Annotated in this window: 414 protein-coding genes, 5 tRNA genes, 3 pseudogenes and 1 riboswitch (2 of these 423 cut by a window edge); of the genes and pseudogenes, 212 read left to right on the top strand and 210 right to left on the bottom strand. The window is 65.1% G+C overall.

Annotation, left to right across the window (positions count from 1 at the left end):
* From ACSHT2_RS22655 to ACSHT2_RS22640, 4 genes are all read left to right on the top strand, one after another.
* Positions 1-292: the 3' end of a DEAD/DEAH box helicase gene (locus tag ACSHT2_RS22655; protein ID WP_440636628.1), read on the top strand. It extends 3,119 nt beyond the left edge of the window; the window shows 292 of its 3,411 coding nt (coding positions 3,120-3,411); its start codon lies beyond the left edge, outside the window; it ends in the stop codon at positions 290-292.
* 74 nt (positions 293-366) lie between these two features.
* The gene (locus tag ACSHT2_RS22650; protein WP_440636627.1) at positions 367-1,734 is read left to right on the top strand and encodes a DUF2235 domain-containing protein; all 1,368 of its coding nucleotides are present in this window, start codon (positions 367-369) and stop codon (positions 1,732-1,734) included.
* A gap of 191 nt (positions 1,735-1,925) precedes the next feature.
* On the top strand, positions 1,926-2,390 hold the full coding sequence (locus ACSHT2_RS22645) for a cupin domain-containing protein (RefSeq protein ID WP_440636626.1): 465 nt from the start codon (positions 1,926-1,928) through the stop codon (positions 2,388-2,390).
* A gap of 841 nt (positions 2,391-3,231) precedes the next feature.
* Positions 3,232-3,477, top strand: coding sequence for a PilZ domain-containing protein (locus tag ACSHT2_RS22640; protein ID WP_440636625.1), 246 nt, complete (start codon positions 3,232-3,234; stop codon positions 3,475-3,477).
* Between the two features lie 246 nt (positions 3,478-3,723).
* On the opposite strand, the gene ACSHT2_RS22635 is transcribed toward ACSHT2_RS22640, so the two are convergent.
* The 5 genes from ACSHT2_RS22635 to cobS all read right to left on the bottom strand — a co-directional run bounded on the left by ACSHT2_RS22635 (position 3,724) and on the right by cobS (position 9,868).
* Positions 3,724-4,131, bottom strand: coding sequence for a hypothetical protein (locus ACSHT2_RS22635; protein ID WP_440636623.1), 408 nt, complete (start codon positions 4,129-4,131; stop codon positions 3,724-3,726).
* A 260-nt stretch (positions 4,132-4,391) separates the two neighbouring features.
* Positions 4,392-5,504, bottom strand: coding sequence for an NADH:flavin oxidoreductase/NADH oxidase (locus ACSHT2_RS22630; RefSeq protein ID WP_440636621.1), 1,113 nt, complete (start codon positions 5,502-5,504; stop codon positions 4,392-4,394).
* A gap of 190 nt (positions 5,505-5,694) precedes the next feature.
* A complete protein-coding gene (locus tag ACSHT2_RS22625) occupies positions 5,695-6,780 on the bottom strand; it encodes an esterase-like activity of phytase family protein (RefSeq protein WP_440636619.1) in 1,086 nt (361 codons plus the stop codon).
* Positions 6,777-8,681, bottom strand: coding sequence for a cobaltochelatase subunit CobT (cobT, locus tag ACSHT2_RS22620; RefSeq protein ID WP_440636618.1), 1,905 nt, complete (start codon positions 8,679-8,681; stop codon positions 6,777-6,779). The genes ACSHT2_RS22625 and cobT overlap by 4 nt, the downstream gene beginning before the upstream one ends.
* A gap of 188 nt (positions 8,682-8,869) precedes the next feature.
* Positions 8,870-9,868 (bottom strand): cobaltochelatase subunit CobS, encoded by a 999-nt coding sequence (gene cobS, locus ACSHT2_RS22615; RefSeq protein ID WP_239620211.1) that lies wholly within the window; start codon positions 9,866-9,868, stop codon positions 8,870-8,872.
* A gap of 298 nt (positions 9,869-10,166) precedes the next feature.
* Here cobS and ACSHT2_RS22610 point away from each other — a divergent pair, with 298 nt between their 5' ends.
* Complete coding sequence (locus tag ACSHT2_RS22610) at positions 10,167-10,829, top strand: DedA family protein (RefSeq protein ID WP_440636617.1); 663 nt, start codon at positions 10,167-10,169, stop codon at positions 10,827-10,829.
* A gap of 171 nt (positions 10,830-11,000) precedes the next feature.
* On the opposite strand, the gene ACSHT2_RS22605 is transcribed toward ACSHT2_RS22610, so the two are convergent.
* On the bottom strand, positions 11,001-12,215 hold the full coding sequence (locus ACSHT2_RS22605) for a citrate synthase family protein (protein ID WP_319335974.1): 1,215 nt from the start codon (positions 12,213-12,215) through the stop codon (positions 11,001-11,003).
* 72 nt (positions 12,216-12,287) lie between these two features.
* Between ACSHT2_RS22605 and ACSHT2_RS22600 the strand changes: the two genes are divergently transcribed.
* The gene (locus ACSHT2_RS22600) at positions 12,288-13,382 is read left to right on the top strand and encodes a citrate synthase/methylcitrate synthase (protein ID WP_440636615.1); all 1,095 of its coding nucleotides are present in this window, start codon (positions 12,288-12,290) and stop codon (positions 13,380-13,382) included.
* A gap of 449 nt (positions 13,383-13,831) precedes the next feature.
* Here ACSHT2_RS22600 and ACSHT2_RS22595 read toward each other — a convergent pair whose 3' ends face one another.
* On the bottom strand, positions 13,832-14,464 hold the full coding sequence (locus ACSHT2_RS22595) for a J domain-containing protein (protein ID WP_319335981.1): 633 nt from the start codon (positions 14,462-14,464) through the stop codon (positions 13,832-13,834).
* 127 nt (positions 14,465-14,591) lie between these two features.
* Here ACSHT2_RS22595 and ACSHT2_RS22590 point away from each other — a divergent pair, with 127 nt between their 5' ends.
* On the top strand, positions 14,592-14,861 hold the full coding sequence (locus ACSHT2_RS22590; protein WP_440642904.1) for a BolA family protein: 270 nt from the start codon (positions 14,592-14,594) through the stop codon (positions 14,859-14,861).
* Positions 14,862-14,904: 43 nt separating this feature from the next.
* Here the strand turns inward: ACSHT2_RS22590 and ACSHT2_RS22585 are convergent, their stop codons facing one another.
* From ACSHT2_RS22585 to ACSHT2_RS22575, 3 genes are all read right to left on the bottom strand, one after another.
* The gene (locus tag ACSHT2_RS22585) at positions 14,905-16,257 is read right to left on the bottom strand and encodes a hemolysin family protein (RefSeq protein ID WP_319335984.1); all 1,353 of its coding nucleotides are present in this window, start codon (positions 16,255-16,257) and stop codon (positions 14,905-14,907) included.
* 67 nt (positions 16,258-16,324) lie between these two features.
* Complete coding sequence (gene aroB, locus ACSHT2_RS22580) at positions 16,325-17,467, bottom strand: 3-dehydroquinate synthase (protein ID WP_440636614.1); 1,143 nt, start codon at positions 17,465-17,467, stop codon at positions 16,325-16,327.
* Positions 17,464-18,087 (bottom strand): shikimate kinase, encoded by a 624-nt coding sequence (locus ACSHT2_RS22575; RefSeq protein ID WP_440636613.1) that lies wholly within the window; start codon positions 18,085-18,087, stop codon positions 17,464-17,466. Before ACSHT2_RS22575 ends, aroB begins: the two co-directional genes overlap by 4 nt.
* A gap of 172 nt (positions 18,088-18,259) precedes the next feature.
* On the opposite strand from ACSHT2_RS22575, the gene ACSHT2_RS22570 reads away from it, so the two are divergent.
* From ACSHT2_RS22570 to ACSHT2_RS22550, 5 genes are all read left to right on the top strand, one after another.
* Positions 18,260-18,406 carry a histidine kinase gene (locus ACSHT2_RS22570; protein ID WP_440636612.1) on the top strand — a complete coding sequence of 49 codons (147 nt, stop codon included), beginning with the start codon at positions 18,260-18,262 and terminating at the stop codon, positions 18,404-18,406.
* A 17-nt stretch (positions 18,407-18,423) separates the two neighbouring features.
* Positions 18,424-19,383 carry a site-specific tyrosine recombinase XerD gene (xerD, locus tag ACSHT2_RS22565; RefSeq protein WP_440636611.1) on the top strand — a complete coding sequence of 320 codons (960 nt, stop codon included), beginning with the start codon at positions 18,424-18,426 and terminating at the stop codon, positions 19,381-19,383.
* A gap of 257 nt (positions 19,384-19,640) precedes the next feature.
* Positions 19,641-20,603, top strand: a complete 963-nt coding sequence (locus ACSHT2_RS22560) for an acetyl-CoA carboxylase carboxyltransferase subunit alpha (protein WP_440636610.1) — start codon at positions 19,641-19,643, stop codon at positions 20,601-20,603.
* 517 nt (positions 20,604-21,120) lie between these two features.
* A complete protein-coding gene (locus tag ACSHT2_RS22555; RefSeq protein WP_440636609.1) occupies positions 21,121-22,665 on the top strand; it encodes a L,D-transpeptidase family protein in 1,545 nt (514 codons plus the stop codon).
* A 134-nt stretch (positions 22,666-22,799) separates the two neighbouring features.
* Positions 22,800-23,642: a DUF3883 domain-containing protein gene (locus ACSHT2_RS22550; protein ID WP_440636608.1), complete on the top strand. Its 843-nt coding sequence runs from the start codon at positions 22,800-22,802 to the stop codon at positions 23,640-23,642.
* 106 nt (positions 23,643-23,748) lie between these two features.
* On the opposite strand, the gene ACSHT2_RS22545 is transcribed toward ACSHT2_RS22550, so the two are convergent.
* The 9 genes from ACSHT2_RS22545 to ACSHT2_RS22505 form a co-directional block, all read right to left on the bottom strand.
* On the bottom strand, positions 23,749-24,165 hold the full coding sequence (locus ACSHT2_RS22545) for a DUF7674 family protein (protein WP_440636607.1): 417 nt from the start codon (positions 24,163-24,165) through the stop codon (positions 23,749-23,751).
* Positions 24,166-24,290: 125 nt separating this feature from the next.
* Complete coding sequence (locus tag ACSHT2_RS22540; RefSeq protein ID WP_440636606.1) at positions 24,291-24,677, bottom strand: nuclear transport factor 2 family protein; 387 nt, start codon at positions 24,675-24,677, stop codon at positions 24,291-24,293.
* Positions 24,678-25,836: 1,159 nt separating this feature from the next.
* A complete protein-coding gene (locus ACSHT2_RS22535; RefSeq protein WP_440636605.1) occupies positions 25,837-26,532 on the bottom strand; it encodes a branched-chain amino acid ABC transporter ATP-binding protein in 696 nt (231 codons plus the stop codon).
* Entirely contained in the window at positions 26,525-27,259 is a 735-nt protein-coding gene (locus ACSHT2_RS22530; protein ID WP_319336001.1) for an ABC transporter ATP-binding protein, read from the bottom strand. Before ACSHT2_RS22530 ends, ACSHT2_RS22535 begins: the two co-directional genes overlap by 8 nt.
* Positions 27,246-28,325, bottom strand: a complete 1,080-nt coding sequence (locus tag ACSHT2_RS22525) for a branched-chain amino acid ABC transporter permease (protein WP_440636604.1) — start codon at positions 28,323-28,325, stop codon at positions 27,246-27,248. Before ACSHT2_RS22525 ends, ACSHT2_RS22530 begins: the two co-directional genes overlap by 14 nt.
* A gap of 224 nt (positions 28,326-28,549) precedes the next feature.
* Positions 28,550-29,767 (bottom strand): substrate-binding protein, encoded by a 1,218-nt coding sequence (locus tag ACSHT2_RS22520; protein ID WP_319336005.1) that lies wholly within the window; start codon positions 29,765-29,767, stop codon positions 28,550-28,552.
* A gap of 4 nt (positions 29,768-29,771) precedes the next feature.
* Entirely contained in the window at positions 29,772-30,629 is an 858-nt protein-coding gene (locus ACSHT2_RS22515; protein WP_440636603.1) for a branched-chain amino acid ABC transporter permease, read from the bottom strand.
* Between the two features lie 138 nt (positions 30,630-30,767).
* Complete coding sequence (locus tag ACSHT2_RS22510) at positions 30,768-32,282, bottom strand: amidase (RefSeq protein ID WP_440636602.1); 1,515 nt, start codon at positions 32,280-32,282, stop codon at positions 30,768-30,770.
* Between the two features lie 165 nt (positions 32,283-32,447).
* Positions 32,448-33,632 (bottom strand): substrate-binding domain-containing protein, encoded by a 1,185-nt coding sequence (locus ACSHT2_RS22505; RefSeq protein ID WP_440636601.1) that lies wholly within the window; start codon positions 33,630-33,632, stop codon positions 32,448-32,450.
* Positions 33,633-33,812: 180 nt separating this feature from the next.
* On the opposite strand from ACSHT2_RS22505, the gene ACSHT2_RS22500 reads away from it, so the two are divergent.
* Entirely contained in the window at positions 33,813-34,256 is a 444-nt protein-coding gene (locus ACSHT2_RS22500; RefSeq protein WP_440636600.1) for a MarR family winged helix-turn-helix transcriptional regulator, read from the top strand.
* Positions 34,257-34,437: 181 nt separating this feature from the next.
* On the opposite strand, the gene secA is transcribed toward ACSHT2_RS22500, so the two are convergent.
* Entirely contained in the window at positions 34,438-37,278 is a 2,841-nt protein-coding gene (secA, locus tag ACSHT2_RS22495; RefSeq protein ID WP_440636599.1) for a preprotein translocase subunit SecA, read from the bottom strand.
* A 353-nt stretch (positions 37,279-37,631) separates the two neighbouring features.
* Here secA and ACSHT2_RS22490 point away from each other — a divergent pair, with 353 nt between their 5' ends.
* Both ACSHT2_RS22490 and argJ read left to right on the top strand, forming a co-directional pair.
* Positions 37,632-38,558, top strand: a complete 927-nt coding sequence (locus ACSHT2_RS22490) for a peptidylprolyl isomerase (RefSeq protein ID WP_440636598.1) — start codon at positions 37,632-37,634, stop codon at positions 38,556-38,558.
* 172 nt (positions 38,559-38,730) lie between these two features.
* The gene (argJ, locus tag ACSHT2_RS22485) at positions 38,731-39,972 is read left to right on the top strand and encodes a bifunctional glutamate N-acetyltransferase/amino-acid acetyltransferase ArgJ (RefSeq protein WP_440636597.1); all 1,242 of its coding nucleotides are present in this window, start codon (positions 38,731-38,733) and stop codon (positions 39,970-39,972) included.
* Between the two features lie 136 nt (positions 39,973-40,108).
* Here argJ and ACSHT2_RS22480 read toward each other — a convergent pair whose 3' ends face one another.
* Positions 40,109-41,434 (bottom strand): TadE/TadG family type IV pilus assembly protein, encoded by a 1,326-nt coding sequence (locus tag ACSHT2_RS22480; RefSeq protein ID WP_440636595.1) that lies wholly within the window; start codon positions 41,432-41,434, stop codon positions 40,109-40,111.
* A gap of 136 nt (positions 41,435-41,570) precedes the next feature.
* Between ACSHT2_RS22480 and ACSHT2_RS22475 the strand changes: the two genes are divergently transcribed.
* Positions 41,571-41,981: a (deoxy)nucleoside triphosphate pyrophosphohydrolase gene (locus tag ACSHT2_RS22475; RefSeq protein ID WP_440636594.1), complete on the top strand. Its 411-nt coding sequence runs from the start codon at positions 41,571-41,573 to the stop codon at positions 41,979-41,981.
* 30 nt (positions 41,982-42,011) lie between these two features.
* Here the strand turns inward: ACSHT2_RS22475 and ACSHT2_RS22470 are convergent, their stop codons facing one another.
* Positions 42,012-42,866: a methyltransferase domain-containing protein gene (locus ACSHT2_RS22470; RefSeq protein ID WP_440642903.1), complete on the bottom strand. Its 855-nt coding sequence runs from the start codon at positions 42,864-42,866 to the stop codon at positions 42,012-42,014.
* A 147-nt stretch (positions 42,867-43,013) separates the two neighbouring features.
* Between ACSHT2_RS22470 and ACSHT2_RS22465 the strand changes: the two genes are divergently transcribed.
* Genes ACSHT2_RS22465 through ACSHT2_RS22450 form a run of 4 tightly spaced genes read left to right on the top strand, consistent with a single transcriptional unit; the run spans position 43,014 to position 45,491 of the window.
* Positions 43,014-43,823 carry a ComF family protein gene (locus ACSHT2_RS22465; protein WP_440636592.1) on the top strand — a complete coding sequence of 270 codons (810 nt, stop codon included), beginning with the start codon at positions 43,014-43,016 and terminating at the stop codon, positions 43,821-43,823.
* A 35-nt stretch (positions 43,824-43,858) separates the two neighbouring features.
* Entirely contained in the window at positions 43,859-44,134 is a 276-nt protein-coding gene (grxC, locus tag ACSHT2_RS22460) for a glutaredoxin 3 (protein WP_440636591.1), read from the top strand.
* Positions 44,131-45,009 (top strand): carbon-nitrogen hydrolase family protein, encoded by an 879-nt coding sequence (locus tag ACSHT2_RS22455; RefSeq protein ID WP_440636590.1) that lies wholly within the window; start codon positions 44,131-44,133, stop codon positions 45,007-45,009. Before grxC ends, ACSHT2_RS22455 begins: the two co-directional genes overlap by 4 nt.
* On the top strand, positions 45,006-45,491 hold the full coding sequence (locus ACSHT2_RS22450; RefSeq protein ID WP_319336034.1) for a DUF1178 family protein: 486 nt from the start codon (positions 45,006-45,008) through the stop codon (positions 45,489-45,491). The genes ACSHT2_RS22455 and ACSHT2_RS22450 overlap by 4 nt, the downstream gene beginning before the upstream one ends.
* 108 nt (positions 45,492-45,599) lie before the next feature.
* Here ACSHT2_RS22450 and ACSHT2_RS22445 read toward each other — a convergent pair whose 3' ends face one another.
* The 3 genes from ACSHT2_RS22445 to ACSHT2_RS22435 form a co-directional block, all read right to left on the bottom strand.
* Positions 45,600-46,499 carry an EamA family transporter gene (locus ACSHT2_RS22445; RefSeq protein ID WP_440636589.1) on the bottom strand — a complete coding sequence of 300 codons (900 nt, stop codon included), beginning with the start codon at positions 46,497-46,499 and terminating at the stop codon, positions 45,600-45,602.
* A gap of 182 nt (positions 46,500-46,681) precedes the next feature.
* Complete coding sequence (gene ubiG, locus ACSHT2_RS22440) at positions 46,682-47,449, bottom strand: bifunctional 2-polyprenyl-6-hydroxyphenol methylase/3-demethylubiquinol 3-O-methyltransferase UbiG (RefSeq protein WP_440636588.1); 768 nt, start codon at positions 47,447-47,449, stop codon at positions 46,682-46,684.
* A 13-nt stretch (positions 47,450-47,462) separates the two neighbouring features.
* On the bottom strand, positions 47,463-47,930 hold the full coding sequence (locus ACSHT2_RS22435; RefSeq protein WP_440636587.1) for a PH domain-containing protein: 468 nt from the start codon (positions 47,928-47,930) through the stop codon (positions 47,463-47,465).
* Between the two features lie 153 nt (positions 47,931-48,083).
* Between ACSHT2_RS22435 and ACSHT2_RS22430 the strand changes: the two genes are divergently transcribed.
* The 5 genes from ACSHT2_RS22430 to ACSHT2_RS22410 all read left to right on the top strand — a co-directional run bounded on the left by ACSHT2_RS22430 (position 48,084) and on the right by ACSHT2_RS22410 (position 55,159).
* Complete coding sequence (locus ACSHT2_RS22430) at positions 48,084-49,340, top strand: aspartate kinase (RefSeq protein WP_239620155.1); 1,257 nt, start codon at positions 48,084-48,086, stop codon at positions 49,338-49,340.
* 289 nt (positions 49,341-49,629) lie between these two features.
* On the top strand, positions 49,630-51,897 hold the full coding sequence (ptsP, locus tag ACSHT2_RS22425) for a phosphoenolpyruvate--protein phosphotransferase (RefSeq protein ID WP_440636586.1): 2,268 nt from the start codon (positions 49,630-49,632) through the stop codon (positions 51,895-51,897).
* Positions 51,898-51,953: 56 nt separating this feature from the next.
* Entirely contained in the window at positions 51,954-53,039 is a 1,086-nt protein-coding gene (gene prfA / locus ACSHT2_RS22420; protein WP_440636585.1) for a peptide chain release factor 1, read from the top strand.
* Between the two features lie 3 nt (positions 53,040-53,042).
* Positions 53,043-53,924 (top strand): peptide chain release factor N(5)-glutamine methyltransferase, encoded by an 882-nt coding sequence (gene prmC / locus ACSHT2_RS22415; protein ID WP_440636584.1) that lies wholly within the window; start codon positions 53,043-53,045, stop codon positions 53,922-53,924.
* Between the two features lie 461 nt (positions 53,925-54,385).
* A complete protein-coding gene (locus ACSHT2_RS22410) occupies positions 54,386-55,159 on the top strand; it encodes a DUF4167 domain-containing protein (protein WP_440636583.1) in 774 nt (257 codons plus the stop codon).
* Between the two features lie 124 nt (positions 55,160-55,283).
* Here the strand turns inward: ACSHT2_RS22410 and ACSHT2_RS22405 are convergent, their stop codons facing one another.
* Positions 55,284-56,030 (bottom strand): methyltransferase domain-containing protein, encoded by a 747-nt coding sequence (locus ACSHT2_RS22405; protein WP_440636582.1) that lies wholly within the window; start codon positions 56,028-56,030, stop codon positions 55,284-55,286.
* 108 nt (positions 56,031-56,138) lie between these two features.
* On the opposite strand from ACSHT2_RS22405, the gene gloB reads away from it, so the two are divergent.
* Entirely contained in the window at positions 56,139-56,906 is a 768-nt protein-coding gene (gene gloB, locus ACSHT2_RS22400) for a hydroxyacylglutathione hydrolase (protein WP_440636581.1), read from the top strand.
* Positions 56,907-56,929: 23 nt separating this feature from the next.
* Positions 56,930-57,352 (top strand): cupin domain-containing protein, encoded by a 423-nt coding sequence (locus ACSHT2_RS22395; RefSeq protein ID WP_440636580.1) that lies wholly within the window; start codon positions 56,930-56,932, stop codon positions 57,350-57,352.
* Between the two features lie 82 nt (positions 57,353-57,434).
* Here the strand turns inward: ACSHT2_RS22395 and yddG are convergent, their stop codons facing one another.
* The 3 genes from yddG to ACSHT2_RS22380 all read right to left on the bottom strand — a co-directional run bounded on the left by yddG (position 57,435) and on the right by ACSHT2_RS22380 (position 60,592).
* Entirely contained in the window at positions 57,435-58,304 is an 870-nt protein-coding gene (yddG, locus tag ACSHT2_RS22390; protein WP_440636579.1) for an aromatic amino acid exporter YddG, read from the bottom strand.
* A 142-nt stretch (positions 58,305-58,446) separates the two neighbouring features.
* Positions 58,447-59,172 carry an acetoacetyl-CoA reductase gene (gene phbB, locus ACSHT2_RS22385; RefSeq protein WP_440636578.1) on the bottom strand — a complete coding sequence of 242 codons (726 nt, stop codon included), beginning with the start codon at positions 59,170-59,172 and terminating at the stop codon, positions 58,447-58,449.
* Between the two features lie 241 nt (positions 59,173-59,413).
* A complete protein-coding gene (locus tag ACSHT2_RS22380; RefSeq protein ID WP_440636576.1) occupies positions 59,414-60,592 on the bottom strand; it encodes an acetyl-CoA C-acetyltransferase in 1,179 nt (392 codons plus the stop codon).
* A gap of 304 nt (positions 60,593-60,896) precedes the next feature.
* Here ACSHT2_RS22380 and phaR point away from each other — a divergent pair, with 304 nt between their 5' ends.
* A complete protein-coding gene (gene phaR / locus ACSHT2_RS22375) occupies positions 60,897-61,487 on the top strand; it encodes a polyhydroxyalkanoate synthesis repressor PhaR (protein WP_440636575.1) in 591 nt (196 codons plus the stop codon).
* Between the two features lie 43 nt (positions 61,488-61,530).
* Positions 61,531-62,148 (top strand): class I SAM-dependent methyltransferase, encoded by a 618-nt coding sequence (locus ACSHT2_RS22370; protein WP_440636574.1) that lies wholly within the window; start codon positions 61,531-61,533, stop codon positions 62,146-62,148.
* Positions 62,149-62,154: 6 nt separating this feature from the next.
* Here the strand turns inward: ACSHT2_RS22370 and ACSHT2_RS22365 are convergent, their stop codons facing one another.
* Positions 62,155-63,042, bottom strand: coding sequence for a branched-chain amino acid aminotransferase (locus tag ACSHT2_RS22365; protein ID WP_440636573.1), 888 nt, complete (start codon positions 63,040-63,042; stop codon positions 62,155-62,157).
* 109 nt (positions 63,043-63,151) lie between these two features.
* Here ACSHT2_RS22365 and ACSHT2_RS22360 point away from each other — a divergent pair, with 109 nt between their 5' ends.
* A complete protein-coding gene (locus tag ACSHT2_RS22360) occupies positions 63,152-64,093 on the top strand; it encodes an alpha/beta hydrolase (RefSeq protein WP_440636572.1) in 942 nt (313 codons plus the stop codon).
* A 3-nt stretch (positions 64,094-64,096) separates the two neighbouring features.
* Here ACSHT2_RS22360 and ACSHT2_RS22355 read toward each other — a convergent pair whose 3' ends face one another.
* Positions 64,097-64,342 (bottom strand): hypothetical protein, encoded by a 246-nt coding sequence (locus ACSHT2_RS22355; protein WP_271531204.1) that lies wholly within the window; start codon positions 64,340-64,342, stop codon positions 64,097-64,099.
* Between the two features lie 214 nt (positions 64,343-64,556).
* Between ACSHT2_RS22355 and ACSHT2_RS22350 the strand changes: the two genes are divergently transcribed.
* Complete coding sequence (locus ACSHT2_RS22350; protein WP_440642902.1) at positions 64,557-65,429, top strand: hypothetical protein; 873 nt, start codon at positions 64,557-64,559, stop codon at positions 65,427-65,429.
* Positions 65,430-65,496: 67 nt separating this feature from the next.
* On the opposite strand, the gene ACSHT2_RS22345 is transcribed toward ACSHT2_RS22350, so the two are convergent.
* The 3 genes from ACSHT2_RS22345 to ACSHT2_RS22335 all read right to left on the bottom strand — a co-directional run bounded on the left by ACSHT2_RS22345 (position 65,497) and on the right by ACSHT2_RS22335 (position 67,891).
* Positions 65,497-66,057: a carboxymuconolactone decarboxylase family protein gene (locus ACSHT2_RS22345; RefSeq protein WP_440636571.1), complete on the bottom strand. Its 561-nt coding sequence runs from the start codon at positions 66,055-66,057 to the stop codon at positions 65,497-65,499.
* Between the two features lie 99 nt (positions 66,058-66,156).
* Entirely contained in the window at positions 66,157-67,320 is a 1,164-nt protein-coding gene (locus ACSHT2_RS22340; RefSeq protein WP_440636569.1) for a PLP-dependent cysteine synthase family protein, read from the bottom strand.
* Positions 67,321-67,426: 106 nt separating this feature from the next.
* Complete coding sequence (locus ACSHT2_RS22335) at positions 67,427-67,891, bottom strand: Lrp/AsnC family transcriptional regulator (RefSeq protein ID WP_440636568.1); 465 nt, start codon at positions 67,889-67,891, stop codon at positions 67,427-67,429.
* Between the two features lie 163 nt (positions 67,892-68,054).
* Between ACSHT2_RS22335 and ACSHT2_RS22330 the strand changes: the two genes are divergently transcribed.
* Entirely contained in the window at positions 68,055-69,068 is a 1,014-nt protein-coding gene (locus tag ACSHT2_RS22330; protein ID WP_440642901.1) for a 1-aminocyclopropane-1-carboxylate deaminase, read from the top strand.
* Positions 69,069-69,271: 203 nt separating this feature from the next.
* Here the strand turns inward: ACSHT2_RS22330 and recQ are convergent, their stop codons facing one another.
* From recQ to ACSHT2_RS22305, 5 genes are all read right to left on the bottom strand, one after another.
* Entirely contained in the window at positions 69,272-71,137 is a 1,866-nt protein-coding gene (recQ, locus tag ACSHT2_RS22325) for a DNA helicase RecQ (protein WP_440636567.1), read from the bottom strand.
* A 317-nt stretch (positions 71,138-71,454) separates the two neighbouring features.
* A complete protein-coding gene (locus ACSHT2_RS22320) occupies positions 71,455-72,198 on the bottom strand; it encodes a polysaccharide deacetylase family protein (protein WP_440636566.1) in 744 nt (247 codons plus the stop codon).
* 105 nt (positions 72,199-72,303) lie between these two features.
* Entirely contained in the window at positions 72,304-73,305 is a 1,002-nt protein-coding gene (gene metA / locus ACSHT2_RS22315; protein WP_440636565.1) for a homoserine O-succinyltransferase MetA, read from the bottom strand.
* 12 nt (positions 73,306-73,317) lie between these two features.
* Positions 73,318-74,619, bottom strand: a complete 1,302-nt coding sequence (locus ACSHT2_RS22310; protein ID WP_440636564.1) for an O-acetylhomoserine aminocarboxypropyltransferase/cysteine synthase family protein — start codon at positions 74,617-74,619, stop codon at positions 73,318-73,320.
* A 129-nt stretch (positions 74,620-74,748) separates the two neighbouring features.
* Positions 74,749-75,033: a hypothetical protein gene (locus ACSHT2_RS22305; protein WP_440636563.1), complete on the bottom strand. Its 285-nt coding sequence runs from the start codon at positions 75,031-75,033 to the stop codon at positions 74,749-74,751.
* Positions 75,034-75,254: 221 nt separating this feature from the next.
* Here ACSHT2_RS22305 and ACSHT2_RS22300 point away from each other — a divergent pair, with 221 nt between their 5' ends.
* Positions 75,255-76,559, top strand: coding sequence for a TadE/TadG family type IV pilus assembly protein (locus ACSHT2_RS22300; RefSeq protein WP_440636561.1), 1,305 nt, complete (start codon positions 75,255-75,257; stop codon positions 76,557-76,559).
* Between the two features lie 51 nt (positions 76,560-76,610).
* On the opposite strand, the gene ACSHT2_RS22295 is transcribed toward ACSHT2_RS22300, so the two are convergent.
* From ACSHT2_RS22295 to ACSHT2_RS22285, 3 genes are all read right to left on the bottom strand, one after another.
* Positions 76,611-78,200 (bottom strand): amidase family protein, encoded by a 1,590-nt coding sequence (locus tag ACSHT2_RS22295; protein ID WP_440636560.1) that lies wholly within the window; start codon positions 78,198-78,200, stop codon positions 76,611-76,613.
* 121 nt (positions 78,201-78,321) lie between these two features.
* Complete coding sequence (locus tag ACSHT2_RS22290) at positions 78,322-79,356, bottom strand: aldo/keto reductase (RefSeq protein WP_440636559.1); 1,035 nt, start codon at positions 79,354-79,356, stop codon at positions 78,322-78,324.
* 15 nt (positions 79,357-79,371) lie between these two features.
* Positions 79,372-80,553: an MFS transporter gene (locus ACSHT2_RS22285; RefSeq protein ID WP_370117808.1), complete on the bottom strand. Its 1,182-nt coding sequence runs from the start codon at positions 80,551-80,553 to the stop codon at positions 79,372-79,374.
* Between the two features lie 99 nt (positions 80,554-80,652).
* Here ACSHT2_RS22285 and ACSHT2_RS22280 point away from each other — a divergent pair, with 99 nt between their 5' ends.
* Complete coding sequence (locus ACSHT2_RS22280; RefSeq protein WP_370117805.1) at positions 80,653-81,603, top strand: LysR family transcriptional regulator; 951 nt, start codon at positions 80,653-80,655, stop codon at positions 81,601-81,603.
* A 134-nt stretch (positions 81,604-81,737) separates the two neighbouring features.
* Here ACSHT2_RS22280 and ACSHT2_RS22275 read toward each other — a convergent pair whose 3' ends face one another.
* The 3 genes from ACSHT2_RS22275 to ACSHT2_RS22265 all read right to left on the bottom strand — a co-directional run bounded on the left by ACSHT2_RS22275 (position 81,738) and on the right by ACSHT2_RS22265 (position 87,123).
* The gene (locus ACSHT2_RS22275; protein ID WP_440636558.1) at positions 81,738-84,884 is read right to left on the bottom strand and encodes an efflux RND transporter permease subunit; all 3,147 of its coding nucleotides are present in this window, start codon (positions 84,882-84,884) and stop codon (positions 81,738-81,740) included.
* 24 nt (positions 84,885-84,908) lie between these two features.
* Positions 84,909-86,081, bottom strand: coding sequence for an efflux RND transporter periplasmic adaptor subunit (locus ACSHT2_RS22270; protein ID WP_440636557.1), 1,173 nt, complete (start codon positions 86,079-86,081; stop codon positions 84,909-84,911).
* A 952-nt stretch (positions 86,082-87,033) separates the two neighbouring features.
* A tRNA-Ser gene (locus ACSHT2_RS22265) sits at positions 87,034-87,123 on the bottom strand.
* A gap of 194 nt (positions 87,124-87,317) precedes the next feature.
* On the opposite strand from ACSHT2_RS22265, the gene ACSHT2_RS22260 reads away from it, so the two are divergent.
* Complete coding sequence (locus ACSHT2_RS22260; RefSeq protein ID WP_440636556.1) at positions 87,318-87,659, top strand: hypothetical protein; 342 nt, start codon at positions 87,318-87,320, stop codon at positions 87,657-87,659.
* A gap of 140 nt (positions 87,660-87,799) precedes the next feature.
* Here the strand turns inward: ACSHT2_RS22260 and ACSHT2_RS22255 are convergent, their stop codons facing one another.
* From ACSHT2_RS22255 to ACSHT2_RS22245, 3 genes are all read right to left on the bottom strand, one after another.
* Positions 87,800-89,263, bottom strand: a complete 1,464-nt coding sequence (locus ACSHT2_RS22255) for a trehalose-6-phosphate synthase (protein WP_440636555.1) — start codon at positions 89,261-89,263, stop codon at positions 87,800-87,802.
* Positions 89,264-89,506: 243 nt separating this feature from the next.
* Positions 89,507-90,325 (bottom strand): trehalose-phosphatase, encoded by an 819-nt coding sequence (gene otsB, locus ACSHT2_RS22250; protein WP_440636554.1) that lies wholly within the window; start codon positions 90,323-90,325, stop codon positions 89,507-89,509.
* Between the two features lie 4 nt (positions 90,326-90,329).
* Complete coding sequence (locus ACSHT2_RS22245; protein WP_440636553.1) at positions 90,330-91,817, bottom strand: MFS transporter; 1,488 nt, start codon at positions 91,815-91,817, stop codon at positions 90,330-90,332.
* 176 nt (positions 91,818-91,993) lie between these two features.
* On the opposite strand from ACSHT2_RS22245, the gene ACSHT2_RS22240 reads away from it, so the two are divergent.
* Positions 91,994-92,368 carry a DUF3175 domain-containing protein gene (locus tag ACSHT2_RS22240; protein ID WP_440636552.1) on the top strand — a complete coding sequence of 125 codons (375 nt, stop codon included), beginning with the start codon at positions 91,994-91,996 and terminating at the stop codon, positions 92,366-92,368.
* Between the two features lie 82 nt (positions 92,369-92,450).
* On the opposite strand, the gene ACSHT2_RS22235 is transcribed toward ACSHT2_RS22240, so the two are convergent.
* The gene (locus ACSHT2_RS22235; RefSeq protein ID WP_440636550.1) at positions 92,451-94,484 is read right to left on the bottom strand and encodes a methyl-accepting chemotaxis protein; all 2,034 of its coding nucleotides are present in this window, start codon (positions 94,482-94,484) and stop codon (positions 92,451-92,453) included.
* 402 nt (positions 94,485-94,886) lie between these two features.
* Positions 94,887-96,926, bottom strand: coding sequence for a methyl-accepting chemotaxis protein (locus tag ACSHT2_RS22230; RefSeq protein WP_440636549.1), 2,040 nt, complete (start codon positions 96,924-96,926; stop codon positions 94,887-94,889).
* A gap of 321 nt (positions 96,927-97,247) precedes the next feature.
* On the opposite strand from ACSHT2_RS22230, the gene ACSHT2_RS22225 reads away from it, so the two are divergent.
* The 4 genes from ACSHT2_RS22225 to ACSHT2_RS22210 all read left to right on the top strand — a co-directional run bounded on the left by ACSHT2_RS22225 (position 97,248) and on the right by ACSHT2_RS22210 (position 102,287).
* Positions 97,248-97,733 carry a (2Fe-2S)-binding protein gene (locus tag ACSHT2_RS22225; protein WP_028181083.1) on the top strand — a complete coding sequence of 162 codons (486 nt, stop codon included), beginning with the start codon at positions 97,248-97,250 and terminating at the stop codon, positions 97,731-97,733.
* 86 nt (positions 97,734-97,819) lie between these two features.
* On the top strand, positions 97,820-100,162 hold the full coding sequence (locus ACSHT2_RS22220; RefSeq protein ID WP_028181082.1) for a xanthine dehydrogenase family protein molybdopterin-binding subunit: 2,343 nt from the start codon (positions 97,820-97,822) through the stop codon (positions 100,160-100,162).
* Positions 100,163-100,177: 15 nt separating this feature from the next.
* Positions 100,178-100,978 (top strand): FAD binding domain-containing protein, encoded by an 801-nt coding sequence (locus tag ACSHT2_RS22215; protein WP_440636546.1) that lies wholly within the window; start codon positions 100,178-100,180, stop codon positions 100,976-100,978.
* A 196-nt stretch (positions 100,979-101,174) separates the two neighbouring features.
* A complete protein-coding gene (locus tag ACSHT2_RS22210) occupies positions 101,175-102,287 on the top strand; it encodes a CaiB/BaiF CoA transferase family protein (RefSeq protein ID WP_440636545.1) in 1,113 nt (370 codons plus the stop codon).
* 173 nt (positions 102,288-102,460) lie between these two features.
* Here the strand turns inward: ACSHT2_RS22210 and hppD are convergent, their stop codons facing one another.
* Entirely contained in the window at positions 102,461-103,579 is a 1,119-nt protein-coding gene (gene hppD, locus ACSHT2_RS22205) for a 4-hydroxyphenylpyruvate dioxygenase (protein WP_440636544.1), read from the bottom strand.
* A 121-nt stretch (positions 103,580-103,700) separates the two neighbouring features.
* Between hppD and ACSHT2_RS22200 the strand changes: the two genes are divergently transcribed.
* Both ACSHT2_RS22200 and ACSHT2_RS22195 read left to right on the top strand, forming a co-directional pair.
* Complete coding sequence (locus tag ACSHT2_RS22200) at positions 103,701-104,180, top strand: Lrp/AsnC family transcriptional regulator (protein WP_440636543.1); 480 nt, start codon at positions 103,701-103,703, stop codon at positions 104,178-104,180.
* A 73-nt stretch (positions 104,181-104,253) separates the two neighbouring features.
* Complete coding sequence (locus tag ACSHT2_RS22195; protein ID WP_440636542.1) at positions 104,254-104,565, top strand: DUF1272 domain-containing protein; 312 nt, start codon at positions 104,254-104,256, stop codon at positions 104,563-104,565.
* A 114-nt stretch (positions 104,566-104,679) separates the two neighbouring features.
* Here ACSHT2_RS22195 and fahA read toward each other — a convergent pair whose 3' ends face one another.
* The 5 genes from fahA to ACSHT2_RS22170 all read right to left on the bottom strand — a co-directional run bounded on the left by fahA (position 104,680) and on the right by ACSHT2_RS22170 (position 110,260).
* Positions 104,680-105,948: a fumarylacetoacetase gene (gene fahA, locus ACSHT2_RS22190; protein WP_440636541.1), complete on the bottom strand. Its 1,269-nt coding sequence runs from the start codon at positions 105,946-105,948 to the stop codon at positions 104,680-104,682.
* Between the two features lie 141 nt (positions 105,949-106,089).
* Positions 106,090-107,436: a homogentisate 1,2-dioxygenase gene (gene hmgA, locus ACSHT2_RS22185; protein ID WP_440636539.1), complete on the bottom strand. Its 1,347-nt coding sequence runs from the start codon at positions 107,434-107,436 to the stop codon at positions 106,090-106,092.
* Positions 107,437-107,438: 2 nt separating this feature from the next.
* Positions 107,439-108,395: an MBL fold metallo-hydrolase gene (locus ACSHT2_RS22180; RefSeq protein ID WP_271527678.1), complete on the bottom strand. Its 957-nt coding sequence runs from the start codon at positions 108,393-108,395 to the stop codon at positions 107,439-107,441.
* 18 nt (positions 108,396-108,413) lie between these two features.
* Positions 108,414-108,638, bottom strand: coding sequence for a DUF2783 domain-containing protein (locus ACSHT2_RS22175; protein WP_028178781.1), 225 nt, complete (start codon positions 108,636-108,638; stop codon positions 108,414-108,416).
* Between the two features lie 8 nt (positions 108,639-108,646).
* Complete coding sequence (locus tag ACSHT2_RS22170) at positions 108,647-110,260, bottom strand: FAD-dependent oxidoreductase (RefSeq protein ID WP_440636538.1); 1,614 nt, start codon at positions 110,258-110,260, stop codon at positions 108,647-108,649.
* Positions 110,261-110,370: 110 nt separating this feature from the next.
* Between ACSHT2_RS22170 and ACSHT2_RS22165 the strand changes: the two genes are divergently transcribed.
* Positions 110,371-110,913, top strand: coding sequence for a MarR family winged helix-turn-helix transcriptional regulator (locus tag ACSHT2_RS22165; protein WP_440636536.1), 543 nt, complete (start codon positions 110,371-110,373; stop codon positions 110,911-110,913).
* 104 nt (positions 110,914-111,017) lie between these two features.
* On the opposite strand, the gene ACSHT2_RS22160 is transcribed toward ACSHT2_RS22165, so the two are convergent.
* Entirely contained in the window at positions 111,018-111,824 is an 807-nt protein-coding gene (locus tag ACSHT2_RS22160; protein WP_440636534.1) for an N-acyl homoserine lactonase family protein, read from the bottom strand.
* A gap of 369 nt (positions 111,825-112,193) precedes the next feature.
* Here ACSHT2_RS22160 and ACSHT2_RS22155 point away from each other — a divergent pair, with 369 nt between their 5' ends.
* From ACSHT2_RS22155 to ACSHT2_RS22140, 4 genes are all read left to right on the top strand, one after another.
* On the top strand, positions 112,194-113,738 hold the full coding sequence (locus ACSHT2_RS22155; RefSeq protein ID WP_440636533.1) for a caspase family protein: 1,545 nt from the start codon (positions 112,194-112,196) through the stop codon (positions 113,736-113,738).
* 144 nt (positions 113,739-113,882) lie between these two features.
* A complete protein-coding gene (locus ACSHT2_RS22150; protein WP_440636531.1) occupies positions 113,883-114,554 on the top strand; it encodes an OmpA family protein in 672 nt (223 codons plus the stop codon).
* 155 nt (positions 114,555-114,709) lie between these two features.
* Positions 114,710-115,639, top strand: a complete 930-nt coding sequence (locus tag ACSHT2_RS22145) for an efflux RND transporter periplasmic adaptor subunit (protein ID WP_440636530.1) — start codon at positions 114,710-114,712, stop codon at positions 115,637-115,639.
* Positions 115,639-118,788, top strand: coding sequence for an efflux RND transporter permease subunit (locus ACSHT2_RS22140; RefSeq protein ID WP_440636529.1), 3,150 nt, complete (start codon positions 115,639-115,641; stop codon positions 118,786-118,788). Before ACSHT2_RS22145 ends, ACSHT2_RS22140 begins: the two co-directional genes overlap by 1 nt.
* A gap of 94 nt (positions 118,789-118,882) precedes the next feature.
* On the opposite strand, the gene ACSHT2_RS22135 is transcribed toward ACSHT2_RS22140, so the two are convergent.
* Positions 118,883-119,557 (bottom strand): Crp/Fnr family transcriptional regulator, encoded by a 675-nt coding sequence (locus ACSHT2_RS22135; RefSeq protein ID WP_440636528.1) that lies wholly within the window; start codon positions 119,555-119,557, stop codon positions 118,883-118,885.
* Between the two features lie 236 nt (positions 119,558-119,793).
* Between ACSHT2_RS22135 and ACSHT2_RS22130 the strand changes: the two genes are divergently transcribed.
* The 10 genes from ACSHT2_RS22130 to ACSHT2_RS22085 all read left to right on the top strand — a co-directional run bounded on the left by ACSHT2_RS22130 (position 119,794) and on the right by ACSHT2_RS22085 (position 131,577).
* A complete protein-coding gene (locus ACSHT2_RS22130; protein ID WP_440636526.1) occupies positions 119,794-121,857 on the top strand; it encodes an AsmA family protein in 2,064 nt (687 codons plus the stop codon).
* A gap of 230 nt (positions 121,858-122,087) precedes the next feature.
* A complete protein-coding gene (locus tag ACSHT2_RS22125; protein ID WP_440636524.1) occupies positions 122,088-124,535 on the top strand; it encodes an adenylate/guanylate cyclase domain-containing protein in 2,448 nt (815 codons plus the stop codon).
* Between the two features lie 341 nt (positions 124,536-124,876).
* Positions 124,877-125,584 carry a GntR family transcriptional regulator gene (locus tag ACSHT2_RS22120; RefSeq protein ID WP_440636523.1) on the top strand — a complete coding sequence of 236 codons (708 nt, stop codon included), beginning with the start codon at positions 124,877-124,879 and terminating at the stop codon, positions 125,582-125,584.
* Between the two features lie 47 nt (positions 125,585-125,631).
* Positions 125,632-126,594, top strand: coding sequence for an ABC transporter substrate-binding protein (locus ACSHT2_RS22115; protein WP_440636522.1), 963 nt, complete (start codon positions 125,632-125,634; stop codon positions 126,592-126,594).
* 6 nt (positions 126,595-126,600) lie between these two features.
* Positions 126,601-127,356 carry an ABC transporter permease gene (locus ACSHT2_RS22110; RefSeq protein ID WP_440636521.1) on the top strand — a complete coding sequence of 252 codons (756 nt, stop codon included), beginning with the start codon at positions 126,601-126,603 and terminating at the stop codon, positions 127,354-127,356.
* A complete protein-coding gene (locus ACSHT2_RS22105) occupies positions 127,335-128,141 on the top strand; it encodes an ABC transporter ATP-binding protein (RefSeq protein ID WP_440636519.1) in 807 nt (268 codons plus the stop codon). Before ACSHT2_RS22110 ends, ACSHT2_RS22105 begins: the two co-directional genes overlap by 22 nt.
* Before the next feature lie 7 nt (positions 128,142-128,148).
* A complete protein-coding gene (locus ACSHT2_RS22100; protein ID WP_440636518.1) occupies positions 128,149-128,958 on the top strand; it encodes an ABC transporter permease in 810 nt (269 codons plus the stop codon).
* A 9-nt stretch (positions 128,959-128,967) separates the two neighbouring features.
* The gene (locus ACSHT2_RS22095; protein ID WP_440636517.1) at positions 128,968-129,627 is read left to right on the top strand and encodes a polysaccharide deacetylase family protein; all 660 of its coding nucleotides are present in this window, start codon (positions 128,968-128,970) and stop codon (positions 129,625-129,627) included.
* A 3-nt stretch (positions 129,628-129,630) separates the two neighbouring features.
* On the top strand, positions 129,631-130,500 hold the full coding sequence (locus tag ACSHT2_RS22090; RefSeq protein WP_440636516.1) for a fumarylacetoacetate hydrolase family protein: 870 nt from the start codon (positions 129,631-129,633) through the stop codon (positions 130,498-130,500).
* A 33-nt stretch (positions 130,501-130,533) separates the two neighbouring features.
* Positions 130,534-131,577: a uroporphyrinogen decarboxylase family protein gene (locus tag ACSHT2_RS22085; protein WP_440636514.1), complete on the top strand. Its 1,044-nt coding sequence runs from the start codon at positions 130,534-130,536 to the stop codon at positions 131,575-131,577.
* A 133-nt stretch (positions 131,578-131,710) separates the two neighbouring features.
* Here the strand turns inward: ACSHT2_RS22085 and ACSHT2_RS22080 are convergent, their stop codons facing one another.
* The gene (locus ACSHT2_RS22080) at positions 131,711-132,976 is read right to left on the bottom strand and encodes a Spy/CpxP family protein refolding chaperone (RefSeq protein ID WP_440642900.1); all 1,266 of its coding nucleotides are present in this window, start codon (positions 132,974-132,976) and stop codon (positions 131,711-131,713) included.
* 224 nt (positions 132,977-133,200) lie between these two features.
* Positions 133,201-134,112, bottom strand: coding sequence for a LysM peptidoglycan-binding domain-containing protein (locus ACSHT2_RS22075; protein ID WP_440636513.1), 912 nt, complete (start codon positions 134,110-134,112; stop codon positions 133,201-133,203).
* Positions 134,113-134,434: 322 nt separating this feature from the next.
* Between ACSHT2_RS22075 and ACSHT2_RS22070 the strand changes: the two genes are divergently transcribed.
* Positions 134,435-137,098 carry a bifunctional diguanylate cyclase/phosphodiesterase gene (locus tag ACSHT2_RS22070; protein WP_440636512.1) on the top strand — a complete coding sequence of 888 codons (2,664 nt, stop codon included), beginning with the start codon at positions 134,435-134,437 and terminating at the stop codon, positions 137,096-137,098.
* Between the two features lie 116 nt (positions 137,099-137,214).
* On the opposite strand, the gene ACSHT2_RS22065 is transcribed toward ACSHT2_RS22070, so the two are convergent.
* A complete protein-coding gene (locus tag ACSHT2_RS22065; protein ID WP_440636510.1) occupies positions 137,215-137,352 on the bottom strand; it encodes a hypothetical protein in 138 nt (45 codons plus the stop codon).
* An 82-nt stretch (positions 137,353-137,434) separates the two neighbouring features.
* Positions 137,435-138,481: a class I SAM-dependent methyltransferase gene (locus ACSHT2_RS22060; RefSeq protein ID WP_440636509.1), complete on the bottom strand. Its 1,047-nt coding sequence runs from the start codon at positions 138,479-138,481 to the stop codon at positions 137,435-137,437.
* 136 nt (positions 138,482-138,617) lie between these two features.
* Here ACSHT2_RS22060 and ACSHT2_RS22055 point away from each other — a divergent pair, with 136 nt between their 5' ends.
* Entirely contained in the window at positions 138,618-139,664 is a 1,047-nt protein-coding gene (locus ACSHT2_RS22055) for a GlxA family transcriptional regulator (protein WP_440636508.1), read from the top strand.
* Positions 139,665-139,771: 107 nt separating this feature from the next.
* Here ACSHT2_RS22055 and ACSHT2_RS22050 read toward each other — a convergent pair whose 3' ends face one another.
* Together ACSHT2_RS22050 and ACSHT2_RS22045 are read right to left on the bottom strand one after the other, a co-directional pair.
* On the bottom strand, positions 139,772-139,894 hold the full coding sequence (locus tag ACSHT2_RS22050) for a hypothetical protein (RefSeq protein WP_256439331.1): 123 nt from the start codon (positions 139,892-139,894) through the stop codon (positions 139,772-139,774).
* Positions 139,895-140,005: 111 nt separating this feature from the next.
* On the bottom strand, positions 140,006-140,182 hold the full coding sequence (locus ACSHT2_RS22045) for a hypothetical protein (RefSeq protein ID WP_440636507.1): 177 nt from the start codon (positions 140,180-140,182) through the stop codon (positions 140,006-140,008).
* A 143-nt stretch (positions 140,183-140,325) separates the two neighbouring features.
* On the opposite strand from ACSHT2_RS22045, the gene ACSHT2_RS22040 reads away from it, so the two are divergent.
* Positions 140,326-140,451 carry a hypothetical protein gene (locus ACSHT2_RS22040; protein ID WP_440636506.1) on the top strand — a complete coding sequence of 42 codons (126 nt, stop codon included), beginning with the start codon at positions 140,326-140,328 and terminating at the stop codon, positions 140,449-140,451.
* Between the two features lie 387 nt (positions 140,452-140,838).
* Here ACSHT2_RS22040 and ACSHT2_RS22035 read toward each other — a convergent pair whose 3' ends face one another.
* Positions 140,839-141,450, bottom strand: coding sequence for a PAS domain-containing protein (locus ACSHT2_RS22035; protein ID WP_440636504.1), 612 nt, complete (start codon positions 141,448-141,450; stop codon positions 140,839-140,841).
* A gap of 290 nt (positions 141,451-141,740) precedes the next feature.
* Between ACSHT2_RS22035 and ACSHT2_RS22030 the strand changes: the two genes are divergently transcribed.
* A complete protein-coding gene (locus ACSHT2_RS22030) occupies positions 141,741-142,634 on the top strand; it encodes an efflux RND transporter periplasmic adaptor subunit (protein ID WP_440636503.1) in 894 nt (297 codons plus the stop codon).
* A gap of 211 nt (positions 142,635-142,845) precedes the next feature.
* Here the strand turns inward: ACSHT2_RS22030 and ACSHT2_RS22025 are convergent, their stop codons facing one another.
* Positions 142,846-143,694: a caspase family protein gene (locus tag ACSHT2_RS22025; RefSeq protein WP_440636501.1), complete on the bottom strand. Its 849-nt coding sequence runs from the start codon at positions 143,692-143,694 to the stop codon at positions 142,846-142,848.
* Positions 143,695-144,114: 420 nt separating this feature from the next.
* On the opposite strand from ACSHT2_RS22025, the gene ACSHT2_RS22020 reads away from it, so the two are divergent.
* The 3 genes from ACSHT2_RS22020 (at position 144,115) to ACSHT2_RS22010 (ending at position 148,094) form a co-directional block, all read left to right on the top strand.
* Entirely contained in the window at positions 144,115-145,845 is a 1,731-nt protein-coding gene (locus ACSHT2_RS22020; protein ID WP_440636500.1) for a hypothetical protein, read from the top strand.
* 151 nt (positions 145,846-145,996) lie between these two features.
* The gene (locus ACSHT2_RS22015) at positions 145,997-146,722 is read left to right on the top strand and encodes a thermonuclease family protein (protein WP_440636499.1); all 726 of its coding nucleotides are present in this window, start codon (positions 145,997-145,999) and stop codon (positions 146,720-146,722) included.
* A 184-nt stretch (positions 146,723-146,906) separates the two neighbouring features.
* On the top strand, positions 146,907-148,094 hold the full coding sequence (locus tag ACSHT2_RS22010) for a pyridoxal-phosphate-dependent aminotransferase family protein (protein ID WP_440636498.1): 1,188 nt from the start codon (positions 146,907-146,909) through the stop codon (positions 148,092-148,094).
* A 217-nt stretch (positions 148,095-148,311) separates the two neighbouring features.
* On the opposite strand, the gene ACSHT2_RS22005 is transcribed toward ACSHT2_RS22010, so the two are convergent.
* Both ACSHT2_RS22005 and ACSHT2_RS22000 read right to left on the bottom strand, forming a co-directional pair.
* The gene (locus tag ACSHT2_RS22005) at positions 148,312-149,421 is read right to left on the bottom strand and encodes a hypothetical protein (RefSeq protein ID WP_440636497.1); all 1,110 of its coding nucleotides are present in this window, start codon (positions 149,419-149,421) and stop codon (positions 148,312-148,314) included.
* Positions 149,421-150,857 (bottom strand): MBOAT family O-acyltransferase, encoded by a 1,437-nt coding sequence (locus ACSHT2_RS22000; protein ID WP_440636496.1) that lies wholly within the window; start codon positions 150,855-150,857, stop codon positions 149,421-149,423. Before ACSHT2_RS22000 ends, ACSHT2_RS22005 begins: the two co-directional genes overlap by 1 nt.
* Positions 150,858-151,066: 209 nt before the next feature.
* Here ACSHT2_RS22000 and ACSHT2_RS21995 point away from each other — a divergent pair, with 209 nt between their 5' ends.
* The gene (locus ACSHT2_RS21995) at positions 151,067-153,172 is read left to right on the top strand and encodes a S9 family peptidase (RefSeq protein WP_440636494.1); all 2,106 of its coding nucleotides are present in this window, start codon (positions 151,067-151,069) and stop codon (positions 153,170-153,172) included.
* 195 nt (positions 153,173-153,367) lie between these two features.
* On the opposite strand, the gene ACSHT2_RS21990 is transcribed toward ACSHT2_RS21995, so the two are convergent.
* Positions 153,368-154,087: a ribonuclease activity regulator RraA gene (locus ACSHT2_RS21990; RefSeq protein WP_440636493.1), complete on the bottom strand. Its 720-nt coding sequence runs from the start codon at positions 154,085-154,087 to the stop codon at positions 153,368-153,370.
* Between the two features lie 111 nt (positions 154,088-154,198).
* Entirely contained in the window at positions 154,199-155,938 is a 1,740-nt protein-coding gene (gene araD / locus ACSHT2_RS21985) for an L-arabinonate dehydratase (RefSeq protein ID WP_440636492.1), read from the bottom strand.
* 265 nt (positions 155,939-156,203) lie between these two features.
* Between araD and ACSHT2_RS21980 the strand changes: the two are divergent.
* A pseudogene (locus ACSHT2_RS21980) lies at positions 156,204-156,305 on the top strand (response regulator); the annotation flags it as partial.
* Between the two features lie 73 nt (positions 156,306-156,378).
* Positions 156,379-159,897 (top strand): PAS domain S-box protein, encoded by a 3,519-nt coding sequence (locus ACSHT2_RS21975; protein WP_440636491.1) that lies wholly within the window; start codon positions 156,379-156,381, stop codon positions 159,895-159,897.
* 102 nt (positions 159,898-159,999) lie between these two features.
* Here the strand turns inward: ACSHT2_RS21975 and ACSHT2_RS21970 are convergent, their stop codons facing one another.
* A complete protein-coding gene (locus ACSHT2_RS21970; protein WP_061880295.1) occupies positions 160,000-160,635 on the bottom strand; it encodes a response regulator transcription factor in 636 nt (211 codons plus the stop codon).
* 149 nt (positions 160,636-160,784) lie between these two features.
* Here ACSHT2_RS21970 and ACSHT2_RS21965 point away from each other — a divergent pair, with 149 nt between their 5' ends.
* Positions 160,785-161,087 (top strand): hypothetical protein, encoded by a 303-nt coding sequence (locus ACSHT2_RS21965; protein ID WP_440636489.1) that lies wholly within the window; start codon positions 160,785-160,787, stop codon positions 161,085-161,087.
* Between the two features lie 155 nt (positions 161,088-161,242).
* On the opposite strand, the gene ACSHT2_RS21960 is transcribed toward ACSHT2_RS21965, so the two are convergent.
* The 7 genes from ACSHT2_RS21960 to ACSHT2_RS21930 all read right to left on the bottom strand — a co-directional run bounded on the left by ACSHT2_RS21960 (position 161,243) and on the right by ACSHT2_RS21930 (position 167,436).
* Positions 161,243-161,746 (bottom strand): response regulator, encoded by a 504-nt coding sequence (locus tag ACSHT2_RS21960; protein ID WP_124163971.1) that lies wholly within the window; start codon positions 161,744-161,746, stop codon positions 161,243-161,245.
* A 141-nt stretch (positions 161,747-161,887) separates the two neighbouring features.
* On the bottom strand, positions 161,888-162,205 hold the full coding sequence (locus ACSHT2_RS21955; RefSeq protein WP_011083221.1) for a hypothetical protein: 318 nt from the start codon (positions 162,203-162,205) through the stop codon (positions 161,888-161,890).
* A 1-nt stretch (position 162,206) separates the two neighbouring features.
* Positions 162,207-163,085 carry a CheR family methyltransferase gene (locus ACSHT2_RS21950; RefSeq protein WP_440636487.1) on the bottom strand — a complete coding sequence of 293 codons (879 nt, stop codon included), beginning with the start codon at positions 163,083-163,085 and terminating at the stop codon, positions 162,207-162,209.
* A 60-nt stretch (positions 163,086-163,145) separates the two neighbouring features.
* Positions 163,146-163,532: a response regulator gene (locus ACSHT2_RS21945; RefSeq protein ID WP_028181013.1), complete on the bottom strand. Its 387-nt coding sequence runs from the start codon at positions 163,530-163,532 to the stop codon at positions 163,146-163,148.
* A 32-nt stretch (positions 163,533-163,564) separates the two neighbouring features.
* Entirely contained in the window at positions 163,565-164,038 is a 474-nt protein-coding gene (locus tag ACSHT2_RS21940) for a chemotaxis protein CheW (protein ID WP_440636486.1), read from the bottom strand.
* 21 nt (positions 164,039-164,059) lie between these two features.
* Complete coding sequence (locus tag ACSHT2_RS21935) at positions 164,060-166,864, bottom strand: hybrid sensor histidine kinase/response regulator (RefSeq protein ID WP_440636485.1); 2,805 nt, start codon at positions 166,862-166,864, stop codon at positions 164,060-164,062.
* Between the two features lie 425 nt (positions 166,865-167,289).
* Complete coding sequence (locus ACSHT2_RS21930) at positions 167,290-167,436, bottom strand: hypothetical protein (protein ID WP_319331044.1); 147 nt, start codon at positions 167,434-167,436, stop codon at positions 167,290-167,292.
* Between the two features lie 338 nt (positions 167,437-167,774).
* Here ACSHT2_RS21930 and ACSHT2_RS21925 point away from each other — a divergent pair, with 338 nt between their 5' ends.
* The 3 genes from ACSHT2_RS21925 (at position 167,775) to ACSHT2_RS21915 (ending at position 169,461) form a co-directional block, all read left to right on the top strand.
* Positions 167,775-168,473, top strand: coding sequence for a Crp/Fnr family transcriptional regulator (locus tag ACSHT2_RS21925; RefSeq protein WP_440642899.1), 699 nt, complete (start codon positions 167,775-167,777; stop codon positions 168,471-168,473).
* 157 nt (positions 168,474-168,630) lie between these two features.
* Positions 168,631-169,008: an Hpt domain-containing protein gene (locus tag ACSHT2_RS21920; RefSeq protein WP_440636484.1), complete on the top strand. Its 378-nt coding sequence runs from the start codon at positions 168,631-168,633 to the stop codon at positions 169,006-169,008.
* Between the two features lie 204 nt (positions 169,009-169,212).
* Positions 169,213-169,461 (top strand): hypothetical protein, encoded by a 249-nt coding sequence (locus ACSHT2_RS21915; protein ID WP_319331040.1) that lies wholly within the window; start codon positions 169,213-169,215, stop codon positions 169,459-169,461.
* A 71-nt stretch (positions 169,462-169,532) separates the two neighbouring features.
* On the opposite strand, the gene ACSHT2_RS21910 is transcribed toward ACSHT2_RS21915, so the two are convergent.
* Positions 169,533-170,156: a response regulator transcription factor gene (locus ACSHT2_RS21910; protein ID WP_440636483.1), complete on the bottom strand. Its 624-nt coding sequence runs from the start codon at positions 170,154-170,156 to the stop codon at positions 169,533-169,535.
* Positions 170,157-170,479: 323 nt separating this feature from the next.
* On the opposite strand from ACSHT2_RS21910, the gene ACSHT2_RS21905 reads away from it, so the two are divergent.
* Positions 170,480-171,643 carry a hypothetical protein gene (locus ACSHT2_RS21905; protein ID WP_440636481.1) on the top strand — a complete coding sequence of 388 codons (1,164 nt, stop codon included), beginning with the start codon at positions 170,480-170,482 and terminating at the stop codon, positions 171,641-171,643.
* On the opposite strand, the gene ACSHT2_RS21900 is transcribed toward ACSHT2_RS21905, so the two are convergent.
* Positions 171,640-172,149: a hypothetical protein gene (locus tag ACSHT2_RS21900; protein WP_440636480.1), complete on the bottom strand. Its 510-nt coding sequence runs from the start codon at positions 172,147-172,149 to the stop codon at positions 171,640-171,642. The two genes, ACSHT2_RS21905 and ACSHT2_RS21900, sit on opposite strands and share 4 nt — an antisense overlap.
* A 295-nt stretch (positions 172,150-172,444) precedes the next feature.
* On the opposite strand from ACSHT2_RS21900, the gene ACSHT2_RS21895 reads away from it, so the two are divergent.
* Complete coding sequence (locus ACSHT2_RS21895; protein ID WP_440636479.1) at positions 172,445-173,659, top strand: EAL domain-containing protein; 1,215 nt, start codon at positions 172,445-172,447, stop codon at positions 173,657-173,659.
* A gap of 10 nt (positions 173,660-173,669) precedes the next feature.
* Here ACSHT2_RS21895 and ACSHT2_RS21890 read toward each other — a convergent pair whose 3' ends face one another.
* Positions 173,670-174,530, bottom strand: a complete 861-nt coding sequence (locus ACSHT2_RS21890; RefSeq protein WP_440636477.1) for a DMT family transporter — start codon at positions 174,528-174,530, stop codon at positions 173,670-173,672.
* 106 nt (positions 174,531-174,636) lie between these two features.
* Between ACSHT2_RS21890 and ACSHT2_RS21885 the strand changes: the two genes are divergently transcribed.
* On the top strand, positions 174,637-176,067 hold the full coding sequence (locus ACSHT2_RS21885; protein ID WP_440636476.1) for a PLP-dependent aminotransferase family protein: 1,431 nt from the start codon (positions 174,637-174,639) through the stop codon (positions 176,065-176,067).
* Here the strand turns inward: ACSHT2_RS21885 and ACSHT2_RS21880 are convergent.
* Both ACSHT2_RS21880 and ACSHT2_RS21875 read right to left on the bottom strand, forming a co-directional pair.
* Positions 176,064-176,678, bottom strand: a complete 615-nt coding sequence (locus tag ACSHT2_RS21880) for a GDYXXLXY domain-containing protein (RefSeq protein WP_440636475.1) — start codon at positions 176,676-176,678, stop codon at positions 176,064-176,066. The genes ACSHT2_RS21885 and ACSHT2_RS21880 overlap by 4 nt on opposite strands.
* Positions 176,675-177,946 (bottom strand): DUF2157 domain-containing protein, encoded by a 1,272-nt coding sequence (locus ACSHT2_RS21875; protein WP_440636474.1) that lies wholly within the window; start codon positions 177,944-177,946, stop codon positions 176,675-176,677. The genes ACSHT2_RS21880 and ACSHT2_RS21875 overlap by 4 nt, the downstream gene beginning before the upstream one ends.
* A gap of 758 nt (positions 177,947-178,704) precedes the next feature.
* Here ACSHT2_RS21875 and ACSHT2_RS21870 point away from each other — a divergent pair.
* The gene (locus ACSHT2_RS21870; protein ID WP_440636472.1) at positions 178,705-180,024 is read left to right on the top strand and encodes a sigma 54-interacting transcriptional regulator; all 1,320 of its coding nucleotides are present in this window, start codon (positions 178,705-178,707) and stop codon (positions 180,022-180,024) included.
* A gap of 167 nt (positions 180,025-180,191) precedes the next feature.
* Here the strand turns inward: ACSHT2_RS21870 and ACSHT2_RS21865 are convergent, their stop codons facing one another.
* The 6 genes from ACSHT2_RS21865 to ACSHT2_RS21840 form a co-directional block, all read right to left on the bottom strand.
* Complete coding sequence (locus ACSHT2_RS21865; RefSeq protein WP_440636471.1) at positions 180,192-181,385, bottom strand: hypothetical protein; 1,194 nt, start codon at positions 181,383-181,385, stop codon at positions 180,192-180,194.
* Positions 181,386-181,411: 26 nt separating this feature from the next.
* Positions 181,412-182,653: a hypothetical protein gene (locus ACSHT2_RS21860; RefSeq protein WP_440636470.1), complete on the bottom strand. Its 1,242-nt coding sequence runs from the start codon at positions 182,651-182,653 to the stop codon at positions 181,412-181,414.
* A 70-nt stretch (positions 182,654-182,723) separates the two neighbouring features.
* Complete coding sequence (locus tag ACSHT2_RS21855) at positions 182,724-184,727, bottom strand: hypothetical protein (protein ID WP_440636469.1); 2,004 nt, start codon at positions 184,725-184,727, stop codon at positions 182,724-182,726.
* Between the two features lie 19 nt (positions 184,728-184,746).
* On the bottom strand, positions 184,747-186,021 hold the full coding sequence (locus ACSHT2_RS21850) for a hypothetical protein (RefSeq protein ID WP_440636468.1): 1,275 nt from the start codon (positions 186,019-186,021) through the stop codon (positions 184,747-184,749).
* Between the two features lie 35 nt (positions 186,022-186,056).
* Positions 186,057-187,328 carry a hypothetical protein gene (locus ACSHT2_RS21845; protein ID WP_440636467.1) on the bottom strand — a complete coding sequence of 424 codons (1,272 nt, stop codon included), beginning with the start codon at positions 187,326-187,328 and terminating at the stop codon, positions 186,057-186,059.
* A 498-nt stretch (positions 187,329-187,826) separates the two neighbouring features.
* A tRNA-Ser gene (locus ACSHT2_RS21840) sits at positions 187,827-187,916 on the bottom strand.
* A gap of 236 nt (positions 187,917-188,152) precedes the next feature.
* Here ACSHT2_RS21840 and ACSHT2_RS21835 point away from each other — a divergent pair.
* The gene (locus ACSHT2_RS21835) at positions 188,153-189,016 is read left to right on the top strand and encodes an alpha/beta fold hydrolase (protein ID WP_440636466.1); all 864 of its coding nucleotides are present in this window, start codon (positions 188,153-188,155) and stop codon (positions 189,014-189,016) included.
* Positions 189,017-189,325: 309 nt separating this feature from the next.
* Here the strand turns inward: ACSHT2_RS21835 and ACSHT2_RS21830 are convergent, their stop codons facing one another.
* Positions 189,326-190,456, bottom strand: a complete 1,131-nt coding sequence (locus ACSHT2_RS21830) for an ROK family protein (RefSeq protein ID WP_440636465.1) — start codon at positions 190,454-190,456, stop codon at positions 189,326-189,328.
* Between the two features lie 331 nt (positions 190,457-190,787).
* On the opposite strand from ACSHT2_RS21830, the gene rplU reads away from it, so the two are divergent.
* From rplU to ACSHT2_RS21815, 3 genes are all read left to right on the top strand, one after another.
* Entirely contained in the window at positions 190,788-191,174 is a 387-nt protein-coding gene (gene rplU / locus ACSHT2_RS21825; RefSeq protein ID WP_061028931.1) for a 50S ribosomal protein L21, read from the top strand.
* A gap of 102 nt (positions 191,175-191,276) precedes the next feature.
* Positions 191,277-191,546 carry a 50S ribosomal protein L27 gene (rpmA, locus tag ACSHT2_RS21820; RefSeq protein WP_008538809.1) on the top strand — a complete coding sequence of 90 codons (270 nt, stop codon included), beginning with the start codon at positions 191,277-191,279 and terminating at the stop codon, positions 191,544-191,546.
* A 140-nt stretch (positions 191,547-191,686) separates the two neighbouring features.
* Positions 191,687-192,280 carry a GNAT family N-acetyltransferase gene (locus ACSHT2_RS21815; protein ID WP_440636464.1) on the top strand — a complete coding sequence of 198 codons (594 nt, stop codon included), beginning with the start codon at positions 191,687-191,689 and terminating at the stop codon, positions 192,278-192,280.
* A 182-nt stretch (positions 192,281-192,462) separates the two neighbouring features.
* Here ACSHT2_RS21815 and ACSHT2_RS21810 read toward each other — a convergent pair whose 3' ends face one another.
* Complete coding sequence (locus ACSHT2_RS21810; RefSeq protein ID WP_440636463.1) at positions 192,463-193,377, bottom strand: DMT family transporter; 915 nt, start codon at positions 193,375-193,377, stop codon at positions 192,463-192,465.
* A 122-nt stretch (positions 193,378-193,499) separates the two neighbouring features.
* Between ACSHT2_RS21810 and ACSHT2_RS21805 the strand changes: the two genes are divergently transcribed.
* From ACSHT2_RS21805 to ACSHT2_RS21795, 3 genes are all read left to right on the top strand, one after another.
* Positions 193,500-193,982, top strand: coding sequence for a MaoC family dehydratase (locus ACSHT2_RS21805; protein ID WP_440636462.1), 483 nt, complete (start codon positions 193,500-193,502; stop codon positions 193,980-193,982).
* 85 nt (positions 193,983-194,067) lie between these two features.
* On the top strand, positions 194,068-195,108 hold the full coding sequence (gene obgE, locus ACSHT2_RS21800; RefSeq protein WP_440636461.1) for a GTPase ObgE: 1,041 nt from the start codon (positions 194,068-194,070) through the stop codon (positions 195,106-195,108).
* 200 nt (positions 195,109-195,308) lie between these two features.
* The gene (locus ACSHT2_RS21795; RefSeq protein ID WP_440636460.1) at positions 195,309-196,943 is read left to right on the top strand and encodes an alkaline phosphatase family protein; all 1,635 of its coding nucleotides are present in this window, start codon (positions 195,309-195,311) and stop codon (positions 196,941-196,943) included.
* A gap of 137 nt (positions 196,944-197,080) precedes the next feature.
* On the opposite strand, the gene ACSHT2_RS21790 is transcribed toward ACSHT2_RS21795, so the two are convergent.
* Entirely contained in the window at positions 197,081-198,046 is a 966-nt protein-coding gene (locus tag ACSHT2_RS21790) for a Bug family tripartite tricarboxylate transporter substrate binding protein (RefSeq protein ID WP_440636459.1), read from the bottom strand.
* 204 nt (positions 198,047-198,250) lie between these two features.
* Here ACSHT2_RS21790 and proB point away from each other — a divergent pair, with 204 nt between their 5' ends.
* A complete protein-coding gene (proB, locus tag ACSHT2_RS21785; RefSeq protein ID WP_440636457.1) occupies positions 198,251-199,372 on the top strand; it encodes a glutamate 5-kinase in 1,122 nt (373 codons plus the stop codon).
* Positions 199,373-199,403: 31 nt separating this feature from the next.
* Here proB and ACSHT2_RS21780 read toward each other — a convergent pair whose 3' ends face one another.
* Entirely contained in the window at positions 199,404-202,994 is a 3,591-nt protein-coding gene (locus ACSHT2_RS21780) for an autotransporter domain-containing protein (RefSeq protein WP_440636456.1), read from the bottom strand.
* Between the two features lie 631 nt (positions 202,995-203,625).
* On the opposite strand from ACSHT2_RS21780, the gene ACSHT2_RS21775 reads away from it, so the two are divergent.
* From ACSHT2_RS21775 to ACSHT2_RS21735, 9 genes are all read left to right on the top strand, one after another.
* Positions 203,626-204,921 (top strand): glutamate-5-semialdehyde dehydrogenase, encoded by a 1,296-nt coding sequence (locus tag ACSHT2_RS21775; protein WP_440636455.1) that lies wholly within the window; start codon positions 203,626-203,628, stop codon positions 204,919-204,921.
* Between the two features lie 23 nt (positions 204,922-204,944).
* Entirely contained in the window at positions 204,945-205,589 is a 645-nt protein-coding gene (locus tag ACSHT2_RS21770) for a nicotinate-nucleotide adenylyltransferase (protein WP_440636454.1), read from the top strand.
* 212 nt (positions 205,590-205,801) lie between these two features.
* Positions 205,802-206,158 carry a ribosome silencing factor gene (rsfS, locus tag ACSHT2_RS21765; RefSeq protein ID WP_008538851.1) on the top strand — a complete coding sequence of 119 codons (357 nt, stop codon included), beginning with the start codon at positions 205,802-205,804 and terminating at the stop codon, positions 206,156-206,158.
* A 110-nt stretch (positions 206,159-206,268) separates the two neighbouring features.
* Entirely contained in the window at positions 206,269-206,751 is a 483-nt protein-coding gene (gene rlmH, locus ACSHT2_RS21760) for a 23S rRNA (pseudouridine(1915)-N(3))-methyltransferase RlmH (protein ID WP_028180033.1), read from the top strand.
* Positions 206,752-206,785: 34 nt separating this feature from the next.
* Complete coding sequence (locus tag ACSHT2_RS21755; protein ID WP_440636453.1) at positions 206,786-208,117, top strand: murein hydrolase activator EnvC family protein; 1,332 nt, start codon at positions 206,786-206,788, stop codon at positions 208,115-208,117.
* Entirely contained in the window at positions 208,114-209,472 is a 1,359-nt protein-coding gene (locus ACSHT2_RS21750; protein ID WP_319330804.1) for a S41 family peptidase, read from the top strand. The genes ACSHT2_RS21755 and ACSHT2_RS21750 overlap by 4 nt, the downstream gene beginning before the upstream one ends.
* A gap of 146 nt (positions 209,473-209,618) precedes the next feature.
* Positions 209,619-210,839, top strand: coding sequence for a divergent polysaccharide deacetylase family protein (locus tag ACSHT2_RS21745; RefSeq protein ID WP_440636452.1), 1,221 nt, complete (start codon positions 209,619-209,621; stop codon positions 210,837-210,839).
* Between the two features lie 76 nt (positions 210,840-210,915).
* Positions 210,916-211,422 carry an RNA pyrophosphohydrolase gene (locus ACSHT2_RS21740; RefSeq protein WP_440636451.1) on the top strand — a complete coding sequence of 169 codons (507 nt, stop codon included), beginning with the start codon at positions 210,916-210,918 and terminating at the stop codon, positions 211,420-211,422.
* A gap of 63 nt (positions 211,423-211,485) precedes the next feature.
* Entirely contained in the window at positions 211,486-211,986 is a 501-nt protein-coding gene (locus ACSHT2_RS21735) for an RNA pyrophosphohydrolase (protein WP_440642898.1), read from the top strand.
* Between the two features lie 168 nt (positions 211,987-212,154).
* Here ACSHT2_RS21735 and ACSHT2_RS21730 read toward each other — a convergent pair whose 3' ends face one another.
* From ACSHT2_RS21730 to ACSHT2_RS21710, 5 genes are all read right to left on the bottom strand, one after another.
* Positions 212,155-212,562 (bottom strand): F0F1 ATP synthase subunit epsilon, encoded by a 408-nt coding sequence (locus ACSHT2_RS21730; RefSeq protein ID WP_440636450.1) that lies wholly within the window; start codon positions 212,560-212,562, stop codon positions 212,155-212,157.
* Positions 212,563-212,649: 87 nt separating this feature from the next.
* On the bottom strand, positions 212,650-214,092 hold the full coding sequence (atpD, locus tag ACSHT2_RS21725) for a F0F1 ATP synthase subunit beta (RefSeq protein ID WP_440636449.1): 1,443 nt from the start codon (positions 214,090-214,092) through the stop codon (positions 212,650-212,652).
* A gap of 52 nt (positions 214,093-214,144) precedes the next feature.
* Positions 214,145-215,020, bottom strand: a complete 876-nt coding sequence (locus ACSHT2_RS21720; RefSeq protein ID WP_440636448.1) for a F0F1 ATP synthase subunit gamma — start codon at positions 215,018-215,020, stop codon at positions 214,145-214,147.
* Between the two features lie 174 nt (positions 215,021-215,194).
* On the bottom strand, positions 215,195-216,724 hold the full coding sequence (gene atpA / locus ACSHT2_RS21715; protein ID WP_440636447.1) for a F0F1 ATP synthase subunit alpha: 1,530 nt from the start codon (positions 216,722-216,724) through the stop codon (positions 215,195-215,197).
* Positions 216,724-217,284, bottom strand: coding sequence for a F0F1 ATP synthase subunit delta (locus ACSHT2_RS21710; protein ID WP_440636446.1), 561 nt, complete (start codon positions 217,282-217,284; stop codon positions 216,724-216,726). The genes atpA and ACSHT2_RS21710 overlap by 1 nt, the downstream gene beginning before the upstream one ends.
* Before the next feature lie 649 nt (positions 217,285-217,933).
* On the opposite strand from ACSHT2_RS21710, the gene ACSHT2_RS21705 reads away from it, so the two are divergent.
* A complete protein-coding gene (locus ACSHT2_RS21705; RefSeq protein WP_440636445.1) occupies positions 217,934-218,434 on the top strand; it encodes a septal ring lytic transglycosylase RlpA family protein in 501 nt (166 codons plus the stop codon).
* 229 nt (positions 218,435-218,663) lie between these two features.
* Here ACSHT2_RS21705 and ACSHT2_RS21700 read toward each other — a convergent pair whose 3' ends face one another.
* Positions 218,664-220,871, bottom strand: coding sequence for a primosomal protein N' (locus tag ACSHT2_RS21700; protein ID WP_440636444.1), 2,208 nt, complete (start codon positions 220,869-220,871; stop codon positions 218,664-218,666).
* Positions 220,872-220,982: 111 nt separating this feature from the next.
* On the opposite strand from ACSHT2_RS21700, the gene ACSHT2_RS21695 reads away from it, so the two are divergent.
* Both ACSHT2_RS21695 and ACSHT2_RS21690 read left to right on the top strand, forming a co-directional pair.
* A complete protein-coding gene (locus tag ACSHT2_RS21695; RefSeq protein ID WP_440636443.1) occupies positions 220,983-221,948 on the top strand; it encodes a tyrosine recombinase XerC in 966 nt (321 codons plus the stop codon).
* 238 nt (positions 221,949-222,186) lie between these two features.
* On the top strand, positions 222,187-222,777 hold the full coding sequence (locus tag ACSHT2_RS21690; protein ID WP_440636442.1) for a DUF4337 domain-containing protein: 591 nt from the start codon (positions 222,187-222,189) through the stop codon (positions 222,775-222,777).
* 244 nt (positions 222,778-223,021) lie between these two features.
* On the opposite strand, the gene ACSHT2_RS21685 is transcribed toward ACSHT2_RS21690, so the two are convergent.
* The 12 genes from ACSHT2_RS21685 to ACSHT2_RS21630 form a co-directional block, all read right to left on the bottom strand.
* A complete protein-coding gene (locus tag ACSHT2_RS21685) occupies positions 223,022-223,552 on the bottom strand; it encodes a hypothetical protein (RefSeq protein WP_440636440.1) in 531 nt (176 codons plus the stop codon).
* Between the two features lie 34 nt (positions 223,553-223,586).
* The gene (gene lpdA, locus ACSHT2_RS21680) at positions 223,587-224,987 is read right to left on the bottom strand and encodes a dihydrolipoyl dehydrogenase (protein ID WP_440636439.1); all 1,401 of its coding nucleotides are present in this window, start codon (positions 224,985-224,987) and stop codon (positions 223,587-223,589) included.
* 57 nt (positions 224,988-225,044) lie between these two features.
* Positions 225,045-225,806: an SDR family oxidoreductase gene (locus tag ACSHT2_RS21675; protein WP_440636438.1), complete on the bottom strand. Its 762-nt coding sequence runs from the start codon at positions 225,804-225,806 to the stop codon at positions 225,045-225,047.
* A gap of 54 nt (positions 225,807-225,860) precedes the next feature.
* On the bottom strand, positions 225,861-227,105 hold the full coding sequence (odhB, locus tag ACSHT2_RS21670) for a 2-oxoglutarate dehydrogenase complex dihydrolipoyllysine-residue succinyltransferase (RefSeq protein WP_440636437.1): 1,245 nt from the start codon (positions 227,103-227,105) through the stop codon (positions 225,861-225,863).
* A gap of 176 nt (positions 227,106-227,281) precedes the next feature.
* A complete protein-coding gene (locus ACSHT2_RS21665) occupies positions 227,282-230,239 on the bottom strand; it encodes a 2-oxoglutarate dehydrogenase E1 component (protein ID WP_440636436.1) in 2,958 nt (985 codons plus the stop codon).
* 137 nt (positions 230,240-230,376) lie between these two features.
* Positions 230,377-231,261 (bottom strand): succinate--CoA ligase subunit alpha, encoded by an 885-nt coding sequence (gene sucD / locus ACSHT2_RS21660; protein WP_440636435.1) that lies wholly within the window; start codon positions 231,259-231,261, stop codon positions 230,377-230,379.
* A 33-nt stretch (positions 231,262-231,294) separates the two neighbouring features.
* A complete protein-coding gene (locus ACSHT2_RS21655; protein ID WP_440636434.1) occupies positions 231,295-231,774 on the bottom strand; it encodes a DUF1579 domain-containing protein in 480 nt (159 codons plus the stop codon).
* A gap of 4 nt (positions 231,775-231,778) precedes the next feature.
* Complete coding sequence (sucC, locus tag ACSHT2_RS21650) at positions 231,779-232,975, bottom strand: ADP-forming succinate--CoA ligase subunit beta (protein ID WP_440636433.1); 1,197 nt, start codon at positions 232,973-232,975, stop codon at positions 231,779-231,781.
* Between the two features lie 217 nt (positions 232,976-233,192).
* Positions 233,193-234,161, bottom strand: coding sequence for a malate dehydrogenase (mdh, locus tag ACSHT2_RS21645; RefSeq protein ID WP_028177733.1), 969 nt, complete (start codon positions 234,159-234,161; stop codon positions 233,193-233,195).
* Between the two features lie 252 nt (positions 234,162-234,413).
* On the bottom strand, positions 234,414-235,601 hold the full coding sequence (zapE, locus tag ACSHT2_RS21640) for a cell division protein ZapE (protein ID WP_440636432.1): 1,188 nt from the start codon (positions 235,599-235,601) through the stop codon (positions 234,414-234,416).
* Positions 235,602-235,796: 195 nt separating this feature from the next.
* The gene (gene thpR, locus ACSHT2_RS21635; protein WP_440636430.1) at positions 235,797-236,333 is read right to left on the bottom strand and encodes an RNA 2',3'-cyclic phosphodiesterase; all 537 of its coding nucleotides are present in this window, start codon (positions 236,331-236,333) and stop codon (positions 235,797-235,799) included.
* Between the two features lie 174 nt (positions 236,334-236,507).
* Positions 236,508-237,143, bottom strand: coding sequence for an arylesterase (locus ACSHT2_RS21630; protein WP_440636429.1), 636 nt, complete (start codon positions 237,141-237,143; stop codon positions 236,508-236,510).
* Between the two features lie 55 nt (positions 237,144-237,198).
* Between ACSHT2_RS21630 and ACSHT2_RS21625 the strand changes: the two genes are divergently transcribed.
* The 4 genes from ACSHT2_RS21625 to ACSHT2_RS21610 all read left to right on the top strand — a co-directional run bounded on the left by ACSHT2_RS21625 (position 237,199) and on the right by ACSHT2_RS21610 (position 242,236).
* Complete coding sequence (locus ACSHT2_RS21625) at positions 237,199-237,921, top strand: ABC transporter ATP-binding protein (RefSeq protein ID WP_440636428.1); 723 nt, start codon at positions 237,199-237,201, stop codon at positions 237,919-237,921.
* The gene (locus ACSHT2_RS21620; RefSeq protein WP_440636427.1) at positions 237,918-240,488 is read left to right on the top strand and encodes an ABC transporter permease; all 2,571 of its coding nucleotides are present in this window, start codon (positions 237,918-237,920) and stop codon (positions 240,486-240,488) included. Before ACSHT2_RS21625 ends, ACSHT2_RS21620 begins: the two co-directional genes overlap by 4 nt.
* Positions 240,489-240,757: 269 nt before the next feature.
* Positions 240,758-241,549: a Bax inhibitor-1/YccA family protein gene (locus tag ACSHT2_RS21615; protein ID WP_028177739.1), complete on the top strand. Its 792-nt coding sequence runs from the start codon at positions 240,758-240,760 to the stop codon at positions 241,547-241,549.
* A gap of 147 nt (positions 241,550-241,696) precedes the next feature.
* On the top strand, positions 241,697-242,236 hold the full coding sequence (locus ACSHT2_RS21610) for an N-acetyltransferase family protein (RefSeq protein ID WP_440642897.1): 540 nt from the start codon (positions 241,697-241,699) through the stop codon (positions 242,234-242,236).
* A gap of 67 nt (positions 242,237-242,303) precedes the next feature.
* On the opposite strand, the gene ACSHT2_RS21605 is transcribed toward ACSHT2_RS21610, so the two are convergent.
* The 3 genes from ACSHT2_RS21605 to acnA all read right to left on the bottom strand — a co-directional run bounded on the left by ACSHT2_RS21605 (position 242,304) and on the right by acnA (position 246,921).
* Positions 242,304-242,675 (bottom strand): DUF2794 domain-containing protein, encoded by a 372-nt coding sequence (locus ACSHT2_RS21605; RefSeq protein ID WP_028177741.1) that lies wholly within the window; start codon positions 242,673-242,675, stop codon positions 242,304-242,306.
* A gap of 522 nt (positions 242,676-243,197) precedes the next feature.
* A complete protein-coding gene (locus ACSHT2_RS21600) occupies positions 243,198-243,974 on the bottom strand; it encodes a DUF1223 domain-containing protein (protein WP_440636426.1) in 777 nt (258 codons plus the stop codon).
* Between the two features lie 226 nt (positions 243,975-244,200).
* Entirely contained in the window at positions 244,201-246,921 is a 2,721-nt protein-coding gene (acnA, locus tag ACSHT2_RS21595; RefSeq protein ID WP_440636425.1) for an aconitate hydratase AcnA, read from the bottom strand.
* A gap of 242 nt (positions 246,922-247,163) precedes the next feature.
* Between acnA and ccmA the strand changes: the two genes are divergently transcribed.
* From ccmA to ACSHT2_RS21570, 5 genes are all read left to right on the top strand, one after another.
* Positions 247,164-247,766, top strand: a complete 603-nt coding sequence (gene ccmA, locus ACSHT2_RS21590; protein ID WP_440636424.1) for a heme ABC exporter ATP-binding protein CcmA — start codon at positions 247,164-247,166, stop codon at positions 247,764-247,766.
* A 274-nt stretch (positions 247,767-248,040) separates the two neighbouring features.
* A complete protein-coding gene (gene ccmB, locus ACSHT2_RS21585; protein ID WP_028133288.1) occupies positions 248,041-248,709 on the top strand; it encodes a heme exporter protein CcmB in 669 nt (222 codons plus the stop codon).
* 91 nt (positions 248,710-248,800) lie between these two features.
* Positions 248,801-249,592 (top strand): heme ABC transporter permease, encoded by a 792-nt coding sequence (locus ACSHT2_RS21580; protein ID WP_440636422.1) that lies wholly within the window; start codon positions 248,801-248,803, stop codon positions 249,590-249,592.
* Positions 249,589-249,774, top strand: a complete 186-nt coding sequence (ccmD, locus tag ACSHT2_RS21575) for a heme exporter protein CcmD (RefSeq protein ID WP_440636421.1) — start codon at positions 249,589-249,591, stop codon at positions 249,772-249,774. The genes ACSHT2_RS21580 and ccmD overlap by 4 nt, the downstream gene beginning before the upstream one ends.
* Complete coding sequence (locus ACSHT2_RS21570; RefSeq protein ID WP_440636419.1) at positions 249,771-250,367, top strand: DsbE family thiol:disulfide interchange protein; 597 nt, start codon at positions 249,771-249,773, stop codon at positions 250,365-250,367. Before ccmD ends, ACSHT2_RS21570 begins: the two co-directional genes overlap by 4 nt.
* A gap of 151 nt (positions 250,368-250,518) precedes the next feature.
* Here ACSHT2_RS21570 and ACSHT2_RS21565 read toward each other — a convergent pair whose 3' ends face one another.
* Both ACSHT2_RS21565 and ftsY read right to left on the bottom strand, forming a co-directional pair.
* Positions 250,519-251,121: a septation protein A gene (locus ACSHT2_RS21565; RefSeq protein WP_440636417.1), complete on the bottom strand. Its 603-nt coding sequence runs from the start codon at positions 251,119-251,121 to the stop codon at positions 250,519-250,521.
* 126 nt (positions 251,122-251,247) lie between these two features.
* Positions 251,248-252,192 carry a signal recognition particle-docking protein FtsY gene (ftsY, locus tag ACSHT2_RS21560; protein WP_440636415.1) on the bottom strand — a complete coding sequence of 315 codons (945 nt, stop codon included), beginning with the start codon at positions 252,190-252,192 and terminating at the stop codon, positions 251,248-251,250.
* A 212-nt stretch (positions 252,193-252,404) separates the two neighbouring features.
* On the opposite strand from ftsY, the gene ACSHT2_RS21555 reads away from it, so the two are divergent.
* Entirely contained in the window at positions 252,405-253,106 is a 702-nt protein-coding gene (locus ACSHT2_RS21555) for an RluA family pseudouridine synthase (protein WP_440642896.1), read from the top strand.
* Between the two features lie 307 nt (positions 253,107-253,413).
* On the top strand, positions 253,414-254,523 hold the full coding sequence (locus tag ACSHT2_RS21550; protein ID WP_440636412.1) for a DUF2336 domain-containing protein: 1,110 nt from the start codon (positions 253,414-253,416) through the stop codon (positions 254,521-254,523).
* Positions 254,524-254,556: 33 nt separating this feature from the next.
* Here ACSHT2_RS21550 and mtaB read toward each other — a convergent pair whose 3' ends face one another.
* Positions 254,557-255,810, bottom strand: a complete 1,254-nt coding sequence (gene mtaB, locus ACSHT2_RS21545) for a tRNA (N(6)-L-threonylcarbamoyladenosine(37)-C(2))-methylthiotransferase MtaB (protein ID WP_440636410.1) — start codon at positions 255,808-255,810, stop codon at positions 254,557-254,559.
* On the bottom strand, positions 255,810-256,685 hold the full coding sequence (gene dapF / locus ACSHT2_RS21540) for a diaminopimelate epimerase (protein ID WP_440636408.1): 876 nt from the start codon (positions 256,683-256,685) through the stop codon (positions 255,810-255,812). The genes mtaB and dapF overlap by 1 nt, the downstream gene beginning before the upstream one ends.
* A gap of 235 nt (positions 256,686-256,920) precedes the next feature.
* On the opposite strand from dapF, the gene ACSHT2_RS21535 reads away from it, so the two are divergent.
* Positions 256,921-257,694 carry a GyrI-like domain-containing protein gene (locus tag ACSHT2_RS21535; protein ID WP_440636406.1) on the top strand — a complete coding sequence of 258 codons (774 nt, stop codon included), beginning with the start codon at positions 256,921-256,923 and terminating at the stop codon, positions 257,692-257,694.
* 5 nt (positions 257,695-257,699) lie between these two features.
* On the top strand, positions 257,700-258,401 hold the full coding sequence (locus ACSHT2_RS21530) for an SIMPL domain-containing protein (protein ID WP_440636404.1): 702 nt from the start codon (positions 257,700-257,702) through the stop codon (positions 258,399-258,401).
* Positions 258,402-258,558: 157 nt separating this feature from the next.
* On the opposite strand, the gene ACSHT2_RS21525 is transcribed toward ACSHT2_RS21530, so the two are convergent.
* Complete coding sequence (locus ACSHT2_RS21525; protein ID WP_440636402.1) at positions 258,559-259,539, bottom strand: MBL fold metallo-hydrolase; 981 nt, start codon at positions 259,537-259,539, stop codon at positions 258,559-258,561.
* 530 nt (positions 259,540-260,069) lie between these two features.
* Here ACSHT2_RS21525 and ffh point away from each other — a divergent pair.
* From ffh to ACSHT2_RS21490, 7 genes are all read left to right on the top strand, one after another.
* Complete coding sequence (gene ffh / locus ACSHT2_RS21520) at positions 260,070-261,617, top strand: signal recognition particle protein (protein ID WP_440636400.1); 1,548 nt, start codon at positions 260,070-260,072, stop codon at positions 261,615-261,617.
* A gap of 85 nt (positions 261,618-261,702) precedes the next feature.
* Positions 261,703-262,035 carry a 30S ribosomal protein S16 gene (rpsP, locus tag ACSHT2_RS21515; RefSeq protein ID WP_319330730.1) on the top strand — a complete coding sequence of 111 codons (333 nt, stop codon included), beginning with the start codon at positions 261,703-261,705 and terminating at the stop codon, positions 262,033-262,035.
* A gap of 9 nt (positions 262,036-262,044) precedes the next feature.
* Complete coding sequence (rimM, locus tag ACSHT2_RS21510) at positions 262,045-262,596, top strand: ribosome maturation factor RimM (RefSeq protein ID WP_440636398.1); 552 nt, start codon at positions 262,045-262,047, stop codon at positions 262,594-262,596.
* A gap of 126 nt (positions 262,597-262,722) precedes the next feature.
* Positions 262,723-263,478: a tRNA (guanosine(37)-N1)-methyltransferase TrmD gene (gene trmD / locus ACSHT2_RS21505; RefSeq protein WP_440636396.1), complete on the top strand. Its 756-nt coding sequence runs from the start codon at positions 262,723-262,725 to the stop codon at positions 263,476-263,478.
* Positions 263,479-263,586: 108 nt separating this feature from the next.
* Complete coding sequence (gene rplS, locus ACSHT2_RS21500) at positions 263,587-263,970, top strand: 50S ribosomal protein L19 (RefSeq protein WP_024338835.1); 384 nt, start codon at positions 263,587-263,589, stop codon at positions 263,968-263,970.
* 322 nt (positions 263,971-264,292) lie between these two features.
* Complete coding sequence (gene leuC, locus ACSHT2_RS21495; protein ID WP_440636394.1) at positions 264,293-265,699, top strand: 3-isopropylmalate dehydratase large subunit; 1,407 nt, start codon at positions 264,293-264,295, stop codon at positions 265,697-265,699.
* A 91-nt stretch (positions 265,700-265,790) separates the two neighbouring features.
* Positions 265,791-266,000 carry a hypothetical protein gene (locus tag ACSHT2_RS21490; RefSeq protein WP_440636392.1) on the top strand — a complete coding sequence of 70 codons (210 nt, stop codon included), beginning with the start codon at positions 265,791-265,793 and terminating at the stop codon, positions 265,998-266,000.
* Positions 266,001-266,114: 114 nt separating this feature from the next.
* Here the strand turns inward: ACSHT2_RS21490 and ACSHT2_RS21485 are convergent, their stop codons facing one another.
* A complete protein-coding gene (locus ACSHT2_RS21485) occupies positions 266,115-266,678 on the bottom strand; it encodes a hypothetical protein (protein WP_440636390.1) in 564 nt (187 codons plus the stop codon).
* Between the two features lie 177 nt (positions 266,679-266,855).
* Here ACSHT2_RS21485 and ACSHT2_RS21480 point away from each other — a divergent pair, with 177 nt between their 5' ends.
* Entirely contained in the window at positions 266,856-267,152 is a 297-nt protein-coding gene (locus ACSHT2_RS21480) for a DUF1330 domain-containing protein (RefSeq protein ID WP_440636388.1), read from the top strand.
* A 322-nt stretch (positions 267,153-267,474) separates the two neighbouring features.
* Here the strand turns inward: ACSHT2_RS21480 and ACSHT2_RS21475 are convergent, their stop codons facing one another.
* Positions 267,475-267,759: a hypothetical protein gene (locus ACSHT2_RS21475; protein ID WP_440636386.1), complete on the bottom strand. Its 285-nt coding sequence runs from the start codon at positions 267,757-267,759 to the stop codon at positions 267,475-267,477.
* A 217-nt stretch (positions 267,760-267,976) separates the two neighbouring features.
* On the opposite strand from ACSHT2_RS21475, the gene ACSHT2_RS21470 reads away from it, so the two are divergent.
* From ACSHT2_RS21470 to ACSHT2_RS21455, 4 genes are all read left to right on the top strand, one after another.
* Positions 267,977-268,375, top strand: coding sequence for a metallopeptidase family protein (locus ACSHT2_RS21470; protein ID WP_440636384.1), 399 nt, complete (start codon positions 267,977-267,979; stop codon positions 268,373-268,375).
* A 253-nt stretch (positions 268,376-268,628) separates the two neighbouring features.
* Positions 268,629-269,234 (top strand): 3-isopropylmalate dehydratase small subunit, encoded by a 606-nt coding sequence (leuD, locus tag ACSHT2_RS21465; protein ID WP_440636382.1) that lies wholly within the window; start codon positions 268,629-268,631, stop codon positions 269,232-269,234.
* A 141-nt stretch (positions 269,235-269,375) separates the two neighbouring features.
* Positions 269,376-270,161: a hypothetical protein gene (locus ACSHT2_RS21460; RefSeq protein WP_440636380.1), complete on the top strand. Its 786-nt coding sequence runs from the start codon at positions 269,376-269,378 to the stop codon at positions 270,159-270,161.
* Positions 270,162-270,388: 227 nt separating this feature from the next.
* Positions 270,389-270,808: a DUF6455 family protein gene (locus ACSHT2_RS21455; protein WP_271527874.1), complete on the top strand. Its 420-nt coding sequence runs from the start codon at positions 270,389-270,391 to the stop codon at positions 270,806-270,808.
* 18 nt (positions 270,809-270,826) lie between these two features.
* Here the strand turns inward: ACSHT2_RS21455 and ACSHT2_RS21450 are convergent, their stop codons facing one another.
* Both ACSHT2_RS21450 and ACSHT2_RS21445 read right to left on the bottom strand, forming a co-directional pair.
* Positions 270,827-272,308, bottom strand: coding sequence for a tetratricopeptide repeat protein (locus ACSHT2_RS21450; RefSeq protein ID WP_440636378.1), 1,482 nt, complete (start codon positions 272,306-272,308; stop codon positions 270,827-270,829).
* Between the two features lie 189 nt (positions 272,309-272,497).
* Positions 272,498-273,379 (bottom strand): HpcH/HpaI aldolase/citrate lyase family protein, encoded by an 882-nt coding sequence (locus tag ACSHT2_RS21445; RefSeq protein WP_440636376.1) that lies wholly within the window; start codon positions 273,377-273,379, stop codon positions 272,498-272,500.
* Between the two features lie 103 nt (positions 273,380-273,482).
* Between ACSHT2_RS21445 and ACSHT2_RS21440 the strand changes: the two genes are divergently transcribed.
* Positions 273,483-274,121 (top strand): carbonic anhydrase, encoded by a 639-nt coding sequence (locus tag ACSHT2_RS21440; protein WP_440636374.1) that lies wholly within the window; start codon positions 273,483-273,485, stop codon positions 274,119-274,121.
* A gap of 62 nt (positions 274,122-274,183) precedes the next feature.
* On the opposite strand, the gene ACSHT2_RS21435 is transcribed toward ACSHT2_RS21440, so the two are convergent.
* Entirely contained in the window at positions 274,184-275,218 is a 1,035-nt protein-coding gene (locus ACSHT2_RS21435) for an aspartate-semialdehyde dehydrogenase (RefSeq protein WP_440636372.1), read from the bottom strand.
* A 116-nt stretch (positions 275,219-275,334) separates the two neighbouring features.
* On the opposite strand from ACSHT2_RS21435, the gene ACSHT2_RS21430 reads away from it, so the two are divergent.
* Complete coding sequence (locus ACSHT2_RS21430) at positions 275,335-276,129, top strand: hypothetical protein (RefSeq protein ID WP_440636370.1); 795 nt, start codon at positions 275,335-275,337, stop codon at positions 276,127-276,129.
* 156 nt (positions 276,130-276,285) lie between these two features.
* Entirely contained in the window at positions 276,286-276,672 is a 387-nt protein-coding gene (locus ACSHT2_RS21425; protein WP_440642895.1) for a hypothetical protein, read from the top strand.
* 70 nt (positions 276,673-276,742) lie between these two features.
* Here ACSHT2_RS21425 and ACSHT2_RS21420 read toward each other — a convergent pair whose 3' ends face one another.
* Together ACSHT2_RS21420 and leuB are read right to left on the bottom strand one after the other, a co-directional pair.
* Positions 276,743-277,381, bottom strand: coding sequence for a DapH/DapD/GlmU-related protein (locus ACSHT2_RS21420; protein ID WP_440636369.1), 639 nt, complete (start codon positions 277,379-277,381; stop codon positions 276,743-276,745).
* Between the two features lie 132 nt (positions 277,382-277,513).
* Positions 277,514-278,626, bottom strand: a complete 1,113-nt coding sequence (gene leuB / locus ACSHT2_RS21415; RefSeq protein WP_440636367.1) for a 3-isopropylmalate dehydrogenase — start codon at positions 278,624-278,626, stop codon at positions 277,514-277,516.
* A 227-nt stretch (positions 278,627-278,853) separates the two neighbouring features.
* Between leuB and ACSHT2_RS21410 the strand changes: the two genes are divergently transcribed.
* Positions 278,854-280,062, top strand: a complete 1,209-nt coding sequence (locus tag ACSHT2_RS21410) for a YbfB/YjiJ family MFS transporter (protein ID WP_440636365.1) — start codon at positions 278,854-278,856, stop codon at positions 280,060-280,062.
* Between the two features lie 53 nt (positions 280,063-280,115).
* Here ACSHT2_RS21410 and ACSHT2_RS21405 read toward each other — a convergent pair whose 3' ends face one another.
* The 4 genes from ACSHT2_RS21405 to ACSHT2_RS21390 all read right to left on the bottom strand — a co-directional run bounded on the left by ACSHT2_RS21405 (position 280,116) and on the right by ACSHT2_RS21390 (position 283,298).
* Positions 280,116-280,898 (bottom strand): molybdopterin-binding protein, encoded by a 783-nt coding sequence (locus tag ACSHT2_RS21405; RefSeq protein WP_440636363.1) that lies wholly within the window; start codon positions 280,896-280,898, stop codon positions 280,116-280,118.
* 10 nt (positions 280,899-280,908) lie between these two features.
* On the bottom strand, positions 280,909-281,538 hold the full coding sequence (locus tag ACSHT2_RS21400; RefSeq protein WP_440636361.1) for a cytochrome b/b6 domain-containing protein: 630 nt from the start codon (positions 281,536-281,538) through the stop codon (positions 280,909-280,911).
* A 183-nt stretch (positions 281,539-281,721) separates the two neighbouring features.
* On the bottom strand, positions 281,722-282,276 hold the full coding sequence (locus ACSHT2_RS21395) for a fasciclin domain-containing protein (protein WP_440636359.1): 555 nt from the start codon (positions 282,274-282,276) through the stop codon (positions 281,722-281,724).
* Positions 282,277-282,536: 260 nt separating this feature from the next.
* On the bottom strand, positions 282,537-283,298 hold the full coding sequence (locus ACSHT2_RS21390) for an SDR family oxidoreductase (RefSeq protein ID WP_370117454.1): 762 nt from the start codon (positions 283,296-283,298) through the stop codon (positions 282,537-282,539).
* Between the two features lie 86 nt (positions 283,299-283,384).
* Here ACSHT2_RS21390 and ACSHT2_RS21385 point away from each other — a divergent pair, with 86 nt between their 5' ends.
* Positions 283,385-284,914, top strand: coding sequence for a malonate--CoA ligase (locus ACSHT2_RS21385; protein ID WP_440636358.1), 1,530 nt, complete (start codon positions 283,385-283,387; stop codon positions 284,912-284,914).
* A 221-nt stretch (positions 284,915-285,135) separates the two neighbouring features.
* Here ACSHT2_RS21385 and ACSHT2_RS21380 read toward each other — a convergent pair whose 3' ends face one another.
* Complete coding sequence (locus ACSHT2_RS21380) at positions 285,136-285,996, bottom strand: sulfite exporter TauE/SafE family protein (protein WP_440636356.1); 861 nt, start codon at positions 285,994-285,996, stop codon at positions 285,136-285,138.
* Positions 285,997-286,516: 520 nt separating this feature from the next.
* Between ACSHT2_RS21380 and sdhC the strand changes: the two genes are divergently transcribed.
* From sdhC to ACSHT2_RS21360, 4 genes are all read left to right on the top strand, one after another.
* The gene (gene sdhC, locus ACSHT2_RS21375) at positions 286,517-286,915 is read left to right on the top strand and encodes a succinate dehydrogenase, cytochrome b556 subunit (protein ID WP_319330687.1); all 399 of its coding nucleotides are present in this window, start codon (positions 286,517-286,519) and stop codon (positions 286,913-286,915) included.
* Positions 286,916-286,953: 38 nt separating this feature from the next.
* Entirely contained in the window at positions 286,954-287,328 is a 375-nt protein-coding gene (gene sdhD / locus ACSHT2_RS21370) for a succinate dehydrogenase, hydrophobic membrane anchor protein (RefSeq protein WP_440642894.1), read from the top strand.
* Between the two features lie 3 nt (positions 287,329-287,331).
* Positions 287,332-289,167, top strand: a complete 1,836-nt coding sequence (gene sdhA, locus ACSHT2_RS21365; RefSeq protein WP_319330685.1) for a succinate dehydrogenase flavoprotein subunit — start codon at positions 287,332-287,334, stop codon at positions 289,165-289,167.
* Positions 289,168-289,273: 106 nt separating this feature from the next.
* A complete protein-coding gene (locus ACSHT2_RS21360) occupies positions 289,274-290,056 on the top strand; it encodes a succinate dehydrogenase iron-sulfur subunit (protein WP_440636354.1) in 783 nt (260 codons plus the stop codon).
* Here the strand turns inward: ACSHT2_RS21360 and ACSHT2_RS21355 are convergent, their stop codons facing one another.
* Positions 290,057-291,256 carry a GAF domain-containing protein gene (locus tag ACSHT2_RS21355; protein ID WP_440636353.1) on the bottom strand — a complete coding sequence of 400 codons (1,200 nt, stop codon included), beginning with the start codon at positions 291,254-291,256 and terminating at the stop codon, positions 290,057-290,059. It abuts the gene before it with no gap.
* Positions 291,257-291,676: 420 nt separating this feature from the next.
* Between ACSHT2_RS21355 and ACSHT2_RS21350 the strand changes: the two genes are divergently transcribed.
* From ACSHT2_RS21350 to ACSHT2_RS21325, 6 genes and pseudogenes are all read left to right on the top strand, one after another.
* The gene (locus ACSHT2_RS21350) at positions 291,677-293,290 is read left to right on the top strand and encodes a GMC family oxidoreductase (protein WP_440636351.1); all 1,614 of its coding nucleotides are present in this window, start codon (positions 291,677-291,679) and stop codon (positions 293,288-293,290) included.
* A 205-nt stretch (positions 293,291-293,495) separates the two neighbouring features.
* Entirely contained in the window at positions 293,496-295,649 is a 2,154-nt protein-coding gene (locus tag ACSHT2_RS21345) for an ATP-binding protein (protein ID WP_440636349.1), read from the top strand.
* Positions 295,650-295,858 (top strand): annotated as a pseudogene (locus tag ACSHT2_RS21340) (FkbM family methyltransferase); the annotation flags it as partial.
* Positions 295,859-295,882: 24 nt separating this feature from the next.
* Entirely contained in the window at positions 295,883-296,269 is a 387-nt protein-coding gene (locus ACSHT2_RS21335) for a VOC family protein (RefSeq protein WP_440636347.1), read from the top strand.
* Positions 296,270-296,352: 83 nt separating this feature from the next.
* Complete coding sequence (locus tag ACSHT2_RS21330; protein WP_440636345.1) at positions 296,353-296,592, top strand: hypothetical protein; 240 nt, start codon at positions 296,353-296,355, stop codon at positions 296,590-296,592.
* Positions 296,593-296,779: 187 nt separating this feature from the next.
* Positions 296,780-298,906, top strand: coding sequence for an OmpA family protein (locus ACSHT2_RS21325; protein ID WP_440636343.1), 2,127 nt, complete (start codon positions 296,780-296,782; stop codon positions 298,904-298,906).
* Between the two features lie 54 nt (positions 298,907-298,960).
* On the opposite strand, the gene ACSHT2_RS21320 is transcribed toward ACSHT2_RS21325, so the two are convergent.
* Positions 298,961-299,917 (bottom strand): homocysteine S-methyltransferase family protein, encoded by a 957-nt coding sequence (locus tag ACSHT2_RS21320; protein ID WP_440636341.1) that lies wholly within the window; start codon positions 299,915-299,917, stop codon positions 298,961-298,963.
* Positions 299,918-300,145: 228 nt separating this feature from the next.
* Here ACSHT2_RS21320 and ACSHT2_RS21315 point away from each other — a divergent pair, with 228 nt between their 5' ends.
* Positions 300,146-300,766, top strand: a complete 621-nt coding sequence (locus ACSHT2_RS21315) for a TetR/AcrR family transcriptional regulator (RefSeq protein WP_440636339.1) — start codon at positions 300,146-300,148, stop codon at positions 300,764-300,766.
* Between the two features lie 91 nt (positions 300,767-300,857).
* Here the strand turns inward: ACSHT2_RS21315 and ACSHT2_RS21310 are convergent, their stop codons facing one another.
* From ACSHT2_RS21310 to ACSHT2_RS21280, 7 genes are all read right to left on the bottom strand, one after another.
* On the bottom strand, positions 300,858-302,615 hold the full coding sequence (locus ACSHT2_RS21310) for an alkaline phosphatase (RefSeq protein ID WP_440636337.1): 1,758 nt from the start codon (positions 302,613-302,615) through the stop codon (positions 300,858-300,860).
* 120 nt (positions 302,616-302,735) lie between these two features.
* The gene (gene argG, locus ACSHT2_RS21305; RefSeq protein ID WP_028179997.1) at positions 302,736-304,073 is read right to left on the bottom strand and encodes an argininosuccinate synthase; all 1,338 of its coding nucleotides are present in this window, start codon (positions 304,071-304,073) and stop codon (positions 302,736-302,738) included.
* A 92-nt stretch (positions 304,074-304,165) separates the two neighbouring features.
* Entirely contained in the window at positions 304,166-304,942 is a 777-nt protein-coding gene (locus ACSHT2_RS21300) for a phosphatase PAP2 family protein (protein ID WP_440636335.1), read from the bottom strand.
* A gap of 95 nt (positions 304,943-305,037) precedes the next feature.
* Positions 305,038-305,532 (bottom strand): hypothetical protein, encoded by a 495-nt coding sequence (locus tag ACSHT2_RS21295; RefSeq protein ID WP_440636333.1) that lies wholly within the window; start codon positions 305,530-305,532, stop codon positions 305,038-305,040.
* A 151-nt stretch (positions 305,533-305,683) separates the two neighbouring features.
* Positions 305,684-306,886 (bottom strand): 23S rRNA (adenine(2503)-C(2))-methyltransferase RlmN, encoded by a 1,203-nt coding sequence (gene rlmN / locus ACSHT2_RS21290; protein WP_440636331.1) that lies wholly within the window; start codon positions 306,884-306,886, stop codon positions 305,684-305,686.
* 177 nt (positions 306,887-307,063) lie between these two features.
* The gene (locus ACSHT2_RS21285) at positions 307,064-307,717 is read right to left on the bottom strand and encodes an invasion associated locus B family protein (RefSeq protein WP_440636329.1); all 654 of its coding nucleotides are present in this window, start codon (positions 307,715-307,717) and stop codon (positions 307,064-307,066) included.
* Between the two features lie 117 nt (positions 307,718-307,834).
* Positions 307,835-308,674, bottom strand: a complete 840-nt coding sequence (locus ACSHT2_RS21280) for an SDR family oxidoreductase (protein ID WP_440636327.1) — start codon at positions 308,672-308,674, stop codon at positions 307,835-307,837.
* A 221-nt stretch (positions 308,675-308,895) separates the two neighbouring features.
* On the opposite strand from ACSHT2_RS21280, the gene ACSHT2_RS21275 reads away from it, so the two are divergent.
* Entirely contained in the window at positions 308,896-309,870 is a 975-nt protein-coding gene (locus ACSHT2_RS21275) for an NADPH:quinone oxidoreductase family protein (protein ID WP_440636325.1), read from the top strand.
* 234 nt (positions 309,871-310,104) lie between these two features.
* Here ACSHT2_RS21275 and ACSHT2_RS21270 read toward each other — a convergent pair whose 3' ends face one another.
* Both ACSHT2_RS21270 and ACSHT2_RS21265 read right to left on the bottom strand, forming a co-directional pair.
* A complete protein-coding gene (locus ACSHT2_RS21270) occupies positions 310,105-310,494 on the bottom strand; it encodes a YkvA family protein (protein ID WP_319339559.1) in 390 nt (129 codons plus the stop codon).
* Between the two features lie 100 nt (positions 310,495-310,594).
* Positions 310,595-310,885 carry a 4a-hydroxytetrahydrobiopterin dehydratase gene (locus ACSHT2_RS21265; protein WP_319339561.1) on the bottom strand — a complete coding sequence of 97 codons (291 nt, stop codon included), beginning with the start codon at positions 310,883-310,885 and terminating at the stop codon, positions 310,595-310,597.
* Between the two features lie 153 nt (positions 310,886-311,038).
* Here ACSHT2_RS21265 and ACSHT2_RS21260 point away from each other — a divergent pair, with 153 nt between their 5' ends.
* Together ACSHT2_RS21260 and ACSHT2_RS21255 are read left to right on the top strand one after the other, a co-directional pair.
* Positions 311,039-312,484: a TAXI family TRAP transporter solute-binding subunit gene (locus ACSHT2_RS21260; RefSeq protein ID WP_440636322.1), complete on the top strand. Its 1,446-nt coding sequence runs from the start codon at positions 311,039-311,041 to the stop codon at positions 312,482-312,484.
* Between the two features lie 182 nt (positions 312,485-312,666).
* Positions 312,667-314,208, top strand: coding sequence for an alkaline phosphatase D family protein (locus ACSHT2_RS21255; protein WP_440636320.1), 1,542 nt, complete (start codon positions 312,667-312,669; stop codon positions 314,206-314,208).
* A gap of 4 nt (positions 314,209-314,212) precedes the next feature.
* On the opposite strand, the gene ACSHT2_RS21250 is transcribed toward ACSHT2_RS21255, so the two are convergent.
* Positions 314,213-314,596, bottom strand: a complete 384-nt coding sequence (locus ACSHT2_RS21250) for a response regulator (RefSeq protein ID WP_440636318.1) — start codon at positions 314,594-314,596, stop codon at positions 314,213-314,215.
* A 181-nt stretch (positions 314,597-314,777) separates the two neighbouring features.
* On the opposite strand from ACSHT2_RS21250, the gene ACSHT2_RS21245 reads away from it, so the two are divergent.
* From ACSHT2_RS21245 to ACSHT2_RS21220, 6 genes are all read left to right on the top strand, one after another.
* Entirely contained in the window at positions 314,778-315,542 is a 765-nt protein-coding gene (locus tag ACSHT2_RS21245; protein ID WP_440636316.1) for a Crp/Fnr family transcriptional regulator, read from the top strand.
* 95 nt (positions 315,543-315,637) lie between these two features.
* Entirely contained in the window at positions 315,638-316,354 is a 717-nt protein-coding gene (locus ACSHT2_RS21240) for a prolipoprotein diacylglyceryl transferase (protein ID WP_440636314.1), read from the top strand.
* A complete protein-coding gene (locus ACSHT2_RS21235) occupies positions 316,335-317,780 on the top strand; it encodes a radical SAM protein (RefSeq protein ID WP_440636312.1) in 1,446 nt (481 codons plus the stop codon). The genes ACSHT2_RS21240 and ACSHT2_RS21235 overlap by 20 nt, the downstream gene beginning before the upstream one ends.
* Entirely contained in the window at positions 317,777-318,049 is a 273-nt protein-coding gene (locus tag ACSHT2_RS21230) for a hypothetical protein (protein WP_440636310.1), read from the top strand. Before ACSHT2_RS21235 ends, ACSHT2_RS21230 begins: the two co-directional genes overlap by 4 nt.
* Before the next feature lie 239 nt (positions 318,050-318,288).
* A complete protein-coding gene (gene typA / locus ACSHT2_RS21225; RefSeq protein WP_440636308.1) occupies positions 318,289-320,115 on the top strand; it encodes a translational GTPase TypA in 1,827 nt (608 codons plus the stop codon).
* A gap of 198 nt (positions 320,116-320,313) precedes the next feature.
* The gene (locus tag ACSHT2_RS21220; protein ID WP_440636306.1) at positions 320,314-321,561 is read left to right on the top strand and encodes a flavin monoamine oxidase family protein; all 1,248 of its coding nucleotides are present in this window, start codon (positions 320,314-320,316) and stop codon (positions 321,559-321,561) included.
* 25 nt (positions 321,562-321,586) lie between these two features.
* Here ACSHT2_RS21220 and ACSHT2_RS21215 read toward each other — a convergent pair whose 3' ends face one another.
* The 3 genes and pseudogenes from ACSHT2_RS21215 to ACSHT2_RS21205 form a co-directional block, all read right to left on the bottom strand.
* A complete protein-coding gene (locus ACSHT2_RS21215; RefSeq protein WP_440636304.1) occupies positions 321,587-321,994 on the bottom strand; it encodes a thiol-disulfide oxidoreductase DCC family protein in 408 nt (135 codons plus the stop codon).
* A 71-nt stretch (positions 321,995-322,065) separates the two neighbouring features.
* Positions 322,066-322,164: pseudogene (locus tag ACSHT2_RS21210) on the bottom strand (DUF2269 family protein); the annotation flags it as partial.
* Positions 322,161-323,060: an alpha/beta hydrolase family protein gene (locus ACSHT2_RS21205; RefSeq protein WP_440636302.1), complete on the bottom strand. Its 900-nt coding sequence runs from the start codon at positions 323,058-323,060 to the stop codon at positions 322,161-322,163. The pseudogene ACSHT2_RS21210 and the gene ACSHT2_RS21205, both read right to left, overlap by 4 nt.
* A gap of 265 nt (positions 323,061-323,325) precedes the next feature.
* On the opposite strand from ACSHT2_RS21205, the gene ACSHT2_RS21200 reads away from it, so the two are divergent.
* Both ACSHT2_RS21200 and ppa read left to right on the top strand, forming a co-directional pair.
* Positions 323,326-323,835 carry a GNAT family N-acetyltransferase gene (locus ACSHT2_RS21200; RefSeq protein WP_008136728.1) on the top strand — a complete coding sequence of 170 codons (510 nt, stop codon included), beginning with the start codon at positions 323,326-323,328 and terminating at the stop codon, positions 323,833-323,835.
* 178 nt (positions 323,836-324,013) lie between these two features.
* Positions 324,014-324,553, top strand: a complete 540-nt coding sequence (gene ppa / locus ACSHT2_RS21195; RefSeq protein WP_319339595.1) for an inorganic diphosphatase — start codon at positions 324,014-324,016, stop codon at positions 324,551-324,553.
* A 90-nt stretch (positions 324,554-324,643) separates the two neighbouring features.
* Here ppa and folD read toward each other — a convergent pair whose 3' ends face one another.
* From folD to ACSHT2_RS21180, 3 genes are read right to left on the bottom strand one after another with little or no spacing between them, the layout of a single operon-like run.
* The gene (gene folD / locus ACSHT2_RS21190; RefSeq protein WP_440636299.1) at positions 324,644-325,528 is read right to left on the bottom strand and encodes a bifunctional methylenetetrahydrofolate dehydrogenase/methenyltetrahydrofolate cyclohydrolase FolD; all 885 of its coding nucleotides are present in this window, start codon (positions 325,526-325,528) and stop codon (positions 324,644-324,646) included.
* A 10-nt stretch (positions 325,529-325,538) separates the two neighbouring features.
* Positions 325,539-325,883 (bottom strand): DUF167 domain-containing protein, encoded by a 345-nt coding sequence (locus ACSHT2_RS21185; RefSeq protein ID WP_440636297.1) that lies wholly within the window; start codon positions 325,881-325,883, stop codon positions 325,539-325,541.
* Between the two features lie 16 nt (positions 325,884-325,899).
* A complete protein-coding gene (locus ACSHT2_RS21180) occupies positions 325,900-326,190 on the bottom strand; it encodes a YggT family protein (protein WP_319339602.1) in 291 nt (96 codons plus the stop codon).
* 203 nt (positions 326,191-326,393) lie between these two features.
* Here ACSHT2_RS21180 and ACSHT2_RS21175 point away from each other — a divergent pair.
* Positions 326,394-326,469: transfer RNA gene (locus ACSHT2_RS21175), tRNA-Ala, on the top strand.
* Between the two features lie 100 nt (positions 326,470-326,569).
* On the opposite strand, the gene ACSHT2_RS21170 is transcribed toward ACSHT2_RS21175, so the two are convergent.
* The 7 genes from ACSHT2_RS21170 to ACSHT2_RS21140 form a co-directional block, all read right to left on the bottom strand.
* Entirely contained in the window at positions 326,570-327,382 is an 813-nt protein-coding gene (locus tag ACSHT2_RS21170; RefSeq protein ID WP_440636295.1) for an enoyl-CoA hydratase, read from the bottom strand.
* A gap of 122 nt (positions 327,383-327,504) precedes the next feature.
* Positions 327,505-328,299, bottom strand: coding sequence for a glutamine amidotransferase (locus ACSHT2_RS21165; protein WP_440636293.1), 795 nt, complete (start codon positions 328,297-328,299; stop codon positions 327,505-327,507).
* Positions 328,300-328,415: 116 nt separating this feature from the next.
* Positions 328,416-329,195 carry an SDR family NAD(P)-dependent oxidoreductase gene (locus ACSHT2_RS21160; protein ID WP_440636291.1) on the bottom strand — a complete coding sequence of 260 codons (780 nt, stop codon included), beginning with the start codon at positions 329,193-329,195 and terminating at the stop codon, positions 328,416-328,418.
* Between the two features lie 222 nt (positions 329,196-329,417).
* On the bottom strand, positions 329,418-329,906 hold the full coding sequence (locus ACSHT2_RS21155) for a TerB family tellurite resistance protein (RefSeq protein WP_440636289.1): 489 nt from the start codon (positions 329,904-329,906) through the stop codon (positions 329,418-329,420).
* A gap of 321 nt (positions 329,907-330,227) precedes the next feature.
* Positions 330,228-331,637, bottom strand: a complete 1,410-nt coding sequence (locus ACSHT2_RS21150) for an adenylate/guanylate cyclase domain-containing protein (RefSeq protein WP_440636287.1) — start codon at positions 331,635-331,637, stop codon at positions 330,228-330,230.
* A gap of 50 nt (positions 331,638-331,687) precedes the next feature.
* Positions 331,688-333,058 carry a cytochrome P450 gene (locus ACSHT2_RS21145; RefSeq protein WP_440636285.1) on the bottom strand — a complete coding sequence of 457 codons (1,371 nt, stop codon included), beginning with the start codon at positions 333,056-333,058 and terminating at the stop codon, positions 331,688-331,690.
* 34 nt (positions 333,059-333,092) lie between these two features.
* Entirely contained in the window at positions 333,093-334,466 is a 1,374-nt protein-coding gene (locus ACSHT2_RS21140) for a hydrolase (protein ID WP_440636283.1), read from the bottom strand.
* Positions 334,467-334,602: 136 nt separating this feature from the next.
* Between ACSHT2_RS21140 and ACSHT2_RS21135 the strand changes: the two genes are divergently transcribed.
* On the top strand, positions 334,603-336,291 hold the full coding sequence (locus tag ACSHT2_RS21135) for an MFS transporter (protein ID WP_440636281.1): 1,689 nt from the start codon (positions 334,603-334,605) through the stop codon (positions 336,289-336,291).
* Positions 336,292-336,337: 46 nt separating this feature from the next.
* Here ACSHT2_RS21135 and ACSHT2_RS21130 read toward each other — a convergent pair whose 3' ends face one another.
* Complete coding sequence (locus tag ACSHT2_RS21130; protein WP_440636279.1) at positions 336,338-336,550, bottom strand: hypothetical protein; 213 nt, start codon at positions 336,548-336,550, stop codon at positions 336,338-336,340.
* A 169-nt stretch (positions 336,551-336,719) separates the two neighbouring features.
* Positions 336,720-337,028 carry a hypothetical protein gene (locus ACSHT2_RS21125; RefSeq protein WP_440636277.1) on the bottom strand — a complete coding sequence of 103 codons (309 nt, stop codon included), beginning with the start codon at positions 337,026-337,028 and terminating at the stop codon, positions 336,720-336,722.
* A gap of 253 nt (positions 337,029-337,281) precedes the next feature.
* Between ACSHT2_RS21125 and ACSHT2_RS21120 the strand changes: the two genes are divergently transcribed.
* Positions 337,282-338,337, top strand: coding sequence for a polysaccharide deacetylase family protein (locus tag ACSHT2_RS21120; RefSeq protein WP_440636275.1), 1,056 nt, complete (start codon positions 337,282-337,284; stop codon positions 338,335-338,337).
* Between the two features lie 140 nt (positions 338,338-338,477).
* Here the strand turns inward: ACSHT2_RS21120 and ACSHT2_RS21115 are convergent, their stop codons facing one another.
* From ACSHT2_RS21115 to ACSHT2_RS21095, 5 genes are all read right to left on the bottom strand, one after another.
* Positions 338,478-338,864 carry a hypothetical protein gene (locus ACSHT2_RS21115; protein ID WP_440636273.1) on the bottom strand — a complete coding sequence of 129 codons (387 nt, stop codon included), beginning with the start codon at positions 338,862-338,864 and terminating at the stop codon, positions 338,478-338,480.
* Between the two features lie 148 nt (positions 338,865-339,012).
* Positions 339,013-339,088 (bottom strand) — tRNA-Thr (locus tag ACSHT2_RS21110).
* Positions 339,089-339,187: 99 nt separating this feature from the next.
* Positions 339,188-340,948: a heme biosynthesis HemY N-terminal domain-containing protein gene (locus tag ACSHT2_RS21105; protein WP_440636271.1), complete on the bottom strand. Its 1,761-nt coding sequence runs from the start codon at positions 340,946-340,948 to the stop codon at positions 339,188-339,190.
* A 36-nt stretch (positions 340,949-340,984) separates the two neighbouring features.
* Positions 340,985-342,223 carry a COG4223 family protein gene (locus tag ACSHT2_RS21100; RefSeq protein WP_440636269.1) on the bottom strand — a complete coding sequence of 413 codons (1,239 nt, stop codon included), beginning with the start codon at positions 342,221-342,223 and terminating at the stop codon, positions 340,985-340,987.
* Between the two features lie 65 nt (positions 342,224-342,288).
* Positions 342,289-343,035 carry a uroporphyrinogen-III synthase gene (locus ACSHT2_RS21095; protein ID WP_440636267.1) on the bottom strand — a complete coding sequence of 249 codons (747 nt, stop codon included), beginning with the start codon at positions 343,033-343,035 and terminating at the stop codon, positions 342,289-342,291.
* 151 nt (positions 343,036-343,186) lie between these two features.
* Here ACSHT2_RS21095 and tsaD point away from each other — a divergent pair, with 151 nt between their 5' ends.
* The 3 genes from tsaD to ACSHT2_RS21080 all read left to right on the top strand — a co-directional run bounded on the left by tsaD (position 343,187) and on the right by ACSHT2_RS21080 (position 345,775).
* On the top strand, positions 343,187-344,260 hold the full coding sequence (gene tsaD / locus ACSHT2_RS21090) for a tRNA (adenosine(37)-N6)-threonylcarbamoyltransferase complex transferase subunit TsaD (RefSeq protein ID WP_440636265.1): 1,074 nt from the start codon (positions 343,187-343,189) through the stop codon (positions 344,258-344,260).
* A 2-nt stretch (positions 344,261-344,262) separates the two neighbouring features.
* The gene (locus ACSHT2_RS21085) at positions 344,263-345,243 is read left to right on the top strand and encodes an NAD(P)H-dependent glycerol-3-phosphate dehydrogenase (RefSeq protein ID WP_440636263.1); all 981 of its coding nucleotides are present in this window, start codon (positions 344,263-344,265) and stop codon (positions 345,241-345,243) included.
* A 118-nt stretch (positions 345,244-345,361) separates the two neighbouring features.
* Complete coding sequence (locus tag ACSHT2_RS21080; protein WP_370117339.1) at positions 345,362-345,775, top strand: EVE domain-containing protein; 414 nt, start codon at positions 345,362-345,364, stop codon at positions 345,773-345,775.
* A 61-nt stretch (positions 345,776-345,836) separates the two neighbouring features.
* On the opposite strand, the gene ACSHT2_RS21075 is transcribed toward ACSHT2_RS21080, so the two are convergent.
* Entirely contained in the window at positions 345,837-347,003 is a 1,167-nt protein-coding gene (locus tag ACSHT2_RS21075; protein ID WP_440636261.1) for a DNA topoisomerase IB, read from the bottom strand.
* A gap of 397 nt (positions 347,004-347,400) precedes the next feature.
* On the opposite strand from ACSHT2_RS21075, the gene acs reads away from it, so the two are divergent.
* Positions 347,401-349,347: an acetate--CoA ligase gene (acs, locus tag ACSHT2_RS21070; protein WP_440636259.1), complete on the top strand. Its 1,947-nt coding sequence runs from the start codon at positions 347,401-347,403 to the stop codon at positions 349,345-349,347.
* 432 nt (positions 349,348-349,779) lie between these two features.
* Complete coding sequence (locus ACSHT2_RS21065; RefSeq protein ID WP_440636257.1) at positions 349,780-350,295, top strand: L,D-transpeptidase; 516 nt, start codon at positions 349,780-349,782, stop codon at positions 350,293-350,295.
* Positions 350,296-350,343: 48 nt separating this feature from the next.
* On the opposite strand, the gene ACSHT2_RS21060 is transcribed toward ACSHT2_RS21065, so the two are convergent.
* Together ACSHT2_RS21060 and ACSHT2_RS21055 are read right to left on the bottom strand one after the other, a co-directional pair.
* Positions 350,344-350,934 (bottom strand): thermonuclease family protein, encoded by a 591-nt coding sequence (locus ACSHT2_RS21060; RefSeq protein ID WP_440636256.1) that lies wholly within the window; start codon positions 350,932-350,934, stop codon positions 350,344-350,346.
* Between the two features lie 70 nt (positions 350,935-351,004).
* Complete coding sequence (locus ACSHT2_RS21055) at positions 351,005-351,205, bottom strand: DUF1674 domain-containing protein (RefSeq protein WP_319338588.1); 201 nt, start codon at positions 351,203-351,205, stop codon at positions 351,005-351,007.
* A gap of 189 nt (positions 351,206-351,394) precedes the next feature.
* Here ACSHT2_RS21055 and ACSHT2_RS21050 point away from each other — a divergent pair, with 189 nt between their 5' ends.
* From ACSHT2_RS21050 to purH, 3 genes are all read left to right on the top strand, one after another.
* Positions 351,395-352,741, top strand: coding sequence for an RsmB/NOP family class I SAM-dependent RNA methyltransferase (locus ACSHT2_RS21050; protein WP_440636254.1), 1,347 nt, complete (start codon positions 351,395-351,397; stop codon positions 352,739-352,741).
* A 157-nt stretch (positions 352,742-352,898) separates the two neighbouring features.
* Complete coding sequence (locus ACSHT2_RS21045) at positions 352,899-354,617, top strand: heparinase II/III family protein (protein WP_440642893.1); 1,719 nt, start codon at positions 352,899-352,901, stop codon at positions 354,615-354,617.
* A 57-nt stretch (positions 354,618-354,674) separates the two neighbouring features.
* Positions 354,675-354,756: riboswitch (ZMP/ZTP riboswitch) on the top strand.
* 24 nt (positions 354,757-354,780) lie between these two features.
* A complete protein-coding gene (gene purH / locus ACSHT2_RS21040) occupies positions 354,781-356,373 on the top strand; it encodes a bifunctional phosphoribosylaminoimidazolecarboxamide formyltransferase/IMP cyclohydrolase (RefSeq protein WP_440636252.1) in 1,593 nt (530 codons plus the stop codon).
* 121 nt (positions 356,374-356,494) lie between these two features.
* Here the strand turns inward: purH and ACSHT2_RS21035 are convergent, their stop codons facing one another.
* Positions 356,495-357,880, bottom strand: coding sequence for an MFS transporter (locus ACSHT2_RS21035; protein ID WP_440636250.1), 1,386 nt, complete (start codon positions 357,878-357,880; stop codon positions 356,495-356,497).
* A 101-nt stretch (positions 357,881-357,981) separates the two neighbouring features.
* Between ACSHT2_RS21035 and ggt the strand changes: the two genes are divergently transcribed.
* On the top strand, positions 357,982-359,733 hold the full coding sequence (gene ggt, locus ACSHT2_RS21030) for a gamma-glutamyltransferase (protein WP_440636248.1): 1,752 nt from the start codon (positions 357,982-357,984) through the stop codon (positions 359,731-359,733).
* 96 nt (positions 359,734-359,829) lie between these two features.
* Positions 359,830-361,125: an MFS transporter gene (locus tag ACSHT2_RS21025; protein WP_440636246.1), complete on the top strand. Its 1,296-nt coding sequence runs from the start codon at positions 359,830-359,832 to the stop codon at positions 361,123-361,125.
* Between the two features lie 92 nt (positions 361,126-361,217).
* Here ACSHT2_RS21025 and ACSHT2_RS21020 read toward each other — a convergent pair whose 3' ends face one another.
* A complete protein-coding gene (locus ACSHT2_RS21020; RefSeq protein WP_440636244.1) occupies positions 361,218-361,883 on the bottom strand; it encodes a glutathione S-transferase family protein in 666 nt (221 codons plus the stop codon).
* A gap of 150 nt (positions 361,884-362,033) precedes the next feature.
* On the opposite strand from ACSHT2_RS21020, the gene ACSHT2_RS21015 reads away from it, so the two are divergent.
* The 4 genes from ACSHT2_RS21015 to panE all read left to right on the top strand — a co-directional run bounded on the left by ACSHT2_RS21015 (position 362,034) and on the right by panE (position 365,806).
* Positions 362,034-362,630 carry a DUF2239 family protein gene (locus tag ACSHT2_RS21015; protein WP_440636242.1) on the top strand — a complete coding sequence of 199 codons (597 nt, stop codon included), beginning with the start codon at positions 362,034-362,036 and terminating at the stop codon, positions 362,628-362,630.
* An 84-nt stretch (positions 362,631-362,714) separates the two neighbouring features.
* A complete protein-coding gene (locus tag ACSHT2_RS21010; protein WP_440636240.1) occupies positions 362,715-364,064 on the top strand; it encodes an MATE family efflux transporter in 1,350 nt (449 codons plus the stop codon).
* Between the two features lie 90 nt (positions 364,065-364,154).
* Complete coding sequence (locus tag ACSHT2_RS21005; protein ID WP_440636238.1) at positions 364,155-364,769, top strand: 2-hydroxychromene-2-carboxylate isomerase; 615 nt, start codon at positions 364,155-364,157, stop codon at positions 364,767-364,769.
* A 113-nt stretch (positions 364,770-364,882) separates the two neighbouring features.
* Positions 364,883-365,806 (top strand): 2-dehydropantoate 2-reductase, encoded by a 924-nt coding sequence (gene panE, locus ACSHT2_RS21000; RefSeq protein ID WP_440636236.1) that lies wholly within the window; start codon positions 364,883-364,885, stop codon positions 365,804-365,806.
* Positions 365,807-365,990: 184 nt separating this feature from the next.
* Here panE and ACSHT2_RS20995 read toward each other — a convergent pair whose 3' ends face one another.
* The 4 genes from ACSHT2_RS20995 to ACSHT2_RS20980 form a co-directional block, all read right to left on the bottom strand.
* On the bottom strand, positions 365,991-366,584 hold the full coding sequence (locus ACSHT2_RS20995) for a c-type cytochrome (protein ID WP_440636234.1): 594 nt from the start codon (positions 366,582-366,584) through the stop codon (positions 365,991-365,993).
* 193 nt (positions 366,585-366,777) lie between these two features.
* Positions 366,778-368,058 (bottom strand): PQQ-dependent sugar dehydrogenase, encoded by a 1,281-nt coding sequence (locus ACSHT2_RS20990; RefSeq protein WP_440636233.1) that lies wholly within the window; start codon positions 368,056-368,058, stop codon positions 366,778-366,780.
* A 385-nt stretch (positions 368,059-368,443) separates the two neighbouring features.
* A complete protein-coding gene (locus ACSHT2_RS20985) occupies positions 368,444-369,430 on the bottom strand; it encodes an NAD-dependent epimerase/dehydratase family protein (protein WP_440636231.1) in 987 nt (328 codons plus the stop codon).
* Positions 369,431-369,509: 79 nt separating this feature from the next.
* A tRNA-Gly gene (locus ACSHT2_RS20980) sits at positions 369,510-369,584 on the bottom strand.
* 271 nt (positions 369,585-369,855) lie between these two features.
* Here ACSHT2_RS20980 and trxA point away from each other — a divergent pair.
* On the top strand, positions 369,856-370,779 hold the full coding sequence (trxA, locus tag ACSHT2_RS20975; RefSeq protein ID WP_028177007.1) for a thioredoxin: 924 nt from the start codon (positions 369,856-369,858) through the stop codon (positions 370,777-370,779).
* 33 nt (positions 370,780-370,812) lie between these two features.
* Entirely contained in the window at positions 370,813-371,490 is a 678-nt protein-coding gene (locus tag ACSHT2_RS20970) for an LON peptidase substrate-binding domain-containing protein (protein ID WP_440636229.1), read from the top strand.
* Between the two features lie 129 nt (positions 371,491-371,619).
* Here ACSHT2_RS20970 and ACSHT2_RS20965 read toward each other — a convergent pair whose 3' ends face one another.
* The 3 genes from ACSHT2_RS20965 to ACSHT2_RS20955 all read right to left on the bottom strand — a co-directional run bounded on the left by ACSHT2_RS20965 (position 371,620) and on the right by ACSHT2_RS20955 (position 373,159).
* Positions 371,620-372,210, bottom strand: coding sequence for a cytochrome b/b6 domain-containing protein (locus tag ACSHT2_RS20965; RefSeq protein ID WP_440636227.1), 591 nt, complete (start codon positions 372,208-372,210; stop codon positions 371,620-371,622).
* A 60-nt stretch (positions 372,211-372,270) separates the two neighbouring features.
* Positions 372,271-372,549, bottom strand: a complete 279-nt coding sequence (locus ACSHT2_RS20960) for a PepSY domain-containing protein (RefSeq protein WP_440636226.1) — start codon at positions 372,547-372,549, stop codon at positions 372,271-372,273.
* A gap of 259 nt (positions 372,550-372,808) precedes the next feature.
* Positions 372,809-373,159, bottom strand: a complete 351-nt coding sequence (locus ACSHT2_RS20955; protein ID WP_440636224.1) for a hypothetical protein — start codon at positions 373,157-373,159, stop codon at positions 372,809-372,811.
* Between the two features lie 105 nt (positions 373,160-373,264).
* Here ACSHT2_RS20955 and ACSHT2_RS20950 point away from each other — a divergent pair, with 105 nt between their 5' ends.
* Positions 373,265-373,795: a TetR/AcrR family transcriptional regulator gene (locus tag ACSHT2_RS20950; protein WP_440636223.1), complete on the top strand. Its 531-nt coding sequence runs from the start codon at positions 373,265-373,267 to the stop codon at positions 373,793-373,795.
* 160 nt (positions 373,796-373,955) lie between these two features.
* Positions 373,956-374,153, top strand: a complete 198-nt coding sequence (locus ACSHT2_RS20945) for a Trm112 family protein (RefSeq protein ID WP_007598651.1) — start codon at positions 373,956-373,958, stop codon at positions 374,151-374,153.
* Positions 374,154-374,379: 226 nt separating this feature from the next.
* Here ACSHT2_RS20945 and ACSHT2_RS20940 read toward each other — a convergent pair whose 3' ends face one another.
* Complete coding sequence (locus ACSHT2_RS20940) at positions 374,380-375,600, bottom strand: ubiquinone biosynthesis hydroxylase (protein WP_440636220.1); 1,221 nt, start codon at positions 375,598-375,600, stop codon at positions 374,380-374,382.
* Between the two features lie 205 nt (positions 375,601-375,805).
* Between ACSHT2_RS20940 and tesB the strand changes: the two genes are divergently transcribed.
* Positions 375,806-376,669 (top strand): acyl-CoA thioesterase II, encoded by an 864-nt coding sequence (gene tesB / locus ACSHT2_RS20935; protein WP_440636219.1) that lies wholly within the window; start codon positions 375,806-375,808, stop codon positions 376,667-376,669.
* 39 nt (positions 376,670-376,708) lie between these two features.
* Here tesB and ACSHT2_RS20930 read toward each other — a convergent pair whose 3' ends face one another.
* Positions 376,709-377,596: a GYF domain-containing protein gene (locus tag ACSHT2_RS20930; protein ID WP_440636217.1), complete on the bottom strand. Its 888-nt coding sequence runs from the start codon at positions 377,594-377,596 to the stop codon at positions 376,709-376,711.
* Positions 377,597-377,831: 235 nt separating this feature from the next.
* Here ACSHT2_RS20930 and ACSHT2_RS20925 point away from each other — a divergent pair, with 235 nt between their 5' ends.
* The 9 genes from ACSHT2_RS20925 to ACSHT2_RS20885 all read left to right on the top strand — a co-directional run bounded on the left by ACSHT2_RS20925 (position 377,832) and on the right by ACSHT2_RS20885 (position 388,161).
* Positions 377,832-378,170 carry a P-II family nitrogen regulator gene (locus tag ACSHT2_RS20925; protein WP_440636215.1) on the top strand — a complete coding sequence of 113 codons (339 nt, stop codon included), beginning with the start codon at positions 377,832-377,834 and terminating at the stop codon, positions 378,168-378,170.
* 129 nt (positions 378,171-378,299) lie between these two features.
* Positions 378,300-379,601 carry an ammonium transporter gene (locus ACSHT2_RS20920; protein WP_440636213.1) on the top strand — a complete coding sequence of 434 codons (1,302 nt, stop codon included), beginning with the start codon at positions 378,300-378,302 and terminating at the stop codon, positions 379,599-379,601.
* Positions 379,602-379,911: 310 nt separating this feature from the next.
* Positions 379,912-380,250 (top strand): P-II family nitrogen regulator, encoded by a 339-nt coding sequence (locus ACSHT2_RS20915; RefSeq protein WP_008142813.1) that lies wholly within the window; start codon positions 379,912-379,914, stop codon positions 380,248-380,250.
* Positions 380,251-380,287: 37 nt separating this feature from the next.
* Positions 380,288-381,736: an ammonium transporter gene (locus tag ACSHT2_RS20910; protein WP_440636211.1), complete on the top strand. Its 1,449-nt coding sequence runs from the start codon at positions 380,288-380,290 to the stop codon at positions 381,734-381,736.
* 201 nt (positions 381,737-381,937) lie between these two features.
* Complete coding sequence (locus ACSHT2_RS20905) at positions 381,938-382,342, top strand: GFA family protein (RefSeq protein ID WP_440636209.1); 405 nt, start codon at positions 381,938-381,940, stop codon at positions 382,340-382,342.
* Positions 382,343-382,603: 261 nt separating this feature from the next.
* Positions 382,604-383,818, top strand: a complete 1,215-nt coding sequence (locus tag ACSHT2_RS20900; RefSeq protein WP_440636208.1) for an aminotransferase class I/II-fold pyridoxal phosphate-dependent enzyme — start codon at positions 382,604-382,606, stop codon at positions 383,816-383,818.
* A gap of 9 nt (positions 383,819-383,827) precedes the next feature.
* Positions 383,828-386,305 (top strand): DNA translocase FtsK, encoded by a 2,478-nt coding sequence (locus tag ACSHT2_RS20895; RefSeq protein ID WP_440636206.1) that lies wholly within the window; start codon positions 383,828-383,830, stop codon positions 386,303-386,305.
* Positions 386,306-386,457: 152 nt separating this feature from the next.
* Positions 386,458-387,213, top strand: a complete 756-nt coding sequence (locus ACSHT2_RS20890) for an outer membrane lipoprotein carrier protein LolA (RefSeq protein WP_440642892.1) — start codon at positions 386,458-386,460, stop codon at positions 387,211-387,213.
* A 132-nt stretch (positions 387,214-387,345) separates the two neighbouring features.
* On the top strand, positions 387,346-388,161 hold the full coding sequence (locus ACSHT2_RS20885; protein WP_440636204.1) for an exodeoxyribonuclease III: 816 nt from the start codon (positions 387,346-387,348) through the stop codon (positions 388,159-388,161).
* Positions 388,162-388,305: 144 nt separating this feature from the next.
* On the opposite strand, the gene ACSHT2_RS20880 is transcribed toward ACSHT2_RS20885, so the two are convergent.
* Together ACSHT2_RS20880 and ACSHT2_RS20875 are read right to left on the bottom strand one after the other, a co-directional pair.
* The gene (locus ACSHT2_RS20880) at positions 388,306-388,749 is read right to left on the bottom strand and encodes a Crp/Fnr family transcriptional regulator (protein WP_124161988.1); all 444 of its coding nucleotides are present in this window, start codon (positions 388,747-388,749) and stop codon (positions 388,306-388,308) included.
* A 60-nt stretch (positions 388,750-388,809) separates the two neighbouring features.
* Positions 388,810-389,496, bottom strand: coding sequence for a response regulator transcription factor (locus ACSHT2_RS20875; protein ID WP_008142830.1), 687 nt, complete (start codon positions 389,494-389,496; stop codon positions 388,810-388,812).
* A gap of 202 nt (positions 389,497-389,698) precedes the next feature.
* Here ACSHT2_RS20875 and ACSHT2_RS20870 point away from each other — a divergent pair, with 202 nt between their 5' ends.
* Positions 389,699-390,268, top strand: a complete 570-nt coding sequence (locus ACSHT2_RS20870) for a L,D-transpeptidase family protein (RefSeq protein ID WP_440636202.1) — start codon at positions 389,699-389,701, stop codon at positions 390,266-390,268.
* A 6-nt stretch (positions 390,269-390,274) separates the two neighbouring features.
* Positions 390,275-391,060: a 2-keto-4-pentenoate hydratase gene (locus ACSHT2_RS20865; RefSeq protein ID WP_440636200.1), complete on the top strand. Its 786-nt coding sequence runs from the start codon at positions 390,275-390,277 to the stop codon at positions 391,058-391,060.
* 59 nt (positions 391,061-391,119) lie between these two features.
* Here the strand turns inward: ACSHT2_RS20865 and ACSHT2_RS20860 are convergent, their stop codons facing one another.
* Positions 391,120-391,809: a YggS family pyridoxal phosphate-dependent enzyme gene (locus tag ACSHT2_RS20860; RefSeq protein WP_440636198.1), complete on the bottom strand. Its 690-nt coding sequence runs from the start codon at positions 391,807-391,809 to the stop codon at positions 391,120-391,122.
* A 109-nt stretch (positions 391,810-391,918) separates the two neighbouring features.
* Between ACSHT2_RS20860 and ACSHT2_RS20855 the strand changes: the two genes are divergently transcribed.
* Positions 391,919-393,622, top strand: a complete 1,704-nt coding sequence (locus tag ACSHT2_RS20855) for a diguanylate cyclase domain-containing protein (protein ID WP_440636196.1) — start codon at positions 391,919-391,921, stop codon at positions 393,620-393,622.
* A gap of 124 nt (positions 393,623-393,746) precedes the next feature.
* On the opposite strand, the gene ACSHT2_RS20850 is transcribed toward ACSHT2_RS20855, so the two are convergent.
* Positions 393,747-394,793: a GGDEF domain-containing protein gene (locus ACSHT2_RS20850; RefSeq protein ID WP_440642891.1), complete on the bottom strand. Its 1,047-nt coding sequence runs from the start codon at positions 394,791-394,793 to the stop codon at positions 393,747-393,749.
* A 190-nt stretch (positions 394,794-394,983) separates the two neighbouring features.
* Between ACSHT2_RS20850 and leuS the strand changes: the two genes are divergently transcribed.
* From leuS to holA, 3 genes are all read left to right on the top strand, one after another.
* Positions 394,984-397,620, top strand: a complete 2,637-nt coding sequence (gene leuS / locus ACSHT2_RS20845; RefSeq protein ID WP_440636195.1) for a leucine--tRNA ligase — start codon at positions 394,984-394,986, stop codon at positions 397,618-397,620.
* On the top strand, positions 397,607-398,158 hold the full coding sequence (gene lptE, locus ACSHT2_RS20840; protein ID WP_319338518.1) for an LPS assembly lipoprotein LptE: 552 nt from the start codon (positions 397,607-397,609) through the stop codon (positions 398,156-398,158). Before leuS ends, lptE begins: the two co-directional genes overlap by 14 nt.
* 129 nt (positions 398,159-398,287) lie before the next feature.
* Positions 398,288-399,316, top strand: coding sequence for a DNA polymerase III subunit delta (gene holA, locus ACSHT2_RS20835; RefSeq protein ID WP_440636193.1), 1,029 nt, complete (start codon positions 398,288-398,290; stop codon positions 399,314-399,316).
* Positions 399,317-399,483: 167 nt separating this feature from the next.
* On the opposite strand, the gene ACSHT2_RS20830 is transcribed toward holA, so the two are convergent.
* The 7 genes from ACSHT2_RS20830 to hemJ form a co-directional block, all read right to left on the bottom strand.
* The gene (locus ACSHT2_RS20830; RefSeq protein WP_440636191.1) at positions 399,484-400,368 is read right to left on the bottom strand and encodes a ParB/RepB/Spo0J family partition protein; all 885 of its coding nucleotides are present in this window, start codon (positions 400,366-400,368) and stop codon (positions 399,484-399,486) included.
* Positions 400,369-400,533: 165 nt separating this feature from the next.
* Positions 400,534-401,400 (bottom strand): ParA family protein, encoded by an 867-nt coding sequence (locus tag ACSHT2_RS20825; RefSeq protein ID WP_028181374.1) that lies wholly within the window; start codon positions 401,398-401,400, stop codon positions 400,534-400,536.
* Positions 401,401-401,428: 28 nt separating this feature from the next.
* Positions 401,429-402,202: a 16S rRNA (guanine(527)-N(7))-methyltransferase RsmG gene (gene rsmG / locus ACSHT2_RS20820; protein ID WP_440636189.1), complete on the bottom strand. Its 774-nt coding sequence runs from the start codon at positions 402,200-402,202 to the stop codon at positions 401,429-401,431.
* Between the two features lie 9 nt (positions 402,203-402,211).
* Positions 402,212-404,092 (bottom strand): tRNA uridine-5-carboxymethylaminomethyl(34) synthesis enzyme MnmG, encoded by a 1,881-nt coding sequence (mnmG, locus tag ACSHT2_RS20815; RefSeq protein ID WP_440642890.1) that lies wholly within the window; start codon positions 404,090-404,092, stop codon positions 402,212-402,214.
* Positions 404,093-404,610: 518 nt separating this feature from the next.
* The gene (gene mnmE / locus ACSHT2_RS20810; RefSeq protein ID WP_440642889.1) at positions 404,611-405,969 is read right to left on the bottom strand and encodes a tRNA uridine-5-carboxymethylaminomethyl(34) synthesis GTPase MnmE; all 1,359 of its coding nucleotides are present in this window, start codon (positions 405,967-405,969) and stop codon (positions 404,611-404,613) included.
* Positions 405,970-406,287: 318 nt separating this feature from the next.
* Positions 406,288-407,553: a transcription termination factor Rho gene (rho, locus tag ACSHT2_RS20805; protein WP_319338510.1), complete on the bottom strand. Its 1,266-nt coding sequence runs from the start codon at positions 407,551-407,553 to the stop codon at positions 406,288-406,290.
* A gap of 250 nt (positions 407,554-407,803) precedes the next feature.
* Positions 407,804-408,226: a protoporphyrinogen oxidase HemJ gene (gene hemJ / locus ACSHT2_RS20800; RefSeq protein ID WP_440642888.1), complete on the bottom strand. Its 423-nt coding sequence runs from the start codon at positions 408,224-408,226 to the stop codon at positions 407,804-407,806.
* A 521-nt stretch (positions 408,227-408,747) separates the two neighbouring features.
* Here hemJ and ACSHT2_RS20795 point away from each other — a divergent pair.
* From ACSHT2_RS20795 to dnaQ, 4 genes are read left to right on the top strand one after another with little or no spacing between them, the layout of a single operon-like run.
* Entirely contained in the window at positions 408,748-409,587 is an 840-nt protein-coding gene (locus ACSHT2_RS20795) for a pyruvate, water dikinase regulatory protein (protein ID WP_100233242.1), read from the top strand.
* A 9-nt stretch (positions 409,588-409,596) separates the two neighbouring features.
* On the top strand, positions 409,597-410,205 hold the full coding sequence (locus tag ACSHT2_RS20790) for a Maf family nucleotide pyrophosphatase (RefSeq protein WP_440636186.1): 609 nt from the start codon (positions 409,597-409,599) through the stop codon (positions 410,203-410,205).
* 23 nt (positions 410,206-410,228) lie between these two features.
* Positions 410,229-410,828, top strand: a complete 600-nt coding sequence (gene coaE / locus ACSHT2_RS20785) for a dephospho-CoA kinase (RefSeq protein WP_440642887.1) — start codon at positions 410,229-410,231, stop codon at positions 410,826-410,828.
* Between the two features lie 27 nt (positions 410,829-410,855).
* A complete protein-coding gene (gene dnaQ / locus ACSHT2_RS20780; RefSeq protein WP_440636184.1) occupies positions 410,856-411,578 on the top strand; it encodes a DNA polymerase III subunit epsilon in 723 nt (240 codons plus the stop codon).
* Here dnaQ and secB read toward each other — a convergent pair.
* Positions 411,569-412,054 (bottom strand): protein-export chaperone SecB, encoded by a 486-nt coding sequence (gene secB / locus ACSHT2_RS20775; protein ID WP_440636182.1) that lies wholly within the window; start codon positions 412,052-412,054, stop codon positions 411,569-411,571. The two genes, dnaQ and secB, sit on opposite strands and share 10 nt — an antisense overlap.
* 398 nt (positions 412,055-412,452) lie before the next feature.
* Here secB and ACSHT2_RS20770 point away from each other — a divergent pair, with 398 nt between their 5' ends.
* The 3 genes from ACSHT2_RS20770 to ACSHT2_RS20760 are packed head-to-tail and all read left to right on the top strand — an operon-like array spanning position 412,453 to position 415,254.
* Complete coding sequence (locus tag ACSHT2_RS20770; protein WP_319338500.1) at positions 412,453-413,160, top strand: Tim44/TimA family putative adaptor protein; 708 nt, start codon at positions 412,453-412,455, stop codon at positions 413,158-413,160.
* The gene (mltA, locus tag ACSHT2_RS20765; RefSeq protein WP_440636180.1) at positions 413,138-414,667 is read left to right on the top strand and encodes a murein transglycosylase A; all 1,530 of its coding nucleotides are present in this window, start codon (positions 413,138-413,140) and stop codon (positions 414,665-414,667) included. Before ACSHT2_RS20770 ends, mltA begins: the two co-directional genes overlap by 23 nt.
* Positions 414,664-415,254, top strand: coding sequence for a Smr/MutS family protein (locus ACSHT2_RS20760; protein WP_440636179.1), 591 nt, complete (start codon positions 414,664-414,666; stop codon positions 415,252-415,254). Before mltA ends, ACSHT2_RS20760 begins: the two co-directional genes overlap by 4 nt.
* Here ACSHT2_RS20760 and ACSHT2_RS20755 read toward each other — a convergent pair.
* The 5 genes from ACSHT2_RS20755 to hslV form a co-directional block, all read right to left on the bottom strand.
* Entirely contained in the window at positions 415,251-416,387 is a 1,137-nt protein-coding gene (locus ACSHT2_RS20755; RefSeq protein WP_440636177.1) for a hypothetical protein, read from the bottom strand. The genes ACSHT2_RS20760 and ACSHT2_RS20755 overlap by 4 nt on opposite strands.
* A gap of 192 nt (positions 416,388-416,579) precedes the next feature.
* Complete coding sequence (hslU, locus tag ACSHT2_RS20750; RefSeq protein ID WP_440636176.1) at positions 416,580-417,884, bottom strand: ATP-dependent protease ATPase subunit HslU; 1,305 nt, start codon at positions 417,882-417,884, stop codon at positions 416,580-416,582.
* Between the two features lie 52 nt (positions 417,885-417,936).
* Positions 417,937-418,548 (bottom strand): DUF2585 domain-containing protein, encoded by a 612-nt coding sequence (locus ACSHT2_RS20745; protein WP_440642886.1) that lies wholly within the window; start codon positions 418,546-418,548, stop codon positions 417,937-417,939.
* A gap of 2 nt (positions 418,549-418,550) precedes the next feature.
* A complete protein-coding gene (locus tag ACSHT2_RS20740; RefSeq protein WP_440642885.1) occupies positions 418,551-419,009 on the bottom strand; it encodes a GNAT family N-acetyltransferase in 459 nt (152 codons plus the stop codon).
* 55 nt (positions 419,010-419,064) lie between these two features.
* Complete coding sequence (gene hslV, locus ACSHT2_RS20735) at positions 419,065-419,625, bottom strand: ATP-dependent protease subunit HslV (protein ID WP_440636175.1); 561 nt, start codon at positions 419,623-419,625, stop codon at positions 419,065-419,067.
* Between the two features lie 254 nt (positions 419,626-419,879).
* Between hslV and hisB the strand changes: the two genes are divergently transcribed.
* From hisB to ACSHT2_RS20695, 8 genes are all read left to right on the top strand, one after another.
* A complete protein-coding gene (hisB, locus tag ACSHT2_RS20730; RefSeq protein WP_440636173.1) occupies positions 419,880-420,473 on the top strand; it encodes an imidazoleglycerol-phosphate dehydratase HisB in 594 nt (197 codons plus the stop codon).
* Between the two features lie 65 nt (positions 420,474-420,538).
* Positions 420,539-421,069 (top strand): DUF2628 domain-containing protein, encoded by a 531-nt coding sequence (locus ACSHT2_RS20725; protein WP_440636171.1) that lies wholly within the window; start codon positions 420,539-420,541, stop codon positions 421,067-421,069.
* Entirely contained in the window at positions 421,066-421,716 is a 651-nt protein-coding gene (gene hisH, locus ACSHT2_RS20720; protein ID WP_440636169.1) for an imidazole glycerol phosphate synthase subunit HisH, read from the top strand. Before ACSHT2_RS20725 ends, hisH begins: the two co-directional genes overlap by 4 nt.
* 153 nt (positions 421,717-421,869) lie before the next feature.
* A complete protein-coding gene (gene hisA, locus ACSHT2_RS20715; RefSeq protein ID WP_319338483.1) occupies positions 421,870-422,604 on the top strand; it encodes a 1-(5-phosphoribosyl)-5-[(5-phosphoribosylamino)methylideneamino]imidazole-4-carboxamide isomerase in 735 nt (244 codons plus the stop codon).
* 10 nt (positions 422,605-422,614) lie between these two features.
* Positions 422,615-423,388, top strand: a complete 774-nt coding sequence (gene hisF, locus ACSHT2_RS20710) for an imidazole glycerol phosphate synthase subunit HisF (RefSeq protein WP_061023640.1) — start codon at positions 422,615-422,617, stop codon at positions 423,386-423,388.
* Positions 423,389-423,465: 77 nt separating this feature from the next.
* Positions 423,466-423,792, top strand: a complete 327-nt coding sequence (locus ACSHT2_RS20705; RefSeq protein WP_319338481.1) for a phosphoribosyl-ATP diphosphatase — start codon at positions 423,466-423,468, stop codon at positions 423,790-423,792.
* A gap of 84 nt (positions 423,793-423,876) precedes the next feature.
* Complete coding sequence (coaA, locus tag ACSHT2_RS20700) at positions 423,877-424,833, top strand: type I pantothenate kinase (protein ID WP_028180741.1); 957 nt, start codon at positions 423,877-423,879, stop codon at positions 424,831-424,833.
* A gap of 105 nt (positions 424,834-424,938) precedes the next feature.
* Positions 424,939-425,178 carry a hypothetical protein gene (locus tag ACSHT2_RS20695; protein ID WP_440636166.1) on the top strand — a complete coding sequence of 80 codons (240 nt, stop codon included), beginning with the start codon at positions 424,939-424,941 and terminating at the stop codon, positions 425,176-425,178.
* Positions 425,179-425,245: 67 nt separating this feature from the next.
* Here the strand turns inward: ACSHT2_RS20695 and ACSHT2_RS20690 are convergent, their stop codons facing one another.
* The 5 genes from ACSHT2_RS20690 to ACSHT2_RS20670 all read right to left on the bottom strand — a co-directional run bounded on the left by ACSHT2_RS20690 (position 425,246) and on the right by ACSHT2_RS20670 (position 431,782).
* Positions 425,246-426,271 (bottom strand): AI-2E family transporter, encoded by a 1,026-nt coding sequence (locus tag ACSHT2_RS20690; RefSeq protein WP_440636164.1) that lies wholly within the window; start codon positions 426,269-426,271, stop codon positions 425,246-425,248.
* A 314-nt stretch (positions 426,272-426,585) separates the two neighbouring features.
* Positions 426,586-427,215 carry a histidine phosphatase family protein gene (locus ACSHT2_RS20685; protein ID WP_440636162.1) on the bottom strand — a complete coding sequence of 210 codons (630 nt, stop codon included), beginning with the start codon at positions 427,213-427,215 and terminating at the stop codon, positions 426,586-426,588.
* An 83-nt stretch (positions 427,216-427,298) separates the two neighbouring features.
* Positions 427,299-429,542 (bottom strand): ATP-binding protein, encoded by a 2,244-nt coding sequence (locus tag ACSHT2_RS20680; protein WP_440636160.1) that lies wholly within the window; start codon positions 429,540-429,542, stop codon positions 427,299-427,301.
* A gap of 124 nt (positions 429,543-429,666) precedes the next feature.
* Positions 429,667-430,134, bottom strand: coding sequence for a hypothetical protein (locus ACSHT2_RS20675; RefSeq protein ID WP_440636158.1), 468 nt, complete (start codon positions 430,132-430,134; stop codon positions 429,667-429,669).
* 109 nt (positions 430,135-430,243) lie between these two features.
* Positions 430,244-431,782, bottom strand: a complete 1,539-nt coding sequence (locus tag ACSHT2_RS20670) for a YifB family Mg chelatase-like AAA ATPase (RefSeq protein ID WP_440642884.1) — start codon at positions 431,780-431,782, stop codon at positions 430,244-430,246.
* 229 nt (positions 431,783-432,011) lie between these two features.
* On the opposite strand from ACSHT2_RS20670, the gene ACSHT2_RS20665 reads away from it, so the two are divergent.
* Both ACSHT2_RS20665 and ACSHT2_RS20660 read left to right on the top strand, forming a co-directional pair.
* Positions 432,012-432,257, top strand: a complete 246-nt coding sequence (locus tag ACSHT2_RS20665) for a PilZ domain-containing protein (protein WP_018644993.1) — start codon at positions 432,012-432,014, stop codon at positions 432,255-432,257.
* 130 nt (positions 432,258-432,387) lie between these two features.
* The gene (locus tag ACSHT2_RS20660) at positions 432,388-433,158 is read left to right on the top strand and encodes a tetratricopeptide repeat protein (RefSeq protein WP_440636156.1); all 771 of its coding nucleotides are present in this window, start codon (positions 432,388-432,390) and stop codon (positions 433,156-433,158) included.
* A gap of 79 nt (positions 433,159-433,237) precedes the next feature.
* Here the strand turns inward: ACSHT2_RS20660 and ACSHT2_RS20655 are convergent, their stop codons facing one another.
* The 7 genes from ACSHT2_RS20655 to rsmI all read right to left on the bottom strand — a co-directional run bounded on the left by ACSHT2_RS20655 (position 433,238) and on the right by rsmI (position 440,307).
* Positions 433,238-434,527 (bottom strand): AAA family ATPase, encoded by a 1,290-nt coding sequence (locus tag ACSHT2_RS20655; protein WP_440636155.1) that lies wholly within the window; start codon positions 434,525-434,527, stop codon positions 433,238-433,240.
* On the bottom strand, positions 434,524-435,258 hold the full coding sequence (locus ACSHT2_RS20650; RefSeq protein WP_440636153.1) for a CpaD family pilus assembly protein: 735 nt from the start codon (positions 435,256-435,258) through the stop codon (positions 434,524-434,526). Before ACSHT2_RS20650 ends, ACSHT2_RS20655 begins: the two co-directional genes overlap by 4 nt.
* 56 nt (positions 435,259-435,314) lie before the next feature.
* Positions 435,315-436,832, bottom strand: coding sequence for a type II and III secretion system protein family protein (locus tag ACSHT2_RS20645; protein ID WP_440636152.1), 1,518 nt, complete (start codon positions 436,830-436,832; stop codon positions 435,315-435,317).
* Between the two features lie 10 nt (positions 436,833-436,842).
* Entirely contained in the window at positions 436,843-437,661 is an 819-nt protein-coding gene (gene cpaB / locus ACSHT2_RS20640; protein WP_440636150.1) for a Flp pilus assembly protein CpaB, read from the bottom strand.
* A gap of 352 nt (positions 437,662-438,013) precedes the next feature.
* Positions 438,014-438,958, bottom strand: a complete 945-nt coding sequence (gene gshB, locus ACSHT2_RS20635) for a glutathione synthase (RefSeq protein ID WP_440636149.1) — start codon at positions 438,956-438,958, stop codon at positions 438,014-438,016.
* Between the two features lie 10 nt (positions 438,959-438,968).
* A complete protein-coding gene (locus ACSHT2_RS20630) occupies positions 438,969-439,370 on the bottom strand; it encodes a YraN family protein (RefSeq protein WP_440636147.1) in 402 nt (133 codons plus the stop codon).
* Positions 439,357-440,307, bottom strand: coding sequence for a 16S rRNA (cytidine(1402)-2'-O)-methyltransferase (rsmI, locus tag ACSHT2_RS20625; RefSeq protein WP_440636145.1), 951 nt, complete (start codon positions 440,305-440,307; stop codon positions 439,357-439,359). The genes ACSHT2_RS20630 and rsmI overlap by 14 nt, the downstream gene beginning before the upstream one ends.
* Positions 440,308-440,645: 338 nt before the next feature.
* Between rsmI and ACSHT2_RS20620 the strand changes: the two genes are divergently transcribed.
* Positions 440,646-441,878: a penicillin-binding protein activator gene (locus ACSHT2_RS20620; RefSeq protein WP_440636143.1), complete on the top strand. Its 1,233-nt coding sequence runs from the start codon at positions 440,646-440,648 to the stop codon at positions 441,876-441,878.
* Positions 441,879-441,935: 57 nt separating this feature from the next.
* Here the strand turns inward: ACSHT2_RS20620 and hemW are convergent, their stop codons facing one another.
* The 3 genes from hemW to rph are packed head-to-tail and all read right to left on the bottom strand — an operon-like array spanning position 441,936 to position 444,496.
* A complete protein-coding gene (gene hemW, locus ACSHT2_RS20615; protein WP_440642883.1) occupies positions 441,936-443,120 on the bottom strand; it encodes a radical SAM family heme chaperone HemW in 1,185 nt (394 codons plus the stop codon).
* Between the two features lie 16 nt (positions 443,121-443,136).
* The gene (rdgB, locus tag ACSHT2_RS20610; protein WP_440636142.1) at positions 443,137-443,772 is read right to left on the bottom strand and encodes an RdgB/HAM1 family non-canonical purine NTP pyrophosphatase; all 636 of its coding nucleotides are present in this window, start codon (positions 443,770-443,772) and stop codon (positions 443,137-443,139) included.
* Positions 443,773-443,782: 10 nt separating this feature from the next.
* On the bottom strand, positions 443,783-444,496 hold the full coding sequence (gene rph, locus ACSHT2_RS20605; protein ID WP_028178946.1) for a ribonuclease PH: 714 nt from the start codon (positions 444,494-444,496) through the stop codon (positions 443,783-443,785).
* A gap of 167 nt (positions 444,497-444,663) precedes the next feature.
* On the opposite strand from rph, the gene hrcA reads away from it, so the two are divergent.
* Both hrcA and grpE read left to right on the top strand, forming a co-directional pair.
* On the top strand, positions 444,664-445,752 hold the full coding sequence (hrcA, locus tag ACSHT2_RS20600; RefSeq protein WP_124162033.1) for a heat-inducible transcriptional repressor HrcA: 1,089 nt from the start codon (positions 444,664-444,666) through the stop codon (positions 445,750-445,752).
* A 96-nt stretch (positions 445,753-445,848) separates the two neighbouring features.
* Positions 445,849-446,466 (top strand): nucleotide exchange factor GrpE, encoded by a 618-nt coding sequence (gene grpE / locus ACSHT2_RS20595; RefSeq protein WP_440636140.1) that lies wholly within the window; start codon positions 445,849-445,851, stop codon positions 446,464-446,466.
* Positions 446,467-446,713: 247 nt separating this feature from the next.
* Here the strand turns inward: grpE and ACSHT2_RS20590 are convergent, their stop codons facing one another.
* Positions 446,714-447,655 (bottom strand): hypothetical protein, encoded by a 942-nt coding sequence (locus tag ACSHT2_RS20590; RefSeq protein WP_440636139.1) that lies wholly within the window; start codon positions 447,653-447,655, stop codon positions 446,714-446,716.
* Positions 447,656-448,049: 394 nt separating this feature from the next.
* On the opposite strand from ACSHT2_RS20590, the gene dnaK reads away from it, so the two are divergent.
* The 8 genes from dnaK to ACSHT2_RS20550 all read left to right on the top strand — a co-directional run.
* Entirely contained in the window at positions 448,050-449,951 is a 1,902-nt protein-coding gene (dnaK, locus tag ACSHT2_RS20585) for a molecular chaperone DnaK (RefSeq protein WP_440636137.1), read from the top strand.
* 245 nt (positions 449,952-450,196) lie between these two features.
* A complete protein-coding gene (gene dnaJ, locus ACSHT2_RS20580) occupies positions 450,197-451,333 on the top strand; it encodes a molecular chaperone DnaJ (RefSeq protein WP_440636136.1) in 1,137 nt (378 codons plus the stop codon).
* An 86-nt stretch (positions 451,334-451,419) separates the two neighbouring features.
* Positions 451,420-452,019 carry a class I SAM-dependent methyltransferase gene (locus ACSHT2_RS20575; protein ID WP_124162037.1) on the top strand — a complete coding sequence of 200 codons (600 nt, stop codon included), beginning with the start codon at positions 451,420-451,422 and terminating at the stop codon, positions 452,017-452,019.
* Between the two features lie 57 nt (positions 452,020-452,076).
* Entirely contained in the window at positions 452,077-452,655 is a 579-nt protein-coding gene (locus ACSHT2_RS20570) for an NADPH-dependent FMN reductase (protein WP_440636135.1), read from the top strand.
* A 6-nt stretch (positions 452,656-452,661) separates the two neighbouring features.
* Positions 452,662-453,372, top strand: coding sequence for an orotidine-5'-phosphate decarboxylase (pyrF, locus tag ACSHT2_RS20565; RefSeq protein WP_440636134.1), 711 nt, complete (start codon positions 452,662-452,664; stop codon positions 453,370-453,372).
* Positions 453,373-453,390: 18 nt separating this feature from the next.
* Entirely contained in the window at positions 453,391-453,702 is a 312-nt protein-coding gene (locus tag ACSHT2_RS20560; RefSeq protein ID WP_028133551.1) for a DUF1330 domain-containing protein, read from the top strand.
* A 238-nt stretch (positions 453,703-453,940) separates the two neighbouring features.
* Positions 453,941-454,756, top strand: coding sequence for a 4-hydroxy-tetrahydrodipicolinate reductase (gene dapB, locus ACSHT2_RS20555; RefSeq protein WP_440636133.1), 816 nt, complete (start codon positions 453,941-453,943; stop codon positions 454,754-454,756).
* 23 nt (positions 454,757-454,779) lie between these two features.
* Positions 454,780-455,302: the 5' portion of a 2,3-bisphosphoglycerate-dependent phosphoglycerate mutase gene (locus tag ACSHT2_RS20550; RefSeq protein WP_131870569.1), read on the top strand. The gene runs 101 nt beyond the window's last position; only the first 523 of its 624 coding nucleotides appear in the window; the start codon lies at positions 454,780-454,782; its stop codon lies off the right edge, out of view.

Here is a 455,302-nt window from a genome sequence, read left to right as displayed (position 1 = left end):
CCGGGAGAATGCCTTGGCAACGCCAATTCAGCGTTGGAGCGTACAAAGCTGGCAACTCAGCACAACCCTATTGCCTTGGGTGAATACTGCTCTGCCGGCGCGTATTGACGTAGACGAATCATCCGGAGTGGTCTCCATTGTTACGCCCGACTATCAGAATATCTTGCAGATAAAGCAGCGCCTAGAGGATCCGAAGCCATCTTTGTTTCGTGTTGATTTCGCCACGGACGGAAAATCGGCCACAATCAATCGCATGGGTCGCGCAACCGGCCGCTGGCGCGAGCAGACATAGCTCTCTTGAAAATATCTTCTCTCGATCATTCTCCGCTATACTCGCCCCGGTAGCATCACCCGGAGGCGCATCCGATGGATCACACAGCCACCACCGACCGCAAGCCCGAGCCGAAACACCTCGTCATCTGCTGTGACGGCACCGGCAACGAGATCAGCGAGAACATCTCCAACGTCCTGAAGCTCTATCGCTGCCTGCGCAAGACCGAGAAAACGTCGCCGCGGCAGATGGTGTATTACGATCCCGGGGTCGGCACGGTGACGGAGCCTTCGACGTGGCATCGCTTCAAGGCCAACGTCAACATGGTGCTGGGGCTCGCCACCGGCTACGGGCTCGATGACAACGTGCTCAGCGCCTATTGCTTCCTGGTTCAGCATTATGCGCCCGGCGACAGGATCTACCTGTTCGGCTTCTCGCGCGGGGCCTACACCGTGCGGGTGCTGGCGGGGCTCATTCATAAGATCGGCCTGATCTCGCCGGAGCAGGCGAACCTCGGCGGCAGCGGCCTCGTCGCCTACAAGCAATATTCCGGCACCGGGCGCGGCAACGCGATCGAAGACGTCGAGGGCATCGCGACCGACGAGAGCGGGCCGCTGCCGAAGGACACATTCGACCTCGCCGCGCAGTTCGCGCGCATCACCTCGACGCGCTGGCCGACCATCCACTTCATCGGCGTCTGGGACACGGTGGCGAGCGTGATCGTGCCGCGGCGCGACAATTTCTTCTTCCTGTTCAGCCTGGAGGAGCTCGCCTTCACGCTGCGCAACCCCAGCGTCAGGATCTTCCGGCAGGCGATCGCGATCGACGAGCGGCGCTGCATGTTCCGCCTGAAGCAATACCGCGACCCGCAGGACTATTGGAGCAACCGCTACGTGCCCGACGAGAAGAAGGTGCCGCAGGACATTCTGCAGGTGTGGTTCGCCGGCGTGCATTGCGACGTCGGCGGCGGCTATCCGGAGGTCGAGAGCGGCGAGTCGAAATACCCGCTGATCTGGATGATCGAGGAGGCCGCGAAGGCCGGGCTGAACTTCAACCCGCGCACGGTGAACCAGCTCGCCTGGGGCATCCAGCGCAAGAACTCGCCGTTCCACTATGTCGCGCCGGCCTACACCGGCAAGACGGGCCAATTGCACGATTCGATGACGCCGGCCTGGCGCGTGCTGGAGTATCTGCCGAAGAACGCCAAGTACAGGGAATGGCCGGAGCGGAAGGTCTATTTCGGCTTCTACATCCCCGATTGCGAGCCGCGCGTCATCCCCGAAGGCGCGCATGTGCATGAGAGCGTGCTGAAGCGGATGGCGGTGGAGCCGGACTACCAGCCGGTGAACCTGCCGAAGGATTACGTGACGGTGCCGATGCCGGTGGGGCCGGGGCATGCGGAGGCAACGGGGCAGATGGAGGGCGCGGCTTCGCCGTCGCTTGGAGAGCCGAAGACGAGCTAGGGCGCGGACTCGTCAACGTCAGCTTACCGAGGCACTGCGGAAGTTTTGCACCTTGGATGTGACGGCGACTTGTGACCCCAAAGCGGACATTTTCCCTCGGCTCCTTTGATCTCTCGCAATGGGTACGCCGCAAAGCCCTGCTATCAACGCACTCAGTTCGCGCATCACCGTGCTTAAAAATGGAGGCTTAGATGGCGATTGATGACATTGGTCCGAAGCCGCAATCGTTCAACATTGAAACCGCGACGAAGGAAAACACAGATTATCGCTCCGTCGCTTGGAGCGGGCGCTATCTACAAGTGACTCTGATGTCGATCCCCGTCGGCGGGGATATTGGCCTTGAAGCACATCCAGAGACGGATCAGTTTCTGCGCCTCGATGCCGGCCGTGGCCGGGTGCAGATGGGAGCCGCGAAAGACAAACTGACGTTTGAAAAGGAAGTCTCCGACGGTTGGTGCGTGCTTGTTCCGGCGGGGACGTGGCACAATATCACAAATGTAGGTGCCACTCCGATGCAGGTCTATGCGATCTATGCGCCCGCCCATCACAAGCCCGGCAAGGTGCAGGCGACGGCGGCGGCCGCTGAAGCAGACAAAGACGACGAACCGGCGACTTGGTCGGTGCAGCCAAAACACGCGCCTGATCAACACGGGTGACGGGCTCACGTCGACCCAGGTCAAAACCACCGTCTCTATAAGCATCTTAGAATTTAATTAGTTCAATCTGCTTCGACGCCACGCTCGAAAGACGCTTCGCCTTCCATTTCCAGAGGAGCAAGAAATTGGAATTATCGTATTTCTGCTTATTCTGATTTTCCTTTTTGGTGGCGGTGGCTTCTACGCTGGTCCTCCATACCATTATTTCGGCGGGGGCCTGAGCCTGATACTGTTGATCGTCCTTTTGGTCATGCTGTTCAGGCGCTGACACCGGACGCGCTGAATGCCGATACCCATAGCGCCGTCATCCTCACAAGGAAGACTCGCGCCTTAATTCAGCGTGACTCTCCATGCCCAAAAAGTCCCCCCGCCCGATGAGCGAATGGCTGCCGCCGAAAACAAAATGAGGGCCGCTTGAGTTGAGGTCCTTTGCTTTGAATGTCGCCTTCTGGCCCATTGCGGACCTGAGGTGAGGTGCGCGACGCGACGCTATCAGCGGCACAGCAGACCTCATGAAAATGCCGCGCAAGTGATGAGACCGCGCGCCCCAGTTCGCTCGTGGCGCAATGCGACATGGAATGGGTGACGTCTCTCGCGTTGAGCACTGCCCCTGCCGAGACATCCCCCCACTCGCGCTGCGCGCGATCCACCCACGAGCGAGCTTCGCTCCTCGTCTCGGACCCCTCCAGGGGAGGGTAGGCACCCCCGCTCCCGCCGCTTTCTGCCTTCGCCGGCACTTTTCGTTAAAATTCTCCTGCCGGCCTTAGCTGCTTCGCATCAACTCCCCGGCATCATCGTCGCCCGAACCCGCCGCTAGATGCGGAATTGGAGGAGAGTGCCAATGCATCCGCGCCGCCATGTCCGCGTCAAGCCCGCAGGGCTGGTGTCGCGGCAAGCCAAGATCATCACCGACCCGCGCGCGCCGGTGATCCCCTGCACGCTGATCGACTATTCGCCCGGCGGGGCCTGCGTCGATCTCGGCGGCCAGGTGAAGATCCCCGATCGCTTCGAGCTCCTGCACGTCAACACCAAGAAGCGCTGCCGCGTCGCCTGGAAGCGCGGCACACGCGTGGGCGTGGTGTTCTAGAATACGCTCGCCTTGGCTGAATGGTCTTCGCCGAGCATTCCGCTCTGCTCCCTCCCCCCTTGTGGGGGAGGGTTGGGGAGGGGGGTGACCCAGCAAAAGGTGTTTGTCGCGTAAGAGCAGCGGCAACAGAGTCTCGCTCAACCCGATAGAGCTTGCCGTGTGGCTCCCCCCTCCCTAGCCCTCCCCCACAAGGGGGGAGGGAACGCAGTGTGCTCGCGGCGAGATCTCTCGAACGGCAAACAAGTCCTACTTCCGCATCCTCGCCTTGGCGCCCGCGACGATCTGCATGACGACGCCGGCGACCCAGCCGGCAAAGACGAGCCAGGTCCAGAGCATGTGCGGATCGATCCGCAGCACGATGACGACGACGGAGACGAAGGAGGTGAGCGTGGCGAACAGCGTGCCGGCGGCGCTCATGAATTCGGCGGCGTCGATCTGGCTGTGCGCATCGTCGAACGGCATCTGCGGCGTGTCGATGCCGAGATAGAAGCCGATGCCGCCGAGCAGCATCATCAGCATCAGGAAGCCCTGCGTGGTGAGCACGGGAATGGCCGATCCGACATAGGCGCCGACGAACAATCCGCACGCCGCGCCGGCCATCGCAAGGCCGACGCGCTCGAAGATGTGAGCCGCTTTGCGGACAGGATAACGCATGGGCGGCCCTCCATTGCCTCGACTGCGCGGAAGGTTAAGCCAGTTTCGGGGGGCGTGGAAGCTCAGGGGAGTTACGGAGGGATTTGGGGGGTGGCCTTGATTCCACCTCTGTCATGGCCGGGCTCGTCCCGGCCATCCACGTTCATCTCGCGGCATGAAGAACGTGGATGCCCGGGACGAGCCCGGGCATGACGACCTCTTCAATGTCGCCTGCCGCAGCGGAGCCGCGACGAGCTTCGCTCGCGCTGGAGAGGAAGACGTCACCGCGCGCCGAACGTGGTCTTGCCGAACAGCGCTTTCTGCGTCGAGGGCTGCGAGCGCCAATATTGCGGGGGCGCTTCGACCTCGCCGCCGAGCTCGGCGGCGGCGTGCCAGGGCCAGCGCGGGTCGTAGAGCATGCCGCGGGCGAGCGCGACCATGTCGGCCTTGCCCGATGCGACGATCTCTTCCGCGAGCCTTGCTTCCGTGATCAGGCCGACGGCGATGGTGGGCAGGCCGGTCTCGCGCTTGATGGCGTCCGCGAACTGCACCTGATAGCCGGGGCCGAGCGCGATCTTCTGCAGCGGCGAGACGCCGCCGGAGGAGGCATCGATCCAGTCGACGCCGCGCGTCTTCAGCGCGCGCGCAAATTCTATCGTCTGCGCCAGGTCCCAGCCGCCCTCGACCCAGTCGGTCGACGACACCCGCATGCCGACCGGCTTGTCGGCGGGGAATGCGGCACGCACCGCGTCGAACACTTCCAGCGGATAGCGCATGCGGTTCTCGAGGCTGCCGCCATATTCGTCGGTGCGCCTGTTCGAGATCGGCGACAGGAATTGATGCAGGAGATAGCCGTGCGCGCCGTGGACCTCGATCGCGTCGATGCCGAGCCGCGCGGCGCGCTTCGTTGAATCGACGAAGGCCTCGCGAATGCGCTTCAGGCCCGAAGCATCCAGCGCCAGCGGGGCGGCCTCGCCCTCCTTGTGCGGCACCGCGCTCGGGCCCACGGTCTGCCAGCCGCCGTCGCTGACCGGAATCAGCTGGCCGCCGTCCCAGGGCCGCGCGCTCGAGGCCTTGCGGCCGGCATGGGCGAGCTGCATCGCGATCGCGGTGGAGGAATGCTTGCGCACCGAATGGAGGATCGGCTTCAGCGCGGCCTCGCAGGCATCGCTGTAGAGCCCGAGGCAGCCCGGCGTGATGCGGCCGATCGCCTCCACATGGGTCGCCTCGATGCAGAACATCGCCGCGCCCGACAGGCTGAGATTATTGATGTGGGTGAAGTGCCAGTCGGAGGCGACGCCGTCGTCGGCCGAATACTGGCACATCGGCGACACCACGATGCGGTTCTTCAACGTCAGGCCGCGCAGCTTGATCGGGGAAAACAGGACGCTCATGCGGGGAGTTCCGGGAGATGGAGGGCGATGCGGGGAGTGTAGTGGGAGACGCGCGGATTGCTAGGCGCACGGGGGAATGGCGGGTAGCCCCGGCGTGCATTTCCGCAATCATTTGCCCGCAAGGTCGCGCACCGCCCCTGCCGTCATCCCGGGGCGCGCGAAGCGCGAGCCCCGGGACGACAGCAAAGGGCTACTCCGCCAGCGTGAATTGCAGCAGCAGGGTGCGCTGGAGCATCGAGAAATTGTCGTCGGAGATCAGCGTCAGCACGGTCTCGCCGTCGGCGGTGATGTGGGCGTCGATGCCTTCCATGTTGTCGATCTCGTGGCCGAGATCGGCGGCGAACAGCGCAGGGCCATCGACCAGCGCGCCCGGTGCGATCGACTTCAGGGGGATCGAGCGGATGCGGATGTTGACGCCGGTGAACCAGGAGAATTTGCGTTCGAGGATGAGCAGCTCGCCCGAGGGCAGCAGCACGGCATCGCTGATGTCGTAGGTCTCGGTGCGCCGCACGCTGAACTGGCCGGGCGTGGGGCCGCCGATCAGGAAGGCGACGAGATTGCCGCTAGCATCCAGCCCGCGCTCGGAGAAGGCGATCAGGGTGCCCGCGAGCGGCTGGCCCTGACCCTGGCCTTTGGGCACGACGACCATCGCCTCGAGCCCCTTGTTGTAGGGCAGCTTGCGCAACGCCGGCGGCACGCTGATCACCTCGCCGCGGGCGCGCGTGCCGCCCTTGGCAAAATCGTAGCGCAGGATCTGGTTGACGCGCTCGAGCCCGACATAGACGAGGTTGCCGTCGCGCGCGAGCGATTCCGAATCCCACCAGAGGCGCTTTTCCGTGATCGGCCGCCCCTCGGCGCCGAGCAGCGGCGCAGCCTCGACGTCCGCAAGGCCCGTCATCTCGCGGCCGGCATAGCGGATGGAGCCGGTGAACCAGCCGCCCTGGTCGGAGATTGCGAGGAAGCGCTCGCCCTTGCCGTCGAGGAAGCGGAGGCCGGACAGGCCGCCGAAGCCGCGATAGGGCGAGGTCAGCACCAGGCCGCTGCGATATTCCAGCGAGCCGAAGCGCGTGCGTGAGCGGTCGCGCGGCTCGAAATTGGGAATGGGACGCGCGTTGACCTCGACGCTGACAGGCGCGGCGACGGCGTGCTCGACCTGAAGCGGGCGCGGTGGCGGCTCGGCCGCGGCTTGCGCCAGCGCGAGGCGGGAGACTGCGAGAGTGGAGAATCCCGCCGCAGCGTGCCTGAGAAAGCTGCGGCGGGATGAACGCGTGCTCACGAATGCAATTTGCGTCGCGGGCGACCGGGTGCTTGCGTGGGCGCCGTGTTGGTCTCGCTGAAGAGCTCGGCGAGCTTCTCGGTGATGGCGCCGCCGAGCTCCTCGGCGTCCACGATCGTCACCGCGCGGCGATAGTAGCGCGTCACGTCATGGCCGATGCCGATCGCGATCAGCTCGACCGGCGAGCGGGTCTCGATCTCCTCGATGATGTAGCGCAGATGCCGCTCGAGATAGTTGCCGGGATTGACCGACAGCGTGGAATCGTCGACCGGCGCGCCGTCCGAGATCATCATCAGGATCTTGCGCTGCTCGGGCCGGCCGAGCAGACGCTTGTGCGCCCAGTCCAGCGCCTCGCCGTCGATGTTCTCCTTCAGGAGCCCCTCGCGCATCATCAGGCCGAGGTTCTTTCGCGCACGCCGCCAGGGAGCATCCGCCGACTTGTAGATGATGTGGCGGAGATCGTTGAGGCGGCCGGGATTGGCCGGCTTGCCGGCGGCAAGCCAGGCCTCGCGCGATTGCCCGCCCTTCCAGGCGCGCGTGGTGAAGCCGAGGATCTCGACCTTGACGCCGCAGCGCTCCAGCGTGCGCGCGAGAATGTCGGCGCAGGTCGCCGCGACCGTGATCGGGCGTCCGCGCATCGAGCCGGAATTGTCGAGCAGCAGCGTCACCACGGTGTCGCGGAACGTCGCCTCCTTCTCGTGCATGAAGGACAGCGGGTGATAGGGATCGGTGACGACGCGCGACAGACGCGCGGGGTCGAGGACGCCCTCTTCGAGGTCGAACTCCCAGGCGCGGTTCTGCTGCGCCATCAGCTTGCGCTGCAGCCGGTTGGCGAGGCGGGCGACGATGCCTTGCAGATGCGCGAGCTGCTTGTCGAGAAAGGCGCGCAGGCGCTCCAGCTCGTCATGGTCGCAGAGGTCCTCGGCGGCGATCACCTCGTCGAACTTCGGCGCGAAGGCGTGATATTCCGGCCCGCGCGGCTCGTTCTTGCCGTGCGCGTTCGGACGCGTCGCCTCGCCGGGCGTCTCGTCGTCGCCGAGCTCGCCGTCCTCGAACGTATCCGAGGTCGAGGCCTGCGCGCTTTCCATCGCGCTCTCGCTCATCTCCTCTGAGCTCGCCTGCGCCTGGTCGGCGCTCATCTCCTGCGCCGCGTCGGAATCGGGCGAGCCTTCGGCGCCGGACTGGTCGTTGTCGCCGTCCCGGTTCTCGTCGTTCTCGTCATTGTCTTCGCTGTCGGCGTTGCGCTCGTCGCCGAGCTCGAGCGCCGACAACAGATCGTGCACGGCATCGCCGAACCTGGTCTGGTCCTCGACCACACCGTCGAGCCGGTCGAGCCGCTTGCCGATCTTGTCTTCGAGAATCGGTCGCCAGAGATCGACCATCTTCTTCGCCGCCGCCGGCGGTGCGAGGCCGGTCAGGCGCTCGCGTACCAGCATCGCCAGCGCATCGGCGAGCGGCGCATCGGCGCGGTCGGTGATCTCGTCGAACTTGCCGCGATGGAAGTGGTCGTCGAGCATCGCGGTGAGGTTCTTGGCAACGCCGGCCATACGGCGCGCGCCGATCGCCTCGACGCGAGCCTGCTCCACCGCCTCGAACACGCCGCGCGCCTGCGGATTGCCGGGCATCAGCTTGCGATGAACCTTGGGATCGTGACAGGCGAGCTTGAGCGCGATGGAATCGGCGTGGCCGCGCACGACCGCGGCATCGCGCTTGGTCATTTTGCGCGCCGGCTCGGGCAGCCGCGCCTTGCCCGGCGCAAGCCCGGGCCGCTCGGCCGCGAAGCTGACGTCGAGCTCCGGCGTCTTGGCGATCGCCTTGAGGCAGGAGGCAACCGAGCGCTTGAACGGCTCGGTCGGCGCTTCCTTGTTGCTGCGGAATTTGGAGTTGGAGGTGGTGCTCATCTCGATCTCACCGTCGGCCCGAACTCAACTGGATCCGTCGTCCCCGCGAACGCGGGGACCCATAACCACAAGCCGTCGTTTGGCGAGCGGTGGGAATTGCTGGCTCGCGCCACAACGCCGGCCTGGGATTGTGGGTCCCGGATCGGCGCTCACTGCGTTCGCTGGTCCGGGACGACATCGTGGCTGGATCAGCTCAGCGCCACGTTCACCGCCGATTCCGGCAGCTCCGCGTTGAAGCAGCGCTGGTAGAATTCGGCGACCAGCGGGCGTTCGAGCTCGTCGCACTTGTTGAGGAAGGTGACCCGGAAAGAAAAACCGATATCGCCGAAGATGTCGGCGTTCTCGGCCCAGGTGATCACCGTGCGCGGGCTCATCACCGTCGACAGGTCGCCGTTGGCGAAGGCGTTGCGGGTCAGGTCGGCGAGGCGCACCATCTTGTTGACGATGTCGCGGCCTTCCTGGGTGCGATAGTGCTTGGCCTTGGCCAGCACGATCTCCACTTCCTCGTCATGGCTGAGATAGTTCAGCGTGGTGACGATGGACCAGCGGTCCATCTGGCCCTGGTTGATCTGCTGGGTGCCGTGATAGAGGCCCGAGGTATCGCCGAGGCCGACGGTGTTGGCGGTGGCGAACAGGCGGAACGCCGGATGCGGCTTGATCACCTTGTTCTGGTCCAGCAGCGTCAGGCGTCCGGAGACTTCCAGCACGCGCTGGATCACGAACATCACGTCCGGGCGGCCGGCGTCGTATTCGTCGAACACCAGCGCGACGTTGTGCTGCAGCGCCCAGGGCAGGATGCCGTCGCGGAATTCGGTGACCTGCTTGCCGTCGCGGACCACGATCGAGTCCTTGCCGACGAGGTCGATACGGCTGATATGGCTGTCGAGGTTGACGCGCACGCAGGGCCAGTTCAGGCGCGCGGCGACCTGCTCGATATGGGTGGATTTGCCGGTGCCGTGATAGCCGGTCACCATCACGCGGCGGTTGCGGGCGAAGCCCGCGAGAATGGCGAGCGTGGTGGCACGGTCGAAGCGGTAATCGGCGTCGACTTCGGGTACGTGAGGATCGACTTCGGAATAGGCCGGGACTTCGAGATCGCTGTCGATCCCGAACACCTGGCGAACCGACACTTTCATGTCGGGCAGACCGGAAACTTCCTCAACTTTGGACAGGGCGGCGGTCGTCATCAATCCTCCGAGGTCCCGGGCGGTCCCGAAACCGGTTATTCGCACGTTGGCTGCGGCTGGGTGCTGGAAAGCAACCTATCAGAGACGAGGGACGGGCAGAAGCCCGCCCTCCAATCAAAGTTCCATTGTCTTTTCATTTAGATAGGCAAGAAACGCAGTTTTTGGAGGGCTGCCTTGCGAATCACGCTCGAATTTCGGGCGGGGTAACGCCTCTGCCTGCCCAAATGGCACTTTTGCCGCACGTGCTTACCTAGGTAGGGTCTGAACTCCAAATGCTCCAGCCCGCCACAGAGACGACGTGACGTCCTTCCTCGATCCCCTCATCTCCTTCGTCTCGGCCCATGCATGGCTGGGCTATCTGATCCTGTTCCTGGCGGCGCTGCTCGAAGCCGTTCCGGTGGTGGGATCGGTGATCCCCGGTTCGACCATCATCCTGGCGCTGAGCGCCCTGGTCCCGGGCGGCGAACTCAAGCTGCAATGGGTGCTGCTGGCGGCCGCGCTCGGCGCCGTGCTCGGCGACGGTTCGGCCTACTGGATCGGGCACCGGCGCCAGCGCGAGATCCTCAACACCTGGCCGCTGACCAACTACCCCCGCGTGGTCGCCGAGAGCGAGAATTTCTTCCACCGCTTCGGCACCTGGGCCGTGTTCTTCGCCCGCTTCGTGCCGCCGGTCCGCGCCTTCGTCCCCGTGACCGCCGGTGCACTCGGCATGGCGCCCGCGAAATTCTACGCGGTGAACATCCCGGCGATCCTGGCCTGGGCGCCCGCGCATGTGCTGCCCGGCGTGCTGGCAGTGTCGGCCCTGCATGAATATGCCGGGCTGCATCATCATGAGCATGTCGGCAAGCACATCTGGATCTTGACCGTGGTCGGGGTCGCGATCGTGGGGGGCGCGGCGGTGTGGCTCATCCGCCGCCGGAATGGTAGCGGCAGCGCGGGAGCAAAGCCGCGAGCGCAGTAAGCGCCACATCACAGGTGTCGTCCCTGCGAACGCAGGGATCCATAACCCCAGGGAGCGGTTTGGCGAAGACTTGTCGTTCGGTACTCCTGCCGATCGCGATCGATAGATCACGCGGTATGGGTCCCTGCGTTCGCAGGGACGACAGCGAAGGACGACGCGCTCGCAGTAGCTCTAACTGGCCACCCTCCGCCCCGGCGCCGGCCCGACATACCGCGCCCGCGGGCGGATCAACTTGCCGAACTGCAATTGCTCGCTGGCGTGCGCGATCCAGCCGACGCTGCGCGCCATGGCGAACAGAGCGAGCTCGCTGCCCGCTGGCAGGCGCAGCGCGTGCACGAGGACTGCGAGCGCATAGTCGATGTTGACGAATTCGCCGGTTGCTTCCGCGATGCGCTCGGGCACCTCGCGGGTGAATTTGCGCGGCGCGCCGGCGCGCGACAGTGCGTTCAGCAGCGATCGCGCGCGGGGATCGCCGCGCTTGTAGACGCCATGGCCGAAGCCGGCAAAACGCTCGCCGAGCGCGACGCGCTCGCGCACCATCGGCTCGACGTCGCGGTCGACCAGCGCTTTCACGAGCTGCGAGGCCAGCACGCCGGCCCCGCCATGCTTCGGCCCTTTCAACGCGGCGAGCCCGGCGATGACCGAGTCGTAGAGATTGAGGCCGGTCGAGGCCGCGCAGCGCGCGGTGAAGGTCGAGGCGTTCAGCTCGTGGTCGGCGAGCAGAACCAGCGCGCGGCGGATCAGGTCGGGCGCATGCTTGTTGTCGGGCGCCCAGGCCTTGGCGATCTGCTGATGCAGCGGCTCGGCTGACGGCTCGGCGTTGAGCATGGTCGCAACGAGCAGGCGGACGATGCGCGCGCCGACCATGGCGCGGCCATCGGGCGCACGGGTGAAGGCGCGGGGATCGGCACTCGCGGCCAGCGCCAGCACGGCGATGGCGCGATCGATCGGCGCCGCCCGACGCGCGGCCGCTGCGATCGTGCGCATCTCCTCGGATATCTCCGGCTGGTTGTCCGGATCGAACGGATCGACACCGGAGACGTCCCAGAGCAGCGTCGCCGTGTGCTCCAGCGTGTCGCTCTCGGAAAGATCGACGCAATTGACGCCGCGATAGATCGCGCCCTCCTCGGTGATGGTCGAGATCTCCGTGTCCATCACCGGCAGGTCGGCATCGAAGCTGCGCAGCCCGCGCGGCTCCGGCGACGGTACGCGGCGCTCCTTCAGCGCCCGGACATCCTCTGCACGGTAGCGGTTCTTGCGCGAATCCGGCGTCGGCTCGGAGCGGATCAGGCCGCGGCTGACATAGGCGTAGAGGGTGGCCGGGGAGACCGCGAGCTCGGCGGCGGCTTCCCTGGCAGAGAGGTATAGCCCATCGGAATTTTTCATATTGATTTACGTAATCAAGATTGATCAATCTGTCGAGAGGCCCGACCTTCCTGCTGTGAAAGGAGACAGGCCATGAACATCCACCTCACCAAGAGCCAGATCGGGCTCGACGGCGTCCCCGCGGCCGAGACCGTGCTGAGCCATGTCGATGGCGAGCGCGGCGAGCTGATCATCGCGGGCGAGCATGTCGGCAGCCTCGCCGCCAAATCGAGCTTCGAGGGCGTTACCGCCCGGCTCTGGAACGGCGCCAGCAAGACCAGCCTGAGCGAAGCCAATGTGCGGGCAAGCCTCGGCACGGCGCGCGAGTGCGCCTTCGCACGACTGGACGAGCTTTTGCCGGCGACACGCGGCATGAGCATCGTCGACGGGTTTCGCGCAGCCGTTGCCGGACTTCGCGCCGAGCACGGGCTCGAACACGAAGCGACCATCGTCGGCGCGTTTCCGGTGATTGCAGGCGCACTGGTCCGCCGCGCCAAGGGGCTCGAGCCGGTCGCGCCCGATCCCGGCGTGAGCCACGCCGCCGACACGCTGCGCATGCTGCATGGGCGCGCGCCTGCAACGCGCGAGGTCACCGCGCTCGATGCGTATCTCGTCACCGTTTGCGACCACGGCATGAATGCCTCGACCTTCACGACGCGTGTGGTGGCCTCGACGCAGGCCGACCTGTTCGCCGCCGTGACCGCAGGCTATTGCGCGCTCACCGGTCCCCTGCATGGCGGCGCACCGGAGCCGGTGCTCGAGATGCTGGATGCGATCGGTTCGCGTGAGCGGATCAAGCCGTGGGTCGACGCGGCGCTGGCGCGCGGCGAGCGGATGATGGGCTTCGGTCACCGCGTCTATCGCGTGCGCGACCCGCGCGCCGACGTCTTGAAGACCGCGATCGAGGCGCTGGCTTCCAACGGCGCCGACCTGCCCTTCGCCGGCGAGGTCGAAGCCTATATCCGCGCAGCGCTGCGCAAGAAGAATCCGGAGCGGCCGCTGGAGACGAATGTGGAGTTCTTCACTGCGATCCTGCTCGACGCGCTCGCGATTCCAAGGCAGGCCTTCACGCCGATCTTCGCGGTGGCACGCGCCGCGGGGTGGACCGCACACGCGCGCGAGCAGCAGCGGACGGGACGGCTGATCCGGCCGAGTTCGTCGTATGTGGGGGCGATGCCTGCGGATTGATCTCGAGCGGACATCGGCTTGCCGAGTTTGTGTTTTTGTCGAGCTTTCGCGCGCATGCGAAGGGCTCAGCAGACAATCCGGAACGAAAACGTCCGTCGCGCATTCATGCTTGCCCCAATGGATGTCTTCAGGGGCAAGCAAGAAAAAGGAATGGTAATGAAGAAGCTCTCCTACGCCCTCGCTGCCGGAACGCTGTTCGCCCTGTCGTCACTCGCAATGCCAGCCCATGCGCTGCCGGCGCATCCCATCCCAAACGCTTCAGTGCCGGGGGACGTCGTGAACGCACGCTATCATTACGTTCCGCGAAGGGTCTGTACGGTACGCACCGTGGTCACGCGCGGCTATCATGGACGCCGCGTCGTCAAGCGCGTCCGTGTCTGTCGGGTGAGGTGACGTTGATGGTGCCGTCCGCTTCCGGGCGGACGGCATCCAATACAGGCGCGGTGGCCCTACGCCTCCCGCACCACCGTCTTCAGATAATTGTACGCCTTGATGATCTCGATCAGGCGGTCTTCGGTGGAGCGGTCGCCGCCATTGGCATCGGGGTGGTGCTGCTTCACCAGCGCCTTGTACTTGGTCTTGACGTCGGCGAGCGTCGCATCGGGACCGAGGCCCATGACCTGGAGCGCCTTGCGCTCGGCGTTCATCACCTTGCGCGTCTCGGCCTTCGGCTGGGCGTCCGGGCCCTTCCGCCAGTTCGCGCGGCCGTTGATCTCGCTGAACATGCTGAACGGGTCGGAGGCCATATCGATTTCGGCCTCCGCGCCCTTCTTGCCGCCATTGGCGCCCATCTTCCAGGTCGGACGGTGGCCGGTCAGCGCATCCTTCTGGTAGCGCGCGACCGCGTCGGCGTTCATGCCCGAGAAGAAATTGTAGTTCTGGTTGTACTCGCGCACATGGTCCAGGCAGAAGTGCCAGTACTCGCGCTGGTTCTCGCGTCCCTTCGGCGCCCGGTGCGAGCCCTTGTTGGCGCAGCCCGCCCATTCGCAAGCGACCACGGTGTCGCGCGGCTTCACTTCCGGCTGCTTGCCCCGCGGCTTGACGCGAATGGAGTCGAAGAACTTTGATGAATCGATCGGCATGGCTGACTATGACTACGCAATGCAAAAACCTTCAAGTCTTGACATTGCAATTCGCTGAGCACCCGGTCGCAGTTAGCTTGGACTTCCGGGTATTGACGGGGTGCGATCACCCACCTTAATGGCACACATGGCTATGAAAGACACTATCAGCAACAAGTTGCAGGAAGCTTTCACGCCCGAAAGCCTGCAAGTCGTCGACGAGTCACATTTGCATGAGGGGCACGCCGGCCATCAGCCGGGCGGCGAGACGCACTTTCGCGTTCATATCGTGTCTGCCGCCTTCAAAGGGAAGAGCCGGGTCGACCGACATCGCATGATAAATTCGGCGCTCGCCGCGGAACTCGCCGGCGGCGTGCATGCGCTCGCAATCCAGGCGCAGGCGCCGGGGGAAGGTTAGCCCCGTCATTCCGGGGCGATGCGGGGCGGCAACGTCAGCAGTACTAGAACGATTTCCCTGCCCTTCTCGGCTTTGCCCCTTCCAGCTCGGCCTCGCGCGGCACCGGCGAAATACGGAGCGCGGTGATGCGGTTGCGCTCGCGGCGGAGGACGCGGAAGCGGAAGCCGTGAAACGTGAAGCTCTGGCCGCGATCGGGGATCGAGCGCGCCTCGTGAATGACGAGGCCGGCGACCGTGGTTGCCTCTTCGTCGGGCAGATGCCAGTCCATGACGCGGTTCAGGTCGCGGATCGGCACCGAGCCGTCGACCACGACGGAGCCGTCGGGCTGGCGGCGCACGCCGGCGACCACCACGTCATGCTCGTCGGAGATATCGCCGACGATCTCCTCCAAAATGTCTTCCAGCGTCACGAGGCCTTCAACCTCGCCATACTCGTCGACGACGAGCGCGAAATGGGTCTTGCGACGGCGGAACGCCTTGAGCTGTTGGGATATCGGCCGCATTTCCGGCACGAACCAGGGCGGCAGCATGATGGTGGTGACGTCGATGCGCGAGGTATCGCCCTCCGCCGCGCGGATGGCCCGCAACAGATCCTTGGCGTGCAGAATGCCGATGATGTTCTCCGACTTCTCGCGCCACAGCGGAATGCGGGTGTATTCGGTGGCCAGCACCTCCCGCACCAGCTCCTCCGGCGGCAGGTCGGCATTGATCATCACCATGGCGGTGCGGTGAACCATCACGTCGGACACCGTCAGCTCGCCGAGGCGGAAGACATTGTGAATATACTCGGCCTCGCCGCTCTCGATCTTGCCGTGCACGGCCGATTCCTCGACCAGGCCCTCGATCTCGGAATCCGTCAGGATTTCGTGCTGCGAAAACTCCTGGACCCCGATCAGACGCAGGATCGCGCTCGAGGCCGCGTTGAGGCACCAGCTCAGCGGATAGAACACCAGGTAGGAGACATGAAGCGGATACACGATCCACTGCGACACCGGCATCGGCTCCCGGATCGCAAGCGTTTTCGGCACCTGCTCGCCGATGATGATGTGCAGTGAGGAGAAAACCAGGAAACCCGCCACGAACGAGGTGAAGTGCAGCGTCGCCTCCGGCAATCCGAGCGGATCGAGGATCGGACTCAGCAGCGCAGACACGGTCGGCTCACCGATCCAGCCAAGACCGAGGGAAGCCATGGTAATGCCGAGCTGGCAGCAGGCGAGATAGGATTCGATATTGCCCATCATCGTCTGCAGCAGGCGAGCGCCGAAGCGATTTTGCTCGACCATGGCCTTGACGCGAAAGCCGCGGCTCTTCACCAGCGCAAATTCCGCAGCCACGTAAAACGCGTTGGCGGCGAGCAAGAGGACCGCAAGCAGAAGATTGATCGAGATCGAACTCATGTTTGCCTCGCGACGGCCTCGGCATTCCCCGCCGTTTCGCGCGCGGCCGATCTGAACGGTCCCGCCATCACTGCGACAGTTTCGACTGCAGGAAATCGCGCACCAGCGTCGGCTCGACGTCCTTGGCGATCACCGCGCGTCCCACGGCCTCCAGCAGGATGAAGGTGAGCTTGCCGCGCTTGACCTTCTTGTCCTGTGCCATCAGCGCCATCAGCGCATCGGCATCGGCAAGTCCCTCCTGCGCGAAACCGGCGATGTCCTGCAAGCGCGTCGGCAGGCCGGCTTCAATCAGGTGCCGTTCGACGCGCGCCGCGTCCAGCTCGCCGATCATGCCGAGCCTGGCCGAGAACTGCGCCGCCAGCGTCATGCCGATCGCGACGCCCTCGCCGTGAAACAGGCGGTCGGAGAAGCCGGTCGCCGCTTCCAGCGCGTGACCGAAGGTGTGGCCGAGATTGAGCAGCGCGCGCTCGCCGGTCTCGCGCTCGTCGCGCGAGACGACGCCCGCCTTGGCGCGGCAAGAGGTCGCGATCGCGTGCTCGCGCGCCGAGCCGCCCTTGAAGATGTCGGAATGATTCTTCTCCAGCCAGGTGAAAAAGGCCTCGTCGCCGAGCACGCCGTATTTGGCGACCTCGGCATAGCCGGCGCGGAACTGGCGCGGCGACAACGTGTCGAGCACGGCGGTGTCGGCGATGACCAGCACCGGCTGGTGGAAGGCGCCGAGCAGATTCTTGCCCTGCGGCGAGTTGATGCCGGTCTTGCCGCCGACGGACGAATCGACCTGCGCGAGAAGCGAGGTCGGCACCTGCACGAAATCGACGCCGCGGCGCAGGATCGCCGCGGCAAAACCGGCGAGATCGCCGACCACGCCGCCGCCGAGTGCGATGACGAGATCGTTGCGCTCGATCTTCGCGGCGATCAGGGCTTCGCTGACTTTTTCGAGGCCCGCATATGTCTTGGAGATCTCGCCTTCCTCGACGACGATGCGCGAGGTCGGAATACCGCTGGCTGCGAGCGACGCCTCAGTGGGCTCGAGCCAGTATTTCGCGACGGTGCGGTCGGTGACGACAGCCGTACGTGCGCCGGGCCGCAAGGCTGCGACCCGTTCGCCAAGCGAAGACAGCACGCCGCGGCCGATGACGATGTCATAGGCGCGGTCGCCGAGAGCGACGTCGACCTTGACGGGTTCGGAATGTTTCAACGGCGCAGTCATCGTACGGCACTCGCAACGTCGGCAGGTGGTTGGGCGGCCTGTCCGCCGCAGAGATGGGCGTGCAGCGCCTCGATGCATTCCTCGACGATTCTGTCGTGCGGCACGTCGCGCGAGGCGATGGTGAGGTCGGCATTCGCATAGACCGGCTCGCGCTCGGTGAGAAGGCGCGTCACGGTTCCCTCGGGATCGGCGGTCTGGAGCAACGGACGGTCGGCACGGCGGCGCACGCGGCGCATGATGACGTCGTGGTCCGCCTTCAGCCAGACCGAGATGGCTTTCGCCGCGATGCGCGCGCGCGTCTCCTCGCGCATGAAGGCGCCGCCCCCGGTCGCCAGCACGATCGGCCCGCCCTCGAGCAGGCGCGCGATCACCCGGGCCTCCCCGTCACGGAAATGCGGCTCGCCGTGACACTCGAAAATTTCTGGTATGGTCATGCCGGCTGCCGCCTCGATCTCGGTATCGGCATCGACGAAGGGCAGCTTGAGGCGGGCCGCCATGCGCCGGCCGATGGTGGACTTGCCCACCCCCATCATGCCGACGAGCACGATCGAGCGCGCGCCGAGCGCCGACAGGATGTCGGCCTCAGGCGAAGCAGGAAGCGGCAACGCGGCGTCGGACATTGTCTCGCTCGATTGGATCTCGCTCGAACTGCCGCCGGATGCGGCATGCTTTGGCCACCTATACGACCCCATGGGAGCCCTCGCCAGAGGACTCTTGCCACGAAACGGCGAACATGTTGGATGATTTCATTGGTTAATTTGCCCGCCTGGACCCTTCTTCGAGATCTCGCCGATGCCCAGCCTGTTCCGCTTCCTGACGGTCGTCGCCGTGATTGCCGGCATCGTCTATGGCGTGGTCTTCGCGCTGGCGAACTTCGTCGATCCCAAGTCGCGGGAAATGACGGTGACGATCCCGCCGGATAGGTTTCTCAAGAAATAGGCGCTAGCCTCCGGGGCATGCGCACCAAGCCCTCAGACGCCAAGCTCATCGGCCTGTTCCTCGACATGCTCGCGGCGGAACAGGGCGCGGGCCCCAATACGCTCGACGCCTATCGCCGCGACCTCACCGATTTCTCGGAGTTCCTGGGCCGCGCCGGCCACAGTTTCGCGGATGTCGAGACGCAGACGCTGCGCGACTATCTCGCCGATCTCGACACCCGCGGTTTCAAATCCACCAGCGTCGCCCGCAGACTGTCGGCGATGCGACACCTCTACCGCTTCTTGCTCAACGAGCGCATCCGCGGTGACGATCCGGCCGCGATCCTGTCCGGCCCCAAGCGCGGCCGCGGGCTGCCGAAGGTGCTGTCGATCGCGGATGTCGACCGCATGCTCCGCTGCGCCAAGGAGTTGAGCGAGGCGGAAGATGCCTCGCCCTCCAGGCGGCTGCGCGCTTTAAGGCTCTATTGCCTGCTCGAGGTGCTCTATGCCACGGGCCTGCGCGTCTCCGAGCTGGTGGCGCTGCCGCGCTCGGCGGCCAAGCGCGACGCCCGCATGATCGTGGTGCGCGGCAAGGGCAACAAGGAACGGCTGGTGCCGCTCAACGAGGCCTCGCGGCAGGCGATGGCGGATTACCTCGCCGCGACGGAAGCCGCGAAGACCGAGAAGAAGAAAGACGACCTCGCCGCCTCGAAATGGCTGTTTCCCTCCTTTGGCGAGAGCGGACATCTGACGCGGCAGCATTTCGCCCGCGATTTGAAAGAGCTCGCGGTTGCCTCCGGCCTGCAGGCCCGGCTCGTCTCGCCGCACGTGCTGCGCCACGCCTTTGCCAGCCACCTGCTGCACAATGGTGCCGATTTGCGCATCGTGCAGACCCTGCTCGGCCACACCGACATCTCCACGACCCAGATCTACACCCATGTGGTCGAGGAGCGGCTGAAGAGCCTGGTGCGCGACCTGCACCCGCTGGCGGAGAAGTAAACAGGTCTCGTAGGCCGGATGAGCGCAGCGACATCCGGGATCGATGCCTGAGACACGACCTGCCCCGGATATCGCGGCGCTCATCCGGCGAAACCGCCTTGACTTCGGCCGCATCTCCGCAGAAAGAGCCGGGGCCTCACCGATTGATTTGGCTGGAGCCACACGAGCGCACAAGCCAAGCCATTGAAGACGCTACACTTCTTTCCGCGACCCTAACCTCGCTTCGCTCCAAGGCCCCGTCCCCCTATATTGAGTTGATGCAAGACCAGATGCGCAGCTATCTCGACTTCGAAAAGCCCGTCGCCGAGCTCGACTCCAAGGTCGATGAATTGCGGGCGCTCGCGGCGTCCGGCACCGACATCAGCGACGAGATCGGGCGGATCGAGGACAAGGCGGCGCAGGCGCTGGCCGACCTCTATCAGAACCTGACGCCGTGGCAGAAGACGCTGGTCGCGCGGCATCCGCAGCGGCCGCATTTCAACGACTTCATCAAGGGCCTGATCACCGAATTCACCCCACTCGCTGGCGACCGCAAGTTCGGCGAGGACGAGGCGCTGGTCGCCGGCTTCGGCCGCTTCCGCGGCGAGCCGATCTGCGTGATGGGCCAGGAGAAGGGCGATTCCACCGAGAGCCGGATCCGGCACAATTTCGGCATGGCGCGGCCGGAGGGCTATCGCAAATGCGTGCGGCTGATGGAGATGGCCGAGCGGTTCGGCCTGCCGGTGCTGTCGCTCGCCGATTCCGCGGGCGCCTATCCCGGCATCGGCGCCGAGGAGCGCGGCCAGGCCGAGGCAATCGCGCGCTCGACCGACGCCTGCCTGGCGCTGACCGTGCCGAACGTCGCCATCATCACCGGCGAGGGCATGTCGGGCGGCGCCATCGCCATCACCACCGCCAACAAGGTCCTGATGCTGGAGCACGCGATCTACAGCGTGATCTCGCCGGAGGCGGCGTCCTCCATCCTCTGGCGCGACGGCACCAAGGCGCAGGAAGCCGCCAACAACATGAAGATCACCGCCCAGGACATGCTCCGCTTCGGCGTGATCGACCAGATCCTGAAGGAGCCGGTCGGCGGCGCCCATCGCGACCCCGCCGCCATGATCGCCACCACCGGCGAAGCCATCGCCAGGGCCTTCGACGAGCTCCGGGACCTCGACGCCGAGGCCATCCGCAAGCAGCGGCGGCAGAAATTCCTCGATATCGGTCGGAAATTGAGCTGATTCGGGCTCGGTTTCGTGTCTCGGACGCGCTGCGGCGCCCTTGCGCTGCGGCGCAGAGCCGGGATCCAGTTGGCTCCGCAGTTCGCCTTCAGCGTGGGCCCCGGCTCAGCAGCGCACCGCCAAGGGGCGCTGCGCGGCGTCCGGGGCACGAGACAGCCCCTGGTAACCTCGCATTAACCCTTTTTTTGCCCAAATCGGCGATCTCAGTGGCGGTTTGGCCGCGTAGTCCAAGTTCCGGCTCAGTTTAAGTCTCTGTTGACCACAGCTTTGGGCCAACGGGCTCGTGATCCCCGCTCGGGTTGCGACCACATGACCCAGAGGTTAGAATTTTAATCAATGGCTTCAGGGCATAAGCGCTGGAGCGTGAGCTGAAAAAGCCCGTTGCGACGGGCCCGGGGGTACCCGGTCGGATCATGCTCCAGAAGAATTGGGGTTCGCGCTCGCTGCCCGGCACGGTGTGGGGTCCATCTTGATTTCTCGTTCGCTTGCTCGCGCGCTCTTGGCTTCGGTTGCGCTGATGACGGCCAGCGTCCTGCTGGCCGGCTGCAACACCGACCAGATCTCGCTCGCGACCAACGCCAAGGCCAACCAGCCGGTGCCGCCGAAGCTGATCGCCGCGATGGCCGAGAAGGACATGGACCTGCAGTCCCCGATCCTGGTCCGCCTGTTCAAGCAGGAGGCCGAGCTCGAGGTCTGGAAGCAGACCCGCTCGGGCAAGTTCGCGCTGCTCAAGACCTATCCGATCTGCCGCTGGTCGGGCGATCTCGGCCCCAAGGTACGTGAGGGCGACCGCCAGGCGCCGGAGGGATTCTACTCGATCAATCCGGGCCAGATGAATCCGCAGTCGGCCTATTACCTGTCCTTCAACACGGGCTATCCGAACGCATTCGACAAGGCGCTGGGGCGCACCGGCTCGCAGCTGATGGTGCATGGCGATTGCTCCTCGCGCGGCTGCTACGCGATGACGGACGAGCAGATCGCGGAGATCTATTCGCTGGGGCGCGAATCCTTCTTCGGCGGCCAGAAGGCGTTCCAGCTGCAGGCCTATCCGTTCAAGATGACGCCGGTGAACATGGCCAGGCACCGGAACAATCCGAACATGCCGTTCTGGAAGATGATCAAGGAAGGCTATGATCATTTCGAGGTGACGCGGCAGGAGCCGAAGGTCGATTTCTGCGAGAAGAAATACGTCTTCGACGCCGCGAAGCCGGCGGACGCCAGGCGCGAGCCGGTGTTCGACGCCTCGGCAAAATGCCCGGCCTATGTGATCCCCGAGGAGATCGCCGAGGCCGTGCGCGGGAAGCAGGCCAAGGACGAAACCGAATACGCCAGGCTCGTCGCCAAGGGCACGCCGGTGGCGCGCATGAACACCGGTATCGACGGCGGCATGAACAAGGTGTTCGCCGCCAAGATTCCGGAAGGCTCGACCGGCCTCTCCGAGAGCGCCGAAGGCACCACGCTGCAGATGCTGGCGATGGCGAAGGCGCCCGGCACAATCCCCGGCCACGTCAATCCGCCGAAGCCCAATCTCGACTCGGTCGCGTCCGCGCCTGCACCGCAGGAAGAGCCGGTCGTTGCCGTCAGCGCACCCGTGACCACGCGCGTCGCCGCAGCCGCGCCGGCGGAGAGAGCTCAAGAGAAATCCCAGGAGAAATCCTCGGGCGGCGGCTTCTTCTCGAACCTCGGCCGCAAGATGGGCCTCGGCACCGCCGATACCACGGCGACCACGTCTGCGCCGCAAGCCACAGCGTCCGTGGCGCCGGCCCACACGACCACGACACCCACGACTGCTGCATCGCGGCTGAAGGCCGCCGTGACGCGGTTCGTGCCGGGGCACGACAAGTCCAGGGATGCGACAAAGGATGCCGCGAAGGAGGCGCCGAAGCCGGCTGTTGCGGCCAAGCCCGCCGAGCCGGCCAAGCCCGACACGCGCCTCGCCCAGACGCGCCCCGCGCTGAAGCCGTCGGTGAGCGATGGTGCCGGCGAAGCAACGCAAATTATGGGCGCCGCGCCGGTGATCTCGTCGAACTCGTTCGACAGCCGCTTCGGGGCGATGAAGTAGGGCCGGCGAGACGCCGCTTTCCTCGACTTAGGCAAGCCTGAAAGTGCCATTTTCCGCGCAATGCTCGTCGCTGCACGCGGTGCCGACTTGCGCCTGACCAGTCGCCTGATACCCTCGTGTTCGCGAGGCAGAGCTTGGATCCTGAGCACACCGAAGGCACTGCGGGGACCCCTTGGACGGAGGCTGAAATCTCCGCCGTGGTCGACAGCTATTTTCGAATGCTGGCTTCCGAAAAGGCGGGTATTGCCTACAGCAAGGCAGATAACTGGCGTCGTCTCATGACGACCGTCCATCGATCCAAAGGATCGATCGAACGCAAGCTACAGAACATCTCCGCCGTTCTGGACGTGTTGGGTGCGCAGTGGATCAACGGCTACAAGCCATTGGCGCATTATCAAGACGCGCTGGTGCCGGCCGTCGAACGCAATATTCGGCGCGAGCCAAACTTTCTCTATCCGGCGAGTGCAGATACGCAACCGCTGTTCCTGAACGACGAGACGATTTTCGTTGCCCCACCACGATCGACGGACAAAGGGCTACCGCCTGCGATCCGTCGGCTTGTCGGAAAGTTTGATCCTGCCGAGCGGGATGCCCGAAATCGCGAACTGGGCAAAGCCGGGGAAAAGTTCGTCGTAGAGTTCGAGCGCATCCGGCTCCGACAAGCTGGCCGTGAAGATCTCGCCGATGACGTTCGGTGGGTTTCCGACCTGGACGGAGATGGTTTCGGGTACGACGTCCGTTCCTTCGAACCCGACGGCCAAGAGCGGCTACTGGAAATCAAGACGACGTGCGGACACGAACGCACGCCATTTTGGCTCACGAAACGGGAGGCCGACGTTGCCGAAGAAAGAAGCGACAGATATCGAGTCCGGCGCGTCTTTCACTTTCGAAACCATGCGCAGATGTTCGAAATCGCCCCACCCCTTGAAGACGCGCTCTTCATGACGCCAAGCTTGTACTTTGCGGAACCAAAATAGCATTTAGCTAAGGCGTGTATTCATGAACCGCGTTGTCGGCCATGCCCCCAAGAGCCGACATCGGCCGGCACCGGCGGCATGTCCGTTTTGGGCCAGAACCGGACCTCTACAAGCCGGTCGTCGTGGCTTTCCAAAACCTATCCATCGCTAAGCAATGCTCTCTGGACTTCGGCCCCAGAAAACCTACCACCGACCTGAAATCGAATGCCTTTCTGCCATCTGCATGCTGTAGTGATTCAAGAAAGCCGGTTGATAAAGCGGCACGTTCTTGAGCAGCGCCGTCTTCGAGCGCTTGCTCGCAGAGTTCAAAGACGGATTGTATTGTGCTTTTTGGTAGTCGATTGAAATGCTCGACAAGAGCCTCCGCCAATGCCGTACCCACGAGGGTTACAGGCACCACTTCAGGCGACCATTCGGCATTTAGTTTAGCGAGCACCTCTCTCAATTGAGGCGCAAGATCAAAAATTCTTTCAAGATAGCTCTCATCCCTCGGCATGCGACCAATATGTCGGACACGGATCATGTCGGCAATGGGTCATGACCGCCCTTCGGAAGGCCGCCCGGCTGCTTCCGGTCTACCACTATGAGCCGACCAGCCGGGACGCTGCCTAGACTTCGCGTTCGGGCCACATTCGGACATGTGCGTCGTTAGGCTGACGAAGGTCCTTCAACAATCTTCCAATACGAGTCCTTGCGGATCACCTCGTCCGCGCGAAAAGTGTAAAAGTCACATCCTCGGACCTCGATCTTTTTTCCTTCGCCTGTAGTGCCCGTTAGCGTCCATTTTGAAATGCCCGTGTTTGCCATCGTATCCACAAAATGCTCGGCGTCGCCGTAGTGAACATCCGGTAAGCCTTCAAAGCGCGTCGCGAGCCCGTCTCGTACGTTGCGTTTGCCCTCGAAGCGGGAGCCCCAAGGCTTGCTTCCCCTCGGCATCTCCAAGATACAATCGTCAGCAAAGAACTCCATGATGGAATCCAAGTCGTGCGCGTTGAACGCTTCACACAGCGCCGTCAATTTCGATCGAATGTCCATCCTTCCCTCCATCAAGTTCTCGAAAGGGATACAATAACACAAGGGCACACAGGTGAGTTGAAGGGCCGATTAGACGTCTGGTCGATGTCGCCTTCGGGTCATTTGCGGATCCTAAGTCCTCGCGGCAGCATGTCCGCTTCACGCCCGGGAACTGACATCGGGGCCGTCGATCATTCATGGGCACACGCCCTAAAGCATGATCCGGAAAAGTGCGCAGCGGTTTTCCGAAAAGATCATGCTTAAACAACAACCTAAAGCGCGATGACGATTCATCCTAATCGCATCGCGCTTTAGTTCGATTGATGCAGCGCGTTAAGGCGTCGGGCAATACACCCATTCGCTCGGAATCGGACCGATTCGGATAATACATATTTTCTCTTTACCCGAAGCCCGACATACCCTATACTCCCTCGCCATCTCATCCCGCCGGAAGGGGCGGGTCGCGATCGTCTCGGTTCGTGGGGTGAGTTGCGGTGGACGCGGGCGGTGTTGGCGCCAGATACGGCGCAGGGCAGGGTCTCCCCGTGAGCGATCAGCGGGCGCGGTACGACAGGCCGGCTGCGTACGGCAAAATCCTGGCGCCCGCGGGCTGGCGCCAAGTCTCCGTGGTGGGGTGCGTGTCCGACCGGATCGCGCATCAGCCATCTGCACGGCGACGGGGGCAATAGTGCATCGCTCCCCGGGGAGAGCGCGACATAAGCCGTCAAACCATCGCGCAGGGAAGGCCGATTATCGGGCTGCACCTGTGTCTCCCCTGTGAGCGTCTACGCAACGCATCATGCACAGGGGCTCGCGGGTGCCAGCCGGTACCCGGCCTTCCCTGCGCCCTTCCGATTCCAAAGGGCGCCAGAAGCGAAGCAAGACCCGGGCGAAAGGCGTCGCGGGATCGCGATGTCATGTCGGCTGTTTGACAGTTGAAGAAGCGGACGGGGCGCGGGGCCAGTCTCGGGCAAGCGGCAGGGGTATCGCATATGGAGCGATCTCGCCTGTGGCCATCCTTCGAGACGCCCGCCGTTGGCGGGCCCTCAGGATGAGGATCGAGGGTGCTGCGCCAGTTTCAACAGGCTCCGATGGCTGCTTAGCCTCAACCTGAGGAGACCGCGAAGCGGTCGTCTCGAAGGACGAGGCGCGCGCTCAGCTCGCGCAAAGGGCCATATCCCTACGGCGCCAGATACCGCATCAGCTCCGGATTGCTCCGCACCTCGCCCGCCTCGCCTTGCAGCGCGACCCTGCCGCGGTCGAGCACGTAGGCGTAGTCGGCGACGCGCAGCGCCAGGTCGAGGTGTTGCTCGACGATGATGACGGCGATCTCCTTGGCGAGATCGATCAGGCGTTCGGTGATCTCCTCGATCACGCCGATCCAGACGCCTTCGGTCGGCTCGTCCAGCAGCAGCAATTTCGGATCGCCCAGCATGGCGCGGCCGATCGCGAGCATCTTGCGCTCGCCGCCGGAGAGCGTGCCGGCGGGCTGGTCGAGGCGCTGGCCGAGCTTGGGGAAGATGGTCAGCACGTGATCCACTGCGTCGGCCTTCTTGCTCGCGAGCGAGCCGACCGCGAGATTGTCGCGCACCGACAGGCGCGCGAACACCGAATGCTCCTGCGGCACGTAACCGATGCCGGCACGGACGCGCTCCTGGGTGGCGCGGCGGCTGATGTCGCGGCCGTCGAAGCCGATCTCACCCTTCCATGCCGGCAGCTCGCCGACGATGGTCTTCATCAGCGTGGTCTTGCCGGCGCCGTTGCGGCCGAGCACGGCGACGCCGCCGCGCCAGGGAATGCCGAGGCTGACGTCGAACAGGACCTGGCTGCGGCCATAGCCGGCGTCGAGATGCTTGATGTCCAAAAATTCAGGCACGGCGCAGATAGATCTCCTGGACGGACTTGTTGGCCTGGATTTCGGACACCGTGCCCGACGCCAGCACCTTGCCCTGATCGAGCACGGTGAGGCGATCGCAGATGTCGCGGATGAAATCGAGGTCGTGCTCGACGATGACGAGCGAGCAATGCTGCTTGATCGGCTGCAGCAATTCGCCGGTGACGCGACGCTCCTCCAGGCTCATGCCGCCGGTGGGCTCGTCGAGCAGCAACAGCTTCGGCTTGCCGGCGAGCGCCATCGCGATCTCCAGCCATTGCTGCTGGCCGTGCGACAGCGCCGCCGCCGCATCGAAGGCGCGGTCGGCGAGGCGGAACTGCGTCAGCATGGTCATGACCTGGTCGTGCAGGAGCCCGCGCGTGCGCGAGAACACGAGGTCGAGCAGCGAGCACTGCGCCTGCAGCGCGAGCAGGATGTTGTCGTAGAGCGTCAGCGTCGGCAGCACGCTGGTGATCTGGAATTTCAGGCTCATGCCGGCGCGGGCGCGCTCGGTCGGCGTGAAGGCGGTGATGTCGGTGTTGACGAAGCTCACCTTGCCCTGCGTCGGCACCTCGGCGCCAGCAATGCACTTCATCAGCGTGCTCTTGCCGGAGCCGTTCGGGCCGATCAGGCCGTGAAACTCGTTCTCGCCGACGGTGAGCGCGGCGCCATCGAGCGCCGTGAGCTTGCCGAAGACCTTTTTGATGCCCGCGGCCTCAAGGAGCGGCATTGCGCTTCTCCTTTGGCTTCGCACCGAAGCTGCCGACCCGCTCACGCTCGCCGAGCACGAAGCTGATCAGGCCGAGCGGCCGGAACAGGATCACGAGCAGCAGCAGGAGGCCCAGGATGATCGGCCAGATTTCACGGTAATTGTCCGACAGCCAGAAGCTTACGCCCTCGACGATGACGGCGCCGATGACGGCACCGATCAGCGTGCCGGAACCGCCGAACAGCACGTAGAGCACGACCTGGGTCGAGACCACGACGCCGACCATGTTGGGCCAGACGAAGCCCTCGTGGAAGGCGTAAAGGCTGCCGGCGAGGCCCGCTACGGCGCCGCCGATGGTGAAGATGATGGCTTTCAGATGCTGCGCCTTGTAGCCGAAGAAGGCGATGCGCTGCTCGTTCTCGCGCAGGCCGGCGAGCGCCAGGCCAAATTGCGAGCGCACCAGGAAGCGGCAGAGCAGGTAGACCACGACGAGGATGCCGAGCACGAGATAATAGAAGGCCGGACCTTCCGTGAACTCGTAGCCGCCGAGCGACATCGGCGCGATCGAGGGAATGCCGTTCTGGCCGCCGAGATAATACCAGCCGCGGGCCAGACGATCGGCGGCGTAGGAGCCGGTGAGCGTGCCCAGCGACACGAAGATCACGCTCGAGGGATGCCGTCCCAGCAGCAGGAAGCCGCCGAGCAGGAGCGCGAAGGTGAGTCCGATGATGGTCCCCGCCGGCAGCACCAGGAGAATGTTGGTGATGTCGAGGTCGCGCGCGAGCAGCGCGACGCCGTAGCCGGCCGAGCCGAAGAACAGGGCCTGGCCGAAGCTCATGATGCCGGCATAACCCCAGACCAGATCGAACGACAGCGCGAACAGCGCCAGGATGATCACGCGCGTCGCGAACACCGTGAGATAGTCCTGCAGCACCAGCGGCGCGAGCAGCGCCGCGACGAGCACGACGCCCTCCACGATCGGCAGGATCTTTCGCCCCGACGATGCGCTCTTGGCCGCCGGAAGGTCCGCGTCGCTGCCAGCGTTGGCGTGGACAGCCTGTTTAGCCGCACCCATGGACTTCAGCATTTCGAATTCGACATCGTGGGATCAGTCCGCCTGGTCGTGATTCACCTCTCCCCAACGGGGAGAGGTCGGATTGCGGAGCAATCCGGGTGAAGGGCCGCGGCATCCAGTGAGACCTGATCCCCTCACCCGGATCGCATCTTGCGATGCGATCCGACCTCTCCCTGCGGGAGAGGTGAAGAGAGAGCACTCAGGCACGCACCAATCCAGGAGAGTCAGCATCCGACTCAGCATTCCTTGGGATCGACGAGGCCGTTGCTGCGGGCGACGATCTCGTAGTTTCCGCCCTTCGCGACGGCGGTGTACATCTTCATCTTGCAGTGCCGCTTGCCCGGCACCATCTCGGCGGGCCCGCCGGGACCTTCCGCGATCTTGGCGTGGTCGAGCGCGGCGGCAACCGACTCGCGATCGATCTTGCCCGCTTCCTTGACGGCAGCTTCCCACAGCTTCAGGCCGCGATAGGTGCCGGTCGCGGCGCTTCCGGCGGCGAACAGGAAGTTGCCGGGGAAGTCCTTCTCGTACGCGGCCTGGATTTTCGCGTCGAACGGGTTTTCCTTGGTCAACACCTTGAAATAGTCGAGGCAGCTTGCGAGGCCCTCGATCTCCGCGGCCTGGTTGATGTTGAGCGTGTTCTCATCATAGTAGACGCAGGCAAGCCGCCCGCCGTTCTTGAGGAAGCCCGCTTCATAGAGCTGCTTGAAGAACGGACCGACGCCCGGCGGGATGACGGTGTTGAAGACGACGTCGACCTTGTTGGAGATGATGCGGTTGACGGTCGAGGAGAAGTCGACCTGGTCGAGCGGGTAATATTCCTCGAACACGACCTCGCCGCCGTTGGCTTCGATCACCTTGCGGGCGTAGACGTTGAGCGTGTGCGGCCAGACATAGTTGGCGCTGGGCAGCGCGAATTTCTTGCCGCCGTTCTTGATCAGCCAGGGGATGAACTCGTCGCACTGCTGCGCCGGCGTCGGGCCGGTGCAGAACAGGTACGGCGTGCACTCCTTGCCTTCGTAGAGTTGCGGATAGATGTAGAGCGTCTTGCCGCGGGCGACGATCGGATCCTTGATCGCGTTGCGCATCGACGAGGTGATGCCGCCGAGCACCATGTCGACCTTGTCGCGCTGGATCAGTTTTCGCACGTTGCCGACGGCCACGGATTCGTTGGACGCAGTGTCCTCGATGTAGAGCTCGAGCGGACGGCCGAGCAGGCCGCCGGCCGCGTTGATCTCCTTGATCACCATTTTCGCGACGTTGGCGTCAGCGTTGCCAGCATAGGCGATGGGGCCGGTGAGGTCGGTGGCGATGCCGACCTTGATCGGGGCCTCGGCCGCATTGGCCCAGGGCGCCGGGATCACCCAGCTGCCAACGCCGGTTGCGACCGCGCCGGACGCAAAGGCGAAATTGGAGAGGAAACGACGTCGCGTGAGCTGAGTACGATCGAGCATGTGATTAAACCCCTTTTCCAGCGATGAGACCCTGCGGGCGGAATTTGATGAAGACAATGGCGAGCACGAAGACGAGGACGTCGGCGACGACGGGCGCCATCACCCAGGGCAAGGCGGCACTGAGCGTGCCGATGACGCCGGCGCCGGCGACCGGGCCGATGAAGGAGCCGACGCCGCCGACCATGACCGCGACAAAGCCCTGGATCAGGAAGCGCAGCCCGAGATCGGCGTAGAGGCTGAACACCGGCACGATCAGCGCGCCGGCGAGCCCGGCGAGCGCGGAGCCGAACGCGAAGGTGGCGCCGTACATCAAGGGCGTGGAGATGCCGGAGGCGCGCGCCAGCGACGGGTTCTCCAGCGTGGCGCGCATGCGCAGGCCGAAGCTGGTGCGCGAGAGCAACAGATAACAGCCGGCCATCACCAGCAGCGTGATGACGATGATGGTGAAGCGCCAGGCCGAGATGTGCATGGCGCCGATGTCGATCGAGCCGCCGATCGGCTCCGGTACGGTGAGATAGAAGCCGCCGATCAGGCCGCGCACGGATTCGCGGATGATCAGGCCGAGCGCATAGGTGCCGAGCATGGCGACAATGGGCGCGGCATAGAACCTGCGGATGATCAGCGCTTCCAGCACGAAGCCGAGCGAGCCGACGACGACCGGCGCCGCGACCATGCCGGCCCAGATCGGCAGGCCCTTGGCATAGGCGAGATAGGTGATGTAGGCCCCGAGCAGGACGAACTCGCCTTGCGCGAAGTTGAAGATGCCCATCATGCTGGCGATGATCCCGAGCCCCAGCACGATCAGAACGATGATCGCCCCGAAGCTCAGGATTTCGAACGCCGCGACGAACGCGTTAGTCATGCGCCAGCGCCTTTCCCGTTCCGATGGAATCGGAACGGGGCTCCAGATTGTTGTTGTGACGCGGATTCTTGATGCGAGCCGGTGTCCACTTCGCTCGAAAACGCCCTGGTGCTCCGTCCGCGTGCATCAACACCTCGCTCACATCTTCTTCCAGTCGCCGATCTGCTCGAAGGCATGGGCGGCGCGGTAGATGGTGGATTCCTCGAACATGCGGCCGACCAGCATCAGGCCGACCGGCAGGCCATCGACCATGCCGCAGGGCAGCGACATCGCGGGATGATGGGTGATGTCGAACGGCGCGGTGTTGGAGATCATCTCGAGCGCGCGGGCGACATACTCCTCGCGGCTGGCGGTGGGCTCCGGCAGCTTGGTCGCCTTCATCGGCGTGGTCGGCATCAGCAGGAGATCGTAATCCTTGAACGCCTTGTCGTAGGCCGCGGTCAGCCGGCGCGAGATGTTGAGCGCCTTGCCATAGAAGCGTGGACCGAAATTGTTGTTGATGTAGGTGCCGAGCATCATGAACAGCTTCGTGGTCTCGGACAGCGAATCGGCCTGCCGACGCCAGCCGCGGTGGAAATCCATCAGCGAGGTCGAATAGAGGTCGCCGCGGCTGAGGCCGTAGCCGTCGCCGAACATCATGGTCTGGGTCAGGCCTTCGGTGCCGATCGGGGTCCAGATCGCGCCGCCCAGGAGATGCATCGGGATCGACACCGTCTCGACGCTGGCCCCGAGATCCTTGAAGCGCTTTGCCGCCTCGCGCACGCTTTCATTGACCGCGGCCTCTGCGACCGGCTGCTCAAAACCTTCCTTGAGGATGCCGATCTTCATGCCCTTGACGCCCTGACCGAGCGCCTTGGTGTATTCCTCGACCTTCGGAGCCTTGATGCGCGGATCGTAGCCGTCGTCGCCGGCGAGCACTTCGAGCAGCAGCGCGTTGTCGGCCACCGTCGCGGTCATCGGGCCGGTATGGTCGACATAGATCTCGATGGGCATGATCCCGGTATAGGGCACGAGGCCCCAGGTCGGCTTCATCCCGTAGATGCCGCAGAACGAGGACGGCATCCGGATCGAGCCGCCCTGATCGCCGCCGATCGCCATGTCGACCTCGCCGAGCGAGACCACGACGCCCGAGCCCGACGACGAGCCACCGGCCGAGTAACCCATCTTGTGCGGATTGTGCACCGCCCCGTAGGAGCCGGTGTGGCTGCCGCCGGACAGGCAGAAGTGCTCGCAATGCACCTTACCCTTGATCTCGGCGCCGGCATCCAGCATGCGCGTGACGATGGTGGCGTCGAAATCGGGCACATAGCCTTCCAGCGTCGACGACCCGTTGGTCATGGGAACGCCGGCCAGCATGATGTTGTCCTTCAGCGCAACGGTCTTGCCCTTGAGCTTGCCGCTGGCGGCACCCTTCACGGCCGACTTGCGATACCAGGCATTGCGCGGGTTCTCTTCCGGCGAGGGCCGGTAGCCCGGCGTGCGCGGGTATTTGACCTCCGGCACCTCGTCCGGCATCACGGCAACGAGATTGTAGGCCTCGATCGAGCCCTGCATCAGGCCGCGGAACGAGGCGACGTCGTCGTCGGACAGCGAAAGGCCGCACTGCTCGGCGACGCTGCGAAGTTGGGCGGGCGTGGGAAGGACAACTGTCACGGCGCTCTCCTTGAAGGTTTCTTGATCCCTGGCGTTGAACGGAAGCCTTTCGTCCGCGCCTGCACGGCGCGGGCCGGCTGGCCTCGCGTCGATAATACAGACGGAAATATTTTCCTTTTCAAGTTTTATTTCGCGAAACGGCTGCGACGTATCAGCGGCCGTAACTCAGAACGTCTTGATGATCCTGAAGTCGAGACCGTCGGCTTCAGCAAGGTACATCGGCATCTCGGCGCGGCCGTCACGAAGGGTCACGGGACCACGGCCAGCCGAGTAGACGGTGTTGCGCGCGGCCTTCAGGAGCGGACGAAACGCCAGCGATCCGGCGCGGTTGGCCACGGTCTCCAGGAAGCGCAACCCTTCATAGTTCGACTGGCCGATCGAGCCGACCGGCGGCGCGTGCGGGCCGAACATGGCCTGATAGCCACTGAGGAACTCATCATTGGCCCGCGAGGCCATGCAGTTGAAATAGCCGGAGGCGCAGAACAGATTCTCGGTGTTGTCGGCGCCGACGCCGAGCAGCACGGTCTCGTCCATCGCGCCGGCAAGCCGCAGCGTCGAGGTGGCAAGGCCCGCTTCCGCGAAGGCGCGGTTGAAGGTGATGCTGTCGGTGCCGATCAGCGAAATCAGCACCACGTCCGGCTTGGCGGCGCGGATGCGTGCCAGATGCGACTCGTGATTGTCCTCGCCGACCGGGACGAACTCCTCGCCGACGACCTGGCCGCCCGCTTCCTTGATGTAGCGCTTGACCGCGCGATGCGACTGCCACGGCCAGACGTAATCGCTGCCGATCAGGTACCAGCGCTCTGCCTTCTTGACCTCCGCGAGCCAATGGATCGACGGTCGGTTCTGCCAGCGCGGCGTCTCGCCGATCGCCATGACGCCCGGCGTCCGCTCGCCGCCTTCATAGACCGGCGTGTAGATATAGGGGATGCGGTTGCCGGTGACCTTGCGCAGCGCAACGCGGACGGCGCTGATATGCGAGCCCATGATGAGGTCGACCTCGTCGAAGGCGATCGCCTGCTCGGCGCGGCGCACCACGTCTTCGATCGAGCCGCCGGAATCGTAGATCGACAGTTCCAGCTCGCGGCCCAGAATGCCTCCGCGCCTGTTGATCTCGGCGACCGCCAGCATCGCGCTGTTGGTGGAGGTCGGCCCCCAGATTCCGGGCGAGCCGGTGAAGGTGAGGAAATTGCCGATGCGCAGCTTGTTGCGCGCGCCGCGCCGCTTCATGAAATGCGCATCGACCGGGGACAGGTCGAAATCCGTCGCCGATGGCGACAAATTCCTGAACAGCAGGGACGGCGGCAACGCCGGGCCGCCGTGAGCCGGGAAGTTCACCGTCGCGCGCACGCCAACTCCTGTCCGGGACCAGACCTGAAAAGCACATTCTTCGGGCGGCCGCGGCTTCCGCCCTTTTGTTAGGCAATGATCCTATTTTGAAAATATTGAATGTTCAAGAATTGAAGTGCATATAGATGCAGCATCGATTGCAAGACATTCACTCATTTGGGTCAAGACGAAGTCTTAGCCGTGGCAAAACCGCCGAAACAAAACTCTCCGATCACCGAACACCTCGCCTACCTGCTCGCGCAAGCAAACCGGGAGATCAACCGGCAGCTCGAACTGCGGTTGAGCACGGAGGGCGTGCCGGTCGAGCAATGGCGCATCCTGAAGGTGCTGTCGGATGGCAACGGCCATTCGATGGGCGAGCTTGCGGATGCCGTGCTGCTCAACCATCCGACACTGACCAAGATCATCGACCGCATGGTCTCCGACACGCTGGTCTATCGCGTGCAGGACCCGAACGACCGCCGCAAGGTCCTGATGTTCATCTCCGACCGCGGCAAGGTGCTGTGCAAGAAGCTCAACTCGCTCGCGGTCGACCAGGAGGAGCATATCCTGGAGAGCTACGGCGACAAGTCGACGAGCGAGCTCAAGCGGCTGCTGGAAAGCCTGATCGACAGCTCGAATTGAGGGGGGCGCAGCTGCGCCTTGCGCCACATGCTCAACTGTCATCGCCCGATTAGTCGGGCGATCCAGTATTGCAGAGACAGTCGTGATTGAATCGAGAAGCTGCGGCGTACTGGATCGCCCGGTCAAGCCGGACGACGACAGCGGGGAGTGAGGCGCCGACGTCGCACCTCACGCCTATTCGCTAACCGTACCGCCCGTGGCAGTGCTTGTACTTCCTGCCGGAACCGCAGGGGCAGTCCTCGTTGCGGCCGACCTTGCCCCAGCTTGCCGGGTTCTTCGGATCGCGCAACGCGGCGTCGGTGGTCTGGGCGCCGAGCGTGACGCTGGCGAGGGCCATCTCGTCCTCGCCGGTGTTCGGATCGAACTTGTGCGCTTCCATCGGCGGCAGGACGGGTGCTTCCTGCTCCGGCGGGACGATCTCGACACGCATCAGCTGCGCCGTGACGGCCTCGCGCAAGTGAGCGCTCATCTCCTGGAAGAGGTTGAACGCCTCGGTCTTGTATTCCTGAAGCGGATCGCGCTGGCCGTAGCCGCGCAGGCCGATGACCTGGCGCAGATGGTCGAGCATGACCAGGTGCTCGCGCCAGAGATGGTCGAGCGTCTGGAGCAGGATGGTCTTCTCGACGTAACGCATCACGTCGGGACCCCATTGCCCGACCTTGGCCGCCATGTGCTCGTCGGCCTTGGTCTCGATACGGTTCAGCAGCTCCTCGTCGGCGATGCCTTCTTCCTTGGCCCATTCGTCGACCGGCAGGTCGAGGTCGAGCACGCGCTTCAATTCGTCCTTCAGCCCCGCGACGTCCCACTGCTCGGCATAGGCATGCTCCGGCACGTGCTTGGCGACGAGGTCGTCGATGAAGGCGTGGCGCATGTCGGTAACGGTCTCGGCGACGCTCTCGTCCTTCATCAGCTCGACGCGCTGGTCGAAGATCACCTTGCGCTGGTCGTTCTGGACGTTGTCGAACTTGAGGAGGTTCTTGCGGATATCGAAGTTGCGCGCCTCGACCTTCTGCTGCGCCTTCTCCAAGGCCTTGTTGATCCAGGGATGGATGATGGCCTCGCCCTCTTGCAGGCCGAGACGCTGGAGCATGCTGTCGAGACGGTCCGAGCCGAAGATCCGCATCAGGTCGTCTTCCAGCGACAGGAAGAACTTCGAGCGGCCGGGGTCGCCCTGACGGCCGGACCGGCCGCGCAGCTGGTTGTCGATGCGGCGTGATTCATGCCGCTCGGAGCCGATGATGTAGAGGCCGCCGGGCTTCTTCACGGTCTTGGCGGGCTTGCTCCCCTTCGCCGGCTCGATCTCGACGGTCTCCTCGGCCTTCAGCACGATTTCGCGGAAATGCGCGATGTCGGCCTTGATCTGCTCGATCTTCTTCGCCTTCTCGGCCTCGTCGGTGATGCCCGCGGTCTCCTGCTGGAGACGCATCTCCAGCGAGCCGCCCAGCTTGATGTCGGTGCCGCGGCCGGCCATGTTGGTCGCGATCGTGATCGCGCCGGGAACGCCGGCTTCGGCGACGATATAGGCTTCCTGCTCGTGGAAGCGCGCGTTCAGCACCGCGAACAGCTTTGCCTGCTTGCCGGCGCGGGCCGCGGCATAGAGCTTGTCGAGCGCGTTCTCCTTGCCGAAATCGATCTGCTTGTAGCCGTTCTTCTTGAGGAATTCGGCAAGCACTTCCGATTTCTCGATCGACGCCGTGCCGACCAGTACCGGCTGCAGGCGCGAATTGGCGCGCTCGATCTCGGCAAGGATGGCGGCGTATTTCTCCTGCTGAGTGCGGTAGACCTCGTCGTCCTCGTCGAGGCGCGCGACCGACAGATTGGTCGGAATCTCCACGACCTCGAGCTTGTAGATGTCGAACAATTCGTCCGCTTCGGTCGCGGCCGTGCCGGTCATGCCCGCCAGCTTCTCGTACATGCGGAAGTAGTTCTGGAAGGTGATCGAGGCGAGCGTCTGGTTCTCGGGCTGGACCTGGACGTGCTCCTTGGCCTCCAGCGCCTGATGCAGGCCTTCCGAATAGCGGCGGCCCGGCATCATGCGTCCGGTGAACTCGTCGATGATGACGACCTCGTCGTCGCGGACGATGTAGTCCTTGTCGCGGGTGAACAGGGTGTGGGCGCGCAGGGCCTGGTTGATGTGGTGCACGACGGAGACGTTCTCGACGTCGTAGAGCGACTCGCCCTTGAGCTGCCCCGCATCGCGCAGCAGCGTCTCGATCTTCTCCATGCCGGCTTCGGTCAGCGTCACCGTGCGCTGCTTCTCGTCGACCTCGTAATCGGTCTTGTCGAGCCTGGGCAGGAACGAGTCGATGGTGTTGTAGAAATCGGAGCGGTCGTCGAGCGGACCGGAGATGATCAGCGGCGTGCGCGCTTCGTCGATCAGGATGGAATCGACCTCGTCGACGATGGCGAAGAAGTGCGGCCGCTGGACCATGTCCTCGAGCCGGTACTTCATGTTGTCGCGCAGATAGTCGAATCCGTATTCGTTGTTGGTGCCGTAGGTGATGTCGCAGGCATAGGCCGCCTTGCGCTCGGCGTCGTCGAGGCCGTGCACGATCACGCCGGTGGTCATGCCGAGGAAGCCGTAGATCTGGCCCATCCAGCCGGAGTCGCGCCGGGCGAGATAGTCGTTGACCGTGACGACGTGGACGCCCTTGCCGGCGAGCGCGTTCAGGTAGACCGCAAGCGTTGCGACCAGCGTCTTGCCTTCGCCGGTCTTCATCTCGGCGATGTCGCCTTCGTGCAGCACCATGCCGCCGATCAGCTGGACGTCGAAATGGCGCTGGCCGAGCGTGCGCTTGGCCGCCTCGCGCACGGTGGCGAAGGCCGGCACCAGCAGGTCGTCGAGCGTCTTGCCCTCGGCGAGCTGCTTCTTGAACTCGGCGGTGCGGGCCTTGAGCGCCTCGTCGGAGAGTTTGACGAGCTCGGGCTCCAGCGCGTTGATCGCGTTGACGCGGGACTGATATCCCTTCACCCGCCGGTCGTTGGCGGAGCCGAAAAACTTGCGGGCGAGCGCGCCGATCATGCCTAGTTCCTGTGTTCGCGATTTAACCGCTTTGCAGCCAAGAAGTTGTCACCCGCCTGCCTATCAACTCACCGTGACGCTTCGCGGCGTCAGAGCCCGGACTGCGGGGTTCATCCGCCATATGGGTGGGAATTGGGCAAGTCTGGGTTCAACGGCCAAAAACGCAGCAAAATAAACGCCATCGCCATGGTCGCGACCGGGCAGAGATATGGCCCGGTCGGGGCCTTGTCAACGGCGGGCGCATTGCGGCCAATTCATCATTTTGACAGACTTTTCGCGTTGCCAAGCCCCCCTGAATTGGGCGAGTGTCCGCCCCGCTCGAGCAGCCCCCTGCTTCAACATAAGGATTTTCCATGACCACCTCGTTCCCGGTAACCACCGGCCAGCGTTTTCGCCATGCGTCCGCCCTGGCTGGCTGCCTCGCTCTGGCGCTGTCGCTGGCGTTCGCGGGCCCGCTCCGGGCCGCCGACGATCCGGTGCTGGCGAAGGTCAATGGCGCGGAAATCAAGAAGAGCGACGTCACCATGGCCGAGGAGGAACTCGGCCCGAGCCTCGCCCAGATGGACCCGGCCACCAAGGACGAGAACGTCCTGTCCTTCCTGATCGACATGAAGATCGTCAGCAAGGCTGCCGAAGACAAGAAGATCGCCGACAGCGAGGAATTCAAGAAGCGCCTGGCATTCGCCCGCAATCGGCTCCTGATGGACAGCCTGCTCGCCACTGAGGGCAAGGCCGCCACCACGCCGGACGCCATGAAGAAAGTCTATGAGGAGGCCGCCAAGCAGATCACCGGCGAGCAGGAGGTGCGCGCCCGCCACATCCTGGTCGAGACCGAGGACGAGGCCAAGGCGGTGAAGGCCGAGCTGGACAAGGGCGCCGATTTCGCCGAGCTCGCCAAGAAGAAGTCCAAGGATCCGGGCTCCGCCGATGGCGGCGACCTCGGCTTCTTCACCAAGGAGCAGATGGTGCCGGAGTTCTCCGCCGTCGCTTTCGCGCTGGAGCCGGGCAAGATCTCCGATCCCGTGAAGTCGCAGTTCGGCTGGCACGTGATCAAGGTCGAGGAAAAGCGCAACCGCAAGGCGCCCGATTTCGAGCAGGTCAAGGCCCAGATCGAGCAGTACGTGACGCGCAAGGCTCAGGCCGAGTATGTCGCCAAGCTGCGCACCGAAGCCAAGGTCGAGCGGCTGGACAAGCCGGCGGCGGATGCGTCCAAGGACGCCAAGCCGGCGGACGCTGCCAAGCCGTCCGACAGCAAGATGGCGCCGCCTGCAAAGAAGTAAGACCGCGAAGAAGTAAATCGACTTCGCTCTCGGACTTCAGTAGTTTGACGTCATGCCCGGGCTCGTCCCGGGCATCCACGTCTTAAGATCCTCATCAACATGTGCTGAAGGACGTGGATGGCCGGGACAAGCCCGGCCATGACGGCTTCCATCTGTCCATAGGCGCCTCGCGATGTCCTCCTCCGTCTCTCCCCTCGCCCCCAAAACCGTTCCTGACATGCCCGTGATCGCGGGCATCCGTCTTGCGACGGCCGAAGCCGGCATCCGCTACAAGAACCGCACTGACGTGCTGCTGGCGGTGATGGACAAGGGCACCGCAGTGGCCGGCGTCTTCACCAAGTCGAAATGCCCCTCCGCCCCGGTGGAATGGTGCCGCGCCAAGCTGAAGGGCGGCAAGGCGCGTGCGCTGGTGGTCAACTCCGGCAACGCCAATGCCTTCACCGGCAAGACCGGCCGCACCTCCACCGCGCTGACCGCGAAGATCGCGGCCAAGGCGGTCGGGTGCAGCGAGAGCGAGATCTTCCTCGCCTCGACCGGCGTGATCGGCGAGCCGCTGGATGCGACCAAGTTCGACGGCGTGCTGGGCCGCCTCGCCGAGACCGCCGAGCCCGGCGACTATCTCGCCGCGGCCAAGGCGATCATGACCACCGACACCTTTCCGAAGGTCGCGACCGCGACCGTCAAGCTCGGCAGGGCCAAGGTCACCATCAACGGTATGGCCAAGGGCGCCGGCATGATCGCTCCCGACATGGCGACGATGCTGTCCTTCATCTTCACCGACGCGCCGCTCGCGCCCGCGGCCTTGCAGGCGCTGCTCAAGAGCGGCGTCGAGGACACTTTCAATGCGGTGACGATCGACGGCGATACGTCGACGTCGGACACGCTGCTCGCTTTTGCGACCGGCGCCGCCGCCGAGCACGGCGCACCGAAGATCAGCCGCGCCAGCGATCCGCGCCTGAAGGCCTTCGTCAAAGCCTTCAACCGGGTGCTTGCCAACCTCGCCGAGCAGGTGGCTCGCGACGGCGAAGGCGCGCGCAAGCTGGTCGAGATCACGGTCGAGGGCGCCAAGACCAAAGCCTCGGCGCGCAAGATCGCGATGTCGATCGCCAACTCGCCGCTGGTGAAGACTGCGATCGCCGGCGAAGACGCCAATTGGGGCCGCGTGGTGATGGCGGTCGGCAAGGCCGGCGAGCCGGCCGATCGCGACAAGCTCTCGATCTCGTTCAACGGCATCCGCGTCGCCAGGAGCGGCGCGCGCGATCCCGACTATGACGAAGCGCAGGTGTCGGAAGCGATGAAGGCGCCGGAGATCGCGATCAAGGTCTCGCTCGGCCTCGGCAAGGGCCGCGACCGCGTGCTGACCTGCGACCTCACCAAGGAATACGTCGCGATCAACGGGGATTACAGGTCGTAGGTCTCGAAGCAGTCATTCCGGGGCTCGCGGAACGAGCACCCGGAATCCAGACGTCATGCGGCTCGAGATTCCCTGGTGCACAACTGCGCACCAGAGTTCGATGCCGACGCATCGTCCCGGAATGACGTCAAAGCCCTCACCCCGAGAGCCGTGCGTCCGCAACCGCCTTCTTGAACAATGCGTTCATCGCGTCGGAGATACCCTGCGTCGGGCTCACCTCGAAATACAGCCCGGACGAGGCGCAGCTCTGCATGTTCTTCGCGATCTCGCTGTTCGGCGACGGACCATAGGGGCCGGCATTGAACGGATTGATCCAATTCATGTACCAGCTGTTGGTCGGCAGCGCGAGGTACGTCGTGTACAGCACGGCGATCCTGACGCCCCGATCCTTCATCGTCTTGCAGAGCGCTGGATTGAGCGGCGACTGGCAACGCGTGCTGCCCGAGCGCGGTTTCAGGCATGCAGTGTTGTTCTCGTCAGCGACTCCGTCGGACACGAAAAACAGGTATTTGAGCGGACTGGACGACGTGCCGGGTCCGGGTGAGCTGATCTGGGCGTTCATCGCGGGAAATGCCGCGGTGAACGGGGTGTCCTGATCGTTATTCTCGTTCTGGCCGTTCACCGACATCAGGTCGATCTTGCCGGCCGCCGTCTTGGCGCTGGAAAGAGAGGCCGACAACGAAAACAGGCTGCGCAGGCCGAGCGTGCTCGCGGAGCCGCCGAAATCATAGATCGCCATCCTGAACTGGTTTGAATAGGTTTCGGTCGCGCTCGCCGTATCCATCAACGACTGCGTGGCGCTCCGAAGCACGTCGATCCGCGTCGTCACGCCGAGCTTCTTGGCAAGGTCGTAGTAGTTGTTCTTGTCCTTGAGATCGTGGCAGGCGAAAGCGCACTTGTCCGACGTGTTGTTGACCATCGTCTGCACGTCGGTCGGCGTCGCACCGACGCCCATCGACGGCGAGTTGTCGAGCAGCAGGTAGAAGTCGATATAGAGCGGCATGCTGGCTGTCGCTTTCGACGTCCCGCTCAGGGTCAGCGCGGTCTTGCCGATCAGGCCAAGAAACATGGTGTTGATGCTGGCGCTGAACGCAATGGTCGAGGTGACGGCCGAGCCGGTCTTCACCACGGTCGACGTGATGCTGTTGAGCGTGTAGCCGGTCAGATTGGCGCGATTGGCGTTGAAGATGTTCTCGGCGTCGGTCACGCCGACGGAAATCGGGCCGTCCGAAGTCATGTTGCCGGCAGCCTTGAAAGCCGGCGAGGCCTTGGCGATCGAGCCGACACTGGCGGCATCGGCCGCGGCCTGAAGCTTGGCCCGGGTCTGCGTCGCGCGCGAGTAGTCGACCGCACAGCCGACCGCGGTGATCAGGGGAACGCAAGCCAGCGCGAAAATCACTGCGATATTGCCGCGCCGGTCGTGGACGAATCGGCGGATGATGGTGGTAAGCGCAGCGCGCATGCTCGGGCCCCGGAGTGGTTTAACTGTTCCACCCTAGGAACCGGCCATTAAATATGACTTATGGGAGCCTCGGAACACGGGCCGCAATGGGGTTAACAAACCGTTGCGGATGATCTTCAGCAAGCGGAAGTCACGCATGGCCGATCTCAAACTGACACTGGTGGTGGCCTGCGCGCTGGTCGATGCCGACAAGCGCGTCCTGATCGCGCAACGCCCCGAGGGCAAGGCGCTGGCCGGCCTCTGGGAATTCCCGGGCGGCAAGCTCGAGTTGGGCGAGCGGCCGGAGCAGAGCCTGATCCGCGAGCTCCATGAGGAGCTCGGCATCACCGTCGCCGAGCCATGCCTCGCGCCGCTGACCTTCGCCAGCTATGGCTACGAGACCTTTCACCTCCTGATGCCGCTCTACATCTGCCGGCGCTGGGAGGGCATGGTGACGCCGCGCGAAGGGCAAAACCTCGCCTGGGTCCGCGCGAACAAGCTGCGCGACTATCCGATGCCGCCCGCCGACATTCCGCTGATCCCGCATTTGATCGACTTGCTGATGTGAGATCTCTCGTTCCGTCGTTACAGGACGATGCTAGGATTCCGTCTTCCCCGCCTTCCTCACCGCTTCCGCCAGGCTCGCCTTGGCCGATCCCGGCTTCAGCGGCTGCTGCTGGCTCGCATGCGGGGCCCAGCCTGAGAGCCAGATGATGTCGAAGGTCGCGCGGATGCGACCGTCGGCATCGGCAAAGCGCTCCGTGTAGATTTCGGCCATCCGCAGCAGCGTCGCGCGCCGGCTCGGCGTTCGCCGCCGCTCGATCAGCACGTTGGCCGCGCCCATGCGGCGGAGATCCTGCATCAGCGCGAACGCATTGCCATAGCGCACCACGACACGGTCGACGTCGGTGACCGGCAGCGCGAAGCCTGCCCGCTGCAACAGCGCGCCGATGTCGCGCAAATCGGCGAACGGCGCCACGCGCGGAGACACGCCGCCCTCGCATTCGGCTTCCGCCGCGGCAAAGGCCTGCCGCAGCTCGGTCAGGCTGTCGCCGCCGATCATCGCGGCGAGCAGCAGGCCGTCCGGCTTCAGCGCCCGGCGAACCTGCGCAAGCACACCCGGCAGGTCGTTGACGAATTGCAGCGCCAGCGCCGAGACGGCGAGATCGAGACTTTCCGGCGCGAAGGGCAGTGTCTCCGCGCCCGTCGCATCGGGTTCAATCCGCGCGATTGCCGGAAGCCGTGTGCGCAACGCCGTGAGCCCGTCGCCAGGCGTCCAGAGATCGGCCGGTGCGTGAAACTCGCGCATCACCGCAGCCAGCCGGTCGGACATGTCCTCGGCGACGCGATCGAGCAGGAATGTCGCCTCGCCCTGCGCCCGCGCACGCCGCTGCCGTTCGTGCAGCAAGGCACGATCGAACAGGGCAGGCGGAGTTTGCGGCGGCTGAGCCATGCCGTTGGTTACGCCGATCACCACGGTTCTGGCAACGCTCTCGCGTCCCGGACGCGCAGCAGCGCACCAGGCGGCGCGCTGCGCCCGGGGGGCACGAGACCGATTCGGCCGCTTGAGCCCTCGCAAGCGGAACGCTAGCCTCCTCTCATGGAAGCCGAGACCAGCCTCAGCCGTTCCTTCGCCGCACCGCTGCGGGCTGCGTGGACGGCTGGCCGCCACGTGCTGTCGCGCGCAGCACGGCTCGCGCTCGACATCGCACTGCCGACGCAGTGCGTATCCTGCCACGAGCCGGTCGACGGCGAGGGCGTTTGCGCCTCATGCTGGGCGCGGCTGTCGTTCATTGAACGGCCCTACTGCCCGCGGCTGGGTATTCCCTTCGTTTATGACCCCGGCCCCGACATGCTGTCGATGGAGGCGATCGCGAGCCCACCGGCCTACCAGCGCGCCCGCGCTGCCGTGCGCTATGACGACGTCGCGCGCACGCTGGTGCATGCGCTGAAGTACCAGGACCGCACCGATCTGGCGCCCGCCATGGGCCGCTGGATGGCGCGCGCGGGCGGCGAGCTGCTCGCCGGCGCCGACATGCTGGTGCCCGTTCCCCTGCATTGGCGGCGAGCCTGGCGCCGCCGCTACAACCAGTCCGGTGCGCTCGCGCGTGTCATCGCGCGGCAGAGCGGCGTCAAGGTGCAGAGCGAGGTGCTGCGCCGGGTGCGCGCCACCGAACAGCAGATCGGCCTGTCGCGCGCCCAGCGCGCCACCAATGTGCAGGGCGCATTCCAGGTATCTCCCGACCGCCAGGCCGAGGTTCAGGGCCGCCGCATTATCCTGATCGACGATGTCCTGACGTCGGGGGCGACGCTGGATGCCTGCGCGCGGGTCCTGCTCCGCGCCAAAGCGGCCCAGGTCGACGTGCTCGTCTTCGCCCGGGTTGTCGAAAGCGGCCCCCGTCCCATATAGTTCCGTGAATTCATGTCATGAGAGCGCCAGACGAAATGACTGCTGCTGTCGAGATCTACACCAGGCCGGGTTGCGGCTATTGTTCCGCCGCCAAGTCGCTGCTGACCCGCAAGAAGGCGACTTTTACCGAATTCGACGTCGCCAAGAACCCGTCCTGGCGCCAGGAAATGTACGACCGCGCCGGCCAAGGCTCGACCTTCCCGCAGATCTGGATCGGCGGCACCCATGTCGGTGGCTGCGACGAGCTCTATGCGCTCGATCGCGAAGGCAAGCTCGACGGCATGCTCGAGAGCGTCAAGGCCGTCTCATGAGCGAGAATCGCACCTTCATCGCGGCCATGGTGCAGATGCGCACCGGCCTGATGCCCGAGCCGAGCCTCGAACAGGCAACGAGGCTGATCCGGCAGGCTGCGGCCAATGGCGCCGACTACGTGCAGACGCCCGAAGTCAGCAACATGATGCAGCTGAACCGCAAGGCATTGTTCGAGCATCTGCAGGGTGAAGAGGACGACGCTTCGCTGAAGGCCTATCGGGCGCTCGCGGCGGAATTGAAGATTCATCTCCATGTCGGCTCGCTGGCACTGCGCTTCTCGCCGGAGAAGGCGGTCAACCGCTCCTTCCTGATCGGGCCCGAGGGCAATGTGCTCGCGAGCTACGACAAGATCCACATGTTCGACATCGAGCTGCCGGACGGCGAGAGCTATCGCGAATCCGCCAATTACCAGCCGGGCGAGACCGCCGTGATCTCGGATCTGCCCTGGGGCCGCATCGGGCTGACGATCTGCTACGATGTGCGCTTCCCGGCACTCTACCGCGCACTCGCCGAGAGCGGCGCGCATTTCATCACCGTGCCGTCGGCCTTCACCCGCAAGACCGGCGAAGCGCATTGGCACGTGCTGCTGCGCGCTCGCGCGATCGAGACCGGCTGCTTCGTCTTCGCCGCGGCCCAGGCCGGCCTGCACGAGAACAAGCGCGAGACTTACGGCCACTCGCTGATCATCGATCCCTGGGGCGAGATCCTCGCCGAGGGCGATGTCGAGCCCGGCATCATCATGGCCACGATCGATCCTGCCAAGGTCGAGACCGCCCGCCGGGCGATTCCCTCGCTCCAGCATGGCCGCCGCTTCGGCGTCTCCGATCCCAAGGCGGGACCGGACCATTTGCACCTCGTGCGGGGCTCGGCATGATCCGCTACGCCCTTCGCTGCGACCGGGACCACGACTTCGAGAGCTGGTTCCAGAGCTCGTCGGCCTATGATTCGCAGGTGAAGCGGAAGCTCGTGACCTGCCCGATCTGCGGCTCGGCCAAGGTCGACAAGGCGATCATGGCGCCGCGTATCGTCGGCAAGAAGGGCCGTGGTCGCGCGACGCCGCCGCCGGAGCCAGTCACCACGGCCACGACGCCCGACGCGGCACCATCAGGACCGACTTCGCTGCTGATGGCGCAGGAGCGCGAGCTGCGCGCCAAGCTCAAGGAGCTGCGCGATCATATCGTCAAGAACGCCGACAATGTCGGCGAGCGTTTTGCCAACGAAGCCCGCGCCATGCACTACGGCGACAAGGAGCACCGTCCGATCTATGGCGAGGCCTCGCCGGAAGAGGCGAAGTCGCTGATCGACGAAGGCATCGAGGTCTCGCCGCTGCCGACGCTCCCGGAAGACCGGAACTGACGCGCCGGCTTCGTCATGGCCGGGCTTGACCCGGCCATCCACGCCTTGCCCAGCCCACGAAGAACGTGGATACCCGGGACAAGCCCGGGCATGACGGCAACTGAGCGATCAGGCCCCCACCAGCACCGCCACGCCGACCACGATCAGCGCGATGCCTGCAAGCTCGCGCGGCGCGACCGGCTGCTTGAACGAGTAGTAGGCCACGGCCTGCGCGAACAGCACCTCGATCAAAGCAAGCGTGCGGACATTGGCGGCCGCCGTCAGTGCGAACGCCAGGAACCAGAATTGCGAGGCGAAGGCGCCCGTGAAGCCGGCGAGCATCGACGGCCGCCATAATCCGAGGATTCCCCGCAACACGTCTGGCGCGCGCCAGAGCAGATAGATCGTCAGCACCAGCGTCTGCACGAACAGGCCGAGCACCAGCGTGAACGAGGAGGCCGTCACGAACGACACGTCGGGCACGCTGATGATCGCTCCGCGAAAACCGACGGCGGACAGCGCAAAGGCCGCCGCGGCAACGAGTCCGGTGATTGTCGGCTTCAACTCGGCAAAGCTCTTCTCGCCGCCGGGGCGCAGCGCAGTGATGACGACGCCGACGGTGGCGATCACGATCGCCAGCACCTTCAACCAGGTCAGGTGGTCGCCGAGGAAGACGAAGCCAAAGATCGCGGTCTGGATCGCCTCGGTCTTCAGGTAAGCGGTCGTCACGACAAAAGAGCGGTCGTTCATCGCGAGCAGCATCAGGCCGGTGGCAACGATCTGGCTGAGCGCCCCGAGCAGCAGCCAGGGCCAGAACACGGTCGGCGGCATGTTCAGATGATCGCCGGTCGCGAGCAGCACCACGCCCAGAAACAGCAGCGAGAACGGGAAGCCAAACAGGAAGCGGATATTGGTCGCGCCCCAGGTCCCCAGCGGCTTCGTCAACGACCGCTGCATCGCATTGCGCGCGACCTGCCCGAGCGCGGCAATGATGGTGAAGGGAATCCAGAGGCTGGTGACGGTGAGCATGGGGCGACGCGTGCGAGGGCTGAAGATTTCGGCCAACCTGACGCTAGCGGCGAAGCAGGTCAATCATACGGATGTCATGGGTGCGATGCTCTCGCAACAAAGTCGGTGTCGTCCGTGCGAACGCAGGCATTCGCAAGATCGACACCGTCTATGGAGAAACAGCTCGCATCCTACCTCCGCCTTCACACCATCCCTTCCGCGACCACCATGTAGTTCACGTCCATATCGGACGAGAGAGACCATTTGTCGGCGAAGGGGCTGTAGACCACGCCAGTCTGCTCGGTGATGACGAGGCGGTTGTCGAGCAGGTATTTTGCGAGCTCGTCGGGGGTGACGAACTTATTCCATTCGTGGGTGCCGCGCGGCAGCCAGCGCAGCACGTATTCGGCGCCGACGATGGCGAGCGCGAAGCTCTTCCAGTTGCGGTTCAGCGTCGAGACCACCATCAGGCCGTTCGGCTTCAGCATCGAGGCGCAGCGCTTCAGGAAGACGCCGACATCGGTGACGTGCTCGACCACCTCCATCGCCAGCACGATGTCGAAGCGCTCGCGCGGGTCGATCTCCTCCACCGTGGTGCAGCGATAGTCGATCGCAAGATGGCTCTTGTCGGCGTGCAGCTTCGCCGCGGAGATGTTGCTCTGGGAAGGATCGATGCCGATGACCTGTGCGCCCAGCCGCGACAACGGCTCGCACAGCAGGCCGGCGCCGCAGCCGATGTCGAGCACGCGCAGACCGCCGAGGCAATTGAGGCTGCGCACGTTGCGCTCGAACTTGCGGCAGGCGGCGTCGCGGATATAGCCGAGCCGCAGCGGGTTGATCCGGTGCAGCGGCGCCATCTTGCCCTTGGGGTCCCACCACTCCGCGGAGAGTTTTGAGAATTTCGCGATCTCGGCGACGTCGACGGTCGAGCCCGGCTGGGCGGAAAGGGAAGTATTTTGCTGCATGCTCATGGTGCGCGCGGTCCTACCGCGTGGTGATCGAACTACGGAAGGCGAGCGGCGAGGCGATGGTCCTGATCGTCTCGATGCCCTCGCCGACGCCGCGAATCGTCACGTCGCCGTAGTTGAGAATACGTCCAAGAATGGACTGGTCGACGTCGACGCTCTCGACCTTGTCCAGCGCCATCTCGAAGGTTCGGCGCTTGATGAAACCGGTCTTGTGCACGACCCTGAGGTTGGTGACGTCGGTCTCGGTGGTGAAGCGATGGAACCAGCCCTTGACGGTCCAATACAAGGCCGCCAGAGCCACGAGACCCGAGCCGGCGAGGCAAAGCAAGACGAGCCAGTCGGCGGTGACCTGCCGGGACAGCACGAACAGGGCCAGCGCCACGATCCAGGCCACGATGGCCGGAAAGTAGAAGATCCAGTGCGCATTGGTCGAATACAGCACCCGCTCGCCCGGTTGCAGGATCTCGTCGATATAGCGCGCCATGATCTCGGTTAACCCACTTCCCCCGCGCCCTGCCCCCGCAGGAACCCGCTTGCCCCCGGCCCCGCCGCTATGTATACGCGCGTCGGTGTCCGCGAGGCACCCGTCCAGTGCGGGTCACCATACTGATCCTTATGAAGGAATGCACGCGTCGTCATGAGCCGCCTCGTGATGAAATTCGGCGGCACGTCCGTCGCCAACATCGAACGTATCCGCAACGTCGCACGCCATGTGAAGCGTGAGGTCGATGCCGGCCATGAAGTGGCCGTGGTCGTCTCGGCGATGGCCGGCAAGACCAACGAGCTGGTCGCCTGGTGCACCGAGGCCTCGCCGATGCACGACGCGCGCGAATACGACGCCGTGGTCGCCTCGGGCGAACAGGTGACGTCCGGCCTTCTTGCCATCGTGCTCCAGGGCATGGGTATCCAGGCCCGCTCCTGGCAGGGCTGGCAGATCCCGATCAAGACCAGCGACGCCCATGCCTCGGCCCGGATCGAGGACATCGACGGCAGCGAGATCATCAAGCGCTTCCAGGAGCGCAAGGAGGTCGCGGTCATCGCCGGCTTCCAGGGCATCAACCCCGAGACCAATCGCATCACCACGCTCGGCCGCGGCGGCTCCGACACCTCGGCCGTGGCGATCGCCGCCGCCGTCAAGGCGGACCGCTGCGACATCTACACCGACGTCGACGGCGTCTACACCACCGACCCGCGAATCGTGCCGAAAGCCAAGAGGCTCGACAAGATCGCGTTCGAGGACATGCTGGAACTGGCCTCGCAGGGCGCAAAAGTGCTCCAGGTCCGCTCGGTGGAACTCGGCATGGTGCACAACATGCCGATCTTCGTCCGCTCGAGCTTCGACAAGCCCGAGGATATCGACCCGCATGCCAACCAGCCGCCCGGCACGCTGATCTGCAGCGAGGAGGAGATCATGGAAAGCCACGTCGTCACCGGCATCGCCTTTTCGAAGGACGAGGCCCAGATCTCGGTGCGCCAGATCGAGGACAAGCCTGGCGTTGCGGCCTCGATCTTCGGCCCGCTGGCGGATGCCAACATCAACGTCGACATGATCGTGCAGAACGTTTCCGAGGACGGCAAGACCACCGACCTCACCTTCACGGTGCCCGCCGCCGACTATACCCGCGCCAAGGATACGATTACCGCTGCCAAGGCCAAGATCGGCTATGCGCGGCTCGATACCGCCACCGACGTCGCCAAGATCTCGGTGATCGGCAGCGGCATGCGCAGCCATGCCGGCGTCGCCGCCCAGGCGTTCTCGGCCCTCGCCGGGCGGAACATCAACATCCGGGCCATTACAACCTCCGAGATCAAGTTCTCGGTTTTGATCGACGCCGCCTATACCGAGCTGGCGGTGCGCACCCTGCATACGCTGTACGGGCTCGATCAGGCCTAGGCTAATTTTCTCTTAGCGGTCGCAGCAAACGCGAAGGTGTACACACCTTCGCGTTTGGCAGGCGTTTTGCTTGGCAAAACAAGCCTCAATTCGCTATACGGCGAACAGGGTGGGCTGCCGCAGACTGTGTCCCAGTTCAGGCGGCGCTGATTCGGTACAAGCGCTAAATCTCAGGTAGATTTTGGGCTTGTACCTGCGCCGGACAAACAATTTGGTTGTTTTTCTGGAGTTTTGGTCCAGCCGCCGGCCGATACCGCCGGGCCCGGCAGACGGAGGAGATTGACGGTTCATGCGGAGCGCGTCGGGAGGTCCCCGCGTCTTGTTGAGACGGCTCCGCGAAACCATGGCGGAGCAGGTCTCGGCCCAGGAGCGGCTGGACAAGATCGTGGTGCTGATCGCCGCCAACATGGTGGCCGAGGTGTGCTCCGTCTATGTGCTGCGCATCGACAACACGCTCGAGCTCTACGCCACCGAAGGTCTCAACCGCGAGGCGGTGCACCACACAGTGCTCAGCGCCCATGAGGGCCTGGTCGGCCTCGTCGCCAGCGAGGCGACGCCGCTCAATCTGAGCGATGCGCAGAGCCACCCGGCCTTCTCGTTCCGTCCCGAGACCGGCGAAGAGATTTATCACTCCTTCCTCGGCGTGCCGATCCTGCGCGCCGGCAACACGCTCGGCGTGCTGGTGGTGCAGAACCGCGCCAAGCGCAACTATGTCGAGGAGGAGCTCGAGGCGCTCCAGACCACCGCGATGGTGCTGGCGGAGCTGATTGCCTCCGGCGAATTGTCCGCGCTGGCCCAGCCGGGCCAGGAGCCGGCGGCGCGCCATTCCGCGCAGAAGGTCGGCGCGATCCTGTCCGAGGGTATTGCGCTCGGCCATGTCGTGCTGCACGAGCCCCGCGTCGTCATCAAGGACTACATCGCCGAGGACCTGCCGAAGGAGATCAAGCGGCTGGATACCGCACTCGCCAAGCTGCGCGCCGACCTCGACCGCATGCTGGAGCGCGGCGACGTCGCCGAGGGCGGCGAGCATCGCGAGGTGCTGGAAGCCTACCGCATGTTCGCCAACGACCAGGGCTGGTCGCACAAGCTGCACGAGGCGGTCGCCACCGGCCTCACCGCGGAAGCTGCCGTCGAGCGCGTGCAGTCCGACACCCGCGCGCGCATGCTGCGCTCGACCGATCCGTACCTGCGCGACCGGCTGCATGATCTCGAGGACCTCGGCTACCGCCTGATGCGGCAGCTGGTCGGCCAGGACCACGCGCCCTCGCGCGAGCAACTGCCCGACAACGCCATCGTCATCGCGCGCGCGATGGGACCGGCGGCGCTGCTCGACTACGACCGCAAGCGCCTGCGCGGCATCGTGCTGGAGGAAGGCACCGCCAATTCGCACGTCTCGATCGTGGCGCGCGCGCTCGGCATTCCCGCGGTCGGCGAAGTGCCGAACGCACCCGGCATCGCCGATCCCGGCGATGCGATCATCGTCGACGGCACCTCGGGCTCGATCTATGTGCGGCCTTCGCAGGAGATCGAGGCGGCCTTCGCCGAGCGCGTGCGCTTCCGCGCCCGCCGCCAGGCCCAGTATCTGGCGCTGCGCGACCGGCCCTGCGTCACCAAGGACGGCCAGAAGGTCGAGCTGATGATCAACGCAGGCCTGGCCATCGACCTGCCGCATATCGAGGACACCGGCAGCGCCGGCATCGGCCTGTTCCGCACCGAGCTGCAATTCATGGTCGGCCAGAGCCTGCCGCGCACCAGCGACCAGCTCGCGCTCTATCGCACGGTGCTGGACGCGGCCGGCAGCAAGCCCGTCACCTTCCGCACCCTCGACATCGGTGGCGACAAGGCGCTGCCCTATATGGAAGCCGTGATCGAGGAAAATCCCGCGCTCGGCTGGCGCGCGATCCGGCTCGGGCTGGATCGCCCCGGCCTGTTGCGCGGCCAGATCCGCGCGCTGCTGCGCGCCGGCGGCGGCCGCGCGCTGCGCATCATGTTCCCGATGATCTCGGAGGTCGCCGAATTCGATGCGGCCAAGGCGCTGGTCGAGCGCGAGCTCACATACCTGCGCCAGCACGGCCACACCCTGCCGGAGCGGATCGACATCGGCACCATGGTCGAGGTGCCGGCCCTGCTCTACCAGCTCGACGAGCTCCTGAAGAAGGTCGATTTCATCTCGGTGGGCTCCAACGACCTGTTCCAGTTCCTGTTTGCGGTCGACCGCGGCAATGCCAAGGTGTCCGAACGCTTCGACACAATGTCGGCGCCGATCCTGCGCGCGCTGCGCGAGATCGCATGCAATGCGCAAGCGGCGAAGAAGTCGCTCTCGCTGTGCGGCGAGATGGCATCGAAGCCGATCGGCGCGCTGGCGCTGATCGCGCTGGGCTATCGCTCGCTGTCGCTCTCGGCGACTGCGCTCGGCCCGGTCAAGGCGATGGTGCTCGACCTCGACGCCAAGAAGGCCGAGGCGATGCTTGGCCCGCTGCTGGACGCGCCGGCGGGCAGCGTCTCGATCCGGCAGAAGCTGACGGAATTTGCCGAGGCCGAAGGCCTGGCCTTGTAGCGGGCCTGTCGCCGCGTCCCGCCGCCTCGCCTCCTGCCGCTATTGAGACTGAACCGATGTCGTCACTCCCCGAAGCCAAACTGGACGTCCTGCTCGCGCATCACGCCTCGCTCGAGGCCGAATCGCTCGGGCAGCTCACCTCCGAGCGCTATGTGCAGATCACACGCGAGCTCGCCGAGATCACCCCGCTGGTCGAGGCGGTGAAGGCCTATCGTTCCGCCGTCAAGGAGCTCGCGGATACCGAGGCGCTGATCGCCGATCCCGCAACCGATGCCGAGATGCGCAGCATGGCGGAGGCCGAACGCGACGAGCTGACGCCAAGGATCGAGGAGCTGGTCCAGAAGATCCGCGTGGCGCTGTTGCCGAAGGACGCCATGGACGACCGCAACGTGGTGCTGGAAATCCGTGCCGGCACCGGCGGCGACGAAGCTTCGCTGTTTGCCGGCGACCTGTTCCGAATGTACGAGCGCTTTGCCAGCCTTCAGGGCTGGAAGGTCGAGGTGATCTCGGCCAGCGAAGGCACCGTCGGCGGCTACAAGGAAATCATCGCCGAGGTGCAGGGCCGCGGCGCGTTCTCGAAGCTGAAGTTCGAATCCGGCGTGCACCGCGTGCAGCGCGTGCCCGACACCGAGACGCAGGGACGCATCCACACCTCGGCAGCGACGGTGGCCGTGCTGCCGGAGGTCGAGGACGTCGACGTCGACATCAAGAACGACGACCTGCGGATCGAGACCATGCGCGCGCAAGGAGCGGGCGGCCAGCACGTCAACAAGACGGAATCGGCAATCCGCATCACCCACATCCCGACCGGCATCGTGGTGATGATGCAGGACAGCCGCTCGCAGCACAAGAACCGCGCCTCCGCCATGAACATCCTGCGCTCGCGTATCTACGACGCCGAGCAGCAACGCGTCGACGCCGCACGCTCCGCCGAGCGCAAGGAGAAGGTCGGCTCCGGGGACCGCTCCGAGCGCATCCGCACCTATAATTTTCCGCAAGGCCGCGTCACCGACCACCGCATCAATCTGACGCTCTACAAGCTGCCACAGGTGATCGCGGGTGAAGCGCTGGGCGAGTTGATCGACGCACTGACGACGGAGCACCAGGCCGCACAGCTCGCTGCGCAAGGCGCGGCGGCCTGAGGCGTGAGCAACCCCTTCACCGGGCAATCCATCGAGGGCGCGCGGCGCACGCTCGCTGCGCTATTGAGATCGGCACGGCTCGAGGAAGCCGAGCTCGACGCCCGCATCCTGATCAGTGCCGTGCTCGCGCTCGACCTCACCGGCCTGGTCACGCAGGCTGCCCGTCCGCTGACCGTGGCCGAAGCATCGCGGCTCGCGCAGCATGCGCAGCGCCGCATCGCCGGCGAGCCGGTGGCGCGCATCCTCGGGACACGCGAATTCTGGGGCCTGCCATTCCGCCTGTCGGAAGCAACCCTGGTCCCGCGCCCCGATACCGAGACCGTGGTCGAGCTTGCGCTCGAGATTTTTCGCGAGCGGCAGGCATCTCATCCGCCGCGCATCGCCGACATCGGCACCGGATCCGGCGCGATCCTGCTCGCGCTGCTGCACGAGATTCCGGATGCTTTCGGCGTCGGCACCGATCTCAGCCAGAACGCGCTCAGAACCGCCAGGGACAATGCCGCCGCGCTCGGCCTCGCCGACCGCGCCGCCTTCGTCGCCTGCTCCTACGCCGCGGCGCTCCGCGGCCCGTTCGATCTCATCGTCTCGAACCCGCCCTATATTCCCTCGGGCGAGATTCCGAAATTGAGTATCGAGGTGCGCGGGCACGATCCGCACCTGGCGCTCGATGGCGGCAATGACGGATATGACGCCTACCGCGCGCTGATCCCCCAGGCGGCCGAACGGCTCGCGCCCGGCGGAGCGCTGATCGTCGAGGCCGGACTGGGCCAGGCCCAAAATATTGAAACCTTGATGAGGGGCGCCGCGTTATCGCTGGACCGGCCGCCCAGGGCCGACCTGGCGGGCATTCCCCGGGCCGTCTCGGCCCGAAAAATGCCTCCATAAAAGCCGGATTGGGCTGCAAAAACCTCTTGGAATATCGCCTGGGAACGACTACGTTCCGTTCAACACATCGGTGCCGGCCCCGTACACGTACGGGCGAAAGCCGGGCTCTCGGGCGAGAGCATTACTGATTTAAAGGTTCCAAGCCGCAGGTCCTGTTGAGCGCGATGGCCAGTGGAGCTGCGCTGCTCTCCGACCGCAAGTGAACGAAAGCCTGATATTGCGCTTGAAGACTTACGCAAGAAAGCTGGGCTTGTTTCGGCAGGCGAAATGAATGGGTTCGCTGGCAATGAATGCTGGCGGGTGGGGAACGCGTCTTTGTTGAACGCGACGGTCGACGAACATCGGCAGGGTTCGATCCGCTCTACGCGCGGTGCGCGCGAGGGATGCGAGCCGCTATCACCAGGTCACTCCTAGCAATCAGTAATGCGTGCAACCTTTAGGGCTGGAATCGAAGGCAGGACATGAGAAACGGTCAGAACAAGCAGCGGATGCGCAACCGCAACAACAACAATAACAACAACCGGCGCGGCCAGAACCCGATGACCCGGGTCTACGAGTCCAACGGACCCGACATCAAGATTCGCGGCACCGCTTCGCACATCGCTGAAAAGTATCTCCAGCTCGCGCGTGACGCGCGCTCCTCCGGAGACCCCGTTGCAGCCGAGAACTACTACCAGCATGCCGAGCATTATTTCCGCCTGATCGCAGCGGCGCAGGAGCAGTTCCGCCAGAACCAGCAGCCGCGCGGCGATGAGCCCATTAGCAGCAGCGAGGACGGCGAGGACGACGGCGAGAATTTCTCGGCCTTTGGCCAGGAGCCGGGTTTCGTCCCGCAGCCCCCGCAGCAGCCCTTCATGCGCGACCGCGATGGCCAGCGCGACCACCACCCGCGTGATCATCAGCAGCGCGACGGCCAGCCGCCCTATCAGCGCGACAACCAGCAGCCGCGCGAGCACCGCGAACGTGATCATCGTCCGCAGCCGCAATTTCAGCCGCAACCCGCCAACCAGCCGCAGCCGGTCATCGCCGATGCCGGCGGCGTCGATCGCCTGCCCTCCTTCATCACCGGCGCGCAGCCGCAAGTGAATGGCGGCGCGAATGGCGGCCAGGGCGGGTTCGAGGGCGGCGGTAGCGGCGAGCGCTATCCGCGGCGGCGGCGCCGGCCGCATGGCCCGCGCCCCGAGCGCGAGGCCGCCCCAGTCGCCTCCGGCGACGAGGTCGCCCCTGGCGAGTAGCCTCTTCTGATTTTCTAGCCTGAATCGTCCCGGCCTCGCCGGGACGATTTGTTTTGTGCTTTGGTTGAAGCGGTGAGCGCTCCGGGCACGGGGACCACCTCTCCCGTAGGGAGCGGAGAAGAATCTAGCTGCGCGTCGCCGTCGTCGAGGACGGCACCAGCACCGGCTTCGCGAGCGAGGGAATGAGCCGCGCGCGCTCGCGCTTGGCGGGGATCGCGCGGTAGACCTGCTTGGTCGCCTCCACGATATGGACGCCGGCAAAGGGCAGCGACAACGCCGCACCGGCACGCTCCCACATCTGCGCCGATTTCAGCACCCAGCCTCCGGCATAGGGCGGCATGAACAGCGCCTCGCCCCAGGCGGTCGGCGTGAACCAGGTCTGGCGCAGCAGCTCGGTGATCTGCGAGCGCGAATAGGGCCGGCCGTGACCGAAGGGCGTGCTGTCGGTGCGGGTCCACACCCCGCGCCGGTTCGGGATCACGGCGATCACGCGCCCGGACGGCGACAGCACGCGCCACACCTCGCGCAGCAGCGCGGCCGGATCGTCCGACATCTCCAGCGCGTGGACCAGGAGGATTCGGTCGACCGCGGCGTCAGGAAGCGGCAGCGAGAATTCGTCGACCAGCGAGGCCAGCGCCGGCCGTCCCGTCGGCCATTTCAGGACGCCCTGGGCCGCCGGCATGAAGGCGATGCAGCGCTCGGCGTCCTCGCGGAACAATCCCAGATAAGGCGTGGGATAGCCGATGCCGAGCACGCGCTGACCCTCGGCGCTTGTCCAGCGCTCCCTGATGCCGCGATTGATCATTTGCCGCGCCACGATCCCGAGGCGGCGGGAATAGAACTCGCGGAGGTCGACGACGTCGATGGTCATGACGGCAATGTAACATGCGCAAGGCCGCCGCCGCGCGCGGAATATTGCATTGCCTGCGCAACGTTAACGCCATATTTGTCTGGCGGGGCTGAGCCCGATGGAGATGACATGGCCGCCGAAATTCGTACTTTCACCTGTTTAAACGACAATTTCGGTTATCTGATCCACGACGTGGAAACCAAGGCGACCGCGTCGATCGACGCGCCTGAGGCCGGCCCCATCCTCGAGGCCCTGGAGCGCGAGGGCTGGCAGCTCACCGACATCCTGATCACCCACCATCATGGCGATCATGTCGGCGGGGTTGCCGAACTCAAGCAGAAATACAATTGCCGCGTCGTGGCGCCGCACGACAAGACGACGAAGATCGCGAATGCCGACCTGCGCGTCGCCAACGCCGACGTGGTGAAGATCGGCAATTTGCTGGCGCGCGTCGTGGAGACGCCCGGCCACACGCTCGACCACATCTCTTACGTGTTCGACACCGAGAAGACGGTCTTCGCCGCCGACACGCTGTTCTCGATCGGCTGCGGCCGCGTCTTCGAGGGCACCTACCCGATGATGTGGGATTCGCTTCTGAAGCTGCGGGCGCTACCCGACGACTTCAAGCTCTATTGCGGCCACGAATACACGGCGTCCAACGTCAAATTCGCGCTCACCATCGAGCCGGACAATGCGGCGCTCCAGGCGCGCGCCGCCGAAGTGACGAAGCTCCGGGCCGAGAACAGGCCCACGATTCCCTCACTGCTTGGTGACGAGAAGCGAGCAAACGTGTTCCTGCGGGCTGATGCGCCCGAGGTCGCAGCCAGGCTACACATGAAGGGCGCGGATGCCGCCGCGGTGTTCGGCGAACTGCGCGAGCGCAAGAACAAGTCCTGAAGAACAAGTCCTGACAGGAATCGATGCCGACCGCAGCCGAGATCATCGCGCGCCTCGAACTCCGGCCGCATCCCGAAGGCGGGCATTACCGCGAAACGTTTCGTGATCTGGCCACGGACGCCAACGGGCGTTCGCGCTCGACGCTGATCTACTTCCTGCTTGCTCGTGGCGAGCGTTCGCACTGGCATCGCGTCGATGCGGTCGAGACGTGGCACTTTTACGCCGGCAGCCCCTTGATGCTGCGCATCGCCCATGACGGCTGCTCACGGCACGAGGTGCGGCTGGGCACCGACCTCGTCGGCGGCGAGCGGCCGCAGGCGATCGTGCCGGCGCAGGCCTGGCAGATGGCGGAAACCACGGGCGAATGGACGCTGGTCGGCTGCACCGTGGCGCCCGCGTTCGACTTCGCAGGCTTCGAGCTCGCGCCGCCGGGCTGGGAGCCCTAATGAACTTTTCGGAAGGCCGCCCGCTGTAGCTCCACACTGTCATTCCGGGGCTGTCGCGCAAGCGAAGACCCCGGAATGACAATCATCGCTTCCGCAGCACCATGTCCTTCGCCGCGATCAGGCCGCCGCCGGCGATCAGGATCGCGGCGATGGCGATGTTGGCGCTGGCCTTGGCATAGCCGGCGGCGATGAGGAAGCCGGTCGAGAGCAGCGGCGTCGCGTAGGAGGCGGCGCCGAGCACGCGGATGTCGCCGCGCTTCATGCCGATGTCCCAGGCGTAGAAGGCGGCACCGACGGGGCCGATGCCGAGTGCAATGACCGAGAGCCATTGCACCGTGGTCTCCGGCCACACCGTGGTCTCGAGCATGCCATGCATCAGCGCGGCCAGTACGGCCGTGGCAAGGCAGAAGCCCGCGACGGCGTCGGTCGGCACCGCCTTCAACCGGCGCGACAGCACCGAATAGGTCGCCCAGACGAAAGCTGCGATGAAGGCCGCGATCAATCCCGGTACCGCGCCCGGCGCGAAGCCGGGGGTATTGCCGGCGAACAGCAGCACGGTGCCGACGAGGCCGAGCACGGCGCCGATGATGTGATGCGCGGCCAGCCGCTCGCCGGGCAGGAACGACGAGAACAGCACGATCAGCAGCGGCCAGAGGTAATTCAGAAGGCCGGCTTCGGCCGGCGGCGCAAAGCGCAGCGCGAGAAAATACAGCGCATGATAGCCGAACAGTCCACCGACACCGACGACCCAAACGACGAGCGGCTGACGCAGGCTTTTCGCCGCCTCGGTCCGCCCGATCCAGGTGAGCAGCCCGACGACACCGCCGATCGCGAAGGTCATCGCGGCGAGCTGGAACGCCGGGATCTTTCCGGTCGCCACCGTCATCACCGACAGCAGCGACCACATCAGGATCGTGGTCAATCCGATCAGCGTCGCGGTACGGGGAGTCATCGGCCCAATGTTTCCGTCATGGCCGGGCTTGTCCCGGCCATCCACGTTCGTCCGTGGCGACGGTTGTTGTAAGGCCGTGGATGCCCGGGACAAGCCCGGGCATGACGACGTGGAAAATATCAGCCCGCGTGATGCGATCGCATCACACCATGTACTGGCCGCCGTTGACCGTCAGGGTCGATCCGGTGATGAAGCCGGACTCGTCGGCCGCGAGGAACACGACCGCGCGCGCAATCTCTTCGGGCTCGCCGAGCCGGCTGACCGGGATCTGCGGGATCACGTTCTTCTCCAGGACGTCCTTCGGCACCGCCTGCACCATTTCGGTGTTGATGTAGCCTGGGCAGATCGCATTGACGGTGATGCCGCCCTTGGCGTTCTCGAGCGCGAGCGCCTTGGTGAAGCCGATGTCGCCGGCCTTTGCCGCGGAATAATTGACCTGACCGAACTGCCCCTTCTGGCCGTTGATCGACGAGATCGAGATGACGCGGCCGAACTTGCGCGCGCGCATGCCCTCGATGACCTGGCGCGTCATGTTGAACAGCGAGCCCAGATTGGTGTTGATGACGGCGGTCCACTGCTCGAGCGTCATCTTGTGGAAAGCGGTATCGCGGGTAATGCCGGCATTGTTGACGAGCACCTCGATCGGCCCGAGATCGGCTTCGACCTTCTTCACGCCCGCCGCGCAGGCGTCGAAACTGCTGACATCCCATTTGTAGATCGGGATGCCGGTCTCGGTCTTGAACTTCTCCGCCGCAGCATCGTTGCCGGCATAGTTGGCCGCGACCTTGTAGCCGGCGGCATTCAGCGCCTTGCTGATCGCAGCCCCGATGCCCCGCGTGCCACCCGTGACCAATGCAACACGTGCCATGTCGTAATCCTTCCCTTGGGCTCTTCGGACGCTTTTGAGTGACCGTTTTTAGCGATGGATTATGCGATTGGTTTGACGGACATCAAGAACAAAACGCCCGGCGTCGAGCCGGGCGTTTCTCTTTAGTCGAGGCTTGCGTGGTTGCGAAGAATATTTGATTTGCAACCGCTGCCTTTTTAGTCGCGTGCAACGCACGCGCTGATATGTGCGGTGCACGCGTCAGCTGCGTGCAAGGTCGTCGTCAGTCGCGCGCCAGGCACATCGCGATGCCCATGCCGCCGCCGATGCACAGCGTGGCCAGGCCCTTCTTGGAATCGCGCTTCTGCATCTCATGCAGCAGCGTCACCAGCACGCGTGCGCCGGACGCGCCGACCGGATGGCCGATCGCGATCGCGCCGCCGTTGACGTTGACCTTGGAGGTGTCCCAGCCGAGATCCTTGTTGACGGCACAGGCCTGCGCCGCGAAGGCTTCGTTGGCCTCGATCAGGTCGAGATCGCCGACGCTCCAGCCGGCCTTTTTCAGCGCGGCGCGCGAGGCCGGGATCGGGCCCGAGCCCATGATCTTCGGATCGACGCCGGCCTGAGCCCAGGACACGATGCGCGCGATCGGCTTCTTGCCTTCCTTGGCCGCCTGCTTGGCGGTCATCAGCACCACGGCGGCAGCGCCGTCGTTGATCCCGGAGGCCGAACCCGCGGTCACCGTGCCATCCTTCTCGAAGGCGGGCTTGAGCTTGGCCATCGCGTCGAGCGTGGCGCCATGACGCGGATATTCGTCGGCGCTGACCACGACGTCACCCTTGCGGGTCTTGATGGTGACGGGCACGATCTCGTCGTTGAACCTGCCGGCCTTCTGCGCGGCCTCCGCCTTCTGCTGCGAGGCGACGGCGAACTCGTCCTGCTGGGCGCGGGTGATCTGCCACTGCCGTGCGACGTTCTCGGCGGTATTGCCCATGTGGTAGCCGTTGAAGGCATCCCACAGGCCGTCCTTGATCATGGTGTCGATCAGTTCGAGCCCGCCCATCTTGACGCCGCCGCGCAGGTGCTGGGCGTGCGGGGCCATGCTCATGGATTCCTGGCCGCCGGCGACCACGATCTCGGAATCCCCGTTGAGCAGCGCCTGATAGCCGAGCGCAACCGTGCGCAGGCCCGAGCCGCAAAGCTGGTTCACGCCCCAGGCCGGGCTCTCCACCGGAATGCCGGCGGCGATCGAAGCCTGGCGGGCCGGGTTCTGGCCCTGGGCAGCGGTCAGGATCTGACCCATGATGACCTCGGAGACCCGGCCGGGCTCGATGCTACCACGCTCCAGCGCGGCCTTGATGGCGATGGCGCCGAGATCGTGGGCGGGAAGGGTCGCGAACGCTCCGTTGAAGCTACCGACCGGGGTGCGGGCGGCGCTGACGATGACGACATCGTCTGACATGGGCATCTCCTGGGTTTGAAGGGGGCAGGCGGGGCTGGGGAAAAGGGCTCGCCAGTCTCGAATGGCATCCTGTTAACGTCGTTGAGGCATGTCAATCGGACGGTCTCCGAATTCATGCCGCAGCGCATTCAAAATAGCGTTCTTGGCGCTTTCGCAAGCAGGATTTTGCTCTGCAATTAACCGTGCCGCACAAAACGGTAGCGTGAGCCCTTTGAAAATGCTTACTTTGTTGCGTTGCGTACTCTTCCCGCCCTGCGGCATTGCCCGACAGGTTCCCGTTCTCCGCGTTTGCAAGTGAGAGCCCATGGCGAAATCAGACCAACCCACCACCATCAAGAAATACGCTAACCGCCGGCTCTATAACACCGGAACGAGTACCTACGTGACGCTGGAAGACCTCGCCGCCATGGTCAAGGATGGCGAAGATTTCCTGGTCTATGACGCCAAGACCGGCGACGACATCACCCGCTCCGTGCTCGCCCAGATCATCTTCGAGCAGGAGAACAAGGCCGGCCAGAACCTGCTGCCGACCACCTTCCTCCGCCAGCTCATCCGCTTCTATGGCGACAGCATGCAGATGGTGGTGCCGAAATATCTGGAGCAGTCGATTGCGACGCTGACCCAGGAGCAAGAGAAGTTCCGCAAGCAGATCGCCAATACGCTGTCCGGCACTCCTTTTGCTCCGCTGGAGGAGCAAGTCCGCCGCAACATGGAGCTGTTCCAGCAGACCTTCTCGATGTTCAAGCCGTTCGCTGCGCCCCGTCCGACCACCACTCCCGAGACCGAGACCGGTGCGAATACCGAGGAGCCGAAGGACAGCAATATCGATGATCTGCGCCAGCAGATGAAGGAGATGCAGGAACGCCTCGAGCGGATGTCGAAGAAGGACGAGTAGTCTCTCATTTGCACCGGCTCCCAGCGAACCCGGGGGACGAGCCATGTCTGACCGAGCCACCCATTGGGACCATGTCTATGCCACCAAGGGCGAAGCCGAGGTCAGCTGGTTTCAGGACAGCCCCGCGACCTCGCTCGACCTGATCCGCGCGGCCAATCCGGATCATGGCGCGACCATCATCGATATCGGCGGCGGAGCATCACGGCTGGTCGATGCTCTGTTGCAGGATGGATATCGCGACGTCGCCGTGCTGGATCTCTCTGCCAACGCGCTTGATGCGGCGAAGAAGCGAATCGGCGGAGCCGCCTCGATCGTCGACTGGATCGTTGCCGACGCCACGACGTGGCAGCCGGCGAAGACCTACGACGTCTGGCACGATCGCGCCGCATTTCATTTCCTGACCGATCCGCGTGACAGGGCGGCTTACGTCGAACGCCTGCGGTCGGCGCTTGCCCCCGGCGGACAAGTCGTCATCGGCACGTTCGCGCCCGATGGTCCGGAGAGATGCAGCGGCCTGCCGGTACAGCGACACGACAGCGCGAGCCTTGCGGCGGAGCTCGGGCCAGAGTTCGTGCTGGTCGAGACACGCAGCGAGACGCATCATACGCCGTGGAACTCGACGCAGGCGTTTCAGTTCAGCCGGTTTCGGAGGAGCGGTTAGCGCCTCTCAAGCCGCGAGCTTCACGGCGTGCGCAAAATCCCAATAGAGCTTTCGCGCGCGCGCATAGAACGGGCCGGGCTTCAGCTCGCGCTCGTCGATGCGGATCACGGGCGCGACCTTGGCGAAATTGCCGGATGAAAAGATCTCGTCCGCGGCCAGGAAATCGGCATAGCGCAGCGTCTTCTCGACCACGGTGACCCCGTCGGCGCGAAGCAGGCTGATGACGCGCTGGCGCGTGATGCCGTTCAGGAAAGTGCCGTTCGGCACCGGCGTGAACACCACGCCATCCTTGGCCATGAACACGTTGGAATTGCCGAACTCGGCGACGTTGCCGAGCATGTCGAGCATCAGCGCGTTGTTGAAGCCGCGCGCGGCGGCCTCGGCCAGCGCGCGCGAATTGTTCGGATAGAGGCAGGCCGCCTTGGCCTCGACCGGCGCGCATTCGGCGGTGGGCCTGCGGAACGGCGACAGCGTGATCGCGTTGCCGACAGGTTTTGGCATCGGCGCCTCGTAGATGCACAGGCACCAATTGGTGGTCTCGGGATCGAACAGCACGCCGCCGCCGCTCCCGTTCTGCGCCCAGTACATCGGACGGATATAGAGCTCGGCATCCCTCCCAAATCGGGCAATGCCCTCGTTTGCGAGCGCTAGCCAGGTGCCGGCATCGAGGACCGGCTTCAGGCCAAAATTGATCGCTGACTGATTGACGCGGGCGACGTGCCGGTCGAGATCGGGCGCAACACCCTCGAACGCGCGCGCGCCGTCGAATACGATCGAGCCGAGCCAGGCCGCATGCGTGCGCGAGCCCATGATCGGCACATTGCCGTCGTGCCATTTGCCCTCGAAGAAGGTCCAGCTCGGCGAATAGTCTATGGGCTTTTTGATCTCGGCCATGACCGGCCTCCCCTTGGAAATATCCGGGCACTATTGCCCCAATTTCTAAAAGATTCCCTGCGGGGACTTGGTGAGTTACCCTCCTCTTCCTGGGAGAAAGGAAAGATCCATGCCGCTCGATCCGCTCGCCAAGCGTTTGTTGACCATGATGGCTGCGGCTGCGCCGCAGGCGCGGAGCCGGCCCAGCCTGGAGGCGCGACGGCAATCGCTGGCAAAGCTGATGCAGTTCGCGCGTGCCGAGGCGCCGGATGTGGCGACCTCCGACGGCATGCTGACCGGCCGCGCCGGCGAACTGCCCTATCGGCTCTACACGCCGGCAAGCGCCGGGGAGCTCGCACCGGGATTCGTGTTCTTTCACGGCGGCGGGCTCGTCGCCGGCAGCATTGCCACGCACGATCGCATCGCGGCCGCGCTGGCGCATGCCACCGGCTGCCGCCTCGTGTCGGTCGACTACCGGCTCGCGCCCGAGCACAGATTCCCCGCGGCCGTCGATGACGCGATCGCCGCCACCGAATGGGTGGCGCGCGAGGCGGCATCGCTCGGCATCGATGCGGACCGTCTGGTGATCGGCGGCGATTCCGCCGGCGCCACGCTCGCTGCGATCGTGTGCCAGGAGGCAGCGCAGACCGCCGGCCTCTCCATCGCCGCGCAATGCCTGATCTGCCCGGTGCTGGATTTCGAGGAGACCTCGCCCTCGCGCGAGGCCTTTGCCGAGGGTCACCTGATCGACCGCGCCACGATCGAAGCCGATCTTTCCGACTATCTTCCCGAGGACATCGACACCGCCGATCCCCGCGTCTCTCCGTTGCGCGCGACACGGCTCACAGGCCTGCCGACTGCGATCATCCACACCGCCGAATACGACCCGATGCGCGACGAAGGCAATGCCTATGCCCGCAAGCTGCTCGCCGCGGGCGTCGCCGTCGAGCATGTCTGCCACGACGGCATGGTCCACAATTTCCACGCCATGGGCGCGATCCTGCCGCAGGCGCAACTCGTGTTGTCGCAGATCGGCGAACAGGTGCGGAGGGCGGTGAGAAAGTCAGTGTGAGAATCACACTCTTGCGTCGAGAACGGCTCTGGCTGCCACGAGATATTCAGGCCAATGCGCATCCGCATAACGCTCGGCCTGCCGTGCGCAAGTGACGTCGGGCGCATGCGCGGCGGCGATCATGCGCGCAAAGCGTTCTTCGGCAACCGTCACATCGTCGACCACTGGCGCCGGTGCGGCCGCCACGGCGGTCGGAGCGAGGGCGAGCCCCGCCATTCCGGCGAGCAGGATGCGGCGTGACGTGTTCATGGCTGTCGTCCTCCGTTGTCCGGCCTGCGCTCCGGCAGGCGAGAGTGTCGGTGCAGTCACGACAGGGTAGCCGCGCGCGTCGATACAGTCCATCGTTTGCGGATAACGCTTGACCACGGGAACGATCACGTTCCATCTAGCATGAGGCTCCGCAACCAAGCCCCACGCGTCGGATTGTCACGTGTCAAACCGTTGCCCATCGCATCGTCCGGCTTTGCGCGCTGTCGCGCTGGGGCTGGCCTGCCTGACGGTTTCAGCAAGCGCTGCCTTCGCCACCGAGGCGGAGGAGGACGCACCGGCAAAGCCGACTGTTCCGAACATCTACCTCGACCTCCGCACCAGCTACGCGACGATCCCCGCAGGCACGCTCGGGCTCGGCTTCGGCACCACCTCGCTGTCGGCCGCGTTCCAAGCCCTGGCAGCGCGACGAGGCACGACGCTGCCGCACGGCTTGCCGGCGGCGAAGTCGATTGCGGTTGACCTGCCGCTGACCGTCGACGTCACCGACCGTGTCTCGCTCTATGGCGGCGTATCCGGATCGACGACGGATCTCGGTGGCGGCTGGTCGTCCTTCGACATCACCAGCTGGAACATCGGCGTGCAGGCCGACCTCCACCAGCAGAATGGCGGCAAGATCCCGACGATCACGCTGCAATCGACGCTGACGCAGTCGGTGCCGAACGAGCAGGGCATGGTGAATTCCTTCAACAACATCCTGGAATTCGATTACGCGCTCGACGAGGACGAGACGCGGGGCTGGTTGGCCGGCGTGCAATACACCACCGCCACCATTGCCAGCCCGTTCGCCAGCATCCGGCCGAACACGGTGCTCTATGCCGGCGGCTATTACCAATGGCCGAGCAACTGGAAGTTCACCGGGCGCCTCGGCATGCAGTCCTTCGGTGGCGCACAGCTCGCGGGACGGACGATCGCGGAGTCCTTCACCCAGCCGATCCTGCGGCTCGACCTTGACCGCATGGACGACAACGACAACCGCCTGTTCGGCATCACCGCGCTGATCGCGTGGACGCCGAAGCCGTCCTATCAGGTGACGTTGCGAACGCCGCTCTACGCCGTGCGCAATTAGGCATGATCCCGGAACACTGTGCAGCGGTCTTCCGAGAGGATCATGCTCAAACGAAACAAAGCCGTTGCTACTCCGGCACCGGCACGTCGAACGTATTGAGCGTGACCGAGACCATGCAGTAGACGCCGACCAGATAGGACAATTCGGCCGCGCCGTGCTCGCCGAACTCCTTCACGGCCGCGCGATAGGTCAGCTCCGGCAGCACGCCACCGCCGACAAGTGCCGAGGCCATGTCATAGGCGACCGCCTCCTGCCTGGTGAGGTCCACCGGACGCTGCCCGGCGACGATGGTCGCCAGCTTCTCGTCGGAGAGACCGCGCTGCTCGGCGACCAGAACGTGGGCATAGAGCTCGTACCCGGACCGGAAATGCGAGCCGGTGACGAGGATCGCGACCTCACGCACCGGCGCGGGCAGCAGCGGGTTCGACGCGACCGCCTTGACCAGCTCCCACACCGGCCCGCCGAAGCGCGGCTCGCGGATCCAGGGGTTCCAGGGCCCGAGCAGCGCGCCGTCGTCGCGCATGTTCACAAAGCCCTTGAAATGGCCCTTGATGCCGGCTCGCATGTCGTCATAGAGCGGCTTCTGTTCGTCGGTCAGCTGCTTCGGATCGAGAATGGGAAGGCGCACGGCAGGATCTCCTTGTTGAGACCGCAACCGTCCCCTGCATGCGTGCGCAGGGCAAGTGAAGTTGCCGTGACGGCCGTGCCATTTTGAAAACGAAAGACGCTATGACGCGACGGGGCTTCGTACGCTCTGCGGATTGAAGACGTCATCGACATCGAGCTTCAGCGGCTCGCCTGTCGCGAGGAACGACGACAACGCCGCCTCGTACGGCGCCGGATCGAGGCCGCGCGCTTTCAGCCATGCGGGCTCGTAACAGGTCTGCCGGTAGCGCTCGCCGGAATCGCAGATCAGCGTCACCAGCGAGCCCGCCACATTCGCCTGGCGCATTTCCGAGGCGAGCCGGCACAGCGCCAGGAAGTTGGTGCCGGTGGAGCCGCCGACCGCGCGGCGCAGCCGGCGCGACAGCACGTTCATCGCCGCGATCGTCGCCGCATCCGGGATCTTCATCATGCGATCGACCACGCCCGGCACGAAGGATGGCTCGCAGCGCGGCCGGCCGACGCCCTCGATCAGCGACGGGCGGTCGCAGACATGGGAGCGGTCCTGCGAGCGGAAGCAGTCGAAGAAGGCGGAATGTTCGACGTCGGCGACGCATAGCCGCGTCGGATACTGCCGATAGCGCAGATAGCGCCCGATGGTGGCCGAGGTGCCGCCGGTGCCGGCACCCATCACGATCCAGTCCGGCAGCGGGCGCGGCTCGCCCTGCAGCTGCGTGAAGATGGACTCGGCGATGTTGTTGTTGCCGCGCCAGTCGGTGGCACGCTCGGCGAAGGTGAACTGGTCCATGTAGTGCCCGTTCAGACGGGCGGCGAGCGCCGCGGCGTCCGCATAGAGCGCGCGACCGTCGTCGATCAAATGGCAGTTGCCGCCATAATGCTCGATCGCGGCAATCTTCTCCGCCGAGGTCGTCCGCGGCATCACGGCGTAGAAGGGCACGCCGATCATCTGCGCGAAATAGGCTTCCGAAACCGCCGTCGATCCCGACGATGCCTCGACGACGGGCGTGCCTTCGCCGATGTGGCCGTTGCAGAGCGCATAAAGGAACAGCGAGCGCGCGAGGCGATGCTTCAGGCTGCCGGTCGGATGCGTGGACTCATCCTTGAGATAGATGTCGATGCCGGAGAGCGCCGGCACGATCAACCGGATCAGATGCGTGTCGGCGGTGCGGCACTGGTCGGCCTCGATCGCGGCGACGGCCTCGTCGACCCAGCCGCGCCGATAGGCCGGCCTGGCCCGATTGGACTGGCGGAGGGGGAATGTCTGCATGGTATGAATCTCTCATGATGCGGATCGCGCATCAAGTGCGCTGGATTTAGTTTTGACGCGTTTTATGACGCGAACCGGTCTCCACTTCGCTGGACAACGCTCCAGCTCAAAACTCCAGCGGCGCGTTGTCGACGACTTCCTTCATCACGAAGAAGGTGCGGGTCTGGCGCACGCCGGGCAGCGCAATGAGCTGCTCGCCGTGGATGCGGTTGAAATCCTCCATGTCGCCGACGCGGATCTTGAGGAAGTAGTCGAAGTCGCCGGCGACCAAGTGGCAGTCGAGCACGAATTTCAACTTCGCAATGGCCTGTTCGAAGGTGGCAAAACTCTCCGGCGTCGAGCGGTCGAGCACGACGCCGACCATCACCAGCGTGCCCTTTGCCAGCTTCTTCGGCGCGACCATGGCGCGCACGGTGGCGATGAAGCCGTCCTCGAACAAACGCTGGGTGCGGCGGTGGCAGGTGGCGGGACTGATCGCGACCGTCTCGGCCAGCTCGGCGTTGCTGAGCCGACCATTATTTTGAAGCAATCTCAATATCTTAAGGTCTATGCGGTCGAGGCGGGACGCCATGGAAGAAGCTTTCACTCATTGCGTTTAATCTGGAAGGAATCTGGCCTACTGTACCTATTTGTGTAAGATACGGACAGTATCAACCCGATATTCGAGAGCACATTTTTCCAAGTCGATGCTAGCTCCGTTTCCCAGACGCCACCGCCAATCGGGATGACCAATGATGTTGGAAAAATTCGCGCGCTACCCGCTGACCTTCGGCCCGACGCCGATCGAGAAGCTGGAGCGACTGTCAAAACACCTCGGCGGCAATGTCGAGATCTATGCCAAGCGCGAGGACTGCAATTCCGGCCTCGCCTATGGCGGCAACAAGCTGCGCAAGCTCGAATACATCATTCCCGATGCGATCGCCTCCAACGCCGACACGCTGGTCTCGATCGGCGGCGTGCAGTCCAACCACACCCGCATGATCGCCGCCGTCGCGGCCAAGATTGGCATGAAGTGCCGCCTCGTGCAGGAGGCCTGGGTGCCGCACGAGGACGCGGTCTATGACCGGGTCGGCAACATCATGCTCTCGCGCATCATGGGCGCCGACGTCCGCCTGGTCGACGACGGCTTCGACATCGGCATTCGCAAGAGCTGGGAACAGGCGATCGAGGAGGTGAAGGCGGCGGGCGGCAAGCCCTACGCGATTCCCGCCGGCGCCTCCGTGCATAAATTCGGCGGCCTCGGCTATGTCGGCTTCGCCGAGGAGGTGCGTAAGCAGGAAGCCGAGCTCGGCTTCAAGTTCGACTACATCATCGTCTGCACGGTCACCGGCTCCACCCATGCCGGCATGCTCGTCGGCTTCGCCGCCGATGGCCGCGCCCGTAAGGTGATCGGCATCGACGCGTCCTTTACGCCTGCGCAGACCAAGGCGCAGGTGCTCGAGATCGCGCAGAACACCGCAAAGCTCGTCGAGCTCGGCAAGGAGCTCGTTGCCGACGACGTCGTGCTGATCGAGGACTACGCCTATCCCGCCTACGGTGTGCCGTCGGAAGAGACCAAGGAGGCGATCCGCCTCACCGCGCGCCTCGAAGGCATGATCACCGACCCCGTCTACGAGGGTAAGTCGATGCAGGGCCTGATCGACCTCGCGAAGAAGGGCTATTTCGAGAAGGGCGCGAAGATCCTCTACGCCCATCTCGGTGGCGCGCCCGCGCTGAACGGATATGCGTATGCGTTCAGGAATGGGTGAATGAGGGCATAGCCCTCGCCTTGTACACAGCTGTCGTCCCGGACAAGCGCAGCGCAGATCCGGGACCCATACGCCGCAGCAATAGTTTCACGAAGACTCGTGGTTGCCAGCGTGACGCAGCGACCTCGTCCTGTGGCTATGGATCCCGGATCTGCGCGCGCTTTGGGCGTGCTTGTCCGGGATGACGGCGGAGCATTTGTCCCCTACCTCGTTCTGACGATCTGAAGCAGCTCGTCGCCGTAGTGCTCGAGCTTCTTGTCGCCGATCCCCGGCACGCTACGGAGTTCGTCCAACGTCGTCGGCCAGGCCCGGACGATGCCGTCGATCGTTGCGTCGTGCAGTACCACGTAGGCCGGCACGCCACGTTCGCGCGCGACATCTGAACGCCAGGCGCGCAGGCGCGCGCGCAGCTCGGGATCGACATCAACCTGCGGTGCGCTGGCCGTCGGCGCGAGATCGCCCCGGCGGGATTTGGCGCGGCTCGAACGGAGGCGGGTCCCCGGCGCCTCCTCGCGCAGCCACACGTCCGTTTCGCCGCGCAACACACCGCGCGAGGACTCCGTCAGCTTGAGCGCCCCGAACGCTTCGCTGTCGCTTCGCAAATGTCCCATCGCCACCAATTGCCGCAGCACCGTGCGCCATTGCTTCTCGTTGAGCTCGCGGCCGATGCCGAACACCGACAGCTTGTCGTGGCCGAACTGCGTCACCTTCTCGGTCAGGCGCCCCACCAGCACGTCGATCAAATGCATCGCGCCAAAGCGCTGGCCGGTGCGGTAGACGCAGGACAGCAGCTTCTGCGCCAGCACCTTGCCGTCGCGCATCTTGGGCGGCGTCAGGCAATTGTCGCAATTGCCGCAGTTCTCGCCCATCGCGATCTCGCCGAAATAGGCGAGCAGCCGCCGGCGCCGGCAATGCGGTGTCTCGGCAAGGCCGACCAGCGCATCGAGCTTGCCGATCGAGACCCGCTTGAATTCGTCGGAGGCATTCGACTCGTCGATCATGCGGCGCTGCTGCACGATGTCCGAGAGGCCATAGGCCATCCAGGCCGTCGACGGCTTGCCGTCACGGCCGGCGCGCCCCGTCTCCTGGTAATAGGCCTCGATGCTCTTGGGCAGATCGAGATGGGCAACGAAGCGCACGTCGGGCTTGTCGATGCCCATGCCGAACGCCACGGTCGCGACAATGACGATGCCGTCCTCGTTGAGAAAGCGGTCCTGGTTGCGCGAGCGCACGCTGCCGTCGAGCCCGGCGTGGTAGGGCAGCGCCGCAATGCCGGCGTCTTGAAGCGCGGCGGCGACCTCCTCGACGCGGTTGCGCGACAGGCAATAGACCACGCCGGCATCGCCCATGTGGCGCTCGCGGATCAATTCCTTCAGCTGCGACACCGCGTTGCGCTTGTCGACGATCTCGTAGCGGATGTTGGGCCGGTCGAAGCTGGATACGAATTGCGGCGCGCCCGTCAGTTGAAGCCGCTCGACGATCTCCTTGCGCGTCAGCTCGTCGGCGGTCGCGGTCAGCGCGATGCGCGGCACGTCGGGAAACCGCTCGGCGATGATGGAGAGGCCGACATACTCCGGACGGAAGTCATGGCCCCATTGCGAGACGCAATGCGCCTCGTCGATCGCAAACAGCGACACCTTCGCCCGCGCCAGCAGCGACAGGCAACGCGGCGTGACCAGGCGTTCCGGCGCGACATAGAGCAGGTCGAGATCGCCCGCAAGAAGGCGTCGCTCGATGTCCGACGCCTCCTGCGGCGTCAGCGACGAGTTCAGCGCGGCGGCATTGACGCCGGCCTCGATCAGCCCGGCGACCTGGTCGCGCATCAAGGCGATCAGCGGCGACACCACGATGCCGCAGCCCTCGCGCAGCAAGGACGGAAGCTGATAGCACAGCGACTTCCCGCCGCCGGTCGGCATCAGCACGAGGCAGTTGCCGCCGTCGGTGACATGCCGGATGATCTCGCCCTGCGCGCCGCGGAAGCCCGGCAGACCGAAGACCGAATGCAGCACCGACAGCGCGTCGCGGCCGTTGGCCGGCGCAGACAGCGGAGCGGTGGAGGGAACGGACATGGGCGTGTCGGGAACAAGGCCGTGAGATTCGTCACAAGGCCAGTCGCATGGCAGCAGCGGCATGGCAAGCCCATCTTCTCCTCTCCCGATGGCGGCAAGGCTGTCGCATTTGAGAGTGTTTCCGCTGGGCCATCCTTCGAGACGCCGCTTTCGGCGGGCCTCCCAGGACGGGGACGACGTGCGTGGCAGCAGCTTCAACGAGCACCCGATTGGCCTCATCCCGAGAAGACGCCGTAAGCGGTCGTCTCGAAGGACGAGCGCGCGCTCAGGCCGCCGCCAAGATCATTCGATTGCCCTGCTGCAAGCGGGGAGAAAGACTACGCCCCGATCCGTCGCAGCGCCTCTGCAACGGTCACGATCGGCATGTTGCGCTTGCCAGCGGCCTCCAGCGCATGACGCATCAGGTGCGGTGTGCAGCCATAGGGGCTTGGCGCGTTGGCTACGTCGTGGCCGTAGAAGATCAGCCAGCCGCCGCTTGCGACCGCCTCGTCGAAATAGCGATCGACGCCTGCCGGATCGATCTCGCAATCCACAAGCGGCGAGGCGCGCAGGAACTGGAGGTCGATGACGTCGCGATTGACGCCGGGAAGAATGCTGCGCGCCGACCGGAATGCTTTTGCGAGTTGCGGCTTGCGCCAGACCGAGGCGATCCCATAGGGGTAGGCGAAGTTCTCCAGCGCGATCGAGGAATCGATGCCGCGGAAATGACTGCGGTTCCGCTCGATCTCGCGAGTCATCGCGGCCTCGTCGAGAGTGGCCGAGCTCCGGTGCGAGAAGGTGTGGCAGGCAATCTCGTGACCGGCCCTGTGAATCCGCACGATCGCGTCATTCGACAGGCCGTGCCAATGCGCCGACGGCTGATCGATCAAGCTGCCGGCAAGATAAAACGTCCCCCGGCCGCCATGCTTCTCCAGAAGCTCGGCACCCTCGCCTGCGGCGCTATCGGGGGCATCGTCGAAGGTGAAGCTCACCATCGGCGCATGCGCGGGCAATCGGTGCGGCGCGGCGCGGAAATGCCGGGCCAGCCGATTGCTCACGCGTCCCTGGAGTGCCGACCACACGCTGCGCTTCCCGTGATTCCCTATTCCTCTACTGAAACATTCGTGCGCAGGTTGAGGCAAGCCTAACGCCGGGGTAATCCTAACGTGAGACCAAGACCGCATCGGCTAGCGCGCCGCGACTGACGCGTCGGCGCCCGCGCCGAGATAGCGCAACCAGTTGCGGAATAGCACCGCTGCCGCGTTGCCGGCGCCGATATCGGCGCGCAAATTCAGCCCGGGCAGCTCGGTGGCGAGTGCCGGATGGCGCTGATGCGCCGCCTTCCTCTCGAAGCGAGCCAGTTTCTCTTCGGTCGCTGCGTCAAAATAGCTCACCGGCAGGCGCGGATAGGTCTCGCGCTCCCGCGCGAGATAGCGGCCGATGTCGCGCAGATATTCTCGCTGGAGCGACAGCGCGTCATATTCCGGGTGGCCCTGAAAGAACACGAAGCGGCTGGCATATTGGCGGACGAAGGCGTCGACGCCGGCTTGGGCCGAGCGTGTCAGCACCTGGTAACCGGCCTGCACGAGGTCGCTCTCGGCGATCTCGTTCAGGCGCGAATGCGAGACCTTGAGCGGCGCAGGCGCAGCACGGGTCAACGAATCGCTCGTCACGACGTCGCAATCGAAAATGCCGTGACATTTGACCGGCAGCCGCCGCCGTTCAATGCCGTCGAGGTGCAGCACCGCGGCATGCGCGGCGAGGCACGACCAGATCGTCGAGCGCGTGTGGGTCTTGGCCCAGTCGATGAGGTTCGTGAGGTCCCGCCAGTATGGCTCCTGGTCGAGCTCGGGCGCGATCGGCTCTGCGCCGGTCACGATCAGCCCATCGAACTTGCCTCGATCGAGATCGGAAAGGTCGGAATACTCGCTCTCGACATGCCACTTCGCTTCGGGCGACCGCTTCACGCTGGGAAGCGAGAAGCAGTGGAAGCGGATACGGCGCGGGCCTGCTGCAGCCTGGAGCAACTTCATGAACTGCCGCTCGGTCGCCTTCAGCGCCGGATCCGGCATGTTGTTGATCAGTCCGATGGTGAGGTCGGCGCCGGCATGGTCGCGTACGAGATCGCTCTCGCCCGGCACCAGTGCCGGGCTCGATATCGCTTGATCCCTGTCGATCAGGATCGTCATGGGCGACGCCGCCTACTCCGCGGCCTCGAGCCGCGCCGACGGGCAGGCCTTTTCCAGCGCCTGGTCGATGTCCTCGATGATGTCTGAAGCATGCTCGATGCCGATCGACAGACGGATGGTCTCCGGCAGCACGCCGGCAACGCGCTGCTGCTCCGCCGACATCTGCCGATGGGTGGTCGAGGCCGGATGGCAGGCCAGCGACTTGGCATCGCCGATATTGACGAGGCGCGTGATCAGCTTCAGCGCATCATAAAAGGTCTTGCCTGCCTCCATGCCGCCCTTGATGCCGAAGGTGAACAGCGAAGATGCGCTGCCATTCAGGTACTTTTGCACCAGCGCATAATACGGACTGTCCGGAAAGCCGGTGTAGTTGACCCAGGCGACGCGCGGATCACCGCGGAGGAATTCGGCGACCTTGCGTGCATTCTCGACATGGCGCCCCATGCGCAGCGCGACGGTCTCGATGCCCTGGAGCAGCAGGAAGGCGTTGAACGGCGACAGCACCGAACCCATGGTGCGCTGATAGACGCTGCGCGCGCGCTCGATATAGGCAGTCTTGCCGAAGCGATCGGCGTAGACGAGGCCGTGATAGGAAGCATCCGGCTTGTTGTAGGCCGGGAAGCGCTCGGCATGTTCGGCCCAGGGGAAATTTCCGGAATCGACAATGGCGCCGCCCAGCGTGGTGCCGTGACCGCCCAGGAATTTGGTCAGCGAGTGCACGGCGATGTCGGCACCGTAGTCGAACGGCTTGAGCAGGATCGGGGTTGCGACAGTATTGTCGACGATCAGCGGCACGCCATGCGCATGCGCGATCTTCGCCAGCGCCTCGATATCGCAGACATTGCCGGCGGGGTTGCCGATGGTCTCGGCAAAGACGGCCCGGGTGTTCTCATCGATCAGCTTCTCGATCGCCTCAGGCCTGTCGCTCTCGGCAAAACGGCCGGTAATGCCTTGGCGCGGCAGGATGTGGGAGAGCAGCGTGTGCGTGGTGCCGTAAAGCTGCGGCACGGAAACGATGTTGCCGCCGTGATCGGCGACGTTGACGAAGGCAAAATGCAGCGCGGCCTGCCCGGTCGCGACCGCAAGCGCGCCAACACCGCCTTCAAGTTGGGCGATACGCTTCTCCAGCACCGCACTGGTCGGATTGGCGATACGGCTGTAGCGAAAGCCTTCGGTCTCGAGATTGAACAGGGCGGCTCCGTGATCGGCGCTGTCGAAGGCGTAGGCCGCGGTCTGGTAGATCGGCACGGCGACCGCATGCGTCGTGGCCTCGGGCTCGTAGCCGGCGTGAATAGCGATCGTCTCGTTGCGCATCGTGCCACCTCCGCGTGGAGCGGGCCGCACTTATTGGCCTGTATGAGGCATGTGCTTTGTCCGCCGTCCTCGTGTTAGAGGCGGGTGGTAAAGCGGACAATAATTCGCCTAGAGATCGAGGAAGTAACCCTAACGCTTGTTGATGAATTGGCCGGAATTCGAGTTAATTTGAATTAATGGATTGGTGCGGTTTGCGGCAGCCGTCCCCGTGCCGTCGAAGCGGCGTGCCGAAGCCCTGTAACGCCGGGCAGGCGTGGCGTCGTCGTGCGCGTGGCGCGAACGCTCGTCGTGGTCGCGCTGCTGAATCCTCACCGAGAATGGCACCTCGTCGAAGGGATGCAGGATGATGGAGCGATCGCCCGGCGCATCACCCTCCCTCACTGCGAGTTGGCGCTCTCTTGCACGGCGCGGCATCCGCGCACGTTGCGGGCAAGTCTCAACGCGGGGGTCAGGCATAGCCCCGACGGAACTCGCCGAGCTCGCCGCGCGAGATCGCCTGCTTGTCAGGGGATCTTCTCGCGTCGATGACATGATCCGCAACACTATGGACACGCGCATTCACACTGCGGTCAACCCTTGCGTAAGTTCCACGATGCTAGCGTCCGCGCATTGCTTTCGTTCAAGGATGCGTCGGCTTGACCTCTGCCACCGGGAATGCTCGTCGCCTGTTCTCGCGCTTTGCCTCGGATCGAAACGGCAACATCGCTATCATCTTCGCGCTTGCGCTGGTGCCGTTGTTGTCGTTCGTCGGCGCTGCCGTCGACTATTCCCTCGCCGCGCGGGCGAAGACGAAGCTGATGGTTGCGCTCGACACCGCCGTGCTGGTCGCCACGGCCAAGAGCGAGATCACCAAGAGCGCCTCGGCCGCGCAGAGCGATGCACTGAAGGCGTTCGCCGGACAGATGTCCGCGTTCGGCATGACGTCAAGCTCCGTGACCATCACCGTGACCGACAGCGTCACCACCCGAACCGCCTCGGGGACGGCGACTTCGTCGGTGACGACCTATTTCATGGGTATCCTCGGCTACAAGACCCTCGGATTTTCGGTATCCTCGTCTGCCGCAGCCTCGCTGCCGTCCTACATCGACTTCTACGTGCTGCTGGACAACTCGCCGTCGCAGGGGCTCGGCGCCACCACGGCCGACATGACCGCGTTACAGAACGCGACATCCGACAGTTGCGCCTTCGCCTGCCACGACATTTACACATCGAGTTCCAAGAAGACGCTCCAGAAGTCGAGCTATTACTCGATCGCAAAGAAGCTGGGGATCAAGATGCGGATCGACCTGGTGCGTGACGCGACGCAGTCGCTGACGGACACGGCAACCGCGAGCCAGCTCGTCAGCAACCAGTACCGGATGGCGGTCTACACCATGGGCAGCGATTGCAGCTCGATCGGCCTGACCACGATCTCGGCGCTCACCTCGAGCCTTTCTTCGGTGAAGACAGCAGTTGCAGGCGTCGACCTGATGACGATCCCCTACACCAATTACAACAACGACATGTGCACGGATTTCGACGGCACCCTGTCGTCGATGAACGGCGCGATTCCGACCCCCGGCGACGGCTCCTCGTCCTCGCCGCAGAAATGGCTGTTCTTCGTCTCCGACGGTGTGGCCGACTACTATTATCCCTCGAGCTGCAGCCAGACCGTGATCACCTCGTCGGGCCGATGCCAGGAGCCGCTGACGACGACGATCTGCAACACCATCAAGGCGCGCGGCGTCAAGATCGCCGTGCTCTACACCACTTATCTCGCGATCACCAACAACAGCTGGTACAACACCTACATCGCGCCATGGCGCAGCTCGATCGCGACCAAGATGCAGGCCTGCGCGACGTCGGGCTATTATTACGAAGTATCGAGCGACGCCAGCATCAGCGACGCGCTCAATGCGCTGTTCCAGAAGGCAATCGCCGCCTCGCACCTGACGAACTAGCCGCGCCTTCCCGCCCGGGCTTCGCACATTGCGCGAAGCCCGTATGCAGGTTCAGGCCATGATCTCCCACAGGCGATGGGTGAGCACGCCGGCCCGCTTCTCGATCGCGGCCGCGGCATCGAGTGCGAGATCCTCGCGATAGCGCCCTGCAATCAGCTGCACGCCGATCGGCTTGCCGTCGTGGAGCGCCACCGGCACCACCGCGCCGGGCAGGCCCAGCACGTTGATGGCGGAGATGAAGCGGATCTCGCCCCAGAAGATCTCGCGCACGCGCTCGGTACTGACGGTGTCGTCACGCGGGCCCGGCGTCGGCTTCACCGTGGTCGGCGCCAGCACGATCGGATAGTCCTCGAAGAACAACTGCCAGGCGCGGATGTGGCCGCTGCGTGCGGCAGTCGCCTGCATCCAGGCCTTGAGATCGAGCACGTTGGCCTTTTCCTTCATGCCGCCCCAGGCCTTGTGGAAATCCTCGGACGTGACCTTCAGCATGCCGGCCTCCTGCATCACCACGGTCTCGTTGGTGATGATGTCGCACCAGGTCTGCCAGACACCGTCGATGTCGGGCACCTCGACCTCGCTGACGCGATAGCCGGAGCGCTCGAGATGATCGGCAGCCTGGCGCAGCGCCGCAGTGACGGACGGATCGACGTCCATGTCCTCGGGGATTTTTGCCAGCGCGACCTTGATCGGCCCCTTCGGCTTGGGTCCGACCAGCGGTGCCGGCACCCACCAGGGATCGCGCGGATCGCGCTGGCTCATCGCCTCCAGCGCGAGGCGAACGTCGGCGACGTGGCGCGCGAGCGGCCCCTGCGCCGACATCAGATGCGCCAGCATCGGCCGCTCCGCCGTTGCGCTTCCGTTGAAGGCGGGGATGCGGCCCTGCGTCGGCTTGATGGTGGCGACACCGTTGCAATGCGCCGGCCAGCGCAGCGAGCCGCCGATGTCGTTGCCATGGGCGATGGTGCCGATGCCCGCAGCGACCGCCGAACCCGCACCGCCCGAGGAGCCGCCGCAGGTGATATCAGGATCCCAGGGGTTCAGCGTCAGCCCGTGCAGGGGATTGTCGGTGAAGCCGCGGAAGGAGAATTCCGGGGTGTTGGTGAGACCAAGCACGATGGCGCCGGCCTTCCTGAGGTTGCGGACGACGGGCGCATCCGACGGCGCGATGAGGTCCTTGTTGGCGGGAACGCCGTTGAAATTCGGCCGGCCTTCATAGTCGACATTTTCCTTGATGGTGATGGGCACACCGTGCAGGACGCCGAGCTCGCCGCCCTTGGCGCGCTGCTTGTCGGCGGCGTGCGCGGCCGCGAGCGCCTCTTCCGAGAGATCCACGACAACCGCATTGAGCCTTGGATTGACGGCGCGCATCCGTTCGAGATGCGTTTCCACGACCTCGACCGCGGAGATTGCGCCGGAGCGGATCGCGGCCGCGGTATCGACTGCGGACCATTGCCAGGCCGGTCCCCTGGGACGGCGCGCGGTGGCTGATTTGCGCGCGGCGGCCTTCTTGGCCGGCTTGACCATTTTCGCAGCGGCGCCCTTCCGGACCGAGGTCTTCTTACCCGAGGTCTTCTTGCTCGAGGTCTTCTTTGCCGCTTTCCTGGAAGTACTTTTCTTCTTGGTCGCCGTCTTCTTCGCCACGTCGCATCTCCTGCAATTGTGCGGCGGAGGTTACGGACGATGATGAGGCGTGTACAGCAGCGTTTCTGCATGGCGCGTTGCGACGATACACCGATGCGACGAATTGCCGGCGCCCCCTGGACTACACAGGCGGCGGACTCAGCCGGGCAAAACCCGGCTGGATGCGATAGGGATAATAAGGATAGGGCGGCATCACCGTGCTGGCCTCGTCGAGACGCTTGACGTGATCCGCGCTCAGCGACCAGCCTGCTGCGCCGAGATTGTCGCGCAGCTGCGCTTCGTCGCGAGCGCCGATGATGACTGAGGCGATGGTGGGGCGCCTCAGCAGCCAGGCGATCGCGACCTGCGGCACGGTGCGGCCGGTCTCCATCGCGATCGCGTCCAGCACGTCGACGATGGCGTAGAGCGTCTCCTCGCGCACCGGCGGACCGAACTGTGCGGTCGCGTGCAGGCGGCTGTTCGCCGGCGGCGGCTGGCCGCGCCGGATTTTTCCGGTGAGCCGGCCCCAGCCGAGCGGACTCCAGACCAGAGCACCCACACCCTGGTCGCGCGCGAGCGGCATCAGCTCCCATTCATAGTCGCGGCCGAGCAGCGAGTAGTAGACCTGATGCGCGACATAGCGTGGCCAGCCATGCCGGTCCGCAATGGCGAGCGACTTCATCAACTGCCAGCCGGCGAAATTGGAGACGCCGACATAGCGCAGCTTGCCCGCGCGCACGAGCATATCGAGCGTCGACAGCACCTCCTCGATCGGCGTGAAGGCGTCGAAGGCATGGAGCTGGAGCAGGTCGATGTAGCCAGTGCCAAGCCGGCGCAGCGCAGCGTCAACCGAGGTCAGGAGCCGCTGCCGCGACGAGCCCGCATCGTGCGGCCCCTCGCCCATCGGCAGGCTCATTTTGGTGGAAATCAGCACCTTGTCGCGCCGGCCCCTGATCGCAGCACCGAGAATCTCCTCGGACGCACCGTTCGAATAGACGTCGGCGCTGTCGAACAGATTGACGCCGGCATCGAGGCAGATATCGATCAGCCTGCGCGCCTCGTCCGCGTCGCTGCGGCCCCAGGCCGAGAACAGCGGGCCCTGACCGCCGAAGGTGCCGGTGCCGAAGCTGAGGACGGGGACCCTGAGTCCGGAGGCCCCGAGATTGCGGTATTCCATTGTGGGTCTCCTTCGCTATTCCGCCGGGCACGCCGCGGCGACGACCGACGCGCGCTCGAGCCGAAGGCTCCACAGCGCCAGCGCGAGGCCGATCGCGGTGATGCCGGCAGCGACCAGCGGCAACGCGGGAAGGCCGAACCCGCGGTCGATGGTGAAGCCGCCGGCCCAGGCGCCGAGCGCGTTGCCGAGATTGAACGCGGCGATGTTGAGGCTGGAGGCGAGCGTGCGGCCGCCGGGGCCGGCTGCCTCCAATACGCGAAGCTGGAGCGGGGCGACGGTTGCGAAGGCGGCGATGCCGAGCAGCAGGATCAGCGCGATGGAAAGGATCTTGATCGATAGCACGGCTGCCAGCCCAAGCAGCACGATCGCAAGCGCGGCAAGCGTGCCGGTCAAGGCCCGTGCCAGGCCGCGGTCCGCAAGCTTGCCGCCGGCGACGTTGCCGATCGCGAGCCCGACGCCGAACACCAGCAGGATCGGCGAGACGGCAGCCTCCGAGAAGCCGGTGAAACGCGTCAGGATCGGCTGGATATAGGTGAAGACGACGAACAGGCCGGCGAAGCCGAACACGGTCATGGCGAGGCCGAGCAGCACCTGCGGACGACCGAGCACAGCGACCTCTTCGGCAAGCGAGATCGGCTTGTCGCCATTGCCGACATGGCCAGGCACGAGCGCGGCGACCACCGCGAACGCGATCACGCCGATGACCGTCACGGCCCAGAACGCGGCACGCCAGCCGAGCATCAGACCGAACCACGCGCCGAAGGGTACGCCCAGGAGCGTGGCGACCGTCAGACCGATGAACATGGTGGCGATCGCGGAGGCACGCTTGTCCTCGGCGACGAGGCTGGTGGCCACGACCGAGCCGACACCGAAGAACGTGCCGTGAGCGAGCGAGGTCAGCACGCGCGCAGCCATCAGCAGTTCGTAATTCGGGGCCAGCGCGCAAGCCGCATTGCCCAGCGTGAAGATCGCCATCAGCGCGAGCAGTACTGTTTTCCGTGGCATCCGCCGCGTCGCCAGAGTCAGCACCGGCGCGCCGACGAACACACCGAGTGCATAGCCCGATATCAGCAGGCCGGCGACCGGCACTGAGACATGCATGTCGGCGGCGACCTGGAGCAGGAGGCCCATGATGATGAATTCGGTGGTGCCGATGCCGAAGGCACCGGCGGTGAGCGCGAGGACGGCGGGAGGCATGCGTGGCTCCGATGGATGAGACGAAGCCTCGCAGATAGCGGCATGGCCGCAAAACCATTAGAATGTCGGCAATCCAATCATTTGTGACGTGAATTCAACATGGCCCGTTTCGACACCAACCGCTCCGCCGAAATGGAGGTTTTCGTCCGCGTGGTCGATCTCGGCGGCTTCACCCAGGCCGCGCGAAAGCTGCGTCTGACGCCGTCGGGCGTCAGCAAGCTGATGTCGCGGCTGGAGGCGCGGCTCGGCGCACGGCTCGTCAACCGCACCACGCGCAAGCTGACGCTGACCGAGGAGGGCCAGGCCTTCTACGAGCGGGCCGTGCGCATCCTCGCCGAAATGGAGGAGGCCGAGCGCGAGGCCGCCTCAGGCGCGGCGCCGCGCGGCCGTCTCACGGTCAATTGCAACATTCCCTTCGGCATGCTGCATGTGGTGCCGTTGATCCCGCGCTTCCTGGAGCAGCATCCCGACGTCACGCTCGATCTCGTGCTGACCGACACGCTGATCGACCTGATGCAGGAGCGCGCCGACGTCGCCATCCGCGTCGGCCCGCTGCGGGCCTCGCGTCTCGTCGCGCGAAAGCTCGGCAGCAGCCGCATGGTCGTGGTCGGCGCGCCGGACTACCTCGCCCGTTGCGGAACGCCGAAAACGCCGGCGGATCTCGCCGATCACCGTGGCATCGGCTGGACTTTTCCGCGCAGCATCCGCGGTTGGCCGTTCAGGCGCGGGGATCACACCGAGGAGGCCGTGCCCACACCCGTCGCGCGCGCCAGCGACGGTGAAGCCGCCCGCCGCCTTGCGCTGGGCGGCGTCGGGCTTGCCCGGCTCGCCCTCTTCCACATCGGCCCCGACATCGAATCCGGCCGCCTCGTTCCGGTGCTGCAAAACTACAATCCCGGCGACCGCGAAGACATCCACGCCGTCTATGTCGGCCACACCGCGCCGCTGCCCGCGCGCGTGCGCGCGTTCATCGATTTCCTGGCCGAGCACGTGCGGGTGAACGATCCGGCGTTGAAACGGGCGGGCGATGGAAGGTGGAGATTGGTGTGATGAGGCTGGTGAAGGGACTGCGCTGAAATGAGCCGAACCTTCCAGCTCCGGCGCTGCGGCGAGCAATCTGACAAACCACCGCGGCGGCATCTCAGGAATCCACCGCCGCAGAGTCGGCTGAGTTGCGGCCGAAATCACGAAGCCGTGGTCACCCGCTTCGTCCGCACGGCCAATGCGACGCTCAGCCGTTCGAGCACCACGAAGAACGGCGGCACGAAGAGCACGGCGAGGAAGGTCGAAGCCAACATGCCGCTCACGACCGCCAGCCCGATCGAAACGCGGGCGCCGGCGCCGGCCCCGCTGGCGAATACCAGCGGGAGCATGCCGAAAATGAAGGCGCACGAGGTCATCAGGATCGGGCGCAGGCGCAGCCGTGCCGCCTCGATCGCCGCCTCGGCGACCTCCATGCCCTCGGCCCGCTTCTCGCGCGCATATTCGACCACCAGGATGGCGTTCTTGGCAGCGAGCGCGATCAGCAGGACGATGCCGATCTGGGTGTAGAGGTTGTTCGGCATGCCCGTCGCATCGAGCGCGATGACCGTGCCGAGCAGCGCGAGCGGCACGGCGAGGATCACCGCGAGCGGCTGCAGCCAGCTCTCATATTGACCGGCGAGGATGAAATAGACGAGCACCAATGCAATGAGGAAGACGCGATAGATCTGGTTGCCGACGATCTGTTCCTGGTAGGACATGCTGGTCCAGGCGGTGCCCATACCGGGCGGCAGCGACTTGGCCGCAACCTCGCTCATCAGCGACATCGCCTCTCCGGAACTGAAACCGGTCGCCGGACTGCCGGTGACGGTCGCCGCAGGATAGAGATTGTACAGCGTGATCAGTGGCGGGCCGACTTCATCCTTGATGGCGGCGACCGTGCCCAACGGCACCATCCGGCCATCGGCACCCTTCACCTTCAGCTTGAGGATGTCGTCGGGCTGGAGCCGGAACGCGGCATCCGCCTGTACGTAGACCTTGAACACGTAATTGTACTTGGTGAACTGGTTGACGTAGGTCGACCCCATATAGGTCTCCAGCGCCGAGAAGACCTGGCCGACGGTGATGCCGATGGCCTCGGCCTTGGTGCGGTCCACCACCAGACGGAACTGCTTGACCGCCCCCTTGAAGTTCGGCGCGACATGGGCAAGTCCGGTCTGGGTCGACGCATTGGCGGCGAGCTGGTCGACGGCGTTCTGCAACGCCACGAAATCGGAGCTGCCGTCCTTGATCTGCACCATCATCGTGAATCCGCTGGCATTGCCGATGCCCTGGATCGGCGGCGGCAGCATGATCAGCGCCGTCGCGCTGTCCATGCCGTCGAGAGCGGCTCGGGCATTGGCCGTAATGCTGCCGATGCTGAGATCGCCCGTCTTTCGGTCGTCCCAGGGCTTGAGCACCACGTAGAGCATGCCGGCGTTGTACAGCGTCGCGTTGTTGTCGAGCGGCGAGATGCCGGACACCGCAATCACGTCCTCGACGCCGGGGACCGCCTGCACGAGCTTTACCGCGTCCGCGACGGCAGTTTCTGTCCGGTGCGCGGAAGCCGCGTCGGGCAGCTTGAGACTGACGACGAAATAGCCCTGATCCTCGTCCGGCAGGAAGCCGGTCGGCACCGTCGAGAGGCTGTAGAACGCAACACCGATCAAGGCGATCCCGAGCAATGCAACCGGAATGCTGAAGGCGACGATACGGCTGATCAGCGCCGTGTACAGCATCTCGGCGCGCCCGTAGACGGCGTTGAAGGCGCGCGCGGCGACGTTGCGCTCCTGCGGCGGCACCGATGGCCGCAGCCACAACGCGCATTGCGTCGGTTTCAGCGTCACGGCGTTTATGGCGGAGATGACTGCGGTCGCCGCGATCACGAGCGCGAACTGCTGATACATCTTTCCAGTCAGTCCGGACAAGGTCGCCGCCGGCAGGAACACCGCCATCAGCACCAGGGTGATGCCGATCACGGGGCCGAACAGCTCGGACATCGCCTTCACCGCAGCTTCGCGGCTGGACTTGCCGGCATCCAGATGACGCGCCACACCCTCGACGATCACGATGGCGTCGTCCACCACGATGCCGATGGCAAGAACCAGCGCGAACAGGCTCGTCGTATTGATGGTGAAGCCGAGCAGCGACATCGCGGCAAACGCGCCGATGATGGTCACCGGCACCGTCGTCGCCGGCACCAGCATCGCCCGCCAATCCTGCAGGAATGCGAGGATCACGATCAGCACAAGGCCGGCGGCGATCACCAGTGTCTCGTAGACCTCGCGGACCGAAGCGGTGATAAACTTGGTGCTGTCGAACGAGACCTTGTAGGCGAGCCCGGACGGGAACGACTTGGACAGCTCGTCCATCTTGCTCTTGACGCTCTCGGCAATCGTCAGGGCATTGGCGCCGGACAGCTGCGAGATCGCTATCGCCGCCGACGGCCTGCCGTTCAGCGTCGCGGTTTGGCCGTAGGACGCAGCGCCGAGCTCGATCCGGCCGATGTCGCGGATGCGGACAATCCTGCCGCCCTCGCCGCTCGCCACCTTGACCACGATGTTCTCGAACTCGGCCGCCTCGGAGAACCGGCCGGTGACATTGAGCACGTATTGGAAGTTGACGGTGTCCGGCGTCGGCGGCGCACCGACGAGACCGGCGGTCACCTCGTTGCTCTGCTGCTGGATCGCCGAGGTCACATCGCTCGGGGTCAAGCCGAACGCCTGCAGGCGGCCGGGATCGAGCCAGATACGCATGGCGTAGGATCCCGACCCCAGCACCGTGACGTTGCCGACGCCGGGAACGCGCGCCAGCTCGTTCTGGAGGTGGATGGTGGCGTAATTGGCGAGGAACAGGTTGTCGTAACGTCCCTCGGGAGAATAGAGATTGATGAACTGAAGAATCGAGGTCTGCTTCTTCTGGACATTCAATCCCTGCGTCGAGACCGCGCTGGGCAGTTGCGCGCTCGCCAGCGAGACCCGGTTCTGCACCAGAACCTGCGCCGTGTCCGGATCCGTGCCGATGTCGAAGGTGACGACAAGACTATAGCTGCCGTCGCTCGCGCTGGTCGACTGCATGTAGATCATGTGGTCGACGCCATTGACCTGCTGCTCGACGGGAAGAGCGACCGTGTCCATCACGGTGCGCGCGCTGGCGCCGGGATAGGTCGCGGTCACCGATACGGTCGGCGGCACCACATTTGGATATTGCGACACCGGCAGGCTCGCCAACGCCAGTGCGCCGACCAGGACGATGAGGAACGCCAGCGTGTTCGAGAGCACCGGCCGTTCGATGAAGAAGCGCGAGAACATGTGAGCCTTGTGAGTGCCGGTGACCTATTGCGAGCTTCGTCCCGACCCTGCGGCCGGGACCGGAGAGGCAGGTGCGGGCGTCGAGCCTTGGCCGGCGGCGGCCATTGTGCCGGAGACCGGATCGACCGTATTGCCGACAACCGCGCGCTGGATCGATCCGATCACGACCTTGTCGTCGGCCTTGAGCCCGCCGGTGATGACACGAAGCTGGCCTTCCACCGGACCGGTCGTCACCTGACGCTGGGCAACCACCTTGTCCTCGCCGACCACCATCACATAGCTGCCGGTCTGGTTCGACTGCACCGCGGTGTCATTGACGAGCAGCGCGTTCTCGATCTTGCCGACCGGAACCCGAACACGCACGAACAGGCCGGGCACCAGCGCGATATCCTTATTTTCGAACACCCCTCGCAATTGCAGCGTGCCGGTGTTGGGGTCGAGCTGCGGGGCGATGTAATCGATCTTGCCTTTGTACTGAAACGCGGTATCCGCGGCGAGCGCCACCTCGACCGATCGCTCCTCGGCGTTCTCGCGCAGGTCCCTGAGCGTCTTGCCCTGCTTGGCAAGGGCATCACGCATGTCGATCTGCTGCTGCTCGGAGATGTTGAAATAGACGTAGATCGGATTGACCTGAAGGACCGTCGCGAGCTTCGTCGGACCGGACTGGCCGACCAGCGAACCGACCTCGGCAAGGTGCCGAGTAACCACGCCGTCGAAGGGCGCACGCACCGTGGTATAGCCGAGCGATGTCTGCGCGAGCTTGAGACTGGCTTCGTTGGCGGCGAGCTGGGCGTTCGCCATCTCGTAGTTCATCGTCGCCTCGTCGACCGCTCGCTGGGTGGAAACGTCCTTCTGGCCCAGCGTGACCTGCCGATCGTATTCCCGCTTGCTATTCACCTGCTTGGCTTTCGCGCTCTCCACCTGCGCCTGCTGCAGATCGAGTTGCGCTTGGTACTGGTCCCTCTCGATCTCGAACAGCACGCGGCCCTTCCTGACCGCTTCGCCGTCGCGATAGCCGATCCCCGTCAGGAAGCCCTGAACGCGGGCCTCCACATCGACTGCGGCGAGCGGCGCAGTGTTGCCGGTGAACTCGGCGTACAGGGTGACCGGCCGCTGGATTGGGCCTGCCACCGCCACCTTTGCCGCCGGCGGCGCAGCATACCGATTTTTCTCGTTGCAGCCGGACAGAGCCGGCATGGCGCAAACCAGGCCCGCGGCAATCGCCAAGCGGGCCGGCCGGCCGGCAAAACCACCCCCCGTTAGTACCAACGTCTCCATCTCTACTATCCCCCGCCATGCGGACCATCCATGTCGGCCGCGGTTTGCTTCGTCTGCAGATCTATCGCTCCGGTGCGGCACTCTGCACCCGGAGCACCGCCCGCAGTCGTCCCGAAAGGGCGCGGACATTCCCTGCGTCGGGGGCTCACGCAAAGCGAGCATCAGCGCCGCGATCGTTTGGGCCGCACCTGGCTCGATCGCAACATCACCTCACCGGCGCAAGCGCGGCCACGGAGTTGGGCCAGGGGCCCAAGCCTGGCGCTCATGAATGCCTCTTGATGCCCCCTTGGCGCGTTGCGGCAGCTGCAGCATTGCCGATGCGGATCAAGTTACCGCGCTGACGCAATCGAGAATCAATCGATTGGCCAAGCTATATACAGAAAAAGCAGGGCCGGCGCATTTTCCGCGGAAGGTGTTTGTGAGGCGGAGCTTGCAGCCGGTCGCGGCAACGACGGCCTTGGCAGCGTCACCCATCTCGCAAGACAATGCCGCCTTGCGATCGTACGCTCATTAAAATTAAAAGGTGTGAATGCACTGTTGCTGATCACCAGCCATCCATCCACCCTTTGTGAATTCGGGAGATACAGAGACCGGTGTCGCGGGAGATCGCCCGAACCTGCATCTGTTCACGCAAAGCGCCTAACCTGGAAAGCTGATCTTCTCCTCGCCGTGCGAAACGTCATGGCGAGCAATGTCGGTACCAGGAGCGCGTGACGGCGGAATAAATACTTCGCGTGCACCATGGGGGCATGATGTCATGGTACGCTTGATGACCGCGGGCTTCCCGGGAATGGCCCGGCGGACCGCCTCCATCGATCGTACGAATTTTGGAAATCGTGAGCCAGCGAACGAAGCGGTCAAACCGCGCATATGGCGGAGAGAGTGGGATTCGAACCCACGGTACGGTTTCCCGCACACACGCTTTCCAAGCGTGCGCCTTAAGCCACTCGGCCATCTCTCCGGAGCGCCCTCTCTTGAAGGGGCGCTGATGATTTTGCAAGGGATCGCGGAGCGAATCGGGCGATTTTCCGCAACTTGTTGTATTTACAGGACAATAGCTGGCCCTGCAGGTGCCTTGACGCGCCTGCCGCCTGAACCGCAGGCGGGTTTGGCGCGACGATTCACGGGAAGCCGCCAAACGCGACCGGGGACGCCATGACTATCTGCAGGACCATCGCCGCCTTTGGCCTGATTTCGGCCCTTGGCTCCGCCTTCGCCGTGCCCGCCGCCGCGCAGGTGTGCGCCCGGCAAGGCGTCGACGTCAGCTGCGACGACGGCCGGCGCGGGGTGCTTTCGGGCGATGCCATCCTCTGGCCGGACGGCACGCGCTCGAGCGCGACGCCGCATCAGAGCGTGATCATCGGCAACAAGAGCTCGGTCCATGTCGGGCCCGGCGTGTTCGTCGGCCAGGGCAAGGGCGTGGTGCCGCTGGACGATCCCAACGCGCCGAACAAGCGGCAATGCGCGATTCTGGAAGGCGTGTCGTATTGCTATTGAGGGTCGCGCTATTCGCCGTCGGCCATCATGCCGGGCTCGTCCTGGCTCGTCACGGGCATCCACGTTCCCGGATCCGCGTGGCAAGACGCGATGGCCGGGGCATGCCCGGCCATCACGAGTGGATAGAGCCTGCGAAAATCCTAAATCAACCGCACGCCTGATATCGCGGACTTCAGCCAGCGCAGCGCCTGCGGCGGCTGGGCTGCGAGCGGAGCGACCGCCGCCTTCTCCGTCCGGCACTTCTCGAGCTCAGCGACGAAGTCGGCGGACCATTGCTGGATGGTGTGGCCGCGCAGCTTCTTCATCATCGCATCCCAGCGCATCTTGCGCTCGGTGAGCGGCATCGAGGCCGCGACCGCGATCGCACGCGCCATACCGTCGATGTCGTGCGGATTGACCAGCAGTGCGGCGTCGAGCTCGTTGGCGGCGCCTGCGAATTTCGACAGCACCAGCACGCCGGGATCGGCCGCGTTTTGCGCGGCGACATATTCCTTTGCAACGAGGTTCATGCCGTCGTGCAGCGGCGTCACCACGCCGATCTGCGCGGTGCGGTAGAGACCCGCGAGCACGGCCTGGCTGAAGCCTTTGTTCAAATAGCGGATCGGCGTCCAGTCGACCTCGCCATGGCGACCGTTGACGTCGGAGACGAGGCGCGCAACGTCGTTCTGGAGATTGCCATAGGCCTCGATGCCGCCACGTGATGGATTGGCGATCTGCAGCAGCGAGATGCTGCGCGCAAACTGCGGCTGCTCGGTCCAGAGTCGGTCGAACGCGCTGATGCGGTTGACGAGCCCCTTCGAATAGTCGAGCCGGTCGACGCCGATCGCGAGCCGCTCGCCGTTGAGGCTGCGCCGCAACCGCGACACATCGGGATGTGAGGCGGACTTCGCGGCGTATTGCGCAAACTTCTCCGCATCGATGCCGATCGGAAACACTTCGCAGCGCGTGCGCCCATGCTGCGAGATCGCAACGCCGTCCTCGGTGGCGAGGCCAAGCTCGCCGGCGACATAACCGAGAAAGTTCTGGCGATCGTCCTCGGTCTGGAAGCCGAGCAGATCGTAGGCAAGCATCGCCGTGATCAGTTCGCGATGGTTGGGCACGCCCTGCATGACCGCGGCGACGGGCCACGGCGTATGGAGGAAGAAGCCGATCGGATCATCGACGCCGAGGTCGCGCAGCTCGGCGCCAAGCGCGAGGAAATGATAGTCCTGCACCCAGAACGCCGTTTTGGCTTTTCGGAAGCGCAGCAGGGCGCGCGCCATGAAGGCGTTGACCTCGCGATAGCTGACATAATCCTCGCGCGAGACGCGGATCAGATCGCTGCGCGAATGCAACGCCGGCCACAGTGCCGAATTGGCAAAGCCTTCGTAGTAACCGCCATAATGCGCCGCCGGCAGGTCCAGCGTCGCAATCGCGCCCGTCCCGAGCGCCTCGATCTCGGCGAAGGGTTCCTTCTGATGGCCATCACGCACCCGGCCGGAGGAACCGACCCAGATCGCCCCAGAATGTTCGACCACGGGGAGCAGTGCCGCCGCAAGACCGCCCGTCATGGGCTCGTTGGGTTTGCCGCGCGCGACGCGATTTGAAACGATAACCAAGTTCACAGGTCGTCCCCTCCTGTTCATTCCACCCCGTTTAACTGCCGTTCATCAATATGGTTCCTGATCATCGTTTCAACCAATTGAAACCAAAATCGGGCGCGCGCGTTGGAACTGGTTTCGCTTGCGGAACGCCCGGAATATCGCTGCAAAGACAGCATTTCCGATCCTGATGTGCAGCATGCATCGCGGCGCGCAGTGGGGCTGCGCCAAAGGTATTCATGTCCGCGAAGTGGCGCTGCCTTGGTTTCACCTCGGATCGAGCAGTCGCGCGAGAAATGCGCGCACGTCGCTCGGCGCATCGAAGTGTCCGTTCACACCGATGGCGCGGCGGCCGACCGAGAAGGCGAGCCCGTCCATGTCGGGCATGATCGCGAATACCGTCTCGTCGGTGACGTCATCGCCGATGAACAACGGGCGCCGTCCCCTGAACGGCTCGTGCTTCATCAATTCGCGCACGCCGCTCGCCTTGGTGAAGCCGGAATGCTTGATCTCGCAGACGAACTTTCCGGGCAGCACCTCGATCGGCGCATTGGGCAGGTCGGCGCGGATCAACGAGACGGACTCGTAGATCGCCTTCTCCGCATGCGGCGCCAGACGGTAATGCAGCGCGAGCGAGTAGCCCTTGTCCTCGAGCAGAATGCCATGGCTGAGCTTGGCGATGGCCGCCAGGCGCCGCTTCAGCTCCTTGTCGAGCGGCGGCGCGTGCACAGCATCCGCTTCGTTGTCCACCGACAGCCGCATCTCCGCACCGTGGCCGGCAACGGCGCGGAACACGTCCGGCGCGAAGATCAGGTCGATGTCGTTGAGTGAGCGGCCGCTGACCAGCGCCAGCGCCCCGGACGTGCGCTCGGTCAGCCGGCCCAGCGTTTCCGACAGGCCCGGCGGCACCCACACCTCGCGCGGTGTCGGCATCAGGTCGAGCAACGTGCCGTCGATGTCGAGCAGGATCGCGATCTCGTCGAGATGCGGCACCAGCGCATGCGGCACCGGCACCGCTTCGGGCGCATCGTCATCCAGCATGGTGCGCTTCTGGTCCAAAGCCATCTCCGCAAGTTCCGATTTCATCAGTCTACTCCATAAAGGCGAGCGGCCGCGCGATTTGTTCGAGCGATTTGCGCTCCGCGGAGACGGCGTAGCGCCACGCCACGATCGCAGCCGCGATCATCAGGGCTGCCCCCAGCAAATAGCCGGCGAACACGCTATTGCGTGATCCCGTGTCGATCAATGCGCCGAACAGCGCCGGCCCGATCACGCCGCCGATGCCGGTACCGACCGCATAGAACACCGCGATCGCCAGCGCGCGAACCTCCAACGGAAATGTTTCGCTGACGGTAAGATAGGCCGCGCTCGCAGCGGGCGAGGCAAAGAAGAAGATCACCATCCAGGCCACGGTCTGCCCTTGCGCGCTCAGCACGCCGATCGAGAACAGATAACCCGATATCGCCAGTAGCACGCCCGATGCGCCGTAGGTGAACATGATCATGGTGCGGCGGCCGAGCGTATCGAACAGACGGCCGAGCAGCAGGGGCCCGAGGAAATTGCCGGCGGCAAAGGGCAACAGGTACCAGCCGACTTGATCGGCACTAATGCCATAGAAATCGGTCAGCACCAGCGCGAAGGTGAAGAAGATGGCGTTGTAGAAGAACGCCTGGGCGCTCATCAGCACGAGGCCGACCACCGCGCGCTGGCGATAGGCCGAGAACAACGTATGTGCGACCTCGCGGAGCGGCGTGTGATCGCGCATTCTCAGGCGGATCTTCGTGAAGCGCCCGTCCGTCAGGTCCTGATCATGCCCGATCACCGAACGCTCGATCCCGTCGACGATGGCATGGGCTTCGTCGGGACGGCCATGGATCATCAGCCAGCGCGGACTTTCCGGGATCCACATTCGCATCAACAGCACGACGAGGCCGAGGGTCGCGCCTATGAGAAAAGCCAGCCGCCAGCCGAGATCGGGATCGATCACGGCAGGATCGAGCAGCACGATGGCCGCCACCGCGCCCATCGCGGCGCCGATCCAGAAACTGCCGTTGATGACGAGATCGGTCCAGCCGCGATAGCGCGCCGGCACCAATTCCTGGATGGTCGAATTGATCGCGGTGTACTCGCCGCCGATACCGGCGCCGGTGAGGAAACGAAACAGTGCGTAGCTCGCGACGTCCCATGACAGCGCGGTCGCCGCCGTTGCCGAGAGATAGAGCGCAAGCGTGATGAAGAACAGCTTCTTGCGGCCGATGCGGTCGGTGAGCCAGCCGAAGCCGAGCGCGCCCAGCACGGCGCCCGCCAGATAGGCGGAGTTGGCGATGCCGAGATCGAGATTGGAGAAATGCAGCGACGGGCTCTGCTTCAGCGCACCGGAGAGCGCACCGGCCAGAGTCACTTCGAGCCCGTCGAGAATCCAGGTGATGCCGAGCGCGAGCACGACGCGGGTGTGGAAGCCGCTCCACGGCAGCGCGTCGAGCCGCGAGGGAATGCTGGTCTCGACGATACGGTCGGTCGCGGTCGCCGGCGGGACTACGGGTGCATAGTTCAGGGCTGGACTTTGCTGCAATTCCATCGGGTTCGTCTGATCAATGGAAACAACCCCTCTCACGTGATGTGGACGGGTCGATCCGATCATCGGGGTGCGGCAATTCGCCTGCCACCTGCGACAACGCCTGCGGCGAGGCCAGGTTCCCATGGGAACGCCCGTTGGCACCGCTCGTTTCCGATGGAGCCGCAAGGAGTTGACGCATGGCTCACGTCAGAAAGACGACACATTCAAGGAAGACGGGCGCGCGCAACACCGCGCGTCGCAAGGCGAGCACGACACGCAAGGGGTCAAATCGCCGTGCAGCACCGAAGCGCTGGTCGCAACGGGTGACGCAGGAGAGCGACGCACTCGATCTCAAGCGCGGAGTGTTCAAGCTCAAGGACCCCAGGAAGATCGCGGCCTCCCTGAAGCGCTCGGCGGAGCACAGCTCGCGTCGCAAGACCGGCGCCTATCGCTCGGCGCTGTCGATGCTGACCTTCTACATCAACCGCGCCGGCAAGACGCTGCCGAAGACGCAGCGCACGCGACTGGAGCGCGCGAAGGTGGAGCTGAAGCGAGCCTTCGGGAAGGAGTGAGGCTCGCATGGCGTCTGCTACTCCGCTCTCGTCGCGCGACGACAGCGGAGATGAGGCAGCGCGGACTTCGGAGGCCGTGAACCTACGCCGCCCTTATATTCGCCATGAAGCGGTCGAGCTCGGCGCGCAGGCGGGTGCTTTCGCTCGACAGGGTCTTGGCCGAATTCAGCACCTCTTCCGAGGCCGAGCCGGTCTCGGCGGCGCCGCGGTTGACCTCGCCGATATCGGTGGCGGCCGTCTGCGTGCCCTGCGCGACCGTCTGGACGCTGCGGGCGATCTCCTGGGTGGCGGCGCCCTGCTGCTCGACCGCGCTCGCGATCGACGTCGAGATCGACGAGATCTGGCCGATGGTCGCGCCGATCTCCTTGATCGCGGCAACCGATTCGGCGGTGGCGCCCTGCATGCCCGAGATGTGCGAGGAGATCTCGTCCGTCGCCTTCGCCGTCTGGCTCGCCAGCGATTTCACTTCGCTCGCAACCACCGCAAAGCCGCGGCCGGCCTCACCCGCGCGGGCCGCCTCGATGGTGGCGTTGAGCGCGAGAAGGTTGGTCTGCTCGGCAATCGCCGTGATCAGCTTGACCACCTCGCCGATCTGCTGGGCGGCATGCGACAGCTTGCCGATGCGGCCGTCGGTCTCCTTGGCCTGCACCACGGCAGCCTCGGCGATGCGGCTGGAATCGCGGACCTGACGACCGATCTCCTCGACCGAGGCCGAGAGCTCTTCCGTCGCGGTCGCGACCGACTGCATGTTGCTCGACGCCTGCTCGGAGACGCCGGCGACCTGGCTCGACAGGCTCTGCGTGGTCTCGGCGGTGCGGGTCAGCGTCGAGGCCGCCGATTCCAGCTGCACGGCGGAGGCCGAGACGTTGGAGACGATGGCGCCGACCGCACTCTCGAAGTCATCGGCGAAGCGGATCAGCTCGGCGCGGCGGCTTGCGGCCTGCTCCCGGTTCTGGACCTCGCTGGCGGCGGCGTCGCGCTCGGCCTTGGCGACCGCCTGAACCTTGAACTCCTCGACTGCGCCGGCCATCTCGCCGATCTCGTCCTTGCGGCCGAGGCCCGGCAGCACCACGTCGAAATTGCCCGACGCGAGCTCGCGCATCGCCTTGCACATCGCGATCATCGGCCCCGAGATGCCATTGCCGAGCCACAACGCCAGCACGGTGCCCACGGCCAGCCCGCCCAGCGCCAGCATCAGCATCAGCTGCTCGGTTTCCACGATGGTGGAATTGGCGCTCGCCTCGATGCGTTGCTGGTCGGCGGTCAGATCCGAACGCAGCTCGGCCGAGAGCTTGAGGATGGTCGCGGCCGTCTTGGTCATCTCGCCGTTCAGCTTGACGATGACCTTCACGTTGTCATTCAGCTTGGCGAACGAGGTGCGATACTGCTTCAGGAGATCGCCGATCTCCTTGACGCGGTCCGTGATCTTCTGGTCATTCGCGTAGATGGAGACCAGCAGCGTCTCGAGGAACTTGATGCGGGCGATCACGCCGTCGGCGGTCTTCGGCTCCGGCTTGGCCACGAAGGCGCCGACCGAGGTGGAGACCGCCAGATATTGCGAGGTGACGTCCTTGGCCGTGGTCTGGACCGAGTTCAGGCCCGCCAGAGCTGCGGTATCGGCGAGATCGTCGAATTTGAAGCGGATCTTGTTGCCGACACTGTTGAGCTCGTCAGCCGCGATCTTGTTGTTCGCGCGCGTCAGCGTGATGATCTCGCCGAAGACTTTCGTAAAGTTCTGGAACTCGGCCTCGAGCTTGCCGACCTGCTCACGGCGGGCGGCGCCGGTCGTCGCCGCCATCGACTTGGCGATCGCGCTCTTCAGATTGCCTTCAGCGGCCTTGGCTGCGGTCTCATCATCCGCCGCGCCGGTCAGGGTATAGGCCCTTGCCAGCCCCTGATAGGCGACCAGCTCGCGATCGACCGTTCGCGCCTGGTCGGCTTCCGATACGCTGGTGCGGTAGGACGCCACGGCACCTGCGATTCGTTCGAAGCCGAAATAGGCGAACGCCATGCTGACGGCGAGGATGGCTAGCACCGCCACAAAGCCGAGGATGATTTTTGCGCGAAAGCGCAGCGTTGGCAGCTTCGATTTGCTCGACTTCAACTTGACCGACATTCCCCCACCCCATTCCATTCGCGGAAAACCAGGCGCAACCCGGAAGCAGCCCGCTTCCCGGCTCTTCTGCACGTTACGGGGCAAAGGATAAGCTGTGGTAAATTTGTGGCGCCGCAACTGGCGGTTAGGCGACGCAGGGAATCGTTAAGGCGCGCTTTCTCCCGCCGTTACAAATTGACGGCCGCCGAACCTCCGCTGTCGTCCCGGACCAGCGCGCCCAAAGCGCGCGCCGATCCGGGGTCGATAGCCACAGGGAGTGGTTTGGCGAAGACTCGGAGTTGCCACCGTCCGTCCTAACTCCTCCCTGGGAGTATGGGTCCCGGATCTACGCGCGCTTTGGGCGCGCTTGTCCGGGACGACGGCGGAGTGTGGGCGACGGCGTGGACTTCGGAGGCCGTGAACCTACGCCGCCCTTATATTCGCCATGAAGCGGTCGAGCTCGGCGCGCAGGCGGGTGCTTTCGCTCGACAGGGTCTTGGCCGAATTCAGCACCTCTTCCGAGGCCGAGCCGGTCTCGGCGGCGCCGCGGTTGACCTCGCCGATATCGGTGGCGGCCGTCTGGGTGCCCTGCGCGACCGTCTGGACGCTGCGGGCGATCTCCTGGGTGGCGGCGCCCTGCTGCTCGACCGCGCTCGCGATCGACGTCGAGATCGACGAGATCTGGCCGATGGTCGCGCCGATCTCCTTGATCGCGGCAACCGATTCGGCGGTGGCGCCCTGCATGCCCGAGATGTGCGAGGAGATCTCGTCCGTCGCCTTCGCCGTCTGGCTCGCCAGCGATTTCACTTCGCTCGCAACCACCGCAAAGCCGCGGCCGGCCTCACCCGCACGCGCGGCCTCGATGGTGGCGTTGAGCGCGAGAAGGTTGGTCTGCTCGGCAATCGCCGTGATCAGCTTGACCACCTCGCCGATCTGCTGGGCGGCATGCGACAGCTTGCCGATGCGGCCGTCGGTCTCCTTGGCCTGCACCACGGCAGCCTCGGCGATGCGGCTGGAATCGCGGACCTGACGACCGATCTCCTCGACCGAGGCCGAGAGCTCTTCCGTCGCGGTCGCGACCGACTGCATGTTGCTCGACGCCTGCTCGGAGACGCCGGCGACCTGGCTCGACAGGCTCTGCGTGGTCTCGGCGGTGCGGGTCAGCGTCGAGGCCGCCGATTCCAGCTGCACGGCGGAGGCCGAGACGTTGGAGACGATGGCGCCGACCGCACTCTCGAAGTCATCGGCGAAGCGGATCAGCTCGGCGCGGCGGCTTGCGGCCTGCTCCCGGTTCTGGACCTCGCTGGCGGCGGCGTCGCGCTCGGCCTTGGCGACCGCCTGAACCTTGAACTCCTCGACTGCGCCGGCCATCTCGCCGATCTCGTCCTTGCGGCCGAGGCCCGGCAGCACCACGTCGAAATTGCCCGACGCGAGCTCGCGCATCGCCTTGCACATCGCGATCGTCGGCCGCGAGATACCGGTGCCGAGCAGAAAGGCGAGGACCGCGCCGAGCAGCGTGCCACCAACGGCCAGCATCAGCACCATTTGCTCGGTCTGTCCGATGGTCGCCTCCGACTCCGAATCCAGCCGCTGCTGTTCGGCGAGGAGCTCCGCCTTCATGGTGGTCGCTCCTTGCAGGATCGCACCAGCCGAGCCGCTCATTTCAGTGACGAGATCATCGACCAGCTTGGCATTGGCGATCAGCTTCTCCAGCGCTTCGCGATAGGCCCCGAGCAGCGCCTTGGCATCCTTCAGGCCGGTGACGACCTTGTCGTCCATGGAATAGACCGCGCTGAGCGAGTTCTCGACGAATTTCAGCCGCGCCAACGCGCTGGTGGCGATCGTCTGGTCGGACGTCAGCACGAAATTGGTCGCCGCCGCACTCGCAGTCTGGAACTGGGCGTTGACCTGCTTCGTGCCGAACTCGATCGCCTGTGCTTCGGCGTCGGAAGCGTTGTTGCCGATATCGTCCAGCTTGTATTTCAAGAGGTTGGCGTTGCGGCTGAGCTGGTTCTGCACCAGCAGCGCACTGTCGCGCTTGGCCTGGAGCACCTTTGCGAAGGTCGCGGAGAAGTTGGAAAACTCCTTGGCAAGCTTGTCGAGGCTCTCCTGTCGCGCCGGCTTCTTGGCGCCCCTGACGGCCTGGTCGATGGCGTTCTTCAGGCTGCCTTCAGCATCCAGCGCCGCCTTGGCGTCATCTTCCTTGCCGGTGACAACGAAATATCTGGCGGCCGAACGATAGGCGAGCAGCTCGCGATCGATGTTGCGGGCGAGATCTGCCTCGGAAACGCTGCTGCGGTACGATCCGACCCCGGAGGCGACCCGCTCGAAGCCGAAATAGGAGAAGGCCATGCTGCCGGCGGAGATCACCAGAACGGCGGCGAAGCCGAGAACGATTTTTGCGCGAAACCTGAGGGTCGGAAACAGTGTGCGCTTAGACGGCGACGCGATACGCCCGGACATTCCCACCCCCATTTATATTCAGCCGCGATCGGGAGGCGCCCCGCCCCCCCGGCCTGGATGCGCAAAACTAAGGCAGAATCGATAAGGGGCGGTAAATATGGCAGGCCCGCACGATGTTAGGCCTCATCGGCCAAAGACCGATCTGGATAGAGATGACTACTGGCATCCCACGCCAGCCCGGCGCTCCGCCCCCCAATCGTCGCGCGCCGAACTCGATCAATGACTTTTCCATGACGCTGGCGACCAAAATCCTAGTTGCAAAGTTCCGGGGCGCTGTCTCTAATTAGAAGCAATCAAAATCAATCCCGGGAGGACTACACCGTGTCTAAAGTCAACCTGACAGTGAACGGCAAGGCCGTTGCTGTCGACGTCGAGGACCGGACGCTGCTGGTCCAGCTCCTGCGCGATCACCTCAACCTCACGGGAACCCATGTCGGCTGCGACACCAGCCAGTGCGGCGCCTGCGTCGTGCACATGGATGGCCGTGCGGTGAAATCCTGCACCATGCTGGCAGGGCAGGCCGATGGCGCCAGCATCACCACGATCGAGGGCATCGCCAAGGGCGACGAGCTGCACCCGATGCAAGCTGCCTTCCGCGACAATCACGGCCTCCAATGTGGCTATTGCACGCCGGGCATGATCATGTCCGCAATCGACATCGTGCAACGCCATGGTGGCCAGCTCGACGAAGCCACCGTCCGCCAGGAGCTCGAGGGCAATATCTGCCGCTGCACCGGCTACCACAACATCGTGAAAGCCGTGCTGGATGCGGCCGGACGCATGAAGGTCGCGCAGGCGGCCGAATAGAGCGGCCGTCGCGAAGCAAGAAATCACCGCTCCCGCTTTCGAGGGAAAGCGCGGGTCAACAAAAATTCCGGTCGGGAGGACCAGACATGGGTGTTGAAGGCATCGGCGCACGCGTCGTGCGCAAGGAAGACAAGCGTTTCATTACCGGCAAGGGCCGCTACGTCGACGACATCAAGCTGACGGGCATGACCCATGCCTATTTCGTCCGCAGCCCGCACGCGCACGCCAAGGTGAAGGGGATCGACTCCTCCGCGGCGCTGAAGATGCCGGGCGTGGTCGCGGTGCTCACCGGCAAGCAGCTCGTCGACGACAAGGTCGGCAACCTCATCTGCGGCTGGGCCATCACCTCCAAGGATGGCAGCCCGATGAAGATGGGCGCATGGCCGGCAATGGCGCCCGAGACGGTGCGCTTCGTCGGCCAGGCCGTCGCCGTCGTCATCGCCGAGAGCAAGAATCTCGCACGCGACGCGGCGGAAGCCGTCGTCGTCGATTACGAGGAGCTTCCCGCGGTCGCCGACATGCAAGCTGCGATCAAGGCCGGCGCGCCCCAGCTTCACCCCGAAGCGCCCGGCAACCAGGTCTATGACTGGGTGATCGGCGACGAGGGTGCCACCGACGCCGCCTTCGCCAAGGCTGCCAATGTGGTGAAGCTCGACGTCACCAACAACCGTCTCGCCCCGAACGCGATGGAGCCGCGCGCGGCGATCGCCGATTACGACGCGGCGGAGGAGCACTTCACTCTCTATACGACGTCGCAGAACCCGCACGTCGCCCGGCTCGTGCTGTCCGCGTTCTACAACATCGCGCCCGAGCACAAGCTGCGCGTGATCGCCCCCGACGTCGGCGGCGGCTTCGGCTCCAAGATCTTCATCTATCCCGAGGAGATGGTGGCGCTGTGGGCATCCAAGAAGGTCGAGCGTCCCGTGAAATGGACGGGTGATCGCACCGAAGCCTTCCTCACCGACGCGCATGGCCGCGACCACATCACCCATGCCGAGATGGCGTTCGACGCCAACAACAAGATCATCGGCTTGAAGGTGAAGACCTACGCCAATTTCGGCGCCTACATGTCGCTGTTCTCGTCCTCGGTGCCGACCTATCTCTACGCGACACTGCTGTCGGGCCAGTACAACATCCCGGCGATCCATGCCGAGGTGATCGGCGTCTACACCAACACCACGCCGGTCGACGCCTATCGCGGCGCGGGCCGCCCTGAGGCGAGCTATCTGATCGAGCGGCTGATGGAAACGGCGGCGCGGCAGTTGAAGGTGGACCCGGCGGAGCTGCGCCGGAGCAACTTCATCACCCAGTTCCCGCACCAGACGCCGGTGATCATGGCCTACGACACCGGCGACTTCAACGCTTCGCTCGATGCCGCGATGAAGGCGATCGACTATGCCGGCTTCCCCGCCCGCAAGGCCAAGGCGAAGGCCGACGGCAAGCTGCGCGGCATCGGCGTGTCCTGCTACATCGAGGCCTGCGGCATCGCGCCGTCGAAGGCGGTCGGCAGCCTGGGCGCCGGCGTCGGCCTGTGGGAATCGGCCGAGGTGCGCGTCAACCCGGTCGGCACCATCGAGATCCTCACGGGATCGCACAGCCACGGCCAGGGTCACGAGACCACCTTCTGCCAGCTCGTCGCGGAACGGCTGGGCATTCCGATCAGCCAGGTCTCGATCGTCCATGGCGACACCGACAAGGTGCAGTTCGGCATGGGCACCTACGGCTCGCGCTCTGCGGCCGTCGGCCTTACTGCGATCCTGAAGGCCATGGAGAAGATGGAATCCAAGGCCAAGAAGATCGCGGCGCATGCGCTGGAAGCGTCGGAAGCCGACATCGTCATCGAGAACGGCGAGTTCAAGGTGACCGGCACCGACAAGGCGATCGCCCTGCCGATGGTCGCGCTCGCGGCCTACACCGCGCACAATCTGCCTGATGGGATGGAGCCGGGCCTGAAGGAGAGCGCCTTCTACGACCCGACCAACTTCACCTTCCCGGCCGGCGCCTATATCTGCGAGCTCGAGGTCGATCCCGGCACCGGCAAGACCTCCTTCGTCAACTTCGTCGCGGCCGACGATTTCGGCCGGCTGATCAATCCGATGATCGTCGAGGGCCAGGTCCATGGCGGCCTGGCGCAAGGGATCGGTCAGGCGCTGCTCGAGCACGCGATCTACGATGCCAACGGCCAGCCGGTCACGGCCTCGTTCATGGACTATGCCATGCCGCGCGCCGACGATTTGCCCTCGTTCAACCTTTCCCACACCACGACGTTGTGTCCGGGCAATCCGCTCGGCATCAAGGGCTGCGGTGAGGCCGGCGCGATCGGGGCGTCAGCGGCCGTGATCAACGCTATCACGGACGCGATCGGTAAGAACAATCTGGAAATGCCCGCAACCCCTGATCGGGTGTGGCGCACGGTCCACGCGGCTTAAGAGGGAGGAACGAAGATGTACCAGACCACCTATCATCGCGCCTCCTCGGTCGACGAAGCCGTCAGCCTGTTCGGCAAGAGCAGCGAGGCGAAGTTCCTTGCCGGCGGCCAGACGCTGCTGCCGGTGATGAAGCAGCGGCTTGCCGCACCGTCGGACGTCATCGACCTCGGCAAGATCAAGGAATTGCAAGGTGTCGAGCTGTCGGGCGACGTGCTGACCATCAAGGCCGGCACGACCTACTACGACATCATGACGAATGCCGACGTGAAGAAGGCGATTCCTGCGATCGCCTATCTCACCTCGGTGCTCGGCGATCCCGCCGTGCGCTACCGCGGCACGATCGGCGGCTCGATCGCGAACAACGATCCTGCCGCGGATTTCCCGGCCGCGCTGCTCGCGCTCGGCGCCACCGTGAAGACCAACAAGCGGTCGATCTCGGCGGATGACTTCTTCAAGGGCCTGTTCACCACGGCGCTCGAAGACGGCGAGATCATCACCGCCGTGTCATTCCCGGTGCCGGCGAAGGCAGGCTACGAAAAGATGCGGCATCCGGCCTCGCGCTTTGCGCTGACCGGCGTGTTCGTCGCGCAGACCAAGTCGGGCGAGGTTCGGGTGGCCGCCACCGGTGCCTCGCAGAGCGGCGTGATGCGCGTACCCGCGATCGAAGCCGCGCTGAAAGCGAACTGGTCGCCATCGGCGATCGACAACGTGGCGATTTCGGCGAACGGACTGCTGGCCGATATCCACGGCACGGCGGAGTACCGCGCCAATCTCGTCAAGGTGATGGCCCAGCGCGCGGTCGCCGCTGCGCGCTGATAGCGCCTCCACGCAAATTTTCCGCGGCGCGCACTTCGGTGCGCGCCGTTTTTATTTGGCCATGCGGCATGAAAACCGCTTGCCTCGCTGGCGGGAAGGCGAGAAAAGTTAATCAGCCGATTAACTCGCCCCCAAGAGCAACGTGAGGCGTTTGCCGGATCACCGGCACCTGCCCGCGACCCGAGGAAACAACAACGTGCTCGATAAATCAGCCCCCACCTCATCCGTCCGCGCCTCCGGCCCGCTCTCGGGCTTTCGCATCGTCGAATTCGCCGGCATCGGACCTGGTCCCTTCGCCTGCATGATGCTGGCCGACATGGGCGCCGACGTCGTCACGCTCGATCGCGTCGGTGCGAAGAAAAGCATGAAATCCGTCGCCGGCCGCGGCCGCAAGGTGATCGAGCTCGACCTCAAGGACAAGGCCGCGATTGCACAGGTGCTCGACCTGCTTGCCAGCGCCGATGCCCTGGTCGAGGGCTTCCGTCCCGGCGTGATGGAGCGGCTCGGGCTCGGGCCCGAATTGGTGCTCGCGCGCAACCCCAAGCTGGTCTATGGCCGCATGACCGGCTGGGGCCAGGAAGGCCCACTCGCGAATGCCGCCGGCCATGACATCAACTACATCTCCATCACCGGCGCGCTGGCCGCGATCGGCACGAAGGAGGCGCCGGTGCCGCCGCTCAATCTGGTCGGCGATTTCGGGGGCGGCGCCCTCTATCTCGTCGTCGGCGTGCTCGCAGCGCTATTGGAGGCGCAGAAGTCCGGCAAAGGTCAGGTCGTCGATGCCGCCATGTGCGACGGCGCGGCGTCGCTGATGTCGTTCTTCTTCGACATGACCGCGATGGGACGCTGGTCCGAGGGACGCAACCAGAACTTCCTCGACGGCGGCGCGCATTTCTACGGCGTTTACGAATGCGCCTGCGGCCATTTCGTCTCGATCGGCTCGATCGAGCCGCAATTCTACGCGCTGCTGCGCGAGCATGCCGGTCTCACCGACGCCGATTTCGACGCGCAGATGGACCCCAAGGCCTGGCCCGCGCTGAAGGAGAAGCTCAAGACGGTGTTCAAGAGCAAGACGCGCGAGGACTGGTGCAAGATCATGGAAGGCACCGACATCTGCTTCGCACCGGTGCTGACCATGTCGGAGGCCACGCAGCATCCGCACATGGTCGCCCGCAACGTCTTCATCGAACGCCACGGCGTGAAGCAGCCTGCCCCGGCGCCGCGGTTTTCGCGTACGCCGTCGGCGGTGCGTGAGCCGGAAGCGGCGGAGATCGGCGCGGTGATGAAGGCGTGGAAGGCCGCGAAGTAACTTCCGCTGTCATCCCGGGGCGCGCGGAGCGCGAGCCCGGGATCCATAATCCCAGAAGTAGTTGGGCGAAGACGCGGAGTTATCGGCTCGCGCAAAACTACTCCCCGTGGTTGGGTCCCCGCCTGCGCGGGGACGACACCTCTTGTGTCGTAACAGTGTGTCTCAAGCAGCGCCTACGCTGCCGTCCCTACCTTCAGCACCCCGCGCCGGATCTGATCCTCCTCGATCGACTCGAACAGGGCCTTGAAATTGCCCTCGCCAAAGCCGTCGTCGCCCTTGCGCTGAATGAACTCGAAAAAGATCGGGCCGATCGCGTTGGCGGAGAAGATCTGGAGCAATACCTTGGTCTGGCCGCCCTCGACGACGCCCTCGCCGTCGATCAGGATGCCGTTCTTCCGGAGCCGCGCGACGTCTTCCCCATGCTTGGGCAGGCGCGCATCGATCTTCTCGAAATAGGTGTCGGGCGGCGACGGCATGAAGGGCAGGCCGGCCTCACGCAGGCCTTCGATGGTACGGTAGATGTCGCGGCAGCCGCAGGCGATGTGCTGGATGCCCTCGCCGCGATAGGTCTTCAGATATTCCTCGATCTGGCCGGACTCGCCGGCGTCCTCGTTGATCGGAATCCTGATCTTGCCATCCGGGCTGGTCAGCGCGCGCGAGAACAGGCCGGAGGCGCGGCCCTCGATGTCGAAGAAGCGGATCTGGCGGAAGTTGAACAGCTTCTCATAGAAGCCGGCCCAGACGTCCATGCGGCCGCGATGAACGTTGTGGGTGAGATGGTCGAGATAGAACAGGCCGGCGCCGACCGGCCGCGGATCGCGTGCGCCGAGCCATTCGAACTCGGCATCATAGGCCGAGCCGTTGGCGCCGTAGCGGTCGACGAGATAAAGCAGGCTGCCGCCGATCCCCTTGATCGCGGGGACATCGAGAGATTTCTGCGCCGATGGCACATCGGCAGGTTCGGCACCGAGCGAGATCGCGCGGTCATAGGCCGCCTTCGCGTCGACGACGCGAAAGGCCATCGACGGCGCGCAGGGGCCATGTGCGGCGACGAACTCGTAGCCGTGGGTGCCGGGCTCCTCGTTGACGAGATAGTTGATGTCGCCCTGGCGGTAGACCGTGATCTTCCTGGTCTTGTGGCGCGCGACGGGCGCATAGCCCATCAGCTTGAACAGCGCGTGCAACTCTTCCGGATTGGGATGCGCGTATTCGACGAACTCGAACCCGTCGGTGCCCATCGGATTGTCGGCGCTGATCGTGGCCGGCGGTGCATCGTGCGGAAACGGACCCATGCTGTTCTCCCAATTTGCTGCCGGGAGGAACTATCCTTCATAGGGTGCGCAAGGGGCGTGCAAACGGGACGCGATTTCGCTACCTTATGCACGATTTGTGCAAGAAACGGACGATTGACGCATGATTCCTGTTGACGCCTTCGACCTCAAGATCCTGGGCGCACTCCAGGACAACGGCCGCCTCACCAACCAGGAGCTCGCCGAGCTCGCTGGCCTCTCCGCCTCGCAATGCTCGCGCCGGCGGATACGGCTGGAGGAGGAGAAGGTGATCGCGGGCTATCATGCCGACCTCTCCAGCGAGGCGCTCGGCTTCGGCGTGATCGCCTTCATCCAGGTGGGCCTTGCGACCCACTCCCCGGACAATTCCAAGCGTTTTCGCGCGCTGGTGAACCGGATCGACGAGATCCAGGAGGCCTATTCGCTGACCGGCGACGCCGACTATGTGCTGAAAGCCGTGCTGCGCGATCTCAAGGGCCTTTCCAACCTCGTCAACGACGTCTTGATGCCGCACCAGAGCGTGGCGCATGTGCGCTCCTCGATCGTGCTCGACAGGCTCAAGGAAAGCTCACGGCTGCCGCTCAAGGAAATCAGAGCCGGCTGAAATCGAGGGAACTATGGCATTCGCGCGGCGCGCGCGATCTGCGATGATCCGGCTCCACGTGCGGAGCTTCGACATGGCCCTCCAGCTTCGGCCGAACTGCGAATTTTGCGACCGCGACCTGCCGCCAAACGCAACGGACGCGCGGATCTGCTCCTATGAATGCACATTCTGCGCGGATTGCGTCGAGGCGAAGCTGTTCAACGTCTGCCCGAATTGCGGCGGCGGCTTTGCCCCGCGCCCGATCAGGCCGACGCAGGAGTGGCGGCCGGGGGTCTGCACAGCGAAGCAGGCGCCGTCCGACAAGCGGGTGCATCTGAAGTACAGCGTGGAGGATGTCGCGGCTCATTGCGCCCGGATCAAGGATGTGCCGCCGGAGCGGCGGTGAGTCCTTCCGTCATTCCAGGATGGTCCGAAGGACCAGACCCGGAACCTCGAGATTCTCAGGTGCGCAATCGCGCACCGTAGTTCGCGCTACGCGCGCCCCGGAATGACAGCAACTTCACTCCGCCGGCAGAATCGTCCCCTCGACCTCGCCGAAGCCGACACGATAACCATTGCCCTGGCACCAGCCGCGCATCACGAGGCTGTCGCCGTCTTCCAGGAACGAGCGCTTGGCGCCGCCGGGCAGCTCGACCGGCTCGGTGCCGTTCCAGCTGATCTCGAGCAGGCTGCCGCGCTGGTTCTTCTCCGGGCCGGAGATGGTGCCGGACCCTAGGAGATCGCCGACATTCATGGCGCAGCCGCTGGAAGCGTGGTGCATGAGCTGCTGCACCGAGGACCAGTACATGTACTTGAAATTGGTGCGGCTGATGCTGGCGGGTGCATTGGCACCCGCAGCGCGCAAGGATACATCCAGCGCGACATCGTAGTTCTGCGGCTTCGTCTGCCTGAGATAGTCGAGCGGCACCGGCTCCTGCTCCGGCCCCTTCAGCCGGAACGGCTCCAGCGCCTCGCGCGTCACCACCCAGGGGCTGATCGATGTCGCAAACGCCTTGGCGAGAAACGGCCCGAGCGGCACATATTCCCATTGCTGGATGTCGCGCGCACTCCAGTCGTTGAGCAGCACGAAACCGAAGATCATCTCCTCGGCCTGTTGCTCTGTGAGCATTCCGCCCATCGGCGAGGGCTGACCGATCACGACACCCATCTCCAGCTCGAAATCGAGCCGCTTGCAGGGCCCGAAGCTCGGCGCTTCGACACTCGGCGGCTTCAGCTGCCCGCGCGGCCGCTTCACCTTCGTGCCGGAGACCACGACGGTCGATGCGCGGCCGTTATAGGCGATGGGCATATGCAGCCAGTTCGGCTGCAGCGCATTGTCCTTGCCGCGGAACATCACGCCGACATTGGTGGCGTGCTCTTTCGAGGAGTAGAAGTCGGTGTAGCCGGAGACGGTGAAGGGCAGATGCAGTTTGGCCGCCGACATGGGAACCAGAGCCAGCTTGCGCAACTCGTCATTGTCGCGCAGTTCGGGATTGTCGTGCCTCAAGAGCTCGCTGATCCGCGCGCGAGTCGTCGACCACACTTTCGGGCCTAACGACATGAACGGGTTCAGGCTGCCCGCCGCAAAGATCCCCGGCCGCCCGACATCGAGGCGGCCATCCTGCTCGAGCTCCCGGAGATCGAGAATGTAGGCGCCGATGGCGACACCAACGCGCGGCGCCAATCCATTCGCCGAGAACACGCCATAGGGCAGGTTCTGGATCGGGAAGTCGGAGGTGGGATCGACATCGATGAAGGAGCAGAGGCTGAGGTCGTTGGGGTGGGGCATTGGCTTCCTGCCGGATGTTTTTTTACAGTTTCTTCGCCGTCATTCCGGGGCGCGCGGAGCGCGAGCCCGGAATCCATAACCACGATCGTGAGTATGGATTCCGGGCCTGCGCCTTCGGCGCATCCCGGAATGACGAAGTAACTACGGCCGGCTCGGATCGAACCGCTTCTCCAGCCCGTTCCAGCAATCGGCATAGTCGTCCTGGAGCGTCGATGATTCCGCCGCATGCGCAGTGACACGCTGCGGGTAGCGGGTCTCGAACATGAAGGCCATGGTGCCGGTCAGCTTCACCGGCTTCAGCTCGCCATTGCTGGCGTGCTCGAAGGCGTCGCGGTCCGGGCCGTGCGGCAGCATGCAATTGTGCAGGCTCATGCCACCGGGGACGAAGCCTTGCGGCTTGGCGTCGTAGACGCCGTAGATCAGCCCCATGAACTCGCTCATGATGTTCATGTGATACCAGGGCGGACGGAAGGTGTTCTCGGCGACCATCCAGCGCTCGGGGAAGATCACGAAGTCGATATTCGCGGTGCCCGCGGTCTCCGACGGCGAGGTCAGCACCGTGAAAATCGAGGGATCGGGATGGTCGAAGCCGATCGCGCCGACGGGAGAGAAGGTACGCAGATCGTACTTATACGGCGCGTAATTGCCATGCCAAGCGACGACGTCGATCGGCGAATGCGGCAGCGTGGTCTTGAACAGCGACCCGCCCCACTTCACGAACAGTTCGGTCGGCGTGTCCTTGTCCTCGTAGTTCGCGACCGGCGTGAGGAAGTCGCGCGCGTTGGCGAGGCAGTTGGCGCCGATCGGGCCGCGCTCCGGCAGGGTGAAGGCGCCGCCGTAATTCTCGCAGAGGTATCCCCGCGCCGGGCCATTCGGAATCTCGACGCGGAACTTGACGCCGCGCGGGATCACCACGATCTCGCCGGGCTCGGCGTCGATGCGGCCGAACTCCGTGACGAGGCGCAAGACGCCCTGCTGGAGCACGAACATCAGCTCGCCATCGGCATTGTAGAAATGCTGGTCCACCATCGACTTGGTGATGACATAGACATGCGCGGCCATGCCGGCCTGCGTGTTGACATCACCGGCCGTCGTCATGGTCTGCACACCCTCAACGAAGGTGACATCCTCCTTGGGGAGCGGCGTCGGATCCCAGCGCAGCTGCGCGATCGGCAGCTCGTATTCATGGCACGGCGCCGAGCGCCACAGGCCGGCATCGACCTTCTCGAAGCGGCCGGAATGCTTCACCGAGGGCCGGATGCGGTACAGCCAGGAGCGCTCATTGGCGCCGCGCGGCGCGGTGAAAGGCGAGCCCGAGAGCTGCTCGGCATAGAGCCCGTAGGCGCAGCGCTGCGGCGAGTTGCGCCCGATCGGCAGCGCGCCAGGCAGCGCTTCCGTCTCAAAGCTGTTGCCGAAGCCGGACATGTAGCCCGGCGTCACCTGGGCCGAGCTGCGGATGATCTGGTCAGGCGAGGTATTGATGTTCATGACTATCCTCCTCCTTGCAAAGCGGCCCACATTTCCTGGTCGCGCTTGTCGGTCCAGATCACGGGGTCGTCTATTCCGGACGCCTCGTCATAGGCGCGCGACACGTTGAACGGCAGGCAGTGCTCGTAGATGGCGAAGCTGGAAAATTTGGGATCCATCACCTCGCGGGTGGCCGCCATCGATTCCTTCAGCGTGCGGCCCCGGGCAACGGAGATCTCGGCCGCGCCATAGAGCGAGGTGACGAAGTCGCGCGTCATCGCGATGGCCTCGCGCACCGTGGCTGTGCCCTTCAGCGCATCGCCGCGGCCCGGCGCGATCGCCTTGGGATTGAAGTTGCGGATCTCGTTCAACGTCATCGGCCATTCGCGCAGATGCGCATCGCCGCAATAGCAGGCCGAGTGATATTCGATCAGGTCGCCGGAGAACATCACCTCCGCGTCCGGCACCCAGGCGACGATGTCGCCGGAGGTGTGGCCGGCGCCCAGCTGCATCAGGCGAACCTCGCGCTTGCCGAGGTAAATTGTCATCTCGCCTTCGAAGGTCAGCGTCGGCCAGGTCAGGCCGGGGATGCTCTGCGCATCCTGGAACAGCCGTGGAAAGCGGCCGTATTCGGAATCCCAGTCCTGCTTGCCACGCTCCTCGATCAGCCGATACGTCTCCTGCGAGGCGACGATGCCTTGCGCCTTGTAGGCGGAGGCGCCAAGCACGCGCACGGCGTGATAGTGCGACAGCACGACATATTTGATCGGCTTGTCGGTGACTGCACGCACGCGCTCGATCACCTTGTTCGCCATCGCGGGCGTCGCCTGCGCGTCGAACACGAGGCAGCTGTCGTCGCCGACGATGACGGCGGTGTTCGGATCGCCCTCGGCGGTGAAAGCATAGAGATCGGTACCGATCTCGGAGAAGGTGATCTTCTTCTCGGAGAGATCGCCGGTGGATGCGAAGTTCTTCGCCATCAATTCGTCCTTACAGGTTTATTGCTGTTGCTGTTGTTGTTGCTGGCCGTCGATCATGCGGCGCTTCGCCAGCCCGATCGCCTCGCGCAGCACGTCGATATCGCCGATATGGTTGGCGAGGATCAGCACCAGCGCCGAATCGAGATCGGCGCTCTGCTCCTCGGTGAGACCGCGATGCGCCTCGACAATGGCGCGGAACGCATCGTCGGGGCGTGCGAAGTTGGAGCTGGTGGAAAGCGGCATGCGGAACCTCAATACAAGCCTTCGGCACGCACCAGCGCTGCCGCGATCGCCGCACGCGTCGGATGGCGGAAGCGCGCCGCAACATAGCCATCCGGCCTCAGCAGATAGGCGGCGCCGGGTTCAGCGCCGTAGCGCTTTGCGACGAAGCCCGAGGGATCGGCAAGCCCGCCCTCACCGCCGATGCGGATGCCCTTGACCCTATCGGGCGCATCGATGGGCGCACCATTGCTGAACGACAGCAAGGTGAAGTCCGTTCCACCCTTGCGGAAGGCATCCGTCAGATAGATCTGCTCGCCGGTGGGCGTCGTAGCGGGGGCGTCGAGAATGGAACAGCCGGGCGATGGTCCACCGTGCCACGTATCCGCGTCGAGCGAGGACAAAGGCGTGTCATAGCTGCATGGCACCGAAAGCCGGCCGCCATTGACCATACGCTTGCCGAACTCGGTCTCCTTGGCCAGCGACAGCACCGCCTTGCGCAGCCGCGCCTCCTGGTGCGAGTTCGGCGCCATGAAGTCGGTCGAGCGGGTGGATTCGCGGATGTTCTCGTCGGCCGCTGCGCTGCGCTCGATGTGATAGCTCTCGAGCAGGCTCGCTGGCGAGGTGCCGCGCAGCACGCGATCGAGCTTCCAGGACAGGTTTTCGGCGTCTTCGAGCCCGGAATTGGCGCCGCGCGCGCCGAAGGGCGAGACCTGATGCGCGGAATCGCCGGCAAAGATGACGCGGCCATGGATGAAGCGATCCATCCGCCGGCACTGGAATTTGTAGAGTGAGATCCACTCGAACGCGAACTCGTCATGGCCGAGCATGCGCGCGATCCGCGGTCGCACGTTCTCAGGCCTCTTCTCGACGACGGGATCAGCGTAACGGTTGAGCTGGAGATCGATGCGCCAGACATCGTCGGGCTGCCGGTGCAGCAGCGCCGAGCGCCCGGCATGGAACGGCGGATCGAACCAGAACCAGCGCTCGGTCGGAAACTCCGCGGTCATCTTGACGTCGGCGATGAGGAACTGGTCCTCGAACACCTGGCCGGCGAACTCGGCGCCGACCATCTGCCGCAACGAGGACCGCGCGCCGTCGCAGGCGATGACATATTGGGCGAGCACGCGGTATGCGCCCTCGGGCGTCTCGATCGTCAACGCGACAGAATCGTTGCGCTGCTCGAGCGCCGTCACCTTGTTGCGCCAGCGCAGATCGATCTCAGGCAGATCGTTGATGCGATCGACCAGATAGGCCTCGGCGTAATATTGCTGGAGATTGATGAAGGCCGGCCGCTTGTGGCCCTCCTCCGGCAACAGGTTGAACTGGTACAGCTGGGATTCGCCATGGAAGATGCGACCGACGCTCCACACCACGCCCTTGTCGACCATGCGGTCGCCGACGCCGAGCCGGTCCCAATATTCCAGCGAGCGTTTCGAGAAGCAGATCGCGCGAGAACCCTCGCCGATGCGGTCCGCATCATCCAGAAGGACGACACGCTGGCCGCGCTGAGCAAGATCGATCGCGAGCGACAGCCCGACCGGGCCTGCACCGACGACCACGACCGCGTGCTCGGCCGGGCTCTGGCCGGAACGATCCTGATCGGGGTAGCGTCGATAGCCGAACTGGGACTTGGCCTGCGCCATACACTAACCTCGGCTCTGGTCAGGAGAGGACTGATCTGCTAGATAGTCTCACGTGCAACTATTTTGGACCGGAGCCGGCCGGCCGTCAACTGGAATTCGGAGCGCTTTCCTTGGCGAGGACATCCAGCGACATCGCGCTGAAAGCGCGCGAGGCCGGCGAGGCTTCAGCGCGGCCAAAGCCACGGCTCGACCTGTTCAAGTTCGTGCCGTTCCGCCTCAACCGGCTCGCAGCGGAAGTCAGTTCCGCGCTTTCGGTCGAATATCAGGAACGACATGGCCTCGACATTCCGGCCTGGCGCGTGATCGCCACGCTCGGCTTCCGCAACGATGCCTGCAGCGCGCAGTACGTCGCGCAATGCACTCGCACGCACAAATCCACCATCAGCCGCGCGGTGACCACGCTGCTCAACAGCGATCTGATTGAACGGGTCGAGAACGAGGCCGACCGCCGCGAATTCCGCCTGCAACTGACGAAGAAGGGCCGCGCGCTGTACGAAGAGCTTTTCCCGCAATTGCTGCGGCGGGAAGACGAGATCCTCGCTTGCCTTTCCGCGCAGGAGCGCAGGCAACTCTCGGCCCTGCTCGGCAAGATCGAGCAGAGCCTCGACCTGATCCAGACCAGCGAAGAGGCCGACGCAAAACAGGCGTATTAGCCGATGCTGTCATTCCGGGGCGCCGCGACAGCGGCGAACCCGGAATCTCGCGCTACAACTTCTGGATTCCGGGTTCGCGCTGCGCGCGCCCCGGAACGACTTTCCTATTTCGCGAACGATCGCGTCGGTGGCAAATGCAGCGCCCAGGCGTCGACCTTCTCGCTGGCACGCGGATAGATCTCCGTCACGATCGGATCATGTCCGGGAATGAACCTGTCGGGATGGCCGGCAAGGCGCTCGATCGTCTCCCAGCCCTGCGCCATGTCGCCGACATTGTAGACGATCGGGAACGGGCTCCTGCGCTGCAGATTGGCGTAGTAATGCGCGGCATCGGATGCCAGCACGACCGGACCGCGCGCGGTTTCGACCCTGACCACCTGCAAGCCGTCGGAATGCCCGCCGACGCGATGCACGGTCACGCCTGGAGCAACCTCGCCGTCACCCGAATAGAAACTGACGCGCTCGCCATAGACGTGGCGCACCATCTGCGTGACGTGCTCGACCGAGAATGGATGACGCAACAGGCCATTGCACATGCAGCGGCCGGTCGCGTAAGCCATCTCGCGCTCCTGGAGATGGAAGCGCGCATTCGGGAAGCGGTCGAGATTGCCGGCGTGGTCGTAATGCAGATGCGTCACGATGATGTCGGCAATGGCTGTTGCCGCGACGCCGAAGCGCTCCAGCGCATCGACGGGATTGAGCGTGAGCTTGCGCGCCCTCGCGCTCGCTTCCTCGGCATTGAAGCCGGTATCGACCAGAATGTCGCGGGCACCACCGCGGATCAGCCAGACGAAATAGTCGAGGTCCTGCGCCGCACTGTCATGTGGATCGGGCGCCAGGAAGTTCATGCTGGGGGTGCGCGGCGACATCGTCGCGTAGCGAAGGGCGTAGATTTCGTAGACGTTTCCCATGGTTTTGCTTTTTCTGGGTTGGATCTTCTGGGACCATCGCGCGCACCAAGCCATCGCCGGCGGGAAAGGTCAAACGGGGCGTGGCGACGGGAGGCAAGCCCTGCAATGTGAGACCAATCACATTTTTCATCCCCATGGTTGCCCTAACATGCTGCCGATAGGATCGAACCAGGTCGCACCGAGTACTGTCATGGCAGCCCGTCTATTCCCCTCGCGGCACGCCCGCACGTTGCGGTCAATCGTCACAATAATGCCGAATCTCCAAGCGGTTGACGCCCCCCGTCCCCGGTTTGATAATGCAGGAAGCGTAAGTTAAGGTCGCCGCGGCGCAAGCTGGAACGGCGCCTTTTTGGCTGGACCGCGCTGATTATGAAAATTCGCTTCTTTTTCCTTCTGCCCTTGCTCGTCTCGCTTGTCCCGACTGCCCCATCGCTTGCGGCCGGCGACCGTTTTGCGCTGGTCATCGGCAATGCAAAATATCCGGACGCGGATGCTCCGCTGAAGGAACCGATCAACGATGCGCGCGACGTCGCCGATGAACTCAAGCGGGACGGCTTCTCGGTCGAGGTCGGCGAGAACCTGACCGGCGACGGCATGCGCCGCGCCTTCGACAAGCTCTACGGCAAGATCAAGCCGGGATCGGTGGCGCTGGTGTTCTTCAGCGGTTTCGGCATCCAGTCGGCGCGCCAGAGCTACTTGCTGCCTGTCGATGCGCAGATCTGGACGGAATCCGACGTGCGCCGCGACGGTTTCAGCCTCGAGACGGTCCTCGGCGAGCTCAACACCCGCGGCGCCGGCGTCAAGATCGCGCTGATCGACGCCTCCAGGCGCAACCCGTTCGAGCGCCGGTTCCGCAGCTTCTCGGCCGGCCTGACCCCGGTTATCGCGCCGAACGGCACGCTGGTGATGTATTCGGCGGCGCTGGCCTCGGTGGTCTCGGACGCCGGTGGCGACCACAGCCTGTTCGTCCAGGAGCTGCTGAAGGAGATCCGCGTCCCCGACCTGATGGCCGAGGAGACGCTGAACCGCACCAAGATGGGCGTGACCCGCGCCTCGCGCGGCGAGCAGGTGCCGTGGATTTCCTCGTCATTGGCCGAAGATTTCTCGTTCATGCCGGGGGCCGGCGGATCGCGTCCCACAACGACGACCCCGCCTGCACCTCCCCCTGCGCCGGCCGTCGTCGCCAACAACCCGCCGCCCACGCCGCCGACACCACCTCCGCCGCCGAAGCCCGCCGACACTGCCGCGGCACCCGCTCCTGCTGCACCTGCACCTGCACCTGCACCTGCACCTGCGCCGGCTCCCACGCCGAAGCCGCAGATCGAGGCTGCCCTGCCGCCACCACCGCCGCCGGTGAAGCCGATCGATCCCGGTGCCGCGCCGAGCACGGGCAGCGGGCCCAGCGCCGCCGTCCTGGCTGACGATCCCACGATCAAGGGCCTGACCGCCAAGATTGCCGCCAATCCGGACGACGTGAACGCGCTGTACCGGCGCGGCCAGGTCTATGCCAGCAAGGGCGCCTACACCCTCGCCATCAAGGATTTCGACGACACCCTCCGGATCAATTCGAAGGACGTCGAAGCGTTGAACAACCGTTGCTGGACCCGCACCGTGGTCGGCGACCTCCAGGGGGCGCTGAAGGATTGCAACGAGGCACTGCGGCTGCGGCCGAATTTCGTCGATGCGCTGGACAGCCGGGGACTCGTCAACCTCAAGTCGGGAGCGGTGAAGAATGCCATCGCCGATTTCGACGCGGCCCTGAAGATCAACCCGCGCCTGACCTCCTCGCTCTACGGACGGGGCGTTGCCAAGCAACGGAACGGCTCCGCGCAGGAAGGGGCGCTGGACATCGCCAATGCCAAGGCGATGGATCCGAACATCGTTCAGGAATTCGCAAGCTACGGAGTGCGTTGATATTTTTTTGGGTTGAGGCAGTCGAAGCCTCGAACCTTGAACAGGCCAAGAAAGACTAATGGGCGGATGCCGCAAGAGGCCTTTTCCGGGGCCTATTGCTGGAGTTTGGAAGCACGCCAGCTGGCTGCGCAGGAGGGACTGGCTATGAGATTGGCTGCAAAAGGACTTACCGCGATCCTGTCCATCATCACTATCGGCGCTGCCCTGTCATTGCCGACCTCGGCCGCATACGCGGGCGATGGCGGCAACAGCAAGAATGTCACTGAGGACGAGATCGTCCGCGCGCTCGCGCCACCGGCCAAGAAGCCCCTGACCCGCGGCCTCTCGATTGGCCCACAGACCGAATCCGCGCCGAATGCGGCAGAGACCAAGCTGATTCAGTCCGTGCGCGGCCGCTCAACGCGCTCGCTGTCCTCGACCGAGCGCGAGGAAATTGCTTCAGTCGCCAAGGACAAGCCGAACATCGATCTCGAAATCACGTTCGACTACAACTCCGCCAACATCAGCGCCAAATCGATGCCGTCGGTGCAGGCGCTCGGCCGGGCGCTGACCAGTCCCGACCTGAGGGGCTCGACCTTCGTGGTCGCCGGCCACACCGATGCCGCCGGCGGCGAAGCTTACAACCAGGACCTGTCAGAGCGTCGCGCCGATTCGATCAAGCGCTACCTCATCGAGAAGTACAACGTCTCCGCGACCGATCTCGTCACCGTCGGCTATGGCAAGAGCAAGCTCAAGAATCCGAGCCAGCCGCTGGCCGAGGTCAACCGCCGCGTGCAGGTCGTCAACATGGAAAACAAGACCACCGCGTCGAAGTGAGCCTGACGTAATCCTTTGCAGTGACGAGTCGTGATGTGGTGTAAGGTCTCGCTTCCAAAGCGCGTCCCGCAACCTTGCGGGACGCTTTATTTCAGGGAAACGCTCTGTTTGGGCCTCGTGCGGATGGCCGTGAGCCAGGCCAGGATGATCCGGCGATGAATTTGACCGAATATCTCAAGCCGGTCGGAACCGTGCTGTTCGTCGCCGCGCTCGGCGCCGGCTATTATCTGTTCGAGCATCGGCATCGACCCGAAGCGAAGGAGACGCCGGGCGAGGCGCTCGTCATCGTAACGAAGTCGACCAACGCCTGCTTCTCCGACCTGGTGCGGGTGACCGGTTTCTTCGTGCCGCGCCGCGAGGCGGTGGTCGTTGCCGACCAGGAAGGCTCCAGGGTCACCGATCTCTTGGTCACCGAGGGCGCCGTCGTCGCCGACAACCAGGAGCTGGCGCGCCTGACTGCGCCGCCGCAGATCCCTGGCCAGCCGCAGCGACCCGGCCCACAAGGCCCGATCTCGCTGAAAGCACCTGCGCCGGGGCTCATCACCGAGGTCCGCACCATCGTCGGCGCGCCGGCCTCGCCACAGGCCGGTCCGATGTTCCGCATCGCCGTCAACAACGAGATCGAGCTCGACGCCCAGGTGCCGGCGGTGCACATGTCCAAGCTCAGTTCCGGCGCGACCGTGCGCATCAGCCGCGACGACGCGCCCGATTTGATCGGACGCGTCCGGCTGGTCGCGCCCGAAATCGACCGCACGACCCAGCTCGGGCGCGTCCGCATCAGCGTCACCAACAACCCCTCGCTGAAAGTCGGCGTGTTCGCCCGCGCCTCGATCGACGCCAAGCGCAGCTGCGGCGTCTCGATCCCCAAGACCTCGATCGATCATCTCACGGTGCAGGTCGTCAAAGGCAACATCGTCGAGACGCGCAAGGTACGGGTCGGACTGTCGTCCGACAGCGCGACGGAAATCCTGGAAGGGCTCGAAGTCGGCGAAATCGTCGTGGCCGACGCCGGCTCTTCGCTCCATGACGGCGACCAGATCAAGACCATGTTCGCCGATGAACTCGATCGCACGCGGGTACGCTGATGGCTCTCAATATCTCGGCATGGTCTATACGTCATCCGCTGCCGTCTGTCGTCTTTTCGATCATCCTCCTGGTTCTCGGCTGGACCTCCTTCACCAAGCTTGCGGTGACGCGGCTGCCGTCGGCCGACATCCCCGTGATCTCGGTTGCGGTCTCGCAGTTTGGCGCAGCGCCGGCCGAGCTCGAATCCCAGGTCACCAAGACGGTTGAAGACGCGGTCTCCGGCGTCGAGGGCGTCAGGCACATCACCTCCTCGATCACCGACGGCCTGTCGGTCACCACGATCCAGTTCGCGCTCGAGACCAACACCGACCGCGCGCTCAACGACGTCAAGGACGCGGTGACGCGCGTGCGCTCCAACCTGCCGCAGAACGTCACCGAACCGCTGATCCAGCGCGTCGACGTCATCGGCCTGCCGATCGTCACCTATGCCGCGATCTCGCCCGGCAAGACGCCGGAGCAGCTCTCCTATTTCGTCGACGACGTGGTCAAGCGCGCGCTGCAGGGCGTGCGCGGCGTCGCGCAGGTCGAGCGCATCGGCGGTGTCGAGCGCGAGATCCTGGTCTCGCTCGATCCCGATCGCTTGCAGGCAATGGGCCTGACGGCCGTCAATGTCAGCCAGAGCCTGCGCGGCACCAATGTCGACGTCGCCGGCGGCCGCGCCGAGATCGGCAAGAACGACCAGGCGATCCGCACGCTCGCAGGCGCCAAGACGCTGGGCGATCTCGCCGGCACCATGATCCCGCTGTTCGGCGGCGGCGAGGTCCGGCTCGACGATCTCGGCACCGTCACCGACACCATCGCCGACCGCCGCACCTTCGCCCGCTTCAATGGCGAGCCGGTGGTCGCGCTCGGCATCAAGCGTTCCAAGGGCGCCAGCGACGTGAAGGTCGCCGAAGCCGTGCAGAAACGCATCGACGCGCTGAAGGCCGCCTATCCCGAGGTCGACCTGAAGCTGATCGACACCTCGGTCGAGTATACCAAGGGCAACTACCACGCGGCGATCTCGACCCTGTTCGAAGGCGCCATCCTTGCCGTCGTCATCGTGCTCCTGTTCCTGCGCGACCTGCGTGCGACGATCATCGCCGCGATCTCGCTGCCGCTGTCGATCTTCCCGGCGTTCTGGGCGATGGACATGCTCGGCTTCTCGCTGAACCTCGTCAGCTTCCTCGCCATCACGCTGTCGACCGGCATTCTGGTCGACGATGCCATCGTCGAGATCGAGAACATCGTCCGGCACATGAACATGGGCAAGTCGCCCTACCGTGCCGCGCTGGAGGCCGCCGACGAGATCGGCCTCGCGGTCATCGCGATCTCGCTGACCATCATCGCGATCTTCGCACCCGCGAGCTTCATGTCGGGCATTGCCGGACAGTTCTTCAAGCAGTTCGGCATCACCGTCTCGGTGCAGGTGTTCTTCTCGCTGCTCGCGGCCCGTTTCGTCACGCCGGTGCTGGCCGCCTACTTCCTCAAGCACCATACGCATGTGGAACCGCCGCCCGGCCGCATATTGCGGTCCTATCATCGGATCGTGGCCTGGTCGGTGAAGCACTATTTCGTCACGGTGCTGATCGGCCTCGGCGTCTTCGCCGCCTCGATCTGGAGCATCACGCTGCTGCCGCAGGGCTTCCTTCCGGCGCAGGACAGCGCCCGCTCGCTGCTTGCCCTCGAGCTGCCGCCGGGCACCCAGCTCGCCTACACCGAAAAGGTCACAGAGGACATCGTCGCGCGCCTGCGCAAGCGGCCCGAGGTCAAGAGCATCTTCGTCGATGGCGGGCGCGTCCCGCCGGGGACCCAGGAAGTGCGGCGCGCCGCCCTGATCATCAATTACACGCCCAAGAACAGCCGCGACATCACCCAGCGCGAGCTCGAATTCTCGATCAGCCAGGAGCTGGAGAACGTTCCCGATATCCGCTTCTGGTTCCTGGACGAGAACGGCCTGCGCGCGATCTCGCTGGTGGTGACCGGTGTCGACCCCAACATCGTCAACAACGTCGCGAGCGAGCTTGCGACGCAGATGAAGCGCATTCCCACCATCGCCAACGTGATCTCGGAGACCTCGCTGGAGCGTCCCGAGCTGCGCATCGAGCCGCGCGCCGATCTCGCCGCACGGCTCGGCGTGTCCACCGAAAGCCTGTCGCAGACCATCCGCGTCGCCACCATCGGCGACGTCGGGCCTGCGCTCGCCAAATTCGACGTGGGCGACCGCCTGGTTCCGATCCGGGTGCAGCTCGAGGATGCCGCGCGCGGCAATCTGAAGACGCTCGAACAGCTCCGCGTGCCGCTCGGCGAGCGCGGCGAGAAGGGCGGCGTGCCGCTCTCGGTCATCGCCGACGTCAAGCTCGACCAGGGTCCGACCAGCATCAACCGCTACGACCGTGAGCGGCAGGCAACCGTCGCGGCCGACCTCGTCGGCTCCGCCGCGCTCGGCGATGCGACCAAGAAGATCTACGACCTGCCTGTCATGAAGACCCTGCCGAAGGGCGTGAAGGTCTCGCCATCCGGCGACGCCGAAAGCTTGAACGAACTGTCCGACGGCTTCGCCACCGCGATCACGGCGGGCCTGATGATGGTCTACGCCGTGCTGGTGCTGCTGTTCGGCACCTTCCTGCAGCCGATCACCATCCTGTTCTCGCTGCCGCTCTCGATCGGCGGCGCCATCGCCGCACTGCTCGTCACCGGCAAGCAGCTCACCACGCCGGTGTGGATCGGCATCCTGATGCTGATGGGTATCGTCACGAAGAACGCGATCATGCTGGTGGAATTCGCGATCGAAGCCATTCGCGCCGGCAAGCCGCGCGAGGAAGCCATGATCGACGCCGGCATGAAGCGCGCCCGGCCGATCGTGATGACCACGATCGCGATGGCCGCCGGCATGATACCGAGCGCGCTCGCGGTCGGCGCCGGCGGCGAATTCCGCTCGCCGATGGCGCTCGCGGTGATCGGCGGCCTGATCTTCTCGACCATCCTGTCGCTGGTGTTCGTGCCCGCGATGTTCATGGTGATGGACGATTTCGGCGCCCTGATCTGGCGCTTCGCCAAGCGGCTGATCGTGCACAGCGAGGATGCCGAGACGGACGATCATCACGGAGCGGCACCAGCGGAAGCGCCCCGCGTACCAAAGAACTTCGTGCACCCGGCGGCGGAGTAGGACCGCGCGTCTCAAACGGACGACGCCGCCGGTTGGGTGCGATGATGAGTGCGCGGCGAGCAGGAAGATCGGACGCCGCGAGCAGCCGCCTACCCTACTCGTTCCGCGCGATCGCGGTCAGCTTGTTCATGTTCCGCAGCAATATCCGGCCGCGCTGGAGATCGAGGATCGCCTCCTTGCGCCAGGCCTGGAGCTGGCGGTTGACGCTCTCGCGTGCGGCGCCGACGAAGATGCCGAGCTGCTCCTGCGAAATGTGGACCTCGGAACCGAAATCGGCAGCAAGCGCGCAGAGCCGCCGCGCCAGGCGAACCGGCAGCGGCTGCAGCATGGATTCTTCCATGCGCTCGCTCTGCCAGCGGATGCGCTGGCAGAGCAGTGCGATGATCTTGATCGCGACCTTTGGCTCGCGCTCGAGGAAGCCGAGGAAATCTTCGCGCCGCAGCACGAACAGCTCACTGGTCTCGCCCGCAGTGGCGTCCGCCGTGCGGCTCTGGCCGTCCAGCACCGCGACCTCGCCGAACAGGTCGCCCGGCCCCATGAAATTCAGCGTCAGCCGGCTGCCGTCGGAGGCCCCGGTCTCGATGCGGACCTGGCCGCGGCGCACGCCGAACAGCGCGTCCCCGGGATCGCCCTTCTGGAACAGCACCTCGCCATTCCCCAAATGCTGGGTGTGACAGAGATTGGACAGCCGCTGGAGCTCGTCTGCGCCGAGATCGGCGAACATCGGGTTCATCTTCAGAATGACCGCAAATTCGGCCTGCTTGCTCATTTCAATGTCCTTGTGAACGTCCTGGTCACTGTTCCTGTCAAATCGCTTGAATCCATCAACTTCAGGATCGCGTAAAACCGCGCCGGAGAAGTGTGTCATAAGTCACATAACTTTGCAGCACCCCCTGACTATTTTTACGCGCTTGGAGCCGCTTCCCGTCCGGGGATAAACTAAAGGTGCAAAGGACGGGTCATCTGCCGGATTCGACGCCGATCATCCGTCGTTGGAAAGTCGACATGAGAGCATTGAAATTCGCCGGCGGAGCTTTGGCCGCCGTCATCATCGTGATCGCACTCCTGCTGATGGTAGGGATCCCCTCGGGCTTCCTGACCTCCACGATCGCCTCGCACGTCGAGAGCGCGACCGGCTATCGCCTGTCGATCGACGGCACCACGAAGATCAGCCTGTGGCCGACGCTGAACATCACCCTGAACGACCTCACGCTTGCCGACCCCAAGGACCGCAGCGGCATCACGCGCCTGACGATCGACAGCGTGCAGGCCGACGTGTCGCTCGCAAGCATATGGTCCGGTCGCCCCGAGATCGGCGAGCTCGTCGTCACCCGTCCCGTGCTCTACCAGCCGCTGCTGCGTGAGCGCCTGCCGAGTGCCGGCGCCCCGTCGAAGCCGCGCGCGCTCGATACCAATGGCGCCACCATCGACCGCATCAAGATCACCGACGGCGAAGTTGCATTCTCGCGCCTGCGCGATCGTGTCGAGGGCCGCATCAGCGCCATCAACGCCGACGCGACCGTCGACCGCGACCGCAAGGTCAATATCACCGGCACCGCGCGCGTCGGCGATCATCCGACCAAGTTCGACATCAAGACAACCACGCCGGCGGCGCCGGCCGAGCGGCCGACGGTGCCGGTGGATTTCGCCATCGACATGCCTGACGTGCTGAAGTCCCAGCTCACCGGTCACGCCGAGATGCGGCTCAATGGCGATGTCGTGATGATCAACGGCCTGAACGGCAGGCTCGGCGACGGCGCATTCAACGGCTGGGCTTCGGTCGACATTGCGAGCAAGCCTCTGGTCAAGGTCGACCTCGACTTCCAGCGGCTCGCGATGCCGCTGGCGAAATCGCCGGAGGGCACGGCCGGGCAGCCCTGGAGCAATGCGCCGATCAACGTGTCCGGGCTCAACTATGTCGATGCGCAGTTGCGGATCTCCGCGAACGAAGCCTTGATCGGCGATGCGCGCATCGCGCCGCTGGCGCTCGATGCCAAGCTCGCCGGCGGCGTGCTGAAGGCCGGCACCGCCAATCTCGGCGCCTATGGCGGCCAGGTCTCGGGCGAGGTGATCCTGGATGCGACCAGCGGCGCGCCGAGCTTTGCCATGCATTCCGATCTCGTCGGCGTGCGCGCGCTGCCGCTGCTCCAGGGCCTTGCCGAATTCGACCGCATCGACGGCAAGCTGCAGGCCAAGCTCGCCCTGCGCAGCGCCGGCAACAGCCAGCGCGCGCTGATGGCGAACATGCAGGGCACGGCCTTCGTCAATTTCCAGGACGGCGCCATCCGCGGCATCAACGTCGCGCAGATGGTCCGCTCGCTGACGACGGGCATGCTGTCCGGCTGGCAAGAGAATAAGGACCAGGGCCAGGAGCAGAGCACGGATTTGTCGCAGCTCTCGGCCTCCTTCCGCATCGACAAGGGCCAGGCGGTGACGACCGATCTCAATCTGATCGGGCCGCTGGTGCGCGTGACCGGCGCCGGCACCATCGCGCTCGACACCAAGATGATGGGCTTTCGCGTCGAGCCGAAGCTCGTGATGACGACCGAAGGCCAAGGCCGCACCTCCGAGCCGGTCGGCTTCGGCATCCCCGTGATGATCCAGGGCAGCTGGTCGCAGCCGCGGATCTATCCCGACATGGCCGGCATGCTGGACAATCCGGACGCCGCCTATGCCAAGCTGCGCGAAATGGGCAAGGGCCTGTTCGGCCCCGACGGCGCCGGGCTCGGCAACATTCTGGGCAGCTTCGGCAGCAACCTTGGCCTGGGTGGCACCACCGCACCGGGCGGCAATGCTCCCGGCAATGCCAATCCGCAAGCCCAGCAGCCGGGGCAGAACAATCTGCTCGGCGGCCCGCTGGGGGAGGCGATCGGCAATCTGATCCAGCAGGGGCTTTCCAATGGCCCCGCAACGGGCAGCGGCTCCGGCCGCAGCCGCAGCTTGCCGGCAACGCCCTCCACCCCGGCACCGCAGAGCTCGCCTGAGGCCCCCGCTGTGGAGGACCCGCCGGTCGCGCAGCAGGACAGTCAGCCAATGAACGACGTGCTGCGGCAGCTCTTCAACCGGTGATCGGCGGACTGGCGCGCTGGGCTTCACGGGCAAATCCGTGCATCGGCTTGCACGCCTGCGGCTCCCTCCGAACGCATGAGGCTGCGACAATTCACCGCCCTTCCACCTGACCGGGAGTCCGCAAGGGGTAACCACACCGGCCGGTCCCCGGCCGCGCAACGGCCCTTCGGCCCAAATTGTGGTAGAACGGCCCGTAGCGCCGGCGTCGATGGCGGCGCGAGAGGATCGGGATGGCAGGAGCGAACGACAAGACACGGTTTCTGCGCGAGGGCCTGTTCGCCAAATACGTCGTCTCCCTCGTCGGCCTCGTCGTGTTCGTCCTCGCCGTCAACGGCGCGATGGAGACCTGGATCTCCTATCGCGCGACCAGGACGTCGCTGACCGACGGGCTGGAGGACAAGGCGCAGGCAGCCGCCCGGCGGATCGAGCAGTCGATCTCCGAGCTCGATCGCCAGATCAGCTGGGTGACGCGGGCGAGCCAGGACACGCTGGAAAAGCGCCGCGCCGACTACGCCCAGCTGCTGCACCAGGTCTCCGACGTCAACCAGCTGTTCCAGCTCAATGGCGACGGCCGCGAGGTGCTGCGCGTCTCCCGGCAATCGACCACGACCGGCGGCAATGCCGACCTCTCCCGCGACATGCGCTTCACCGACGCCGTCGCCCGCGGCGTCAGCTATGCGCCGGCCTGGTTCACCGACCGGACGCCGTTGATGTCGATCTCGGTGGCGCATTCCGGCTTCAATGCCGGCGTCACCGTGGCCGAGATTGATCTCAGCTTCCTCTCCGACTTCCTGTCCGACGCCCAGGTCGGCAAGGCGGCCTTTGCCTATGTCGTCGATCCGCGCGGCCGCGTGCTGGCGACGTCCTCGAAAGGGCCCGAAATCGGCAAGGACCTCGCCAGGCTGCCGCAGGTGGCGGCCGCGATCGCGCCCGGCCACGAGCCCGACACGTCCGGCACCGACTTCAACGGCCATGCGGTGATGAGCGCCGCGAGCATCGTGCCGAAGCTCGGCTGGAGCGTGCTGTTCGAGCAGCCGACGACGCAGGCCCTGATGCCGATCCGCGACCAGCTGGTGCGCATCGCGCTGCTGATCGGCATGGGCCTGATGGTCGCGATCCTGGCCGGCACGCTGCTGGCGCGCCGCATGATCATCCCGATCACGGCGCTGCGCGACGGCGCGCACAAGCTCGGCGAAGGCGATTTCAGCCACCGTATCGACGTGCACACCTCCGACGAGCTGGAGGACCTCGCCGGGCAGTTCAACCGCATGGCCGACCAGATCCAGGAGACCTATTCGAACCTTGAGACCAAGGTCGAGGAGCGCACCCGCGATCTCGCGCAGTCGATCCACGAGCTCAAGGTGCTGGAGGAGGTCGGCCGCGCGGTGGCCTCCTCGCTCGATCTCAACGCGGTGCTTGCGACCATCGCCGCCCGCGCGATCGAGATCACCCATGCCGACGCGGTGCTGATCTACGGCTTCGACGCCGAGACGGGCCGCTTCAACCTGGTCGAGGCCAACGGCATCGACAGATCCGCCGACGGCGCGCACGTCACAATCGCGCAAGGCGAGAACATCCTGAGCGATGCCGCCGACAGCGGCGAACCGATCGCGCTTGCCGAGCTCGGCGACGCCGCCGAGCAGCCGCTGCGCGAGGTCGCGCTCGCTGCCGGCTTCAGCTCAGTGCTGGTGGTGCCGCTGATCGACCAGCAGGGCACGCTGGGCTCGCTGGTGGTGCTGCGCCGCGCCGGCGGCGAGTTCGCCGGCAGCGTCATCGGCCTGATGCGCACCTTCGCCAACCAGGCCGTGCTGGCGATGCGCAATGCGCGGCTGTTCAGCGAGGTCGACCACAAGAGCCACGCGCTGGAGGCCGCGAACAAGACCGTGCGCGCCCAGGCGGACAAGCTGCGCGAGCAGACCGAGCAGCTCAAGGACTGGAACAAGTCGCTGGAGGCGCGCGTCAAGACCCAGCTCGGCGAGATCGAGCGCATCCGCAAGCTCGAGCGTTTCCTGGCGCCGCAGGTGGCGCAGCTGATCGCCTCCTCCGACAGCCCCGAGGGGCTGCTCACCAGCCAGCGCCGCGAGGTCACGGTCGTGTTCTGCGACCTGCGCGGCTTCACCGCGTTCACGGAAGCGACCGAGCCGGAAGAGGCGATGAACGTGCTGCGCGAATATCACGCGGCGCTCGGCAAGCTGATCTTCAAATACGAGGGCACGCTCGACAAATATGCCGGCGACGGCGTGATGATCCTGTTCAACGCGCCGATCCAGTTCGAGGACCACACCAGGCGCGCCGTGAAGATGGCGGTGGAGATGCGCGACACCATCGGCCCCTTGACCGAGCGCTGGCGCAACCGCGGCCACAGCCTCGGCTTCGGCATCGGCATCGCGCTCGGCTATGCCACGCTCGGCCAGGTCGGCTTCGAGCAGCGGCTGGAATATGCCGCGATCGGCAGCGTCACCAACCTCGCCTCCCGCCTCTGCGGCGAAGCCAAGCCCAACCAGATCGTGGTGAGCCGCCGCGTCTACGGCATGGTCGAGCCCTGGGTCGAGGCACGCGCCCTCGATGATCTCCAGCTCAAGGGCTTCAATCACCCCGTGCTGGCGATGGAGATTTTGAGCTGGCGCGAGGAGGTGGAGAACGTGGTGGATGCGTCGGCGGTGCGCATGCGAGGCTAGCCGCAAACAAGAACTGCGAGAACAACCCCATGCACAGTAGCCGGGGGCCGAAAAATCAATGGGTTACGTGGGGCATCCACAGGAGTGCCGAAGCGTTTGACACGGTCGGGAAAATCACCGGCGGGATGGCAGCATCCCCACTCCCCCACGGACCACATCCCTCCTCCACACGACTAACCCTCACCTCAAGAAGAGGCTTGCCGCTCCGTCGCGCGCCGATCTCATCGAGAAGCAGCTCCCAATGCTCAACCAGAGGCGCCCATAAAATCGATTTTCGATTTTTTGTTGACCGCGGGGTGCCGCCTTGCAATCATCCCGCGATGGGTCCGCTTCAGTTCGATATGTCCGGAAACCCCGGCGACGGTCCGCGCAGCCTGACGTCGGCGCTGCATGAGCGATTGCGCGCAGATATCCTGGCAGCTCGGCTTCTGCCGGGTCAGAAGCTGCATATCGCCGGCCTCGCCAAGACGTTTTCGGTCAGCCTTGCCGCCGTCCGCGAAGCCCTGTCGCGTCTCGTCGCCGACGGCCTCGTGCAGGCGTCAGACCAGCGCGGCTTCCGCGTGAGCCCGGTGTCGCTCGCCGATCTCGCCGACGTGACACAGACCCGGATCGACATCGAGGGGCTCGCGCTGCGCCGTTCGATCGAGCGGGGCGATGAGTCCTGGCTCGCGTCGGTGGAGTCGACGTGGAGGGACCTGAAAGCCGTCCCCTATCGCTACCCTGATGATCCGACCGTGCACTACGAGGAATGGGTGATCCGTCACCGCATTTTCCACCGCGCGCTGGTCAACGCCTGCGGCTCGCCATGGCTGCTCGGCTTCCGCGACGTGTTGCACGAGCAAAGCGAGAGATATCGCCGTCTCTCGATCCGACGCGAGCCCGGCGTCAAGCCGCGCGACGTCGAGGCTGAACACGAGGCGATCGTCGCTGCCGTGGTGAAGCGCGACGCGGATGCGGCAGTTCGCGCCTTGTCAAAGCATTTCGGCACCACCAAGGAGTTCGTCGAGCTCGCCGCCTCACGCATTGCGGAGGTGAGCCGCACGACCTGACGATCCCTAGAAATTCGGCACAAAAAAAGAGAGACCGGGAGGAAACAATGAAGATCAATCGCCGTCACGCGTTCATGTCGCTCGTTGCCGCCGCAATTTTCGCCGGCCCTGCGAGCGCCGCCGACACCATTCGCGTCGGTCTGCCCACGAAAACATACTGGCCGACGACGATCGCCGAGACGGCCGTGCGGCAAAAGCTGTTCGAGAAGGAAGGCATCAAGGCCGAGCTGACCATCTATCGCAGCGGCGCGGAGACGTTCGAAGGCATGGCTGCGGGCGCGGCCGACATCATCCTCGATCCGCCCTCGCTGGTCTCCGCCGGACGCAAGAAGGGCGTGATGTCGCGCATCGTCGCCAATGCCGCGATGGGCAATTTCGGCTGGCAGCTGATGGTGCCGACCAAATCGACGCTCGACGTCAAGGGCCTCAACGGCAAGAAGGTGGCAATCACCGCGGCCGGCTCAGGCTCCGACCTGCTTGCGCTGTGGACCATCCAGGACAAGAAGATCGACTTCACGCGCGTCCCAGTCGGCGGCGGCGGCCTGGTGCCGAACCTTTTGGCCGGCAATGTCGACGCCGCCGTGGTCTACTCGCCGCTGAGCTTCCAGATCTCGAAGTCCGGTGAGGCCAAGTCCATCCTCGACTACGCGACCGCGGTTCCGCCGAACCTCACCGCTGGCTGGATCGTGCTCGACAAGTTCGCCGAGGCCAAGCCTCAGCTGGTGCAGAAGGCCGTGAACGCTCTCTACGGCGCGGTCGCGTTCATGCGCGCCAATCGCGATGTCACCGTCAAGCTGATCGCCGAGCTCTACGAGATGCCGCCGGAGATCGCCGGCCTCGAATACGACAACACGATCATGAAGCTCGAGACCAGCGGCGACATGGGCGCGGCCAATGTGAGCGCGGCGGTGCAGCTCTCGCTCGATCTCGCCAAGCTCGGCGGGCTCAAGGACATCGTGCCGGTCGAGGACGTGATCTCGACCAAGTTCAAGCCCGTCCCGACCAAGTAGTTGGCGATGCAGAGCACGCTTGCCATCAACCTTGCGCGGATCGCGATCATCGTCGCGATCCTTGCGCTGTGGGAGGTGCTGTCGCGCACCGGCATCGTCAATCCGCGCCTGCTGCCGTCGGCGTCCGACACCTTCGTGACGCTCGGCGATCTCCTGCAGCGCGCGGCCGTGCAGAAGGACCTGATGGTCACCGCGACCGAGGTGCTGACAGCATTCGCGCTCGCCGTGCCGTTCGGCGCGGTGATCGGCTTCCTGATCGCGGAGAACCGCTACTTCGCCGATGTCGCCAAGCCGCTGCTGTTCTTCGCCTTCAGCATCCCGAAATCGATCTTCCTGCCGATGTTCATCCTCGTGTTCGGTGTCGGCTTTGCCCAGAAGGTCGGCTTCGGCTTCTTCTCCACGATCTTCATCGTGATCATGTCGACCACCACGGCGGTGGAGTCGGTCAAGGTGGAGCATCTGACGGTGGCACGCTCCTATGGAGCCACGCCGATGCAGACGGCGTTCCGCGTCTATCTGCCGAGCATGCTGCCGGTTCTGCTGGAGGCGTTGCGAATCTCCATGATCTTCAACCTGACCGGCGTGATCCTCGCCGAGATGTACGCCTCACGCGACGGCATCGGACACCAGATCGCGACCTGGGGCGAGAATTTCCAGATGAAGCAGCTCCTCGCCGGCGTCGTGATGGTGGCCGCGATCGCCATGACCTTCAACGAACTTGTCAGATGGGTGGAAACGCGATGCAGCCATTGGCGAACGTGACCCAGTTGAAGCCCGCCGCGCGCGCCGGCGCGATCGAGGTGAAGAATGTCGGCCAGGTGTTCAAGACCCGGTCGCAGGACGTCGTCGCGCTGGAGGACGTCTCGCTCGAGGTCAAGCCCGGCCGCTTCGTCGTGCTGGTCGGTCCGAGCGGCTGCGGCAAGTCGACCCTTTTGATGATGATGGCGGGGCTGCGTCAGCAGACCGCGGGCACCATCACGATCAGCGGTGCGCCGATCCCGCAGCCCGACCCCGACAGGGTCGGCGTGGTGTTCCAGGAGGCGAGCCTGTTTCCATGGCTGACGGCGGAGGACAATGTCGAGTTTCCGCTGGCGCTGCGGGGCGTCCCCAAGGCTGAACGGCGAGCCAAGGCGCAGGATGCGCTCCAGCTGGTCGGGCTAGAGGGCTTCGGCAAACGTCATCCGCACGAATTGTCAGGCGGCATGAAGCAGCGCGTCTCGATCGCGCGCGGGCTGGTGCAGGATCCGCCGGTGCTGCTGATGGACGAGCCGTTCGCGGCCCTCGACGAGCAGACGCGCATGACCATGGGCGACGAGCTGCTGCGCATCTGGGCCGCGACCGGCAAGACGGTCGTGTTCGTCACGCACAGCCTGACCGAAGCCGTCTATCTCGCCGACGAGGTGATCGTGATGTCGGCACGGCCCGGCCGCATCGTGGACCACCTCCAGGTCCAGCTGCCGCGGCCGCGCACCTACGAGATGCTGAGCGGCGATGCCTTCGGGAGCTTGCGGGACCGCATCTGGCGGCACATCCGCAAATCGGCGTGAGGCGGAGATGAGTGCCAGGATAAGCGCGAAGACGCTGCGACATCTGATCGTGATCGGCCTGATTGCGCTGTGGGAGCTGTTGCCGCGCGCCGGGCTGATCCCGGAACTGTTCCTGCCGTCGCTGTCGTCCACGTTGATCGCGGGATGGACCGACGCGGGCGAATACGGTCATGCGCTTGCTGTCACCCTCTACGAGGTCGTGGTCTCCATGGCGTTCGCCTGCGGAGGCGGCATCCTGCTCGGCGCCATCGTCGGCAGCCTGCCGCGTCCGCGCGTGCTGATCATGCCGATGGTGTCGAGCCTCTATGCGGTGCCGCTTGTGATCCTCTATCCCGTCTTCACAGTCTGGCTCGGCATCGGCTCCGAATCCAAGATCGCGTTCGCCTCGATCTACGGGTTCCTGCCGACGATGCTCGCCACTGCGGCCGGCATCCAGACCATCGATCCGCAACTTCTGCTCGCCGCGCGGAGCATGGGCGCGACGCTGAGTCAGCGGCTGGTCCGCGTCATCATCCCGGCGGCAATCCCGACGGTGCTGTCGGGTCTGCGCGTCGGCGGTGCGCTGGTCATCGTCGGCGTCGTCGTCTCGGAGATGCTGATCTCCTCCGCCGGCATCGGCTACCTGATCTCGCGCTACCGGACGATCCTCGACAGCCCGCACGTGTTCGCAGGCGTGCTGCTCGTGCTGTTCCTCGCCATCGCCTTCAACGCCGCCATCCGCTGGATCGAGCGCAAGGCGGCGATCTGGCAGACCGGCACTCGCGCCGGTCAGGCCAACGACGACATCGCGTCCGGCGCGATGCAGCCGGCCACCTGAGGTACTCGCGTGTACGACTTGACCCTGACATTCGACAACGGCCCCGATCCCGATGCGACACCGCGCGTGCTCGACATTCTCGGCGAGCGCGGCATCAAGACCACCTTCTTCGTCATCGGCGAGAAGCTTGCCGATCCCGAGCGGCGCGGCCTTGCAGAGCGTGCGCACCGCGAGGGACACTGGATCGGCAATCACACCTTTACGCATAGCATTCCGCTTGGTGAGCAATCCGGGCGCGATACCGCAGAGCACGAGATCGGCCGCACGCAAGACGCGATTGGCGATCTCGCTCATCCACAGCGCTGGTTCCGGCCGTTCGGTGGCGGCGGCAATCTGGACAAGCGGCTGCTCAAGCCGTCCGTCGTCGACTATCTCGCGCGCAAAAAGCACAGCTGCGTGCTCTGGAATTCCATTCCGCGCGACTGGGACGACCCCGACGGCTGGACCGAGCGCGCACTCGACCAGTGCAGCCCGCAGCCCTGGACGCTGATGGTGCTGCACGATCTGCCGACCGGCGCCGCGGATCATCTGGAGCGTTTCCTCGATCGTGCCGAGGCCGCTGGTGCCCGCTTCCGCCAGCACTTCCCGCCGCAATGCGTGCCGATCCGCAGCGGCGAGATCGCGCTTCCGATCAACGACTATGTTTCCTCCATCGAAGAGAGTGTTTGACCAATGAAAGTCGCAAGCTTCACGATATCAGGCACTGCGAGCTATGGCATCGTCACCGACAAAGGCGTCATCGATGCGGGCAAGCGCCTGAAGTCCTATCCGACCTTGAAGGCACTGCTTGCGAAGGGGGCGCTCGACGAGTTGAGGAAACTTGCCGGCGAGAAGCCCGACTACGCGTTGCAGGACGTCGCGCTGCTGCCGACCATTCCCGATCCCGACAAGATCTTCTGCATCGGCGTCAACTATGCCACCCATCTGGCGGAGAGCGGCCATCCGACGCCAGCGCATCCGATGATCTTCACCCGCTTCGCCAACAGCCAGGTTGGCCATGGCCAGCCGATGATCCGGCCGCTGGAATCCGAACGTTTCGACTATGAGGGTGAAATGGCCGTCATCATCGGCAAGGCCGGCCGTCGCATCTCGCGTGAAGCTGCGCTCAGCCATGTCGCCGGCTATGCCTGCTACAATGACGGCAGCATCCGCGACTGGCAACGCCACACCTCGCAATTCGCGCCGGGCAAGAATTTTGCCGGCACCGGCGGCTTCGGGCCGTGGATGGTCACGACCGACGAGTTGACCGATGTCACCAGGCAGACGCTGATCACCCGGCTCAACGGCGTCGAGGTGCAGAAGGCACCGATCTCCGATCTCGTCTTCGACGTGCCGGCCCTGATCGCCTATTGCTCGACCTTCACAGAGCTGGTGCCCGGCGACGTGATCGTCACCGGCACGACCGGCGGCGTCGGCGCCTATCGCACGCCACCCCTGTGGATGAAGGGCGGCGACGTCGTCGAGATCGAGATCTCCGGCATCGGCATCCTGCGCAATCCCGTCAAGGACGAGGGATCGGCCGCGGCAACGCGCGCGGCCTGAACGGTCGCGCTCAGCAACAACAAGGAGAACCCCATGCCCATGCCGACGCACATCCTGCCAACCACCGTGGTCGGCAGCTATCCGCAGCCGGAATGGCTGGTGAATCGCGCCATGCTGTCGAAGGTGGTGCCGCGCACACGCCTGCACGACATGTGGCGGTTGCCACCGGAACACCTGGAAGAAGCCCAGGACGATGCCACCATCGTCGCGATCCGCGACATGGAGCGCGCCGGCATCGATATCGTGACCGACGGCGAAATCCGCCGCGAGAGTTACTCCAATCGCTTCGCCACCGCGCTCGACGGCATCGACGGGGACAATCCCGCGATGATCGTGGCGCGCACCGGCAACACCCAGACGCCGGTGCCGCGCGTCGTCGGCCCTGTGAGGCGCACAGGCCCGGTCGAGCTGCACGATATGCAATTCCTGCGCAAGAACACGGAGCGTGCGGCGAAGATCACCCTTCCTGGCCCATTCACGATGAGCCAGCAGGCCAAGAACGAGTTCTACAAGGACGAGGAAGAGCTCGCGATGGCTCTCGCCGAGGCCGTCAATGCCGAGGCGCTCGATCTGCAAAGAGCCGGCGCTGACGTGATCCAGCTCGACGAGCCCTGGGTGCGCAACAATCCGGAGCTCGCCAAGCGCTATGCCGTCAAGGCGATCAATCGCGCGCTGCAAGGGATCACGGTGCCGACCGTGGTGCATCTCTGCTTTGGCTATGCTGCGGTCGTGCCGGGCTCGAACAAGCCGGCCGGCTATTCCTTCCTCGCCGAACTCGACGACACCACCGCCGACCAGATCTCGATCGAGGCGGCGCAGCCGAAGCTCGACCTCGGCGTGCTCAAGGACCTGTCGTCGAAGAAGATCATGCTCGGCGTGCTCGACCTCGCGGATCCCGCGATCGAGAGCGTCGATACCGTCGCAGAGCGCATCCGCAACGGGCTGAAATATGTCTCGCCGGATCGTCTCGTGCCGGCGCCAGATTGCGGCATGAAATACATGCCGCGTGCGACTGCGTTCGGGAAGCTGAAGGCCATGTGCGACGCAGCGGCGAAGGTCCGGCGGGAGGTTGGCTAAAGCGCGATGCGATGAGGATGAATCGTCATCGCGCTTTAGATTGTTGTTTCAACATGATCTTTTCGGAAAACCGCTGCGCACTTTTCCGGATCATGCTTTAGCGACCTTCACGGGAGGTGTTGCGACTTCAGCCTCACGCCCCCCGCTTCGGCCCGATCGCCGCGAACCCTGCCTTCTGCTCGTCGCTCAGATCCGCCTCGAAATCGTCGAGCGCGTCAGCGACGCCGCCGACTTCCTGCAGCATCGTCTGCAGCCGCGCCTTTACGGCCGCGAGGCGGGCCTGCGGTGTCGCGGCGGGCTCTGTCGGGCAGGCGCTGAGCGTCTGCATGGTGCGCAGGGTGGTGTCCTGGAGCACCTCGAGGCGGGCGCGAGCTACCTCGTCGAGGTGGAGCGTCGACGCGATGTCGGCGGCGGGCCATTGCTGCTGCACGAGCTGCTCGTATTGACGCTGCGCCTTTTCGTCATAGCGGGGATCGTAGTCCGGCTGGCAGGCGGCGGCCTTCACGTCCTTGCGCTGAACCGCGGCAAGCGCGGCGCGACGCTCATTGGCGAGGGCATCGAGCCTGGCTTTCTGGTCGTCATTGAGGAGATCGACAAACTTCGAAAGCGGCGCTTCGATTGCATCAACTGCCTTGATCATGGCGCCGATGCGCTCGCGCATCAGGCCGAGGCGCTCCGACGCATTGGCGGGGGCCTGCGCCGGGCAGGCGGTGCCGATGGTGTCGCGTGCCGCATTCCAGGCCGATGCGAGCTCGTCGAGCGCAGTGCGCTGCAACTCGTTCGGTGTTACGGCCGCGGCGATGCGGTCGACCGGCAGGCCGCCGGTGTCGCTGGCCTCGCAGAGCGTCTCAGCCGTCGGGACCCTTCGTCCGCGCCGGCTTTGCGGCGCGGTGTAGGCGGCGAGCTCGGTCACCGCATAGGGCGAGAAGATCGCGGCATAGATGTCGCCATAGCCATAGAATGACAGGCTGGTGGTGTCGGCGAACATGATCGCGGTGGTGAGATCGTCATGTGCGAACGGCCAGAACACCGGGCCGGTCCAGCCGTAGCTGCCGTCGGGATGACGCCACCAGCCCTGCGGGCGGCGGCCGCCATGCCAGCCCGACAGCGCGGCCTGCGCCGTGAGGGCCGCACGCAGGACGTATGGGTTGGTTAGCCGGCCGCGCCCGGCCCCGCGCAGATCCTGCGACCTCAGCGCAGCGGAGCGGTATCGGCTGCCGCGCACGGCCATGCGGGAATGGCGAAGCCGCGACAGACCGAGCATGTGGCCGACCGCGAAGCGTGCAACGCCAAGCGGACCGCCGCGCAATCCGAACTGCGCCTCGGCTCTATCAGGCAGCAGCACTGCCGCAATCGCGAGAGCGGCGCCCGCCAGCGCCAGTCTCATGCGTCCCGACATGATCGCTGACCTGGCCACCTCGGCCCTCCTCCCAGCGCCAAGCGCAATGCGCCGCATCACAATGACGCGTAGGGGAACCGATTGTTCCGGAGAGACACAGGGCAAAGCGTCGCGGGCGAGCGCTCGCTCTGCCCGTAGACAGGCAATTGTATCTGAGAAGCGGATTTCCTGCGGCCCAACTTCCAAAACGCCCGCTTGGGCGGGAGGAGAGGACAGAGCGTGCCTCACTCCGCCTTTTGCGGCATCACGAAAGTCTGGCCGGGATAGATCAGATTGGGGTTGTTGATCTTGTCGCGGTTGGCCTTGAAGATCACCGCGTAACGGGCGCCGTCACCGTAGGCGAGCCGGCTGAGGGCCCACAGGCTGTCGCCACGGGCAATGACCCGGCTGCCGCCTGACTGCGCCGGTGCGGCGGCGAGCACGTCCGCCGGCGAGGCCGATGGCAGGGCCGCCACGACATCCGGCTTGTCGTCGGGCTTCTCGGCCTGCTTCGCTGCCGGTGCGGGCCGCGCGGGCGGCGGCGCCGCCTCGGCGATGGTCACCGGCATGGTCCGGCCGGACTCGGTCACCGTGCCGTCCGGCGCCTTGGCCCGGAGCGTCAGTTCATAAGAACCGGGGGGAAGCTGCGGCGGGGTCATGACGAACTGGCCCGAGGCGTCCGCGACCACGCTATCGAGCGGCTTGCCGTCGCGCAGCAGCTCGACCCTTGCACCCGGCGTGGCGCGGCCCGCAATCACCGCCGCCTCGCCGTGATCGTCGACGCGGGCGACGTCGAAACGAGGACCGCTATCCGCAACCGGCGGCAGCGGCTTGACCGGCGCGAGATCGGCGAGCGCGGCCGTGACCTGGCTCTGGGTCTCGGCCAGCGCGCCCGCCTTCGGCTCGGGGGCCGGCGACGCAGCCGGTGCAGGCGGCGCGCCGGCGGCGAGCTTTGGCTGTTCCGGCTTGAGCTCTGATTTGGGCTCTTCCGCCTTGGGCTCGACTTTGGGTTCGATCTTGGCCTCCGGCCTGGCGGCAACGGCGGTCTTCGTCCCGTCCGGCAGCAGGCGGCGCAGCTCGGTCGGGCCGACCACCAGTGCGGTGCCGACCAGCGCGAGCAGACAGAGGGCAATAAAGGCCTTGAATGCGGTCATCATCGGAAAAGGACCTTGAGTGGCAAATCAGCCGAAGGCGGCAAAGTGCGCCGATTTGGCTGCGGCAGCAAGACGGTCGATGGGATGACAAGCCTCCGTCCCAGCGCCCGGGATGAACCGGCGCCACCCCGCCGCCGCGACGCTCTCAAGACCGGCAACTTCGACGTGCCGGCGATGGTCGCCAGGGCGAGTGCGGAAGTGCGGCGACTCAAGCGAAAATCTCCAAACCACCCGCTGAATCCGCTCCGATTCATATTTTCCTAACCCTTAATGGTAACGGGGTCTTGTCGGTTTTGCTGCATCTTGCATCCCACGGGAGGGCTGGATGGGCGCATCGATCCGATGGACCGCGCGAATGCGCGCGTTGCTCCGCCGTTGGCGCGGGGCGCCGCTGACGTGGCTGATCATCGGCGGCTTCGTGCTGATGGCCGCAACCGCCATCGGCACCGCGCTCACCGTCGACCGCTTCCGGCAGAATGCGATCGAGAGCGGCCGCGACAACCTAGAAAACTCCGTCCGCATGCTGGCCCGGCACTTCGACCGCGAGTTCGCGGACTTTGCGGTGCTCCAGAAGAGCATCATCGCCGAGCTCGAGAGCCACGGCATCGAATCCGCTGACATCTTCCGCAGCGAGATGGGCACGCTCGCCGTGCACGAGGTGCTGCGTGCCAAGGCCAGCGGCTGGTCCGACGTCGCCGGCGCCAATCTGTTCGATTCCCGGGGCGTGCTGATCAACTCGTCGCGGCAATGGCCGGTCGCCGATATGTCGGTCGCCGACCGCGGCTATTTCAACCGGCTCAAGAACGATCCCGCCTCGCAGGAAGAGGTGGATGTCGTGCCGGGACGGCTCGGCAGCGGACCGGCAATCGTGTTCGCGCGGCGCGTCTCCGGCCCGCATGGCGAATTCCTCGGGCTGGTGTCGCGCGCGATCGCACCGGAGCAGCTCGAATCCTTCTTCGCCTCGACCGGGCTCGGCGAGGAATTTTCGATCGCGATGCACCACCAGAACGGCCAGCTGCTCGCGCGCATTCCGCATGTGGATGCGATGATCGGGCAGAATTTCCGCAAGGGCACGCCGGAGCAGATGGCGGTGTTCGAGCGTACCTTCGTCACCACCCAGCTCGCAAGCCCGATCGACGGCAAGGACCGCATCGTCGCCTCGCGCCTGCTCGCGGGCGAGCCGCTGGTGGTGGTGGCGACCAGGTCGCTGGATGCGACGCTGGCGACCTGGCGCTCGCAGACGAAGTTCTTCGTCACCATTGCCGTGCTGTCGATGGGCCTGCTCGTGCTCACGCTCTATCTGATCTTCCGCCAGATGACGAACCGGCTCTCGCTCGAGAAGCAGCGGCTCGACACCGCGATGAACACGATGACGCAGGGGCTCCTGATGTTCGACCAGGACGAGCGCCTGATCGTCTGCAACCGGCGCTATGTCGAGATGTACGGGCTGTCGACCGAGGTGGTGAAGCCCGGCGCCCATTTCCGCGACGTGATCCGGCACCGCCGGGACACCGGCTCGTTCGAGGGCGACGTCGAGGCTTATTGCGACGGCATCCTGAGCAATATCGGCCGGACCCAGAGCACCATCGTCGAGACCGCCGACGGCCGCCTGATCGAGATCAAGAGCCAGCCCGCCGCCGCCGGCGGCTGGCTCGCCACCCATGACGACGTCACCGAGCGCATCCGCGCCGACGAGCGCATCGCCCATATGGCGCATTACGACGCGCTGACCGACCTTCCCAACCGCGTGTTGCTGCGCGGGCATCTGGAGCGCCGCATCGCCGAGCTCGGCCAGGGCAGGCCGTTCGCGATCCTCTACATCGACGTCGACGAGTTCAAGAGCATCAACGATTCGCTGGGCCACGAGGTCGGCGACGAATTGCTGCGCCAGGTTGCGAACCGCCTGCGCGCCTGCGTGAGCGGCAACGACATGGTCGCGCGGCTCGGCGGCGACGAGTTCGCCATCGTCAAGGCCGGAACGAACGACGCGGCCGAACTGACGGCGCTGGCGGAAACGATCCTCGAGGCGTTGCGCGCGCCGGTGAACTGCAAGGGCCAGGACATCCCGACCGATGCCAGCATCGGCATCGCCATCGCGCCCGATCACGGCGACAATCTCGACGATCTGCTCAAGCGCGCCGATCTCGCGATGTATGCGGCGAAGTCGGAAGGGCGCCGCACCTTCCGCGTCTTCGCACCCGAATACGACGCCAAGGCACGGCAGCGCCGGCAGCTCGAACTCGATTTGCGTCACGCGCTCGTGCGTGGCGAATTCGAGGTGCACTATCAGCCGCTGGTCGACCTCGCGGCCAATGTGGTCACCGGCTGCGAGGCGCTGCTGCGCTGGCGCCACCCCGAGCGCGGCATGGTCTCGCCCGCGGACTTCATTCCCGTTGCGGAAGACACCGGCCTGATCGGCGAGATCGGCGAATGGGTGCTGAAGCAGGCCTGCCTCGAAGCCGCCTCATGGCCCGGCCAGATTCACGTCGCGGTCAACGTCTCACCGGTCCAGTTCCGCTCGCGGACACTGGCGCTCAAGGTCGCGGCCGCGCTCGCGGAGTCGGGGCTCGCACCGGGACGGCTCGAGCTCGAGATCACCGAGACCGTGCTCATCCGCGACGACGAGGAGGCGCTGACGATCCTGCAGCAGCTGCGCGAGCTCGGCGTGCGCATCGCGCTCGACGATTTCGGCACCGGCTATTCCTCGCTGAGCTATCTGCACCGCTTCCCGTTCGACAAGATCAAGATCGACCGCAGCTTCATCAGCGACATTGGCGAGCCCGAGGACTCATCGCCGATCGTGCAGGCCGTGGTGCACATGGCCGCCGCCCGCCGCATGGCGACGACGGCCGAAGGCGTCGAGACCGAGGCCCAGCGCGAGGTGCTGCGTCAGCTCGGATGCAGCCAGATGCAGGGCTGGCTGTTCAGCCCGGCCGTGCCCGCGGCGAAGCTGAAGCAGCTGCTGGCGGCGCAGGCGGTGGCAGCCTAGAGCCTTTCCCGTTCCGACGGAATCGGAACGGGGCTCTAGATTCCTGTTTTGACGCGTTTTCTTGACGCGAACCGGCGTCCACTTCGCTCGAAAACGCTCTGGCACGCCGGCGTCATTCACGCCCCCGCCGTGACCGTCCAGAACGCGCGCCATCTGCGGCGGCCGAGCGCAGCCAGCCGCCTCCAGGACAGGCGGGACAGGCCGGCCACCAGCGAGGCATGGGCGAGAAGGAGGTGGGAGACGACGTCAATCACGATCGTTCTCGCCTCGCGGCCGCAGCGCGCGGCTGGACCGCGGTCGCGCTGGTGCGCCTCGCGCAAAGGACGTGCGCGGCCGTCATGGCCGCGCCTCCAGGATCATGTTGAAGGGCGAGGCGGCAGGCTTGCCGATCTGCGAGAAGCCGCCCTGCTGCAACACCTGCGCGATACGCTTTTCGCCGGCCTGCGCCCCTAGTCCCAGAGCGACGTCCTGGCTCAGCGACGTCGGAAGGCAGATGTGGGTGGAGCCGGCGTAATAGACCCGCCCGACCGGATTGAGATTGTCAGCCAGGCTGTCCCCCGCCGCCGGCTCGACCAGCATCAGCGTGCCGTCGTCCTTCAGCGCTGAACGAATGCGGCGGGCGGCGCCGACGGGGTCGCCCATGTCGTGCAGCGCATCGAACATCGTCACGAGATCGAAGCCAGATCCGGCGAAATCCTGCGCCCTGGCGACCTCGAATCGCAGATTGCGCGCGCCGGAGATCTCGGCGCGTGCGCAGTCGATCGAGGCCTCGTCGTAGTCGATGCCGGTGAAGTCCGAGTTCGGGAATGCTTCGGCCATGAGCCTTGTCGAATAGCCATGGCCGCAACCGACGTCTGCGACCTTGGCACCTCGTTCCAGCTTCTCGACGACGCCGTCGAGCGCAGGCAGCCATTCGGCGATCAGGTGCGCGCGATAGCCGGGCCGGAAGAAACGGTCGACGCCGCAGGACATGCAATTGCAGTGATCGCTCCAGCGCAGGCCCTTGCCGGTCTTGAACGCTTCCGCCAGCCGCGGCTCGTCGTGATAGACCGCCGGCAGCAGGCTGAAGCCGCCAACCATCGCGACTGGACTGTCTTCATCCGCGAATACGGCCTTCTGCTCCGGTGTCATGCTGAACGTGTCTTTCGTCGCATCAAAGCTCACGAAGCCGGAAGCCGCCTGTGCGGACAGCCATTCGCGAACGTAGCGCTCGTGAGTCCCGGTTCGGTCGGCCAGTTGGGCGGACGTCATCGGGCTTTCGGCCAGCGCGCGGAACAGTCCCAGTCGATCGCCGAGGACGACGAGCGCCGCATTCGAGGCGGCGCCGAGTTCGTTGACGACTAGTCCAAGCAGCTGCTCGAGCTTTCTCTCATCCAGGTTCATGTCTCGCTCCTCACGGCGCGGAGATGCGCCGTTAAGGTGCGACATACGGTGTCTGGACTCGCGGATGGAGAGGCAGAATAGTCAGTTTCGAGCCAATCGAGCCAGAGGCTGCAGAATGTCACGTGGACGTGTACGCGTGAGTATTCCCGTGTTCGCCGAATGCGATCCGTCGATCATCTACGGCGTGTTCGACACGCTGTGGAGCGCGGGCCGGATCTGGGACGGCGTCAAGGGCGGCACGCCGGAGGGCCTGTTCGAGCCGCGGCTGGTGGGCGCCGCGCCCGGCCCGATCACACTGATCACCGGGGTCAGCATCCTGCCGCAGGACGTGGCCGACCACGTTGAGTCAACCGACATCGTGTTCGTGCCGAATGTCATCGTCGCCACGGAGACGGGCACCGCCGTGCTCGATCGCCGGCTCATCGCATGGATCAGGCAGATGCACGAAGCGGGCGCGCAGATGTACGGATCCTGCGGCGGGTCTCTCGTGCTCGCCGAAGCCGGCCTGCTCGACGGGTACGAGGCAACCACGCACTGGGTCTACGAACCGGTGTTTCGAAAGCATTTCCCCAAGATCAAGCTCCGCATGGAGCGCGTCCTGGTGCAGAACGGACCCGGGCACAATCTCGTCTGCGGCGGCGGTGCATCGTCCTGGCAGGATCTCGCGCTGCTGATCGTCGCAAAATATGGCGGCACGGAAGAGGCAATTCGCATCTCGAAGCTCTTTCTCTATCAGTGGCATCGCGAAGGACAATTGCCGTTCGCCTCGATGGTGCAGAACGTGGATCACGGCGACGGAGTGATCAGGAGGTGCCAGGACTACATCGCGCAGAACTATCAGCGGCAGGACCTCATTGCGTCGCTGGTGCATCACTCCGGATTACCGAAGCGCTCATTCGATCGCCGCTTCCGGGCAGCCACCGGCTATTCGCCGCTCGCCTATGTGCAGACGCTGCGCATCGAGGAAGCCAAGCAACTGCTCGAGACGACGGAAACGGGCATCGAGGACATCTGCCGCGAGGTCGGCTACGAGGACGTGGCGTCCTTTCGTCGCTTGTTTCGAAAGCAGGCCGGCGTGTCACCGAAGGATTACCGGCGCAAGTTTCAGCTTCCCGACTACGTGACGGGATCGCGGCCCCCGACCTCGGGCAAGCCGGTCAGGCCGCGGCGGGCTGACGGCTGACGGCAACAGGGATCACGGTGGCGACGGGCAGTCGTGGCGGGCTGCTCTCCGCATTCGTCCGCTCAGGGTCTCGCCGAAACAGGATCAAACCCGCGACCTCGGCAAGCTCACATCGATCGTCGGGCCGCCCGCACTTCGGCGAATTCGGCGTCGGGGTGGCTGACGATGGTGGCGACCATGATGCCGCTGATGATCAGCGACCAGGCGGTGTTCCAATAGATCCAAAACACGAGCCAGCCTCCGTTTCCATCCCTCACGCCCGCCGCACCACGCTAACGGCACAGCGATGCCGCCGTTCCCCGGCGCGAGACCAGCCCCGACGGCACGCGGGGTGCGAGGAGCTATTTTGGTTTGGTCGGTGGCGGCGCGCGATCGGTTTGGCCGGTGTGGCGCTTTGCCACGACGTCCTCGTCGCGCTCGCCCTCGTGCGGGCGCGGCGGAAGCTTGGGCTGGCCGGCTTGACCGCCATGCTTGCCGCCCATGTCGGGCTTACCTTCGAGATCGTTTTCGCGGGGCATGCCGGTTCAATGCGTTTGCACGGCATTGGTTCGCAACGCATCGGCTGTTTTCGTCCTGTGAACGGGCTCACAGGAGCGCCGTCCCTTGCCGTGCACGATGGTTGGCACGGTGCATCGCATTTTCCACCAACGGATCCGGCCTGATGCGAAGGCGACTCATCGCCTGGACCATCATGACATCCGCTCTGGTTGCGGTCACCGTGTGGAGCATGCTCGGCCGGCGTTCAGGAGGAGCCCATGTCGAGACCGACGTCGACACCGACGTCTAGACCGACCCGGCGATTGGCGTCCAGAGCGTCACGCGCTGCGATCGCCACCACCCTGTTCGCTTTTCTCGTTCGCATTTCCGGAGTCCGTGCCGGCCGAGAAGCAGCCGCGCGGCTTCGACATCGATCGCTCGGGGAGCCTGCCGTGAGGGGCCGCCGACCTACGTAAACATCCGTAATTTCGCAAGGTCCGGCTTGGCGGCATATCTCCTGGCCATGGATCGACAGATTGTCTTCAAATGCCCCCAGACAGGCTTGAACGTGCAGCATCGGCTTACCGATGAGCCCTCCGATCGCACACACGTGTCCGTGTCATGCCCGGCCTGCACGCGGCTACATCTGATCGAGCGGGCCACCGGCAAGCTGGTGGGCGATCGACGCGGCTGATGGTTAACGCCGCGCCGTAACCTGCGCCGTGACGTCTTCGACGTGGTGCAGCAGGAAGACCAGATGGCCCGCCGTGTCATGGATCGGCGAGTTGATCGGCTGCCAATGACGCTCCACGAAGGAGCCGCCGGGATCCCGGATGTCGTAGCGCTGGATCGCCATGGCATGAGCCCGCCCCGTCTCGCCGACGATCCGCAAGCTGCCGTAGAGATTGCTGACGCCATCGGCGAGCGGATCGTCGGGATTGTCGGGAAATATCTCGAACAGGGACCGGCCGACGACGTCGGCCCGGCTGATGAAGGTCGCCGCCGCATAGGCGTCGTTGATGTCGACGATCGACAGGCCCGGCCCGGGGTCCAACAGCATATAGGGATGCGGCGAGCCATCGAACTCCGGCTGGAATTGCCGCCGCATCGTTGCGGGATCGATGTGCTGCCGCCGGCGCTGTTCGAACGGCGTCGTATCGGCACCGGACGCAGCCGAGTTCAGCAACGCCAACTGCCGCTTCGCCGATGCCAGCAGCGCGCGCACGGTACTCTGGACCGTCGGGTCGCTCGTCTCATTGAGCAGCCGCTCGAAATGGACGATATTCTGCTCGCATACGAACTGCTGCATTCCGTCTCGACCACGAGTTGTACGGCAGCAACGCCGCATCGTTCCTGATCCTAATTCCATACAGCTGGCTCTGGCAGATGAGAAGACCGTGATCGGCCGCACCCGGGAGCCCGGACGGCCACGGCGAAGGAGCCCCAGAGGAGCGAACCTGTTCTCCAATCCCGCGACTAATCAAAGACTTGCCGCGACAGCCTGCGGCCGCGCGGCATCCTGTTTTGGAACGACGCGCCCGTAGTGCGGGCGGCGGCCATCTGCTATCGATTGGAGACATAGCCCCTGTGGAATTTCCGATGCGTCATTTGCCCCGTGCCGTTGTTCGAAGCCTGTGTCCCGCAGCCGTTGCCGGCCTGCTCGTCTTCAGCCCCTGTCCGGCCGGAGCCGCCGATGACGACGCGCCCAAGGGGCCGGCGGTCACGGTGCTGAAGGTCGCGAAATCCTGCTTCTCCGATATCGTCGAGGCGACCGGCACGATCGTCGCGCGGGAGCAAACCTCGGTGCGGCCCGAGCGTCCCGGCCTGAAGGTCACGGACGTGCTGGCGGAGGCGGGCGATACCACCACCGCCGGCCAGGTGCTGGCACGGCTGGCGCTGCCCGAAGGCGGCACGCTTCAGGTCACCGCACCGGTGGCGGGCGTGATCGCGACCTCGACTGCGCAGATCGGCAACTTCGCCTCGGCCAAAGGCGAGGCGCTGTTCACGATCGTGGCGCGTAGCGAATACGATCTCATCGGCCTCGTGGCCACCACCGATGTGCGCAAGCTCGCGGTCAATCAGCCGGCGACGGTGTGGATCGCAGGCGCCGACGACATCGGCGGCAAGGTGCGCCGCATCGGCGCGACCGTCGAGCCGAACATCCAGCAGGGGATGGTCTATATCGGCATCTCTTCGCAGAAGCGTCTGCTCCTGAACGCGAGCGGGCGCGCGCTGATCAAGACCGGGCAGAGCTGCAACGTCGCGGTGCCGCTGACCGCCGTGCAGTATTCATCCGCGGGCACCGTGGTGCAGGTGATCCGCCGCAACCGCGTCGAGACCAAGCGTGTCGAGACCGGCTTGATGTCGGGCGGCAATATTGAGGTCCGCGACGGCCTCAACGAAGGCGATGTCGTCGTCGCCCGCGCCGGCGCACTGCTGCGCGAAGGCGATCCGGTGCGCCCGGTGATGGCGAGCGCGGAAGCCGCGAAGTAGCAAGTGGAGAAGCGGGATGCTTCACCCTCCCCTGGAGTGGTCCGGGACGAGCGCAGCTCGCCCGTGGGTCGCTTCGCATGCAGCGTAGCGAAATGCGAAGCGGGGTGGGGTGACAGTCTATCCATTGAAGCGGTGCCCGAGTGGAGAGATCACCCCACCCCGCTCGCGCTGCGCGCGATCGACCCTCCCCCTCCAGGGGAGGGTGAGAAAACTAGCCGCCGGCTGCGCCGAACTGGACGTCTTCGAGCAGCGAGGAGGAAACGGTCGGGACCTGGTCGCCTTCGCTGGCGCGGGAGATGGCGAGGCGGGTCTTGTTGAAGACGCTCTCGGCGCTGCCCTGGTTGTTGAGGTTGTTGAGGAACTCGCTGACCAGCACGCTGTGCTCGCCCTTGCCGTCGTCGACGACCTTGCCCGGCGAGGCCGAGGACAGAATGAGGGCGTTGTCCGGCGCGCTGATCGGCGCGAGGCCGTGGCTGTAGGAGCGGAAGCGGCGCTCGTAGGGGTTCCGGCGGGAGGCGTCGACCACGACGAGCTTGGCCTTGGCGCCCTGCTCCTTCATCATCTCGAGCACGCCCTCGATGGAGACGCCATGGCGGCGGACGTCGCTTTCCTTCCAGATCACGGCATCGACCGGCAGCATGTAGCTCTCGCGGCCGGCCTGCACGCCGAAGCCGCCGAAGAATAGCATGACGACGCTGTCGTGCTTGATCCGGGATTTCAGGCGGTTGACGGCGCGGACCATATCGTCCTTGGTCGCGTCCTCCACCATGTCGACGTCAAAGCCGTTCTTGCGCAGCGACGAGGACAGCGCACGGGCGTCGTTGATCGACTGCGTCAGCGGCGCGCTGGCGTCGGGATAATGTCCATTGCCGATGACCAGCGCGAGGCGCGAGGTCTGGCCCGTCGAACCGGTGATCTGGTCGGTCGAGACCGCCTTGGCGGCGTCGATCGCGCGCATGTTGAGAGCAGCATGGGCGCCGATCACCAGCGACACCGTGCCGATGAGGGCTGCGGCGAGGGCGATCGTGCGTCTGGAAAGGTCGAGCTGCTTTACATTCATCTCGGTTCGTTTCCTGTGCCAAAGACCAGCCACGCGCGCGCACACTGTTTGAGTAGCGCGATAGCGTCTTTAGGTTTGAGGGATTGGCCGGGGGAGTGCCCCCGAATTGCGCGCAATTTGCGGCGCCGCACCAAACAATCCCTTAACCGCATATAGGCACTCGGGCAATAGATTGCTCGAAATTTGATATAAGTATCTGAATACGTTAGTTAATTCTCCGACCAAGATTGCTCCATTTTCGACTCCCCCGTAGCATTCCGGAGGCCGATCATGCAGGCCTCGTGCCGACTTTTTCTGTGACGTCTATCACATTTGTTTTTCCTGCGAATCCGGGTAGCCTTTTCAAAGACTTGCAGGGGGTGGTGTGCGGACGGCTGCGCGCTCGCCGACCCCGACGAGCCCCCCGCGACCAGGTATTTCATGAGCTTTCATTATTTTGCCGGCGCCGCCTGCCGGGCGCTGACGGCGCGGAAGGACGGCCCCTCGCTTTACGACGTCTGCGATCCCGTCTTGTCCGACGCGGCCAGCGGCGATCTGCATCTGGCCAAATTCTACAAGACCGCACTCGGCAATCCGGCGCTGCGGATCCTGCTTCGCCGCGCCGGCCTGCCCGAGCTGCGCGACGAGGCCAGGCTGACCCGACTGCGCGAGGCACTCGCCCACGCCCGCGACGAGGTCGAGCCCGACTGGGGAGCGGTCGGGCGGCCGATCGCCGATCTCGTCGACAGCATCGCGCTCGACCATCCCAAGCCGCCGCCGGCGCCGTTCAACGCCGCCATGCCGCAGAGCGCGCAGATCGACGGCGCGATCCGCGACTGCGCACAGCATCTGCTCGGCTCGTACCGCCGAAACGGTTTCCTGCCGACCTATGCCGCCTTCAACCTGATCGGCGATCCCGATTTCCGCGGACGCGAGCTGATCATGGCACTGACGGGCCTCAACGCGCGCGGCTACAAGAACTCCTCGCTGCTGTTCAACCTCGCCCGCGTCTTCATCGCGCGCTCGACGGCGCGCGCCGTGGTCAATCCGCCCTGGAAAGGCATTGCCGAGCCGATGTGGGAGCCGGTGCAGATCCGCCACCGCTCGGCCTATTACGATGCGTTCTTCATCGAGGCGCTGCTGAGCTATGTCGAGACCGGGCTCGCCTTGCCCGCCGACAAGATCGCGGCGGAGCGCGCGATCGCCGACATGGTCGATTTCTGTGTCAACATCAGCCGCGAGGAGGTCGAGGGCATCGACGGCGCACGGTTCAACGTCATCACCGCACTCGCGCCGGCGCCGCATCCGCGCTTCTCCCGCTTCTTCGCCCAGATCAAGCAGGATCTCGGCTTCGGCATCTACGTGCCGGATTGCGACACCACGGCGTGCTCGATCTCCGCGGCCACGCAGGCCGGCTGCACCGATCCGATCATCGACCAGCCATTGCTGGATTTCTACGCGGGCTACCAGGTGCGCGCCGGCGTCAACACGCCGCGCGTGACCGTGCCGCTCAACGACAATATCGACTACGAGGGCGGGGTCGCGACCTGGATCGACAATCTCGCGGGCGAGCGTCCCTACGGCAACGATCTCGATCCGACGCTCAATCTCGACATTCTCGAGGTCAGCTTTCGCAACCTGGCGCGCTGGAAGATTCTGGAGACGCCGGCGCGGCTCGCCACCGTGCATCGCATCATCGGCTTCCAGAAGCGTCTGGCGGCCAGCGGCGCCTTCGCCAATCCGCGCTCGCACATCTATTACCTGCCGGAGCTCTACAGCGCTTATTTCGGCCGCTGCTATGCCGCCTTCCTGGCGCTGCCGCTGGCGGCGCAGGCCGCGATCGATCCCGCCGGCGATTTCGATTTCATCCGCCACCGCGTGCTGTCCTACGTCAAGGGCGAGCTGATGGCTGCCGAGATGAACGTGTTCGACGCCGCGCTGGCACTGATCGCGCTCGGCCATCTCGGCGCCGACCCGCGTGCCTTTGCGCCGGCTTTGAACGTCATCATCGCAAGCTTGGGCGAAGGCGGCCGCCGCGGCCCGTTCCGCGCCTATGAATGGAACAAGATGAAGACGCCGACGCGGATCTTGGTGGGCGGGCCAGAGGTGACCTCGGCGTTCGTGCTGATGGGACTGGCCGTGGCGCGGAGGCGAATGGTGAATAGCGAATAGCGCTCGTCGCACTCCTACATTCCCTATTCGCAACTCGCCCGCCTCGATGACAGGAAGTTGAAAGCTCATCCATTAGGCAAACGCTGGCCGCGCAGCCAAAAGCCGACCACAATTGCAGGCTCTATCGAGATTTCCTCACACGCGGACCGGCATGTTGCGAAAGATCCTGATTGCGCTGCCTTTGCTCGCCCTCCCCTCCGTGGCCGAGGCCGCCGACATCACCGGCATCGCAAAAGTGCGCGCCGGCGATGCCGTCGTGATCGGGAATACGCGGATCCGTCTCGGCGGCATCGACGCGCCCGCGGTCGACCAGCTCTGCCTCAACACCAAGACCGAGCGCTGGACCTGCGGCATCGCCGCCCGCGACGAGCTTGCCAAATACGCCGACGGCAAAAGCTGGGCCTGCCACACGAGGTCTATCGACCGGCGCGGCCGCGCCGTGGCGCGCTGCGAGGTCGGCGGCGAGGACATCCAGAAATGGCTGGTGCGCAACGGCTGGGCCCTGGCCTACACCCGCATGTCCCACGACTATGCGGCAGATGAAAAGGCCGCGCGCGAGGCCAAGGCCGGGATGTGGCAAGGCGCCTTCATCGCGCCCTGGGACTGGCGCGTCCGCAACAAGAAGACCGCCATCCTCGGCGCCACCAAGCCGCCCGACGGGGCGCATGCCGTGCTGCTCGCCTCGGCCTCGGGGCCGGTCGCACCCTCGCCGGACTGCACCATCAAGGGCAATGTGAACAGCGCCGGCGAGTGCATCTATCACCGGCCGACCAGCCGCTGGTACACCCAGATCAGGATGAAGATCAGCAAGGGCACCCGCTGGTTCTGCTCGGTCGAGGAAGCGGAGGCGGCAGGCTGTCGCGAGACGAAGCGCTAGAGCATGGTCCGGACCGAAGGCCGCGTCGGCGCAAAGTGTGAAGCGGCTGTCCGACAAGACCATGCTCAAAGCAAAAGGCCACCCCAGACCTGCATTTTACGTGCTTTCCTTGAGGTTCAGCGGCGCGTAGAAGTGTGATTCAGCAACCCACAAGTCTGTCCTCGAGCAACAAGGACCAACAGCAATGACCGTTCGCGCGGGCCGGGAATTTCTGGCCATCCCCGGGCCCACCACGATGCCTGACGAGGTGCTGCAGGCGATGCATCGTCCGGCGATCGACATCTACTCCAAGGAGATGCTCGATCTGACCGAGAGCCTGCTCAGCGACATCTCGAAGCTGTTTGCGACCAAGGGCAAGTCCTACATCTACATCGCCAACGGTCACGGCGCCTGGGAAGCGGCGCTGAGCAACGTGCTGTCGCGCGGCGACAAGGTGCTGGTGCTGGAGAGCGGACGCTTCGCGATCGGCTGGGGCAACGCGGCGGCCATGATGGGCGCCGAGGTCGAGGTGCTCAAGGGCGACTGGCGCCGCGCGGTGCGGCCGCACGAGGTCGAGGAGCGCCTGCGCCGCGACAAGGAGCACCTGATCAAGGCCGTCGTCGTGGTCCAGGTCGACACCGCCTCGGGCGTGCAGAACGACATCGAGGCGATCGGCAAGGCGATCAAGGCCAGCGGCCATCCCGCACTGTACATGGTCGACACCGTCGCCTCGCTCGGCTGCATGCCGTTCGAGATGGACAAATGGGGCATCGACGTCGCGATGTCCGGCTCGCAGAAGGGCCTGATGACGCCGCCCGGCCTTGGCTTCGTCGCCGCCAATGCGCGCGCGCTCGAGGTGCACAAGAAGGCGAACATGTCGACGCCCTATTGGAGCTGGAGCGAGCGCGAAGGCACCGAGAACTATCGCAAGTATGCCGGCACCGCGCCGGTGCATCTGTTGTTCGCGCTGCGCCGGGCGATCGACCTGTTGCATGAGGAAGGCCTGGAGAACGCCTTCCGCCGCCACAGCCTGCTCGGCGAAGCCGCGCGCCGCGCGGTCTCTGCATGGTCGGAAGGCCAGGTGCTCGGCTTCAACGTGGCCGAGGCCAGCGAGCGGTCCAACACCGTGACCACCGTGACCATGAGCAACGGCCACGATCCCGCAGTGCTGCAACGCTATTGCAAGGAGAAGTGCGGCGTCGTGCTCGGCACCGGCATCGGCGACCTCTCGGGGCAAGCCTTCCGCATCGCCCACATGGGCCATGTGAATGCGCCGATGCTGCTCGGAACGCTCGGGGTGATCGAGATCGGCCTGAACGCGCTGAAGATCCCGCACGGCAAGGGCGGGCTGGAAGCCGCGGTGGCGTATCTGGGCGAAGAGGTGGCGGCGTAGGCGCCGCCACAAACTCCGCTGTCGTCCCGGACAAGCGTAGCTCTGGCAACGCGCAGCGTTGTCAGGGCGGAGCGCTGATCCGGGACCCAGCCACAGGAAGTGGTTTGACGAAGACTCGGAGTTTCCAGCTCGCGCGACAACCTGTCCCTGGGGTGATGGGTCCCGGATCTGCGCGCGCTTGAGGCGCGCTTGTCCGGGACGACAGCGGAGTGTTTGGCTACGGCTGCGGCACGCGATAGGCCTCAACCTGCGCCTTGAGCTCATTCAACGAAGCAAGCGGCGCCTTCGGGTCGACGCGGTACTCCCCGCTCGCCAACCACCTCAGCACCTTCGCATCGATCCCCGGCGAATGGTGGATGACGTCGCTGTAATTATCGAGATCGTGCGTGACCGGCTTGATCGCGCGGAAATCATGCAGGCGCACGTTCGGCAACTGCGTCAGGCGCTGCGCAATAGCCGCCGTCAGATCGGTGACGATCTTCAGCGTCTCGGGCGAGGCATCGCGCATGGCGACGAATTGCAGGATCGCATAGGGCGGGAAGTAGATATCGAAGGTCACGTCCGGATGGCGCGCGATCAGGCCGACGGCGTCGTGCTCGAAATGCCTGGCCATGGCATCGAAACCGTAGCCTTCGCCGAGGAAGCCGCTGCGAACGGGATCGGTGATGTAGGCGAAGGCGGCAAGCGTCTTCGTCGCGTTGTAGGAACGCGCAGCATCGAAATCCCTCGGCAGCGCGTAGATGTCGTCGACATCCGGCAGCGCAAACTTGACGGGCAGATAGGGCGCCGCCCGGGTCAGCGGCTCCCGCAGCGGCGGGATCGACCGCAGCAATGTGAACAGGGATTCCTTCGCCATCGCCGCGCTGAACAGATAGGACGCGATGCCCTTGGCCGTTCCGCGATAGAGGTCGACGGAGAGATAGGGATCTGCCTCGATGTCGGCGGCATCGACGAAGATGAAGTCGTCCATCTCCCAGATCACCCGCCTTGCGCCGCGGTCGATCGCCTGCGCCAGCACGAAGGCCTGCTGGCGCGAATTGGAGCCGGTCATCGCCAGCTTGAGCGAATGGACGCCGAGCACGCGATCGATCTCGCTCTGGCGGAAATGGATCGCGAGCGAGGTGCCCATGAAGGCGGTGTCGAACGACTGGCTGCGGATCAGCCCGGCATTCTGCACGCGGGTGTCGTCGGAGTAGAAGGCCGCCATGAGACGCGAGGGGCGAAACAGCTGCAGGGGATCGACGACGAAGGTCAGCGCAGCCGCGGACAGCGCGCACACGACGCTCGCGAGGAGAAGACGTCTCACATTGGTGAACGGTGTGCGCATCAGAACCGGAAATAGATGAATTCGCTGTGGCTCTGGATGCCCAAAATGCCGAACGCGAGCGCCAGCGATGCGCCATAGAGGAACAGCGGTCGCCTGCGCCCTGCCAGCAAGGCCTCGCCGACCCTGCGGTTGCCGTGATCGTAACCCATGATCGCCTGAGTGTTCGGCGTCAGCCACACCAGCGCCGCGTAGACCGACACCAGCACCAGCGCCGCAATCTCCTCGCGGCCAAAGACGATGTCAGCGGGATCGGCCATGGCGCGGAGGATCCGCAGCGCCCACGCGACGCTCTCGGCGCGGAAGAACACCCAGGCGACGACGACGGCAAGAAACGTCAGAACCGCTCCGACGATGCGGGCCGGGCGCGCCAGCGACGACGGGATATCCGGCACCAGCACGTTGAAGGCATGATTGAGGCAGAGATAGGCGCCGTGCAGCGCGCCCCACACCACGAACGTCCAGGCAGCGCCGTGCCAGAGCCCGCCGAGCAGCATCGTGATCATCAGGTTCGCATAGCGCAGCACGCGACCTCTGCGGTTGCCGCCGAGCGGGATGTAGAGATAGTCGCGCAGGAATTGCGACAGCGTCATGTGCCAGCGCCGCCAGAACTCGACGATGCTGGTCGCCTTGTAGGGCGAGTTGAAATTGACCGGCAGGAAGATGCCGAACATCAGCGAGATGCCGATCGCCATGTCGGAATAGCCGGAGAAGTCGAAATAGAGCTGGAAAGTGTAGGCGAGCGCGCCAAGCCAAGCCTGGTCGAAGCTCGGCGAGCGTGCGTCGAAGGCGAGCGCGACCAGCGGCTGGATGCCGTCGGCGAGGCAGGTTTTCTTGAACAGGCCGATGGCGAAGACGATGAGTCCGCACAGGATCAGATGCGCGTCCGGATGCTTCGATTCCTCCCGCTCGAATTGCGGGATCATGTCCTTGTGGTGGAGGATCGGCCCCGCGATCAGATGCGGGAAGTAGGTCACGAACAGCGCGTAATGCGGCAACGCATAGGCCGCGACCTGCCCGCGATAGGCATCGACCAGGAACGCGATCTGGGTGAACGTATAGAAGGAGATGCCGACCGGCAGCAGGATGTGGACCGCAACGTGCGTGCCGAGCAGCGCGTTGATGTTCTCAGCAGCAAAGCCGGCATATTTGAAGATGCCGAGCACGAGGAGATCGCCGACGACGCCGAAAGCGAGCGCTGCCCGGCGCCGTGACGGCGTGAGCTCCGCCACGATGAGCAGATGGCCGACACCGTAGTTGAACGCGATCGATATCAGCAGCAGGGCCACGAACTGCCAGTTGCCGATGGCGTAGAAGGCCAGCGAAGCCAGCGCCAGCCAGATCACCGGGGCCAGATTGCTGCGCCGGCCGAGCCGGAAGTAGCCGGCCAGCACAACCGGCAGGAACAGCAGGATGAACGGATAGGAATTGAACAGCATCTGGCTGGACCGACGGCGGGATATCGTCCCTAAAGCATACAAGGAGCCGGTCAACAACCCGGCGGCCTGGCGCAGTCCTTCGCCAGCTACGCTGGCAATTCGCGGAATCGGGACGATATAAGGGGACGCGGCGAGCCGCTTTCTCCCCCTCTCCCCGCTTGCGGGGAGAGGGGGGAAGAGCAGCGACGTCGGACACGAATGAGGATCGAGTGACACAAGCCAAGACGCCTTCCCAGCCTCCCGTCGCCCCGCGCCAGCCGCATTCCTTCACGCGGCACGGCATCACCGTGACCGACGACTATGCCTGGCTGAAGGACGAGAAATGGCAGGAGGTGCTGCGTAACCCCGCGGTGCTCGACCCTGATATCCGCAAATATCTGGACGAAGAGAACGCCTACACCGAGAGCCTGCTCGGCCACACAGCTAGCCTGCAGAAGACGCTGGTGCGCGAGATGCGCGGGCGGATCAAGGAGGACGATTCGAGCGTGCCGTCGCCCGACGGCCCCTTCGCCTATTTCCGCCGATTTCGCGAGGGCGGGCAGCACGAGCTGTTCGGCCGCATGCCGCGCGATGGCGGCGAGGGCCACATCGTGCTCGACGGCGACGCGCTCGCCAAGAACCATGAATATTTCAAGTTCGGCGGCAGCCGCCACTCCCACGATCACAAGCTGCAGGCCTGGAGCGCGGACACCAAGGGCTCGGAATATTTTTCCGTCCGCGTGCGCGACTGGGCAACCGGGGCTGATCTCGACGACCTCGTCGAGGAGACCGATGGCGGCGTGGTCTGGGCCGCGGACTGCAAGAGCTTCTTCTATGTGAAGCTCGACGACAATCACCGTCCGATGCAGGTCTGGCGACACAGGCTCGGCACCAGGCAGGCCGACGACACGCTGGTCTACGAAGAGCAGGATGCCGGCTGGTTCACCCATCTGCACGAGAGCACCAGCGGCCGCTTCTGCGTGATCGCAGGCGGCGACCACGAGACCTCGGAGCAGCGGCTGATCGATCTCGCCAATCCCGAGGCGCCGCCGCGCCTGGTCGCGGCGCGCGAGGAGGGCGTGCAATATTCCCTCGCCGACCGCGGCGACGAGCTCTTCATTCTCACCAATGCCGACGACGCCATCGACTTCAAGATCGTCACGGCGCCGCTTAGCCAGCCCGAGCGCAAGAACTGGCGCGACCTGATCCCGTATCGCCCGGGCATCTACATCATCGACCTCGATCTCTACGCCGGCCATCTGGTGCGGCTGGAGCGCGCCAACGCGCTGCCGTCGATCGTGATCCGCGACCTCGCGACGAAGGAAGAGCACGCCATTGCCTTCGACGAGGCCGCCTATTCGCTCGACACGATGGGCTCCTACGAATTCGAGACGACGAATTTGCGCTTTGCCTATTCGTCGATGACGACGCCGTCGGAAGTCTATGACTACGACATGGCCCGGCGCACGCGCACCCTGCGCAAGCGCCAGGAGATTCCGTCCGGCCACGATGCCGCCGACTACGTCACCACGCGCATCATGGCGAAGGCGCATGACGGCGCCGAGGTGCCGGTCTCGATCCTATATCGCCGCGGGCTCAAGCTCGACGGCGCGGCGCCGCTCCTGTTGTACGGTTACGGCTCCTACGGCATGGCGATGCCGGCCTCGTTCAACGCCAACCGCCTGTCGCTGGTCGATCGCGGTTTCGTCTACGCCATCGCCCATATCCGCGGCGGCGCCGACAAGGGCTGGGGCTGGTATCTCGACGGCAAGCGCGAGAAGAAGACGAATTCGTTCGACGATTTCGCCGCCAGCGCCCGGGCCCTGATCGATGCAAGATACACCAGCGCCAGGCGCATCGTCGGCCATGGCGGCTCGGCCGGCGGCATGCTGATGGGCGCGGTCGCCAACCGCGCCGGCGAATTGTTCGCCGGCATCGTCGCCGAAGTGCCGTTCGTCGACGTGCTCAACACCATGCTCGACGACACCCTGCCGCTGACGCCGCCGGAATGGCCGGAATGGGGCAACCCGATCGAGAGCGAGAAGGACTTTCGCACCATCCTGTCCTACTCGCCTTACGACAACGTCGCGGCGAAGGTGTATCCGGCGATCCTGGCGATGGGCGGCCTGACCGATCCGCGCGTCACCTATTGGGAGCCTGCCAAATGGATCGCGCGCCTGCGCGCCACCATGACGGGCGGCGGCCCGGTCCTGCTCCGCACCAACATGGGCGCAGGCCACGGCGGCGCGTCGGGACGATTCGACCGGCTCGACGAAGTCGCGATCGTGTACGCGTTTGCGCTGTGGGCAGCCGGAATGGCGGAGGCCGGGGTGTAGCGACACCCACGGCTGTCGTCCCTGCGAAGGCAGGAACCCATACCGCGTGATTTATCGAGGGAGTGCGAGAGCAGTACCGGCGAAGAACTGTTACTGCTGGTCTTCGCCAAACCACGCCCTGGGGGATGGGTCCCGGATCTGCGCTTCGCTTGTCCGGGACGACATCGGAGAATGTCGTGCATTCTTCGGGCCGCATTACCTCCCGTTCTTCTTCCGCCATTCCGCAAAATCGGTGAGCGTCTGCGGATCCGTGGCGGGATAGAGGCCGAAGATGGCGCGGCCTTTGCCGACTTCCTCGGTGACGAAGTCCTCGAACGCTGTCATTTCGAAGGTCTCGCTCGCGATCTCGTCCGCGAGATGCGCCGGGATCACGATGACGCCGTCGGCATCGCCCAGGATGACGTCGCCGGGAAATACCGGGGCATCGCCGCAGCCGATCGGGACGTTGATCTCGATCGCCTGGTGCAGCGTGAGGTTGGTCGGTGCCGAGGGGCGATGGTGGAAGGCGGGGAAGCCGAGCCTGGTGATCTCGGCGGAATCGCGAAAGCCGCCGTCGGTGACGACGCCGGCGACGCCGCGTTTCATCAATCGCGTCACCAGGATCGCGCCGGCAGAGGCCGCGCGGGCGTCCTTGCGGCTGTCCATCACCAGGACGCTGCCTGCCGGGCAATCCTCGACCGCCTTGCGCTGCGGATGCGAACGGTCCTTGAAGACGTCGATCGTGTTGAGATCCTCGCGCGCCGGCATGTAGCGCAGCGTGAAGGCTTCGCCGACCATGGTCGGCTGATCGGGACTTAAGGGGTGCACATCCTGGATCATCTGGATGCGCAGGCCGCGCTTGAACAGGGCGGTGGCGACCGTGGCAGTGGAGACGGATTTGAGCTTGTTGCGGGTGGCGTCACTGAGTTTGGTCATCAGGTTCTCTCTCGTCATTCCGGGGCGCGCGCAGCGCGAACCCGGAATCCATCGGGCCGCACGTACGGCGGTGAAATGGGTTCCGGGTTCGCTTCGCGCCCCGGAACGACGTCAGTAGATCGACGGCTCCCCGATCGGCGCGCCGAAATCGGTCTCGAGGAAATCGAAGTCGCAGCCGTCGTTGGCCTGCTTGATGTGCCTGGTGAACATCCAGCCATAGCCGCGCTCGAAGCGGCGCTCGGGCTGCTTCCAGGCGGCGCGGCGCTCGTCGAGCTCGGCTTCGGGAACGTCGAGATCGATGGTGCGCGCGGCGACGTCGAGCGTGATGCGGTCGCCATTCTGCACCAGCGCCAGCGGACCGCCGATATAGGATTCCGGCGAAACGTGAAGGATGCAGGCGCCATAGCTGGTGCCGCTCATGCGCGCATCCGAGATGCGCACCATGTCGCGCACGCCCTCTTTCACGAGCTTGGTCGGAATCGGCAGCATGCCCCATTCCGGCATGCCCGGCCCGCCCTGCGGCCCCGCATTGCGCAGGATCAGGATGTGATCCTCGGTGACGTCCAGATCGGGATCGTCGACCGCCTTCTTCATCGAGGGATAATCGTCGAACACCAGCGCCGGTCCCGTATGCTTGAGGAAGCGCGGCGCGCAGGCGCTCGGCTTGATGACGCAGCCGTCGGGCGCGAGATTGCCCTTGAGCACGGCGAGCGCGCCTTCCTTGTAGATGGGATTGTCGATCCCGCGGATCACGTCGGCGTTGTGGACCTCGGCGCCCTCGATGTTCTCGCCCAGCGTCTTTCCGGTGACGGTGATGCAGTCGAGATGCAGATGGGGCTTGATCTGGCTCATCAGCGCCGGCAGGCCGCCGGCATAGAAGAAGTCCTCCATCAGATAGGTATCGCCGCTTGGACGGACATTGGCGATGACGGGCACCTTCCGGCTCGCGGTCTCGAAATCGTCGAGGCCAATGTCCTGACCGGCGCGGCGGGCCTGCGCGATCAGATGGATGATCGCATTGGTGGAGCAGCCCATCGCCATGGCGACCGCGATCGCGTTCTCGAAGGCTTTGCGGGTCTGGATCACCTTCGGCGTCAGGTCCTCCCACACCATCTCGACGATGCGGCGGCCGCATTCGGAGGCCATGCGGATATGGTTGGCATCCGCCGCGGGAATCGAGGAGGCGCCCGGCAGCGTCATGCCGATCGCCTCGGCAATCGCGGTCATGGTCGAGGCCGTGCCCATGGTCATGCAGGTGCCGTAGCTGCGGGCGATGCCGGCTTCGATATCGAGCCAGTCCTTGTCGGAGATCTTGCCGGCGCGGCGCTCGTCCCAATATTTCCAGCCGTCCGAGCCGGAGCCGAGCGTCTTGCCCTTCCAGTTGCCGCGCAGCATGGGACCTGCCGGCAGATAGATCGCCGGGATATTCATCGAGGTGGCGCCCAGCAGGAGCGCCGGCGTGGTCTTGTCGCAGCCGCCCATCAGCACCACGCCGTCGACGGGATGGCTGCGCAGCAATTCCTCTGCGTCCATCGCCAGCAGATTGCGGTAGAGCATCGTGGTGGGTTTCAGCAGCGCTTCCGACAGCGACAGCGCCGGCAGCTCCAGCGGCAGGCCACCGGCCATCAGGATACCGCGCTTGACGTCGTCGACTCGCGACTTGAAGTGCATGTGACAGGGCTGCGCGTCCGACCAGGTGTTGAGGATCGCGATGATCGGGCGGTCCTTCCACTCCTCGGGGGCATAGCCCATCTGCATGGCGCGGGAGCGGTGGCCGAACGAGCGCAGATCGTCGGGCGCGAACCAGCGCGCGCTGCGGAGCTGGTCGGGCGTCTTCTTCTTGTCGGTCATTTTATTCCTTGTCCGTCCGAAGGATTCGCCCTGCTCTTCTCACAGGCCATCCATACCCGGCAAGGCGCTGGGCAGACCGGAGGCGAACCCCTGCTATGCACTCAGTCGTGCATATTCGGGGGTGCAGCGCAATAAACCGGCGCCTCAGGCCGGAGGGGCTCCGAAGTGCTTGCCGGCAGACGAGAATCCGCGCAACAATTTCATGTTTTTGATGGCTTTGATTTGGTCGCCGGGGACTTCCCCACTGACCCGGAGGATTTCAGACGTGCCCAGCATCCTGATCGTGGGGAACGATCCGGCCGTAGAGATCACCATCCGGCTGCTGCTGGAACGGGCTGGTCATCACGTGACGGCCGCCGGCGATGGCTACAGATGACCAGGACACCTCCTCTGCTCCGAGCCGGAACAGGCGCCATACGGCAAGTCCGGCGAAAATCCCCATGAGACTCGCAACGACGCTGGCAACGCGGCTGGCCATCGCGATGATCCTGCTGGTGGCGGTGACCGTGGCCGCAGTCGGATGGCTGGGCTATCGCAACACCACACAGGCCGTCATTCCGCGGGTCCTGGAGCGGGTTGAAGCCCAGTCACGCCTGCTCGCGACCAATCTCGAATCCTACGTTGCCGGAGTGCGCGGCGATCTGATCGGGTATCGCGCCGCAGCGGCAATCCATGGCCTCATCCGCGCTCATACCGGTGGAGGAATCGACCCCATTGATAGCGTCTCGGAGCAGACCTGGCGCGAGCGTATCGCGACGCGGCTCGCGGCCGAGATCGATGCCAAGCCCATCTATGGGCAGTTTCGGATCATCGGCGTCGATAACGACCAGCGCGAACTGGTCCGTGTCGATCGCTCCGGACCGCGCGGAACGGCACGGATCGCCCCGGACGGCGAACTGGAGCGCAAGGGCGACCGAACCTACTTCCAGGAAACGATGCGGCTCGGGCCCGGCGAGATTTACGTGTCCCCCATCGATCTCGCGACCCGGCACGGGGGAACGACGGCCGCTCACGCTCCGACTTTGCGGGTCGCGACGCCGCTGTTCACATCCGATGGCAAGCCATTCGGCATCATCGTCGCCAATGTCGACATGCGCCCGGCACTCGACCGCCTCCGCTCCACCGCGACCTCAGGAGGAGAGATCTACGTCGTGAATTCGCGCGGCGACTATCTCATCCATCCCGATCGCACGCGGGAATTCGGCGCATTGCGTGACCGTCCCAACGACTGGCGCAAGGACTTTCCATATTTCGCCGCCCTGGCCGGCACGCTGGAGGTATCTACGCGGCTCATGACGGATGGATCGGGCCTGCCGAGCGGTGCGGCCATCGCGCCGGCGCTGCTCGTGGGCAAGGAATGGGTCGCAATCATCGAGACGATTCCGGCGCCTGTGTTCGGCCTCGTGCCAGGGGCCATCCAGAAAACCTCCTTGCTCGTCGGTCTACTGGCCATCCTCGCAGCGGCCTCACTCGCAGTGCTGCTGGCGCGTTCGCTGACACGCCCGATCGGGCGCCTGACCGCGGCGGTGCAGGCCATCGGCAGCGGACGTCCAACGGAGATTCCCGTCGATGCCGGCGGCGAGACCGGCGTGCTGGCGCGCGCTTTTGCCCGGATGGTCGAGGAGACGCGTGCGAAAACGGCCGCTCTCGAACGCGAGATCGAGGAGCATCGCCGCACCGAGGCTGCGCGAAGCCATCACGCGGCGCGAGAGAGGCTGTTCAGCGCCGCGGTGGAATCGTCCGACGATGCGATCGTGATGCAGACGCTCGATGCGGTCATCACGGGCTGGAATCCGGCCGCCGAACGTCTCTATGGCTATTCGGCGGATGAGGCGATCGGCAAGCCCACGTCGATCATTGTCCCGCCCGACCGTCGCGCGCACGGCAAGGACTATCTGCAGCGGATCGCGCGGGGCGAGCCGATCGAACGGTTCGAAACCGTGCGCCTGCGCAAGGATGGCACGCCGGTCGAAATCTCGCTGAGCCTCTCGCCGATCAGGGGTCCATCCGGCGAGATCGTCGGCGTCTCCGGGAGCGCGAGCAGCCTGACCGAGGCGCGGCGCGCCGAGCGGGCGCTGCAGCACCAGCTCGAGGAGCGGCGACAGATCTTCGAGACATCGCAGGACCTGATCATGATCATGGATGCGCGGGGCCATATCGCGCAGATCAGCCCGAGCAGCGAAGCCATTCTCGGCTACCGGCCGGACGAGATGATCGGCCGCAGCGGCGCCGATTTCATTCATCCCGATCATCTGGAGCAGTCGCGCGCCGAGATGCGCGCCTTGCGGCACGGCGAGCGTCCAAAGCTCGCCGACACCCGCTGCTTCCACAAGAACGGCCACGAGGTCTGGCTGTCCTGGCTCGGCAACTGGTCCGAGCCGGCGCATCGATTTTTCTTCGTCGGTCGCGACATGACAGAAGCACGGCTCGCGCAGGAATCGCTGCGCGAGAGTGAACGGCTCGCCCGCAACATCGTCGAGACCTCGCTCGACGCCTTCGTCCAGACCGACGAGACCAGCAGCATCCTGAGCTGGAATTCGCAGGCCGAACAGCTCTTCGGCTGGCGCCGTGACGAGGTGCTCGGCAAGAGCACGATCGATTTGATCGTCGCCGAGAGCGAGCGTGAGAGGGTCAGGGCGGGACTGCGGCGTTTCCTCGAGGATGAGGACGGCAGGACGCTGAACCGCCGCCTCGAGCTCATGTGCCGCCGCCGCGACGGCAGGGAATTCAGGGCCGAGCTGAGCGTCACCGCCCTGAAGCGCCGCGAGGGCCTGTTGTTCAACGTGTTCTGCCGCGACCTCACCGACAAGGTCGCCGCCGAGGAACGCATCCGTCACGCCGAGAAAATGGAGGCTGTCGGCCAGCTTACCGGCGGCGTGGCGCATGACTTCAACAACATTCTCACCGTCATCACCGGGACGATCGAGATTCTCGCGGAGGCGGTCGCGAAGGAGCCGCAGCTCGCGGCCATCACGAAGATGATCGACGAGGCCGCCGCGCGCGGCGCCGATCTGACCCAGCACCTGCTCGCCTTCGCACGCAAGCAGCCGCTCCAGCCGCGCGAGATCGACATCAACTCGCTGGTCGTCGACACCGCGAAACTGTTGCGGCCGACGCTGGGCGAGCAGATCCAGATCGAATCGGTGTTCGAGGACGAGAATTGCGTCGCGATCGTCGATCCCAACCAGCTCACCACCGCGATCCTCAACCTCGCGCTCAATGCTCGCGACGCCATGCTTGGCGGCGGCAAGCTGATCCTGGAGACCGGCGCCGCCTATCTCGACGAGATCTATGCCAGTGCGAACGATGTGCCCCCGGGGCATTACGTGCTGATCGCCGTGAGCGACACCGGCACCGGCATCCCCGCGAACATGTTGACCAGGGTGTTCGACCCCTTCTTCACCTCGAAGGGACCGGGCAAGGGCACCGGACTCGGGCTTTCGATGGTCTACGGCTTCATCAAGCAGTCCGCAGGTCACATCAAGATCTACAGCGAGGAGGGCCACGGCACCACGATCAAGATGTACCTGCCGCCCGGGAAGACGGCGGCAGCGGTCGGCGAGAGCGTGACGCCGGCGACGATCGAGGGCGGACACGAGACGATCCTCGTGGTCGAGGACGACCGGCTGGTGCGGAACTACGTGCTGGCGCAACTGCATTCGCTGGGTTACGTCACCTTGCAGGCTGCGAACGCCGCGGAGGCGCTCGCGATCGTCGCCAGCGGAAAGCCGTTCGACCTTCTGTTCACCGACGTCATCATGCCCGGCAAGATGAACGGACGGCAGCTCGCCGACGAACTGATGAAGACGCGCCCGGATCTGAAGGTGGTCTACACGTCAGGCTATACCGAGAATGCGATCATCCATCACGGCCGGCTGGATTCGGGTGTTCTCCTGCTGGCAAAGCCCTATCGCAAATCGGACCTGGCGCGGATCATCCGCATGGCGCTGGGCGGGTGATGCCCCTGTAGCCCCGATGAGCGAAACAACATCCGGGACTCTGCGACAGCGCTCCCGGGTATCGCTGCGCTCACCCGGGCTACGAAAATTCGCCCGAGCGTCCTACGACGCGCGCTGGGCTGCGGTCATCACGATGCGGATCAGATCGGCGGCATTGCGCGCGCCGAGCTTCTTCATGATGTTGGCGCGATGGTCCTCGATCGTGCGCGGGCTGATCCCGAGGGTGCGGCCGGCTTCCTTGTTGGATGCACCGGAGGCGAACTGCTCCAGCACCTCGCGCTCCCTGCGCGTCAACGGCTCGCGTCCGGGGAAATGCAGCGAGCCGAACTTCGGCGCGGCATTCTGCGCCTGCCTGCGTGCATAGGCGCCGATCGCCTCGTCGAGCCGGCCGACGATCTCGCTGCCGCGGAACGGTTTCTCGATGAAGTCGAGGGCGCCGCTCTTGATCGCGCCCACCGCCATCGCGATGTCGCCCTGACCGGAGATCATGAAGATCGGCGCCGGATAGTCCTCGCCGTGCAACTCCTTCAGGATGTCGAGACCCGACTTTCCGGGAATATGCACGTCGAGCAAAATCGCAGCCGGTGTGCGGCTTCGCGCGACGGAGAGCAATGCTGCACCGTCCGCAAAACAGATCACGTCATAGCCCGCCGCCTTCAACACCATGGACAAGGTGTCGCGAACGGCAGGGTCGTCGTCCACTACGAAGATTTCACCGCGAGAGCTTTGTTCGGCCATGTGCCACATCCGGTTGGCATGAAGGACTCGCGTCCGCGCCAACCCTTATGGCGCTCGGCGCGGATTCGGCCCACCCGTATTTGTACGGGACATGGACTTAACGCACAAGTAGCGGCAAGGTGCCTAATTGCGGGATACGGAGAATATCCATGCTAAATTTCGCTGGCAAAGCCCCGCTTGTCACGACGTGTACAACTGACAGCCATCAGTTGATCGCAACCGATCTTCGCTCTCTGATCGCGCGCATCGACATCAGTCTGCGCCTGATCGACGCAGTCATGGCGGAGGAAGACGCGGGAGGGCACGTGAGCGTTGTCGCGGGTTCCAATGAGATTGTCGTGCTCGACGACGTCACGCCGCGCTACGCCACGGCGAGCGCCGCACTCATTGCCTGCCGGACGGTGCTCGACCACACCCTGCAACAATTGTCGGAGTCCGGCAGTCCGGCCTAAGCCGCAAGCAGCGCGGCGGAGCCGCCGCAGCCGCTTGCATGGCAGCTCCGCGCGTTAAAGCGCGATGCGATCAGGATGAATCGTCATCGCGCTTTAGGCTGTTGTTTAAGCATGGTCTTTTCGGAAAACCGCTGCGCACTTCTCCGGATCATGCTTTAGGCGCGGTGCCGTTCCACAATCGCGTCGTTGACGACACCACCCCAGGTGTGGATCGCAGGCAGACCCATCGCGATCTTGCCGAGATTGGCGAGGCTGATGCGCAGTGCCGCGAGATCGAGCGGCTTCGGCAGGCTCTGCAGCTCGATCCCGACGGAACGGGCAAAGCTGCGGGCGGCGCTGCGGCGTCTGCCGTCCATGCCGCTGATGACGATCACGGAGCCCGCAAATTTCGCGCTCGCCATCTCGCGCAGCACGTCGATGCCGTCGCCATCCTCCAGCACGAGATCGAGCGTCACGCAGTCGAAGCGCGCGGTGCGGAGCTTCTCGATCGCGTCCGTCACGGACGGCGCCACGGTGACTTCGTGGCCGGCCTGCCTGGCGGCGACCGTGATCAGATGGCGCTGCGTGGCGTCGTCGTCGACCACCAGGAGCTGGAGCGGACGCCGCTCGGCGACGTCGGGCAGGTTTGATGGGATGGGGGAGAGAGAACTTCTGGGCATTGCCGTATCCTGAGATTGAGACCGTCAATGGATACACGGCCCGCGCTTAGGCGATGTAAAGCTGCTGCGGCCAATTGATTCGAATGTGTTCAGCAAATGTGAAGCAACGTGCCGGGAACAGTGGCGACAGCTGCGGCCAGATCACGCCGCGGCGTCGTGGCCGCCGGCCGCACCGCGCTTCTTCCTGTTCTTGCCGCGCAGGAACTGGATGTCCATTTCGGCGCCGTTGACGCGGACCAGCTCGCAGCGGCGGTAGGCGAGGCCCGTTGACGACAACAGCAGGAAGAACTCTTTCAGATTCAATCCCTGGATCGAGCCTTCCACCGTGAGGATGGCGTCGGTGTCGGAGATTGCGTTGAGCTTGCAGTCCCGCCGCCAGGTGCCGTCGATGGCCATGATGCAGACATCATAGCCGCGGCTGAACGTCACGCGCTCCGCGCCCTTGCCATCCTCGGCCATGTTATTGTCCCGCCATCGCCACCATGCGCGGCGTCGCTGCGGCGAGAACCGGCCTGGCTGCTGCCGCACGCGGATCGTTCGGCTTGTAGAGGCCGCGCCGCTCCGGAATCGGCCTGAACGTATCGGTCAGTCCGACCACGGTTTCGGCGGCGCCCAGCACCAGGAAGCCGTCCGGCTCGATCTGGCGTGCCAGCCGGTTGAAGATGTTGATCTTGGTGTCCTGGTCGAAATAGATCAGCACGTTGCGGCAGAAGATGACGTCGAAGGTGCCGAGCTGGGCAAAATCGTGCAGCAGGTTGAGCTGGCGATGCTGAATCATCGCCCGCAATTCGGGATTGATCTGCCAGGTCTCGCCGGTCTGCTTGAAATATTTGACCAGCATCTGGATCGGCAGGCCGCGCTGCACCTCGAACTGGCTGTAGACGCCGGCCCTGGCCTTCTCCAACACCTCTTGCGACAGGTCGGTCGCGATGATTTCGATGCGCCAGCCGGTGAGGGCCGCGCCCATCTCCTTCAGGCACATCGCCAGCGAATAAGGCTCCTGCCCGGTCGAGCCGGCGGCGCACCAGATCCGCACGCTGCGGCGGCCGGCCCGCGCCTTGATGATCTCGGGCATGATGTGGTCGCGGAAATGATCGAACGGGACCTTGTCGCGGAAGAAGAAGGTCTCGTTGGTGGTCATCGCCTCGACCACGTCGGTGATCAGCGCGCGCGAGCCGGCTTGCAGCTTCTGCACCAGTTCGGCGATGCCGGAGAAGCCGGCCTTGCGGGCGAGCGGCAGCAGGCGGCTTTCGATCAGATATTGCTTGTCTGCGGACAGGTCGAGACCGGAATTGTCCTTCAGGAACTTACGCAGATACTCATACTCGGTCGGGGTCACGGATGGCCTCTCGGAAGCTGTACTGGAACACTCTGGCCCGAACACTCGGGTCAGACACACTCAGACCATGGCTTGTCCGACCGGGATCAAACCAACTTCAGCGAACTTGTCGGCGATAATGTCTTTGTCGAAAGGCTTCATGATGTACTCGTTGGCGCCGCCGCTGAGCGCCTGGGCGATATGAGCCACGTTATTCTCGGTGGTGCAGAACACCACCTTGGGCTGGTCGCCGCCGGGCAGGCGGCGCATGTGGCCCATGAACTCGAATCCGTCCATGACGGGCATGTTCCAGTCGAGCAGCACCGCATCGGGCAGCTGCCGCTGACAGATTTCGAGCGCCTTCGCGCCGTCCTCGGCCTCGGTAACTTCGAATTCCAGACCTTCCAGGATCCGCCGCGCGATCTTGCGCACCACGCTGGAATCATCGACCACCAAACACGTCTTCATTTTGGTTCTCCGGCTTCGATGGTTTCGTCGGTTCAGGCAGCCATTTGCGTTTTGGTTTCGAGCTCGAGGACGCGATCGATGTCGAGGACGACCATGAGCTGACCGTCGAGGCGGTGGACGCCGCCGGCGAGCTTGGCCATGCGGGGGTCGAGGTTGACCGGGTTCTCTTCCTTGCCGTCCTCGGACAGGCGCAGCACCTCGCCGATCTGGTCGATCAGCAGGCCATAGGATTCGCCGCGCAGGTCGACGCCGACCGCCATCGGCACCTTGCCGTCCTCGGCCCTGGGCAGGCCGAGACGGGCGCGCATGTCGACCACGGTGACGATGCGGCCGCGCAGGTTCAGGACGCCCGCGATCTCGCGCGAGGACAAGGGAACGCGGGTGACGCGCTCGGGCATGAACACGTCCTGGACGCGGGAGATCGGCAGGCCGAACAGCTGGCCGCCGATCATCGCGGTGACGTATTCGACCATGGTGCCTTCGCTTGCTTGCGTCTTGCTGGTCATCGCTTGTCTCCTGATCCTGTCTTAAGCCGCTGCCCGGCTCAGCTCGGAAGCGCCGGCAGCGCCCGCGGTCTGCTCCTTCAGCGCCGCGATCAGGCCGGGACGGTCGAACTTGGCGACATAGTCGTGGAAGCCGGCCTGACGGCCGCGCTCGATCGCCGCCGGCGACACCAGCGCGGACAGGCCGATGATCGGCGTCGCGGCGAGGTTGTTGTCGGAACGGATCACTTCCGCGAACTCGAACCCGTTCATGTCGGGCATCTCGATGTCGGTCAGCACCACGTCGAAGCTCTGGGCGCGGAGCGCGGCGAGGCCCTCCTGCGCGGTCGGCGCAGTGCGGACGCGGTAGCCGGCGGCCTTGAGCACCGGGGCCAGCATGTTGCGGAAGAAGGCGGAGTCGTCGACCAGCAGCACCGACTGCGAGTGCATCGACGGCTTCATCTCCTTGCGGGTGAACCAGTCGGAGAACGCCATCGGCAGGAAGTGGCCGACGTCGATCACCTCGGTGGCCTGGCCCTTGATCACGGCCGAGCCCAGGATGCCCGAGGACGAGCCGCCGACCTCGATGTTGAGCCGTTCCTCGACGATGTCGATGATCTCGTCGACGACGAGGCCCATGGAGCGGCCGTCGTCGGCGAACACCAGGATCGGCTGGACGCCCTGGCTGGCGATGGTGACGCCTTCCATGGCCACCAGCGGCATCAGCTGCTCGCGGTACTGCACCATGTAGCGGCCGTTGCTGAACTCGATCTTGTCTGCGGGGAGCTCTTCCAGGCGGGTGACGAGCCCGAGCGGGACCGCCTTGGGCTGGGACGAGCCGGCGCGGAACACCAGCAGCGAGGTGGTCTGCTCGCCGCTGCCGATGTGATGGCCGGCCGCTTCGTCGCCCATGTCGTGGGCCGAGGAACCGGCGGCGCCGAGCGCTTTCGCAATGCCGTTGGGGTCGATGATCATGATCACCGCGCCATCGCCCAGAATGGTGTTGCCGGAGAACATGTCGATGTGGCGCAGCTTGGTCGACATCGGCTTCACCACGATCTCTTCGGTGTGGAACACGCCGTCGACCACGATGCCGAAAGTCTGGCTGCCGACCTGGGTCACCACGATGAAGCCGTTCTCGGGATCGGAGGCCGCGCCGTCGTCGATCTTGAGCAGCTTCTTCAGGTGGATCAGCGGCAAGAGCTTGTTGCGGAGCCTGAGGACCGCCGTGTCCTTGATGCGCTCGATGCGGTGCTCGGAGTTGGCGCGGGCCCGCACCAATTCCACCACCGAGAGCTGCGGGATGGCGAAGCGGTCGCCGGCGGCTTCCACGATCAGGGCCGAGACGATGGCGAGCGTCAGCGGGATCTTGATGGTGACGCTCGAGCCCTCGCCGGCCACGCTCTTGATGTCGATGGTGCCGCCGATCTGGTCGATATTGGTGCGCACCACGTCCATGCCGACGCCGCGCCCCGACACCGAGGTGATGGCGGCCGCGGTGGAGAAGCCCGGCGCGAAGATGAACTTGTGGATCTGGGCTTCGCTCATCTTCTCCAGCTCGGCCTCGGTGACGAGACCGCTCGAGAGCGCCTTGGTCTTGATCTTCTCGGTGTTGAGACCGCGGCCGTTGTCGGCGATGCAGATGATGATGTGGCCGCCCTCGTGATAGGCGGAGAGGCGAATGGTGCCCTGCTCGCCCTTGCCGCTCGCCAGGCGCTCGGCGGGGGTCTCCAGGCCATGATCGGCGGAGTTGCGCACCATGTGGGTGAGCGGGTCCTTGATCAGATCGAGCACCTGGCGGTCGAGCTCGGTGTCGGCGCCGTGCATCTCCAGTTCGATCTGCTTGCCGAGCTCGCTGGAGAGATCGCGGACGATGCGGGGCAGCTTCTGCCAGGCATTGCCGATCGGCTGCATGCGCGTCTTCATGACGCCTTCCTGCAGCTCGGCGGTGACGTTGGAGAGGCGCTGCAGCGGCACCTTGAACTCGGTGTCCTCGTTGCGCCTTGAGATCTCCAGCAGCTGGTTGCGGGTCAGCACCAGCTCGGAGACCATGGTCATCAGATGTTCCAGCGTATCCACGTTGACGCGGATCGACTGGTTGGCGATGCGGTCGCCCTCGGAGGCGCCCTCGTCGGCCGTCGACTTCTTCGGCGCGGCCTTCTCCCGGGCGGGTTTTGCTTCCTTCGCGACAGGCGCTTCGGGGGCGGGCTCAGCCTTTGCTTCAGCCTTTACTTCAGCCTTGGCAACCGGCGCGGGTGCCGGCGCTTCGATCGCGGTCTCGCGGAAGGCGCGCTCGAGCTCGTCGAGCGAGACCTCGCCCGGGCGCAACGGGCGTTCCAGGGTCTGGTCGATCAGCGAGCCCGTGGTCAACTCCTTGGCGGCTGCAGGCTCTGCTTCGGCGAGCGGTGCTTCCGGCGCCAGCGGCGGCGACTCGGCGACAGGAGCGCTGGCAGTGCCGGCAGCCATCGCCGCCATGCCCTGCTCGACCATCGCTTCCAGCTTGTCGATGAGGTCGCGGTCGTTGCCCTCAGGCTCGGCTTCGGTCGCCTCCAGGCCAGCCAGGATCTCCTTGATGCGGTCGATCGAGGACAGGATCACCGTCACCGCCTGCCCGGTCACCGGCATGCCGTCACGGAATTTGCCCATCAGCGTCTCGCCGGCATGCGCCAGCGCTTCGAGCCGCGGCAACCCCAGGAAGCCGCAGGTGCCCTTGATGGTGTGGACCAGGCGGAAGATGTTATCCAGGATCTTGGCGTTGTTCGGCTCCTGCTCGAACTTCACCAGCTGATTGTCCACGGTGTCCAGGCTCTCGCTGGTCTCCGTCAAAAACTCCCGCAACAGATCATCCATGAGCTACGCCTTACTGACCTGATTTAAACTGGACGCCTGAGCCACCCTTGGCACGGACGGACGCCCTCTCCTCGATCGTTAGACATCCCCTTTCACAGTCCCGTTAATTTCATCCTCCGTCCTACTACGGATATTGAAGAGAAGTTTGCGGTTCGACGGCATGCTCCAGCGCTTTTCGGCAAAACCGGCTCCACGCCGCAACGGAGTCGACGTGCGAGGTAAACGGGCCGACAACAGCCGGGCGAGGCGCGCGGGAAAGTCCTGCTCGTGAAGAGCATTGAAGACGGCCTGCGGGAGGTTGGATCGAGCCGCCCGCAACCAGCGGTGCGCTCGCGATCTGCGTTTCGCGGTATCGCTCCGATGTGCGCAGTCCGCGCATGGGGTAAACGAACTCTTACCCTTCGGCCATAGCGGCTCGCGCCGCGCTAACCTCGCCGCGCAGCCGAGGCAATGTCGCTGCCGCGGCGATGCTCTGCCAGGCAATGCGGCATGACGACGTCGATGATCGTCAGATCGAACTGTTCGTGTTCAAGCGCGCACAGTCCGGCTTCACCAGCCCCGGCGATCGTCACCCGAAAATTGTTGGACTGCGACACAACCTTTAGAGTAGTATTTTCTCAGCGTACAACTAAGTGACAGGCGGGCACTTGCCGATGGCATCCGATGGACGCGGTCGTGCTGTTCCCCGGAATTGCTTCCATGCTTGAAATCGGAGCTTCCCGTGCAGTCGCTGCCGCAAGCGCACCGTTTCGCAAGCACACAGCGCCGCAGGGACCGATTGCCGCGGCCGGACAACCTATTTCAATTGCCAATATATCCCGGCCTGAACATGATGAACTAACCGCGCAGGACGTAGTTTCGCGCGTCGCGATTCGAGGGGGCAGAAACAGGGGAGGCAGCTTTGGAAACGATGGCGCGTCCACCCAACGGCTTTCTGACCGCACTGTCGGCGGACGACTATGAATTGATCCGTCCGTACCTGCGAACGGTTGATCTGCCCCATGACGCGGTGCTGGTCGAGACGGGCGAGACGCTCAAGCGCGCCTATTTTCCCCACCGCGGCGTCATCTCGCTGGTGGTGGAGTTGGCCAAGGACGAGCATGTGCAGGTCGCCATGATCGGCCGCGACAGCCTGCTCGGAACGCTCTCGACCATGGGCGAGGAGTCCGCGTTGAACACCGCCCTTGTGCTGGTTCCCGGCGTCGCCTCGGTGGTGGATCTGGACCCGCTGCGGATCGCCGCCGACCAGAGCAGCACCCTGCGCACGTCACTCACGCGCCACGGGCTGGCGGTCTACGTCCAAGTGCAGCAGACCGCGGGCTGCAACGCCGCCCATCCGGTGGAGTCGCGGCTGTCGCGGTGCCTGTTGCACACCCATGATCTGTCGGGCGACTCCCGGCTGCTGCTGACCCAGGAGACCCTGGCACAGATGATCGGGGCACGGCGCAACAGCGTGTCGCTGGTCGCCCACTCCCTGCAGCAGGCCGATTTCATCCACTACAGCCGCGGGCACATCCAGATCATCAACCTGGCCGGCCTGCGAAAGACGGCGTGCGAATGCTACGCCACAGTGAAGGCCCAGTACGAGCGGCTGCTCGGCACGCGCTGAACGCCGCGGGCGATTGGTAAACCGCCAGCTAATACCGGCCTGCAAACACCGGCCATCCTGCTACCGGAACTGAAATTCCGATGCCGTAGACACGGCACGTGCCTCGCGCCGGTTACGCGCCGCGCGACAACGAACGATGATCAAGGCAGGCAAGGCCATGTTTGACGTAACCGTCGCACCTGCGCGGAAGGCGCTCGATGCCGCCCCCGCGCGCGAGCCGCGCGCATACGAAGCGCTGGTGCGCGAGATCGGCGAGGATGCTGCCTGTGAAGTGCGCGACGTATTCTGGAGCGAGACCTGCGTGCGCCTGCAACTGTTCCGCACGCTCTCGCTTGCGCAGCACCACGCCCGGATCGCGCGCGAGGCGCATTCGCTCAAGAGCGCGGCCGGGACGTTCGGCTATCTCAGGCTTGCCGCGCTGGCGTTGCGGCTTGAGGAGACCGCGCAGGGCCTCGGCGAGGCCGATTTCCGCGCTCTCCTGGACCTGATGGATGCCGCCTACGCCGCCGCGCGTGCGCAAGAGCCGCAGGTCTAGAGCCATCTTCCTTCCTATGGAATCGGACGGAAATCGCGCAGCATCTCGCGTTGACGCGTTCTCCTTGCGCGAACCGGTATCCACTTCGCTCGAAGACGCCCCTGCACAGACCGCGCGAAACCCGCCGTACTTCTACGGTTTGGAATTTTCATAGATGGCTAATCATAGGTGGCGATAGTCCCTGGAAAACCAGGAGGGTTTCCAATGTTCAAGTACGAGACGGCCGACCAGAAGGAGGTTCGTCGCTTCCGCATCGCACAGTTCAATGGCCGGATGGCGACGGTGAAGGCTGGCGAGTCCACCGTGACCGGCTTCGTGCGTTCGGTGCTTGAGCAGGAATCGAGCGTGCCTCCCCGCTGGATCATCACGATCATTCCGAACGCGCCGAAGGAAGAGATCAAGCCGCTGCGTCCCGCCTCCCACGCGCGCCCGTTCGCCGAAGATTATTTCTGAGCGCAACGGGTTTCCGAACCTCTCGAGAGATGTGGCGGGCGCACCGCTCGCCGGCGGCGCAACACGCCGCCTCAATCGATCGAATGCAGCAGCGCCGCACGGACGAGATCCGCGGTGTTGCGCGCACCGAGCTTGCGCATCGCCTCGGCGCGATGGCTCTCGAAGGTGCGCGGACTGATCTGCATGCGAAGCGCGCCCTGCTTGTTCGAGTAGCCTTCGCTGATCAGCCTCAGCACCTCGCGCTCGCGCTTCGTCAACCGCTTCTGGCCCGACGGGCCGACGAGTTCGGCGGCCGGCACGCGCTGCGGCTGCAGCGCGCGGGCGGCTTTCGATTGCGCCTCCTCGGTGCTGGACGGAATCGGCAAGCCGCCCTTGTCGGGGCCGGCGAGCTGCTTGACCAGACCGCAAACGCGCTCGGTCTGTATCAGCGCGTTCTCCACCACCCGCTGCAAATAGGCACGATCGCCCGCGACAGGCACGAGCTGATCGCTGTGATGCTTGATCTCGCCCATGTAGAGCAGGAGCGCAGTCAGGGGGCCGTTGAGCTCGCGGGCGATGGCAGCGGCCATTTCGTCGGCCGCCTTGGCACGGGCGGCGCTCAGACGGACGAAATCGGGCTCGTCAGCTCGCTCAGCGCCGCCTTCGTCCCATTCCGACGGCCGCGAATCAGTGGCCGTATCATTCTGTGACCCCATGTCACTCGTTTAGCGGAACCGGGGCCGGTCTGTGCTTAACTTTCTTCTCCGTAAGATTACGGTGATTTAGGCCGTTCTGCGCTAAAAAGGCGGCCTCGGCACAATTTGTGCTTGCGTGCCGCCGCCTTCGACCGTGCAGGGGTTGAGTTCCCACCGCGGATCTTGAGCGGTCGGACGGCTCCCCCTGGTCCCCGATTCCCGCCCGCCCCCCGGTTTTACGGATTAATTAACGGCGACTTGCTTCTCTAGGGAGGTTGAGCGCGCAAATGCCTCCACGCATTGGGCCCGCAAGCCAGCGGGACACGCTGCGAAAGATGCGTGCCATGAACGAGATCGATCGACTGTCGGAATTCCTGCAGAGGCTGACGCCGCTGTCGCGCAGCTGTCTGCTCAGCGAGCTCGAGCGGCTCGAGCTGTGCGGCATCGACATGCCGGGTTCGGCCGACATCCAGTCCCGCTTGCGCGCCGAGTTCCGCAAGGACGGATCGACCCAGGCACGCGCCACCAGCCCTTCGCGCTATTTCTTCGTGCCGCTGGAGCTGCTGCTGATCGACGGCGCGCCCGAGCATGCCAACATGGGGCGGATCTCGCGCAACACCCTCACCCCGATCTGGGAGTGGATCTGCCGCGACCTGCTGCCGACCATGGCGCGCGACTACATCAAGGCCGTCAACGACCAGGTCGCGGCCAACAACCCGAAGGAGGTGCAGAAAATCGCGTCGACCTTCCAGACCAAGGTCGTCAAGGTCCTCGAGAGCACCCTCACCTCGTCCGAGAGCACCGAACTGGCGCGAGCCAAGCTCGCGCAATACACGGCCTCGCGCACCGCCTTCGATGACGTCTTGAAGATGTTGCATGTGTTGCGCGCCGGCGATGCGCTACCGAAGTTCAACGAGAAGCTGCCCGAGAGGATCGCAAAATTCGACGACGGCCAGGTCGTCCAGATCGCCGCGCAGCTCGACGCCTTCAAGAAAGCCCATCCCAAGGCGCTGCCCTTCGCTCTGGCGCTGGTGGCGCGACGTCTGAAGACGTCCTGGCAATTGGTGCGGCTTGCCACCAAGGCCGCTGCGAGCAAGGCCGCGGCAGACGTCGCCGCCACGCCCTATGCCTGCGTCGTTCACATGGTCCTCGACCGGCTCGACGACAAGCGCCTCGCGCTTCGTATCGCGCTCCGGAACAACCGGGTGCTGGTTGCCCGCGACCTGCTCGCCGAAATCTATGACACCGAGTATGCGCTCAAGGTCCGCATCGACGGCATCGAACATTGCGACTGGGGCGTCCGCCTTCAGCAATTGATGGACGCGATCGCGGCGCTGGTGTCCGCCGAGGTGAGCCGCTTCCCCGCCAATGTCGGCCACATTCTCGGATCGCGGCGGCTGCGCAGCCACGACACACTCGGCGGAAAGCTGACTTATCTGGCCTGGAAGGGACGCGACGCGATGCAGGACGGTGCGGCGGCGTTCCGCAAACTGATCGGGCCGAACTAGGCGCGCGGCGCGCGCGGCAGGCTCAGGAAGCGATCGAAAAACCGCCCTGACACCACGAATCTGAACCACCAAGACATCATTCGCCGCATCGTCATTGCTGTAGTCCTCGACAGCCCACCACCGGCTGCGCGGAGCAATAGCGCAGGTGCAGCAATGTGCATGTGATGCACTTCACATTCGCCGCCGCCGGCCCGGATCCCATTGTCGCAGAACCACCACGCGCGAAAGCGCGATATGCGCGCATGGCGGGAAGACGGGTTCTTCCAGTGCGGCTGTCGCTCCGGTGCGCGACAAGAACTGCAGAAGTGGAATGCCGATGAGCTCCGCTCGACGAGCTTGACGATGGTGGCGTTGCCGGTGCGCGCGCCGACGCTCACGTCGACGACAATGGCGCAGACGTTGCCGCCGCAAGGCAATTGCACCACCGACCGCGACGACAAACACGAACCAGCCGCGCCCCTTGAACGAGCACGCGGGCTGGCGTGACACGAAAAGATCGCCGGCAATTAATCCTCCGCCGGCCTCATCGCTGCGTCGCGGCGACAGCGCAACCGCATTGCGCGACGTCGTCGATCGGCAAGTTGCACACCCAATGCGCGCGGGAGACATTTTACGTGCGCCGACCGTCGCTGCGCGTGTGGTGCTTGGGTGTGCGAACTCTTTTCGAAGATTCTGTCGACAAATTAGCTCGAATTGCAGAGCTTAACGTTACTCAAATTATTCAAGAACGATGTGAAGCTCTCCTTATTTGAATCCGCGCTCGCCGTTTAAAAAACCGTCACGGAACGGGAGTGGTGTACGATGAACGATGGGATTACTGAACTCGTCGGACGAAGGCCTGTGACCTTCGGACGGCGAAAGGTGACGCCGCGCGCCTGCGTGGCTGACAGCAAGCGGCACTTGCGCGCCTTTCTCAGCGAGGTGCTCGAGGATCTCGGCTTCGTCACCTGCGAGTGCGCCAGCGCCGACGAGCTGCGGACCGTGCTCGCCACCGAGTTGCCGGACGTGATCCTGCTCGGCGTCGCCGCCGATGGCATCGAGCCGGGACGATTCCTCGAAATATTGGTCCGCGAGGCATTTGCCGGCAGGGTCCTTGCCGTCGGTGCCCGCGAGTCGATCATCGTCAAGGCCGTGCGGCAGGTCGGTGAGGAATATGGCCTTGCTATGCTGCCGCCGCTCACCACGCCCTTTGCCGCGGAGACGCTGCGCGAGCGTGTGGCGATGCTGCTGCCGGATGAGCCGGCGCCGAGCCCGGCCGTCCATGTCGGCGAGGCCCTGCACGCCGGCTGGCTCGAGCTCTGGTACCAGCCCAAGATCGACGCGCGTACGCTGGTCCGCAGCGGCGCCGAGGCGCTGGTGCGGATGCGGCATCCGACCTGGGGCGTGGTGCCGCCGGCCTATTTCATCCCGGAGCCGCACGATCCGCATTTCCGGGGTCTGTCGGAATTCGTGATCGATCGCGCCGTGCAGGACTGGCACTATCTTCTGGAACAACAAAGCCCGGTCGATCTATCGATCAATCTCCCCGCCTCCTATCTGAGTGAACCGCAGGCGGTGCGGGATCTCTGCCGCCGCGTGCCGACGCATCCGGCCTTCGGCGGACTGACGGTCGAGATCGACAGCGAGGAGGCAATCCGCGAGGTTGATCTCTTGACCGAGGTCGCACGCGAGGTGGGCCTGCACAATATCGGCCTGTCGATCGACAATCTCGGCACCAACTGGCCGTCGCTGATGGGACTCGACAGAATTCCCTTCGTCAAGCTGAAGGCCGATCGGCAATTCGTCACCGGCAGCGGCAGTGATCGGCTGAAGCGCACCGTGTGCCGTCACATCGTCGAGCTGGCGCAGGGCTTTGGCGCGCGCGCGGTGGCCCAAGGGGTCGAGAGCCGCGCCGACCTCGTCGCGGCGAACGAGCTCGGCTTCGACCTCGTGCAGGGCTTTCTGTTCGGCAAGCCGATGCCGCTGAAGAAGTTTGCAAGGAGCGCGTTGACGCGGACGGTGATGGGGGAGGCGTGAGGCACAGGCCTCACGCGAACCGTCGCGCGAAGAAGACGCAGACGACCACGAGCGCGGTCGCGGCGATCATGCTCCAGGCGACGGGCTCATGCAGCAGGAAGCCTGCGAGCGCGAGACCGAAGAACGGCTGCAGCTGCTGCAACTGGCCGACACGGGCAATGCCGCCGACCGCGAGTCCGCGGTACCAGAAAATGAAGCCGACGAACATGCTGAAGACGGAGACGTAGGCTAGCCCGATCCAGGCGGGCACAGTGACGCCACTCCACGTCGACGGCCATGTCAGAATTGCGAGCGCCCCCATCAACGGCAGCGCGAGCAACAGCGCCCAGGAGATCACCTGCCATCCGCCGAGGCGGCGCGACAGCGCGGCGCCTTCGGCATAGCCGAGGCCGCACAGCACGATCGCGGCCACCATCAAGAGATCGCCGGTGAGCGACGCCGAGCCGCCGTTGGAGAGGGCGAAGCCGGCCACCGTGGCGCTGCCGAGCACGGCGAACAGCCAGAACAGCGGTTGCGGCCGCTCACCGCCGCGCAGCACGCCGAAGATCGCGGTCGACAGCGGCAGGAGGCCGATGAAGACGATCGAATGCGCGGAGGTGATGTGCTGGAGCGCGAGCGCCGTCAGCAGGGGGAAGCCGACCACGACGCCGATGGCGACGATCGTAAGCGAGGCGAGATCCGTCCGTGCCGGCCGCGCCTGACGGAGCAGGCCGAGCAGCGCAGCCCCCAGCAGCGCGGCGATCACTGCGCGCGCGGACGTCAGGAACAGCGCCGAGAAGCCGCCGACCGCAACCCGCGTCGCCGGCAACGACCCGCTGAAGATAATGACGCCCAGGAGACCGTTGCCCCAGCCGCTGCCCGCAGATTGCATGTCACCTCATTCCCTGGCGCGGCCATCTATCCCCTTCGACCGTGGCGGCGCCAGCGACAATCCCATACAATCTCGTAAAACTGTATTGGTATGGAAGGCCATACACATGGACACCGACACACGCATGAAGGGCCGCAACGGCACGCGGACCGCTGACGTCATGAGCGCGGTCCGCGCCAAGGTCGCGGGCCGTGCGCTCAGCGCCGGCGACCGCCTGCCCTCGATCCGCAGCCTTGCCGCGACCATGGACGTTTCGCCCTCCACGGTGGTCGAGGCCTACGACCGGCTCGCTGCCGAAGGCCTGATCCGCGCGCGCCGCGGCTCGGGCTTCTATGTCTCCCCGATGGCAGCGCCGCCGCTCGCACTGGCCGAAGTCGAGCCGCGGCGCGACCGCGAGGTCGATCCGTTCTGGGTGTCGCGGCAGTCGCTCGACGCCGATGCAGCCGTGCTCAAGCCCGGTTGCGGCTGGTTGCCGGCAGACTGGATGCCGGAGGCCGGCTTGCGGCGGGCCGTCCGTGCACTGGCGCGCGCCGACGAGAGCCTGCTGACCGACTATGGCAGCACGCGCGGCGCACTGGCGCTGCGCCGGCTGCTGATCACGCGGCTGGCCGAAGATGCAGTTGAGGCGTCAGTCGACCAGCTCATGCTGACGGGCTCGGGGACGCAGGCCACCGACCTCGTCTGCCGCTTCCTGCTCCGTCCCGGCGACACCGTGCTGGTCGACGATCCCTGCTACTTCAATTTCCGAGCACTGCTGCGCGCACATCAGGCAAGGATCGTCGGCGTGCCCACCACACCGTCGGGCCCGGACGTCGCCCGCTTCGAGCAGATCCTCGGCAGCGAACGGCCGCGGCTCTACATCACCAATTCAGCACTGCACAATCCGACCGGCGCGACGCTGTCTCTCGCGACCGCGCACCGGCTTCTGACCGCGGCTGCCGCGCACGACCTCACCATCATCGAGGACGACATCTTTGGCGACTTCGAGCCGGAGCGCTCGCCGCGCCTTGCCGCGCTGGACGGTCTCACCCGCGTGATCCGCATCGGCAGCTTCTCCAAGACGCTGTCGGCGTCGGTGCGCTGCGGCTACATCGCGGCCCGCGCCGACTGGATCGAGCATCTCGTCGACCTCCAGGTCGCAACCAGCTTCGGCGGGCCGAGCCCGGTCGCGACCGAGATCATCGAGAAAGTCCTGGTCGGCGGCAGCTATCGCAAGCACATGGACGAGCTCAGGCAGAGGCTCACGCGCACGCGGCGCGACGTCGCGCGAAAGCTTCAGGCGCTGGGGATCGAGCCGTGGCTGATGCCGCGCGGCGGCTTCTTCCTGTGGTGCCGTCTTCCCGACGGGTTGGATGCCACGGCCGTTGCGCGCGCCGCGCTCGAGGAGAATGTCGTGCTCGCGCCGGGCAACGTGTTCAGCGTGTCGCAGTCGGCGTCGCACTTCATGCGCTTCAACGTGGCACAGATGAGCGAGCCGCGAATGTGGGACGTGCTGCGGCGGGCGTTGAAATCGGCGCCCGGAATGACCGGCCGCTAGTACAACGGCTCCTCATAGACCGGCTCGCCGTCGAGCAGCAGCCGCTTGATGGCGGCGCGGCCGGAGGGCAGCACGGCGGCGACGACCCGCAGCTTCTGCTGGTTGCGGGCCTGCTCGAGCTTTCGGCCCTCGCCTTCGGGGACGAAGTAGCTCTCGAGACCGTATTTGATCAGCAGGTTGTCGCAGAAGGTGCGTCGGCCCGAGCCACAGGACCCGCCGTGATTGGCGACGCGGCCGCGGATCAGCACTTCGGGCGCCGTGACCGTGACGGGCTCGGCATGCACCGAGACCGGCGCGTAGAGGCCGCTGGCGTTGGGGGCGAGCTTGACGAACACGACCGGATTGCGTGCGTCGGCCGGCTGGCCGGCGAGCGCGCCGGCCGGCAGTTGCGAGATGTCGTAGCGCAGCACGACATAGTCGCCGCGCAGGAGATCGCGGGGATCGACCGGCTGGGTCTGCAAGGTGACCTCCGTGCCTTCGCGCAGGATCTGCATGCGGTCGGCGACCATCAGGACCAGCAGCGCGCATTGCAGCAAGACGGCGGTGACGAACAGCGCGGCTTTCGGGATGCGCTGCCAGAACCCGGTGACGGACGCGATCATCTCGTTCATCGCCCGGCCCTCGGCAGCACGCGATCGAGCGCGGTTGCGAACAGGACGGCCACGACGCCCGCGGCGGCAAGGAAGGCCGATCGGCGCAGCAGCGAGCCCTTCACGGCCCAGGTGATGCCCGCAATGACGCCGGCGATGCCGAGCCAGCCGGCGACGATGCGCGGACGCGCTGCATCGAGCATGCCGGACACGACGAGGCACAGCATGGCGCAGAGCAGCGCGGCATAGGCGAACCAGGGCTCGCCGGCCGTGGATGCCGGCCACAGCGGCGCCGCGACCAGCACGAGCCCGATCGCGCATCCCGCCAGGACTTCACCCGGGCGCCTGGTGATCGCGGCTGACACGAGCGCAAGGATCACGCCGGCAACGCCGCACAGGATCGCCCAAAGCGGCTCGGATGGCACCGTGCCGGTCCGGAGGCGGATGATGTCGTCGACGGTCGTCACTTCCAGGACGGCGACGCCGGCCAGCGCAAACGCGCCGTAGATCGACAGAACAGTTCCGAGGCGGAGCGCCCGCGGCGAGGGTGCCGCGGCGATCGCAAGCCCGGCGCCGAACAACAGGGCCGCGCCGTTCGCGAGCGCGAATGACGGCTGGGCTCCATCGAATTCGAAGCGGAGCGACGTCGCAATCCACCACGGCAACAGCGCGAGCGCGACGAGATGAGCCGCAGCGCGCGAATTCCAGGCGAAGGCGAGGCTTGCTGCGATCAGCCAGACCGCCACGAACGGAAGATGCAGGACGTCGGGTGCATCGTAGGTCCGCATGCAGGTCCAGATGCTGGCGGCGACGAGACTGACCGCGAGCGCACCGCGCGAGCCGGTCAGCAGTGCGGCGGCAAACGAACCGATCGACCACAGCAGCATGCCGCCGGCAAAATCTTCGCCGAGATGATACATCTGGCCGACCAGCGCGATGCCCGCACCGAAGATGATCGCCCCGATGCTGGCGCAGAGATCGGCGAGAACGTTGCGGCCGGTCGCAGCGAACCAGGCGCCGAGCGCGCCGGTGACGACCATGCCGGCGAGCAGGATCGCGAACCGCAACAGCCGCGCGATCTCCGTCCAGTGCGCCGCCACGAAGGCGAGGAACGCGGCTGCGATCAGCAGGCCACCGACGATGGCGACGACCACGGCGACGTTGATGGCGGCCGGAAGCGGCGGCAGCGCATTGCGGATGGAGGCGGCCGCCGCCGGCGCGATCACGCCATCAGCTTCCCATTGCGCAAGATCGGCTTCGAGGCGCTGCCGGTAGGATTTGTCGAACATCGTTGGGGATCACCAGGGTCCCGCCGGATGGCGGCACGTTGCTAGGTCGGATCGTGCGAGGAGTGGGTTCAAGCGGGCGGCGGGCTGAGGGTCTTTCCGGCAGCAGCCACAAAAAGCACGAAAACAACCCCATGCACAGTAGACGGCGGCTGCAGGATCAAGGACTTACGCAAGGCCGAAGCCGTCTGCCAATCACAGCGATCCCCCTCGATGCCGCTTGATTGGCGAAAAGGATGGTATTCCCGCTTAAATTGAATCAATCCATTTGAAATCATCAGCCGGGGAATCAGAATTTACAACTGTCGGTTGAGGCGACGATTACATTGACGCAAGCGCCATCCTGCTCCATCGAGGGAATTTTTCCAGCGGCACAGATTCGGGTCTTTCCCGATTTCAACCAGCATGAGAAACTCCCGCCAAGCTGAGCAAGCATGAAGTTCTGCCCCCTTGCCGCGTCGATTCTGCGTTCTGGAGTCGCCCCGTGTTTGGTGCTGGATCATATTCTTCGATTGCCGGAGCTCCATCGAGCCACCCCGTCTTTGCTTCAATGCCGTTGCTATCGAGTAGGCAGCCTTCGCACTGCCCGGCTCGCGAGAGCCAGTGCCGGGAATTCCGGCACGGCACTGACGATCACGTAATAGCCGTTCGCACCTGAGGGCAGGATCGCGAGGTCCTGTATTTCCTGTCCGGAGCAGGCCATGCATCGTGAGCCGTGGTTGCATGTATGGGACGAGAACGAGTCCTGCGACCGAAAGACGTTGCTCGAATCGCTCGCCGGCGCGGGCATTCGCCCACGCCCGTTCGATTCCAGTGCGGAGGGCGACGGAATTCTGTGCATCGCGCGGTTGAACGAGGACATTTGCGAATTCGTACGCGAGCACACGCGCAATCACGGGCGGGTCCTGGTGCTGGAGACCGCTGGCGCGGCCGCAGACGGTGCGCAGGCCTGGCAGTTGTTGCACGCCGGCGCATCGGACCTGCTGACATGGTCGTCGGCAGCCGGCGTCGCCGAACGCATCAAGGCGCGGTTCGCGCGCTGGCAGGCCGTCGACGCGCTCATGCAGTCCGCAGCGGTAATGGACCGGCTGGTCGGCGGGACCGCAGCGTGGCGCGCGACGCTGCGTCAAGTCATCGAGATTGCCCGCTTCACGTCCGCCTTTGTCCTGCTGACCGGCGAGAGCGGCACCGGCAAGGAGTTGCTCGCGCGTCTCGTCCACCAGCTGGATTCGAACGCGGCCGAAAGCGAGCTGATCGTCGTCGACTGCACGACGATCGTGCCGGAACTATCCGGCAGCGAGTTCTTCGGACACGAACGCGGCGCCTTCACCGGGGCCGTGACGATGCGCGACGGCGCTTTCGCAGCGGCCGACGGCGGTGTGCTGTTTCTCGACGAGGTTGGCGAGCTCCCGATGCCGCTGCAGGCGCAGCTGCTGCGCGTCATCCAGGAGGGCACCTACAAGCGCGTCGGCGGCAACGTCTGGCGGCACGCCGCGTTTCGCCTCGTCAGTGCAACCAACAAGAACCTGATCGAGGCGATCGCGGACGGCTGTTTCCGCAACGACCTGTACTATCGCATCGCCAGCTGGGTGGTCCGGGTGCCGAGCCTGCAGGAACGACGCGAGGACATCCTGCCGCTGGCGCGGCATTTTCTGCGCCTGTTCCGCCCCGACATTCCGGACCTCGACTTCGAGCCCGCAGTGCGCAGTTTGCTGCTCGCGCGGGTGTATCCGGGCAACGTCCGGGATTTGCGACATCTTGTGGCGCGCATCGCCAGCCGCCATGTCGGACCGGGCCCGATCACCGTCGGCGATGTGCCTGTCGACGAATATCCCGTGATCGGCGCCGGAGATGGCCAGTGGCTCAACGCGGATTTCGAGCAGGCGATCCGCCATGCGGTCGACATTGGAGCCGGATTGAAGGAAATCAGCCAGGCCGCCGCCGAAACCGCCATACGCATCGCCATCGACAGCGAGGACGGGAGCCTGCAGCTCGCCGCGCAGCGCCTAGGCGTGACAGACCGTGCGCTACAGATGCGACGCGCCGCGCGGCGCGCTCACAACGGCAATTCGGGCACTTAGTCGAGAGGATCGGTCGAAGCGTTTTGCCGTAGCGCGATGACCGCCGGCAATCCGGCTTCGAATTCGAACGTGTCCGGTGGGATCCGGAAGTTGCTTGCCACAGTTCCCCTCGTTTCTCCGCAGGTCGACCGGCTTGTTGCGACGCGCGATTGTTTCGATGAGCATCATCATTTGAAGCAAGGGTAGAGGCTGAGAGGATTGATCTGCTGCTTTGCCACCCAATCTCTCAACCGCCGGACACGCTGCGACACCGCGCTTTGTCGCAGCTCGAACATCTGATTGATCATGCGTATGCCGCCACGGATCCTCTCCTCGAGGATGGTCATGTCGCGCCAGATCTCCTTGTCTGTCTTTTTCGGACCCGGTTTGGCGAGGTGAGGGGCCTGGCCCCAGGCCCGAACGGATGGGATCAGGAACTCGATCGCGTCGCTGAATTCCGGTTCTGTCATGTCAACGTACCGGTCGTACCGGTCCACGGCGTCAGCCGTCAGATACCGCATGTCGTTTCCGGGCCGTGCAATCTGGTCAACAAGACACAGGATTCGCCGTCGCTTCGCCTCGTTGACGGGCATGCCGAATTGGTCCCACTTGCCGGTGCGCCCAAACAGCTCGCGGGCCCTCAGGATGACCCGCCCGATATATTCGGGGTCTTCCTCGATGTTGGGCGTGGGGGCCGGGAAGCGCGCTGTGACAGGCTCCTGAGCAAATGAGATTTCGCGCTTGCTCTCGATGAGCACGCCACGGTTTTGCGCGCGTCCTTGCACCGTGCTGTTGTCGACGATGTAGGAACCGGGCAATGCCGCGGCAACTCCGACCTTTCCTCTCAGATACCTCCAGTCGGAGCCGGCAAGCTGCTGGAGCAGTTGCGCCATCTGTCGCGCGCGGCCGAGGCGAAGGGCACGGTTGTCTTTCTCCCGGCCGACGCAATCGCTGTAACCGGTGATCGAGATGGTGGTGCTGGGATTGGCGCGAGCAACCTGGATGATCTCCTTGAGCCAGCTCCTCAGCGCGGCGTCTCTTCTCAGGGACGCTTTCGGAGCGGGCTGATCGACGCCGAAATCCATGACCAACAAGCCGCCGCTGCTGGGCCTGGTGACGTCGGATGGCAGATGCCCTTGCGCGGTTCGGGACTTCTCCACCTCGCCCCGCTGATACGGCGGACATACTGCCCGGGGCGGCGGCGCTTCATATTCAGCGAAGGCGCCTTCGGACTCGGCCCATCCGGTTTCGTACTCGTCAAACTCCGGCTCGAATTCGAACGCCTCGGGTTCGATATAGAACTCCTCGGGCGTCGCCTGGCCCTGCGCCGGCCACAGGTTGCGGGTGCGGAACGGCTTGGAGATATTGAATGGGCTCGTCATGTCACCCTCCCGTTGTCGTCAGTGCGTTACGGGCCTGATCGCCGGCCACGACCGGGCGCGGCCCCGGTGACGCGGATGATCTCCGACTTCATGATCAGCACCCCGCGGTTCTGCGCGCGCCCGGCAACCGTGCCGTTGTCGGCGATGAATTCGTCCCTCGGTGCCGCCCAGGCGTCGAGCCTCGAGCTGAGGAATGCGCGGTCAGGACCCGCGAGCCGCAGCAGCAGTTCCTTCACGCGTTCGGCCCGGCCGCGGCGCAGGAAGCTGTTGTTGTTCTCACGCCCCACGCAATCGCTGAAGCCAACGACCGAGAGACCGACCGCGGGATTGGCCCGCATCTCGGCGATTGCGCTCGCAAGCCAGGCCTGCAGCGTGGCGTCATGGGCGAGGCTCGGCTTGGTATGGCGCCAATCGACGCCGAAGTCCGCGACCAGCGCCTGGCTTGGCTGCGGGAAGACATCGGCAGGAAGGTGACCCGCCTCGGTCCTCGACTTCGCGACCTCGCCGGGCGCGTAGGCAGGACACGGACCCGTGAGCCGCTTCGGCGTATACCAGCCCTGTTCGTATTCGTCCTCGAACTCGTCCTGTTCGCCCTCGTAGCCGTATTCCGACTCGAATTCGAAGGCCTCCGGCTCGATAAAGAACTCGCCTGACTGGCCGGTGGGTGGCTCGGCCGGCGCGGGACTTGGCGGCTCAGCGTCAGGCGGCGGCGCCATCTGTACCATCGGCGCAACAACCGGAGGCGGTGGCGGCGGCTCGACATAAGCCGGCTCGGGGTATTGCGGTTCGTCGTAGGGCTGCGGGTACCGCATTTGGCCGTATGGCCAGCCACCGCCATACCAGCGACGCCAGCGGCGCCAGCGCGGGGCTATGCCGGCCGTATAGGGCTGCTGCCAGTAGCCATAACGTAACGGCTGCTGCATCCCGTAAACCTGCGATCCATAGACTGGCCGCGCCGACCACCACCGACTGGCTCCAAAGGGACGCGAGCCATAGACAGTCGAACGATAGGGACGCGCCGCGTAGTAGCGCGAAGCCTGGCCGGACGGCGAGTAACGGAACGACGGTGCGCTGACGCGCGATGTGTATGGCCGTTGCGGGTAAGCGCGCGGCGGCAGACGCGACAACCGTCGCCGGTGATCGCGGATCTCCGCTTCGCCGAATTCGGCTTCATCGGACTCCGCTTCGCCGAATTCTGCCTCGCCGAATTCGTCCATCTCGGAATTGAACTCGAAATCGCTGCGTTCGCTCTCGAATGCCCTGTTCATGATGTCCTCACTGACAGTTTGGTTGCGCGACCGGAGACGAGATCCCAGTGATGCTGCCGCGGCCGGCCCTTCACCGGGACCGCTGCATCGCCAACCGGTTCTGAAGGTGGATCGCCGGCATGGTGTGGTCGACCATCTCGGCGTTGGTGAGATCCATGCCGGTGACGGCACGGTAGGCGTGCAGGTATCCCTGGACCTCGGGTCGCCAGGAGCGGGCCCAGTTCTTCGCCGCCTCCTCGTTGTTGACGTCGATCCAGTCGCCGTAGCGGATCGTCAGCAGGATCTGCTCGCCATAGACACCGAGGTCGCGGAAGTAGGTGACCGGAATGTCGGTCCATCCCTGCAGCGCCTTCATGGTGTCGACCGTCGCCATCCACGGCTCCTTGTAGGGCACCATGCGGCGGCCCTGCAGGAAGTCGCGCATCTCCGGCCGCGACAGCAGCCATTGCTGCATCAGCATCTCGGCGCGCGCCGTCCACGGCAGATCGCCGAACTGGTTGTTCGCGCCTTCGGCCAGCAGGATGTGCACCTCCTGCAGCGCGTTGAGCAGCGCGAAGCCGTCGGCGATTACCGTCGTGTCGTTGTCCTCCTTGTAGAAGATCGAGCAGCGGTGCAGCAGATGGTGGAATGCCTCGAGGAATTTCGACCGGCTGTCCGCCGACCGCAGCGGCGGCACCGCCTTGCCGTAAAGCTGCAGGCCATACTGATGGTCGTATTCGTAGGCGCGGCGCTTCACGGACAGCAGGTTCGGCTCGTCCTGAATGTAGCCCCACAACAGGTTGCCGAGCGGACGCAGCGGATCAATCTCGAGATGGGCGAGCGGATCGCGGTCTCCCCGCGCCCGCACGTTCTGGAAGCGCCGCGCGATGGCGCCGATGCTCTGCACCAGCATGCCTTCCTCGTGCCAGTACGACCAGATCAGCTCGAGCAGGCACGGCACCTGGATCCGCGAGCTGAGCACGCCATAGCAGTGCAGGCTGGCGATCTCCGTTTCGCCCTGGAAAGCGCTATCGAGTACACGCTTGATGTAAGGCAGCTGTCCGTGCGGGATGTAGGCGCAGAGCCGCGCGCGCAGATCCTCCAGCGTCACCTGCTCGCCGAAGCGCAGCGACTCGTCGTCCGGATCGAGATTCTTGATCTCCGCATGACAGCCGCCGCATTCCAGCAGCAGGAACACCTGCGTAGCGGTCTTCAAGAGCTCGTAGGCTCCGACACCGTAGCTGAACGGCTGCAGATCGCGCGCGTCGCGCACCAGCCGGCTCGCGAGCATCGAACCGCGGCCGAGGAGGTCGGTTTTCTGCTTGCAGAGCACGCCTTCGATGAACTCGGCATAGCGGGCGCCGCTGATCTGCCCCGTGCAACTGCGGATCAGCGACCAGAACGCCTGGTCACGGGTGCGTAGTGCGGCCGGACGCTGCAGCGACACGCGCAACGTGTCGCCGCGGCCGAGCGGCTGCGCCCTGACGCGTCCCGTGCCGGTCAGCACCACGGGATTGAGCCCGGACGTCACGGCGGATCCCCGTTCGTCCACCAGCCAGGCGCTGACGGTGTGCGTGCCGGCGAGCATCCCGCTCGTATCCCAGAACGCCTTCGTGGCTGAGGTGTTGTCGCGGCGGATCGTCCCCTTGTTGCCGGCGTCAAACCGCCAGTGCAGCTTGGCGCGCTCTACGGGGGGGCCTGCCACTTCGAGGTCGATCAGCTCGCCCTCTTCAACGCCCCTTTCGCCGTCATTGACCTCCAGATGCCACTCCGGCCCGCCCTCGGCCCGGGTGGCTACGGTGTGGATCCACGTCTCACCGATCACGTGCGGCTTCTCATTCCTGGCGGCCACTGCGACGGTCGCGTGGTAGACGGCCGTTGACATCTTTTGCGGCGTCCATCGTGCCATTCGCGGATTGTGCGCATCGAGCTCGATATCCACGCCGTCGATTGCGAACACCGGGGGGCCGTGCTCCGCCGTGATCCTCTCCAGCTCCAGATCCGAGAGATTGACCGTGAGGGTCACCGTGTCACTACTCCGCAGAACCAGGTTGGTACTCGCCTGGAGCTCGACCGTCTGAATCTTCTTGATCATCTGATCCTCCTTTGAGCCTTCATGCAGCGCGGGCGCGCGCAACCGGCGCGGCCGCACAGATTTCCGACATGTCCAACGTGGCGCGCAGCGCCCAGAAGGCGAGCAGCTTGCAGAGCAGCAGGCTCTCGTCCTCGGGACTGAGCTTGCCGTCCGAGCGCGCCTGTCCCATCACGGCAAAGACCAGCGTCGGCTTCGCGCGATACATTTCCGATGGCTGCGCCTGCCAGGACCGGAACAGCGCAGCGAGCCGCGCGGGCTGCCGCGCCCCGGTGTCCATCACTTCGGCGAGCGACCGGCCGCGCAACGCCGGCGGCCGGTGGTTGATCAGCGCGGCCGCAAAGGCGGGCATGGTCGCCTGCAACTCCTGCAGCAGCGCCTGCATCTCCGCCGCCACGCCGTCCGGTGGGTAGAACGACTCCCATGTCGCGCTCAGCCGCTGCCATTGCGGGTGCGGATAGAGCGCATCTCCGATCGCCGCGCTGAGCTTGACGCGGATCCACGGCATCGGATGCGGGTCATCGGCGTTGAGGCGAAACACGAAGGCGCGCGGCAGGCTGACGACACCGATGAGCCCGAGGGTGGACGCGATTCCGACCCGCGCGACCGACCAGAAATCGGCGACGATCTCGGAGATCCAGCGTTCCCACAATTGCCAGGCGCGGCGGGCGGCTCCGGCCCCACGCTGCAGCCGCCACAGCGCCGGCCGGAGCGAATTGACCAGGTCCATCAAAGCTGCCGCCTGATGCCCGACCTCGTGCACCAGCGACGACGCGATGCTGGTGCCGACCATGCGCTCGCGCGGAACGCGGATGATGGCCACCGGGCTCTCGCCGCCGCCGGGCATGCGCGTGCGCGCGCGCCGTATCGCTGCGCCGATGTCGCGATCGAGATAGCAGATGACCGGCGGCGGATCGTAATAGCCGGGCAGCGCGAGGGCCTCGGCCGCCACCACGTCGAGCCCGGACAGCCAAACGCCCGACTCGTTCTCGCTACGCTGCGTGATCACATCTGCGAAGGTGTCGAACTGGGTCAGCACCGCGTTGAACTTGAGACGCAGCACCGCGAAGCGGCGCTGCGCCTCCTCGGCGCTGACCTCGTCGCCCGCCGCATTCAGCCAGGCCAGGTAGCGGCCGACCATGAGCCTCAGCTCGCGGCGGCCGGCGAGCAGGAAGCGGTCGATCGCGACCTCCGCGGCCGGGAGCAACGCCGCTGCGGGCAGCATCGGCTCCTGCAGCGCAAACGGCTTGACCAGCGCCAGCCGCGCCAGCAGGGCGCGCGTCTCGTGCAGCAGCATCGATTTTGCGAAGGAGCCGATCACGATACCCTGCCCTAGACGCCGTAAAGTACGATCTTGTTGCCGCGACGCCGCCAGCGGCCGCGCTGACCGCAGCGACATGGTCCCAGGTCGGGAGCGGGCGGCCGCAGCAACGCCGGAGCCAGCGCATTCGCCGCCTGGGCAATACCGGCTTGGGCCGCCTCCATCGCCTCGACATGCGGCCCCGCCGCGACCGTGTTCCTGACGGCGTCGGCGCCGACACGCACGAACTGCCGCGCGCCGGCGAATTCGCGATCCTCCTGTTCGAAACTTACCGCTTCCATCTCGTTGCCCGCCATCGCCGCGAGGCCGTTGCCGATCTGCGCACCGAGCGGCCCACCGACGAACGTGCCGAGCGCACCCGCAGCGTGCGGCAGGATCTGCCGGACCGCGCCTTTCAGGATCCCGCCGATCGCCTGGCCGGACGGGGAGCTCACGAAGCTGCCGAGCGCACGCCCGGCCTTGCGGATCAGGTCGCCGAGAAACTGATCGAGCTCCTCCTCGCTGTTGACTTCCATCAGTTGCGCGGCGAGCTCCATCTCCTCGGCTTCGTTGAATACGGTTTCGCCGAGCCATTCGAGCTGACCGGCTTCGTCGTTCTCCAACTCGGGATCGGTCTCGAGCTGAATGCGGCCAATGTTGTGCATGCTGTCCTCCGCAGATCGAATGTGGATGGGTCCGCCCGAACGGTCGCGTTGCGACTGCCGCCGACGTTTGCGGCCGCGCGGGATCGTGTAGCGCCACAATCCCGGCGCGTTGCGCCGCGCCGCAGCCGCGATCGCGAGTCGAGCGGTTGTCGTCGGCTCCTGCGATCGCGGTGCCCCGATCGCGTCGCCCACCGCCTCGCTGGCGAAGCGCACGAAGCGTTTTGCCGCTGCAAGCTCGCGGTCCTCCGGGCCCAGTCCCTCGAGCTCGAGGCCGAATGCTCGCCCGGCCATGGAGGCTAGTCCGCTGCCTATCGAAGCGCCGAGCGGTCCGCCCGCGAAAGTCCCAAGCGCGCCGCCTGCGAGCGGCAACGCCGTTTTGATCACACTTTTCAGCCGGGAGCCGATCGCCTTGCCGAGCGGCGAGTGCACGATCGAGCCGGCCGCGCGGCCGACCTTGCGAATGAGATCGCCGAGGAACTGGTCGAGCTCCAGCTCGTTGCTGACCGCCAGCAATTCGCTGGCGAGGTCGAGCTCAGTCGATTCGTCGATGATCTCGCGGCGATCCGAATCCGCCAGCTCCGACGCCTCGGCCTCGAAAGTTTCCCATTCGGGACTGTATTCGGTGAGTGGGCTGGGCATTCCGAATTCCCGAGGCCAGGCAATCGCAACCGCGCGACGCTCATCGTCCCTCTCCGTTTCGCAAGGCGTGTGCCAGCCGCGCGGTCATTGAAAATGCGAGGAAAATCCCGCGATGGCCCTCGCCCGCGGGGAAGATGGATTCGCCGTAGCGGGGGAGCTGGCGAAATTGCCTTCGGGCTATCCCCGGGGACGCGGAGCTGCAGAATGCGCAAGAGGGGGCGACGTTGCGCGCCGGCTGTTGGCGGATCGGTCCTCGATCGGGGCCCCGATCAATGGGCAACTTCTCCGCAACCATGTGCCGGGTAGCGCTGGCGCGCGGCAAGTCAGCTCGAAGCGATTGACCGACGTTCGCCGGGAAAGTCGTGTCTCAAGGCGCTTCCAAGTCAGGCAAATATCGTAAGCGAGAACCGCGCATGCCAAACCGCTGGGGCTACCCCAGATGCTCCGGGGTGCAGAAAAGGCCTAATCTTGCGGGGCTTTCTCGAGGCTGTTTTGTTATGGCGGAGAGGGAGGGATTCGAACCCCCGATAGGCTTGCACCTATGCCGCATTTCGAGTGCGGTGCATTCAACCACTCTGCCACCTCTCCTGAAGGCGCCATTGCGGGGCTGCGGCCCCTGTGGTTGGGGGCGTTAATAGGCGAGGATGGCTGGCCAGACAAGGCGCGAAAGGGGAAAATCCGCAGCCTCTTTCAGCCCTTGTCCCGGGGCGCACCGCTCCGATGAATCGCAACGGAGCCCCGGATTCTCGTTTTGACGCGTTTTCTCGGGCGCGAACCGGTGGCCACTTCGCTCGAAAACGCTTCTGCCCCCGAAAGGAACCGCCATGGAGCATCTGACGATCTCGGCCAATGGCGCCGATTTTCACCTGGTTCGCACCGGTCGGGGCAAACCGCTGCTCCTGCTGCATGGCTGGCCGGAATTCTGGCTGACCTGGGAGCCGGTGATGGCGCGTCTTGCGGATCGCTTCACGCTTGTCGCGCCCGATCTGCGCGGCTTCGGCGACAGCGACAAGCCCGATGGCCCCTACGGGCCGGAGGGCCACGCGGCGGACATGCTGGCGCTGATGGACGGGCTCGGCATCAGCCGATTCGCAGTCGCCGGCCACGACGTCGGCGGTGCCGTCATGCAGCCGCTGGCCCGGCAGGCGGGCGAGCGGCTCGCCGGGCTGTTCTTCTTCGATTTCGTCTATCCCGGCATCGGGCCGCGGATGGCGGCCCCTGATCGGCTCAACCACATCTGGTACCAGTCGTTTCACCAGATGGAGATGGCGCCAAAGCTCGTCGGCGCGAGCCGCGAGACCTGCCGGCTCTATATCAGCCATTTCCTGAAAGGCTGGGCGCACCGGAAAGGCGCCTTCGACGACGTCCTCGACGTCTTCGCCGACAATTTCTTCAAGGACGGCAATCTTGCCGGCGGCTTTGCGCATTATCGCGCCTCCCATGCCGGGCGTGTCGCGATGATGAAGGGCGAAGCGGTGCCGCTGCCGCCGATCGATGTGCCGACATGCGTGCGCTGGGCCGAGCACGATCCGCTGTTTCCGTATGCGTGGACCGATCGGCTGGGCGAGACCTTCACCAAGCTCGATCCGGCGATGTTTCCGGATGTCGGCCACTTCCCGCATCGGGAAGATCCGGATCGCGCGGCCGCGGAGATCGCGGGGTTCTTTCAGCGTGTCGGGTGGAGCTGAAGTGCGGGGGCGAGGCCTGTTAGAGCCGGCACACCATCGGCACCGCTTGCTGGGCTACCCCCTCCTTGGCCCTCCCCCACAAGGGGGGAGGGAACGCACCGCCGTCGGGGCGGGCATTGGGGCTCATCGCATGTTCGGAAAAACGGGGTGGGACCGCCAGACGCGGTAAACACTGGCGGTCCCGTGCCGCTCATTGAAATACTGGCCAGGAAGGGCGGCTTCGCCGGCCGAGTGAAAGCGGCGATTTCGACCGTAGCGTGTAGTCCGCATGGCGCAACGCAATCCGCGCCTTAACCTAACCAGTCAAGGTTACTCCTTGTCGTTCTTGCCCTTTTTCTTCCCGTTCTCCGTGGAATCGCGGTCTTTGCCGTTGCCGTTCTCCTTGCGGCGGTTGGTGAAGCGCGCGTTGCCGAGCCCGGTGCCGATGGTGAGCACGCCCCAGCGCTCGACATCCTGCATGAACGGCACTTCCGACAGGCCCTGAACGACGCCGTCATTGTGCATCAGGATCGCGGTGTCGTGCTCGCCGATGACGGGGATCGCCTCGACGAGGCTCGCCGGCAGGTTGAACTTGCTGCTCTCCCAATTGCCGGGGAGATTCTGCGCGCCCTTCTCGATCGAGCCGTCCGCGTTGATCACGCCGGGACAGGCGATGCCGATGAACGGCGCGAGCTTGTAGCCTTCGTTCTCGGCTTCCGTGACCAGCCCCTTCAGCATCTTGGTGAGCCGCTTCACCGCGGCTTCGCGCGTCGGCTCGTCATCGGCGTGGCGCCACAGCTCGGAATGCACCACCTTGGCCTTCGACAGATCCTTGGCCTTTTTCCAGCCGGTTTCCACGAGGCCGCAGCGGATGTTGGTGCCGCCGATGTCGACGGCGAGGATGCTGTCATGGGCTTCGAAGATCCAGGACGGCGCCAGATGCAGCGCGCCGACCAGGCCGGCTTCATCGGGATGATGGCGGATCGGCTGCAGGTCGATCTTGAAATCCTCGGATTTCAGGATGATCTCGGCACGGGCGATCACGAGCTCACCGAGCCGGGAATCGCGAAAACCGCCGCCGACGACGATGCGCTCGGTCTTGGCCCAGGCCTTGGTCTTGAGGAAGCGGCGCGTGACATAGGCAAGCTCCTGGGAGAAATCCTCGATCGCGCTGTGCACCACGGCCGCGGCCTCGGTGTCGTCGCCGACCAGGATGGCGTCCAGCGTCTTCTTGTTGATCTCCTCCGTCGGCACCTTGCCGAACGGGTCCTCCCCCGTCTTGCGCAGCGGCTTGCGCCAGCGCTCGAGAACGTCCCGGAACGCGCCCTTGCTGGCGCGGTCGCCGAGAAAGCCGTCGTCGTCCTTGATCTCGATGTTGAAGCTGTCGACATCGACCGACGGCAGGCGGCTCGCGCCATGCTGGGCGATGCCCGTTGCCTTGACCAGCTCGTCTGTTGCCATGATAGCCCTTGCCCGCGTGTCCGATTTGCGAGGACACAACGGAGAGGGAACCCGTTGGTTGCACGCCGACGGCAGATTCCGCCAGGGCGTCGGAAACGGCCCAAATCCTTCAAATCCGGGCCCTTTTTGGCGGTTTTCCTTGACTCTCCGCTGCCGGCGGCTATAAGTCCCACAGCCGGCGCGGGGCGTTTCTCGCGCCGCTTGTTTTTGCCCGGGTTTTCAAAGGGATAACTCCCGCCCGCGCAGACACGCATAAATCCGTAGCGACTGACAAAAAGCCGGCCCGGACAAACTGTCGCGAGGCCGGGATTGAACACGAAGGAAAAAAACGATGTTCGCAGTCATCAAAACCGGCGGCAAGCAATACCGCGTCGTGCCGGATGATGTCCTGGAAGTAGGCAAGATCGAAGGCGAAGTCGGCTCGATCGTGCAGTTGAATGAAGTTCTGGTGGTCGGCGGCGACACGCCGGTGCTGGGCGTTCCGACGGTGGCGGGTGCCTCCGTCGCGGTCGAGGTGCTCGACCACAAGCGCGGCCCCAAGGTCATCGCGTTCAAGAAGCGCCGCCGCAAGAATTCGCGCCGCAAGCGCGGCTACCGCGACGAGATCACCGTGCTGCGCATCAGCGAGATCCTGACGGACGGCGCCAAGCCCACCAAGGGCCCGCGCCCGAAGCGGGAGAAGGTGGCCAAGGAGCCGGCAGCCGAAGCCGCCGAGTAACGAGAATCGATCACGCCAATTCACGAATTGATGCGTGAGACCTTTTGAAATGATTCCGTCAAGGAATTGACCTAGACATACGCAGGATTTCGGAGACGAGCCATGGCTCACAAAAAAGCAGGCGGTTCATCGCGCAACGGACGCGATTCCAAGGGCAAGCGCCTCGGTATCAAGGCGTTCGGCGGGGAGATCGTCACTCCCGGCAACATCATTGCGCGTCAGCGCGGCACGACCTGGCACCCGGGCCTTAATGTCGGCATGGGCACGGACCACACTCTGTTCGCCAAGATCGAGGGTCGTGTTGCGTTCCAGGCCAAAGCCAACGGCCGCACCTTCGTATCGGTGCTCCCGATCGCCGAGGCGGCTGAATAGACGGTGGATCAAATTTGGAGTCCGCCGGGTCCTGACTGAACCGGCGGAGTCCACAAGCAGGCTCCAGGGGAGGCGGGAAACCGGCCTCCCCTTTTCTTTGACTTGCTCACTTCGAATTAGTGACTTTCACGGAGCCGGACATGTTGCAGGATTTCTCGAGCGTGACCTTGCAGGAGGCGAGACCCAGCGTCGTCGCCACCGAGCGGTTGACCTTGCGGCGACCCACCCTCGCCGACGTCAGGACCATCGCCCGGCTCGCCAATGACCGCCGTGTCGCCGAGAACACGCGGCGCCTGCCGCATCCCTATTCGCAGGACGACGCCGTCGAGTTCATCCGCGCCACCGCCGAACTCGGCAGCGAGACCGTGTTCCTGATCGAGCACGATACCGGGCCGGTCGGCATGGTCGGGATCGACTGCTCGAAGCCCGACAATGCCGAACTCGGTTACTGGCTCGGCGTCGATCACTGGGGCCAGGGTTTTGCCACCGAGGCCGCGCGCGGTGCGATCGACTTCTTCTTCGAGGAGTTCGAGGACGAGCATCTCCATGCCGGTGCCCGCGTCACCAATCCTGCCTCGCGCAAGGTGCTGGAGAAGTGCGGCTTCCAGTGGAGCGGCGTGCAGCTGCACCGCTTCCTGGCGCTGGGCTCCTCGACCCCCGTCGACTGCTTCCGCCTGTCACGCGGGGTGTGGGCCTCGCTGAAGAGCTGGAGCAGTGCGCGGCGGATGAGGTAGGCGAAGGCGCTACGGCATTCTCCGCTGTCGTCCCGGGGCGCGACGAAGTCGCGAGCCCGGGACCCATAATCCCAGGGAGGAGTGAGGGAGGAAACTCCCACTCCGAGTCTTCGTCAAACCACTCCCTTTGGGTATGGGTCCCGGGCTCGCGCTCCGCGCGCCCCGGGACGACGAGGGAGCGTTCACGCAGGCGGATTCACGTCGGCGCTCGCGCGTCCGAGATCACGCTCGCGCAGATAGATGTAGAACCCGGCGCCGATGATGATGGCGGCACCGACCAGGGTTGCGATCGACGGCACATCGCCGAACACGACGAAGCCGAAGATCACGGCCCAGACGATCATCGAATATTGGTAGGGCACCACGACGCTGGCCGGTGCCAGCTTCAGCGAGCGGTTGACGCAGAACAGCGCGGTCACCGAGATGCATCCGGCCAGCGCGAAGATCACGAGGCTGCCCGGCGTCGGCGGCACCCAGTGGAAGGCCGACAGCACGGCACCCAGCGAAAACGTGCCGACGAATTGCGATGACGCCATCACGATGTCGGGCGTCTTGCGCAGGCTGCGCGTGATCAGCATCAGCGTCGCAAACGACAGACTGCCGCCGAGCGCGATCAGCGCGGGCAGGCTGACGGTCTGCGCGGAGGGACGCAGCGCGATCAGCACGCCGCAGAAGCCGATCAGGATGGCGGTCCAGCGCCGCCAGCCGACCTCCTCCCCCAAGAAGATCGCCGACATCGCAGTGACGAAGATCGGACCGGCCAGATAGTAGGTGATGACGTCGGCAAGCGGCAGATAGACGGTCGCGAGGAAGAAGGCAGCCACCTCCAGCGTCGACAGCACGACACGGAACAGCTGCAAGCCGGGCCGCTCCAGATGCAGGAACTGGTGACGCTGCGTCCAGATCATCGGCGACAGCAGGAGCAGCGCCGCACAGGCGCGCAGGAACAAGAGCTGTCCCACCGAATAGGTGCCGACCAGGAACTTGCCCATGGCGTCGCCGAACGAGAACATGAAGATCGACAGCACCATCAGCGCGATGCCGGCCAGGCGCGCGGAGCGGTCGTCATAGGCTGAGAGAGTCTTGAACAGGGGCATTGCCGTCGTTTTAATCGCGCGGGCCGGCAGAACAAGCCCACCTCAGGCGAATCGAACGCATTGTCGCACTGCGCGTCACGCGATAGGGATCGCCAAGCGAATTCATCCTGATGGTGCAGCGCATGACCGACTTCGATCCCACCCGGCATCGCATGATCCCCGCGCAACGCTGGTTTGAGGATTTCGTCGTCGGCGAGCGCTTCGTGCTGCCGAGCCGCACCCAGACCTCGGCGGTGTTCGTCGCATTCCAGACCGCGAGCGGCGACACCCACCCGGTCCACTACGACGTGGAATATTGCCGCAGCCGCGGCATGCCGCATCTGCTCGCCCACGGCTTCCAGACATTGATCCACACCGCGCCCGGTGCCGGCCTGTTTCCGTTCATGGTCGAGGACTCCCTCGTCGGCTTCCTCGAGCAGTCGAGCCGGTTCCTCAAACCGGTGTTCGCCGACGACACGATCTACCCCGCGCTCGAAGTCATCGAGCTGGTGCCGGGACGCACGACCGGCGTGGTGACGCTTCGAAGCACGATCTTCAACCAGCGCAAGGAGCTGGTGCTGGACGGCCTGCAGAAATTCCTGATCCGGCGCCGCCCGGCAGGTTAAGCAAGGCGCGACTTCGGGAGAAATTCGGCCGGGCCGCGGGGCAATGCGGGTTGCCGCGGGGGACCGGCTGGCCTACCTATGGCCCATGAAATTCCTCGACGAAGCAAAGGTCTATATCCGCTCCGGTGACGGCGGGAACGGCTGCGTGGCGTTCCGCCGCGAGAAGTTCATCGAATTCGGCGGTCCCTCCGGCGGCAATGGCGGCCGCGGCGGCAACGTCATCATCGAGGTCGCCGATGGCCTCAACACGCTGATCGACTACCGCTACCAGCAGCACTTCAAGGCCCAGAAGGGCGAGAACGGTTCGGGCTCGGACCGCCACGGCGCCAACGGCAAGAACATCGTGCTCAAGGTGCCGGTCGGCACCCAGATCTTCGACGAGGACCGCGAGACGCTGATCCACGACTTCACCAAGGTCGGCGAGAAGTTCGTGCTGGCCGAGGGCGGCAATGGCGGCTTCGGCAACGCGCATTTCAAGTCGTCGACCAACCGCGCGCCGCGCAACGCCAATCCCGGCCAGCCCGGCGAAGAGCGCTGGATCTGGCTGCGGCTGAAGCTGATCGCCGATGCCGGCCTCGTCGGCCTGCCCAATGCCGGCAAGTCGACCTTCCTCTCCAAGGTCAGCGCGGCGAAGCCCAAGATCGCCGACTATCCCTTCACCACGCTGCATCCGCAGCTCGGCGTCGTGAATGCCGACGGCCGCGAGTTCGTGCTGGCGGATATTCCCGGTCTGATCGAGGGCGCGCATGAAGGCGCGGGCCTCGGCGACCGCTTCCTCGGCCATGTCGAACGCTGCCGGGTGCTGCTGCATCTCGTCGACGCAACCTGCGAGCACGCCGGCAAGGCCTACAAGACCGTGCGCAAGGAGCTCGATGCCTATGGCGGACAGCTCACCGACAAGATCGAGATCGTCGCGCTGAACAAGATCGACGCGGTCGAGCCGGACGAGCTCAAGAAGCAGAAGGACCGTCTCAAGCGCGCCGCCAGGAAGACGCCGCTGCTGCTCTCGGGCGCGACCGGCCAGGGCGTCAAGGAAGCGTTGCGCGCGCTTGCCGAGGTGATCGGCGAGAGCCCCGTCTCCGCAAAGGCGAAGAGCGCGGCCGAGGCGGAGCCGTGGTCGGCGTAAGGAACGAGCGACGCTCTCTCCACACCTCTCCCCACCGGGGAGAGGTCGATTTGCGGTAGCAAATCGGGTGAGGGGATCAGGTCCCACGAGACACCGTAACCCCTCACCCGGCGCTACGCGCCGACCTCTCCCTATGGGAGAGGTTTTCTTCGCACCATCAATAGCGCTATATCAAGCGAACGAAGGGTGGAGCGAGACGCATGGCGCGCGCAAAGAACGTTCTCTGGATCATGTGCGACCAGCTTCGCTATGATTATCTCGGCTGCACCGGCCATCCCACGCTGAAGACACCGAACATCGACGCCATGGCGAAGCGCGGCGTGCTGTTCACCAAGGCCTATGTGCAATCGCCGATCTGCGGCCCGTCGCGGATGTCGTTCTACACCGGGCGCTACATGCGCTCGCACGGCTCGCACTGGAACGGCTGGCCGCTGCGCGTCGGCGAGCCCACGCTCGGCGATCACCTGGGCAAGATCGGCGTGCGCAACGTGCTGGTCGGCAAGACCCACATGGCGCCCGACCTCGAAGGCATGAAGGCGCTCGGCATCCCGCCGGAATCGATCATCGGCGTGCACGTCGCCGAATGCGGTTTCGAGCCCTATGAGCGCGACGACGGCCTGCATCCGACGGGTCGTCCGCGGCCGAAATACGATGAGTATCTGCGCCAGCAGGGCTTTGAAGCCACCAACCCCTGGGAGCACTGGGCCAATTCAGGCGCGGCCGACGATGGCTCCTTGCAGAACGGCTGGCTGCTGGTGCATGCCGACAAGGCCGCACGCCTGCCGGACGAGCATTCCGAGACGCCCTACATGACGCGGCGCGCGATGGATTTCATCAGCGAGGCCGAGACCGACAGCCGGCCGTGGTGCCTGCATCTGTCCTACATCAAGCCGCACTGGCCCTACATCGCGCCAGAGCCCTATGCGAGCATGTATTCGACCGACGACATGATTCCGGTGATCCGCTCCGAGCGCGAGCGCCAGAATCCGCATCCGGTGTTCGGCGCCTATATGGACATGCGCTACTCCCGCAACATGGCGCGCGATGAGGCCCGCGAAAAGGTGATCCCCACCTATATGGGCCTGATCACGCAGATCGACGACCAGATGGGCGTGCTGATGAAGTTCCTGGAGGAACGCGACCTGCTGGACACCACCATGATCGTGTTCACCTCCGATCACGGCGACTATCTCGGCGATCACTGGATGGGCGAGAAAGACCTGTTCCACGAGCAGTCGGCGAAGATCCCGCTCATCATCATCGACCCCTCGAAGGAGGCCGACGCCACACGCGGCACGCGCAGCGATGCGCTGGTCGAGGGCATCGATCTCGCCCCGACCTTCGTCGATTATTTCGGCGGCAAGGTGCCGGGCCACATTCTTGAGGGGCGTTCGCTGCTGCCGCTGCTGCGTGGCCCGAAGCCATCGGATTGGCGCAAGGTGGCGTTCTCCGAATATGACTACGCCATGCAGGACGTCCGGCTGAAGCTGAACCAGCCGATCGAGCGCTGCCGCCTGTTCATGGTGTTCGACGGCCGCTGGAAATATATCCACGCGTCCGGTTTCCGCCCGATGCTGTACGACCTCCAAACCGACCCGGAAGAGTTTCTGGATCGCGGCGACGACCCGGAGTGCGCCGGCATCATCGCGCGCCTCCAGGCCGAGCTGTTCGACTGGGCGCTGCATCCGAACGGCCACGTCACCACGCCGCGCGAGAAGATCGCAGCCTATGCGGACAACCAGCTCCAAGTGAAGGGTGGGATCTTGATCGGCATCTGGGACGAGGCCGAGCTTGCAGCAATCAAGGACGGCATCGCGCAGCGCGCGAAGATGTGAGCGGGCGACCGCCTCTCTCTCAATTCGTCATGCCCGGGCTTGTCCGGGGCATCCACGTCTTGCGGCAATCGCGGACGCACGTGGATGGCCGGGTCAAGCCCGGCCATGACGATTGAGTGTGTGTCGCCGCGGGAGACTCAATTCTCGATCTTGTAGCCCGTCGCCTTCACGATCGGCTGCCACAGCGACGTGTTCGCGGCGAGTTCCTTCGTCAATCCTTCCGGCGTCGACCCGACCGGGATCATCCCGATCGCCGTCAGCTTCTCCTTCACTTCGGGCTTGGCCAGCGCCGCGCTCGCGGCCGCGCCGAGCTTGCTCGCAAACTCCGGCGGGCTGCCGGCGGGAAGCCACATGCCGTACCAGGCATCCGCAACGAGGTCGATGCCGCTCTCCTTCAGCGTCGGAACGTCAGGCGCGAACGGCGAGCGCTCGGCACTCGAGACCGCGATGATCTTCACGCCCTTGGCGCGGTGCTGCGGCAGCGCATCGGCCAATGTCACGATGCCGAACGAGATATGGCCGCCGACGAGGTCGTTGAGAATCGGCGCACTGCCGCGATAGGGCACGCGGGTCAGGGCAATGCCGAGATCCTTTTCGAGCTTGGAGCCCATGAAATGCGGAATGGTGCCATTGCTCGGCACGCCAAACGACGTCTTGTCGGGATGCGCCTTCAGCCAGGCGACAAAGCTCTTGAAATCCGGGGCGTCGACTCCCGGGCCGATCACGACGGCGAACTCGAACCGCGCCAGCAGCGACACCGGCATGAAGTCCTTGGCCGTGTCGAAGCTCGGTGTCGTCTCCACCATCGGCAGCAGGTACATGGTGGGCCCGGTCGTCACCAGCACCATGCTGCCGTCGGGGCTGGCGCCCTTCACCGCCTTGATGCCGATCAGGCCGTCGCCGCCGGTACGGTTCTCGACCACGATCGTCCGTTGCAGGACCGGCGCCATCTCCTGCGCGATCAGCCGGCACAGCGTATCGCCGCCGGCTCCGGCCGCGAAGGGGAAGATGATCTTGCTCAGCCCGGCCTGCGCTTGCGCCCCACCCGCTTGCGCCAGTAGCGGCAGGCCGAGACATCCGGTCACGAATTTGCGGCGGTCCATACGTTTCCTCTCCAGCCCTGTTTTTGGTTGCCGGCATTAGAACCGGAACGGCGTCCATGACAAGGCCCACGTTGGCCGTTTACCATCTCGCCCGCCTTGCGCCGGCCATCGTCCTGCTGCAAAAGCAGGCCTCATCGGCGCCGCTCTTTCGCTCCGCCGCTTCCGATGCAGAGCAATTCGTCACACGCGCCAGCACATAAACACATGGCCAGCCCCGAACTCAGTCAATTTCGCCGTATCGTCGTCAAGGTCGGCTCCGCGCTGCTGGTGGATTCCGACAGGGGCGAGGTGCGGGCGTCCTGGCTCGCCGCGCTCGCCGACGACATGGCCAAGCTGCACAACGAAGGGCGCGACGTCCTCGTCGTCTCCTCCGGCTCGATCGCACTCGGCCGCAGCCGCCTCAAGCTGCCGCGCGGCCCGTTGAAGCTGGAGGAGAGCCAGGCCGCCGCCGCGGTCGGCCAGATCGCGCTGGCGCGGATCTGGTCCGAGGTGTTGGGGGCGCACGGCATCGACGCCGGCCAGATCCTGGTGACGCTCCAGGACACCGAGGAGCGTCGCCGCTATCTCAACGCCCGCTCCACCATCGGCAAGCTGCTGGAATGGCGCGCGATCCCCGTGATCAACGAGAACGACACGGTGGCCACCAACGAAATCCGCTACGGCGACAATGACCGCCTCGCCGCGCGCGTCGCCACCATGGCGAGCGCCGACCTCTTGGTGCTGCTGTCCGACATCGACGGGCTCTACGACGCCCCGCCGAAGAACAACCCGGACGCAAGGCTCATTCCCGTGGTCGAGAGCATCTCCTCGGAGATCGAGGCGGTGGCGGGAGATGCCGAGTCCGAGCTGTCGCGCGGCGGCATGCGCACCAAGGTCGAGGCGGCCAAGATCGCCACGACGGGCGGCACGCACATGCTGATCGCCTCCGGCAAGATCGAGCACCCGCTGCAGGCGATCGCCAATGGCGGCCGCTGCACCTGGTTCCTGACGCCGGCCAACCCCATCACTTCGCGAAAGCGCTGGATCGCAGGCTCGCTGGAGCCGAAGGGCACGCTGACCATCGATGCCGGCGCCGTCGCCGCCCTTCGCGCGGGCGCGAGCCTGCTGCCGGCCGGCGTGATCCGGGTCGACGGCCAGTTCGCCCGCGGCGACGCCGTGATCGTGCGCGGGCCCGACACCAGCGAGATCGGCCGCGGTCTCGTCGCCTACGACGCCGAGGATGCCGACCGCATCAAGGGACGCTCCTCGCCCGATGTGATGATGATCCTCGGCATCAGCGGCCGCTCCGAGATGATCCACCGCGACGATCTGGTGGTGGGCGGGTAGCGGCTGACTGATCCCGCCTGACCATCATGTCCTACCAGGCATAGCGGATGACGCCTTTGCCGGCGTAGCTCCTGACAACGTGGGAGAAGGCCCCTTCGAACGACGCGGCGATCGAGAAGCCATTGCGCCACGCGATCTCGGCGGACGCGGTGGCAAGCGCCGCGTCCGGACCCGGCGATGCACCGCCCGCGACGAAGCTTGCGCCGGGCAAGGTCTGGAAGGTGGCGACGATGCTGCGATCGATGCCGTATTCGTGAGCCCACGCGGCGCGGCCGCGAACGGTCATCACCGCCTCATCGATCAGGAACGACTTGTCGGTGCGCAGCCCGATCTCGCTGCGCGTCGCAGTCGCGGTCTTCGCCACATAACTCAACGCGAAGGTGCCGGAGCCGGCCAGCACCTGCTCGGCATAGGCCGGCAGGTCGAACGCGGTGACCTGCGCAGCGGCATAGGGTGTCACGCCGAGCCAGGGCGTCGCGAAACGGTAGCCGGCCTCGGCACGTCCGGAAAAGGCGTTGGCATTGAAGCGCGCCTGCAGCCGGTCGCTGCCGGCAATGCTGATGGTGCGATCGGTGGTGACCTCCTGCCAGCCATAGGCGAGTGCTGCGGTGACAAAGGCCGGCCCGGCGGTATGCCGCATGAAGGCGCCGGCCTGGAACAGATCGGAGCGGCCGCCGCCGCCATTGGCGACGTTGAAGCTCGTTCCGCCGCCTGCCAGGGCGACGCCCGCGACCGTGCGCGGAGACAGCCACACATCCGCACCGACCGCGGTGCCGGCAATGCGGCTGGTGGCAGTGTTGGAGCCGATCGCTGCATTTCCGTCGGTCGTCTGCGTCCCACCAAAACCCGCGGCCCAGACGCGCCAGCGCGGATCGAAGCCCGTGCGCGAAGGTGTCTTGGTCATCATGCCGTAGGCCTCGCGCTCGGCGCCGCTGCGCTTGCCGGCCGCGGCGGCATAGCCCATCGCGCCATCCGTGTCCGCCCCACGCGATCCGCGGCCATCAACGAACGAATCGGTGAGCACGCCGAGAAACTGATCCATGGCGTCGAAGGTCGTCTGTTGCGCGCCGGTCGCGGTTTCGCCGGAGAGTTGGGTCAGTGCGCCCGCGAGCGGGGCACCGGTCAGCCCGAACACCGCGACGAAGCCGGGCGGCAGTGTGCCGCCGCCGTTGAAGAAGCCGTTGAGCGCATCGGCGACGTTGCGCTGGTTGCGGTTCAACCCGCCAGCGGAGAGCACACCGAGCTGGGCCGTCAGATCGATCAGCACGTCGGTTGCCGTGATTTGCAGGTCGGCGCTGAAGCCGGCCGGCAGGGCGATGGTAGAGAGGGCCGCAAAACTGCCGCTGATCGACGTCGCATGCAGGATCGAATAGCTGCGGGTCAGATAGTTTCCCGACGCAAACGAGGCGGTCACGCTGCCCGCGAGCGTCGCGCTGCCGTTGACGATGGCGGCGGTCGTTGCGGTCGGATTGAGCTGAACCAGGTAGACCGCGCCCGACTGGAAGGCGAGGTTGCCGGCGATCGTCATTGCACTGCCCGGCGTGCCCGAGCCGGGTGCGAATATCGCGCCGCTCTTGATCAAGGTGTTGCCGAGCGTGCCGCTGCCCACGAGGATGGCGCCGCCGTCGATAGTGGTCAGGCTGGAGGAGGCGATCGAACCATCCACCCGCAGCGTGCCGCCATTGACCAGGGTTGCCCCGCTGTAGGTGTTGACTCCGGTGAGCGCCAAGAGACCCGTACCGGTCTTGGTCAGCGCGATCGGCCCCGTGCCGTCCCCGATCGTGCCGGAGAACACCGTCGAGGCGTTATCGCCGCCGGCAGTCAGGACGGCGGCGACGCCGCTGTTGGTGACGGTGCCGGCACCGGCCAGCGATCCCACGGCGTTGGAGAATCCGGCGAGGTCGAGAATTGCGCCGCCGGCAACCGTCATCGCGGAATTGTTGCCGAACGCGCTGGTCGAGCCGGCCTGCAGCGTGCCGGCATCGACCACGGTCGGGCCGATATAGGTATTCACACCTGAAAGAACGAACGTTCCGGCATAGCCGCTCTGGTTATTGACGACGACATCGCCCGAACCCGACAGCACGCCGCTCAGGTTGACCGTGTTGCCGGTGAGAACGTTGTAGGTCGGATCGCCGGTGGCCGTGATGTTGTTGGCAACACTGAAGCTGCCGTTGAAGTTCACGGTGACGCCGGTTGTGCCGCCGTTGAGCGTCAGCGCGCCGCTGCCGAGTGCGCTGCCGCTGCCGATCACGAGCGTAGAGCCCTCGTTGATGGTGGTGCCACCGCTATAGGTGTTGGGGCCGGCAAGGGCGATGGTGCCGCCGCCGCTCTTGGTGAGCGCGACACTGCCACCCTGGTCCGCGGCGTTGGTGCCGCCGCCGGGATTGGTCCCGCCCGAGCCGATGTAATCGGCGATCGTGTCGGCAATCGATTGGCTGCCGGACCCGAAAGCGAGCGTGGTCGTGGTGCCGCTGGTGCCCTGGAAGAAGATGCCGGAGCCGTAAGCGCTGCCTGGAGTGCCGTAGCCGCCGCCGCCGCTACCGCCGGCAACGCTGTTGCCGTCGACGGTCAACGAGCCGCTGACCGTGACGGTGCCGCCAGTCTGGACATAGACCGCGCCGCCGGCGCCGAGCCCGCCGCCGCCGCCCGCGGCAAGCGGGACGGACAGGCTGACATCCGCAGCGCCCGCGCCGAACCCGCCGGTTCCGGCTGTGCGCGTGGTTGAGTATACGGCGGCGCCGCCGCCACCGAAACCGCCATTGCCACCGACGGCGCTAACCCCGCTGTATGCCCCGCCGCCGCCGCCGCCGTACCCACCTGCGCCGCCGGTGCTTTGACCGGTGATGGTAAAGCCGCCGCCGCCCCCGCCGCCGAACCCTCCGCTGCCGCCCTGCGCACCACCGGATATGAGAGTCGCGTTGCTCCCGCCGCCGCCGCCACCGAGCCCTCCGCTACCGCCGGTGCCGGCGCTCATTGTGCCGGTACCACCGTTGGCGCCGCCACCGTTGGTCCCAAGACCGCTCACGCTGTTGCTGCCGACAGCCAGCCCGCCGCCGCCATTGCCCGCGGAGCTTGGGCTGCTTCCGCCATTTCCTCCCATGCCGCCACCGCCGCCGCTCAGGTTGTTGGTGAAGGCGCCGCCCGCGCCCCCGCTCGCCTGGTTGTTGCTCAGGCTCACATTGCTGAGTGTCAGCGCTCCGTTGCTCGACACGAACACCGCGCCGCCGAGACCGGCACCGCCGCCGCCGCCGTCGATGCCGCTACCGCCCTGCGCCGCCGCGTTGGCGATGGAGAGGTTCGCGATCGTGACCGAATAGGTCGAACCGGTCGTACCGGCGTCGCCGATGAAGAACGGACGATAGGTCCCGGCGCCGCTGATGACCGGGTTATTGCCGTTGCCGTCGATGGTCAGGTTCTTGGTAATGACAGGCAGTTCACTCGCGAGCGTGATGGTGCCGCCAGTCTGGAAAACGATGGTATCGCTATTGCCCGCGCTGGTGATCGCCGCCCGCAGGCTTCCGGCGCCGCTATCGGCCGTGGTCGTCACGAACAGCGTAGCTGCATTTGCCTGCCAGGAGAGGCCGAGCATAGTGGCGAGCAGCGCGAAGCGCAGCTGCAATCCGGGAGACTTCAATGTCGCAAACCTCGGGCGGAAGCATGCCGCGATTGCCTCGAAGCTGGGCACGCGCGACGTCATAGGGCGCGAAACAAGCCGTAACAGGTCGCCCGCGTGGGCGATGTGCCGAGCGTCTCAGGCGGCGATTTCATCCGATGTTGATGCAGGCAGGGCACAGAACCGTCCGGCGGCGACGGCGACACAATTATTGATTGTGTCTTCGAAGCGGATGGAGGACTTGCGCATTACGTGCAGGAGCAAAGGCTCAATCGCGGCTTGACGCCGCTGATCTCACCGGCATCGCGGGACAAGCGCCTGATTGATCTCGCCGTCGATCTGCAGTTCGGCAGCGACTCCACATTCGTCCGCGCCTTTCGCGGGCACTTGGCCTGCTCCCGGGCGAGATCAGGAACATGTCGGAGGCCTGGATCAGGGATCACGGCGCGGTGCCGGGACCAGACGGCCTGCTTCATCGGCTGGGTCAACACTGAGAGAGGAGCTTTCTCCCGGCGATGTCGCGCGAATTTCAGCTCGCCCGCTCCCGTCTTCGCCGCCCTGTCATGCCAATTCCCAGCCTCGCCAAACCTGCAATTTCCGTGCTAGGACACACTCTTAGCAGAAGGTTGAACCAGCCATGGCCGCCCCCCTGAAAGCCGTCGATAGCGGCGCCGATCTTCAGGCCCTGATGACCGATCTCGGGACCCGGGCCCGCGCTGCCGCGCGCGTGCTGGCGCTGGCGCCGCCGGAGCAGAAGAACCGGGCGCTCGTGGCCATGGAGCGGGCGATCCGCAGCAATGCTGCTGCGATTCTCGCCGCCAATGCCGAGGACGTCGCCGAGGCGCGGGCCTCCGGCAATGCCACCTCGTCCTTCATCGACCGCCTGACGCTGACGCAGGCGCGTGTCGAGGGCATGGCCGAGGGCATCGGCATCGTGCGTGGCATCGCCGATCCCATCGGCGTCGTCACCGAGAGCTGGCAGCGGCCGAACGGCATGGCCATCGAGCGCGTGCGCGTGCCGCTCGGCGTCGTCGGTGTGATTTTTGAGAGCCGTCCGAACGTTGCGGCGGACGCCGGCGTGCTGTGCCTGAAATCCGGCAATGCCGTGATCTTGCGCGGCGGCTCCGACAGTTTCCGATCCTGCCGTGCCATCCATGAGTGCCTGGTGCAGGGCCTGCGCGAAGCGGGCCTTCCCGAAGCTGCGATCACACTGGTCCCGACGCGCGACCGGGCCGCGGTCGGCATGATGCTGTCGGGCCTGAACGGCGCCATCGACGTGATCGTGCCGCGCGGGGGCAAGAGCCTCGTCGCGCGCGTCGAGCAGGAGGCGCGCGTGCCGGTCTTCGCGCATCTCGAAGGCGTCAACCACGTCTATGTCGATGGCAGCGCCGACCTCGCGATGGCGAAGTCGATCGTGCTCAATGCCAAGATGCGACGCACCGGCGTCTGCGGCGCGGCCGAGACGCTGCTGGTCGATCGCGCCGCTGCCGGCAAGAACCTGAAGCCGCTGGTCGAGATGCTGCTCGATGCCGGCTGCGAGGTGCGCGGCGACGAGGCCGTGCAGAAGACCGATGCACGGGTCAAGCCTGCCGGCGAGGACGATTGGGACACCGAATATCTCGACGCGATCATCGCGGCGAAGGTGGTCGACGGCGTCGACGGCGCGATCGCGCACATCCAGAACCACGGCTCGCATCACACCGACGCGATCGTGAGCGCGGATGAGGCTGCCGCGAAGAAATTCCTGAGCGAGGTCGATTCCGCAATCGTGCTGCACAACGCCTCGACGCAGTTCGCCGACGGCGGCGAGTTCGGTTTCGGCGCCGAGATCGGAATTGCCACCGGCCGGTTCCACGCCCGCGGCCCGGTCGGCGCCGAGCAGTTGACGAGCTTCAAATATCGCGTCCACGGCACCGGGCAGACGCGGCCGTAGGTAACGTCGCGAGGCGCGGGCAATTGAGCAACAATTTCGTCGTGCCGCGTTTCGTGGCGCAAGCGATCCCGCCCTCGACACCGGGCATGCGCGTCGGCCTGCTCGGCGGCTCCTTCAATCCGCCGCATCAGGCCCATCGCGCGATCAGTCAATTCGCGCTGAAGCGATTGCGACTCGATCGCGTCTGGTGGCTGGTCACGCCCGGCAACCCGCTGAAGGAGAACGGCACGCTGCACGAGCTCGGCGAGCGCATGCAGGCCGCGCGCGACGTCGCCAACGATCCTAGGATCGAGGTGAGCTGTCTCGAATCCGTCATTCGCACACGCTACACTATCGACACGATCAACACGTTGCGCCGCCGCCTTCGCGGCCTGCGCTTTGTCTGGATCATGGGCGCCGACAACCTCGCTCAATTCCACCGTTGGCAGGACTGGCGGCGCATCGCCGGCCAGGTGCCGATTGCGGTCATCGATCGCCCGCCGCAGAGTTTTCGTGCCCTCGCCTCGCCGGCCGCCAAGGCGCTATCGCGCTACCGTCTGCCCGAGACGAAGGCCGCAGAACTCGCGGATCGGCCGGCGCCGGCCTGGGTCTTCCTGACCGGATTGAAGCTGAATCTCTCCTCGACGGGCCTGCGGAACCCGGACGGGAGCTGGAAAGGTACGAAGTGAGACGAAGTGTGCGGGCTGGAGGCTCTCTGGCATATTGAAACCCTTAACCCCACATGATGTAGTGTAACCAGCGAGCGCCGGATTCGGCGTTCGCGATACAGTGAAAGGAATGGTCCCTGACCACATCTGTATTGTCCAAGTCAGCTTCGACAAAGTCTGTTTTACCCAAGGTTGCCAAGCCTGCACGTAAAACATCGACCAAAGCTGCGGCCTTGGAGGCGCAACCCGACGCCGACAAGACGCTGAGCCTGATCCTCTCCCGCCTCGAGGACATGAAGGCGGAAGAGACGGTCACCATCGACCTTCGCGGCAAATCGGCGTACTCCGACTACATGATCGTGACCACCGGCCGGGTGAACCGGCACGTCGGCGCGATCGCGGAAAACGTCACCAAGAGCCTCAAGGAAAACGGCATCAAGAACATCCATGTCGAGGGCTTGCCCAATTGCGACTGGGTGCTGATCGATTCCGGCGACGTGATCGTGCACGTGTTCAGACCCGAGGTCCGCGAGTTCTACAATCTCGAGAGATTGTACACGCAGGGACCAGGGGCGGCGAAGGCGATCTAGGCTCATCGAGCCGATTTCGAATCGGCTGACGCGCATGCTAGCGTCGTGCGCGCGCTTGTTGCGCGCGGTCTTGAAGCGCGACCCTGAAGATATCAGACCCCGAAGATATCATGCGTGTTGCTGTCATTGCGGTGGGCCGGCTGAAGCAGGGCCCCGAACGGGAGCTTGCCGACCGCTATTTCGAGCGGTTCGACGAGGCCGGCCGCAAGCTTGGATTCCGCGAGCTCAGCATCCACGAAATTCCCGAGAGCCGCGCGCGCGATACCGCGACACGGATGGCCGAGGAGGCCGCGGCGATCTCGGCGCATATTCCGGAAAGATCCATCCTGGTGGCGCTGGACGAGCGCGGCCAGAATCTCGAGTCCACCGTATTCGCACGGCATCTCGGGCGCTGGCGCGACGAAGGCATCGGGCATACTATTTTCGTGATCGGAGGGGCGGACGGACTTTCGCCCGAATTGCGCCGTAAGGCCAAGCTCGCGATCGCGTTCGGCTCTGCGACCTGGCCGCATCAAATGGTCCGCGTCATGCTTCTGGAACAGCTTTATCGGGCCGCCACCATTCTGGCGGGCCACCCCTATCACCGCGCGTGATGCGCGCCACAACGAGCACTTTTGCTGAGAAGCGATGCGAGCGCCGATTCTCAACCTACTGCTGATCGCCAACGTCGCCGGCGCAAGCCTCGCGCAAGCCCAGACGGCAACACCGGCGCCGCAGACCGCGGCCATCTCGCCCGACGCGATCAAGCAGCGTGAGCAGGAGCTGGAAGCCGCGCGCGCCAGGCAGAAGAGCGCGGAAGAAGCACAGGCCAAGCTCAAGGCCGAGATCACCGCGCTCGGCCAGGACCGCACCCAGCTCAATCAGCAGCTGATCGAGACCGCCGCCAATGTGCGCACTGTGGAGACCAAGATCGACGAGGCCGAAGCGCGCCTGCGCGCGCTGAACGGCCGCGAGCAGCAGATGCGCACCTCGCTCGATTCGCGCCGTGCCGACATCGTCGAGGTGCTGGCGGCCTTGCAGCGCGCCGGCCGGCGCACGCCGCCGGCGCTGCTGGTGCGGCCCGAAGATGCGCTGCAATCACTGCGCACGGCGATGCTGCTCGGCGCCGTCGTGCCGGAATTGCGCGGCCGCGCCGAGAAGATCGCGGGCGAGCTCGGCGAGCTCGTGGCCTTGCGCAAGACCATCGCCACCGAGCGCGACCAGCTCGCCACCGACCGCGACAAGGTCCGCAACGACCAGACCCGGCTCACCGCCCTGGTCGACGAGCGGCAGCGCCAGCAGGCGGCACGCGAGAAGGATCTGGACGCCGAGAATTCGCGCGCCATCGCGCTTTCAAGGCAGGTCGGCGATCTCCAGGGGCTGATCGCCAAGATGGAGCAGGACCTGCAAAGCGCGGCCAAGGCAGCCGAGAAGGCGGCCGAGGCTGCAAGGCAGGCCGAGGCCAAGGCGGCCGCCAGCGCCAACGTCAAGTCGGGCCCGGGCGCTTTCAAGGACAAGTCCCGCACCACCCCGGCGATGGCCTTCGCCTCGGCCAAGGGCCTTTTGCCTCTCCCTGTTAACGGTAACAAGATCAGGGACTTTGGCGGTTCCGACGGGGTCGGCGGGGTCCAGAAGGGCATTTCGCTGGCTACCAAGCCCGGCTCCCAGGTCACGACGCCGTGTGACGGCTGGGTGGTCTATGCCGGCCCATTCCGCAGCTATGGACAACTCTTGATCCTCAATGCCGGGGGCGGGTATCATGTCCTGATCGCCGGGATGGAGCGCATTTCGGTCAACATCGGCCAGTTTGTGCTCACGGGGGAGCCGGTCGCGACCATGGGGTCGACTTCTCAAGTCGCCTCCATTCTCGCCACGAACGCGAGTCAACCTGTGCTGTATGTCGAGTTCCGTAAAGACGGCACTCCAATCGATCCAGGCCCATGGTGGGCCGCAAATGAAGGCGAGAAGGTTCGCGGATGATGCGCAAGACCTCAGTAATCCTCCTCAGCGCCGCCACCGGTGCAGCGCTGACGCTGTTCGTGACCCAGCCGCGCGCGGTCTTCATGGGCTCCAGCGCGCGAGCCGCCACCGCGGACACCTATCGTCAGCTCAATCTGTTCGGCGACGTCTTCGAGCGCGTGCGCTCCGACTATGTCGAGAAGCCCGACGACACCAAGCTGATCGAATCCGCCATCAGCGGCATGCTCACCGGCCTCGATCCGCATTCGAGCTACATGGACGCCAAGAGCTTCCGCGACATGCAGGTGCAGACCCGCGGTGAGTTCGGCGGCCTTGGCATCGAGGTCACGATGGAAGACGGCCTGATCAAGGTGGTCTCGCCGATCGACGACACGCCGGCCTCGCGCGCCGGCGTCATGGCCAACGACATCATCACCAATCTCGACGACGAGGCGGTGCAGGGCCTGACCCTCAACCAGGCGGTCGAGAAGATGCGCGGCCCGGTCAACACCAAGATCAAGCTCAAGATCATCCGCAAGGGCCAGGACAATCCGATCGACGTCACGCTGGTGCGCGACAACATCCGCGTCCGCTCCGTGCGCGCGCGCGTCGAGCAGGATGACATCGCCTACATCCGCATCACCACCTTCAACGAGCAGACCACCGAAGGGCTGAAGCGCGAGGTTTCCAACCTCTCGAACCAGATCGGCGACAAGCTCAAGGGCTTCATCATCGACCTCCGCAACAATCCGGGCGGCCTGCTCGAGGAAGCGGTCACCGTCTCCGACTCGTTCCTGGAGAAGGGCGAGATCGTCTCGACCCGCGGCCGCAACGCCGAGGAGACCCAGCGCCGCACCGCGCATGCGGGCGATCTGACCAAGGGCAAGCCGGTCATCGTGCTGGTCAATGGCGGCTCGGCCTCGGCGTCGGAAATCGTCGCCGGCGCGCTGCAGGACCACAAGCGTGCGACGATCGTCGGCACGCGCTCGTTCGGCAAGGGTTCGGTGCAGACCATCATTCCGCTCGGAAGCGGCAACGGAGCGCTGCGGCTGACCACGGCCCGCTACTACACGCCGTCGGGCAAGTCGATCCAGGCCAAGGGCATCGTGCCCGACATCGAGGTGCTGCAGGACGTGCCGGACGAGTTGAAGTCGCGCACCGACACCAAGGGCGAGGCTTCGCTGCGCGGCCATCTGAAGAACGACGGCGACGAGAAGACCGGCTCGCAGTCCTATGTCCCGCCGGATGCGAAGGATGACAAGGCGCTCAAACTCGCCGGCGACCTGCTCCACGGCATCAAGAACAGCGCCTCCGCCGCGCCCACGCCGGGCGGCGACAGCAAGGCCACGACCGACAAGCCCAAAGCGGCGAACTAAGTCGTCGCATTCTGCGATCTGACGAAAGGGGCGGCTCCTGGAGCCGCCCTTTTTTGCGTGGAGCTCCCGACGTCCCCGGCCTATCCCGGCCTGCCGCCGCTTGACCACGGCGTGGTATCGTCGGCTGGAGTGATTCGGGACCTCGCATGACTGAAACGGCCGATGATCTGAGCGCCCCGCTCGGACAGGACAAGCCGCGCCGGAAACGCCGGCTGCGGCTGCCGTTCACGGCCATGCAGCTGCTTGCCGTCGTGCTCGGCCTGTTCCTCGTCACCTTTGCCGGCTTCGCCATCTTCAACAAGGATCCGCTCGGCGGCGAGCCGATGACGCGGCTTGCGATCCGCGCTCCCGGTGCCACGGACAAGGCGACCGACGAGAAGCCCGCGGCCGGGCACGGGCAGGACAGCAAGCCCGACACCAGGGAGGTGCCGAAGCAGGCCGCCCCCGGCGAGCAGAAGACCATCACCATGATCGACGGCTCGACCGGCGCCCGCCACGACGTGGTGATCGGCGGCGGCGATACCGCCGACAAAAGCGAGGCGGCATCCGCCCCGCCGTCCGTCATGGCCGGGATCAATCCGAAGCTGCTGGAGAAATCACGCTACGGCATGATCCCCGTGGTCGCTGACGGGCTGAAGCCGTTCAACGTCTATGCGGCGGACGCCGACCGCGCCAAGGCCGCCAAGATGCCCGTGGTGGCGATCGTGATCGGCGGCCTCGGCGTCGGCGCCGCCAAGACAACCGACGCGATCATGAAGCTGCCGGCGGCAGTGACGCTGGCCTTCACGCCCTATGGCGCCGACCCCGGCAAGCTCGTCGAGCGGGCCCGTGCGCAGCGTCACGAGGTCTTCCTCCAGATCCCGATGGAACCCTACGACTTCCCGGACAACGATCCGGGGCCGCAGACGCTGCTGACCTCGCTCAGCGCCGACCAGAACATGGACCGTCTCCATTGGCACCTGAGCCGGATGCAGGGCTATGCCGGCCTCACCAATTTCATGGGCGCGCGATTCATCGCGACCGAGCCGGCGATGCAGCCGATCATCCGCGAGGCGGCCAAGCGCGGCCTCGGCTTCTTCGACGACGGCTCCTCGCCGCGCAGCATCGCGCCCCAGGCCGCGGCCAACCAAGCCATGCCGTTCGGCAAGGGCGACATCGCCATCGACGTGGTGCCGACCCCGACCGAGATCGACCGCGCCCTGAACAAGCTCGAATCGACGGCGCGCGAACGCGGCATCGCCGTCGGCACGGCCTCCGCCCTGCCGGTCTCGATCGAGCGCATCGGCGCCTGGACCAAGACATTGGGCGACCGAGGTATCCTTTTGGTGCCATTGACAACCGCGATGCTGAAATCAAAATCCAGCTAAATCAACGAATTGGTACGGCACGGCTCCCGCGGGGCCGCATCAAGCCGGACCTGAGGCATGCGAGAGGTCTGGCGGAATGGCGCGTTACGAGGATCTGCCCTACCGGACCTGCGTCGGTGTGATGCTGATCAATCCCAAGGGACTGGTGTTCATCGGCCGCCGCGCAGGCGGCATCGAGCATGTCGACGACACCCATGTCTGGCAGATGCCGCAAGGCGGCGTCGACCCCGGCGAGGACACCTGGGAAGCTGCCAAGCGCGAGCTCTACGAGGAGACCAGCGTACGCTCGGTCGAGCGGCTCGGCGAAGTCCCGGACTGGCTCACTTACGACATTCCCCGCACGGTTGCGGGACGCGCCTGGAAGGGCCGCTACCGCGGCCAGCGCCAGAAATGGTACGCGGTGCGCTTCACCGGCAAGGACAGCGAGATCAACGTCGAAAAGCCCGGCGGTGGCGGCCACAAGGCCGAATTCGTGAGCTGGCGCTGGGAGCCGATGCAGAATCTGACCGGGCTGATCATTCCCTTCAAGCGCCCGGTCTATGAGCGCGTGGTGAAGGAATTTTCCGCGCTGGTGGACGAATAAAGCCGTTGTCATTCCGGGTTCGATGCTAATGCATCGCTGGGGATGACGACGAAAGATCCGCGCGTGACCAATGAAAAGCCCTACCGGCCCAACGTGGGCATCGCCCTGTTCAATGGCGACGGCCGCGTGCTGATTGGCCACCGCTTCAAGGGCGACGGCCCGGAGATCATCTTGCCGGGGCTCGACTGGCAGATGCCGCAGGGCGGCGTCGACGAAGGCGAGAATCTGCGCGATGCGGCGATGCGCGAGCTCTGGGAGGAGACCAGCGTGGTCAGCGCCGACTATCTCGGCGAAACCGACTGGTTGGCCTACGAGTTCCCGCCTTACGACGGGCCGGAGACGCACCGGCTGGCGAAGTTTCGCGGGCAGCGGCAAAAATGGTTTGCGCTGCGCTTCACCGGCCGCGACGACGAGATCGATCCGCTGACGCCGCGCAACGGCCAGCCCGCGGAGTTCGACGCCTGGCGCTGGGAGCGCCTCGACCGCGTCGTCGACCTCGTGGTGCCGTTCCGCCGCGAGGTCTACCGCGCGGTGGTGCAGCAGTTTGCGGGCTTCGCAAACTAAACTGCGAAAACAACCCCATGCACAGTAGCGAAGTGTTTGACACTTCGAGACAAATGCGCGGCAGCTCGATCGATCCTGCAGCAAAGTTTCAGCGCCCGCCACGGTGGTGACGAGCGCTGAACCTGTTCAGGAATTGCAGGCTTGAGCCCCGGAGCGGTGCCCCGGGGCTTAGTGCATAGCCGTGGAATTGAGCTGGTGCTGGATGCTCTTGAAGTGGTCGAGCCGCTCGATGGCGTGATCGAGCTCGCCGCCTTCGTGCTCCTTCAGATTCTCTTCCATCTCAGCGATCGTCTCGGCGAACTGGGCGCGGTCGAGCTCGGCCAGCGACGTCGCGACGTCGGCCAGCACGGTCAGGCCCTTTTCGGAGACTTCGGCGAGGCCGCCGAGCACGATGATCTTCTCGTGCTTGCCGCCGGTGGTGATGGTGAGAATGCCGGGCCGGATCGCGGCCACGACCGGCGCATGTCCGGCCAGCACGCCGAAATCACCTTCGACGCCGGGGATGTCGACCTGATCGACCTCGCCCGAGAAGGCGAGCTGTTCCGGAGAGACGAGATCGAAGTGAAAGGTGGCCATGGAGAACCTGCGAATAGCGAGTGGCGAATAGCGAGTGGCGAGCAGGAGCAGCGAACCATTCGCTGCTCCCTATTCGCCATTCGCCTCTTAAGCCGCTTCAGCGGCCAGCTTCTTGCCCTTCTCGACGGCTTCTTCGATGGTGCCGACCATGTAGAAGGCGGCTTCCGGCAGGTGGTCGTACTTGCCTTCGACCAGGCCCTTGAAGCCCTTGATGGTGTCGGCGAGGTCGACGAACTTGCCCGGCGAACCCGTGAAGATTTCGGCGACGTGGAACGGCTGCGACATGAAACGCTCGACCTTGCGGGCGCGGGCCACGGTCAGCTTGTCCTCTTCCGAAAGCTCGTCCATGCCGAGAATGGCGATGATGTCCTGAAGCGCCTTGTAGCGCTGCAGCACCTGCTGGACCTGACGGGCGACCGCGTAGTGCTCCTCGCCGACGACCAGCGGGGAGAGCATGCGCGAGGTCGAGTCGAGCGGGTCCACCGCCGGATAGATGCCCTTTTCGGCGATCGAGCGCGACAGCGTCGTGGTCGCGTCAAGATGCGCGAACGAGGTCGCCGGCGCCGGGTCGGTCAAGTCGTCGGCCGGGACGTAGATGGCCTGCACCGAGGTGATCGAACCCTTCTGCGTGGTGGTGATGCGCTCCTGCAGCGCGCCCATGTCGGTGGCGAGCGTCGGCTGATAACCCACCGCCGAAGGAATACGGCCGAGCAGCGCCGACACTTCCGAGCCCGCCTGGGTGAAGCGGAAGATGTTGTCGACGAAGAACAGCACGTCCTGGCCCTTGTCGCGGAAGTCTTCCGCGATGGTCAGACCGGTGAGCGCGACGCGGGCGCGGGCGCCGGGCGGCTCGTTCATCTGGCCGAATACCAGCGCGCACTTCGACTTCACGCTCGGATCCGGATTCTTCGGATCGGCGTTGACCTTGGACTCGATGAACTCGTGATAGAGGTCGTTGCCCTCGCGGGTGCGCTCGCCGACGCCGGCGAACACGGAGTAACCGCCGTGCGCCTTCGCGACGTTGTTGATCAGCTCCTGGATCAGCACGGTCTTGCCGACGCCGGCGCCGCCGAACAGGCCGATCTTGCCGCCCTTCGCATACGGAGCGAGAAGGTCGACGACCTTGATGCCGGTGACGAGAATTTCAGCCTCGGTCGACTGGTCGGTGTAGCTCGGCGCTTCCTGGTGGATGGGGCGCAGGCCTTCGGACTTGACCGGGCCGGCTTCGTCGATCGGCTCGCCGATGACGTTGATGATGCGGCCGAGCGTGCCTTCGCCGACGGGAACGCGGATCGGCTGGCCGGTGTCGGTCACTTCCTGGCCGCGCACCAGACCTTCGGTCACGTCCATCGCGATCGTGCGCACGGTGGACTCACCGAGATGCTGCGCAACTTCCAGCACGAGGCGGATGTTGCCGTTCTTGGTTTCCAGCGAATTGAGAATGGCCGGGAGGTGGCCCTCGAACTGAACGTCGACGACGGCACCCATGACCTGGGTGACGCGACCGACCTGGGTAGCTGCTGTAGCCATGAAGCTCTCCTTCGAAATTCTGTACTTTAACGACCGTCGTTTGGTTGGTGCGTCAGACCGCCTCGGCGCCGGAGATGATCTCGATCAGCTCCTTGGTGATCTGGGCTTGACGGGTTCGGTTGTAGATCTGGGTTTGCTTGCGGATCATTTCGCCGGCGTTGCGGGTGGCATTGTCCATCGAGCTCATCTGCGCGCCGTAGAACGAGGCGTTGTTTTCCAGCAGCGCGCGGAAGATCTGCACCGCGATGTTGCGCGGCAACAGGCCGGAGAGGAGTTCGTCCTCTTCCGGCTCGTATTCGTAGGACGTCGTCGGTGCATTCGCCGCCTTCGCTTCCACGACCAGCGGAATGATCTGCTGCGCGGTCGGGACCTGGGCGATCACCGACTTGAACTGCGCGTAGAACAGCGTGCAGACATCGAACTCGCCGTTGTCGAAACGGGCCAGCACCTTCCTGGCGATGTCCTCGGCGTTGACGAAGCCGAGCTGGCGAACGCTGCGCAGATCGAGATGCTCGACGATCTGCTTGTCGAACAGGCGGCGGAGCTGCTCATAGCCCTTGCGGCCGACGCAGAAGAATTTCACTTCCTTGCCCTGCGCCATCAGCGCCTGGGCGCGATCGCGGGCAAGACGAACGATCGAGGAGTTGAAGGCGCCGGACAGGCCACGCTCGCCGGTGCAGACCAGCAGCAGGTGAACCTGGTCCTTGCCGGTGCCGGCGAGCAGTGCCGGCGCGCCGGGCGAACCCGCGGCAGCGCTGGCGATATTGGAGATCACCGAACTCATCTTGTCGGCATAGGGCCGGGCCGCCTCGGCCGCCTGCTGGGCACGGCGCAACCGGGACGCAGCAACCATCTGCATCGCCTTGGTGATCTTTTGCGTCGCCTTGGTGGAGGCGATGCGGACGCGCATGTCTTTAAGAGACGCCATTCTTCGTTCACCCCGGCGGTCAGCCTATGGCCTGACCGCGTCCCTATCCTTTCGTCATGCCCGGGCTTGTCCCGGGCATCCACGTCTTCTCCCACCACGCCGCAAGGCGTGGATGGCCGGGACTTCAATTGCGAAGACGCGCTTCGCGCTCTTGCCCGGCCATGACGGGCAGTCTTAAGCGAAGCTCTTCGCAAAACCTTCGACAACCGACTTCAGCTTGGCGGCGGTGTCGTCGGTGAGGTCGCGGCTGTCGCGGATCGAGTTGAGGATCTCGACATTCTTGCCGCGCAGCAGCGACAACAGGCCGTCCTCGAATGCGCGCACCTTGCTGACCGGGAGCGGATCGAGATAGCCGTTGGTACCGGCCCAGATCACGCAGACCTGCTCTTCCATCTTCAGCGGCGCGAATTGCGGCTGCTTCAGGAGCTCGGTCAGGCGCGAACCGCGGTTGAGCAGGCGCTGGGTCGAGGCGTCGAGGTCGGAGCCGAACTGCGCGAACGCCGCCATTTCGCGGTACTGCGCGAGCTCGCCCTTGATCTTGCCGGCAACCTTCTTGGTGGCCTTGGTCTGCGCCGAGGAGCCGACGCGTGACACTGAGAGACCGACGTTCACGGCGGGACGGATGCCCTGGAAGAACAGATCGGTTTCCAGGAAGATCTGGCCATCGGTGATCGAGATGACGTTGGTCGGGATGTAGGCCGACACGTCGTTGGCCTGGGTTTCGATGACCGGCAGTGCCGTCAGCGAGCCCGAACCGTGGTCAGCGTTCAGCTTCGCCGCACGCTCGAGCAGGCGGGAGTGCAGATAGAACACGTCGCCCGGATAAGCTTCGCGGCCCGGCGGGCGGCGCAGCAGCAGCGACATCTGGCGGTAGGCGACGGCCTGCTTGGACAGATCGTCATAGATGATGACGGCGTGCATGCCGTTGTCGCGGAAATACTCGCCCATGGTGCAGCCGGTGAACGGCGCGATGTACTGCATCGGCGCCGGATCCGAAGCGGTGGCGGCGACGATGATCGAGTACTCGAGCGCGCCCTGCTCTTCCAGCACCTTCACGAACTGGGCGACGGTCGAACGCTTCTGGCCGACCGCGACGTAGACGCAGTACAGCTTGATGTTCTCGTCCGGCTGCGCGTTGAGCGGCTTCTGGTTCAGGATGGTGTCGAGCGCGATCGCGGTCTTGCCGGTCTGACGGTCGCCGATGATCAGCTCGCGCTGGCCGCGGCCGATCGGGATCAGGGCGTCGATCGCCTTGAGACCGGTCGCCATCGGCTCGTTCACCGACTTGCGCGGAATGATGCCGGGCGCCTTGACGTCGACGCGCATGCGCTTGTCGGCCTGGATCGGACCCTTGCCGTCGATGGGATTGCCGAGCGCGTCGACGACGCGGCCGAGCAGGCCCTTGCCGACCGGCGCGTCCACGATGGCGCGGGTGCGCTTGACGGTCTGGCCTTCCTTGATCTCGCGGTCGGCACCGAAAATAACGACACCGACGTTGTCGGTTTCGAGGTTCAGCGCCATGCCGCGGGTGCCGTTCTCGAACTCGACCATTTCACCGGCCTGGACGTTGTCCAGACCGTAGACGCGAGCGATACCGTCGCCGACGGACAGCACCTGTCCGACTTCGGAAACTTCAGCTTCCTGGCCGAAATTCTTGATCTGGTCCTTGAGGATCGCGGAAATTTCCGCGGCGCGGATGTCCATCAGCCTGCCTCTTTCATCGCGTGCTTGATCGAATTGAGTTTGGTGCGAAGCGAACTATCGATCATCCGGCTGCCCAGCTTGACCATGAGGCCACCGATGATCGAGGGATCGACATTCACGTTCAGCGCGACGTCCTTGCCGGTCACCGATTTCAGGGCAACCTTGAGGGCGTCGAGATTCTTGTCCGAAAGCGCTTCCGCCACGGTGACGTCGGCCGTGGCCTCGCCCTTGAACTTGGCGACGAGGGCGCGATAGGCGCGGATGACGTCGGCCACCACGAACAGGCGGCGGTTGGCGGTCAGCACTTTGAGGAAATTGGCGGAGATGCCGGCGATGCCGGCCCTGGCCAGCACGGCCGAAAGGGCTCGGGACTGGGCGTCGGCCGCGAACACCGGGCTGCGGACGAGGCGCTTGAGATCGGCGCTCTCGTTCAGCAAGGCCTCGAATTTGTCGAGATCGGCTTTGACCTCGTCGACCGCTTTCTGGTCGCGGGCCAGTTCAAACAAGGCCGTTGCATAACGGCCGGACACACCTGAAACGGACGTATCTTCTGCAGCCACAGACGCGCTCTTTTTGCTGTCAAACTCGCAAGGGAAAAACCGTCGCCACGAAGCGGCGCCTAGCGATCCAAGCCCTTGGAATTCAAGCGGGACTTCGATTTTCGACCAGCACGGGAGGTGCCGGGCTCGTTAAAATCGCGGCTTTGCTAACATAGCAGGCGCGCAGGTGCAACATGACGCCAAATTAAAGGCACGAGGTTCTGTCGCCAGTTCGTCGCAGCGGGCGATGCCTCGAGGTCGTCGGCGCGCGTTGGAACCGAGGACCTCCCACGTCACGGAAATTGCCGCGGGCCTTGCCGCAGTTGGTTCCTGCCCCCAACGCATAGCGGCCATGAACACGGATCGCAGAGGCGTGATTCTGGAGTGGCTGGTTCCACTGGCCGAATACTTACCGAATTCTGAACAATCGAAGCGATCACTTCGCTTTACAGTATTATGAAGTAATCATGAGGTTAATGAATCGTTAAAGCCGAAGATTACGAAACATCCGCTGATTATCGTACAACGGTAACAAGATGTTTCATGACGAAACATACTCGATTTACTGCCCAATTCACGCCTCATTGAGAAACGAAACGCCAAACCGCTCACAAACTGATGGGGGCTCCACTAGCCACATATGTGGCAATACTAGCTTAGGGACCATTAAATGCTGCCTTTGAAGACGCTGGGCTTTGTGACCCGGCCGCGTACGGTGATCGCTCTTGTCGCCGCAACCATCCTCGTCGGTGGAACTGCCACCGAAGCTTCCGCCAAATCCCGGCATCACCGGCATCATCATCACCGCCACCACGCCCAGACCGATACCAACGCGACGTCCGATTGGCGCAACGCCAATGCGTCGATGACGCCGACTTCCGGCACGGGCCACAGCTTCGCCGGCATGGCTTCCTTTTACGGCAACGAGTCCGGCAGCCGGACGGCGTCGGGCCAGCGCTTCAACCAGAACGCCATGACCGCGGCGCACCGTTCGCTGCCGTTCGGCACCAAGCTGCGTGTCACCCATCGCGGCCAGAGCGTGGTCGTCACCATCAATGACCGCGGGCCATTCATTCGCGGCCGTGTCCTCGACCTCTCCACGGGCGCTGCTCGCGCCATCGGCCTCACCGGTGCCGGCGTCGGCCGTGTCACCGCGGAAGTCGTTTCCTAAAGGGGCGCTTCAGCGCCTCTCCTCACACGCGCAGTTTTCATCAGTTTGCTGCGCGCGTGAGACAAGCCCGTGGTCTTGGGGGACCGCGGGCTTTTTTTATTGTCATTCCCGGGGCGCGCAGCGCGAGCCCGGAATCCATCGCGCGGCAGAGTTGGTGGAGGAATGGATTCCGGGCTCGCGACTTCGTCGCGCCCCGGAATGACGACCAAGCATTTGGTGACAGTGGCGCTTACAAAAAGCTCTGCGGATCGACGTCGACTTCGAGCTTCTGATTGCCTGATGGCTTCGGGCAGACCGCGAGCCAGTTGCGCAGGTAATCCGACAGATCGAAGCCGCGCGCCGATTTCACCAGGATGCGAAAGCGATAGCGGCCCTTGATGACGGCGAGCGGCGCTTCCGCCGGGCCCAGCACCACCACGCGTTCGTCGCGCGGCGCGAGCGTGACGAGTCGCCGCCCAAAGCCTTCGGCGCTCGGCCGGTCGCCTGCCGAAATGATCAGGCTCGCGAGCCGGCCGAACGGCGGATATAGCGTCTTCTCGCGCAGGTCGATCTCGCTGTCGTAGAAGGCCTCGCGGTCGCAGGCGATCAGCGCCTTCATCACGGGATGATCGGGCTGATGGGTCTGGAGGTAGCCGACGCCGCGGCCCTGCTCGCGGCCGGCGCGGCCGATCACCTGATTGAGCAATTGCCAGGTGCGCTCCGCCGCGCGCGGATCGCCGTTGCTGAGGCCAAGATCCGCATCGATCACGCCGACCAGATTGAGCCGCGGGAAATTGTGGCCTTTTGCGACGATCTGCGTGCCGATGATGATGTCGACCCGACCTTCCGCGATTTCGGCGAGTTCCGAGCGCATCGTCTCGATCGAGGTGATGAGATCGCTCGACAGCACCATGGTGCGCGCTTCCGGGAACAGCGCCGCCGCCTCCTCCTGCAGGCGCTCGACGCCGGGACCGACCGCGACAAGCGATTCCTCCGCCGAGCAGTTCGGACAGATATGCGGGCGCGGCATCGAGAAGCCGCAATGGTGACAGACCAGGCGTTGGCGAAAGCGATGATCGACCAGCCAGGCATCGCAGATGGTGCAGGCGAAGCGATGGCCGCAGGCACGGCACAAGGTCAGCGGTGCATAGCCGCGGCGGTTGAGGAACAGGAGCGCCTGCTCGCGCCGCTCGATCGCGATTCTAATCTCGCCGGCAAGCCGCGGCGAGATGAAGCGGCCGCGCGCGGGCGGCTCGCGGCGCAGATCGATCGCCTCGATATGCGGCATGTGCTGGCCGCCGAAGCGCGAGGGCAGCGCGATGCGCTGATAGCGGTTCTTGCGCGCATTGACCTCGGATTCGACCGACGGCGTCGCGGAGGCCAGCACGACCGGGATCCTGGCGATATGCGCGCGCACCACCGCCATGTCGCGGGCGTGGTAATGCACGCCCTCGTCCTGCTTGTAGGCCTGGTCGTGCTCTTCATCGACGACGATGAGGCCGAGATTGGCGTAGGGCAGAAACAGCGCCGAGCGCGCGCCGACCACGACCGGCGCACTGCCTTCGGAGATCGCCGCCCAATTGCGCGCGCGGGTGCGCGGCGTCAGCTCGGAATGCCACTCGATCGGCCGCACGCCGAAACGCTGCGCGAAGCGATCGAGGAACTGGCCGGTGAGCGCGATCTCCGGCATCAGGATCAGCGACTGCTTTCCGCGGCGGATCACCTCGGCCACGGCCTCGAAATAGACCTCGGTCTTGCCCGAGCCGGTGACACCGTCGAGCAGCGCGACATGGAAGGTGCCGTTGGCCGCGAGCGCGCGCATCGTGTCGACGGCGGCGCGCTGGAGCGGTGTGAAATCCGGCCGGCCGAAGTCCGGATCGGGCGCGGGCGGCGGCGGGGGCGGCGGCATCGGCTCGACCGTGAGCGTGCCTTCGTCGACGAGGCCGTCGATCACGCCTGAGGAGACGCCGGCTTCCTTGGCCGCCTCGGACTTGCCGTGCAGCAGCCGGTCGGACAGCACCGCGATCACCCGCTGCCGTGCCGGCGTCAGGCGCTTCGGGGGATCGCCGACCAAGCGCACGCCGGCGCGCACGCGCTCCGGGCCGAGATTCTCGCCCATCCGCAGGCACATGCGCAGCACCATGCCGCGCGGGCTCAGCGTGTAATTGGCGACCCAGTCCACCACCGAGCGCAGCTCGGGCTTCAGCGGCGGGATGTCGAGCTTCTCGCTGACCTCCTTGAGTCGATTGTGCAGGCGCGGATCGGGATTGGCATTCTCGCCCCACACCACGGCGAGCACCTCGCGCGGGCCGAGCGGCACGCCGACGAGATCGCCCGCCTTCAGCTCCATCCCGCGCGGCACCTTGTAGGAATAGGTCTGGTCGAGCGCGACCGGCACCAGCACGTCGACCATGCCGGTCGCGTGGGCGGAGGCGGGGCTGCGCGGTGTGTGATCCATGGGTGGAGAATCGGAACTCGGGGACTTCAGGCTAGCGCCGCGGGCCGGCCTTAGCGAACGATAAACGAGTGTGATGCGATATACTGTGCGGAATCACCACGTCCAGAGCGCATGAGCAAAGCCGCAGCCCCAAGAATCGAGCTCGCCAGCGCCGACCCCTCGATCGCGCAGGAGATGGCACGCTGGCTGTCGCATCTCGGCGCCGAGCGGCGGCTGTCGCCGAAGACGCTGGAGGCCTATGGCCGCGACTTGCGGCAGTGCCTGGATTTCCTCAGCAATCATTGGGGCGAGCGCGTCACGCTGGCGCGCTTCGCGGCGCTGGAGGCCACCGACGTTCGCGCGTTCATGGCGATGCGCAGGGCCGACGACATTGCCGGACGCAGCCTGATGCGCGCGCTGGCGGGCCTGCGCTCGTTCGGCCGTTTCCTCGAACGCGAGGGCAAGGGCAAGGTCGGTGCATTGTCCGCAATCCGCGCGCCAAAGGTTGCGAAGAGCCTGCCGAAACCGCTGCCGATGGCCTCCGCAAAACGCCTGGCCGACGCCGACGAGCGTGCCGGCGAGGACCGCGAGACCTGGATCGTGGCGCGCGACGCTGCGGTGATGGCGCTGCTGTATGGCTCGGGCCTGCGCATCTCCGAAGCGCTCGGCCTGAAGCGCCGCGAGGTGCCGCGTCCCGGCGAAGGCGACGTGCTCGTCGTCACCGGCAAGGGCAACAAGACGCGGATGGTGCCGGTGCTGCAAAATGTGCTCGCGCTGATTCAAGAGTACGTCGCGATGTGCCCGTATCCGCTGCCGGCGGAGGGGCCGATCTTCGTCGGCGCGCGCGGCGGGCCCTTGAGCCCGCGCATCATCCAGCTCGCGATGGAGCGGCTGCGCGGCGCGCTGGGACTTCCCGACAGCGCCACGCCGCACGCGCTCCGGCACTCCTTCGCCACGCACCTGCTCTCGCGCGGCGGCGACTTGCGCGCCATCCAGGAATTGCTCGGCCATTCCTCGCTCTCGACCACGCAGGTCTACACCGGCATCGATGCCGAACGGCTGCTGGAAGTGTACGCGAGCGCGCATCCGCGGCGCTGACAGTTTGCAGGCGATCGTGCCCCGGACGCAGCGCGGAGCTTCTTCAGCGGCGTGCTGCTGAACCGGGCTCGTTCGTGCCGAATGGCTGGGTCCCGGCTCAACGGCGCAGCGTTGCACGCTGTGCCGCGTCCGGCACACGAGAGCCAGCAGGCTGACACACTCCCGTCACAGCTCGCGTGCCTCTTGCGCGGCGCGCACGGTTCGGTCAAATCGTGGGGAACCGAGGCAGGAGAGATGAATGGGCGCACACGAAAGCATGGAGCATGCCGAGCACGCCGAACACGCGTCCGGCTCGAACAAGAAGATCGCGCTCCTGATTGCCGTGCTGGCGCTGTTCCTGGCGATCTCGGAGACGCTCGGCAAGGGTGCGCAGACCGAATCGATCAGCAAGAACGTCGAGGCTGCCAATCTCTGGGCGTTCTTCCAGGCCAAGAGCATCCGCCGCACCGTGGTGCTGACCGCGGCAGAACAAGGCAAGTTGACGCTGGCCGGCACGACCGATGATGCCATGAAGGCGACGGTGCAGAAGCAGGTCGACGACTGGACCAGGACCGCGCAGCGCTACCGCTCCGAGCCCGAGACCGGCGAAGGCACCGAGCAGCTCGCCGAGAAGGCCAAGCACGCCCAGCATGATCGCGACGAGGCGACTGCGAAATACCATCACTTCGAGCTGGCGTCGGCCGCCTTCCAGATCGGCATCGTGCTGGCCTCGGCCACCATAATCACCGGCATGTTCGCGCTGACCTATGTCAGCGGCGTGCTGACGCTCGCCGGTCTCTTCATGACCGCGCTCGGCCTGTGGTGGCCGCATTTCCTGCATTTGCATTGAGGGATTGAGCCATGTGGCTTGAACGCCACAAAGACAGTGTCATGCCCCGGCTTGCCGTCTTCGCTGAAGCTTCGCCGGCCGAGCGCCGTTGTGAGCCCGGCGTAGCCCTGTCGAAGACGGGACCGGGGCATCCAGTACGCCGCGGCTTCTCCGTCTTCGATTAACGTCTCTGGAATACTGGATCGCCCGGTCAAGCCGGGCGATGACAGCGGGTGTGTGGCGAACACCGAACACGCGGCGGCGCTCAGCGCGCCTGATGCACGCTCTTGCGGAAGCGCAGGACCAGGCGGAGCGTGCGGGAGGACCACCCCTCCCCGTCGCCGGCGATCAGCTCGCGGATACGGCGCTTGATCGGATCGACGAGCTCGGCGGCCCTGGCGCGCACCTTCAGCACCAGATCGTAGATGCGCTCGAACCAGTGCATCTCCAGGAGCTTGGTGCGCGTCACGTCGAACACGAAGGCGGTGACGCCGACGCCGACCAGCTTCGCGAACAGGATCGTGAAGACCGCGCTGGTCCAGTATTCATGCGCGAGCAGCCAGAGGCCGACCAGCTTGAGCGGAAACAGCGGGACGATGGGGACCGCGAACACGAGCAGCGTCATGGCCGGCGACAGCGCATCGACGCGCTCCGTCAGCCATTGCTTGAAGCGCGCCAGCGGGATGGCCGCGACGACCTTGGCAACGATCGGCTCGAGATGGTCCCACAGCCAGGCTTCGATCAGGAAGATGATCGCAAGCAGGACCCAGACCGGTTGAAGGAGGCGGCGCAGCATATGTTTCCCGCCCGATTCGGTGCTGGGCGCGTGCCTACATATGGATGGCCCGCTTCCCGACTGCAAGCGCGGCTTCCTTGACGGCCTCCGAGCGGGTCGGATGGGCGTGGCAGGTGCGCGCGAGATCTTCCGCACTGCCGCCGAATTCCATGAGAACGCAGGCTTCATGGATCATTTCGCCGGCTTCGCGGCCGATAATGTGCACGCCGAGCACGCGATCGGTCTTCGCATCTGCGAGAATCTTCACAAAGCCGTCAGTGGTCTGGTTGACCTTGGAGCGGCCGTTGGCGGTGAACGGAAACTTTCCGACGGTGTAACCGACGCCCGCCTGCTTCAGTTCCTCCTCGGTCTTGCCGACGGAGGACACTTCCGGCGTGGTATACACGACGCCGGGGATGACGTCGTAGTTCACGTGGCCGGCCTGTCCGGCGATGATCTCCGCGACTGCAACGCCTTCGTCCTCGGCCTTGTGCGCGAGCATCGGGCCCGCGACGACATCGCCGATGGCATAGACGCCCTTCAGGCTGGTGGCGAAATGCGGATCGATCTGCACGCGGCCGCGCGCGTCGAGTGCGACGCCGGCTTCCTTCAGGCCGAGACCGTCGGTGTAGGGCACGCGGCCGATGCAGACGAGCACGACGTCGGCTTCCAGCGTCTCGGCCGAACCGCCGGCAGCGGGCTCGATCGTCGCCTTCAGCGTCTTGCCCGAGGTGTCGACCGCGGTGACCTTGGCCCCCAACTTGAACGCAAAGCCCTGCTTCTCGAGGATGCGCTGGAATTGCTTGGCGATCTCGCCGTCCATGCCGGGCAGGATGCGATCGAGGAATTCGACGACCACGACTTCGGCGCCAAGACGATGCCAGACCGAGCCGAGCTCGAGGCCGATCACGCCGGCACCGACGATCAGGAGCTTGCCGGGGACCTTGTCGAGCGACAGCGCGCCGGTGGACGACACGATGCGCTTCTCGTCGATCTCGATGCCCTTGAGACGCGCGATGTCGGAGCCGGTGGCAATCACGATGTTCCTGGTCTCGATCGTCTGCGACTTGCCGTCGGCGGAGACCTCGACCTTGCCGGTGCCGAGGATCTTGCCGGTGCCCTTGAGCACGTCGATCTTGTTCTTCTTCATCAGGAACTCGACACCCTTGACGTTGCCGTCGATGCCCTGCTGCTTGAAGTTCATCATCGCGGGAAGATCGAGCTTCGGCGCGGAAACGCTCACGCCCATCTTGGCGAAGGAATGGCCGGCTTCTTCGAACATCTCGGAGGCATGCAGCAGCGCCTTCGACGGCATGCAGCCGACATTGAGGCAGGTGCCGCCGAGGGTGGCGTTCTTTTCGACCACGGCGACTTTCATGCCGAGCTGGGCTGCGCGCACCGCGCAGACGTAACCGCCCGGTCCGGTGCCGATGACGACGAGATCGTAGGTAGCCATGAGAGAAAGTCCCGTGAGGTTTGGCGTGATGAGGATGTGTCAGCGTCCGCCGGTGCGTCAGCGTCCGCCGGACACATCGAGAATGGCTGAGGTGACGTAGGAGGCTTCGTCCGACATCAGCCAGACGATGGCATTGGCGATTTCCTCGGCGGTGCCGACGCGCTTCATCGGCACCATATGGGCCAGACGATGCGCGCGGTCCGGCTCGCCGCCGGCCGCGTGGATCTCGGTGTCGATCAGGCCGGGGCGGATGGCGGCGACGCGGATGCCTTCGCCCGCGACCTCGTGGCCGAGGCCGACGGTGAAGGAATCCACCGCGCCCTTGGACGCGGCGTAATCGACATAAGTGTTGGGGGCGCCGAGCCTGGCAGCGACAGACGAGAGGTTGACGATCACGCCGCCCTTGCCGCCGTGCCTGGTCGACATTCGCTTGATGGCTTCGCGCGCGCAGAGGATGGAGCCGGTCACGTTCACCGCCATCACGCGCTGGATGCGCTCGGCCGACATCTCGTCCACGCGCACGCCGCTCTTGCCGACGATGCCGCCATTGTTGACGAGCGCGCCAAGCGTGCCCAGCTTGTCGGCTTCCTTGAACAGGGCAAGGATGTCGCTTTCCTCGGCGACATCGCATTTCACCGCGATGGCCTTGCCGTTGGCGGCCTCGATCTGCGCGACCACCTCGTCGGCGGCCGTCTTGTTGCTGGCATAGCCGACCACGACACGGAAGCCGCGCGCGGCCGTCGCAATCGCGGTCGCCCGCCCGATGCCGCGGCTGCCGCCGGTGATGACAACGACTTTATCCGTCACGCGCACCTCCATGGTTCGACACGCGCCGCCGCGTTGATCGCGACGGCGCTCGCAAAGCGACAGGGATCAGAGATCGAGCACCAGGCGCGCCGGATCTTCCAGGCTCTCCTTGACGCGGACGAGGAAGGTGACGGCTTCCTTGCCGTCGATGACGCGGTGATCGTAGGACAGCGCCAGGTACATCATCGGGCGGACCTCGATCTTGCCGGCGACGACCATCGGCCGCTCCTGGATCTTGTGCATGCCGAGAATGCCGGACTGCGGCGCGTTCAGGATCGGGGTCGACATCAGCGAGCCGTAGATGCCGCCATTGGTGATGGTGAAGGTGCCGCCCTGCATCTCGTCGATCTTGAGCTGGCCGTCACGGGCGCGGCGGCCGAAATCGGCGATGCTCTTCTCGATGTCGGAGATCGACTTGTGATCGCAGTCGCGTACCACGGGCACGACGAGGCCCTTGTCGGTGCCGACGGCGACGCCGATGTGGTAGTAGTTCTTGTAGATCAGGTCGCTGCCGTCGATCTCGGCGTTGACGGCCGGGATGTCCCTCAGCGCCTGCACGACGGCCTTGGTGAAGAAGCCCATGAAGCCGAGCTTGGCGCCATGCTTCTTCTCGAACGCATCCTTGTAGTGCGAACGCAGCGCCATGACGTTGGTCATGTCGACCTCGTTGAAGGTCGTCAGCATCGCCGCGGTGTTCTGCACGTCCTTGAGACGGCGCGCGATGGTCTGGCGCAGGCGGGTCATCTTGACGCGCTCTTCGCGGGCGGCGTCATCGGCCGGCGACGGCGCGCGCACCTGAACGGCGGCGGCGGGCTGGTTGACCGGCGTGGGCGCAGAGGCGGCGCGCTCGATCGCAGCTAACATGTCGCCCTTGGTGACGCGGCCGTCCTTGCCGGAGCCGGGAACGGTCGAGGCGTCGATGCCGGTCTCGGCCGACAGCTTGCGCACGGACGGGGCGAGCGACGCATCGGCGGGCGGCGCCTTCGATGCAGCGGCGGCGGCGGCCGGAGCGGCAGCGGCCGGAGCCGGAGCAGCGGCAGGCTTGGCGGGCGCGGCGGCGGGCTTGGCAGCGCCCGCACCCTCGGTGATCTGGCCGAGCAGCGCACCGACGGCGACGGTCGTACCGTCGGCGGCGATGATCTCGCTCAGCGTGCCCGCGGAGGGCGCCGGGACTTCGATGGTGACCTTGTCGGTCTCGAGCTCCACCAGGGGCTCGTCGACGGCGACCGGGTCGCCGGCCTTCTTGAACCAGCGGCCGATGGTGGCCTCGGTGACGGATTCGCCGAGCGTCGGCACACGAATTTCAGTCATGGTCTTTTCCTTAAGGAGATCGCCAATGCGGTCATAAGTGCGGGTGTCATCGCCTGCGAAAAGCAAGCCATCCAGCAAACCGGACGTTCGTACTCTGCACGGACGCCACAGCGTACTGGATGCCCCGCTCCAGTGCGCGGTTGCGCACGAGGCGGGGCATGACGCAGTTCAGAAAATTAGCTCAGTGCTTCGTCCAGGAACGCCTTCAACTGCGCCTGATGCTTCGACATCAGACCGGTCGCTGTCGCGGCGGAAGCGGCGCGGCCGACATAACGCGGACGCCGGCTCGCACCGTTCACCTGGTTCAGCACCCATTCCAGATACGGCTCGATGAAGTGCCAGGCACCCATGTTGCGGGGCTCTTCCTGGCACCACACCACTTCGGCCTTCTTGAAGCGCGACAGCTCGGCCACCAGCGCCTTGAGCGGCACGGGATAGAGCTGCTCGACGCGCATCAGATAGATGTCGTCGATGCCGCGCTTCTCGCGCTCCTCGTAGAGGTCGTAATAGACCTTGCCGGAGCAGAGCACGATGCGGCGCATCTTCTCGTCCGGAGCGAGCTTGATCGCCTCGTTCGGCAGCATCTGGGCGTCATCGTACAGGATGCGGTGGAAGGTCGTGCCCTTCGCGAGCTCTTCGAGGCGCGACACGGCCCGCTTGTGGCGCAGCAGCGACTTCGGCGTCATCATGATCAGCGGCTTGCGGATCTCGCGATGGAGCTGGCGGCGCAGCGCGTGGAAGTAGTTCGCCGGCGTGGTCGGATAGACCACCTGCATGTTGTCTTCCGCGCACATCTGCAGGAAACGCTCGAGGCGCGCCGAGGAGTGCTCCGGCCCCTGGCCCTCATAGCCGTGCGGCAGCAGGCAGACGAGGCCGGACATGCGCAGCCATTTGCGCTCGCCCGAGGAGATGAACTGGTCGAAGACGACCTGCGCGCCGTTGGCGAAATCGCCGAACTGGGCTTCCCACAGCGTCAGCGTGTTCGGTTCGGCGAGCGAATAGCCGTATTCGAAGCCGAGCACGGCTTCTTCCGACAGCAGCGAGTTGATGACCTCGTAATGGCCCTGCTCGCTGCCGAGATGGTTGAACGGCGTGTAGCGGCTCTCGTCCTCCTGGTCGATCAGGACCGAGTGGCGCTGCGAGAAGGTGCCGCGCTCCGAATCCTGTCCGGACAGGCGGACATGGTGGTTCTCGTGCAGCAGCGTGCAGAACGCCAGCGCCTCGCCGGTCGCCCAGTCGATGCCGACGCCGTTCTCGATCGCCTTGGCGCGGTTTTCCAGGAAGCGCTGGATGGTGCGGTGGACGCGGAAGCCGTCCGGCACCTTGGTGATCTTGCGGCCGATGTCCTTGAGAACAGGCAAATCGACGCCGGTGACGCCGCGGCGGGCGTCCTCTTCCTGGTCGGCGATCTTGAAGCCCGCCCATTTGCCGTCGAGCCAGTCGGCCTTGTTCGGCTTGTAGGAGGTGCCGGCCTCGAACTCGGCATCGAGCCGAGCGCGCCAGTCGGCCTTGGCCTTCTCGACCTCGCCCTCGGTGATCACGCCCTCGCTGATCAGGCGCCGCGAGTAGAGCTCCAGCGTGGAGGGATGCGCCGCGATCCGCTTGTACATCACCGGCTGGGTGAAAGCCGGCTCGTCGCCCTCGTTATGGCCATGCCTGCGGTAGCAGAACATGTCGATGACGACGGGCTTGTGGAATTTCTGCCGGAACTCGGTTGCGACCTTGGCCGCGAACACCACGGCTTCCGGGTCGTCGCCGTTGACGTGGAAGATCGGCGCGTCGATCATCTTCGCCACATCGGACGGATAGGGCGAGGAGCGCGAGTAGCGCGGATACGTCGTGAAGCCGATCTGGTTGTTGACGATGAAGTGCACGGAGCCGCCGGTGCGGTAGCCCTTCAGGTCCGACAGGCCGAAGCATTCCGCGACCACGCCCTGGCCGGCGAACGCGGCGTCGCCATGCATCAAGAGCGGCATGACGGAGATGCGCATGTCCGGCGGATCGCCGTGCTGGTCCTGCTTCGCACGCACCTTGCCGAGCACGACGGGATCGACGATCTCGAGATGCGACGGGTTGGCGGTCAGCGACAGATGGATCCGGTTGCCGTCGAACTCGCGGTCCGAGGAGGCGCCGAGGTGATATTTGACGTCGCCGGAGCCTTCGACCGCGTCGGGGTTGGCCGAGCCGCCCTTGAATTCGTGGAACAGCGCGCGATGCGCCTTGCCCATCACCTGCGTCAGCACGTTGAGACGGCCGCGATGCGGCATGCCGAGCACGATCTCCTTCACGCCGAGATTGCCGCCGCGCTTGATGATCTGCTCGAGCGCGGGAATCAGGGACTCGCCGCCGTCGAGGCCGAAGCGCTTGGTGCCGGTGAACTTGGTGTCGCAGAATTTCTCGAAGCCCTCGGCTTCGACCAGCTTCATCAGGATGGCGCGGCGGCCCTCGCGGGTGAACGAGATCTCCTTGTCGGGTCCCTCGATGCGCTCCTGGATCCAGGCCTTCTGCGCGGCATTGCTGATATGCATGAACTCGACGCCGAGCGTCTGGCAATAGGTGCGCTCGCAGATCGCGGTGATCTCGCGCAAGCTGCCGTATTCGAGACCGAGCACGTGATCGAGGAAGATCTTGCGATCGAAATCGGCTTCGCTGAAGCCGTAGGTGCGCGGGTCGAGCTCCTCGCGGTTGCGCGGGGCTTCGATGCCGAGCGGGTCGAGCTTGGCGTGGAAGTGGCCGCGCATGCGGTAGGAGCGGATCAGCATCAGGGCGCGGACGGAGTCGCGCGTGGCCTGGAGCAGATCGGCGGAGGAGATATCGGCGCCCTTGGCTTGCGCCTTGGCGGCGATCTTGCCGCCGACCGTCTTCTCGACTTCGGCCCAGTTGCCGTCGAGCGCCGAGGTCAGATCGTCTTGGGGCGTCAGCGGCCAGTTGGCGCGCTCCCAGGACGGGCCTTGGGCATTCTTGCGGACGTCGTCCGGCTGGTCCTTCAGGCTCTTGAAGAACCCCTGCCACTCGGCGTCGACCGAGGACGGGTCCTTTTCATAGCGGGCGTAGATTTCGTCGATGTAGGTGGCGTTGGTGCCCTGCAAAAAGGAAGACAAGGCAAAGGCTGCGTTCGCGTCCTGGCGAGACATACTGGAGTTCCTGGCGATTTCGGTTCGCGCATAACAAACGGCGCTGGCGCCGAGCTCCCCGGCAGAGGCTCGGCGCGACAGGCACCCTTTACCCTATTTGCTGCGAAACTTCGCCCGGAAAAGCACGAAGAAGTGAACTAGCCCTTCAACTTTTCGGCAAGCGTATGACCGAGGCGTGCAGGCGACGGGGACACTGTAATCCCAGCCGATTTCATCGCTTCGGTCTTGGAACCGGCGTCGCCCTTGCCGCCCGAAATGATCGCACCGGCATGCCCCATGCGGCGGCCGGGAGGGGCGGTGACGCCGGCGATGAAACCGACCATCGGCTTCTTGCGCCCGCGCTTGGCCTCGTCCTTGAGGAACTGGGCTGCGTCCTCCTCGGCGGAACCGCCGATCTCGCCGATCATGATGATCGATTCGGTCTTGGGGTCGGCGAGCAGCATCTCCAGCACGTCGATGAACTCGGTACCCTTGACCGGGTCGCCGCCGATGCCGACCGCGGTGGTCTGGCCGAGGCCTTCCTGGGAGGTCTGGAACACAGCCTCATAGGTCAGCGTGCCGGAGCGGGAGACGATGCCCACCGAGCCGGTCTTGAAGATGTTGGCCGGCATGATGCCGATCTTGCACTCGCCGGCGGTCATGACGCCCGGGCAGTTCGGCCCGATCAGGCGCGACTTGGAGCCGATCAGCGAGCGCTTCACCCGCACCATGTCGAGAACAGGAATGCCCTCGGTGATGCAGACGATCAGCGGGGTCTCGGCGTCGATGGCTTCGCAGATCGCGTCCGCCGCGCCCGGCGGCGGCACGTAGATCACCGACGCATCCGCACCGGTCTTCTCACGCGCCTCGCGCACGGTGTCGAACACCGGCAGGCCCAGATGCGTCGAGCCGCCTTTGCCCGGCGAGGTGCCGCCGACCATCTTCGTGCCATAGGCGATCGCGGCCTCGGAATGGAAGGTGCCGTTCTTGCCGGTGAAGCCCTGGCAGATGACCTTGGTGTTCTTGTCGATCAGGATGGACATGAGGTCTGCTTTCGCGAACTAACGAGTGAGAGGTCAGTGGATGCGGCGGTAGACGCCGGTGAGCACGTCGGCCCAGCCTTCCGCGTCCGGCGAGAACTGGATCTTCAACGAATAGGAATCGTCGTCGATGATCTCGTAGACGTGGCGCGCATTGCCGCGGAGCGAGCCGCGCACCAGCGTCAGGGTCTTGCCGACCCACCCGCCGGAAGCGGGCGAGGGCGGCGTGTAGCCGAGCGAGTCGTACCAGAACAATTTGTAGGTCCGGTCGTCACGATCGTAGGTGAAGATGCCGTGAGTGGCGAAGACCTGCTTGCCGTCGCGCATCTGAACCGAATCCTGGATCAGGTAGAACCCGTTGAGGTCCATGCGGGCGACGACGCGAGAGGTCGCCGACCCGCCTTCGGTCCAGCGCGACGGGAAGACCACCTCTTCGCCATTCCATTCGCCGGCGAACGCGGCGAGACGCGCGTGCTCGGGAAGCGGGGATGATGCGGCGAGATGGTCCTGGGCCATGGCCTTAGCCTCCCTTGACGGCCTTCACGATCTTCTGCGCGGAATCGTCGAGATTGTCGCCCGCAACGACGTTCAGTCCGGATTCATCGATGATCTTCTTGCCGAGCTCGACATTGGTGCCTTCGAGGCGAACCACCAGCGGCACGTTGAGGCCGACTTCACGAACCGCCGCCGTGACGCCCTCGGCGATCACGTCGCACTTCATGATGCCGCCGAAGATGTTGACCAGGATGCCCTTCACGTTGGGATCGGCGGTGATGATCTTGAAGGCGGCCGCGACCTTCTCCTTGCTGGCGCTGCCGCCGACGTCGAGGAAGTTGGCCGGCGCCATGCCGTAGAGCTTGATGATGTCCATCGTCGCCATGGCAAGACCGGCGCCGTTGACCATGCAGCCGATGTTGCCGTCGAGCGTGACGTAGTTGAGGTCGTACTTGGACGCCTCGATCTCCTTGGCGTCTTCCTCGGTCTCGTCGCGCAGCGCGACCACCTCGGGGTGACGGAACAGCGCGTTGTCGTCGAACGAGACCTTGGCGTCGAGCACGCGGAGTTGGCCCTGCTTGGTCACCACCAGCGGGTTGATCTCCAGCATCGACATGTCCTTGGCGACAAAGGCGGCGTAGAGCTGCGCGGTGAGCTTCTCGGCCTGCTTGGCGAGATCGCCGGAGAGGTTCAGCGCCTTCGCAACCGTGCGGCCATGATGGCCCATGACGCCGGTGGCGGGATCGACCGAGAAGGTCACGATCTTCTCGGGCGTGTTGTGCGCGACGTCCTCGATGTTGACGCCGCCCTCGGTCGACACGACGAAGGAGACGCGCGAGGTCTCGCGGTCGACCAGGATCGAGAGATAGAACTCCTTGTCGATGTCGGAGCCGTCCTCGATGTAGAGGCGGTTGACCTGCTTGCCGGCCGGGCCGGTCTGCACGGTCACGAGCGTCGCGCCCAGCATCTGCTTGGCGAATTCGGCGACCTCGGCGGCCGACTTGGCGATGCGGACACCGCCCTTGTCGCCGGCAGAGGCTTCCTTGAACTTGCCCTTGCCGCGGCCGCCGGCATGGATCTGGCTCTTCACCACCCAGACCGGACCAGGGAGCGCCTTGGCGGCGGCTTCCGCGTCGGCGGGCTTAAGGACCGGGACGCCCTTGGAGATCGGCACACCGAACTCACCCAGCAGCGCTTTGGCCTGATATTCATGGATATTCATATGGTCGCTCCCTGAACCCGCGGGCGGTGACCCCATGGGCCCACCTCAGTCTTGTGGCTGGCATACCATATACCACAGGAACTGCAACCCGGATTCTATGACATCGAGATCTGGACTGCGCCGGAACCCGCCCAGCCTTAGACAAGTCAGTCAGCCGGGCTCCGGAAGTGAAACCGCCGAAGACCGGGTTTCGATCTTCGGCGGGGTAGTTTGCGCCTTAGCGGCCGAGAAGATCGGGTGCGATCTTCTTGCAGGCATCGACCAGGCCCTGCACCGCGCCGACCGACTTGTCGAAGGCCTCGCGGTCCTTACCGGCGAGCTCGATCTCGACCACGCGCTCGACACCCTTGGAGCCGATCACGACGGGGACGCCGACATACATGTCCTTCACACTGTACTCGCCGTTGAGATAGGCGGCGCAGGGCAGCACGCGCTTCTTGTCCTTCAGATAGCTCTCGGCCATCGCGATCGCGGACGCGGCCGGGGCATAGAAGGCCGAGCCGGTCTTGAGCAGGTTGACGATCTCGGCGCCGCCGTTGCGGGTGCGGTCGACGATCTCGTCAAGGCGCGCCTGCGAGGTCCAGCCCATCTTGACGAGGTCGGGCAGCGGGATGCCGGCGACGGTGGAGTATTTCACCAGCGGCACCATGGTGTCGCCATGGCCGCCGAGCACGAAGGCGGTGACGTCCTCGACCGAGACGTTGAACTCGTCGGCCAGGAAGTAGCGGAAGCGGGCCGAATCCAGCACGCCGGCCATGCCGACGACCTTCTTGTGCGGCAGGCCGCTCGCCTTCTGCAGCGCCCAGACCATGGCGTCGAGCGGGTTGGTGATGCAGATGACGAAAGCGTCGGGCGCGTACTTCTTGATGCCGGCGCCGACCTGCTCCATGACCTTGAGGTTGATCGAGAGGAGGTCGTCGCGGCTCATGCCCGGCTTGCGCGGCACGCCGGCGGTCACGATGCAGACCTTGGCGTTGTCGAGCGCCTCGTAGGAGTTCGCGCCGCTGTAGTGCGCGTCGAAGCCGTCGACCGGCGAGGACTGCGCGATGTCGAGCGCCTTGCCCTGCGGCACGCCCTCGGCGATGTCGAACATCACCACGTCGCCCAGCTCTTTCAGGCCGATGAGATGAGCCAGCGTTCCGCCGATCTGACCGGAGCCAATCAAAGCAATCTTGTCGCGCGCCATGTGAACCTGTCCTTTAGACACGTAAGGAGGGGAAAACTGAGACGGGTGGTTATCCCTTTCGCCTTCCCCGTTCAAGTCGCCGAATGCCCAATTGTCGGGCTTGGCGCGATAGCAGCCATACTGGGTCCGTCATTCCGGGATGCGCCGACGGGCGCAGGCCCGGAATCCATCGGGCGGAGGAGTTTTTGGCGCGATGGATTCCGGGCTCGCCGCTTCGCGACGCCCCGGAATGACGGCGCTGGCAAATAGGACTTAAGTCTCGACCAGGCCCTTGGTTGAGCCGCTGGCGGTGGAATCCTTGCGGCCGTGAGCCAGCGCCAGATAGGATTCCGAGCTCATCTCGATCAGACGCGAGGCGGTCCGCTTGAACTCCATGGCCTCAACGCCCTCATGGGCGAGATAAAGCGAGATCGGGTTCGCGTCGGCCGAGGCCATCAGCTTCACGGCGTTGTCATAGAGCGCGTCGATCAGCGTGATGAATCGCTTGGCGGCGTTCCGCTGGGAGATGTCCATCACTGGAATATGGTCGACCAGGATGGTGTGATAATCGTGCGCCAGCCTGAGATAGTCGGATGCGCCGAGCGGCTTCTCGCAGAGGTCGGCGAACGAGAACCGCGCCACGCCATGGGCCGAGCACGGCACGTGCAGGATGCGTCCCTTGATCGAAATGTCGCGCGACCTGCATTTGGCGCCGCCCGACATCCGCTTCCAGGCGCGGTCGAGCGCGGCGTCCGCATCGCCATCTGCCGGCGTCAGCCACATCGGCACACCCTGCAGTTTCTCCAGCCGGAAATCGGTGCGCGCGTCGAGCCGCGCGACGTCCATGTGGTCCGTGATCTGCTTGATGAAGGGCAGGAACAACGAGCGATTCAGGCCGCCCTTGTAGAGATCCTCGGGCGCGACGTTGGAGGTCGCGACCACCACGGTGCCGAGCTCGAACAGCTTGGCGAACAGGCGTCCCAGGATCATCGCGTCCGCGATGTCGGTGACGTGGAATTCGTCGAAGCAGAGCAGCCAGCTCTCCTCGAAGATCGCGTTCGCGGTCAGCGCGATGACGTCGCCGTCGGCGACGTCGCCGCGCGCGATGCCCTGGCGATAGTCGTAGATGCGCTCGTGCACGTCGGCCATGAATTCGTGGAAATGCGCGCGGCGCTTATGCTCGACATCGGAGTGCTGGAAGAACAGATCCATCAGCATGGTCTTGCCGCGGCCGACCTCGCCATGGATGTAGAGCCCGCGCGGCACATCGTCCCTGTCACCACCGCCGAATAGGCGGCTGAGCAGGCCCTGCTTGCGCTTGGGGCTGTAATTCGCAAGCCGCAGGTCCAGCGCCGCATAGGCCTCGGAGACCTCGGCCTGCGCAGCGTCCGGCTCGATCGCGCCGGAGGCGACCTGGGCCTGATAGGCGTCGCTGAAGGGGGAACTGGGCGTGGAGAGCATGCCCTTTACCGCCAGAGACCGGCGGAAATTGCAAGCCGTCAATTGGTGCGGGGCGCTATGCGCTGGTGTCCCGGACGCGCTGCAGCGCTCTTGCGCTGCTGCGCAGAGCCGGGACCCACTCTCTCGTTCATCACCAAATTTACACTCATCGCGGAGCGCTGGGCCCCGGCTCTGCGGCCGGGGCATGAGAGCGGCCTACTCACACAGCTCGTAGGCGTCCTCGACGACATAGGGTCCGCCGCCGGTCGACGCCCGCGCGGAGAACAGCACGAAGCGCTCCGCCATGAATGCCTTGCTCGGGAAGTAGCCGCGCAGCGAGAGATAGTCGGCAACGTCGCGGTCGGAGGCGTCGTGCAGCCGGGCCAGCGTGACGTGCGGGATGAACTTGCGTCCCTCCGGGTCGAGGCCGATCCGCTGCATCAACCGTTCGAGCTCGGCCTGCAACTCCATCAGCGGCTTGCTCGGCGCGATGGTGGCGACCACCGCGCGCGGCTTGCGACCGCCGAAGCTGGTGAGCCCCTGCACCTTGACCTCGAACGGCTTGCGGTCGACGCGAAACAGCATCGAGGCGATCTCATTGGCGGAAACGCCGTCGATGTCGCCGATGAAGCGCAAGGTGACGTGGTAATTTTCGGGATCGATCCAGCGGGCGCCGGGGAGGCCACCTCTCAAGTTGGAAAGCGACTGGCCGATCTCGGCCGGAATTTCCAGACCCGTGAACAAACGCGGCATCGTTTCGCACTCCCGATGCTTGGGCATGATCCTTGGGAAAGACCATATCCAAATTTTAGAGCCGGTGACGAATCACCGGTACCCTGATTCCTATCGCAGTTGTGTGACTCTGCGAAGCATCGCGCGGGCCACCCCGGGAAAACCCTGGGAATTAGGGTTAGCGCTGCCTACATTTCAACGCCGTTGCTCAGCTATCGCGCCAAGGAATGCCTCCACTGTGGGCAGGATGTTGGCGACGATGATGTCGACGCCGGCCGCAGTCGGATGAATGCCGTCGGCCTGGTTAAGCTTGGCGTCGGCCGCAACGCCCTCGAGGAAGAACGGGTAGAGCGGCACGTCGAATTTTTTCGCCAGATCCGGATAAATCGAATTGAAGCGCGCGGCATAATCGGCGCCGTAATTCGGCGGCGCCAGCATGCCGCAGAGCATCACCGCGATCTTGCGCGCCTTGAGCCGCTGGACGATGTCGGTCAGCGCGGCGCGCGTCAGGTCGGGATCGATGCCGCGCAACGCGTCGTTGGCGCCGAGCTCGACGATGACGCCGTCAGTTCCATCGGGCACCGACCAGTCGAGCCGGTCGCGGCCGCCGGAGGAGGTGTCGCCGGACACCCCGGCATTGATCATGTCGATCTCTATGCCCTTGGCCTGCAAGGCTTTTTGGAGCTTTTGGGGGAACGCCTCCTGAGCCGGGAGGCCGAGGCCGGCGCTGAGGGAATCGCCGAGAATGACAAGCTTGATCGGCTTTGTCGCCTCCGCCCGAGCGGGGGGCGCGATCGTCATCAAAGCGAGCATCAACACGGCTATGTGCATGAACAATCCGTAACGCCTCTCGACCGCGCGGTCGGAGTTGCCATATGACCGGACCATGGACATTCGCATCGAACCCTCATCGCTCGCCGCCACCGCCGCGGACACCATCGCCATCTCCAACGTCAATCTCTCATTGGGCACGGGCGCGGCACGCGTTCACATCCTCAAGGATATCAGCATGCGGGTCGCCTCGGGCGAGGCGATCGGCCTGATCGGCCCGTCAGGCTCGGGCAAATCCACGCTGCTGATGGTCATGGCGGGGCTGGAGCGTCCTGATAGCGGAGAGGTGGTGGTATCAGGCACGCCTTTCAATGCCCTTGACGAGGACGCGCTGGCCCGCTTCCGCGGCCGCCAGGTCGGCATCGTCTTCCAGTCCTTCCATCTGATTCCGACCATGACGGCGCTGGAGAACGTCGCCGTGCCGCTCGAGCTTGCCGGCAATCCCGATGCTGCGCGACGCGCGGCGCAGGAGCTGCAATCGGTCGGGCTCGGCGACCGCCAGCATCACTATCCGGCGCAGCTCTCCGGCGGCGAGCAGCAGCGCGTTGCGCTCGCGCGCGCGCTGGCGCCAGATCCCGCGATCCTCGTCGCCGACGAGCCGACCGGCAATCTCGACGAGACAACCGGAAAACAGATCGTCGATCTCCTGTTCAGCAAGCACGCCGAGCGCGGCATGACCCTGGTGCTGGTCACGCACGATTCCTCGCTCGCGCATCGCTGCGATCGCGTCATCCGCCTGCGCTCGGGGCGCATCGACACGCAGTCTGCGCCGGCATGAGCGCGACCGTCGAACCGTTCGCGAAGCCCAACGGCATCGCGTTGTCGCTGCGCTACGCCCTGCGCGAATTGCGCGGGGGCCTGCGCGGCTTCTACGTCTTCATCGCCTGCATCGCGCTCGGCGTGATGGCGATCGCCGGCGTCGGCTCGGTGTCCGCGAGCCTGAGCGATGGCCTCGCGCGCGAAGGCCGCACGCTGCTCGGCGGCGACGTCTCCTTCGTGCTGTTCCAGCGCGAGGCCAAGCCCGAAGAGGTCGCCTTCCTGCGCTCGCGCGGCACGCTGTCGACGGCGGCGACGTTGCGCGGCATGGCGCGCGCGGCTGACGGCAAGCTGGCGCTGGTCGAGATGAAGGCGGTCGACGACACCTATCCGATGCTGGGACAGCTGACGCTGGCACCGCCTTTGCCGATGTCCGACCTGCTCGCGGAGCGTGACGGCGCGTTCGGCGCCGCCGCCGATCCGACGCTGCTGGCGCGGCTCTCGCTGAGGACCGGCGACCGCGTCACCATCGGGAGCGCAACCTTCCAGATCCGTAGCACGGTCGAAGCAGAACCCGACAAGCTCGCCGGCGGCATCGGCTTCGGGCCACGCTTCCTCATCAGCGAGGCCGGCCTGCGCGCCACGGGCCTGATCCAGCCCGGCAGCCTGGTGCGCTGGGTCTACCGGGTCAAGCTGCCCGATACCGCGAACAACGAGCGCGCCACCGAAGCCTTCATCGCCGACGCCCGCAACGCCGCGCCGCAGGCCGGCTGGGAGATCCGCAGCCGCTCCAATGCCTCGCCGCAGCTCGAGCGCAACATCCACCGCTTCACGCAGTTCCTGACCCTGGTCGGCCTCGCGGCGCTGCTGGTCGGCGGCGTCGGCGTCGCCAATGCCGTGAAGAGCCATATCGACCGCCGGGTCGAGGTGATTGCGGCCCTCAAGGCCGTCGGCGCGACCGGGCGCGACGTCTTCGGCATCTATCTTGCGCAGGTCATTCTGCTCGCGGGCATCGGCTCGGTGATCGGCCTCGTGCTCGGCGCCGCCATGCCCTTCGCGATCGTCGGCCTGTTCGGCAAGCTACTCCCGCTGCCGGTGGTGCCGACCGTGCATGCCGACGAGCTCGCACTGTCCTTCGTCTACGGCCTCCTGACCGCGCTGGCCTTCGGCCTGTGGCCGCTCGGCCGCGTGCACGACGTGCCGGTCGCCGCGCTGTTCCGCGACACCATCAGCTCGGAATGGCACCGGCCGCGCTTGGGTTATCTGGTGTTCATTGGGCTCGTGATCGCCCTGCTCATGGCCGTCGTGATCGGCCTCGCCTTCGACAAGCGCATCGCGGCGGTGTTCGTCGCCTCCTCGGTCGTCGTGTTCGCTTTGCTGCGCGGCATCGCCGCCCTGCTGATGGCAGGCGCACGGCGGCTGCCGCGGACGCGGCTGCCGATGCTGCGCCTGGCGATCGCCAACATCCACCGGCCGGGCGCGCTGACGCCCTCGGTCGTGCTGTCGCTGGGCCTCGGCCTCGCCGTGCTCGTCACCATCACCCAGATCGACGGCAATCTGCGCCGGCAGTTCCTTGCAGCTCTGCCCGATCAGGCGCCATCCTTTTTCTTCATCGACATCCCGAGCGCGCAAGCCGAGCAGTTCGACGGCTATCTGCGCCAGATCGCACCCGGCGCAAAGGTCGAGGACGTGCCGATGCTGCGCGGGCGTATCGTCGCCGCGCGCGGTGTGCGCGCCGAGGAACTCAAGCCGACTGCCGATTCCGAATGGGTGCTGCAGAGCGACCGCGGCCTGACCTACACCGGCGAGCTGCCGAAAGGTTCCAAGGTGGTCGAGGGCGAATGGTGGAGCGCCGATTATTCCGGCCCTCCGCTGGTCTCGATGGAGAAGAAGATCGCCGACGGGCTCGGCCTCAAGCTCGGCGATGAAATCGTGGTCAACGTGCTCGGCCGCGACATCCCGGCGAGAATCGGCAATCTGCGCACCATCGACTGGCAAGGGCTCGGCATCAACTTCGTCCTGGTCTTCTCGCCGAACGCCTTCAAGGGCGCTCCGCATACCCATATCGCAACGCTGACCGAGGCCGGCGGCAATGCCGCGGGCGACGGCGAGATCATCAAGCAGGTGGCCGACGCCTATCCGATGGTGACGAGCGTGCGCGTGCGCGAGGTGATGGAGACGGTCGGCGCTGTGGTGACCAACCTGGCGCTGGCGATCCGCGGCGCCAGTGCCGTCACCCTGATCTCGGCGATCCTGGTGCTGGGCGGGGCGCTCGCAGCCGGCCACCGCCATCGGGTGTACGATGCGGTGATCCTGAAGACCCTGGGCGCGACGCGGCTGCGGCTGCTCGGCGCCTATGCGCTGGAGTACCTCCTGATCGGGCTCGCCACCGCGGTGTTCGGCGTGATCGCCGGCAGCATCGCGGCCTGGATGATCGTGACGCGGCTGATGACGCTCAGCTTCGTCTGGCAGGCCGGCAGTGCGGCCGGCGTGGTCGCGGCCGCACTGGTCGTCACCGTCGGGCTCGGCCTTGCCGGCACGCTGCTGGCGTTGAACAAAAAGCCCGCGATGGTGTTGCGAAATTTGTGACAAAATGTAGCGGGTCGCCGCACGGGAGCGGAATCGCACGATTCCTGCGATTAACCATGGCCGCCCGTCAGGATTGTAGCCGAGGGCGACATTCAGCCGCGCGTGGACGGTTGCAGCGAATGTGTTAGTTTCCCACATATCGAATGGGTTCGGAGTCCCGATTGTTAGCCAGAATTTAGTCGGCTGGCATCGGAATCCGAGATAGAATTTGACGAACCGGCGGCATGGCGACCCTCATGCCGGACCGGCCAACCAGCGGGATTTCGACCATGTCGGACCTAGACCGTAACTACGCTTCTCCTTTCGGCAGGGCCGCCGGGCGTGTTGACGCCGCGACGGTCGATGCCGGCCTGCGCGCCTACATGCTGCGCATCTACAACTACATGACCATTGGCCTGGCCATCACTGGCCTTGCCGCCCTCGGCGTCTACATGGCCGCCGTGACCGACGTTGCGACCCCGGAAGCGGTCCGCGTCGGCAAGCTGTTCCTGACGCCGTTCGGCTATGCCATGTTCGTCAGCCCCCTGAAGTGGCTGTTCATGCTCGCGCCGCTCGCGATGGTGTTCGTGATCTCGGCGGGCATCAACCGTCTCGCCCCCTCGACCGCCCAGATCCTGTTCTGGGTGTTCTCGGCGCTGATGGGCATCTCGCTGTCGTCGATCTTCCTGGTGTTCACGCACACCTCGATCGTGCGGGTGTTCTTCATCACCGCGGCGACCTTCGGTGCGCTGAGCCTCTACGGCTACACCACCAAGCGTGACCTCACCGGGATGGGCTCGTTCCTGTTCATGGGCCTGATCGGCATCGTCCTCGCCAGCCTGGTGAACCTGTTCCTGGCCAGCTCGATGCTGCAGTTCATCGTGTCGGTGGTCGGCGTGCTGGTGTTCTCGGGCCTCACCGCCTGGGATACGCAGCGGCTGAAGAACGACTACATCTACGGCTACGCCTCGGCCGGCGGTGACATCGCAGAGCGTGCGGCCATCACCGGCGCGCTGTCGCTGTACCTGAACTTCATCAACCTGTTCACGCTGCTGCTGCAGCTGCTCGGCCAGCGCGAGTAAGCGCAACGACGAGAGAACGGACACGAACCCCGGCCGAGAGGCCGGGGTTTTTGTTTGCGTAACGCTCCGTCATGGCCGGGCTTGTCCCGGGTATAACGCATGCGGAAACAGCGTTGCTCGTTGCAATACCGCTGCTATCTTGCCGCCATGTCCGCACCCGAAATCAGGCCCACCACAGAGGCCGACATTCCCGCCATCACCGCCATCTACCAGCAGGCCGTCCGCGAGGGCACGGCGACGTTCGAGCTGGAGCCGCCCGACCTCGCCGAGATGACGCGTCGCTACCGCGCGCTGATCGACGGCGGCTATCCCTATTTCGTCGCCATGCTCGAAGGCAGCATTGCCGGCTATGCCTATGCCGGCGCCTACCGGCCGCGGCCGGCCTACCGCTTCACGGTGGAGAACTCGATCTATCTCGATCCCTCCTTCCACCGCCGCGGTCTCGGCTCGTTGCTGCTGGAACGGCTGATCACCGAATGCGAGGCGCGCGGCTTCCGCCAGATGATCGCGGTGATCGGCGATTCCGCCAACGCCGGATCGATCGGCGTGCACACCAGGGCCGGCTTCAAGATGATCGGCACGCATCCCAATGTCGGGCTGAAATTCGGCCGCTGGCTGGACACGGTGATGATGCAGCGCGACCTCGGCGAGGGCGCGAGCACGGTGCCGGAGAAACAGGTTCTGTAGGCGGGGTGAGCCACCGGGGCGGCGCTTTGCGCCGACCCGGTGGCTCATCCGGGCTGCGAAAGTCCCGTCACACCACCGCCAGCTTCCGATCGATCACCAGCAACACCCGTTCCAGCTCGTGGCCGCGGCGCAGGATCAGCCCTGTCGCCGAGATCACGCTGTACATGCCCTGCTTGCGCGCGAGCCGCGGGTCCTTCTCGATGCGATAGATCGGCACTTCCGAGGCGCGGCGATAGACCGAGAACACGGCGCGGTCCTTCAGGAAGTCGATGGCGTAGTCGCGCCACTCGCCGTCGGCGACCATGCGGCCGTAGAGATTGAGAATCCGGTGCAGCTCGAGCCGGTTGAACGTAACCCGGTTCGGCTGCGCATTCGCAGCGGCGGGGCGCGCCGCCGCGCGCTGCTCGCTCGGATCGGCATCCTCCGACATCAGACTCATGGGAAGCGCCTCCTCATCGCAAGACATGAACGCGTCGGCGAAGACCGACCGCGGAACCGCGCTCATGACAATTGCATGATTGCGCCAACCGTTCCGCGCCGCAAGGGGGCCCAACCCATCGAATCGGCCACGAGTCAGGGCACACGCAGGGGTGGAACTCTGTCGCGGCAAACCGTCACGGGATCGTTAGCAGGAATCATAGTATCGCCGCTTTTCTGCCAACCGCCCGCCGCCCTGCATTGCGAAAAGAGACACGTGCGTTGACCCGGTCCTTTCGGTTCCGGATTCCTCAGCCCCCAGCCCCCCGGGGTCGAACAGGATCGGGTCTGTACGCACGGCAAGGAGGGCCAACGCAAGTTGGTCCTTTTTTGTTTGTGTCGGGATGTGTCCGGCAACCGTCATTCCGCGGCGCACGAAGCGCGAACCCGGAATCCATCTACCATCACACAAACTGAGAAATGGATTCCGGGTTCGCGCCAAGAGGCGCGCCCCGGAATGACAGCAGAGTGCGACGCTAGAAAATCAATGCAGCGACGTATAAGCCGCGCCCAGCATCGGGCCGGGCTTCTCCCGGCTGCCGTCCTGGACATAGACCACCGCGCCGTCGACGCCGTCGCGCGTGAGGTTCTCGATCGGCACCGTCCAGCTTTCCGGACGGCCGGTCCAGTCGCCGACCTTGAGCAGGTTGCGCACCACGTTGTGATAGGTGACTTGCTGTCCGCGATTCTCGCCGCGGGTGATCGCGATCGGCACCGACTTGGCAATCGAGCAGATCCAGACCTCGCCGTGCGAGACCGCGGCCTCCTTGCTTGCGGCCACCGAGACGTTGATGTGCTTGCCCGACAGTGACATCGTCACCGGCACGCTCATCACGCCACTGCCCTTGTCGGTCTTGCCGATCGCATTCTCGATGCCGGCGCGATCGCTGCCGATGACATGCGTGGAGCCGTTGACGACGGCCTGTGGCGTGTAGACCTCGCGGTCGCCGCGCATGCGCGAATAGGCACGCTGCCGTGCCGAGAAGCGCGAGTCCGCCAGCGTGTCTTTCCAGCCGAGATAATCCCAATAATCGATCGGCATGCTCAATGCGATGATCGACGGGTCTTTCGAGAGATCGCCGATGATCTGGTCGGCGGGCGGGCAGGACGAGCAGCCCTGCGAGGTAAACAATTCAACAACGGCGCGGGGATCAGCGTGAGCGGGACGGATGACGGCGATGATCGCGCAGATGCCGAAAGCTCCCGACCAGAGGGCACTGGACCAGCGCGAAATCGGATGAGAAGCCGTCATTGTCGTCATGTCGAACGCCGCACACCATTGCTCGTGGGAAAGGGAATCTTATCGCCGGATGGTCACCGTAGTCTTACGGGGCGCGGTACATTCTTCCGTCCAGGCAACCGTCCAAGGGATGGTCGGGCGGGCCCATCTGAAGCGTACCGCAAACGCGCGAAGGCGGCCTTTGATAGGCCGCCTTCGTTTAGGCTTCTACTCACTTCGCAGTGAGCCATCGTTCACAAATCCGCGCTTACGCCGCGAGCTTGCGCAGCACGTAGTGCAGGATACCGCCGTTGCGATAGTAGTCGAGCTCGTCCAGCGTATCGATGCGGCAGAGCAGCGAAACGCGCTGCAGCGAACCGTCGCCGGAGACGATCTCCGCAGTCAGCTTCTGGCGCGGCTTGAGGTCGCCGACGAGGCCGCGCAGCGTGACCTTCTCGTCACCCTTCAGGCCCAGCGACGACCACGAGGTGCCTTCCTCGAAGGTCAGCGGCAGCACGCCCATGCCGACCAGGTTGGAGCGGTGGATGCGTTCGAAGCTCTGGCAAATCACGGCGCGCACGCCGAGCAGGCGCGTGCCCTTCGCGGCCCAGTCGCGCGAGGAGCCGTTGCCGTATTCGGCGCCGGCGAACACCACCAGCGGCACCTTCTCTTCCTGGTACTTCATCGCGGCGTCGTAGATCGACATCTGCTCGCCGTCGGGCCAGTGCTTGGTGAGGCCGCCTTCCGGAATGTTGCCGTCGGCACCCTTCAGCATGAAGTTCTTGATGCGGATGTTGGCGAAGGTGCCGCGCATCATCACTTCATGGTTGCCGCGGCGCGTGCCGTACTGATTGAAGTCGGCCGGACGCACCTGGTGCTCGCTGAGATATTTGCCAGCCGGCGAGGTCAGCTTGATCGAACCGGCCGGCGAGATGTGGTCGGTGGTGATCTTGTCGCCGAACATTGCGAGGATGCGCGCCTCGACGATGTCGGTGACCGGCTCCGGCTCCTTCTTCATGCCGTCGAAATAAGGCGGGTTCTGCACATAGGTCGAAGACATGTTCCAGCGATAGGTCTCGCTCTCGACCGTCTTGATCTTGCGCCAGTTGGTGTCGCCCTTGAACACGTCGGCATACTTCTTCTTGAAGATCGACGCGGTCACGAACTTCTTCATGAGGGCGTTGATCTCTTTCGTCGTCGGCCAGATGTCCTTCAGATACACCGGCTTGCCGTCCTTGCCCTCGCCGAGCGGCTCGGCGGCAAGGTTCTTGGTGACGCTGCCGGCGAGCGCATAGGCGACGACCAGCGGCGGCGAGGCCAGGTAGTTCGCCTGCACGTCCGGCGAGACGCGGCCTTCGAAGTTGCGGTTGCCGGAGAGCACGGCGGCCGCGACGATGCCGTTGTCGTTGATCGACTTCGAGATCTCCTCCGGCAGCGGACCGGAATTGCCGATGCAGGTGGTGCAGCCGAAGCCGACCAGGTTGAAGCCGACCTTGTCGAGATCAGCCTGAAGGCCGGAATTCGCGAGATATTCCGCGACCACCTGGCTGCCCGGCGCGAGCGAGGTCTTCACCCAGGGCTTGGCCTTCAGGCCCTTCTTCACCGCATTGCGGGCGAGCAGGCCGGCGCCGATCAACACGCTCGGGTTGGAGGTGTTGGTGCAGGAGGTGATGGCGGCGATCACGACATCGCCATGGCCGAGATCGTAGTTCTTGCCTTCGACCGGGAAGCGCTTCGCCGGCTCCTCGGCCTTCTTGTACTCGCTGGCGAGTGCGAGCGAAAAGCCTTCCGCGACCGCGGGCAGCGCAATGCGGCCTTCGGGCCGCTTCGGGCCGGCCAATGACGGCACGACGTCGCCGAGATCGAGCGTCAGCGTCTCCGTGAACACCGGGTCGGGCGACTTGGCGGTGCGGAACAGGCCTTGTGCCTTGGCATAGGCCTGCACCAGCGCGACCCGCGCCGAGGCGCGGCCCGAGGTCTTGAGATAATCGAGCGCGGCGGCATCGACCGGGAAGAAGCCGCAGGTCGCGCCATATTCGGGCGCCATGTTGGCGATGGTCGCCTTGTCCGCGACCGAGAGATGGTCGAGGCCCGGGCCGAAGAACTCGACGAACTTGCCGACGACGCCGAGCTTGCGCAGCATCTGCGTCACGGTCAGCACGAGGTCGGTCGCAGTGACGCCTTCCTTCAGCGCACCCTTCAGCTTGAAGCCGACGACGTTGGGCAGCAGCATCGACAGCGGCTGGCCGAGCATGCAGGCTTCCGCCTCGATGCCGCCGACGCCCCAGCCGAGCACGGCCAGACCGTTGACCATGGTGGTGTGCGAATCAGTGCCGACGAGCGAGTCGGGATAAGCCACCTCGAAGGTGCCGGTCTTCCTGCCGACCGTCATCTTCTCCTTCTTGGTCCAGACCGTCTGGGCCAGATATTCGAGGTTGACCTGGTGGCAGATGCCGGTGCCGGGCGGCACGACGGCGAAGTTCGAGAACGCCTTCTGGCCCCACTTCAGGAACTCGTAGCGCTCCTGGTTCTGCTTGTATTCCTCGGTGACGTTCTTGCCGAAGGCCTTGTTGTCGCCGAAGAAGTTCACGATCACGGAGTGGTCGATGACGAGATCGACGGGAACCAGCGGATTGATCTTCTCTGCATCGCCGCCGAGCTTCTGCATCGCGTTGCGCATCGCGGCGAGGTCGACCACCGCGGGCACGCCGGTGAAGTCCTGCATCAGGACGCGCGCGGGACGGAAGGCGATCTCATGCTCCAGCGACTTCTTGCGCAGCCATTTCGACACCGCGACGATGTCTTCCTTCTTGACCGAGCGGCCGTCCTCGTTGCGCAGCAGGTTCTCGAGCAGGACCTTCATCGAATAGGGAAGTTTCGAAATTCCCTTCAGACCATTCTTCTCGGCCGTGGGCAGGCTGTAATACACATAGGTCTTGGCGCCGACCTTGAGGGTCTTTTTGCATTTGAAGCTGTCGAGCGAGGTCATGTAGGAGATCCCAATTGTTAGTTATACCCGGCAGGGGTATTTTAACACCGTTAGCGTATCAGGCTGGGCCGCTTGCAGGGGCAGGTTGAGTTGCTGCATCAAGTAGTTCCGGGCTTATAGAAGCTTTCTAACGGCGCCGCCACAGCCACAATCGTGCCGCAGCAATCCGCGAGCCAAAAATTCCCATGCGCTACCCCAAGATTTCCTGAGGCCTGGCTTTGAGCGGGTTGAAACGAGGCGAGATGCGGCTTTCCGGTCACGAGCTCAGATGCGTGCGGGGCGGACGCGAGGTGTTCGCCGGGCTCGGATTCGCGGCCGCCTCGGGCGAAGCCATCGCGGTGATGGGTCGCAACGGATCGGGCAAGACCTCGCTGCTGCGGCTGATCGCGGGCCTGCTCGTTCCCGCCGGCGGAACGATCGCGCTGGACGGGGGCGATGCCGAGCTGACGGTGCCGGAGCAGTGCCACTATCTCGGCCATCGCGATGCCCTGAAGCCGGCCCTCAGCGTGGCGGAAAATCTGGTCTTTTGGGCTGATTTTCTCGGCGGCGAGCGTTTCGACGCGACTGAGAGCCTCGCCAAAGTCGGCCTCGACCATGCGACCCATCTTCCGGCCGCCTTCCTCTCCGCCGGCCAGCGCCGCCGGCTCTCGCTGGCCCGGCTGCTGACCGTGCGGCGCCCGGTCTGGCTCCTGGACGAGCCGACCACGGCGCTGGACGTGGCCGGCCAGGACATGTTCGGTGGCCTGATGCATGAGCACCTGTCGCGGGGCGGCCTGATCATCGCCGCCACCCACGCGCCGCTCGGCATTGATTCGCGGGAGCTGCGGATTGGGGGGGCGGCGTGAAATTCATCGACCCTCAGTTTTCCAAGTGGCCGGCCGGCGCTCTCTCCGTTCCCTCCCCCCTTATGGGGGAGGGTCAGGGAGGGGGGTGCCACACGGCAGGACCTCTCGCTTCATGCGCTAGGGAAGCAGGCGCTCTGTTGCTGGCCGCCCGCCCCCGACAACCATCCCTCCCGGGGCTACCCCCCTCCCCTACCCTCCCCCACAAGGGGGGAGGGAGCGCAGGGTGCTCGCGGCCAGGCTCCGACGCAGCCGTATCACTCGGCGAGGTCACCCCATGACCGCCCTTGCCGCCCTCATTCGCCGGGACATCCGGATCGCGCTGCGCGTCGGCGGCGGGGCGCTGATCGGGGTGCTGTTCTTTCTGACCGTGGTGGTGCTGATGCCGTTCGCGGTCGGGCCGGATCTGGCGCTGTTGTCGCGGCTCGGACCGGCGATCCTGTGGCTCGGCGCGCTCTTGGCGAGCCTGCTCACCCTGGACCGGCTGTTCATGGCCGACCACGAGGACGGCTCGCTCGACCTGATCACGATGAGCCGGACGCCGCTGGAACTCGCCTGCGCCGCCAAGGCGCTGGCGCATTGGCTGGCCGCCGGCCTGCCGCTGATTGTCGCAACCCCCGTGCTCGGCCTGCTGCTCAACCTCGACATGGTCGCAACCGGCGCCGTGGCGCTGACGCTGCTGGCGGGCACGCCGGCCCTGACCTTCACCGGCATGATCGGCGCGGCACTGGCGGTGACGCTGCACCGCGGCGGGCTGCTGATGGCCGTTCTCGTGTTGCCGCTGTCGATTCCCGTGCTGATCTTCGGCGTTGCCGCATCGCAGGCCGTGATCGTCGGTCCCATGACGTTCGGCGCGCCGTTCTCGATTCTCTGCGCGCTGTCGCTGGTCAGCCTCGTCATCGGCCCATTCGCGGCGGCGGCGAGCCTGCGCCATGGTCTCGATTGAGATGGGCTCGACTGACCTTGACCCCGATCAATTTTCGCTGCGCCCTTTCGTGCTGATTGCCTGAGCGGCCCCCGGTGATTATCAGGATACCATGACGCTGATCGACCTCGCCAATCCGACACGGTTCCTCGCGCTCACGGCGCGGGTGTTGCCGTGTCTCGCGGCTGCGACCGTCATCCTGCTCGCGATCGGCCTCTACCAATCTGCCTACGCGCCCGACGACTACCAGCAGGGCGCGACCGTGAAGATCATGTTCATCCACGTGCCCAATGCCTGGCTGTCGATGTTCGTCTGGGGCGTGATGAGCATCGCCTCGCTGGGCACGCTGGTGTGGCGGCATCCGCTTGCCGACGTCGCCGCCAAAGCTGCCGCTCCCATCGGCGCCGCCTTCACCTTCCTCGCGCTGCTCACGGGCTCGCTGTGGGGCCGGCCGATGTGGGGCACCTATTGGGAATGGGATGCGCGGCTGACCTCGGTGCTGATTCTGTTCCTGATGTATCTCGGCCTGATGGCGCTGTGGCGCGCGGTGGACGATCCCTCGCGCGCGGCGCGCGCCGCGGCGGTGCTGACCCTGGTCGGCGCCATCAACCTGCCCATCATCAAGTTCTCGGTTGACTGGTGGAACACACTGCACCAGCCGGCCTCGGTGATGCGCATGGGCGGCTCGGCCCTCGACAAGTCGTTCCTGATTCCGCTGCTGGTGATGGCGATCGCATTCACGCTGCTGTTCATCACGCTGCACTTGGCTGCGATGCGCAACGAAATCCTGCGCCGCCGCGTCCGCTCGCTGCAGATGATGCAGGCGAGCCGCGTAGCGTTTTCGAGCGACGTGGCCGCCGGCTCGCGTCAAGAAAACGCGTCAAAAGAAGTGGGGGCCGCATGACGATGTCGCTTGGTCCCTACGCGTCCTTCATCGTGATGTCTTATGCGGCTGCCGCCCTCGTGGTCGCAATCCTCATCGGCTGGGTCATGCTCGATTATCGCAGCCAGACGCAGCGCCTGCGCGAGCTTGAGGAGCGCGGCATCACCCGCCGTTCGGGCCGCAGCGCGGCGGAGCTGCGATGAGCGATCAGTCGCCCTCCGCTCCGCCGCAGCGCCGCACCTTCCTGATGGTGCTGCCGCTGATCGCCTTCATCGCACTCGCGCTGCTGTTCTGGTTCCGGCTCGGCAGCGGCGATCCCTCGCGGATTCCCTCCGCACTGATCGGTCGGCCGGCGCCGCAGGCGGCGCTGCCGCCGCTGGAGGGATTGCAGGACAACGGGACGCAAGTGCCGGGCCTCGATCCCGCCGCGTTCAAGGGCAAGGTCAGCCTAGTCAATGTCTGGGCGTCCTGGTGCGTGCCGTGCCATGACGAGGCGCCGCTCCTGACCGAGCTCGCCAAGGACAAGCGCTTCCAGCTGGTCGGCATCAACTACAAGGACGCCTCCGACAACGCGCGCCGCTTCCTCGGCCGCTACGGCAACCCGTTCGGCCGCGTCGGCGTCGATGCGAATGGCCGCGCCTCGATCGAATGGGGCGTCTACGGCGTGCCGGAAACCTTCGTCGTCGGGCGCGAGGGCACCATCGTCTACAAGCTGGTGGGGCCAATCACGCCGGATAACCTGCGGACGGTGTTGATGCCGCAGATGGAGAAGGCGTTGAAGGCGGCGGGGAGCTGATCGCCGCGCTCGTGCGACACACTGTCATCGCCCGACTTGAATCGGGCGATCCAGTATTCCAGAAACGTCAGACGTATACGGAGAAGCCGCGGCGTACCGGATTCCCCGCTTTCGCGGGGAATGACAGCGGTATGTGGGTCGATGTTTCGCCCTACCCCTTGCTCACATCCCCTGCTTCGGCCTCGCTGGTCTCCAGCGACACCGGCTCGAGATGGTAGCGCTTGGTCAGCGGCATCTGGGCGATGGCGAAGATCATCGTGATGGGCGTCACGCCGAACACCTTGAAGTTCACCCAGAAGTCCGTGCTCTGGGTGCGCCAGACGATCTCGTTCAGCACCGCCATGCCGGCGAAAAACAGCGCCCAGCGCAGGGTGAGGATGCGCCAGCCCTGCGGCGTCAGATTGAACACCTGGTCGAACATCACGGCGATGAAGGACCGGCCGAACAGCAGGCCGCCGCCGAGGATCGCGGCGAACAGGCCGTAGATGATGGTCGGCTTGACCTTGATGAAGGTCTCGTCGTGCAGCACCAGGGTCAGCGTGCCGAACACCAGCACGACCACGCCTGTCACGATCGCCATGATCGGGATGTGGCGGGTCACCACATAGGCGGCGACCATCGCTGCCACGATCGCGACCATGAAGGCACCGGTCGCCGCGAACAGATTGAACTTCGCATTCACGAAAAAGAACACGAGCAGCGGACCGAGCTCGGTCGTGAGCTTGAACAGCGGATGCGGCTGGGTCTTGTCCATTACCTGACCTTCTTTGCTGTCATCCCCCGCGAAAGGCGGGGGATCCAGTATTCCAGAGGCAGCTCGGCTGAACCGAGAAGCTGCGGCGTACTGGATGCCCGCCTTCGCGGGGCATGACGAGGAAACCTACGACTCGATTCCGGCGATCGCGCGGGCGAAGTCGCGCGCGGTGAACGGCGCGAGATCGTCGACGCCTTCGCCGACGCCGATGAAATGCACCGGCAGTTTGAATTTCTCCGCGAGCGCCACCAGGATGCCGCCGCGCGCGGTGCCGTCGAGCTTGGTCATCACGAGGCCGGTGACGCCTGCGGTGCGATGGAAGGCCTCGACCTGCGACAGCGCGTTCTGGCCGACGGTGGCATCCAGCACCAGCAGCACCGCATGCGGCGCAGTGGCGTCCACCTTGCGGATGACACGCACGACCTTTTCGAGCTCGTTCATCAGCTCGGCCTTGTTTTGAAGGCGGCCCGCGGTGTCGATCAGGAGCACGTCGATGTTCTGCTCCTTCGCCGCGGTCAGCGCGTTGAAGGCGAGGCTGGCCGAATCCGAGCCCTGAGCGCCTGATATGACGGGCGTCTTCGTCCGCTCGCCCCAGACCTTGAGCTGCTCGATCGCCGCCGCGCGAAACGTGTCGCCGGCGGCCAGCATCACCTTGCGGCCTTCGGACGCAAATTTCTGCGAGAGCTTTCCGATCGTGGTGGTCTTGCCGGAGCCGTTGACGCCGACGACGAGAATGACGAACGGCTTCCTGGCCGTGTCGATCTCGAGTGGCTTCGCCACCGGCGCCAGCACCTTTTCGACCTCGGTCGCGACGACGTCCTTGACTTCGTCGGCCGAGATCGCCTTGTCATAGCGTCCCGTACCGACCGCGTCCGCGATCCGTACCGCGACCGAGGTGCCGAGATCGGCCCGCAAGAGCACGTCCTCGATGTCGTCGAGCATGGCGCGGTCGAGCTTGCGCTTGGTGACGAGGTCGGCGACCGCGGTCCCGAGCGAGGACGACGTGCGCTTCAGCCCGTTGGACAGGCGGCGCCACCAGCTCAGCTTGGGGGTCTCGGAGGTATCGTTCATGTGCTCGTGCCGCCGATTTGAAGTTCCTACTCTCTTGCCGCAAGTTCGGTTAGGAACTTCAAATCGAAGAGCGGCACGAGAGTAATCTTCTTTACTAGTGCGGCTTTTGGATTTGGCATTCGCTTGGCGGTTGCGGCCACCACCGAGCGAATGCCAAATCCGCCGCACTGGCGTGTGTTAGCCGTTCCGGCTCCTAAACGAAAGTCTTGCAATTGCTCGATGTTCCCGAATTGACCGCTGAGGAGATTTTGTCGCGCGTGCTCCATCGCGACGGGCTGATGCTGGTTATCGACAAGCCGGCCGGCCTGCCGGTGCATCGCGGCCCCAAGGGCGGCGCGAACCTGGAAGCCTCGTTCGACGCGCTCCGCTTCGGCCTGCCGCGGCCGCCGGTGCTGGCCCACCGGCTCGACAAGGACACCTCCGGCTGCCTCGTGCTCGGACGCCATCGCAAGGCGACCGCATCGCTGGGCCTGCTGTTCAAGCACGGCAAGATCGGCAAGACCTACTGGGCCGTGGTCGAGGGCGGGCCCACCGAGGACGAAGGCACGATCGACATGCCGCTCGGCCGGCTCAATGCCGAGCGCGGCTGGTGGCAGAAGCCGGACCCGGAGGGGCAGAAGGCCATCACCAATTGGAAGGTGATGGGCCGGGGCGAGGGCGTGACCTGGCTCGCCATGGAACCCGTCACCGGCCGGACCCACCAATTGCGGGTACACTCGGCCGCGACCGGCTGGCCGATCTTCGGCGATAACATTTACGGCAACGGCCCGCGCTTCGGCGAGCCGCGCCTGCACCTGCATTCCCGCGAGATCGTGGTGCCGATCTCCCGGAACAAGGAGCCGATCCGCGTCGTGGCGCCCACCCCGCCGCACATGCATGAGAAGCTCAGGGCCTGCGGGTGGGACGGGGAGTAGGTGCAAACCGGCTTCGGGTTACACAAATCGCGCCACGAGCTTTCTCACCTCTCCCGCTTGGCAAGCGGGAGAGGTCGGCGCGGAGCGCCGGGTGAGGGCTTTCTCCGCTTGGGGATTGTCCCATTGCCGAGACACCCTCTCCCTAGCCCTCTCCCGCAAGCAAGCGGGAGAGGGAACGCATCCGTTCCGTGGCAGCGATCGCCCTGTTCTCGCCGGTGCATGGTTTACCAAACCTTCAGCGCTCGCCTCTAATGATAATGGTTGCTTAGGAAAAGCTTCCGTAACCGCTCGGGACGAGCAGCGCGTGATGTCGAAGGCCCAGCAATCGATCATCGACGAGGTCGAATCTGCGATTCTGGCAGGCTCGCCGGAAAAGGGGCTGGAGACGGCCCGGCGCGTCACCGACCTGTTCCTGGCTTCCGCCGGCAGCTTTGACGACGAGCAGATCGCGCTGTTCGACGACGTGCTCGAGCGCCTGATCGGCACGATCGAGCTGCGCGCCGTCGCCGACATGGGCGCACGCGTCGCACTCGCCGAGATCAGCGCACAGCTCGCGCCGATCGCGCAGGCACCGCCGTCCGTGATCCGCCGCCTCGCCAACAATGACGAGATCCGCATCGCCGGTCCCGTGCTGCAGGAATCCGCGCGCCTCGACGACGGCGAACTGGTGAAGATCGCCTCCAGCAAGGACGAGCCGCATCTGCTCGCGGTCGCCGGACGCTGGTGGCTGAAGGAAATCGTCACCGATGCGCTGCTTGCGCGCCGCTATCCGAGGGTCAGCCGGCGGCTCGCCGCCAATCCCGGCGCGCGCCTCTCCGGAGGCGGATTTGCCATCATCGTCGGACAGGCCGAAAGCGATCCGGAGCTCGCCGTCAGCGTCGGCGTTCGCGTCGATTTGCCATCGGATCTGCGTCGCCAATTGCTGCGCTCGGCGACGGATGCCGTGCGCGCCCGCCTGTTGTCGCGCGCGCCGCCGCATCTGTTCGAGGAAATCCAGAGCGCGATCGCAGCCGTCACCATCGGCGTCGAGCGCGAGATGTCCGGTGTCCGCGATTTCGAAGGCGCCAAGCGCGCCATCGCAGGCCTCAAGGCGACCGGCCAGCTTGATGAGGCGGCGTTGTCCGGCTTCGCCAGACAGCGGCGCTATGAGGAGACCGTGGCGAGCCTTGCGGCGTTGTCCGGGTCGACGGTCGACGTGATTCGCCCGCTGATGCAGAGCTTGCGCGAGGACGGTCTGCTGGTGCCGTGCAAGGCGGCGCAGCTCAGCTGGGAGACGACAGCCGCCGTGCTCGAAAGCCGCTTCGCGACGGGCGCGATGAAGCCGGCCGATCTCGCCAGGGCGCAGGATCATTTTGCGAGAATGACGACGGAGGACGCGCGGCGCACGCTGCGGTTCTGGCAGGTGCGGGCGTCGTAGGACTCTGCAAGGGAGAGGGGAAGAGCGAGCGGCTTATACGATCAGACGCGCGCCATCACTGGCAGTAATCTCAAGCCGCACGATGCTTCCGACACGCTCGCCTGCAACAGCCACCGGTAAATAATGCTCCGTGCGGCCCTGCCCCGCGCTCTCGATCAGCACATCGCGCGTTGCGCCGACCTCGGCCTGCAGCCGCTTCTGCAGTGCGGCTTCACCGGCTGCACGCAACCGCCTCGCACGGTCCTTGATCGCTGCGCCCGCAACCTGCGGCATCCGCGCGGCCGGGGTGCCGGGACGCGGCGAATAGGGGAAGACGTGCAGGAATGTCAGCCCACATTCCTCGACGAGGGCGAGCGAATGCGAGAACATCTCCTCCGTCTCGGTCGGAAAGCCCGCAATGATGTCGGCGCCGAAGGCGATGTCCGGGCGCAGGCGGCGGACCTGGTCGCAGAAGGCGATCGCGTCATGGCGCGAATGCCGCCGCTTCATGCGCTTCAGGATCATGTCGTCGCCTGATTGCAGCGACAGGTGCAGATGCGGCATCACTCGCGAATCGTCGGCGATGGCATCGAGCAGATCGCCGTCGGCCTCGATCGAATCGATCGAGGAGATGCGCAGGCGCTTCAGCTCCGGCACATGCCGCAAGATCTGCTTGGTCAACATGCCGAGCTTCGGCGCGCCCGGCAGATCGGTGCCGTAGCTGGTGAGGTCGACGCCGGTCAGCACGATCTCGGCATGACCACGCTCGACCAGTGTCCGCGCCTGCTCCACCACGGCACCCATCGGCACCGAGCGCGAATTGCCGCGGCCGAACGGGATGATGCAGAAGGTGCAGCGATGGTCGCAGCCGTTCTGGACCTGGAGGAACACACGCGGCAGGCCGCTCGCATAGCCCTCGACGAGATGCGGCGCCATCTCCCTGATAGCCATGATGTCGCTGACGGCGATCTTCTCGCTGGCGCCGACCTCGAACGCCGCATGCGTCTCGCGCCACGCATCGCCGTGCAGCTTGTCGTCATTGCCGACGACACGATCGACCTCGGCCATGTCGGCGAACATCGCAGCTTGCGTCTGCGCGGCACAGCCGGTGACGACGATGCGCGCACCGGGCCGCTCGCGCTTCAATTTGCGGATCGACTGGCGCGCCTGCGCCACCGCCTCGTTGGTGACGGCGCAGCTGTTGATGACGATGGTGTCGGAAAGGCCTGCGTCTTCCGCTTTGCTGCGGATCACCTCGGCCTCGAACGCATTGAGGCGGCAGCCGAAGGTGACGACCTCGACGCCCATCACGTGGCCGGCGCGAACAGTGCCGGATCGAAGGTGCCCTCATATTCGAAGGTCGCCGTGCCGGTCATCAGCACGTGATCGTCGCGCTCGCGCCATTCGATGCCGAGCTTGCCGCCGGGCAGCGTGATCTCAACCTTGCGCTCGGCGCGCTTCAGCCGCGCCGCGGCGACGGCTGTGGCGCAAGCGGCCGACCCGCAGGCCTTGGTCAGGCCCGCACCGCGTTCCCAGGTGCGGATCGTGATGTGCTCGCGATCGACGACATGGGCGAGCGTGATGTTGGCGCGCTCCGGAAAGATCGGATGGTTTTCCAGCAGCGGACCGAAGCGGCCGAGATCATACGCGTTGACGTCCTCGACCCAGAACACCGCATGCGGATTGCCCATGCTCACCACGGAGGGCGAATGCAGGATCGGATTGTCGATCGGCCCGATCTGCAATTCGATGTAGCGGGTGTCGCGAAACTCTTCCGCCAGCGGAATGTCCTGCCAGCCGAATTTTGGTACGCCCATATCCACGGTGTAGAGGTCGGCCGCTGGACCCTGCCAGGCATTGAGCAGGCCGGCGGCCGTCTCGAAGGTCGCGGCGGTCTGCCCGGTCTTCTCGAAGATGCGGCGCACGACGCAGCGCATGCCGTTGCCGCAGGCCCCGGCCTCCGAGCCGTCATGATTGTAGATGCGGATGAAGGCCTCGGTGCCGTCCAGCCGCGGCTTCTGCAACACCATGAGCTGGTCATAGGCGATGCCGCCTTGCGCAGACGCCACCGCCCGCGCATCGTCCGGCGTCACCTTTGCTGTGGAATCGCGCATGTCGACAACGACGATCTCGTTGCCGATGCCGTTCATCTTGGCAAATGCGTGGTTGGCCAGCGCGCTCATGAAAATTCCCGAATTTCGCCTGCCTTATATGGCGATCCTTGCCGGCTTGGCCAGTGATTTGCGGCCGCGAACCAGGACATCGGCCATGACGCATCTGTCATGGGACGAATTCGGCGCTCGCGTGTTAGAACGGCGCGGTTCGCGCGAACCGGGACGCGCGGCCGGGTTGAGGCATTGGTGGGCAAGGCCTTGATGAATTTGGGCCTTGGTGAATCAAGGCCCTGGGGAGAATAGAATGACCAGTTTTCGTCGTCTCGCTTTGGCCGCGCTGATCCCGGCAGCGGCCATGTCGATCGGCCTGTCCGGGGCTCCGGCACAGACACCCGGCCCGGCACCGGCCGCGTCGGCAAGCCCCTCGCCTGCGCCACCGGCAGCACCCGTCCCAGCCGCAAGCGCATCGCCAGCCCCGGCGGCAAGCCCGTCGCCGGCGGCCAGCGCCTCGCCATCCCCAGCGGCGACGCCTTCGCCCGCGGCCAGCGCTTCACCGTCCCCCGCCCCGACGTCCCCACCCCCGGCGGCCGCCGCGACGCCCGCCCCGGTGCAGACCGCCGATCCGTTCGGCCTCGAGACCACGCTCGAGGCCAGGAAGGTCGTGATGGTCAAGGGCACCGCGAATTGGGAGTCCGCCTTCGACACGCTGATCGACGCCTTCAAGGCGCTGAACACGCTGCTGGACAAGCAGGGCATCAAGCACGCCGGCAATCCGATGATCGTCTACACCTCGACCGACGATACCGGCTTCACCTTCCTTGCCGAGATCCCGGTCGACCAGGATCCCAAGAACCTGTCCAAGGACATGAGCATCGGCAAATCGCCGGAGGGCAAGGCGCTCAAATTCGTCCATCGCGGCTCCTACGACAACATGGACAACACCTATGAGGCGATCACCAATCACCTCGACGACAAGAAGCTGGAAGCCAAGGATACCTTCATCGAGGAGTACCTCACCGATCCGCTGAAGACGGCCGAGGACAAGCTCGTGATCAACGTTTTCGTGCCACTGAAGTGAGACCGATGAAAAAGCCTGCCCTACTCGCCGCCGTTTTCGCCACGCTGCTGGCAACGCCTGCGCTCGCCGATGATTTTCCGTCCGCCATTTCGGTGAGCGGCGAAGCCACGATTTCCGCGGCGCCCGATCTCGCGCAAATCGATGCCGGCGTCGCCAACGACGCCAAGACGGCGAAGGAAGCTGCCGACGCCAACAATGCCGCGATGGGCAAGGTGCTGCTGGCGCTGAAGGGCGCAGGGATCGCCGAGAAGGACTACCAGACCTCGCGCTTGTCGCTGCAGCCGCAATACGGCCAGAACAAATCCACCGGCGCCTCGCCCGTGGTCGGCTTCCGCGCGAGCAACCGCGTCACCGTGAAGATTCGCGACGTGACCAAGGTTGCCGGCGTCATCGACACGCTGGTCAACGCCGGCGCCAACGATATCGGCAACATCTCCTTCGAGGTGACGCAGGCGTCGAAGCTGCTCGACGATGCGCGCGCGCAGGCGATCGCCGATGCGCGACGCAAGGCGGAGGTCTATGCCAGGGCCACCGGCGTGACGCTGGGCGCGCCCCTCAGCGTCACCGAGGGCGGTGGCCCGGTGCCGCTGTTCAAGGGCCGCATGGCAGCGCCAATGGCGGCAGCACCGCAGGCCGCGGTGGCACCCGGCGAGGAGACGCTGTCGGTGACGGTGAATGTGAGCTGGGCGATCAAGCCGGGGCAGTAGGTCTCGTGTCCCGGACGCGCTGCGGCACGCAGTGACGCTGCGCAGAGCCGGGACCCAGGCAGCAACACGATACAATGCAGCGACATGGGCCCCGGCTCAGCAGCGCATCACTGACGTGCTGCGCTGCGTCCGGGGCACGAGCTGTGCGTGTGGAGAGCTAAATCTCCACCACCTGCCCAGGCTTCATCGCCACGAATCTTTCCTGTGGAATCTTCACGGCATCCAGTGCCTCGATCAGCGCCTTGGCCGGCGCGTCGATCGCTTCATCGGTCAGCTGGAACGTGCCGTGGTGATGCCCGAGCGCGGCCTCGGCGCCGCAGTCGAGCAGCGCCTTCACGGCATCTTCCGGGTTCATGTGCTGGTCGCGCATGAACCAGCGCGGCTCGTAGGCGCCGATCGGCAGGATCGCGAGGCGCAGCGGCCCGTGCTTATCGGCGACGCGGCGGAAGTGCCTGCCGTCGCCATAGCCGGAATCGCAGACGACGTAGATCTTGCCGGCCGGCGTCTCCAGCACGAAGCTCGCCCACAGCGCCTTGTTGCGGTCGAACAGGCTGCGCGCCGTCCAGTGCCGGGTCGGCACCAGATGCACGGCGATGCCGCCGCCGAGCTCGACGCGATCGTGCCAGTCGAAGGCCTCGACCTTGATCGTGGGATCGGCGTCGCGCATCGTGACGTCATTGCCGAGCGGGGTGACGACGCGCGGGGCGAAATTCTTGGTGAGCCGCGACAGCGTCGCGATATCCAGATGATCGTAGTGCCCGTGCGAGACCAGCACGACATCGATCCGCGGCAGCTTCTCGAAGGCGATGCCGGGATCGTTGTGCCGCTTCGGCCCGGCCCAGGCGACCGGCGAGACCCGCATCGACCAGACGGGATCGATCAGGATGTTGAGGCCGCCGGCCTGGATCAGCCAGCTGGCGTGGCCGACGAAGGAGAGCCGCGCCTTGCCGCTGTCGACCCGCTGCGGCGGGGTGTCGGCATGCGGGCTCGGAGCCCACTCCGGCCATTTCGCGCGCTGCCGCTTGCCGCCGAACTGCCAGCGCAGCACCTCACGAAGCGATTTCGGCGGCGCGCCGTCGGGGTCGAAGAAGTGCCGGCCGTTGAAATGGTCGGAAGCGGGGCCGTCATAGATTTTCATACGGGACATCCAGAGGGAACGCCGACCAGAGCACCGGCTCCGGCGAGCAGCCCGAACCGGCGGCGGGTGACCGGCGCGGCGGGCGTCTAGGGATCGTCGGGGCGGTAAGACATCACCGGCTATATGGGCCGGGCTGCCGGAAAAGGAACCCGTCGCCAAAAAGACCACAACTTCAGTATCTTGCCTGACCGAGCGCGACCCGGCACCTTAACTTTCCTTGACTTTTGGGCGGGAGCGGCGTTTAACCCCGCCACTTTCTCGGAAAGGCTTTCTTTTCGACCCGCCGACCGGCCTTAGGACCGGAGGTCAACGCCCGACAGCGCTGTGCGCCCTCGGGCGCAAAGGTGTTTGGAAGAATGCATATCCAAGGAAGTCGTCATCGCCCGACTTGATCGGGCGATCCAGTATCCAGAGGCGGCTCGGCTGGAACCGAGGTGCCGCGGCGTACTGGATGCCCCGGTCAAGCCGGGGCATGACAGCGGAGAGTAACGGCGCGCCCCTCATCGGGGGACAGCAACAGGACAACGGCATTGTTCGACAATCTGTCGGAACGGCTTGGCGGCATTCTCGATCGTCTGACGGGGCGCGGTGCGCTGACCGAAAAGGACGTCGACGCCGCGATGCGCGAGGTGCGCCGCGCGCTGCTGGAGGCCGACGTCGCGCTCGAGGTGGTGCGCAGCTTCACCGAACGCGTCCGCGAGCAGGCGATCGGCGCCACCGTCGTCAAGTCGGTCACGCCCGGCCAGATGGTGGTCAAGATCGTCCATGACGAGCTGATCAACACGCTCGGCGCCGAAGGCCAGACCATCGACGTCAATTCCGTGCCGCCGGTGCCGATCATGATGGTCGGCCTGCAAGGCTCCGGCAAGACCACCACCACCGCAAAGCTCGCCCGCCGCCTGGTCCAGCGCGACAAGCGCAAGGTGCTGATGGCCTCGCTCGACGTCTATCGCCCGGCGGCGATGGAGCAGCTGGCCGTGCTCGGCCGCGACCTCGACATTCCGACCCTGCCGATCGTCGCCGGCCAGCAGCCGCCGCAGATCGCCAAGCGCGCGCTGGAAGCCGGCAAGCTCGGCGGCTACGACGTCGTGCTGCTCGACACCGCCGGCCGCACCACGCTCGACGAAGAGATGATGGCGGAGGCGGCCGCGATCAAAGCCGCGGCGAACCCGCATGAAGTGCTGCTGGTGGCGGACTCGCTCACCGGCCAGGACGCCGTGAACCTCGCGCGCTCGTTCGACCAGCGCGTCGGCCTCACCGGCATCGTGCTGACCCGCGTCGACGGCGACGGCCGCGGCGGCGCCGCGCTGTCGATGCGCGCTGTCACCGGCAAGCCGATCAAGCTGCTCGGCACCGGTGAAAAGACCGACGCGCTGGAGGATTTCCACCCCGACCGTATCGCCGGCCGCATCCTCGGCATGGGCGACGTGGTGTCGCTGGTCGAACGCGCCGCCGCCAACATCGACGCCGAAAAGGCCGCGCGCACCGCCGAGCGGATGCGCAAGGGTCAGTTCGACCTCAACGACATGCGCGAGCAGCTGCTGCAGATGTCCAGCATGGGCGGCATCAGCGGGCTGATGGGCATGATGCCCGGCATCTCCAAGATGAAGAACCAGATCGCGGCGGCCGGCATCGACGACAAGATCCTGAAGCGCCAGGTCGCGATCATCGATTCCATGACCCGCGACGAGCGCCGGCATCCGGATATCTTGAAAGCGAGCCGCAAGAAGCGCATCGCCGCAGGCAGCGGCCAGAGTGTCGAGCACGTCAACAAGCTGCTCAAGATGCACCGGAACATGGCCGACGTGATGAAGGCCATGGGCTCGGGCAAGCGCGGCCCGCTCGCCGGCATCGCCCAGGCGATGGGCTTTGGCGGCGGTATGAAGCCTCCCTCTCCGGAAGAGATGAAGGCGCTTCAGGAGAAGATGCAGAGCGGCGGCGGACAGGGCCTGCCGAACCTGCCGAAGGATTTGCCGGCTGGTCTTCGCCAGGGTCTGCCCAACCTTCCTGGACTGACCGGGCTGAGCGGCAAGCCGACGCTACCGGGCCTCGGCGGTTTTCCGGGCAAGAAGAAATGAGGAATTCGTCGCGGGGGACCGCACCGGTCCCACGCAACGCGGAATACCAATCAACCGAACAAACTGTACTTTGAAGGAGAACTGAATGTCCGTCGTTATCCGCCTCGCCCGCGCAGGCACCAAGAAGCGTCCCGTCTATCACGTCGTCGTCGCCGACTCGCGCTTTCCGCGCGATGGCCGCTTCATCGAGCGTCTCGGCTACTTCAATCCGCTGCTGCCGAAGGACAACGAGGCGCGCCTCAAGCTCGACATGGAGAAGGTGAAGGCCTGGGTCGCCAAGGGCGCGCAGCCGTCGGACCGCGTGGCGCGTTTCCTCGACGCTGCCGGCGTCAAGAAGCGCGAAGCGCGCAACAACCCGCAGAAGGCCGTGCCGCGCAAGGAGCGCAAGGCGCAGGCCGAAGCCGCCGCGAAGGGTTAAGGCCAGGCCATGTCGGCGCTGGTCTGCGTCGCGCGGATCGGCGCCGCGCATGGTGTGCGCGGTGCGGTCAAATTGTGGACCTTCACCGAAGATCCCTTCGCCATCAGGCGCTACGGCCCGCTGCTGTCCAAGGACGGCAAGCGTCAGTTCGAGGTCGCAACGGCGCGCGAGGCGAAAGATCATCTGGTCGCGACGTTCAAGGGCGTCACGACTCGCGATGACGCCGAGCGCCTCAATGGCATCGAGCTCTACGTCCCGCGGGACAAGCTGCCCGCGACCGACGAGGACGAATATTACCACACCGATCTGATCGGGCTCGCCGCCGTCACCGCGGACGGCGACGCGCTCGGCCGCGTGCTCGCGATCCACAATTTCGGCGCCGGCGACATCATCGAGATCGCCCCGTCCAAGGGCACGACGCTGCTGCTGCCGTTCACCAACGCGGTGGTGCCGGAGGTCGATCTCGCCGGCGGGCGCGTCGTGATCGCACTGCCGCAGGAGATCGAGGGCGAGGACGAGGATGCCTCCGCGAGTCGTCCCGGCGAAAGCCGGGAGCCGTAACCAAAGGCCCGAATTTTTCGCTAAGCTGATCGCTCCAGCCATCGCAAGACTGGTTGCGGTGCTTATGGGTCTTGGGTCTGCGCGCGCTTGAGGCGCGCTTGTCCGGACGACGAGAACTGAGATCGAATGACCAACCCCTCACCCTGGCGCGCGACGGTGCTGACGCTGTTTCCGGAGATGTTTCCGGGACCGCTCGGCGTGAGTCTGGCCGGACGTGCGCTGGCCTCCGGGCTCTGGCAGCTCGAGGCGCGGGACATCCGCGCCTCCGCCACCGATCGCCACCGCAGCGTCGACGACACCCCGGCCGGCGGCGGCCCGGGCATGGTGCTGCGCGCGGACGTTCTGGCCGCCGCCATCGATGCAGCGCAGATCGGTCCCGAGCGGCCCCGCCTGCTGATGAGCCCGCGGGGGCGGCCACTGACCCAGGCCCGCGTCGTCGAGCTAGCCCAGGGCCCCGGCCCCCTGATCGTCTGCGGGCGGTTCGAGGGGGTGGACCAGCGGGTGATCGACGGGCGGGGCCTGGAGGAGGTCTCGATCGGCGATTACGTGCTCTCAGGCGGCGAAATCGCGGCCCTGGCCCTGATCGACGCCTGTGTCCGGCTGCTGCCGGGCGTAATGGGCAAGGAGGCCTCGGGAACCGAGGAAAGCTTTTCGGACGGCCTGCTCGAATACCCCCAATACACCCGCCCGCAGCTGTTCGAAGGAACCCCGATCCCGGAAATCCTGACCTCGGGCGACCACGCCAAGGTCGAGGCCTGGCGGCGGGCGCAATCGGAGACCCTGACGGCGGCCCGGCGGCCGGATTTGTGGGCGCAAGTGCCGACCCATATCCCGAATCGGGCCGGGCGCCAAAAAACGCCAAAAAGCAAGACAGACGGGTGACAAACGCTCCGGCTTGCCTTATAGGAGCGGCCACATCCGCAATAGCTGGATCGACGAATTTCGCGCAGCCCCCGATCTGCGGCTGGGCGCGCCGATGGAGATTTACCCATGAACCTGATCAAGCAGCTCGAGCAAGAGCAATTCGACAAGCTGTCCGCCGGCAAGACCATTCCGGAATTCGGTCCCGGCGACACCGTGATCGTCAACGTGAAGGTCGTCGAAGGCGACCGCACTCGCGTGCAGGCCTATGAAGGCGTCTGCATCGGCCGCTCCGGCGGCGGCCTCAACGAGAGCTTCACCGTCCGCAAGATCTCCTATGGCGAGGGCGTCGAGCGCGTGTTCCCGGTGATGTCGCCGATGATCGACTCGATCAAGGTGGTGCGCCGCGGCAAGGTGCGTCGCGCCAAGCTCTATTACCTCCGCAACCTCCGCGGCAAGTCGGCCCGCATCGTCGAGAAGACTGAGCACGCCAAGGCCGCCGTCAACGAGTAAGCTCCGCTTACAGACGAGTTTCGAAGAGCGCGGGCAGAACCCCGCGCTTTTTTGTTGCGTCAGCCGTGCGCGTCAAAGCTCTCGCGCTTCCAATTCGGCCTGCTATATATCTCTGGAATGTTTCCAGATCTGACCAGACCCTCGTCCGTCAAGCGCATCGTCATCGACGATCGCTCGCGGTTGCCTGGCCGGTTCTTCGGACGCTTCGTGACCTCGGCAACGTCAGAGCTTACGCGCGCAGCCTAAAAGCTGCGCTGACGATTTTGTTGCCCGCGCGCCATCCGCGCTCATCGCTGACACACATTCTCCGGAGCTTAAGCTCATGTCCAAGCCGACCACATTGTACGACAAGATCTGGAACGACCACCTGGTGCACGAAGCCGAGGACGGCACCTGCCTGCTCTACATCGACCGCCACCTGGTGCATGAGGTGACCTCGCCGCAGGCGTTCGAAGGCCTGCGCGCAACGGGACGCAAGGTGCATGCGCCCGAGAAGACGCTCGCCGTCGTCGACCACAACGTGCCGACCACCGACCGCACCAAACCGAATCCCGACCCTGAGAGCATCGAGCAGATCAAGGCGCTGGCCGAGAACGCCAGGGAATTCGGCGTCGAATATTACAACGAGTTCGACAAGCGCCAGGGCATCGTCCACGTCATCGGTCCCGAGCAGGGCTTTACGCTGCCCGGCACCACCATCGTCTGCGGTGACAGCCACACCTCGACGCATGGCGCGTTCGGCGCGCTCGCGCACGGCATCGGCACCTCCGAGGTCGAGCACGTGCTGGCGACGCAGACGCTGATCCAGAAGAAGGCGAAGAACATGCGCGTCACCGTCGACGGCAAATTGCCTGACGGCGTGACCGGCAAGGACATCATCCTCGCCATCATCGGCGAGATCGGCACCGCCGGCGGCACCGGCTACGTGCTGGAATATGCCGGCGAGGCGATCCGCGCGCTCTCGATGGAAGGCCGCATGACGGTCTGCAACATGTCGATCGAAGGCGGCGCCCGCGCCGGTCTCGTCGCGCCCGACCAGAAGGCCTACGACTTCCTGCGCGACCGGCCGAAGGCGCCGAAGGGCGCGGCCTGGGACGCGGCGATGCGCTATTGGGAGACACTGCGCTCCGACGAAGGCGCGCATTTCGACCACGAGCTGCGCCTCGATGCGGCAAAGCTGCCGCCGATCGTGACCTGGGGCACCTCGCCTGAAGACGTCATCTCGATCAGCGGCATCGTGCCCGATCCCGACAAGATCGCGGACGAGGCCAAGCGCATCTCCAAGCATCGCGCGCTGAAATACATGGGCCTGACCGCGGGAACGAAGATCACCGACATCAAGCTCGACCGCGTCTTCATCGGCTCCTGCACCAACGGCCGCATCGAGGACCTGCGTGCGGCAGCGAAGATTGCCGAAGGCAAGACCGTTTCATCGAACGTCAGCGCCATGGTCGTGCCGGGCTCCGGCATCGTGAAGGAACAGGCGGAAGCCGAGGGTCTCGACAAGATCTTCATCAAGGCCGGCTTCGAATGGCGCGAGCCGGGCTGCTCGATGTGCCTTGCCATGAATCCGGACAAGCTGAAGCCGGAAGAGCGCTGCGCCTCGACCTCGAACCGCAACTTCGAGGGCCGCCAGGGCTTCAAGGGCCGCACGCATCTGGTCTCGCCGGCCATGGCGGCGGCAGCAGCGATCGCCGGTCACTTCGTCGATGTCAGGGACTGGCGGTAAGCCAGTTCCTGCAATTGTAGTGATCGCGGCAAACCGCCGTTAATCGGCGGCGACGACAGTGTCCTCGCGACCGTTCGCGAGGACACGCCTCATGGCCAACAAGCCGGAATATGTCGATCTGATCAGCGAGGCGACGCGCCAGCACCGGCGGCGCGCAACGCCGCTGCGCATCGTCGCCAAGCCCGAGGTCGAGGAAACCTCGCGCCTCAGCCGCTGGCCGCCGGCGATGTTCAGGCAGTGGAAGCTCGAGAACCTGATGCGCTGGAAGTCGGCGTCGTGGAAGCTGAAGGACTGGCTCTGAGTTAGAGCGCCATTATCCGCCGTCATTCCGGAGCGCCCGAAGGGCGAATCCGGAATCTCGAGATTCCGGGTCTGGCGCTTGCGCGCCATCCCGGAATGACGGCTCTAGCTCACGTCACCAATAGCGGTACGGATAGCGCCAGCGGGGCCAATGGCAGACGCGGCGCGGGCCGTAGTAAGTCCAGACGATCCGGCAGCGGCGCGGGTATTGGTAGTAGGGATAATACCCGCCAACATAATAGCGCCGGTGGAAGTGTCGATAACCGTAGTGCGGGCGATGATGGCCCCAGTGACGATGGTAGCCGCCATATCCACCGTGCCGAAAGCCACCATAGCGATAGCCTCCGACATGGCTGTGACGAAAGGCCGGCGCGGCGCGGAAGCCGCCGATATGGCCACCACGAAATCCACCGCCGCGGAAACCGCCGATATGTCGCCCGCCACCATGGAAGCCGCCGCCGCGGAAACCTCCGCCGTGAAAGCCGCCACCATGTCCGCCGTGGCGAACCTGCGTGACGAGGTTGTCGGCCGCAGCCTTCGTCGCGGGTGACGTCGCCGGATTGATCAAGGTGAGTGCTTCGGCGCGACGCGCGGTGCCGGCCGACAGCATCAGCGTCGCGGCGGCCGCAAGCCCGAGCAAGCGCATCGGGCTCGTCCCGAGGCCGAACATTCTCAGCATGGAATCCTCCCTGAATCCGGACAGCAGGGCTGCGTCGCGACGTCTCGGCCGCGCCGTTGCTGTTCAAGTGCGGTCGCTCCCTCGGGTAAACTGAGGAGAGCGAGGTGAACGCGCCATGAATGAACGACACTGCGCTCCGCGGTGCGACGCAGTGCCGCGAGGCAAGGAGTTTTGCAGATGACTGTCTACGCCATTGCGCAATTGAAGATGACGGACCGCGCGGCCTATGACCGCTATCAGGCGCGGTTCTTCGACGTGTTCAGGAAGCACAACGGACGGCTGCTCGCCGCCGACGAACATCCGCGCGTGCTCGAAGGCGCATGGCCGCACGACAAGCTGGTCATGATGTCGTTTCCCGACGAGGCCGCGTTCCTCGCCTTCTCGAACTCGCCGGAGTACGACGACATCTCGCATGATCGCAAAGTCGGCGCGCAGGCGACCGTGCTGCTGGTAAGGGGCTTCACGCCCGGTTAGAGCGGCGCCTCACCAGAAGGGTCCGTAGCTGAACACGAAAGGTGCGGGCACGCCGTAAGGATATGGACGGTAGTAGACGGGCCGCGCATAGTAGCGTGGATCACGGCGCGCCGCAGGCCGCACGATGTCACGGCTTCGCGCGTGTCGGCGCGCATCGAAAACCGCGATTCCCGCCGAGGCCTCCGGTATCGTCGCCCTTTGCGCAGCTGAAGCGCGAGGCAGGCCGGCGGCAAGCGCGACGGCAACGGCCAATGCGATCCATCTCGCCATCACGACCCTCACGAGGCCACCGCGCTGTTCGCTGGCGCGGGCATTGAACTGGTCAGCCCCGGCGCCAGTAGCAGCTCACGCGCGGCACGATCACGGTGCCGCTCGGCCGGTACTCCTGCACATAGGTGGCGCTGCAAACGCGGACTGCGTCGGGACCCGGATTGTAGCGGGGATAGACACCGTCCGGGCTGTAATAGGGCGTGACGCGCAAGCGCGCCGGGGGCCGCTTGCGTGGCGGGGGAATGTCGTCAGGTGGAATCGCCTGGGCGAGGCGGATCCCGGGGCCGGCGGTCTGGGCTTCCGCGCTGCCGACGGAGAACTGCGAAAACAACCCCATGCACAGTAGAGTCAGCGCTGTTTTTGCTCGCATTTTTCCGCCCACCTGAAACGTCCCATTGACGGCCTCACGCTCCCCGTTTTGGCGGCGCCCGTCAACCTCGCCGCGCTTATAAAGCCGGATGCATCGCCGCGGAACGGGCTCTGGATTCGATTTGACGCGCTTTCTTCACGCGAAGCGGTATCCATTTCGCTCCAAAACGCTTTAGAAGAAGCCCATGTGGACGGAATTGAAAGCGCCCTCGCTGGCCGAGATGGAAGCGATGGCTCACGATGTGTTCGAGCGCCTGCCGGCGTCGTTTCGCAAGCTCTGTGAGGGCGTGATCGTCCGCGTTGACGACTTCCCGACCGAGGAGGTCCTGGACGAGATGGAGTGCGAGAGCGAGTTCGACCTGCTCGGGCTGTTCCAGGGCGTCGGCCTGCCCCAGCAGAGTTTTGGCGACGTGGCGCGGCTGCCCAACATGGTCTGGCTCTACCGCCGGCCGATCCTGGATTACTGGGCCGAGCACGACGAAAGCCTCGGCCATATCGTCCGCCATGTCCTGATCCACGAGATCGGCCACCATTTCGGCCTCTCCGACGACGATATGGCCGCGATCGAGGCACGGGCGGAGTAGGAATCGTCGAGGGAGGTGCGCTCCCTCCCCCGCTTGCGGGGGAGGGTTGGGGAGAGGGTGTCTCCGCAACGGGACAATCCCCTAGAGGAGAGAACCCTCACCCCAGCCCTCTCCCGCGCGCGGGAGAGGGAGCCGCACCTCCTCCGTGGCTAGATCCTGCCCAGCAGACGAGACCTGCCGATTTCGGCCTAGGATTCCCGCCCCGATCGCGATAAATACCCGTTCCCCTAGACCCATCCGGGAAAGCGCAACCATGGACAAGTTCACCACGCTGGAAGGCGTCGCGGCGCCGCTGAAGATCATCAATGTCGACACCGACATGATCATTCCGAAGCAGTACCTCAAGACCATCAAGCGCACCGGCCTTGGCAAGGGGCTCTTCTCCGAGCAGCGCTACAAGGACGACGGCAGCGAGAACCCCGATTTCGTCCTCAACCAGCCCGCCTATCGCAATGCGAAGGTGCTGGTGGCCGGCGACAATTTCGGCTGCGGCTCGAGCCGCGAGCACGCGCCCTGGGCGCTGCTCGACTTCGGCATCCGCTGCGTGATCTCGACCTCGTTCGGCGACATCTTCTACAACAACTGCTTCAAGAACGGCATTCTGCCGATCCGCGTTGCCCAAGAAGACCTCGACAAGCTGTTCGACGACGCCGAGCGCGGCGCCAACGCGACCCTGACGATCGACCTGCCGAACCAGGAGATCCGCGGCCCCGACGGCGGCAAGGTCAAGTTCGAGATCGATCCGTTCCGCAAGCACTGCCTGATCAACGGCCTCGACGACATCGGCCTCACCATGGAGAAGAAGGCGTCGATCGACAGCTACGAGGAAAAGCTCAAGCGCGAGCGCGCCTGGGCCTGATCTCATATTCCTTGAGCGTGATCTTTCCGGAAAACCGCCGCGCACTTTTCCGGATCATGCTCTGGTTTTCGCTCGAGCCCCGGTGCGTCATCCGCGCCGGGGCTTTTTCTTTGCTCCAGATATCCCGTATAGCTTTTCCTCATGCTGCCCGAGATCGTCACCTTCTGGCATGGCCCGATGGACGCGCTGCGCCAGACCTGTCTGCGCTCGCAGCTCGCTGCGGGCCACAAGGTCACGGTCTACAGCTTTGATCCCATTCCCCGCCTGCCGGCTGGCGTCGAGAATGCCGAGGCCGAGGCGATCCTGCCGCACGCGTTCTCGGAACGGCTGCGGCCGCCGCAGCCGGACGGCAGCTGGCGCGACTGGACCACGCTGCAGTTCAGCGACTTTTTCCGCATGAAACTGATGGCGAAGAATCTCGGGCTCTGGCTCGATGCCGACGTGCTGCTCCTGAAACCCATCGAGATCGATCCGGCAAAGCCCTACTTCGCCTGGGAGCGGCGGCGCCAGCTCGGCAATTCCGTGATCTATCTTCCACCCGGGCACGGCATCGTGCGCGCGTTCGAGGAGCTGATGGAGCAGGAGGAGCTGACGCCGAACTGGCTTTCGCTGCGCCACCGCATCACATTCATCATGCGCCGCCTGCGCGGCGGATCGAGCCGCCTCTCGGATATTCGCGTCGCGATCTATGGCCCCGCCGCGCTGACCGCGCTCGCGCGTCGCACCGGTGAATTGCAGAACGCACTCCCGAAGCAGTCGTTCTACGCCGTGCATGCCGAGCCAAAACTTTTCTTCGATCCATCGAGCTATCTCGGCCTCGTCACCAGCCCCGAGATCATCGGCCTGCACATCTCGCCCAAGGGCCGCGGCGGCGAAAAGCCGATTGCAGGCAGCCTCTATGCGTGGGCGGCGGAGCGGTTCGGCTGAGGGCGTTCCCGTGTCCCGGACGCGGTGCAGCGCGTAGCGGTGCGCCGCAGAGCCGGGACCCAGAGATGCGGCGATGGGTCCCGGCTCTGCGCAGCAGCGTTTCACGCAGCAGCGCGTCCGGGACACGAGACCGCCTTTCACAACACGTCCAGTTTGATCCAGCGCAACGCGCTCCTGCACCATTGTGCTTAATTCGCTCCAATTCCGACGTCTGAATGGAGCTTTCCATGAGCACCGCAAGCAAGCCTTATCCCATCGTTCAGGACCTCATCGAGTCCTTTGCGAACTGGCTGAAGCATCGCCGCGAGATGAACGAGATGCGGCAGCTCGATCGCGCCGATTTCGACCGGATCGCGAATGATCTCCGGATCGCGCCCGATGATCTCGAAGAGCTGGTCCGTCACGGCCGGCACGCCGCCGACGAACTCCCGAAGATGCTGGAGCAGCTCGGCATCAGCGCGGAGCGGCTCGGGCGGGCGCAGCCCCTGCTGCTGCGCGACATGGAGCGGACCTGCTCGCTCTGCGGTCACAAGGGACAGTGCGACCGAGATCTCGCCGACGGCACCGCCGCGGAGAACTATCACGGCTATTGCGCCAACGCCTCGACGCTGGAGTCGCTCGATCGCGCCGACCTCGCGCCGCGCTGAGTTGCACCTCGCGCGAGGTCACTTGCCAGCCACGAAATAGAAGTCCTGCCGTCCGGAGATCGAGCCGTAGCTGAACGGCTTTTGCCTGCGGCCGGTCGCTTCCATGACATCGTCGCGAACGAAGTCGAACAGCCTGCGGACTTCGAGGCCCGGCGTCGGAAGATTCTTGACGAAGGCAGTCGCGAACGGACTGTTGGTCCCGTCACCGTCGAGCGCGGTCTCGCCGTCCTTGGCGGCGTAGACCACCAGCGTGCCCGCCTCCGGCTCGACCGGGGCGAGGCCTCGCGACACCGAACGCGACGCCACCGTCATCGTGCGCTTCATTTGGGCCGCGAACGGATTGTCGCGGCAGGCATCGAGGATGACGAGGCGCAGCTTTCTGGCGCGCTCTGCCGCATTGAGAACCTGATCGACCGGCACGGCTTCGAATCCGATCTCGCGATCCGCGGCGATCTTCGCGTCCGTCGGAATGAGATAATTGACGCCGCCGACCTCCATGCCGTGTCCGGCATAATACACGACCGCCCAATCCGCCGTTTCCGCACGTGCAGCGAACTCGCGCAAGGCATTCACCAACGCATCCTTGCGGAGATTGGTCAGCAGAGTCACGGCTTCGAACCCGGTGAGTCTCAGCACGTCAGCGACGAGGCTCGCGTCGCGGACGGGGTTCGGCAGGGCGGCGACGTTTTCATAAGCAGAATTGCCGATGACGAGGGCAATGCGACGTTCGCTGCTCGACATCTCAGGCGCCACGACCGCCGGAGCGACGCTGCTTTTCTCGACCAAGACCGTTGCTGGTCGCGGCGAAGGCAAGACAGCAAGCCGCTCGCGCGCCTTGTCCTGTGCCCATCGTGTGGCGCCATGGGTCAATCCGAGCGTGGCGTTGAAGTCGGCCCTCGCTTTGGCGAAATCGCCGCGCTTCTCGTAGGCCAGCCCGCGATTGACATAGGCGTTCGCATAGGTGGGATCCACGCGTATCGTTTCAGTATAGTCCGCAATGGCACGGTCGGTGTCGCCCTTGTTGCCGTAGGCGTTTCCGCGATTGAAATACGCGTTTGCGTTCGTCGGCTGCAGGCGGATCGCTTCGGCATAATCGGCAATGGCCCGGTCGGTATTGCCCTTGTTGCTGTAGGCGTTGCCTCGGTTGTAGTAGGCGTTCGCATACGCGGGATCGATCCGGATCGTCGCCGTGTAATCCGCTATCGCACGGTCCGTGTCGCCTTTGTTGCTGTAGGCGTTGCCCCGGTTGTAATACGCATTCGCATGCGCTGGATCGAGCCGGATCGTCGCCGTGTAGTCGGCTATGGCGCGGTCCGTATCGCCCCTGGCGGCGTAAGCATTCCCTCGGTTGTAGTACGCATTCGCGTCCTTGGGATCTCGCCGTATTTGCTCGGAGGCGGCGGCAATGGCGGGGTTCGCGTCGCCTTTGACGCGGTCAATAGCGGCCGCGGGGCCAGCGAGGGCAAGAATGACACAGCAATAGAATAATCTGCGAAGCATGCGAAAGCCCACTCGCCATATCGGGGACGGGAAGCAGTATTCAAACGACGCAAATCTATCGGAGCAACGAGCCGGACTGTGTGATCTAAATTACAGGAAATGCCGGCGCACCATGCCAGCGGCATTTGCGGCCTATCGACACTGACGGGAAATCCGCGCCAGGCGGATATCCGGCGAGAGGAGCCCTCCTCAGCCCTTCCCCATCGCGGCGATCGCGTCCGCGATCTCGATGGTGCGCCGGGCCATGTCGGCGTGCAGGCGTTCCACCATGGCGCCATCGAGGCGGATCGCGCCGCGCGAGGCGTTCTCGGGCAGCTCGAACGCAGCAATGATCTTTCGGGCGCGCGCGACTTCCTCGTCGGGCGGCGTGAAGATCGCGTTGCAGGCGTCGATCTGCGAGGGGTGGATCAGCGTCTTGCCGTCGAAGCCGAGATCGCGGGCTTGCGCGCATTCGGTGGCGAAACCGTCGGAATTGGCAATGTCGCTGTAGGGGCCGTCGAGGATTTCGAGGCCGTGGGCGCGCGTCGCCAGGATGCAATGGGTGATCATCGGGATCATCGCGGCGCGGCCCGGCAGCATCCGGATCCGCGTCTCGCGCGAGATATCGTTCGGGCCGAACACGAAGCCGGAGAGGCGCCTCGATGGATCGCGCCCGGCGGCGGCCAGCTCCTCGGCGTGCAGCACCGCGCGCGCGGTCTCGATCATGGCCCAGACCTTCACGGTCGGTGCAGCACCGAGATCGGCGAGGCGGCGGCCGATGGCGTCGAGATCCTCGACGCTTGAAACTTTTGGAACCAGGATGCCGTCCGGCGATGCCTTGGCGGCCATCGCGACGTCATCGGCCCACCAGGGCGTGTCGAGGCCGTTGGTCCGGATCAAAATCTCGCGCTTGCCAAAACCCTTGGCCGCGATCGCGGCGGCGATGCCGTCACGCGCCACCGCCTTGGCCTCGGGGGCGACCGAGTCTTCCAGATCGAGGATCAGGCCGTCGGCGGCAAGATTGCGCGCCTTCTCCAGCGCGCGGGGATTGGAGCCGGGCATGAACAGATGGCTGCGGCGCGGGCGGGTCATGCAAGCGTTCCTTCCTCGTCAGTATTCTGACCTCAGCCGATAGCACTTGGCCTGCCCATTCGAAAGGCTTGTTCACCCCAGCGGTCTATGATTAGGCATAGGTATGATGACATTCCCGAAGCATTTGCTGGAAGGCTACAAGGCCTTCGCCACCCAGCGGCTGCCGACCGAGCAGACCCGCTATCGCGAGCTGTCGGTGATGGGCCAGTCGCCGGAAGTGATGGTGATCGGCTGCTGCGACAGCCGCGTCTCGCCGGAGGTGATCTTCGACGTCGGCCCCGGCGAATTGTTCGTCGTCCGCAACATCGCCAACCTCGTGCCGGTGTATCAGCCCGACGGCACCGCCCACGGTGTCTCGGCCGCGCTGGAATATGCCGTGACGGTGCTGAAGGTGAAGCACATCGTGGTGCTTGGCCACGCGCAATGCGGCGGCATCCGCGCCTTCGTCGACAAGATCGAGCCGCTCACGCCCGGCGACTTCATCGGCAAATGGATGCAGATGTTCATCAAGCCGGGCGAAGTGGTCGAGCAGCGCGAGCACGAGAGCATGGCGCAGTTCGTCGAGCGCATCGAGAAAGCCGCCGTGTTCCGCAGCCTGGAAAACCTGATGACCTTCCCGTTCGTGCGCAAGGCGGTGGAGAGCGGCCAGATGCAGACGCACGGCGCCTATTTCGGCGTCGCGGAGGGATCGCTGTTCGTGCTGGACAAGGCGACGAAGGAATTCAAGAACGCGCGCGAATAGCGAATGGCGAGTAGCGAATAGGAAACTCCATTCGCCATTCGCTACTCCCTATTCGCCACCTCTCACGCCGCCTTCTTCTTCGCGCTGATCAGCTTGCGGTTGATCAGCACTTCGGCGATCTGGATCGCGTTGAGTGCGGCGCCCTTGCGCAGATTATCGGACACGCACCAGAGCACGAGGCCGTTCTCCACCGTCGCGTCCTCGCGGATGCGGCTGATGTAAGTCGCGTCCTCGCCGGCCGCTTCATAGGGCGTCGCGTAGCCTCCGGGCTCCTGCTTGTCGATGACGAGACAGCCGGGCGCCTTGCGCAGGATCTCGCGGGCTTCGTCCGCGCTGATCGGATTCTCGAACTCGATGTTGACGGCCTCGGAGTGGCCGACGAACACAGGCACGCGCACGCAGGTGGCGGAGAGCTTGATCTTGGGATCAAGAATCTTCTTGGTCTCCATCATCATCTTCCACTCTTCCTTGGTGTAGCCGTCCTCCATGAAGACGTCGATGTGAGGGATGACGTTGAAGGCGATGCGCGCGGGAAACTTCTTATTGACGATCTCGCTGTTGGTGTAGACGGCCTTGGTCTGCGAGAACAGTTCGTCCATCGCGTCCTTGCCGGCGCCCGACACCGATTGATAGGTCGAGACCACGACGCGCTTGATCGTGGCCTTGTCGTGCAGCGGCTTGAGCGCGACCACGAGCTGCGCGGTCGAGCAGTTCGGGTTGGCGATGATGTTCTTCTTCTTGAAGCCTTCGGTCGCAGCCGCGTTCACCTCCGGCACGATCAGCGGCACATCCGGATCCATGCGCCAGGCCGAGGAATTGTCGATCACGACAGTGCCGGCGGCGCCGATCTTCGGCGACCATTCCTTCGACACCGCGCCGCCCGCCGACATCAGGCAGATGTCGACGTCGGAGAAGTCGTAGTGCTCGAGCGCTTTGACCTTCAGGGTACGGTCGCCATAGGAGACCTCGACGCCGACGCTGCGGCGCGACGCCAGTGCCACGACCTCGTCCGCGGGGAATTTACGCTCATCCAGGATGTTGAGCATTTCCCGTCCGACATTGCCGGTCGCGCCGACGACTGCGACTTTGTAACCCATCGTTCACTCTCCGATGAAAAAGCCCGTTCCTGAAGCTGACGCTTAAACAGGAAGAGCAGCGCTTCTATGCGAGAACCGGCCTCAAGACAACGTGGGACCATGCCTGAAGGCCGTGGATGCAGTCGCCTGAGGCCAGCACGGCCGTTAGCCCTACCCGAACCGCCATCCAGCTGGCGCTGCTGGCCTTCGCCGACGAGGTCGTCGGCACGCTGGCGCGCCTGATCGCCTATGTGGGGACGCTCGCCCTGTTTGCCATCCTCGCCCTCGCGGCGCTGGGCCAGCTGCCCGATCTGCGCGACGACGAGCCGGCCGAGAAACCCGGCTGGAGCGTGGCCGGCCGTTCGCACCCGGCCTTCGCCGTCAGCCGGCCAGATTCCTCAGAGAAAACAGTCTCTTATACCATCCTCCGGCACCCCGAAGGCGGCCGCAGGGACGTGCTGCGCTGGACCGATGACGCGGGCAAGCCCGTGGCCGGGCTCGAAATCTACCGCCAAGGCGCCGAATTCGACGTGACACGTCCGGCGACCGCGGACCTCGCCGCCCAGATGGGTTTGGGCGCGGCCACCGCGCTCGAGCAGGCCGGCCTGATCGGCACCAAATTCGGCCCCGTCGCCCTGTTCCGGCCAACCGGCACAGCGGAAGGTGCGCAGGGGTGCCTCGGCTACCTCAAGCGCAGTGAGGAACCGGCGCTGCAGATCTCCGGATTCTTCTGCCGGGGCGGCAGCCTGCCCGCCCGGCGCGCGGCGATCGCCTGCACGCTGAACCGGCTGACGCTGCTGGCCTCGGGCAACGAGCCCAGGCTGGCGGAGTTGTTCGCCCATGCGGAGCTGAAGCGCGGCGGCTGCGATCCCGCGGGCTCGGCGGACTGGCTGCTCGGCGCCGCGAATGCGCAATTGCGCGGAGCGCTTTGATCAGCATCAAGCTCAAGTGGCTGGTTTGCATGCAACTTTTGCCAGTGCGCACGATTATTCCCCGCTGGTGTGACCCAATTGACCTAGTTGCGGTCACCCCCGCCGGGCTAGTATGCGATGAAATCGACTGGCGGCGTGCCGCCTGAAGGGGACGTGATGAGCTCGAAATTTTCTGCCGCGAACAAATTGGCGACCTGGCTTGCGGCGGGCGCCGCAATTGCCATCGCGTTCGCGACTCCGGCCTCGGCCGACACCAAGACCAAGCAGCGCTATGACGATCGCGGTCGGCCCATCTACGGCCCGAGCGGCCCCAACGCCGTCTATCAGCAGGGCCGCACCCGCATCTATGTGAGCAAGCGCTCCTGGCTGGATGGCGGCACCGAGGTCAATCCGGGCGACCGCAAGTTCACCGACTACGCCTTCCCGCCGGCCGTTGGCTATCCGTCCTTCGCCCGCGAGAATCTCAACCGCCCGATCGATCGCCAGCCGCTCTCGCCGCCAGCCGATGTCGGCGGCTACCCGCAGAACTTCCCGCTGTACTGAGCGGACGATCTTTTGGAATTGAATGGCCGGGCTCGCGCCCGGCCTTTTCGTTTCGTCTGATGCATCCGCCTTACGCGTTGGCTGCCGGGTCGTAGCGCCGGCAAAACTCCTCGATCGCCTCGGAGCGGAAATCACTGAGGCGCTCGAAGATGAGCTCATCCGGCCAGTCCCACCAAGCGATGCGCCGCAGGCTCTCGGCCACGGTATCAGAGAAGCGCTTGCGGATAGGACGGGCAGGAACGCCGCCGACGATGGTGTAGGGCGGGACGTTGCGGCTGACGACTGCGCCGGCGGCAATCACCGCGCCGTCGCCGACCGTGACGCCCGGCAGCAGGATGGCGGCATGGCCGATCCAGACATCGTTGCCGACGACGACGCGGTCGCCGCGGCGGCCTGCGAAGAAATCGCGGTCGCGCGTCGCGCTCGCCTCGTAATATTCGGGGCAATAGGTGAAGCGATGCTGGGATGGCCGGCCCATCGGATGGTTCGGCGCGCCGATCCGCACCGAGTTGGCGATGGCCGTGAACTTGCCGATCAACGCGTCGGCGACGTCGCAATTCTCGCCCAGATAGGAGTAGTCGCCGAGCGAGGCATATTCGATGCGCGTGTTGGCGAGCACCTCGCAATGGCGCCCGATCTGCGCCTCGCGCAGGCGCACCGTTTCATGGACGATGGTTTCCGCGATCTTGGGTCGGGAAGAGGCATCCATGAGGCGGGCTCCGAGAGCAGGTGCCGTAGGGTTGGCAAAGGCGCTTGCGCCGAGCCCACCATCGTCCGGCAATGGCTATGGAAGTGGTGGGCACGCCATGCTTTGCCCACCCTGCGATTGCGGTGCTTGCCGTCAGGCGTGCAGCTTCTGCAATTCCTTCAGGATCGCTTCGCCCATCTGCGTGGTCGAGGCGGACGTGGTGCCTTCCGACTTGATGTCGGCGGTGCGCAGGCCGCTGGCGAGCACCGCGGCGATCGCAGCATCGACCTTGTCGGCGAGATCGCCCATGTCGAAGGAATAGCGCAGCGCCATGCCGAAGGACGAGATCATCGCGATCGGATTGGCGAGGCCCTTGCCGGCGATATCAGGGGCCGAGCCGTGCACGGGCTCGTACAGCGCCTTGCGCTTCTTGGTCTTGACGTCGACCTCGCCGAGCGAAGCCGAGGGCAGCATGCCAAGCGATCCCGTCAGCATCGCCGCGATGTCGGAGAGCATGTCGCCGAACAGGTTGTCGGTGACGATGACGTCGAACTGCTTCGGCCATTTCACCAGCATCATGCCGCCGGAATCGGCGAGCTGATGCTCGAGCGTGACATCGGGGTATTCGCGCTTGTGGACCTGGGTCATGACCTCGTTCCAGAGCACGCCCGACTTCATGACGTTGCGCTTCTCCATCGAGGTCACCTTGTTCTTGCGCTTCCTGGCAAGCTCGAAGGCGACGCGGCCGATGCGCTCGATCTCATAGGTGTCGTAGACCTGGGTATCGATGGCGCGCTTCTGGCCGTTGCCGAGATCGGTGATGGTCTTGGGCTCGCCGAAATAGACGCCGCCGGTGAGCTCGCGCACGATCATGATGTCGAGCCCCTCGACCGCCTCGCGCTTCAGGCTCGAAGCATCGGCGAGCGCCGGGTAGCACACGGCGGGACGCAGGTTGGCGAACAGGGCGAGATCCTTGCGCAGGCGGAGCAGGCCGGCTTCGGGGCGCACCTCGTACGGAACCGCATCCCATTTCGGGCCGCCGACCGCGCCGAAGATCACGGCGTCGGCGTCTTTCGCCTTGGCCATGTCGCCCTCGGAGATCGAGACCTTGTGGGCGTCATAGGCGGAGCCGCCGACGAGGCCGGTGTCGGTCTCGAACTTGGCGATCCCGGCCGCATTGAGCCAGTCGATCAGCCGCTTCACCTCGCCCATCACCTCGGGGCCGATACCGTCGCCGGGGAGCAGCAGCAGTTTGTGGGTCGCCATGGTCGTTCTTCCTCCGTTTCGTCATGGCCGGGCTTGTCCCGGCCATCCACGTCCTGGCTTGCGGCGCGAAGAACGTGGATGCCCGGCACAAGGCCGGGCATGACGGCATCTCGTGAATTTCGGCCGGAGTGCTAGAGCGGCGTTGCGCGCTTGGCAAGACACCATTGCCGCCTCGCCGCTGTGCAAGACAGGCAGGGCCTGCCACAGTGCGGGCGCCGGAGTACCCCTTGCACGCCCCTGAGAGCCCCTCGCCCAACCCGCATCTTGCGCGGCTGATCCTGACCCTGTCGCTGGCGGCGACGGTCGGGCTCGGCATCGGCCGCTTTGCCTATGCGCTGGTGCTGCCCGACATGCGGGAGGACCTCGGCTGGTCCTACTCGGCCGCCGGTTTCATGAACACGATCAACGCCGTCGGCTATCTCGTGGGCGCGCTGGTGGCGTCCCGGCTGATCCAGCGCATCGGCTGGTCCGCGGCGATCCGCGGCGGGACCCTGGCCTGCCTCGCCGCGCTCGCGACGTGCGCGCTATCGGGCAATTTCGTCGCGCTGAGCCTTGCCCGTCTCGTGCTCGGCCTGGGCGCGGCGGTCGGCTTCGTCGCTGGCGGCGCGCTGGCCGCGACCATTGCCCAGTCGCGCCCGGAGCGCGCCAATTTCCTGCTGAGCCTGTTCTACGCCGGGCCCGGCATCGGCATTCTCGCCTCGGGGCTGATCGCTCCGTTCACGCTGCAATATTTCGGGCCGGGCTCGTGGTGGATCGTGTGGTGGGCGCTGACGCTGCTGTCGGTCGCGATGACGATCCCGCTGTTCCTGATCCGCATCGAGAGCGGCGTCCGCTTCTCGGAAGGCAGCCACGCCTCGTTCGCGATCCTCCCCGTGCTGATCTACCTCGCCGGCTACTTCCTGTTCGGCGCGGGCTATATCGCCTACATGACCTTCATGATCGCCTATGTGCGCGACGGCGGCGGCGGGGCCGCGGCGCAGGCAGCGTTCTGGAGCCTGATCGGGCTGAGCGCCTTCGTCACACCCTGGGCCTGGCGCGGCGTGCTGGCGCTGGACCGCGGCGGGCTTGCCACCGCCATCATCCTCGGCACCAACGCATTAGGTGCCGCCTTGCCGATGCTCGGACATTCGCCGGCCTGGCTCGCGGTGTCGGCCGTCGTGTTCGGCGTCGCCTTCTTCGCCGTGGTCGGCTCGACCACCGCCTTCGTGCGCTTCAACTATCCACCCGAGGTGTGGCCGACCGCGATCGCCGCGATGACGATCTCGTTCGGCGTCGGCCAGACGCTCGGGCCGATCGCGGTCGGCGCGATCACGGATGCGCTGGGCAGCCTGAGCTACGCGCTGAACGTGTCGGCGGCGTTGCTGGCGCTGGGGGCCGTGGCGGCGCTGTGCCAGAGGAAGGTGGGGCCAGAAGGGCGAATAGCGAATAGCGAATAGCGGGCGGCTTCACTGCTTCCCTATTTGCTACTCCCCATTCGCTATTCGCCCTCTCAGCTCCCGCTGAACGAATTGTAGCCCTGGTCTTCCCAATAGCCGCCCTTGTAGTCGTTGGTGACCTCCATCGAGATCACGTATTTCGGATTCTTGAAGCCGAGCTTGGTGGGCACGCGGATCTTCATCGGGAAACCGTAGGCGCGCGGCAAGATCTCGTTTGCATATTTGAACGTCATCTGGGTCTGCGGATGCAGCGCGCTGCGCATGTCGAGCGGTGAGTTGTAGCCATCCTTGTCGGCGCACTGGAACCAGACATATTGAGCGCGGGTGTCTGCGCCGATCAGCTTCAGGAAATCGCGCAAGGGCGTGCCGGTCCAACTGCCGATCGCGCTCCAGCCCTCCACGCAGATGTGGCGGGTGATCTGCGTGACCTGCGGCAATTGATAGAGCTCATCCAGCGTCCAGGACTTCTTGTTGTCGACGAGACCGCGCACTTCGAGCTTCCAGTCGGCGCCATCGATGTCGGGCGCGTCGTCGAGATCGTAATAGGCGTTGAACGGAAACGGCTTCGTGATCGCGCTCTCGGGAAAGGTCGGCGCCAGCGCGTCCGGATTGAACATCCAGGCCTGCACGGCGTCGTTGAACTTCGAGACCTTGGCGAGCATGGTTTCGGCCGAGGACGAGTCGACGACGTCGCAGCCGGTGAGCAGCGTCAGCGCCCCGAGACTGGCACCGCCCGCGATGAAGCGGCGGCGGGTGACATCGGGCATCGTCTTGAGGGAGTCCTTGATCAGGAGCCGCTTGTCGACGCCGGGAATCAGGAATGAGCGCTTTGCCATAGTCTCCTCCTCAGCGACCGATGATCATGGCGCGCAGGCTCTTCGGCACCAGCAGCGCGAGCAGAACGTGAATGACGAGGAACGCGCAGATCGCGGCCATGCAGAAGAAGTGCACGTAGCGCGCGGTCGGATAGTCGCCGAACAGCATCACGAGATAATAGAGCTGCACCGGCTTCCACATGCCAAGTCCGGAGAGCACGATCAGCACGCCGACCACGATGATGCCGGCATAGAGCAGCCGCTGCACGTAATTGTAGACGGTGAGGTCGTCATGGCCGAGCTTGAAGGTCAGCGCCGCCCTGACGTCGTGCAGCACGCCGGACGGCGTGATCGGCAGCAGCTTCCTGCGGAAGCGGCCGGTGGCGAAGCCGGTGACGAGATAGGCGAGACCGTTGATCATCAACAGCCACATCGCCGCGAAGTGCCAGAGCAGGCCGCCGCCGAGCCAGCCGCCGAGCGTATATTCGCGCGGGAAGCTGAAGCCGAACAGCGGTGAGGCATTGTAGATCTGCCAGCCCGACAGAATCATCAGGATCATGGCAAGCGCGTTGACCCAGTGCATGACCCGCACCCAGGCTGGCTGGATCACTTTGGCCGGGGTGGCCCTGACCTGCTCGTCGGTGACTGTGAGGCTCGCCATGCTGGTTCCGTCCTGAAGATCGTCTGACGGTAATTATACGCCGAAGTTTCCGCTTTCGTTACGCCCTGTCCGGCATCGAATCGATACCGCGAGCTTATCGTGGTCACAAAAAAGCGAGCCGGGCACCCCCGGCTCGCCGTCTCGAAGCACCCTGTTCGGGGGATGAAACAGGATCGCGCGGTGTTACGTCGCCGGCATCAGCACGGTGTCGACCACATGGATCACACCGTTCGACTGGTTGACGTTGGAGATCGTCACCATCGAGGTGCCGCCCTTGGCATCGACGATCCAGACCTTGCCGTCCTGCTTCTTCACGGTCAGTTCCTCGCCCTCGGCGGTCTTCAGCTTCTTGCCGTCGGTGAGATCGGAGGCTTCGAGCTTGCCCGGCACGACGTGATAGGTGAGGATCCTGGTCAGCGTCGCCTTGTTCTCGGGCTTGACCAGATTGTCGACGGTGCCGGCCGGCAGTTTGCCGAAGGCGGCGTTGGTCGGCGCGAACACCGTGAACGGACCCTTGCTTTCCAGCGTCGGCACCAGGCCCGCCGCCTTCACCGCCGCCACCAGCGTGGTGTGGTCCTTCGAGTTGACCGCATTCTGCACGATGTTCTTCGACGGGAACATCGCGGCGCCGCCGACCATGACGGTCTTATCTCCGGCGCGGACAGGCGCGACCACGGTCGCGGTGATGGCCAGGGCGCTGAAGGCGGCGGCAGCGAGATAGGCAATGCGCTTCGACATGGAGATCTCCCGATTGGATTGTAACCGGCGTGGCCGGCGTTGAGTTGGCAACAACGGTGCTTGCGGCCCTTTGGCGTGAAGCAGCAGCGCCGTCGTTGGCCGAGCTACGGGAGGGTTTGCGATGTGGTTTCGGGAGATAATTTATCGTGATGCGTGAAACTAAACGCCGAGATGTTCGTGGGGGGGCTTCCACACCGTCATTGCGAGGAGCGAAGCCACGAAGCTTCGCTCGCAATAACGAACTCGCGGCTACGCCCGGGCTAATCCCTATTGTTCGGCGTCTGGATGAAGCCGCGATTGTGCGTCGGGCTGATCAGGAGCTCGTTGATGCAGACACGCGGCGGCATGCTGGCGATGAAGGCGATGGTGCGGCCGAGATCCTCGGGTTGCAGCATCTTCGCCTGCTCCTCCTCGCTCGGCACCACCGGGCGCAGCTTCAGGATCGGGGTCGCCACCTCGCCCGGCATCAGGCAGCAGGCGCGCAGGCCGTTCACGCATTCGTCCATGTTGAAGGAATGGGTCAGCGCCAGCACCGCGTGCTTGGTCGTGGTGTAGGCCGGACCCGGCATCTTCGAGACGTGGCGGCCGGCCCAGGACGAGACGTTGATGATCGAGCCGTCCTGCTGCTTTCGCATCGTCGGCAGCACCGCGCGCATGCAATAGAGCACGCCGTTGAGATTGACCTGGACCAGCTTGTCCCAGCCCTCCAGTTCCATGTCCTTCCAGCTCCGCTTGGGGACATTGATGCCGGCGTTGTTGACCAGGAGGTCGATGCGGCCGTGCTTTGCGACGATCTGATCGGCCGCCTTCTGCGCCTCGGCCGCGTTGGAGACGTCGAGCGCGATGGCCTCGGCCGCTCCGCCCGCCCCGCTGATCCTGGCAACCACGGTATCCAGGGCATCCTTGCGGCGGCCCGAGACCACCACCGTCCAGCCGTCGGCCGCCAACGCCTCGGCGCCGGCTTCCCCGATCCCGCTGCCACCGCCCGTGACCCAGGCCACGCGTTTCCCGTTTTTTGACATGCAAACTGTCTCCGTTGCTTCTGCGGGGCGGTTTTTGCTAATCCAGCCCTCGGTTTTGACCGGCCACTGCCGGCGAGGAATGTTGCATGAACCAAGCTGCCGACGCCAACCTGTTTTCCCGCCTGTTCGACGGCCTGGACGACCCGAAGCGGCTCGCGATCGAGACGCATGACGGCACTCGTATCAGCTATGGCGATCTGATCGCGCGTGCGGGCCAGATGGCGAACGTGCTGGTCGCCCGCGGCGTGAAGCCCGGCGACCGCGTCGCGGTGCAGGTGGAAAAGTCGGTCGCCAATATCGTGCTGTATCTCGGCACGGTGCGGGCCGGCGCGGTCTATCTGCCGCTCAACACCGCCTATACGCTGAACGAGCTCGATTACTTCATCGGCGACGCCGAGCCGTCGCTCGTGGTCTGCGATCCCTCCAAGGCAGAAGGCCTCTTCCCCATTGCCGCCAAGGTGAAGGCCAAGGTCGAGACGCTCGGGCCCGATGGCAAGGGCTCGCTGACGGAGGCCGCCGACAAGGCGAGCAGCGTGTTCACCACGGTGCCGCGCGAAAACGACGATCTCGCCGCGATCCTCTACACCTCGGGCACCACCGGCCGCTCCAAGGGCGCGATGCTGACGCACGACAATCTCGCATCGAATTCGCTGAGCCTCGTCGACTACTGGCGCTTCACAGACAAGGACGTGCTGATCCACGCGCTGCCGATCTATCATACGCACGGCCTGTTCGTGGCGACCAACGTAACGCTGTTCGCACGCGCCTCGATGATCTTCCTGCCGAAGCTCGATCCGGATCTGATCATCAAGCTGATGGCGCGCGCGACCGTGCTGATGGGCGTGCCGACCTTCTACACGCGGCTCCTGCAGAATCCCGCGCTATCGCACGAGACGACCAAGCACATGCGGCTGTTCATCTCGGGCTCGGCGCCGCTGCTCGCCGACACCCATCGCGAATGGTCGGCGCGCACGGGCCATGCGGTGCTCGAGCGCTACGGCATGACCGAAACCAACATGAACACGTCGAACCCCTATGACGGCGAGCGTGTGCCCGGCGCGGTCGGTTTTCCCCTTCCCGGCGTCTCCGTGCGCGTCACCGATCCTGAGACCGGCAAGGAATTGCCGCGCGAAGAGATCGGCATGATCGAGGTGAAGGGCCCGAACGTGTTCAGGGGTTATTGGCGCATGCCGGAGAAGACCAAGGCCGAATTCCGGCCCGACGGCTTCTTCATCACCGGCGATCTCGGCAAGATCGACGGCAAGGGCTGCGTCCACATTCTCGGCCGCGGCAAGGATCTCGTGATCTCCGGCGGCTTCAACGTCTACCCCAAGGAGATCGAGAGCGAGATCGACGCAATGCCGGGCGTGGTCGAATCCGCCGTGATCGGCGTGCCGCATGCCGATTTCGGCGAGGGCGTCACGGCGGTTCTGGTCTGCAACAAGGGCGCCGATGTCAACGAAGCTTCGGTGCTCAACGCGCTCGACGGACGACTCGCCAAGTTCAAGATGCCCAAGCGCGTCTTCGTCGTCGACGAGCTGCCGCGCAACACGATGGGCAAGGTGCAGAAGAACGTGCTGCGCGATACGTACAAGGATATCTACGCGAAGAAGTGAGGCGCTTTAGCCACCATGCACACTGTCATGCTCCGGCTTGCCGCCTTCGCTGACGCTTCGGCGCGCCGAGCAACTCCGTGGGCCTCGGCGGAGCCGGGACCGGGGCATCCAGTGCGCCGCAGCCTCTCGGCTGAATCACTGCCGTCTCTGGAATACTGGATCGCCCGATCAAGGTCGGGCGATGACAGCGGAAAATGAGGCGAGCGCTCGGCCTCAAGCGCTCACTGCCCGCCCACCAGGCTCAGCACAAACCGGCTGCCGACGATAAACAAGTAACACCCGAACGCGGTTTCCAGCGTCCGTTTCGACATTGCATGCGCGGCTCGCACGCCGAGCGGTGCTGTCACGAGACTCATCGGCATCACCAGCACGGCACCGATCAGCGAGACGTAGCCGAGCGCGAAGGGAATTTGCAGCGCCGCGACGGCCGGATAGTTCGCCGCCGCCGGCCAGCCGGCATAGATGTAGCCGAGCGCGCCGGGAATCGAGATCAGTACCGCGAGCGCCGACGAGGTCGCGACGGCCTGATGGATCGGACGGCCGTAGAACGTCATCAGGAGATTCGAGAACAGGCCACCTCCGATGCCCATCAAGGTCGACAAGATGCCGACGCAGAAGCCGTAGACGCGCATCAATGGGCCCTTCGGCAGATCGTCGCCGAGCGTCCAGGTCTCGCGCGCGAAGATCAGCCGGACCGCGGCTGACCAGGCGACCGCCACGAACACGATCTTGAACAGCCGCTCCGGCGCGTAGCGCGCGATCACGCTGCCGGCGAGGACGCCGATCACGATCGGCAGCCACCAGACGCGCAGGATCGTCATGTCGACGGCCCCGCGCTTGTAATGCGCCTGGAACGAGCGGATCGAGGTCGGGATGATCACCGCGAGCGAGGTGCCGACGCACAGGGGCATCCGCACCTCGAGCGGCACGCCGGCGATGCGGAAGCATTCGTAGAACACCGGCACGAGGATCGCGCCGCCGCCGATGCCGAACACGCCGGCCAGAAATCCCGAGAGCGCGCCGGTTGCGATCAGCAGCAGCGCAAGCTCGACGATTTCCTTGATATCAAGACCTGCAATCACCCCCGACCTGCCCCGCCAACTGCCGCAGTTCCTCCGAGGCATCGGCTCGGATCTGGCTCCGCACAAAGCTGTAGGCGATCTGCTTGGTGTGGTCGACGCCGGGGCAGCCCGGCGGAGGTGGAATGCGAGTTGCGCATATCGGCCGTTCGCGCGCCATGACGCCGTTGAGCTGCGCCCGAGATTCCGTCCCAGGGAATGAGCTGCAGCCTGCGCGGATGGTAGGCTAGCCGGAACCGCCGATGGCAAATCGGTGGGTTAGAGGCGTTCCAATAGTGATTTCAATGCGCCCCGCCGCCCCGCAGAAGGAGTGGATTTAAATTCGATTCTTGTCTGGCGGACTGGCGGCCTGGTATACCAAGGCCCGGATTGGCCTTGTTTCATCAAGGCCATAGAGCTGAACCCAAGTTCGATTTATGGCGATTTGGTGATTGCGCAGGCCAAATCGACTCCGTAAATAGAGCCGACCTTTCGCGATCCCCGCGCGCCCATGCTGGGCCGCAACAAACATCAAAAGCCGCCCATGACCGCACGGATCGAACGACCGCTTTCGCCGCACATACAAGTCTACCGCTGGACGTTGACGATGGCCCTCTCCATCGTCCACCGCGCCACCGGCATCGCCCTTTACCTCGGAACTCTGCTGCTGGCCTGGTGGCTGATCGCAGCGGCGTCCGGCCCGACCGCCTATGCCCACGTCCAGGCCTTCACCGGCAGCATCATCGGCCGCCTGATCGTGTTCGGCTACACCTGGGCGCTGATGCACCATATGTTGAGCGGCATCCGGCACTTCGTGTGGGACCTCGGCTACGGCTTCAAGCCCAATGAGCGCGAAGCGCTGACCTGGGGCGCGCTGATCGGCGGCATCGTGCTGACGGTGCTGGTCTGGATCATCGCCTATGCAGTCGGAGGCGGACGATGAGCTACAGCGAATCCCACGGTTCTCCGAAGCCGCCCTCCATGCGCACCCCGCTCGGCCGCGTCCGCAATCTCGGCGCGGCACATTCCGGCACCTCCGATTTCTGGCGCCAGCGCATCACCGGCGTCGCCATGACGCTGCTGATGATTCCGGTCGTGGTCATCGTGATGATGCTGCTCGGCCGCAACCAGGCCGGCGCCGCGCAGATCCTCGGCTCGCTGCCCATCGCGGTGATTCTCCTGCTCTTCATCGCCGCCAGTGCCTGGCACATGAAGATCGGGATGCAGGTGGTGATCGAGGACTACATCCATAACGAGAAGCTGAAGCTCACCGCGATCATGCTCAACAACTTCTTCTCGATCGCCGTGGCACTCGCCTCGACCTACGCGATCCTGAAACTTTCCTCCGGAGTGTAACCCATGGCCGCCACAACGAATGGCACGGGCAACGGCGCTCCCGCCACCAACGGCAAAGCCTATCCGATCGAAGACCACACCTATGACGTCGTCGTGGTCGGCGCCGGCGGCGCGGGCCTGCGCGCGGTGGTCGGCTGCAGCGAAGCCGGACTGCGCACCGCCTGCATCACAAAAGTGTTTCCGACCCGCTCGCACACGGTCGCGGCGCAGGGCGGCATCTCCGCCTCGCTCGGCAACATGCACAAGGACGACTGGCGCTGGCACATGTACGACACCGTGAAGGGGTCGGACTGGCTGGGCGATCAGGACGCGATCGAATACATGGTGCGCAACGCGCCCGAGGCGGTCTACGAGCTCGAGCATTGGGGCGTGCCGTTCTCCCGCACCGAGGACGGCAAGATCTACCAGCGCCCGTTCGGCGGCATGACCCTGGACTACGGCAAAGGCCAGGCGCAGCGCACCTGCGCCGCCGCCGACCGCACCGGCCACGCGATGCTGCACACGATGTACGGCCAGTCGCTGCGCCACGCGGCCGAGTTCTTCATCGAATTCTTCGCCATCGACCTGATCATGGACGACCAGGGCACCTGCCGCGGCGTCATCGCGCTGAAGCTCGACGACGGCACGCTGCACCGCTTCCGCGCCCAGACCACCATTCTTGCAACAGGCGGCTACGGCCGCGCCTACGCCTCCTGCACTTCGGCCCATACCTGCACCGGCGACGGCGGCGGCATGGCGCTGCGCGCCGGTCTGCCCCTCCAGGACATGGAGTTCGTGCAGTTCCACCCGACCGGCATCTACGGCGCGGGCTGTCTCGTCACCGAAGGCGCGCGCGGCGAAGGCGGCTATCTCGTCAATTCCGAGGGCGAGCGCTTCATGGAGCGCTATGCGCCGTCGGCCAAGGACCTCGCCTCGCGCGACGTCGTCTCGCGCGCGATGACCATCGAGATCCGCGAGGGACGCGGCGTCGGCAAGAAGAAGGACCACATCTTCCTGCATCTCGACCACCTCGATCCCGCCGTGCTGGCCGAGCGCCTGCCGGGTATCTCGGAATCGGCAAAGATCTTCGCCAACGTCGACGTGACCCGCGAGCCGATCCCGATCGTGCCGACCACGCACTACAACATGGGCGGCATCCCGACGAACTATCACGGCGAGGTGCTGACCAAGAAGGACGGTGACGACAATGCCGTGGTCCCCGGCCTGATGGCACTGGGCGAGGCAGCCTGCGTTTCCGTGCACGGCGCCAACCGCCTCGGCTCCAACTCGCTGATCGACCTCGTCGTGTTTGGCCGCGCCGCTGCGCTGCGCTGCGCCGAGAAGCTGACGCCCAATGCCGAGCAGCCGGAGCTGCCGGCGAACTCGGCGGAGAAGGCGCTCGGCCGCCTCGACCGCTACCGCTACGCCGCCGGCGGCACTCCGACCGCGAAGCTGCGCGAGGGCATGCAGCACGTCATGCAGAACAATTGCGCGGTGTTCCGCACCGGCGAGGTTTTGAGCGAAGGCCAGAACCTGATCGCCAAGGTTCACTCGGGCATCACCGACATCGGCGTCTCCGATCGCTCGCTGGTGTGGAACTCGGACTTGGTCGAGACGCTCGAGTTCGACAATCTGATCTCGCAGGCGGTGGTGACGATGAACTCGGCCGCCAACCGCACCGAGAGCCGCGGCGCGCATGCCCGCGAGGACTTCTCCGAGCGCGACGACAAGAACTGGATGAAGCACACGCTGGCCTGGCTGGATGAGGCCGGCAAGGTCAGGATCGAGTACCGCCCGGTTCACGACTACACCATGACCAACGACGTGCAGTACATCCCGCCGAAGGCGCGCGTGTATTGATCATTGCTCGTCATGCGCGGGCTTGACCCGCGCATCCATCCTTCCAAAAGGGATGGATTGCCGGGTCAAGCCCGGCAATGACGCCGGAAAACCAGAGGCAGGACTTATGGTTGAATTCGCACTTCCGAAGAACTCAAAGATCACCGGCGGCAAGACCTGGCCGAAGCCCGCGGGCGCGACCGACCTCCGCGAGTTCAAGGTCTATCGCTGGAATCCGGACGACGGAAAAAATCCGAGCGTCGACACCTATTACGTCGACACCAATGATTGCGGTCCGATGGTGCTGGACGGCCTGATCTGGATCAAGAACCACATCGATCCGTCGCTGACCTTCCGCCGCTCCTGCCGCGAAGGCGTCTGCGGCTCCTGCGCCATGAACATCGACGGTCAGAACACGCTGGCCTGCACCCGCTCGATGCATGAGGTGAAGGACGGCGCGGTGAAGGTCAATCCGCTGCCGCACCAGCCGGTGGTGAAGGACCTCGTCCCCGACCTCACCAATTTCTACGCGCAGTATGCCTCGATCGAGCCATGGCTGAAGACGACCTCGCCGACGCCGCAGAAGGAATGGCGCCAGAGCCACCAGGACCGCGAGAAGCTCGATGGCCTCTACGAGTGCATCCTCTGCGCCTGCTGCTCGACCTCGTGCCCGAGCTATTGGTGGAACAGCGAGCGCTATCTCGGACCCGCCGCGCTGCTCCAGGCCAACCGCTGGGTCTCCGATTCCCGCGACGAGGCGACCGGCGAGCGGCTCGACAATCTCGAGGACCCGTTCCGCCTCTACCGCTGCCACACCATCATGAACTGCGCCAAGGCGTGCCCAAAGGGACTGAACCCGGCGGAAGCCATCGCCGAGCTCAAGCTCAAGATGGTCGAGCGCCAGATCTGATTAACCTTTGATACCCACCTTGGGTCTCGCGGTGCCCTGCTGATGCACCGCGACGCGCTTGGTGTCGTGCAGGGGAGGCGCTGCTGCCGCGCCTCCTTTTGGGGTCCCGTGCTCGATCGCCCAGCGCAATTGCCGGTCCGTGGCGCGCAGCTTGATCTCGTCCGAGGCGAGCGCGGCGAGATTGGCAAGGATCTGCTTTTGGGTATCGTCTAGCGTGCGCGGCCGGGTGTCGATCACGCAGAGTGAACCCAGCGTGAAGCCGTCGGGATCGACCACCGGGCAACCAGCGTAAAACCGAAACCCCAGTTTCCCCAACACCGCCGGATTCTCCGCGAAGCGCGGGTCGGTCGCGAGGTTTTCGGCGACCATGATACCCTTCTGCAGAATGGTGTAATTGCAAAACGCCCAGCCGCGCGGCGTATCGGCCATATCGAGCCCGTAGCGCGACTTGAACCATTGCCGGGTCGGGGTGAGCAGCGTCAAAAGTGCGACTGGAGCGTCGAGGCTGCGCGCCGCCAGCCAGGTCAGGCGATCGAAAGCATCCTCCGGCGGCGTGTCGACGAGGCCCGAGCGTTCGAGAGCGAGAAGCCGCTGGCCTTCATTCTCCGGGAAGGGAAACGAAGGCGGCGTCTCGAACGGAACGGGTTGCTCGACGTCGTCCCGAATCGCGGTTTCGATTGCCTGGGGTAACGCGGGCAGTCCGTCGACGAACTGCGTCATCCCGGTGTCGAGCCCGACCGAGCCGATCTGCCGCTCTGCCGCCGGGCGGCCGACAACCAGGATCTGGGTGTGTCCAAGCGCTGGATCGGAGCGCAGGCTCTCCAGCACGGCGGATCTGCTGGCGTCCGATGGTTCGGCTTCGATCACAATGACGGCCGGCAACCGGGAGCCGATCGCGAGCAGCGCCGCATAGATGTCCGTGTAGCTTTCGACGACACAGTAACTGACCTTCGCCAAAGTCGTTTCGTAATCGGCGATGCGTTCCGGGCGCGCAATGACGATCACCCGCGCGGACGCCAACATTGGCGGCTGGCCGGGGCCGGATATCACCGCGAGAACGTCGCGGCGATAGACCCGGCGGTGGCCTCCCGGGGTTTTCCAGGAAGGGATCGATCCGCCTTCGATCAGAAGCTGAGCCGTGCGGACGGAGACGCCCAGTATCTTGGCAGCCTCCGCCGTCGTCAGAATTTCCTTGGCCATACCATCCATCTTTGCCCCCGGCCGTGCGCCTATCGGCTTTGCCCCGGCCTCACAATGTCGTGCTCCCACTTGTGTTGACAAGAGCAGGTCGCTGCTATTTTGATAAATTTGATGATAACGATAGATTTGATAAATCTGATAGGCTGGCTCCGCACTGCATGGCAGATGCGAGCTGCCGAGGGGCACCTCTTCCCCCGGAAGAAGCCGGGCTCTGGCCCTGAGCCGACCTGCGAATCGTCCTCGCGCAAGCCGAACCGCGGCGCGGCTGGCCACTCCACGCACTCTCAACCACGGGAATGTCGCGATCCGTGACGCCTCCCAACCGAGCTTCGTCCCGGCGACGACCCCCTTCATCTCCCTTACCGCCGTCTTCCCTGGCGCGTTGCGTCCCCGCACCGTCGATTTGTCTGGAGCATCCCCATGAATGACTTTCTGCCCTCTGATCTTCCGGAGTTTGCTGACCGGGTTGCCGCCAATCAGCGCCGGCTCAGCGAAAATCCTCGCGGCAGCTACGACTTCATCGTCTGCGGCGCCGGCAGCTCCGGCTCGGTCGTCGCACGGCGCCTTGCTGAAAATCCGTCCGTGGCGGTCCTGCTGATCGAAGCAGGGGGCAGCGACGAGGGGCCGACCGTCATGGAGCCGGCGGCGTGGCCGGGCAACCTCGGCAGCGCGACCGACTGGGGTTTTGTCGCGGAGCCCAACCCGCATTTGAACGGGCGCGCGCTTCCGATGTCGATGGGCAAGGTTCTCGGCGGCGGGTCGAGCATCAACGTGATGCTGTGGGCGCGCGGCCACCGCAGCGACTGGGATTTCTTCGCCGAGGAAACCGGCGATCAATCCTGGGGCTACGACGCGGTCTCGAAGATCTTCCGGCAGATCGAGAACTGGCAAGGCAAGCCCGATCCACGCCATCGCGGTACCGGGGGCCCCGTCTTCGTGCAGCCGTCACCGAATCCCGGTCCAGCCGCCCTGGCCATGCTCGATGCAGCAGAGGAGATCGGTATTCCGACTTTCGAAAGTCCCAACGGGGAGATGATGGAGGGCGAAGGCGGCTGCGCTGTCACAGATATCCTTGTCCGCAACGGCAGACGCAACTCCATCTTCCGCGCCTATACTTATCCATTTCTCGATCGGCCCAATCTCACCCTCCTGACCGGCACGCAGGTCTCTCGCATCCTGCTCGAACGCGGGAGGGCCGTCGGCGTCGAGGCGGTACGTGACGGCCGGACCCTGCGGATCAACGCGACCCGGGAGGTCGTGCTCGCGCTCGGCGCAATACAGACACCGTCCGTGCTGATGCGCTCCGGCATCGGCGATGAGAAGGAGCTTCGCCGGTTTGACATCCCCGTGGTCCAGCACCTGCCCGGTGTCGGTCAGAACCTGCAGGATCACGTATCGTTCGGATGCATTTGGGAGTATCGCGAGCCGATCGCGCCGCGCAACACCGGCAACGGGGCGACTCTCTACTGGAAATCCGATTCCGCGCTCACGTCTCCCGACCTGCTGTTCTGCCAAGTCGAGTTTCCGGTGCCGAGCCCCGAGACGGCAGGACGGGCGCCTGCCCACGGCTGGACGATGTTCGCCGGCCTCGCTTTGCCGAAGAGCCGAGGCAGGGTAAGGCTCCGAAACGCCGAGCCGCTTGCGACGCCGCGGATCGAAGCCAACATGCTGTCGCATCCCGACGATGTGAAGACGGCGATCGCCTGCGTCGATGTTTGCCGTGCGCTCGGCAATACCCGCGCCTTCGAGCCGCTGGTGGCGCGCGAATCGATGCCCGGCCCTCTCGGCGCCGCCGAGATGGAACGGTTCGTGCGCGATTCCGCCGTGACCTACTGGCACCAGACATGTTCGGCAAAGATGGGACGCGATGCGATGTCCGTGGTCGACAGCAAGCTCAAGGTCTACGGCATCGACCGCCTTCGCATCGCCGACGGCTCGGTGATGCCGCGGATCACCACCGGGAACACGATGGCGCCCTGCGTCATCATCGGAGAGAAGGCGGCACGCGCGCTGCGCGACGAGCACGATATCTGACCGCCAGTCTCCCCGAACGGCGGCTTGTATGCCGCCTCACCTCACGCGCCCCCCTCGAACAAAGCTGCGAGGGTGGCTATCGCGCCGGTCCGGCGGGAATGTCCCGCGCGTGATTCATCGAGATACAACCACAGATTATATCGATAATCGGCTTCCTTCCTTGCGCGAAACTCAGTTAAGCTGGCGATCAGGGACCGGAGCGACTGTGCAGAGGGCGCAACGCAACTCGCTGAGGCTGTTGCAGTGGATGATGGCGGCATCCCTGGCGCTGCCGATTGCGCTCTTTGCCGTTGCCGCCGCGATCTCCCACACATCCACCAGGGATATCGCCGACCGGGAGATCGAGCGCACGGTCGATGTCGCTCATGAGCACGCGCTCAAGGTGTTCGAGACCATCGACCGCAGCCTCGCCGAGCTCAACGAGGTCGTGCGCGGCTTGCCGGACGACATCATCCGCGCGCGAGAACCGGCACTGCATCGCCGCCTCAAGCGGCTGACCGATGCGCTGCCGCAGCTCAAATCGGCCTGGATCTTCGATGCGAACGGAAAAGCGCTGGTCAACAGCCTTGTCTCGCCGCCGCCGGACCTCAGCTTTGCCGATCGCGATTACTTCTACGCCCCCATCGACCATGGCATCGGCACTTTCATCGGCACGGCCCTGACGCCACGGCTACCCTATCAGGGCGCGCGCTTCTTCGGGGTCAGCCGCCGCCGCGACTCCGAGGACGGCAGCTTCATCGGCGTGATCCAGGCCTCGGTCCTGCCGGAATATTTCGAGAGTTTTTACGCCAGAATTGGATCGGATCCCGGCAGCTTCTTCGCGATGGGACGCACCGACGGCGCGATGCTCACGCATTTTCCCCGGCTTGACCACGAGCTTCGGCTCGATCCGGCCGGACCGGTGGGCCGGAAGATCGCGGCTCAACCCGAGCACGGCCTCATCACCGTCGCCTGGCCCTCGGACGGCATCGAGCGGCGCATCGCCTACCGGCGTGTCGCCGAATATCCGATCTATGTCAGCGCCGGGCTCGAGACCTCGGCGATCCGCGCGCGCTGGTTCGCCACGATGGGCCAACATCTGGTGTTCGGCATTCCCGCCACCGCGCTTCTGTTTCTGGTGCTGGCGATCGCGTTGCGGCGCACCCAGCACCTTCAGGCTGAAGCTGCAAAGCGGCGCGAGGCCGAGGAGGCGCTCAAGCACAGCCAGCGCCTGGAGGCGCTCGGGCAGCTCACCGGCGGAGTCGCGCACGACTTCAACAACCTCCTGACCGTGATCCGCGCCTCGGTCGACCTCCTGAACCGGCCGCAACTGACGGAGGAGCGGCGACAGCGCTACATCACGGCCATTGCGGATTCGGTAGCGCGCGCGGCCAAGCTGACCTCGCAGCTGCTCGCCTTCGCGCGGCGCCAGACCCTGAAGCCGGAAGTGTTCGACGTCGGTGCGCGGGTGCAGTCGCTGCAGGACATGCTCGCCACGCTGCTAGGCCCCGCGATCGAGATCGTCATGCGGCTGCCGGCGGAGCCGTGTCTCGTCAATGCCGATGCCAGCCAGTTCGAGACGGCGCTGATCAACATGGCGACCAATGCGCGCGATGCCATGCAGAGCAAAGGAAGGATCGTTTTCGAGGTCGCGGCCGCAACGACCGCTCCGGACACGCCGGCGCAGCGTTCGGCCAGCCAGACCATGACAAACCATGGCTTTGTCCGCGTCACCGTCAGCGACACCGGTGCCGGCATCCCCGCCGCACGGCTCGGGCGCATCTTCGAGCCGTTCTTCACCACCAAGCAGATCGGCCATGGCACCGGTCTCGGCCTGTCCCAGGTGTTCGGTTTCGCCCGGCAGTCCGGCGGCGAAGTGACTGTTGCGAGCGAGGTGGGGCACGGCAGCACCTTCTCGCTCTATCTGCCGCGCGTGCCGCCGGAGCTGCTGCCGCAGCGCCAGGCGCCCAACACTGCGCCGGCGGCGGCCGGCACCGGCATGTCGGTGCTGGTGGTCGAGGACAATATCGAGCTTGCCAATTTCGCCGCCGATGGCCTCACCGAGCTCGGCTACAACATCACGCTGGTCGACAATGCCGCCGATGCACTTGCCGAGCTCGTCGTGGGCGCGGATCGCTTCGACGTCGTGTTCTCGGACGTGGTGATGCCCGGGATGACAGGGCTCGATCTGGTACAGGCGATCCGCGAGCGCGGCATCGCCGTGCCGGTCGTGCTGACCACGGGCTACAGCCAGGCCCTGTCACAAGAGGGCGCGGCCGGCTGCGATCTCGTGCAAAAGCCCTATTCGATCGAGGAATTGTCTCGCGTTCTGCACCGGGCCGTGCAGCTGCGGCACGTCCGCGACGGAGCCGCCGAGTGAACGCGGGTCGATTCGCTCAAGTTCGACGTCGAGGGTTTTGAGGACCGCGTGCTGATCGGCTTCTTCCGCGATGCGATGCGCTCGCTATGGCCGCGCGCAATCGACATCTGTCACAAAACGAATGGCAGCAGGATCGTATTGCCGACATGGTCGCGCGCAATTTCGCGATGACGCGCAAGACCCGAAGCAATACGTTCCCGTCACGCTGACAGGGACGAACAAGGGAGGTTGCGATGATCGACCATCTGGGTATCTCGGTCTCCGACTATGAACGCGCGAAAGCGTTCTACACGACGGCGCTGGCGCCGCTCGGCTACAGCCTGATCATGGAGGTCACGGCAGAGCAGACCGGTCATGCGGCCGCGGCAGGATTCGGCGCAGACGGCAAGCCGGACTTCTGGTTCGGCGCGGAAGGCGCCATGAACAAGCCGGTGCACATCGCGATCGCGGCGAAAGACCGCGCCGCGGTCGACGCCTTCTACTCGGCGGCGATCGCGGCCGGCGGCCGCGACAACGGTCCGCCCGGCATCCGCCCGCATTATCACCCGAACTATTATGGCGCGTTCGTGCTCGATCCCGATGGCCACAATATCGAGGCCGTCTGCCACGCGCCGGAATAAGGCGCACTTCGAGGCGATGTGACGAGGAACATCAGCGCTGCATCGTCGTTGTCGTTCTCTGGACAACGATCTCGATGATGCCGATGCCGATCGAACCGCCCGAGATTCCGCCGGCAACACCGGGGACTCCCGCCGAACCGCCGCCGGGAATTCCACCCGGCAATCCGCAACCAGACATCACGCCGCCGGTGCGCGAACCGGGCTCGCCACCGCGGCCCGACGAATTGCCTGGCCGCGCGCCTGAAGAGATTCCATCGCGCGGACCGAATGGGCCGCTCACTCCGAATCCTGCGACAGATACAATGCCGCGGGATCACGCATGAACTCTCCAATCACATTGCAAGGCGATTGCAAGCTGCGTCTGAATGCGCAATGAACATCGCCATAGTGAGATGATTTGCGTTCAGAAATAAATCGAGCTGCGATCGCATCGCCTGCCACAATGCGGCCTAACGCGTAGCTGTTCATCCCGACACTTCGTCAAAGAACCTTCCGGGGAAGTTCACCACCATGACTAATCTTCGTTTCGTGCTGCTTGCGACGACGGCTCTGACCGCGATGCAATTGGCAAGTACCGCATCGCATGCGCAAGGCGCTTCGCCGCTCGTGGTCGCGCAGGCCCAGCCTCAAGAGACCGGCCCTGACGGAAAACCGAAGCAGCCGCCCAGGGGACCGCCGGCGGCCGCTCCGCCTGCAGCACCCGCGCGCCCGGCGGCTCCGCCGCCCGCGGCTGCACCGCCCCGCCCGCCCGCTGCGCCTCCACCGGCAGCCGCACCGCCGCGCCCGGCAGCGCCGCCACCGCCGCCGCCTCCACCTGCGGCCCGTCCCGCGCCTCCGCCGCCGCCGGCCGCTCCGAAGCAACCTTCGCCGCCTCCGGCAGCGGCCCCACAGCAGCGCGCCCCGACACCGCCTCCTCCGGCGCCGCCTGCTGCGCGCCCGGCTCCCACGCCGCCAGCACCACCTCCTGCCGCCGCTCCGCAGCAGCACGCACCCACGCCGCCGCCTGCAGCTCGCCCAGCTCCGACGCCTCCAACAGCGGCTCCGTCGGCCCGGCCTGCGCCTGCGCCCACGGCGAAACCGCCTGCTCCGACAGCACCGCCTGCGGCCCGCCCCGGCGCGCCTGCGCCGGCGGCCGCACCTGCTCCAGCAGCGACACCCGCTCCGACGGCAACGCCTGCTCCGGGCAGCACGTCTGGCGCACCAGCTGGCCGCCCCGGTACACCGCCGCCCGGGCGCCCCGGCGCGCCCCCGCCGGCGGGTTCGCCAGCTCCCAGCGCCGCGCCCGCTCCGACGGCTACACCGGCTCCCGGCAGCACGCCGACGACGACGCCCGCACGTCCCGGTGCAGCACCAACACCTGCTCCCGGCGCGACCCCGGCCCCCACGGCTGCGCCGACTCCCGGCCAACAGGGTGCAACGCCTCCTGCTGGCGCGCCCGCAGCCGGAGCTCCGCCCGCGTCACCGCAAGCTGGCGCTCCGGCCCGCCCACCGGCGCCTCCGGCCGGCGCTGCGGCGCCGACGGTCGTTCCCGGCACGCCGGCCGCAGCACCGCCGCCGAACCGGGCGCAATACGCCCCGCCCACGGTGACTCCCGCCTTCCGGGCCGCTCCCACGGTTGCAGCACCGCTGCCGCCACCGCCGCGTCCGCCGCAGCGTGACCTCACGCCGCTCGCGATCGGCGCGGGCGTCGTGGCCGGCGCCGTGATCGGTGCCACCATCGCCGATCTCCATAACCAGCGCCGCGAGACCGTCGAAGGCGGCCGCACCGTCTACACCGAGCCGGACCGCATCATCGTCCGCGATCCCGGCGGGCAGGCCTATGTCCGCGGCAACGATCTCTATCGCTTCCGCTATGGGGCCCGCGACATCCGCACCGACACCGTCGGCGGCGAAACCCGCACCGTCGTGATCCGTCCCGACGGCAGCGAGATCATCACCGTGGTGGGCACCGACGGCCGGCTGATGCGGCGCATCCGCAGAGACCCCGCCGGGCGCGAGGTCATCATCATCGACAACACCTATCGCGATCCGCGGTCGGTCGGTGGCTTCTATGTCGACCTGCCGCCGCCGGTCGTCAACATGCCCTATGATCGCTACATCGTCGATGCCGAGGATGCGTCGCCGGACCTGATCTACGAGACCATGGAGGCGCCGCCGGTGCAGCGGATCGATCGGCGCTACTCGCTCGACGAGATCCGCTACAGCCCCAATGTTCGCATGCAGATGCCGAGCATCGACGTCAACACGATCAACTTCGAGACGGGATCGTGGACCATCCCACCGGACCAGGCGGCTCGGTTGCAGGCGATCGCCGACGGCCTCAACCGTGCGATCCAGCGCAACCCGCGCGAGGTGTTCCTGATCGAGGGGCACACCGACGCGGTCGGCAACGAGGTCGACAATCTGTCATTGTCTGACCGTCGCGCGCAGTCTGCGGCCGAATTGCTGACACAGCAGTTCGGTGTCCCGGCGGAGAACCTGACGTCGCAAGGCTACGGCGAGCAGTATCTGAAGGAGCAGACGCAGGGGCCGAGCGTGATCAACCGGCGCGTCACCGTCCGCCGCATCACGCCGCTGCTCAATGGCGGGACGGCCTCGCTGCCGCCGCCCCCGCCCGGCACGGCGCCGCCACGCTGAAACGCGAACCACGAGCACAAATGGCCGGGATTGCTCCCGGCCATTTCATTTGTATCACGCAGACATCGCTTCTGACGGCAGGCAGGCGTCGCAAACGGCCGCGACGTGCCGATGATCGGTGCCGCAACAGCCGCCGAGAAGCCGCATTTGCGGAAACGCGCGCCTGAGCGAGAGGTAACGGCGGCCGAGATCGACGGGATCGCCGCTGTCGAGCGTCTCCGACTCGTCGAGCTCGGCATGGCTCTTGATCGACGCATTCGCCCTGATGCCATGGATGCGCTGGACCCACGCCTCGCCGACCGCGAGTGCGCTCTCGAAATGGGTCGGATGCGCGCAATTGATCAGGAAATATTCGCATGCATGCTCCGTCGCATCGTCGACCGATTCGATTGCCTCGCGCAGGGACTCGCCCCTGATCAGGCGGCCATCGGTCTCGACCGTGAAAGAGATCGCGACCGGAATTTCCTGCCTCTTGGCTGCACGCACCACACCGACGGCCTCGTTGATGCTGTTCAACGTGAACGCGGTCACCATGTCGGCGCCTGCCTCGGCGAAGGCCGCGATCTGAGCCGCGTGGTAGGCTTCCGCCTCCGCCGCGTCCATGTTGCCGGCCTTGTAGCCGTCGCCTCGCGGACCGATCGCGCCGCTGATGACGCAAGGCATGCCGGGGGACTCCCAGGCGCCGCGCAATTCCTCGAGGAAGCTGATGGACCGCATGTTGATGGCCTCGAGACCGGCCGCATCGTAGCCGAGCTTGGCGCCCCAATCAGGGTTGGCGCGCCAGGTTGGACTGTCGAGCACGAAGCCGACCCCATGCTGCCGCGCGATGCGAAGATAGGCTTCGTAGTACCGCTTCAAATGCGCGCGACCATCACTGCTGTCCAGCAGCACGAATGCGGCAAAGTGGGGCAGCTCGAGCCCGTGGCGAAAGATCAGAGTGGTTTCCATGCCGCCGTCGGTCAGGAAGATGCCGCCGCGGTGCTGCGGCAGATCGTTTCTGTATCTGGCCATTGATCGCTCCATCATTTGCACGGGCCGCTCTTCATTCGGTCGCGCCATGCCCGCCTTCGGTCTCGGCAATTGGTGCCGCATAATGTCGCGTCGCTCTAGAAGCCTGATGGTGCGGCTGAACTTCCTCCCGCAAACGGATACAAATCAAAGACTTGCGTGAGGCAATCGGACCGGCGCGCTTGCCTGCGCGGCAAATTCCGCACCGTTGGTACGGTTTTGGAGGCATCGATGGGAAAGGGCGAAGCGACGCGCGAGCGCATTCTCGAGATCGCGGAAGCGGCGGTGCTCGCAAAGGGCTTCGGAGCGACCTCGATCGACGAGGTCATCGCCGAGGCCGGACTGACCAAGAGCGGCTTCTTCTATCACTTCAGGGACAAGAACGCCCTCGCACGGGAGATGCTGCGCCGCTACGTGGAGACGAACGATCGCCTGTTCGACGAGATCTTCAGGCGGGGGCGTGAGCTCTCGGACGATCCGCTGCAATCGTTCCTGATCTCGCTGAAGCTGCTGGCCGAGGTCATGGCCGATCTGCCCAACGGCCATCCCGGGTGCCTGATCGCCAGCATCTGCTATCAGGAGCGCCTGTTCGACCGCGAGGTTCGCGACCTGACCGCGCAATCGGTCCGGGCCTGGAATGCGCATTTCCGCGCGATCCTCGACGGCATCGCCGCAGTTTATCCGCCGCGCGAGTCGATCGACCTCGACGATCTCGCAGAGATGATCTCGTGCGTGGTCGACGGCGCGATCATCATGTCGAAGACGCTCAACGACCCGAAACGGCTGGAGCGACAGATCCTGCTCTTCCGAAGCTGCGTGAAGCTGGTCTTCGCGCCGCCTCCCTCATCGTGAGATGCATGTGACGTGAGCGAGCCGGGGTCGGGCCGCCTTGCTGCGCCCGTTTGCGGGAGGGGTGCAACTGTGCGCGGTCCGAACCGCTGCTTCATTGCCCCGCGGCCAATCCCAACGCGTCGGCCATGACACGAAACACTTCGGTATTGTCCATCGAGCCGTGCACGCGCTCGCTGCCCGGACCGGTCGCGGTCAGGATGACGTCCTCGCCCGAATGCACGCTGGCGCCGATCATCGCCGAGAGATTGCCGGGGCGCAGCACCGCGCCCGGGACGTCCTTGTATTTGTCGTTGGCCTTGAAGGTCCCGTCGGCGCCGGCCTTGACGGTCGGCTCGTTGGGACTGTCGAGCTTCGGGCGGAACGTCTCGTAGTGATCCGGCAGGCTCGCCGAGAAGATGGCAAGCCGCCGGCTCACGTCGATGCGTGCCGGATAACCTTCCGCATCCGGCGCCGGATAGTTGGGAAATCCGGCCTGCGCATAGACTCCGACGCGCTCGCGCAAGGGAACGTTGGGCACCGTGCCCATGTCGTCATTCACCGTGCCGACCAGGCTGTTGGGATGATTGTGGTCCGCCAGCACCAGGATGAGGGTGTCGTCGCCGCGCGCCCGCGCCCATTCACGCGTCTGGCGCACCGCGTTGTCGAGCATGATCGTATCGTAGACGGCGCGCTCCATGTCGAGAGCATGCGCATATTTGTCGATCAGTCCGGACTCGACCATCAGGAAAAAGCCGGCCTCGTTCTTCGAGAGGATGTGCAGCGCTGCCTGCACCTGCTCGGTCAGGTCAGGCTGCTCAGGGAATTTCTTGACGCCGCCGCCCTTCAGGAATTTGCGGTCGAGCACACCGTCCATGTTGCCGGTGGCGAACAGGCCGAGCAGCTTGCTCGTCTCCTGTTTTGCGGCAGAGGCGCTAAGCTCGCTGGCGGTGGTCGCCACCTGATAGCCTGCATCGCGAAACTTCGCGATGAAGTCCGTCTCGTCCTTGCGTTTCGAGCCGGCGGCCGATTTCGGCATAAAATTCGCGCTGCCGCCGCCCATCAGGATATCCGGTTTCGCCGTGAAGAATTGCTCGACGATGTCGTCATACGCGGCCCGACGGCGGGTGTGCGCAACCATCGCCGCCGGCGTCGCGTCTTCGATCTCGGTGTTGGTGACGACACCGATCGCCATGCCGAGCCGCCTCTTGGCTAGGCTCGTGATGGTCTCGACCCGGGGATCGTCGAACGGACTTGCGGTGCGGTCCGCATAGACGCCGAGGGCGTTGACGGCGCTCTTGTGCCCGGTCGCATAGGCGCTGGCCGAGTTCGCGGAATCGGTGATGATCGAATCCGAACCCGCGGTCGCCACCAGCGCCATACGGGGCATGTCGTCGATCGCGAGCTTGCCGCGGCTCTTGCCCTCCGAAATCCCCTTGGAGAGGATTCGGGCTGCGACCCGGTGCGCCGGCGACATGCCGTCACCGATGAAGAGGATGACGTTCTTCGCCTTGCGCGGACCCGTGTCGTAGACCGTCCACGTGACGCTGCGCTGGCGCGTGCCGTCGCTCACGTCCACGGCAACGTTGCCCGGCCTGGTCAGCGTGACGTCGCGCAGGATCAGGGCCGACTGCTCCTTGCCGTCCTCGCGATCGATGAAGGTCCCGGCACGGCCGAACGCAGTCGCATAATCCGCGCCGTTCACCGTCACCTTCAACCTGGCGGGATCGACCGGCCCGGGGAGCTCGACCTTGAAGTCGAATTTGGCTCCGGCCAGGATCTCGGCACGATCGATTGGATAGACCGTCTGCGCCGACAGTGACGATGTCCAACAGAGGACGATGAGAGAGGCGAGTGCCGATCCCCTGACCATGCTCGATGCTCCGCAATCCGGTTTCCGACAGGAACGGCAAGCGTAGCGTTCGAGAATGACACCGTCATTAAATTCGCTGGACCCGGATCGAGCGAAGCGCAATCCGGGCTCGCGGAAGGCTCAGCCCTTGTCGCTCTCCAGGCGGAAGATCTGCGAGCCTTCGCTGCCCGAGAGCAGGCCGGTGTCGCTGTAGAGCTTCAGCTTGGTGCGGGTGTCGGCGATGTCGAGGTTGCGCATGGTGAGCTGCCCGATGCGGTCGGCCGGCGTGAAGGCGGCGTCCTCCACCTTCTCCATGCTGAGCCGCTCCGGCGCATAGGTGAGGTTGGGGCTCTCGGTGTTGAGGATCGAATAGTCGTTGCCGCGGCGGAGCTCCAGCGTCACCTCGCCGGTGACGGCGCGCGCGACCCAGCGTTGCGCGGTCTCGCGCAGCATCAGCGCCTGCGAGTCGAACCAGCGGCCCTGATACAGCAAACGGCCGAGACGCATGCCGCTGATGCGGTACTGCTCGATGGTGTCCTCGTTGTGGATGCCGGTGACGAGGCGCTCGTAGGCGACGTGGAGGAGCGCCATGCCGGGCGCCTCGTAGATGCCGCGGCTCTTGGCCTCGATGATGCGGTTCTCGATCTGGTCGCTCATGCCGAGACCGTGGCGGCCGCCGATCGCGTTGGCTTCGAGGAACAGCGCGACGGGATCGGAGAAGGTCTGGCCGTTGAGCGCCGTGGGCTGGCCTTCCTCGAAACGCACCACGACCTTCTCGGCCTTGACGTTGCAGTCGTCGCGCCAGAACGGCACGCCCATGATCGGATTGACGATCTTGATGCCACTGTCGAGGCTCTCGAGATCCTTGGCCTCGTGCGTGGCGCCGAGCAGATTGCTGTCGGTCGAATACGCCTTCTCCGCGCTCATCTTGTAGGCAAAGCCCTGCGCGGTCATGAACGCCGACATCTCGGCGCGGCCGCCGAGCTCGTCGATGAACTGCTGGTCGAGCCAGGGCTTGTAGATCTTCAGGCCGGGATTGGTGAGCAGGCCGTAGCGGTAGAAGCGCTCGATGTCGTTGCCCTTGAAGGTCGAGCCGTCGCCCCAGATGTTGACGCCGTCCTCCTTCATCGCCGCAACCAGCATCGTGCCGGTAACGGCGCGGCCGAGCGGGGTGGTGTTGAAATAGGTGATGCCGCCGGTCGAGATATGGAAGGCGCCGGACTGGATCGCGGCGATGCCTTCATGGACCAGCTGCGTGCGGCAATCGACCAGGCGCGCCTTCTCGGCGCCGAACTCCATCGCCTTGCGCGGAATCTCGTTGTAGTCGGCCTCATCCGGCTGGCCGAGATTGGCGGTGTAGGCGTAGCAGCGCGCGCCCTTCTGCTTCATCCAGAGCAGCGCCGCGCTGGTGTCGAGGCCGCCCGAAAACGCGATGCCGACTTTCTCGCCCTTGGGCAGGCTTTTCAGGATCGTGGTCATGGGGCTTCCAATCGGGTCTCAAGGGCTGGTGAAGGTGCGAGCTTGACCGCGCGAATATCAAATTTCGCAGGGCTCGGCACCCATTTAATGGCTCAAACCGAGGGCTCGGGACCGGTCTTGCGGCCGAACAGGCGCTGGCGGAGCCGGTAGCCGGGCATGCTCAGCCGGGTCAGGGCGGCATCGACCGCCTCATCCGAAAACCGCGTCCGCGGCCAGCGGTAAATCAGCGCGTAAGCGAACCAGATCACGACGAAGGTGACGAGGCCGGCTATGGAAACGTCGGTGAAGAAGTGGCCGCCGAAGGCCATGCGCAGCCCGCTGGTCAAGGCGCCGAACACCACGGCGGCAGTATAGGCGAGCGGCCGCCACGCCGGCGGCGCCAGCGCAGCCGGCGCGAGCGTCCAGAATGCCGTCGCCCCCTCGCCGGAGAAGAACGAGCAGTTGCGCCCGCAGCCGCCGCGGGGATCCCACCACGGCACGAACTGCTGATCGCCGGCAAACTCGGTCACCACCACCGGCCGCGGACGGCCCCAATAGGTCTTGAACGTCAGGTTGGTCAGAATGCCGGCCGACATGGTCAGCGTCACCAGCAGGAAGATGACGGTGCGCCCCGGCACCATCAGCGGCCGGTCGGGCCGGATCATCTTGACCACGAGCGCGACGATCGAGGGCAGCGCGAAGGCCCAAGCGACCCACATGGCCGCGTCCCGCGCAAAGCCCGCCCAGCCGTTCAGCTTGAGCGGAAACGTCTTGGTCGCGGGATCGAAGAACAGTGACGCGAGCTTGAGATCGAGCTCGGGATAGAGGCCGAAAACGACGCCGATCACGAGCCACAGCGCCAGGGCGATGAAGAGTCCAGTCCGGTTCATGGCGCGGGGTTTAGCGGAGTGGAGAGGTGATGAAAACCCTTGCCGTGGTCATTCCGGGATGGTCCGAAGGACCAGACCCGGAATGAGAACGTGACTCACCTTGCCTCCGGCCGCGACTGCGACGGCAAAGGCGGCGGCGGTTTCCGCGCCGGCGGCGGCTCGCGCCAGGCGCCCGCATTGCGGCCGGCGATCAGCCAATAGACCATTCCGGCCGCGATGCCCGCGCCGGTCATGATCTCCAGATGCCGCCGCACGATGCCTTCGAACTGGAACGTGTCGGGGTGAAAGGGAACGAGGCCGAGATAGCAGGCCAGACCCACGACGCCCCCGCCGACAGCGTAAGCCAGCGCGCTGCGGATGTAGAGCGCCTCGGTGATCGCGACGATCACCGCTGCCGGCACCAGCGCAAAGCCCGACACGAAGATGAAGCCGAAGCCGAGCAGGATGTCGATCGTGCCCTGATCGACGGGACCGGCGCCGAGATCGGCGAATTCCGGAAACAGCAGCGTGACGACCACGATCATGCCGCCGACGAAACAGGCGGCGAGAAAGCCGATGAAGATGACGACGAGGCGGCCGATCAGGGACATGACGCAAACGAATTGATGACCAGCAGTGTCACAACGCCCCCAGTCGTCATGCCCGGGCTTGACCCGGGCATCCACGACGTTCTCTCTTGCGGCTCGACGTGGATGGCCGGGTCAAGCCCGGCCATGACGCGCGAGGAGACCGTCACCATCCTCAATCCGTCATCGCCATGGCGCGCAGCGCCTGGCGCTCGCGTGCACTGAGCTTTTCGGTCTCCGACTTGAGCTGGCCGCAGGCGGCGAGGATGTCGCGGCCGCGCGGGGTGCGGACCGGCGAGGAATAGCCGGCGTTGAAGACGTATTCGGAGAACTTCTCGATCTGGTCCCAGTCCGAGCATTCATAGGCGGTGCCGGGCCAGGGATTGAACGGAATCAGATTGATCTTGGCGTGAATGCCCTTGAGCATCTTCACCAGCAGCTTTGCATCGTCGAGCGAATCGTTGACGCCCTTGAGCATCACATACTCGAAGGTGATGCGGCGCGCGTTCGAGGCGCCGGGATAGTCGCGGCAGGCCTGCAGCAGCTCCTTGATCGGATATTTGCGGTTGAGCGGCACGAGCTCGTTGCGCAGCTCGTCGCGCACCGCATGCAGCGAGATCGCGAGCATGACGCCGATCTCCTCGCCGGCGCGCACGATGTTCGGCACCACGCCGGAGGTCGAGAGCGTGATGCGGCGGCGGGAGATGCCGATGCCTTCATTGTCGCCGACGATCAGCAGCGCATCGCGCACCGCATCGAAATTGTAGAGCGGCTCGCCCATGCCCATCATCACGATGTTGGTGACGCGGCGCGTGCCGTCCTCGCGGTCGGCCCAATCGTTCAGACGATCACGCGCGACCATGATCTGCCCGACGATCTCGCCCGCCGTGAGATTGCGCACCAGGCGCTGCGTGCCGGTGTGGCAGAAGGAACAGTTCAGCGTGCAGCCGACCTGCGAGGAGACGCAAAGGGTGCCGCGGTCGGTCTCGGGGATGTAGACGCATTCGACCTCATGCGCCTTCTGAACGGAATCGCCGCTCGGCAGCCGCAGCAGCCATTTGCGGGTGCCATCGTTGGATATCTGCTCGGCCACGACCTCGGGCCGGTCGACCGTGAAGTGCTGTGCGAGCTCGGCGCGAATGCCCTTGGAGATCGAGGTCATGTCGTCGAAGCTCTGGGCGCCGCGGAAATAGATCCAGTGCCACAGCTGCTGCACGCGCATCTTGCGCTGGGCCGGAGCGACGCCGATCTCGCCGAGGCGATCGGCAAGCTCGGTGCGCGACAGGCCGATCAGCGACGGTTTTGCCGGCGGCACATAGGTTTCGAGCGGAGTCTTCTCCACCAGGATTGCGTTGTGCGGCTCGGTCGTCGGTTGCATTGAAAGACCTGATGGCTTGGTCGTTCCGGGATGGTCCAAAGGGATCGCGAAGCGACCCTGAGGACCAGACCCGGAACCTCGAGATTCCGGGTTCGATGCTGCTCATCGCCCCGGAATGACGGTAGAAAATCTATATAGCAACCGGAACCGCCGATTGCGACCTTATCGCCCGCACCCTTACCGCTTGCAGTCGTGGGCGATCTTGTCGAGCGCCTGGGCGAGGCCCTTCAGCGAGAAGGTGTCGGTCGTCTCCGTGCCCTTGGCCGAGACGCCCTTGACCACGAGGTCGGCGGATTTGCGCATGGCCTCGACCATCCGCTCCTCCTCGGCCGCGTTCTTGATCCAAAGGCCATCGCCTTGCGTGTACATCGCGAAGGAGGCGCCGCCGACCTCGACGGTTGATTCCGAGCCCGGCTTCAGCGCGTAGCCGATCATGACCGAGACTTCGTTGTTGACCTTCTCCGCCGGCCGGGTCGAGACGAAGGCGTAGGCGGGATCACGCGGCCGGTTCGGCGGATTGGTCTTCGACGACGAAGGCTTGGCCAGCGCGAAACAGACCTTCTTGCCGTTGGGCGTCGCCGCATATGCCCCCCAGGTGCCGAACTGCCCGATCAAGGTCGGCTCGGCGCCACCCGCAACTCCCGCGGGCGAGGCCGCCGGTTTGCTCTCGTGCTTCGAAGCGGCCTTTGCAGTCGTATGGGCCGGCGGCGCGGCCGGCTTCGGTGTCGCCTCCTTTGGAGCAGACTTGGGCGCCGTCTGCGCCCGCGCGGAATCGACGATTCCCCCGGCCATGACGCCAGTCATCAAAGCTAAAATCAGCACCCGCCACATGCTCGGAGTGGTTCCCTCAATATTGTGACTGGAAGATGGCCCGACCGCGCTTTGTCCCCGGGCAGGGATAGCCGGGAAAGTCCAATTTGGGAAGGCAGTTAGCGGTATCGGCTGCGGTCAGGCCCTGGATCGCGCGGCGCGTTGCTCAGCCCATTGGGCCTCGGTCCAGCGCAACAGATCCTCGGCGCCGGAACTGCGCAAATGCGCGCCACCGTCGATCACCACCATCTCGCCATTGATGTAGCCGGCACGGTCGGAGACCAGGAAGCTGGCGAGGTCGGCAAGCTCGCTATGCTCGCCGGTGCGTCCAAGCGGGTTGAGCGACGTCCAGCCTGCGTCACGGCCTTCGGGACGGAGCTGCCCGGTGGCCCCCGCGGTCGGAAACGGACCCGGCGCGATCGCGACGGTGCGGATGCCCTTCGGGCCCCACTCCACCGCAAGACTCCTGGTCATCGCCAGCAGGGCGGACTTCGCCATCGCAGACGGAACCGTGAAGGCGCGGCCGGTGATGGTGGAGGTCGAGAGAATCGACAGCACGACGCCGCCATGCTTGCCCTCGATCCAGCGCCTGCCGGCGGCGAGCGTGCAATACATCGCGCCATGCAGCGTCGGCGCCAGGATCGCGTCCGCGGCGCGGAAGGAGAGATGCTCGCTCTGAGCGATGAACGTCGCGGCGGCATTGTTGACGAGGATGTCGAGCGGCGCCTCGCGCCAGATCTGATCCATCATGCTGTCGACGGCCACGCCGTCGCGAATATCGCAGCTGATCGTCGTGACCTTGCCACCCGTCTGCTCGCGCATTTCGCGCGCCGCTGCTTCCAGCCGGTCGAGATTGCGGCCGCAGATCACGAGCTCGGCGCCGAGCGCGAGGAAGCGACGGCCCATCGCGGCGCCAAGGCCCGAGCCGCCGCCGGTGACGAGGATGCGCTTGTTCTTGAGCAGGCCCGTTTCAAACATCGTTTGAATCCTCGCTGTTTCCACACACTCAGTCATTGCAAGCGCAGCGAAGCAATCCAGAATCCGCACCGCGGAAATAGCCCGGATTTGCTTCGCTGCGCTCGCGATGACGAGGATAGGCCGAACATCGCGTCCAGCAAAGAATCCGGATTGTCGGGCCGCACTAAATCCGGCAGAAACGGGCCAACTATAATTCCACTCGAAACGCCTCAGGTGCTGCCATGAAAGCCATCCTCTGCTCGCAATATTGCCAGCCCGACGATCTCGTGCTCGCCGATATACCTGATCCGGTGGCAGGCCCCGGCGAGGCCGTAATCGCGATCAAGGCGGCGGCGCTGAACTTCTTCGACATCCTGATGATCCAGGGCAAGTACCAGATCAAGCCGCCGTTCCCGTTCTCGCCGGCGGCGGAAGTCGCGGGCGTGATCGAGAGCATCGGCCCTGGTGTCACCGACCTGAAGGTCGGCGATCGCGTTGTCGCCTCCTGCGGCCACAACGGCGCGCGCGAGAAGATCGCGCTGCCGGCGGCGGCGATCGTGAAAATCCCTGACAATCTCGACTACGACCGCGCGGCCGGCATCATCATCATCTACGGCACCGCGTTGCATGCGCTGGAAGATCGCGCCAGCCCGAAGCCCGGCGAGACGCTCGCGGTGCTCGGCGCGGCCGGCGGCACCGGCCTCGCCGCCTGCGAACTCGGCAAGCTGATGGGCCTGAAGGTGATCGCCTGCGCATCGTCGGACGAGAAGCTCGAATTCGCGAAAGCGCATGGCGCCGAGCTGACGCTGAACTACGCCAAGGAAGACCTGAAGGAAGGCCTGCGCAAGCTCACCGGCGGCAAGGGCGTCGACATCATCTTCGATCCCGTGGGCGGTGCCTATGCGGAGCAGGCGCTGCGCTCGATCGCCTGGGAGGGCCGCTTCCTCGTCATCGGCTTTGCCGCCGGCGACATTCCGAAGATGCCGCTGAACCTCGCGCTGCTGAAGGGCTGCGACATCCGCGGCGTGTTCTGGGGCGCCTGGACCCGGCTCAACCCGGCCAAGAACCGCGCCAATCTCGAAAAGCTCGTGAAGTGGACGGCGGAAGGCAAGATCTCATCGCATGTCGACCGCATCTTCCCGCTGGCGCAGACGGCGGATGCGCTGAAGGTGCTGGCGGGACGTCAGGCCATGGGCAAGGTGATCCTGCATCCATGAGGGTGTTGTGGCGAATGGTGTCGCGACGCCATCGCCACATACCCAACTGTCATCGCGCGCGCAGGCGGGCGATCCAGCACGCCGAGACGGTCGCGATTGAACCGAGAGGCCGCGGCGTACTGGATTCCCGCTTGCCGCCTACGCCAAAGCTTCGGCGCCCCTGAACCTCAACCCCGGCGAAGCCTTGGCGTAGCCGGGTCGCGGGGAACGACAGCGCGCTCGTGGTAGACGCTCCTAAGCTTCCGCTTCTTCTTCCGCCTCACCTAGCCCACGCTTGAGCGCGGCACGGGCGGCCTCGCGATGTTCGTTCGTGATGTGGCTGGCGACCATGCGGATGGCGGTGGCGAGCACGGCGGCGTCATCGGCGAAGCCGAGGATCGGCATCACGTCCGCGACGAAGTCGAGCGGCAGGACAAAGTAGGCGATCGCCCCGAGCAGCGAGGCCTGGACGTGGCGCGGCGTCTGCCGGTCGAACGCGCAGTAATAGGCGGCAAGCAGGTCTTCCGCGAACGGCAGGTGTGCGGCAACACGCTTCAGCTTGCGCCAGAAGCGGCGGCGCACGCTCTCGCGATCTTCCGCGAGCCGGTCGGCCGGCTCGAAGCCGACACTATGCTCGGCAGTCATGCTCAAAAACTCCCCGTTCTGCCGGAGGCGGCGGGTCGTCCCGTCCCGGCTGATCACAAGATGGGGATGCAGCACATCCCTGCAAGACGCCGGCCTAGTATCAGCCTGCAATGGCGTTCATCGCCTTGGCCAGCGCGATGTCGCGCGCGGTGACGCCGCCGGCGTCGTGAGTCGACAGCACCACCTCCACCGTCTTGTAGACGTTGCGCCATTCGGGGTGATGATCCATCTTCTCGGCGACCAACGCGGCGCGGGTCATGAAGCCGAACGCCTCGTTGAAATCCCTGAAGACGAAAGTTTTCCCGATGGCGTCGCGGCCCTGGACCTCGGTCCAGCCCGGTAGTCCGCCGAGCGCCTGCCTGCGCGCCTCCGCCGAGAGTCGTTCTGCCATGGTCGTCTCCGTCCTTTTGGGGGAACTTTACTCTAACACCGCGCCGGCGCCCCGGGTTCATACGGGATTTCCTGCATCCGCTAACCATGACGGAGATGTAACCCCGCCGGACAAGAAATTTGCTACAATACCGGCGGTAAATCGCCGGCCAAGATGAAACTGAGCCTGAAGCGCCTGTTTGGGAGATCGATGACCGGGGGATTGGACCTGGCCGAAGCGCCCCCTCCGCCTTCGCCGCGATCCGCGGCGCGGAAGACGGCGCTCGTGTCTCTGGCACTTGTGCTTGCGATCGTCGGCGCGCTCGCCGGCGGCTATTACTTCGCGATGCGTCCGGTGACGCTCAAGATCGCGGTCGGCCCTGCCAACAGCGATGACATCAAGGTCGTGCAGGCGCTGACGCAGGCCTTCACCCAGACCAAGGGGCAGGTACGGCTGCGGCCGTTCCAGACCGACGGCGCCACGGCCAGTGCTGATGCGCTCGCGGAAGGCAAGGTCGATCTCGCCATCGTGCGCGGCGACGTCGACGTGCCCAAGAACGCGCAAGCGGTCGCGACCCTGCGCAAGAACGTCGTGGTGCTGTGGTCCGTGCCGGCCAAAGGCAAGAAGCGGGGTCCGAAGATCACCAAGATCGCGCAGCTCGCCGGCCATCGCGTCGGCGTGGTCGGCCGCACCCAGGCCAACGTCAATCTGCTCAAGGTGATCCTCCAGCAGTACGGCATCGATCCCGCCAAGGTCGAGATCGTGCAATTCCCGGCGAACGAAGCCGCCGAGGCGATCAAGGCGCAGAGGGCCGATGTCTATCTCGCGGCCGGCCCCGTCAACAGCAAGATCACGTCGGATGCGATCGCCGCCTCCACCAAGGATTTCGGCGCACCCACCTTCCTCGCGATCGATTCTGCGGATGCGATCGCGCAAAACCATCCGGTCTACGAAGCGTCCGAGATTCCCGCCGGCACCTATGGCGGCTCGCCTGCTCGCCCGGAGGACGAGGTCAAGACCATCAGCTTTTCGCACCACATCGTGGCGCGCAAAGGCGTGTCCGAAACCACCATTGCGGCGTTCACGCGCCAGCTCTTCGCCGTGCGCCAGCAACTGGTGACCGAATTCCCGCTCGCGGCGAAGATCGAAACGCCTGATACCGACAAGGATGCGGTCATCCCAGTACATCCAGGTGCGGCCGCCTTCGTCGACGGCGAGGAAAAGACCTTCCTCGACAAATACAGCGATTACATCTGGTGGAGCCTGATGGCGCTTTCCGCCATGGGCTCGATCGGCGCCTGGTTCGCCGGCTATCTGAAGAAGGACGAGCGCGACAGCAACAGCCATCTGCGCGAACGTCTGCTCGACATGATCTCGGCGGCGCGCACGTGCGAGACGGCCGAAGAGCTCGACCAGATGCAGAGAGAGGCTGACGGCATCCTGCGCGATACGCTGCGCTGCTACGATCACGGCGCGATCGAGGAAGGCGCGCTCACCGCCTTCAACATCGCACTTGACCAGTTCCACACCGCGGTCGCCGACCGCAAGGCCTTGCTGATGAGCCTGCCGCAGAACCTGCAGCGCGCCGGCGCGCAATTCAGGGCTGCCGGCAACGCGTAGGCGCTTGCCCGCGTAATTGCTGCGTCACATTGTCTCAATATAGCTTCCGCCGCCATTGCGGGATGGTCCGAAAGACCAGACCACAGGTGCGCAATTGCGCACCGGGGAATCTCGAGATTCCGGATTCGCGCTTCGCGCGCTCCGGAATGACCGTGAAAGTTGTGCCAGCCAGCGAGCCAGCCATGAACATCAAATTCTCCCGCCGCCGCTTCCTCGCGACCGGCGCCGGCGCGCTCGGCACCCTCGCGATGCCCTATCTGTCGCGCGCGGCCGATCGGCCGGCGGTCACTCATGGCGTCCAGTCTGGCGACGTCACGGTCGACGGCGGCGTGGTGTGGGCGCGCACCGACCGGCCGGCGCAGATGCTGGTCGAGGTGGCGACGACTGATACGTTCAGGGATGCCCGTGCGCTGCCGCCGATCGCAGCGCTCCCCGAGAGCGACTTCACGGCAAAAATCCTGCTGGAGAACCTGCCGGGCGGCCAGGACATCTTTTACCGCGTCCGCTTCCGCGATCTCTCGCACAGCGCGGTCGAGGGCGAGCCGGTGGTCGGCCGCTTCCGCACGGCGCCGGCCGACCGCCGCGACGTCAGCTTCGTCTGGGGCGGCGATGTCGCCGGCCAGGGCTGGGGCATCAATCCCGATGACGGCGGCATGTTCACCTTTTCGGCGATGCGCAAGCACCGGCCGGATTTCTTCCTGCATTCCGGCGACACGATCTATGCCGACGGTCCCATCCAGTCCGAGGTGAAGCTTGCCGATGGCAAGATCTGGAAGAATCTGACCATCCCGGAGAAGGCCAAGGTCGCGGAGACGCTGGACGAGTACCGCGCCGCGCACAAATACAATCTCACCGACGACAACCTCCGAGCCTTTAATGCCGAGGTGCCGATCTTCGTGCAGTGGGACGACCACGAGGTGACCAACAACTGGTCGCTGTCGAAAGAGCTGCCGGCCGCCTACAGGGTGCGGGACATCTCGCTGCTCGCGGCCCGCGCGGGGCGCGCCTTCCACGAGATGTACCCGATGCGCGAGAGCATCATCGAGCCCGGCCGCGTCTATCGCCAGATCGCCTACGGCCCGCATCTCGACGTGTTCGTGCTCGACGAGCGCAGCTATCGCAGCCCGAACGGCGCCAATCTCGAGACCGCTTACGGCCCCGCCAGCTACTTCCTCGGCCCGGACCAGATCGCCTGGCTCAAGCGCGGTCTCTTGAATTCGCGCGCGACATGGAAGGTGATCGCGTCAGACATGCCGATCAGCCTGATTGTCTCGGATACGCCGAAGGGCGGATCGGAAGCCGTTGCGCAGGGTGACGGTCCGGTGCGTGGCCGCGAGTTCGAGATCGCCGACATCCTCCGCTTCATCAAGATGGCGCCGATCACCAACACGGTGTGGCTGACCGCGGACGTGCATTACGCCGCCGCGCATTATTACGATCCGAACAAGGCGCAATTCCAGGAATTCGAGCCGTTCTGGGAATTCGTGTCGGGTCCGCTGCATGCCGGCACGTTCGGACCGAACGCGCTCGACAACACCTTTGGCCCCGAGGTCCGCTTCGTCAAGGCGCCGGGCAAGGACAGCCAGAACCTGCCGCCGTCCGCGGGCATGCAGTTCTTCGGTCACGTCAAGATCGACGGCGCCTCGGGCCAAATGACAGTGACCCTGCGCGACCGCGCCGACGTGGCGCTGTGGTCGACCACGCTCGATCCGAAGCAAAGCTGATGGGCTAATTAGCGACGCGTAGCTTGAGCGCCGCTTCCAGCGCGTCGGTCGAACACGGCTTCTGCAACCGCGGTCGGCCCGCCAATTCGGGCGGAATGCGCGCCTCGGCGCCGTAGCCGGTGACGAAAACGAACGGAACCTCCAGCGCGATCAGCCGCTCGGCGATCGCAAAGCTGGTCTCGCGGATCAGTTCGACATCGAGCAGCGCGAAGTCGGGCCTACGCTTCGCAATGGCGTCCAGCGCCTTGGTCACCGAACCGACCGTCCGAACGCCGGTCACTCCAAATCCGAGCAGACGGTCCTCGAAATCAATCGCGATGATCGGATCGTCCTCGACGATCAGAACATCGGCCGGCCAGCCTGAGCCATTGGAAAGTGCGGGTAACATGATCGCGTCTTGCGTTGGGGGTTTTAGGATCAGGACTGCTGCGACACGATGCCTGGCGCGTAGCGCATCGGAGGGTTCCCGGAACGAAACTCACCACATCATCGTTGTTCAGTCTGTCCACTTGTGCACACAGGCGATGCACGGAACTCGCTAAGGTGGGAGGAAGGACGGGAGTTTCACGATGGATGCGCGTATCGGCAAGGTCACCGAGGTCGAGAGCCGGCCGGCCAACAATCTGCTGCGGCGTTTGAGCCAGGCCGACTACGTCCTCCTTGCACCGCACGTGACTGTCGAAGACTCCGCAGCGGGCCAATTGCTCTACAATCCCGGCGATGACGTGCAGGTCGTCCACTTCCCCTGCGGGCCGTCGCTCGCGACCTTCCTCGTCCCCAACGAGGACGGCCGCGACGTCGAAACCATTCTGGTCGGCCGCGAAGGCGCGGTGGGCGGCATCGTCAGCGAGGGATTCCTGCCGGCCTATACCCGGATCTGCGTGAAATTCGGCGGACCGTTTGCGCGCATTCACGTTGCCAAGCTGGAAGCGGCCAAACTGCGCTCGGCGTCACTGCGCAACATCTTTGCCCGCTATGCCGATTGCATGCTGGCCCAGATCTTCCAGTCGACGGCCTGCAACGCGATCCATTCGATCGAACAGCGTACCGCCAAATGGATTTTGGCGGCGATGGAGCGGACCGGCGACGAGACCAGCGTACCGCTGACCCACGAACAGCTCGCGACGCTGCTCGGGGTCGGGCGCAGCTATGCCAGCCGCGTGCTTCAGTCGTTCAAGGCGGAGCGGATTCTCGACACAAGGCGTGGTTCGATCCTGGTTCTCAGCCGCGATGGCCTGAAGCTGCGCGCCTGCCTGTGCAACGATGCCGTGAAAATGCATTTCGAGGAGGTGCTGCGCGGCGTCTATCCAACCGAGGAGCGGGAAACCGGATAGCGACCGGGTCTCTTTCCTTCTCCCCCCGCAAAGGAGAGAGCACGAAAATGCGCGGCGCGCTGTTTGGAGCGTGATCGTGCTATACTCTTCCCCGCATGAGCGGGGCTTTCCTTCACACTCTCTTCGACATCGCGGCGTGGCTGGCGGCCGCAGCGGCCGTCTACTGGCTAGCGCGACAAGGCCTGCAGTTTCCGGCGCAATCCTTCGAGCTGCCCTACATCGCGGCGCTGGTGTTCGGCGCCGGCCTTGGCGCCTATCTGTTCGGCTCTGCCAATCTATGGCTGTCTGACCAGAGCGGCATTGCGCGTTCGGTCGAGGGCGCGCTGGCCGGCGGTATCGTGGCGATCGAGCTCTACAAATGGTCCGCAGGGATCACGGTACGAACCGGAGCGCGGTTTGCGCTGCCGCTGGCGCTCGGCATCGCGATCGGCCGGCTCGGCTGCTATTTCGCGGGCCTCGACGATTTCACCTATGGCACGCCCACAATGCTGCCTTGGGGCCATGATTTCGGCGACGGTGTACTTCGCCATCCCGTCCAGCTCTACGAGAGCGCGGCCATGGCCGTATTCGCGCTTGTCTATGTGCTGGCGGTCTTGAACCGAAACGCCTTTGCGATCACCAATGGTTTCTACCTGGTTCTCGCCTATTATGGAGCGCAGCGCTTCCTATGGGAATTCCTCAAGCCCTACGGCACGCTGGTCGGTCCTTTCACGCTGTTTCACCTGCTGTCGCTGTCCATCCTGCTCTACGCCGCATTCATGCTGGCGACGGCGGCCAAAGCGAGATCCATGCATGAACGCGCCGTTGCGTAAGTCGCGTCCCTACATCTTCTGGGGCCAGACCCAATCCCTTTGCGAGACCTGCCTGAAGCTGGTGCCGACCAAGATCCAGATTTGTGGCAACGAGGTCTGGTACGAAAAGCGCTGCAGGGAGCACGGCGTTCAGTCGACGCTGGTGTCGACGGACGCTGCCTATTGGCGGCTGTGCAAGGATTTCATCAAGCCGGGCGACCGGCCGTTGCAATTCCAGCAACGCACGGAGTTCGGCTGCCCCTATGATTGCGGCCTCTGTCCCGACCACGAGCAGCATTCCTGCCTGGCGCTGATCGAGATCACCGAACACTGCAACCTCACCTGCCCGGTCTGCTTCGCCGAATCCTCGCCGGCACGAACGAGATTCACTCCGCTCGCGACTGTGGAGAAGATGCTCGACGCGCTGGTCGCGAGCGAAGGCGAACCGGATCTCGTGCAGATATCCGGCGGCGAGCCGACGTTGCATCCTGATTTCTTCGAGATCCTGGACGCGGTGCGCGCCCGCCCGATCCGCCACGTCATGATCAACACCAACGGCCTGCGCATCGCCCGCGAAAAGGACTTTGTGGCGCGGCTCGCCGAGAACAAGCGCGGGCTGGAGGTCTATCTCCAGTTCGATTCGCTCCAGCGCGATGCGCTGGTCAATCTGCGCGGCGCGGACCTGCGAAAGATCCGCCAGCAGGCGCTGGAGAATCTCGAGCATTATGGCATCTCGACCACGCTGGTCGCGACCATCAAGCGCGGCATCAACGACGCCGAGATCGGTGACATCGTGCGCCACGCGCTGACCTGGAAGTGCGTTCGCGGCGTCACGCTGCAGCCGGTGCAGGATGCCGGCCGCAACGAGAATTTCGACAAGACGACCGACCGCATCATGCTGTCGGAGATTCGCAGGCGCGTGGTCGAGACCGGCGTGTTCGGCGACAAGGACATGATCCCGCTGCCCTGCAACCCTGAAAGCATCTCGATCGGCTACGGCCTGCGCAACGGCGAGAAGGTATTGCCGCTGACCTCGCTGCTACAGCATGAGCAGCTCGTCGCGGTGATGCCCAACACCATCAGCCCGGAAAAATATCCGATGCTGCGCGAGAAATTCGTCGATCTGTTCTCACTGTCGTCGGGCCCGCTCAACACCTCCGAGCGCGTCGGCGAACTCTTGTGCTGCCTGCCGAGCTTCGAGGTGCCGCAGGGCCTCACTTACGAGAACGTCTTTCGCGTCACCATCGTGCAGTTCCTCGATCGGTTCAATTTCTGCGTCGGCAACGTCAAGCGCAGCTGCATCCATTTCGTGACGGAGCAGGGAGCGATCATTCCGTTCGACACCTACAATCTGTTCTACCGCAACGGCGCGATCGGCCGGATCCGCGCCGAGCTCGAAGGGCAGACGTATCGCGAGGCAAGGCAAAGCGAGGAGGCACCACAATGAGCGATACGCCACCGCCGGTTCTGCCGCCCGCACCAGTGCCCGGCCGGGCGCGCGGCGGCTGCCTCACCGCTCTCATGGTGATCGCAGGGGTGATCCTGCTGCTGCCGGGTCTCTGCGCCCTGCTGTTCGGCGGGGCCTCCGTGATCGACGCCGGCAAGATCGACTCCGACATCGCACCGCTGGTCTTCCTGGGATTGGTCGTCGGAATCGGAGGGAGCGTCCTGATCTGGGCGGCCATCAAGGGGCGAAAGCCCCCCAATCGGCCTTAAGCCCCGGAGATTCCCGGACAAAATTCAGTCAACCAACGGCCAAAGAACACATTGTTTTTTGGCCGTTTTTGCATATATTGCGCCGCAACGCGCAGGGCGCCCGGTCTGATATGGCCGGGCTTCCTTTTTGGGCGCAGAGCGCCCTGTTTCCAGTCTTCCAGCGTTGTTTCGAGAAGAGGTCCCGGTCTGACCGGCGAGATCGCGCTTAACCCATTGTTCGACCGCAAAGAAGCTCACTCATGAACCTTCGTAACGTTGCCATCATCGCCCACGTCGACCACGGCAAGACGACCCTGGTCGACCGTCTCCTCCAGCAGTCCGGCACGTTCCGCGAGAACCAGAAGGTGACCGACCGCGCCATGGACTCCAACGATCTGGAGCGCGAGCGCGGCATCACCATCCTGGCCAAGGCGGCCTCGGTGCAGTGGAAGGACACCCGGGTCAACATCGTCGATACCCCCGGCCACGCCGATTTCGGCGGCGAGGTCGAGCGCATCCTCAACATGGTGGACGGCGCCCTGGTGCTGGTCGACGCCGCCGAAGGCCCGCTGCCGCAGACCAAGTTCGTGGTCTCCAAGGCGCTGAAGGTCGGCCTGAAGCCGATCGTCGTCATCAACAAGGTCGACCGCCCCGACGCGCGCCCGACCGAAGTCATCAACGAGGTGTTCGACCTGTTCGCAGCCCTCGACGCCAGCGAGGAGCAGCTCGATTTCCCGATCCTCTACGGGTCGGCCAAGCAGGGCTGGATGGCCGAAAGCCCGGAGGGTCCGAAGGACAAGGGCATGGAGCCGCTGTTCGACCTGATCCTGCGCCACGTCGCGCCGCCAAAGGTCGAAGAGGGTCCGTTCCGGATGATCGGCACCATCCTCGAAGCCAACCCCTATCTCGGCCGCATCATCACCGGCCGCATCTCCTCCGGCACGCTGAAGCCGAACCAGCAGGTCAAGGTGCTGAACGCCGACGGCAAGCTGGTGGAGTCCGGACGCATCACCAAGATCCTGGCGTTCCGCGGCCTCGAGCGCACGCCGCTCGATGAAGCCGAAGCCGGCGACATCGTCGCCATCGCCGGCCTCACCAAGGGCACCGTCGCCGACACCTTCTGCGATCCGACCGTCGACGTGCCGCTGCCGGCGCAGCCGATCGATCCGCCGACCGTCTCGATGTCGTTCATCGTCAACAACTCCCCGCTCGCCGGCACCGAAGGCGACAAGGTGACGAGCCGCATGATCCGCGACCGTCTGTTGCGCGAAGCCGAGGGCAATGTCGCGCTGCGTGTGGTCGAGGCCACCGACAAGGACGCGATGGAAGTCTCGGGCCGCGGCGAATTGCAGCTCGCGATCCTGATCGAGACCATGCGCCGCGAGGGCTTCGAGCTCTCGGTGTCGCGCCCGCGCGTCGTGTTCCAGAAGGACGAGGCCACCGGCGCCACCATGGAGCCGATCGAGGAGGTCGTGATCGACGTCGACGAGGAGCATTCCGGCGTCGTCGTGCAGAAGATGAGCGAGCGCAAGGCCGAGCTGATCGAGATGAAGCCGTCCGGCGGCAACCGCCTGCGTCTGGTGTTCTACGCGCCGACCCGCGGCCTGATCGGCTACCAGGGCGAACTGCTCACCGACACCCGCGGCACCGCGATCATGAACCGCCTGTTCCACGGTTACGCCCCGTACAAGGGCGAGATCCAGGGCCGCCGCAACGGCGTCCTGATCTCGAACGACCAGGGCGAGGCGGTGGCTTACGCCATGTTCAAGCTGGAAGACCGCGGCCCGATGATGATCGAGCCGGGCTGGAAGGTTTACAAAGGCATGATCGTCGGCGAGCACACCCGCGACAACGATCTCGAGATCAACGTGCTCAAGGGCAAGCAGCTCACCAACATCCGCACGACCTCGAAGGACGAAGCGGTGCGCCTGACCCCGCCGATCCGCATGACGCTGGAAAAGGCGCTCGCCTATATCGAGGACGACGAGCTCGTCGAGGTCACCCCGAAGTCGATCCGCCTGCGCAAGAAGCACCTCGACCCGAACGAGCGCAAGCGCGCGGAAAAGGCCAAGGAAGCGGTGGCGTAAGGCCATCGTTCTCTCGTGCCCCGGACGCAGCGCAACACGATAGTGGTGCGTTGCTGAGCCGGGGCCCAGATACTCTCAGCACCCACGCATCACCTGGGTCCCGGCGCTGCGCCGCACCGCTGCGCGCTGCAGCGCGTCCGGGACAGCTGCATACTTGACTGGCTTCAGCACTCTTCGCGAACGTGCTAGAGCCCGCCCATGACCTCCCTCCCCTCCTCCGTCGACGTCGCGATCATCGGCGCCGGTGCTGCCGGCCTCGGCGCGGCGCATGCGCTGGCGGGCTCCGGCCTCTGCGTGGTCGTGCTGGAGGCGCGTGACCGGCTCGGCGGCCGGGCCTGGACCGTGCAGGCCTCGCCCGAGGTGACGTTCGACGTCGGCTGCGGCTGGCTTCACTCTGCGGACAAGAACTCCTTCGTGCCGATCGCGCGACAACTCGATTTCGATGTCAACAAGGACCTGCCGCCCTGGCGCGAGCGCGCCTATGGCACTGCCTTTCCGCAAAGCGAGCGCGACGATTTCATGCGCGCGATGGACGCGTTCTACGAGCGCCTGTGGGAAGCCGCGCAGAAGGGCAAGGACGAACCCGCAAGCAAGAGTTTGGAGGCCGGCAATCGCTGGAATCCGATGATCGATGCGATCTCGACCTACATCAACGGCTGCGAACTCAAGGACATGTCCACGCTGGACTGGGACGCCTATGAGGACACTGGTCTCAACTGGCGGGTCCGCCGTGGCTATGGCGCGCTGGTTGCAGCCTACGGCGCGCCCTGCCCGGTGGCGCTGAACTGCAACGCGACGCTGATCGACCATTCTGGCAAGCGTATCCGCATCGAGACGTCGCAGGGCACGCTGACCGCGGACAAGGTGATCGTCACCGTGCCGACCAATCTGATCGCTGAGGAAGCGGTCCGCTTCTCGCCGCAGCTCCCGGCCAAGGTCGATGCCGCAGCCGGCCTGCCGCTCGGCGTCAACGACAAGGTGACGCTGGCGCTCGACGACGCCGAGGCCTTTCCGAAGGAGGGCAATCTGCGCGGCGCCACCATGCGCACGGAAATGGGCACCTACCACATCCGCCCGTTCGGCCAGCCCTGCATCGAGGGCTTCTTCGGCGGCAGCTTTGCGCGCGAGCTGGAAGATGCCGGCGACGGCGCCATCGCAGCGCATAGCATCGACGAGATCACCGGCTTCCTCGGCAACGACATCCGCCGCAAGCTGAAGCCGCTGTACGAGTCGCGCTGGGCGCATGACCCGCTTGCACGAGGGTCTTACTCGCACGCACTGCCGGGGCATGCGGGAGATCGCGCCGTGCTGGCCGCCCCGGTGGATGGTCGGCTGTTCTTCGCGGGAGAAGCGACATCGCCAACCTTCTTCACGACGGCACATGGCGCAAGGGACAGCGGAGAGCGGGCGGCGAAGGAAGTGCTGGCGGCTCTGGTTAAGCCGTAACCGCACACGCCGTCGCAATGACGCGCTACTCGATCACCCGCGCCCGCAAATCGGCATCAGGCACGAAGCAGGCATCGTACTTGCCGAAGATGCGATAGCGGTTGCGCGCGATGAGGCTGTAGACGGAGTCTCGCAACGCCTTCGGCACCGCGAATAGTATGCGCACCCAGCTCCATCCCGGCAGCTGCGACAGCACGGTCAGCGCGGCGTCTGACTCCATGAACGCCTCGCCGCCGTGGACGACCGCGTTGGTGTCGGGATCATCGGGATCGATGCCGAACGTGCGCGCCAATCGCGCCCCATAATCCGACTGGATCGGCGTGAACCGGAATCGCTTCCCCGTGTCGCGCTTGGCGACGAAACGGACCCAGCGCGAGCAGAAGATGCAGACGCCGTCGAACAGGATCACGTCATCGTCGGGCCACTTGCTCATCAGCGGTTATCCAGCATGAGCATCGCGACGAGCATAAGCACGATTGCCGGTCCCGTCTTCACCAGCGCGCGATGCGCCATCAGCATGAAGAAGGCGATGCCGGTTCCTGTGCCGAGGATGACGATGGCGCCGAGCACATGGAGAAACTTGACCAGGAAATACAGCGTCATGGCTTCTTCGTCGCCACAGGCTTGTGCGGGTTCAGCGCGCGTTCGAGCTCGCTGCCTGCGGCTTTGACGCCGGCTTCGCTTTCGATCATCCAATGGCCCTCGCTGCCGACGGCCGGCAGCGAGCGAAAGTCGGCCTTGCCGCCACTGCCGCGAAACGCATTGGCGAGCTTCTGCGAAAATGCCGGCGCGAAATAGCTGTCATTGCTTGCAACAAGCCATGTGACGGGAATGCGCGCCGCCTTGCCGAACTCCGCTGCGGCGGCGAGAAGCGTATGCGGCGCACAGATCCGGTTCGGCTCATCGTTGGCATGGCCGCCGCGCCCCGGCGCAAACACTGTGATCGCGGAGATCACCTTCGGATCGGCATTGGCGAGCGCCAGCGCGCCCCATCCGCCGGCGGAATGGCCGATCACGATCGCGGCATCCTTGCGGACGAAATCCTGCTTTCGCAAATGGCCCAGCGCGAGCGAAATTGCGTCGGCCGTTGCGCGGCCCGAGCGTGCATAGTCGGCCTCGTCACAGCCGCCCTGGTCCTCGACATAACGGCCGCCGGTCGCACCATGGCCGAGCCGTTCCGGCACCAGCACGGCAAATCCACGCGCGACGAGATAGGCGGCGAGCGGGCGGTATTCCGACTGCGGCATTTGCGCACGACGCAACGCGTTCTGCGTCGAGGCGTGCGCGATTACCGCGAGCCGGAATGGACCTGGGCCCGGGGGACGAAACAGGAGGGCATGCGCGGCAAGGTCGCCATCCGACGACGGCACCCGCCACGCTTGTCGACGAAGCGGTCCGTCCTCCTTTCCGGATGGGCCAAAAGCGACCTGAGCGCACAGAGGCGGCGCAGTCAGCAAGGCCAGGAGAGGCAGGAACGCGATGGTGTTGAGGAGCCGCATGAATTGCCGAGGGGCGAACGCGAACAGCGACAGCAGATTAGTAGGAACGAATCATCATCGGCGGACTTTCCGCGTTGCCATTGCCGTTTCCCGTTCCCGCAGCTTAGTTTTGCACCGACGTATGGCCGGCGGGTACCGTTCAAAATGGCGGCTTGTCCTCTTTCGGTACAACATGGTCGAAATACTGATGCAGAAAGTCCACAGGTTAACCGATAATTAACGATAGCTCTTGCCGCCGGCGCGGCGACTTGGTTTGATCGTGTCCATGAGCACAACCCTGATCGAGGTCCGGCCGGCCAAAGCTGCAGATGCAACTGCGGTGGCGTCCACTCATGACGAAGCCTGGCGCTCGGCCTATCAGGGCATCATTCCCGGCGCCGAGCTGGAAAAGTTGATCAACCGTCGCGGTCCGCAATGGTGGGACAGCGCGATCCGCAAGGGCAGCCGCGTCAGCGTGCTCGTGTTCGGTGACAAGATCGCAGGCTACGCCAATTACGGCCGCAACCGTGCCCGCAGCCTGCATTTCGACGGCGAGATCTACGAGCTTTACCTGCGTCCGGAGTTCCAGGGGCTCGGCTTCGGCCGCCGCCTGTTCGCGGCTGCCCGCCGCGACCTCATGCAGAGCGGGCTGAAGAGCATGGTGGTGTGGGCGCTTTCGGACAACGACCCGGCGACCGAGTTCTACCGGGCTCTGGGCGGCCGCATGGTGGCGCGCTCGTCGGAGCGGTTCGGGCCGAAGTCGCTCGACAAGGTTGCCTTCGCTTGGACCAATTGAGCTGCTGAAACCTGATTCGGCAGCGCTTCCCAGTCCGTCGATACCGTTGCCTTCGAGCCGGTGATCGCCGGATTCATTATTTCACAAAAACGCGATGGATCAGCGGGCCAAGCCCGCGTATGACAGCGCCAAAATCGCTGCCGGGCGCGATTTCACCTCGGCAACAACGGAGCCTTGAATGCGTATCGATGCGGTCTCGATCGGGAAAAACGTACCACACGACGTCAATGTCATCATCGAGGTCCCCGTGGGCGGCGAGCCGATCAAGTACGAGATGGACAAGGAGGCCGGCACGCTGGTGGTCGACCGCTTCCTCTACACGCCGATGCGTTACCCCGGTAACTACGGCTTCATCCCGCACACGCTGTCGGATGACGGCGATCCCTGCGACGTGCTGATCATCAACACCCGCGCCATCATCCCCGGCGCCGTCATGAGCGTGCGCCCGGTCGGCGTGCTGTTCATGGAAGACGAAGCCGGCGGCGACGAGAAGATCCTGGCGGTGCCGTCGTCCAAGCTGACGCAGCGCTATGACAAGGTGAAGAGCTATTCCGACTTGCCGGACATCACGCTGCAGCAGATCCAGCACTTCTTCGAGCACTACAAGGATCTTGAGAAGGGCAAATGGGTGAAGATCCTGCGCTGGGGCGGTCCGGAAGAGGCCCACAAGCTGATCCTCGAAGGCATCGACCGCGAGAAGAAAAAGAAGAAGGCGTAGTCGTCGTTCCGGGGCGCCTCGGCGAGGCGAACCCGGAACCTCGCGATTCCGGGTTCGATGCCGCGCATCGCCCCGGAATGACGATCGGCTCTACACCGCCGGCTTCGGCAGGCCTGCGATCGCGCAGGCCGCGCGCAGCGTGTTCACCAGCAGGCACGCCACCGTCATCTGACCGACGCCGCCCGGCACCGGCGTGATCGCGCCGGCCACGGCGAGCGCTTCCTGATAGGCGACGTCGCCGACGAGACGGGTCTTGCCGTCTTCCTTCGGGATGCGGTTGATGCCGACGTCGATCACGGTCGCGCCCGGCTTCAGCCAGTCGCCGCGCACCATCTCGGGCCGACCGACCGCGGCATAGACGAGGTCGGCGCGCCTTACGAGACCCGGCAGATCGCGCGAGCGCGAATGCGCGATCGTGACCGTGGCGTTCTCGTTCAACAGCAGCTGCACCAGCGGGCGGCCGACCAGATTGGAGCGGCCGATGACGATGGCGTTCATGCCCTCGAGCGAAGCGTGCACGCTCTTCGTCAGGATGATGCAGCCGAGCGGCGTGCAGGGCGACAGCGCCTCGAAACCGCCGGCGAGCCGGCCGGCATTGTTCGGATGCAGGCCATCGACGTCCTTGGCGGGGTCGATGGCGTTGATGACGGCTTCGGTGTTCAGCCCCTTCGGCAGCGGCAATTGCACGAGAATGCCGTGCACGGCGGGATCACGGTTGAGCTTTGCGACGAGCGCCAGCAGATCTCCCTGCGAGACGTCGGCCGGCAGCTTGTGCTCGAACGAGGCCATGCCGGCCGCCTGCGTCTGGGTATGCTTGGAGCGGACATAGACCTCACTGGCGGGGTCGTTGCCGACCAGGACCACAGCAAGGCCGGGGATCAGATTGTGCTCGCGCCTGACACGGGCGACTTCCTCAGCGACCCGGGCGCGCAATTCCGCGGCAATGACTTTTCCATCGATGATCTTGGCCGTCATGTCAGTTCCCTCAGTCTTTCGATTTGGCCGACACAAGCTGGCGCAGGGCTTCTCCGAGCCGCACCGGATCGCCGTCGACCGCAATCTGCTTCAGCCGCGAGGTGGCGCCGGACAGCAGTTTTACACTGGCCTTGGGCATGCCAAGCGATTTCGCCAGGAGCACCAGGACGGCCTTGTTGGCCTCGCCGCCATCGGCAATGGCGCGCACCCGCACCTTGAGCACCGTGCGCCCATCCGAGAGCTGCTCGATCCCGTCGATGTCGTCGCGGCCGCCGCGCGGCGTTACCCTCAGAGCGATGCTGATTCCTGTGGCCGAGTAACGCCAGGGTTCTTTGCGAGCTTCCTTGGCAACCAAAGGCGCTCCAGCCCTCTCAGACTACGTTCGGGTAGATGTAGTACAGGATCACCCGCTCGATGAACATGATGATCAGGATCAGGATGATCGGCGAGATGTCGAGGCCGCCGAGACTGGGCAGGAGATTGCGAATCGGCGCCAGGACCGGCTCGGTGATCCGGTACAGGAACTCCGCCACCGCCGACACGAACTGGTTGCGGGTGTTCACCACGTTGAAGGCGATCAGCCAGGACAGGATCGCGGAGGCGATCAGCAGCCAGACGTAGAGGTCGAGCACGATGATGACGATGTCGAGAACGGCACGCATGGCTTTGAAGACTCTGGCTTTGAAAACTCTGGCTGCGGTCGGGATTGACGCCTTTTGCTAGATATCGGTTCCCCCCGGCCCAAACAAGTGAAGTTCGGGCACCGGAATGGCTAAAACCGGGTTACGCCCGTCCTTGACTTGACCTTGCCGGGGACTTAAATGGCGCCCGGTTGTCGGCCGCGTTTACCAGAGCGGTCAGCAAAGGGGCCATAGCTCAGCTGGGAGAGCGCGTCGTTCGCAATGACGAGGTCGGCGGTTCGATCCCGCCTGGCTCCACCAGACTTCGCAGGCTGCGCTGCTTCGGCTCGGCAAGCCGCTTCGTAGCGAAGGCTGCCGCGCCATAGCTCGAAGGACGACGGCGGGCTCCTCCGAATCTCCCCTACCTCCCCGAAAACCTCGGCGGCCGCTTCTCCATGAAGCTCGCTACGCCTTCCCTGAAATCACTCCCGTTCAACGCCACCATCATCTCCCGGTTGGCGTCGATCGTCGCCTCGGCAAGCGTCTGGAACGGCACCTCATAGAGCTGACGCTTGATCACGGCCATCGCGCTCGGCGAGACGAAATCGGCGAGGTCGCGCGCGTAGGCATACGTCTCCTCGCGCAGCTTCTCCGGCGAGCAGAGCCGGTTGACCAGCCCGATCCGCAACGCTTCCTCGCTCGATACGCGCCGCGCCGAGAGCAGCAGATCCAGCGCATTGGCGTGGCCGACGATCCGCGGCAGCATCCAGCTGATGCCATGCTCGGCGATCAGACCGCGCCGCGCGAAGGCGGTCGTGAACACGGTATTGTCGGCAGCAAAGCGCAGGTCGCAATAGAGTGCGTGCACGAGCCCGATGCCGGCCGTGGCGCCGTTGAGCATGGCGATCACAGGCTTCTTGATCGAAGGGTAATAGCCGTAGCGCGTCTGCCAATCCGGCCGGCGATTCATGTCGAACGGCGGCAGATTCGAGGCACGCCTGACGTCATCGGGGTCGAGCCCCTTCAGCGCATCCATGTCGGCTCCGGCGCAGAAGGCGCGGCCGGCGCCGGTGAGCACGATGACGCGGACATTGTCATCGGCACCTGACGCTTCCATCGCGTGACGCACGTCGCGTTCCATGATTGGCGTCCACGCATTCATGCGGTCGGGGCGGTTCAGCGTGATGGTCGCGATCTTGTCGCTCACCTCATAAAGAATGTGTTCATAGGCCATGACGCTCTCCCTGGTTTGCGGGCGCAATTTCGCGCGCTCGTTGGCAGCGAACCTAGCATATCCGCGGAAGAGGCAAGGACTTGCGCCAAGGACCTGCGCCAAGGGCCTGCGCGAAGGCGCGATCACTCGGCGGCTTGCGCCAGCACCGGCCGGCGCGCCAGCCAGCCATTGATGAAGTGATCGAGCCAGGCGCGTTCGGCGACGTCGTAGACGGCACGATCCGCGAAGTGATGATGCCGCTGCCGCGCACCGGGCGCGCTCAATCCGTCATAGCCGCGCGTGGTCCAGCGATGCATCATCGCGTAGGTCACATCGGGATGAAACTGCACGCCGAAAGCATTGCCGGAACGGAACGCCTGCACCGGAAAATCATCGCCCTCGGCGAGCAGCTCGGTGCCCTCAGGCAGCTCAAATCCCTCGCGATGCCAGTGATAGACCTGCGCCGGCCAGTGCGGGCAGAGCGCATGGCCCGCGGCGGTCGGCCTGATCGGGTAATACCCGATCTGGGTCACCGCCTCCGCATGCGGTGTGACGCGGGCCCCGAGCTGCATGGCCAGCATCTGCGCACCCAAGCAGATGCCGAGGAACGGCCGCTGCTCGCGGAGCGGAATTTCGATCCAGTCGATCTCGCGGCGGATGTAGTCATCGGGATCGTTGGCACTCATCGGGCCGCCGAAGATCACGGCGCCGGCATGCTGATCGAGCGTCTTGGGCAGGGGATCGCCGAAGCGCGGACGGCGGATGTCGAGGCGGTGGCCGAGCGCGCGCAGCGCATTGCCGACGCGGCCCGGTGTCGAGCACTCCTGATGCAGGACGATCAGAACCGGCAGCCGGGTTTCAGAGGCGGCGGCGCTCGGCGCCCTCCGTGGGAAGGCTACCACCTCTGCGCCACCAAACCTGTCCGTCCGGAACGACATGGCCTCTGCGAGTGCTATCGGTTCAGACCGCCAGCATAGCTAAGCGATGGTTAACATCGTGTGAGTTCGCGCACATACGTGCGATACTGAAGCAAACTCCGGGCCACTATGGGCTTCTAGTGCCTTTGCCTTTGAAACCGGCTGGTCGCCGCAAGGATGAAGCCGCGCGGGAAGAAACGCAGCGCGAACGGCACAATCTTGATCCCCAGACCGGGCAGCACTGCCCGTTTGTTGGCCATCAGGCCACGATACGCCTCCCGCGCAACTTCGGCGGCGGAGACGTTGAGAACGGCCGTATCATGTTGCGATCCAACGCCGGCGCGCGCCTGGAACTCGGTCGGCACCGGACCCGGGCAAAGCACGGTGACGCGGACGCCGCGCGGCGCAAGCTCCGCCCGCAACGCTTCGGTGAGGGAGATCACATAGGCCTTGGACGCGTAGTAGACGGCCATGCCGGGGCCGGGCAGGAAGCCGGCGACCGATCCCACATTGAGAAGACCGCCCTTATTCCTGATGAGCTGATCGGCAAAGCGCAGCGACAGATCCGTCAAGGCACGGACGTTGACATCGACGATGCCGAGCTGCGCGATGCGATCGCGCTCGATCGCGTCGCCAAACACGCCGAAGCCGGCATTGTTGACGAGATGGTCGAGCTCGACGCCTTCGGTTGCAAGAGCTGCCGCGATCGTCTCGCCGGCATCCGCTTTCTCGAGATCGCAGGCGATCACGATCGGCTTCTTGCCGCCCTTGGCAGCGAGCTCGTTCGCGAGCGTTTCGAGCCGATCCGCCCGTCTCGCGGTCAATGCGAGGCGGTGTCCATTGGCGGCAAACACACGCGCCAGCTCCATCCCGATGCCCGCCGAAGCACCAGTAATCAGCGTTACCCGCTCAACCACGATCGAAGTCTCTTGAATCCAAGTTTTTTCGCCCCGCAATGGCGGAACGAGAGCATAGGCCGTGCACAACAGGCAAGCGGCACGGGCAGCATGGCCGCTTGAGCAGAACGACAGGCCGCGCTGAAAAACCGTTGATTTGCAGGCGCATTCGGCGCCGGCGACCAATAAATTAAAGTTTCGTCATGTGTCCGTGCAGGCCGCGATTCGCGCGGTCCAGCGCCGTCAGCCACCGACGGCGCTATCCTTGACCGGACCACCGGCACGTTCCGCGACCGCGTGCTTCAGCTCGATCCGGTCGCGCTGGGAAATCCCGAGCAGGTCGGAAGCACGCCAGACGACATTGTCTTCGAACTCGCTGACTTGGCCGTCGGCATAGACCAGCTCCCACATCATCCGGACGATGCGCTTGCGGCCCTCTTCGTCGAGCGAGCGCATGATGACGCTGGTGAAGTGATAAAGGTCAACCGCCTCGCCCTCGACCTGGGTGGCGTCCACGATCAGACGATCCGCAGTGCCGCGATCGAGCCCGAAATGGCTTTCGATCAGGCTGTGCAGCTTGCGCTGTTCGGCCGGGCTCGGATGGCCGTCCAGCGAGACCACGTGGACCAGCAGTGCAGTGGCCGCCAGCCGATAATCGCTGTCGCCGAATGCGCGGTCCGAGGCTTCAGAACCGACAATGTCGGCGATGAATTGACGTAAGCCGTCGAGCATAAGGTCCTACCGAGATGACGACAGCCGCAAGGTGCGCGGCTGTTACCGGCATTATATGAGCGGGAAACTCGACCGGCGCAACGTGCGTCAGTGCCGCGCTGCATTACGTTTCGGCAATCTGGGCCGTCTCGTTCACCGCCATGGCCGGGCTTGTCCCGGCCATCCACGCGTCACCACCGAGAAAGACGTGGATGCCCGGGTCAACACCGGACATGACAACAGAGAGTGTGGCGCACATCCGCTTCCACGACGCCATCGTGAGCGCTGCGAAGCTTCGCTGCGCCCGCAATGACGGAGTGCGTAGCGACCACCTCCCGTCCCTTACGGTATCTCGTACACCACCATCTTGTCGGCGATGCCGCGGAGCGCAGCCTGCTTCTGGATCGGCTTGATCGCGCGCCGCTCGAGCACTTCGGCCACCGCCGGAGCGTCCAGCACCGGACCGGTGATGTGGATCTCCTGCGCAGTCGACAGGCTCTGCACGCGGGCAGCGATGTTGACGGTCTGGCCGAAATAATCCTGCCGCTCGTTGAGCATCACCGCGAGGCAGGGACCTTCATGGATGCCGATCTTGACGATGAGATCGGCGGTGCCGCGCTTCTTGTTGAGCTCGTCCATCGCCGCGCGCATCCGCAGGCCCGCGACGATGGCGTGCTCGGGGCGGACGAAGGTCGCCATCACGGCATCGCCGATGGTCTTCACCACCGCGCCCTTTTCGGAGGAGATGATCTCGAGCAAGGCATGAAAATGCGCGCGCACGAGATCGAAGGCGGCGAGATCCCCGACGCGCTCGTAGAGCGCGGTCGAGCCCTTGAGATCGGTGAACAGGAAGGTCAGCGAGGTGATCTGGAGGCGCTGGTCGAGACTGAGATTGTCTGCCTTGAAGACATCGCGAAAGGTCTGGTTCGACAGCATCCGCTTGGCGGTGAGGAACGGCTTGCGCTTGCCGATGAGGTGGTGAAGCGCCTCGGCCGCAATGAACACCGACGGCAGCACGCGCACGCCGGCCTGGTTCTCCAGCGACAGCCGCAGCGGGCCCGGCCGCATGGTCGTCGTCCCCGTCGGAGCCTGGACCTTGTTGTACATGATGGCGAGCTGCTGGCGATCCCTGGTCGGCTCGCCCTGGACGTCGATGAAATGAGCGGCATGCGTCACCGGCTCGAAGATGATGACGAAGTCGTTCGGCAGCTGCAGCGACATGGTCGCTTTCTCGCCGGCCGGCAGCTCCAGCGTGTCGAGCGTCACCTCGCTGGTCAGCGTCGCAAAGGATTCCTTGTTGAAGTCGACGCCGGAACTCCAGAACACCTGCTTGAAATATTCCCAGACCGGAAGCGTATCGGGATCGTGTGCCGCGATGCGCCGGACGCGCGGGTTCACGGTGAAGGAGACCTCGACCTGGTCGTCGACGGAGGCCCTGTAGCCGCAGGCGCAGAGCGCACAGTGATAATCGTCCGGCTTGAGCGCCTTCAGCGTCGAGTGGGCGCCCAGCACGCCGCCGCAGCCCGGGCACAGCACGTTCCAGCCGAGGTCGAACAGTCCGAGCCGCGCCGAATGCAGGAACGCCGAGATCACGCGCTCCTCGTCGAGGCCGTGCTGGCCGGAGAAATCGAGGACATTGACGCGGTTGAGCTCGTGATCCTCGCCGTCCTCGATGAGACGCACGATCGCATCGACCACCTTCGCATCGGCGGTCTGCTTCAGAACGGAAAACTGGGCCTGGACGTCGCTCATGGCGGGCCTCTATCTAGGGTGGATCACGCCATCGGCCAGACGAGCGCCTGTCACCGACGCGTGATGCGGAACATGGGTGAATGGTCCGGCTGGGTCGTGACGACACCGAGCGGGATCACGGGATTCGCCGGGTCGGCAAGCTCGACACGGAATGCGCCGATCAGCCGGGCCAGGGCCAGCACGGATTCGGCCTGGGCAAACGGCGCACCGATGCAGACGCGCGGGCCTGCGCCGAACGGCAGGTAGGCAAAACGGTCCGGCACCTCTTTCGACATGAAGCGTTTTGGAATGAACGCGTTCGGCTGATCCCACAGCTTCTCGTGCCGGTGCAGCAGCCAGGGCGCGATCATGATGATGTCACCCTTGCCGATCTCGACACCGGCCGCATTGTCCTTCTCGCGCGCGGCCCGCGCGACCAGGAAGGCCGGCGGATAGAGCCGCATGGTCTCGTCGATCACGGCGCGGGTGAATTTCTGGCGATCGATGTCGGCCATGCTGTCGAGATGCTCGCCGCGGGTCTCGGACGCCACCTCCTCCTGCGTATCGGGATCGAGCGCCAGCAGATAGAGCGCCCAGAACAGTGCCGTCGCCGTGGTCTCGTGACCGGCGAGGATCATGGTCGCGACCTCGTCCACGAGCTGCTCGTCCGAGAAGCCCTTGCCGGTTTCGGGGTCGCGCGCCTCGTCCATGAGATCGAACAGGTCGCGCGGCGGCGCGCCGTCCTTCTTGCCGGCCGCACGCCGTTCGGCGATCAGCATCGCGACGAACTCGGTCCAGCGCTTGCGGAAACGCGCCCGCGCAAAATCCATCGGGCTCGGCCAGGACACCGGCAGCACCATGTCGAGGAGATACGGGCGCCCCAACCGCGCCGCATATTCCATGATGAAGTTGCGCAAGGTCGCGCCATGCCGGTCCATGCCGAACGAGAACATCGTGCGCCCGGCGATCTCGAGCGTCATGCGCTGCATGACCTCGCGCAGATCGACCGGCTCGCCGGTTCGCGTATCGAGCTTTGCGATGGTCTCGTCGAGCACCGCCGTCATATGGGGGACGAGATTTGCGGTGGCGCGCGGCGTGAAGGCCGGCGCGAGGGTGCGGCGCTGAAATGTCCAGGAATGACCTTCCGCGATCAGAAGGCCGTCGCCGAGCACCGGCCGCAGCATGCGGATGCCGGCCGGCGTGCGCGTATAGTTCTCGTAGTTGCTGAGCAGAACGTGCCGGATCGCGTCCGGCTGGTTCAGGATGAAACTGTTGCGGAAAAAGAAGCGGCCCGGGACGACCTCTTCCTCATAGGCACGCTGCCCCCAGGTCGCGATCATGTTTTGCCGGATCACCGCGAGACGGCCAAAGAACGACATGTCGTCGGGCGCACGCGGAGGAGCCGGAGGGATGATGGGCCGACGCACGCTGGCGATATTCATGGCTCTCTCCCGCAGATGTGTCGCAGCTAAACAGCTAATAAGTCAGCTCGGCGATCGCAATCCTGTTCTCGGCGGCAGGCCAGGCGCGCGCCACGATCCGTTCTTCGCCAAATTGGGCCACGATGTTAAGCCCGATCTCGCTGGCCGGAAGCCGCAGGGTTGCTGCCGCATCCGTGGGCACGCCCGGCTTGACGTCGGCCGGCTCCTTGCCATCAAACAGCACCACGTCCCGCGGCAGGCCGAAATAGCCGCGCGGCCGCGACATGATCACGACCGCCCCCGCGTCCTTGTCCGCCGGCCCGAGCGGGCGCGCGGCCCGCAGGTGCACGACGTCGGACGAACGCGGGAACGGCGAGCGATAGATGTGCGTGGTCGGCGCGCCCGGCGAGGCCAGGACGAATTCGAGCGACCAGGCCGGATCGACCTGCGCCGGTCCCCAGCGGCCGTCGGCAGCGGTCTTTGCGCTGTGCAGCGCGCCACCCTTGCGCTCTCCGGTATCAGCGTCGACACGGAAGACATCAACGGTTGCGCCCGCGACCGGACGATTTGTTGGCACACCGCCTGGCGTTCCCGTGACAAGCCCGCTCAGCTTCACGCTGGTCTCCGGCACGATCGCGATGCGGGCGGGCTCGCGGCCGGCGATGAACTTGTAGATCTCCCGAAATGCGCGAGGATGAAACGCCACCTCGCGATGATCGAGCGCGCCGAGCACGAGGTTGGTGGCGCCCTTCAGCTCAGGCCCCTCGGCGGTCACACCGGTCGGCGTGCCAGGCTTGCCGATGAAGCGGCCGTCGGCTTGCGCATATTTGTCCATGCCGTCGCTGCGCAGGGTGAGGAAGCCCACACCGGGCGTCACCTCGCTCTCGCCCTCGTTCAAGCCGCGCAGGAATGTGCCGCGGCCGTTGAATTCGTTGTTCGGCTGGTCATCGGTCGCGAACACGCCGTGATTGGGCGTGCCACACAGGACGGCGTGGCTGACATCGCCCGCACCGCCGTTCCTGATGATGTTGCGAATTGCATAGCCGCCGCGCGAGCTGCCGACCAGGGCCACGCGCGCCGCCCCGGTCCGGCGCTTCAATTCAGTGATGGCGGCGGCGAGCTCGCGGCGCTGGTCCTCGGTCGAGGAGCGGTTCGCCTGTTCCACCTTGTCATCGCTGCGCGCCAGGGGATCGGTGAAATTCATCGCCATCATGCGCTCGCGGGCGATGCCGTTGGATTCCATCCGCCACAGGGTCGTCATCCAGAGCGCATCGTAATCGCCATTGCCATGAACGAACAGGACCGGCGGCACCTCGGTGCTCGGCGTTGCGGCAGGCGCGGTCTGGGCCATCGCGCCGGCCCGCATGCTCGCAACCGCGAAAGGCAAGCTGCCAACGCCCTGCAGGATCGTCCGTCGCGACAGCTTCATCTGTTACTCCCCGGCAAACCGCCTCTTTGCACCGCTTATAGCGGCGTAACCACTGGACAGCGAAGGACTTTCGCGGGCATCACTGAATTTACCGGAATCGCCAGGACCACTTCTACCAGCCCATATGGAAGGGGATATGACCGAGCAGCCGAACCGTCAGAGAATGGCCACCGACGGCATCACTGCGCCCCTGCGGTACACATTGTTCCGGCGCATCTGGCTCGCCAGCCTGCTCTCCAATCTCGGCCTTTTGATTCAGGGCGTTGGCGCAGCCTGGGCGATGACGCAGATGGCGGCGTCGGCCGATAAGGTGGCGCTGGTGCAGACCGCCTTGATGCTGCCGATCATGCTGATCTCGATGCCGGCCGGCGCCATCGCCGACATGTATGACCGCCGCATCGTCACCCTGGTCTCGCTGTCGATCGCGCTGATCGGCGCGAGCGCGCTCACCGTGCTGGCCGGCCTCAACCTGATCACCCCCGAATTGCTGCTCGTCTTCTGCTTCATCGTCGGCAGCGGCAATGCGCTGTTCGGCCCGGCCTGGCAGTCCTCGGTTAGCGAACAGGTGCCGCCCGAGGCATTGGCGTCCGCGGTGGCGCTCAACGGCATCAGCTACAACATCGCGCGCAGCTTCGGTCCTGCGGTCGGCGGCGTCATCGTCGCTGCACTCGGCGCCGTGGCCGCGTTCGCCTGCAATGCGATCCTCTATCTGCCGCTGCTGGTCGTGCTGCTGCTCTGGCGCCGCAGCACTGAGCCCTCGCGCCTGCCGCGGGAAAAGCTCAACCGCGCCATGGTCTCGGGCGTGCGCTACATCACCAATTCGCCGCCGATCAAGATCGTGCTGTTGCGCACGCTGGTGATGGGTCTGATCGGAGGCGCCGTGATGGCCTTGATGCCGCTGGTCGCACGCGACCTCCTGCACGGCGGCGCGCAGACCTATGGCATCATGTTGGGCGCCTTCGGCATGGGCGCGGTGATCGGCGCACTCAACATCCACGAATTGCGCAAGCGCATGAGCGGCGAGGCCGCGATCCGCGCCTGCACCATCTCGATGGCCTTCGCGATGGCCGCCCTCGCAGTGAGCACCGAGCCGGTGCTGACGGCAACGGCGCTGGTCTTGGCCGGCGCGGTCTGGATGGCTGCGATCGCGCTGTTCAACATCGGCGTGCAGCTGTCGGCGCCGCGCTGGGTCGCGGGCCGCTCGCTTGCGGCGTTCCAGGCCGCGATCGCCGGTGGCATCGCGATCGGCGCCTGGGGCTGGGGCCGTCTCACCGACTATGCCGGCGTCGAGATCGCATTGCTGACGGCGGCCGGCCTGATGCTGATCTCGCCGGTGCTCGGCATCTGGCTCACGATGCCGCGCGTCGGCGCCCGCAACGAGGATGCGGACATGCTGGCCGATCCCGAGGTGAAGCTGTCGCTGACGGGGCGCAGCGGGCCCCTTGTGGTCGAGATCGAATATCGCGTCGCGCAGGAAAATGCGCGCGCGTTCCACAACGTGATGCAGGACGTGCAGCTCTCGCGACAGCGCAACGGCGCCTATGGCTGGTCGATCGCGCGCGACATTGCCGATCCCGAATTGTGGACCGAGCGCTATCACTGCCCGACCTGGTTCGACTACCTGCGCCAGCGCAACCGCTCGACCCAGTCCGAACGCGCGCTGCATCAGCAGGCGATCGATTTCCACATTGGCCCCGGGCCGGTGCGGATCCGCCGCATGCTCGAGCGTCCATTCGGCTCGGTGCGCTGGAAGGACGACACGCCGGACCGCGCCAATGGCGAGGTGCTGCCGGTGGTCGCGACCGCTGCGGGCAGCAGCACGTAGGTGCCCGTCATTCCGGGGCGCGCGACGCGCGAGCCCGGAATGGCGTTTACTGCCCGTGTTCCGTCAGCACCTTGTCGCATCCCTTGCTCAGCCGGGTGCGGTGCTGCTTCAGGCAAGCGAGCACGGCTGCATCGCCATTGTTCATGACGGCGCGGCAGAAGCGCGTGACGTCGCGCGCGCAAGCGGCTTGGCCCAGCTGCTGCGCCGATGCGCCCGATGCGCACATGAGCAAAGGGATGATGAAAAGAAATCTGGTCATCGCGTAATGCCTCTTACCCGGAAAGATGTGCGGGCGAAGCTAGTGCGACCATCCAGGGGCTGCAACGGCTTTGTGGCCGGGCGGGACGAGGGCGGCCGCGGGGGCCCGGCTTGACGCCGGGCCCATCGCGAGGGGAGCTGACCGACGCAACGATCTCGGTTGCGCGCTCTTACTGCTTGTCCTGGGCGTCAGCGACCTTGCGCGAGGCGCCCTTGGCGAGGTTCTTGTCCATCACCGCGCGGCAGCCGGCGCTCAGATCCGAACGATGCTTGATCATGCACGCCGTGATCTTCGGGATGTTGGGGATCTCCGCGGAGCACAGGCGGAAGGCATCGCCGGTGCACATCTGCTGCGCCTCGGCCGAGAAGGCGAAGCTCGCGCTCGTCGAAGCGATCGAGACGATGGCGGCAAAGCCCAGAGCCAGGCTGGTGTCGCGGATCTTGCTGGTAAACGACTTGGTGTTCAGAGACCTGGTCATTTGAAGCTCCCATTGGCACCGCGCAGAGCGGGCCGGTTGTCGATGGGAGCCACGATGCTCCGGCAAAACCGTTTCCACTGTGATGACGCTCACGGGAGAGCCATCCTCTGTGATCCCGGTCACTTTGGCGTACCCCGCTGAAATTCCTCCACAGCCGCCGTCGTGTTGGTGTCACGTTAACTCTTACTTCGCATTAATGGCTGGTCGCGCGGAAAATTCCGCCGGGTTGGTTGCGTAATTGGAAAGAGTAGCGATGCGTAATGCGTTGGGCCTGATGCTGGCCAGTGTAGTTGCGGCGGTCGTGATCGCCGCCGGCGGTTGGTTCTATTATTCCGCGCGCGCCGACCAGGGCGCTCCCAAGACAGTTGCCGCCCGTGCCGCCGATCAACTGCCGGCACAGGCGAAGCTCGCCGCCAGGGACGACGTCGAGACCACCGCGACGATCGCCGCCAAGCCCACGGCAGCCGCTCCGGCACCTGCGCCCGCCCCGGTCATGCCGATGCAGCCGAAACAGGCCTGCGCCAATCCGAACGCATTGGGCGTGTCCCGCGTCGTCGAGATCGACACGACAGGCGGCCCCGGCTTCGGTTTCGAGCACTTCAAGCAGTTCGACTTCCTGACCGACAAGGAGGTCGTGCTGACCTTCGACGACGGTCCGTGGCCGGTCAACACGCCCGCGGTGCTGAAGGCGCTCGCGGATGAATGCACCAAGGGCCTGTTCTTCTCGGTCGGCAAGCACGCGACCTACCATCCGGAAATCCTGAAACAGGTGCTGGCCCAGGGCCACACGGTCGGCACGCATACCTGGTCGCACGTCAACCTCAACAGCAAGAAGTTGACCGAGCAGCAGGTCATGGACGAGGTCGAGAAGGGCTTCAGCGCGGTGAGATTTGCGCTCGGCACCAACCCGGCACCGTTCTTCCGCTTCCCGCAGCTCCAGCACAATCCCGCGATCGTGAGCTATTTCGGCACCCGCAACGTCGCGATGTTCTCGACCGACATCGACTCCTTCGACTTCAGGAAAGGTGCGACGCCGGAGAAGATCGTCGAGACCGTGATGACCAGGCTCGACAAGCTCGGCAAGGGCATCATCCTGATGCACGATTTCCAGAAGCACACCGGCGAAGCCATGCCGGCGCTGCTCGCGCGGCTCAAGGCCGGCGGCTACAAGGTCGTGCAGATGAAGGCCAAGGCGACGCTCCAGACGCTGCCGGAATATGACGAGGCGCTGATGAAGGACATGAAGGTGCCGACCGCAGGCACGAATGCACGTCCGATCTCGAGCGTGGTGCAGACGGTGTCGCAGTAAAGCGCGATTGGTCCAATCCAAAACTCTTGCGTCATGGCCGGGCTTGTCCCGGCCATCCGCGTTTTTGGATCAGGCGCGAAGACGTGGATGCCCGGGTCAAGCCCGGGCATGACGGCGAGATCGGGGTAAAGGTCTGCCGCTCACCAATAGATGCCGTGGCGACGCAGCTCGCTGATGATGCGGCGCTCGGTCCAGCTGCGCTTGTGCTTCGGCCTGTCTGCCCTTGCCGTGGTCCTGGCGGCGGGATTGATTGTCTTGACCGGCGCCGGAGTCGACGGCGCCACCGTCGGAGCGGTCGCAGCAGCCGGCGCGGAGAGCGACACCGCCGGCGGACGATCGGAATATTTCGGAGCCTCCGTAGCCGGCGCGGCTTCGCTCACCTGCGTCGTGACAGCGGTCGCCGACATCGTCGTTTGCGGAGCGGAGCTCCGTTCGCCTGCCGCGGCCAAGGACAGACCGCGGGAGCCGCCTGCCTGGGCAGACGCAGAAGCCAGGAGCATGGCGGCAACCAGAATGACCTTGCGCATGTGAAGCCTCCCCGTGTTTGCGTGCCGGGTACGTTAGGGGGGTCATCTCTGAGCTTATGTGATCGCGATCACCCAGCTGAACGAGCCTTCATGAAGGCTGACGCGCTGGTCAAAACGCCGCGCTTGCGGGGATCGGAAATCCAAATGCTGGTGCCGCAAGAGGGATTCGAACCCCCGACCCCGTCATTACGAATGACGTGCTCTACCGACTGAGCTATTGCGGCGACCCTGCCGGGACCTGGGCGATGCCGGCCCCGATACGCGCGCTCCTGATATCGGGCATGGCCCGAATTGGCAAGGACAAGCGGGAGGCGAAATTCGCCTCACGCGCCCCAGCGGGACCAGAAGCCGCGCCAGCCGCCGGCCTGGGCCTTCGGCGTGCCGATTTGTTCCGTAAACTCGTCGCTCGGGCCGTCGTCGTCGATGCCGGGGTCATCCGGTGCGCGGACGATCGGGATGACGGCCTGGATCGGCGCCGATGCCGGCTTGCCGAGGTCGGCCCGGGTCCGGAATACCGGCGTTTCCGCTTGTTGCGATGATTCGGCCGGAGCCGGAGCCGGATTCACCGGCTCGGACGGCGCGACCACCAGCTCCTCCTTCGCGGATTCCGTGGCAACCTCTTGGGCCTGGGGGGGCGAATTGTCCTGGGCGGCCGGCGTTGACACCGGGGCCGTCACCGGCGGTTCCACCGGCGCCTCGCTGGGAGCGGCGGCCACCCGCTTCGGCGGCGGAGCGGCCAGCATGGCCTCCTCGAAGGCCGAGGATTCGATCGTGGCGCCCCGGTCCGAGGGCAGGCTGGCGACCGGCGTCTGCCACTGGAACGCATCGAGGCGGCCGGTGACCGGGGAGACCGGACGCCAGCGGTCGCTGACATAGCCGTCCGCCGTCCAGGCGGGATCGAGGCGGGCGCGCACCGCGCGCAAGGTCCAGGCGCGGGCGCGGCCGCCGTCGCCATGCTCGGTGCGCTCGATCTCGGCCATCAGCAGCGCGACGCGCTGGGTCGGATCCTTGAGATAAGGCGCGAGCACCTCGCGCGCGCGGGCGAACTCCGAGGCGTCGATCGCAGCACGTGCGATCGCGAGCTGCCCTTCGATATGACCGGGCTTGTCGGCTGGCGTCTTCGCGGCGAGGGTCTCGACCCGCTGCAAGCGGTGCCAGGCGGTATCGCCGAGCTTCACATGCGCATAGGCATCCGCGAGATCGGGATGCGGATTGGCGAGCCAGGCGGCTTCCACCAACTTCATGGCGCGGCGCACCTGATGCGCCTCGCTCTCGAATTTTGCCGCGAGCACCGCCGCCGGCACCAGGGTCGGCGCGAGCTTGATCGCCTCCATCACGCTCTCGCGCGCGACGTCGCGATCCATCGTTTCCAGCTCCAGCGCGCGCGCGGTGAGCAGGACGCCGCGCTGCCGGCGATAGGCCTGCTTGTCGATCAGGCCTGCGGACCGATTCGAATCGAGAATCGCGAGCGCGCCGCTCCAGTCGCCGCGCGCGCAGCGGAAGCCGAGCACCGCATGCGAGGCCCAGGTCGACGATGGCGACAGCCTGATCGCCTCCTCCGCGATCATCACCGCGCCGACCGCATCGTCGGCGCGCTGCGCCTCGATGAACAGGCCGCGCAGGCCGAGCAGCCGCGTGTCCTCGCGTTCGGCCATCACGCGGAAGACGCGCTGCGCTTCGTCGCGATTACCTTCGAGCTGCGCCGACTGCGCGTGCAGCAGCAGCGCGAGCGGATCGTTCGGCGCATGCCGCCGGGCCGCGTCGGCGTGACGGCGGGCGAGCGCGGAATCGCCATGGCCGATCGCGAGCAGGCCATGGGTGATGGCGTGGCGGCCGCGGGCCTGGCGCTTCTCGTGCCGACGGCGGCGCAGGCGCCCCGGCGTGCGCCAGATCATCGTCAGGATGCTCCAGGCCAGCACGACGGCCACGGCAAACAGGCCAAGCAAGAACACGAACCTGGGCAGCGTCGTCGAGATTCTGAAACCACCCGCAGTCAGGACGAGATCGCCGGGCTGGTCGGCAACCCAGGCCGCGCCGGCCGCTGCCAGTGCGATCAGGACGAGAAAGAGGACGATGCGAAGCATGGCGATCCCTATACGCGCCGATTGTTGCGCCAACCTTTACTGAAGAGGCTTGACCGGATCAGATTTGGCGAGATCCGCCATGGCATCGTCGGCGAATTTGCGGGACGCGGCGAGCGCGGCGTCGCGGGCATCGGCTTTGTCGAGCCAGGCCTGCGCCGGGGCACGATCGGCCTCAGGCAGAGCCTTGAGCTCGCGCCGCGCTTCCGCGAAATCGTTGCGAAGCGCAGCCGCCGTCATCCGCGCAACGATGGCGCCACGATCGTTGCCGACCCCGTCGGTACGTTCGATGCGAACGAGCTTTGACGCGCCGGCCTGGAGACGCTCGACAATGCCGGCATCGCTCGCCGGAGCTTCCGCAGGCGGCGACAGCTTCGGCACGATGTTGAGGAGCTCGCGGCTCAATGCGACCGGCGTCGGAATGCCGGACGACGCAAACGCGTCGAGCGGCTTCAGCATGTCGGGCTTGGCCGCCAGCGACCGCGCCGCGGCCAATTGCGATTGATAGGGATCGCCGTGGCGAACGGCGACGTCGAGCAGGGCCGCCGCCACCACGTTGCGCAGCGGCTTGTCGTCCACCGTCATGGCGGCGGCGATCTTCTCGCTTTGCTGCGCGAGTTCGGCGCGCTCCGTCTTGCTGGCGCGCTCGAGCTGAGCGATGCGGTCGATGACAGCGGCAAGATCAGGTGCTGCAGCGGGCGACGCCACTTTCACGTCGCTCAGGGCGCTCGCAGTCTTGTCGGACTGCGCGCGCAGATTGGCAATGTCGCTGCGCAGGCTGCTTGCGGATTTCTCCAGCGCGTCGATCCGCGCCGCCATGGCCGGATCGGCCGCGGGCCGGCCGGCCCTGGCTTCGACCGCAGCAACGCGTGCGCTCAGCGCATCGACTGTCGCACTGGTGACCTCCGGCGCGGCGGGCGGCGCTTGGACCGCGGGCCAGCCCAGCATCCAGCCGACCGCGATCACGACCGCGGCTGCGACAGCGCCGGAGAACGGCGCAATGACCCAGGGGGAAATCGGCGCCGACACGGGTGCGGCCGCCACGGAAACCTGCTCCTCTGCGGACCCGGACTGAGGCTCGGCCTTGACCTCCTCCGACCCGGGTTCTTCGAACCTGGCCTGCTCCTGCGCAGCATGCTCGGACGCCTCAGGCTCGCCCGCGACCTGCTGCGGCTGGGTCGAAACTTCAGTCGCCTCAAGATCGATGGTGGGCGGGGCGCGCTTGGTACGACCCGTCTCGGGCGCCAATCCAGCGTCTTCAGGCTTGTCGTCGGCCATCGTGACGGTTCCTCACACTTCCATTACCCGGGTGAACCAGATTGCGTCAGATTCGGCCTGACCTCTTACGCCAAACGGGTGCGCAACGCACGCTCCAAGGTGTCGAATAGGGCACTTTCGTCCGGCGTTGCGGCCACCAGAACCCGTGACGCGCCGGCGTCGCGCAGCACGCTCGCAACCGTCTCGGACAGGCAGCAATGCGGGATGGCCAGCGCCGAGATTTCGACGCCTTCGTCCCGCGCCGCATCCAGGAACGCGCGTGCGCTGCGCCGGGAGTAGTGCAGCACCGCCTCGACCCCGTGCGCGGCAAAGCCCTCGCAGACCTCGCGCGGCAGATGCTTGACCGGCGCCATGCGATAAGCGGTCTGCGTGACCACGCGGAAACCCTCCGCACCGAGCTCGTCGCCGAGGTCGCGCGACAGATCCGCGCCCGCGAGATACAGCAGCGTGCTCTTTTTCTTCAGCACCTTGTCGCGCGCGCTCTGCATCACCTTGTCGCGCAAGGAAGCAGCATCGCCGCCGGCGACGATCACCTCGGCAAAACCGGCCTCGCGCGCCGCAGCAGCCGTATGCTCGCCGACCGCAAACAACGGCAGCTCCAGGAGACCAAGCTCCGGCAATTGCGGCGCGATGGCGCGGATCGCGTTGGCCGACGTGACGAGAACGGCACCGTAGGGAGCTTCACTCTCGTCCTGGAAGGCGACCGGCTCGAACTTGAGCACCGGCGCAAGCAGCACCGCATGCCCCCGTGCGCGCAGACTTTCCGCCGTCGCCTCATTGTCGGGATGCGGCCGTGTGACAAGAATGGACATCGCTGGTGTTCCCGAACCACGTGGCGGTGACGCATTGACCTGGACGGTTGCGCGTGACGATTGCGCAAGCCGACCCCGGGATGCTACCGGACGTACCAGAACTCTGCTTTACGGATGGGCGCAAGGGCGCAAATTGGATAACAATTCGCCAATGCTGGTGCTGGGCATAGAAACCACCTGCGACGAGACCGCCGCGGCCGTGATCGAGCGCGCGCCTGACGGCAGCGGCAGGATCCTGTCCAACATCGTGCGGTCGCAGATTGAGGAACACGCCCGCTTCGGCGGCGTGGTACCGGAGATCGCCGCGCGCGCGCATGTCGATCTGCTCGACGGCATCATCGACCGCGCCATGCGCGAGGCCGGCATCGGCTTTGCCCAGCTCGATGGCGTCGCGGCCGCCGCGGGGCCGGGCCTGATCGGCGGCGTCATCGTCGGGCTTACCACCGCAAAGGCGATCGCGATGGTACATAACACGCCGCTGATCGCGGTGAACCATCTCGAAGCGCATGCGCTGACGCCGCGCCTCACCGACGGAATCGAGTTTCCCTATTGCCTGTTCCTCGCCTCCGGCGGCCACACCCAGATCGTCGCGGTCACCGGCGTCGGCCAATATGTACGGCTCGGCACCACGGTCGACGACGCGATCGGCGAGGCCTTCGACAAGGTCGCGAAGATGCTGGGACTGCCCTATCCGGGCGGACCGCAGGTCGAGCGTGCGGCGGCAGGCGGCGATGCCGCGCGCTTTGCGTTTCCGCGGCCGATGCAGGGACGCCCCGATGCCAATTTCTCGCTGTCGGGATTGAAGACGGCGGTGCGCACCGAAGCGGGCCGGCTGGCTGAGCTCACGCCGCAGGACATCAGCGATCTCTGCGCGAGTTTTCAGGCCGCCGTGCTCGACTCGACCGCCGACCGGCTGAGCGTCGGCTTGAAACTTTTCCGCGAGCAGTTCGGCGCGCCGCGCGCACTCGTGGCCGCCGGCGGTGTCGCCGCCAATCAAGCGATCCGCGGCGCTCTGCATGACGTTGCAAGGCAGGCCGGGACGCAACTGATCATGCCGCCGCCTGCGCTCTGCACCGACAACGGCGCGATGATCGCCTGGGCCGGCGCCGAACGCCTCGCGCTCGGCCTGACCGATACGATGGACGCGCAGCCGCGCGCACGGTGGCTGCTCGACGCCAGCGCGACGGCACCCGCGGGTTACGGCAACACCCGGGCGGGATTTTAGTGATGGCCGCGCTGCAATCCGTCGCAGTGATCGGCGCGGGCGCCTGGGGCACAGCGCTGGCGACGGTGGCAGCGCGCGCCGGGCGGAGCGTCACGCTCTGGGCTCGCAATGCCGAGCATGCCGCGCGGATTGCGTCGAGCCGCGACAATCCGCGGCTGCCCGGCGTTCGGCTTGCTCCGGAGATTGTTGTCACGGGCGAGCTGGCGCTCGCCGCGCGCGCCGACATGCTGCTGATCGCAACGCCCGCGCAGCATCTGCGTGGCGCGGTCAACATGCTGGCCTCGCACCTTGCAAGGTCGGTACCGATCGTCGCCTGCGCCAAGGGTATCGAGCACGGCACCCATAAATTCATGACCGACGTGATCGCCGAGGCCGTGCCGCACACGCAGCCGGCGATCCTGTCGGGCCCGAGCTTTGCCGACGACGTCGCGCGCGGCCTGCCGACGGCAGTGACCCTGGCGGCAAGCGATGAGACGCTGGCGCGCGCGCTCGTGCAGGCGCTAGGCTCGCCGACGTTCCGGCCCTATCACTCCACGGACGTCCGGGGTGTCGAGATCGGCGGTGCGGCCAAGAACGTGCTGGCGATCGCGGTCGGCATCGCCGTCGGGCGCAAGCTCGGCGCCTCGGCACAGGCTGCGCTCACGACCCGCGGCTTTGCAGAACTGACGCGCCTTGGCCGCGCGCTCGGCGCGCGGAGCGAGACGCTCACCGGCCTGTCCGGTCTCGGCGATTTGATCCTGACCTGCGCGAGCCCGCAATCGCGCAACTTCGCGCTCGGACTTGCGCTCGGGCGCGGCGAGCAACCTCCGGCCGGCAAGCTCGCCGAGGGCGAGTTCACGGCACCTGTGCTGATCGAACTCGCAGCTTCGCAAAACATCGAGCTGCCGGTATCGGAAGCGGTCGCGGCGATCCTGAGCGGCCGAAGCACGATCGATGACGCGATCTCGGGGCTGATGACGCGTCCCTTCAAGGCAGAGGAATGACGTCTTCTCGTCATGCCCGCGCTTGTCGCGGGCATCCACGTCTTGATATTGAACTGGTGACAAAGACGTGGATGGCCGGGACAAGCCCGGCCATGACGAATGGATAGGGCGCGTTGTCATGAACTACTGGCTCGTGAAATCCGAACCGTCGGTGTGGTCCTGGGACCAGCAGGTCGCGAAGGGCGCCAAGGGCGAGGCCTGGACCGGCGTGCGCAATTTCACCGCGCGCCAGAACCTCGTGAACATGAAGAAGGGCGACAAGGCATTCTTCTATCATTCCAATGAGGGCAAGGAGATCGTCGGCATCGCGGAGATCATCAAGGAGGCCTATCCCGACCCGACCGACAAGACCGGCAAATTCGTCTGCGTCGACATCAAGGCCGACAAGCCCTTGAAGACGCCGGTGACGATGGCCGCGGTCAAGGCCGAGAAGAAGCTCGCCGACATGGCGCTGGTGAAATATTCGCGGCTCTCGGTGCAGCCGGTGACGGCGGAGGAGTGGAAGCTCGTCTGCAAGATGGGCGGGATGTAAATCACCGCTGCCGAAGCCCGGATGGAGCGAAGCGCAATCCGGGCCACGGGCTAGCTGGCGGTTACACCGCCGCGGTCGCCACCACCTGCGCCAGCAGCTTCTCGCGTCTCGCCTGGGAGCGCTGGCCCTTCATGGTCGCGGCGAAGCGCTCGAGGATGCCCTCCTCGAATGCGGTGACGATGGTATCGTGGACGTAGCTCTTGCGGCAGATCGCCGGCGTGTTGGAGAGCTTGTCCGCGGCGGCGCGGATTGCGTCCAGCACCTGCTTCTTGCGGCCGCGCTGGCTGGTCGCCGGCGTGATCCGCGACAGCGATTCCACCACGACGGCGGACGCCATCAGCGTACGAAAATCCTTCAGCGAGATCTTGATGCCGGCGATCTCGCGCAGAAACGCATTGACCTGGGTGGTGTTGACCGCGCGCACGATGCCGTAGGCATCGCGGTACTGGAACATGCGTTTGCCGGGAACGGCCTGCAAGATACCGATGGCGCGCACCAGCTTGGTCGCGTCGCATTCCTTACGCACCGCCTTGCCGCCCTTTGCCTTGAAGGTCAGCACGAAGCTGTCGTCTTCCAGCGTGACGTTGGACTTCAGCAGCGTGGTGGCGCCGCGGGTGCCGTTGAGACGGGCATAGGATTCGTTGCCCGGACGGATCGCGGTGCGCGCGATCAGCTCGATCACGGCCGAGAGCGCGAATTCGCGGGTCGGTTCGTCGCCCGACAGGAACGCAGTGACCTTGCGCCGGATTTTTGGCAGCGCGCCGACGAGCTTCTCCAGGCGATGCGCCTTGCGGTGCTCGCGGACCTTCTCCCAATCGGCATGATAGCGATATTGCAGCCGGCCCGCGGCATCGCGGCCCACGGCCTGGAGGTGCAAGTTGGGATCGGCGGAGTAACGCACCTCGCGATAGGCCGGCGGCACCGCCATCGCGTGCAGCCGGCGGATGGTGCGGGCGTCCCGGATATGCGCGCCGTTGGGACGCACGAAGGAGTAGCCCTTGCCGCGCTTGATACGGCGGATAGTCAGCTCGTTCTGATCACCGAGCCGCAGGCCATGCTCCTTGGCGAGCGCCTCGACCGTCGCCGGCGCCGTATCGAAGGTCTTTTTCGGGCCGGGGCGCCGGAAAGTGGCCGGTTTGGGCCATTGTCCGAGGGCTTTGGCCAGTGCAATGGCCGCAGGATCGGCTGAAGCGGGCCGCGTCGTCCCGAGATTCTGCTGATCCATCATAGCCTTATGCCTTAGCCCTGCCTGTTATCGATCAATGCCGCTGTTCTGATTTTTGTTCCGGGGCCTCTTTGGACCCGGGTTGGCCATTTAGGGTGTTCCGAACCGTATTGCGAGTCCCGAATCAGTGAGGTGAGGTTTCTAAATACCTCCATTGGTGCATGAGAGTTCTGCGCCGGCCTGGTCCGCGCATCCGGGTGAAGGCCCAAAGCCGCCCGCGGGCCTGTTTCAGATCTGCGACAGTCGCGGCAGGTCGCCTTGATCCTCCGCATGGCCGGTGGCCCACCGAAGGTCCAGCTTGTGCTCCTTGTCGGGTCCGGTTAGCCCGACGCATAATCAGCCAATGATCAAGTCGGCTCGCCGATCGCTGCCGTTCGGCCTGCCGTATGTGGAGGGAAGCATGTCCGAGAAGATCTACGACGTCCCCGCGGAGTGGGCGAAGCGCGCCTGGGTCGACCAGGCCAAGTACAAGGAGATGTACGCTCGCTCGATCTCGGACCCGAACGGCTTCTGGGCGGAGCAGGCCAAGCGCATCGACTGGATGAAGGCGCCGACGAAGATCGAGAACGTCTCGTTCGCGCCCGGCAACATCTCGATCAAATGGTTCGAGGACGGCATCCTCAACGTCGCCCACAATTGCATCGACCGGCATCTCGCCAAGCGCGCCAACCAGACCGCGATCATCTGGGAAGGCGACGATCCCTCGCAATCCAGGCACATCACCTATCAGGAGCTGCACGACGAGGTCTGCCGGATGGCCAACATCCTGCGCACCCGCAACGTCGGGAAGGGCGACCGCGTCACCATCTACCTGCCGATGATACCCGAAGCCGCCTATGCGATGCTCGCCTGCGCACGCATCGGCGCGATCCACTCGGTCGTGTTCGCGGGCTTCTCGCCGGACAGCCTCGCCCAGCGCATCAACGACTGCCAGTCCAAGGTGATCATCACCGCTGACGAAGGCCTGCGCGGCGGCAAGAAAGTGCCGCTGAAGGCCAATGTCGACGCGGCGCTCGCCAAGGCTGACGGCGTCGACTGGGTCGTCGTGGTCAAGCGCACCGGCGGCAAGGTCGACATGAACCCGACGCGCGACCTCTGGTACCACGAGGCGGCGGCGATGGTGACGACGGAATGCCCGGTCGAGCACATGCACGCCGAGGATCCGCTGTTCATCCTCTACACCTCGGGTTCGACCGGCCAGCCCAAGGGCGTGCTGCACACCACGGGTGGCTATCTCGTGTTCGCCTCGATGACGCATCAATACGTCTTCGACTATCACGACGGCGACATCTACTGGTGCACCGCCGATGTCGGCTGGGTCACCGGCCACAGCTACATCCTCTACGGCCCGCTGGCGAACGGGGCCACCACGCTGATGTTCGAGGGCGTGCCGAATTATCCGGACAATTCGCGCTTCTGGAACGTCATCGACAAGCACAAGGTCAACATCTTCTACACCGCGCCGACCGCGATCCGCGCGCTGATGCAATCGGGCGACGAGCCCGTGAAGAAGGCCTCGCGCGCGAGCTTGCGCCTGCTCGGCTCGGTCGGTGAGCCGATCAACCCGGAGGCCTGGGAGTGGTATCACCGCGTCGTCGGCGACGACCGCTGCCCGATCGTCGACACCTGGTGGCAGACCGAGACCGGCGGAATCCTGATCACGCCGCTGCCGGGCGCGACCAAGCTCAAGCCGGGCTCGGCGACGCAGCCGTTCTTCGGCGTGGTGCCTGAGATCGTCGACGCCGACGGCAAGGTGCTGGAAGGCGAGACCACCGGCAATCTCTGCCTGACGCGGTCCTGGCCCGGCCAGATGCGCACGGTCTATGGCGATCACGCCCGCTTCGAGCAGACCTATTTCTCGACCTACAAGGGCAAGTACTTCACCGGCGACGGCTGCCGGCGCGACGCCGACGGCTATTACTGGATCACCGGCCGCGTCGACGACGTCATCAACGTCTCCGGCCATCGCATGGGCACCGCCGAAGTCGAGAGCGCACTGGTCGCGCACGAGAAGGTGTCGGAAGCGGCGGTGGTCGGCTTCCCGCACGACATCAAGGGCCAGGGCATCTACGCCTATGTCACCCTGATGGCCGGCGTCCAGCCGACCGAGGATCTGCGCAAGGAGCTCGTGACCTGGGTGCGCAAGGAGATCGGCCCGATCGCTTCGCCCGACCAGATCCAGTTTGCGCCGGGCCTGCCCAAGACCCGCTCCGGCAAGATCATGCGCCGCATCCTGCGCAAGATCGCCGAGGACGAGCCCGGCAGCCTGGGCGACACCTCGACCCTGGCCGATCCCGCGGTGGTCGACGACCTCGTCAAGAACCGGCAGAACCGGAAGTCGGCGTAAGGCTCCGATCTGTGCCCCGGACGCAGCGCAGCGCTTCTTCAGCGATGCGCTGCAGAGCCGGGGCCCATCGTTCCACGCAAATAAAGAGCTGGTTCCGGCTCTGCGTCGCGGCGCTACGCGCCGTGCCTTGTCCGGGACACGAGTGCGCGTGTCGCGCCCCTTACAACCAACGGCCGTTCACGTCCTCACGCTGTTGTCAGGGCGCGTACAGGCGACCGGCACCTTTCCCGGAAAGTGTTGTTTCCAAGTCATTTACTTTATTTCGAACATTTCCTTTGTTCCCACTGCTAGCTGGCCCTCTGCGGCCGCGCGTGGAAACCATCCGGTTAACAGGCGCGGTTAAGAATAAGCGCCAATGAGGGCCTGGCGCGGCGGCGATTGCCGGGTTCTGCATAATTTTGGACGATCCGTTTGGGGCAAGGGGAAGCATCGATGTCGATGAGGATTGCGGCGGCGCTGGCCGCCACCATCGGGGTTGGGGTCTTGATATCGACGGCGGCGGAGGCGCGGCCGGAGCTGGTTGGCACGCACCTGGCCGACTATTCACCGGGCACGATCGTGGTCAGAACCAGCGAGCGGCGGCTCTATCTCATCCTCGATAACGGCCACGCCATGCGTTATCCGGTTGGCGTCGGCAAGGCCGGCAAGCAATGGGCCGGCACGACGAAGATCGAGGGCAAGTATCTCAATCCGGCCTGGGCGCCGCCCGCCGAGGTGAAGCGCGACAAGCCGAACATCCCCGACGTCATTCCCGGCGGCTCGCCGCGCAACCCGATGGGCGTCGCGGCGATGACGCTGGCCGGCGGCCAATACGCCATCCACGGCACCAACGTGCCGGGCTCGGTCGGCGGCTTCGTCTCCTATGGCTGCATCCGCATGCTCAACGACGACATCACCGATCTCTACGGCCGCGTCTCGGTCGGCACGACGGTGGTCGTGACGCGCTGACCGCCAGAATCAGTCGAGATAAACGCCGCGCGTTGCGACGCGACTTTTTTATTGCCAGAAGCGCCAGCCCCGCGCGCACCAGCCGTTGCGGTGCCCGCCATTGTAGCTGCGCACATGACCGCTCGCGAGCAGCGTCGCCGAGACGTTGGCGGTGCGCTTGGTGGCAACATCGGCGAGAACGCGGCCATATTTGTCCTGACCAAGATTATAGACCATCACGCCGCCCTGGCCGAGCAGGTTGCGCAACGCATCGCTGGCGGCCTCGGCCTTGTCCAGCTCGTCCCGGCAGGATGCTTTTATCTCGGGCGCATCGATGCCGCGCAGACGGACGCGTGCGACGAGATCGCGGCCGTCGCGCAGATGCACGCGCGCGAGGAAAGTATCACCGTCGATGGTGCGGACGACCTCGACCGGTTGCCTCACATCGGAGCCGGACTGCTGCAGGATGATTTCGGCATCGTGCGATTGTTCGTCATCCACATGCGGGATGGGCCAGATCGTTCCCTGGCGGAAGCCGAGCACGACGGCCGTCACAACGCCGACCACGAACATCCACGGCAACAGTCCGGAGAAGCGACGGCCGAACGGCGAGCCGCTGTATGAAGGCCGGTATGGACGGCTGGGATCGAAGCGCGACATCCACGCACGCTAGGACTGAGTCGGCTGAACCGGCAAGGTGGCTTAGGAGGAGCGCGCGTAAAGCGGCGCCTCAAAAGTCCGAAGCGATGCCGTTGCGCTCCCAATCGCCGTAACGGGTCGGCTCCGGCCCCTTTGGCCCCTGCACCTCCTTCGGCGCAGCTTCAGCATGCGCGGCCGCCGCAGCCTGCCGGCGCGCCTCGGCTTCGGCCAACGCCCGCTGGGCGGCCGGCGACAGCGGCTTGCGATCGGGAAGGGAGGGCTGGTCACTCATCTCGGCGGGTTCCTAACGCAGGATCACGGGAAGTGCGAGGTCCAATAACGCATTGCTGAAATGGTCATTACGGGCTGCAATCGCGAGGGGCCATTCTTACATTTGGCATATTCGCGTGCCAGAGATGACTCCTCTCAAGGCATGCGCCATTGCGGCGGAACTGCCGCTCGCTCAGAACCTTGCTTCCGTATGCCATCTCAACGTTTCGTCCCTCCGTCCGAAGTGCCCGGTCTTGCGGCACGGCGGATTGCCGCCGACATCGTCGACGGCGTGCTGCACAAGCACCGCACGCTCGACGAGCAGCTCGATGGCAGCGGCGCCCATCCCGGACTGAAGACGCTGGCCGATCGCGACCGCGCGCTGATGCGCCGCCTCGTCGCCACGGTGCTGCGCCGGCTCGGCACGCTCGGCCATGTGCTGTCCCGCCTGCTCGACAAGGGCATCCCGTCCGATGCACCGCGCGCGCAGAGCGCACTCCTGATCGGCGCGGCGCAGATCCTCTGGATGGACGTGCCGGATCACGCCGCGGTCGACCTCTCCGTTCGCCTCGTGCAATCCGACCGCCGCGCCGCGCGCTATGCCGGCCTCGTCAACGCCGTGCTGCGCCGCTGCGCGCGCGAGGGCAAGGGGCTGATCGAGGAGGTCGCGACGCAATCGCTCGACCTGCCACCATGGCTGCTTGCGCGCTGGAGCGCGCATTATGGCGAGGCGACCGCACGCGACATGGCGCTGGCGCTCGGCCACGAGCCCTCGCTCGATCTGACGGTGAAGTCGGATCCCGCACAATGGGCGAGCCGCCTGCATGGCGAGACACTGCCGACCGGAACGGTGCGGATGCTGCTGCACGGTTCGGTGACTATGCTGCCCGGCTTCGCCGAAGGACAATGGTGGGTGCAGGACGCCGCCGCCGCATTGCCCGCCCGGCTGTTCGGCGACGTCAAAGGCAAATCCATTGCCGATCTCTGCGCCGCTCCCGGTGGCAAGACCGCGCAGCTGGCGCATGCCGGCGCGCGTGTCACGGCCATCGACCGCTCGCCCGCGCGAGTGGCGCGGTTGCGCGAAAACCTGGCGCGACTGTCGCTCCATGCGGAGACCGTCGTTGCTGACGCCGTGGAATGGGCCGGCCCGGCCGAGACCTTCGACGGTATTCTGATCGACGCGCCCTGTACCTCGACCGGTACGATCCGCCGTCATCCCGATGTGGCATGGCTGCGGCAGGAATCCGACATCGCCGCCCTGGCGACGCTCCAGCAGCGGCTGCTGCGAAAATCGGTGTCGCTGCTCAAGCCCGGCGGAACGCTGATCTATTGCACCTGTTCGCTGGAACCCGAGGAAGGCGAGCAGGCCGTGGCGGCGCTGCTCGCCACCGAGCCTGCGCTTCGCCGCGTTCCGATCGAGGCGTCGGAGGTAGCGGGGCTCGACGAAATCATCACCGCTGACGGCGACCTTCGCACCCTGCCCTGCCATCTGCCGAACGCCGATCCCAAGCTCGGCGGCCTCGACGGATTTTTCGCGGCCCGGCTCGTTAAATCCTGATTTTGCACTGGATTTTGCGATCACGACGCTGATTCGCGCCGTTCAAGGTGGTGTCAGACGTCCGATTTTGGGATTAATAAGGATTCGTCGTCAATCCTCTCCCCCTTCAAGGCAAGGCGTGTCGGTCGCTCAACGCAGACATATCTCGACGCTGGTCATGAACCGCTTCGCGCGGAACATGCTCGCGCGCGCGAGCGGCGGTTCCGTTGCGCTGTCGCGGGTCTGGCCCGGCCGCACCGACCGGCTTATCATCGCACCGCACGACCTGCGCACCGCGGACGCGACCCGCGCCGCCGAAATCTATGCCGGCCGCTTCGTCTTCGCCGGCAAGATCGTCAATTGCCACGGCCGCTCGATCTTCGATCTTGAGCCGCCGTCGGAGGATTGGGAGGTTGCGCTGCTCGGCTTCGGATGGCTGCGTCATCTGCGTGCCGCCGACACTGCGCTGACGCGGGCGAATGCGCGCGCGCTCATCGAGGACTGGATCGCCAACCCCGCCAACAAGCGCCGCCCCGTCGCGCGCCGCGCCGACGTACTGGCCCGGCGCGTGATCTCGCTGCTGTCGCAGGCGCCGCTGGTGCTGGGCGAGACCGACAACAAGTTCTACCGCCGTTATCTGCGCGCCCTGGCGCGCGAGATTCGTTTCCTGCGCTACACCATGGTCGACATTCCGGACGGGGTGCCGAAGCTCCAGGTGCTGATCGCACTGTGCTACACGACACTCTGCCTCGCCAACCAGGGGCGATACATCCGCAGCGCCTCGAAGAAGCTGTCCGACGAATTGCAACGGCAGATCCTGCCCGACGGTGGACACATCTCCCGCAACCCGGGCGCACTGATCGAACTCCTGATCGACCTGCTGCCGTTGCGACAGACCTTTGCCGCGCGCAACATCGCACCGCCGGCGGCGCTGCTCAATGCGATCGACCGCATGATGCCGATGCTGCGCTTCTTCCGGCACGGGGACGGCAATTTCGCCCTGTTCAACGGCATGAGCGCGACCTCTTCGGACCTGCTCGCAACGCTGCTCGCCTATGACGACACCCACGGCACGCCGATGGCGAACATGCCCCATACCGGCTTCCAGCGCCTCGATGCCGGCCAGACCACTGTGATCATCGACACCGGCCCGCCGCCGCCGGCCGGCGTCAGCCACGACGCCCATGCCGGCTGCCTGTCGTTCGAACTGTCCTCGGGCATCAGCCGCATCGTCACCAATTGCGGCATGCCGACCACGGGCCGCGACAATTGGCGGCCGTTCGCACGCAGCACGGCGGCGCATTCGACGCTGACCTATCACGAGACCTCGTCATGCCAGTTCGTCGAGATGTCGGCGATGAAGCGGCTCCTGCACGGCGCGCCCATCACCAGCGGTCCCGTCGAGGTCGAGAGCTATCGCGAGGTCGTGCAGAACGGCACGCTGCTCACGACATCGCATGACGGCTATCTCGCCAAGTTCGGGGCAATCCACCGTCGCGTGCTGATGATCGCCAATGACGGCGCGCGCATCGACGGCGAGGACACGCTGTCGCCGCCGCAGGGCGGACGCTTCAAGGGCGCGGATGCCGATTTCGCGCTGCGCTTCCATCTGCATCCGGCCGTGAAGGCGAGCCGGCTGTCGGACGCCCGCGGCGTGATGCTGGTGCTGCCGAACCGCGACGTATGGACCTTTGAAGCATTGGACGACAAGGTCGACCTCGAGGACAGCGTGTTCCTGGCCGGCAATGACGGGCCGCGCCGCACCGCGCAGATCGTGATCCGGCAGGACGCACGGCAGGCGCCCTCGATCCGCTGGAGTTTTGTCCGTTCCACCGCCTCGCCGGCCGTCACCAACGCCCGCCGCAACGCTCGCCGCGAGCCGGAACTCCCGCTGTAAACGCGCGAACTCGGCGTATCTCCTCGTTGTGAAAACGGACGAAAGCTGCTAACGAACACGCGCTCGCGCGACTGGCGACCTTGGATGGAGCACCATCGGGAAGCGCGGGACATAGAAGCCGCGCGCCTGGGCATAGACACTCCCTTACCAGAGGATCTTGCTCATGACTGACCATCCCCGCCGCGTCACCCGCGCCCTCCTTTCCGTCTCCGACAAGACCGGCCTGATCGAATTCGCGAAGGCGCTTGCCGCGCACGATGTCGAGCTGGTCTCGACCGGCGGCACCGCCAAGGCCATCGCCGCAGCCGGCCTCAAGGTGAAGGACGTGTCCGAGCTGACCGGCTTCCCCGAGATGATGGACGGCCGCGTCAAGACGCTGCATCCGAAGGTGCATGGCGGCCTGCTCGCGATCCGCGACAACAAGGACCATGCCGACGCGATGAAGGCGCATGGCATCGCGCCGATCGATCTCCTCGTCGTCAATCTCTATCCGTTCGAGGCGACCGTCGAGAAGGGCGCCGGCTTCGAGGATTGCATCGAGAACATCGACATCGGCGGCCCCGCGATGATCCGCGCCGCCGCCAAGAACCATGACGACGTCGCCGTCGTGGTCGAGGCTCAGGACTATCAGGCCGTGCTCGACGAGCTCGCCGCCAACAACGGCGCGACCACGCTGAAGCTGCGCCGGCGCCTTGCCGCGAAGGCCTATGCCCGCACCGCGGCGTATGACGCCGCGATCTCGAACTGGTTCAACCGTCAGCTCGAGATCGACGCGCCCGACTTCCGCGCCTTCGGCGGCCGGCTGATCCAGTCGCTGCGCTACGGCGAGAACCCGCACCAGACCGCGGCGTTCTACGCGACGCCCGACAAGCGCCCGGGCGTCTCCACCGCAAGGCAGCTCCAGGGCAAGGAGCTCTCCTACAACAACATCAACGACACCGATGCGGCCTATGAATGCATCGGCGAGTTCGACGCCAAGCGCACCGCAGCCTGCGTCATCGTCAAGCACGCCAATCCGTGCGGCGTCGCGGAAGGCTCCAGCCTCGTCGACGCTTATCGCAAGGCGCTGGCCTGCGATTCCACCTCAGCGTTCGGCGGCATCATTGCGATGAACCGTCCGCTCGATGCCGACACCGCCCGCGAGATCACCAGGATCTTCACCGAGGTCATCATCGCGCCCGACGCCAGCGAGGAGGCGATCGCCATCATCGGCGGCAAGAAGAACCTCCGCCTGTTGCTCGCCGGCAGCCTGCCCGATCCGCGTGCGCCGGGTCTCACCGCCAAGACGGTGGCCGGCGGCCTCCTCGTGCAGAGCCGCGACAACGCCGTGGTCGACGACATGACCTTCAAGGTCGTGACCAGGCGGGCGCCAACGGATGCCGAGATGCGCGATCTGAAGTTCGCGTTCCGTGTCGCCAAGCACGTCAAGTCCAACACCATCATCTACGCCAGGGATCTCGCCACCGTCGGCATCGGCGCGGGCCAGATGAGCCGGGTGGATTCAGCCCGGATCGCCGCGCGGAAGGCGCAGGATGCCGCAGCTGAGCTGAAGCTCGCCGAGCCGCTCACCAAGGGCTCGGTCGTGGCCTCGGATGCGTTCTTCCCGTTCGCCGACGGCATGCTCGCCTGCATCGAGGCCGGCGCCACCGCCGTGGTGCAGCCCGGCGGCTCGATGCGCGACGACGAGGTGATCAAGGCCGCCGACGAGCACGGCATCGCCATGGTGTTCACGGCAACACGGCACTTCAGGCACTGAGCTTGCTGTCATTCCGGGGCGCGCGAAGCGCGAGCCCGGAATCCATCGTGCAGCCTCCCATGCGGAGAAATGGATTCCGGGCTCGCGCCAGGTGGCGCGCCCCGGAATGCCGATGGGGATGCTACTTCCGCACCCGCACCAACAGCCCCAGTCCTGCAACGAAGAACACCACCAGAACGGCCATGCCGGCCTTCTGGCTTGCGGTCACGGCGGTGATCATGCCGATCAGGAGCGGGCCGATGAAGGATGTCACCTTCCCGGTCAATGCGAACAGGCCGAAATACTGCGCGATGCGATCCTTCGGTGCGAGGCGGATCAGCAACGTGCGGGAGGCGGCCTGGAGCGGGCCGCCGGCTGCACCGATCAAGCAGCCCAGCACGAGATAGGCGCGCTCCGCCGCGCTCCAGAACAGGGGAGCGCCTGCTTGCGGCGGCGCGACCTTGACGAACAGGACACTATCCTTGTCGACCAGAAGGATCGCGGCCACCGACAGCAGCAGGACCAGCAGACTTCCGGCGATGACGCGCTTCGGCCCGAGACGATCGTCGAGCTTGCCGCCGAGCCATGCGCCGAACGCGCCGGCGATCGCGAGCATGATGCCGAAGGTGCCGATCTGGATCGTGTGCCAGCCGAACGTACCGGCGGCATAGATGCCGCCAAACGCGAACAGCGACACCAGACCATCGGTGTAGATCATGTTGGCGAGCAGGAATGCCGCGAGCGACTTCTGCTTGGGCAGGCCGTTGATCGATCGCTTCAGCTCGGACAGTCCTTCGCGCAGCGCCTCGCGCAACGGGCGCTTCGCCGGATAGTCCGGCGTGAACAGGAACATCGGCATCACGAAGATGATGAACCATAGCCCGGTCAACGGCCCGGCAGCGCGGTCGCCCTGATGAGTCACGGGATCGAGCCCGAACAACGGCGTGAGGCCGAGCAACGTGCGACCGGTCTCGGGGTTGGCGGCGAGGAAACCGAGCACGATGATCAGGCTGAGGATGCCGCCGACGTAGCCGGTAGCCCAGCCGGTGCCGGAGAGCCGGCCGATGCGCTCCGGCGGCACAAGGGTCGGCATCATCGCATTGTTGAAGAGGGTGGCGAACTCCGCACCGACGCTGGCGAGCGCGACCGCGGTGAGCAGCAACGGAATGATGGCGTAGTCGCCGGGCTTGCCGATCCACAGCGTGCAGGATGCCAGCACCAGCACCACGCCGAAACCTGCGATCCATGGTTTCCTGCGGCCCGATGCATCCGCGATGGCGCCCAGCACCGGCGACAGCAGCGCGATCGCAAGGCCCGCGGCGGCCATCGCAAAACCCCACAGCGACTGCCCGGTGGCGGGATTTGGCGCAACGCTGGTCGCGAAATAGGGGGCGAACACAAAGGTCGTGACCAGCGTGAAATAGGGCTGCGCGGCCCAGTCGAAGAAGATCCAGCTGACGACGGCGGCGCGCGGCGGATAGGTCCGCTGCACGCCGGCCATACGCATATCGGGGGCAATCGTCGTCATCCCGCGGTCCTCATCACGAACAGTTTTGTCCCTCTCGGAGCAAACCGTATAGCATTGCAGCGAGGTGTGTGAACTGGCGCGAGGCCGCGGCGGAAGTTTTGATGATGTCATCATATTCGACACGGCGGACATTCTTCGCCTTCATAGCCACTCTGGCGTTCAGTCTCGCTCCCGCGACCGCTCAGGATGCGCGGCGGGGCTATGTGCCGCCCGCGCGCGACACGGTGCGCGCCGTCGCCGCCGAGCACGGCATGGTGGTGGCGCAGGAGAGGTTGTCTGCGCAGGTCGGCGCCGACATCCTGCGGCGCGGCGGCAATGCGGTGGACGCTGCGGTCGCGACCGGCTTTGCGATGGCCGTAACCTATCCACGCGCCGGCAATATCGGCGGCGGCGGCTTTATGGTGATCCATTCCGCCGATCGCAACGAAGACGTCACGATCGACTATCGCGAGACCGCGCCGGCTGCGACGACGCCACAGATCTTTCTCGGCGCCGACGGCAAGCCTGACGCGACGAAGTCACGGGATTCCGCGCTCGGTGTCGGCGTTCCCGGCACGGTCGCGGGCCTCGCGCTGGCGTTGGACAAATACGGCTCGGGCCGGTTCACTCTGGCGCAACTGCTCGCGCCCGCCATCGCGCTCGCACGCGATGGCTTCATCGTCAGCGACGACATCGCAGATACGCTGCCGAGCTGGCACCGGCGGCTGGCACGCTGGCCTTCCTCGGCCAAGATCTTCTCGCGGCCTGATGGCACGCCGCTGGGCGAAGGCGACCGGCTGGTGCAGGGCGATCTGGCCGAAACGCTATCGGCCGTCGCCGCACTGGGGCCGCGCGGCTTCTACGAGGGGGAGATCGCCGAGAAGCTCGCCAAGGCCGTGACCGACGCCGGCGGCATCATGACGCCGGCCGACCTCAAGGCCTATCAGCCGGTCGTCCGCGCGCCGGTGCGCGGCACCTATCGCGGCTATGACATCGTCTCGATGCCGCTGCCTTCGTCCGGCGGCGTGGTGCTGGTGGAGACGCTCAACATCCTCGAAGGCTTTCAGCTTGCCGATCTGAAGCAGGGATCGGCGGCATCGCTGCATCTGCTGATCGAGGCCATGAAGCGCGCCTATGCCGACCGCGCGCGCTACCTCGGCGATCCTGCCTTCGTCAACGCACCGATCGAGACGCTCATCGCGAAGGACTACGCCGCCAGGCTGCGCGCGGGCATTTCTGCCGAACGCGCCACGCCGTCAAAGGACCTCGTGTCCGCTTCTGCCGCACCGCGTGAGGGCAGCAACACCACGCATTTCTCCGTCGTCGATGCCCGCGGCAACGCGGTCAGCAACACTTATACGCTGAACTTCAGCTATGGCGTCGGCCTCGTTGCCGACGGCACCGGCGTGCTGCTCAACAACGAGCTCGACGATTTCACCGCGGCGGCCGGTGCTTCCAATGCCTATGGCCTCGTCGGCTTCGAGGCAAACCTGCCTGGTCCCGGCAAACGGCCGCTCTCGTCGATGTCACCGACCATCGTGCTGAAGGACGGCAAGCCGGTGCTGGTGACGGGCTCGCCCGGCGGCAGCCGCATCATCTCGACCGTGCTCCAGGTGATCGTGAACGTTCTCGACTACAGGATGGATGTTGCGGCCGCCGTCGCGGCGCCGCGGCTGCATCACCAATGGCTACCGGATGAGGTGCGCGTCGAGCGCGGCTTTCCCGACGACGTGCTGATCTCACTGAAGGCCATGGGCCACCTCATCGTCGAGCCGATGGGGCAGACATCGGCGAATTCGATTCTCGTGATGCCGAACGGATTGCTTGGCGCGGCCGATCTGCGGACGCGCGGTGCGGAAGCAGCGGGGCAGTAGCCCGCTCTCTGCATGGCACGGCCGCGCGCACCGGCTTGCGCAGGCCGGCGTGCGTGTTACCACCGCCCGGCCAAAGCAATTGCCAGGGAAACGCAAATGACCACTGCCGATCCGAGCCAGCGCATCGAACGCGCCGAGATCGAGGACACGAGCCTGCTCGCCTTCTATCGCGACATGAACGCGCCGGAGCGGCGGACGTTCTGGGCCTGCGCGGCAGGCTGGGCGCTCGACGGCATGGACTTCATGATCTACCCACTGGTGATCGGCACCATCATTGCCCTGTGGAAGGTCGATGCGGCCTCGGCCGGCCTTGCCGGCACGGTGACGCTGCTCGCCTCCGCCATCGGCGGCTGGCTCGGCGGCTATCTCTCCGATCATATCGGGCGTGTCAGGACGCTCCAGATCACCATCATCTGGTTCTCGTTCTTCTCGCTGGTCTGCGCCGTCGTGCAGAATTTCGACCAGCTCCTGATCGCACGCGCCGTGCTCGGTCTCGGCTTCGGCGGCGAATGGGCGGCGGGCGCCGTGCTGATGGGTGAGGCGATCCGACCCCAATATCGCGGGCGCGCGGTTGGCTCGGTCCAGTCGGGCTGGGCGGTCGGCTGGGGCCTTGCGGTGCTGTCGCAGGCGATCCTGTTCTCGGTCCTGCCCCCGGAGACGGCCTGGCGCTGGATGTTCGTGGTCGGTGCGCTGCCGGCACTTCTGGTGTTCTACATTCGCCGCTCTGTCACCGAGCCGGAGATCGCAGCCGAGGCCCGCGCCAGGCGGGCGGAAACGGGCAGTCATCCGAAACTCTGGGAGATCTTCACCTTTCCGATCGTGAAGACCACGGTGCTTGCGTCGCTGATGGCGACGGGCTGCCAGGGCGGCTACTACGCCGTCACCTTCTGGGTGCCGCAATTCCTGACCAAGGAGCGGCACCTGTCGATCGTCGGATCGACCGGCTATCTCGCGACGCTGATCATCGGCTCCTTCATCGGCTATCTCGTGGGCGCGTGGCTCGCCGACCGGATCGGGCGGCGCAATCTGTTCTTGATCTTCTCGATCGGAGCCATGGCGGTGGTGCTTCTCTACACACAGCTGCCGCTGACCAACGAGATCCTCTGGATACTCGGTTTCCCGCTCGGCTTCTTCGCCTCGGGCTATTTCTCCGGCATCGGCGCGTTCCTGACCGAACTCTATCCGACGCGGCTGCGCGGCTCGGGCCAGGGCTTCTGCTACAATTTCGGCCGCGGCATCGGCGCGCTGTTTCCATTCCTCGTCGGCGCGCTGTCGGCGACGACATCGCTCGCGAATGCGATCGCGATCTTCGCGGTGGTGGCTTACGCGGTATTCTTCATCGCCGCCTTCGCGCTGCCGGAGACGCGCGGGCGCGTGCTGTACGCGGACTGACCTGTCATCCCGGGGCACGCGAAGCGTGAACCCGGGATCTCGAGATTCCGGGTTCGGTGCTACGCACCGCCCCGGAATGACGGGAGAGAGACCTACCGCCCGACCTGATACGGCCCGCCCTTTTCCAGAGCGCGCGCATAGGCCGGCCGCGCGTGGATGCGCTCCAGGAACGCCATCGCCTTGGGATGGCCCTGCTCGAGCCCGCCGCGCGCTTGGGCTGCTTCCAGCGGAAAGCTCATCTGGATGTCGGCCGCGGTGAACTCGCTGCCGGCGAACCACTCGCTCCTGGCAAGCTCGCCTTCCCAATAGTCCATGTGCTGCTTGAGCTGCGGATTGACCAGCGCGGTCAGCGCCTGGTTGCACACCTTGCGCACCAGCGGGCGCAGCAGTGCCGGGGCGCGCTTCGGCATCAGCGTGAACAGCAGCTTGAGCAGCAGCGGCTGCATCGCGGACCCTTCCGCATAGTGCAGCCAATAGGTGTACCGCAGCCGCTCCGGCGTGTTCGCCGGCGGGATCAGCCGGCCGTTGCCGTAGGTCGCGATGAGATATTCGATGATCGCGCCTGACTCGGCGATGGTGTTGCCGTTGTCGGTGATGACGGGCGACTTGCCGAGCGGATGGATGGCGTGCAGCTCCTTCGGCGCGCGCATGTCCGGCTGGCGCTGATAGCGCACGATCTCGTAGGGCACGCCCAACTCCTCGAGCAGCCACAGCACGCGCTGCGAGCGGGAATTGTTGAGGTGGTGAACGGTCAGCATCGCGGGGTCCTCAGGGCTAGGCGTGGTCGATCGGCGGCGCCGTTCGTGCCAGCCCGGGAACACAATGTCGAGCCATCGGCGCGGATATTTTCACCCGGGTATATTGACGCGCATAATTTACCCGGGTATTAAATTGCCAACGCGATCAATATGGCAATGATTCCAATGCAAGGTACCTACACAGCGTTCGTCGGCCAGCGCCGGCTGGCCTCCGGCACGGCGGGCGAAGTCGCGCTCGCCGTCAAGCGGGCAACCCAGCCGCTGGACCAGCCGATCATCATCTTCGACGACGGGACGGGCCGGTCGATCGACTTCGACCTGCGCGGCGCGGATCGCGAGGTGTTGGCGCGGCTGGAAAAGCTGGCACCGCCGCCGGCCGAGACGGCCGAGGCACCCGTAGAGCCGCGCGGCCGCGGCCGGCCGAAACTCGGCGTGGTCGCGCGCGAGGTGACGTTGCTGCCGCGACACTGGGAGTGGCTCAATGCGCAGGCGGGCGGCGCCTCGGTCGCGCTGCGCAAGCTCGTCGACGAGGCCAGGCGCGCGAGCGGTGCCAAGGACCGCGAGCGCCAGGCGCGCGATGCGGCCTATCACTTCATGTCGACCATGGCCGGCAATCTGCCGCAGTTCGAGGAGGCCTCGCGCGCGCTGTTCGTGGACGACCGGCGGCGCTTCGCCGGACTGATCGCCGACTGGCCGACTGATATCCGCGACCACATCGTCAAGCTCGCCTACAGCGACCGCGCTTAAGGCACCGCTCTTCACAACCCCATCGACGGCCGAGCCGCGCATTGCGCGGCAACGGCTCCGCACGCCCTGATGAAAGGCCGATCCATGTCCGCCCCAAAACCGCTCTGGACCACATTCCTACGCTTCCTCGCACCCTTGATGCTGAGCAACGCGCTGCAATCGCTGTTCGGCACCGTCAGCAATGTCTATCTCGGCCAGATGATCGGCGTCGACGCGCTCGCCGCGGTCTCGGTCTTCTTCCCGGTGATGTTCTTCCTGTTCGCCTTCGTCATGGGGCTGAGCACCGGCGCCACCGTGTTGATCGGCCAGGCCTTCGGCGCGGGCGAGCACGGCCGGATCAAGATCATCGCGGGTACGACACTCGCGGTCGGCCTGCTGTTGTCGATTTCGGTTGCATTGATCGGCGGGCTCTTCAGCCGTCAATTGATGATGGCGCTCGCCACGCCCGCGGACATTCTCGATGAGGCCAGCGCCTATGCGAGGATCATGCTGCTGACCATGCCGCTCGGCTTCGTCTTCCTGCTGATGACCGCAATGATCCGCGGCGTCGGCGACGTGCTGACACCGCTGCTGGCGCTGGCGTTGTCGACTGCGACCGGCCTGATCCTGACGCCATTGCTGATCCGCGGCGCGTCCGGATTGCCGGCGGCCGGCATCACCAGTCCGGCATGGGCATCTGCGATCGCCAATGCGATGACGCTGATCGTGCTGACGGCCTATCTGCTGCGGAAGAAGCACGCGCTCGCGCCCGACGCTGCGTTGCTGCGTCATCTGCGGCTGAACGGCGCCGTGCTCGGAAAGGTGCTCGGCATCGGACTGCCGAGCGCCATCGGCATGGTGGCGATGGCGATCGCCGAGCTGGTGCTGCTCGGCCTCGTCAACGGCTATGGGTCCGACGCCACGGCGGCATACGGCGCGGTCAACCAGGTGATGGGCTACACGCAGTTCACGGCGATGTCGATTTCGATCGCGGTCTCGATCCTCGGCGCCCAGGCCGTCGGCGGCGGCGACAGGACGCGGCTCGACAGCATCGTGCGCACCGGCCTCATGTTCAACCTCGTCCTGACCGGCGGGCTGGTGGCGCTGATCTATCTCGCGCCGCGCGCGGTGCTCGGCATCTTCATCACCGATGGCGCCGTCCTCGATCTGGCGAAAGGGCTGCTGTACATCGCCTTGTGGAGCTCGGTGCCGTTCGGCCTCGCCACGGTGTTTTCAGGCGCGATGCGTGCGGCCGGTGTCGCGTTCACACCGATGCTGCTGTCGATCTTCGCGATTGTCGCGATCGAGCTGCCGGCCGCGGTGATCCTGAGCCGCACGGTCGGCCTTGCGGGCGTCTGGGCTGCCTATCCGATCGTGTTCTGCGCCATGTTCGTTTTGCAGATGGGCTATTACGTCCTGGTGTGGCGCAAGCAGGCGATCAAGCGTCTGATCTGACGGCCTTAAGTATTATGACCGTCATTAAACCGTGGACCTCAGGCGCGGCCTGCGCCACAATGACGAAAAGCGACGTCAGGGAGAATGAGTTTGACCCGCACTGCCCCGCAATTCCTGTTCGACTTCGGCAGCCCCAATGCCTATCTCAGCCATCTGGCGATTCCGGCGATCGAGCAGCGGATCGGCGTCAAGTTCGACTATGTGCCGATCCTGCTCGGCGGCATCTTCAAGTCGACGAACAACAAGTCGCCGGCCGAAACCCTGGCCGGCATCAAGAACAAGCGCGAATTCCAGGCGGTCGAGACCGAGCGCTTCATCAAGCGCTTCCATGTCCAGCCCTATGTCTGGAATCCGCATTTCCCGGTCAACACGCTGAACCTGATGCGCGCGGCAATCGCGGCGCAGCTCGAGGGCGTCTTCGAAAAATACGTCGAGGCCGCCTTCCACCATATGTGGCGCGAGCCGAAGAAGATGGACGACCCTGAAATCGCGGCGAAGGCGCTGGCGTCCTCCGGTCTCGACGCGCAAAAGTTGTTCGCCCGCGCTGGGGAACCCGAGGTGAAGAGCAAGCTGATCAAGAACACCGAGGAGGCGGTCGCCCGCGGCGCGTTCGGCTCGCCGACCTTCTTCGTCGGCAACGAGATGTTCTTCGGGAAGGAGCAGCTGCGCGAGGTCGAGGAGATGGTGCTGGGAAAGGGCGAGTAGCGAATGGCGAGTAGTGAGAGCGTTACTCGCGTTTCGTTATCTGCTATCCTGTTCGCTACCCCCTATTCGCCATTCGCTTTCGCCTGAAGAACAACAATAACGGAGTTTGTCCCATGCGTATCCTCGTGGTCGGCGCCGGCGCCATCGGCGGCTATTTTGGTGGCAGGCTGTTGCAGGCCGGCCGCGACGTCACCTTCCTGGTCCGGCCCCGGCGCGCCAGCGAGCTGGCGAGCGCCGGCCTCGTCATCAAGAGCCCGAACGGCGACGTGACCTTGACGAATCCGCCGACCGTGCAGGCGGACGCGCTAAAGGACAAGTTCGACGTCGTGCTCCTGAGCTGCAAGGCGTTCGACCTCGACGACGCCATCAAGTCGTTTGCCGCGGCGGTCGGACCGAACACCGCGATCATTCCAATGCTCAACGGCATGAAGCATCTCGACACGCTGGATGCCAGGTTCGGCAAGGAGCGAGTGCTCGGCGGCCTCTGCGCCATCGCGGCGACCTTGAACGAGAAGCGCGAGGTGGTGCAGCTCCAGCCGATGCAGTCGATCAACTACGGCGAGCGCGACGGCAAGATGTCGGACCGGGTGAAGGCAATCGACGAAGCCTTCAAGAGCGGCATCATTGGCGCCACCGCCAGCCAGAACATCATGCAGGACATGTGGGAGAAGTGGGTGTTCCTCTCCTCGCTCGCGGCATCCACCAGCCTGATGCGCGCCTCAGTCGGTGACATCCTTGCGGCTCCGGGCGGTCGGGATTTCCTGCTCGGCATGCTGGACGAGACCAGCGCGATCGCCGCCGCCTCCGGCTATCCGCCGGGCGGGCCGTTCTTCGAGCGGGTGAAAGGCAACCTCACCACCGAAGGCTCGCCGACGACCGCCTCGATGTTCCGCGACATCAAGGCAGGCCTGCCGGTCGAGGCCGATCACGTCATCGGCGACCTCATCGCGCGGGCCGATGCGGCCAAGGTGCCGGTACCGAAGCTGCGCATCGCGTACACGCATCTGAAGGCGTATGAGAAGCAGCGGGCGGGGTAGGTCGTAACCACACAATCCGCTGTCGTCCCGGGGCGCGAACCCGGGACCTATAGCCACAGAGAGTGGTTATTGAGCGAAGTGGGGACTCCGAGTCTTCGCAGAACGCCATCCTGTGGTTATGGATCCCGGGCTCGCGCTTTGCCCGTCCCGGGATGACGAGCTGTGTTTGCCGCAGCATCCCGCGTTATTTGAAATTCGCGAGATAGTGCGAGACAGCCGTGATTTCCTCGTCGCTCATGTGATAGGCGACATCGACCATCGCGGCGACGCCGCCACCGACGCGCTGGCCGGCCTTGTAGTCGTGCAGCGCCTTGACGAGATATTCCTCGCGTTGCCCCGCGAGCCGCGCGACTCCCTTGGTGCCGGCATAGCTGTCCGTGTGGCATGAAGCACAGCGGCGGCCGGCGGCGACCTGCGCGCCCTTCTTCGACAGGTCCGGATCCCCGTCCTCGGCTCCCTTCGGCGGCGTCAGCGAAGAAAAATAGGCGCCGAGATTGCGGATGTCGTCGTTGGTGATCTCCTCGACGATCGGCTGCATCTGCTCGTTCTTGCGCGAGCCGGCGCGGAAGAACACCAGCTGCCATTGCAGGAATTGATCGGGCTGGCCGGCGAGCGAGGGGATGTTCTCGGTCTGCGAGATGCCGTTCTCGCCGTGGCAACCGGCACAGATCTGCGCCCTGGCCTTGCCGGCGGCGACGTCGGCGGCACTTGCGGGGAGGAAGGCAAGCGCGAAGAGCGCAACCGTGCTGATTGCGGACGAGATGAACTGCCGGCGCATGATGGGAATTCCGATATGTCGAGGTCGTCATTCCGAGGCGCGCCACTGGGCGCGAGCCCGGAATCCATAACCACGGATCGGGGTTATGGGTTCCGGACTTGCGCGCAAGTCGCGCAATCCGGAACGACGGTGAATCAAACAAAATTGACTGCGGTACCTGGCGGGCTACCGCAGCCTCTGTTTCTCCTGCGCGCTACTTCTTGCTGTAGCTGATGCGGTAGATCGCGCCGGCCCAGTCGTCGGCGACGAGGATCGACCCGTCCTTGGCGAGAATGATGTCGTTGGGTCGGCCGAGATAGCCCTGGTCGCCCTCGAGCCAGCCGGAAGCGAAGATCTCCTGCTTGGGATTCTTGCCGTCCGGCCCGACGATCACGCGCATGATGCGCGCGCCCTGGTACTTGTGGCGATTCCAGGAGCCGTGCTCGGCGATCAGGATGTTGTTCTTGTACTCGGCGGGGAATTGGTCGCCGGTATAGAACTTCATGCCGAGCGGAGCGACATGGGCGCCGAGATTCAGCACGGGCGGCGTGAACTCGGAGCATTTGTGGCCCATCGCGAACTTGTCGTCAGGCAGATTGCCCTGGTGGCAATAGGGATAGCCGAAATGCTCGCCGATCCTGTTGATCATGTTCAGCTTGTCACTGGGCAAGTCGTCGCTGATCCAGTCGCGGGCATTCTCGGTGAACCAGAGCTTGCCGGTGCGCGGATCGACGTCGCCGCCGACCGAGTTGCGAACGCCGAGCGCCCAGATTTCGGCGTTGCCGGTCTTGGGATCGACGCGGCGGATCTGCGAGACGCTGGTCGGCGGGATACCGATGTTGAAGGGCGGCCCGAACGGCAGGAAGAACCAGCCTTCCTTGTCAACCGCGATGTATTTCCAGCCATGCGCGGCATAGGAGGGCATGTCGTCATAGACGACCTTGCCTTGCCCGAGCTTATCGAGATTGGCTTCGGCGTTGTCGTAGCGGATCAGCTTGTCGACGGCGATGACGTAGAGCGCGCCGTCCCTGAAGGCGAGACCGGTGGGCATGTTCAGGCCCTTGAGGACGGTCTTGACCTCCTTCTTTCCGTTGTTGTCCTTGATGGCATAGACGTTGCCGAGGCCGAACGAGCCGACGAACAGCGTGCCCTTGTCACCCCAGGCCATCTGCCGCGCGGCCAGCACGCCCGAGGCGTAGACCTCGATCTTGAAGCCGGACGGCAGCTTGATCTTCTTGACGATGTTGGCGAGCTCGGCGTCGGAGGCGCCGGTCGGCGGGCCCGAGGGCGGCGCGAGGCCCTTCTGCGCCTCGTTCTCGTCACCGAGGAACCAGTCGTCCGGCGGATGGGTCCAGAACTCCTTGGTGCCGGATTCGTATTTCTTCAGCCCCCGGTTCTTGTCCTGCTGTTGCGCGTGGCCAGCGCTGGTCCCCGCGAGAAGGGCAACCGCTGCAAGCGCCAGAACGGATTGAAAGATGGATCTATGGAATTTCATCGCGTCACTCCCCTAAGGCAGCCGTCAGGGCTGCGCGTTATTTTAATTTTACCTGTCGAGAGGCGAAGTTTTGGGTCCGTCAGAACGACAGACACAAAAAGGTTAGCACATCTGCGAACGGTGAGAAGCGCGCCGCCTGCACCGCCTTCGCGCTCAGAAAAAATTGAGACGGAATGTCAATGAGGGGGCGAACGCCGCGACGACAAATCTCTCGCTGCAGCGCGGAATCAAAGTGGCGCGCGGATCGTTTTGCCGGCGGCACGAGGGGCGGCTCATGCAACAACGCGAAAACAACCCCATGCACAGTAGAACGGCTCAGGCTGGCCCGCTGCCGGTGACGCCGGACAGATATCTGAAGCGTCGAGCAAAATGGCGATCGCGGCGCTTACGAGGCGACGGGGTAGGGCCCATCGTCGAACCCCGTGTCATGATAGCCCTTCGACCCGACCTCGCGTGCCAGCATGCTACGAAAATCGCGGTCACCTTGCAGGCTGCGCAGCACATGCGCGAAGTCGAATTCGGGCCGCCAGCCCAGCTCGCGCCGCGCGCGGTCGTTGACATAGACGCGGTCGATCGCGGGGAAGAGCCGCCAGCCGCGCGCCGCATAGAGCCGCTCGCACTCCGGATAGAGCTCACGCACGACGCTCGCGGCATCGCGCGCGAGCGCGGCGAGATGACGCTGCTCGAACGGGCTGGTGGCCGAGACGATGTAGCGGGCGAAGCCGATCTTCGGCGCGCGTTCGGCGGCCAGCAGATGCGCGCTCACGGCGTCCGCGATGTCCAGCCGGCGATAGAGCAGCTCGTTGGCCTGCGCGTTCTCGAGCGCGTAGGCCGACCGCATCAAAGGATCGTCGTCGTCCTCGGGGAAGAAGCGCGAGGTCCGCAAGACCAGCACGGGCAAACCGCGCTCGCGAAAGAACAGCTCACAGAGGTTCTCGGCCATCAGCTTGGTGGTGCCGTAGATGTTCTTCGGCACCGACGGCAGATCCTCGGTGACCCACACCGCCGCCTGTCCCGCCTCGGGGCGGAGCTGCGAGCCGAACGCGCTGGTGGTACTGGTGAAGACGAAGCTCCTCACGCCCGCCGCCGCGGCCGCCTCGAGCAGATTGAGCGTGCCGGTGACGTTGGTGTCGACGAAGTCCTGCTTGGAGTGCGTCGCCACGTGCGGCTTGTGCAGCGTCGCGGTGTGGATGACGGCGGTGACGCCATCCATCTGCTCCCGCACGAATGCGGGATCGACGATCGAGCCGACGGCATCGGTGAAGGGCGATGGCTTCAGATCGATCCCGCGCACGGACGAGGCGCGCGCCTGGAGCGTCCGGAGAATGGCTTCACCGAGATGGCCGGCACTGCCGGTGATCAGAATTGTCATGCGAAACTCAACAATACAGCCGTCAGCGGCGCGGAAAACCACGGCCCGACCCGGTTCGGCTGGATGCTCTGGGAAAAATTGGAGCGGGCGAAGGGGCTCGAACCCTCGACCCCGACCTTGGCAAGGTCGTGCTCTACCACTGAGCTACACCCGCATCCTGTGTCGGTCGCGTGACGCGCCGGCAACGGCTGTCGTATGCCAAAAGCGGGAGGGGAATGCAACAGCTACCGGCGGCCTCAATTCGCAATTGAGGGCCCCAATGGACGCCGAAGCTCGCCAAATCGACCGGAAAGGCCCCGGAACCAGCGAATCGGAGGCCCTGGATTGAAATTCGGCCCATTCGGCCCAATTTAGGAGCCGACCACAAGCATATGATGTGGCGGCGTGCTAAAGAGCCGTCATTCCAGACATGACGAGGGAATCCCGTGACGATCATCGACCAGGGTAACGGAGCGGCGGGCCCGGCTGCGGCCGACCTGATCAAGGACACCACCACCCAGACCTTCGTGAAGGACGTCATCGAGGAATCGAAGCGCCAGCCGGTGCTGATCGATTTCTGGGCGGAGTGGTGCGGCCCCTGCAAGCAGCTCACCCCCGTGCTCGAAAAGGCTGTGAAGGCGGCCAAGGGCAAGGTCAAGCTGGTCAAGATGAACATCGACCAGCATCCGGCAATCCCGGGCCAGATGGGCATCCAGTCGATCCCGGCCGTGATCGCCTTCGTCAACGGCCAGCCGGCCGACGGCTTCATGGGTGCGGTGCCCGAGAGCCAGATCAATGCCTTCATCGAGCGCCTGACCAAGGGCGTCACCGCGCCGGGCGAGGTCAACGTCGCCGAGATCGTGCAGGAGGCCGAAGCGGTGCTCGCCGAGGGCGATACGGCGGCGGCGGCGCAGATCTATGCCGAGGCGCTCCAGCACGATTCGACCAATATCGCGGCACTTGCCGGCCTTGCGAAGTGCTACGCCGTCTCCGGCGCGATGGAGCAGGCCAAGCAGACGCTGGCCATGGTGCCCGAGTCCAAGCGCAACGACCCGGCCGTGAAGGCGGTGCAGACCGCGATCGATCTCGCCGAGCAGGCCAAATCACTTGGACCGGTCGCCGAGCTGGAACAGAAAGTCGCCGCAAACCCGCTCGACCATCAGGCCCGGTTCGACCTCGCCACCGCGCTCAACGCACAAGGCAATCGCGCGGCGGCGACCGAGCAGCTGCTCGAGATCATCAAGCGCGACCGCAAGTGGAACGACGACGGCGCCCGCAAGCAGCTGGTGCAGTTCTTCGAGGCCTGGGGCGGCACGGATGATGCAACCGTCGAAGGACGGAAACGTTTGTCGACGATCCTGTTTTCGTAAGGGCGCGCTGGCGACGCCAGGGGGACCGGGCAGATGCCGATCAACATCGAATATCGCGGGCCCGCCGACCTCCCGGAGATCATTCCGGTGTTTCCGCTGCCGGGCGCGCTGCTGCTGCCCCGCGGCCAGATGCCGCTCAACATCTTCGAGCCGCGCTACCTGGCGATGGTCGACGATTCCCTTCGCGACGGGCATCGCCTGATCGGCATGATCCAGCCCGACGCGGCGCATTCACCGAAGAATTCCGACAAGCCGGCGCTGTTCCGCGTCGGCTGCGTCGGCCGTATCACCCAGCTCGCCGAATCCGGCGACGGCCGCTACATCCTCGAGCTCACCGGCGTCGCGCGCTTCAAGGTTGTCGAGGAGCTCGAAGTGCTGACCGCCTACCGGCAGTGCAAGGTGGACTTCTTCGCCTTCGTCGACGACTTCACCGCGCGCATGGGCGAGGAGGAGGTCGATCGCGAGGCGCTGCTGGCCGTGCTGGCCGACTTCCTGAAGGCCAACAATCTCAAGGTCGATTGGGAAGGCGTCGAGAGCGCGCCCAATGAGGCGCTCGTCAACGCGCTGGCGATGATGTCGCCCTATGGCCCGGCGGAGAAGCAGGCGATGCTGGAAGCGCCCGACCTGAAGACCCGCGCCGAGATCCTGATCGCCGTCACCGAGATGGACCTCGCCAAGAAGCGCACCAGCGGCGATCCGCCGTTGCAGTGAGACTGTAAGCACTACAAGCTCCGTCATGCCCGGGCTTGACCCGGGCATCCACGTCTTTGCCACACAGATAAACGTGGATGGCCGGGACAAGCCCGGCCATGACGAGGAGGGAATGTGGCCTTCAGAATTTTATGAATGATGCCGGATGCGCTTGCGTCCGGTGACCATCGCGCGGATCAGGTTCTCACGCTGCAGAATTCCCATCAGCACCACGCCGGCAACGTGGAGCACGACAAGGACGATGACCGCATCCGATGAATAATGGTGGGCGTCTTCGACCCACCACACGCCGAAGAACGTGACGGTGACCGACATCGCTCCCGTGATCGTCGAAACGGCGAGCGAGACCATCAGCGCTATCAGCATCAACGTGCCGGCGGGATTGAGCCCGATATAGCGGCCGGTGATGCCGCGGCGCAGATTCCAGAGATAGCGAGGCGACGCGCGAAGCCTGACGCCGACCATCCGGAAGCGCGAATAGCGGCTTCCCCAGAAGCCCCAGACCAGGCGAAAAGCGAGAAGCCCCAGCACAGTATAGCCGAGCACGCGGTGAAGGCCGTCATAATCCGTCGGCGTGAACCACGCGGCCAGGACGCCAGCCGCGAGAGCCCAGTGCCAGAGGCGCAGCGGGAGGTCCCAGACCGCGATCGTCCGCGGAGCTGTTCGCTCGGCGGGGGTCCGGTCGAACACCCCGCGCGCGTCTGGCGTTTCTTCGATCAAGCGAAGACCACCCTCAAGCCTTGCTTGGCACAGATTGCGTCGTGCGATTGGCGTCGCAGCCTACTTGGCGATCGTGTGCTTCAGGCTGAGGTCTTCGGGGCTGTAGAACAGCTCGTAGAGCTTGCCTTCCTTGACGCCGTAGACCTCGTAGCACGAGCCTTCGATCTTGGAGCGCCGCACCTCATAGCCCAGCGCCTTGGCCTTGGCTTCGGCTTCGGCGGCCGGCTTCCACGATCCCTTGTCGAGCTTGGTGCAATCCTTGAAGCCGTCGGCCATGGCCGTCGATCCCGTGCCAATTCCGATCGTCAGTGCAATGGCAACAACGCGAATGACCTTCACGAACCTCTCCTCCTCTCGTGGGCGCCCGCAGAGCCGCGGGGCCTACCGAAGGAAGCAAAGGAGGAGATGAAGTCAATCGGGTACGGACCTGGTTCGTTTTAGATAAGCTCTAACGTGTCCCACTGCTGGGCTCACGCCTCACAGGCCGGATGAACCCGCTAGAGCGCGATGCGATGAGGATGAATCGTCATCGCGCTTTAGGTCGTTGTTTAAGCATGATCTTTTCGGAAAACCGCTGCGCACTTTTCCGGATCATGCTTTAGTAACCGGCGACCGCGAGCGCGACGACAGCCCCCATGCCGACCCAGCCGAAATGGCGGCCGCGGGTGGCGAAGGCGTTGGCGAGGGCCGCAAAGCCGAAGACGATGGCGAGCGTGGCGACGATCCAGTGCCGGGCGAGGCTCGACTCCAGCCGGGGCGCAACCAGCAGCAGCACGCCGCCGCCGATCCACGCCACCGTGCCGGCCTGCCAGACCAGTCGGATCAGCGTGCGCAGGCGCGCCGGCTCGATGCTTGCGCGGGCGAAGACCTTGGTCTCGCCGAGCAGGCCGTGGATCAATGCCAGCACGATTGCGGCGAGGCCGGAACATTGCAGGAGAAGGTCGCGCATCCGAAGCTCCATCCGTACAAAGATGCCATACAGCACTGTATGGATATGCACCCCTTGCTCCAGGCTGTCAATACATTAGTGTATGGTCGCCATCCGGAGCCGGGCATGACCGAACAACTTTCCGCCGACGACTGGATCAAGGAGGGCCTGAAGGCGCTTGCCAAAAGCGGCTTCACGGCGCTGAAGGCCGATCCGCTGGCCAAGGCCATGGGCGTCTCGCGCGGCAGCTTCTATTGGCATTTCGCCGACCTGGCCGCGTTCCACGCCGCCGTGCTGAAGCGCTGGCGCGAGATCGCGGCCGAGCGGATCATCGCCGATGTCGAAGCCGCCAGCGACGAGCCGCTCAGGACGCTGCTGCGGAGATCGTTCGGCGCGCGGCTCGAGCTCGAGCGCGCGGTGCGCAACTGGGCGGCCTTCGATGCGGCGGCGCAAGGGGCGGTGCGCGCGATCGACCGCCGCAGGCTCGACTATATCGAAGAGCTGCTGGACAAGCGCGGTCTCACCCCGGCGACGGCGCAGGCCCGCGCGCAGATCCTGTACTGGACATTTCTCGGTTTCGCCCTGTCCGGCCCGCCGGTGCCGGCCGCGCGGCTTCAGGCCCTGCTCGACGAGCTCCTGGCGATGGTCTCGGCCTAGGCCCGCGATGGGCGGGCGCGAATTTCCATGCTAAAGCGCGATGCGATGAGGATGAATCGTCATCGCGATTTAGGTCGTTGTCTAAGCATGATCTTTTCGGAAACCCGCTGCGCACTTTTCCGGATCATGCTTTGGAGGCAACCGACTGCCGGAGAATCCCATGAACGCGCCCACCGAACGTCCCGAAGCCAGCGTCGATCCCAAATTGCTGGAGATTCTGGTCTGCCCGCTGACCAAGGGCCCACTGGAGTTCGATTCTGCAAAGCAGGAGCTGATCTCGCGCAGCGCCAAGCTCGCCTATCCCATTCGCGACGGCATCCCGATCATGCTGCCGGAAGAGGCGCGCAAGATCGATTGACCTTGTAGTCCGGGCGGAGCTTCATCGTTTAGAACGGTGAGCGCGCCACACTCTCGGTGTCATCCCCGCGAACGCGGGGATCCATAACCACAGGAAGTGGTTGTAGGTCGAAGTGGTAACTCCGAATCTTCGCTAAATTCCTGCTGCGGCGTATGGGTCCCGGATCTGCGCGCGCTTAGGGCGCGCTTGTCCGGGACGACAGCGGAGAGTGCGGCAAGCTCCCGCGCTACAACGCCTCGCCCTTCAACAGCCGCGGCACCTCGCCGGTGAGCCCCGCGGCCTGGCGGATGAAGAGGTTCTTCAGGGGCGGGGCGCGGTCAACGAGGCCGAGGCCGATGTCGCGCACCGTGCGCAACAGCGTCGACTGGTTGGAGAACAGGAAGTTCAGCGAGTTGGTGGCAACGCCCATCGCCATGGTGTCGAAGCGGCGCCAGCGCTGGTAGCGTTCGAGCACGTCGGCGCCGCCGATATCCATGCCGAGCCGCGCGGCATCGACGACCACTTCCGCCAGCGCGGCGACATCCTTCAGGCCCATGTTGAGGCCCTGGCCCGCGATCGGGTGGATGACGTGGGCGGCATCGCCGACCAGCGCGAGGCGCTCGGCGATGAAGGAACGCGCAACGAAATAGGACAACGGAAACGCGCGCGGCTTGTCGAGCGCCTTCACCTCGCCGAGATGCAGGCCGAAGCGCTGCTCGAGCTCGCCGTGAAATTCCTCGTCACTGAGCGCAATGATGCGCGCGGCTTCAGCGCGGCGCTCGGTCCATACCAGCGACGAGCGTTTTCCCGACAGCGGCAGGATCGCGAACGGGCCCGCCGGCAGAAAATGCTCTTCGGCGCGGCCCTCGTGATCGCGCTCATGGCCGACGGTGACGACGATGCCGGACTGGTCGTACTCCCAGCCATGGGTGACGATGCCGGCGCGCTCGCGCAGCTTCGACCTCGCGCCATCGGCGGCAACCAGCAGGCTCGCCGCGATCACGCTGCCGTCGCCAAGCGTCACGTCGATGCCGTCGGAGCGCGCGTCGTAGGATGCAACCGGGGTGGCGCGGAGATCGATGCCCTCGGCTTCCGCGCGCACCACCAGCGCATCGATCAGGCGGCGGTTCTCGACCATATGCGCAAAGGGCTCGCCCGGCGCGACATCGCCGGCAAAGTTGAGGAACACCGGACGGGTGGCGTCCTCCAGCTTCGAATCGGTGACGACCATGTCGAGGATCGGCTGCGCCTCGCTCCTGACGGCGTCCCAGGCGCCGATCGTCTCGAACAGGCGGCGGCAGGCGGCCACGATCGCGGTGGCGCGGGGATCGCGGCTCGGCCGTGTGCCGAGCGCGGGATCGGCGACGATGACGGGAATCTCAGGCCCGAGCCCCTGGCGCAGCGCCAGGGCCAGCGCAAGCCCCGCAAACGCGCCGCCACCGATGACAATGCTACCCTGTACCGACATACCAAGTTTCCCGGTCAATTCTCGGTCTTGCTAGCAGACTTGAGCTGGGCGAAACAGTGCGGTGAAACAAGGGCCGAATGGCCCGATGTGTCATTCCGGGGCGCGCGTCAAGCGCGAACCCGGAATCCAGAGGTTATCAGCTCGGGATTCCGGGTTCATCGCTATCGCGATGCCCCGGAATGACGAGGTCTTCGAAAGCACCATCATGTCCAAAAGCCTGATCGACCTCATTTCGATCCTCGACCTCGAGCAGCTCGAGGTGAATCTGTTCCGTGGCAACAGCCCGAAGACGAGCTGGCAGCGGGTGTTCGGCGGCCAGGTGATCGGGCAGGCAATGGTTGCCGCGTGCCGCACCGTCGAGGGACGGCTGCCGCATTCCCTGCATTGCTATTTCATCCTGCCGGGCGATCCGCAGATCCCGATCATCTACCAGGTCGAACGCCTGCGCGACGGCAAGAGCTATTCGACCCGCCGCGTCACCGCGATCCAGCACGGCAACGCGATCTTCTCGATCATGGTGTCGTTCCACGCCGAGGAGGAGAGCGCGTTCGACCATCAGGACAAGATGCCCGACGTGCCGCCGCCGGAGAAGCTCACGGCGGAGGAGGTCGCGAAGCAGCCGATGTTCAAGGAGATGCCGGACTTCATCCGCCGCTACTATGAATCCGACCGCCCGATCGAGCTGCGCCCGGTCGAGCTCGGCCGCTATTTCGGCCAGAAGATCGAGGACGGCCGCATCCACGTCTGGATCAAGACCGCGGCAAAGCTGGCCGACGATCCGGCGCTGCATATGTGCGCGCTCGCCTATGCCTCGGATTTCTCGCTGCTCGATGCGATCATGGCGCGCTATGGCCGCACGCTGTTCGACAAGCGCATGATGCCGGCGAGCCTCGACCACGCGATGTGGTTTCACCGCCCCTTCCGCGCCGACGAATGGCTGCTCTACGCGCAGGATTCGCCGAGTGCACGCGGCGGCCGCGGCCTGACCCGCGGCTCGATCTTCAAGCCTGATGGCACGCTGGTCGCCTCCGTCGCGCAGGAAGGATCCGTGCGCGAGCGGAAGGCATAGCGCGATAGACGCGATAGATCGCGCTTATGGCTTCCCGGGTCATGCTCCGAGCGAACCGCGCGGAACGAGCTCGGTCTGCGAGGCGAACCAGTTCATGATCCAGCGATAGACCCACGGAATCGGGATGATCAGGCTGCACAGAATTGCAGCGACGATGCCGCGCCAGAGAATGTCGAGACCGCTCCCCCTGAACACGATCTCGCGCCGCGTGCCTTCGACGCTGCGGCAGAACCAGCGCATCTGGGCCGCGGCGACCCAGGCCCAGCCGATGATCGTGATGATGGAAATCGCAAACAGCAGATTCCAGCCGACATAGGCCCAGACCGAGCCGGTGAAGCTCAAGCCCAGCGGCTGCCCATTGGAAGCGAGGTTGGCGACCATCCATTTGATCAGGAGCCAGTAGAGCCCGATCTGCGCGATGAACAGCAGGTTGCTCAAGATCTCGCTGCCGATGAAGCTGAGGGCGATCACCAGAGCGATGAAGCCGAAATACCACGGCACCAGCGCCATCGCATCGCCGGTGAAGCTGAGATTGGGTCGGCCCGGGACCTTCACGCAGGACACGATCCATTTCGTGTACCAGACGAACACCCACGGCGCCGGGATGACGAAGATCAGTCCGATCAGCAGGACGATGCTGCGCCAGGTGAATTCCAGGATGTCGAAATCGACCGCCAGAGAGCTGCCGCTGCCCGTGCCGGCATAGCCGCCGGAACCCATCATCGGCGGACCGCCGGCCGGCATCATCGGCGGGGCGCCACCTCCGATCAGGCCGGGGATTTCGGCGGCCTTCTGCCAGCCGGCCATGCCCTCGGTCCACACCAGCGTATCCGGGCGCACGGTGCCCTGGGCGATCAGATCGCGGAATTGCGCCTCCGGAAACGGCCCCTGCTGCTTGCCCTCGGATGCGTAGAACCAACTCGCCATGAAGCGTCCCCCAAAACTCTTTTGTACCGCTCGAACGCCGCGGGTTCACCGCATCCATGCCAAAAATGCATTGTGAATGATGAACGGTTGCCCTGTACAGAGGCGGCCGTTCACACGGCCTGACGTTTTTCCGCTTCAATCTGCAACTTTTTTATGCCATTTGCCCGGAAAGATGCCAGATTGACGCTGCGCCGGGGACATACGGCGCGGTGCATCCCGGGGAATAGGCCTGACCATGAAACTCGTCGTCGCGATCATCAAACCCTTCAAGCTCGATGAGGTCCGTCAGGCCCTGACCGCGATCGGCGTCCACGGAATGACCGTGACCGAAGTGAAGGGTTACGGCCGGCAGAAGGGCCACACCGAGATCTATCGCGGCGCCGAATATGTCGTGAACTTCCTGCCCAAGCTGCGCATCGAGATCGCGGTCGCCTCCGAGGTTGCCGACAAGGCGGTCAGCGTGATCACCGCGACCGCCCGTACCGGGCAGATCGGCGACGGCAAGATCTTCGTCACGCCGATCGACCATGCGCTGCGCATCCGCACCGGCGAAACCGACAGCGACGCGCTCTAGGTTTCGGTTTGACACGTCTTCTCGACGCGAACCGGTATCCACTTCGCTCGAAAACGCTTCGATAAATCTTCGATCGCACCGAGCAACGACGCCACAGCGTGCGACGCCAATTGATGCTGGGGGAACGACATGGCGGGATGGTTGCGCCGCGCAGCGTGTATGGCTGCGCCGATCGGGCTTGTGTCCATCATGACTTTGCCGGCGCATGCCGCCGGCTCCGAGATCAACAACGCCGACACGGCCTGGATGATCGTCGCCACTGCGCTGGTGCTGATGATGACGATCCCGGGGCTCGCGCTGTTCTATTCCGGCATGGTGCGCAAGAAGAACGTGCTCGCCACCATGGCGCAGAGCCTCGCCGCGGTGACACTGATCTCCATTCTCTGGGTGGCGTTCGGCTATTCGCTCTGTTTCGTTGGCGACGGCCCGTGGATCGGCACGCTCGACCGCTGGTTTCTCGCCGGCATGACCATGGACAGCGTCAACCCTGCGGCCAAGACGATCCCGGAATCGCTGTTCATGCTGTACCAGATGACGTTCGCCATCATCACGGTGGCGCTGGTCGTGGGCTCGGTCGCCGACCGCATGCGGTTCTCCGCCTATCTCCTTTTCTCGGTCGCCTGGTTCATCTTCGTCTACATTCCGCTGGCGCATTGGGTGTGGGGCGGCGGCTTCCTCGCCGGCATGGGCGTGCTGGATTTCGCCGGCGGCCTCGTGGTGCACCTGTCGGCGGGCACCGGCGGCCTCGTTGCGGCCAAGGTGATGGGGCGCCGTCACGGCTACGGCACCGAGAATCTCTCGCCGTTCGATCTGTCGCTCGCGGTGATGGGCACCGGCCTGTTGTGGGTCGGCTGGTTCGGTTTCAACGGCGGCTCGGCGCTGGCGGCGAACTCACGCGCGGTGATGGCGATCATCGCGACCCATCTTGCCGCCTGCGCCGGCGCGCTGACATGGGGCGCGATCGAATGGTCGACGCGGCGCAAGCCCTCCGTGCTCGGCATGATCTCCGGCGCGGTGGCCGGGCTCGGCACCATCACGCCGGCCTCGGGCTTCGTCGCCCCCTGGCACGGCATCGTCATCGGTATCGTCGCCGGGGCGGTCTGCTACTGGGCCTGTACCTGGCTGAAGCACCGTTTCAACTATGACGATTCGCTCGACGTGTTCGGCGTCCATGGCATCGGCGGGTTGACCGGCACCCTACTTGGCGGCGTATTCGCGACCAGCGCCATCGGCGGCACCGCCGGCCTGCTGGAGGGCCATCCTCAGCAGCTCCTGATCCAGTTCTTCGGGGTCGCCGTCACGTTCGTCTGGTCGGCGGGCGTGAGCTTCATCCTGCTCAAGCTGGTCGGCCTGTTCGTGCCTTTGCGCGTATCCCGTGAGCAGGAACTCGAGGGACTGGATATTTCGCAGCACGGTGAAGCCCTGCAGTAGGCGCCGACGCTACTTCATTACCTTTCCGCTGCCCGACGCATGGGCAACATTGTGTCGACAGCCTGTCATGCCGTCGATTTGAGCAGGTGTGACCACGTTTTAAGCGCGACGTAATAGCGCACCGCACTGCAATACCCGTCAGACGCGAAAACACCCGTTTTCATAGTCCGTTAGGCAACGCGTCCGATCTGGCACGGCATTTGATTCTAGGGTCCCGGCTGTGCCCGCGTAGTGAATCTTCTCCCTCGTGGCGAACCAGTCGAGAAACGCCCGGCCACGTCCGGACCGGGCCCAAGCGGGGATAGGACCCATGAAAATTGTTATGGCGATTATTAAGCCATTCAAGCTGGAAGAAGTCCGTGACGCCCTGACCGCCATCGGCGTTCACGGTCTCACGGTGACGGAAGTCAAGGGGTATGGCCGCCAGAAGGGCCATACGGAAATCTATCGCGGCGCCGAATATGCCGTGAGCTTCCTGCCCAAGATCAAGATCGAGGTCGCTGTCGCCTCCGACCAGGTCGACAAGACCATCGACGCCATCACGTCCGCGGCGAAAACCGGACAGATCGGCGACGGCAAGATCTTCGTCATCAACCTCGACCATGCGGTGCGCATCCGCACCGGCGAGGCCGATGCCGCGGCCCTCTGATTTCGCGCTCAACCTTATCCAATCAGGAGTGAATAATATGACGTTCAAGCGTCCCTATGGCGCGGGATTGGCGGCTCTCGCAGTCGGCCTGTTCGCTGCGACCGCAGCCTACGCCGAGCCAACGGTCAACAAGGGAGACAACGCCTGGATGATGACATCGACAGTGCTCGTGCTGTTGATGACGATCCCCGGCCTCGCGCTGTTCTACGGCGGTCTCGTCCGTTCCAAGAACATGCTCTCCGTCCTGATGCAGGTGTTCTACACCGTCTGCGTCGTCACCGTGATCTATGCCGTGTACGGCTACAGCCTCACCTTCACCGGCGGCTCCGACTTCATCGGCGGCTTCTCCAAGGCCTTCATGATGGGCGTCACCACCGACTCGAAGGCCGCGACATTCTCGGTCGACGCCAACATCTCGGAGCTCATTTATATGTGCTTCCAGATGACGTTCGCGGCGATCACGCCCGCCCTCATCGTCGGCGCCTTTGCCGAGCGCATGAAGTTCTCGGCGCTTGCTCTGTTCGTCCCTCTCTGGGTGACGCTGATCTACTTCCCGATCGCGCACATGGTCTGGTACTGGCCCGGCCCGGACATGATCCAGGACGCGGCCAAGGCTCTGGCTGCGGCGGGTGATGCGGCGGCGAAGACCGCGGCGCAGGCCAAGCTCGACGAGATCAACGCCGACGCCGGCTGGATCTTCAAGATGGGCGCGATCGACTTCGCGGGCGGCACCGTGGTGCACATCAACGCCGGCATCGCAGGTCTCGTCGGCGCTCTCCTGATCGGCAAGCGCGTCGGTTACGGCAAGGAGCTGATGGCTCCGCACTCGCTGACCATGTCGATGATCGGCGCCTCGCTGCTCTGGGTCGGCTGGTTCGGCTTCAACGCCGGCTCCAACCTGGAGGCCAGCGGCGGCGCAGCCCTCGCCATGACCAACTCCTTCGTCGCCACCGCGGCCGCCGCGCTGTCGTGGATGTTCGCGGAGTGGATCATCAAGGGTCATCCCTCCGTGCTCGGCGTCATCTCCGGCGCTGTCGCGGGTCTCGTGGCCGTCACGCCTGCAGCCGGCTTCTCCGGCGTGATGGGCGCGATCGTCCTCGGCCTGATCGTCGGCGTGGTCTGCCTGTTCTTCTGCACCGTCGTGAAGAACGCGCTCGGCTACGACGACTCGCTCGACGTGTTCGGCGTGCACTGCATCGGCGGCATCGTCGGCGCCATCGGCACCGGCATCCTGGTCAACCCCGCTCTCGGCGGCGCTGGCATCGTCGACTACACGGCCATCCCGCCGAAGGTTGCCGATTACGACTTCGCCACGCAGATGCTCGCCCAGATCAAGGCCGTCTGCACCACGCTGGTGTGGTCGGGCGTCGGTTCGGCGATTCTCTACAAGGTCGTCGATGTGATCGTTGGCCTCCGTGCCAATGTCGAGAGCGAGCGTGAAGGCCTCGACATCACCGAGCACACCGAGCGCGCCTACAACATGTAAGTCTCCTCCCGGGACGCGGTCTCATCGAGGCCGCGTCCACAACTCCGGTTCGGGCACATACCCGGCAATGCCCTGACCGTTGAGGGGCTCCAGCGCAAGCTGGAGCCCCTTTCTTTTGCTCGGGGCCTAAGAAAAGGATTGCCATTCCGCGTCGCGGGCGCAGAAATATCGACCTACAAAGATAACAATCGGGAGGTCGTCATGCGTTTGGAAGGCGGATGCTATTGCGGCGAGGTGCGCTACGTGGCCGAAGGCGATCCGATGATGCAGGCGCAGTGCCATTGCCGCGAGTGCCAGTACATCTCGGGCGGCGCGCCCAACACCTTCATCGCGATGCCGGCGGCCGGTTTCACCTACATCACCGGGCAACCCAGGCAGTTCGCGCGCAAGGATCTCGAACGCGCCGTCACGCGCGAATTCTGCGCCGAATGCGGCACGCATCTGGTGACCAAGGTTCCAGGCCTGCCGGCCGCGGTCTTGAAGGTCGGCACGCTAGACGAGCCGGGACAGTTCCATCCGCAAATGGCGATCTACACGTGCGACATGCAGGAGTTCCACGCGATCCCTGCCGGCATGAAGACGTTCGAGAAGCTGCCGGGACGCTGAGCGCGCTTATGCCGCCAAACTCGTCGTGCCCGAGCTTGTCCCGGGCATCGGCGTTCCTGGATGTCACCGGAAAGGCCGTGGATCAGCGGCCTCGACCGGGCCATGCATCCGGTTGTGATCCGGGCTCGATATTCCCGCTCTGGACGCAGGCGGCGGCCGATGGTTAATCGCGTCTTAACCTCGCCCTATCTATGGTGAACTGAACCGCTTCCCGCCGGTGCCTTCGCGCGACCGGCTGTTCCAAGAGTGCTGGCGCCCAGAATGGCTATGACCGCTTCATCCCGTGCGCCGCTGGCCGGTGGAAGCCCCGACAGCGACCGCTCGCCCTTCATCCGGCTGAACGAGCTGCTGGCGCCGCATCAGCCGGGCAAGCCCTTGATCACGCTTGCAGTCGGCGAGCCCCAGCATCCCGTGCCCGACTTCGTCGGCCCGGTGCTGGCGAAGCACATCGCCGATTTCGGCCGCTACCCGCTCGGCAAGGGCATCGAGCCGTTCCGCAAAGCCGCCGGCGCCTGGCTGTCGTCGCGCTTTAAGCTGCCGCGGCCGCTCGATCCCGAGAGCGAGATTCTCGTCCTCAATGGCAGCCGCGAAGGGCTGTTCTTCGCGGCGATCACCGCGGCGCGCTATGTCGGGCCGCGTCCCGGCAAGCCTGTGATCCTGATGCCGAACCCGTTCTATCCGGTCTATGGCGCCGGCACCCGCGCCGCGGCTTGCGAGCCGGTCTATCTGCCGACCACGGTCGAGAACGGCTTCCTGCCCGATCTCGATGCCATCGACGAGGCTACACTGGCGCGCACGGTGGCGTTCTATCTGGCTTCGCCGGCCAATCCGCAGGGCTCGGTCGCCTCGCCTGATTATTTCAGGCGATTGAAGCAACTCGCCGACCGCTACGGCTTCGTGATCCTCAGCGACGAGTGCTATTCCGAGATCTACACCCGGCAGGCTCCGGGCAGCGCGCTGGAATGCGCCGGCCCCGACTTCACCCGCGTGGTTGCGTTCCAGTCGCTGTCGAAGCGCTCCAACCTGCCGGGCATGCGCGTCGGCTTCGCCGCCGGCGACAAGAAGTTCATCGGCATGTTCCTGGAGCTGCGCAACGTTGCGGCGCCCCAGGTGCCGGTGCCGCTCCAGCACGTGGCGACCGTCGCCTATGGCGACGAGGCGCATGTCGAGGAGAACCGCAGGCTGTACCGGATCAAGTTCGATCTGGCAGACCAGATCATCGGCAACCGTTACGGCTATCGCCGGCCTGATGCGGGCTTCTGCGTCTGGCTCAACACGTCCGCCCTCGGCGACGACGTGTCGGTGACGTTGAGACTGTTCAAGGAAGCAGGCGTGCGCGTGGTGCCCGGCAGCTATCTGGCCCGGCTCCAGCCCGACGGCTTCAATCCCGGTGCAGGCTACATTCGACTCGCACTGGTGCAGGATGGAGAGACCACGGCGCAGGCGCTGCACCGCCTGGTCGAGACTCTGGGTTAGGCGGGGCCCATGAGCATGTCGGCAATCGAACGCGTCATTCCGCTGGTCGGCCATCTGCCGCCATCGATCCGCGAGGGTCTGGCGCGGCGCATGCGCGAGCTCACCGGCCTCGGCCTGATCGCGCTGGCGGGCGTCGCCTCGGCCGCGCTGATGACGTGGTCGGTGCAGGATCCCAGCCTCAGCCACGCTACCTCGCGGCCGATCCGCAACATCCTCGGCTATGCCGGCGCGATCGGTGCAGACCTCGCGATGCAGATTCTCGGGCTCGGCGCCATCATGCTGGTCCTGACGGTTGCGGTCTGGGGCTGGCGCATGATGACGCATCGCCCGTTCGACCGCGAAGCGCTGCGGCTCGGCTCCTGGATTCTCTGCACGGTGATCGCGGCAGGCTTCGTCAGCTGCTGGCCGCATGGCGGCGCATGGCCGCTGCCGACCGGCCTCGGCGGCGTGGTCGGCGACGCGCTGGTCCGCGCGCCGGCGGTGATTTTCGGGCCGGCCGGCACGATCTACCGCATGGTGCTGGGCACGATCCTGTTCGCCGCGATGACCGCGACCTTCCTGATCGCCTGCGGCCTTGGCGCGCGCGAGCAGGACGACGAGCTCGCGGAGATCGAGGATGATGACAAGCCGCTCGACGAAGACGAGGAGAGCGATCGCGGCTCCGTATCGCTGGGTTGGCTGTTCCACGCGCTGATGAGCACCAAGGCGCGGCTGATCTGGCTGCTTGGCGCCGCGTACCGCTCGCTGGTCTCGAGTGGACCGAAGACCAAAGCGGTTTCGTTCAGCCGCCAGGAGCCGAATCTGGGCGGCGGTCGCGCCGCGCCCTCGATCTCGCCGCAGTCCGAAGACGAGGGCCATGAGGACGAGCACGAAGAAGAGGAAGACGAGGAGGAGGAAGAGGAGCAGCCTGCCGCGCGCGCCCCACGCAAGAAGGCCGCACCGAAGGCCACGGCGAAGAAGTCCTCTGAGAAATTCGACCTTCCGTCCGTCTCCATGCTGGCCGCCCCGAAGGCCGGCGATCGCCAGCCGCTCAGCAAGGCCGAGCTGGAGACCAATTCCCGTTCGCTCGAAGGCGTGCTGCAGGATTTCGGCGTGCGCGGCGAGATCGTGAAGGCCAATCCGGGTCCCGTCGTCACGCTGTACGAACTGGAGCCGGCGCCTGGCATCAAGTCCTCGCGCGTGATCGGACTTTCCGACGACATCGCCCGCTCGATGAGCGCGCTGTCGGCGCGCGTCGCGGTCGTGCCCGGCCGCAACGCGATCGGCATCGAGCTGCCGAACGCGCATCGCGAGAAAGTCTACTTGCGCGAATTGCTGGTGGCGAAGGAGGCGACTGAGACGGTGGCAAAGCTGCCATTGTGCCTCGGCAAGACCATCGGCGGCGATCCCGTCATCATCGATCTCGCCCGCACGCCGCACATGCTGATCGCCGGTACCACCGGCTCGGGTAAGTCGGTCGCGATCAACACCATGATTCTCAGCCTGGTCTACCGGCTGCGCCCGGACCAGTGCCGGCTGATCATGGTCGACCCGAAGATGCTCGAGCTCTCCGTCTATGACGGCATTCCCCATCTGCTCACGCCCGTCGTGACCGATCCGAAGAAGGCGGTGGTCGCGCTGAAATGGGCCGTGCGCGAGATGGAAGAGCGCTACAAGAACATGGCCAAGCTCGGCGTGCGCAACATCGACGGCTACAATACGCGCCTGCTCGAATTGAAGGCCAAGGGCGAGGAGCCGACGCGCACGGTGCATACCGGCTTCGACAAGGAAACCGGCAAGGCGATCTACGAGGAAGAGAAGCTCTCGCTCGACCCGCTGCCCTACATCGTCATCATCGTCGACGAAATGGCCGACCTGATGATGGTCGCCGGCAAGGACATCGAAGGCGCGGTGCAGCGTCTCGCGCAGATGGCGCGCGCCGCAGGCCTGCACGTGATCCTTGCCACGCAGCGTCCGTCGGTCGACGTCATCACCGGCACCATCAAGGCGAACTTCCCGACCCGCATCGCCTTCCAGGTCACGTCCAAGATCGACAGCCGCACCATCCTCGGCGAGATGGGCGCCGAGCAGCTGCTCGGCCAGGGCGACATGCTCTACATGGCCGGCGGCGGCCGCATCAGCCGCGTGCACGGACCTTTCGCCTCCGACGAGGAAGTCGAGAAGGTGGTGCGTCACCTCAAGACGCAGGGACAGCCGGAATATCTCGAAGCCGTGACCGCCGAAGAGCCGACCGAGGACGAGGATGGCGCCGTGTTCGATGCCACCGGCATGGGCGGAGATGGCGGCGGCGATCTATTCCAGCAGGCGGTTGCGATCGTCAAACGTGATCGCAAGGCCTCGACCAGCTATATCCAGCGCCGCCTGCAGATCGGCTACAACCGCGCCGCATCGCTGATGGAGCGCATGGAACTCGAAGGCATCGTCGGTCCCGCCAACCACGCCGGCAAGCGCGAGATTCTGGTCGAGGAAGAAGACAGCCATATGTGAGGCAAGCGGCCCCTGAACATCATTTCACGCGAAATCGTTATCTGCTTTTGCCCGAAATCACGCTAGAAAGGCGCCCAGCCATACAGGACGACGCGTTGATCAGACATCCGCACATTCGATTCGCCGCAACCATCGCCGCGCGAGGCGTGCGCGTGGCCGGCGTGCTTCTCGTCACCGCCGCGATGGTGACTGCGTCCTCGTTCGCCCAGACCGTGCCCGTGCCGAAGCCTGCGCCGAAGGGCCGCGGCGATGGCGGGCCGGCCGGTGGGCCCGCTGTGACCGGCGCAATGCAGACGCCACCGAATCCGGTCATCCCGGATCCGCGACGCAACGTGCCGAGCAGCATCTTCCAGACCTTCGATGCCAACCAGAAAGCGCAGGCGGCCAAGGTCAGCGCCTACCTGTCGTCGCTTCAGACATTGGTCGGTAATTTCGTCCAGGTCGGCCCCGACGGCAGCAAGACACAGGGCGATTTCTACATCCAGAAGCCCGGCAAGGTGCGCTTCGAATATGATGCGCCGAGCCCGATCGACATCGTCGCCGACGGATCGTCGCTGGTGGTGCGCGACCGCAAGCTCGCGACCCAGGACATCTATCCGCTGTCGCAGACGCCGCTGCGCTTCCTGCTGTCCGACCGCATCGACCTGATGAAGGACACCAACGTCGTCAACGTCTCGGTCGACGACGTCTTTGTCAGCGTCACCATCGAGGAGAAGCAGGCGCTGGTCGGCACCAGCCGGCTGCTCCTGATGTTCGGCGCCAAGGACGGCCAGCTCAAGCAGTGGACCGTTACCGACCCGCAGGGCTACGACACCACGATCGCGGTCTACAATCTGGATTCGAGCAAGAAGCTCGACCCCAACATGTTCAAGATCGATTTCACCAATTACGGCCCGTCACCGGGCTGAGATAGCATGACCGCTCCAATCACCGTCATACCCGGGCTTGTCCCGGGCATCCACGTTTTTGGGTCCGACAAAAAGACGTGGATGGCCGGGTCAAGCCCGGGCATGACGGATGGAGTTTATTAGATCGTTCCCATGCGTCTTTCCCTGACAACCTGGAACATCAACTCGGTGCGGCTGCGCATCGACCTGGTCGCGAAATTCCTGAAGAGCGCGCGGCCGGAGGTGCTGTGCCTGCAGGAAACCAAGTGCATCGACGACGCCTTTCCGCTGAAGCGCTTCAAGCGACTCGGCTACGAGCACGTCGCGCTGAACGGGCAGAAGGGCTATCACGGCGTCGCCATCGTCTCGAAGATTCCCTTCGAGTCCAAGGACATCCGCACCTTCTGCGACAAGGTGGATTCGCGCCACATCTCGGTGTCGTTCGGCGAGAAGGCTGGCATCGCAAAGCCGCTGGTGCTGCATAATTTCTACGTGCCCGCCGGCGGCGACATTCCCGATCCCGCGCTGAACGAGAAGTTCGACCACAAGCTTCGCTTCCTCGACGAGATGAAGGCGTGCGAACCGCTGCATCCGCGCGGGGAGGACCGCCACATCCTGGTCGGCGACCTCAACGTCGCCCCGCACGAGAACGACGTGTGGTCGCACAGGCAGCTTCTGAAAGTCGTCTCGCACACACCCGTCGAGACCGAGAAGCTGAAGGCGGCGCTCGCCGCCGGCGAATGGATCGACGTCGCGCGCGAGCGCATCCCGATGTCGGAGAAGGTCTATACGTGGTGGAGCTATCGTTCCGCCGACTGGACCGTCGGCGACCGCGGCCGCAGGCTCGATCACATCTGGGTCTCGCGTGCGCTGAAGGACGCGGTCAGCGATTTCAAGATCCTGCGCGACGCGCGGAGCTGGGAGCGGCCGTCGGACCACGTGCCGGTGACGGTGACGCTGGATCTATGATCGTCACCTGTCATTCCGGGGCGCGCGCAGCGCGAGCTATGGTGCGCAATTGCGCACCTGAGAATCCATCAGGCGGCAGAGTTGGTGGATGAATGGATTCCGGGCTCGCGACTTCGTCGCGCCCCGGAATGACAGGTGAGAGACTCAGGACGTCAGCTTCGCGCCGGCCATCAGGATGTCGCTGGCGATCTGGCTGGAGCGCACCGCGAATTCGTCGCGGAGGCGCACGGCGGCGGCGGGGTCGCTCTCCAGCACACGCTGGAACAGGCTGCGTGCCACGCGGATGACGGAGGAATGCTCCAGCGCGATCGCACGCGATGGCCGCTTCATCGGCACCACCAGTGCGAGCTCGCCGATCAGCGCGCCGGGGCCGGCGATCATTTCGGCGCCGGCGCCGTCCTCGACCCTGAAGGCGCCGCGCTGGACCACGAAGCCGGCATCGGCGTCGTCGCCGAGATTGAACAGGACGTCACCGCGGACGAAGTCACGCTGCTCGGAACCGATCGCCACCATGCGCAACGAGGCGTCTCCCAACAGGCGCAGTGTCGGGACACGCTCGAGAAGCGCTACGTCGTCGTCGATTGACATTCCGGTCCGTGGCTCGAGGAACGCGCCAATTTACGACGAATCGCGCGTTTCCGGAACGTATCACGGCACCAGCTTGTAGCCACCGGCTTCCGTGACCAGGATCTCGGGGTTGGCGGCGTCCTTCTCGATCTTCTGGCGAAGCCGATAGATGTGGGTTTCCAGCGTGTGGGTGGTGACGCCGGAATTGTAGCCCCAGACCTCCTGGAGCAGGGTCTCGCGCGACACCGGCATCTGGCCGGCCCGGTAGAGGAAGCGGAGAATCGCCGTTTCCTTCTCGGTCAGGCGGACCTTGCGCGCATTGGCCGCCGTCAGCATCTTCGAGCCGGGACGGAAGGAGTAGGGGCCGACCGAGAACACCGCGTCCTCGCTGGCTTCGTGCTGGCGGAGCTGGGCACGGATGCGGGCCAGCAGCACGGCGAAGCGGAAGGGTTTTGCGACATAGTCGTTGGCGCCGGATTCCAGCCCCAGGATCGTGTCGGAATCGGTGTCGTGCCCGGTCAGCATGATGATCGGGGCCTTGAATCCGCCCTTGCGCAACGAACGGACAACTTCGCGGCCGTCAGTATCGGGCAGGCCGACATCCATCAGGACGAGATCCGGAGAATTGGCCTTTGCAGCGCTCGCGCCCTTGGCGCCGGTATCGACCGCGGAGGCTTCGAATTCTTCGTGCAGCGATAATTGCTCCACCAACGTATCGCGCAGATCGGTATCGTCATCCACGATCAGGATCTTGCGGGCATTGGCCATAGGGGGTCATCCTTTTAGGGTCCGGCTCGGCGCGCATCCATGCCGCACCCAGCCGCGAGGGGAAGTTTAGGGTCGCCGTTGTTATTGTTGTTCGTGTTGAAGTAGTGGGCTGTTACCGATTCACAAGCCAGAAGCACTCTAGCTCAGAATAGCAGGGCGATTTGATGAATGTCCTGTAATGAATTCGACATTGCACGTTCACATGAAAAATAAAGCAGCTTCAGTTGGTTACGCCAGGAATCGAAGCGCGGGGCCGCTGTCTGCGATCCGCGTTAAGGCTGCGGCCGGTAACCCGCGCCGGGGCTGGCTGACGGCCGGGACGCTGACCATTCCGGTTGCATTGGGGCGGGGTGGCATTCTGGCCAACAAGCGCGAGGGCGATGGCGGCACGCCCAAGGGCAACTTCCGTCCCAGGCGGCTGTGGTGGCGGGGCGACCGGCACAGCCGCCCCCCGACGTTCTTGCCGACCCGGATGATCACCGGCGCAGACGCCTGGTGCGAGGATCCACGGGACCGCCGTTACAATCAGGGCATCCGGCTCGGGGAGGGGCAGGGCGGTGACCGGCTCAAGCGGGCCGACCACCTCTATGACTTCATCGTCGAGATCGACCACAACACCAGACCACGCATCGCCGGCCGCGGCAGCGCGGTGTTCCTGCACCTCGCCCGCGACAATTTCGGCCCGACCGCGGGCTGCGTCTCCATGACGAAATCTGCGATGCTGCAATTGCTGCGGCGCCTGGGCCCGCGAACAAGAATCATCATCGGGTGAGGGTGCATGCTCGACAAGGATCAGATCGCCGCCGCTTCGCAGGTCCTGGTTCAACACTGGCGCGACGGCACCAAGATCGACGCACTCGAGGCCCGGCTGCGGCCGCAGAGCCGCGCCGAGGGCTACGCCGTCCAGGCCGCGCTCGAACGACAATTGCGCGGGAAATTGTTCGGCTGGAAGATCGCGGCAACGAGCGAGGCCGGACAGAAGCACATCAATGTCGCAGGCCCCATGGCCGGACGCATCATGAGCGACACCGTGATCGCTGACGGCGGCACTGCGTCGATGAAGGGCAACGAGATGCGCGTCGGCGAGCCGGAATTCGCCTTTCGGATGGGGCGCGATCTGCCGCCGCGCGCGGCGCCGTACACCGTCGACGAGGTGCTCGCCACCGTCGAGACGTTGCATCCCGCGATCGAGATTCCCGATTCGCGCTTTGTCGATTTCGCTGGCGCCGGCGAGGCCCAGCTCATCGCCGACAATGCCTGCGCGCATCTGTTCGTGCTGGGCGCGGCGACGGCGGCGGACTGGCGCGCGATGGATCTCGTCGCGGAACGCCCGCAGATCACGCTGCGCGGCGAGCATTATATCGGCCACGGCAGGAATGTGCTGGGCGATCCCCGCGTTGCGCTCGCCTGGCTTGCCAACGAGCTGCGCGGGCTCGGCATCACGTTGCGGACAGGGGAGGTGGTGACGACGGGCACATGCCATCCGCCGCTGCCGATCCAGGCCGGCGATCATTTCGCGGCGGACTTCGGCGTGCTGGGCAAGGTGTCGGTGCGGTTTGTGTAGGCGCGGCACGCTCCGCTGTCGTTGCGAGCTTGTTTGGCTCCCGCCCTCGCTGACGGCGACTATCTGTGCCCGAAGATCGCACTTCCCACACGCACATGGGTGGCGCCCAGCATGATCGCGGTCGCGAAATCAGCGCTCATGCCCATCGAGAGGTTCTTCAACCCATTACGCGCCGCGATCTTGGCGGTGAGAGCAAAGTGCGCCGCCGGCGGTTCGTCGACCGGCGGGATGCACATCAGTCCGGAGATCGCGAGCCCATAGGTGTCGCGACAGCTCGCGAGGAAGGCATCGGCCTCGCCAGGCACGACGCCGGCCTTCTGCGGCTCCTCGCCGGTGTTGATCTGGACGAAGAGCTGCGGGTGCTTGTTCTGGGATTCGATTTCCTTGGCTAACGCTTGGCAAATGCTCGGGCGGTCGACCGAATGGATCGCGTCGAACAGCGCGACCGCGTCTTTCGCCTTGTTGGATTGCAGCGGCCCGATCAGATGCAGCGCGATATCGGGGTAAGCAGACGTTAACGCCGGCCACTTGCTTTTGGCCTCCTGCACCCGATTCTCGCCGAATACGCGCTGTCCGGCGGCGATGACCGGAACAATTGCATCCGCGGCGAACGTCTTGGACACTGCGATCAGCGTCACCGAGGCGCGGTCGCGCCGCGCGTCCTTGCAGGCGCGGGCGATTTCGGCCTCGACCGCGGCGAGCGCGTTTGGTGAATGGCCGGTTACCGGCGCGGCATTGGCTTCTGTCATGACGTCTCTTGGCTGTGATCGTAGCCCGGGTTAAGTCCAATTTTACCGAGTTCAAGAAACAGTTTTTGAACCCTTCGCTTTACCTTGGCCCATGGGGTGGGTAGCGAAGATGGCAAGCGTCAGTCTCAACCGCAAACGAGCGAAACTCAAGCAGGTTCTGGGAATCCGGGCGCGGCTTGCGTTGCTCGCGGTGATTCTTGTGGCGCCGTTGATGCTCGATCGCATCCGCTCGCTCGAAGACACGCGCGCGCGGCAGATCGCGCAGGCTGCGGCTGAGTTCACCACGGTGGCGAGGCACAGCGCCGATGCGCAGCGCGAGGTGATCTCGTCGGTCGAGACCATCCTGAAATCGGAAGCCTTCATCCGTGCCTCCGTCGAGGGCATCAGCAAGAGCTGCGCCGTGCTGCGCGCAAGCCTGCCGTCGAGCCTCCCCTGGATCCGCACACTGCTGATCGCCGGCCAGGACGGACGCATCCAATGCGCCACCAACAACATGTATGTCGGCCTCGATCTCAGCGACCGGCCCTACTTCCAGCAGGCACAAGAAACCGGCCGCTTCGTTCTGAGCGATTTCATCCTGTCGCGGCCGGTACCGTCGCCGACGGTGATGGCGGTTTATCCGGTCTCCGCCTTCAGCGGCGTACCCGATGCCGTCGTGCTCGCCACCGTCAATCTCGACTGGATGTCGAAGGTCATGAGCAATCTGGGCGGCCGCGCCGGCATCACCGCGGTGCTGGTCGACAGCGCGGGCACCGTGCTGGCGGCCCCCGCCGATCAGCACAGCGCAGTCGGCCGTCCCCTCGACAACATGCCGCTGATGTCCGCGATCGCCGACAAGGCGCTGCGTTCCGACCAGGATGAGGGTTCACTGTCTTTCCTCGCCGCCGACGGTTCCCGCCGCGCGGTCAGCTACATCCGCATCGCCGGCACCAACGCTCGCCTGATCGCCAGCATCGACGAAGACAAGGTGTCCGCGGCGGTCAACCGCGATATCCGCACCGCATATCTCCAGCTCGCTTTCGTCGTCGTGTTCGTCCTGCTCGGCGCGCTGATTGCCGCCGAAAAACTCGTCATCAAGCCGATCGAGATGCTCGTCGACATGGCCAAGCGTCTCGGCGAGGGCGACCTGTCGGCCCGCGCGGCGCGCAATCGGCTGCCGGCCGAGTTCGTGCCGCTGGCCCGCGCCTTCAACGCGATGGCTGCGCAGCTGAGCCAGCGCGAACGCGAGCTGATTGCGAGCAACGACCGGCTGACGGTGATGGCCTCGATCGACATGCTGTCTGGGCTCGCCAACCGCCGCGGCTTCCAGAGCCGGCTCGACTTCGAATGGATGCGCGCACAGCAATATGGCAGCGACCTTGCGCTTCTGATGATCGACGTCGACCATTTCAAGCTGTTCAACGACACCTATGGCCATCTCGAAGGCGATACCTGCCTGACCCGGCTCGGCGAGTCGCTGTCCGGCATCGCCGCCGACACGATGGGCTTCGCGGCACGCTATGGCGGCGAGGAATTCTGCCTCTTGCTGCCGAATACCGACGTGATGCGCGCCGCCGAAATCGGCGAACAGGTGCGCGCGGCCGTGCTGAAACTCTGCCTGCCGCACATCACCTCCAACCACATGATCGTCACGGTCTCGATCGGAGTTGCCGCGACAAAGCCGAACGAGAGCCTGCGTCCAGGCGACCTGATCGAAGCCGCCGACGCCGCGCTCTACGCCGCCAAGCACCGCGGCCGCAACAATGTTGTCGAGCACGGCGTGCAGGCGATCGAGACCGGCGCGGCGGATATGATGATGGTGGCAAGCGCCTAAAGCGCCATGCGATCAGGATGAATGGTCATCGCACCTTAGGTTATTGTTTGAGCATGATCTCCGCGCAGACGCGTTCCGCGTTTGTCGCGAGGGCAAGCCGCTACCCACTTTTCCGGATCGTGCTCTAACCTGCAGCTCCGGCCCGCTCGAGCTCGAGCTCCGTCACCACGCGATTGCGGCCGCCGCTCTTGGCGAGATAGAGCGCGCGGTCGCAACGCTCGATCAGATCGGTGATCGCTTCGCCGGTCCGGTACTGCGCCACGCCGATCGACACGCTGATGTTGGGCAGGATCTCGCCGGTCGAGCGGCGCGTGATCCTGCATTCGGCAATCGCGCGCCTGATGCGCTCGGCGAGCTCGGCACATGCGGCAAGGTCGGCGTCCGGCAGCACCGCGATCAGCTCCTCGCCGCCATAGCGGGCCGGCAGATCCTGCTCGCGAACCTTTTCGCGCAGCACCTTCGCCATCAGGCGCAGCACCTGGTCGCCGACGCCGTGGCCGAAATTGTCGTTGAAGGCCTTGAAGTGGTCGATATCGAGCAAGAGCACGCTGAGCGGCTCGCCCCATTCCGCAGTCGCCTGCGCCTTGCGCAGGAATTCGTCGAGCGCCCTGCGGTTCGCCAGCCCCGTCAGCATGTCGGTCCGGGCGCGCTGCTCGGACCTCGACAGCGAATCGCGGATCACGTCGAGCTCGCGGGTCTTTTCCGCAAAGCCTGCCTCCAGCCGTGTCGCCCTTGTGGCGGCCCGCGTCAGCTCGTTCATGAGCTGGGCGACCAGCAGTTTTGGATCGACGCCGGCCCTGCCCTGGTCGGCCACCTGGCTGATGACCTGCATCTGCGAATGATTGTCGGCGATCGCGGTCGCCAGAAACTCCTTCGCGGCCCCCATGAGCGCCTGGAGCCGCTCGGAGGTGTCGACCACGACGGTACCCACTTGGGGCGCGACGTAGGTCTCGAACAGATCCTGATTGGTACGCGCATCGAAGGGACGATTGTGGTCGATGAGGAGATCGATCGCGTTGCGCAGATCGTCATGGCTGCCTGCGAAGTACTGGAACCAGACCGCAAAATTGGCCGGCATCGGCGCAATCCGCTGTTCGGCCATGCTCCGCATCGCCCGTCCGGCGATGGACGCGGCATAGTCGTAATCGGGATCGTCGAAGCTGGAATCCATCGCGGCCATGGGGTCTTGTCGGGCCGCAAATTGGCATCGACCCCTTAATCACACCCCAACGCGGGCCCTCGTAGTTATGCGGAGGCGCAGTCAAAGTTCCAGAACGCGGCAACCCATTGACCCCCTGAGGTCTTCTATGGCCTAGTCCGCCGTCTTGAGACGGCCGAACCCACGAAAACCCAACGATTCCATGACCTCCGAACGCTACAACGCCCGCGACGCCGAACCGCGCTGGCAACGCCACTGGGACGAGCAGGCGATCTTCGTCTCCAGGAACGACGATCCGCGGCCGAAATATTATGTGCTCGAGATGTTCCCCTACCCTTCCGGGCGCATCCATATCGGCCATGTCCGGAATTACACATTGGGCGACGTGCTGGCCCGCTTCATGCGCGCCAAGGGCTTCAACGTGCTGCATCCGATGGGCTGGGATGCCTTCGGCCTGCCGGCCGAGAACGCCGCGATCGAGCGCAAGGTCGCCCCGAAGGCCTGGACCTACGACAACATCGCCGCGATGAAGAAGCAGCTTCGCTCGATCGGACTGTCGCTGGACTGGAGCCGCGAGATCGCAACCTGCGATCCCAGCTACTACAAGCACCAGCAGAAGATGTTTCTGGACTTCCTGCGGGAAGGCCTCGCCGAGCGCGAGAAGCGCAAGGTGAACTGGGACCCCGTCGACATGACCGTGCTCGCCAACGAGCAGGTGATCGACGGCCGCGGCTGGCGCTCGGGCGCCGTGGTCGAACAGCGGGAAATGAACCAGTGGGTCTTCAAGATCACGAAGTACTCGCAGGAGCTGCTGAGCGCGCTGGACGGGCTGGACCGCTGGCCCGACAAGGTGCGGCTGATGCAGCGCAACTGGATCGGCCGCTCGGAAGGCTTGCTGATCCGCTTCGCGCTGGATCCGGCGACGACGCCGGCCGGCGAGAGCGAGCTGAAGATCTTCACGACGCGGCCCGACACGCTGTTCGGTGCGAAATTCATGGCGATCTCGGCGGATCATCCGCTGGCGCAGGCGGCCGCTGCGAAGAACCCTGAGCTCGCGGAGTTCATCGCTGAGATCAAGAAGATCGGCACTGCGCAGGAGATCATCGACACCGCGGAGAAGCAGGGCTTCGACACCGGCATCCGCGCCGTGCACCCGTTCGATCCGTCCTGGAAGCTGCCGGTCTACGTCGCGAACTTCGTGCTGATGGAATATGGCACCGGCGCCATCTTCGGCTGCCCGGCGCACGATCAGCGCGACCTCGACTTCGTCAACAAGTACAATCTCGGCAACACGCCCGTCGTGTGCCCGGAAGGCCAGGATCCCAAGACCTTCGTGATCACCGACACCGCCTATGACGGTGACGGCCGCATGATCAATTCGCGCTTCCTCGACGGCATGACCATCGAGCAGGCAAAGGAAGACGTGGCAAAGCGTCTCGAGACGGAGCTGCGCGGCAACGCACCGGTTGGCGAGCGTCAGGTGAATTTCCGCCTGCGCGACTGGGGCATTTCGCGCCAGCGCTATTGGGGCTGCCCGATTCCCGTCATTCACTGTCCAAAATGCGATGTGGTGCCGGTGCCGGATGCCGACCTGCCGGTGAAGCTGCCGGACGACGCGACATTCGATAAGCCGGGCAACGCGCTCGATCATCATCCGACCTGGAAGCACGTCACCTGCCCCAAATGCGGGGGCAAGGCCCAGCGCGAAACCGACACCATGGACACGTTCGTGGATTCGTCCTGGTACTTTGCGCGCTTCACCGATCCCTGGAACGAGAACGCGCCGACGACGCCTGCGGTCGCCAACCGGATGCTGCCGGTCGATCAGTATATCGGCGGCGTCGAGCACGCGATCCTGCATCTGCTCTACAGCCGCTTCTTCACCCGCGCGATGAAGGCGACCGGGCACATTGCGCTGGACGAGCCGTTCGCCGGCATGTTCACGCAAGGCATGGTGGTGCACGAGACCTACCAGAAGCCCGACGGCACCTATGTGCAGCCGGCCGAGGTGAAGATCGAGGTCGGCGGCAACGGGCGCCGCGCAATTTTGCTCGCCACCGGCGAGGACATCCAGATCGGCCCGATCGAGAAGATGTCCAAGTCGAAGAAGAACACGGTCGACCCCGACGACATCATCGAGACCTACGGCGCCGACGTGGCCCGCTGGTTCATGCTGTCGGACTCCCCGCCCGACCGCGACGTGATCTGGAGCGACGAGCGCGTCCAGGGCGCCTCGCGCTTCGTGCAGCGGCTGTGGCGGCTGGTGAACGATTCCGTCGAACTCGGCAACGGTGCGCCGGCGGCCCGGCCGGCCAGCTTCGGCCCGGACGCGACAACCTTGCGCAAGGCCGCCCACGGCGCGCTGGACAAGGTCACCACCGGCATCGAGCGGCTGCACTTCAACGTCTGCCTCGCCCATATCCGCGAATTCACCAATACGTTCTCGGAGGTGCTCCAGCGCCCGGGCCAGCCCGCAGCCGACCTGGCGCCAGATCTGGCCTGGGCGATCCGGGAGGCCAGCCAGATCCTGGTCCTGCTGTTCTCGCCGATGATGCCGCATCTGGCCGAGGAGTGCTGGCGCGTTCTGGGCCAGAAGGGGCTGGTTTCGGAGGCCAATTGGCCCCAAATCGAACGCGATTTGCTGGTCGAAGACAGCGTGACTCTGGTGGTCCAGGTCAATGGCAAGAAGCGGGGTGAGGTCACAGTTGCAACAGCGGCCCAGAATCCGGAAATCGAGGCTGCCGTTTTGGCCCTTGATGCGGTAAAGCTGGCCCTGGACGGCAAGCCCGTCCGCAAGGTGATCATCGTTCCCAAGAGGATCGTGAATGTTGTCGGCTAGGATCCGTATCGCAGCCCGCTTGCTGGCAGTCGCTGCATTGGCGGCGCTGACGGCCGGCTGCTTCCAGCCGATGTATGCCGAGCGCACTGACGGCACCCCCGGCCTGCGCGAAAAGCTGATGGGCGTCGAGCTGCCTCCGATCAACAAGCCCAATGCTTCGCGCGAGGCCCGCGTCGGCGTCGAAATCCGCAACGCGCTGGCCTTCAAGCTTTACGGCACGGCGACGGGCATGCCGCCGACCCACCGGCTGGATATCCGCTTCGTCACCAGCCGTTCCTCGCTGATCGTCAGCGCTACGACGGGACTGCCGACCAGCGAAAATCTCGGTATCGACGCCCAGTACAATCTGATCGATGTCGCGACCGGCAAGTCGGTCATGACGGGCTCGACATTCTCGCGCGTGTCCTATGACATGCCGGGGTCCTATCAGCGCTTCTCGCGCACCCGCGCCGTGCGGGATGCCGAGGATCGCGCCGCCAACGAGATCGCCGAGAACATCTCCACCCGGCTCGCCTCGTTCTTCACCGCGGGCACCTGATTCAGTTCCCGTTATTCCGGGCACGCGAAGCGTGAACCCGGAATGTCGATTTCCAGACTCTGGATTCTCTGGTGCGCGATTGCGCACCGCAATTCGCGCTCTGCGCGCCCCGGAATGACGATCTAGACCATGGTCGCGCTGCGCGGAAAAGAGATCGACGCTTTCCTCGCCCGCCCTGATGCGGGCCGTCCGATCATCCTCCTCTACGGTCCCGATGCCGGCCTCGTGCGCGAGCGCGCCGATGCGCTGATCGCATCGGCCGTCGACGATCCCAACGATCCGTTCTCGCTGGTCAGGCTCGACGGCGACGAGCTCTCCGCCGAGCCCTCGCGCCTCGTCGACGAGGCCATGACGGTGCCGCTGTTCGGCGGCCGCCGCGCCATCCGCGTTCGTGCCGGCTCGCGCAGCTTCGCCAGCGGCATCGAGACGCTGGCCGAGATGAACGTGAAGGATTGCCGCATCGTGATCGAGGCCGGCGAGCTTCGCCCGGAATCGCCGCTGCGCAAGACTTGCGAGCGCGCCAGGACGGCCGTGGCGATCGGCTGCTATCCCGACACCGAGCGCGATCTAGCCAGGCTGATGGAGGACGAGCTCCGCATCGCGAATTTGCGGATCGCGCAGGACGCCCGCGCGGCGCTGATGTCCTTTCTCGGCGGTGACCGCCAGGCCTCGCGCAACGAGCTGCGCAAGCTGACGCTCTACGCCCACGGCAAGGGCGAGGTCACGCTGGATGACGTCATGGCCGTGGTCGCCGATGCGTCAGAGCTGAAGCTTGACCCGATCGTCGACGGCGCCTTTGCCGGGCGGCCCGACATCGTCGAGACCGAATTCGCAAAGGCCATGATCGCCGGCACCTATCCCGGCGTGATCATCTCCGCCGCGCAGCGGCAGGCCGCGTGGCTGCACAAATCCGCGCTCGCGATCGCCGACGGCACGCCGGCCTCCGCCGTGCTCGACGGCGGCTTTCCACGCCTGCATTTTTCGCGAAAGCCCGCGGTCGAAACCGCGCTGCGCAATTTCAGCCCGACGCGGCTTGCCGCCATCATCGAGCAGCTCGCAACCGCTGCGCTCGACACCCGCAAGCAGTCCACCCTCGCCGCAGCGATTGCCCAGCGCACGCTGATGGCGATTGCGGCGAACGCAAAGCGGCGGGGTTAACCCTTCGATCTCTCCACGTCATTGCGAACGCAGCGAAGCAATCGAGAATCCCTCCGCGGAAAGATTCTTGATTGCTTCGCAATGCTCGCAATCACGATGTGGATGCAGACGCGCGCCACGCACTCGCCATCGTCCCGCGAACACGGGGACGACGGCGAAGGCCGGGCCTACAGCGCGCCCTTGGCGAGCCGCTTCATCACCTCGTCGAGCTGATCGAGGTTGCGGTAGTTGATCTGCACGGAGCCGCCGGGATCGCGATGATTGACGGTGACCTTGAGACCCAGCGCGTCGCTGACACGCTTTTCGAGGTCGATCGTATCAGGATCCTTTTCCTTCGCGCCGGCGCGGGCCTTCTGCGGCTTGCGCTCGGGCACGCCTTCCTCGTGCGCCAGAGCCTCGGCCTGGCGCACGTTGAGCCCCTCCTCGACGATGCGCTTGGCGGCGGCGAGCGGATCCGGCACGCCGATCAGCGCGCGGGCGTGGCCCGCCGTCAATTCGCCGGTCGCGATGTAGGCCTGCACCTCGGCCGGCAGTTTCGTCAGCCGCATCATGTTGGCGACGTGGCTACGGCTCTTGCCGACCACCTTTGCGATGTCGTCCTGGCTGCGTTTGAACTCGTTGGCGAGCGCGTGATAGCCCTGCGCCTCCTCCATCGGGTTGAGGTCTTCGCGCTGCACGTTCTCGATGATCGCAAACTCCAGCGCATCGCTGTCGCTGACGTCGACCGGAACGATCGGCACGTCATGCAGCCCGGCGAGCTGCGAGGCGCGCCAGCGCCGCTCGCCGGCGATGATCTCGTAGCGATCCTGCGCGCCTTTCACCGGACGCACCACGATCGGCTGGATCACGCCGTGCTGCTTGATGGAGTCGGAGAGCTCCTTGAGCTCGGTCTCCGAAAAGGTGCGGCGCGGGTTGCGCGGGTTGGGCTTGATGAATTCGATCGGCACCTTGCGCTGCGCGCGCGGACGATCGACATGCTGAGCCTCGCCGCCGACGTCACCGATCAGACTCGCAAGACCTCGGCCCAGTCGCGAACGCGCTTCGTCGGCCATCGCCAGCTCCCTTGGATTCAACTCGAACGCTCCTGCTACTTTCGTTCCCCGTCATTCCGGGGCGCGCGAAGCGCGGACCCGGAATCTCGACGTTGTTTAATTTCAAATCTCGGGATTCCGGATCAATTCGCATATTGCGAATTGTCCGGAATGACTCATCTGGATTCAATGCGTCGTGCGCAGCTCGCGCTCGCGCTGGATCACTTCGGTGGCGAGGCGCAAGTAAGCTTCGCTGCCGACGCATTTGAGATCGTAGACAAGCACCGGCTTGCCATAGGACGGCGCTTCGGAGATGCGCACGTTGCGCGGGATCATGGTCTTGTAGACCTTCTCGCCCATGAACTGGCGGACGTCGGCGACGACCTGGTTCGAGAGGTTGTTGCGCGAGTCGAACATGGTCAGCACGATGCCGTGGATCGACAGGTTCGGATTGAGCGTCGAACGCACCTGCTCCACCGTCTGCAGCAATTGCGACAGACCCTCGAGCGCGAAGAACTCGCATTGCAGCGGCACCAGGATGGCGTCGGAAGCAGCCATCGCGTTCACCGTGAGCAGGTTGAGCGAGGGCGGGCAGTCGATCAGCACATAGGTGTAGTCGGCATCCGGCGAGACGTTGTTGTTGAGCGCGCCGATGGCGTCGCGCAGCTTGAAGGCGCGGCCGGGCGTGGTGCCGAGCTCGAGCTCGAGGCCGGAGAGATCCATGGTCGAGGGCGCGATGTGCAGCCGCGGCACCGCGGTCGAGACCACCGCCTCGCGCAACGCGGCTTCGCCGACCAGCACGTCGTAGGTCGAGCAGGAGCGGTTGCGGCGATCGATGCCGAGGCCGGTCGAGGCATTGCCTTGGGGATCGAGATCGACGATCAGGACGCGCTCGCCGATCGCCGCGAGCGCCGTACCGAGGTTGATCGCTGTGGTTGTCTTTCCCACACCGCCCTTCTGATTCGCCAGCGCCAGGATGCGCGGGTGACCATGCGGGACCTCATTGGTCTCCTGGGCCGTCTGTTCTTGCTGCGGTTCGTCAATCACGCTCATCGCAATTCCCCACTCACCCCTGAACGCCTCACCCGCGTCGCTCGACGGACGTCAGCTCCACGATCCAGCCGTCACCCGTGCGGCTTTGGTGGAGCTGAGATTGAATATTCCAATATTTAGCGGCTTCGGTCAATTCAGCCTCTACATCTTGACCCTTCAGAAACAGCGCTTTTGCGCCCTGGCGCATCAGCGGCTCCGCAAAGCCGATGAGTTGATGTAGCGGAGCCAGTGCACGTGCGGTGACGCAATCAACGGGGCCGGTGATTCTATCCACATTATCCCCGATCTCAGCGAGATGTACGACTCCCGGAGATATGGTGACGCGAATCGCTTCGCGCAGGAAAGCCGCCTTCTTGGCGATTCGCTCGACGAGGTGGACGCTCGCGCCCGGCGTCCCCGCCATGGCGCAGGCCAGGACGACGCCGGGGAAGCCACCGCCGCTGCCGAGGTCGGCCCAGCGTTTTGCGGTCGGCGCGAGATCGACGAGCTGAAGCGAATCGGCGATGTGCCGCGTCCAGAGATGCGGCAAGGTCGACGGCGCGACCAGATTTGTCTTGGCCTGCCACTCGCGCAGAAGAGCGATGTAGCGATCGAGCCGGGCTTCAGTTTCACGTGAAACGGGAGCGAGCTTGAGCGCCGCAATCTTGTCGGCTGCGATAATGGCATCCAGCGCATCGTCGTTGGCGCTCGCCTTGTCGATTCTCGGTTTGGCCGGTGCCGGCTCGGCCCGCCGGCCAACACCCTCACCCGCTCCGGGTCGTCGCGATAGCGGCCTATCCCCGCCCGGTCCGCGCTGTTTCACGTGAAACGCCTATGCGATTGCCTTGGAAGTTTTCCGAGCTTCACGGCGCAGATAAGCCGCGAGAATGCCGAGGGCGGCCGGCGTCATGCCATCGATCCGGCCAGCCTGGCCGACGGTGAAGGGCCGGGCCTTCTCCAGCTTGGCCCGGACCTCGTTGGAGAGACCTGGGACCTGCTGGTAATCAACGTCCGACAGCACCATCCCCTCGTCGCGCCTGAACGCTTCGACGTCGGCGCTCTGGCGCTCCAGATAGACATCGTATTTCGCGTCGATCTCGAGGTGAGTGGCGATGACAGGATCGATTGCCGCCAGCTCCGGCCAGATCGCCCGGACCTGGCTCCATCCGATCTCCGGATACGCCATCAGCTCGAAGGCCGACCGGCGCTGGCCATCCCGATTCAGGGACAGACCATGCTTGCTTGCCTCGTTCGGGGTGATGGTCAGGGACTTCGACAGTGTTCGTGCCGCGTTCAGGGCGTCCATCTTGGCGCGGTGATGCCGGGTTCGGGCAGTGCCGACACATCCCAAGGCAATGCCCTTCTCGGTCAGGCGCTGGTCCGCATTGTCGGCCCGCAGCGTCAAACGATATTCGGCCCTGGAGGTGAACATCCGATACGGCTCGCTGATCCCGCGGGTGACGAGGTCATCGATCATAACGCCGAGATAGCCGTCCGCCCGATCGAATACCGTCAGCGCGGCCCCACTGGCGGACAATGCCGCATTCAGCCCGGCCACGATGCCCTGCCCCGCCGCTTCCTCGTATCCGGTGGTGCCGTTGATCTGCCCGGCCAGGAACAGCCCGCGCAGGCGCTTGGTCTGCAGGGTCGGATCGAGCTCACGGGGATCGATGTGGTCGTACTCGATCGCGTAGCCGGGCCGCACCATCTTCACCCGCTCCAGGCCTGGGATGCTGGCGAGGATCGCAAGCTGGACCTCCTCCGGCAGCGAGGTCGAGATGCCGTTGGGGTAGACGGTCGCATCGTCGAGCCCTTCCGGCTCCAGAAAGATCTGATGGCCGTCGCGGTCGCCGAAGCGGACGATCTTGTCCTCGATTGAAGGGCAATAGCGCGGGCCGGAGCTCTTGATCTGGCCGGAGTACATCGGAGAGCGGTGGATATTGGCGCGGATCACCTCATGGGTGGCGGCCGTGGTCCGGGTGATCCCGCACTGGATCTGAGGGGTCGTGATCCGCTCGGTCAGGACCGAGAACGGCTCCGGCGGCTCGTCTCCGGGCTGCATCTCGACGGCAGACCAGTCGATCGTAGTACCATCCAGACGGGGCGGCGTGCCGGTCTTGAGGCGTCCGAGGGTGAAGCCGGCACGCTCGAAGGAGCTGGAGAGGCCCATCGCAGGAGTTTCGCCGACCCGGCCGGCGGGCCAACTCTTCTCACCGAGATGGATCAGACCGCGGAGGAATGTGCCGGTGGTAACCACAACCGCACCCGCCCGCAGCTCCCGGCCATCAGCCAGGCGAAGACCTGTGACCCGCCCTTCGGCCATGATCAGCTCGTCAGCCTCGGCTTCGATCGCCGAAAGGCCCCCGGTCTCCCGGATCGCGGCCTGCATGGCCGCCGCATAAAGCTTCCGGTCCGCCTGGGCTCGCGGGCCACGGACGGCGGGCCCCTTCCGCCGATTGAGAACACGAAACTGGATGCCGCCGGCGTCACCCACGCGACCCATCAGACCATCGAGAGCATCGACTTCGCGGACCAGATGACCCTTGCCGAGACCACCGATGGCCGGATTGCAGGACATCGCGCCGACAGTCGAGAAACGGTGCGTCACCAGAGCGGTCGCGGCACCCATCCGCGCAGCAGCAGCCGCGGCCTCACAGCCGGCGTGACCGCCGCCAATCACGATGACGTCGAAACTCTCTCGCTCTGTTCGCATAGTCGAACTTCTATCCCAGAGCCGAAAAAGCCGGAAGCGGAAACTCGGTGCTGGTGGTGTTTCACGTGAAACAGGAAGGCGGGAGGCTGATGCACTTTTCGCGAAAACAACCCCATGCACAGTAGAATGAGTGTTGTAGACGCTGCTGTTTCACGTGAAACAATGGTCCGAGACGAAGCGATAGCGGGACCGTGCAGCTGCGATCCTGATCCATAACCGAGAAAGAAGCGGTACCTTCGCCGTCATTGCGAACGCGGCGAAGCAATCCAAAATTCCTCCGCGGGAGCAGGATTGCGCCGTCGCAGGGTCCACTCGCAATGACGAGGCTGGGGGGCGCGGCCGGCCCCCTGGCGCCCACACTCCTCATAAAGCGATATCGGACCGCGCAACCCAAACCACGGGACCGAGCAATGGGCGCCGCTGTTTCACGTGAAACAGCCAGAACCATCTCATTTGCTGTTTTCACGTGAAACAAGAAGGAATGGAACAAGCCCTAGTTCTACAATGAAGAACTAGCGCTACTTTCCGATGCAGAATTTCTGGAAGATCGCCCCGAGGACGTCCTCGACGTCCACTCGGCCCAACAGCCGGCCCAAGGCATAGGCGGCGGCACGCAGCTCTTCGGCCGTCAGCTCTTCGCCCTCTTCTACAAGCTCCAGACTCCGGCGCAAGCTGTCCGACGCCTGACGCAGCAAATCGCGTTGCCGCGTCCGGGTCACCAATGCGCCCTCGGTCGCTCCGAAGAAATTGGTCGCGAATGTCACGAGGGCCTCGACCAGTTCCGGAATGCCGTCGCCCAGGCTTGCGGAGATCGCGAACTCGCCTGGCGGCACGTCGCTCTCGCCCCCGCCGAGATCGATCTTGTTGCGGACGATCCAGACCGAGCTGCCCGACGGATCAGCCCCGTCACTGGACCTCCGAAGCGAGTGCATGGCTTCCGGATCGACAGCCTGCCCGCCCTCCACCAACCACAGGACCAGGTCGGCATCCTCGGCTCGCGCCCGCGCCCGACGCACGCCCTCCTGCTCCACGGGATCATCGGTCTCGCGAATGCCCGCAGTATCGATGACAGTGACGGGATAGCCGTCGAGATCGAGCTGCACCTCGATGACGTCGCGCGTGGTGCCGGCATGAGGCGAGACGATCGCGACCTCGCGCCGCGCGAGCTGGTTGATCAACGTCGACTTGCCGACGTTCGGCTCGCCCGCAATCGCAACCACCAGGCCGTCGCGCAGACGTTCAGCTTGTCCCTGTGCCGCAAGGACTTTTGAGATTTCGTCATGCAGCGCTTGGATCGCCCTGACGGCCGGCGCCATCAATTCGGCCGGCACGTCGCCCTCGTCGGCAAAGTCGATGCCGGCCTCGATCAGTGCGGACGCGTCGATGATGCGTTCGCGCCAGTCGCGCGCGCGATCACCAAGCAGGCCCTGCAACTGGCGCAGCGCCTGGCGCCGTTGCCGGTCGGTGTCGGCGTGGATGAGGTCGTCGAGACCCTCGGCCTCGGTGAGGTCGAGCTTTCCGTTCTCGAACGCGCGCCGCGTGAACTCGCCCGGCTCCGCCGCGCGCGTATTCGGAATATTAGAAATCTCCGCGAGGAGCGCCGCGAGCACCGCCCGGCCGCCATGGACATGACATTCGGCGATGTCCTCGCCGGTCGCGCTGGCCGGTCCCGGAAACCAGAGCACGACCGCATCGTCGATCGGCTGGCCTGCGCCATCGCGAAGCAACCGACGGCTCGCCTGCCGCGGCGCCGGCAGCTTGCCGGCGAGGCTTGTCAGCACCAGCCCGGCCTGCGAGCCCGACACGCGCACCACCGCGATCGCGCTGGGCGCCCGGCCGGATGACAGCGCAAAAATGGTCTGGTCTCGCGGATGCATAAGCCCTATTTGTCCGCCTCCTGGCGAAAAGGCAAACTCCCGTTCCCGCCGGCGAGCGGCGGGGTTTTGCTGCATCAAATATTGCAGCAATAGTTCTTGTTGCATTGCAACATATCTACAGCATGTTTGCTGCAAGAGTTCCTCGGCTGAGACAGGTGGGCCGAGCCAAGTTCAATCGTTCTTTTGATATATCAATATATTAGTGGATGGCGGAGATCCGGTCCCGAGCCACCCCTCATGCTGCAAATTCGCTGCAGCAAACCCGCACAACGAAAAGGGCGCCCGAAGGCGCCCTCCAAATCCTTTGCTGCACTGCACTCAGGTGTTCATGGACTCGAAGAACTCCGAATTGCTCTTGGTCGAGCGCAGCTTGTCGAGCAGGAAGTCGATCGCGTCCATCGTGCCCATCGGATTGAGGATGCGGCGGAGCACGTACATCTTCTTGAGCACCTGCGGATCGGTGATGAGCTCCTCCTTGCGGGTGCCGGAGCGCGAGATGTCGATCGCCGGGAACGTACGCTTGTCCGAGACCTTGCGGTCCAGGATCAGTTCCGAATTACCGGTGCCCTTGAACTCTTCGAAGATGACTTCGTCCATGCGGCTGCCGGTATCGACCAGCGCGGTCGCGATGATGGTCAGCGAGCCGCCCTCCTCGATGTTGCGGGCGGCGCCGAAGAACCGCTTCGGGCGCTGGAGCGCGTTGGCATCGACACCGCCGGTCAGCACCTTGCCGGATGACGGCACGACCGTGTTGTAGGCGCGGCCAAGGCGCGTGATCGAATCGAGCAGGATCACGACGTCGCGGCCATGCTCGACCAGGCGCTTCGCCTTCTCGATCACCATCTCGGCGACCTGGACGTGACGCACCGCCGGCTCGTCGAAGGTGGAGGACACGACCTCGCCCTTCACCGAGCGCTGCATGTCCGTGACTTCTTCCGGACGCTCGTCGATCAGCAGCACGATCAGGTAGCATTCGGGATGATTGTGCGTGATCGAATGCGCGATGTTCTGCATCAGCACGGTCTTACCGGTGCGCGGCGGCGCGACGATCAACGCGCGCTGGCCCTTGCCGATCGGCGCAACGATGTCGATCACACGTGCAGACAGGTCTTTTCGCGTGGGATCGTCGATCTCCATCCGGAAGCGCTGATTCGGAAACAGCGGCGTGAGGTTGTCGAAATTGACCTTGTGCTTGGACTTTTCCGGGTCCTCGAAATTGAGCGTGTTGACCTTCAGTAGCGCGAAATAGCGCTCGCCCTCTTTCGGGCTGCGGATATGGCCTTCGATGGTGTCGCCGGTGCGCAGGCCAAAACGGCGGATCTGCGAGGGCGAAACGTAGATGTCGTCGGGGCCCGGCAGATAATTCGCATCGGGCGAGCGGAGGAAGCCGAATCCGTCGGAGAGCACTTCGACGACGCCTTCGCCGACGATATCGGTCTCGGCGAGCGCGAGTTGCTTGAGGATGGCGAACAGCAGCTCCTGCTTGCGCATGGTGCTGGCGTTCTCGACCCCGTTCTCTTCCGCGAACGAGACGAGCTCAGCCGGGGTCTTCGACTTGAGGTCCTGGAGTTTGATTTCCCGCATTGGGGTGGTCCTGTGGGGTAGCCTTAGAAGAGGGGGGTGCGAGGAGGCTCTGAAATGCGGACGTGAGAAGGCAAGGTCCGCAGGACTAGCAAGGTGAGTGCCGGGAGGCTTCAAACCTGATGTGGTGTCCGGCTTCTGGAAAGCCCGGACACAACCACATCCGCCTGCGTTGGGTGGGATGTCGACAATATAGAAAATCGCTTCCAGCTCCGCAAGCCGAAGCTCTGAGCTAATCGTCGGCGCGACCTGCCTAGAACGGCTTCACGATCACCATGATGACGATGAAAATCATTAGAATGGTCGGTACCTCATTGATTATTCGATAGAATTTCTGACTGCGCGGGCGCCTGTCGGCGGCGAAATCCTTCAGCCAACGGGAAAAAAAGCCGTGGACCGCGGACATTGCCAGGACCAATGCCAGTTTTACGTGCAACCAGGGCGACGCGAACCAATGGCCGGACCACGCAAGATAGAGACCGGCCAGCCAGGTCACGATCATGGCCGGATTGATGATCGCCTTGAGCAGCCGACGTTCCATGATCTTGAACGTTTCCGACTGCTTCGAGCCGATCTCGGCTTCGCAATGATAAACGAACAGCCGCGGCAGATAGAGCATGCCGGCCATCCAGGAGATGACGGCGATCACGTGCAGCGCCTTGATCCACTCGTACATGCCGGCAGCCTCCCCTGTCTCGCGGTGCGCGTTTTCAGACGCAACCCAGGATCCATGTCGCTCGAGCGCGCCCTGTCCTACCGAACAGTGGATGGAACGAGTTCGGTAAGAATTCATTCATAGATTTGGGTGCACACACATATCCGCGTGCTCGGCTCTTCTAAACCTAAAACTTTTAGAATCTTAAGGTTTGAGTCTTAGTGACCGTGGATTGGACTCACACAATTCCGTCCGCCACTTCACGCGCGCTTGTTCACACCCATCAACATATCCTGCGCGACCTCGAACCGTTCGGATAAGCCGCCCGGACTCAAGGGCTTGCGCTCCTGCGTCGGCAGCTTATCAAGAGACTTGTCCGCGCAATCCCGCTCGCCCCATCACAGGGCGCCGGAGTTGTCCTGACGGGCAGTGGTGTGAAGAAAATCGGCCGTTATCCCGCCCCTGGTGTCGCACATCCCTTTCCAAGGGGTTAAGCTCCACAGAAATCCACAAACCGCCCCGCCCTCATACAAAGAGTTTTTGTGCCGACCTCGAACAATTATTTCCATCTGCATCTGGTCTCCGACTCCACTGGTGAGACGCTCATCACCGTGGCGCGCGCGGTCGCGGCCCAATACGCCAACGTGACGCCGGTCGAGCATGTCTATCCGCTGGTGCGCAGCCAGAAGCAGCTCGACCGCGTGCTCGATGAGATCGAGGAAGCGCCGGGGATCGTGCTGTTCACGCTGCTCGAAAAGGATCTGGTCGCCAGGCTCGAGGACAAGTGCAAGCAGATCAATGTTCCCAGCCTGTCGATCATCGGCCCGGTGATGCAGCTGTTCGAAGCCTATCTCGGCGCTGCGACCACGGGACGCGTCGGCGCCCAGCACGTCCTCAACGCGGAATATTTCAAGCGCATCGACGCGTTGAACTACACGATGATTCACGACGATGGTCAGCACGTCGAAGGTCTCGACGAGGCCGACGTGGTCCTGGTCGGCGTGTCCCGGACGTCGAAGACGCCGACCTCGATCTATCTTGCCAATCGCGGCATTCGCACCGCCAATGTGCCGCTGGTTCCAGGCATTCCCGTGCCCTCGCAATTGGAGACGCTGACCCGGCCGCTGGTCGTCAGCCTGCACGCGACGCCGGAACGCCTGATCCAGATCCGTCAGAATCGTCTGCTGTCCATGGGAGCCGAGTCCGGCAGCGACACCTACACCGACAAGCAGTCGGTCACCGAGGAGGTCGCGTTCGCTCGCAAGCTGAGTGCCAAGCATGACTGGCCGCTGCTGGACGTCACGCGCCGCTCGATCGAGGAAACCGCGGCGGCGATCATGAAGCTCTATAGCGATCGCCAGCGCAACCGGCCCTCGGAATAGTCTTTCGCCATGGCTCTGTGGTGCGGCACATCCCCGCTGGTCCTGGCCTCGCAAAGCAGCGCGCGCAAAACGCTGCTGGCCAATGCCGGGCTCGAATTCGAGGCCGTGACGGCCGATATCGACGAGCGCGGCATTCAGGCCGCCTCAAGACTATCAAACCCGCGTGAGATCGCCCTGTTGTTGGCGCGAGAGAAGGCCAAGGCGGTTTCAGCCGCTCGTCCAGGAAGCTACGTGATCGGCGCCGATCAGACGCTGGCTCTCGGGATGCGTCTCTTCAACAAGCCTGCCGGTCGCGCCCAGGCGTTGGCGCAGTTGCGCGATCTCGCCGGCAAGAGCCACGAGCTGAATTCCGCGGTGGCCGTGTTGCGTGACGGCAAGATTGTTTTCGAGGACGTCTCGGTCGCCCGCATGACCATGCGGCCAATGAGCGAAGCCGAGCTTTCGGCCTATCTCGACGCCGCCGGCGATGCCGTCACGACCAGCGTCGGGGCCTATCAGCTCGAGGGCCTTGGCATCCATCTGTTCGAGCGCATCGAGGGCGATCATTTCACGATTCTCGGCCTGCCGCTGCTGCCGCTGCTTGCGTACCTGCGGAGCGAGCAGCTAATTGCGGTGTAGATGCGAGAGAAGGCTGGGTGCTGATGCGGATCCTCGGACTGACCGGCTCGATCGGGATGGGCAAATCCACCACCGCGAAACTGTTCGCGGAGGCAGGTGTCCCCGTCTACGATGCCGATGCCGCCGTCCATCAGCTCTATGAGGGCGAGGCAGCACCCGCGATCGAGGCTGCCTTCCCCGGCACCACCGTCAACGGCAAGGTCGACCGCACCAAGCTGTCGGCGCGTGTGGTGCACGATCCTGCCGCGATCAGGCAGCTCGAGCAGATCGTCCATCCGATGCTGGGCGCCTCCCGGCAGAAATTCTTCGCCGATGCCGAGGCCGCCAACGCGCCGGTCGTTGTGCTCGACATCCCGCTGCTGTTCGAGACCGGCGGCGAGAAGCGGGTCGACGCAGTGGTCGTGGTCTCGACTTCCCCGGAACTGCAGCGCGAGCGGGTGCTGGCGCGGGGCACGATGGACGAGGCAAAACTCGACGCCATCATCGCCAAGCAGATGCCGGACGCCGAGAAGCGCAAACGCGCCGATTTCGTAGTGGATACGTCACACGGACTTGAGCCGGTGCGGGCGCAAATCGCGCACATCCTGGCCGAGGTCGTTAAGATGCCGCAGCGGCGAGCCTGATTCGTCGTCTCACACGGCTCTCAAGACATGCGCGAAATCGTCCTCGACACCGAAACGACCGGCCTTGATCCGCTCCGCGGCGACCGACTGGTGGAAATCGGCTGCGTCGAGATCCTCAACCGCATGCCGACGGGGCAGAGCTTTCACGTCTACATCAACCCTGAACGGGACATGCCGGCGGAAGCATTCGCGGTGCATGGTTTGTCGTCGGAATTCCTGGCGACGAAGCCATTGTTCCACGAGGTCGCCGACGAGTTTCTGGAGTTCATCGGCGACGCCCCGCTGGTGATCCACAACGCCTCGTTCGACATCGGCTTCATCAATGCCGAGCTTGACCGCATCAAGCGCGCCGCGATCCCGCGCGAGCGGCTGGTGGACACGCTGCTGCTGGCGCGCCGCAAGCATCCCGGCGTGTCCAACCGGCTCGACGATCTCTGTTCGCGCTACGCGATCGACAATTCACACCGCACCAAGCACGGCGCGCTGCTGGACGCCGAGCTGCTGGCTGAAGTCTATGTCGATCTGGTCGGGGCGCGACAGTCGCAGCTGCTGCTGGCTTCGGACACCCAGGATATCCGCGTCAGTGCGGCCGGCGATGCGCCGCGGCGGCAGCGCTCGGTGCCGCTTGCGCCGCGGATTTCGGCAGCCGAGCGCGAAGCCCATCGGGCCTTCATCGCGACACTCGGCGACAAGGCGATCTGGAACGAGTACCTGCCCGCTCCAGCCCCGGTGGCGGTCGGTCAGGCCTGACCGGCTTGACCCTGGACGGCCATTTGCCGCTCCATGTTCTGGCGATACAGGCCGACGAAGTCGACCGGATCCAGCATCAGGGGCGGGAACCCGCCGTCGCGCACCGCGGTCGCGATAATCTCGCGGGCAAACGGGAACAACAGGCGCGGGCACTCGATCATGACCAGTGGGTGCAGGTTTTCCTTCGGCACGTTGACGATCCGGAACACGCCGGCATAGGCGAGTTCGAACGAGAACATCACCTTACCTGCGGTCTCGGCCTTACCCTCGACCGACAACGTCACCTCGAACTCCTGTTCGCTGAGATTGTTGGCGTTGACGTTGATCTGGATGTTGATCTGCGGCGGCTGGCCCTGCTGCTGGAGCGAGGTCGGCGCATTGGGATTTTCGAACGAGAGGTCCTTGGTATATTGCGCCAGCACGTTGAGCTGGGGAGCCTGGGCCGCCTCGGGAGGGGTGCCGTTACCGTTGGTCATGAAAGTCTCTCCTTACCCGATTGGGGCTGAATTTCGCGGCGGTTGGCTAACATAGGGCCGCCTCGTTCCACAAGGACGAACGGTCCCGGATCGGGGATTTGGACCTGCGCCCGCTGTTTGGACCCTCATCCTGCCCTTTTCGCGAAATCGGGCCTTAAACGATTGAAGATGCGCGATTTCCGGGCAGGATCGGGTTTCCCCTTAAGCATAAAACGCGCTACACTTGACACTGTGCCAAAAGGCGCCATTGGCCCGGCAAGATTTCGTGCCTACATCCCACGGACCGGACGCGGACCCAAAATGGTGATGTAGACTTGCCGTTTCCGTAGGGAACGGTCTACTGGCCGGATTGATTTTCCCGGCAACGACCCCTGAAAAGACCAGAAAGCGAATACGACGTGGACATCTACACCATCATATTCCTGGCGCTGGCAGTCTTTATATTTCTGAGACTGCGTAGCGTGCTGGGGCAGCGCACGGGCAACGAGCGGCCGCCGTTCGACCGCACCGCCGCCCGCAATGCGCTGGGAGGTGCCCAGGACAACAACGTCGTGACCGTGCCGGGCAAGGTGATCGACCAGGCCCCGCTGGCGCCGACGGCCGAGCCGACCCCGCCCTCCGATCGCTGGAAGGGGCTGACCGAACCTGGCACTGCGCTGGCGCAGGGCCTCGATGCCATCGTCGAGAAGGATTCCACTTTCGACCCGCGCCATTTCATCTCGGGCGCCCGCGGCGCCTACGAGATGATCGTGCTGGCCTTCGCCAATGGCGACCGCCGCGCGCTGCGCGACCTGTTGTCGTCGGACGTCTATGACAGTTTCGATGCCGCGATCAAGGAGCGCGAGAAGAACGAGCAGAAGACCGAGACGCGCTTCGTTTCGATCGACAAGGCCGAGCTCGTCGGCGCCGAGCTGCGCGACCGCACCGCCCAGCTCACCGTGCGCTTCGTTTCGCAGATGATCTCGGCCACCCGCGACAAGGCCGGCAACATCGTCGACGGTAGCGCCGACACGGTCGCCGACATTACCGACATCTGGACTTTCGCCCGCGACATCTCCTCTCGCGATCCGAACTGGAAGCTGGTTGGCACCGGAAGCGCGAACTAAGGTCTTTCTGAAGAACAGCGCGACGGCGCTTTGCGCGGGGGCCGTCGTGCTGGCGTCGTTTTCGCTCGGTGCCGAGGCGGCGCGGCGCCACCATCGCAGCCATCATCATCACCCGCGGCAATTGCCTGCCGCCCCGCCGCGGGCCTTGCCCTATCCGCAGCTCCCCCTGCCGTTCGAAATTCCCGGCGCCCAATATCTGCCGTTGGCCTGGGCGGACGTGAAGGGCTGGGACGACGACAATCATCTTGCCGCCTACAAGACGTTCCGCGCCAGCTGCCGGCCGATCAGTGCGCAGAACGGCGCGGCCGAACCCAAGGCTTTGGGCGCCTCGCTGAGCGAGCCTTGCAGGGCGGCCAAAACGCTCGACCTCGCCGACGACGCCAAAGCGAAGACCTTCTTCGAGGCGAATTTCGCGCCGCTGCGGATCTCGCGCCTCGGCGAGTCCGACGGTTTCGTCACCGGCTATTACGAGCCGGTGCTGGAGGGATCGCGCACGCAAACCGACGTCTACAACGTGCCGGTCTATCGTCGTCCCTCGAATTTGTTCGTGCGCGGCTACAAGCAGGATTCGCTCAGCCTGCCCAACAAGGGCCCGGTCTATCGCAAGATCGGCCGCCGCAAGCTGGTGCCCTATTACGACCGCGGCGAGATCGAGGACGGCAAGATCGCCGGGCGAGGACTCGAGATTGCCTGGCTGAAGGATCCGACCGATCTCCTGTTCGCCCAGATCCAGGGCTCGGCACGGATCAAGTTCGAGGACGGCAGCTCGGTTCGGCTCAATTATGACGCCTATAACGGCTATCCCTACACGGCCGTCGGCCGCATCCTGATCGAGCGCGGCATCATCCCGAAAGAGGAGATGTCGATGCAGAAGATCAGGGAGTGGATGGCCCAGAACCCCGACGGCGCCAAGGAGCTGCGCCGCGCGAACCGTGCCTACATCTTCTTCCGCGAGGTCAACCTCTCCGACAAGGACGAGGCGGTGGGTGCGCAAGGCATTCCGCTGACGGCCGGCCGCTCGATCGCGGTCGACAAATCGCTGCATGTCTACGGCACGCCGTTCTTCATCGAGGGCGAGCTGCCGATCGAGTCCGAACGCGCCAAGACGCCGTTCCACCGGCTGATGATCGCGCAGGACACCGGTTCGGCCATCATCGGCCCCGCGCGCGCCGATCTGTTTTTCGGCGCTGGCCAGGAGGCCGGCCGTATCTCCGGGCGGCTGCGCCATCCCATGCATTTCGTGATGCTGGTGCCAAAGAGCCTCGATCCTGGACCGCACGCGGCGAAGTTGCCGATACCCGACCCCAGGCCCTCGGAGAAGATCGCAAAGCTGTTTCCGCAAACCGACCCGACAAAGACGGGCACGCCTGTTGCCGCCGCGGTGCAAGGCAAGAACGAAACGGTTGCCATCGCCGATCCCGTTCCGCTACCGGTGCCGCGTCCAGCTATCGACCCTGTTCAAGAGCCGCGTCGACCGGTGAAGAATCGTCCTCATCGGCAGCAATGAAACGATCATCCCGTCCGCCCGTGCTGGAGCCTCGCCCCTCGCCGCGTCGCCGTGCGCTGAGCGAGGAGGAGCGCGAGCTGTGGGACCTCGTTTCGAAGCAGGTCAAGCCGTTGAGGAAGTACCGCGTGCCGAAGGCGCATGCCGCGCCTCGCGCTGAATCGTCGCCGGCTGTGACTGCCATGCGACCGGCGTCATCGCCGCGGCCCGTCGCCGCCACGCCGGCGCCGCGCGTGACGAAGCCGTCCATTCCGCCCCTTGCGCCGCTTGGCAAGCGCGAGCGGACAAAACTGTCGCGCGGCCGCAGCGAGATCGAGGCGCGGCTCGACCTGCACGGCATGACCCAGATGCGTGCCCATCGCGCGCTGGCCGGCTTCCTGCACCGCGCCCATCAGGACGGCCTGACCTTCGTGCTCGTCATCACCGGCAAGGGCCGCAGCGGCGGCGAAAGCGGCGTGCTCCGCCGCCAGGTGCCGGAATGGCTCAGCCTGCCCGAATTCCGCGCCTTCGTCGTCGGCTTCGAGACCGCGCATATCGGCCACGGCGGCGAGGGCGCGCTGTATGTACGGATCAGGCGGGCGAGGTCTTAAAACGGCCGCACGATTCCGACGCGCGGGATCAGCGTCAGCATCAAACCGAAAAGGTTTGTCCTTTGGTCCTCCGCCGGGATCAGCGCAGCTTCCTGCTTTGCCGGCAGCATCTTCACCGCATGCAGGATCAGGAACATGCAGACCGCCCAGTTCGAGATCCAGCGCGAATAGTCGAACACCATCGCGAACATCACGACATAGGCGAGACTGATGCCGACCATCGCCGCGACGACGAGGCGGCGGTGCGTCGCGCTGGCGAGTGCCCCGATCAGGCTCGCAAGATAGCGCCACAACGGCGAGTGCAGCCAGATCAGCAGTGCGAACACGGGCACGCCGAGAATGTTGCGCGGCAGCCGGCCCCAGGTGTCGGCAATCTCCTTCGCCAGCGGCTGGTACCAGATGTAGGCAAATTGCAGCAGGTCGGTCCGCGACGGATCGGCCATCCGGCTCTTCAGATACGCCACGAAATCCGCTTCGGGGATCGGCATCGTTCCCAGGAATTGCGCCGCGAAGAACAGTGCGGAGATGATGAGCACGGCAACGGCGCCGAAAGCGACGTTGCTGCGGTTGCTGCCATAGGTCAGGTAGTGCCGGACCACGACGATGGTGATGATCGTCGGCACATACATCAAGAGATGAATGTGATGGATCAGCACGAGAATGATCGAGAACAGTGCGGCCGCGGCGACGAACAGCAGCGAGCCCGCGGGCATCAGCAGCAGGATGATCGCCAGCGCGCAGCCATAGATGACGAAATGGCCGAGCATATGCATGAAGTTCTTCAGGAAGAACGGCGAGCCCGCGATGAAGACGAACAGCGGCAGCGTCTTCGCAGTGAAGCCAAAGGTCTTCTGGAATAGCCTTGCGTACAGCGCTGATGTCGCCAGCCACGTTGCCCCGCCGAGCGCGAACACCAGCCAGACCGGTACCTTCACCGGTACCTTCGCCGTGAACAGCGCGACGATCGCTCCGATCAGCGCGCGCTTGATGAAGCCGAAATGATAGTCGACGATGAGGTGGATGTAGGGGACGTAAGGCGGCAGCTGGATCTTGTGGACGAACACGCCGACGATGACGATGGCATTGATCGCGAGCAGCAGCCGCCAGGGATTTTGCAGGATGCGCGCGGTCACGCCCCACCCGAACTGGTGAGAGCAACCTCCGCTGTCGTCCCGGGCAAGCGAAGCGCGACCCGGAACCCATAACCACAGGCGGTCGTTTGTGCCGGGATCGGAGCCGCCATCTGTTTCAACAAGGACCGCTGGTGGTTATGGGTCCCTGCTTTCGCAGGGACGACCGCGGATAAATAGCGGACTGAACCAAAACTACAAAATGAACCGGCTCAGATCCGCGTTCTTGGCGAGGTCCCCGACGTGCTTCTGCACGAAATCCGCATCCACCTTGATCGTCTCGCCGCTGCGGTCGGGGGCGGTGAAGGAGATATCGTCCAGCACCCGCTCCATCACGGTCTGGAGCCGCCGCGCGCCGATGTTCTCGACCGTGGAGTTGACGGCGACCGCGACGTCGGCGAGTGCGTCGATCGCGCCGTCGGTGATGTCGAGCGTCACGCCCTCGGTCTGCATCAGCGCGACATATTGCTTGATCAGCGAGGCCTCGGGCTCGGTCAGGATGCGGCGCATGTCGTCGCGGGTCAGCGCCTGCAATTCGACGCGGATCGGCAGGCGGCCCTGCAATTCCGGCAGCAGGTCGGACGGCTTTGCGACGTGGAATGCGCCCGAGGCGATGAACAGGATGTGATCGGTCTTGACCGCGCCGTGCTTGGTCGAGACCGTGGTGCCTTCGATCAGCGGCAACAGATCGCGCTGCACGCCCTCGCGCGAGACGTCGCCGCCGACGCGGCCGTCGCGCGCGCAGATCTTGTCGATCTCGTCCAGGAACACGATGCCGTTGTTCTCGACCGCGCTGATCGCCTCCAGTGTCAGCTGCTCGGTGTCCAGCAGCTTGTCGGATTCCTCGTTGACGAGGAGCTCATGCGAGCCCTCGACCGTCAGCCGCCGCGTCTTGCTGCGGCCCCCTAGCTTGCCGAAGATGTCGCCGAGCGAGATCGCGCCCATCTGCGCGCCCGGCATGCCCGGAATCTCGAACATCGGCATGCCGCCGCCGGACGACTGCGTCTCAATCTCGATTTCCTTGTCGTTGAGCTCGCCGGCGCGCAGCTTCTTGCGGAAGGATTCGCGCGTCGCCGAGCTCGCATTGGCGCCGACCAGCGCATCGAGCACGCGCTCCTCGGCGGCGAGCTGGGCGCGCGCGTGCACGTCCTTGCGCTTCTTCTCGCGCACCTGGGCGATCGCGACCTCGACGAGGTCGCGCACGATCTGCTCGACGTCGCGGCCGACATAGCCGACCTCGGTGAACTTCGTCGCTTCCACCTTCAGGAACGGCGCGTTCGCGAGCTTGGCGAGCCGTCGCGCGATTTCCGTCTTGCCGACCCCGGTGGGACCGATCATCAGGATGTTCTTCGGCAGAACCTCCTCCCGCAAGGAGCCGGAGAGCTGCTGCCGCCGCCAGCGGTTGCGCAGCGCGATCGAAACGGCGCGCTTGGCGTCGCCCTGGCCGACGATGAAACGATCGAGTTCGGAAACGATTTCGCGGGGAGAAAAGTCTGTCATGTGTGCTTAGCTAGGGTCAGATGCAGGCCGGGACAAGCCGCTTTTTTGGCCGTCAGATCATCGGCGGGCCCGATTGCCATTGTTTCACGCCCTCGATCGGATGGATCAGCATCAGGATGTTGAGCGTCAGATTGTCGCGAATATGGAGCGCCAGCACGATCTCGAAGGCGAGGCCGAGCAGGACAGTGACCGGGACGGGCAGCACGCGCGCGGCGAGGAACCCCAGCACCATGAACAACGTGTCCGAAACCGAATTGACGATGCTGTCGCCGTAATAATCCAGCGAGATCGTGCCGGCGCGATAGCGCTCGATGATGAACGGCGAGTTCTCGACGATCTCCCAGGCGCCCTCGATCAGCATCGCAATGATCAGCCGGACGGGCCACGACAAGGTCAGGAACGGCGAACGAGCGAACAGCAGCCAGGTCAGGCCGTAGAACAGGAAGCCGTGCAGCACGTGTGAAAAACTGTACCAGTCGGCGATGTGCTGCGAATTCTCCGAGCTGTTCACCACGCCATGCCAGAGCTTGATGGTGCCGCAGGTGCAGATCGGCACGCGCCCCATCGCGAACAGGATCGAGGCCTGCAGCGCCAGCAGCAACAGCGCAATGCCGACCCAGGCGAACGGCGGGACCGCGACCTTGCTCTCGCTCGCCTGCACCAGGGTCACGGTTCGCGCGCCATCAGCAGTGCCGGACCGTCGGGCGTCTCCACCATGCGGTCGCGGATGAATCCCGCTTTCTCGTAGGCGCGTATCGCGCGCGCGTTGAGCGGATCCGGATCGGTGACCATGCGCGGCAAGCCCTGCCGCAGCTGCTCGTCGACGAAGGCGCGGATGAACGCCGAGCCGTGGCCGCGTCCGATCATGTCGCTTTCTCCGATGAACTGGTCGATCCCACGCGTGCCCTCCGGTTGGGGCCCGAAGCCCGTGTTCCAGGCAGTCAGGCGGTAGCATTGAAGATAGCCGAATGGCTTGTCGCCGGCCAACACGATGAACTGGTTCATGGCCGGCTCGATGAGGTCGCCGCTCACCAGCGCAAACTGCTCGTCCGGATCGCCCCACCATTCCCGCACATGCGCCTCGCCCAGCCAACGCCGGATCAGCGGCAGGTCGGCCGCGCTCATCGGGCGGAAGGTGAAGCTGAGGGTCTCTGGCGACCACAGCGGTGCAGTCACAGCCCTACCCGGTCGCCAGGCTTTCAATGGTCAGATTGCCGTTGGTGTAGACACAGATGTCGGCGGCGATGTCGAGGGAGCGGCGGACGATGGTCTCGGCGTCCTTGTCGGTGTCGAGCAGGGCCCGTGCCGCCGCAAGGGCATAGTTGCCGCCGGAGCCGATCGCCATCACGCCGGCCTCGGGCTCGAGCACGTCGCCGGTGCCTGTGAGCACCAGGGAGACGTCCTTGTCGGCGACGATCATCATGGCCTCCAGCCGCCGCAAATAGCGGTCGGTGCGCCAGTCCTTGGCGAGCTCGACCGCGGCCCGGGTCAGCTGTCCCGGATATTGCTCGAGTTTGGCTTCCAGCCGCTCGAAGAGGGTGAAGGCGTCGGCCGTGGCGCCGGCAAAGCCCCCGATCACGTCGCCCTTGCCGAGCTTGCGGACCTTCTTGGCGTTGGACTTGATCACGGTCTGGCCGATCGAGACCTGACCGTCACCGCCGACCACCACCTTGCCGCCCTTGCGGACCGTCAAAATCGTGGTGCCGTGCCAGCCCGGCGAGCTGTTCTGGGAAGTCTGCATGAGTGATCCTCGTTGTCCGGCCTGATTTAGGCGGTCGGGGGCGGGGGGACAACCTGGGCACAACGGGCCGTTCCGGCCCTAGATTTCGCTCACCATAGGCGGAAGTGCCGGCCTGCCGGAGCGTTCCCGCAGTAGCTAAGGCGTCATTTGGCTGTTAAAAGACCGCCGTTTTCGGCCCCCGAGCATGATCCGGAAAAGGGGACACCCGTTCTCCGGAAAGATCATGATCAAATAGAAGCGAAAGCCAGCTTTCAATGCGCACCGCGACGATCAAGCGCAAGACCAAGGAAACCGACATCGAAGTCTCCGTGAACCTCGATGGCACCGGCGTGTCCAATATCGCGACCGGCATCGGCTTTTTCGACCATATGCTCGATCTCCTCGCCCGCCATTCCCGCATCGACCTCACGGTCAAGGCGGTGGGCGACCTGCACATTGATCATCACCATACCACCGAAGACACCGGCATCGCGCTGGGCCAGGCGGTCAGGCAGGCGCTCGGCAACATGGCGGGCATCACCCGCTATGCCGGCATGCACATGCCCATGGACGAGACGCTCTCGCGCGTGGTCATCGACATCTCGGGCCGCCCGTTCCTGGTGTTCAAGGTCGACTTTCCCCGCGACAAGATCGGCGAGTTCGACACCGAGCTGGTGCGTGAATGGTTCCAGGCCTTCGCCATCAACGCCGGCGTGACTCTCCACGTCGAGACCCTATATGGCGATAACAGCCACCATATCGCCGAGTCCTGCTTCAAGGGTCTGGCGCGGGCGCTGCGGGCGGCGGTCGCGATCGATCCGAAGGCGGCGGGCGAAATCCCGTCCACCAAGGGCTCGCTCGGCGGCTGACATCTTCGTCTCGGTGGCAACACGCTGCCGGCGGCATCACTGAATTCGAAGAACGGGGCATCACCATGCCTGTCTACACAGTTCACGCTCCCTTCCCTGGCGGAGCCGATCTGCGCGCGACCGACAAGTTCGTCTTCGTGCGCGACGGCTTCCATTTCTGGGCGATGATCTTCGGCCCGTTCTGGCTGCTGTGGAATCGGCTGTGGCTGGCGCTGATCGGCTGGGTGCTTTTCACGGCCGCGTTCAGTGCGGGGCTGAACAGCCTCGGTGTCGGCCGCAGCTCGATCGTCTTTGCCAATCTCGTCGTCGCGCTGCTGATGGGTTTCGAGGCCTCGAGCCTGCGCCGCTGGACGTTGTCGCGCGGCAAATGGCGGCAGCTCGACGTGGTGGTTGCCGACAACGGCGACACCGCCGAGCGCCGCTTCTTCGAGCGCTGGAGCCAGAAGCAGCACGGCATCGTCAACGATCAATGGGCCATCGATCGCGGCGGTCCGCCGCCCACCCGCAACACGCCGGGTCAGCAATTTTCGAACCCGCCGCCAATTCCGGCCGGCGGCATCATTGGGTTGTTTCCAGAACCGGGAGGGTCAAGATGAGCGTCGCCATCATCGATTACGGTTCCGGCAATCTGCATTCCGCCGCCAAGGCGTTCGAGCGCGCCGCACGCAGCCTGGAGAGCCCGCAAAAAGTCTTCGTCACCAGCGATCCGGACCAGGCCTACGGCGCCGATCGCCTGGTGCTCCCGGGCGTCGGCGCCTTCGCCGATTGCCGGCGCGGCCTCGATGCCGTCAACGGCATGGTCGAGGCGATCACCGAGGCGGTGCGGGTCAAGGCGCGGCCCTTTTTCGGCATCTGCGTCGGCATGCAGCTGATGGCGACCCGCGGCAAGGAGCACGTCATCACCGACGGTTTGAACTGGGTCGGCGGCGACGTCGAGAAGATCACCCCGCGCGATGAAAGCCTCAAGATCCCGCACATGGGCTGGAATACGCTCGACGTGCTGCAGGAACATCCGGTGCTGAACAAGCTGCCGCTCGGCCCCAAGGGCCAGCACGCCTATTTCGTGCACTCCTACCACCTCAATGCCACCAGCGAGGCGGACGTGCTCGCGCGCGCCGATTACGGCGGCCCCGTCACCGCGATCGTGGCGAAGGACACCGCGATCGGAACGCAATTCCATCCCGAGAAGAGCCAGCGTTTTGGGCTGGCCCTGATCTCGAACTTCCTGAGATGGAATCCGTGACGACTACGACGCCTTCCATCTCGTCATTGCGAGCGGAGCGAAGCAATCCAGGGTCTCTCCGTTGGGGCAAACTGGATTGCTTCGCTCCGCTCGCAATGACGGGGTGCATGGCTGGCAGCGCCGTTCTCTCGAGGGAACGGTAAAAGGTATGACATGATCCTTTTTCCCGCGATCGACCTCAAGAACGGCCAGTGCGTGCGCCTCGAGCAGGGCGACATGGCGCGCGCGACCGTGTTCAACCTCAATCCGGCCGCGCAGGCGCAGAGCTTTGCGGAGCAGGGCTTCGAGTATCTCCACGTCGTCGATCTCGACGGCGCCTTCGCCGGCAAGCCTGTCAACGCGCAGGCCGTCGAGGCGATGCTGAAGACGATCAAGATCCCGGTGCAGCTCGGCGGCGGCATTCGCGATCTCGCCACCGTCGAAGCCTGGCTCGACAAGGGCATCACCCGCGTCATCATCGGCACCGCGGCGGTGCGCGATCCCGAGCTGGTGAAGTCTGCGGCGAAGAAGTTTCCCGGCCGCGTAGCCGTGGGCCTCGACGCGCGTGACGGCAAGGTCGCGGTCGAAGGCTGGGCCGAGACCTCGCAAGTCACCGTGCTCGAGATCGCAAAGCGCTTCGAGGATGCCGGCGTCGCCGCCATCATCTTCACCGACATCGCGCGCGACGGGCTGCTCAAGGGCCTGAACCTCGATGCAACCATTGCGCTGGCCGACGCCATTTCCATTCCCGTGATCGCTTCCGGCGGCCTCGCCTCGATCGAGGACGTCAAGGCGATGCTGGCGCCGCGGGCGAAAAAGCTCGCCGGCGCGATCGCCGGCCGTGCGCTCTACGACGGCCGGCTCGATCCCGCCGCCGCCCTCACTTTGATCCGCAACGCGCGCGCGTAGGAGCCGACAGATGTTCAAGGTGCGCGTGATCCCCTGCCTCGACGTCAAGGACGGCCGAGTCGTCAAGGGCGTTAACTTCGTCGATCTGCGCGATGCCGGCGATCCCGTCGAGGCCGCGATCGCCTATGACGCCGCCGGCGCCGACGAGCTCACCTTCCTCGACATCACCGCGACCCATGAGAACCGCGGCATCATGCTGGACGTGGTCCGGCGCACGGCGGAAGCCTGCTTCATGCCTGTTACCGTCGGCGGCGGCGTGCGTGAAGTCAACGACATCAAGACGCTGCTGCGCGCCGGTGCCGACAAGGTCTCGATCAACAGCGCCGCGGTGGCGCGGCGCGAGTTCGTCAAGGAAGCTGCCGAAAAATTCGGCGAGCAGTGCGTGGTGGTCGCGATCGACGCCAAGCGCGTCAAGCGCCCGGGCGGCGACCGCTGGGAGATCTTCACCCATGGCGGTCGCAACTCGACCGGCATCGATGCGATCGAATATGCCCAGGAAGTGGTCTCGCTCGGGGCCGGTGAAATCTTGCTCACCTCGATGGATCGCGACGGCACCAGGCAGGGCTTCGACATTCCGCTGACCCGTGCGATCGCCGACAGTATTCCCGTTCCCGTGATCGCCTCGGGCGGCGTCGGCAATCTCGACCATCTCGTCGACGGCATCCGCGACGGGCACGCCACGGCCGTGCTGGCTGCCTCGATCTTCCATTTCGGGGAATTCACCATCCGCGAAGCCAAGGAGCACATGGCGCGACGCGGGCTGCCGATGCGCCTCGATGCCTGACGACTCCGGTTCATAAGAATGCTAGATTGGCGGACGGGATGGCCGTCCATGGTCCTGGGTGTTTCCGAGTAAGTCCGATGCCGCGTTTCACGATCCACGATCTGGCCGAGACCATCGACGCCCGCGCGGCCTCGGGTGGCGAAGCGTCCTATACCCGCAAGCTCCTCGACAAGGGCGCCGAGCATTGCGCCAAGAAGTTCGGCGAGGAAGCAGTCGAAACCGTAATCGCTGCAGTCGAAAACGATCGCGCGCATCTGATCGCTGAAGGCGCCGATCTGCTCTATCATTTCCTTGTGCTGCTCAAGGTCCGCGGCGTAAAGCTGGAAGAGGTCGAAGCCGCGCTGGACAAGCGGACGACCATGTCAGGGCTGGAAGAGAAGGCGTCGCGCAAGAGCGGCAGCTAGTGGGTTTGTGTGGGCATGATCTTTTCGGAAAACCGCTTCACACTTTTCCGGATCATGCTCTGGTGGTAACGGAAAGGCGGCGTTATGGACATCCGCGCACCCGAGCAGCAGTATAATCCGTATCGCGTCTATACGCGCGAGCAGTGGGCGCGCCTCCGCGACGATACGCCGATGACGCTGGAGCCGGGTGAATTCGACCGGCTGCGCTCGCTGCACGACCGCCTCGATCTTCAGGAAGTCGAGGACATTTATCTTCCGCTGTCGCGCCTTTTGTCGATCTATGTCGACGCCATGCAGCGCCTGTATTACGCAGAGCGCCAGTTCCTCAATATCCGCGATCGCAAGGTCCCCTACATCATCGGCGTCGCCGGCTCGGTTGCGGTCGGGAAATCCACCACGGCGCGCGTTCTGCAGGCGCTGCTGGCGCGCTGGTCGCCGCGGCCGAAGGTCGAGCTGATCACCACTGACGGATTTCTCTATCCCAACGCGGTGCTCGAGCGGCACGGCATGATGCAGAAGAAGGGCTTTCCAGAGAGCTACGATCTGCCGCTGCTGCTCAGCTTCCTCTCCGATATCAAGGCCGGCCGCCGCCACGTGCGTGCGCCGGTCTATTCGCATCTGACCTACGACATCGTGCCGAACCAGTGGGCCGAGATCGACCAGCCCGACATCCTGATCGTCGAGGGCGTCAACGTGCTGCAAACCGGCAAGCTGCCGCGTGACGGCAAGGCGGTGCCCGTCGTCTCCGACTTCTTCGATTTCTCGGTCTACATCGACGCCGACGAAGCGGCGTTGCGGCAATGGTACATCAAGCGCTTCCTGGCGCTGCGCGACACCGCATTCACCAATCCAAAATCCTACTTCAACCGCTACGCGCTGCTGTCGGACGAGGAAGCCACGGCCACCGCGATCGCGATCTGGGAACGCACCAACCTCGCCAATCTCGAGGACAACATCCTGCCGACCCGCCCCCGGGCGACGCTGATCCTGAAGAAGGGCGCCGACCACACGGTGGAAAGCGTGGCGCTCAGGCGGCTATGATGGCGCCCTGAACGAGGCGCTGGCTGGTTCGCGCGATAAGTATCTTTTGTTGCAGACCAACAATGGGTATTCCGCTATTCATTCGGAAACGGCGGGAAAGGCACCATGGTTGATCGTCTCAGAAGCGCTGCGGAGCAACTCGAAGCGCCGATCTGTCCCGACTGCCATGTCGAGATGAAGTGGTTCCGCTCCGAGCTGCTCGCGGACGAGCCGACCCCGATCATCGCACATCTCTTTGTGTGCCCGCATTGCAAGCGTGCGGCCAAGGCAGACACCATCTTCCGGGGAAGCCAGGCGCCGCCCGATAAGCTGTCTGCGCCGCGGTTTATTTCTTATGCTGCATAACATTCGGGGTCGGCCGGATCCCAAGCCCGGCTGGTGCCCATCGCCCGCTCGAGGCTCGGAATGACGATCATTTTCGGACCCCCTGTTGCGTCTTCGAGACGACGAAGATGTGCCAGGTCGTCAGAAACATCGCGGCGATGAGCGGGCCGATGACGAAGCCGTTCGCTCCGAAGGTCGCAAGGCCGCCCAGGGTGGCAAGCAGCACAACATAGCTTGGCATCTGGATCGACTGGCCGACCAGGATCGGGCGGAGAAAATTGTCCGCCAGGCCAATTACGAAGGTACCGAAAGCGAGCAGGATGAGGCCTTTCGTGACTGAGCCTGCCACAAGCAGATAAAGTGCGACCGGAACCCAGATCAGGGCGGAGCCCAGCACGGGCAGCAGCGAAACCAGCGCCATGAGCGCGCCCGCCAGCAGCGGCGCAGTCAAGCCGAGCAGCCAGAAGATGAGCCCGCCAAGGGCCCCCTGTATCAGCGCGACGAGAACGATCCCTTTGATCGTTCCGCGAACCGCGAGGGTGAACGCATCGAGAATCTCGGCGGTCTGGCTCGGGCGCAGCGGGAGTGCGTCGCGAATGCGTGCGCTGAGCTCTTCACCGTCGCGCAGCAGGAAGAACAGCAGGTACAGCATCACGAGCAAGCTTGCGACGAACTCCAGCGTCAGCTGACCGATGTTGATCGCATGCCCGGCCAGCTGTTGGCCGGCTGGGACGACCAGGCCCGACAGGCGTTCCTTGAAGGCCGAAAGATCGAGGCCGGCCAGGCGATCTAACAGGGAAGCAGCCCAGCCAGGCAGCGCGGATCTCAATTGTTGCAGGGGATGAGCGAAACTGATCTCCCCGCTCTGAACGCGCTGATACAGTTCCCCTCCCTGGTCGACGAGCGAAGCGATGACGAACGCCACGGGGATCAGGACCATGACGATCACAACGACGACAGTGAATAATGCGGCGAGGTTGGGCTTTCCCGGGATGGTTTTCAGGGCGCGTCGATAAAGCGGCGCGAAGATGATGGCCAGCAGCGCGGCCCACAACAATGCGCCGGAGAATGGCCAAAGCACCCAGGCGAACGCAACGGAGATCGCGGCAAGCAAGATGAGGAATGAGCGGTCTTCTGATGTTCTCACGTATTTGCCAGCCTTTCAGTCGCTCGTCATAGGACGTCCGTATCACAACAACGTGGCGGAGCGGCAAGTTGTGCCGAGCCAATCGCTGCGCCATGTCGCGGCAGCGCTCGGCAAGCCCAGTTTGCCGAGACGCCGCCGGAACATGCGCTCGTGAACCAGCCCGATGCTAGTCTTCCAGCCGGCGGCGCTCTGACAGTTCGCCGGAACGTCGTTACGCGATCAGAACTGAGAAAGTCTGGACTTTCCCTCGCGCCGGCAGTCCCGGCCGGAGGCCAGGGCCCTCACTTGCCAGCTTTCGCGTTCCAGTCCGCAAGCTTGATGCGCCCCGCGAAGGTGGCGGGGCCGGAGCCGTTGGCCTTGTAGACGAAGGCCTCGCCTTCCTGGACGTCGCCGGCCTGCTTGCCGAAGGCATCGGCGATGTTCGTCTTGTGGGTGACCAGGAACGTGTTGCTGCCTGCCTTCGGCGGCGCATCGACGAGCTGACGCCCGGCCTGCCCGGCCTTTGCATTGGCACCGGTCGGGTTTGCCATTCCCGACGCGCTGGCATTGCTGCTGTCCGTGAGCGCATCGACCGGCTTGACCTCGCGGCCGGAGATCAGCTTGCCGGCCTCGACCGCGCGGTTCAGCCTGCTGGTGTAGACGTCGCCGATCGGGATCGCCTGCTCCCTGATCGCTGCCCCGATCTGGCGTGCCATGTCCCTGCCCTTGTCACTGAGCTGACGCTGGGCGCTCATGTCGTCGAATTTGAACGGGTAGACGTCCTTCTGGCTGTCGTCGGTCGCGGTGTGCCGGAAGATCAGGACGTAGCCGCCTTGCTTGAGCGAGGAGATGAGTTCCGGCGTATCGGCTGCGGCCTGTCGGGAAATTCCAGCGAGGAGGACAACAAGTGCGAGGCGGCAAAGCACGTTCATGCGCAAAACCCTCTCTTGCAAATGCCCCCGGAGGATGGTGACGCGCAACGCGCTCGATTTCAATTAGCGATTGCCGGCCGGGATCAGGTTCCCGCAGGATTCGCCAAGGCCAGATGCCGGAATGCGGCCAGACCGGCCAGCGCCTCGTCAAGCTTCTCCCGGTCGAGCGGCTTGATCAGAAATCCGTTCATGCCCGCCTCGAAGCAGGCATAGCGATCCTCCACCAGCGTGTTGGCGGTGAGCGCGAGGATCGGCGTGTGGTGACCGCCCGTGGCGGCCTCATGCGCGCGGATGCGTTTCGTCGCCTCGATGCCGTCGAGCTGCGGCATCTGAATGTCCATCAGCACGAGATCGTAGGGCGTGCCGGCGGATGAGGCGGCGAGCCAGGATTCCAGCGCGGCCTCGCCGTGGACGGCGATGACGACGCGGTGGCCGAGCTTGGTCAGCAGCGAGCGCATCAACAATGCGTTGATCTCGTTGTCTTCGGCGACGAGGATCGACAGGCCTTTCGCCGGCGCTGGGCCGGTGGATGCAGCCGGCGGCTCTGGCGCGAGATCGGGAGAGGCGACCTCCGGCGTCAGGGCGAGGCGTGCGGCGAGCGAGGCCGTCCGCAGCGGCTTCATCAGAAAGCCGGTGAAGGCCGGCGACAGCTTCTCGTGGCGTGAGCTCGACGTCAGCAGCACGAGGCGCTGCAATGCATGCGCGCGGGCGGCCTCACCCAGACGGTCGGCAATGGCAGGACCGATCGCACGATCGATCAGCACTGCGTGCCACGAGCGTTCCGGCAGCAGTGCTTCGGCAACCGCCGCATCCGCAACCAAGCAGGTCTGGCCGCCCCAGCGCTCGAGGCGCCGCGCGATCAACGAGGCCTCGATGCCGTCGGCGACGACGAGCATCGACTTGCCGGTGAGATCGGGGCTCGGAAATACCGTCTGGCCGGCGCCGGCCTGCGACGGCGGAAGGGGCACCGCGACCTCGAAGGTCGAGCCCCTGCCCGGCTCGCTCGTGAGCGCGATCCGGCCGCCCATGCGCTTGACGATGCGTTCGCTGATGGCAAGGCCGAGTCCAGTGCCGCCATAGGTGCGGGCGACGCGCTCGTCGGCCTGCTCGAACTCGCGGAAGATACGCTGCTGGGCTTCGGCTGCGATGCCGATGCCGGTATCGCGGACCAGGAAGCTGATCTCGTTCGGCCAGATGCCGGGCTCGACGATCAGCGCAACGCCGCCGTGAGCTGTGAACTTGATGGCATTGCCGGCGAGATTGAGCAGCACCTGGCGCAGCCGCGCGGCGTCGCCGACGACCTCGAGCGGCAGGCGCTCGTCGACATAGGCGGCGATCTCGAGCGTCTTCGCCTGCGCGCGCGGCGCGAGCAGCTCGGTGATCTCCTCGACCAGGGTCGAGAGCGCGAAGGGACGTTGATCGAGGTCAAGCTTGCCGGCTTCGATCTTGGAATAGTCCAGCAATTCCTCGATCAGCGCCATCAAGGCTTCGCCCGAGGTTTTCACCGCCCTGGCATAGGTCGCCTGCTCCGGCGTCAGCGTGGTGTCGAGCAGGAGGCCGCCCATGCCGATGATGCCGTTGAGCGGCGTTCGGATCTCGTGCGAGGCCATCGCGAGGAAGCGCGATTTGGCGCGGTTGGCGGCATCGGCCTGGTCGCGCGCGTCGGACAATGCGCGTTCGGTCTCGGTGCGGTCGGTGACGTCGCGTCCCACGCTCTGCAGTTCGGCGGGCTGTCCGGCATCGAGCCGGACATAGCCCTCGCGCCAGGCGATCCAGCGCGCGCCGAGCGGGGTTGCGATCTTCTGGTCGTGGATGCGCGTGCCGTTGCTCTCGCGGGCATTGTCGCCCTGCTCCAGCACGTCGAAATCGAAGCGCGTGCCGACCAGTGCGCTGCGCGCCTGTCCTGCGAGTGCGCAATAGGCCTCGTTGGTAAAGGTGATGCGGCCCTCCGTGTCGCGCAGCACGATGAGGTCGCCCTGCTGTTCGAACAGGCTGCGGGCGCGTTCTTCCGCTTCCTTCAGCTCCCAATTGCGGTCGATCAACGCCTCATTGTGGGCGGCGAGCGTGCGCAACCGCTTGTTGACGAAGCGCAGGCGCATGCTCAGCGTCGCAAGGCCGAGGCAGGCGAGCGCGAACAGGAAGCTCGCGCCGATCGCAAAGGCGTGGGGATCGTAACCGGAATTCTCGGACCGGCTGCCGGACACGAAACCATAGGCGCCGCCGAAGGTCGCCGAGAAGATCATGAAGGAGCGGATCGCGAAGGCAATGCGGGGGTGCTGCCGCTTGAAGCGGCGCATGCGCACCTTGATCCGGAACGTCCGACCCATCGCCACCGACCCGACTCTTGCTTGAAGCCCCGCCACCGCCGCGTGCGACCATGGCCCGCTGACCTTGCGAACAGCTTGAGGCCCTGGTTCTGCGTCCAAACAGGGTTGACGAGGTGTTAACGGCTCAGAGCGAAGCCGCCTGGAAGCGGCCATGGCCGCCGCGGGCGCCGACGATCAGCGCCGCCGCCTCGCGCTGCGAGAACGTCTTCGACTGCACATAGATGCGGTAATCCGCCGGTCCTTCGCTGGAGAGATAGACCACCGGCCCGCCGTCGACGGGCTGCGCGGCAATCGAGATCAGTCGTGTCGAGGGGGTGGCCTGGCAGGAGTCCGGCTCGGAGCCGAGACCGTCGTCCACCACAGTGAAGTCCGCGGCGTCCGCGTCATCGGTGATCTGGACCCGCACGGTGGCCCGCGCGGGATCGTCGGTGAAGGCGACATGCATGCCGGCAGTCCAGAACAGGGATGTGAGCTCGACCGTAGTGTCGCCGAGCGCGATGCAGGGATGCGAGACCGATCCGATGTCTGCACGGGCGAACACCGCTATCGCCAGCAGGGGAACAACCGAGGCCAGGATCTTGAAACGCAACATGACACTCTACTCGCCGGGCCCTTCTGGAACTCACAACCGAAACTCGCGGGCCTTATGGTTTGCAGAGCGTAAAGGAAACTCGTTACCGCCGGGTTGATGCGCGACGCGATCACGCCATCTGGCGCACATCCTCCGCGAGTGCGCGGTAGGACAATGCTTCGGCGAGGTGCAGCCGGCCGATCCTGTCCGCGTGGTCGAGGTCGGCCAGCGTGCGCGCCACCCGCAGCACGCGGTGATAGCCGCGCGCCGACAGCCGCATGGTCTCGGCGGCATCGCGCAGCAGCTTGGCGCCTTGCGCATCCGGCTTTGCGATCTCCTCCAGCACCGAGGCGGGCGCCTCGGCATTGGTGCGGACCTTGGGCAGGCCGGCATCCGCATAGCGCGCGAGCTGGATGTCGCGCGCCGCCGCCACGCGTGCGGCGACCTCGGCGGAGCCTTCCGCCGGCGGGGGCAGGATCAGGTCCGCCGCGGTCACGGCCGGCACCTCGATGCGCAGATCGATGCGGTCCATGAGGGGACCGGAGATGCGCGCCTGGTAGTCGCCGGTGCAGCGGTCGATGCGGCCGCGCTTGCAGGCATAGCCGGGCTCGAACGCATTGCCGCAGCGGCAGGGATTCATCGCCGCGACCAGCATGAAGCGGGCAGGGTAGGTGACGCGGTGATTGGCGCGCGACACCGCAACCTCGCCGTTCTCCAGGGGCTGGCGCAGCGAATCCAGCACGCGCGGATCGAACTCCGGCAGCTCGTCGAGGAACAGCACGCCCTGATGCGCCAGCGAGATCTCGCCGGGCCTGGCGCGCATGCCGCCGCCGGTGAGCGCGGCCATGCTGGCGGAATGATGCGGCGAGCGGAACGGGCGCCGCGCCGTCAGCGCGCCGCCTTCGATCTCGCCGGCCACGGACGCGATCATCGAGACCTCGAGCAGCTCGCCCGGCGACAACGGCGGCAGGATCGAGGGCAGGCGCGCCGCCAGCATCGATTTGCCGGCGCCGGGCGCGCCGATCATGAGCAGGTGATGCCCGCCGGCGGCCGCGATCTCCAGCGCGCGCTTGGCGCTTTCCTGGCCCTTGATGTCGCGCAGGTCGAGCGTGGAGGCGGCGGCCTCGTGCACCTTCGGCGAGGGCCGCGACAGCACCTGGGTGCCCTTGAAATGGTTGGCGATCTGGATCAGCGAACTCGCGGCGACGATCTGGATGTCCGGGCTCGCCCAGGCCGCCTCGGAGCCGCAGGCCGCCGGGCAGATCAGCCCTTCCTCGCGCGCATTGGCGCCGATCGCGGCGGGAAGAACGCCGGCCACCGGGGCGATCGAGCCGTCGAGGCCGAGCTCGCCGAGAACGGTGAAGCCGGTCAGCGCATCCGGCGGGATCGCGCCGATCGCCGCCATCAGCCCGAGTGCGATCGGCAGGTCGTAATGGCTGCCTTCCTTGGGCAGGTCGGCCGGTGCCAGATTGACGATGATCCGCCGCGCCGGCAGCGCCAGTCCCGAGGCGATCAGCGCCGAGCGCACCCGCTCGCGCGCCTCCGACACCGCCTTGTCCGGCAGGCCGACGATGGCGAAGGCCGGCAGGCCAGGGGCGACCTGCACCTGCACGTCGACCGCGCGGGCCTCGATCCCCTCAAAGGCGACGGTAGAAACCCGCTGAACCATGCTCAAACCAGCCTGCCCCTTTCGCGCAATTAGGGGTAGCAGAGCGCGGCCGCCTGCGCAAGAACAATACGGGAACATTCCCCGCCGCCCGCGCAAGTCCTAACCGTTCGTAAACGTGACACGGAGACTACGTCTCGAATGCGGGCTTCTGTCCTCAGCACATTCCAACGAATGTCCACTACTCCTGAGGCTGCGGGATGGGCCGTGATCTAACAAGTGAAGAAGCAAGATGCTTGCAAATCGCCGGAGAAGCGAACGTCGGGTGTGCAGCCGGCTCGCCAAGATTCATTTTGGCGCGGGCTCGCTGCCGCGGGACTGCACGATCACGGATATTTCGGACGGCGGTGTGAAAGTGGTGGCGGAATTCCTGGAAGTGCCGCCGCAATTCACCATCATCTTCGCGCCGGACTATTCCCGCCAATGCCGCCTGCGCTGGCGCATCGGCTGCGAGTTCGGCGCTGAGTTCGTCGACTAAGGTGATCCGGAAAAGTTGCGCAGCGGTTTTCCGGCAAGATCATGCTCAAATGATCGAGCGACCCGCCTCCTTAACGGGACTTTAGCGTTAATGGGTCAGCATCTCTGATCAGTTGCCGAGTGATCAGAGTATGTCCAAGCGTTCGTCCCTCGCCGCACCGGCGAGATTCCTGCTTCCCGCGCTCCTGGTGCTCGGCCTCGGTGGCTGCCAGACAGCCGGCATCGACGATGTCACCGGCGCGCTCGGCGCCAAGTCGGAACCGGTCGGCAGGGCCGACACCAAGTCCGGCATGGACGCGCTTCGCGAGCGCTATCGCGCCAGGCCCGGCGATCCCGGTGTCGCGCTCGCCTACGGCAAGGCGCTGCGCGAGTCCGGTCAGCGCGCGCAAGCCGTCGCGGTGCTGGAGCAGGCCGTGCTCGGCCATCCCAGCAACAAGGCGCTGCTCGCCGGCTATGGCCGCGCGCTTGCCGACAACGGCAATTTCCAGCAGGCCTTCGACGTCCTCAGCCGTGCGCATGCGCCGGAAGATCCGGACTGGCGTATCCTGTCGGCGCAGGGCGCGGCGCTCGATCAGCTCGGCCGCAACGAGGAGGCGCAGCAATATTACGCCGCGGCGTTGAAGATCGTGCCGAACGAGCCGACCGTGCTGTCCAATCTCGGCCTGTCCTATATGCTGCAAAACAATCTGCCGAAGGCCGAACAGGTGCTCGGCCGCGCTTATCAGCGCAATCAGAATGATGCGCGGGTCCGCGCCAATCTCGCGCTCGTGCTGGGATTGCAAGGCCGCGAGGCCGAGGCCGAAATCCTCGTGAAGGCCGATCTGCCGCCCGATCAGGCGGCGGAAAAGGTCGCGGCGCTGCGGCAGCTGCTGGCGAAGAAGCAGCAGCGGGCGGACAAGTAGCCCGCCCTTTCCAGCTTCTTGTTTTGCCGCGTTTTCTTGACGCGAGCGGTATCCACTTCGCTCGAAAACGCGTCTGCCGCTACGACGCCTTGCGATGCGGGGCTGACCCGCGCCCCGATCTGCCCTTCAGCTTCTTCAAGAGCGGCTCGAGCAGCGAGCGCTTCGGCTTCTTCACCTCGCCGCGGCCGGCGAGGCGGTTCGCCATATTCTGGAACAGAAGGGTGGTGCGGTGGGTCTTGGAGACCTCCGCGATCATCTGGCCGTTATTGGCCGCGGTCGAGAACAGTTTCGAATCGAACGGGATCACCGCGATCGGCTGGCTCTCCATGGTCTTGGCGAACGCCTTGACCTCGATCTCCGCGCGCTTGTGCATGCCGACCTGGTTGAGGCAGTACAGCGGCGGGCGATCATTGGGGCGTGCCGCTTTCAGCACGGTCAGCATGTTCTTGGTGTTGCGCAAGTTCGCGAGATCGGGCTCGGCCACGATCACGATGTCGTCGGCGTTCACCAGCGCGCGCCGCGTCCAGCCGGACCATTGATGGGGAACGTCGAGCACGATGCAGGGCGTGGTCATGCGCAGCGTGTCGAACACCGCATCGAAGGCTTCGGCACCGAAATCATAGACGCGGTCGAGCGTAGCCGGCGCCGCCAGCAGGCTGAGGCGATCGGTGCATTTGGCGAGCAGGCGCTCCATCAGCGCCGTGTCCGGCCGGTCCTGCGACAGCACCGCATTGGCAATGCCCTGTATCGGATCCTGGTTGTAGTCGAGGCCCGCCGTGCCGAAGGCGAGGTCGAGATCGATCACGACGGAATCGAGCGCGAGGTCTCGGGCGATGGTCCAGGCCACATTGTGCGCGACGGTGGACGCACCGACGCCGCCCTTGGCGCCGACCACGGCGATGACGCGGCCGGTGATGATGGCCTCGGAGGCCGAGAACAGGCTGCAGATCGAGCGGACGACGTCGAGGGTTTCGACCGGGCCGACCACGTAATCGTTGACGCCGCGGCGCACCAGCTCGCGATAGGGCGCGGTATCGCTGGGGCTGCCGATCACGACCACGCGGGTGCCGGGATCGCAGACGCCGGCGAGGTCGTCCAGGCCCTCGAGGATGTCGCGCGTGCCGTCGGACTCGATGACGATCACGTTCGGCGTCGGCATCGATTCATAGACCTCGATCGCCGCGGCGAGGCCACCGTCCTTGACGGTGAGGTGGGCCTTGGCGAGCCGGCGATCCTCGCCCGCCGCGGACACCGCCTTGAGCGTCTGCTCGGTCTCGCAAAAGGCTTGCACCGAAATGCGAGGAACCGGTGCAATGTGTTCCTCGGGGTGCCGCGGATCGTCCGCTTCTTCGTCGTCGAAACTTGTCATTTGCCGGTGTCGCTGAGTTTGGCCTTGTCGGATTCGGGATAGGGAGTCGCGGTCGTCGTGCCCTTGCGATAGCGTTCGAACGCGATGTTGCGCCGTGCGGTATAGGCGGGCGTTTCGGCGCGCGGCTGCTCGAGATCGGCCGGGTTGTCGACCATGGCCGCGAGATTGCGCTGGCTGGCGCAGCCCAGATTGAAATAGGGCCGGTTCTCGTTGTAGCCGGGATCGAGGATGGAGGGGCCGATGTCTTCCGGCCACAGCCCGCAGGGGCCGGCGACGGCCGCGATCTTCGAATAACCCAGGCGGATGGTGGGCAGCAGCCCGGGATCCTCAGGGCGATAGGGATGCTGGACGATGGCGCGCGACGGCACGCCGCCGGACGCGAGCACGGACCGGATCTCCTGGTAGGTCGCGGCAGCCGCGCGCGAATTGGCTGTGTCGACAGGCACGTCGACGACGACCGAGCCGGTGCCTTCGCGCGCCCAGTCCCGCGCGATGCCCGCGACGTCCGAATGCTGTGCGGGCGAGAGGCCGCCTCTCGCCTTGCCGACGAAGATCACGATCGAGCGCTTGCCCTCCTGCACTGCGATCGGGTGACGCTGGCGATAATCGGTCGGCACCGTCTGGGTGACGATCTCGCCGGCGGTGTTGCAGGCGCCCAGCATGACGGAGATCCCCGCCAGTGCCAGCACCACGCCCAGATTGCGACGTCGATTCGCTGTCGTCTTCGTCATCGCCTCATCCCCTCCTGCCCCAATTCCTGCACCGGTCCCCACGCCGCGCGTTCGTCTCAGTCGATGATGAAGCCGAAATCACCCGGCGTGCCGCTGATCGGATCGACGCGGCGCGCGATGCCATAGAGGCGGTTCATGCGGCCGAGCAGCGCCGTCTGCGCATCCGAGGCCGGCGCAAAGCCGTCGTCGGGCCGCGACAATTCCTTCTGGGCGACCGCGCGCACCACATAGGGCGTCACGATCACCATCAGCTCGGTCTCGTTGTTGACGAAGTCCTGGCTGCGGAACAGCGCGCCGATGATCGGCAGCTGGTCGACGCCGGGCAGGCCGTTGATCGCCTGCTTGGTCTGCTGCTGGATCAGGCCGGCCATTGCCATCGAGCCGCCCGAGGGAATCTCCAGCGTCGTTTCGGCGCGGCGGGTCTGGATCGAGGGAATGGTGATCGAGTTGGTCGAGGTCGAGGACAGCGCCTGCGTCAGGGTGATGGCGTTCTGACTCGACAGCTCCGAGACTTCGGTCATCACGCGCAGGCTGATACGTCCCTCGCTGAGCACGACAGGCGTGAAGTTCAGGGAGATGCCGAACTTCTTGTAGGTGATCTGGGTGGTACAGACATGGGTGACCGGATCGCAGGAATAGCCCGCAGGGATCGGGAATTCGCCGCCGGCAATGAAAGTGGCGGACTCGCCGGAGATCGCCGTCAGGCTGGGCTCGGCCAGGGTCCGCATCACGCCGGCGCTTTCCATCGCGCGCATCGTGGCGTTGACCGTGGCCACGCCTTTTGCGAGCCCGGTGACACCGAGCCCGTTGCTGCTGACGAGCGGGCCGCCGGAGACCGAGAACGGGTTGGAGTTGTTGAAATTCACCACCGCCGTGCCGGCATTCAGGCTGGCGCTGAGATCGACGCCCAGCTGCTTGACGATGTCGCGGCGGACTTCGCCGACCACGACCTTGAGCATCACCTGGTCGCGGCCGCGGACGACGATGTTGTTGACGATCTTGTCCGAGCCGCCGACGAGCTTTGCGGCGACGTCGCCGGCCTGCTGGGCCTCGACCGGGCTCGACACCGAGCCGGTCAGCATCACGCTGTCGCCGACGCCTTCGATCTGCACGCCCGGCAAGGACTGGCGCAACGCCGCGCGCATGCCGTTGAGATCGCGCTTCACGGCGATGTCGTAGGAGGCGACCTGCTGGCCGTCGGCGGTGAAGAACACGACGTTGGTCTGGCCGACCTGGCCGCCGATGATATAGGCGCGCTGCGCCGAGCGGATCACCGCGTTGGCGATCTTGGGGTCGGCCACGAGCACGTCCTTGACCTCGCGCGGCAGGTCGATGACGACGGACTTGCCGACGCCGAGCGACAGGAATCGCGTCCTCGCCGGTGCGACGGTCGAGACCGGCGACACGCCGAGGTCAGGCGCTTGCATCGGCGCCTGGTCGCCGACCGGCGCATCCGCAGCGCTGACGACCTCGGAGGCTGCGAGCAGCCCCAGCATCACCATCGTCCCCGCCAGGAACGAGCGCGCGCGCTTCCCCCGAATGCGCAGGCCCGTCCGATCACCCCCGTAACTCATGCTATCCCTATCACTTCTGTGACGTCAGTTGTCGTGCCTGCACGCCGTAACGGATCACGTTCACGCCGCCCGGGCGCTTGATCGCCTGGTCCTCGGGCGTGCCGTCGATTGCATTGGCATCGACGATGCTGCGCAGCGCGAGCGTCAGCGTGCCGCCCTGGCGTGCGGCCGAGAGTATTGCGACCTGGTCGGGCCTGAGCTCGAGCGTCACGGTCTTGCCGATCACGGCGTTCTGGCCGTCCTTTTCCTTCGGCGCCTGGTCGATCGCGAGCACGCGGATATTGGTGAGAATGACCTCGGACAGGACGAGGTCGTTGCCGCCGGTCGGACCGTCGTTGTTGCCGTCGGGATTCTTCAGGCGGCGGGTCAGGATGATGTCGACGCGGTCATTCGGAAGGATGAAGCCGCCGGCTCCCGTTTCGGCTGAAATCTCGGTGGAGACGGCGCGCATCCCGGACGGCAGGATCGCGGCCATGAAGCCGGAGCCTTCGGCCTTGACCAGCTTCTGCTCGCGGATCGGCTCGCCCTGCATCAACGGCACGCGCGCGATCGAGCCGGCGATCTGGGTCTGCGCGTCGGGCCTGCCGTCGCGACGGATGAAGGCGCTGCTGGCAGTGGCGGCCGGCCAGGCCTGCCATTGCAGATCATCGGGCTTTACGGCCTGGCCGAGCTGGATATCGTTCTTCGCGACGAGCACCTCGACCGTCGGCAGCGTCTCGGCGACGGGGAGGGCAGGCGCGGGCTTGTTGTCGAAGCCGCTCGCCAGATACGCAGCGACGCCGCCGGCGCCCAGCGCGATGACGAGAACGACGATGCGTGCGGTGTTCATGCGCCTCTACTCTTACGCGGGGCACTCGAACCGCACCTTGCGTGTTCCCCCGCGTCGATGAGTAGGGAGCAAAAGTATAAGGGGTGTTGCGAGGCCGAATGCGATGGCCGGGCGCGATGCTGGTTTTCGGCAGATGGTGAACGTGGCGTTATTCGATCCGCCAGCGGCTCCGTAGTTTCACGCAGTGCGTCCCTGCGTTCGAACGAACGCGGGCGGCTTCATGGTGAACGGGTGGTTAGTGATGCGCGCGTGATGGGGAGCCGCGCTCCCACGACATCGGTGTCATCCCGGCGTTCGTCGGGACGACGTTGAGGAGAGTTCGTGCGCTCCTCAACGCAATCGTTGCAAGGCGCTACTTCTTCCGCTTCTGCTCGATCACGTCCCAGATCCTCGCCGCGACGTCGGGGCCGCCGAGCCGCGCGATGGCGCGGATGCCGGTCGGCGAGGTCACGTTGATCTCGGTGAGGTTGCCGTTGATGACGTCGATGCCGACGAACAAGAGGCCGCGCGCGCGCAGCGCCGGGCCGACGGTGGCGCAGATCTCGCGCTCGCGCGGGGTGAGCTCCGTCTCCTGGGCCGCCCCGCCGCGCACCATGTTGGAGCGGAGGTCGTCGGCGGCCGGCACGCGGTTCACCGCGCCGGCGAACTCGCCGTCGATCAGGATGATGCGCTTGTCGCCGTGCTTCACCTCGGGGATGAATTGCTGGATCACCCAGGGCTCCCTGAACGTCACCGAGAACATGTCGAACAGCGAGCCGAAATTCATGTCCTGCGGCATCACGCGGAACACCGCCGCGCCGCCATGGCCGTGCAGCGGCTTCATGACGACGGCGCCGTGCTTGTCGCGAAACGCATTGATCTCGTCCAGGTCGCGCGAGATCAGCGTCGGCGGCATCAGCTGCGGAAAGTTCATCACGAACAGCTTTTCCGGCGCGTTGCGCACGGAGGCGGGATCGTTGACGACCAGCGTCTTCGGATGGATGCGCTCGAGGAAATGCGTCGAGGTGATGTAGGCGAGGTCGAACGGCGGGTCCTGGCGGAGCAGCACCACGTCAAAGCCGTTCAGCGCTTCGCGCCTGGGCTCGCCCAACGTGAAGTGGTCGCCGGGCTCGTCGCGCACGGTCAGGAGCTGAACCGGCGCGACCAGCTCCCCGCCGACCATCGAGAGCTTGTCGGGCGTGTAATAGGACAGGCCATGGCCGCGCTTCTGCGCTTCCAGAAGCAGCGCAAAGGTGGAATCGCCCTTGATGTTGATGCGGGCGATGGGATCCATCTGGACGGCGACATTGAGTTTCATGGTCTGCCTTTCAGGTCGAGGCGTCGAATGCCGCCAACACATGGCGCGGAAGTCGCTTCGGCGCAATCAGCATGGCGTCGAATCGCAATTCGAATTCGGCATGCTCGGGATGCGCTACGAGCCAGCCTTGTGCGGCATCGATGATGCGCTGCTGCTGGCGCGGCGTCACGGCGAAAGCGGCGTCGTCCAGGCTCGCCCGCGCCTTGACCTCGACGAAAGCGATCAGGTTGCGGCGGCGCGCCACGATGTCGATCTCGCCATGCGGGGTGCGGTAGCGTTTGGCGAGGATGCGATAGCCCTTGGCCATCAGATAGGCCGCGGCGCGGCTCTCCGCGGAAATGCCGGTGCGGAACGCGGCGAGGCGCTCGGGCGAGGCGACCTTCGGTTCCCTGGGGATCTCAGTCTTCGCCATCGCCGCCCCGAAGATCCTTTGCGAGCGCGAGCGCGCGGGCATAGACCTCGCGGCGCGGCCGGCCCGACAGTGCGACCGCATGCGCCACGGCATCCTTGACGCTGTTTGCGGCAAGCTGCTCGCGCAAGAGCCCGTCCAGCGCATCCGATGCCAGCACGTCGGCGTCCGCTGCGGGCGGACCGATCACCAGAACGAACTCACCGCGCGTCTCCGGCGCGTCGGCTTGCCGCGCGAGCTCGGCGAGCGGCGCACGCCTGACCTCCTCGTGCAACTTCGTCAGCTCGCGGCAGACCGCGGCCTCGCGTTCGCCCATGATCTCCGCGAGATCGTCCAAGGTGGCCTGCATCCGGTTGCCCGATTCGAACATCACCAGCGTCGCGTCGATGCGCGCAAGCTCGGCGAGGCGTGCGCGGCGCGCGGCGGATTTCGCCGGCAGGAAACCCTCGAAGAAGAAGCGGTCGGTCGGTAGCGCGGCGACGGACAGAGCTGCCAGCACCGAGGACGGGCCGGGCAGCGCGTACACCGGATGACCGGCGGCGCAGACCTCGCGCACCAGCTTGAAGCCGGGATCGGAGATCAGCGGCGTGCCGGCGTCCGAGACCAACGCGACCGAGCCGCCTTGCGCCAGCGCCTCCAGAAGCTTCGGGCGCGCCGCTTCCGCATTGTGCTCGTGATATTGCTTGAGCGTTGCTGCGATCGCATAGCGCTCGGTCAGGCGGCGTGTGATGCGGGTGTCCTCGCAGGCGATGACATCGACTCCGGCGAGCGTCTGAAGCGCCCGCAGGGTGATGTCGCCGAGATTGCCAATGGGTGTCGCGACCAGATAGAGACCCGGCGCAGCCTTCGGCGCCGCGAGCCGGTGGGCATCGATGGAGAAACCGCGCGAGGCGGTGTCTTGAGCTTCAGGCGTATTTATCGGGACCGGCTTTGCGCGCATAATGAAGCCAACTTAGGCATGATCCGCAGGGCTGGGAACCGGCTGGTCGAAAAAGATCGTGCCCAGGTGGGGGGCGAGGAACGGACGGGAATGTGATCGGTCCAGATCACGTCGAGAGGGAATGAGGGCCTTCGCGCCATATTCACGACGGAAACGCCGCCTTGATGCTGGATGAGCGACGGCGAACGGCTGCCGGAACGGGAAGGCGGTCGCGTTAAGCGGCTGTTATCCTTTTGTTTTGGTTAACTGTTTGTCGACAATATGCCTGAATCCGCGGCCTGTGTCGCGGAAGGAATGTCGTGACCGGCCGGCGACGGCCAGTCAAAAGAGAAGCTGCCATGGTGGGCCCGCGTCATCCAAAATCTCACGTTCCGGTGTCCCGATCGTCGGGGGCGACCCGCCGGAGTGCGCTCGGCCTGCTGCTCGGTGCGCCCGTGCTGTCGGCCTGCGCCGGCGTGCAGCAAAGTCTCAGCCAGTTCTCCAACCCGTTCTCGAGTTCCGCACCGCCGGCCCAGCCGGCAGGTCCCCAGCAACAGGCCACGACCGCCGGCACCGGCGGCGTGAAGGTCGGTCTGATCCTGCCGCTTTCGGCCGCCGGCAATGCCGGCCTTGCCGCGCAATCCATGCGCAACGCCGCCGAGATGGCGCTGGCCGAGTTCCAGAATCCGAACATCCAGCTCCTGATCAAGGACGACAATGGCAGCCCGCAAGGCGCGCAAACCGGCGCGCAGCAGGCGGTCGACGAAGGCGCCGAGATCATCCTCGGGCCGCTGTTCGCGCAGTCGGTGCCGGCAGTGGCGCAGGTCGCGCGCACGCGCGCCATTTCCGTCATCGCCTTCTCGACCGATTCCAGCATCGCCGGCCGCGGCGTCTATCTGCTCTCGTTCCTGCCGGAGTCCGACGTCAACCGCATCGTCGAATATTCCGCCAGCATCGGAAAGCGCTCCCTCGCCGTGCTGGTGCCCGACAATGCCTATGGCAATGTCGTCGAAGCGGCGGTGAAAGCGGCGGTGCCGCGGCGCGGCGGGCGCATCGTCGCCTTCGAGAAATACGGCGCCGATCGCGCCACGCCGGCACGCACCGTGGCGCAGCAGCTCGGCGGCGCGGATGCGCTGTTCATTGCCGATGACGGCGATGCGGTGGTCTCAGTGGCGGATGCGATGACGGCCGCAGGCGCGAATCTGCGCAACATCCAGCTGCTCGGCACCGGCCTGTGGGACAATCCGCGCGTCTATGCCAGTCCCAACTTGCAAGGCGGCCTTTACGCCGCGCCCGACCCGGCCGGCTTCCGCGCCTTCTCCGGTCGCTATCGCACCAAATATGGCGGCGAGCCGGTGCGGACCGCCACGCTCGCCTATGACGCGGTCGCCCTCGTCGCCGCGCTCGCGCGCACGCAAGGTCCCACGCGCTTCTCGTCCGACGTGCTCACCAATCCCTCGGGCTTTGCCGGCATCGACGGTCTGTTCCGCTTCCGCGCCGACGGCACGAATGAACGGGGTCTCGCGGTGATGAAGGTGACGCAGGGTGGCGGCGTTGCGGTCGCGGGCTCGCCGAAGAGCTTTGGGGCGTGATGATTCACCTCCCGCTTGCAAGCGGGCGAGGGAGCTCACCGCGGATTTGCCTCGGACTCAGGCCGCCAGATCCGCGACCACCGCATCCAGCACCGGGAATCCGCTGTTGGTCACGCGCAGCCGGCCCGTCGGGTCCACCGTGATAGCGCCTTCCTCGCGCAGCAGCGCGATGCGGCGGGGGTCGAGCGGGCGGCCGGAGAGGGCGGTGTAGCGCTCGGGGTCGATGCCCTCGGCAAGGCGCAATCCCATCAGCAGGAATTCGTCGGCGCGCTCTTCGCTGTTGAGGAGCTCGTCGGTGACGACGCCGTGGCCGTTGGTTTCGACGCGCAGCAGCCAGGCCTCGGGACGCTTCTCGGTGGCGGTGGCGTGGCGCACGCCGCCGATGTCGAGGCGGCCGTGCGCGCCGGGGCCGATGCCGGCATATTCCTCGCCCCGCCAGTACACCAGATTGTGCCGGCACTCGGCGCCGCGCCGTGCGTGATTGGAGATCTCGTAGGCGGGCAGACCCAGCCTGTCGCAGGTCTCCTGCGTGACATCATAAAGAGCGCGCGCGACCGCTTCATCCGGCGTCTTCAATTTGCCGGCCTGGTGCAGGCCGAAGAACGGCGTGCCTTCCTCGATCGTCAGTTGATAGAGCGACAGATGCTCGGCCGCTTCATCAATCGCAAGGCGCAGCTCGTCGGCCCACATCGCCGGCGTCTGGTCGGGACGGGCGTAGATCAGGTCGAACGAATAGCGGTCGAACGAGCGGCGTGCGATGGCGACGGCATCGAGCGCCTCGCGCGCGCTGTGCATCCGGCCGAGCGCCTTCAGCGAGGCGTCGTCGAGGGCCTGCACGCCGAGCGAGACGCGATTGACGCCGGCGGTGCGATAGCCGGCGAAGCGCGTGGCTTCGACGCTGGTCGGGTTCGCTTCCAGCGTGACTTCGACGTCGCCTGCGACGGACCAGTGCTTGCCGATCGCATCGAGCACGGCGCCGACGGTTGCGGGCTGCATCAGGGACGGCGTGCCGCCACCGAGAAAGATCGAGGTGACCTCACGCCCCGGCGCGCGCGCGGCGGTCGCAGCGATCTCGCGAGCAAAAGCCGAAGCGAAACGCGCCTCGTCGATCGCGGCGTGGCGAACGTGGCTGTTGAAATCGCAATAGGGACATTTCGACAGGCAGAACGGCCAGTGCACATAGACGCCGAAGGCTTCAGATTCTTGTTTCGACGCGTTTTCCTGGCGCGAACCGGTATCCACTTCGCTCGAAAACGCTCTAGCGCGGCTCAAGGCAGATCTCCGCCAGTTTCACGAAGGCGCGGGCGCGGTGCGACAGGCCGAGCCCAAGCGGCGGCAGGCCGTGCTTCTCGATGCTCTCCATCTCGCCGAAGGTGCGGGTGTGGCCATCAGGCAAGAACATCGGGTCGTAGCCGAAGCCGGCATTTCCGCGCGGCGGCCAGACCAGCGTGCCGTCGACGCGCGCCTCGACCTCTTCGAGATGATCGTCGGGCCAGGCGACGCAGAGCGCGGAGACGAAGTGCGCCTTGCGCTTGTCCGGTGTGCTGGCGCCGCGCTCCTGCAACAGGCGCTCGATCTGCGCCATCGCCGCGTTGAAATCCTTGGACGGGCCGGCCCAGCGCGCGCTGTAGATGCCGGGCGCGCCGTCGAGCGCGTCGACGACGATGCCGGAATCATCGGCGAAAGCGGGGAGCCTGGTTGCCCGCGCCGCCGCGATCGCCTTGATCGCGGCGTTGCTGCGGAAATCGCTGCCGCTCTCGTCCGGCTCGCCCAGGCCGAGCTCTCCCGCCGACACTGCCTCGATGCCGTACGGCGCAAGCAGCTCCCGCATCTCGGCGAGCTTGCCGGGATTGTGGGTCGCGATGACCAGCTTGTCCGTGATTCGGCGGTGCATGGCCTATTGACTACGCCACAGCCAGTTTCTGCAAGTCCACCAGGCGCGCGACACCCTTGCGGGCCAGCGCCATCAGCGCCAGGAGCTCGGCTTCCGTGAACGGCTCGCGTTCCGCTGTGCCCTGCACCTCGATGATGCGGCCATCGCCGGTCATGACGAAATTGGCGTCGGTCTCGGCCTCGGAATCCTCGGCATAGTCGAGATCGAGCACCGGCGTGCCGTTGTAGATGCCGCAGGAGATCGCGGCGACGTTGTCGCGCAGCACGTTGGCCTTGACCATGTTCCGCGCCTTCATCCAGTTGACGCAATCGGCGAGGGCGACCCAGGCGCCCGTGATCGATGCTGTGCGCGTGCCGCCGTCGGCCTGGAGCACGTCGCAATCGACCGTGATCTGGCGCTCGCCGAGTGCCTCGAGATTGATGATGGTGCGAAGCGAGCGGCCGATCAGGCGCTGGATCTCGACGGTGCGGCCGCTCTGCTTGCCGGCGGAGGCCTCGCGGCGGGTCCGTTCCGACGTCGCGCGCGGCAGCATGCCGTATTCGGCGGTGACCCAGCCGCGGCCCTGGCCCTTCAGCCACGGCGGCAGGCGGTCCTCCAGCGTGGCGGTGACCAGCACGTGGGTGTCGCCGAATTTCACCAGGCAGGAACCTTCCGCATATTTCACCACGCCGCGCTCCAGCGTCACGGGGCGCAATTCGTCGGGCGCACGGCGGCTTGGCCGCATGGGAAATCCTCCAAAACTCACGGGAAAAGGCTGCTCGCGGTGCTTGTAGGTGGGGCGGGGATGGGCGGCAAGGTTTTTTCACCCTCTGATTCGCGGCCGCAAACGCCAGGCTTGTCAGAAGGGCCCGGGATGGACAGATTATGGGCGTCTGAGAGGAGTTGCCGTCTGTGGCCCATCACGATCCGATCCATCTGATCGCGCCGCGCGCAGGCCTTGCCCAGCTCAACGAGCGTTCCCGCGACATTTTTCGTCAAATCGTCGAAAGCTATCTGACGACCGGCGAGCCTGTCGGCTCGCGCAACATTTCCCGCCTGATCGCCATGCCGCTGTCGCCGGCGTCGGTCCGTAATGTCATGGCCGATCTGGAACAGCTCGGCCTGATCTATGCCCCGCACACCTCGGCCGGCCGCTTGCCGACGGAACTCGGCCTGCGCTTCTTCGTCGATGCCCTGATGCAGGTCGGCGACCTCAACGAGGCCGAGCGGCAATCGATCCAGAGCCAGCTCGCCTCCGTCGGCGAGGCGCAGTCGGTCGAGGCGGCGCTGGACCAGGCCCTGATGCGGCTCTCCGGCCTGACCCGGGCCGCCGCTGTGGTGTTGACGCCAAAGTCCAATGCGCGGCTGAAGCACATCGAATTCGTCCGCCTGGAACCAGAGAAAGCGCTGGTGATCCTCGTCGGCGAGGACGGCCAGGTCGAAAACCGCGTGCTGACGCTGCCGCCTGGAGTTCCCTCCTCTGCGCTCACCGAAGCCGGCAATTTCCTCAATGCGCGGATCCGCGGCCGCACGCTGGCCGAGGCGCGGCTCGAGCTCGAGACGGCACTCGGAGAGGCCCGTGCCGAACTCGATCAGCTGACGCAGAAGGTGATCTCGGCCGGCATCGCCAGCTGGTCCGGCGGCGAGAACGAGGATCGCCAGCTGATCGTCCGCGGCCATGCCAATCTGCTGGAGGATCTGCATGCGCTGGAGGATCTGGAGCGCGTTCGCCTGTTGTTCGACGATCTCGAGACCAAGCGCGGCGTGATCGACCTGCTCGGCCGTGCCGAGACGGCGGAGGGCGTGCGCATCTTCATCGGCAGCGAGAACAAGCTGTTCTCCCTGTCGGGGTCCTCCACCATCATCTCGCCCTATCGGGATGCCGCCGGCCACATCGTCGGCGTTCTCGGGGTGATCGGGCCGACGCGGCTGAATTATGCCCGCGTGATCACGACCGTGGACTACGCCGCCCGCATCGTCAGCCGCCTCCTGGGGGGCTGACCGGCGCCTCCTCCGATCACGGGCGCTTGATTTTCGTGAGCTTAGGCACGATATCCGGGCCAACAATCCCTGGAAACGAGTTCGAGATTAGAGCCGATGACCGATCGAGACCGGCAACCCGAAGACACGACCGCGCCGACGCCCGAGCCCGTGGTGTCAAAGCCCTACATCATGCCCGACGATCCCGAGCCGGGCTCGGTCGAAACGTTGCAGAAGGAAGCCGCTGAAGCGCGCGACCGCATGCTGCGGACGCTGGCCGAGATGGAGAATTTGCGCAAGCGCACCAGCAAGGAGGTCGCCGACGCGAGGCTCTATGGCATCACCGGCTTTGCTCGCGATGTGCTCGACATCGCCGACAATCTCCAGCGCGCGCTCGATGCCGTTCCGGCCGAGGCGCGTGCTGCGGCCGATCCCGGCCTGACCTCGCTGATCGAGGGCGTCGAGCTCACCGAGCGCTCGCTGCTCAACGCGCTGGAAAAGCACGGCGTGAAGAAGTTCGATCCACAGGGCCAGAAGTTCGATCCGAACTTCCAGCAGGCAATGTTCGAGGTGCCTGATGCGTCGGTGCCGTCGGGCACCGTGGTGCAGGTCATGCAGGCCGGCTACACCATCGGCGAGCGCGTGCTGCGCCCGGCACTGGTCGGCGTTGCCAAGGGCGGTGCGAAGGCTGCCCCCGCCGCCAACAACAATGAATCGAACGGCGCGCCGAACTGATCGAACCTCATGGTGAGGAGGCGCCAGGCGCCGTCTCGAACCATGTAGGCCCCGGCAGTTGCGGCTCGGCCTTCATCCTTCGAGGCGCGCGCGAACAAGCGCGCTCCTCGAGCGAGGGAGGGAGGGCATCTTGCTTGCGGATGCAGCTAAAGCGCGATGCGATGAGGATGAATCGTCATCGCGCTTTAGGTTGTTGTTTAAGCATGATCTTTTCGGAAAACCGCTGCGCACTTTTCCGGATCATGCTTTAGCCCTTCGGCTGGATGCCGTCGCGGACGGCGCGGAAGCGGGTGAAGGCGGGCAGCCACTGGTCGCGTGGGGCGCTGGCGATGATGCGCAATGACGCGCCGCCAGTTGAGAAGCGGATCCACTGCACCACGGTCACAGGGATCTTGTCCTTGCCGCTGACGCCGTCGATCCGGGTCTCGAAACCCTGCTGGCCGTTGATGCGGATCGGCTCGGACATGGTGACGCGCGACTCGCGCACGCCGGGAATCTGGAGCGCCGCCTCCTGGGCGAAGCGGGCGCGGTCGTCGGCCTGCTGCGGGGTGGCGCCGATCAGGCCGAGGATCATGAACGGCTTCGACTCGTAGCCCGTGCTCTCGTCGCCGTCGGCCAGGATGATGCTCGAGCCCGGCGCCAGGGTCCGGATGTCCTTGAAGTCGGCGAGATTCGTGATCTTGAACGGCATCAGCGCGATCTGCTCTTCGGCTGCGACCTGCCTGCGGGTGACGGCGCTCGCAAACATCTGCCGCACCGCTTCATCCGTGTAGATCTTGGTCGCATTCTCCGGGATCTGCACCGCGACATAGCCGGAGAAGCCGGCGCCGGGCACGATCATCGAGTAGCGCTTCACCGCCGTATCGCCGGCCTTGCCGCTTTCGGTGGTGAAATAGGCAAGGCCTGCGGGGGTCTCGATCTTGTCCTGCTTGACGCCATTGGTCCCGGCGGGACTGGAATTGAAGGCGCTCGCGACCTCGCCATAGGCCGCCGGCGGCAGCTCTGTGATCAGCACCTTGACGCTGCCGTCCTCGCTCTCGAAGCCCGGAAAGGTTTTGGCCGTACTGAGGCCGATCAGCGGCACCATGCCGAGACGCAAGCCAGGTGGGAAGACGGCGTCCGCGGCGAAGGCCGGAAACGCGGAGGCGGCGAGGAGGGCGAGCGCAGCGAGGGGACGGATCAGCTTCATGGGCACTCTGATTGGTTCACATTGAGGCCGTTCGATGGTCGGCCGCCGGGCCGCTTTGTCGCGCGAAGCAGCTGCGCCGGCTGTACGGCCAGTCCGCCTTTTAGCGGGTTTGGCCTTGCCGCAACAGGGCGGGGCCCGCTGCGGTAGCGGGGGCTTGCCGAAGCCCGAACCTGTTAATAATTCCTCACCCGCAAGGGCGCTGGGGCCCGGACATCATCTTCCAAAACCCAATGTTTTCGCGGCAGAAACGTAGCTTCGGTCCTTGCGGGCCCCTCCCCCCCTCCTATATGAGCCTCAATCATCGCAATATCGCGGATGTTTGATCTTAGGGGGTTTCGGTTCGGGTGCCTTCTGGGCCCAGCCAACCTGCCGCAAAAAGAAGGGTATCAGGACCATGGGAAAGGTCATTGGGATCGACCTCGGCACCACGAATTCGTGCGTCGCCGTAATGGATGGCAAGAACGCCAAAGTCATCGAGAATTCCGAAGGCATGCGCACGACGCCTTCGATTGTCGCCGTGACGGATGACGGCGAGCGCCTCGTCGGCCAGCCGGCCAAGCGCCAGGCCGTCACCAATCCCGAGCGCACCTTCTTCGCAGTGAAGCGCCTCATCGGCCGCCGCTACGACGACCCGATGGTCGAGAAGGACAAGAAGCTCGTCCCGTACAAGATCGTGAAAGCCTCCAACGGCGACGCCTGGGTCGAGGCCGACGGCCAGACCTACTCGCCCTCGCAGGTCTCGGCGTTCATCTTGCAGAAGATGAAGGAGACCGCGGAAGCCCATCTCGGCCAGAAGGTCGATCAGGCCGTCATCACCGTTCCCGCCTACTTCAACGACGCCCAGCGCCAGGCGACCAAGGACGCCGGCAAGATTGCGGGCCTCGAAGTGCTGCGCATCATCAACGAGCCGACCGCGGCCGCGCTCGCCTATGGCCTCGACAAGACCAAGGCCGGTACCATCGCCGTGTACGACCTCGGCGGCGGCACCTTCGATATCTCCATTCTCGAGATCGGCGACGGCGTGTTCGAGGTGAAGTCGACCAACGGCGACACCTTCCTCGGCGGCGAAGACTTCGACATGCGCCTCGTGGGTTATCTGGCCGATGAGTTCCAGAAGGAGCAGGGCATCAACCTGCGCAACGACAAGCTCGCGTTGCAGCGCCTGAAGGAAGCCGCTGAAAAGGCCAAGATCGAACTGTCCTCGACGACGCAGACCGAGATCAACCTGCCGTTCATCACCGCGGACCAGACCGGTCCGAAGCATCTGACGATGAAGCTCACCCGCGCCAAGTTCGAGGCGCTGGTCGACGACCTCGTCCAGAAGACCGTCGAGCCCTGCCGCAAGGCGCTGAAGGATGCCGGCGTCACCGCCGGTGAAATCGGCGAAGTCGTTCTGGTCGGCGGCATGTCGCGCATGCCGAAGGTCCAGGAAGTCGTGAAGCAGCTGTTCGGCAAGGAGCCGCACAAGGGCGTCAACCCGGACGAAGTCGTGGCGATCGGTGCCGCGATCCAGGCCGGCGTGCTCCAGGGCGACGTCAAGGACGTGCTGCTGCTCGACGTGACCCCGCTGTCGCTGGGCATCGAGACGCTGGGTGGCGTGTTCACCCGCATCATCGACCGCAACACCACGATCCCGACCAAGAAGAGCCAGGTGTTCTCGACGGCTGAAGACAGTCAGAATGCCGTCACCATCCGCGTCTTCCAGGGCGAGCGCGAAATGGCGGCCGACAACAAGATGCTCGGCCAGTTCGACCTGATGGGCATCCCGCCGGCTCCGCGCGGCATGCCGCAGATCGAGGTGACCTTCGACATCGACGCCAACGGCATCGTCAACGTCTCGGCCAAGGACAAGGCCACGGGCAAGGAGCAGCAGATCCGCATCCAGGCCTCGGGCGGCCTGTCGGAAGCCGACATCGAGAAGATGGTCAAGGACGCCGAGGCCAATGCCGAAGCGGACAAGAAGCGCCGCGAGGCCGTGACCGCCAAGAACGAGGCCGATGGCCTGGTGCATTCGACCGAGAAGGCGCTGGCCGAGCACGGTTCGAAGGTCGCCGAGAGCGAGCGACGCGCCATCGAGGATGCCGTCAGCGACCTCAAGGAAGCGCTGAAGGGCGACGATGCGGAGGCGATCAAGGCCAAGACCCAGACGCTGGCGCAGGCTTCGATGAAGCTCGGCGAGGCCATGTACAAGCAGCAGGCCGAGGCCGACGCCAAGAAGGATGCGGCCAAGGACGACGTCGTCGATGCGGAGTTCACCGAAGTCGACGACGACAAGAACAACAAGAAGTCCGCCTGAACCCCGAGAGGGTGACGATGCGGGCGGCTTGGACCCCACACGCTTCTTCAGCCTCCCCCTTCGCGGGGGAGGCTGTCGTGTCGAGGTCGCCGGGGTACGCTCCCGCTACGATCGATCAATTCCCAGCCGTTATTCTCAGCGCTGCCATGCTGCCCTCTGCCGCAAGGTCGAAGGGCGCTTATATTGCCGCGTGGCAACGTTGTTTCGCCCCAACTTGAATCGCGATTGGATAGACCGAGCTCAGCATGTCCACGTCCACCAAGCGCTGCTATTACGAGACTCTCGAAGTCGAACGTGATGCCGACGAATCCAAGTTGAAATCGTCGTTCCGCAAGCTTGCGATGAAATTCCATCCCGATCGCAATCCCGGGGATGAGACCAGCGAAGTCAAGTTCAAGGAAATCAACGAGGCCTACGAGATCCTGAAGGACAAGGACAAGCGCGCCGCCTATGACCGTTACGGCCATGCCGCCTTCGAGCAGGGCGGCGGTTTCGGCGGCGGCGCCGGCTTCGGCGCGGGCTTCGCCTCCTCGTTCTCGGACATTTTCGAAGACCTGTTCGGCATGGCCGGTCAGCGCGGCCGCGGCGGCCGCGAGCGTGGGGCCGACCTGCGCTACAACATGGAGATCACCCTCGAGGAAGCGTTCGGCGGAAAGACCGCGCAGATCGAGATTCCGGTCTCGGTCACCTGCGAGGCCTGTTCGGGCATCGGTGCCAAGGCCGGCACCAAGCCGAAGACCTGCTCGACCTGCGGCGGCGCCGGCCGCGTGCGGCAGTCGCAGGGCTTCTTCACGCTGGAGCGGACCTGTCCCGGCTGCCAGGGTCGCGGTCAGATGATCGAGGACGCCTGCCCGGCCTGCGCTGGCCAGGGCCGGGTCACCCGCGAGCGCACGCTGTCGGTCAACATTCCGCAAGGCGTCGAGGACGGCACACGGATCAGGCTCGCCGGCGAGGGCGAGGCCGGGGTCCGCGGCGGCCCGGCCGGCGACCTCTACATCTTCCTCTCGCTGGCCCAGCACCAGTTCTTCCAGCGCGACGGTGCCGATCTGCATTGCCGCGTGCCGATCTCGATGGTCACCGCCGCCCTCGGCGGCGAATTCGAGGTGCCGACGATCGAGAAGAGCAAGGCCAAGGTGAAGGTGCCCGCCGGAACCCAGTCGGGCCGTCGATTTCGCATTGCATCAAAAGGCATGCCGGTGCTGCGCTCCCGCCAGACCGGCGACATGTATGTCCAGGTCGTGGTCGAGACGCCGCAGAACCTCACCAAGAAGCAGCAGGAATTGTTGGCCGAGTTCGAAAAGCTTTCCTCCGGCAACACCCAGCCGGAATCCGACGGCTTCTTCGCCAAGGTCAAGGATTTCTTCGGTAATCGGGCGAGTTGAGTCGGCTTGACCGTGCCGCCTTCGGCCTATACGTCTTTATGACCATTTTCTGACACGCCGCTCTCGCGGTCCCGTCCGGTCCCGACATGCCATTGCCATCGTCCGCGCGTGCGTTGAAGAAGCCTCGTCTTGACGACGAGGTGCGCTTTCTCAGATCGTGGATCGAAAAGCCGCTGCACATGGGCGCGGTGATGCCGTCGGGCAAGCTGTTGGCCCGGACCATGGCCCATTACGTCGATGTCGATTCGGACGCGCCCGTGGTCGAGCTTGGGCCCGGTACCGGCGCCATCACCTCGGCCCTGATCGAGCGCGGCGTCGATCAGAAGCGTCTCGTCCTCGTCGAATACAATCCCGGCTTCTGCGCGCTCCTGCGCGACCGCTACCCACAAGCCAAGGTGGTGCAGGGCGATGCCTATCGCCTTCGCGACACGCTCTGGAATGTCTTGAGCGCGCCGGCTAGCGCAGTCGTCTCGGGCCTGCCGCTCGTCACAAAACCGATGCTGACGCGGCTGCGGCTCATCCGTGACGCCTTCAACGCGCTCGCGCCCGGCGCGCCCTTCATCCAGTTCACCTATGCGGTGGTGCCGCCGATCCCGAAATCGCTGCCTGGCGTGTCCACAGAGGCTTCGGAACGGATCTGGATGAACCTTCCGCCGGCGCGCGTCTGGGTGTATCGCAAGGACTAATTCCGCCGGCTCCTCCTTTTGCGCGGCGGGCTCGTTTGGCCGAACGCATGGGATCGGATGTCCGCACCCAAGATCCTGATCATTCCCGGCTCGCTGCGCAGCGGCTCGCACAATGCGAAGCTGGCGGCGGTCGCCGCGTATGAATTCGCCCGGGCCGGGGTAGACGTCACCCGCATCTCGCTGGCCGATTTTCCGCTGCCGATCTACGACGGCGATCTCCAGGCCAAATCCGGCGTGCCCAAGCACGCCATCAATCTCAAGCGCATGATCGGCGCCCATCACGGCGTGCTCATCGTCTCGCCCGAATATAACGCCTCGGTGCCGCCGCTTCTCAAGAACGCGATCGACTGGGTCAGCCGCGTGCACGAGCTGCACGAAGCGCGCGGGCAGGTGTTCCGCAATCGCGTCTTCGCGCTCGCCGGCGCCTCGCAGAGCCGGCTCGGCGCGGCCCGCGCGCTCCAGGCCTTGCGGCTGATCCTCTCCTCCTGCCACGCCAATGTGATTGCCAGCCAGCTCACGCTCGCCTTTGCCGACCAGGCCTATGACGATATGGACAGGCTGAAGAATGAGGGCGATATCGCCGCGTTGCAGGAGCTGGTAGCGCAGTTGATCGACGTTTCCCAACGCATGATGTGAGGTGACATGACGCCAGCCGAGATTGCCCCCAAGGACCGCCTGATCGTTCCGCTCGATGTTTCGAGCCCGGAGGCTGCGGAGGCGATGGTCGCAAGGCTCGGCGACAGCGTCACATTCTACAAGATCGGCTATCAGCTCGCCTATGCCGGCGGCCTGCCGCTGATTGGCAAGCTCGCCGACAAGGGCAAGAAGGTGTTTGCCGATCTCAAGATGCACGACATCGGCAACACCGTGATGCGCGGTGTCGAGAGTGTCGCCAAGCTGGGAGCGACTTTCCTCACCGTCCACGCTTATCCGCAGACCATGAAGGCGGCGGTCGAAGGGCGTGGCGGATCGAGCTTGAAGATTCTCGCCGTCACAGTGCTGACCTCGTACAACGACGACGATCTGCACGCGGCCGGGTATCGGCTCGGCGTTTCCGAGCTGGTCGAAGCGCGCGCGCAGCAAGCGCAGGTACTCGGCATCGATGGACTCGTCTGCTCGCCGGAAGAGGTGGGTGCCTTGCGCAAGATCGTCGGCCATCAGATGAGCCTCGTCACGCCTGGTATCCGTCCGGCGGGCGCACCGACCGGCGACCAGAAGCGTGTCATGACGCCGGCGCGTGCGATCGCTGCGGGCGCCGACTATCTCGTCGTCGGACGGCCGATACTCGATGCGTCCGATCCCAAGGCGGCGGCCGACGCAATCCAGGCCGAGATCGTGCAAGCGCTCAGCTGATCAACAAGGGAGAGAACAATGGCAAAGGGCTACTGGATCGGGCGTGTCGATGTGAGCAGTGACGAGGGCTACAAGCCCTACGCCGTCGCCAACGGTCCGATCTTCAAGAAATGGGGCGGCCGCTTCGTCGTTCGCGCCGGCAAGTTCACCACCGTCGAAGGTGCCAGCCGCACCCGCAATGTCGTGATCGAATTTCCGGACTACGAGACCGCGCTCGCCTGCTACAACTCGCCGGAATACCAGGCCAACATCAAGGTGCGCCAGCCGCACTCGGTCGCCGACCTCATCATCATCGAAGGCTATGACGGCCCACAGCCGCAGGACGGCTGAGGCGCGTTCTCTCTTGGCCCTACCTCTAGGGCAGGGCTATTGCATTTGAAGTCATGGCAGAGGTCGTCATGCCCGGGCCTGTCCCGGGCATCCACGTTCCTTGTGCTGCGTGGCAGGCGTGGATGGCCGGGACAAGCCCGGCCATGACGCTGTGGAGTCAGTCGGTGCCCCACAGCCTGACCCCTCGGTTGCCGGAACTGCATCCCCCCGCTAAAACGGCGACTGAGAGGATCACACCATGTCCGACATGCGCTTGATTGTTGCAGGAGCCGGAGGCCGGATGGGCCGGGCGCTGACGCGGGCGATTGCCGAGAGCAAGGGCGCGGTGCTGGCGGGCGCGCTGGAGGCGCCGGGCTCGGAGCTGCTCGGCAAGGATGCCGGCGTGCTCGCAGGCCTGCCGGCCAACGGCATCAAGCTCTCCGCCGATCTCTGGGCAATGTCCAAGGATGCCGACGGCATCCTCGACTTCACCGTCCCGGCGGCGACCATCGCCAATGTCGCGATCGCCGCCGAGCGCGGCATCGTCCACGTCATCGGCACGACCGGACTGTCCGGCTCCGACAACGCGGTGATCAAGAGCGTCACCAATCGCGCCGTCGTGGTGCAGTCGGGCAATATGAGCCTCGGCGTCAATCTGCTCGCCGCCGTGGTCAAGCGCGTCGCCAAGGCGCTCGACCAGAGCTTCGACATCGAGATCGTCGAAACCCATCATCGCATGAAGGTCGACGCGCCCTCGGGCACGGCGCTGATGCTGGGCCAGGCCGCAGCCAGTGGCCGCGGCGTCACCCTCGATGACCATTCCGAGCGCGGGCGCGACGGCATCACCGGTGCGCGCAGGCCGGGCAATATCGGCTTCGCGTCCTTGCGCGGCGGCACCGTCGCCGGCGATCACAGCGTCAGCTTCCTCGGCCCGTTCGAGCGCCTGACGCTGTCGCACCAGGCCGAGGACCGCATGCTGTTCGCCCATGGCGCGCTGAAGGCGTCGCTGTGGGCGCACGGCAAGCAGCCGGGGCACTACTCCATGGCCGACGTGCTCGGCCTCTCCGACATCTGAGCGAACCTAACGGAAAACAGTCAATGAGCGAACGTCTTCTCGTGCTCGTGCGCCACGGCCAGAGCGAATGGAATCTGAAGAACCTGTTCACGGGGTGGAAGGATCCCGACCTCACCGAGCTCGGCGTGAACGAAGCCAGGGAAGCCGGCCGCAAGCTGAAGGCACAGGGTCTCGTGTTCGACGTCGCCTTCACCTCGGTCCTGACGCGCGCGCAGCACACGCTGGATCTCATCCTCGCCGAGCTCGGCCAGACCGGTCTGCCGACCTCGAAGAACCTCGCGTTGAACGAGCGCGATTACGGCGATCTCTCCGGTCTCAACAAGGACGATGCGCGCAAGAAATGGGGCGAGGACCAGGTGCTGATCTGGCGCCGTTCCTACGACGTACCGCCGCCCGGCGGCGAAAGCCTGAAGGACACGCTCGCGCGTGCGCTGCCCTATTACGTGCAGGAGATTCTGCCCGCCGTGCTCAACGGCAAGCGCACCCTGGTTGCCGCCCACGGCAATTCGCTGCGCGCGCTGATCATGGTGCTGGAGAAGCTCTCGC

It is taken from the genome of Bradyrhizobium sp. PUT101 (genome assembly GCF_052043945.1).
Lineage (GTDB): Bacteria > Pseudomonadota > Alphaproteobacteria > Rhizobiales > Xanthobacteraceae > Bradyrhizobium.
The sequence above is the reverse complement of the archived record's forward strand: the minus strand, read 5'-3'. Positions and strand labels throughout refer to the sequence as shown.

Bases quoted from the DNA above. Each gene is read 5' to 3' on its own strand.
- ACSHT2_RS22130 (WP_440636526.1), top strand. From the start codon at position 119,794: ATGAGAGCATTGAAATTCGCCGGCGGAGCTTTGGCCGCCGTCATCATC.
- ACSHT2_RS21065 (WP_440636257.1), top strand. From the start codon at position 349,780: ATGTCGATGAGGATTGCGGCGGCGCTGGCCGCCACCATCGGGGTTGGG.
- dnaK (WP_440636137.1), top strand. From the start codon at position 448,050: ATGGGAAAGGTCATTGGGATCGACCTCGGCACCACGAATTCGTGCGTC.
- ACSHT2_RS21875 (WP_440636474.1), bottom strand. From the start codon at position 177,946: ATGTTCGACAAATCCTACCGGCAGCGCCTCGAAGCCGATCTTGCGCAA.
- ACSHT2_RS20955 (WP_440636224.1), bottom strand. From the start codon at position 373,159: ATGCGCGACCTTCTCCTGCAATGTTCCGGCCTCGCCGCAATCGTGCTG.
- ACSHT2_RS21610 (WP_440642897.1), top strand. From the start codon at position 241,697: ATGTCCGCACCCGAAATCAGGCCCACCACAGAGGCCGACATTCCCGCC.
- ACSHT2_RS20925 (WP_440636215.1), top strand. From the start codon at position 377,832: ATGAAACTCGTCGTCGCGATCATCAAACCCTTCAAGCTCGATGAGGTC.
- ACSHT2_RS21990 (WP_440636493.1), bottom strand. From the start codon at position 154,087: ATGACCAAACTCAGTGACGCCACCCGCAACAAGCTCAAATCCGTCTCC.
- ACSHT2_RS21300 (WP_440636335.1), bottom strand. From the start codon at position 304,942: ATGAACCGGACTGGACTCTTCATCGCCCTGGCGCTGTGGCTCGTGATC.
- ACSHT2_RS22475 (WP_440636594.1), top strand. From the start codon at position 41,571: ATGGCCGATCTCAAACTGACACTGGTGGTGGCCTGCGCGCTGGTCGAT.
- ACSHT2_RS21325 (WP_440636343.1), top strand. From the start codon at position 296,780: ATGACTAATCTTCGTTTCGTGCTGCTTGCGACGACGGCTCTGACCGCG.
- panE (WP_440636236.1), top strand. From the start codon at position 364,883: ATGCGTATCCTCGTGGTCGGCGCCGGCGCCATCGGCGGCTATTTTGGT.
- ACSHT2_RS21620 (WP_440636427.1), top strand. From the start codon at position 237,918: ATGAGCGCGACCGTCGAACCGTTCGCGAAGCCCAACGGCATCGCGTTG.
- secA (WP_440636599.1), bottom strand. From the start codon at position 37,278: ATGATCGGCGCGCTCGCCCGCAAGTTTTTCGGCTCCGCCAACGACCGG.
- ACSHT2_RS22080 (WP_440642900.1), bottom strand. From the start codon at position 132,976: ATGTCGGGACGCATGAGACTGGCGCTGGCGGGCGCCGCTCTCGCGATT.
- ACSHT2_RS21240 (WP_440636314.1), top strand. From the start codon at position 315,638: ATGAGCGGGGCTTTCCTTCACACTCTCTTCGACATCGCGGCGTGGCTG.
- ACSHT2_RS21885 (WP_440636476.1), top strand. From the start codon at position 174,637: ATGGACACCGACACACGCATGAAGGGCCGCAACGGCACGCGGACCGCT.
- ACSHT2_RS22410 (WP_440636583.1), top strand. From the start codon at position 54,386: ATGAGAAACGGTCAGAACAAGCAGCGGATGCGCAACCGCAACAACAAC.
- atpD (WP_440636449.1), bottom strand. From the start codon at position 214,092: ATGGCTACAGCAGCTACCCAGGTCGGTCGCGTCACCCAGGTCATGGGT.
- ACSHT2_RS22405 (WP_440636582.1), bottom strand. From the start codon at position 56,030: ATGACCATCGACGTCGTCGACCTCCGCGAGTTCTATTCCCGCCGCCTC.
- grxC (WP_440636591.1), top strand. From the start codon at position 43,859: ATGACTGCTGCTGTCGAGATCTACACCAGGCCGGGTTGCGGCTATTGT.
- ACSHT2_RS21970 (WP_061880295.1), bottom strand. From the start codon at position 160,635: ATGGCCGAACAAAGCTCTCGCGGTGAAATCTTCGTAGTGGACGACGAC.
- ggt (WP_440636248.1), top strand. From the start codon at position 357,982: ATGATGTCATCATATTCGACACGGCGGACATTCTTCGCCTTCATAGCC.
- fahA (WP_440636541.1), bottom strand. From the start codon at position 105,948: ATGCCCCACCCCAACGACCTCAGCCTCTGCTCCTTCATCGATGTCGAT.
- hisF (WP_061023640.1), top strand. From the start codon at position 422,615: ATGTTCAAGGTGCGCGTGATCCCCTGCCTCGACGTCAAGGACGGCCGA.
- argJ (WP_440636597.1), top strand. From the start codon at position 38,731: ATGTCCTCCTCCGTCTCTCCCCTCGCCCCCAAAACCGTTCCTGACATG.
- trmD (WP_440636396.1), top strand. From the start codon at position 262,723: ATGACCAACCCCTCACCCTGGCGCGCGACGGTGCTGACGCTGTTTCCG.
- ACSHT2_RS21385 (WP_440636358.1), top strand. From the start codon at position 283,385: ATGAACCAAGCTGCCGACGCCAACCTGTTTTCCCGCCTGTTCGACGGC.
- ACSHT2_RS21935 (WP_440636485.1), bottom strand. From the start codon at position 166,864: ATGGATGATCTGTTGCGGGAGTTTTTGACGGAGACCAGCGAGAGCCTG.
- ACSHT2_RS21035 (WP_440636250.1), bottom strand. From the start codon at position 357,880: ATGACGACGATTGCCCCCGATATGCGTATGGCCGGCGTGCAGCGGACC.
- ACSHT2_RS22430 (WP_239620155.1), top strand. From the start codon at position 48,084: ATGAGCCGCCTCGTGATGAAATTCGGCGGCACGTCCGTCGCCAACATC.
- ACSHT2_RS21285 (WP_440636329.1), bottom strand. From the start codon at position 307,717: ATGTGGCGGGTGCTGATTTTAGCTTTGATGACTGGCGTCATGGCCGGG.
- lptE (WP_319338518.1), top strand. From the start codon at position 397,607: ATGTTGTCGGCTAGGATCCGTATCGCAGCCCGCTTGCTGGCAGTCGCT.
- ACSHT2_RS20970 (WP_440636229.1), top strand. From the start codon at position 370,813: ATGCCGATCAACATCGAATATCGCGGGCCCGCCGACCTCCCGGAGATC.
- ACSHT2_RS22075 (WP_440636513.1), bottom strand. From the start codon at position 134,112: ATGATGACCGCATTCAAGGCCTTTATTGCCCTCTGTCTGCTCGCGCTG.
- ACSHT2_RS22180 (WP_271527678.1), bottom strand. From the start codon at position 108,395: ATGGCGAAGAACTTCGCATCCACCGGCGATCTCTCCGAGAAGAAGATC.
- ACSHT2_RS20570 (WP_440636135.1), top strand. From the start codon at position 452,077: ATGTCCGCACCCAAGATCCTGATCATTCCCGGCTCGCTGCGCAGCGGC.
- ACSHT2_RS22575 (WP_440636613.1), bottom strand. From the start codon at position 18,087: ATGTCCGACGCCGCGTTGCCGCTTCCTGCTTCGCCTGAGGCCGACATC.
- ppa (WP_319339595.1), top strand. From the start codon at position 324,014: ATGCGTATCGATGCGGTCTCGATCGGGAAAAACGTACCACACGACGTC.
- ACSHT2_RS20660 (WP_440636156.1), top strand. From the start codon at position 432,388: ATGTCCAAGCGTTCGTCCCTCGCCGCACCGGCGAGATTCCTGCTTCCC.
- ACSHT2_RS22465 (WP_440636592.1), top strand. From the start codon at position 43,014: ATGGAAGCCGAGACCAGCCTCAGCCGTTCCTTCGCCGCACCGCTGCGG.
- ACSHT2_RS20740 (WP_440642885.1), bottom strand. From the start codon at position 419,009: ATGAGCGCGGCCGACCTGCCGCTGATCCGGCGTTGGCTGGGCGAGGCG.
- ACSHT2_RS22145 (WP_440636530.1), top strand. From the start codon at position 114,710: ATGAATTTGACCGAATATCTCAAGCCGGTCGGAACCGTGCTGTTCGTC.
- rimM (WP_440636398.1), top strand. From the start codon at position 262,045: ATGTCGGCGCTGGTCTGCGTCGCGCGGATCGGCGCCGCGCATGGTGTG.
- ACSHT2_RS21625 (WP_440636428.1), top strand. From the start codon at position 237,199: ATGGACATTCGCATCGAACCCTCATCGCTCGCCGCCACCGCCGCGGAC.
- ACSHT2_RS21955 (WP_011083221.1), bottom strand. From the start codon at position 162,205: ATGGCCGAGGATGGCAAGGGCGCGGAGCGCGTGACGTTCAGCCGCGGC.
- hisB (WP_440636173.1), top strand. From the start codon at position 419,880: ATGCGCACCGCGACGATCAAGCGCAAGACCAAGGAAACCGACATCGAA.
- ACSHT2_RS21570 (WP_440636419.1), top strand. From the start codon at position 249,771: ATGAGCGATCAGTCGCCCTCCGCTCCGCCGCAGCGCCGCACCTTCCTG.
- ACSHT2_RS21815 (WP_440636464.1), top strand. From the start codon at position 191,687: ATGTTGCAGGATTTCTCGAGCGTGACCTTGCAGGAGGCGAGACCCAGC.
- pyrF (WP_440636134.1), top strand. From the start codon at position 452,662: ATGACGCCAGCCGAGATTGCCCCCAAGGACCGCCTGATCGTTCCGCTC.
- xerD (WP_440636611.1), top strand. From the start codon at position 18,424: ATGCGCACCAAGCCCTCAGACGCCAAGCTCATCGGCCTGTTCCTCGAC.
- ACSHT2_RS20920 (WP_440636213.1), top strand. From the start codon at position 378,300: ATGGCGGGATGGTTGCGCCGCGCAGCGTGTATGGCTGCGCCGATCGGG.
- ACSHT2_RS21455 (WP_271527874.1), top strand. From the start codon at position 270,389: ATGAGCACCGCAAGCAAGCCTTATCCCATCGTTCAGGACCTCATCGAG.
- ACSHT2_RS21445 (WP_440636376.1), bottom strand. From the start codon at position 273,379: ATGACCCGCCCGCGCCGCAGCCATCTGTTCATGCCCGGCTCCAATCCC.
- ACSHT2_RS22335 (WP_440636568.1), bottom strand. From the start codon at position 67,891: ATGGCGTCCCGCCTCGACCGCATAGACCTTAAGATATTGAGATTGCTT.
- ACSHT2_RS20645 (WP_440636152.1), bottom strand. From the start codon at position 436,832: ATGAGTTACGGGGGTGATCGGACGGGCCTGCGCATTCGGGGGAAGCGC.
- ACSHT2_RS21230 (WP_440636310.1), top strand. From the start codon at position 317,777: ATGAGCGATACGCCACCGCCGGTTCTGCCGCCCGCACCAGTGCCCGGC.
- ACSHT2_RS22235 (WP_440636550.1), bottom strand. From the start codon at position 94,484: ATGTCGGTCAAGTTGAAGTCGAGCAAATCGAAGCTGCCAACGCTGCGC.
- ACSHT2_RS21425 (WP_440642895.1), top strand. From the start codon at position 276,286: ATGAGCTCGAAATTTTCTGCCGCGAACAAATTGGCGACCTGGCTTGCG.
- ACSHT2_RS21550 (WP_440636412.1), top strand. From the start codon at position 253,414: ATGTCGAAGGCCCAGCAATCGATCATCGACGAGGTCGAATCTGCGATT.
- ACSHT2_RS22380 (WP_440636576.1), bottom strand. From the start codon at position 60,592: ATGTCAGACGATGTCGTCATCGTCAGCGCCGCCCGCACCCCGGTCGGT.
- ACSHT2_RS20900 (WP_440636208.1), top strand. From the start codon at position 382,604: ATGGCTATGACCGCTTCATCCCGTGCGCCGCTGGCCGGTGGAAGCCCC.
- ACSHT2_RS22045 (WP_440636507.1), bottom strand. From the start codon at position 140,182: ATGCCCCGCGAAAACGATCTCGAAGGTAAGCCCGACATGGGCGGCAAG.
- ACSHT2_RS21605 (WP_028177741.1), bottom strand. From the start codon at position 242,675: ATGAGTCTGATGTCGGAGGATGCCGATCCGAGCGAGCAGCGCGCGGCG.
- ACSHT2_RS20590 (WP_440636139.1), bottom strand. From the start codon at position 447,655: ATGAAGCTGATCCGTCCCCTCGCTGCGCTCGCCCTCCTCGCCGCCTCC.
- ACSHT2_RS21830 (WP_440636465.1), bottom strand. From the start codon at position 190,456: ATGGCAACAGACGAGCTGGTCAAGGCAACGGGCATCGCCCAGCATGGC.
- purH (WP_440636252.1), top strand. From the start codon at position 354,781: ATGACTGACCATCCCCGCCGCGTCACCCGCGCCCTCCTTTCCGTCTCC.
- acnA (WP_440636425.1), bottom strand. From the start codon at position 246,921: ATGACCTCGCTCGACAGCTTCAAATGCAAAAAGACCCTCAAGGTCGGC.
- ACSHT2_RS21855 (WP_440636469.1), bottom strand. From the start codon at position 184,727: ATGATCAAGAAGATTCAGACGGTCGAGCTCCAGGCGAGTACCAACCTG.
- mnmG (WP_440642890.1), bottom strand. From the start codon at position 404,092: ATGCGAACAGAGCGAGAGAGTTTCGACGTCATCGTGATTGGCGGCGGT.
- ACSHT2_RS22560 (WP_440636610.1), top strand. From the start codon at position 19,641: ATGCAAGACCAGATGCGCAGCTATCTCGACTTCGAAAAGCCCGTCGCC.
- ACSHT2_RS20655 (WP_440636155.1), bottom strand. From the start codon at position 434,527: ATGACAAGTTTCGACGACGAAGAAGCGGACGATCCGCGGCACCCCGAG.
- ACSHT2_RS22330 (WP_440642901.1), top strand. From the start codon at position 68,055: ATGTTGGAAAAATTCGCGCGCTACCCGCTGACCTTCGGCCCGACGCCG.
- ACSHT2_RS20680 (WP_440636160.1), bottom strand. From the start codon at position 429,542: ATGGGTCGGACGTTCCGGATCAAGGTGCGCATGCGCCGCTTCAAGCGG.
- ACSHT2_RS21490 (WP_440636392.1), top strand. From the start codon at position 265,791: ATGGCCAACAAGCCGGAATATGTCGATCTGATCAGCGAGGCGACGCGC.
- cobS (WP_239620211.1), bottom strand. From the start codon at position 9,868: ATGACGACCGCCGCCCTGTCCAAAGTTGAGGAAGTTTCCGGTCTGCCC.
- ACSHT2_RS21905 (WP_440636481.1), top strand. From the start codon at position 170,480: ATGAACGAGATCGATCGACTGTCGGAATTCCTGCAGAGGCTGACGCCG.
- ACSHT2_RS21580 (WP_440636422.1), top strand. From the start codon at position 248,801: ATGACGCTGATCGACCTCGCCAATCCGACACGGTTCCTCGCGCTCACG.
- sdhA (WP_319330685.1), top strand. From the start codon at position 287,332: ATGGCCGCCACAACGAATGGCACGGGCAACGGCGCTCCCGCCACCAAC.
- rpsP (WP_319330730.1), top strand. From the start codon at position 261,703: ATGTCCGTCGTTATCCGCCTCGCCCGCGCAGGCACCAAGAAGCGTCCC.
- ACSHT2_RS21060 (WP_440636256.1), bottom strand. From the start codon at position 350,934: ATGTCGCGCTTCGATCCCAGCCGTCCATACCGGCCTTCATACAGCGGC.
- ACSHT2_RS22125 (WP_440636524.1), top strand. From the start codon at position 122,088: ATGGCAGGAGCGAACGACAAGACACGGTTTCTGCGCGAGGGCCTGTTC.
- coaA (WP_028180741.1), top strand. From the start codon at position 423,877: ATGGACATCCGCGCACCCGAGCAGCAGTATAATCCGTATCGCGTCTAT.
- mnmE (WP_440642889.1), bottom strand. From the start codon at position 405,969: ATGCATCCGCGAGACCAGACCATTTTTGCGCTGTCATCCGGCCGGGCG.
- ACSHT2_RS21795 (WP_440636460.1), top strand. From the start codon at position 195,309: ATGGCGCGCGCAAAGAACGTTCTCTGGATCATGTGCGACCAGCTTCGC.
- ACSHT2_RS21975 (WP_440636491.1), top strand. From the start codon at position 156,379: ATGAGACTCGCAACGACGCTGGCAACGCGGCTGGCCATCGCGATGATC.
- tsaD (WP_440636265.1), top strand. From the start codon at position 343,187: ATGCTGGTGCTGGGCATAGAAACCACCTGCGACGAGACCGCCGCGGCC.
- ACSHT2_RS21105 (WP_440636271.1), bottom strand. From the start codon at position 340,948: ATGCTTCGCATCGTCCTCTTTCTCGTCCTGATCGCACTGGCAGCGGCC.
- ACSHT2_RS21910 (WP_440636483.1), bottom strand. From the start codon at position 170,156: ATGGGGTCACAGAATGATACGGCCACTGATTCGCGGCCGTCGGAATGG.
- ACSHT2_RS21920 (WP_440636484.1), top strand. From the start codon at position 168,631: ATGTTTGACGTAACCGTCGCACCTGCGCGGAAGGCGCTCGATGCCGCC.
- sucD (WP_440636435.1), bottom strand. From the start codon at position 231,261: ATGTCCATCCTGATCGACAAGAACACCAAGGTCATCTGCCAGGGCTTC.
- ACSHT2_RS20865 (WP_440636200.1), top strand. From the start codon at position 390,275: ATGCTCGACAAGGATCAGATCGCCGCCGCTTCGCAGGTCCTGGTTCAA.
- ACSHT2_RS20875 (WP_008142830.1), bottom strand. From the start codon at position 389,496: ATGGCCAATGCCCGCAAGATCCTGATCGTGGATGACGATACCGATCTG.
- ACSHT2_RS21530 (WP_440636404.1), top strand. From the start codon at position 257,700: ATGAAAAAGCCTGCCCTACTCGCCGCCGTTTTCGCCACGCTGCTGGCA.
- thpR (WP_440636430.1), bottom strand. From the start codon at position 236,333: ATGCCGCGTTTGTTCACGGGTCTGGAAATTCCGGCCGAGATCGGCCAG.
- ACSHT2_RS21145 (WP_440636285.1), bottom strand. From the start codon at position 333,058: ATGAATATCGCCAGCGTGCGTCGGCCCATCATCCCTCCGGCTCCTCCG.
- typA (WP_440636308.1), top strand. From the start codon at position 318,289: ATGAACCTTCGTAACGTTGCCATCATCGCCCACGTCGACCACGGCAAG.
- rsmI (WP_440636145.1), bottom strand. From the start codon at position 440,307: ATGCGCGCAAAGCCGGTCCCGATAAATACGCCTGAAGCTCAAGACACC.
- ACSHT2_RS22270 (WP_440636557.1), bottom strand. From the start codon at position 86,081: ATGCCGGCTCTGTCCGGCTGCAACGAGAAAAATCGGTATGCTGCGCCG.
- ACSHT2_RS21130 (WP_440636279.1), bottom strand. From the start codon at position 336,550: ATGACCAGATTTCTTTTCATCATCCCTTTGCTCATGTGCGCATCGGGC.
- hslV (WP_440636175.1), bottom strand. From the start codon at position 419,625: ATGCAGACTTCCCAGAACAGCTCGCCGGGCTGGCACGGCACCACGATT.
- ACSHT2_RS21150 (WP_440636287.1), bottom strand. From the start codon at position 331,637: ATGAGCGACGTCCAGGCCCAGTTTTCCGTTCTGAAGCAGACCGCCGAT.
- ACSHT2_RS21010 (WP_440636240.1), top strand. From the start codon at position 362,715: ATGTCCGCCCCAAAACCGCTCTGGACCACATTCCTACGCTTCCTCGCA.
- ACSHT2_RS22035 (WP_440636504.1), bottom strand. From the start codon at position 141,450: ATGCAGCAGTTCGTATGCGAGCAGAATATCGTCCATTTCGAGCGGCTG.
- leuB (WP_440636367.1), bottom strand. From the start codon at position 278,626: ATGGCGACCCACAAACTGCTGCTGCTCCCCGGCGACGGTATCGGCCCC.
- ACSHT2_RS22015 (WP_440636499.1), top strand. From the start codon at position 145,997: ATGTTGCGAAAGATCCTGATTGCGCTGCCTTTGCTCGCCCTCCCCTCC.
- ACSHT2_RS20870 (WP_440636202.1), top strand. From the start codon at position 389,699: ATGAAAAATAAAGCAGCTTCAGTTGGTTACGCCAGGAATCGAAGCGCG.
- ACSHT2_RS20910 (WP_440636211.1), top strand. From the start codon at position 380,288: ATGACGTTCAAGCGTCCCTATGGCGCGGGATTGGCGGCTCTCGCAGTC.
- ACSHT2_RS22435 (WP_440636587.1), bottom strand. From the start codon at position 47,930: ATGGCGCGCTATATCGACGAGATCCTGCAACCGGGCGAGCGGGTGCTG.
- ACSHT2_RS21430 (WP_440636370.1), top strand. From the start codon at position 275,335: ATGCAGTCGCCTGAGGCCAGCACGGCCGTTAGCCCTACCCGAACCGCC.
- proB (WP_440636457.1), top strand. From the start codon at position 198,251: ATGGCCAGCCCCGAACTCAGTCAATTTCGCCGTATCGTCGTCAAGGTC.
- ACSHT2_RS21080 (WP_370117339.1), top strand. From the start codon at position 345,362: ATGAACTACTGGCTCGTGAAATCCGAACCGTCGGTGTGGTCCTGGGAC.
- ACSHT2_RS22230 (WP_440636549.1), bottom strand. From the start codon at position 96,926: ATGTCCGGGCGTATCGCGTCGCCGTCTAAGCGCACACTGTTTCCGACC.
- ACSHT2_RS21810 (WP_440636463.1), bottom strand. From the start codon at position 193,377: ATGCCCCTGTTCAAGACTCTCTCAGCCTATGACGACCGCTCCGCGCGC.
- cpaB (WP_440636150.1), bottom strand. From the start codon at position 437,661: ATGAACACCGCACGCATCGTCGTTCTCGTCATCGCGCTGGGCGCCGGC.
- ACSHT2_RS22525 (WP_440636604.1), bottom strand. From the start codon at position 28,325: ATGCTGAAGTCCATGGGTGCGGCTAAACAGGCTGTCCACGCCAACGCT.
- ACSHT2_RS22595 (WP_319335981.1), bottom strand. From the start codon at position 14,464: ATGCCGATCGATTCATCAAAGTTCTTCGACTCCATTCGCGTCAAGCCG.
- ACSHT2_RS22645 (WP_440636626.1), top strand. From the start codon at position 1,926: ATGGCGATTGATGACATTGGTCCGAAGCCGCAATCGTTCAACATTGAA.
- ACSHT2_RS20760 (WP_440636179.1), top strand. From the start codon at position 414,664: ATGAAACGATCATCCCGTCCGCCCGTGCTGGAGCCTCGCCCCTCGCCG.
- rplU (WP_061028931.1), top strand. From the start codon at position 190,788: ATGTTCGCAGTCATCAAAACCGGCGGCAAGCAATACCGCGTCGTGCCG.
- ACSHT2_RS21015 (WP_440636242.1), top strand. From the start codon at position 362,034: ATGGCAATGATTCCAATGCAAGGTACCTACACAGCGTTCGTCGGCCAG.
- ACSHT2_RS22395 (WP_440636580.1), top strand. From the start codon at position 56,930: ATGCCGACCGCAGCCGAGATCATCGCGCGCCTCGAACTCCGGCCGCAT.
- ACSHT2_RS22310 (WP_440636564.1), bottom strand. From the start codon at position 74,619: ATGCGCAACGAGACGATCGCTATTCACGCCGGCTACGAGCCCGAGGCC.
- ACSHT2_RS22450 (WP_319336034.1), top strand. From the start codon at position 45,006: ATGATCCGCTACGCCCTTCGCTGCGACCGGGACCACGACTTCGAGAGC.
- ACSHT2_RS20950 (WP_440636223.1), top strand. From the start codon at position 373,265: ATGACCGAACAACTTTCCGCCGACGACTGGATCAAGGAGGGCCTGAAG.
- ACSHT2_RS22085 (WP_440636514.1), top strand. From the start codon at position 130,534: ATGCCCATGCCGACGCACATCCTGCCAACCACCGTGGTCGGCAGCTAT.
- ACSHT2_RS20995 (WP_440636234.1), bottom strand. From the start codon at position 366,584: ATGCGCCGGCAGTTCATCTCGTCCGCAATCAGCACGGTTGCGCTCTTC.
- ACSHT2_RS22060 (WP_440636509.1), bottom strand. From the start codon at position 138,481: ATGAACCTGGATGAGAGAAAGCTCGAGCAGCTGCTTGGACTAGTCGTC.
- rplS (WP_024338835.1), top strand. From the start codon at position 263,587: ATGAACCTGATCAAGCAGCTCGAGCAAGAGCAATTCGACAAGCTGTCC.
- ACSHT2_RS21685 (WP_440636440.1), bottom strand. From the start codon at position 223,552: ATGCTGCGCCGCCTCCTTCAACCGGTCTGGGTCCTGCTTGCGATCATC.
- ACSHT2_RS21295 (WP_440636333.1), bottom strand. From the start codon at position 305,532: ATGTCCCTGATCGGCCGCCTCGTCGTCATCTTCATCGGCTTTCTCGCC.
- ACSHT2_RS22280 (WP_370117805.1), top strand. From the start codon at position 80,653: ATGGCCCGTTTCGACACCAACCGCTCCGCCGAAATGGAGGTTTTCGTC.
- ACSHT2_RS20930 (WP_440636217.1), bottom strand. From the start codon at position 377,596: ATGGCGAGTTGGTTCTACGCATCCGAGGGCAAGCAGCAGGGGCCGTTT.
- ACSHT2_RS21420 (WP_440636369.1), bottom strand. From the start codon at position 277,381: ATGGATGCCTCTTCCCGACCCAAGATCGCGGAAACCATCGTCCATGAA.
- ACSHT2_RS21310 (WP_440636337.1), bottom strand. From the start codon at position 302,615: ATGGTCAGGGGATCGGCACTCGCCTCTCTCATCGTCCTCTGTTGGACA.
- ACSHT2_RS21095 (WP_440636267.1), bottom strand. From the start codon at position 343,035: ATGTCCATTCTTGTCACACGGCCGCATCCCGACAATGAGGCGACGGCG.
- ACSHT2_RS22570 (WP_440636612.1), top strand. From the start codon at position 18,260: ATGCCCAGCCTGTTCCGCTTCCTGACGGTCGTCGCCGTGATTGCCGGC.
- ACSHT2_RS21085 (WP_440636263.1), top strand. From the start codon at position 344,263: ATGGCCGCGCTGCAATCCGTCGCAGTGATCGGCGCGGGCGCCTGGGGC.
- ACSHT2_RS21255 (WP_440636320.1), top strand. From the start codon at position 312,667: ATGAACATCAAATTCTCCCGCCGCCGCTTCCTCGCGACCGGCGCCGGC.
- ACSHT2_RS20895 (WP_440636206.1), top strand. From the start codon at position 383,828: ATGAGCATGTCGGCAATCGAACGCGTCATTCCGCTGGTCGGCCATCTG.
- ccmB (WP_028133288.1), top strand. From the start codon at position 248,041: ATGACCGCCCTTGCCGCCCTCATTCGCCGGGACATCCGGATCGCGCTG.
- hslU (WP_440636176.1), bottom strand. From the start codon at position 417,884: ATGACAGACTTTTCTCCCCGCGAAATCGTTTCCGAACTCGATCGTTTC.
- sucC (WP_440636433.1), bottom strand. From the start codon at position 232,975: ATGAATATCCATGAATATCAGGCCAAAGCGCTGCTGGGTGAGTTCGGT.
- ACSHT2_RS20675 (WP_440636158.1), bottom strand. From the start codon at position 430,134: ATGTTGCGTTTCAAGATCCTGGCCTCGGTTGTTCCCCTGCTGGCGATA.
- ACSHT2_RS21050 (WP_440636254.1), top strand. From the start codon at position 351,395: ATGCCATCTCAACGTTTCGTCCCTCCGTCCGAAGTGCCCGGTCTTGCG.
- odhB (WP_440636437.1), bottom strand. From the start codon at position 227,105: ATGACTGAAATTCGTGTGCCGACGCTCGGCGAATCCGTCACCGAGGCC.
- dapB (WP_440636133.1), top strand. From the start codon at position 453,941: ATGTCCGACATGCGCTTGATTGTTGCAGGAGCCGGAGGCCGGATGGGC.
- ACSHT2_RS22105 (WP_440636519.1), top strand. From the start codon at position 127,335: ATGCAGCCATTGGCGAACGTGACCCAGTTGAAGCCCGCCGCGCGCGCC.
- ACSHT2_RS22000 (WP_440636496.1), bottom strand. From the start codon at position 150,857: ATGCTGTTCAATTCCTATCCGTTCATCCTGCTGTTCCTGCCGGTTGTG.
- araD (WP_440636492.1), bottom strand. From the start codon at position 155,938: ATGACCGACAAGAAGAAGACGCCCGACCAGCTCCGCAGCGCGCGCTGG.
- ACSHT2_RS22010 (WP_440636498.1), top strand. From the start codon at position 146,907: ATGACCGTTCGCGCGGGCCGGGAATTTCTGGCCATCCCCGGGCCCACC.
- yddG (WP_440636579.1), bottom strand. From the start codon at position 58,304: ATGACTCCCCGTACCGCGACGCTGATCGGATTGACCACGATCCTGATG.
- ACSHT2_RS22640 (WP_440636625.1), top strand. From the start codon at position 3,232: ATGCATCCGCGCCGCCATGTCCGCGTCAAGCCCGCAGGGCTGGTGTCG.
- hmgA (WP_440636539.1), bottom strand. From the start codon at position 107,436: ATGAACATCAATACCTCGCCTGACCAGATCATCCGCAGCTCGGCCCAG.
- dapF (WP_440636408.1), bottom strand. From the start codon at position 256,685: ATGAGCGCGCTGGCCAACCACGCATTTGCCAAGATGAACGGCATCGGC.
- ACSHT2_RS22275 (WP_440636558.1), bottom strand. From the start codon at position 84,884: ATGTTCTCGCGCTTCTTCATCGAACGGCCGGTGCTCTCGAACACGCTG.
- aroB (WP_440636614.1), bottom strand. From the start codon at position 17,467: ATGACTGCGCCGTTGAAACATTCCGAACCCGTCAAGGTCGACGTCGCT.
- grpE (WP_440636140.1), top strand. From the start codon at position 445,849: ATGACCGATCGAGACCGGCAACCCGAAGACACGACCGCGCCGACGCCC.
- ACSHT2_RS22630 (WP_440636621.1), bottom strand. From the start codon at position 5,504: ATGAGCGTCCTGTTTTCCCCGATCAAGCTGCGCGGCCTGACGTTGAAG.
- ACSHT2_RS21845 (WP_440636467.1), bottom strand. From the start codon at position 187,328: ATGCCCAGCCCACTCACCGAATACAGTCCCGAATGGGAAACTTTCGAG.
- ACSHT2_RS22215 (WP_440636546.1), top strand. From the start codon at position 100,178: ATGTACCAGACCACCTATCATCGCGCCTCCTCGGTCGACGAAGCCGTC.
- ACSHT2_RS22520 (WP_319336005.1), bottom strand. From the start codon at position 29,767: ATGCTCGATCGTACTCAGCTCACGCGACGTCGTTTCCTCTCCAATTTC.
- ACSHT2_RS22120 (WP_440636523.1), top strand. From the start codon at position 124,877: ATGTCCGGAAACCCCGGCGACGGTCCGCGCAGCCTGACGTCGGCGCTG.
- prfA (WP_440636585.1), top strand. From the start codon at position 51,954: ATGTCGTCACTCCCCGAAGCCAAACTGGACGTCCTGCTCGCGCATCAC.
- ACSHT2_RS22600 (WP_440636615.1), top strand. From the start codon at position 12,288: ATGAACATCCACCTCACCAAGAGCCAGATCGGGCTCGACGGCGTCCCC.
- ACSHT2_RS21335 (WP_440636347.1), top strand. From the start codon at position 295,883: ATGATCGACCATCTGGGTATCTCGGTCTCCGACTATGAACGCGCGAAA.
- ACSHT2_RS21400 (WP_440636361.1), bottom strand. From the start codon at position 281,538: ATGGCGAGCCTCACAGTCACCGACGAGCAGGTCAGGGCCACCCCGGCC.
- ACSHT2_RS22160 (WP_440636534.1), bottom strand. From the start codon at position 111,824: ATGGGAAACGTCTACGAAATCTACGCCCTTCGCTACGCGACGATGTCG.
- ACSHT2_RS21435 (WP_440636372.1), bottom strand. From the start codon at position 275,218: ATGGGTTACAAAGTCGCAGTCGTCGGCGCGACCGGCAATGTCGGACGG.
- ACSHT2_RS22260 (WP_440636556.1), top strand. From the start codon at position 87,318: ATGACTATCTGCAGGACCATCGCCGCCTTTGGCCTGATTTCGGCCCTT.
- ACSHT2_RS22005 (WP_440636497.1), bottom strand. From the start codon at position 149,421: ATGCGCACACCGTTCACCAATGTGAGACGTCTTCTCCTCGCGAGCGTC.
- ACSHT2_RS22355 (WP_271531204.1), bottom strand. From the start codon at position 64,342: ATGAACACGTCACGCCGCATCCTGCTCGCCGGAATGGCGGGGCTCGCC.
- atpA (WP_440636447.1), bottom strand. From the start codon at position 216,724: ATGGACATCCGCGCCGCGGAAATTTCCGCGATCCTCAAGGACCAGATC.
- ACSHT2_RS22285 (WP_370117808.1), bottom strand. From the start codon at position 80,553: ATGCCTCCCGCCGTCCTCGCGCTCACCGCCGGTGCCTTCGGCATCGGC.
- ccmD (WP_440636421.1), top strand. From the start codon at position 249,589: ATGACGATGTCGCTTGGTCCCTACGCGTCCTTCATCGTGATGTCTTAT.
- ACSHT2_RS21790 (WP_440636459.1), bottom strand. From the start codon at position 198,046: ATGGACCGCCGCAAATTCGTGACCGGATGTCTCGGCCTGCCGCTACTG.
- ACSHT2_RS21655 (WP_440636434.1), bottom strand. From the start codon at position 231,774: ATGGCCCAGGACCATCTCGCCGCATCATCCCCGCTTCCCGAGCACGCG.
- ACSHT2_RS20670 (WP_440642884.1), bottom strand. From the start codon at position 431,782: ATGGTTCAGCGGGTTTCTACCGTCGCCTTTGAGGGGATCGAGGCCCGC.
- ACSHT2_RS22590 (WP_440642904.1), top strand. From the start codon at position 14,592: ATGGCTATGAAAGACACTATCAGCAACAAGTTGCAGGAAGCTTTCACG.
- zapE (WP_440636432.1), bottom strand. From the start codon at position 235,601: ATGCTCTCCACGCCCAGTTCCCCCTTCAGCGACGCCTATCAGGCCCAG.
- ACSHT2_RS22200 (WP_440636543.1), top strand. From the start codon at position 103,701: ATGATTCCTGTTGACGCCTTCGACCTCAAGATCCTGGGCGCACTCCAG.
- ACSHT2_RS21850 (WP_440636468.1), bottom strand. From the start codon at position 186,021: ATGCTGCTGCACGAGACGCGCGCCCTGCTGGCGCGGCTGGCGCTGGTC.
- ACSHT2_RS20990 (WP_440636233.1), bottom strand. From the start codon at position 368,058: ATGAAATTCCATAGATCCATCTTTCAATCCGTTCTGGCGCTTGCAGCG.
- ACSHT2_RS21350 (WP_440636351.1), top strand. From the start codon at position 291,677: ATGAATGACTTTCTGCCCTCTGATCTTCCGGAGTTTGCTGACCGGGTT.
- ACSHT2_RS22135 (WP_440636528.1), bottom strand. From the start codon at position 119,557: ATGAGCAAGCAGGCCGAATTTGCGGTCATTCTGAAGATGAACCCGATG.
- ACSHT2_RS20850 (WP_440642891.1), bottom strand. From the start codon at position 394,793: ATGGATTCCAGCTTCGACGATCCCGATTACGACTATGCCGCGTCCATC.
- ACSHT2_RS21700 (WP_440636444.1), bottom strand. From the start codon at position 220,871: ATGGATCACACACCGCGCAGCCCCGCCTCCGCCCACGCGACCGGCATG.
- ACSHT2_RS22545 (WP_440636607.1), bottom strand. From the start codon at position 24,165: ATGATCCGTGTCCGACATATTGGTCGCATGCCGAGGGATGAGAGCTAT.
- leuC (WP_440636394.1), top strand. From the start codon at position 264,293: ATGTCCAAGCCGACCACATTGTACGACAAGATCTGGAACGACCACCTG.
- ACSHT2_RS21100 (WP_440636269.1), bottom strand. From the start codon at position 342,223: ATGGCCGACGACAAGCCTGAAGACGCTGGATTGGCGCCCGAGACGGGT.
- ACSHT2_RS21200 (WP_008136728.1), top strand. From the start codon at position 323,326: ATGAGCACAACCCTGATCGAGGTCCGGCCGGCCAAAGCTGCAGATGCA.
- mdh (WP_028177733.1), bottom strand. From the start codon at position 234,161: ATGGCGCGCGACAAGATTGCTTTGATTGGCTCCGGTCAGATCGGCGGA.
- ACSHT2_RS20650 (WP_440636153.1), bottom strand. From the start codon at position 435,258: ATGACGAAGACGACAGCGAATCGACGTCGCAATCTGGGCGTGGTGCTG.
- ACSHT2_RS22365 (WP_440636573.1), bottom strand. From the start codon at position 63,042: ATGGCCGAGATCAAAAAGCCCATAGACTATTCGCCGAGCTGGACCTTC.
- rlmN (WP_440636331.1), bottom strand. From the start codon at position 306,886: ATGCAACCGACGACCGAGCCGCACAACGCAATCCTGGTGGAGAAGACT.
- rlmH (WP_028180033.1), top strand. From the start codon at position 206,269: ATGCGTGTTGCTGTCATTGCGGTGGGCCGGCTGAAGCAGGGCCCCGAA.
- ACSHT2_RS21475 (WP_440636386.1), bottom strand. From the start codon at position 267,759: ATGGGGTTGTTTTCGCAGTTCTCCGTCGGCAGCGCGGAAGCCCAGACC.
- ACSHT2_RS21235 (WP_440636312.1), top strand. From the start codon at position 316,335: ATGAACGCGCCGTTGCGTAAGTCGCGTCCCTACATCTTCTGGGGCCAG.
- ACSHT2_RS21535 (WP_440636406.1), top strand. From the start codon at position 256,921: ATGACCAGTTTTCGTCGTCTCGCTTTGGCCGCGCTGATCCCGGCAGCG.
- ACSHT2_RS20945 (WP_007598651.1), top strand. From the start codon at position 373,956: ATGAACGCGCCCACCGAACGTCCCGAAGCCAGCGTCGATCCCAAATTG.
- ACSHT2_RS21135 (WP_440636281.1), top strand. From the start codon at position 334,603: ATGACCGAGCAGCCGAACCGTCAGAGAATGGCCACCGACGGCATCACT.
- ACSHT2_RS22020 (WP_440636500.1), top strand. From the start codon at position 144,115: ATGAGCTTTCATTATTTTGCCGGCGCCGCCTGCCGGGCGCTGACGGCG.
- ACSHT2_RS21480 (WP_440636388.1), top strand. From the start codon at position 266,856: ATGACTGTCTACGCCATTGCGCAATTGAAGATGACGGACCGCGCGGCC.
- ACSHT2_RS21915 (WP_319331040.1), top strand. From the start codon at position 169,213: ATGTTCAAGTACGAGACGGCCGACCAGAAGGAGGTTCGTCGCTTCCGC.
- ACSHT2_RS21125 (WP_440636277.1), bottom strand. From the start codon at position 337,028: ATGACCAGGTCTCTGAACACCAAGTCGTTTACCAGCAAGATCCGCGAC.
- ACSHT2_RS22110 (WP_440636521.1), top strand. From the start codon at position 126,601: ATGCAGAGCACGCTTGCCATCAACCTTGCGCGGATCGCGATCATCGTC.
- ACSHT2_RS22220 (WP_028181082.1), top strand. From the start codon at position 97,820: ATGGGTGTTGAAGGCATCGGCGCACGCGTCGTGCGCAAGGAAGACAAG.
- ACSHT2_RS20985 (WP_440636231.1), bottom strand. From the start codon at position 369,430: ATGACAATTCTGATCACCGGCAGTGCCGGCCATCTCGGTGAAGCCATT.
- ACSHT2_RS22195 (WP_440636542.1), top strand. From the start codon at position 104,254: ATGGCCCTCCAGCTTCGGCCGAACTGCGAATTTTGCGACCGCGACCTG.
- ACSHT2_RS21485 (WP_440636390.1), bottom strand. From the start codon at position 266,678: ATGCTGAGAATGTTCGGCCTCGGGACGAGCCCGATGCGCTTGCTCGGG.
- ACSHT2_RS21615 (WP_028177739.1), top strand. From the start codon at position 240,758: ATGTCGGACCTAGACCGTAACTACGCTTCTCCTTTCGGCAGGGCCGCC.
- ACSHT2_RS21450 (WP_440636378.1), bottom strand. From the start codon at position 272,308: ATGCTTCGCAGATTATTCTATTGCTGTGTCATTCTTGCCCTCGCTGGC.
- recQ (WP_440636567.1), bottom strand. From the start codon at position 71,137: ATGTCCGTTCCCTCCACCGCTCCGCTGTCTGCGCCGGCCAACGGCCGC.
- ACSHT2_RS22530 (WP_319336001.1), bottom strand. From the start codon at position 27,259: ATGCCGCTCCTTGAGGCCGCGGGCATCAAAAAGGTCTTCGGCAAGCTC.
- gshB (WP_440636149.1), bottom strand. From the start codon at position 438,958: ATGAAACTCAATGTCGCCGTCCAGATGGATCCCATCGCCCGCATCAAC.
- ACSHT2_RS21390 (WP_370117454.1), bottom strand. From the start codon at position 283,298: ATGTCAAAAAACGGGAAACGCGTGGCCTGGGTCACGGGCGGTGGCAGC.
- ACSHT2_RS21750 (WP_319330804.1), top strand. From the start codon at position 208,114: ATGATGCGCAAGACCTCAGTAATCCTCCTCAGCGCCGCCACCGGTGCA.
- ACSHT2_RS21165 (WP_440636293.1), bottom strand. From the start codon at position 328,299: ATGTCGTTCCGGACGGACAGGTTTGGTGGCGCAGAGGTGGTAGCCTTC.
- ACSHT2_RS21805 (WP_440636462.1), top strand. From the start codon at position 193,500: ATGACCGACTTCGATCCCACCCGGCATCGCATGATCCCCGCGCAACGC.
- ACSHT2_RS20630 (WP_440636147.1), bottom strand. From the start codon at position 439,370: ATGGCGAAGACTGAGATCCCCAGGGAACCGAAGGTCGCCTCGCCCGAG.
- ubiG (WP_440636588.1), bottom strand. From the start codon at position 47,449: ATGAGCATGCAGCAAAATACTTCCCTTTCCGCCCAGCCGGGCTCGACC.
- coaE (WP_440642887.1), top strand. From the start codon at position 410,229: ATGCGGATCCTCGGACTGACCGGCTCGATCGGGATGGGCAAATCCACC.
- ACSHT2_RS21675 (WP_440636438.1), bottom strand. From the start codon at position 225,806: ATGGAGGTGCGCGTGACGGATAAAGTCGTTGTCATCACCGGCGGCAGC.
- ACSHT2_RS20575 (WP_124162037.1), top strand. From the start codon at position 451,420: ATGCCATTGCCATCGTCCGCGCGTGCGTTGAAGAAGCCTCGTCTTGAC.
- ACSHT2_RS21260 (WP_440636322.1), top strand. From the start codon at position 311,039: ATGAAACTGAGCCTGAAGCGCCTGTTTGGGAGATCGATGACCGGGGGA.
- ACSHT2_RS21600 (WP_440636426.1), bottom strand. From the start codon at position 243,974: ATGACGACAATGACGGCTTCTCATCCGATTTCGCGCTGGTCCAGTGCC.
- sdhD (WP_440642894.1), top strand. From the start codon at position 286,954: ATGCGCACCCCGCTCGGCCGCGTCCGCAATCTCGGCGCGGCACATTCC.
- ACSHT2_RS22070 (WP_440636512.1), top strand. From the start codon at position 134,435: ATGGGCGCATCGATCCGATGGACCGCGCGAATGCGCGCGTTGCTCCGC.
- ACSHT2_RS21565 (WP_440636417.1), bottom strand. From the start codon at position 251,121: ATGGACAAGACCCAGCCGCATCCGCTGTTCAAGCTCACGACCGAGCTC.
- ACSHT2_RS21270 (WP_319339559.1), bottom strand. From the start codon at position 310,494: ATGACTGCCGAGCATAGTGTCGGCTTCGAGCCGGCCGACCGGCTCGCG.
- ACSHT2_RS21275 (WP_440636325.1), top strand. From the start codon at position 308,896: ATGAAAGCCATCCTCTGCTCGCAATATTGCCAGCCCGACGATCTCGTG.
- ACSHT2_RS22605 (WP_319335974.1), bottom strand. From the start codon at position 12,215: ATGAAAAATTCCGATGGGCTATACCTCTCTGCCAGGGAAGCCGCCGCC.
- ACSHT2_RS22115 (WP_440636522.1), top strand. From the start codon at position 125,632: ATGAAGATCAATCGCCGTCACGCGTTCATGTCGCTCGTTGCCGCCGCA.
- ACSHT2_RS21460 (WP_440636380.1), top strand. From the start codon at position 269,376: ATGCTGCCCGAGATCGTCACCTTCTGGCATGGCCCGATGGACGCGCTG.
- ACSHT2_RS22455 (WP_440636590.1), top strand. From the start codon at position 44,131: ATGAGCGAGAATCGCACCTTCATCGCGGCCATGGTGCAGATGCGCACC.
- ACSHT2_RS21320 (WP_440636341.1), bottom strand. From the start codon at position 299,917: ATGGCCAGATACAGAAACGATCTGCCGCAGCACCGCGGCGGCATCTTC.
- ACSHT2_RS22635 (WP_440636623.1), bottom strand. From the start codon at position 4,131: ATGCGTTATCCTGTCCGCAAAGCGGCTCACATCTTCGAGCGCGTCGGC.
- ACSHT2_RS20885 (WP_440636204.1), top strand. From the start codon at position 387,346: ATGCGTCTTTCCCTGACAACCTGGAACATCAACTCGGTGCGGCTGCGC.
- ACSHT2_RS22370 (WP_440636574.1), top strand. From the start codon at position 61,531: ATGTCTGACCGAGCCACCCATTGGGACCATGTCTATGCCACCAAGGGC.
- ACSHT2_RS21170 (WP_440636295.1), bottom strand. From the start codon at position 327,382: ATGGCCTATGAACACATTCTTTATGAGGTGAGCGACAAGATCGCGACC.
- mtaB (WP_440636410.1), bottom strand. From the start codon at position 255,810: ATGGGCGTCGAGGTCGTCACCTTCGGCTGCCGCCTCAATGCGTTCGAG.
- ACSHT2_RS21045 (WP_440642893.1), top strand. From the start codon at position 352,899: ATGAACCGCTTCGCGCGGAACATGCTCGCGCGCGCGAGCGGCGGTTCC.
- ACSHT2_RS21440 (WP_440636374.1), top strand. From the start codon at position 273,483: ATGATGACATTCCCGAAGCATTTGCTGGAAGGCTACAAGGCCTTCGCC.
- ACSHT2_RS22030 (WP_440636503.1), top strand. From the start codon at position 141,741: ATGCGTCATTTGCCCCGTGCCGTTGTTCGAAGCCTGTGTCCCGCAGCC.
- ACSHT2_RS22360 (WP_440636572.1), top strand. From the start codon at position 63,152: ATGCCGCTCGATCCGCTCGCCAAGCGTTTGTTGACCATGATGGCTGCG.
- ACSHT2_RS20830 (WP_440636191.1), bottom strand. From the start codon at position 400,368: ATGGCCGACGAAGCGCGTTCGCGACTGGGCCGAGGTCTTGCGAGTCTG.
- ACSHT2_RS21140 (WP_440636283.1), bottom strand. From the start codon at position 334,466: ATGAAGCTGTCGCGACGGACGATCCTGCAGGGCGTTGGCAGCTTGCCT.
- sdhC (WP_319330687.1), top strand. From the start codon at position 286,517: ATGACCGCACGGATCGAACGACCGCTTTCGCCGCACATACAAGTCTAC.
- ACSHT2_RS21630 (WP_440636429.1), bottom strand. From the start codon at position 237,143: ATGCACATAGCCGTGTTGATGCTCGCTTTGATGACGATCGCGCCCCCC.
- ACSHT2_RS22245 (WP_440636553.1), bottom strand. From the start codon at position 91,817: ATGGAATTGCAGCAAAGTCCAGCCCTGAACTATGCACCCGTAGTCCCG.
- ACSHT2_RS21940 (WP_440636486.1), bottom strand. From the start codon at position 164,038: ATGACCAGCAAGACGCAAGCAAGCGAAGGCACCATGGTCGAATACGTC.
- ACSHT2_RS21705 (WP_440636445.1), top strand. From the start codon at position 217,934: ATGCTGCCTTTGAAGACGCTGGGCTTTGTGACCCGGCCGCGTACGGTG.
- ACSHT2_RS21120 (WP_440636275.1), top strand. From the start codon at position 337,282: ATGCGTAATGCGTTGGGCCTGATGCTGGCCAGTGTAGTTGCGGCGGTC.
- ACSHT2_RS22650 (WP_440636627.1), top strand. From the start codon at position 367: ATGGATCACACAGCCACCACCGACCGCAAGCCCGAGCCGAAACACCTC.
- ACSHT2_RS21740 (WP_440636451.1), top strand. From the start codon at position 210,916: ATGGCGCGTTACGAGGATCTGCCCTACCGGACCTGCGTCGGTGTGATG.
- ACSHT2_RS20790 (WP_440636186.1), top strand. From the start codon at position 409,597: ATGGCTCTGTGGTGCGGCACATCCCCGCTGGTCCTGGCCTCGCAAAGC.
- metA (WP_440636565.1), bottom strand. From the start codon at position 73,305: ATGACGATCCTGATCGACAGGGATCAAGCGATATCGAGCCCGGCACTG.
- ACSHT2_RS21690 (WP_440636442.1), top strand. From the start codon at position 222,187: ATGGGCGCACACGAAAGCATGGAGCATGCCGAGCACGCCGAACACGCG.
- ACSHT2_RS21835 (WP_440636466.1), top strand. From the start codon at position 188,153: ATGGAGCATCTGACGATCTCGGCCAATGGCGCCGATTTTCACCTGGTT.
- ACSHT2_RS20560 (WP_028133551.1), top strand. From the start codon at position 453,391: ATGGCAAAGGGCTACTGGATCGGGCGTGTCGATGTGAGCAGTGACGAG.
- dnaJ (WP_440636136.1), top strand. From the start codon at position 450,197: ATGTCCACGTCCACCAAGCGCTGCTATTACGAGACTCTCGAAGTCGAA.
- ACSHT2_RS21250 (WP_440636318.1), bottom strand. From the start codon at position 314,596: ATGTTACCCGCACTTTCCAATGGCTCAGGCTGGCCGGCCGATGTTCTG.
- ACSHT2_RS21280 (WP_440636327.1), bottom strand. From the start codon at position 308,674: ATGTTTGAAACGGGCCTGCTCAAGAACAAGCGCATCCTCGTCACCGGC.
- ACSHT2_RS20665 (WP_018644993.1), top strand. From the start codon at position 432,012: ATGCTTGCAAATCGCCGGAGAAGCGAACGTCGGGTGTGCAGCCGGCTC.
- ACSHT2_RS21775 (WP_440636455.1), top strand. From the start codon at position 203,626: ATGGCCGCCCCCCTGAAAGCCGTCGATAGCGGCGCCGATCTTCAGGCC.
- ACSHT2_RS21925 (WP_440642899.1), top strand. From the start codon at position 167,775: ATGGCGCGTCCACCCAACGGCTTTCTGACCGCACTGTCGGCGGACGAC.
- ACSHT2_RS21865 (WP_440636471.1), bottom strand. From the start codon at position 181,385: ATGACGAGCCCATTCAATATCTCCAAGCCGTTCCGCACCCGCAACCTG.
- holA (WP_440636193.1), top strand. From the start codon at position 398,288: ATGGTCGCGCTGCGCGGAAAAGAGATCGACGCTTTCCTCGCCCGCCCT.
- rpmA (WP_008538809.1), top strand. From the start codon at position 191,277: ATGGCTCACAAAAAAGCAGGCGGTTCATCGCGCAACGGACGCGATTCC.
- ACSHT2_RS22155 (WP_440636533.1), top strand. From the start codon at position 112,194: ATGAAAATTCGCTTCTTTTTCCTTCTGCCCTTGCTCGTCTCGCTTGTC.
- ACSHT2_RS21220 (WP_440636306.1), top strand. From the start codon at position 320,314: ATGACCTCCCTCCCCTCCTCCGTCGACGTCGCGATCATCGGCGCCGGT.
- ACSHT2_RS21115 (WP_440636273.1), bottom strand. From the start codon at position 338,864: ATGCGCAAGGTCATTCTGGTTGCCGCCATGCTCCTGGCTTCTGCGTCT.
- acs (WP_440636259.1), top strand. From the start codon at position 347,401: ATGTCCGAGAAGATCTACGACGTCCCCGCGGAGTGGGCGAAGCGCGCC.
- ACSHT2_RS21960 (WP_124163971.1), bottom strand. From the start codon at position 161,746: ATGCCCAGAAGTTCTCTCTCCCCCATCCCATCAAACCTGCCCGACGTC.
- ACSHT2_RS20685 (WP_440636162.1), bottom strand. From the start codon at position 427,215: ATGAACGTGCTTTGCCGCCTCGCACTTGTTGTCCTCCTCGCTGGAATT.
- ACSHT2_RS22175 (WP_028178781.1), bottom strand. From the start codon at position 108,638: ATGCCGCTTTCCACCAGCTCCAACTTCGCACGCCCCGACGATGCGTTC.
- ACSHT2_RS21895 (WP_440636479.1), top strand. From the start codon at position 172,445: ATGAACGATGGGATTACTGAACTCGTCGGACGAAGGCCTGTGACCTTC.
- ACSHT2_RS21730 (WP_440636450.1), bottom strand. From the start codon at position 212,562: ATGGCCACCTTTCACTTCGATCTCGTCTCTCCGGAACAGCTCGCCTTC.
- ACSHT2_RS20880 (WP_124161988.1), bottom strand. From the start codon at position 388,749: ATGTCAATCGACGACGACGTAGCGCTTCTCGAGCGTGTCCCGACACTG.
- hemJ (WP_440642888.1), bottom strand. From the start codon at position 408,226: ATGTACGAGTGGATCAAGGCGCTGCACGTGATCGCCGTCATCTCCTGG.
- ACSHT2_RS21355 (WP_440636353.1), bottom strand. From the start codon at position 291,256: ATGGCCAAGGAAATTCTGACGACGGCGGAGGCTGCCAAGATACTGGGC.
- ACSHT2_RS20620 (WP_440636143.1), top strand. From the start codon at position 440,646: ATGGTGGGCCCGCGTCATCCAAAATCTCACGTTCCGGTGTCCCGATCG.
- cobT (WP_440636618.1), bottom strand. From the start codon at position 8,681: ATGAGCACCACCTCCAACTCCAAATTCCGCAGCAACAAGGAAGCGCCG.
- ACSHT2_RS21205 (WP_440636302.1), bottom strand. From the start codon at position 323,060: ATGCGGCTCCTCAACACCATCGCGTTCCTGCCTCTCCTGGCCTTGCTG.
- ACSHT2_RS22480 (WP_440636595.1), bottom strand. From the start codon at position 41,434: ATGCGCGCTGCGCTTACCACCATCATCCGCCGATTCGTCCACGACCGG.
- ACSHT2_RS21315 (WP_440636339.1), top strand. From the start codon at position 300,146: ATGGGAAAGGGCGAAGCGACGCGCGAGCGCATTCTCGAGATCGCGGAA.
- ACSHT2_RS21055 (WP_319338588.1), bottom strand. From the start codon at position 351,205: ATGAGTGACCAGCCCTCCCTTCCCGATCGCAAGCCGCTGTCGCCGGCC.
- ACSHT2_RS20825 (WP_028181374.1), bottom strand. From the start codon at position 401,400: ATGAGCGTGATTGACGAACCGCAGCAAGAACAGACGGCCCAGGAGACC.
- ACSHT2_RS21330 (WP_440636345.1), top strand. From the start codon at position 296,353: ATGCCGATCGAACCGCCCGAGATTCCGCCGGCAACACCGGGGACTCCC.
- ACSHT2_RS22170 (WP_440636538.1), bottom strand. From the start codon at position 110,260: ATGGCGCAGGCCAAGTCCCAGTTCGGCTATCGACGCTACCCCGATCAG.
- rph (WP_028178946.1), bottom strand. From the start codon at position 444,496: ATGCGGCCAAGCCGCCGTGCGCCCGACGAATTGCGCCCCGTGACGCTG.
- ACSHT2_RS21755 (WP_440636453.1), top strand. From the start codon at position 206,786: ATGCGAGCGCCGATTCTCAACCTACTGCTGATCGCCAACGTCGCCGGC.
- ACSHT2_RS21745 (WP_440636452.1), top strand. From the start codon at position 209,619: ATGACTGAAACGGCCGATGATCTGAGCGCCCCGCTCGGACAGGACAAG.
- ACSHT2_RS22140 (WP_440636529.1), top strand. From the start codon at position 115,639: ATGGCTCTCAATATCTCGGCATGGTCTATACGTCATCCGCTGCCGTCT.
- ACSHT2_RS22100 (WP_440636518.1), top strand. From the start codon at position 128,149: ATGAGTGCCAGGATAAGCGCGAAGACGCTGCGACATCTGATCGTGATC.
- ACSHT2_RS22240 (WP_440636552.1), top strand. From the start codon at position 91,994: ATGGCTCACGTCAGAAAGACGACACATTCAAGGAAGACGGGCGCGCGC.
- ACSHT2_RS21695 (WP_440636443.1), top strand. From the start codon at position 220,983: ATGAGCAAAGCCGCAGCCCCAAGAATCGAGCTCGCCAGCGCCGACCCC.
- ACSHT2_RS20695 (WP_440636166.1), top strand. From the start codon at position 424,939: ATGGTTGATCGTCTCAGAAGCGCTGCGGAGCAACTCGAAGCGCCGATC.
- ACSHT2_RS21180 (WP_319339602.1), bottom strand. From the start codon at position 326,190: ATGCGTGCCGTTCTCGACATCGTCATCATCGTGCTCGACCTCTACGTC.
- ACSHT2_RS22470 (WP_440642903.1), bottom strand. From the start codon at position 42,866: ATGGCTCAGCCGCCGCAAACTCCGCCTGCCCTGTTCGATCGTGCCTTG.
- ACSHT2_RS21470 (WP_440636384.1), top strand. From the start codon at position 267,977: ATGTGGACGGAATTGAAAGCGCCCTCGCTGGCCGAGATGGAAGCGATG.
- ACSHT2_RS22040 (WP_440636506.1), top strand. From the start codon at position 140,326: ATGCGAAGGCGACTCATCGCCTGGACCATCATGACATCCGCTCTGGTT.
- dnaQ (WP_440636184.1), top strand. From the start codon at position 410,856: ATGCGCGAAATCGTCCTCGACACCGAAACGACCGGCCTTGATCCGCTC.
- folD (WP_440636299.1), bottom strand. From the start codon at position 325,528: ATGACGGCCAAGATCATCGATGGAAAAGTCATTGCCGCGGAATTGCGC.
- phbB (WP_440636578.1), bottom strand. From the start codon at position 59,172: ATGGCACGTGTTGCATTGGTCACGGGTGGCACGCGGGGCATCGGGGCT.
- ACSHT2_RS21860 (WP_440636470.1), bottom strand. From the start codon at position 182,653: ATGAACAGGGCATTCGAGAGCGAACGCAGCGATTTCGAGTTCAATTCC.
- ACSHT2_RS21890 (WP_440636477.1), bottom strand. From the start codon at position 174,530: ATGCAATCTGCGGGCAGCGGCTGGGGCAACGGTCTCCTGGGCGTCATT.
- ftsY (WP_440636415.1), bottom strand. From the start codon at position 252,192: ATGAACGATACCTCCGAGACCCCCAAGCTGAGCTGGTGGCGCCGCCTG.
- ACSHT2_RS20860 (WP_440636198.1), bottom strand. From the start codon at position 391,809: ATGACAGAAGCCAATGCCGCGCCGGTAACCGGCCATTCACCAAACGCG.
- hisA (WP_319338483.1), top strand. From the start codon at position 421,870: ATGATCCTTTTTCCCGCGATCGACCTCAAGAACGGCCAGTGCGTGCGC.
- ACSHT2_RS22445 (WP_440636589.1), bottom strand. From the start codon at position 46,499: ATGCTCACCGTCACCAGCCTCTGGATTCCCTTCACCATCATTGCCGCG.
- ACSHT2_RS20725 (WP_440636171.1), top strand. From the start codon at position 420,539: ATGCCTGTCTACACAGTTCACGCTCCCTTCCCTGGCGGAGCCGATCTG.
- rdgB (WP_440636142.1), bottom strand. From the start codon at position 443,772: ATGCACCGCCGAATCACGGACAAGCTGGTCATCGCGACCCACAATCCC.
- ACSHT2_RS20855 (WP_440636196.1), top strand. From the start codon at position 391,919: ATGGCAAGCGTCAGTCTCAACCGCAAACGAGCGAAACTCAAGCAGGTT.
- argG (WP_028179997.1), bottom strand. From the start codon at position 304,073: ATGACCACGATCCTGAAAAGCCTGCCCAAGGGCGAGAAAGTCGGCATC.
- ACSHT2_RS21360 (WP_440636354.1), top strand. From the start codon at position 289,274: ATGGTTGAATTCGCACTTCCGAAGAACTCAAAGATCACCGGCGGCAAG.
- ACSHT2_RS21020 (WP_440636244.1), bottom strand. From the start codon at position 361,883: ATGCTGACCGTTCACCACCTCAACAATTCCCGCTCGCAGCGCGTGCTG.
- ACSHT2_RS20905 (WP_440636209.1), top strand. From the start codon at position 381,938: ATGCGTTTGGAAGGCGGATGCTATTGCGGCGAGGTGCGCTACGTGGCC.
- ACSHT2_RS22515 (WP_440636603.1), bottom strand. From the start codon at position 30,629: ATGACTAACGCGTTCGTCGCGGCGTTCGAAATCCTGAGCTTCGGGGCG.
- leuD (WP_440636382.1), top strand. From the start codon at position 268,629: ATGGACAAGTTCACCACGCTGGAAGGCGTCGCGGCGCCGCTGAAGATC.
- ACSHT2_RS21155 (WP_440636289.1), bottom strand. From the start codon at position 329,906: ATGCTCGACGGCTTACGTCAATTCATCGCCGACATTGTCGGTTCTGAA.
- secB (WP_440636182.1), bottom strand. From the start codon at position 412,054: ATGACCAACGGTAACGGCACCCCTCCCGAGGCGGCCCAGGCTCCCCAG.
- ACSHT2_RS20915 (WP_008142813.1), top strand. From the start codon at position 379,912: ATGAAAATTGTTATGGCGATTATTAAGCCATTCAAGCTGGAAGAAGTC.
- gloB (WP_440636581.1), top strand. From the start codon at position 56,139: ATGGCCGCCGAAATTCGTACTTTCACCTGTTTAAACGACAATTTCGGT.
- ACSHT2_RS22150 (WP_440636531.1), top strand. From the start codon at position 113,883: ATGAGATTGGCTGCAAAAGGACTTACCGCGATCCTGTCCATCATCACT.
- ACSHT2_RS20705 (WP_319338481.1), top strand. From the start codon at position 423,466: ATGCCGCGTTTCACGATCCACGATCTGGCCGAGACCATCGACGCCCGC.
- ACSHT2_RS22090 (WP_440636516.1), top strand. From the start codon at position 129,631: ATGAAAGTCGCAAGCTTCACGATATCAGGCACTGCGAGCTATGGCATC.
- ACSHT2_RS22290 (WP_440636559.1), bottom strand. From the start codon at position 79,356: ATGGAATACCGCAATCTCGGGGCCTCCGGACTCAGGGTCCCCGTCCTC.
- ACSHT2_RS21720 (WP_440636448.1), bottom strand. From the start codon at position 215,020: ATGGCGTCTCTTAAAGACATGCGCGTCCGCATCGCCTCCACCAAGGCG.
- ACSHT2_RS22540 (WP_440636606.1), bottom strand. From the start codon at position 24,677: ATGGACATTCGATCGAAATTGACGGCGCTGTGTGAAGCGTTCAACGCG.
- ACSHT2_RS22025 (WP_440636501.1), bottom strand. From the start codon at position 143,694: ATGAATGTAAAGCAGCTCGACCTTTCCAGACGCACGATCGCCCTCGCC.
- ptsP (WP_440636586.1), top strand. From the start codon at position 49,630: ATGCGGAGCGCGTCGGGAGGTCCCCGCGTCTTGTTGAGACGGCTCCGC.
- ACSHT2_RS22490 (WP_440636598.1), top strand. From the start codon at position 37,632: ATGACCACCTCGTTCCCGGTAACCACCGGCCAGCGTTTTCGCCATGCG.
- hisH (WP_440636169.1), top strand. From the start codon at position 421,066: ATGAGCGTCGCCATCATCGATTACGGTTCCGGCAATCTGCATTCCGCC.
- ACSHT2_RS20940 (WP_440636220.1), bottom strand. From the start codon at position 375,600: ATGTCGGTACAGGGTAGCATTGTCATCGGTGGCGGCGCGTTTGCGGGG.
- otsB (WP_440636554.1), bottom strand. From the start codon at position 90,325: ATGAAATCGGAACTTGCGGAGATGGCTTTGGACCAGAAGCGCACCATG.
- ACSHT2_RS21215 (WP_440636304.1), bottom strand. From the start codon at position 321,994: ATGAGCAAGTGGCCCGACGATGACGTGATCCTGTTCGACGGCGTCTGC.
- ACSHT2_RS21945 (WP_028181013.1), bottom strand. From the start codon at position 163,532: ATGAAGACGTGTTTGGTGGTCGATGATTCCAGCGTGGTGCGCAAGATC.
- ACSHT2_RS22305 (WP_440636563.1), bottom strand. From the start codon at position 75,033: ATGCCGCGCCGTGCAAGAGAGCGCCAACTCGCAGTGAGGGAGGGTGAT.
- ACSHT2_RS21075 (WP_440636261.1), bottom strand. From the start codon at position 347,003: ATGATGGATCAGCAGAATCTCGGGACGACGCGGCCCGCTTCAGCCGAT.
- ACSHT2_RS21245 (WP_440636316.1), top strand. From the start codon at position 314,778: ATGGATGCGCGTATCGGCAAGGTCACCGAGGTCGAGAGCCGGCCGGCC.
- phaR (WP_440636575.1), top strand. From the start codon at position 60,897: ATGGCGAAATCAGACCAACCCACCACCATCAAGAAATACGCTAACCGC.
- ACSHT2_RS21405 (WP_440636363.1), bottom strand. From the start codon at position 280,898: ATGGCAAAGCGCTCATTCCTGATTCCCGGCGTCGACAAGCGGCTCCTG.
- ACSHT2_RS21525 (WP_440636402.1), bottom strand. From the start codon at position 259,539: ATGAAAATCTATGACGGCCCCGCTTCCGACCATTTCAACGGCCGGCAC.
- tesB (WP_440636219.1), top strand. From the start codon at position 375,806: ATGTCCAAAAGCCTGATCGACCTCATTTCGATCCTCGACCTCGAGCAG.
- ACSHT2_RS22340 (WP_440636569.1), bottom strand. From the start codon at position 67,320: ATGCAGACATTCCCCCTCCGCCAGTCCAATCGGGCCAGGCCGGCCTAT.
- ACSHT2_RS21025 (WP_440636246.1), top strand. From the start codon at position 359,830: ATGACCACTGCCGATCCGAGCCAGCGCATCGAACGCGCCGAGATCGAG.
- leuS (WP_440636195.1), top strand. From the start codon at position 394,984: ATGACCTCCGAACGCTACAACGCCCGCGACGCCGAACCGCGCTGGCAA.
- ccmA (WP_440636424.1), top strand. From the start codon at position 247,164: ATGCGGCTTTCCGGTCACGAGCTCAGATGCGTGCGGGGCGGACGCGAG.
- ACSHT2_RS22555 (WP_440636609.1), top strand. From the start codon at position 21,121: ATGACGGCCAGCGTCCTGCTGGCCGGCTGCAACACCGACCAGATCTCG.
- ACSHT2_RS21395 (WP_440636359.1), bottom strand. From the start codon at position 282,276: ATGTCGAAGCGCATTGCCTATCTCGCTGCCGCCGCCTTCAGCGCCCTG.
- hppD (WP_440636544.1), bottom strand. From the start codon at position 103,579: ATGGGTCCGTTTCCGCACGATGCACCGCCGGCCACGATCAGCGCCGAC.
- obgE (WP_440636461.1), top strand. From the start codon at position 194,068: ATGAAATTCCTCGACGAAGCAAAGGTCTATATCCGCTCCGGTGACGGC.
- ACSHT2_RS21880 (WP_440636475.1), bottom strand. From the start codon at position 176,678: ATGAACGAGATGATCGCGTCCGTCACCGGGTTCTGGCAGCGCATCCCG.
- lpdA (WP_440636439.1), bottom strand. From the start codon at position 224,987: ATGGCTACCTACGATCTCGTCGTCATCGGCACCGGACCGGGCGGTTAC.
- rho (WP_319338510.1), bottom strand. From the start codon at position 407,553: ATGCGGGAAATCAAACTCCAGGACCTCAAGTCGAAGACCCCGGCTGAG.
- ACSHT2_RS22585 (WP_319335984.1), bottom strand. From the start codon at position 16,257: ATGAGTTCGATCTCGATCAATCTTCTGCTTGCGGTCCTCTTGCTCGCC.
- ACSHT2_RS21265 (WP_319339561.1), bottom strand. From the start codon at position 310,885: ATGGCAGAACGACTCTCGGCGGAGGCGCGCAGGCAGGCGCTCGGCGGA.
- ACSHT2_RS21665 (WP_440636436.1), bottom strand. From the start codon at position 230,239: ATGTCTCGCCAGGACGCGAACGCAGCCTTTGCCTTGTCTTCCTTTTTG.
- ACSHT2_RS21965 (WP_440636489.1), top strand. From the start codon at position 160,785: ATGCTAAATTTCGCTGGCAAAGCCCCGCTTGTCACGACGTGTACAACT.